The 461,373-nt window shown below is 57.9% G+C and carries 406 protein-coding genes, 5 tRNA genes, 2 pseudogenes, 1 riboswitch and 1 other annotated feature (2 of these 415 running past the window's edge); of the genes and pseudogenes, 177 read left to right on the top strand and 236 right to left on the bottom strand.

Features of this window, described 5'->3' with window-relative positions; translation table 11 throughout:
* A protein-coding gene (glmS, locus tag ACLB1Z_RS10590) for a glutamine--fructose-6-phosphate transaminase (isomerizing) (RefSeq protein ID WP_409559828.1) crosses the window boundary here: on the bottom strand, positions 1 to 1,620 show its 5' portion. Its footprint begins 201 nt before the window's first position; 1,620 of the gene's 1,821 nt are visible here — the first part of the coding sequence; it begins with the start codon at positions 1,618 to 1,620; its stop codon lies off the left edge, out of view.
* A gap of 128 nt (positions 1,621 to 1,748) precedes the next feature.
* Complete coding sequence (glmU, locus tag ACLB1Z_RS10585) at positions 1,749 to 3,110, bottom strand: bifunctional UDP-N-acetylglucosamine diphosphorylase/glucosamine-1-phosphate N-acetyltransferase GlmU (protein ID WP_409559827.1); 1,362 nt, start codon at positions 3,108 to 3,110, stop codon at positions 1,749 to 1,751.
* Positions 3,111 to 3,472: 362 nt separating this feature from the next.
* On the opposite strand from glmU, the gene ACLB1Z_RS10580 reads away from it, so the two are divergent.
* Complete coding sequence (locus ACLB1Z_RS10580) at positions 3,473 to 4,282, top strand: SPOR domain-containing protein (RefSeq protein WP_409559826.1); 810 nt, start codon at positions 3,473 to 3,475, stop codon at positions 4,280 to 4,282.
* Positions 4,283 to 4,380: 98 nt separating this feature from the next.
* Here ACLB1Z_RS10580 and ACLB1Z_RS10575 read toward each other — a convergent pair whose 3' ends face one another.
* Both ACLB1Z_RS10575 and ACLB1Z_RS10570 read right to left on the bottom strand, forming a co-directional pair.
* Complete coding sequence (locus tag ACLB1Z_RS10575) at positions 4,381 to 5,343, bottom strand: neutral zinc metallopeptidase (protein WP_409559825.1); 963 nt, start codon at positions 5,341 to 5,343, stop codon at positions 4,381 to 4,383.
* A 138-nt stretch (positions 5,344 to 5,481) separates the two neighbouring features.
* On the bottom strand, positions 5,482 to 6,924 hold the full coding sequence (locus ACLB1Z_RS10570; protein WP_013947551.1) for a malonyl-CoA decarboxylase: 1,443 nt from the start codon (positions 6,922 to 6,924) through the stop codon (positions 5,482 to 5,484).
* An 86-nt stretch (positions 6,925 to 7,010) separates the two neighbouring features.
* On the opposite strand from ACLB1Z_RS10570, the gene ACLB1Z_RS10565 reads away from it, so the two are divergent.
* The 3 genes from ACLB1Z_RS10565 to ACLB1Z_RS10555 all read left to right on the top strand — a co-directional run bounded on the left by ACLB1Z_RS10565 (position 7,011) and on the right by ACLB1Z_RS10555 (position 10,323).
* Positions 7,011 to 7,508, top strand: coding sequence for a hypothetical protein (locus ACLB1Z_RS10565; protein ID WP_013947550.1), 498 nt, complete (start codon positions 7,011 to 7,013; stop codon positions 7,506 to 7,508).
* Positions 7,509 to 7,843: 335 nt separating this feature from the next.
* The gene (locus tag ACLB1Z_RS10560) at positions 7,844 to 9,289 is read left to right on the top strand and encodes a YcjX family protein (protein WP_409559824.1); all 1,446 of its coding nucleotides are present in this window, start codon (positions 7,844 to 7,846) and stop codon (positions 9,287 to 9,289) included.
* Positions 9,286 to 10,323 (top strand): YcjF family protein, encoded by a 1,038-nt coding sequence (locus ACLB1Z_RS10555; RefSeq protein WP_409559823.1) that lies wholly within the window; start codon positions 9,286 to 9,288, stop codon positions 10,321 to 10,323. The genes ACLB1Z_RS10560 and ACLB1Z_RS10555 overlap by 4 nt, the downstream gene beginning before the upstream one ends.
* A 28-nt stretch (positions 10,324 to 10,351) precedes the next feature.
* Here ACLB1Z_RS10555 and mdoH read toward each other — a convergent pair whose 3' ends face one another.
* Together mdoH and ACLB1Z_RS10545 are read right to left on the bottom strand one after the other, a co-directional pair.
* Complete coding sequence (mdoH, locus tag ACLB1Z_RS10550) at positions 10,352 to 12,325, bottom strand: glucans biosynthesis glucosyltransferase MdoH (RefSeq protein WP_409559822.1); 1,974 nt, start codon at positions 12,323 to 12,325, stop codon at positions 10,352 to 10,354.
* Entirely contained in the window at positions 12,310 to 13,884 is a 1,575-nt protein-coding gene (locus tag ACLB1Z_RS10545) for a glucan biosynthesis protein (protein WP_409559821.1), read from the bottom strand. The genes mdoH and ACLB1Z_RS10545 overlap by 16 nt, the downstream gene beginning before the upstream one ends.
* A 1,098-nt stretch (positions 13,885 to 14,982) precedes the next feature.
* Here ACLB1Z_RS10545 and ACLB1Z_RS10540 point away from each other — a divergent pair.
* From ACLB1Z_RS10540 to ACLB1Z_RS10520, 5 genes are all read left to right on the top strand, one after another.
* Positions 14,983 to 16,272 (top strand): porin, encoded by a 1,290-nt coding sequence (locus ACLB1Z_RS10540; protein ID WP_409559820.1) that lies wholly within the window; start codon positions 14,983 to 14,985, stop codon positions 16,270 to 16,272.
* 397 nt (positions 16,273 to 16,669) lie between these two features.
* On the top strand, positions 16,670 to 17,956 hold the full coding sequence (locus ACLB1Z_RS10535) for a porin (protein WP_409559819.1): 1,287 nt from the start codon (positions 16,670 to 16,672) through the stop codon (positions 17,954 to 17,956).
* A gap of 119 nt (positions 17,957 to 18,075) precedes the next feature.
* Positions 18,076 to 19,251: a vWA domain-containing protein gene (locus tag ACLB1Z_RS10530; RefSeq protein ID WP_409559818.1), complete on the top strand. Its 1,176-nt coding sequence runs from the start codon at positions 18,076 to 18,078 to the stop codon at positions 19,249 to 19,251.
* A gap of 154 nt (positions 19,252 to 19,405) precedes the next feature.
* Positions 19,406 to 19,930 (top strand): hypothetical protein, encoded by a 525-nt coding sequence (locus tag ACLB1Z_RS10525; protein WP_409559817.1) that lies wholly within the window; start codon positions 19,406 to 19,408, stop codon positions 19,928 to 19,930.
* Between the two features lie 30 nt (positions 19,931 to 19,960).
* A complete protein-coding gene (locus ACLB1Z_RS10520) occupies positions 19,961 to 20,326 on the top strand; it encodes an ABC transporter permease (RefSeq protein ID WP_409559816.1) in 366 nt (121 codons plus the stop codon).
* Positions 20,327 to 20,346: 20 nt separating this feature from the next.
* On the opposite strand, the gene ACLB1Z_RS10515 is transcribed toward ACLB1Z_RS10520, so the two are convergent.
* From ACLB1Z_RS10515 to ACLB1Z_RS10505, 3 genes are all read right to left on the bottom strand, one after another.
* Positions 20,347 to 21,411, bottom strand: coding sequence for an NAD(P)/FAD-dependent oxidoreductase (locus ACLB1Z_RS10515; RefSeq protein WP_409559815.1), 1,065 nt, complete (start codon positions 21,409 to 21,411; stop codon positions 20,347 to 20,349).
* Between the two features lie 26 nt (positions 21,412 to 21,437).
* A complete protein-coding gene (locus ACLB1Z_RS10510; RefSeq protein WP_013947537.1) occupies positions 21,438 to 21,758 on the bottom strand; it encodes a 2Fe-2S iron-sulfur cluster-binding protein in 321 nt (106 codons plus the stop codon).
* Positions 21,759 to 21,915: 157 nt separating this feature from the next.
* The gene (locus tag ACLB1Z_RS10505; protein WP_409559814.1) at positions 21,916 to 22,245 is read right to left on the bottom strand and encodes an Hpt domain-containing protein; all 330 of its coding nucleotides are present in this window, start codon (positions 22,243 to 22,245) and stop codon (positions 21,916 to 21,918) included.
* Between the two features lie 444 nt (positions 22,246 to 22,689).
* Here ACLB1Z_RS10505 and ACLB1Z_RS10500 point away from each other — a divergent pair, with 444 nt between their 5' ends.
* Both ACLB1Z_RS10500 and dgcA read left to right on the top strand, forming a co-directional pair.
* On the top strand, positions 22,690 to 25,509 hold the full coding sequence (locus ACLB1Z_RS10500; RefSeq protein WP_409559813.1) for a hypothetical protein: 2,820 nt from the start codon (positions 22,690 to 22,692) through the stop codon (positions 25,507 to 25,509).
* Between the two features lie 15 nt (positions 25,510 to 25,524).
* Positions 25,525 to 26,517, top strand: a complete 993-nt coding sequence (gene dgcA / locus ACLB1Z_RS10495) for an N-acetyl-D-Glu racemase DgcA (protein WP_409559812.1) — start codon at positions 25,525 to 25,527, stop codon at positions 26,515 to 26,517.
* Positions 26,518 to 26,523: 6 nt separating this feature from the next.
* Here the strand turns inward: dgcA and ACLB1Z_RS10490 are convergent, their stop codons facing one another.
* Positions 26,524 to 27,729, bottom strand: coding sequence for an MFS transporter (locus ACLB1Z_RS10490; RefSeq protein ID WP_409559811.1), 1,206 nt, complete (start codon positions 27,727 to 27,729; stop codon positions 26,524 to 26,526).
* A 152-nt stretch (positions 27,730 to 27,881) separates the two neighbouring features.
* Between ACLB1Z_RS10490 and ACLB1Z_RS10485 the strand changes: the two genes are divergently transcribed.
* Positions 27,882 to 28,430, top strand: coding sequence for a hypothetical protein (locus tag ACLB1Z_RS10485; RefSeq protein ID WP_409559810.1), 549 nt, complete (start codon positions 27,882 to 27,884; stop codon positions 28,428 to 28,430).
* A 65-nt stretch (positions 28,431 to 28,495) separates the two neighbouring features.
* Here ACLB1Z_RS10485 and ACLB1Z_RS10480 read toward each other — a convergent pair whose 3' ends face one another.
* From ACLB1Z_RS10480 to ACLB1Z_RS10435, 10 genes are all read right to left on the bottom strand, one after another.
* Positions 28,496 to 29,686, bottom strand: coding sequence for an OmpP1/FadL family transporter (locus tag ACLB1Z_RS10480; protein ID WP_409559809.1), 1,191 nt, complete (start codon positions 29,684 to 29,686; stop codon positions 28,496 to 28,498).
* A 455-nt stretch (positions 29,687 to 30,141) separates the two neighbouring features.
* Positions 30,142 to 30,960 (bottom strand): bifunctional hydroxymethylpyrimidine kinase/phosphomethylpyrimidine kinase, encoded by an 819-nt coding sequence (gene thiD / locus ACLB1Z_RS10475; protein ID WP_409559808.1) that lies wholly within the window; start codon positions 30,958 to 30,960, stop codon positions 30,142 to 30,144.
* Positions 30,961 to 30,974: 14 nt separating this feature from the next.
* Positions 30,975 to 31,772, bottom strand: a complete 798-nt coding sequence (locus tag ACLB1Z_RS10470; RefSeq protein ID WP_013947529.1) for a cytochrome c biogenesis CcdA family protein — start codon at positions 31,770 to 31,772, stop codon at positions 30,975 to 30,977.
* A gap of 27 nt (positions 31,773 to 31,799) precedes the next feature.
* Complete coding sequence (locus ACLB1Z_RS10465) at positions 31,800 to 33,011, bottom strand: phosphoglycerate kinase (protein ID WP_409559807.1); 1,212 nt, start codon at positions 33,009 to 33,011, stop codon at positions 31,800 to 31,802.
* A gap of 43 nt (positions 33,012 to 33,054) precedes the next feature.
* Positions 33,055 to 35,064, bottom strand: coding sequence for a transketolase (gene tkt, locus ACLB1Z_RS10460; RefSeq protein WP_409559806.1), 2,010 nt, complete (start codon positions 35,062 to 35,064; stop codon positions 33,055 to 33,057).
* A 164-nt stretch (positions 35,065 to 35,228) separates the two neighbouring features.
* Positions 35,229 to 37,088: a monovalent cation:proton antiporter-2 (CPA2) family protein gene (locus ACLB1Z_RS10455; RefSeq protein ID WP_409559805.1), complete on the bottom strand. Its 1,860-nt coding sequence runs from the start codon at positions 37,086 to 37,088 to the stop codon at positions 35,229 to 35,231.
* Between the two features lie 245 nt (positions 37,089 to 37,333).
* The gene (locus ACLB1Z_RS10450; protein WP_409559804.1) at positions 37,334 to 37,945 is read right to left on the bottom strand and encodes a PQQ-dependent catabolism-associated CXXCW motif protein; all 612 of its coding nucleotides are present in this window, start codon (positions 37,943 to 37,945) and stop codon (positions 37,334 to 37,336) included.
* Between the two features lie 87 nt (positions 37,946 to 38,032).
* Positions 38,033 to 38,995, bottom strand: coding sequence for a substrate-binding domain-containing protein (locus ACLB1Z_RS10445; protein WP_409559803.1), 963 nt, complete (start codon positions 38,993 to 38,995; stop codon positions 38,033 to 38,035).
* A 180-nt stretch (positions 38,996 to 39,175) separates the two neighbouring features.
* On the bottom strand, positions 39,176 to 39,865 hold the full coding sequence (locus ACLB1Z_RS10440; protein WP_409559802.1) for a c-type cytochrome, methanol metabolism-related: 690 nt from the start codon (positions 39,863 to 39,865) through the stop codon (positions 39,176 to 39,178).
* A gap of 293 nt (positions 39,866 to 40,158) precedes the next feature.
* Positions 40,159 to 41,979: a methanol/ethanol family PQQ-dependent dehydrogenase gene (locus ACLB1Z_RS10435; RefSeq protein WP_409559801.1), complete on the bottom strand. Its 1,821-nt coding sequence runs from the start codon at positions 41,977 to 41,979 to the stop codon at positions 40,159 to 40,161.
* A gap of 448 nt (positions 41,980 to 42,427) precedes the next feature.
* On the opposite strand from ACLB1Z_RS10435, the gene ACLB1Z_RS10430 reads away from it, so the two are divergent.
* Complete coding sequence (locus ACLB1Z_RS10430) at positions 42,428 to 43,396, top strand: quinoprotein relay system zinc metallohydrolase 2 (protein WP_409559800.1); 969 nt, start codon at positions 42,428 to 42,430, stop codon at positions 43,394 to 43,396.
* A 57-nt stretch (positions 43,397 to 43,453) separates the two neighbouring features.
* Here ACLB1Z_RS10430 and ACLB1Z_RS10425 read toward each other — a convergent pair whose 3' ends face one another.
* From ACLB1Z_RS10425 to ACLB1Z_RS10410, 4 genes are all read right to left on the bottom strand, one after another.
* Positions 43,454 to 43,828 carry a hypothetical protein gene (locus ACLB1Z_RS10425; RefSeq protein ID WP_409559799.1) on the bottom strand — a complete coding sequence of 125 codons (375 nt, stop codon included), beginning with the start codon at positions 43,826 to 43,828 and terminating at the stop codon, positions 43,454 to 43,456.
* Positions 43,825 to 44,517 carry a hypothetical protein gene (locus ACLB1Z_RS10420; protein ID WP_409559798.1) on the bottom strand — a complete coding sequence of 231 codons (693 nt, stop codon included), beginning with the start codon at positions 44,515 to 44,517 and terminating at the stop codon, positions 43,825 to 43,827. The genes ACLB1Z_RS10425 and ACLB1Z_RS10420 overlap by 4 nt, the downstream gene beginning before the upstream one ends.
* Before the next feature lie 186 nt (positions 44,518 to 44,703).
* Positions 44,704 to 45,666 carry a beta-propeller fold lactonase family protein gene (locus ACLB1Z_RS10415; RefSeq protein WP_409559797.1) on the bottom strand — a complete coding sequence of 321 codons (963 nt, stop codon included), beginning with the start codon at positions 45,664 to 45,666 and terminating at the stop codon, positions 44,704 to 44,706.
* Complete coding sequence (locus ACLB1Z_RS10410; protein ID WP_013947515.1) at positions 45,667 to 46,212, bottom strand: SRPBCC family protein; 546 nt, start codon at positions 46,210 to 46,212, stop codon at positions 45,667 to 45,669.
* A 223-nt stretch (positions 46,213 to 46,435) separates the two neighbouring features.
* On the opposite strand from ACLB1Z_RS10410, the gene ACLB1Z_RS10405 reads away from it, so the two are divergent.
* From ACLB1Z_RS10405 to ACLB1Z_RS10390, 4 genes are read left to right on the top strand one after another with little or no spacing between them, the layout of a single operon-like run.
* Positions 46,436 to 47,719: a formylmethanofuran dehydrogenase gene (locus ACLB1Z_RS10405; RefSeq protein ID WP_409559796.1), complete on the top strand. Its 1,284-nt coding sequence runs from the start codon at positions 46,436 to 46,438 to the stop codon at positions 47,717 to 47,719.
* Between the two features lie 20 nt (positions 47,720 to 47,739).
* Positions 47,740 to 49,404 carry a formylmethanofuran dehydrogenase subunit A gene (locus ACLB1Z_RS10400; RefSeq protein ID WP_409559795.1) on the top strand — a complete coding sequence of 555 codons (1,665 nt, stop codon included), beginning with the start codon at positions 47,740 to 47,742 and terminating at the stop codon, positions 49,402 to 49,404.
* Entirely contained in the window at positions 49,401 to 50,306 is a 906-nt protein-coding gene (gene fhcD / locus ACLB1Z_RS10395; RefSeq protein WP_409559794.1) for a formylmethanofuran--tetrahydromethanopterin N-formyltransferase, read from the top strand. Before ACLB1Z_RS10400 ends, fhcD begins: the two co-directional genes overlap by 4 nt.
* Positions 50,306 to 51,118, top strand: a complete 813-nt coding sequence (locus ACLB1Z_RS10390) for a formylmethanofuran dehydrogenase subunit C (RefSeq protein WP_409559793.1) — start codon at positions 50,306 to 50,308, stop codon at positions 51,116 to 51,118. Before fhcD ends, ACLB1Z_RS10390 begins: the two co-directional genes overlap by 1 nt.
* A gap of 334 nt (positions 51,119 to 51,452) precedes the next feature.
* Here ACLB1Z_RS10390 and ACLB1Z_RS10385 read toward each other — a convergent pair whose 3' ends face one another.
* Positions 51,453 to 52,166: a DUF1194 domain-containing protein gene (locus tag ACLB1Z_RS10385; protein ID WP_409559792.1), complete on the bottom strand. Its 714-nt coding sequence runs from the start codon at positions 52,164 to 52,166 to the stop codon at positions 51,453 to 51,455.
* 298 nt (positions 52,167 to 52,464) lie between these two features.
* Positions 52,465 to 53,970 (bottom strand): undecaprenyl-phosphate glucose phosphotransferase, encoded by a 1,506-nt coding sequence (locus tag ACLB1Z_RS10380; RefSeq protein WP_409559791.1) that lies wholly within the window; start codon positions 53,968 to 53,970, stop codon positions 52,465 to 52,467.
* A gap of 405 nt (positions 53,971 to 54,375) precedes the next feature.
* Here ACLB1Z_RS10380 and ACLB1Z_RS10375 point away from each other — a divergent pair, with 405 nt between their 5' ends.
* The 3 genes from ACLB1Z_RS10375 (at position 54,376) to ACLB1Z_RS10365 (ending at position 57,211) form a co-directional block, all read left to right on the top strand.
* Positions 54,376 to 54,906, top strand: coding sequence for a hypothetical protein (locus tag ACLB1Z_RS10375; protein ID WP_409559790.1), 531 nt, complete (start codon positions 54,376 to 54,378; stop codon positions 54,904 to 54,906).
* A gap of 239 nt (positions 54,907 to 55,145) precedes the next feature.
* Positions 55,146 to 56,804: a L,D-transpeptidase family protein gene (locus ACLB1Z_RS10370; protein ID WP_409559789.1), complete on the top strand. Its 1,659-nt coding sequence runs from the start codon at positions 55,146 to 55,148 to the stop codon at positions 56,802 to 56,804.
* A 224-nt stretch (positions 56,805 to 57,028) separates the two neighbouring features.
* A complete protein-coding gene (locus ACLB1Z_RS10365) occupies positions 57,029 to 57,211 on the top strand; it encodes a hypothetical protein (RefSeq protein ID WP_409559788.1) in 183 nt (60 codons plus the stop codon).
* 100 nt (positions 57,212 to 57,311) lie between these two features.
* Here the strand turns inward: ACLB1Z_RS10365 and ACLB1Z_RS10360 are convergent, their stop codons facing one another.
* Positions 57,312 to 57,968, bottom strand: a complete 657-nt coding sequence (locus ACLB1Z_RS10360; protein WP_409559787.1) for a GNAT family N-acetyltransferase — start codon at positions 57,966 to 57,968, stop codon at positions 57,312 to 57,314.
* 550 nt (positions 57,969 to 58,518) lie between these two features.
* On the opposite strand from ACLB1Z_RS10360, the gene ACLB1Z_RS10355 reads away from it, so the two are divergent.
* Together ACLB1Z_RS10355 and ACLB1Z_RS10350 are read left to right on the top strand one after the other, a co-directional pair.
* Positions 58,519 to 59,400, top strand: a complete 882-nt coding sequence (locus ACLB1Z_RS10355; RefSeq protein ID WP_409559786.1) for an HlyD family efflux transporter periplasmic adaptor subunit — start codon at positions 58,519 to 58,521, stop codon at positions 59,398 to 59,400.
* Positions 59,387 to 60,937, top strand: a complete 1,551-nt coding sequence (locus ACLB1Z_RS10350; protein ID WP_409559785.1) for a DHA2 family efflux MFS transporter permease subunit — start codon at positions 59,387 to 59,389, stop codon at positions 60,935 to 60,937. Before ACLB1Z_RS10355 ends, ACLB1Z_RS10350 begins: the two co-directional genes overlap by 14 nt.
* A 29-nt stretch (positions 60,938 to 60,966) precedes the next feature.
* On the opposite strand, the gene betA is transcribed toward ACLB1Z_RS10350, so the two are convergent.
* Positions 60,967 to 62,628 (bottom strand): choline dehydrogenase, encoded by a 1,662-nt coding sequence (gene betA / locus ACLB1Z_RS10345; RefSeq protein ID WP_409559784.1) that lies wholly within the window; start codon positions 62,626 to 62,628, stop codon positions 60,967 to 60,969.
* 45 nt (positions 62,629 to 62,673) lie between these two features.
* Positions 62,674 to 64,134, bottom strand: a complete 1,461-nt coding sequence (betB, locus tag ACLB1Z_RS10340; RefSeq protein WP_409559783.1) for a betaine-aldehyde dehydrogenase — start codon at positions 64,132 to 64,134, stop codon at positions 62,674 to 62,676.
* Between the two features lie 412 nt (positions 64,135 to 64,546).
* Between betB and ACLB1Z_RS10335 the strand changes: the two genes are divergently transcribed.
* From ACLB1Z_RS10335 to choV, 4 genes are all read left to right on the top strand, one after another.
* The gene (locus ACLB1Z_RS10335) at positions 64,547 to 65,593 is read left to right on the top strand and encodes a GlxA family transcriptional regulator (protein ID WP_392683786.1); all 1,047 of its coding nucleotides are present in this window, start codon (positions 64,547 to 64,549) and stop codon (positions 65,591 to 65,593) included.
* Positions 65,594 to 65,862: 269 nt separating this feature from the next.
* On the top strand, positions 65,863 to 66,792 hold the full coding sequence (gene choX, locus ACLB1Z_RS10330) for a choline ABC transporter substrate-binding protein (protein WP_409559782.1): 930 nt from the start codon (positions 65,863 to 65,865) through the stop codon (positions 66,790 to 66,792).
* A 96-nt stretch (positions 66,793 to 66,888) separates the two neighbouring features.
* Positions 66,889 to 67,743, top strand: coding sequence for a choline ABC transporter permease subunit (choW, locus tag ACLB1Z_RS10325; RefSeq protein WP_409563259.1), 855 nt, complete (start codon positions 66,889 to 66,891; stop codon positions 67,741 to 67,743).
* Positions 67,740 to 68,930, top strand: a complete 1,191-nt coding sequence (gene choV / locus ACLB1Z_RS10320; RefSeq protein WP_409559781.1) for a choline ABC transporter ATP-binding protein — start codon at positions 67,740 to 67,742, stop codon at positions 68,928 to 68,930. The genes choW and choV overlap by 4 nt, the downstream gene beginning before the upstream one ends.
* 32 nt (positions 68,931 to 68,962) lie before the next feature.
* On the opposite strand, the gene ACLB1Z_RS10315 is transcribed toward choV, so the two are convergent.
* The 12 genes from ACLB1Z_RS10315 to ACLB1Z_RS10260 form a co-directional block, all read right to left on the bottom strand.
* Positions 68,963 to 70,075 (bottom strand): FAD-binding oxidoreductase, encoded by a 1,113-nt coding sequence (locus ACLB1Z_RS10315; protein WP_409559780.1) that lies wholly within the window; start codon positions 70,073 to 70,075, stop codon positions 68,963 to 68,965.
* 5 nt (positions 70,076 to 70,080) lie between these two features.
* Positions 70,081 to 71,361: an aromatic ring-hydroxylating oxygenase subunit alpha gene (locus tag ACLB1Z_RS10310; protein WP_409559779.1), complete on the bottom strand. Its 1,281-nt coding sequence runs from the start codon at positions 71,359 to 71,361 to the stop codon at positions 70,081 to 70,083.
* Between the two features lie 27 nt (positions 71,362 to 71,388).
* The gene (locus ACLB1Z_RS10305) at positions 71,389 to 72,081 is read right to left on the bottom strand and encodes a hypothetical protein (protein ID WP_409559778.1); all 693 of its coding nucleotides are present in this window, start codon (positions 72,079 to 72,081) and stop codon (positions 71,389 to 71,391) included.
* Between the two features lie 89 nt (positions 72,082 to 72,170).
* Positions 72,171 to 73,295 (bottom strand): electron transfer flavoprotein subunit alpha/FixB family protein, encoded by a 1,125-nt coding sequence (locus ACLB1Z_RS10300; RefSeq protein WP_409559777.1) that lies wholly within the window; start codon positions 73,293 to 73,295, stop codon positions 72,171 to 72,173.
* On the bottom strand, positions 73,292 to 75,175 hold the full coding sequence (locus tag ACLB1Z_RS10295) for a (Fe-S)-binding protein (RefSeq protein ID WP_409563258.1): 1,884 nt from the start codon (positions 75,173 to 75,175) through the stop codon (positions 73,292 to 73,294). The genes ACLB1Z_RS10300 and ACLB1Z_RS10295 overlap by 4 nt, the downstream gene beginning before the upstream one ends.
* Positions 75,175 to 77,241, bottom strand: a complete 2,067-nt coding sequence (locus ACLB1Z_RS10290) for an FAD-dependent oxidoreductase (RefSeq protein ID WP_409563216.1) — start codon at positions 77,239 to 77,241, stop codon at positions 75,175 to 75,177. The genes ACLB1Z_RS10295 and ACLB1Z_RS10290 overlap by 1 nt, the downstream gene beginning before the upstream one ends.
* Positions 77,242 to 77,266: 25 nt before the next feature.
* Positions 77,267 to 78,664 (bottom strand): L-serine ammonia-lyase, encoded by a 1,398-nt coding sequence (locus ACLB1Z_RS10285; protein WP_409563215.1) that lies wholly within the window; start codon positions 78,662 to 78,664, stop codon positions 77,267 to 77,269.
* The gene (locus tag ACLB1Z_RS10280) at positions 78,661 to 79,293 is read right to left on the bottom strand and encodes a sarcosine oxidase subunit gamma (RefSeq protein ID WP_409563214.1); all 633 of its coding nucleotides are present in this window, start codon (positions 79,291 to 79,293) and stop codon (positions 78,661 to 78,663) included. Before ACLB1Z_RS10280 ends, ACLB1Z_RS10285 begins: the two co-directional genes overlap by 4 nt.
* Positions 79,286 to 82,333 (bottom strand): sarcosine oxidase subunit alpha family protein, encoded by a 3,048-nt coding sequence (locus ACLB1Z_RS10275; RefSeq protein ID WP_409563213.1) that lies wholly within the window; start codon positions 82,331 to 82,333, stop codon positions 79,286 to 79,288. Before ACLB1Z_RS10275 ends, ACLB1Z_RS10280 begins: the two co-directional genes overlap by 8 nt.
* Positions 82,330 to 82,629 carry a sarcosine oxidase subunit delta gene (locus ACLB1Z_RS10270; RefSeq protein ID WP_409563212.1) on the bottom strand — a complete coding sequence of 100 codons (300 nt, stop codon included), beginning with the start codon at positions 82,627 to 82,629 and terminating at the stop codon, positions 82,330 to 82,332. The genes ACLB1Z_RS10275 and ACLB1Z_RS10270 overlap by 4 nt, the downstream gene beginning before the upstream one ends.
* Positions 82,630 to 82,643: 14 nt before the next feature.
* A complete protein-coding gene (locus ACLB1Z_RS10265) occupies positions 82,644 to 83,897 on the bottom strand; it encodes a sarcosine oxidase subunit beta family protein (RefSeq protein ID WP_409563211.1) in 1,254 nt (417 codons plus the stop codon).
* 202 nt (positions 83,898 to 84,099) lie between these two features.
* Positions 84,100 to 84,588 carry a hypothetical protein gene (locus ACLB1Z_RS10260; RefSeq protein ID WP_024275811.1) on the bottom strand — a complete coding sequence of 163 codons (489 nt, stop codon included), beginning with the start codon at positions 84,586 to 84,588 and terminating at the stop codon, positions 84,100 to 84,102.
* A gap of 651 nt (positions 84,589 to 85,239) precedes the next feature.
* Between ACLB1Z_RS10260 and ACLB1Z_RS10255 the strand changes: the two genes are divergently transcribed.
* From ACLB1Z_RS10255 to ACLB1Z_RS10235, 5 genes are all read left to right on the top strand, one after another.
* Entirely contained in the window at positions 85,240 to 85,941 is a 702-nt protein-coding gene (locus ACLB1Z_RS10255; RefSeq protein WP_409563210.1) for a hypothetical protein, read from the top strand.
* 709 nt (positions 85,942 to 86,650) lie between these two features.
* Positions 86,651 to 87,157: a hypothetical protein gene (locus tag ACLB1Z_RS10250; protein WP_409563209.1), complete on the top strand. Its 507-nt coding sequence runs from the start codon at positions 86,651 to 86,653 to the stop codon at positions 87,155 to 87,157.
* 157 nt (positions 87,158 to 87,314) lie between these two features.
* Positions 87,315 to 88,466, top strand: a complete 1,152-nt coding sequence (locus ACLB1Z_RS10245) for an RAD52 family DNA repair protein (protein ID WP_409563208.1) — start codon at positions 87,315 to 87,317, stop codon at positions 88,464 to 88,466.
* 968 nt (positions 88,467 to 89,434) lie between these two features.
* The gene (locus ACLB1Z_RS10240) at positions 89,435 to 90,103 is read left to right on the top strand and encodes a hypothetical protein (protein ID WP_409563207.1); all 669 of its coding nucleotides are present in this window, start codon (positions 89,435 to 89,437) and stop codon (positions 90,101 to 90,103) included.
* A gap of 348 nt (positions 90,104 to 90,451) precedes the next feature.
* Positions 90,452 to 90,646 (top strand): hypothetical protein, encoded by a 195-nt coding sequence (locus ACLB1Z_RS10235; protein ID WP_409563206.1) that lies wholly within the window; start codon positions 90,452 to 90,454, stop codon positions 90,644 to 90,646.
* A 626-nt stretch (positions 90,647 to 91,272) separates the two neighbouring features.
* Here the strand turns inward: ACLB1Z_RS10235 and ACLB1Z_RS10230 are convergent.
* From ACLB1Z_RS10230 to ACLB1Z_RS10190, 9 genes are all read right to left on the bottom strand, one after another.
* Complete coding sequence (locus ACLB1Z_RS10230) at positions 91,273 to 91,512, bottom strand: helix-turn-helix domain-containing protein (protein WP_013947471.1); 240 nt, start codon at positions 91,510 to 91,512, stop codon at positions 91,273 to 91,275.
* Positions 91,513 to 91,907: 395 nt separating this feature from the next.
* The gene (locus ACLB1Z_RS10225) at positions 91,908 to 92,036 is read right to left on the bottom strand and encodes a hypothetical protein (RefSeq protein ID WP_409563205.1); all 129 of its coding nucleotides are present in this window, start codon (positions 92,034 to 92,036) and stop codon (positions 91,908 to 91,910) included.
* A gap of 92 nt (positions 92,037 to 92,128) precedes the next feature.
* Positions 92,129 to 92,311 carry a hypothetical protein gene (locus ACLB1Z_RS10220; protein WP_409563204.1) on the bottom strand — a complete coding sequence of 61 codons (183 nt, stop codon included), beginning with the start codon at positions 92,309 to 92,311 and terminating at the stop codon, positions 92,129 to 92,131.
* 707 nt (positions 92,312 to 93,018) lie between these two features.
* Positions 93,019 to 93,624: a helix-turn-helix transcriptional regulator gene (locus ACLB1Z_RS10215; RefSeq protein ID WP_409563203.1), complete on the bottom strand. Its 606-nt coding sequence runs from the start codon at positions 93,622 to 93,624 to the stop codon at positions 93,019 to 93,021.
* Positions 93,625 to 94,260: 636 nt separating this feature from the next.
* A complete protein-coding gene (locus ACLB1Z_RS10210) occupies positions 94,261 to 94,569 on the bottom strand; it encodes a copper-binding protein (RefSeq protein ID WP_409563202.1) in 309 nt (102 codons plus the stop codon).
* Positions 94,570 to 94,624: 55 nt separating this feature from the next.
* Positions 94,625 to 95,125, bottom strand: coding sequence for a plastocyanin/azurin family copper-binding protein (locus ACLB1Z_RS10205; RefSeq protein WP_024275801.1), 501 nt, complete (start codon positions 95,123 to 95,125; stop codon positions 94,625 to 94,627).
* A gap of 28 nt (positions 95,126 to 95,153) precedes the next feature.
* Entirely contained in the window at positions 95,154 to 96,539 is a 1,386-nt protein-coding gene (locus tag ACLB1Z_RS10200) for a multicopper oxidase family protein (protein WP_409563201.1), read from the bottom strand.
* 15 nt (positions 96,540 to 96,554) lie between these two features.
* The gene (locus ACLB1Z_RS10195) at positions 96,555 to 97,874 is read right to left on the bottom strand and encodes a TolC family protein (RefSeq protein WP_409563200.1); all 1,320 of its coding nucleotides are present in this window, start codon (positions 97,872 to 97,874) and stop codon (positions 96,555 to 96,557) included.
* A 1,542-nt stretch (positions 97,875 to 99,416) separates the two neighbouring features.
* Positions 99,417 to 100,346, bottom strand: a complete 930-nt coding sequence (locus tag ACLB1Z_RS10190; protein WP_409563199.1) for a cupin domain-containing protein — start codon at positions 100,344 to 100,346, stop codon at positions 99,417 to 99,419.
* A gap of 211 nt (positions 100,347 to 100,557) precedes the next feature.
* On the opposite strand from ACLB1Z_RS10190, the gene ACLB1Z_RS10185 reads away from it, so the two are divergent.
* The 6 genes from ACLB1Z_RS10185 (at position 100,558) to ACLB1Z_RS10160 (ending at position 106,135) form a co-directional block, all read left to right on the top strand.
* A complete protein-coding gene (locus ACLB1Z_RS10185) occupies positions 100,558 to 101,331 on the top strand; it encodes an alpha/beta fold hydrolase (protein ID WP_409563198.1) in 774 nt (257 codons plus the stop codon).
* A 68-nt stretch (positions 101,332 to 101,399) separates the two neighbouring features.
* Positions 101,400 to 102,230, top strand: coding sequence for an alpha/beta fold hydrolase (locus ACLB1Z_RS10180; RefSeq protein WP_409563197.1), 831 nt, complete (start codon positions 101,400 to 101,402; stop codon positions 102,228 to 102,230).
* A 152-nt stretch (positions 102,231 to 102,382) separates the two neighbouring features.
* On the top strand, positions 102,383 to 102,874 hold the full coding sequence (locus tag ACLB1Z_RS10175) for a DUF302 domain-containing protein (RefSeq protein ID WP_409563196.1): 492 nt from the start codon (positions 102,383 to 102,385) through the stop codon (positions 102,872 to 102,874).
* A 180-nt stretch (positions 102,875 to 103,054) separates the two neighbouring features.
* The gene (locus tag ACLB1Z_RS10170; protein ID WP_409563195.1) at positions 103,055 to 103,450 is read left to right on the top strand and encodes a sigma factor; all 396 of its coding nucleotides are present in this window, start codon (positions 103,055 to 103,057) and stop codon (positions 103,448 to 103,450) included.
* Positions 103,350 to 103,568 carry a sigma factor-like helix-turn-helix DNA-binding protein gene (locus tag ACLB1Z_RS10165; protein ID WP_409563194.1) on the top strand — a complete coding sequence of 73 codons (219 nt, stop codon included), beginning with the start codon at positions 103,350 to 103,352 and terminating at the stop codon, positions 103,566 to 103,568. The genes ACLB1Z_RS10170 and ACLB1Z_RS10165 overlap by 101 nt, the downstream gene beginning before the upstream one ends.
* 947 nt (positions 103,569 to 104,515) lie before the next feature.
* Positions 104,516 to 106,135: a hypothetical protein gene (locus tag ACLB1Z_RS10160; protein ID WP_409563193.1), complete on the top strand. Its 1,620-nt coding sequence runs from the start codon at positions 104,516 to 104,518 to the stop codon at positions 106,133 to 106,135.
* A 423-nt stretch (positions 106,136 to 106,558) separates the two neighbouring features.
* On the opposite strand, the gene ACLB1Z_RS10155 is transcribed toward ACLB1Z_RS10160, so the two are convergent.
* The 4 genes from ACLB1Z_RS10155 to ACLB1Z_RS10140 all read right to left on the bottom strand — a co-directional run bounded on the left by ACLB1Z_RS10155 (position 106,559) and on the right by ACLB1Z_RS10140 (position 111,132).
* Entirely contained in the window at positions 106,559 to 107,884 is a 1,326-nt protein-coding gene (locus tag ACLB1Z_RS10155) for an HlyD family type I secretion periplasmic adaptor subunit (protein WP_024275782.1), read from the bottom strand.
* A complete protein-coding gene (locus tag ACLB1Z_RS10150) occupies positions 107,868 to 109,559 on the bottom strand; it encodes a type I secretion system permease/ATPase (RefSeq protein WP_409563192.1) in 1,692 nt (563 codons plus the stop codon). Before ACLB1Z_RS10150 ends, ACLB1Z_RS10155 begins: the two co-directional genes overlap by 17 nt.
* Positions 109,560 to 109,818: 259 nt before the next feature.
* Complete coding sequence (locus tag ACLB1Z_RS10145; RefSeq protein ID WP_409563191.1) at positions 109,819 to 110,313, bottom strand: hypothetical protein; 495 nt, start codon at positions 110,311 to 110,313, stop codon at positions 109,819 to 109,821.
* 141 nt (positions 110,314 to 110,454) lie between these two features.
* Positions 110,455 to 111,132 (bottom strand): toxin-activating lysine-acyltransferase, encoded by a 678-nt coding sequence (locus ACLB1Z_RS10140; protein ID WP_409563190.1) that lies wholly within the window; start codon positions 111,130 to 111,132, stop codon positions 110,455 to 110,457.
* Positions 111,133 to 111,522: 390 nt separating this feature from the next.
* Between ACLB1Z_RS10140 and ACLB1Z_RS10135 the strand changes: the two genes are divergently transcribed.
* From ACLB1Z_RS10135 to ACLB1Z_RS10115, 5 genes are all read left to right on the top strand, one after another.
* The gene (locus ACLB1Z_RS10135) at positions 111,523 to 116,334 is read left to right on the top strand and encodes a lectin-like domain-containing protein (RefSeq protein WP_409563189.1); all 4,812 of its coding nucleotides are present in this window, start codon (positions 111,523 to 111,525) and stop codon (positions 116,332 to 116,334) included.
* A 256-nt stretch (positions 116,335 to 116,590) separates the two neighbouring features.
* Entirely contained in the window at positions 116,591 to 116,917 is a 327-nt protein-coding gene (locus tag ACLB1Z_RS10130) for a hypothetical protein (RefSeq protein ID WP_409563257.1), read from the top strand.
* Positions 116,853 to 117,269 (top strand): hypothetical protein, encoded by a 417-nt coding sequence (locus ACLB1Z_RS10125; protein WP_409563330.1) that lies wholly within the window; start codon positions 116,853 to 116,855, stop codon positions 117,267 to 117,269. Before ACLB1Z_RS10130 ends, ACLB1Z_RS10125 begins: the two co-directional genes overlap by 65 nt.
* Before the next feature lie 282 nt (positions 117,270 to 117,551).
* Positions 117,552 to 118,934, top strand: coding sequence for a hypothetical protein (locus ACLB1Z_RS10120; RefSeq protein ID WP_409563188.1), 1,383 nt, complete (start codon positions 117,552 to 117,554; stop codon positions 118,932 to 118,934).
* A gap of 253 nt (positions 118,935 to 119,187) precedes the next feature.
* Positions 119,188 to 121,485 carry a methyltransferase domain-containing protein gene (locus ACLB1Z_RS10115; protein WP_409563187.1) on the top strand — a complete coding sequence of 766 codons (2,298 nt, stop codon included), beginning with the start codon at positions 119,188 to 119,190 and terminating at the stop codon, positions 121,483 to 121,485.
* A 23-nt stretch (positions 121,486 to 121,508) separates the two neighbouring features.
* Here the strand turns inward: ACLB1Z_RS10115 and ACLB1Z_RS10110 are convergent, their stop codons facing one another.
* The 3 genes from ACLB1Z_RS10110 to ACLB1Z_RS10100 form a co-directional block, all read right to left on the bottom strand.
* Entirely contained in the window at positions 121,509 to 123,092 is a 1,584-nt protein-coding gene (locus tag ACLB1Z_RS10110) for a glycosyltransferase family 4 protein (RefSeq protein WP_409563186.1), read from the bottom strand.
* Positions 123,089 to 123,991, bottom strand: coding sequence for an NAD-dependent epimerase/dehydratase family protein (locus tag ACLB1Z_RS10105; RefSeq protein ID WP_409563185.1), 903 nt, complete (start codon positions 123,989 to 123,991; stop codon positions 123,089 to 123,091). The genes ACLB1Z_RS10110 and ACLB1Z_RS10105 overlap by 4 nt, the downstream gene beginning before the upstream one ends.
* Before the next feature lie 153 nt (positions 123,992 to 124,144).
* Positions 124,145 to 125,353: a glycosyltransferase family 61 protein gene (locus tag ACLB1Z_RS10100; protein WP_409563184.1), complete on the bottom strand. Its 1,209-nt coding sequence runs from the start codon at positions 125,351 to 125,353 to the stop codon at positions 124,145 to 124,147.
* A 395-nt stretch (positions 125,354 to 125,748) separates the two neighbouring features.
* Between ACLB1Z_RS10100 and rfbC the strand changes: the two genes are divergently transcribed.
* The 4 genes from rfbC to rfbA are packed head-to-tail and all read left to right on the top strand — an operon-like array spanning position 125,749 to position 129,239.
* Positions 125,749 to 126,300, top strand: a complete 552-nt coding sequence (gene rfbC, locus ACLB1Z_RS10095; RefSeq protein ID WP_409563183.1) for a dTDP-4-dehydrorhamnose 3,5-epimerase — start codon at positions 125,749 to 125,751, stop codon at positions 126,298 to 126,300.
* 25 nt (positions 126,301 to 126,325) lie between these two features.
* The gene (rfbB, locus tag ACLB1Z_RS10090) at positions 126,326 to 127,417 is read left to right on the top strand and encodes a dTDP-glucose 4,6-dehydratase (RefSeq protein WP_409563182.1); all 1,092 of its coding nucleotides are present in this window, start codon (positions 126,326 to 126,328) and stop codon (positions 127,415 to 127,417) included.
* Positions 127,417 to 128,364, top strand: coding sequence for a dTDP-4-dehydrorhamnose reductase (rfbD, locus tag ACLB1Z_RS10085; protein WP_409563181.1), 948 nt, complete (start codon positions 127,417 to 127,419; stop codon positions 128,362 to 128,364). The genes rfbB and rfbD overlap by 1 nt, the downstream gene beginning before the upstream one ends.
* 5 nt (positions 128,365 to 128,369) lie before the next feature.
* Positions 128,370 to 129,239, top strand: a complete 870-nt coding sequence (gene rfbA, locus ACLB1Z_RS10080; RefSeq protein ID WP_409563256.1) for a glucose-1-phosphate thymidylyltransferase RfbA — start codon at positions 128,370 to 128,372, stop codon at positions 129,237 to 129,239.
* An 81-nt stretch (positions 129,240 to 129,320) separates the two neighbouring features.
* Here the strand turns inward: rfbA and ACLB1Z_RS10075 are convergent, their stop codons facing one another.
* The 4 genes from ACLB1Z_RS10075 to ACLB1Z_RS10060 all read right to left on the bottom strand — a co-directional run bounded on the left by ACLB1Z_RS10075 (position 129,321) and on the right by ACLB1Z_RS10060 (position 135,102).
* The gene (locus ACLB1Z_RS10075; protein WP_409563180.1) at positions 129,321 to 130,817 is read right to left on the bottom strand and encodes a glycosyltransferase family 2 protein; all 1,497 of its coding nucleotides are present in this window, start codon (positions 130,815 to 130,817) and stop codon (positions 129,321 to 129,323) included.
* A 71-nt stretch (positions 130,818 to 130,888) separates the two neighbouring features.
* Positions 130,889 to 131,920, bottom strand: coding sequence for a glycosyltransferase family 2 protein (locus ACLB1Z_RS10070; protein WP_409563179.1), 1,032 nt, complete (start codon positions 131,918 to 131,920; stop codon positions 130,889 to 130,891).
* Positions 131,921 to 132,099: 179 nt separating this feature from the next.
* On the bottom strand, positions 132,100 to 133,179 hold the full coding sequence (locus tag ACLB1Z_RS10065) for a glycosyltransferase family 4 protein (RefSeq protein ID WP_409563178.1): 1,080 nt from the start codon (positions 133,177 to 133,179) through the stop codon (positions 132,100 to 132,102).
* Positions 133,180 to 133,311: 132 nt separating this feature from the next.
* Positions 133,312 to 135,102: an ABC transporter ATP-binding protein gene (locus ACLB1Z_RS10060; RefSeq protein WP_409563177.1), complete on the bottom strand. Its 1,791-nt coding sequence runs from the start codon at positions 135,100 to 135,102 to the stop codon at positions 133,312 to 133,314.
* 447 nt (positions 135,103 to 135,549) lie between these two features.
* On the opposite strand from ACLB1Z_RS10060, the gene ACLB1Z_RS10055 reads away from it, so the two are divergent.
* The 6 genes and pseudogenes from ACLB1Z_RS10055 to ACLB1Z_RS10030 all read left to right on the top strand — a co-directional run bounded on the left by ACLB1Z_RS10055 (position 135,550) and on the right by ACLB1Z_RS10030 (position 139,464).
* The gene (locus ACLB1Z_RS10055) at positions 135,550 to 136,044 is read left to right on the top strand and encodes a dTDP-4-dehydrorhamnose 3,5-epimerase family protein (RefSeq protein ID WP_409563176.1); all 495 of its coding nucleotides are present in this window, start codon (positions 135,550 to 135,552) and stop codon (positions 136,042 to 136,044) included.
* Positions 135,983 to 136,108: pseudogene (locus tag ACLB1Z_RS10050) on the top strand (glucose-1-phosphate thymidylyltransferase); the annotation flags it as partial. The gene ACLB1Z_RS10055 and the pseudogene ACLB1Z_RS10050, both read left to right, overlap by 62 nt.
* Before the next feature lie 61 nt (positions 136,109 to 136,169).
* Complete coding sequence (locus ACLB1Z_RS10045) at positions 136,170 to 136,421, top strand: sugar phosphate nucleotidyltransferase (RefSeq protein WP_409563175.1); 252 nt, start codon at positions 136,170 to 136,172, stop codon at positions 136,419 to 136,421.
* A complete protein-coding gene (locus ACLB1Z_RS10040; RefSeq protein ID WP_409563255.1) occupies positions 136,337 to 136,543 on the top strand; it encodes a sugar phosphate nucleotidyltransferase in 207 nt (68 codons plus the stop codon). Before ACLB1Z_RS10045 ends, ACLB1Z_RS10040 begins: the two co-directional genes overlap by 85 nt.
* A gap of 178 nt (positions 136,544 to 136,721) precedes the next feature.
* Positions 136,722 to 138,440 carry an ArnT family glycosyltransferase gene (locus ACLB1Z_RS10035; RefSeq protein WP_409563174.1) on the top strand — a complete coding sequence of 573 codons (1,719 nt, stop codon included), beginning with the start codon at positions 136,722 to 136,724 and terminating at the stop codon, positions 138,438 to 138,440.
* 877 nt (positions 138,441 to 139,317) lie between these two features.
* Entirely contained in the window at positions 139,318 to 139,464 is a 147-nt protein-coding gene (locus ACLB1Z_RS10030; protein WP_409563173.1) for a hypothetical protein, read from the top strand.
* Between the two features lie 296 nt (positions 139,465 to 139,760).
* Here ACLB1Z_RS10030 and ACLB1Z_RS10025 read toward each other — a convergent pair whose 3' ends face one another.
* From ACLB1Z_RS10025 to ACLB1Z_RS10005, 5 genes are all read right to left on the bottom strand, one after another.
* On the bottom strand, positions 139,761 to 140,621 hold the full coding sequence (locus ACLB1Z_RS10025) for a LysR family transcriptional regulator (RefSeq protein ID WP_409563172.1): 861 nt from the start codon (positions 140,619 to 140,621) through the stop codon (positions 139,761 to 139,763).
* Positions 140,622 to 140,794: 173 nt separating this feature from the next.
* Positions 140,795 to 142,204 carry an efflux transporter outer membrane subunit gene (locus ACLB1Z_RS10020; protein ID WP_409563171.1) on the bottom strand — a complete coding sequence of 470 codons (1,410 nt, stop codon included), beginning with the start codon at positions 142,202 to 142,204 and terminating at the stop codon, positions 140,795 to 140,797.
* A 53-nt stretch (positions 142,205 to 142,257) separates the two neighbouring features.
* Complete coding sequence (locus tag ACLB1Z_RS10015; RefSeq protein WP_409563170.1) at positions 142,258 to 143,157, bottom strand: efflux RND transporter periplasmic adaptor subunit; 900 nt, start codon at positions 143,155 to 143,157, stop codon at positions 142,258 to 142,260.
* Positions 143,154 to 143,369, bottom strand: a complete 216-nt coding sequence (locus ACLB1Z_RS10010) for a DUF1656 domain-containing protein (RefSeq protein WP_409563254.1) — start codon at positions 143,367 to 143,369, stop codon at positions 143,154 to 143,156. Before ACLB1Z_RS10010 ends, ACLB1Z_RS10015 begins: the two co-directional genes overlap by 4 nt.
* Before the next feature lie 8 nt (positions 143,370 to 143,377).
* A complete protein-coding gene (locus ACLB1Z_RS10005; protein WP_409563169.1) occupies positions 143,378 to 145,363 on the bottom strand; it encodes an FUSC family protein in 1,986 nt (661 codons plus the stop codon).
* Positions 145,364 to 145,856: 493 nt separating this feature from the next.
* Between ACLB1Z_RS10005 and ACLB1Z_RS10000 the strand changes: the two genes are divergently transcribed.
* The gene (locus ACLB1Z_RS10000; RefSeq protein WP_409563168.1) at positions 145,857 to 146,825 is read left to right on the top strand and encodes an NAD(P)H-dependent flavin oxidoreductase; all 969 of its coding nucleotides are present in this window, start codon (positions 145,857 to 145,859) and stop codon (positions 146,823 to 146,825) included.
* A gap of 140 nt (positions 146,826 to 146,965) precedes the next feature.
* On the opposite strand, the gene ACLB1Z_RS09995 is transcribed toward ACLB1Z_RS10000, so the two are convergent.
* The 4 genes from ACLB1Z_RS09995 to ACLB1Z_RS09980 form a co-directional block, all read right to left on the bottom strand.
* Positions 146,966 to 147,619, bottom strand: a complete 654-nt coding sequence (locus ACLB1Z_RS09995) for a uracil-DNA glycosylase family protein (RefSeq protein ID WP_409563167.1) — start codon at positions 147,617 to 147,619, stop codon at positions 146,966 to 146,968.
* A gap of 75 nt (positions 147,620 to 147,694) precedes the next feature.
* Positions 147,695 to 148,075 (bottom strand): DUF488 domain-containing protein, encoded by a 381-nt coding sequence (locus ACLB1Z_RS09990; RefSeq protein WP_409563166.1) that lies wholly within the window; start codon positions 148,073 to 148,075, stop codon positions 147,695 to 147,697.
* A gap of 88 nt (positions 148,076 to 148,163) precedes the next feature.
* Entirely contained in the window at positions 148,164 to 148,589 is a 426-nt protein-coding gene (locus ACLB1Z_RS09985; protein ID WP_409563165.1) for a group II truncated hemoglobin, read from the bottom strand.
* 303 nt (positions 148,590 to 148,892) lie between these two features.
* Positions 148,893 to 149,858: a cupin domain-containing protein gene (locus tag ACLB1Z_RS09980; protein WP_409563253.1), complete on the bottom strand. Its 966-nt coding sequence runs from the start codon at positions 149,856 to 149,858 to the stop codon at positions 148,893 to 148,895.
* 157 nt (positions 149,859 to 150,015) lie between these two features.
* Between ACLB1Z_RS09980 and ACLB1Z_RS09975 the strand changes: the two genes are divergently transcribed.
* Positions 150,016 to 150,501, top strand: coding sequence for a YkgB family protein (locus ACLB1Z_RS09975; RefSeq protein WP_409563164.1), 486 nt, complete (start codon positions 150,016 to 150,018; stop codon positions 150,499 to 150,501).
* A 222-nt stretch (positions 150,502 to 150,723) separates the two neighbouring features.
* On the opposite strand, the gene ACLB1Z_RS09970 is transcribed toward ACLB1Z_RS09975, so the two are convergent.
* Positions 150,724 to 152,367 carry a PepSY-associated TM helix domain-containing protein gene (locus ACLB1Z_RS09970; RefSeq protein ID WP_409563163.1) on the bottom strand — a complete coding sequence of 548 codons (1,644 nt, stop codon included), beginning with the start codon at positions 152,365 to 152,367 and terminating at the stop codon, positions 150,724 to 150,726.
* 146 nt (positions 152,368 to 152,513) lie between these two features.
* Between ACLB1Z_RS09970 and ACLB1Z_RS09965 the strand changes: the two genes are divergently transcribed.
* Positions 152,514 to 154,790, top strand: a complete 2,277-nt coding sequence (locus tag ACLB1Z_RS09965; protein WP_409563162.1) for a TonB-dependent siderophore receptor — start codon at positions 152,514 to 152,516, stop codon at positions 154,788 to 154,790.
* A gap of 36 nt (positions 154,791 to 154,826) precedes the next feature.
* Here ACLB1Z_RS09965 and ACLB1Z_RS09960 read toward each other — a convergent pair whose 3' ends face one another.
* From ACLB1Z_RS09960 to ACLB1Z_RS09940, 5 genes are read right to left on the bottom strand one after another with little or no spacing between them, the layout of a single operon-like run.
* The gene (locus ACLB1Z_RS09960; protein ID WP_409563161.1) at positions 154,827 to 155,819 is read right to left on the bottom strand and encodes a hypothetical protein; all 993 of its coding nucleotides are present in this window, start codon (positions 155,817 to 155,819) and stop codon (positions 154,827 to 154,829) included.
* Between the two features lies 1 nt (position 155,820).
* Positions 155,821 to 157,014: a polysaccharide pyruvyl transferase family protein gene (locus tag ACLB1Z_RS09955; protein WP_409563160.1), complete on the bottom strand. Its 1,194-nt coding sequence runs from the start codon at positions 157,012 to 157,014 to the stop codon at positions 155,821 to 155,823.
* Positions 157,011 to 158,786: an AAA family ATPase gene (locus ACLB1Z_RS09950; protein WP_409563252.1), complete on the bottom strand. Its 1,776-nt coding sequence runs from the start codon at positions 158,784 to 158,786 to the stop codon at positions 157,011 to 157,013. Before ACLB1Z_RS09950 ends, ACLB1Z_RS09955 begins: the two co-directional genes overlap by 4 nt.
* 20 nt (positions 158,787 to 158,806) lie before the next feature.
* Positions 158,807 to 160,081 carry a polysaccharide biosynthesis/export family protein gene (locus tag ACLB1Z_RS09945; RefSeq protein WP_409563159.1) on the bottom strand — a complete coding sequence of 425 codons (1,275 nt, stop codon included), beginning with the start codon at positions 160,079 to 160,081 and terminating at the stop codon, positions 158,807 to 158,809.
* 11 nt (positions 160,082 to 160,092) lie between these two features.
* On the bottom strand, positions 160,093 to 160,776 hold the full coding sequence (locus tag ACLB1Z_RS09940) for a sugar transferase (RefSeq protein ID WP_409563158.1): 684 nt from the start codon (positions 160,774 to 160,776) through the stop codon (positions 160,093 to 160,095).
* A 391-nt stretch (positions 160,777 to 161,167) separates the two neighbouring features.
* Here ACLB1Z_RS09940 and ACLB1Z_RS09935 point away from each other — a divergent pair, with 391 nt between their 5' ends.
* The 7 genes from ACLB1Z_RS09935 to ACLB1Z_RS09905 all read left to right on the top strand — a co-directional run bounded on the left by ACLB1Z_RS09935 (position 161,168) and on the right by ACLB1Z_RS09905 (position 170,503).
* Complete coding sequence (locus ACLB1Z_RS09935; protein WP_409563157.1) at positions 161,168 to 162,697, top strand: hypothetical protein; 1,530 nt, start codon at positions 161,168 to 161,170, stop codon at positions 162,695 to 162,697.
* Between the two features lie 30 nt (positions 162,698 to 162,727).
* Positions 162,728 to 164,578, top strand: a complete 1,851-nt coding sequence (locus ACLB1Z_RS09930) for a WecB/TagA/CpsF family glycosyltransferase (RefSeq protein ID WP_409563156.1) — start codon at positions 162,728 to 162,730, stop codon at positions 164,576 to 164,578.
* A gap of 236 nt (positions 164,579 to 164,814) precedes the next feature.
* Entirely contained in the window at positions 164,815 to 165,849 is a 1,035-nt protein-coding gene (locus ACLB1Z_RS09925) for a polysaccharide biosynthesis protein GumE (protein WP_409563155.1), read from the top strand.
* 67 nt (positions 165,850 to 165,916) lie between these two features.
* The gene (locus tag ACLB1Z_RS09920) at positions 165,917 to 166,930 is read left to right on the top strand and encodes a glycoside hydrolase family 5 protein (RefSeq protein ID WP_409563154.1); all 1,014 of its coding nucleotides are present in this window, start codon (positions 165,917 to 165,919) and stop codon (positions 166,928 to 166,930) included.
* Positions 166,930 to 168,177 carry a lipopolysaccharide biosynthesis protein gene (locus ACLB1Z_RS09915; protein ID WP_409563153.1) on the top strand — a complete coding sequence of 416 codons (1,248 nt, stop codon included), beginning with the start codon at positions 166,930 to 166,932 and terminating at the stop codon, positions 168,175 to 168,177. The genes ACLB1Z_RS09920 and ACLB1Z_RS09915 overlap by 1 nt, the downstream gene beginning before the upstream one ends.
* A gap of 9 nt (positions 168,178 to 168,186) precedes the next feature.
* Positions 168,187 to 168,993 carry an FkbM family methyltransferase gene (locus tag ACLB1Z_RS09910; RefSeq protein WP_409563152.1) on the top strand — a complete coding sequence of 269 codons (807 nt, stop codon included), beginning with the start codon at positions 168,187 to 168,189 and terminating at the stop codon, positions 168,991 to 168,993.
* A gap of 64 nt (positions 168,994 to 169,057) precedes the next feature.
* Positions 169,058 to 170,503 carry a mannose-1-phosphate guanylyltransferase/mannose-6-phosphate isomerase gene (locus tag ACLB1Z_RS09905; protein ID WP_409563151.1) on the top strand — a complete coding sequence of 482 codons (1,446 nt, stop codon included), beginning with the start codon at positions 169,058 to 169,060 and terminating at the stop codon, positions 170,501 to 170,503.
* Positions 170,504 to 170,651: 148 nt separating this feature from the next.
* Here the strand turns inward: ACLB1Z_RS09905 and ACLB1Z_RS09900 are convergent, their stop codons facing one another.
* The 3 genes from ACLB1Z_RS09900 to ACLB1Z_RS09890 all read right to left on the bottom strand — a co-directional run bounded on the left by ACLB1Z_RS09900 (position 170,652) and on the right by ACLB1Z_RS09890 (position 173,035).
* Positions 170,652 to 171,569, bottom strand: a complete 918-nt coding sequence (locus tag ACLB1Z_RS09900) for an MBL fold metallo-hydrolase (RefSeq protein WP_409563150.1) — start codon at positions 171,567 to 171,569, stop codon at positions 170,652 to 170,654.
* A gap of 216 nt (positions 171,570 to 171,785) precedes the next feature.
* A complete protein-coding gene (locus ACLB1Z_RS09895; protein ID WP_409563149.1) occupies positions 171,786 to 172,229 on the bottom strand; it encodes a hypothetical protein in 444 nt (147 codons plus the stop codon).
* A 56-nt stretch (positions 172,230 to 172,285) separates the two neighbouring features.
* Entirely contained in the window at positions 172,286 to 173,035 is a 750-nt protein-coding gene (locus ACLB1Z_RS09890) for an SDR family oxidoreductase (protein WP_409563148.1), read from the bottom strand.
* A gap of 217 nt (positions 173,036 to 173,252) precedes the next feature.
* Here ACLB1Z_RS09890 and ACLB1Z_RS09885 point away from each other — a divergent pair, with 217 nt between their 5' ends.
* Entirely contained in the window at positions 173,253 to 174,833 is a 1,581-nt protein-coding gene (locus ACLB1Z_RS09885; RefSeq protein WP_409563147.1) for a winged helix-turn-helix domain-containing tetratricopeptide repeat protein, read from the top strand.
* 304 nt (positions 174,834 to 175,137) lie between these two features.
* Here the strand turns inward: ACLB1Z_RS09885 and ACLB1Z_RS09880 are convergent, their stop codons facing one another.
* Together ACLB1Z_RS09880 and ACLB1Z_RS09875 are read right to left on the bottom strand one after the other, a co-directional pair.
* A complete protein-coding gene (locus ACLB1Z_RS09880) occupies positions 175,138 to 176,511 on the bottom strand; it encodes an ATP-binding protein (RefSeq protein WP_409563146.1) in 1,374 nt (457 codons plus the stop codon).
* A gap of 6 nt (positions 176,512 to 176,517) precedes the next feature.
* Positions 176,518 to 177,171 carry a response regulator transcription factor gene (locus ACLB1Z_RS09875; RefSeq protein WP_409563251.1) on the bottom strand — a complete coding sequence of 218 codons (654 nt, stop codon included), beginning with the start codon at positions 177,169 to 177,171 and terminating at the stop codon, positions 176,518 to 176,520.
* A 153-nt stretch (positions 177,172 to 177,324) separates the two neighbouring features.
* On the opposite strand from ACLB1Z_RS09875, the gene ACLB1Z_RS09870 reads away from it, so the two are divergent.
* The 5 genes from ACLB1Z_RS09870 to ACLB1Z_RS09850 all read left to right on the top strand — a co-directional run bounded on the left by ACLB1Z_RS09870 (position 177,325) and on the right by ACLB1Z_RS09850 (position 184,180).
* Positions 177,325 to 178,380, top strand: a complete 1,056-nt coding sequence (locus ACLB1Z_RS09870) for an efflux RND transporter periplasmic adaptor subunit (protein WP_409563145.1) — start codon at positions 177,325 to 177,327, stop codon at positions 178,378 to 178,380.
* Between the two features lie 4 nt (positions 178,381 to 178,384).
* Positions 178,385 to 181,549 carry an efflux RND transporter permease subunit gene (locus ACLB1Z_RS09865; protein ID WP_409563144.1) on the top strand — a complete coding sequence of 1,055 codons (3,165 nt, stop codon included), beginning with the start codon at positions 178,385 to 178,387 and terminating at the stop codon, positions 181,547 to 181,549.
* Positions 181,549 to 181,839 (top strand): DUF3240 family protein, encoded by a 291-nt coding sequence (locus tag ACLB1Z_RS09860; RefSeq protein ID WP_409563143.1) that lies wholly within the window; start codon positions 181,549 to 181,551, stop codon positions 181,837 to 181,839. Before ACLB1Z_RS09865 ends, ACLB1Z_RS09860 begins: the two co-directional genes overlap by 1 nt.
* Before the next feature lie 647 nt (positions 181,840 to 182,486).
* On the top strand, positions 182,487 to 183,839 hold the full coding sequence (locus tag ACLB1Z_RS09855; RefSeq protein WP_409563250.1) for a ferric reductase-like transmembrane domain-containing protein: 1,353 nt from the start codon (positions 182,487 to 182,489) through the stop codon (positions 183,837 to 183,839).
* A 98-nt stretch (positions 183,840 to 183,937) separates the two neighbouring features.
* Complete coding sequence (locus tag ACLB1Z_RS09850) at positions 183,938 to 184,180, top strand: hypothetical protein (RefSeq protein WP_409563142.1); 243 nt, start codon at positions 183,938 to 183,940, stop codon at positions 184,178 to 184,180.
* 357 nt (positions 184,181 to 184,537) lie between these two features.
* Here the strand turns inward: ACLB1Z_RS09850 and ACLB1Z_RS09845 are convergent, their stop codons facing one another.
* The 21 genes from ACLB1Z_RS09845 to ACLB1Z_RS09745 form a co-directional block, all read right to left on the bottom strand.
* The gene (locus ACLB1Z_RS09845; RefSeq protein WP_409563141.1) at positions 184,538 to 187,675 is read right to left on the bottom strand and encodes an efflux RND transporter permease subunit; all 3,138 of its coding nucleotides are present in this window, start codon (positions 187,673 to 187,675) and stop codon (positions 184,538 to 184,540) included.
* A gap of 3 nt (positions 187,676 to 187,678) precedes the next feature.
* Complete coding sequence (locus tag ACLB1Z_RS09840; protein ID WP_409563140.1) at positions 187,679 to 188,845, bottom strand: efflux RND transporter periplasmic adaptor subunit; 1,167 nt, start codon at positions 188,843 to 188,845, stop codon at positions 187,679 to 187,681.
* 9 nt (positions 188,846 to 188,854) lie between these two features.
* Positions 188,855 to 190,093: a patatin-like phospholipase family protein gene (locus ACLB1Z_RS09835; RefSeq protein WP_409563139.1), complete on the bottom strand. Its 1,239-nt coding sequence runs from the start codon at positions 190,091 to 190,093 to the stop codon at positions 188,855 to 188,857.
* Between the two features lie 48 nt (positions 190,094 to 190,141).
* Positions 190,142 to 190,753 carry a TetR/AcrR family transcriptional regulator gene (locus ACLB1Z_RS09830; protein ID WP_409563138.1) on the bottom strand — a complete coding sequence of 204 codons (612 nt, stop codon included), beginning with the start codon at positions 190,751 to 190,753 and terminating at the stop codon, positions 190,142 to 190,144.
* A 411-nt stretch (positions 190,754 to 191,164) separates the two neighbouring features.
* Positions 191,165 to 191,608, bottom strand: a complete 444-nt coding sequence (locus tag ACLB1Z_RS09825; RefSeq protein WP_409563137.1) for an SET domain-containing protein — start codon at positions 191,606 to 191,608, stop codon at positions 191,165 to 191,167.
* Between the two features lie 888 nt (positions 191,609 to 192,496).
* Positions 192,497 to 193,330, bottom strand: a complete 834-nt coding sequence (locus ACLB1Z_RS09820; RefSeq protein ID WP_409563136.1) for a hypothetical protein — start codon at positions 193,328 to 193,330, stop codon at positions 192,497 to 192,499.
* Between the two features lie 182 nt (positions 193,331 to 193,512).
* On the bottom strand, positions 193,513 to 196,194 hold the full coding sequence (locus ACLB1Z_RS09815) for a fimbrial biogenesis outer membrane usher protein (RefSeq protein WP_409563135.1): 2,682 nt from the start codon (positions 196,192 to 196,194) through the stop codon (positions 193,513 to 193,515).
* A gap of 9 nt (positions 196,195 to 196,203) precedes the next feature.
* A complete protein-coding gene (locus tag ACLB1Z_RS09810) occupies positions 196,204 to 196,941 on the bottom strand; it encodes a molecular chaperone (RefSeq protein WP_409563134.1) in 738 nt (245 codons plus the stop codon).
* Between the two features lie 60 nt (positions 196,942 to 197,001).
* Entirely contained in the window at positions 197,002 to 197,538 is a 537-nt protein-coding gene (locus tag ACLB1Z_RS09805) for a hypothetical protein (protein ID WP_409563133.1), read from the bottom strand.
* A 471-nt stretch (positions 197,539 to 198,009) separates the two neighbouring features.
* Positions 198,010 to 198,699 carry a sulfite exporter TauE/SafE family protein gene (locus tag ACLB1Z_RS09800; protein ID WP_409563132.1) on the bottom strand — a complete coding sequence of 230 codons (690 nt, stop codon included), beginning with the start codon at positions 198,697 to 198,699 and terminating at the stop codon, positions 198,010 to 198,012.
* Entirely contained in the window at positions 198,692 to 198,877 is a 186-nt protein-coding gene (gene ccoS, locus ACLB1Z_RS09795) for a cbb3-type cytochrome oxidase assembly protein CcoS (protein ID WP_409563131.1), read from the bottom strand. Before ccoS ends, ACLB1Z_RS09800 begins: the two co-directional genes overlap by 8 nt.
* Positions 198,874 to 201,108 (bottom strand): heavy metal translocating P-type ATPase, encoded by a 2,235-nt coding sequence (locus ACLB1Z_RS09790; protein WP_409563130.1) that lies wholly within the window; start codon positions 201,106 to 201,108, stop codon positions 198,874 to 198,876. Before ACLB1Z_RS09790 ends, ccoS begins: the two co-directional genes overlap by 4 nt.
* Positions 201,093 to 201,596 carry a FixH family protein gene (locus tag ACLB1Z_RS09785; protein WP_409563129.1) on the bottom strand — a complete coding sequence of 168 codons (504 nt, stop codon included), beginning with the start codon at positions 201,594 to 201,596 and terminating at the stop codon, positions 201,093 to 201,095. The genes ACLB1Z_RS09790 and ACLB1Z_RS09785 overlap by 16 nt, the downstream gene beginning before the upstream one ends.
* An 11-nt stretch (positions 201,597 to 201,607) precedes the next feature.
* Entirely contained in the window at positions 201,608 to 203,095 is a 1,488-nt protein-coding gene (gene ccoG, locus ACLB1Z_RS09780; RefSeq protein ID WP_409563128.1) for a cytochrome c oxidase accessory protein CcoG, read from the bottom strand.
* The gene (ccoP, locus tag ACLB1Z_RS09775; protein ID WP_409563127.1) at positions 203,092 to 204,030 is read right to left on the bottom strand and encodes a cytochrome-c oxidase, cbb3-type subunit III; all 939 of its coding nucleotides are present in this window, start codon (positions 204,028 to 204,030) and stop codon (positions 203,092 to 203,094) included. The genes ccoG and ccoP overlap by 4 nt, the downstream gene beginning before the upstream one ends.
* Before the next feature lie 6 nt (positions 204,031 to 204,036).
* Positions 204,037 to 204,204: a cbb3-type cytochrome c oxidase subunit 3 gene (locus ACLB1Z_RS09770; RefSeq protein ID WP_409563126.1), complete on the bottom strand. Its 168-nt coding sequence runs from the start codon at positions 204,202 to 204,204 to the stop codon at positions 204,037 to 204,039.
* Positions 204,205 to 204,208: 4 nt separating this feature from the next.
* Entirely contained in the window at positions 204,209 to 204,943 is a 735-nt protein-coding gene (ccoO, locus tag ACLB1Z_RS09765; protein ID WP_409563125.1) for a cytochrome-c oxidase, cbb3-type subunit II, read from the bottom strand.
* 12 nt (positions 204,944 to 204,955) lie between these two features.
* Positions 204,956 to 206,578 carry a cytochrome-c oxidase, cbb3-type subunit I gene (gene ccoN, locus ACLB1Z_RS09760; protein ID WP_409563249.1) on the bottom strand — a complete coding sequence of 541 codons (1,623 nt, stop codon included), beginning with the start codon at positions 206,576 to 206,578 and terminating at the stop codon, positions 204,956 to 204,958.
* A 184-nt stretch (positions 206,579 to 206,762) separates the two neighbouring features.
* Positions 206,763 to 207,002, bottom strand: coding sequence for a DUF262 domain-containing protein (locus ACLB1Z_RS09755; protein WP_409563124.1), 240 nt, complete (start codon positions 207,000 to 207,002; stop codon positions 206,763 to 206,765).
* Between the two features lie 108 nt (positions 207,003 to 207,110).
* The gene (locus ACLB1Z_RS09750) at positions 207,111 to 207,701 is read right to left on the bottom strand and encodes a hypothetical protein (protein WP_409563123.1); all 591 of its coding nucleotides are present in this window, start codon (positions 207,699 to 207,701) and stop codon (positions 207,111 to 207,113) included.
* 54 nt (positions 207,702 to 207,755) lie between these two features.
* Positions 207,756 to 208,559, bottom strand: a complete 804-nt coding sequence (locus tag ACLB1Z_RS09745) for a hypothetical protein (RefSeq protein WP_409563122.1) — start codon at positions 208,557 to 208,559, stop codon at positions 207,756 to 207,758.
* A gap of 78 nt (positions 208,560 to 208,637) precedes the next feature.
* Here ACLB1Z_RS09745 and ACLB1Z_RS09740 point away from each other — a divergent pair, with 78 nt between their 5' ends.
* From ACLB1Z_RS09740 to ACLB1Z_RS09730, 3 genes are all read left to right on the top strand, one after another.
* A complete protein-coding gene (locus ACLB1Z_RS09740; RefSeq protein ID WP_409563121.1) occupies positions 208,638 to 209,777 on the top strand; it encodes an exonuclease SbcCD subunit D in 1,140 nt (379 codons plus the stop codon).
* Positions 209,774 to 212,845 (top strand): AAA family ATPase, encoded by a 3,072-nt coding sequence (locus ACLB1Z_RS09735; protein WP_409563120.1) that lies wholly within the window; start codon positions 209,774 to 209,776, stop codon positions 212,843 to 212,845. Before ACLB1Z_RS09740 ends, ACLB1Z_RS09735 begins: the two co-directional genes overlap by 4 nt.
* 169 nt (positions 212,846 to 213,014) lie before the next feature.
* Entirely contained in the window at positions 213,015 to 218,990 is a 5,976-nt protein-coding gene (locus ACLB1Z_RS09730; RefSeq protein WP_409563119.1) for a DUF3320 domain-containing protein, read from the top strand.
* Positions 218,991 to 219,662: 672 nt separating this feature from the next.
* On the opposite strand, the gene ACLB1Z_RS09725 is transcribed toward ACLB1Z_RS09730, so the two are convergent.
* On the bottom strand, positions 219,663 to 220,607 hold the full coding sequence (locus ACLB1Z_RS09725) for a tyrosine-type recombinase/integrase (RefSeq protein WP_409563118.1): 945 nt from the start codon (positions 220,605 to 220,607) through the stop codon (positions 219,663 to 219,665).
* 466 nt (positions 220,608 to 221,073) lie between these two features.
* Here ACLB1Z_RS09725 and ACLB1Z_RS09720 point away from each other — a divergent pair, with 466 nt between their 5' ends.
* Complete coding sequence (locus tag ACLB1Z_RS09720) at positions 221,074 to 221,823, top strand: DNA cytosine methyltransferase (protein ID WP_409563117.1); 750 nt, start codon at positions 221,074 to 221,076, stop codon at positions 221,821 to 221,823.
* Here ACLB1Z_RS09720 and ACLB1Z_RS09715 read toward each other — a convergent pair.
* From ACLB1Z_RS09715 to ACLB1Z_RS09705, 3 genes are all read right to left on the bottom strand, one after another.
* On the bottom strand, positions 221,811 to 222,338 hold the full coding sequence (locus ACLB1Z_RS09715; protein WP_409563116.1) for a hypothetical protein: 528 nt from the start codon (positions 222,336 to 222,338) through the stop codon (positions 221,811 to 221,813). The two genes, ACLB1Z_RS09720 and ACLB1Z_RS09715, sit on opposite strands and share 13 nt — an antisense overlap.
* Positions 222,335 to 222,787: a hypothetical protein gene (locus ACLB1Z_RS09710; protein ID WP_409563115.1), complete on the bottom strand. Its 453-nt coding sequence runs from the start codon at positions 222,785 to 222,787 to the stop codon at positions 222,335 to 222,337. The genes ACLB1Z_RS09715 and ACLB1Z_RS09710 overlap by 4 nt, the downstream gene beginning before the upstream one ends.
* A 240-nt stretch (positions 222,788 to 223,027) precedes the next feature.
* A tRNA-Tyr gene (locus ACLB1Z_RS09705) sits at positions 223,028 to 223,112 on the bottom strand.
* 329 nt (positions 223,113 to 223,441) lie between these two features.
* Between ACLB1Z_RS09705 and rlmB the strand changes: the two genes are divergently transcribed.
* Positions 223,442 to 224,161: a 23S rRNA (guanosine(2251)-2'-O)-methyltransferase RlmB gene (gene rlmB / locus ACLB1Z_RS09700; RefSeq protein ID WP_409563114.1), complete on the top strand. Its 720-nt coding sequence runs from the start codon at positions 223,442 to 223,444 to the stop codon at positions 224,159 to 224,161.
* A gap of 69 nt (positions 224,162 to 224,230) precedes the next feature.
* Here rlmB and ACLB1Z_RS09695 read toward each other — a convergent pair whose 3' ends face one another.
* On the bottom strand, positions 224,231 to 224,566 hold the full coding sequence (locus tag ACLB1Z_RS09695; protein ID WP_013947334.1) for a hypothetical protein: 336 nt from the start codon (positions 224,564 to 224,566) through the stop codon (positions 224,231 to 224,233).
* 322 nt (positions 224,567 to 224,888) lie between these two features.
* On the opposite strand from ACLB1Z_RS09695, the gene ACLB1Z_RS09690 reads away from it, so the two are divergent.
* The gene (locus tag ACLB1Z_RS09690) at positions 224,889 to 225,167 is read left to right on the top strand and encodes a hypothetical protein (RefSeq protein WP_409563113.1); all 279 of its coding nucleotides are present in this window, start codon (positions 224,889 to 224,891) and stop codon (positions 225,165 to 225,167) included.
* Positions 225,168 to 225,405: 238 nt separating this feature from the next.
* On the opposite strand, the gene ACLB1Z_RS09685 is transcribed toward ACLB1Z_RS09690, so the two are convergent.
* Positions 225,406 to 225,594 (bottom strand): hypothetical protein, encoded by a 189-nt coding sequence (locus ACLB1Z_RS09685; RefSeq protein WP_024275726.1) that lies wholly within the window; start codon positions 225,592 to 225,594, stop codon positions 225,406 to 225,408.
* Between the two features lie 185 nt (positions 225,595 to 225,779).
* Here ACLB1Z_RS09685 and ACLB1Z_RS09680 point away from each other — a divergent pair.
* A tRNA-Thr gene (locus tag ACLB1Z_RS09680) sits at positions 225,780 to 225,854 on the top strand.
* 216 nt (positions 225,855 to 226,070) lie between these two features.
* Here ACLB1Z_RS09680 and ACLB1Z_RS09675 read toward each other — a convergent pair.
* From ACLB1Z_RS09675 to ACLB1Z_RS09645, 7 genes are all read right to left on the bottom strand, one after another.
* Positions 226,071 to 227,888, bottom strand: a complete 1,818-nt coding sequence (locus ACLB1Z_RS09675) for a glycosyltransferase (RefSeq protein ID WP_409563112.1) — start codon at positions 227,886 to 227,888, stop codon at positions 226,071 to 226,073.
* Entirely contained in the window at positions 227,885 to 229,546 is a 1,662-nt protein-coding gene (locus ACLB1Z_RS09670; protein ID WP_409563111.1) for an ABC transporter ATP-binding protein, read from the bottom strand. The genes ACLB1Z_RS09675 and ACLB1Z_RS09670 overlap by 4 nt, the downstream gene beginning before the upstream one ends.
* Before the next feature lie 74 nt (positions 229,547 to 229,620).
* Entirely contained in the window at positions 229,621 to 230,787 is a 1,167-nt protein-coding gene (locus ACLB1Z_RS09665; RefSeq protein WP_409563110.1) for a nucleotidyltransferase family protein, read from the bottom strand.
* Entirely contained in the window at positions 230,787 to 231,500 is a 714-nt protein-coding gene (locus tag ACLB1Z_RS09660; RefSeq protein WP_409563109.1) for a glycosyltransferase, read from the bottom strand. Before ACLB1Z_RS09660 ends, ACLB1Z_RS09665 begins: the two co-directional genes overlap by 1 nt.
* Positions 231,500 to 231,934 (bottom strand): PqqD family protein, encoded by a 435-nt coding sequence (locus ACLB1Z_RS09655; protein ID WP_409563108.1) that lies wholly within the window; start codon positions 231,932 to 231,934, stop codon positions 231,500 to 231,502. Before ACLB1Z_RS09655 ends, ACLB1Z_RS09660 begins: the two co-directional genes overlap by 1 nt.
* A gap of 162 nt (positions 231,935 to 232,096) precedes the next feature.
* Positions 232,097 to 232,366 (bottom strand): hypothetical protein, encoded by a 270-nt coding sequence (locus ACLB1Z_RS09650; protein ID WP_409563107.1) that lies wholly within the window; start codon positions 232,364 to 232,366, stop codon positions 232,097 to 232,099.
* 423 nt (positions 232,367 to 232,789) lie between these two features.
* Positions 232,790 to 233,248 carry an Hsp20 family protein gene (locus tag ACLB1Z_RS09645; protein WP_409563106.1) on the bottom strand — a complete coding sequence of 153 codons (459 nt, stop codon included), beginning with the start codon at positions 233,246 to 233,248 and terminating at the stop codon, positions 232,790 to 232,792.
* A 256-nt stretch (positions 233,249 to 233,504) separates the two neighbouring features.
* Between ACLB1Z_RS09645 and ACLB1Z_RS09640 the strand changes: the two genes are divergently transcribed.
* The 3 genes from ACLB1Z_RS09640 to ACLB1Z_RS09630 all read left to right on the top strand — a co-directional run bounded on the left by ACLB1Z_RS09640 (position 233,505) and on the right by ACLB1Z_RS09630 (position 234,959).
* The gene (locus ACLB1Z_RS09640; RefSeq protein WP_409563105.1) at positions 233,505 to 234,209 is read left to right on the top strand and encodes a hypothetical protein; all 705 of its coding nucleotides are present in this window, start codon (positions 233,505 to 233,507) and stop codon (positions 234,207 to 234,209) included.
* 25 nt (positions 234,210 to 234,234) lie between these two features.
* Positions 234,235 to 234,627, top strand: coding sequence for an Mpo1-like protein (locus tag ACLB1Z_RS09635; RefSeq protein WP_409563104.1), 393 nt, complete (start codon positions 234,235 to 234,237; stop codon positions 234,625 to 234,627).
* Positions 234,628 to 234,728: 101 nt separating this feature from the next.
* Complete coding sequence (locus ACLB1Z_RS09630; RefSeq protein ID WP_409563103.1) at positions 234,729 to 234,959, top strand: hypothetical protein; 231 nt, start codon at positions 234,729 to 234,731, stop codon at positions 234,957 to 234,959.
* Positions 234,960 to 235,021: 62 nt separating this feature from the next.
* On the opposite strand, the gene ACLB1Z_RS09625 is transcribed toward ACLB1Z_RS09630, so the two are convergent.
* Entirely contained in the window at positions 235,022 to 235,237 is a 216-nt protein-coding gene (locus tag ACLB1Z_RS09625; protein ID WP_013947325.1) for a hypothetical protein, read from the bottom strand.
* Between the two features lie 212 nt (positions 235,238 to 235,449).
* Between ACLB1Z_RS09625 and ACLB1Z_RS09620 the strand changes: the two genes are divergently transcribed.
* The gene (locus ACLB1Z_RS09620; protein WP_409563102.1) at positions 235,450 to 235,659 is read left to right on the top strand and encodes a hypothetical protein; all 210 of its coding nucleotides are present in this window, start codon (positions 235,450 to 235,452) and stop codon (positions 235,657 to 235,659) included.
* A 230-nt stretch (positions 235,660 to 235,889) separates the two neighbouring features.
* Here ACLB1Z_RS09620 and ACLB1Z_RS09615 read toward each other — a convergent pair whose 3' ends face one another.
* The 17 genes from ACLB1Z_RS09615 to ACLB1Z_RS09535 all read right to left on the bottom strand — a co-directional run bounded on the left by ACLB1Z_RS09615 (position 235,890) and on the right by ACLB1Z_RS09535 (position 248,482).
* Positions 235,890 to 236,633, bottom strand: a complete 744-nt coding sequence (locus ACLB1Z_RS09615; RefSeq protein ID WP_409563101.1) for a superoxide dismutase — start codon at positions 236,631 to 236,633, stop codon at positions 235,890 to 235,892.
* Positions 236,630 to 236,806, bottom strand: a complete 177-nt coding sequence (locus ACLB1Z_RS09610; RefSeq protein ID WP_409563100.1) for a hypothetical protein — start codon at positions 236,804 to 236,806, stop codon at positions 236,630 to 236,632. The genes ACLB1Z_RS09615 and ACLB1Z_RS09610 overlap by 4 nt, the downstream gene beginning before the upstream one ends.
* Before the next feature lie 71 nt (positions 236,807 to 236,877).
* On the bottom strand, positions 236,878 to 237,222 hold the full coding sequence (locus ACLB1Z_RS09605) for a c-type cytochrome (RefSeq protein WP_409563099.1): 345 nt from the start codon (positions 237,220 to 237,222) through the stop codon (positions 236,878 to 236,880).
* A 14-nt stretch (positions 237,223 to 237,236) separates the two neighbouring features.
* Complete coding sequence (locus ACLB1Z_RS09600; protein WP_409563098.1) at positions 237,237 to 238,460, bottom strand: hypothetical protein; 1,224 nt, start codon at positions 238,458 to 238,460, stop codon at positions 237,237 to 237,239.
* A gap of 5 nt (positions 238,461 to 238,465) precedes the next feature.
* Positions 238,466 to 239,881, bottom strand: a complete 1,416-nt coding sequence (locus tag ACLB1Z_RS09595) for a c-type cytochrome (RefSeq protein WP_409563097.1) — start codon at positions 239,879 to 239,881, stop codon at positions 238,466 to 238,468.
* Positions 239,882 to 239,983: 102 nt separating this feature from the next.
* Positions 239,984 to 240,373: a hypothetical protein gene (locus ACLB1Z_RS09590; protein WP_409563096.1), complete on the bottom strand. Its 390-nt coding sequence runs from the start codon at positions 240,371 to 240,373 to the stop codon at positions 239,984 to 239,986.
* On the bottom strand, positions 240,370 to 240,831 hold the full coding sequence (locus tag ACLB1Z_RS09585) for a DUF2244 domain-containing protein (protein ID WP_409563095.1): 462 nt from the start codon (positions 240,829 to 240,831) through the stop codon (positions 240,370 to 240,372). The genes ACLB1Z_RS09590 and ACLB1Z_RS09585 overlap by 4 nt, the downstream gene beginning before the upstream one ends.
* Before the next feature lie 187 nt (positions 240,832 to 241,018).
* Positions 241,019 to 241,414 carry a hypothetical protein gene (locus ACLB1Z_RS09580; protein WP_409563094.1) on the bottom strand — a complete coding sequence of 132 codons (396 nt, stop codon included), beginning with the start codon at positions 241,412 to 241,414 and terminating at the stop codon, positions 241,019 to 241,021.
* Positions 241,415 to 241,625: 211 nt separating this feature from the next.
* Complete coding sequence (locus tag ACLB1Z_RS09575) at positions 241,626 to 242,162, bottom strand: copper chaperone PCu(A)C (RefSeq protein ID WP_409563093.1); 537 nt, start codon at positions 242,160 to 242,162, stop codon at positions 241,626 to 241,628.
* Between the two features lie 141 nt (positions 242,163 to 242,303).
* Complete coding sequence (locus ACLB1Z_RS09570; protein ID WP_409563092.1) at positions 242,304 to 242,693, bottom strand: DUF2946 family protein; 390 nt, start codon at positions 242,691 to 242,693, stop codon at positions 242,304 to 242,306.
* Between the two features lie 82 nt (positions 242,694 to 242,775).
* Positions 242,776 to 243,249, bottom strand: a complete 474-nt coding sequence (locus ACLB1Z_RS09565) for a hypothetical protein (RefSeq protein WP_409563091.1) — start codon at positions 243,247 to 243,249, stop codon at positions 242,776 to 242,778.
* A gap of 301 nt (positions 243,250 to 243,550) precedes the next feature.
* Positions 243,551 to 243,967 carry a response regulator gene (locus ACLB1Z_RS09560; RefSeq protein ID WP_409563090.1) on the bottom strand — a complete coding sequence of 139 codons (417 nt, stop codon included), beginning with the start codon at positions 243,965 to 243,967 and terminating at the stop codon, positions 243,551 to 243,553.
* Positions 243,968 to 243,973: 6 nt separating this feature from the next.
* A complete protein-coding gene (locus ACLB1Z_RS09555) occupies positions 243,974 to 244,333 on the bottom strand; it encodes a response regulator (RefSeq protein ID WP_409563089.1) in 360 nt (119 codons plus the stop codon).
* Between the two features lie 241 nt (positions 244,334 to 244,574).
* Positions 244,575 to 245,540, bottom strand: a complete 966-nt coding sequence (gene egtD / locus ACLB1Z_RS09550; protein ID WP_409563088.1) for an L-histidine N(alpha)-methyltransferase — start codon at positions 245,538 to 245,540, stop codon at positions 244,575 to 244,577.
* Positions 245,540 to 246,895, bottom strand: a complete 1,356-nt coding sequence (gene egtB / locus ACLB1Z_RS09545; protein ID WP_409563087.1) for an ergothioneine biosynthesis protein EgtB — start codon at positions 246,893 to 246,895, stop codon at positions 245,540 to 245,542. The genes egtD and egtB overlap by 1 nt, the downstream gene beginning before the upstream one ends.
* A 126-nt stretch (positions 246,896 to 247,021) precedes the next feature.
* On the bottom strand, positions 247,022 to 247,447 hold the full coding sequence (locus ACLB1Z_RS09540) for a VOC family protein (protein ID WP_409563086.1): 426 nt from the start codon (positions 247,445 to 247,447) through the stop codon (positions 247,022 to 247,024).
* A 168-nt stretch (positions 247,448 to 247,615) separates the two neighbouring features.
* Positions 247,616 to 248,482, bottom strand: coding sequence for an NmrA family NAD(P)-binding protein (locus tag ACLB1Z_RS09535; protein WP_409563085.1), 867 nt, complete (start codon positions 248,480 to 248,482; stop codon positions 247,616 to 247,618).
* Positions 248,483 to 248,597: 115 nt separating this feature from the next.
* On the opposite strand from ACLB1Z_RS09535, the gene ACLB1Z_RS09530 reads away from it, so the two are divergent.
* Together ACLB1Z_RS09530 and poxB are read left to right on the top strand one after the other, a co-directional pair.
* Positions 248,598 to 249,500: a LysR family transcriptional regulator gene (locus ACLB1Z_RS09530; RefSeq protein WP_409563084.1), complete on the top strand. Its 903-nt coding sequence runs from the start codon at positions 248,598 to 248,600 to the stop codon at positions 249,498 to 249,500.
* A gap of 109 nt (positions 249,501 to 249,609) precedes the next feature.
* Positions 249,610 to 251,331 (top strand): ubiquinone-dependent pyruvate dehydrogenase, encoded by a 1,722-nt coding sequence (gene poxB, locus ACLB1Z_RS09525; RefSeq protein ID WP_409563083.1) that lies wholly within the window; start codon positions 249,610 to 249,612, stop codon positions 251,329 to 251,331.
* Between the two features lie 36 nt (positions 251,332 to 251,367).
* Here the strand turns inward: poxB and ACLB1Z_RS09520 are convergent, their stop codons facing one another.
* The 5 genes from ACLB1Z_RS09520 to ACLB1Z_RS09500 form a co-directional block, all read right to left on the bottom strand.
* On the bottom strand, positions 251,368 to 252,402 hold the full coding sequence (locus ACLB1Z_RS09520; protein ID WP_409563082.1) for an isopenicillin N synthase family dioxygenase: 1,035 nt from the start codon (positions 252,400 to 252,402) through the stop codon (positions 251,368 to 251,370).
* A 38-nt stretch (positions 252,403 to 252,440) separates the two neighbouring features.
* Positions 252,441 to 253,511, bottom strand: coding sequence for a putative urea ABC transporter substrate-binding protein (locus tag ACLB1Z_RS09515; protein WP_409563081.1), 1,071 nt, complete (start codon positions 253,509 to 253,511; stop codon positions 252,441 to 252,443).
* A complete protein-coding gene (locus ACLB1Z_RS09510) occupies positions 253,511 to 254,347 on the bottom strand; it encodes a hypothetical protein (RefSeq protein ID WP_409563080.1) in 837 nt (278 codons plus the stop codon). Before ACLB1Z_RS09510 ends, ACLB1Z_RS09515 begins: the two co-directional genes overlap by 1 nt.
* A 92-nt stretch (positions 254,348 to 254,439) precedes the next feature.
* The gene (locus ACLB1Z_RS09505) at positions 254,440 to 255,396 is read right to left on the bottom strand and encodes a LysR family transcriptional regulator (protein ID WP_409563079.1); all 957 of its coding nucleotides are present in this window, start codon (positions 255,394 to 255,396) and stop codon (positions 254,440 to 254,442) included.
* A 13-nt stretch (positions 255,397 to 255,409) separates the two neighbouring features.
* Complete coding sequence (locus ACLB1Z_RS09500) at positions 255,410 to 256,315, bottom strand: MBL fold metallo-hydrolase (RefSeq protein WP_409563078.1); 906 nt, start codon at positions 256,313 to 256,315, stop codon at positions 255,410 to 255,412.
* Between the two features lie 288 nt (positions 256,316 to 256,603).
* Between ACLB1Z_RS09500 and ACLB1Z_RS09495 the strand changes: the two genes are divergently transcribed.
* Entirely contained in the window at positions 256,604 to 256,891 is a 288-nt protein-coding gene (locus ACLB1Z_RS09495; RefSeq protein WP_013947296.1) for a hypothetical protein, read from the top strand.
* A 35-nt stretch (positions 256,892 to 256,926) separates the two neighbouring features.
* On the opposite strand, the gene ACLB1Z_RS09490 is transcribed toward ACLB1Z_RS09495, so the two are convergent.
* The 3 genes from ACLB1Z_RS09490 to ACLB1Z_RS09480 form a co-directional block, all read right to left on the bottom strand.
* Positions 256,927 to 257,229, bottom strand: a complete 303-nt coding sequence (locus ACLB1Z_RS09490; RefSeq protein WP_409563077.1) for a hypothetical protein — start codon at positions 257,227 to 257,229, stop codon at positions 256,927 to 256,929.
* 194 nt (positions 257,230 to 257,423) lie between these two features.
* A complete protein-coding gene (locus tag ACLB1Z_RS09485) occupies positions 257,424 to 260,582 on the bottom strand; it encodes an efflux RND transporter permease subunit (RefSeq protein WP_409563076.1) in 3,159 nt (1,052 codons plus the stop codon).
* Positions 260,579 to 261,781 (bottom strand): efflux RND transporter periplasmic adaptor subunit, encoded by a 1,203-nt coding sequence (locus ACLB1Z_RS09480; RefSeq protein ID WP_409563248.1) that lies wholly within the window; start codon positions 261,779 to 261,781, stop codon positions 260,579 to 260,581. Before ACLB1Z_RS09480 ends, ACLB1Z_RS09485 begins: the two co-directional genes overlap by 4 nt.
* Before the next feature lie 488 nt (positions 261,782 to 262,269).
* Between ACLB1Z_RS09480 and ACLB1Z_RS09475 the strand changes: the two genes are divergently transcribed.
* A complete protein-coding gene (locus ACLB1Z_RS09475; protein ID WP_409563075.1) occupies positions 262,270 to 262,905 on the top strand; it encodes an NrsF family protein in 636 nt (211 codons plus the stop codon).
* Between the two features lie 79 nt (positions 262,906 to 262,984).
* On the opposite strand, the gene ACLB1Z_RS09470 is transcribed toward ACLB1Z_RS09475, so the two are convergent.
* Positions 262,985 to 263,272 carry a hypothetical protein gene (locus ACLB1Z_RS09470; protein WP_409563074.1) on the bottom strand — a complete coding sequence of 96 codons (288 nt, stop codon included), beginning with the start codon at positions 263,270 to 263,272 and terminating at the stop codon, positions 262,985 to 262,987.
* 517 nt (positions 263,273 to 263,789) lie between these two features.
* Here ACLB1Z_RS09470 and ACLB1Z_RS09465 point away from each other — a divergent pair.
* Together ACLB1Z_RS09465 and ACLB1Z_RS09460 are read left to right on the top strand one after the other, a co-directional pair.
* Complete coding sequence (locus ACLB1Z_RS09465; RefSeq protein ID WP_409563073.1) at positions 263,790 to 264,773, top strand: hypothetical protein; 984 nt, start codon at positions 263,790 to 263,792, stop codon at positions 264,771 to 264,773.
* Between the two features lie 62 nt (positions 264,774 to 264,835).
* Entirely contained in the window at positions 264,836 to 265,228 is a 393-nt protein-coding gene (locus tag ACLB1Z_RS09460; protein WP_409563072.1) for a DUF427 domain-containing protein, read from the top strand.
* A 34-nt stretch (positions 265,229 to 265,262) separates the two neighbouring features.
* Here ACLB1Z_RS09460 and ACLB1Z_RS09455 read toward each other — a convergent pair.
* Positions 265,263 to 265,336, bottom strand: a tRNA-Gly gene (locus tag ACLB1Z_RS09455).
* 255 nt (positions 265,337 to 265,591) lie between these two features.
* On the opposite strand from ACLB1Z_RS09455, the gene ACLB1Z_RS09450 reads away from it, so the two are divergent.
* Positions 265,592 to 267,238 carry an OFA family MFS transporter gene (locus ACLB1Z_RS09450; protein WP_409563071.1) on the top strand — a complete coding sequence of 549 codons (1,647 nt, stop codon included), beginning with the start codon at positions 265,592 to 265,594 and terminating at the stop codon, positions 267,236 to 267,238.
* A 90-nt stretch (positions 267,239 to 267,328) separates the two neighbouring features.
* Here ACLB1Z_RS09450 and ACLB1Z_RS09445 read toward each other — a convergent pair whose 3' ends face one another.
* The 7 genes from ACLB1Z_RS09445 to ACLB1Z_RS09415 form a co-directional block, all read right to left on the bottom strand.
* Positions 267,329 to 267,991, bottom strand: a complete 663-nt coding sequence (locus ACLB1Z_RS09445) for an ATP-dependent Clp protease proteolytic subunit (RefSeq protein ID WP_409563070.1) — start codon at positions 267,989 to 267,991, stop codon at positions 267,329 to 267,331.
* 205 nt (positions 267,992 to 268,196) lie between these two features.
* A complete protein-coding gene (locus tag ACLB1Z_RS09440) occupies positions 268,197 to 268,502 on the bottom strand; it encodes an ETC complex I subunit (RefSeq protein ID WP_013947286.1) in 306 nt (101 codons plus the stop codon).
* Positions 268,503 to 268,616: 114 nt separating this feature from the next.
* Positions 268,617 to 269,594, bottom strand: a complete 978-nt coding sequence (locus ACLB1Z_RS09435; RefSeq protein WP_409563069.1) for a hypothetical protein — start codon at positions 269,592 to 269,594, stop codon at positions 268,617 to 268,619.
* A gap of 749 nt (positions 269,595 to 270,343) precedes the next feature.
* A tRNA-Pro gene (locus ACLB1Z_RS09430) sits at positions 270,344 to 270,420 on the bottom strand.
* An 82-nt stretch (positions 270,421 to 270,502) separates the two neighbouring features.
* A complete protein-coding gene (locus ACLB1Z_RS09425; RefSeq protein ID WP_409563068.1) occupies positions 270,503 to 270,979 on the bottom strand; it encodes a DUF192 domain-containing protein in 477 nt (158 codons plus the stop codon).
* 55 nt (positions 270,980 to 271,034) lie between these two features.
* A complete protein-coding gene (locus ACLB1Z_RS09420) occupies positions 271,035 to 271,634 on the bottom strand; it encodes a cold-shock protein (RefSeq protein WP_409563067.1) in 600 nt (199 codons plus the stop codon).
* A gap of 249 nt (positions 271,635 to 271,883) precedes the next feature.
* On the bottom strand, positions 271,884 to 272,063 hold the full coding sequence (locus tag ACLB1Z_RS09415; protein WP_409563066.1) for a hypothetical protein: 180 nt from the start codon (positions 272,061 to 272,063) through the stop codon (positions 271,884 to 271,886).
* Between the two features lie 164 nt (positions 272,064 to 272,227).
* Here ACLB1Z_RS09415 and gloA point away from each other — a divergent pair, with 164 nt between their 5' ends.
* The 6 genes from gloA (at position 272,228) to ACLB1Z_RS09385 (ending at position 278,237) form a co-directional block, all read left to right on the top strand.
* On the top strand, positions 272,228 to 272,668 hold the full coding sequence (gene gloA / locus ACLB1Z_RS09410; RefSeq protein ID WP_409563065.1) for a lactoylglutathione lyase: 441 nt from the start codon (positions 272,228 to 272,230) through the stop codon (positions 272,666 to 272,668).
* On the top strand, positions 272,662 to 273,891 hold the full coding sequence (locus ACLB1Z_RS09405) for a TIGR03862 family flavoprotein (protein ID WP_409563064.1): 1,230 nt from the start codon (positions 272,662 to 272,664) through the stop codon (positions 273,889 to 273,891). Before gloA ends, ACLB1Z_RS09405 begins: the two co-directional genes overlap by 7 nt.
* Positions 273,892 to 274,056: 165 nt before the next feature.
* Complete coding sequence (locus ACLB1Z_RS09400) at positions 274,057 to 274,866, top strand: phosphoadenylyl-sulfate reductase (RefSeq protein ID WP_409563063.1); 810 nt, start codon at positions 274,057 to 274,059, stop codon at positions 274,864 to 274,866.
* Positions 274,863 to 275,768, top strand: coding sequence for a sulfate adenylyltransferase subunit CysD (gene cysD / locus ACLB1Z_RS09395; RefSeq protein WP_409563062.1), 906 nt, complete (start codon positions 274,863 to 274,865; stop codon positions 275,766 to 275,768). The genes ACLB1Z_RS09400 and cysD overlap by 4 nt, the downstream gene beginning before the upstream one ends.
* Positions 275,768 to 277,303, top strand: a complete 1,536-nt coding sequence (locus ACLB1Z_RS09390) for a GTP-binding protein (RefSeq protein ID WP_013947277.1) — start codon at positions 275,768 to 275,770, stop codon at positions 277,301 to 277,303. Before cysD ends, ACLB1Z_RS09390 begins: the two co-directional genes overlap by 1 nt.
* Before the next feature lie 133 nt (positions 277,304 to 277,436).
* Positions 277,437 to 278,237: a sulfite exporter TauE/SafE family protein gene (locus tag ACLB1Z_RS09385; protein ID WP_409563061.1), complete on the top strand. Its 801-nt coding sequence runs from the start codon at positions 277,437 to 277,439 to the stop codon at positions 278,235 to 278,237.
* A gap of 175 nt (positions 278,238 to 278,412) precedes the next feature.
* Here ACLB1Z_RS09385 and ACLB1Z_RS09380 read toward each other — a convergent pair whose 3' ends face one another.
* Together ACLB1Z_RS09380 and ACLB1Z_RS09375 are read right to left on the bottom strand one after the other, a co-directional pair.
* Positions 278,413 to 280,200, bottom strand: coding sequence for an NADPH-dependent assimilatory sulfite reductase hemoprotein subunit (locus tag ACLB1Z_RS09380; protein ID WP_409563060.1), 1,788 nt, complete (start codon positions 280,198 to 280,200; stop codon positions 278,413 to 278,415).
* Positions 280,201 to 280,207: 7 nt separating this feature from the next.
* The gene (locus ACLB1Z_RS09375; RefSeq protein WP_409563059.1) at positions 280,208 to 281,989 is read right to left on the bottom strand and encodes a sulfite reductase flavoprotein subunit alpha; all 1,782 of its coding nucleotides are present in this window, start codon (positions 281,987 to 281,989) and stop codon (positions 280,208 to 280,210) included.
* A 613-nt stretch (positions 281,990 to 282,602) separates the two neighbouring features.
* Between ACLB1Z_RS09375 and pqqA (ACLB1Z_RS09370) the strand changes: the two genes are divergently transcribed.
* The 6 genes from pqqA (ACLB1Z_RS09370) (at position 282,603) to ACLB1Z_RS09345 (ending at position 286,588) form a co-directional block, all read left to right on the top strand.
* The gene (gene pqqA / locus ACLB1Z_RS09370) at positions 282,603 to 282,692 is read left to right on the top strand and encodes a pyrroloquinoline quinone precursor peptide PqqA (protein WP_013947273.1); all 90 of its coding nucleotides are present in this window, start codon (positions 282,603 to 282,605) and stop codon (positions 282,690 to 282,692) included.
* A 152-nt stretch (positions 282,693 to 282,844) separates the two neighbouring features.
* A complete protein-coding gene (gene pqqB / locus ACLB1Z_RS09365) occupies positions 282,845 to 283,777 on the top strand; it encodes a pyrroloquinoline quinone biosynthesis protein PqqB (protein ID WP_409563058.1) in 933 nt (310 codons plus the stop codon).
* Positions 283,774 to 284,550 carry a pyrroloquinoline-quinone synthase PqqC gene (pqqC, locus tag ACLB1Z_RS09360; protein WP_409563057.1) on the top strand — a complete coding sequence of 259 codons (777 nt, stop codon included), beginning with the start codon at positions 283,774 to 283,776 and terminating at the stop codon, positions 284,548 to 284,550. Before pqqB ends, pqqC begins: the two co-directional genes overlap by 4 nt.
* 3 nt (positions 284,551 to 284,553) lie before the next feature.
* Entirely contained in the window at positions 284,554 to 284,856 is a 303-nt protein-coding gene (gene pqqD / locus ACLB1Z_RS09355; RefSeq protein ID WP_409563056.1) for a pyrroloquinoline quinone biosynthesis peptide chaperone PqqD, read from the top strand.
* A gap of 30 nt (positions 284,857 to 284,886) precedes the next feature.
* Positions 284,887 to 286,047, top strand: a complete 1,161-nt coding sequence (gene pqqE / locus ACLB1Z_RS09350; RefSeq protein ID WP_013947271.1) for a pyrroloquinoline quinone biosynthesis protein PqqE — start codon at positions 284,887 to 284,889, stop codon at positions 286,045 to 286,047.
* Between the two features lie 184 nt (positions 286,048 to 286,231).
* Entirely contained in the window at positions 286,232 to 286,588 is a 357-nt protein-coding gene (locus ACLB1Z_RS09345; protein ID WP_409563055.1) for a c-type cytochrome, read from the top strand.
* Between the two features lie 73 nt (positions 286,589 to 286,661).
* Here the strand turns inward: ACLB1Z_RS09345 and folK are convergent, their stop codons facing one another.
* Complete coding sequence (folK, locus tag ACLB1Z_RS09340) at positions 286,662 to 287,186, bottom strand: 2-amino-4-hydroxy-6-hydroxymethyldihydropteridine diphosphokinase (RefSeq protein WP_409563054.1); 525 nt, start codon at positions 287,184 to 287,186, stop codon at positions 286,662 to 286,664.
* 32 nt (positions 287,187 to 287,218) lie between these two features.
* The gene (locus ACLB1Z_RS09335; RefSeq protein ID WP_013947268.1) at positions 287,219 to 287,596 is read right to left on the bottom strand and encodes a 4a-hydroxytetrahydrobiopterin dehydratase; all 378 of its coding nucleotides are present in this window, start codon (positions 287,594 to 287,596) and stop codon (positions 287,219 to 287,221) included.
* A gap of 114 nt (positions 287,597 to 287,710) precedes the next feature.
* On the opposite strand from ACLB1Z_RS09335, the gene ACLB1Z_RS09330 reads away from it, so the two are divergent.
* The 7 genes from ACLB1Z_RS09330 (at position 287,711) to fae (ending at position 294,299) form a co-directional block, all read left to right on the top strand.
* A complete protein-coding gene (locus tag ACLB1Z_RS09330; protein ID WP_409563053.1) occupies positions 287,711 to 288,688 on the top strand; it encodes a beta-ribofuranosylaminobenzene 5'-phosphate synthase family protein in 978 nt (325 codons plus the stop codon).
* A 20-nt stretch (positions 288,689 to 288,708) separates the two neighbouring features.
* Positions 288,709 to 289,614 carry an NAD(P)-dependent methylenetetrahydromethanopterin dehydrogenase gene (locus tag ACLB1Z_RS09325; RefSeq protein ID WP_013947266.1) on the top strand — a complete coding sequence of 302 codons (906 nt, stop codon included), beginning with the start codon at positions 288,709 to 288,711 and terminating at the stop codon, positions 289,612 to 289,614.
* 2 nt (positions 289,615 to 289,616) lie between these two features.
* On the top strand, positions 289,617 to 290,753 hold the full coding sequence (locus ACLB1Z_RS09320) for an ATP-grasp domain-containing protein (RefSeq protein ID WP_409563052.1): 1,137 nt from the start codon (positions 289,617 to 289,619) through the stop codon (positions 290,751 to 290,753).
* 19 nt (positions 290,754 to 290,772) lie between these two features.
* Positions 290,773 to 291,732 (top strand): methenyltetrahydromethanopterin cyclohydrolase, encoded by a 960-nt coding sequence (gene mch, locus ACLB1Z_RS09315; RefSeq protein ID WP_013947264.1) that lies wholly within the window; start codon positions 290,773 to 290,775, stop codon positions 291,730 to 291,732.
* On the top strand, positions 291,716 to 292,690 hold the full coding sequence (locus tag ACLB1Z_RS09310; protein WP_024275704.1) for a RimK family alpha-L-glutamate ligase: 975 nt from the start codon (positions 291,716 to 291,718) through the stop codon (positions 292,688 to 292,690). The genes mch and ACLB1Z_RS09310 overlap by 17 nt, the downstream gene beginning before the upstream one ends.
* Positions 292,687 to 293,550, top strand: a complete 864-nt coding sequence (locus tag ACLB1Z_RS09305) for a triphosphoribosyl-dephospho-CoA synthase (RefSeq protein WP_409563051.1) — start codon at positions 292,687 to 292,689, stop codon at positions 293,548 to 293,550. The genes ACLB1Z_RS09310 and ACLB1Z_RS09305 overlap by 4 nt, the downstream gene beginning before the upstream one ends.
* A gap of 236 nt (positions 293,551 to 293,786) precedes the next feature.
* On the top strand, positions 293,787 to 294,299 hold the full coding sequence (fae, locus tag ACLB1Z_RS09300; protein WP_409563050.1) for a formaldehyde-activating enzyme: 513 nt from the start codon (positions 293,787 to 293,789) through the stop codon (positions 294,297 to 294,299).
* Between the two features lie 191 nt (positions 294,300 to 294,490).
* On the opposite strand, the gene ACLB1Z_RS09295 is transcribed toward fae, so the two are convergent.
* Entirely contained in the window at positions 294,491 to 295,198 is a 708-nt protein-coding gene (locus tag ACLB1Z_RS09295; protein WP_409563049.1) for a HisA/HisF-related TIM barrel protein, read from the bottom strand.
* A gap of 59 nt (positions 295,199 to 295,257) precedes the next feature.
* On the opposite strand from ACLB1Z_RS09295, the gene ACLB1Z_RS09290 reads away from it, so the two are divergent.
* On the top strand, positions 295,258 to 296,271 hold the full coding sequence (locus tag ACLB1Z_RS09290) for a hydantoinase/oxoprolinase family protein (protein WP_409563048.1): 1,014 nt from the start codon (positions 295,258 to 295,260) through the stop codon (positions 296,269 to 296,271).
* Positions 296,272 to 296,329: 58 nt separating this feature from the next.
* Here ACLB1Z_RS09290 and ACLB1Z_RS09285 read toward each other — a convergent pair whose 3' ends face one another.
* The 10 genes from ACLB1Z_RS09285 to ACLB1Z_RS09240 form a co-directional block, all read right to left on the bottom strand.
* Positions 296,330 to 296,617: a hypothetical protein gene (locus tag ACLB1Z_RS09285; RefSeq protein ID WP_409563047.1), complete on the bottom strand. Its 288-nt coding sequence runs from the start codon at positions 296,615 to 296,617 to the stop codon at positions 296,330 to 296,332.
* A gap of 139 nt (positions 296,618 to 296,756) precedes the next feature.
* Positions 296,757 to 297,938 carry a class I SAM-dependent methyltransferase gene (locus tag ACLB1Z_RS09280; protein ID WP_409563046.1) on the bottom strand — a complete coding sequence of 394 codons (1,182 nt, stop codon included), beginning with the start codon at positions 297,936 to 297,938 and terminating at the stop codon, positions 296,757 to 296,759.
* A complete protein-coding gene (locus ACLB1Z_RS09275) occupies positions 297,935 to 298,516 on the bottom strand; it encodes a DUF447 domain-containing protein (RefSeq protein WP_409563045.1) in 582 nt (193 codons plus the stop codon). The genes ACLB1Z_RS09280 and ACLB1Z_RS09275 overlap by 4 nt, the downstream gene beginning before the upstream one ends.
* On the bottom strand, positions 298,516 to 299,130 hold the full coding sequence (locus tag ACLB1Z_RS09270; protein WP_409563044.1) for a uridylate kinase: 615 nt from the start codon (positions 299,128 to 299,130) through the stop codon (positions 298,516 to 298,518). Before ACLB1Z_RS09270 ends, ACLB1Z_RS09275 begins: the two co-directional genes overlap by 1 nt.
* Positions 299,123 to 299,590: a dihydroneopterin aldolase gene (locus ACLB1Z_RS09265; protein ID WP_409563043.1), complete on the bottom strand. Its 468-nt coding sequence runs from the start codon at positions 299,588 to 299,590 to the stop codon at positions 299,123 to 299,125. Before ACLB1Z_RS09265 ends, ACLB1Z_RS09270 begins: the two co-directional genes overlap by 8 nt.
* Positions 299,587 to 300,321, bottom strand: a complete 735-nt coding sequence (locus ACLB1Z_RS09260) for a (5-formylfuran-3-yl)methyl phosphate synthase (protein WP_409563042.1) — start codon at positions 300,319 to 300,321, stop codon at positions 299,587 to 299,589. Before ACLB1Z_RS09260 ends, ACLB1Z_RS09265 begins: the two co-directional genes overlap by 4 nt.
* Before the next feature lie 33 nt (positions 300,322 to 300,354).
* Positions 300,355 to 301,095 (bottom strand): ABC transporter ATP-binding protein, encoded by a 741-nt coding sequence (locus ACLB1Z_RS09255; RefSeq protein ID WP_409563041.1) that lies wholly within the window; start codon positions 301,093 to 301,095, stop codon positions 300,355 to 300,357.
* Complete coding sequence (locus tag ACLB1Z_RS09250) at positions 301,083 to 301,895, bottom strand: ABC transporter permease (protein ID WP_409563040.1); 813 nt, start codon at positions 301,893 to 301,895, stop codon at positions 301,083 to 301,085. The genes ACLB1Z_RS09255 and ACLB1Z_RS09250 overlap by 13 nt, the downstream gene beginning before the upstream one ends.
* On the bottom strand, positions 301,858 to 302,838 hold the full coding sequence (locus ACLB1Z_RS09245; protein WP_409563039.1) for an ABC transporter substrate-binding protein: 981 nt from the start codon (positions 302,836 to 302,838) through the stop codon (positions 301,858 to 301,860). The genes ACLB1Z_RS09250 and ACLB1Z_RS09245 overlap by 38 nt, the downstream gene beginning before the upstream one ends.
* On the bottom strand, positions 302,835 to 303,350 hold the full coding sequence (locus ACLB1Z_RS09240) for a DUF3280 domain-containing protein (RefSeq protein WP_409563038.1): 516 nt from the start codon (positions 303,348 to 303,350) through the stop codon (positions 302,835 to 302,837). Before ACLB1Z_RS09240 ends, ACLB1Z_RS09245 begins: the two co-directional genes overlap by 4 nt.
* Positions 303,351 to 303,658: 308 nt before the next feature.
* Between ACLB1Z_RS09240 and ACLB1Z_RS09235 the strand changes: the two genes are divergently transcribed.
* The 6 genes from ACLB1Z_RS09235 (at position 303,659) to ACLB1Z_RS09210 (ending at position 308,927) form a co-directional block, all read left to right on the top strand.
* Positions 303,659 to 304,921: an ABC transporter substrate-binding protein gene (locus ACLB1Z_RS09235; protein WP_409563037.1), complete on the top strand. Its 1,263-nt coding sequence runs from the start codon at positions 303,659 to 303,661 to the stop codon at positions 304,919 to 304,921.
* A 56-nt stretch (positions 304,922 to 304,977) separates the two neighbouring features.
* Positions 304,978 to 305,961, top strand: coding sequence for a YVTN family beta-propeller repeat protein (locus tag ACLB1Z_RS09230; RefSeq protein ID WP_013947246.1), 984 nt, complete (start codon positions 304,978 to 304,980; stop codon positions 305,959 to 305,961).
* Between the two features lie 25 nt (positions 305,962 to 305,986).
* Positions 305,987 to 306,766 carry an ABC transporter ATP-binding protein gene (locus ACLB1Z_RS09225; protein WP_013947245.1) on the top strand — a complete coding sequence of 260 codons (780 nt, stop codon included), beginning with the start codon at positions 305,987 to 305,989 and terminating at the stop codon, positions 306,764 to 306,766.
* A 44-nt stretch (positions 306,767 to 306,810) separates the two neighbouring features.
* Positions 306,811 to 307,785 (top strand): ABC transporter permease, encoded by a 975-nt coding sequence (locus ACLB1Z_RS09220; protein ID WP_409563247.1) that lies wholly within the window; start codon positions 306,811 to 306,813, stop codon positions 307,783 to 307,785.
* Between the two features lie 19 nt (positions 307,786 to 307,804).
* Positions 307,805 to 308,467, top strand: a complete 663-nt coding sequence (locus ACLB1Z_RS09215) for a hypothetical protein (protein ID WP_409563036.1) — start codon at positions 307,805 to 307,807, stop codon at positions 308,465 to 308,467.
* A 220-nt stretch (positions 308,468 to 308,687) separates the two neighbouring features.
* Positions 308,688 to 308,927 carry a hypothetical protein gene (locus tag ACLB1Z_RS09210; protein ID WP_013947242.1) on the top strand — a complete coding sequence of 80 codons (240 nt, stop codon included), beginning with the start codon at positions 308,688 to 308,690 and terminating at the stop codon, positions 308,925 to 308,927.
* Positions 308,928 to 309,186: 259 nt separating this feature from the next.
* Here ACLB1Z_RS09210 and kdsA read toward each other — a convergent pair whose 3' ends face one another.
* Both kdsA and pqqA (ACLB1Z_RS09200) read right to left on the bottom strand, forming a co-directional pair.
* A complete protein-coding gene (kdsA, locus tag ACLB1Z_RS09205) occupies positions 309,187 to 310,053 on the bottom strand; it encodes a 3-deoxy-8-phosphooctulonate synthase (RefSeq protein WP_409563035.1) in 867 nt (288 codons plus the stop codon).
* A 112-nt stretch (positions 310,054 to 310,165) separates the two neighbouring features.
* Entirely contained in the window at positions 310,166 to 310,255 is a 90-nt protein-coding gene (pqqA, locus tag ACLB1Z_RS09200; protein ID WP_013947273.1) for a pyrroloquinoline quinone precursor peptide PqqA, read from the bottom strand.
* Positions 310,256 to 310,671: 416 nt separating this feature from the next.
* On the opposite strand from pqqA (ACLB1Z_RS09200), the gene ACLB1Z_RS09195 reads away from it, so the two are divergent.
* On the top strand, positions 310,672 to 310,926 hold the full coding sequence (locus ACLB1Z_RS09195; RefSeq protein WP_013947240.1) for a hypothetical protein: 255 nt from the start codon (positions 310,672 to 310,674) through the stop codon (positions 310,924 to 310,926).
* Between the two features lie 83 nt (positions 310,927 to 311,009).
* Here the strand turns inward: ACLB1Z_RS09195 and ACLB1Z_RS09190 are convergent, their stop codons facing one another.
* Positions 311,010 to 311,402 (bottom strand): polymer-forming cytoskeletal protein, encoded by a 393-nt coding sequence (locus ACLB1Z_RS09190; RefSeq protein WP_244420993.1) that lies wholly within the window; start codon positions 311,400 to 311,402, stop codon positions 311,010 to 311,012.
* Between the two features lie 191 nt (positions 311,403 to 311,593).
* On the opposite strand from ACLB1Z_RS09190, the gene ACLB1Z_RS09185 reads away from it, so the two are divergent.
* Positions 311,594 to 312,799, top strand: coding sequence for a hypothetical protein (locus ACLB1Z_RS09185; RefSeq protein WP_409563246.1), 1,206 nt, complete (start codon positions 311,594 to 311,596; stop codon positions 312,797 to 312,799).
* Positions 312,800 to 312,959: 160 nt separating this feature from the next.
* Here the strand turns inward: ACLB1Z_RS09185 and ACLB1Z_RS09180 are convergent, their stop codons facing one another.
* The 5 genes from ACLB1Z_RS09180 to tpiA form a co-directional block, all read right to left on the bottom strand.
* The gene (locus tag ACLB1Z_RS09180; RefSeq protein WP_409563034.1) at positions 312,960 to 314,588 is read right to left on the bottom strand and encodes a CTP synthase; all 1,629 of its coding nucleotides are present in this window, start codon (positions 314,586 to 314,588) and stop codon (positions 312,960 to 312,962) included.
* Positions 314,589 to 314,693: 105 nt separating this feature from the next.
* A complete protein-coding gene (locus tag ACLB1Z_RS09175; RefSeq protein ID WP_409563033.1) occupies positions 314,694 to 315,272 on the bottom strand; it encodes a hypothetical protein in 579 nt (192 codons plus the stop codon).
* 106 nt (positions 315,273 to 315,378) lie between these two features.
* A complete protein-coding gene (secG, locus tag ACLB1Z_RS09170) occupies positions 315,379 to 315,759 on the bottom strand; it encodes a preprotein translocase subunit SecG (RefSeq protein ID WP_409563032.1) in 381 nt (126 codons plus the stop codon).
* A gap of 144 nt (positions 315,760 to 315,903) precedes the next feature.
* Positions 315,904 to 316,464 carry a hypothetical protein gene (locus ACLB1Z_RS09165; RefSeq protein WP_409563031.1) on the bottom strand — a complete coding sequence of 187 codons (561 nt, stop codon included), beginning with the start codon at positions 316,462 to 316,464 and terminating at the stop codon, positions 315,904 to 315,906.
* Entirely contained in the window at positions 316,464 to 317,240 is a 777-nt protein-coding gene (gene tpiA, locus ACLB1Z_RS09160) for a triose-phosphate isomerase (protein ID WP_409563030.1), read from the bottom strand. Before tpiA ends, ACLB1Z_RS09165 begins: the two co-directional genes overlap by 1 nt.
* Before the next feature lie 223 nt (positions 317,241 to 317,463).
* On the opposite strand from tpiA, the gene ACLB1Z_RS09155 reads away from it, so the two are divergent.
* Positions 317,464 to 319,353, top strand: coding sequence for a SurA N-terminal domain-containing protein (locus ACLB1Z_RS09155; protein WP_409563029.1), 1,890 nt, complete (start codon positions 317,464 to 317,466; stop codon positions 319,351 to 319,353).
* A gap of 7 nt (positions 319,354 to 319,360) precedes the next feature.
* A complete protein-coding gene (gene trpE / locus ACLB1Z_RS09150) occupies positions 319,361 to 320,920 on the top strand; it encodes an anthranilate synthase component I (RefSeq protein WP_409563028.1) in 1,560 nt (519 codons plus the stop codon).
* Here trpE and ACLB1Z_RS09145 read toward each other — a convergent pair.
* Positions 320,909 to 321,322: a hypothetical protein gene (locus ACLB1Z_RS09145; RefSeq protein ID WP_409563027.1), complete on the bottom strand. Its 414-nt coding sequence runs from the start codon at positions 321,320 to 321,322 to the stop codon at positions 320,909 to 320,911. The two genes, trpE and ACLB1Z_RS09145, sit on opposite strands and share 12 nt — an antisense overlap.
* A gap of 110 nt (positions 321,323 to 321,432) precedes the next feature.
* Between ACLB1Z_RS09145 and ACLB1Z_RS09140 the strand changes: the two genes are divergently transcribed.
* From ACLB1Z_RS09140 to ACLB1Z_RS09110, 7 genes are all read left to right on the top strand, one after another.
* Positions 321,433 to 321,945 (top strand): SixA phosphatase family protein, encoded by a 513-nt coding sequence (locus ACLB1Z_RS09140; RefSeq protein ID WP_409563026.1) that lies wholly within the window; start codon positions 321,433 to 321,435, stop codon positions 321,943 to 321,945.
* A 132-nt stretch (positions 321,946 to 322,077) separates the two neighbouring features.
* Positions 322,078 to 322,674 (top strand): anthranilate synthase component II, encoded by a 597-nt coding sequence (locus tag ACLB1Z_RS09135; protein WP_409563025.1) that lies wholly within the window; start codon positions 322,078 to 322,080, stop codon positions 322,672 to 322,674.
* A gap of 54 nt (positions 322,675 to 322,728) precedes the next feature.
* Complete coding sequence (trpD, locus tag ACLB1Z_RS09130; RefSeq protein ID WP_409563024.1) at positions 322,729 to 323,727, top strand: anthranilate phosphoribosyltransferase; 999 nt, start codon at positions 322,729 to 322,731, stop codon at positions 323,725 to 323,727.
* Positions 323,728 to 323,730: 3 nt separating this feature from the next.
* Positions 323,731 to 324,528 (top strand): indole-3-glycerol phosphate synthase TrpC, encoded by a 798-nt coding sequence (gene trpC / locus ACLB1Z_RS09125; RefSeq protein WP_409563023.1) that lies wholly within the window; start codon positions 323,731 to 323,733, stop codon positions 324,526 to 324,528.
* Positions 324,525 to 325,019, top strand: a complete 495-nt coding sequence (gene moaC, locus ACLB1Z_RS09120; protein ID WP_409563022.1) for a cyclic pyranopterin monophosphate synthase MoaC — start codon at positions 324,525 to 324,527, stop codon at positions 325,017 to 325,019. Before trpC ends, moaC begins: the two co-directional genes overlap by 4 nt.
* Positions 325,020 to 325,024: 5 nt before the next feature.
* Complete coding sequence (glp, locus tag ACLB1Z_RS09115; RefSeq protein ID WP_409563021.1) at positions 325,025 to 326,236, top strand: gephyrin-like molybdotransferase Glp; 1,212 nt, start codon at positions 325,025 to 325,027, stop codon at positions 326,234 to 326,236.
* Positions 326,237 to 326,441: 205 nt separating this feature from the next.
* Positions 326,442 to 327,281 carry a transglutaminase-like domain-containing protein gene (locus ACLB1Z_RS09110; protein WP_409563020.1) on the top strand — a complete coding sequence of 280 codons (840 nt, stop codon included), beginning with the start codon at positions 326,442 to 326,444 and terminating at the stop codon, positions 327,279 to 327,281.
* A 58-nt stretch (positions 327,282 to 327,339) separates the two neighbouring features.
* Here ACLB1Z_RS09110 and efp read toward each other — a convergent pair whose 3' ends face one another.
* Complete coding sequence (gene efp, locus ACLB1Z_RS09105) at positions 327,340 to 327,909, bottom strand: elongation factor P (protein ID WP_013947220.1); 570 nt, start codon at positions 327,907 to 327,909, stop codon at positions 327,340 to 327,342.
* Between the two features lie 149 nt (positions 327,910 to 328,058).
* Here efp and epmA point away from each other — a divergent pair, with 149 nt between their 5' ends.
* The 3 genes from epmA (at position 328,059) to ACLB1Z_RS09090 (ending at position 330,714) form a co-directional block, all read left to right on the top strand.
* A complete protein-coding gene (gene epmA, locus ACLB1Z_RS09100) occupies positions 328,059 to 329,108 on the top strand; it encodes an EF-P lysine aminoacylase EpmA (RefSeq protein ID WP_409563019.1) in 1,050 nt (349 codons plus the stop codon).
* Between the two features lie 65 nt (positions 329,109 to 329,173).
* Positions 329,174 to 329,647, top strand: coding sequence for a GFA family protein (locus tag ACLB1Z_RS09095; protein ID WP_409563018.1), 474 nt, complete (start codon positions 329,174 to 329,176; stop codon positions 329,645 to 329,647).
* Positions 329,644 to 330,714, top strand: coding sequence for a lysine-2,3-aminomutase-like protein (locus ACLB1Z_RS09090; RefSeq protein ID WP_409563017.1), 1,071 nt, complete (start codon positions 329,644 to 329,646; stop codon positions 330,712 to 330,714). Before ACLB1Z_RS09095 ends, ACLB1Z_RS09090 begins: the two co-directional genes overlap by 4 nt.
* 13 nt (positions 330,715 to 330,727) lie before the next feature.
* Here ACLB1Z_RS09090 and ACLB1Z_RS09085 read toward each other — a convergent pair whose 3' ends face one another.
* Entirely contained in the window at positions 330,728 to 331,003 is a 276-nt protein-coding gene (locus ACLB1Z_RS09085; protein WP_409563016.1) for a DUF6980 family protein, read from the bottom strand.
* 375 nt (positions 331,004 to 331,378) lie between these two features.
* Between ACLB1Z_RS09085 and ACLB1Z_RS09080 the strand changes: the two genes are divergently transcribed.
* The 4 genes from ACLB1Z_RS09080 to ACLB1Z_RS09065 all read left to right on the top strand — a co-directional run bounded on the left by ACLB1Z_RS09080 (position 331,379) and on the right by ACLB1Z_RS09065 (position 335,416).
* Entirely contained in the window at positions 331,379 to 333,511 is a 2,133-nt protein-coding gene (locus tag ACLB1Z_RS09080) for a molybdopterin-dependent oxidoreductase (protein ID WP_409563015.1), read from the top strand.
* A 158-nt stretch (positions 333,512 to 333,669) separates the two neighbouring features.
* Entirely contained in the window at positions 333,670 to 334,056 is a 387-nt protein-coding gene (locus tag ACLB1Z_RS09075) for a DUF3307 domain-containing protein (protein ID WP_013947214.1), read from the top strand.
* A gap of 164 nt (positions 334,057 to 334,220) precedes the next feature.
* A complete protein-coding gene (locus ACLB1Z_RS09070; RefSeq protein ID WP_409563014.1) occupies positions 334,221 to 334,778 on the top strand; it encodes a sigma-70 family RNA polymerase sigma factor in 558 nt (185 codons plus the stop codon).
* Entirely contained in the window at positions 334,775 to 335,416 is a 642-nt protein-coding gene (locus ACLB1Z_RS09065) for an NrsF family protein (RefSeq protein WP_409563013.1), read from the top strand. The genes ACLB1Z_RS09070 and ACLB1Z_RS09065 overlap by 4 nt, the downstream gene beginning before the upstream one ends.
* 18 nt (positions 335,417 to 335,434) lie before the next feature.
* On the opposite strand, the gene ACLB1Z_RS09060 is transcribed toward ACLB1Z_RS09065, so the two are convergent.
* The 5 genes from ACLB1Z_RS09060 to ACLB1Z_RS09040 all read right to left on the bottom strand — a co-directional run bounded on the left by ACLB1Z_RS09060 (position 335,435) and on the right by ACLB1Z_RS09040 (position 341,018).
* Positions 335,435 to 336,712 carry an NAD(P)/FAD-dependent oxidoreductase gene (locus ACLB1Z_RS09060; RefSeq protein WP_409563012.1) on the bottom strand — a complete coding sequence of 426 codons (1,278 nt, stop codon included), beginning with the start codon at positions 336,710 to 336,712 and terminating at the stop codon, positions 335,435 to 335,437.
* Positions 336,713 to 336,870: 158 nt separating this feature from the next.
* Positions 336,871 to 337,695: an ABC transporter permease subunit gene (locus ACLB1Z_RS09055; RefSeq protein WP_409563011.1), complete on the bottom strand. Its 825-nt coding sequence runs from the start codon at positions 337,693 to 337,695 to the stop codon at positions 336,871 to 336,873.
* Complete coding sequence (locus ACLB1Z_RS09050) at positions 337,692 to 338,594, bottom strand: ABC transporter permease (protein WP_409563010.1); 903 nt, start codon at positions 338,592 to 338,594, stop codon at positions 337,692 to 337,694. Before ACLB1Z_RS09050 ends, ACLB1Z_RS09055 begins: the two co-directional genes overlap by 4 nt.
* A 10-nt stretch (positions 338,595 to 338,604) precedes the next feature.
* A complete protein-coding gene (locus ACLB1Z_RS09045; RefSeq protein ID WP_409563009.1) occupies positions 338,605 to 339,798 on the bottom strand; it encodes an ABC transporter ATP-binding protein in 1,194 nt (397 codons plus the stop codon).
* Positions 339,799 to 339,899: 101 nt separating this feature from the next.
* The gene (locus ACLB1Z_RS09040) at positions 339,900 to 341,018 is read right to left on the bottom strand and encodes a polyamine ABC transporter substrate-binding protein (RefSeq protein WP_409563008.1); all 1,119 of its coding nucleotides are present in this window, start codon (positions 341,016 to 341,018) and stop codon (positions 339,900 to 339,902) included.
* A 479-nt stretch (positions 341,019 to 341,497) separates the two neighbouring features.
* On the opposite strand from ACLB1Z_RS09040, the gene ACLB1Z_RS09035 reads away from it, so the two are divergent.
* The 7 genes from ACLB1Z_RS09035 (at position 341,498) to ACLB1Z_RS09005 (ending at position 352,207) form a co-directional block, all read left to right on the top strand.
* Positions 341,498 to 342,898, top strand: a complete 1,401-nt coding sequence (locus ACLB1Z_RS09035) for a glutamine synthetase family protein (protein WP_409563007.1) — start codon at positions 341,498 to 341,500, stop codon at positions 342,896 to 342,898.
* 391 nt (positions 342,899 to 343,289) lie between these two features.
* On the top strand, positions 343,290 to 344,420 hold the full coding sequence (locus tag ACLB1Z_RS09030; RefSeq protein WP_409563006.1) for a response regulator: 1,131 nt from the start codon (positions 343,290 to 343,292) through the stop codon (positions 344,418 to 344,420).
* A 281-nt stretch (positions 344,421 to 344,701) separates the two neighbouring features.
* Positions 344,702 to 345,952 carry a class I SAM-dependent methyltransferase gene (locus ACLB1Z_RS09025; RefSeq protein WP_409563005.1) on the top strand — a complete coding sequence of 417 codons (1,251 nt, stop codon included), beginning with the start codon at positions 344,702 to 344,704 and terminating at the stop codon, positions 345,950 to 345,952.
* 4 nt (positions 345,953 to 345,956) lie between these two features.
* Complete coding sequence (locus ACLB1Z_RS09020) at positions 345,957 to 348,602, top strand: ATP-binding protein (RefSeq protein ID WP_409563004.1); 2,646 nt, start codon at positions 345,957 to 345,959, stop codon at positions 348,600 to 348,602.
* Positions 348,583 to 349,836, top strand: a complete 1,254-nt coding sequence (locus tag ACLB1Z_RS09015; RefSeq protein ID WP_409563003.1) for a response regulator — start codon at positions 348,583 to 348,585, stop codon at positions 349,834 to 349,836. Before ACLB1Z_RS09020 ends, ACLB1Z_RS09015 begins: the two co-directional genes overlap by 20 nt.
* Before the next feature lie 416 nt (positions 349,837 to 350,252).
* Positions 350,253 to 351,671 (top strand): coniferyl aldehyde dehydrogenase, encoded by a 1,419-nt coding sequence (locus ACLB1Z_RS09010; RefSeq protein WP_409563002.1) that lies wholly within the window; start codon positions 350,253 to 350,255, stop codon positions 351,669 to 351,671.
* Positions 351,672 to 351,796: 125 nt separating this feature from the next.
* Entirely contained in the window at positions 351,797 to 352,207 is a 411-nt protein-coding gene (locus tag ACLB1Z_RS09005) for a diacylglycerol kinase (RefSeq protein WP_409563001.1), read from the top strand.
* A gap of 72 nt (positions 352,208 to 352,279) precedes the next feature.
* Here the strand turns inward: ACLB1Z_RS09005 and ACLB1Z_RS09000 are convergent, their stop codons facing one another.
* The gene (locus ACLB1Z_RS09000; RefSeq protein ID WP_013947199.1) at positions 352,280 to 352,513 is read right to left on the bottom strand and encodes a general stress protein; all 234 of its coding nucleotides are present in this window, start codon (positions 352,511 to 352,513) and stop codon (positions 352,280 to 352,282) included.
* Positions 352,514 to 352,808: 295 nt separating this feature from the next.
* Between ACLB1Z_RS09000 and ACLB1Z_RS08995 the strand changes: the two genes are divergently transcribed.
* On the top strand, positions 352,809 to 352,970 hold the full coding sequence (locus ACLB1Z_RS08995; protein ID WP_409563000.1) for a hypothetical protein: 162 nt from the start codon (positions 352,809 to 352,811) through the stop codon (positions 352,968 to 352,970).
* Between the two features lie 28 nt (positions 352,971 to 352,998).
* Here the strand turns inward: ACLB1Z_RS08995 and ACLB1Z_RS08990 are convergent, their stop codons facing one another.
* The 5 genes from ACLB1Z_RS08990 to ACLB1Z_RS08970 all read right to left on the bottom strand — a co-directional run bounded on the left by ACLB1Z_RS08990 (position 352,999) and on the right by ACLB1Z_RS08970 (position 359,355).
* On the bottom strand, positions 352,999 to 353,700 hold the full coding sequence (locus ACLB1Z_RS08990) for a DUF2076 domain-containing protein (protein WP_409562999.1): 702 nt from the start codon (positions 353,698 to 353,700) through the stop codon (positions 352,999 to 353,001).
* A 568-nt stretch (positions 353,701 to 354,268) separates the two neighbouring features.
* Positions 354,269 to 356,854, bottom strand: a complete 2,586-nt coding sequence (locus ACLB1Z_RS08985) for a TonB-dependent receptor (protein ID WP_409562998.1) — start codon at positions 356,852 to 356,854, stop codon at positions 354,269 to 354,271.
* 330 nt (positions 356,855 to 357,184) lie between these two features.
* On the bottom strand, positions 357,185 to 357,571 hold the full coding sequence (locus ACLB1Z_RS08980; RefSeq protein ID WP_409562997.1) for a hypothetical protein: 387 nt from the start codon (positions 357,569 to 357,571) through the stop codon (positions 357,185 to 357,187).
* A 171-nt stretch (positions 357,572 to 357,742) separates the two neighbouring features.
* Positions 357,743 to 358,309 carry a cytochrome b gene (locus ACLB1Z_RS08975; RefSeq protein WP_409562996.1) on the bottom strand — a complete coding sequence of 189 codons (567 nt, stop codon included), beginning with the start codon at positions 358,307 to 358,309 and terminating at the stop codon, positions 357,743 to 357,745.
* Entirely contained in the window at positions 358,306 to 359,355 is a 1,050-nt protein-coding gene (locus tag ACLB1Z_RS08970) for a catalase family peroxidase (protein ID WP_409562995.1), read from the bottom strand. Before ACLB1Z_RS08970 ends, ACLB1Z_RS08975 begins: the two co-directional genes overlap by 4 nt.
* Positions 359,356 to 359,695: 340 nt before the next feature.
* On the opposite strand from ACLB1Z_RS08970, the pseudogene ACLB1Z_RS08965 reads away from it, so the two are divergent.
* A pseudogene (locus ACLB1Z_RS08965) lies at positions 359,696 to 360,688 on the top strand (alpha/beta fold hydrolase).
* Between the two features lie 41 nt (positions 360,689 to 360,729).
* Here ACLB1Z_RS08965 and ACLB1Z_RS08960 read toward each other — a convergent pair.
* The 8 genes from ACLB1Z_RS08960 to urtA form a co-directional block, all read right to left on the bottom strand.
* Positions 360,730 to 360,936: a DUF768 domain-containing protein gene (locus ACLB1Z_RS08960; RefSeq protein WP_157135409.1), complete on the bottom strand. Its 207-nt coding sequence runs from the start codon at positions 360,934 to 360,936 to the stop codon at positions 360,730 to 360,732.
* Positions 360,937 to 361,150: 214 nt separating this feature from the next.
* Positions 361,151 to 361,477, bottom strand: a complete 327-nt coding sequence (locus tag ACLB1Z_RS08955; protein WP_409562994.1) for an FmdB family zinc ribbon protein — start codon at positions 361,475 to 361,477, stop codon at positions 361,151 to 361,153.
* Positions 361,478 to 361,546: 69 nt separating this feature from the next.
* Positions 361,547 to 362,776: a formamidase gene (gene fmdA, locus ACLB1Z_RS08950; protein WP_409562993.1), complete on the bottom strand. Its 1,230-nt coding sequence runs from the start codon at positions 362,774 to 362,776 to the stop codon at positions 361,547 to 361,549.
* Between the two features lie 41 nt (positions 362,777 to 362,817).
* Complete coding sequence (gene urtE, locus ACLB1Z_RS08945) at positions 362,818 to 363,507, bottom strand: urea ABC transporter ATP-binding subunit UrtE (protein ID WP_409562992.1); 690 nt, start codon at positions 363,505 to 363,507, stop codon at positions 362,818 to 362,820.
* A gap of 14 nt (positions 363,508 to 363,521) precedes the next feature.
* Complete coding sequence (gene urtD / locus ACLB1Z_RS08940; RefSeq protein WP_409562991.1) at positions 363,522 to 364,277, bottom strand: urea ABC transporter ATP-binding protein UrtD; 756 nt, start codon at positions 364,275 to 364,277, stop codon at positions 363,522 to 363,524.
* Positions 364,278 to 364,286: 9 nt separating this feature from the next.
* The gene (gene urtC, locus ACLB1Z_RS08935) at positions 364,287 to 365,429 is read right to left on the bottom strand and encodes an urea ABC transporter permease subunit UrtC (protein ID WP_409562990.1); all 1,143 of its coding nucleotides are present in this window, start codon (positions 365,427 to 365,429) and stop codon (positions 364,287 to 364,289) included.
* Between the two features lie 40 nt (positions 365,430 to 365,469).
* Positions 365,470 to 366,396 carry an urea ABC transporter permease subunit UrtB gene (gene urtB / locus ACLB1Z_RS08930; RefSeq protein WP_024275675.1) on the bottom strand — a complete coding sequence of 309 codons (927 nt, stop codon included), beginning with the start codon at positions 366,394 to 366,396 and terminating at the stop codon, positions 365,470 to 365,472.
* 104 nt (positions 366,397 to 366,500) lie between these two features.
* Complete coding sequence (gene urtA / locus ACLB1Z_RS08925; protein WP_409562989.1) at positions 366,501 to 367,760, bottom strand: urea ABC transporter substrate-binding protein; 1,260 nt, start codon at positions 367,758 to 367,760, stop codon at positions 366,501 to 366,503.
* A gap of 274 nt (positions 367,761 to 368,034) precedes the next feature.
* Between urtA and ACLB1Z_RS08920 the strand changes: the two genes are divergently transcribed.
* The gene (locus ACLB1Z_RS08920) at positions 368,035 to 371,415 is read left to right on the top strand and encodes an ATP-binding protein (RefSeq protein WP_409562988.1); all 3,381 of its coding nucleotides are present in this window, start codon (positions 368,035 to 368,037) and stop codon (positions 371,413 to 371,415) included.
* Positions 371,408 to 372,325: a response regulator gene (locus ACLB1Z_RS08915; RefSeq protein ID WP_409562987.1), complete on the top strand. Its 918-nt coding sequence runs from the start codon at positions 371,408 to 371,410 to the stop codon at positions 372,323 to 372,325. The genes ACLB1Z_RS08920 and ACLB1Z_RS08915 overlap by 8 nt, the downstream gene beginning before the upstream one ends.
* Positions 372,326 to 372,359: 34 nt before the next feature.
* Here ACLB1Z_RS08915 and ACLB1Z_RS08910 read toward each other — a convergent pair whose 3' ends face one another.
* From ACLB1Z_RS08910 to ACLB1Z_RS08870, 9 genes are all read right to left on the bottom strand, one after another.
* Entirely contained in the window at positions 372,360 to 373,424 is a 1,065-nt protein-coding gene (locus ACLB1Z_RS08910) for a HoxN/HupN/NixA family nickel/cobalt transporter (protein ID WP_409562986.1), read from the bottom strand.
* A 1-nt stretch (position 373,425) separates the two neighbouring features.
* Positions 373,426 to 374,073, bottom strand: coding sequence for an urease accessory protein UreG (gene ureG / locus ACLB1Z_RS08905; protein ID WP_409562985.1), 648 nt, complete (start codon positions 374,071 to 374,073; stop codon positions 373,426 to 373,428).
* A complete protein-coding gene (locus tag ACLB1Z_RS08900; protein ID WP_409562984.1) occupies positions 374,070 to 374,771 on the bottom strand; it encodes an urease accessory protein UreF in 702 nt (233 codons plus the stop codon). Before ACLB1Z_RS08900 ends, ureG begins: the two co-directional genes overlap by 4 nt.
* A gap of 55 nt (positions 374,772 to 374,826) precedes the next feature.
* Positions 374,827 to 375,303 carry an urease accessory protein UreE gene (gene ureE, locus ACLB1Z_RS08895; protein WP_409562983.1) on the bottom strand — a complete coding sequence of 159 codons (477 nt, stop codon included), beginning with the start codon at positions 375,301 to 375,303 and terminating at the stop codon, positions 374,827 to 374,829.
* Positions 375,304 to 375,311: 8 nt separating this feature from the next.
* Positions 375,312 to 377,021 (bottom strand): urease subunit alpha, encoded by a 1,710-nt coding sequence (gene ureC / locus ACLB1Z_RS08890; RefSeq protein ID WP_409562982.1) that lies wholly within the window; start codon positions 377,019 to 377,021, stop codon positions 375,312 to 375,314.
* Complete coding sequence (locus tag ACLB1Z_RS08885) at positions 377,021 to 377,647, bottom strand: urease subunit gamma (protein ID WP_409562981.1); 627 nt, start codon at positions 377,645 to 377,647, stop codon at positions 377,021 to 377,023. The genes ureC and ACLB1Z_RS08885 overlap by 1 nt, the downstream gene beginning before the upstream one ends.
* 14 nt (positions 377,648 to 377,661) lie before the next feature.
* The gene (locus ACLB1Z_RS08880) at positions 377,662 to 378,528 is read right to left on the bottom strand and encodes an urease accessory protein UreD (RefSeq protein WP_409562980.1); all 867 of its coding nucleotides are present in this window, start codon (positions 378,526 to 378,528) and stop codon (positions 377,662 to 377,664) included.
* Between the two features lie 283 nt (positions 378,529 to 378,811).
* Positions 378,812 to 379,930, bottom strand: coding sequence for a porin (locus ACLB1Z_RS08875; protein ID WP_409562979.1), 1,119 nt, complete (start codon positions 379,928 to 379,930; stop codon positions 378,812 to 378,814).
* A 517-nt stretch (positions 379,931 to 380,447) separates the two neighbouring features.
* The gene (locus tag ACLB1Z_RS08870) at positions 380,448 to 381,365 is read right to left on the bottom strand and encodes a LysR substrate-binding domain-containing protein (protein WP_409562978.1); all 918 of its coding nucleotides are present in this window, start codon (positions 381,363 to 381,365) and stop codon (positions 380,448 to 380,450) included.
* Positions 381,366 to 381,503: 138 nt separating this feature from the next.
* Here ACLB1Z_RS08870 and ACLB1Z_RS08865 point away from each other — a divergent pair, with 138 nt between their 5' ends.
* Complete coding sequence (locus ACLB1Z_RS08865; RefSeq protein WP_409562977.1) at positions 381,504 to 382,613, top strand: polyamine ABC transporter substrate-binding protein; 1,110 nt, start codon at positions 381,504 to 381,506, stop codon at positions 382,611 to 382,613.
* Positions 382,614 to 382,669: 56 nt separating this feature from the next.
* Entirely contained in the window at positions 382,670 to 383,686 is a 1,017-nt protein-coding gene (gene speB / locus ACLB1Z_RS08860) for an agmatinase (RefSeq protein ID WP_409562976.1), read from the top strand.
* A gap of 46 nt (positions 383,687 to 383,732) precedes the next feature.
* Here speB and ACLB1Z_RS08855 read toward each other — a convergent pair whose 3' ends face one another.
* Complete coding sequence (locus ACLB1Z_RS08855; RefSeq protein ID WP_409562975.1) at positions 383,733 to 384,230, bottom strand: DUF2165 family protein; 498 nt, start codon at positions 384,228 to 384,230, stop codon at positions 383,733 to 383,735.
* Between the two features lie 234 nt (positions 384,231 to 384,464).
* On the opposite strand from ACLB1Z_RS08855, the gene ACLB1Z_RS08850 reads away from it, so the two are divergent.
* Together ACLB1Z_RS08850 and ACLB1Z_RS08845 are read left to right on the top strand one after the other, a co-directional pair.
* Positions 384,465 to 385,922 (top strand): HlyD family secretion protein, encoded by a 1,458-nt coding sequence (locus ACLB1Z_RS08850; protein WP_409562974.1) that lies wholly within the window; start codon positions 384,465 to 384,467, stop codon positions 385,920 to 385,922.
* A gap of 11 nt (positions 385,923 to 385,933) precedes the next feature.
* Entirely contained in the window at positions 385,934 to 387,904 is a 1,971-nt protein-coding gene (locus tag ACLB1Z_RS08845) for a glycosyltransferase (protein ID WP_409562973.1), read from the top strand.
* Positions 387,905 to 387,925: 21 nt separating this feature from the next.
* Here the strand turns inward: ACLB1Z_RS08845 and ACLB1Z_RS08840 are convergent, their stop codons facing one another.
* Positions 387,926 to 388,342: a hypothetical protein gene (locus ACLB1Z_RS08840; protein WP_409562972.1), complete on the bottom strand. Its 417-nt coding sequence runs from the start codon at positions 388,340 to 388,342 to the stop codon at positions 387,926 to 387,928.
* A gap of 436 nt (positions 388,343 to 388,778) precedes the next feature.
* Between ACLB1Z_RS08840 and ACLB1Z_RS08835 the strand changes: the two genes are divergently transcribed.
* Complete coding sequence (locus ACLB1Z_RS08835; RefSeq protein ID WP_409562971.1) at positions 388,779 to 390,806, top strand: molybdopterin-dependent oxidoreductase; 2,028 nt, start codon at positions 388,779 to 388,781, stop codon at positions 390,804 to 390,806.
* Between the two features lie 27 nt (positions 390,807 to 390,833).
* On the opposite strand, the gene crcB is transcribed toward ACLB1Z_RS08835, so the two are convergent.
* Positions 390,834 to 391,265: a fluoride efflux transporter CrcB gene (gene crcB / locus ACLB1Z_RS08830; RefSeq protein WP_409562970.1), complete on the bottom strand. Its 432-nt coding sequence runs from the start codon at positions 391,263 to 391,265 to the stop codon at positions 390,834 to 390,836.
* 51 nt (positions 391,266 to 391,316) lie between these two features.
* Positions 391,317 to 391,379, bottom strand: a riboswitch (Fluoride riboswitch).
* A gap of 247 nt (positions 391,380 to 391,626) precedes the next feature.
* Here crcB and ACLB1Z_RS08825 point away from each other — a divergent pair.
* The 6 genes from ACLB1Z_RS08825 (at position 391,627) to ACLB1Z_RS08800 (ending at position 399,798) form a co-directional block, all read left to right on the top strand.
* A complete protein-coding gene (locus ACLB1Z_RS08825) occupies positions 391,627 to 393,432 on the top strand; it encodes an ABC transporter ATP-binding protein/permease (RefSeq protein WP_409562969.1) in 1,806 nt (601 codons plus the stop codon).
* Between the two features lie 897 nt (positions 393,433 to 394,329).
* Positions 394,330 to 394,452 carry a hypothetical protein gene (locus ACLB1Z_RS08820; RefSeq protein ID WP_256380112.1) on the top strand — a complete coding sequence of 41 codons (123 nt, stop codon included), beginning with the start codon at positions 394,330 to 394,332 and terminating at the stop codon, positions 394,450 to 394,452.
* 227 nt (positions 394,453 to 394,679) lie between these two features.
* The gene (locus tag ACLB1Z_RS08815) at positions 394,680 to 395,936 is read left to right on the top strand and encodes an HlyD family secretion protein (protein WP_409562968.1); all 1,257 of its coding nucleotides are present in this window, start codon (positions 394,680 to 394,682) and stop codon (positions 395,934 to 395,936) included.
* The gene (locus ACLB1Z_RS08810) at positions 395,933 to 397,519 is read left to right on the top strand and encodes a DHA2 family efflux MFS transporter permease subunit (protein WP_409562967.1); all 1,587 of its coding nucleotides are present in this window, start codon (positions 395,933 to 395,935) and stop codon (positions 397,517 to 397,519) included. Before ACLB1Z_RS08815 ends, ACLB1Z_RS08810 begins: the two co-directional genes overlap by 4 nt.
* Positions 397,520 to 397,743: 224 nt before the next feature.
* Positions 397,744 to 398,817, top strand: a complete 1,074-nt coding sequence (gene gmd, locus ACLB1Z_RS08805) for a GDP-mannose 4,6-dehydratase (protein WP_409562966.1) — start codon at positions 397,744 to 397,746, stop codon at positions 398,815 to 398,817.
* A gap of 27 nt (positions 398,818 to 398,844) precedes the next feature.
* Positions 398,845 to 399,798: a GDP-L-fucose synthase family protein gene (locus ACLB1Z_RS08800; RefSeq protein WP_409562965.1), complete on the top strand. Its 954-nt coding sequence runs from the start codon at positions 398,845 to 398,847 to the stop codon at positions 399,796 to 399,798.
* 13 nt (positions 399,799 to 399,811) lie between these two features.
* Here ACLB1Z_RS08800 and ACLB1Z_RS08795 read toward each other — a convergent pair whose 3' ends face one another.
* From ACLB1Z_RS08795 to ACLB1Z_RS08785, 3 genes are all read right to left on the bottom strand, one after another.
* Positions 399,812 to 403,033: an efflux RND transporter permease subunit gene (locus ACLB1Z_RS08795; protein WP_409562964.1), complete on the bottom strand. Its 3,222-nt coding sequence runs from the start codon at positions 403,031 to 403,033 to the stop codon at positions 399,812 to 399,814.
* A gap of 10 nt (positions 403,034 to 403,043) precedes the next feature.
* Positions 403,044 to 404,375, bottom strand: coding sequence for an efflux RND transporter periplasmic adaptor subunit (locus ACLB1Z_RS08790; RefSeq protein ID WP_409562963.1), 1,332 nt, complete (start codon positions 404,373 to 404,375; stop codon positions 403,044 to 403,046).
* Between the two features lie 134 nt (positions 404,376 to 404,509).
* Positions 404,510 to 404,926, bottom strand: a complete 417-nt coding sequence (locus tag ACLB1Z_RS08785) for a hypothetical protein (protein WP_409562962.1) — start codon at positions 404,924 to 404,926, stop codon at positions 404,510 to 404,512.
* 205 nt (positions 404,927 to 405,131) lie between these two features.
* On the opposite strand from ACLB1Z_RS08785, the gene ACLB1Z_RS08780 reads away from it, so the two are divergent.
* The 3 genes from ACLB1Z_RS08780 (at position 405,132) to ACLB1Z_RS08770 (ending at position 407,278) form a co-directional block, all read left to right on the top strand.
* Positions 405,132 to 405,566, top strand: a complete 435-nt coding sequence (locus ACLB1Z_RS08780) for a hypothetical protein (protein ID WP_409562961.1) — start codon at positions 405,132 to 405,134, stop codon at positions 405,564 to 405,566.
* A gap of 238 nt (positions 405,567 to 405,804) precedes the next feature.
* Entirely contained in the window at positions 405,805 to 406,923 is a 1,119-nt protein-coding gene (locus tag ACLB1Z_RS08775; protein ID WP_409562960.1) for a tetratricopeptide repeat protein, read from the top strand.
* A 31-nt stretch (positions 406,924 to 406,954) separates the two neighbouring features.
* Complete coding sequence (locus ACLB1Z_RS08770) at positions 406,955 to 407,278, top strand: hypothetical protein (protein WP_409562959.1); 324 nt, start codon at positions 406,955 to 406,957, stop codon at positions 407,276 to 407,278.
* Between the two features lie 206 nt (positions 407,279 to 407,484).
* Here the strand turns inward: ACLB1Z_RS08770 and ACLB1Z_RS08765 are convergent, their stop codons facing one another.
* Positions 407,485 to 408,450, bottom strand: a complete 966-nt coding sequence (locus ACLB1Z_RS08765) for a transporter (RefSeq protein ID WP_409562958.1) — start codon at positions 408,448 to 408,450, stop codon at positions 407,485 to 407,487.
* A 238-nt stretch (positions 408,451 to 408,688) separates the two neighbouring features.
* Between ACLB1Z_RS08765 and ACLB1Z_RS08760 the strand changes: the two genes are divergently transcribed.
* A complete protein-coding gene (locus tag ACLB1Z_RS08760) occupies positions 408,689 to 409,477 on the top strand; it encodes a tetratricopeptide repeat protein (RefSeq protein ID WP_409562957.1) in 789 nt (262 codons plus the stop codon).
* A gap of 63 nt (positions 409,478 to 409,540) precedes the next feature.
* Here the strand turns inward: ACLB1Z_RS08760 and ACLB1Z_RS08755 are convergent, their stop codons facing one another.
* From ACLB1Z_RS08755 to ACLB1Z_RS08745, 3 genes are read right to left on the bottom strand one after another with little or no spacing between them, the layout of a single operon-like run.
* Positions 409,541 to 411,076, bottom strand: coding sequence for an efflux transporter outer membrane subunit (locus ACLB1Z_RS08755; RefSeq protein WP_409562956.1), 1,536 nt, complete (start codon positions 411,074 to 411,076; stop codon positions 409,541 to 409,543).
* On the bottom strand, positions 411,076 to 412,386 hold the full coding sequence (locus ACLB1Z_RS08750; protein WP_409562955.1) for an efflux RND transporter periplasmic adaptor subunit: 1,311 nt from the start codon (positions 412,384 to 412,386) through the stop codon (positions 411,076 to 411,078). The genes ACLB1Z_RS08755 and ACLB1Z_RS08750 overlap by 1 nt, the downstream gene beginning before the upstream one ends.
* A complete protein-coding gene (locus tag ACLB1Z_RS08745; RefSeq protein WP_409562954.1) occupies positions 412,379 to 415,573 on the bottom strand; it encodes an efflux RND transporter permease subunit in 3,195 nt (1,064 codons plus the stop codon). The genes ACLB1Z_RS08750 and ACLB1Z_RS08745 overlap by 8 nt, the downstream gene beginning before the upstream one ends.
* A gap of 424 nt (positions 415,574 to 415,997) precedes the next feature.
* Between ACLB1Z_RS08745 and ACLB1Z_RS08740 the strand changes: the two genes are divergently transcribed.
* A complete protein-coding gene (locus tag ACLB1Z_RS08740) occupies positions 415,998 to 417,596 on the top strand; it encodes an MASE1 domain-containing protein (RefSeq protein WP_409562953.1) in 1,599 nt (532 codons plus the stop codon).
* Positions 417,593 to 418,261, top strand: a complete 669-nt coding sequence (locus ACLB1Z_RS08735) for a response regulator transcription factor (protein WP_409562952.1) — start codon at positions 417,593 to 417,595, stop codon at positions 418,259 to 418,261. Before ACLB1Z_RS08740 ends, ACLB1Z_RS08735 begins: the two co-directional genes overlap by 4 nt.
* Positions 418,262 to 418,344: 83 nt before the next feature.
* On the opposite strand, the gene ACLB1Z_RS08730 is transcribed toward ACLB1Z_RS08735, so the two are convergent.
* Together ACLB1Z_RS08730 and ACLB1Z_RS08725 are read right to left on the bottom strand one after the other, a co-directional pair.
* A complete protein-coding gene (locus ACLB1Z_RS08730; protein ID WP_409562951.1) occupies positions 418,345 to 418,629 on the bottom strand; it encodes a hypothetical protein in 285 nt (94 codons plus the stop codon).
* 318 nt (positions 418,630 to 418,947) lie between these two features.
* Entirely contained in the window at positions 418,948 to 420,354 is a 1,407-nt protein-coding gene (locus ACLB1Z_RS08725) for a hypothetical protein (protein WP_409562950.1), read from the bottom strand.
* Positions 420,355 to 420,676: 322 nt separating this feature from the next.
* Between ACLB1Z_RS08725 and ACLB1Z_RS08720 the strand changes: the two genes are divergently transcribed.
* Genes ACLB1Z_RS08720 through ACLB1Z_RS08690 form a run of 7 tightly spaced genes read left to right on the top strand, consistent with a single transcriptional unit; the run spans position 420,677 to position 424,585 of the window.
* Positions 420,677 to 421,267: a hypothetical protein gene (locus tag ACLB1Z_RS08720; protein ID WP_409562949.1), complete on the top strand. Its 591-nt coding sequence runs from the start codon at positions 420,677 to 420,679 to the stop codon at positions 421,265 to 421,267.
* Between the two features lie 16 nt (positions 421,268 to 421,283).
* Positions 421,284 to 421,568 (top strand): hypothetical protein, encoded by a 285-nt coding sequence (locus tag ACLB1Z_RS08715; protein WP_013947140.1) that lies wholly within the window; start codon positions 421,284 to 421,286, stop codon positions 421,566 to 421,568.
* A 25-nt stretch (positions 421,569 to 421,593) separates the two neighbouring features.
* A complete protein-coding gene (locus ACLB1Z_RS08710; RefSeq protein ID WP_409562948.1) occupies positions 421,594 to 421,980 on the top strand; it encodes a hypothetical protein in 387 nt (128 codons plus the stop codon).
* An 8-nt stretch (positions 421,981 to 421,988) separates the two neighbouring features.
* Positions 421,989 to 422,174, top strand: a complete 186-nt coding sequence (locus ACLB1Z_RS08705) for a hypothetical protein (protein ID WP_409562947.1) — start codon at positions 421,989 to 421,991, stop codon at positions 422,172 to 422,174.
* On the top strand, positions 422,171 to 423,556 hold the full coding sequence (locus ACLB1Z_RS08700) for an APC family permease (RefSeq protein ID WP_409562946.1): 1,386 nt from the start codon (positions 422,171 to 422,173) through the stop codon (positions 423,554 to 423,556). Before ACLB1Z_RS08705 ends, ACLB1Z_RS08700 begins: the two co-directional genes overlap by 4 nt.
* Positions 423,557 to 423,614: 58 nt before the next feature.
* A complete protein-coding gene (locus tag ACLB1Z_RS08695; protein ID WP_409562945.1) occupies positions 423,615 to 424,289 on the top strand; it encodes a hypothetical protein in 675 nt (224 codons plus the stop codon).
* A complete protein-coding gene (locus ACLB1Z_RS08690) occupies positions 424,286 to 424,585 on the top strand; it encodes a hypothetical protein (RefSeq protein WP_409562944.1) in 300 nt (99 codons plus the stop codon). The genes ACLB1Z_RS08695 and ACLB1Z_RS08690 overlap by 4 nt, the downstream gene beginning before the upstream one ends.
* A gap of 124 nt (positions 424,586 to 424,709) precedes the next feature.
* Here the strand turns inward: ACLB1Z_RS08690 and ACLB1Z_RS08685 are convergent, their stop codons facing one another.
* Entirely contained in the window at positions 424,710 to 426,335 is a 1,626-nt protein-coding gene (locus ACLB1Z_RS08685) for a pyrroloquinoline quinone-dependent dehydrogenase (protein ID WP_409562943.1), read from the bottom strand.
* A gap of 377 nt (positions 426,336 to 426,712) precedes the next feature.
* On the opposite strand from ACLB1Z_RS08685, the gene ACLB1Z_RS08680 reads away from it, so the two are divergent.
* The 5 genes from ACLB1Z_RS08680 (at position 426,713) to ACLB1Z_RS08660 (ending at position 430,799) form a co-directional block, all read left to right on the top strand.
* Positions 426,713 to 427,090 (top strand): winged helix-turn-helix transcriptional regulator, encoded by a 378-nt coding sequence (locus ACLB1Z_RS08680; RefSeq protein WP_409562942.1) that lies wholly within the window; start codon positions 426,713 to 426,715, stop codon positions 427,088 to 427,090.
* A 264-nt stretch (positions 427,091 to 427,354) separates the two neighbouring features.
* A complete protein-coding gene (locus tag ACLB1Z_RS08675; protein ID WP_409562941.1) occupies positions 427,355 to 428,560 on the top strand; it encodes a succinylglutamate desuccinylase/aspartoacylase family protein in 1,206 nt (401 codons plus the stop codon).
* Positions 428,561 to 429,224: 664 nt separating this feature from the next.
* The gene (locus ACLB1Z_RS08670; protein ID WP_409563245.1) at positions 429,225 to 429,620 is read left to right on the top strand and encodes an FYDLN acid domain-containing protein; all 396 of its coding nucleotides are present in this window, start codon (positions 429,225 to 429,227) and stop codon (positions 429,618 to 429,620) included.
* A gap of 24 nt (positions 429,621 to 429,644) precedes the next feature.
* Complete coding sequence (locus ACLB1Z_RS08665) at positions 429,645 to 429,920, top strand: hypothetical protein (protein ID WP_409562940.1); 276 nt, start codon at positions 429,645 to 429,647, stop codon at positions 429,918 to 429,920.
* 657 nt (positions 429,921 to 430,577) lie between these two features.
* Entirely contained in the window at positions 430,578 to 430,799 is a 222-nt protein-coding gene (locus tag ACLB1Z_RS08660; RefSeq protein WP_409562939.1) for a hypothetical protein, read from the top strand.
* A 333-nt stretch (positions 430,800 to 431,132) separates the two neighbouring features.
* On the opposite strand, the gene ACLB1Z_RS08655 is transcribed toward ACLB1Z_RS08660, so the two are convergent.
* Positions 431,133 to 431,342: a cold-shock protein gene (locus ACLB1Z_RS08655; protein WP_013947124.1), complete on the bottom strand. Its 210-nt coding sequence runs from the start codon at positions 431,340 to 431,342 to the stop codon at positions 431,133 to 431,135.
* 331 nt (positions 431,343 to 431,673) lie between these two features.
* Between ACLB1Z_RS08655 and ACLB1Z_RS08650 the strand changes: the two genes are divergently transcribed.
* The 6 genes from ACLB1Z_RS08650 to ACLB1Z_RS08625 all read left to right on the top strand — a co-directional run bounded on the left by ACLB1Z_RS08650 (position 431,674) and on the right by ACLB1Z_RS08625 (position 439,777).
* Positions 431,674 to 431,922 (top strand): hypothetical protein, encoded by a 249-nt coding sequence (locus ACLB1Z_RS08650; RefSeq protein ID WP_409562938.1) that lies wholly within the window; start codon positions 431,674 to 431,676, stop codon positions 431,920 to 431,922.
* A gap of 242 nt (positions 431,923 to 432,164) precedes the next feature.
* Positions 432,165 to 432,383, top strand: a complete 219-nt coding sequence (locus ACLB1Z_RS08645; protein WP_409562937.1) for a hypothetical protein — start codon at positions 432,165 to 432,167, stop codon at positions 432,381 to 432,383.
* Positions 432,384 to 432,863: 480 nt separating this feature from the next.
* Positions 432,864 to 433,259 (top strand): FixH family protein, encoded by a 396-nt coding sequence (locus ACLB1Z_RS08640; protein WP_409562936.1) that lies wholly within the window; start codon positions 432,864 to 432,866, stop codon positions 433,257 to 433,259.
* Positions 433,256 to 434,710 (top strand): efflux RND transporter periplasmic adaptor subunit, encoded by a 1,455-nt coding sequence (locus ACLB1Z_RS08635; RefSeq protein WP_409562935.1) that lies wholly within the window; start codon positions 433,256 to 433,258, stop codon positions 434,708 to 434,710. Before ACLB1Z_RS08640 ends, ACLB1Z_RS08635 begins: the two co-directional genes overlap by 4 nt.
* The gene (locus ACLB1Z_RS08630; protein WP_409562934.1) at positions 434,707 to 437,880 is read left to right on the top strand and encodes an efflux RND transporter permease subunit; all 3,174 of its coding nucleotides are present in this window, start codon (positions 434,707 to 434,709) and stop codon (positions 437,878 to 437,880) included. Before ACLB1Z_RS08635 ends, ACLB1Z_RS08630 begins: the two co-directional genes overlap by 4 nt.
* A 328-nt stretch (positions 437,881 to 438,208) precedes the next feature.
* Positions 438,209 to 438,260: a sequence feature (sul1 is cis-regulatory element that is thought to sense ions involved in sulfur or methionine metabolism; They are found in Alphaproteobacteria), on the top strand.
* 32 nt (positions 438,261 to 438,292) lie between these two features.
* Positions 438,293 to 439,777, top strand: a complete 1,485-nt coding sequence (locus tag ACLB1Z_RS08625) for a SulP family inorganic anion transporter (protein WP_409562933.1) — start codon at positions 438,293 to 438,295, stop codon at positions 439,775 to 439,777.
* Positions 439,778 to 440,044: 267 nt separating this feature from the next.
* Here the strand turns inward: ACLB1Z_RS08625 and ACLB1Z_RS08620 are convergent.
* The 7 genes from ACLB1Z_RS08620 to ACLB1Z_RS08590 form a co-directional block, all read right to left on the bottom strand.
* Positions 440,045 to 440,120, bottom strand: a tRNA-Lys gene (locus ACLB1Z_RS08620).
* 195 nt (positions 440,121 to 440,315) lie between these two features.
* A complete protein-coding gene (rodA, locus tag ACLB1Z_RS08615; protein WP_409562932.1) occupies positions 440,316 to 441,449 on the bottom strand; it encodes a rod shape-determining protein RodA in 1,134 nt (377 codons plus the stop codon).
* On the bottom strand, positions 441,449 to 443,314 hold the full coding sequence (gene mrdA / locus ACLB1Z_RS08610) for a penicillin-binding protein 2 (RefSeq protein WP_409562931.1): 1,866 nt from the start codon (positions 443,312 to 443,314) through the stop codon (positions 441,449 to 441,451). Before mrdA ends, rodA begins: the two co-directional genes overlap by 1 nt.
* Positions 443,314 to 443,826: a rod shape-determining protein MreD gene (mreD, locus tag ACLB1Z_RS08605; protein WP_409562930.1), complete on the bottom strand. Its 513-nt coding sequence runs from the start codon at positions 443,824 to 443,826 to the stop codon at positions 443,314 to 443,316. The genes mrdA and mreD overlap by 1 nt, the downstream gene beginning before the upstream one ends.
* The gene (mreC, locus tag ACLB1Z_RS08600; protein ID WP_409562929.1) at positions 443,823 to 444,749 is read right to left on the bottom strand and encodes a rod shape-determining protein MreC; all 927 of its coding nucleotides are present in this window, start codon (positions 444,747 to 444,749) and stop codon (positions 443,823 to 443,825) included. Before mreC ends, mreD begins: the two co-directional genes overlap by 4 nt.
* A 40-nt stretch (positions 444,750 to 444,789) precedes the next feature.
* Complete coding sequence (locus tag ACLB1Z_RS08595; protein ID WP_013947109.1) at positions 444,790 to 445,830, bottom strand: rod shape-determining protein; 1,041 nt, start codon at positions 445,828 to 445,830, stop codon at positions 444,790 to 444,792.
* 202 nt (positions 445,831 to 446,032) lie between these two features.
* Positions 446,033 to 447,613 carry a 2-isopropylmalate synthase gene (locus tag ACLB1Z_RS08590; RefSeq protein ID WP_013947108.1) on the bottom strand — a complete coding sequence of 527 codons (1,581 nt, stop codon included), beginning with the start codon at positions 447,611 to 447,613 and terminating at the stop codon, positions 446,033 to 446,035.
* A 482-nt stretch (positions 447,614 to 448,095) separates the two neighbouring features.
* Here ACLB1Z_RS08590 and ACLB1Z_RS08585 point away from each other — a divergent pair, with 482 nt between their 5' ends.
* A complete protein-coding gene (locus tag ACLB1Z_RS08585; RefSeq protein WP_409562928.1) occupies positions 448,096 to 448,656 on the top strand; it encodes a cytochrome b in 561 nt (186 codons plus the stop codon).
* A gap of 150 nt (positions 448,657 to 448,806) precedes the next feature.
* Here the strand turns inward: ACLB1Z_RS08585 and ACLB1Z_RS08580 are convergent, their stop codons facing one another.
* The 11 genes from ACLB1Z_RS08580 to ACLB1Z_RS08530 form a co-directional block, all read right to left on the bottom strand.
* Positions 448,807 to 449,718 (bottom strand): PhzF family phenazine biosynthesis protein, encoded by a 912-nt coding sequence (locus ACLB1Z_RS08580; RefSeq protein ID WP_409562927.1) that lies wholly within the window; start codon positions 449,716 to 449,718, stop codon positions 448,807 to 448,809.
* Between the two features lie 108 nt (positions 449,719 to 449,826).
* Entirely contained in the window at positions 449,827 to 450,564 is a 738-nt protein-coding gene (locus ACLB1Z_RS08575; protein WP_409562926.1) for an NUDIX hydrolase, read from the bottom strand.
* A 990-nt stretch (positions 450,565 to 451,554) separates the two neighbouring features.
* Positions 451,555 to 453,915 carry a TonB-dependent siderophore receptor gene (locus tag ACLB1Z_RS08570; RefSeq protein ID WP_409562925.1) on the bottom strand — a complete coding sequence of 787 codons (2,361 nt, stop codon included), beginning with the start codon at positions 453,913 to 453,915 and terminating at the stop codon, positions 451,555 to 451,557.
* A 289-nt stretch (positions 453,916 to 454,204) separates the two neighbouring features.
* Positions 454,205 to 455,224, bottom strand: a complete 1,020-nt coding sequence (ilvC, locus tag ACLB1Z_RS08565; RefSeq protein WP_409562924.1) for a ketol-acid reductoisomerase — start codon at positions 455,222 to 455,224, stop codon at positions 454,205 to 454,207.
* A 233-nt stretch (positions 455,225 to 455,457) separates the two neighbouring features.
* Positions 455,458 to 456,063: a LysE family translocator gene (locus ACLB1Z_RS08560; RefSeq protein ID WP_409562923.1), complete on the bottom strand. Its 606-nt coding sequence runs from the start codon at positions 456,061 to 456,063 to the stop codon at positions 455,458 to 455,460.
* Positions 456,064 to 456,135: 72 nt separating this feature from the next.
* Entirely contained in the window at positions 456,136 to 456,681 is a 546-nt protein-coding gene (gene ilvN / locus ACLB1Z_RS08555) for an acetolactate synthase small subunit (protein ID WP_024275653.1), read from the bottom strand.
* Between the two features lie 17 nt (positions 456,682 to 456,698).
* Complete coding sequence (locus tag ACLB1Z_RS08550; protein ID WP_409562922.1) at positions 456,699 to 457,373, bottom strand: glutathione S-transferase family protein; 675 nt, start codon at positions 457,371 to 457,373, stop codon at positions 456,699 to 456,701.
* A 2-nt stretch (positions 457,374 to 457,375) separates the two neighbouring features.
* Positions 457,376 to 457,915 carry a hypothetical protein gene (locus ACLB1Z_RS08545; protein ID WP_409562921.1) on the bottom strand — a complete coding sequence of 180 codons (540 nt, stop codon included), beginning with the start codon at positions 457,913 to 457,915 and terminating at the stop codon, positions 457,376 to 457,378.
* On the bottom strand, positions 457,912 to 459,678 hold the full coding sequence (locus tag ACLB1Z_RS08540) for an acetolactate synthase 3 large subunit (RefSeq protein ID WP_409562920.1): 1,767 nt from the start codon (positions 459,676 to 459,678) through the stop codon (positions 457,912 to 457,914). The genes ACLB1Z_RS08545 and ACLB1Z_RS08540 overlap by 4 nt, the downstream gene beginning before the upstream one ends.
* An 83-nt stretch (positions 459,679 to 459,761) precedes the next feature.
* Positions 459,762 to 460,700 carry a tRNA (adenosine(37)-N6)-dimethylallyltransferase MiaA gene (gene miaA / locus ACLB1Z_RS08535; RefSeq protein ID WP_409562919.1) on the bottom strand — a complete coding sequence of 313 codons (939 nt, stop codon included), beginning with the start codon at positions 460,698 to 460,700 and terminating at the stop codon, positions 459,762 to 459,764.
* 58 nt (positions 460,701 to 460,758) lie between these two features.
* Positions 460,759 to 461,373 carry the end of a carbohydrate porin gene (locus tag ACLB1Z_RS08530; RefSeq protein ID WP_409562918.1) on the bottom strand. It continues 681 nt past the right edge of the window, so the window shows 615 of its 1,296 coding nt (coding positions 682–1,296); its start codon lies off the right edge, out of view; its stop codon occupies positions 460,759 to 460,761.

Raw genomic sequence — 461,373 nt, 5'->3', positions numbered from 1 at the left:
CTGCCCGCCCCGCGCCGCGACCTCCTGAAGGTTCGAAACCGTTTTCTCGAACAGTTCGTCCTCCGGTGCCACCACGACGACCGGCACGCTTTCGTCGATCAGCGCGATGGGGCCGTGCTTCAGCTCGCCAGCGGCGTAGCCCTCGGCGTGGATGTAAGAAATTTCCTTAAGTTTCAATGCGCCTTCGAGGGCGATGGGGAAGCTCGACCCACGCCCTAGGTACAGCACATCGTCCGCTTTTGCCAGTTCGTGAGCGACGGCCAGATAGGCCTCATCGCTCCTCAGAATGGACGCCACATGCCGGGGCACTTCCATCAGAGATTTGATGAGAGATGCCTCCTGCTCAGCCGTGATCGTGTTCCGCGCCCGGGCGATCGCAATTGCGAGACAGGCCAGAACCGAAAGCTGGCAAGTGAACGCTTTTGTCGACGCAACCCCGATTTCCGGCCCTGCCAGCGTCGGCAACGCGGCATGTGATTCGCGCGCGATCGTCGACGTCCGAACGTTCACGATGGACGCAATACGTTGGCCATTGGCCTTCGCGTACCGAAGCGTCGCGAGCGTATCGGCCGTCTCGCCGGATTGAGAAACGAAGACCGCCAAGCCTCTTTCCGGCAGCGGCGCCTCGCGATAACGCATTTCCGATGCGACATCGATATCGACCGGGACGCGTGCGAACCGCTCGATCCAGTATTTTGCGACGAGCCCGGCATAATAGGCCGTGCCGCACGCCGAGATCGTAACCCGGCTGATCGTCGACAGATCGACGCCGAGATCGGGAAAACGTACGCGCCCAGCCGTCATGTCGAGGTAATTCGCCAGCGTGTGCGAAATCACCTCCGGCTGCTCGTGAATTTCCTTCGCCATGAAATGGCGATAGTTGCCCTTGTCGATCAACAGAGAGCTCGCAACGGCTTTGACGAGCGGCCGCTCGACGCGGACACCGTCGATATTGAAGATCTCGGCGCCCGAACGGCGCAGAACAGCCCAGTCGCCTTCCTCGAGATAAGTGATTGCATCCGTGAACGGCGCAAGGGCGATGGCGTCCGAACCGAGATACATTTCGCCGGAACCGTGCCCGATTGCGAGCGGCGAACCCTTTCGCGCCGCGATCATCAGATCCTCTTCACCCGCAAAAATGATGCCGAGCGCAAAAGCCCCCTGCAAATGCTGCAAAGCATTGCGGACGGCCTCGATGGGCTTCGCACCTCGATCCATCTCTTCCGTGATGAGATGAACGACGGCTTCGGTGTCCGTGTCAGTCTCGAACTTGTGGCCCTTCGCCTCAAGCTGCGTCCGCAGCTCGCGGAAATTCTCGATGATGCCGTTATGGACGACGGACACCTTGCCGGTCATGTGCGGATGCGCATTGCGCTCCGTTGGGCGTCCGTGCGTCGCCCAGCGCGTATGGCCGATGCCTGTGCGCCCTCCCAGCGGCTCAGAGATCAGCCGCTTTTCGAGATTGCGAAGTTTGCCCTCGGCACGCCGGCGCTCAATACCAGTGCCTTCGACCGTCGCGATGCCGGCCGAATCATATCCACGGTATTCGAGCCGCCGAAGGGCATCGACCAGATTGGTCGAAACCGACGATTTCCCGAGAATTCCGACGATCCCACACATTGGACCGGTCCCCCGAATGCGCTTCCCCTTATCCGACGATGAAGCCGGTTAAGGATGTTCTCAAATCACAGTATATTTCAAAGCCCCGCACGTGCCGAGCGCACGCCAATTCCGCAACTGGTTAACAGTTACTTTTTTTGCGCCGCTTTGCGACGGGACATCATGATGCGGAACTTCTCCGCCCACCCAGGACGCTCCTCCTGCGCACTCCGCTCCAGCGCCAGCGCGCCGGGGCTGACATCCTTGGAGATGACGCTTCCTGAACCGATGTAGGCGCCCTTCCCGATCTTCACCGGCGCCACCAGCGACGAATTCGATCCAACGAACGCTTCATCTCCGACCTCTGTCAGCTGCTTGTTGAAGCCATCGTAGTTGCAGAAGATCGTGCCCGCGCCGATGTTCGCCCCCGCCCCGACGCTGCCATCGCCCAGGTAGGAGAGATGATTTGCTTTGGCTCCTGCCCCGAGCGTCACGTTCTTGACCTCGACGAAATTGCCGATGTGAACGTTCTCGCCGAGACGCGCTCCCGGCCTCAGCCGTGCGAATGGGCCAAGTCTGACACCCTTGCCGACGACTGCCCCCTCGACATGGCAAAACCCAAGTATTTCGGCACCTTCTTCGACAGTGACGCCCGGCCCAAATATGACATTTGGCTCAATCCTGACGTCGCCCGCGATCCTGGTGTCGAAACTCAGCCAGACCGTCTCCGGCGCAATCATCGTCACGCCATCGCGCATGAACTTCGAACGCATACGCCGCTGCCATATCGCTTCGGCCTGCGCGAGTTGCTCTCGGCTATTGACGCCAACGACATCGTCCTCGTCGCATACGACGACCGTCGCACGCACACCGGCCTCGCGACCGACCGCAACGGCGTCTGTGAGATAGAATTCGCCCTTCGCATTGTCGCAGCCGATGCGCGCCAGAAGAGCGGCGAGGTCCGGCACTCGAAAGGCCATGACACCTGAGTTGCAGAGATCGATATTCCGCTCCGCATCGCTCGCGTCCTTCTCCTCACGGATCGCTGTCAACGTGCCTGTATCGTCGAGCAGCAATCGGCCGTAGCCCGTGGTGTCCTTCGGCCGAAAGCCCAGCACCGCAATCCCAGCACCACCATCCAGAGCATCGCGCATCTCGGCGATCACTTCCGGCCGGACGAGCGGCGTATCGGCAAACAGCACGATAACGTCGAGACCTTTGCTATCCGGAAACGCAGGTTTGGCCGCCAGCACAGCATCCGCCGTCCCGCGTTGGTTCGCCTGCTCGAATATCTGAACATCCGGGACGAGCCGTTTCGCTTCTGCAGCAACGGCCTCAGCGCCGAGAGCTACCACGACAGCAAATCTGCCGCCGGTCGAGGACGCCGTCCCAAGAACGTGCGCCAACATCGACTGCCCGGCAATCTTGTGAAGCACCTTTGGCAGCGACGACTTCATCCGTGTGCCCTTGCCAGCGGCAAGCACGACATAGAGACAGGGCCGGGGACTCATGGATGACCTTGCGTTTCAACTACAGCCTGGGTCGGAACGCGCACGCCAAGATGCCCGCGCGCCCAGCCCACTCCTGCCATACCGCCTGCCCTCCATGCGCTGCAAGGCCTGCATCCGCAACCGCTTCAGTCTCCTTGGAAAGACGGCTTGACCAAATGCCGCCACAGCCGCTTTGCCGTGGTTTTACTGACGGATAGCCGATCTGCAGCATCTCGGCCTTCGTCCACAGCTTCGCGCATGTTTCCCCCGCCATGCCATTGCGGCAGCCGCAAGGCCGAACCAACCTCATCCACGTAGTGAAAATGATTCGGGGAAGCTCCAGCCACACGGAGCACCCGCAAGGCAGTAGGACGACACACGCCATGACGAAGCCCGCAACCGATAAGCCGATGCGCCCGAAAGCCAACGCTTCGCCCTATTCGGCCGCTTGGGCCGTACTTGGTGTTGCAGGCCTTGGCTATCTTGGCATCGCGTTTTTTGCGCCGCAGCTCCTTCCCGATCTGTCGCATGGCCGTCAGCACGCCGCCGAGACGACCGTCATGAAGGTGTCCGCGGACGTCGAGACCCTGAAAGCCTCGCTGAGCAAGATCGAAAGCGATATTTCGATAGTCAAAGCCGACGTCGCAACGCAAGCGACCCAGACCGAGCAACTGAGTTCGCAAGTGGCAGCGCTTGACGACAAGGTCCGCGTCGCCCAGGCGCAGACACCGGCTGTGACCACCACCGCATCGGCCGCTCAGCCCACGGGGACGGACGCCGCCCCGGTCGATGACGCAGATGGCGGCCCTGCTCCTCCGAAGATCATCAACTCGACGCCGCGCGTCGGCGCGCCGATCGAAACCGGCAGCGTTGATAAGAAGTCCGCAAACAAGCCGATTTCGTTCGGTCCGGCCGTCGTGAAACCGGCACCGCACCCCTATGGCATCCAGATCGCAACCGATCCTTCGATCGACGGTCTAAGGATCACTTGGGGAGCTCTGTCGCAAATTCACCCCGAGCAGCTCAGCCAATTGAAAGCCCGCTATGCCGACGTTGGTACCGCGGGCAATCCGAATTACGGTTTGATTGCCGGACCGGTAAAGTCGAAGGCTGAAGCACGTAAGCTCTGCAAAGAGCTTCTGGCACAATCGATCAGCTGCAAGGTCAGCGATTATCGCGGCAACGTGCTCTAAAACTCGTCTATAAGAAAGCGGCGGGCTTTCTCTATTTGGTTGCCCGCACACAAAAAAAGGGGCCGTCTGGGACGGCCCTTTTTCATGGACTCGGCGAGTTATGGGCTGGCCGTGTTGAACGTATCGCACGCATCCATGCGACCCGACTCCAGACCGGCTTTGAACCAGTGGACGCGCTGTGCTGCCGTGCCGTGCGTGAACGCATCGGGCACGACCCGGCCCGTCATGCGCCGCTGGATCATGTCGTCACCAATCTGAGACGCAGCGTTGAGCGCCTCTTCGACGTCGCCCGGCTGTAATCGCTTCTTCATCTGATCGTTGAGATTGGCCCACACACCGGCCAGGCAGTCCGCTTGCAGTTCGGTCCGAACCTGAATCTGGTTGGCCGTCGCTTCGTCGCCTGCACGCTCCTTCAGCTCCTGCACCTTCTGCAAAATGCCGAGCTGGTTCTGTACGTGGTGCCCAACCTCGTGCGCAATGACGTAAGCCTGCGCAAAATCTCCGGCCACGTTGAAGCGGCGCTTCAGCTCATCATAGAACGCAAGGTCGATGTAGACCTTCTGATCGAGCGGGCAATAGAACGGTCCCATCGCCGTCTGGCCGACGCCGCACTGCGTACGCGTCGCGCCGTTGTAGATGACGAGCTTAGGATCGGGATAATTGCGTCCGAAGCTCTTGAACACCGACGTCCAAACGTCCTCGGTGTCGGCAAGTACCTTGCCGATAAACTCCTTCTCGGCGTCGTCATTGTTCGCCGTTTTCGACTGGGATCCCGGCAAACCCGGAATGTTCGACGGCGAACGATCAGGCCGCTCCGTCGTCTGTGGCAGTTGCGGCATCTGAATCTGGCTGTTCGGTCCAAGCAGAACGTCGAGCGGATTGATGCCGAAGAACAGCATCACCGCACCGATGATCAGCAGCGTTGTAATGCTGAACCCGCCGCGGCCGATCGGGATTTGAATGCCATTGCCGCTCGGAAACTGAAAACCTCCTCCGCCGCCGTCTTGACCGCGACGGTCCTCGACATTGCTGCTTTCCCGGTCGTTTTGATCGTAGCGCATCGCGGACCTTCATTATGACGATTGCATTACGATCCGGCAGCCGAACATCAGCGCAGAGCGCAACGCTTTGCGCCCATACTGCACGGGGAAATAGCCTTTACAAGGGCCTCCTTGGTGGCCCCGGGCAGCGCCGTGCGACTAGGATTGCGGTTCCTCGCCGCGAACACGCTTCGTCTTCGAAACACCTGGCAACGCCAGAAGTTCTGGCATTGCAGCAAGGCCTTTTGTCTTCGCCAGCGGCCGCAGAAGCCCACGGACGGCGCGTGAGGCAGCGACCGTTCCCTGATCTGCATATGCCTCGTGATTGCGCTCGATCTCTGCAAGATCGTAACGATAGTTGACCATCAGGCCGTGCGCTTCACGCAGCCCCTTTTCGGATGTATCGCCCAGCCAATTCAGCCGCTCGAGCCGAGCGCCGTTTCCGAGATGAAAGCGCGCAACCTGATCGACGGGGCGTTCATCGCTTGAGCGCGCAGAGAGATAATAATAGGCGGCAAGCCCCATCAGCGCCGACTTCAGTTCGTCCGTGCCGGGTGCATCCTTGACGGCATCCTCGACCCAGCGCGGATCGCGCAGGCGCGTGAGCGCCTTGCGGTCCTCGGCGCTGACCGGCACGTCGCTGCCGCTTGCTAGCGCCCGATCGACCCAACGCGCGAAACTCGGCGCCGGCGATAGCGTCACGAACGTCTTCAATGTCGAAACATCGCGCGCCAGGTCTTCGACCACCTGCTTCAGAAGGAAGTTGCCGAACGAGACGCCTTTGAGGCCCTCCTGGCAATTTGAGATCGAATAGAACACGGCCGTCGTCGGTGGCGCATCATCGTCCGTTGAACGGCCGTCGAGCACGGTCGAGATCGCATCGGGCGTATCGCGCATCAGCGCGACCTCGACGAAGATCAGCGGCTCATCGACCAGCGCCGGATGAAAGAACGCGAAGCAACGCCGGTCCTTCGGATCGAGACGACGGCGCAAGTCATCCCAGCCGCGAATTTCGTGCACCGCTTCGTATTGAATGATCTTTTCCAGGATCGCCGCCGGCGTTTGCCAGTCGATACGGCGAAGCACGAGAAAGCCGCGGTTGAACCATGACCCGAGCAGTCGTTCGAGATCACGATCAACGGCAGCCAGCCCCTCGTCCGACTTGATATGACGAACAAGGTCAGCCCGCAGCGCCACAATTTCGGCGGTCGCTCCGGGCGCCAGGTTGAGCCGCCGGAAAAATTCCAGTCTCGGGCTGTAGGAGGCTCTCTGCAGCCGCCCGAGCGTTTTCTCTGATGGGTTGTCGAGGTAATTCCGCGCCGCCTCGGCAACGTCGGCGGCGTCAGGTTGCAGGTCCTCGGCGAGAAAATGATAGAACGCCAGCCGCTCTTCGCTGCTCGCCTTTTTGAGCTGATTGAGGAGCTGCCGCGCAATCGCGACGCCCGAGGCTTCGCCCCGTCCCGACATCAGCGCCCGCGACAGAACCTCGATCGATTCACCGGCGCTGTCGCGGAACAGCGCCTTCGGCAGCAGCGCCCGCCCCTGCTCGGCAACGGTGGCCATCAATTCCTGAAAGAACGAGACGTTGACGCGGTCTGCCATGGGTGTGGATCGGGCTCCTGTCGTTAACGCTTGCTTAACCGTATCGGTCGAGCATCCCGTCGTTGCTTGTATAGGGCATTTTCCCCATGACCGATCGCTTTTCAACCGGCTCACCGTCGTCGAGCCTCGGCGCGGCAAATAACGACACCGGCCGCGTGGCCTTTTGCGGCCCGTATGTGCTCTCCGCGATCACCGGCTACGGCATTTCGAAGATCGAAGATGTCATTCGCGAAGGGCGCGAGTTGCCTCCGCACCGCAAGCCGGTCGTGCGCGGTACCTATTCCGACGAGGTCGAAGCCGCGCTCGCCTATTTCGGTTACCGCATGGAGCTGAAAGAAAGCCACATGCACCGCGCCAGGAAAGAACGGCCGACGTTCTGGACGTGGATGCAAAAACCCAGAAGCGCCTGGGCCTATTACATTTTGGCCATCCACAAGGGTAAGGAGGGCCACTGGATTCTCGTGAAGGGCGTCAAGATGTGCGACACCTTCACCGAAGGGAAATGGACATTCGTGGTCGACGGCCCCCATCGCGGCTGCCGGATCATGGAAATATTCGAAGTGCGCAAGGCCCACGACGCCTGATTTCGCTCCTGAACCGACAGTTTCCTTCCATGAACGCCGCCTGAACCTGCGCGTCAGGGCTTATTCAAACCTTTGAGCCTATGGTCCTTCCAACACTGGTTGTGGGGACTTGGCAAAGGAGAAAGGCCGTGTCCGAATTTCTGCGTTCAGGCGCCATCATGTTGATGGCTGTCGCGGTAATGGCTGCAGGCGTTATCGTCTTTTTCTACGGTTGAGCCGCAGCACTTGATATGGCGCAAGACAGGCGCCCGAAACGTCTTGTCGCGACCTGCAAGTTACGCCACTTAAAGGGGGGCCTTTCCGGGCCCCTTTTCATTGGCGACACGCGGCACCTCTTGGCTGATATCTCATACTCTCTCATCAAAGATGCGCAGGCGCGCCTGACCGATTACCTGACGCCGTCGATCCGGCTCGGCGTGACGGGACTGTCCCGCGCCGGCAAGACGGTCTTCATTACGGCGCTCGTCCGTAATCTTGTCAGCGGCGGCCGCCTGCCCTTTTTCGCTGCCGACGCTGAGCACCGCATCGTCCGCGCCTACCTCGAACCCCAGCCCGACGACAGCATTCCGCGCTTCGACTATGAGGCGCATTTGGCGGACCTGCTCGCAACACCGCCGCGCTGGCCCGAAAGCACTCGGCGCATCTCGGAGTTGCGCGTCACCATCGAATACCGCTCGGCTTACGCTCTTAAGCGCCTCGCCGGATATTCGAAGCTGCACGTTGATATCGTCGATTACCCCGGCGAATGGCTGATCGACCTGCCGATGCTGGAGCAGGACTTCCGCGCTTTCTCGGCTGGCGCCCTGGCGCTCGCACGTTCGCCGTCGCGCGCCGAGTATGCCAAGCCGTTTCTCGATTTTCTCGCCGGCACCGATCCGGCCGCCGCCGAAGACGAGCAGATCGCCATTACCGGCGCAAAACTCTTCACGGCTTACCTGCGCGCCATGCGCGATAGCGGCGCCCAATCGACGCTCGCCCCTGGCCGCTTCCTGCTGCCGGGCGAACTCGACGGCTCGCCCTTGCTGACATTCTTTCCGATGCCGCTGACGTCTGAAGAACGCCCGCCGCGCGGTTCGCTCGCCGCGATGATGATGCGCCGCTTCGAGAGCTACAAGTCATCCGTCGTCAAACCGTTCTTCAACGATCACTTCGCCAGGCTCGACCGCCAGATCGTGCTGGTCGACGTGCTGACAGCGCTGCATCGCGGAGCCGACGCCGTTGGCGATCTCGAACGCGCCATGACCGATATTTTGCGTGCCTTCCGCCCCGGCGCCAACTCATGGCTTTCGATGTTCCTCGGACGGCGCATCGACCGTGTCTTGTTCGCAGCGACAAAGGCCGACCACCTTCCCGCCTCCAGCCACGATCGCCTCGAAGCCATCCTGAAAGAAATCGTCGACGAAGCAGTGAAGCGCGCCCAGACCGAAGGTGCCGGCGTTCATGCGCTTGCGTTGTCAGCCCTGCGCGCCACCCGCGAGGCGACCGCCAAGCAAGGCAGCGAAAGCCTCCCCTGTCTCCGCGGTACACCGATCAAAGGCGAGCGCATCGGCACCGTGACGTTCGACGGAACGGCCGAAGCCGCAATCTTTCCGGGCGACCTTCCCGCCGACCCGGCCGCTGCGCTGAACGCTGCGCGCCACGCAAAATCGGCCTCTCTTGAACTCGTCCGCTTCGCACCGCCGAAGCTCATCGATACACTGCCCGACGGCAAACCAGCCGCCTTCCCCCATATCCGGTTGGACCGCGCACTCGATTTCCTGATCTCGGACTATCTCTCATGAGCTTCGAGGACAACGCCCCGCCGCCGCGAAAACCCCGTGTCTTCAAGGCAGACGACATCACCGAAGATACGGACTTCACCGCCGACGACATTCGCGACGGCGGCGCCGTGACGTCACGGCGTTCGGACGTTCCCGCACGGCGTTTGTCGGTCAACGATATCAATCGTGGCTTCCGTTTCGGCAGCGTCATGCTTTCAGCGATGGCGGCGCTAGCATCGATTGCGGCAGGACTCTGGTTCACGCGCTTCGTTTCAATCGCGCTCGAACGTAAGGACTGGGTCGGCTGGGTCGCCTTCGGACTGATGGTCATCATCGGACTGGCCCTGCTCGGGATCGTCCTGCGCGAACTCCTCGGGTTCCGCCGCCTTGCACGCCTCGCAAAACTGCGTTCCCTCGTCCGCGCGACGCTCGCCAAGCCCGATGTCGCGGCCGAACGCAAAGCTGTCTCTGCCTTGCTCGCCCATTACCGCGGCCGTCCCGATCTTTCCTGGGGTTTGGCGCGGGTCAAAGACCATTCCGGCGATGTTCTAGAGCCCGGCGAGTTGCTTCGCCTATCGGATCGCGAGCTGCTGCGTCCGCTCGACGGCGAAGCCCGCAAGGTCATCCTGGCGTCCGCGAAACGCGTCGCAACCGTGACTGCGCTTTCTCCCATCATGTGGATTGCGATGGGCTACGTGCTTGTCGAGAACGTTCGCATGTTCCGCGCGATCGCGAGCCTCTACGGCGGACGCCCGGGTCTTCTTGGCGCCCTCCGCCTCGGACGCAACGTCATCGGCCACATCATCGCGACCGGCGGCATCGCCATGACGGACGACTTGCTCGGCCAATTCGTCGGGCAGGATGTGCTGCGGCGACTGTCGCGGCGTCTCGGCGAAGGCGCGTTCAACGGTGCACTCACCTCACGCCTGGGCGTCGTCGCCGTCGAGGTGATCCGACCGCTCCCCTACCTCGACTCCGAACCACTGCGCGTGCGCGAGATCTTCAACGAATTGGTCCGTTCGCTGCGTGGCGCAGACAAACAGGCCGAAGGCTAGACAAGAGCATCTGCGAGAGGACGGCTCGCTAGGCCGCTGCAGCGTCCGGCAGCGGACTGAGTGCGCCGGGCGTCGTCATCTTCCGTTCCCAATCGCGCGACCTGTGCCCGGCGTCGACCAAAACCGGCGGCGGCCTGCGGTCTTCATTCGTCGCCAGCGCCCAGCGCTCGATGGGACCTGCACGGCGTGACGTCAGCCAGCTTACCGGTCCTGCCAGAATGAGCCCGCCGATCACCGGCGACATCCAGGCGAGAAGCGCCGGGGAAACCGTATATGTGATGGCCCCGACGATGCCGCCGATGGCGGTCTGCCAGCGCGCAAACCACATCGCATCATCAAACGTGATCGCACCGTCGTTGCGCTTCTGCGGCTTCCATCCGGAATCCCGCCCGGCGAGGATTTCGGCGGCGCCGACCGTCTGCGTCACCATGAAGATCGGCGCGATGAGCATCGAATAGACCGTCTCGATCAGCACCCCGATTGTCACCCGAATGGCGCCAAAGAAATTCCGCTCCTTGCGCATCTGCTTCCAAGCGAGCAGCAGGCCGAGTGCCTTAGGCAATAGAACAACGACCATCGTGCCCATGAACAGACGCAACGCAGCGCCAGGATCGATCGTCGGCCAGATTGGAAACAAGGTCTTGTCATCGCGGAAGTAGCTCGGAATCATCTGCTGGCCTTGCAGCGCCAGCACGACACCGACGATGAGCGACATCGCCCAGACGCCCGAAATCAGATAGGAAGCCGCTCCCATACCGAGGTGCAGGCGACCCATCGGCGTCAGCCCCGGTTGCGAGACGATGGCCAGATGCTGGAGGTTGCCCTGCGCCCAGCGCCGGTCCCGCGCCACCACATCGATGATGTTCGGCGGCATGCCTTCGTAAGACCCTTCGAGCGATGGCATCATGTGCACGCCATAGCCTGCGCGCTGCAGCAAAACCGCCTCGACGAAATCATGGCTCATAATGTGGCCACCGAACGGCTTGCGACCGGGAAGGTCAGGCAGCCCAGCCGCCGACGCAAACGCCGCCGTGCGAATGATCGCGTTATGGCCCCAGTAGTTGCCCTGGTCGCGGTGCCAGAACGCAATGCCTGCGGCCACCGCCGGACCGTAGGTATTGCACGCGAATTGCTGCAGGCGCTGCAGAAGCGTCTCGCCGCCAACCAGACGCGGTACGGTCTGAATGAGGCCTGCCTTGGGATCGCCCTCCATCGCAGCGGCCAGCGAAACGAGCGTGCCGCCCGACATCACGCTGTCGCCATCGAGAATAATGAAAGACTCATAAGAGGCCCCGAAACGCTCGACCCAGTCGGAGATGTTTCCAGCCTTGCGCGCCGTGTTCTTCATTCGGCGGCGATAGTAAACCGACGCGATATCGTCGAGTTCGAGCGCAAGCGCCCGATAGACGGCCGCCTCTTTCGCACCATCCTCGTCGCCGCGCGTATCGGAAAGCACAAACACGTCGAAATTGTCATTGCGGCCGAGGTCTGCGAGTTCACGCACCATCGCTTCGATCGCACCCGCGATCCGCGCGGGGTCTTCGTGATAAACCGGAAACAGTAACGCCGTGCGCCCGGTCAGTGACGACGACGGTGGCGGCGGCTCGATGGTATCGGGCTGCTCGCCGATGAACAGCGGCAGAAATCCCAACGCCGCGCTCAGGCTGCCGATGGCGATCCATCCGAATGCGATCGTCGACAGAATAAGAAAGAGAAACTGGACCGGCGTGATGACGACGAACGACAGGATGCTGAACAGCTCGTGCCCAAAGGCGGCGGTCAGCACTGCAGCGCCAGCAAAGATCGCCGTACGCGGCACCCAATATCCGCGCCGCCGAACTTCAGTGCTCGCGTGCGCCGGCGTGGAAAAATCCTGCGTCGGCATATCGAGCGGCGCCGTCGGCGGCAAATGCCGCCACGGTCCCGCGTCGGGCGATGTTTTGGAATACGATGTGACTTCCGGCATCTCGCCTATGAAGTTCTCGTTTACGGCTTTGTCCATCGATAGAGCCAGGTCTCCGAGACGGGTTGATCGCCTGCCTTCAGAACGCAACGAAGTTCGATGAGTTCATTGTCGCCCGTGGCCAGATTAAACGAGACACGAACGCCGGAGATTTCAGGATTTCGCTGGACATTGATGTTGGAAATTTGACCAGCGCTCGCAGACAAATCCACGGCTGGCAGATCCTTCGCGTCCTTGACCGACGGTCCTGCCAGATCGATGACGAAAACAATGATGCCTGGCTTTTTGCCATTTCCCACACGCGTCTTGACGACGCGGGCGCCGGCCCAGGCTTCCGGGACATCCCTGCCCCAGTAGATCTTGTAGTTAAAGAGATGCGGACCGCCAGCTGCCAATTGCTTTGATGGTTTCCAATAGGCGGCGATATTATCGTGAATCTCATCTTCAATGGGGATCTCGACAAGCTCGACGAACCCTTCCCCCCACGGACCTTCCGGCTCGACCCAGACCGAAGGCCGACGCTCGAAATGACTTTCGAGGTCTTCGTAGTTGTGGAAGTCGCGGTCGCGCTGCCAAAGCCCGAAGCCCTTCGGGTCCTTGTCCATGAAGGCGCTGAGCTGCAGGGTCTTCGGATTGTTTAACGGCCGCCACAGCCGCTCGCCGCCGCCATTGATCATGGCGAGCCCTTCACTGTCGTGAACAGCGGGGCGAATGTCTTCGACCCGTCTCTGGCTCGATTGTCCATGGAAGAACATGCTCGTGAGCGGACCAATCCCGACATGGCTCAAGGCGACACGCGGATATAAGGTTGCCTCGACATCCATAACCGTCGTCTCTCCCGGCGAGATCGCAAACCGGTAGGCGCCGGTCGTCGACTGACTATCGAGTAACGCATGGATGACCAGTTCGGTTGCGATCGACTTCGGCCGTTCGATCCAAAAGCTACGGAAAAATGGGAACTCTTCGCCGCCGGGCTGCGCGGTATTGAGCGCCAGGCCGCGAGCCGATGCACCGTAGACCTGTCCACGGCCGACGGCTCGGAAGTAGCTCGCACCTTGGAAGACGGTGTACTCGTCGAAAGCGTCGGACCGGTTGATCGGCCCGTGGATACGAAACCCGGAAAATCCGAACGGCGCCGCATCGGGGCCCGGACCGATCAGCGGCCCAAACGAAAACAGCTTGTTGTCTGCAACCAGTCGAACCGCCTTACCGGCATCGACGATCCACAGATCGACCGGAACGTCATAGAGCCAGCCCATGGCAAACGGCTGAATCTGGAAATCGAGATGATCCCCTTTCCAGATCGCCTTCTCCGGCCGGAAGCGGATATCGCGGTACTGGCTGTAGCTCAGCTTATTGAACGGCGGCGGCAGATCCATCGTCGGCTTGACGAACGGCTGGTCCGAAAGCCGCTTGGCCTCCGTTTTTACCGTCGTCGTTCCGAAGGTCGTCCCCTGCTGGCTCTGTTGTGGCGCCGGCGACGCCCCATCCGCATAGGCATCTGTTACAGCCAACGCCATCTTGGCGAGGCCCATGGCAAAAGTTCCTGCGACCGCCTTCTCAAGCAGTACCCGGCGATCGACGATTTTTCCTGTCATTTCCGATATCAGCCAAACCTCGAGGCGCGCACGTTCCAGCCCAACGCTATCGCGAGACAGCACTGACGAACAGCCCACGACTGCTATCCAACGATTGTGGCAGATTTTCCACTCGCGAGACGTTGGCGTGTGACTTTCTCGTCAACGAATTATGAAGTTAGCAACCCGCCATTCGTTGCATCCTACCGGGCAAGACCGCCCATAAAATCCCCTCGAAGAATTTTCATCATCAACCGTCGGCAGCCATAGGTTGCCCACACCCAAGCCTTTGGCACCGGCAGTCCCAGCGGTCGGACGCCGATGCAATATCAGGAAAGCCCTCTGGTCGATGCCCCTCATGGTCCGCAAGCAGGTCGATTTCCTCAGACAGTTTTTTTATCACTGTCCACATCCCGTTATTCGCGCTCGTGCTGATTTGCGACCCTGCCGTGGTGGGCTTAAAGACCCTCATAGCCGGATTAGTCGAAGCCGAACTCGCCTTTTTTGGGTGGATAAACGGCAAGCGCTCATCGACGCCAGCCTGCTTGCTCGACGCCATGCAGAACCGATTTTGCCAGGCGTTCGGGCACACTGATCGCTTCCAAGCCCAGTGCAGTGAACGCTTCGTGCTCGCGAGTTAGGCAGACCAGCCGGAAATGGTTGTCGTGACACACCCGTCGGCGTTTTTAATAATAATCCCGGCCTTTGCATCTCGACGATGTCTTCAAAATCGGTCAAAGACTGACATGCGGACGCCGTTTATCCACATGACGACCACATGAATCATCAGTGATTTTTCCTTCCCCGTCGCCATGACAAGGAAGTCACTTCGTCCGAATTTAGGTCGGCCCGTGACCGCCGTGTGGCAGCATCAACGCTCGTGACTTTTCCGTCACAAATCCCCGCAATTCCACAGCGGAACGCCCGTCCACTATTCCCCGACCGAATCAGATCTGCTTAAAACATAACCCTGAGCGGTGATTCGGGGGGAAACCCGTTGGCCGCAAAGACGGGTTTGAGGACGGGTAAAATAACACCACGGAAAGAAGAAGAGTGTTGGGCCGGGCGCTGGCGCTCCTGCCTGTCATTCCTCAAGTCGAAGCAGACGGGAGTAGTTCTATGAACAAGTACAGTCTGAGTGCCCTGGCGGCGGCAGGCCTGATTGCGGGCAGCCTGTCAACCGGCAGTGCATCGGCAGCTGATCTCGGGGGGAACTGCTGCGCAGACCTCGAGGAGCGCATCGCAGAATTGGAAGCTACGACGGCACGCAAGGGCAACCGCAAGGTCTCGCTCACCGTGTCGGGCTGGGTTGGACAGCAGGTTATGTGGTGGGACGACGGCTCTGAGTCGAACGCCTACGTCACGGACCTCGGCTCGACGCTCGGCAGCCACGTGAAGTTCACTGGCCAGGCGACGATCATGCCGGGCTGGACGGCAGGTTACGTTCTGCACATCGAAGCCATCGGCTCCGACAGCTTGACGACCAGCCAGAACCAGCCTGACGGACCGAACGCTCTGACCGGCACGTCTAACGGCGTCTCGACGCTGCAGTCGTTCTGGTTCATCAAGAGCGACCAGCTGGGTAAGGTCTCGGTTGGTAAGCAGTCCGACGCGGCTGACAACGCAGCGATCTTGGTTGACGGTTCGGGCTCGCTCGTCCCCGCCAACTGGGTGGCGTTCGACGTCAACAGCTTCGGTATTCGCACCAACAGCGGCGCTCTGTTCGGCCACTGGGGCGGCGACTACTGCCAGAGCGCTGGCGGCGCCTGGGGTGACTGCTTCGGCGTTCCGCGCAACGTCGTTCGTTACGACTCGCCGAGCTTCGGCGGCTTCTCGGTGTCCGCATCGTGGGGTGAAGATGACATCTGGGCCATCACCACGCGTTACGCCGGTGAATGGGCAGATTTCAAGGTTGCAGGCGTTGCGTCTTACGCTGAAAGCACCGACGAGGCCCTCAACGGCTTCTCAGGCGGTTTCGTGAATAACGCGACCCAGCGCTACTTCCAGGCTGGCGCATATGTCGAACACATCCCGACGGGCCTTTTCGCATACGGTGCTTACGGCCACGACGACTATGACTTCGCTGGCTCGGGTCAGTCGGAGACGTGGTACGGCAAGGGCGGTATCCGCCAGCGCTGGACGCCGCTTGGCCACACGATCCTGTACGGCGAATACGAGAACATCAAAGGCTCGGGCGTCTTCTCCCAGTCGGAGAACCTGCTTGGTGGCCTCGATGCAACCCACGATCGCACGCAAGTCATCGGTGGTGGCGTTGTCCAGGAAATCGACTCGGCTGCGATGTCGATCTGGGTGAAGTACCGTCACCTCGATTACAGCGACAACAACGATCTCGGCATTGGCTACAAAGACTTCCAGTACGTTGGCATGGGCGCTTTGATCAACTTCTGATCCCCGGCCAAAGCCACCAAATCGAAATTGAAGGCCGCCCCTTGCCGGGCGGCCTTTTTATTTGTGTGCATATGAATTCGCTGATGCGTGGAAAACCCACAGTGCGACTTCCGTGGCTCGCACAAAAATAATGCCTTCAAAAACAGTTATTTAGACTAGTTTTCGAGCATCTGCCCAACAATCCGGCTAGTTGCCCCTGCGCCACATTGTCGGATTCGTCGCGGTCGTTTCGCAAACCGCAATTGTTGCCAACCCACGAATCACGGACTTTCCCGGCAAGCGGCGAAGTCACTTGGTAGGGGTTCCGCCGTGGATCGCTTTTGATGCGGCCGACAATACGGCGAACGCCAAGTACCGCGTCTACTACTAGAAGTGATTGAAGACGGGAGAAGGTAGAATGAGGAAGATGAGGGTAGGCGCACTGGTCGCTGCAGGCGTTCTCGCTGGCGGGTTCGCCGCGACGAATGCTTCTGCAGCAGACTTGGGCGGCAACTGCTGCGCAGATCTAGAAGAGCGCATTGCAGAATTGGAAGCGACGACGGCGCGTAAGGGCAACCGCAAGGTCTCGCTCACCGTGTCGGGCTGGGTTGGCCAGCAGGTTATGTGGTGGGACGACGGCGCTGAGTCGAACGCCTACGTCACGGACCTCGGCTCGACGCTCGGCAGCCACGTGAAGTTCACTGGCCAGGCGACGATCCTTCCAGGTTGGACGGCAGGTTACGTTCTGCACATCGAAGCCATCGGCTCCGACAGCTTGACGACCAGCCAAAGCCAGCCTGACGGCCCGAACGCTCTGACCGGTACGGCCAACGGCGTTTCGACGCTGCAGTCGTTCTGGTTCATCAAGAGCGACCAGCTGGGTAAGGTCTCGGTTGGTAAGCAGTCCGACGCGGCTGACAACGCAGCGATCTTGGTTGACGGTTCGGGCTCGCTCGTCCCCGCCAACTGGGTGGCGTTCGACGTCAACAGCTTCGGTATTCGCACCAACACCGGTGGCCTTTTTGGACACTGGGGCGGCGACTACTGCCAGAGCGCTGGCGGCGCCTGGGGTGACTGCTTCGGCGTTCCGCGCAACGTCGTTCGTTACGACTCGCCGACCTTTGGCGGCTTCTCGGTGTCCGCATCGTGGGGTGAAGATGACATCTGGGCCATCACCACGCGTTACGCTGGTGAATGGCATGACTTCAAGGTTGCTGCCGTTGCGTCTTACGCTGAAAGCACCGACGAGGCCCTCAATGGCTTCTCAGGTGGTTTCGTGAACAACGCGACCCAGCAGTACTTCCAGGCTGGCGCATATGTCGAACACATCCCGACGGGCCTGTTCGCATACGGTGCTTATGGCCACGACACCTACGACTTCAGCGGCTCTGGCCAGTCTGAGACCTACTACCTGAAGGGCGGTATCCGTCAACGTTGGGTTCCGCTCGGCCACACGGTTCTCTATGGCGAATACGAGCACATCAAGGGCTCGGGCGTATTCTCCCAGTCTGAGAACTTGGGCCTCCTCGGTGCCACCGAAGATACCACGAAGGTTTGGGGTCTCGGCGTGGTCCAGGAAATCGACGCGGCTGCCATGTCGATCTGGGTTAAGTATCGTCACCTCGACTATGACGATAACAACACCCAGGGTCTTGCCTACGACAACTTCGACTACGTCGGTATGGGCGCTCTGATCAACTTCTGATCTGAAGCCAGACAATCGAAATACGAGAAGCCGCCCCTTTGGGCGGCTTCTTTGCGTTAGAGTGTGCTTGCGGCGCTCCGCTCATTGTCTCGACGCTCCAAAACACCTAGTTTTGCCCCATGTTCCAGGCCTTCTTCACAGAGCTGCGCTCAGCCAAACTACCGGTCACGCTCAAAGAATATCTGACCTTGCTTGAAGCCGTACGCTCGGGCATCGCAGGCGGCCGCGTCGAAGATTTCTATTATCTGGCGCGCGCCACGCTCATTAAGGACGAGAGCAATCTCGATCGCTTCGATCAGATCTTCGCCCATGTCTTCAAAGGCCTCGAAAGCCTGCCCGACGCCGCGGAAGCCGAAATTCCCGAGGAATGGCTGCGCCGTGTGAGCACGCTTCACCTTTCAGAAGAAGACAAGAAGCGCATCGAAGCGCTCGGCGGTTGGGACAAAATCATGGAGGAGCTGAAGAAGCGCCTCGCCGAGCAGAAAGAACGCCATCAGGGCGGCAACAAATGGATCGGCACCGGCGGCACGTCACCCTTTGGCGCGTATGGCTACAATCCGGCTGGCGTCCGTATCGGCCAGAAGGAAAGCCGCCATCGCCGCGCGATCAAAGTCTGGGACAAGCGCGAGTTCAAGGACTTGGCCGGCACGGCGGAAATCGGCACACGCACGATCAAGGTTGCCCTACGCCGCTTGCGCCAGTTCGCCAGGACGGGCGCCGCCTCAGAGCTGGACCTCGACGGCACCATCCGCGGCACCGCAGAAAAGGGCTACCTCGATATTCGCATGCGGGCCGAGCGGCATAACACCGTCAAGCTCCTCATGTTCTTCGATATCGGCGGCTCGATGGACGATCACATCAAGGAAGTCGAAGAGCTGTTCTCGGCGGCCCGCTCGGAGTTCAAGCATCTTGAGTACTATTACTTCCACAACTGCCTCTATGAAGGCGTCTGGAAGGATAACGCCCGTCGCTACACCAACAAGATCGACACCTGGCAGGTTCTGCACACTTACCCTGCCGACTACAAAGTGATCTTCATCGGCGATGCCTCGATGAACCCCTACGAGATCACCGTTGCCGGCGGCTCTGTCGAGCACATGAACGAAGAACCGGGTGCGATCTGGCTGAAACGTGTTGCTGACATCTACAAGCACACGATCTGGCTCAATCCTGTGGATCCAAGACACTGGGATTGGACACCCTCGATCGGCATTGTGAGCAAACTGCTTGGCGGACGCATGTATCCGTTGACTCTCGACGGTCTTGACGCCGGTATGCGCGCCCTGATGCGCTGATGCCCCGTTTCGGCCCCACTCGTGGCCGATGACGCCTAAAGTTGTATTGCGACTCGTTTGTCTCAAACCGTGGGAAATGGCGCCTGAGCCATTGACCGGCCGCGGCGACTAGGCCATCTCAAATGCGATATCGGGGGTGGGGGGAACATTCCCAATGAGAAACGCCAAACTGATCCTGACCGTGGCCGCGACCGTTGCTCTCGGCGGCTGCGGCGCCTCGCTGCCGAAACTGCCGACCACAGGTTCGCTTCTGGGCGGCTCCAGCACGGCAAAAGAAAACCGCGACCCGAACGACCCCGTCGCCCGCGCCATGGGCGTCGCCGCGACCTCGGCCCGTGCTCTGAAATGCGGTTACAATTTCGATCCGGGCAAACTGAAGAGCCAATACCTCGCCTACGAAACGGCATCCGCACCCACCCTGGGCGAGAAATTATCCAACGTCTACGACACCGCATTCAACGGCGTGACGAAGGCGATCTCCGCGAAGGAGCAGGAAGAAGACTACTGCACGCCTGATCGCACGGCCCGGATTAAGGAAGCACTCAATCGCAATCTTGCCGGCGATTACACGCCTCCTCCCTCCGAAGCGCCAGAAGACAGCGGCGGCTTGTTCAGCGGCTTCGGAAACAGCGGCACCGGCGATGAAACCAGCGAGAAGATGAAGGAAGTCTTCCAGTAATACCGCAGTCACGCTTCTCGGAGCGCATGCGTGCAACAGATTCTATGGGCTGAAATCGCGATCAAGGGGACAACCGGCGTCGTACTGGTCGTGGTCCCTCTCATCACATTGACGCTGGCCGGCATCGAGAAGCCAAACTCCGGACTCTGGCCGCGACTCACTGGCGCGCTGATCCTCTCAATCGCGGTCAGCGTCTGGATCGGCCTCACTTATCCTGAAGCCCGCGGCTCCATCGGACCTGCCGCGCTAGTGCCGATCAATCTGATATCTGCAGCAATTCTGATTGCGGCGCTGGTCATGGGCGCCGCTGCCCCGACGCGCCGCGGCAAATTGATCGTCGCTGCGGGTGCCGTCGTCCTGCTTGCCCTTGGATTTCTGGAAATCGCCCACGCCTGAGCGTGGGGAGACCGCGAACGTTATTTCACGCCGAGCTTCTTCTGCAGGCTCGAAGACGACGTCGTGTATTGGAACATCACTTTCTTGTCCGGATAGACGATCCGTTGTGCGGCCTGCGCCATCAGCGCCCCCTCGTGGAAGCCCGACAGAATGAGCTTCAGCTTGCCCGGATAGGTGTTGATATCACCGATGGCGAAGATGCCATGCTCGCTCGTCTCGAAACGCTCGGTATCTACGGGGATGAGATTCTCGTGAAGATTGAGGCCCCAATCCGCGACAGGGCCGAGCTTCATCGTCAGACCGAAGAACGGCAGCATTGCCGTGCAGGGAATTTTTTCGCTGCCTGAGGCCGTTTTTACTTCGAGCGCCGACAGCTGCCCGTCTGCCCCGTCGAGCGCAGTCACCTGCCCGATCATCAACCGGACGGACGCCTCCTCCACCATCTTGCGCATTTTTTCGACGGAATGGGGGGCTGCCCGGAATTCATCGCGGCGATGGATCAGTGTCAGGCTCTTTGCGACCGGAGCAAGGTTGAGCGTCCAGTCGAGCGCGCTGTCTCCGCCACCGACGATGACGATATCCTTGCCACGCATGGATTCGATCTTGCGCACCGAATAGAAGACCGACTTGCCTTCGAAGGCTTCGATGCCGTTTAGTGGTGGGCGCTTCGGCGTGAACGATCCGCCGCCGGCTGCAATCACGACGACCTTGGCAATGAATTCCGTGCCGGCATCCGTAATAAGGTGATAGCGACCGTCGGCGTACTTCTTCAAGCCATCGATACGCTCGCTAAAATGGAAGACCGGGTTGAACGGCTTAATTTGCTCCATCAGTCGTTCGGTCAATTCCTGCCCCGTCACTATAGGCAGCGCCGGGACATCATAGATCGGCTTTTCCGGATAGAGCTCGGCGCACTGACCGCCAGGCCGATCCAGAATATCGACAACATGCGCCTTGATATCGAGAAGGCCTAATTCGAACACGGCAAAGAGCCCGCACGGACCTGCGCCGATGATAACGGCATCGGTCTCGATTGGTGCGCTCACTTCGGAAGAGGCGGATGCAATAGAAATCGTTTCGGCCATCACGATCGTCCGTTGAATGTCTTTGATCAGAACTGCTTTGCGGGCACGCGGACGACCAGACCGTCGATCGCATCGGAGATCTTGATCTGGCAAGACAAGCGGCTGCCCTCGCGCACGTCGAACGCGAAATCCAGCATGTCCTCTTCCATGTCGCTCGCCTTGCCGACCTTGTCGCGCCAGGCGTCGTCAACGTAGACATGACAGGTCGCACAGGCGCACGCGCCCCCGCATTCTGCCTCGATCCCAGCAATGTCGTTGAGCTTCGCTGCTTCCATGACGGTCAGACCGTTTTCCGCTTCCACCGTCTGACTCTCGCCGTCAGGCTGGATGAACGTAATTTTCGTCATGGTTGCGCGTGTGTCCTTGAGGCTTGAATGGGCCGTTGAGAACGGCCTCAGACGGATGGGGATCGTTGGTTAGCGGGCACACTTAATTGGACGCCGCCAGTATTTCAAGCCGAACGCGGGGGATGCGGCGGGAGGGCCACAGAAGATCGGTCAGCCGCTAGGCTTTACACGCCGTTTCCTTGACGAAAGTACTGGCTTCTGCGGCGGCGGCCTCAAGTTTTGCGATCGCCTCGGAACAAGCACCGGTCGTCACGTTCGCAGGAAGCGTCTCCGCTTCCTGCGCCAGCGCAGCGATCCGCCACGCTCCAACAGCCCTGCTCGATCCCTTGAGCGCATGCGCCGCGATTTTCCAGTCCCGCTCAGTCTCGGCCGACTTCAGAGAGGCAATGGTTTCAGGCAGCTGCGCGAGGAAAAGCCCGAGAATTTCGGCCTCGAGAGCCTTGTCTCCAAGGGTATATCTCCTCAGATGAGCGAGATCGACCGGCACGTCTATCGGCCTGTCGCTTCTATCCGGGGTGTGCAGATCATACGATCGAGCCCGCGGAGCATCCATACGTCACACCTAAACCGATGGCGGTCAGAAAGGCGTATTCCCGCCATTCTGGCCGCAACTTTTGGGGATAGAATAGTCCCAGAACCGCAATAACTCTGGGTAAACCGGACCGGGGTGTTTCGGCCAACGTCATAAACGGCTACTTAACCTACGACGTGAGGCCGCAGCCGCATCGGAGGAGCGCCTGCCGCCGCAATCCGGCCGTATTATCGGTCCCAATTCGCTAACCCCCTAAGATGCATAGACATTTCTTATGGTTACGCATGTCTTTCCATTTTGCGGGCAATTAAAACTCTTATAGGGTGCGAATGGGAGTTCCGGTGGCCTGAAGCGCACGGGCTTGTGCCGCGTACCGGATCGAGTGGGGGACATTGCGCAATGTCGCAAGATCAGATTGCGAAACTCATGGCTATTGCGGGCAGAACACCGCCCGTCGAACCGTCCCTGGACGGCATCCCTAACGATGCCCAACCCGCGACGGACGCCAAGGAGCCTGCCTCTAGACCGGCGCCCTCCCTTCCCCCGCCGCTGCTTTCAATCGATGCCGCCCAGGCGCCAGCCGCGACGGCCGCGGCCTTAGCTCTTCCCGCGCCAGCGCCGATGCCGCCGCCCGACAAAGAACAGCCCGCAGACGAACCCACCACCGAGCCGCCAGCCCGCCGCGTCGCGCGTCGCCGCCCGGCAGGACCGGTCCGTGGTAAAATCGCCGCCAACGACGACATCCCGAGCATCGGCGGCCTGATCTACGCGCTCGAACAGAAGCCGTCGAACAAGGTTTTTCGTTACGCCGCCATCGGCAGCGCCGTCTGGGCCGTCGTCGGACTGATCGTTGGCGCCTTGACGCTTGCACCCGGATGGCAGGCAGGCGAGCCCCTGTCGTCGCTCCTGCTGCATCCGACGACGTTCTACACCGCGACCGCCATCATCGCGCCGATCGCCATCATCTGGCTGTTAGCCCTTCTGTCGTGGCACATCGCATCGCTGGCACTTAAATCCGCAACGATGAGCGAAGTCGCCATTCGCCTCGCCGAGCCCGACCGCACGGCGGAACAATCAATCGCTAGCCTGGGTCAGGCTGTCCGCCGCCAAGTCTCGTTCATGAACGACGCCGTGTCCCGCGCCCTTGGTCGCGCCGGCGAACTTGAAGCACTCGTGCACAATCACGTCGCCGAACTCGAACGCTCCTACGAGCACAACGAGCGCCGCATCCGCGAGCTGATCAACGAACTCGGAGGCGAACGTCACGCCCTTCTCGACACGTCCACCAACGTCACAGAAACGCTGAAGACGCTCGGCACCGAAATTCCGACGCTGATCGAAAAGCTCTCGACGCAACAGCTGACGCTTCGCGGCATCATCGCTAATGCAGGCGAAAATCTCGCCAACCTCGAAGGCTCGCTTGCTACCGCCACGGGCCGCTTCGAAAATGCCGTCGGTTCGCGCACGCTTCAGCTTCAATCGGTTCTCGAAGACTACACCACTGCCTTCTCGACCGCGCTTGGCGCTCGCACGGAACAGATGCGCGCCACGTTCGACGGTTACATGCAGACGCTCGATACGACGCTCGGCAACCGCACTGAAAACCTCCAGACTGTTTTCGAAGAATATGCGCGCGCGCTCGACACCACTCTGTCTAACCGCGCCCAGGCTCTCGACATCCAGCTCGTCGAACGAACGCGTTCGCTCGATGAAGCCTTCCAGAAGCGGCTTGAGCTATTCGACGATCAGATCATGCGCTCGACGACCGCCATCGACCATGCGGTCAGCGAAAAGGCGTCTCTGCTGACGAATGCCCTGCAGCTCCATTCGCAGACCTTCCGTGAAACGATTGCGCAGCAGGCGACGGAACTCGACGATTCCGTCGTGAACGGCATCAACGCCGTCCGCCGGACGAGCGAAAACATCACACGTCAGACGATGAAGGCCATCGACGGGCTTTCGAAACAGTCGGGCATCCTGCAGGACGTCGCCGATAATCTGTTCCAGCAGATCCACGGCGTCACCAACCGCTTCGAGAACCAGGGCGAGCAGATCCTCAAAGCCGCCAACGTCCTCGACACCGCCAACCTTCGCATCGAGTCGACGCTGCAGACGCGGCACGCCGAGCTTTCGCACACCATCGATCGCCTCTCGGGCAAAGCCGACGAATTTGGCCGCACCATCGCCGGTTATTCATCGAACCTCGAAGGTTCGCTCGAAAATATCGAACTCAAGGCCCGTGCCATTGCCGAGGAGCTGCGCGACACCGCCGAGAGCCGCTCGCGCGCCTTGATGGCCGAACTCGATCGCGTCAAGCATGAGACCGAGGCCCAGAGCGATCGCGCGCTATCCGATCTCCGTCATCGCTTCCAGAACGTATCGGGCGAACTGTCTCGCGAATTCGAAACGCTATCGACCCGCCTCTCATCGGCATCCGAAGAAACCCGCCTCCGGGCAGCCGAGGCCGCCGCCACCCTGGCGAGCGAGCAGGCCCGCATTCGCGAAGAAGCCTCTCGCCTCCCGACTTCGACGCGCGAGACGGCGGAATCGATGCGCCGCGCCCTGCAGGATCAGTTGCGCGCCATCGAACAGTTGACGCAAATTTCCCAACGCGCCAACGCTCCCCGCGAAATCATGCGCCCTGAGCCAGCTCCCGCGCCCGCGCGTCTCGCGCCGACACCGTCGCTGACCTCCGCGCTTATCCAACAGGAAAATGCGCCCAGCCGCAGCCGCGCCAGCGTCCAACAGGATCAACGCGAGGGCTGGTCGCTCGGCGATCTCCTTGCCCGCGCCTCGCACGACGAAGACCACGCGCCGGTCCGCAATGTTCCGCCCGAACCAGCACCTGCACCGCCGCCGCATTCGCCTGCCCCTCACTCGGCCGCGCCAGTGCGCCTCGACGTCGGCATGATCTCCCGCGCGCTCGATCCGCAGACGGCTGGCGCCATCTGGAACCGCATTCGCGCGGGTCAGAGGAACGTCCTGGTCCGCAGCATTTACGCTCCGGAAGCGCGTATGCTGTTCGACGAAATCGCCGCCCGCGCCCAGACCGACGCGGACCTGTCGCAGTCGATCTTTCGGTACCTCACCGACTTCGAACGGATCATCAAGGAAGCCGACACGCGTGACCCGTCAGGCCGCACGGCGCAAAGCCATCTCGTGTCCGATACCGGCCGCGTCTATCTCTTCCTCGCGCACGCAGTCGGCCGGATTCGCTAACCGGCAAAGGCCGCCATGTCGCCTGTCTGCATGCCGCCTATCCGCGTCGAAGCACGACACGAGGCATGGCCGCTCAGAGAAGCCTTCATCATCTCACGCGGCGCGAAAACCGCGGCCGATGTCGTCGTCGTAGAAATAACGGACGGCACGCACAAAGGCCGCGGTGAAGCCGTCCCCTATGGCCGCTATGGCGAAACAGTCGATGGCGTCCTCGATGTCATCCGAACGGCTGCCGATCGAATTTCAACGCACGCCGACTTGCTGCGTGAGCTGAAACCCGGCGCGGCCCTCAATGCCCTCGACTGCGCCTTCTGGGACCTCGAAAGCAAGCAGACCGGCATTCCGGTTTCAACGCGCGCTGCGCTTCCCGAACCCGCGCCGAAAGTCACCGCCTTCACCTTGAGTCTCGCCGCCCCCGACGAGATGGCGGCAAAAGCCGCTAGCGTTGCCTCTCTCTCGCTCTTGAAGCTGAAGCTCGGCGGTGACGGCGACGACGCACGCATGCGCGCTGTCCGGCAGGCCCGCCCAGACGCTCATCTTGTTGCCGACGCCAACGAAGCCTGGACCGCAGAAACGTTGACGCCTCTGCTCGCGGTCGCGGCTGAATGCGGCATCGAATTGATCGAACAGCCGCTTCCCGCCCGTCAGGACGATATCCTCCGTGCCACTCCCCACCTCGTCCCTATTTGTGCCGACGAAAGCGTTCATACCGCCGACGATATCCCGCATCTCATCGGTCTCTACGACGCCGTGAACGTCAAGCTCGACAAGGCGGGCGGCTTGACAGGTGCAATCAGCCTCGTCGCAGAAGCACGCCGCAACGGTCTCAAGATCATGATTGGCTCGATGGTCGGAACATCACTCGCCGTTGCGCCCGCGATGCTGCTGGCACCGTATGCCGACTGGATCGACCTCGACGGCCCGCTTCTGCTGGCGCGGGATCGCGAGCACGGGCTGCGCATCGACAACGGCATCGTTCAGCCGCCAAGCCCTGAGCTGTGGGGCTAACCCGCCTTACACTGGATCCGCCGCCGCCATCGTCGAGCCGCTGCGGTTGCGGAGCAGCCAAAGCGCTGCGCCAAGCGCCACCATCGAGATCGCGACCATCCCGAGATATGACAGCGACCCGGCGCGCACGTAGATCCATCCAGCGATCAGGGTAGCCGCACCGAGCGCGACACCAGCTGCCATTGTCGCGTAGAGTGATTGCGCCGTTCCCTGCTTATCGCGCGCCACGTTTTCGTGGATGAAGTGGATCGCGCCGATGTGGCAAGCGCCATAGGTCGCGCCATGCAGCAATTGCAGCGGAATAAGCATCGCAAGTGGCGGCTCGAACGCCATCCCCGACCAACGCACAATCGACGCCAACGCGGCAAGCGCGATCAGGCGTAATGATCCAATCCGCGCGACCGCCCGTCCGGAAACGGAAAACAGCATGACCTCGGCAAAGACGCCGACGGCCCACAGCGTTCCGCACCACGCCGCCGAAAGGCCCTGCTTTTCCCAAAGCAGAATCCCGAACGTGAAGAACGTAGCGTGCGCTGCCATAACGAGACCAGCCGCTACGAGAAACAGACAAAATTGCTTCTGGCTCAGGAGATCGTGCAACACGGATGACCGCCACAACGGCAGCGCTGGCTTGATCGCATCTTCAAACCGCTCGTCCGGAGGCAGGAAATGTCCGGCAGCAACAGTCAGAACGCACCCGAACGCGATCAGCCAAATACCGGCTCCGCCGCCGAAAGCGTAGATCACCAACCCGCCGATAAAATTTGCCGCCACGAACGATAGGGATCCCCACAGCCGCATTTGCCCATAGTCGAGGCCGCGGTAGCGAACACCCGTCACCGCGATCGTCTCGATCAGCGGCATGATCGTCGAGTTGCAGAGCATCAGCGCGATTGCGAACAACAGCACCGGCCAGAACGATGATGATTCAGCCAGCGCCAACACCAGCGCGATCGTCAGCCACGCGAGCAGCACGAGATACCGGCGGTGCGCTCCGCTCCGATCTGCCGCCATCGCAACTACGGGTGACACGAACACGCGCAGAAACAGAGGCGCCGCGATTACCGTGCCGATCTCGCCGGCCGACAGTCCGCGCCAGTTCAGCCAGACTGGGAGAAATGGCGTGTGCATGCCGTAAAAGACGAACAACGCACCGTAAAATAGCGCGACGCGCATCGCGAAATTGCGCTTTGCGTCATCCCCGCTGACCATGCCCGTCCTCGCATCTCTATGCTCATGCCACACTATAACGCGGAAGGCGTAGCGCTGCCCGATAAGTCCTGTTTAGTTCAGCCGGAGGTTGTGTCTTCGCCACTTGCGAATCGCATACCCGTTGAGGCGATTTTTTGCGGAGCACAACTGGCATGCAGGCTCTCACTTCGCCCGTTACCGACGATATTGAAACCGAATACCGCGCCATTGAGGCGACACTGCTCGAAACCGCGCGCGGACGCTGGTTCCTGGCGGAGCACGGCCGCCGCGCGCGCCGCCTGGACAGCGCCCTGCTTGAAGACGCCATTCGCCGTCTTCAAGGCTCCCTGCGCGAGCCACCGGCGCTGCTCGGCCAGCTCAAGGCCGAAATCGAAGTCGTCCGATCCCAGATGGCCGAGACCCGAGCCGCCCTCCTGGCACGCCCGACGATGGATGAAAGCGTGCTGCCGACACATGCCATGCTCAAGGCTGCCGAAGACATTCACGACATCGCCTGGTCGCTCCAGGCCAATCCGTTTGATCCGCAAGGCTGCGAGCAAATCGCCCGCAATGCCGGCAAGCTCTATGCCATGAGCCAATCGCAGGCCGCCCAATCGAACCGCGTCGTGGCCGCCGCGAGCGCACTTGAAACATCGGCTAACAAACTCGAAGGCGTTCTCGAAAGCATCCTGCACGAGTTGCAGGTTGATGAGGCCGAGTAGCTGCCGGGCATAGTGACACAAAAAAGCCGGGCGACATGCCCGGCTTTTTTGTGGGGTAACGGATCTTACCACCTCGTCCGCATGCCGAACGAGACAAGATCGACAGCAGCTTGCGATTCCCCTTTGAATTCCAAGGTTGGGAGCGGCGCGAGAGTGCCTGTTCCTTCCGGCGTACTAATGTCTACACCGCCGTCTTGAATGAAGATGTGCGAATAGCCGATATCGAACGTTGTTGCGTCGGTCCATTTGTAGCTCGCGCCGACACTCAGCCAAACGCGATTATTGTCTGGAATTTGAACGATCCGCCCCGTCGCAGAATCGATGGGCGACATTTCGTAGGCGACACCGGTCCTCAACGTCAAATTGGGCGTATAGTCGTATTCACCGCCAACTGAAAAGAACCAGCCGTCGGCCCAGTTCGTCGGCAGGTTGAGGCCACCCCCTATCGATGGCAACGACAGCGGCAGGTTCTTGAATCGGCTCCAATTCGTCCACTCTACGGTACCGAGCAGCCGGGTTGTCGGCGTTATGACCTGCCGCGCACTGAGAGTGACGATATCTGGAAGGTTAACCGTGGCGGTCCCCGGTAGGCCGCCAAGGCCACTGAAAGATCCATCAATGTCATGGGTCAATTGAGACCGATAGCCGAGACCAATGGTTGTTCCGGTAAATGGCTCAAGGGTGATACCCGCGGTGCCTCCGAATGCCCAATCCGCTCCGCCGAACCTATCGAGTTTTTGCGTCAGCAGATCGCGAAATTGAAGCTTCGCTTGCGCCCATTCTATCTGAAGTCCCGCGCCGATCGTAATTCCCGGCGCGATGCGATAGGCGATCGTCGGGTTAGCATTGATCGTCAGAAGTTTGGTCGTCACTCCGAGATAGGAGCCCGGATAGTTCACGTTATCGGGCTTCGTCGCAAGGCCGAACGGCGAATTCATCGCAAGACCAACCCAGAGGTCTTTGTTGATCTGGAGGGCGGCATAACTTGCACCGCTCACCGCATCGATTCCTATGTTGCCACTGCTTCCAGAACCAACCAGCGGATTGCTAACGTCCACATTCGCGTAGGGAAGAATCAATGTGTAGGACGATTCAGTGTTCAAACCCGGAAACTGGGCCGTTGCAGCTGGGTTCCAAAACATCGAGCCGAGGCTTCCGCCTGCCGCCGACCCTGCCGAAGCCGAACCCAGAAACACGGTCGATTGCTCGTGGATATCGAAACCGCCGGCGGAAGCCGCGCCCATGTGCGCCAGCATGGCTGCAGAGCTAATCCCCAAAAGGCGGAACGCATTTTTTATTATATTGATTTTGCTCAAAGACAGCATTCGTGACCCCCAGGACGACTCAGCGCCTTCCCCACAATTGCCACAATAGCTCCATCGCCCCCGCGCCACATCAGGGTTTCAAACATGAAACTCAGTGTTCGGATTTGATGACTAAGCGCTGTGCTTCTTGGGCAACAAAAAACCGGCCCGCCGAAGCGGACCGGTTCTTGCCAAGCCGAGTCTCAATCCCTCGAAACGTCGCTTGGCGCTCCCCCCGGAGTCCTTAAGCGGCGGACGTGCCACCGAAATCGCGCGCAAGCTGCCAAAGTCCTACTGATGGTGCAAGACTTGACTCTTCACGCAGGGGGCGAGTCGGTGCAGGACGATGCCCCCTCGCAACAGATCGCACCTTGGAAACCCAAAAACGTTGAACCCCGAAAATCAGCCTACAGTTTTCTGAGTGCAAAATTGTGGTCAATCGGGCCGTTGCGACCTTTTCCAACATGCAAGTGCGAACCCGACGATAACGCGCCCCAAACGAAGCCCTTGGCATCGGCGACAGCCACATCGAGAGGCTTGCCGAGAGCCATACCGGCAGCAATCGCCGCCGATAATGTACAGCCCGTGCCGTGTGTATTGCTTGTGACGATACGTGGTCGACGAAACGACGCATGCGTTTTGCCGTCGAACAACATATCGATCACATCCTCCCCACTCCCATGGCCGCCTTTGAGCAGAACAGCGCCGCAGCCGAACTGCATTAGCGCCTCGGCTTGTGCGCGCATATCAGCCTCGGTCGTCGCTTCCGGACGATCGAGCAAACGGCTGGCCTCGGGAAGGTTGGGCGTGATGAGGCTCGCGCGCGGAAGGAGTGCGTGGCGCACCGCATCAATAGCGTCTGGCTTCAGCAGCACATCGCCGCTGGTCGCCACCATGACCGGATCGACGACGACAGGCGCGGCGCCCATCTCACCCAGAAGCGACGCCACGATCTCGACGGTGGCGACATCTCCGAGCATGCCGGTCTTCATCGCGCCAAGCGAAAGATCCGAGACGACAGACCGGTATTGGGCTGCGATGAAATCCGGAGGGATCGCAAACACACCAGATACGCCGGTCGTGTTCTGCGCCGTCAACGCCGTTATTACGCTGGCGCCGTAAACGCCGAGCGCAGCAAACGTCTTGAGATCGGCCTGAATGCCGGCGCCGCCCGACGGGTCCGAGCCTGCAATCGTCAGTGCAATCGGAGGCGTTTTAGCACTCATGGCGTCGACAGCTTTCAGTGCGCCCCTTGCTTCAAAATCTCGGCACCGAGATCGGCCGGCGTAACGTAGGATTCAATCCTGCCGAGTGCCGGAAAGTTTTCGATCATCCACTGACTGAACCAGTTCTGCGCGCCGAACACGAACAGCAAGCCGGTCACGACGAGCAGCAAGCCCATCACCCGCTCGAGCGTCACGAAGTGCCGCTTGAACTTCTGCATGAAGCCGAGAAACGGCCTGACAGCGACGGCCGCCAAAATGAACGGAACCCCGAGCCCCAGAGAATAGATCAAAAGCAGTTTGACGCCAGTCGCGAGGCTGTTCTCGCTCGCTGCGAGCGTCAGCACGGTTGCGAGCACGGGCCCGATGCACGGCGTCCAGCCGAACGCAAACGCAAGCCCCATGATGTACGCGCCGAAGAAGCTTGCCTCCATCTCGGCCGCCGAATAGCGAGCTTCCTTATAGAACGCGTGAATTTTCAAGATGCCAAGGAAGTGCAAGCCGAAGAGGATGATGACGACGCCGGCCGCAGTTCCGAGCGCCGCTCGATAGGACAGCAAAACCTGACCGATAGTGCTTGCACCCGCGCCGAGACTGACGAACACCGTCGTGAAGCCAAGCACGAAGAAAACGGCGGACGCAACGACGCGCAGCCATACGCGCCGGTCGATCTTGTCTTCCCCTGTCAACTGATCGAGGGTCGTGCCGCCGATGTAACCCAGATAAGGGGGCACCAGAGGCAGCACACATGGCGAGAGAAAACTTACCAGTCCCGCGAGCGCGACACCGAGGTAGATATGGACATCTGCCAGCATGCTGCCTTCTTTCAAATTGCCCGCGGGCTAATGCACTTTCTCGCGCGTGAGCGCCGCGATGCCGGGCAACTCACGCCCTTCGAGCCATTCGAGGAACGCGCCGCCCGCGGTCGAGACATACGTGAAATCGTCAGTCACACCGGCAGCATTCAAGGCGGCGACCGTATCGCCGCCGCCGGCAACCGAGACAAGCTTACCGGCTTTCGTCAATTCCGCGGCAGCGCGCGCCAGCGCGAATGTGCCATCTCCGAACGGCGAAATTTCGAAAGCGCCGAGCGGACCGTTCCACAGCAGCGTTTTCGACGCTGCAAGCACATCGGTGGTGCGCGCAACGGACTTCGGACCAACGTCCAATATCATAGCGTCGAACGGCACTTCGTCGACCGACACCACTTCATTCGCCGCGCCTTCCTTGAACTCGCGCGCGATGACAGCATCGACCGGCAGAATGATCTCACAACCCTTCTGTTTGGCTTCCGTCATAATATCGCGCGCCGTCGCATGAAATTCGGGTTCGGCTAGCGACTTGCCGACCATCACGCCGGACGCCTGCAAAAACGTATTCGCCATGCCGCCGCCGATGATCAGCTTGTCGACCTTTGCGACGAGGTTGGTCAAAACCGGAATTTTAGTCGACACCTTCGCCCCGCCGACCACGGCCGCCGTCGGGCGCTGCGGTATTTCCAGCGCCGTTCTGAGTGCGTTGATTTCTTCCATCAACAGCGGACCTGCGAAAGACGGCAGGAAGTTGGTCAGTCCTTCCGTCGATGCATGAGCGCGATGTGCGCACGAAAATGCATCGCCCACGAAAATGTCGCCGAGCTTCGCGAGCTCTTCGGCGAATTTTGGATCGTTCTTTTCTTCGCCTTTGTGGAAGCGCAGATTTTCGAGCAGCGCGACGTCACCGTTCTTGAGCGCGCCGACCGTCAATTGTGCCTGTTCCCCGATACAGTCCGGCCCGAATGCAATCTGCCGCCCCAGAAGCTGCTGCATCGCGTCTGCGATCGGCCGCAGCGACAAGTCCGCTTCCGGTCCGTTCTTCGGCCGTCCGAAATGCGAGATGACGATAACCTTCGCCCCGCGATCAGCCAGCGCCTTCACGCCCGGCAGCACGCGCTCCAGACGCGTCGCATCCGTCACCTTCCCGTCCTTGACCGGAACGTTCAGATCCGCCCGCACGATCACGCGCTTTCCCGCGACGTCGATGCCGTCCGTCGTCTTCAACTTATCGAGGTTCATCAAGACACCACTACGGTTTGCGCTGCGTCTGCGTTTCAGTGCGTCACGAAGTTTTTCCGATCGCCTTGCGCGCAGCCGCTACCACATGCGCCGCGGTAATGCCGAAGTGCTCGTAAAGCTTCGACGCCGGCGCCGAAGCACCAAACCCATGCATGCCGATGAACACATCCGATTTGCGCAGCCATTCGTACCAGCTCTGCGGTACGCCCGCTTCGATCGCAATACGCGGTGCGTCTCCCAAAACTTCGTTCTGGTAGCTTTCGGCCTGGGCGCGGAACAATTCGAACGACGGCATCGAAACCACCGCGGCCTTGATCCCATCCTTCGCCAAAGTTGCAGCAGCTTCAACTGCCAGACCGACTTCGGAGCCTGTTGCAAGCAGCGTCACGTCGCGCGCACCTTCCGTCGGTGTCAGCACGTAGGCGCCTTTAGCACTGAGGTTCTGATCGCCTTTGGTGCGAAGGTTCGGCACGGCTTGGCGTGAAAGCGCTAGCACCGACGGCGTGTCGGCCCTGACGAGCGCCAATTCCCAGCACTCAGCCGTCTCGATGCCATCGGCCGGACGGAAAACATGCAAATTCGGAATGACGCGCAGCGCGCTCAAATGCTCGACCGGCTGATGCGTTGGCCCGTCCTCGCCGAGGCCGATGGAATCGTGCGTCAGAACGTAGATCACACGCTGCTGCATCAATGCCGAGAGACGGATCGAAGCCCGGCAGTAATCGGAAAAGACGAGGAACGTGCCGCCATAAGGTACGAACGAGCCCGACAGCGCGATGCCGTTCATCGCTGCTGCCATGCCGTGCTCGCGCACGCCATAGTGCATATAGTTGCCCGCGAAGTTATCGGGCGTAACGGATACATGATGTTTCGTGCGGGTGCCATTCGATCCCGAAAGATCCGCAGAGCCGCCGATGATCTCAGGCAGCACCGGAATGAGGCGCTCGATCGTCATCTGCGACCAGACACGCGTCGCGCGCTTGGCGCTGTCGGCCGCGAAATCGCTCTTCGCGGCGATGATCGCATTCGTAACGGTGGCCTTGAGATCGCGGCCCGAGACCAGTGCCTTCGTCGCGTCATCCGCTTTGGCTTCGCGCTTCGTCCAGTCGTCACGCACCCTCGCATGGCGGCTTCCGACAGCACGCCACGCCGACAAGATGTGTTCAGGGATTTCGAAGGCTTCGTATGGCCAGCCGAGCTGCGCGCGCGTGGCCTTGATCTCATCCGCGCCCAGCGCTTCGCCATGCGCCGACGATTTTCCAGCTTTGTTCGGCGAGCCATAGCCGATCTGCGTCTTGCACGCGATCAGCCACGGCTTCGAAGGATCGGCCTTCGCCGTCTTGATCGCTGCTGAAATCGCCGCCACGTCATGACCGTCAACGCGGATCGTATTCCAGCCGGACGCCTCGAAGCGCTTCACCTCGCTGTCCGACACCGCAAGGCTCGTCGCGCCGTCAATGGTGATCGAGTTGTCGTCCCAGAACACGATCAGCTTGCCCAGCTTCAAATGCCCGGCCAGCGAGATTGCTTCCTGGCTGATGCCTTCCATCAGGCAGCCGTCACCGGCAATGACATAAGTGTGGTAATCGACAAGATCTGAGCCGACACGCGCCGCGAGCAGCTTCTCCGAAATCGCCATTCCAACCGCATTGGCGATGCCTTGGCCCAGCGGCCCCGTCGTCGTCTCGATGCCTGGTGCATGACCATATTCAGGATGTCCCGCCGTCTTTGATCCGAACTGCCGGAAATTCTTGATCTCCTCGATCGTCATTTCCGGATAGCCGGTAAGATAAAGAAGCGAATAAAGCAGCATCGAGCCGTGACCAGCCGAGAGAACGAAACGATCCCGGTTGGGCCACTGCGGCGCGCTGGCGTCGAACTTCAGCGCTTCGGTGAAGAGGACCGTGGCAACGTCCGCCATCCCCATCGGCATGCCCGGATGCCCGGAATTGGCAGCCTGAACCGCATCCATCGAGAGCGCTCGAATGGCGTTAGCCATGTCCTTGAGGCTCGGCGTTGAGGATGTCTCCGCCACGACTTGAGCTTTGCTCATTATCTTACTTAAGTCCGTTCCGCTAAGCGCCGCTGGCGCGCTGTAAAGTGGTGGGACATTTACCGGGGGATTGCAGCGGCGTCTACCGCGCGCGCAAGGGTAGCGCACGGCAAAAAACAGGGCGTTTCAGGCCCCGCCGCCCTGCGACGGACCAAGTGTCACGCTCAGGACGCGATACCGCCCGCCTTGACCTTGCTCTCCCGCTGGCCCTTGGCGTCGCGTTGGGCCTTCTCAGCCTGCGCCAGCTTGGCCTCCTCGACCTCGTCTTCGCGGAAGAGCTTTTCGAGCATAGCCTGAGACGTCCGAGCCCGTTCCAAGAGCTTCTCGACATCGGTCGCAAGCTTGTAATCCTCGTTCAGACGCCGCTCGTCATGGTCGCGAAACGTCTGCACGGTGCGGTTCGCCACACGCTCTGAATACCCGAGACCAAGCATCAGCGTCCTCGTGAGATCGAGAGATGCCAGAAACGTCTCGCGCCGCATCGCAGCAACGCCGAGATCGAGCAGCCTGTAGGCATGCATGCGATCGCGCGCCCGCGCATAGATCGGCACATGCGGATAATGCGTCTTGACGATTTCCGCCGCACGCATCGACGCTTCCACGTCGTCGATAGCCAACACAAAGGCTTTCGCCTTGTCAGTTTGCGCAGCCTCCAGAACCTCCGGTCGACTTGCATCGCCATAGAAGGCCTTGTTGCCGAACCGTTTGACGAAATCCACCTGCTCGACACTGATGTCCAGCGCCGTAAACGGCACGCCTTTGGCGCGCAACACGCGGGCCACGATCTGGCCGAACCGGCCGAAGCCGGCAATCACCACATGCCCATCGTTGTCAGGCAGCGGATCGAATGCCCGCATCTCGACCTTCGACTTCTTCGAAAATAGCCGATCGACGCCCAGCAACAGCGGTGTCATCGCCATCGACAGCGTTACGATGACCGCCATGATCTGCGACGACCCACTGCCTAGCACACCCGCCGCTTGTCCAACCGACAGCAAAACGAATGCGAATTCACCGCCTTGCGAAAGCGCGAACGCGAGCCGTCGCGCCGGTCCCGAGTCAAGCCCCTGCCAGCGTCCGAGCAGATACAGAATGACCGACTTGACCACGATCAGGGTGAGAGTTGCCGATATGATCAGTGCCGGCGCCGAAATCAGCAGCCCGAGATTGAGCGACATGCCGATCGCGGTGAAGAAGATACCAAGCAGCAAGCCCTCGAACGGCGCAATGTCGGCTTCAAGCTCATGTCGATAGCTACTCTCTGCGAGCAGCGCGCCAGCGATGAAAGCGCCAAGAGAGGCTGAAAGCCCCACAGCTTCCATGATCAGCGTAATGCCGACGACCGTCAGCAGCGCTGCAGCGGTCATCGCTTCCTTGACCCGCGACAGGGCCACGAGGCGCAGCAACGCATCGAGAACATAACGACCTACGACCACGACCAGAACGATCGTTCCCAAGCCCTTCGCGAGCGCAAAATAATCGATCCCAGTATGGGTCTTGACTGCCGACACGGCGAAGTACGGCGCCAAAGCGATCAGCGGAATGGCCGCGATATCCTGAAACAACAGGATGGAGAACCCTAAACGGCCGTGCCGGGTCGAGAGCTCGCCGTTCTCTTCCATCACCTGAAGTGCGAATGCCGTCGAAGACAGCGCCAGCGCCGTCCCAGCAAACAGCGACGGCTGCCATTCGCTGCCGAGGAAGAAAATGCCGACGCAGGCCAGCGCAAGGCCTGTAATGGCGACCTGCAGCGTTCCGAGCCCGAAGATGGCCTGACGCATGGCCCATAGTCGCCGCGGACGAAGCTCCAGACCGATTAGGAAAAGCAATAGAACGACGCCGAATTCGGCGAAGTGCAGAACCTGCTCGGCGTCCTGCACGGAAAACATGCGCCCAATTCCGTAAGGACCGAGAATGACGCCGGCAACCAAATAGCCAAGCACAGCGGCTATACCGAGCCACCGTGCAAGCGGAGCAGCAAGCGCCAACGCGGCCAACAAGACTGCCAGTTCATTCAGTGTCACATCGTCCCCCGTTGTCGCGGCGCCCTCGCACGCTCAAGGCAATTTAAGCAGAGATCTCCAATACGCCACCCCGCACCGTTGTATGACAACCCAAATCTGGACCACCAATGAACGTGGACTGACTGACGCGCGCAGAATTTCACGTCTTGTCTCGCAGCAGGTGCGACACAGTGAAGTCAATGGATTATTGGCTATCGCCGAAGGAAATCTGCCGGTGATGAATCCAGAGATTTCAATCCGAAATTCTAAGGCAGCGGGTGCGCATCGACGACGAGGCCACCGATCTCTTGCCAACCGTCAGTACCATCGCGAAACCATGAGACATTGGTATAACCAAAGCTCAGCGCCCGTTTCGCGGCATTCCAGCTCATCCAGCAGTTTCGGAGACAGAAAAAGACCAGCGGTTTTGCCTTGTCCCCGGCTGTGAGCTTTTCCAGATTGTGCTTGAAATAATTCTCATACCCGGACGACAGCGCCCCATAGCCGACGTTCGGCAGCCAGACCGCATTTTCGATGGTCATGTGCGTAGTCTCCCGCCAGATCGTACCGGGCGGCAGCCCTGCGGGCTTCGGCGGATGCGGATAAACGTCGATAAACACCGCGTGGCCCTCTGACCAGACTTTCATGGCCTGGCTGCTTGATAGCACCGTAGCGCCCTTCAGCGTCAACGGCACCGGCGACCGATATTTGTCGGTGCGATAGCTATTCGGTTCGGGCGGCGGCGGGCCGACGGGCGACGGCCCGGAAACGTCTTCGGCCAACGCGCGATCAACGGAGACGAGGGCAAGGCAGCCTAACGTACTTGATGCCGCGATCACCGCCGCCAGAAACTTTGGCAAGGCCGATTTCAGCGGCATCCGCGGATCTCCAATGGCAGCCCAAAGAATAGGCCCCGCACCGTCGCCAAACGATGAGCGGGGCCGATATCACTAATGCGTTTTTGCTTAGGGCGTAGCAGCCGCTGGTGCAGGTGTCGTCGCGGCCGCATTCGACGGCGCCGGCAGATCGGTTTCCGACTGTCGCGGCTTGGTGACCATCTCGGTCGATGTATCATCATCGACAAGCAATGGCACGCCGTAGTCGAGCAGCACCTTGTCGATGTCGGCGCGACGCTTGCGGATTACCTCATTGAGTCGCCGCTTCCAGTTGTCGTCTCCGTTACGTACACCCATCGTGATGCGGAACGCGATACGTGCAGCTCCGTTGTCTTTGACGAGGGGAACGACAACCAGCGGCTCACCGTCGCGCTTCGCCCAATAGGCTGCCATCGGTCCCCACAGAATACCGGCTGCAATGTCACCCTTACGGATATCATTCATCATGTCTTCAGCCGGGTTTTCATAGCGGCGATCGACGATCATCGGATAGCCGTGGACGTTGGCCATCAGTCCGTATTTCGCTGCGAGCGTAGCGCCGGCCGAGCCCTGCTGCATGCCGATGCGCTTTCCCTGAAGGCGCGGATCGCTGAGCGATTCAACGCCGTCGAGGCCGGTCCCCTTCTTGTAAATGAGCGCCGAGGTCGAACGATAAATGGCGTTGGTGTTGAGCACCATGTCGTCGCCTTGCCCCCACCCGATCACCAGATCGCAGCGCTTGGCGTTGAGCGTCATGCGAACGAAGCCCGTTGCCTTAGGGAACCACGTATAAACGACAGGAAGTTTCAGTTCGTCGCCGATAATGTTTGCGATCTTGTTTTCGAAGCCCTCGCCTTTCTGGTTCGAAAAGGGAAGATCGGCCGGGTCGGCGCAAACGCGAAGCTCTTTGCGATTGACGAGATCGGCCTTGGGAGTTTCAGCGGCCTGCGCCGCGCCTGCGAATGCAAAGATCATCGACACTGTCGTCGCGATCACTCCGAGCGCCAAAGTCGGCGCTGATAAGTTCGAAATCTTGAGCGCTTGTTTCCTCACGTGAGTAACCTTTTTGTTATGGCGGCGTGAACGTCGCGGCCCTTGATATGGACTGGGGGCACGTCGCGCTTGCGACCCGCCCCCGATCCATTGAATGCCGATAGTCCTGGGCTGCATCACGCGACACCGACGCGCGAGGCAGGCTTCTCATATGAGAAGGTCGGGAAAAACTTCCAGACCTCAGCCGGTGCAGTCGTCGGCAGCTTTCTTGGCTTCCGGCGAGATGTCTTCACGGCCATTCGGGCGACCCGGAGGGAGACCAGTCTTCGGATCGGTTGCGTAGTAGGAACGGGCTTTGATGTAGGTATAGATATCGTCGATGTAGCACATGATGTTCTTATCTTCGCCGAACGACGGCATGACGAACTCTGTGCCACCGCGGTTCACCTTTCGGCCACTCGAAACGGTCGCAATGAAGGTGTTGTAATCCATCGTCTTCAGCGAATCGGCGAGAGCCGGAGCGAACGTGCTGCCTAGCGCGTTCGGACCGTGGCAAACGTGGCAGGCGTCGTGATAGCGACGGAAGCCGTTCCAGGTACCCCAGTCCACCATGTAGTCTTTCGTCACGACCGGCATAGGATCGCCGTCTTTGTTGCGATAACGGCCGTCTTCGAATTTGATGCCATCCTTCTTCGCCAGTTCACTGACAGGGTTCGGATAGACGGCATCGCCATCGGGCTTGCGCGAGCCCGGAGGCGGGGCGTTCGGATCGTCCGGATTGGGAGCGGCATCTTCCGCAACTTGCATCAGCTTCGCAGCGGGAGCCGCCGCGTGTGCTTCGTCAGTCTTCGTCTGCTCCTTCGCAGCGGCAGCGCCTGCAGCCCCGAACGTCATCAATGCGACTGCAAGTGTCTTAATCAACTTGTTCACGAGGATCCTCTTCTCCTGGATTGAATTGCGTGGGTCGCCACCGCCCATTGGTCTTTTTTTATGGAGCCCTTTTTCCGAACGGACCCCTTGTTGCTGTCCGATAGAACAGTGCGCAGGATAAATACCTGCGCAAACTTGCCTGTTAGACTATTACAAATTGTCGCCCTCGTAGCAGATTGTGCCATTTTCTTGAAAGATGTTTTTTCGGCCACTGCATTAATTCGGCGCAATTTTCACGGCAAAGAGCCGGCACGGGTTGCCCCGCACCGGCTCCTGTATGTCTAGGCTCGAGCCTATGGGAGAGCGAACACGGTGAGCGAGCCACCGAGGTTCGTGTACTCCGAGAGGCCAGCGTAGCCACCAACGGCACCGAGACCGTCGGTCGGGTTCGTCAAGCCAGCGGCAAGACCGATACCGGCCCAGCCACCAACGCCCGAGAACACGGCTACGTACTGCTTGCCACCCTGCTCATAGGTCATGGCGTTGCCGATGATGCCCGACGGTGTCTTGAACTTGAACAGTTCCTTGCCGGTCTTCTGGTCGACGGCTTTGAAGTAGCCTTCGAGCGTGCCGTAGAAGGCAACGCCGCCGGCTGTCGTCAGAGCACCTGACCACACCGAGAACTGCTCAGGCTTCGACCAGACGATCTTACCCTTCGTTGCGTCCCAAGCGATGAAGTTACCCATACGCTCCGGCTTATCCGGGCCAGGGAACATCGAAAGCGTGGCGCCGACGTAAGGCTGACCAGCCGTGTACGAGACCTTGAACGGTTCGTAGTCCATGCAGACGTGGTTCGTCGGCACGTAGAACAGCTTGGTCAGAGGCGAGAACGCCGCTGGCTGCTGGTCCTTAGAACCGAGAGCCGCAGGGCAGATGCCCTTTGTGTTGAAGTCCGCGCCGTTCTTGAACGTCGAGTACTTCGCCACACGGATCGGACGGCCATAGTTCGGGCTCGACTTGTCGAGATCGATGCCGGTCGCCCAGTTGACGATCGGATCATACTTCTCGGCAACGAGCGGTTCACCCGTCACGCGATCCCAGGTATAGCCGAAGCCGTTACGGTCGAAGTGAACCGCAACCTTGCGCTCCTGACCCTTGATGTCGAGGGTGGCCAGGATCGGCTCGTTGATGCCGTCATAGTCCCACTCGTCGAACGGTGTCATCTGGTAGGCCCACTTGGCGATACCGGTGTCGACGTCGCGAGCGAACATCGTCATCGACCACTTCTGGTCGATCGGCTTGCCATCCGGTCCCGCACGCTGAGCGGGGTTCCAGGTCGAGGGGTTACCCGTTCCGTAGTAGATCAGGTTGAGGTCCGGATCGAAGGCCATGTAGCCCCAGGTCGAACCGCCGCCGATCTTCCACTGATCGCCGTTCCAGGTCTTGAGCGAGGAGTCCTTGCCGACCGGCTTGCCGAGCGACATGGTCTTCTCCGGATCGACGAGGATGTCGGAGTCAGGACCCATCGAGTAGGCGCGCCACACCTTTTTACCGGTGTTGATGTCGTAGGCGGTGACGTGGCAGCGAACGCCGAATTCGGCGCCCGAGATACCGATGATCACCTTGTCCTTCGTGACGAGCGGAGCACCCGTGCCCGTTTCGCCCTTCTTCGGATCGCCGTCAACGACCTTCCACAGTTCCTTACCCGTCTTCGCGTCGAGAGCGACGAGAGCGGTATCGGCCTGATGGAGGAAGATCTTGCCTTCGGCATACTGCACGCCACGGTTGACCGTGTCGCAGCACATGACGGGGATAACGGACGGATCCTGCTTCGGCGTGTACTTCCAGATGATCTTCTGCTCGTCAGCGAGGTTCAGAGCGTAGACGATGTTCGGGAACGCCGAGTGAAGGTACATCACGTCGCCGATCACGAGCGGGCCGCCTTCATGGCCGCGAAGAACGCCCGTCGAGAACGTCCAAGCCACTTTCAGCTGACCGACGTTTTCGGTCGTGATCTGGTCCAGCTTTGAGTAGCGGGTACCAGCATAGTCACCGGACTGAATTGCCCAGTTGTTCGGATCGCTGGACAACTTGATCACATTCTCGTTCGCCCATGCGGACGCCGAGAATGCGGCAGTTGCCAACAAACCGCATGCGAATGCACTTTTGCGCATCGCGCTTCCTCCGTTTAAGACAAATGTCTTGCCACGCTTGCAAGTCGATCCCGCGAACTGCCGATATCTCCCAAATCCGATCTCAGGTTTTGCGGGATTTTTTCCCGTCTTTGCCCGGCCGGAGCAGGAGTTCTTCACGAAACCGTGTAGAAACCGGTAGTCCGCGTGAACGGGGGGCATGTAGACACTTTTTTTTTCAAGCCGCAACACGAAGTGCGACGATCATTCTCGTGCGGCAAATTAGGACAACCCTTCTGACCCAAAAAACCCCTGTATTTATGGGGGAAAATTGCGTCGCAGCAAAAATGGTGCGCTGCACGTCTAATTGTTCCCGAATGTGAAAATCGCGGCGTCCGATCACAAAAACTCGCGCTTTCGTGAAGGGCGTAAATTCAAATGCCGCGGAAAGAGGCGCATACTAGGAGCTGTAATCAATTGGCTCGCATGCATGACCGATTATCCCTTCATCGTTGGAAAACCTTCCCGAAAAGACTTTCTCCGAGGCGCTGCGCTGACAGCACTGCTGCCACTCCTGCCCCAGATCTCGCGCGCCGAGGCTGAACGGATCGGAGTTCTTGAAATCGCTCCAGGAATTTTCGTTCACGTCGGCAAATACCAGCTCGTGAACAAGGCCAACCGGGGCGACATTTCCAATCCGTGTTGTATCGTCGGCTCGGAGGCGGCTGCCGTCATCGACACCAGTGGATCATTCGCTATGGGAAGCGATCTCCACGCCGCCATCAAGCAGATCACGGACAAGCCCATTCGCTACGTGATCAACACGCACATGCATCCCGATCACGTCATGGGCAATGCCGCCTTCAAGGCGCCAAACCTGGAATTCGTGGGCCATTACAAGCTTCCCGCCGCACTTTACGCGCGTAAGGAAAGCTATCTGGCGAATGCCCGCGAGCGCCTCGGCGAAGCCGCCTTTAAAGGCACCGAAATCATCCCGCCGACGGTGCTCGTCAAAGACACTCTCGAACTCGACCTTGGCAGGCGTGTCCTGACGCTCAAGGCCCGGCCGACAGCTCACACCGACAATGACTTGACGATCCACGACCAACCGACCGGGACGTTCTTTTTAGGCGATCTCTTGTTCTCGGGGCACATTCCGACGCTCGATGGCTCGATCGTCGGCTGGCTCAAGCTCATTCCCGAACTGATGCAGGAAAAGGCCGAGCGCGCCGTCCCAGGCCATGGGCCAAAGTCCATGACTTGGCCTGACGCCATCCTGCCCGTGCAGCGCTACCTGACAGTCTTGGCAACCGACGTCCGCAAGATGATCAAGGACGGAAAAACGCTCGAACAGGCCGTCGCGACTGCGGCTCAGTCCGAGCGCGATAAATGGGCCCTCTTCGACGAGCACAATCCGCGCAACGTCACAGCGGCCTACACCGAGCTTGAGTGGGAATAAAAGACGATGCCGTGCCCGGCGGCCGGTTCCCCTTTGGGGCGTCGCCGGGCACAAACATCAAAAGCAGCGCAATTCGCCTTCAACCTGCGCGCGGCGCAGGTTTTTGACCTTTTCCTGGAATTCCGGCGCGTGGGTCCACGCGACGTTCTCCCCACCCTTCAGGCCGACGGAGATGAGCGTCTCGGCTTCTTCATACTGCGCATAAGGCAGAATGTTTGCGATCTCGTCGATCGAGCACGAGCACTTTTCGAGCATCGGCCGCGTCTGGCCATTTACGGCCATACACGCGTAAACATAGTCGGCGCGCGCAACAGTCGGATAGTCGTTGGCCGGCAATTCCTGCGCCCACAAATGCGTCGTGAAACCTGGAACGAGAATCGCCGCAATCGCGAGAAAACCGCTCGCGCCGGCATTCACAAGACGGCTTTTCATTTGACGTCTCCTACACCATCAAGGGTCAACGTCTCTTTGAGCGACGGACCTTTTTTGTCGTTGTTCGTATAGTCCGAAACCATCTTCGCAAAATAGCCCGGGATCTTGTCCGATAGCGCAATCGTGAATACTGAGCCCTCGAAGCCGTTCATCCGTGCCTTCGCCGGATCGTTGATATAGGGCGTGAGGCTCACGCGATAACCATCGATGGATTGCCCTTTGTAGTCGATCTTTACCGGCGCAATCTTCGCGTCCTGCGCCAAGCTCTTCTTGAACATGTTCTTGAGATAGGCGCCGTCGCCACCGGCAAGAAGCCTGAAATGCGCCACCGCATCGTCGAGATAGACGACGAGCATCGGATTGCCGTCCATGTCGGTGATTTCTTGCGGATCTCTCGCGCGGTCACCCGAATAGATCTGCAGCCGAACGTTCTTTTTGCCCGGTGCGCCATCGCTCTCGACCGTCAGCGTAATGTTATCGGAAAAGCCGGGCCCCAAGGCCTTTGGATCCGATGGCGTGCGCTCGAACTTGTAGACGAGGTTCGTACCCGGCGCGACGGACGCAATGTGAGGCCGTTCGAACAGAATGTCGGCCGGCTTTGGAGTTTCCTCCGCCGATAGGCTGGCCGACGCCATGCACATTACCGCAAGAGCTGCCAGACCGGCATAACGGAATGAAAACTTTGACATAAAGGGCGATCCTCCTAGATCGTCTAGGTAATTTTTCCCGGCTATTTAGCGGGACATGGATCGCTTGAACAGAGATTGAGAGAAATCTGCCAAACACCGCAGGGCCGCTTGCCGGGTTGCAAAACATCCTGAAAGTTGCCGGAAGAACGGCAACTCACAACTTACAAGCCGGTAACCCTGCAAAATTTAACGAAGAAACTTACCGAAGGCGCGCGGCCCGTCAGCGACGGCTGCCCTCCCCGTAACGGCGAGCTTCACGGGATCGATACGAAGCAAAACGTCTTCGCCCCAGCATGAGACGTAAACATTTTTTTCGCCGGGATCGGCTTCAATCCCTTCCGCATGATCGCACGTGTCGATCCGCTTGACCGGAGCGAGCGTTGCCAGATCGAAAACCGTAACCGTCCCTCCGTATTGGTCCGTAACGAACCCTTTCCCCTGTGCGAGCGCCACAGCATAAGGACGGCGTCCTGTCTTGACGCTGCCAACGACTTTCCGCGCTGCAATATCAATGACGGTTGCGTCGTCGCTCTTCACGTTCGCGGTATAGGCACGCTCGCCACGCGCGTCGATCGTAATGCCGAAAGGACGCTTGCCGACCGGAATTGATGCCAGCACCTTACGGCTCGCAACATCAACAATCGAAATTGCATCGCTGTCGCGATCCGCAGACAGGAGCAATTTTCCGTCGGGCGTCACGGCGAGGCCGGAGGGCGAGTCACCGACCCTGATCTCCCCAACCACGGTCAGGCTCTGCGTATCGATGATGCGAACTTTGTGCGTATACCAGTCGGCGACGTACACCTCCGGCCGCATCGGATTGGCTGCGATCCCGAGGGGGCCGCCGTCAAGGAAAAGCCGCCGCTGCACCTTGCGCGCAACGGCATCGACCTCGATCAGCTCCTTGCTGTCGGGCGCAGTGATGTAAGCCGTCGCCTTATCGGGAGAAAGCGCGATGCCGGCAGGCTTGCCGGTCACAGTCAGCCGCGCCGTTTCCTTCATCGTATCGAGATCGACAAAGGACAGCGTATCGGACGTCTGATCCGTCAACAGTGCTTCGTGCGCCGACGCAGGCAAGGCCATCGCGCATACCGCGATCAGGCCTTGCCCAAGCTTCAAAAGGCGCAATTTATGTGCATTTTTACGCACTCAGCCGCCGCTCTCGACCTTCTTCTTCAGGTCCTGGAGACCTTGCTTGTAGAGGTCAGTCACGGCCTTGAGCGCCACTTCGTCCGTCAGGTTCGGCGGCGGATCGTTCAGCATGTAGCCGCGATAGAAACCACCCCACCACGTCACTGTCGACTTATCGGCGCCGTCAGCTTCAACCGTAATGTGCGAGGAGTAATCGTTGACGGGTAGAACCTTCACATCGACCTTCGTGATCTCGTAGGCGTACATGTGATCTTCCGGGTTGTACTTGTCGAGCATCTCTTCGACCGTACCACCGTTCTTGAGTGTGAGTGTACGCGTGGCGTTAACTTCGTTGCCGCCCTTGCCTTCGGTCTTGGCGACGATACCAAGCCAGCTCATGTCCTGGAAGTTACCGACAACTTTCCAGACTTTGTCGACGGGCGCGTTGATCTCAATTGTTTCCGTAACCTTCTGGCGGCTCGGACCATGTGCCCAAGCTGCCCCAGCGAGCGAGAGCGGCGCGAGTCCGACGATCGTTGCGGCGATCACCAAGCGTTTCAGCATACATTTCCTCCGGAGATTTCTGGTGTGGGACCCAGCCCTGAGCCCGACAACGAGCGGGCGGACATTATGCGTGTTCAGCATCGACGGAAAGACGGCAAAATGTGTCGCATTCGATCTGCCCCTTCGCTGTGCTTGACCGTTAGCGTCGCGTTGTTTTACCTGCGCCGGCGTACTTTGGTCGAATCCCGCGGCCGAGAGGCTCTGGGTCCATGAGGAGCTCGATTTGGAATCCGAAAAGTCGAGGAACGGCGCGAACCACTTTGAGAACGTCCCCTGCCCGTTTTGTGGCATCCTTTGCGATGATCTCGATATCGGCCCTTCCGGTGATGGACTGAAAGTCCTCAAGAACGGCTGCGTAAAATCTGTTGCTGGTTTCGAGCGGCCGCTCAGCGAGCCGAAACCGCAGATCGATGGCAAGGACGTTACGCTCGACGAAGCCGTCGCTGCCGCTGCCCGCCTCATCAATGAGAGCCGTCTGCCGATCTTCGGCGGCCTTGGCACCGACGTCGACGGCATTCGCGCGGCCATTGCCCTAGCTGAAAAAGGCGGCGGCATCGTCGATCATGCGCTGAGCGATGGACAATATCGCAATTTCCGTGTGCTCCAGTCGACGGGCTGGGTCTTGACGACGCTGACGGAAGCCCGCAACCGCGCCGATCTCTTCATCGTTGCGGGCAGCGATATCCATCAGCATCACCCGCGCTTCTTCGAGCGCATCGTGTGCAACGAAGCCTCGATGTTTGCTGACGATCCGCCGAAGCGGACAGTCGTGTTCCTTGGCGATCAGCTCGACCAGTCCGCAGTAAAAGGCAAACGCATCGGCGAAGTTCTGTCGTTGCCCGTTCGGCCCGATCGTATCGCCGAAATTCTCGACGCTATGCGCGCCATGAACAAGGGCGGCACCGTCTCGGGCAATAGCATCGGTGGTCTGCCGCGCGCCGCCGTCGAAGATCTCCTCGCGCGTTGTAAAGCAGCGAGCTACGGTGTTATCATCTGGGCGCCGCCGAGCTTGACCTTCCCGAATGCTGATCTCACCGTCCAGGCGATCTCCGAGTTTGTCAAAGAGATCAACCTGACCTCGCGGTTCGCCGGCCTCTCCCTTGGCGGCCATGACGGCGCAACGTCCGCCGGCGCGGTATGCAGCTGGCAGTCAGGCTTCCCGCTGCGCGTATCATATGCGTCCGGAAAACCCGACTATGACCCCGAGCGCTATTCGGCAAACCGTTTGCTCGCGGCGAAAGAAGGCGATCTGCTGTTGTGGCTCTCGTCGTTCTCGTCGAACATTACGGAGCCAGAGACGGACGTCCCGACGATCTTCCTCGGCGCACCTGGCATCAAGCCGTCGCGCACACCGAAGGTCTATATTCCGGTGGGCACGCCGGGCGTCGATCACGCCGGCACAATGGTGCGCGTCGACAATGTCGTCTCACTGCCGTTGAGACAACTTCGCCAGTCGACGCTTCCGCGCGCGGCTGACGTCCTCGAAAAAATTGAAGCTGCCCTCTAGGCACAATTCCGAGATCGCGAATGCTCATCAAGCTCACCGGCGGCAAAGTCTACGACCCCGCGAATGGGGTCGACGGCGAGGTCCGCGATATCTTCATCGAGGATGGCCGCATCGTCTCCCCGGATCCGAATGCCAAGGTCGCGCATGAATACGCGCTCCACGGCAGAGTGATCATGGCCGGCGGCATCGACCCACACTCGCACATCGGCGGCGGCAAGATGACGATCGCCCGCATGATGCTGCCGGAAGATCATATGCACGACACCGTTGCACGCACGGATCTGACGCGCGCGGGCGTCGGCCATGCCGTCCCGTCGACGATGCTGACCGGCTATCGCTACGCCGAAATGGGCTACACCGCCGCGTTCGAACCGGCGATGCTGCCCGCCAACGCCCGCCAGGCGCACATGGAGATGGCCGACACGTCGATCATCGACAAGGGCGCCTTCGTCATGCTTGGCTCGGATGACTTCTTCCTGCGCCAGGTCGCAGGCAAGAAAGACTTCTCCGCAATCAAGGATTATATCGCCTGGACGATGCACGCGGCACAAGCGATCGCCGTCAAGGTCGTCAATCCGGGCGGCATCAGCGCCTTCAAGTTCAATCAGCGCAAGCTCGACCTGAACGAGAAGCACGTCTACTACGGCGTCACCCCGCGGGATATCATCGTCACGTTGGCGCGCGGCCTGAAGGAACTCGGCGTCGTCCATCCGCTGCACGTTCACGGCTGCAACCTGGGTGTACCAGGCGGGTATGAAACGACGCTTGAGACGATCAAGGGCGCGGAAGGCCTGCCGATCCATCTCACGCACATTCAGTTCCACAGTTACGGAACCGAAGGCGATCTGAAGTTCTCATCGGCGGCGGCCCCCATCGCGGAAGCAATCAACGACAATCCGAACGTCTCGTGCGACGTCGGTCAGGTCATGTTCGGCCAGACGTGCACGGCTTCCGGCGACTCGATGCGCCAGTTCGTGACCTCGCGTTCTGCAAGCCCGAAGAAGTGGGTCGTGATGGATATCGAGTGCGACGCCGGTTGCGGTGTCGTGCCGTTCAAGTATCGCGACAAGAGCTTCGTCAACGCGCTGCAGTGGGCGATCGGTCTGGAGCTGTTCCTGCTGGTCAACGATCCGTGGCGTCTCTTCCTCACGACCGACCATCCGAACGGCGGCCCATTCACCTGGTATCCGCACCTCATCCGCTTGCTGATGGACAAAGCCTTCCGCAACGACATGATGCAGAAGATCAACCCGGACGCGCTGAAGTATTCGACGCTGGCCTCGCTCGATCGCGAATATTCGCTCTACGAGATCGCGATCATGACGCGCGCCGGCCCGGCACGCAGCCTCGGCCTGAAGGATCGCGGTCACCTCGGCGTCGGCGCCTGGGCCGACATCACGGTCTATGATGACAATCCGGATCGCGAAGCAATGTTCACGACACCCGAATTGCTGTTCAAGAACGGCGAACTCATCGTGCGCAACGGCAAGATCATCAAGGTCGTCAACGGTGCAACGCACGTCGCGCGGCCGTCGTACGATCCCTCGATCGAAAAATCTCTCAAACCTTACTTCGAAGATTATCACACGATCCGCATGGATAATTTCCGCCTCTCCGATGACGAGATTATCAACGGTGGCCGCGGCTCGCTGATCATCCAACCGACCGGGGCGCGCGTAGCATGAGCAAGACCGTTAACGGTATCTCGATCGACGATACGTTCGCCGAAGCCTTCGGCATGAGCGGCACCGGGATCATCATCACCGCCGACTCGATGAAGTGGGCGAAAATAGCGGCGACGGTTGCGACAGGCTTCGGCACCTCCGTTATCGGCGCCGGCGCTGAATGCGGTATCGATAAGGAACTGTCGGAGGACGAAACGCCTGATGGTCGTCCCGGCGTTCGCATTCTGATCTTCGGATTTTCGCCTGATGCCCTGCTCCCGCAGGTCCGCAATCGTATCGGCCAGTGCGTGCTGACGAGCCCCGGCTCGGCTTGCTATGCGGGCCTCAAGGCCGAAAAGACGATGCCTCTCGGAAAAGGCACGCGTTTATTCGGCGACGGCTATCAGACGGCTAAAAAACTCGGCGATAGCCGCTACTGGCGCGTACCCGTCATGGACGGTGAGTTTATCATCGAGGAAGACACTGGCGTCACGACGGATGCTGTGGGCGGCGGCAACATGTTGATCGTCGGCCGCGACCGCAAAGGCCTTCTCGAAACGGCAGAACACGCCGTCGAAGAGATCGCCAAGATCGACGACGTCATCACGCCGTTCCCCGGCGGCATAGTTCGTTCCGGCTCGAAGGTCGGTGCGAAATACGCCGGCATGCACGCCTCGACTAACGACGCGTTCTGCCCGACGCTGCGCGGCACGGTCAAACACAGTGAGCTATCACCTGATACCCTCGCCGTGCTCGAAATCGTCATCGACGGTCTGACGTCCAAAGCCGTCGCCGACGCCATGCATGCAGGTCTCAAAGCCGTGACGGATGTCGGCGCCAGCCGCGGCGTTACGCGGATCACCGCCGGCAATTACGGCGGCAAGCTCGGACAGCATCATTATCATCTGAAGGATCTGATCTGATGAGCGGCCTCACGCTGCGCTTCAAGGCGCCCGCGACGGAGCGGATCACTCTCGACGGCATCACGCCATCTAAGCTCGCTGCGCTATCGGCACACGAGATCGGCAAGCTAAATGTCGGCATCGAAAAGGGCGGCGTCGCCCTAGGTGACGCATTCGATATTTCCGGCAGCGCCGGCGACACCTTGACCATCGAAGGCGCAACGTCGGAGATTGATTTCGTCGGCGGCGGCCTCGATAGCGGCACGATCCGCGTCATCGGCAATATCGGGTCGTTCGCTGCGCGCCTGATGACCGGCGGCAAGATCGAAGTTCGCGGCAATGTCGGTGACTATCTGGCGTCGGGTTCCACCGGCGGCATGATCCTCGTTTCCGGCAACGCCGGAGACAATCTTGGCGGCGTCGCGACCGGCGATCGTTTCGGCATGCTCGGCGGTACCGTTGTCATCGAAGGCAACATTGGCGCCCGCGCCGGAGACAAGATGCGTCGTGGCGTTATCGTCATCAAAGGCAAGACCGGCCCTGGCGCCGGTTCGCGTATGATCGGCGGCACCATGTGGGCGGAAGGCGGCTTCGGTGCCGAACCCGGTCTTATGATGCGCCGCGGCACACTGATCGGCCCGAGCGTCGAAAGCCTGCTGCCGACGTTCGTCGATTGCGGCAAACACGATCTCGTGATCTTGCGCGTCATCGCCCGCTATCTGAAGGAAACGCTTGGCCATCTCGCGCCTAAGCCCATGCCCTTGTTTGTCCAGAAGATTGGCGGTGACACCGCCACGATTGGACGGGGCGAAATCCTATTGCCTGCGGCTTAGCTGCCGGCCTTTGCGGTTGCCGACATAAGAAACGGATTCCCGGTGCGTAGCGTCTCAGTATGATGACGCTTCAACGACGCATCGCCCGGGAAACCTCGCCATGATCGCCCTCATTTTGTCGGCTTGCTTGACGAACGATCCAAACGTCTGCCGCGACTATAAAATCCCGATTGATGCGGACGTCGACGCAAGAACGTGCATGGCGCATGCCCAGCCGCAGTTCGCCCGATGGTCTGCAGATCATCCCGGCTGGACTGTTAAACGTTGGCATTGCGGTCCGACCAGCGAAGATAAAATCTGAGCTATCAAGCGGCCTGATTGTCAGCCTTCTCGATTATCGGCCTGACGTGGCGATCGAATACTTTTGCGAAGCCACGCTGCTGACTTCGATGACGAACTTCTGCCGGATCGCCCGCTCGAAATCACCGTAACCCAGCGCCGGCAGAACGAAACTGCTCGGACCGCCCATAACATGCTCGCGATACCATTGTTCGAGCGGCGGCTTCCCGCCGGGAACGGCCTTCGGCAGCAGCGCTGAATCCTCGGGCGTGTCGAGCAAGATCGGCAATCCATTGATCGTCACGCCATTGCTGACGAGTTCGTTGCGGACTTTATCGATCGGCTCCTCGGCATTGCAATTGTCGGGGCCGTCGCCCGAAACGTCGATGATGATGCGCGAGGCCTTCGCGGGAATCTGCGGCACGATCTTGTCGTTCGCAGATCGCAGCATCCGCGTCATGCAGGTGAATTCCCCGCCCTGCTGCGGCAGGGATCGCACGCGCTTCGCCGCAGCCAATGCGTCAGCCTTGTTCGCAATCCTGATCCACGGAATGACGAACGACGGCGTGTCGGCCCACGTCACCATGGAAAACAGAATGCCGCCCGCCGAACCGCCGGTAATGGCATCGATGACGCCGGGATCTTCCAGCGCCTTCGCAATACCTTCCATCTGCAGCTTATAGCGGCCTTCGTCGACGGAGTTCGATACGTCGACAGACACAACCAGCGCCGTATCGACCGGCGGCCCCTCTTGCGCGTTGGCAGACATCACGGCGACGCCAACACCGGCGGCAATAGCCAAGATCGCTGCGATGATCGCTCGTCCCTGTCCGACAAAATTAAAAATGCGAGGCTCCTGCAGGCGCGAGCGCGGCGCGAACGCCGAATTCCTACCAAGCTAGCAAACAGGCATGATTGCGCAAGCCATCTGCGCCGGTCGTAATACTCGCGCTTGCTACGCGCCATTTCCTCGCTGAAGAGGCATCCTTGTGCATCGCCACATACTTTCCCGCCGCGCGAGAGATCTTGGACTAGGCCAAAAGGTCGATAAGGCTCACGAAGAAACGCTAGTAAGCGTTCCTGCCCGTCAGCAATGAAATCGGCGTCATCGCGATGATGTAAAGATCGAGCAGCACCGACCAATGGTCGATGTAATAGAGGTCGTGCTCGACGCGCCGGACAAGCTTCTCGTGGGTATCGGTTTCCCCACGCCAGCCGTTGATCTGCGCCCAGCCGGTGACACCCGGCTTCATGCGGTGGCGCGCAAAATAGCCCCGCACGACATTCTCGTAGAGATCTCGCTCCGCACGCGCGCCCGTTGCATGCGGCCGCGGTCCAACGAGAGACATCTGTCCTTGCACAACGTTGATGAGCTGCGGCAGCTCATCGAGACTCGTACGACGAATGATCCGGCCGACACGAGTGACACGCGGATCGTCGCGCGTAACGAGCTTGCTCGCCGTGGCGTCCTGCTGATCGACATACATCGAGCGGAACTTCAGGACTTCGATCAGCTCATTGTTGAAGCCGTACCGCTTCTGCCGGAAGAAAATCGGTCCGCGACTTTCGAGACGGATCGCAATCGCGACGATCGCCATGATTGGCGACGCCAGAATCAACAGCAGCGAACCGATCAGCCGATCTTCGACCGCCTTGAGCATATGATCCCAGTCGCCGAGCGGCTTGTCCATCGCCGCCAGCATCGGCACCTGACCGATGAAGCTATAGGCTCGCGAGTTGATCCGGAGCTTTGAATTCAGCGCCGAGATCCGTACATCGACTTGCAATGCAAAAAGCTTGTCGAGAATCTGCATCAAACGCTCTTCGGCGCGCGCCGGCACCGTAACGATCAAGAGATCGACACTCGACTTGCGGCAGAAGTCTGCCAGGTCTTCGAATGTCCCGAGCCGCGCGACACCTCCGAAGTCGCCGGCTGAGCGATCATCTTGCCGGTCGTCGAAGATGCCCAGAATGCACAAGTGATTGTTCGGGTCGTTGTTCAACTCGCGGATAAGATGCTCCGCATCCTTACCGCCGCCAACTATGACCGTCCGACGGACCAGGACGCCCGCGCGTGTCAACCGACGAGCCACCAACGCCGCAACGAAACGCACGAAACACAAAAGGATGGCTGACAACTCCATCCATCCACCGACGTCCTCCGGCGACACCGACGTCTCGCCCGCAAGAAAAATCACGCCCGATACCGCGAGAGAGACGACGGCAACGGAAATCAGAACCTTCCAGACTTGCTGCACAAACTTGCGGAGAGATGGAATTGTATATGACCACTGCACGCGCAGCGCGGCAATGAACAACCCGGCCACAAAGACCGTCGCCCAGAAGCTGCGCCACGTGGGCGTGAAAGATTCATGAAGTAGTAAGTTGACCAGCGGCCAAGCGGCCATCACCGACAGGGCGTCGGCGCATGCGACGGCGAATAGCAATTTTGGCCGTGAGGCGTTGCCACGGCGGTCGAAAAACAGCGACCTCAGCCGAGGCGCCCACTCCGACACGTGAGCCGAAGCATCCTTCTCGAAAATGGATCGGGCTCGACCCGTTTCCTCAATCATTGCGCAAACCGCGTACCCGCCAACTGCCAAAATGGGCATACGCGCATGCCAGTGAGGCTCTGGTAAATGAAAGCGCCGGAGGCATCCGTAGAATAGAAAAGGGTCACAAAACAAAATCGGCACGGCAAAGATAACGTAATTGTGTGCCGCAAAATGATACGCTCGGCCGCGGTCCTTTGATCTCGACATCAATCCTGATGCGCGGGCTGTTCCCTTGGGAACAGGTAACCCCGCCACCGCTTCCTACCTTATGGCTAACGGAGAGACGTTCCGTTCGTCGGCCTTCCCGACCCGACGCAACTGCGCCCCCACGCACGTCCCTGAATCCTCAGACCTGCGCGCGAAGGCCCCGTCACTCGACGGCACGAAGGCCGAATGCACTCGCATCTGATCAAGGAGACAGCAATGTCGAAACGATTCTTATTTCCGCTGGTCGCCGGAGCTTTCGCTCTAGCTGCCGGCGCCTGCGCCGCGGTGGCGGGGCCAATAACGCCACTAACAACCCTGACGTCAGGCGACGTTCAAGGATTCCTCGTCCCAGTGCACGCCGGTGGCGGTGGCGGGTTTGGAGGCGGTGGTGGCGGCGGCCACGGCGGAGGCTTCGGGGGCGGAGGCTTTCATGGCGGTTTTGGCGGTGGAGGGTTTCACGGTGGTGGGTTCCATGGTGGCAGCTTCGGGGGCTTCCACGGCGGTCACCTTCACGGTGGACACATGGCGGGACGATCGCACGTCCGCACCCAGTCTCTGGCCCGCGCGAACCTAAATCACGGTCGCCATTTCCATCACGGACATGGACACGGTCATCACCACCGTCACCGCTTCTTCATCGGCGGCTATCCCTACTTCTATTATGACGACGGCTACTATGATGACGACTATGGCGACGATTGCTGGTGGAGCAGCCGCTATGATCGCTGGGCCTGCCCGGATTATTGAGCGCAACTGATACCCAATTTGGCCAGCGCCCCCGAACCTTTTCGTTCTGGGGCGCTTTCCCTATCGGCCGTCAAGCGATGGTCTTGATTGGTCGTTAACCTGTATTCTGAGGTTTTCGAGCCACACGCCCCGGCAGAGACAACGATTACGGAGCATGCGCTAATCAATAGGCAACCTGATTGAGATTATGTTGGAGGCCTCTGTTTTCTCGCATCAGCTGCATATTTAAGGTCTGACAAATGTTCAGTTTGCGTCTTCAGTGGAAGCGTTCGATCGTCCGGTTGGCAACCATCGCGTTATCAACCCTGGCCATCAGTGCCGCCCTTACCCCCGCAGACGCCGGAAAACGCAATCAGCGCCCTATCGAAGAGACGGCCCGGGAAACCCTATCCGGCCCTCCCGTCATCGCGATCGTCTCCATCAAAGATCAACGCGTTACGGTCTATGACGCAAACGGTGGCTCCATGAGCGGCCGGGTATCGAGCGGCCGCGACGGCTACGAGACTCCGGTTGGTGTCTACAGCGTCCTTCAAAAAGAAGAAGAACACTATTCGAACCTCTACGATGACGCCTCGATGCCCTTCATGCAGCGGATTACATGGTCGGGCATTGCCCTGCACGCCGGTCAGTTGCCCGGTTATCCCGCGTCCCATGGCTGCGTTCGCATGCCCGACAGCTTTGCCCAGCGCCTTTTCCCGCTGACGAAACTCGGCATGCGTGTCGTTGTTGCTTACGATGACGTCGCGCCGGTCGAGATTTCTCACCCGCTGCTAATGAAGCCGACGCCGCTGCAATCCGTCCAGACCGCGACGGCCATCCCGATGTCGTACCAGGATCCGATCGTGAACGATCCCGATTCCAGCCCGACGTTCTCTCCTGACCTACGCGCATGGCCGGAACGCCAAGTGGAACTCAATGCCCTGAAATCAATCGCCGAGGGCAAGCAGATCCTTGCCGACGCCGCCCTCGATCAGGCCAAGGAGATGGAGCAGATCATCGCCGACAAGAAGGCGCCCCGAGACAGGGCCGCGAAAGCGCTGCGCAAAGCCGAAGCGGTCAAAAAGTCCGCCGACAGCCGTTTGGCCGCGATCGACAAGCGCCTGGCGAACGCCAAGTCCGATAAGCTCAAGAAGAAATGGACAACAGAGAAGGAACGCGCCGCCAAGAAATCCGATGAAGCTGCTGCAAAAGTTGCTACGGCCACAGAAGCTTTGCAGGCCGCCGAGGCCGAGTTGCAGAAGGCAACAGATCAGGCCGCCCCGGCATTGGCGGCACGAGATCAGGCGGTTGCCGTTCTCAATGAAGCCAAACGCAAGGCGTTGCCGATCTCCCTCTTCATAAGCCTGAAGACGCAACGGCTCTATGTCCGTCAAGGCAACGAGCCCGTTTTCGACGCGCCCGTCACCATCGCCGATCCGCAACAGCCTATCGGCACGCACGTCTTCACGGCCGTTGGATACAAAAATGGCGGCAAGGACGTGAGCTGGACGGCTGTTTCGCTCGAACACAGCGACAACGCCGATTATGCGTATAACGAAGACCGCCGGTATAGGCTCAACGATGCTAGCACGCCCCCCCCGACGAACGTGGCCGAAGCGAGCGCAGCACTCGATCGCATCACTATCTCGCCGGAGGTGTCCGCCAGGTTGAGCAGCGCCGTATGGCCGGGATCATCGCTGATCGTCTCGGACGAACCGATGAGCAAGGAAACCGGAAAAGCCACGGATTTTATCGTCCTCATCAGCACTGAACCTCAGGGCGGCATCAAGAAGCGGCCGAAGCAGTTCTTCCGCAACGATAATTTCATGAGCGACAGCGCCGATGACTACTACTACGGCTATGATCGCTACGGGCGCCGGGCCTATCCTCGCCAACGATCAATGTTTGGGTGGTGGTAAACGATCTTGAATCTTGGCTTGCCTGCGATGCGCCGCGGATCGATTCAAAGTGGCGTCCGCCTTTGCGGCCGGACAGGTTGCGATCAAGCCCGTTAGCGGCGGTGCTATGACGTTCCCCGTGCCAATTGCCCTGAGGGTCGCTCCGACATATGCAGGCGGCGTATTCCTTGAAATTGCCGCGAGAAAGATATTGCCTCCCGGAATAAGGGCCGGGAGGAACCACAATGAACGCGCACGAACGTCTTCCGAACGACATCACCGCATTGGGTGTTATCGAGCAGCTTCGGGACGCCCTGAAGTTTGCCGACAACGAGCTTCAGAAACGCTGCGTCATCTCAACTAAGGTGCGGGAGGCACTCGACTTAGCGGAACGCATACTTGCGAGCGCCCAGCACCGGTACGACTGACCGGAATAGGCATTGGCATAATCGAACGACGGCCGGCGACGGAACGGCTGCCCCGCGCAGCGATGCGCTGTGAACTGCACCGACCACCATGCTCGGATCGTCAGCGGCGAAAGCAGCCAAGGCGCCAAGACCGCCGCATGCGAGCCATCAACACCGAGCTATGCGACAGAAGTCGATCCCAGACGCCCAGGTTCACCGTCTCGTCGAACAACTCTTCGAATTCAGCGCGACGGCTAAGGCCTAGTCGGCTCCGATGCGGATAATAAAAGACCAGGGCGGGCGAACGCCGCCACCAAACCTTGAATTCTGCGTCCGACATATTTTTCGGTGAGACCGGCCAAAGCAGCCCGCCGATCTTGGCCATATCGGCCGTGATAAGATCGTACACCGCGGTCGCGATGCCCTTGCGCTGACAAGACCGCGAAACCTCGGCGCTGCTGATGACGCAGATGCCGTTCTTCGGCTTTACGATATCGCAAAACCCGATCGGCTCCTCGCCGACGACAGCCGACAGCTCCGTTCGGAAGACACGATAGACTACACCGACGTCGGACTTTCCACGGCTCACGAAGAAAAGCCGCTGGCTTTTCGTCATCAACTCAACGATCGGCTCCTGGCGAATAAGCGTGGCCAGCCGCCTATCGACGTCGTCCGATTCCTGAAGTGTCTTCGTGCGCTGCGCTAAGAGACGCGAATATGTCGCCTCAGCCTCATCCAATCGCCCCGAAACGATCACGACGGGAGTATCCTTTTGCAATACGGATGGTTTTTAAAGTCAGCTTAGGAATGAGTGCAATTATTGCGCCCCCAATCGCTCCCGATCCGTTAACGCCGGGGCTAGCTCCTTCGACCAGTTAAAACTTCGGTTTCTGACGATGCACGCATCCTGGAACGACCGTTAACGCTGCCCCACCCCGCCTCCGCCAGCGGAAACAGCCGGAACGATCCGCAAAGCCGGCCGTTTTTCAGGTCGAAAGCGCCAGCCGAAGGTGAACGGCGGGCCTCGCCCGAAAGCCCCTACCGCGACATTTCGGCGACCCCGCACGCGTAATCGTCGCGTTGGTGACAAATCCCCTAAGAGCCTATAGAGGGGGCATCGATTGTCTCTTTTTGTGCGCCGCGTCGGGATAAACCTCCGCGCCGGTGGCAATCAAAAAGCTCAATATTTCGGCCGGGCCAGTCGTATACCGTGATTGGGCGTCGGACGGCGTGCGTGCCCATTTTGCCTGTTGCGGCAGACATTCCCGTTCCTGGCAACTGCAAAAGGACTACGAAAGTTGCAGCCTTCGAATAAACGGAAGAAGCCGATGCAAGAGCGATTGCCAGAAAAAAAACCACCGGCCAACGGTGGCCAGGTCACGCCTTCCGATAAAAAGCCGCTGCTTTCGAAGCGGGGCATAGGCCTTCTTGGCATTGTCTGCCTACTCGCCCTCATCGCTGCCGGCTACGCGTATTGGCAGCACGAAACGCTCTATCCATCGACGGACAACGCCCAGGTCGAAGCCAACATCATCCAGATCACGCCGTTGGTGACAGGCCTCATCATGGACGTGAAAGTCAAGGAATTCTCGACCGTCCAACAAGGCGACGTTCTGGTCGAACTCAATCAAGCGCCCTTCCGCGCCACCCTTAAACGCGCTGAAATTCGCCGCGACATCGCCAAGCAGCAAGCCGCCCAGGCGACAGGCTCCCAGGCCGCGGCCGCCAAAGGCAATGCTGAAGAGGCCGATATCGCCGTTGCCGAAGCCAATGCTGAACTTTCGCACGCGACGATCAAGGCGCCGGTCGACGGCACGGTCGGCAAAGTCCGCATCCAACCCGGCGAGGTCGCGAAAGCCGGCGTACCGCTCTTCCCGCTCGTCGATACTTCGACGTGGTGGGTCGATGCGAATTTCAAGGAAACCGACCTTGCCCGCATCAAGCCCGGCCAAACGGCGTCTGTCTGGCTTGACAGCGATTCGTCGAAGAAGTTGACCGGGAAGGTCGAAGCCGTGAGCCGCGCTAGCGCCTCGGCATTCTCGCTGATGCCTTCGGAAAATGCGACGGGGAGTTGGGTCAAGGTCGTCCAGCGCTTTCCCGTCAGGATCGCGCTTACGGTCGAACCTGGCGACTTGCCGCTCGGCGTCGGCGCGTCTGCGTCTGTAACCATCGACACCACGTCCGATGGAGCGGGTAGTGCCACCAAATAATCAGGCCGTGGCCCCAGCCGACGCCCCCGTGGGACCGAGCAGGCTGCTGAGTTCGCTCGCGGTGCTGCTGGCGGTGCTGATGGTCATTCTCGACATGACCATCGTCAATGTCGCCCTGCCCGACATGATGGGCACCCTTGGAGCGACGCCCGATCAGATCACCTGGGTTTTAACGTCCTACATCGTCGCCGAAGCCATCGTCATTCCGATGAGCGGCTTTCTCGCTGAGCGCTTCGGCCGAAAACGCGTGCTGACAGTCAGCGTCGCAGGCTTCGTCGTGTCCTCGATGCTCTGCGGCCAATCGCATTCACTGATGCAGATGGTCATCTTCCGCTTGCTTCAGGGTGCATTCGGGGCAAGCGTCGTCCCTCTCTCACAAGCGACGATGGTCGACAGTTTCGAGCCGGAGAAGCGCGGCAAGGCCATGGCGATCTGGGGTATCGGCGTCCTGCTCGGCCCGATCATGGGGCCAACGGTCGGCGGCTTCATCACCGACCACCTCGGTTGGCAATGGGTGTTTTACGTCAACCTTCCCATCGGCATCATCAACCTGCTTCTAATCGCAGCCTACATCAAAGCGACGCCCCATTCGGGCTCGCCGATCGATTGGCTCGGCGCTGCGCTGCTGGCAATCGGTGTCGGCAGCCTGCAGATGCTGCTCGACCGCGGCAACAGCGAAGGCTGGTTTGCATCGCAGATGATCGTCAGCCTCGCGCTCCTATCCTTCGCATGCCTAACCTGGTTCACGGTTCGCAGCTTCAATCGGCCGGACGCTATCCTGAAGCTCAATCTCCTGCGAGATCGCAATCTCGCGACGTCGACGTTCCTGATCATGGCGTTCGGTGTCGGCATGCTGAGCACCATCGCGCTGCAGCCCCTGTTCCTGGAACATTTGCTCGGCTATCCGGCAAGCACCGCCGGTCTGGTGATGGCGCCGCGCGGTATCGCCGTCGCCATTGGCATGGTCGTGGTCGCAACGCTGATCCAGCACATCGATTCCCGCTGGCTGGTATTCGTCGGACTGACACTGTCCGCCGCCGGAACCTACGTGACGACGACATATAACCTCGACGTCGATCGCTTCTGGATTATCGCGCCGAGCATCGTCCAAGGCATCGGCATGGGCATGATCTTCGTGCCACTCTCGACACTCGCCTATCAAACGCTACCGAAAAACGCTTCGGATCAGGCCGCGAGCATCTTCAACATCGCACGTACGATTGGCGGCTCGCTGGGCATCGCGATAGGCGCAACGATTCTGACGCGCGCGACGCACGAGAACCTTCAGACCCTCTCGGCCGGGATCAATCCCTACAATCCCGCCCTGCACATGTGGCTTAACTCGACGGGACTGTCGCCAACCGATCCGCGTGCGATGCAGATTCTGGGCTATGAGTTGACACGCCAATCGACAATGATCGGCTTCATCGAAGCCTTTGGCTTCGTAACGCTGAGCTTCCTGTTGCTTATTCCATTCGTGCTGTTGCTGCGGCAAACCGGGGCCGCTTCACCCTTCGGGGACGTCGGCAACCACTAGGGCGCTTGCCGAGCTTTCAGCACCCTGGCTTATCGCTGCTGTGTCTGATAGTTCGGATTGAACCACACCGGCACCTCTTCCGCCGGCAGTGGCGGCCGTCCACGGATTGCGTCCGCCAGCTTCTCGGCCATCATGATGGTCGGCACGTTGAGGTTGCCACTAACGACATCCGGCATGATCGACGCATCGACCACCCGCAAGGCTTCGACGCCATAAACCTTGCCCGTGCCATCAACGACAGCCATCTCGTCTGTTCCCATCCGGCACGAGCATGACGGATGATAGGCGCTTTCGGCCTTCGCGCGAATGAAGGCGTCGATGGCGGCGTCACTCGTTTCGGATGGCCCCGGCGCCAATTCGGCGCCACGGTACTGGTCGAATGCTTGCTGCGAAAAGATCTCGCGCGTCAAACGGATGCCGGCCCGCATCTCCTTTCGGTCCTGCTCCGTCTGCATGTAATTGAAGAGTACTCTCGGATACTCGCGCGGATCGGCTGATTTAAGCTTCACATAGCCCCGGCTCGTCGGCCGCATCGGCCCGATATGCGCCTGGAAGCCATGCCCCTTCGCCGCCGATGTTCCGTCGTAGCTGATGGCCATAGGAAAGAAGTGATATTGCAGATCGGGATGCAAAACGCCGGCGTCACTGCGGATAAAGCCGCCGGACTCGAAATGGTTCGTCGCCCCTAGGCCCTTCCCCGTCAGCAGCCACTCGATGCCGATCTTCAATTTTGCCAGCGGATTATTGGCGCTGTAAATCGAAACCGGCTTGGTGCATTCGTACTGGACGTAGGCCTCGATGTGATCCTGCAGGTTTTCTCCAACGCCGGGCAGATCCTGCACGACCGGAATGCCGTGTTTCTTCAATTCATCCGCATTGCCAATACCCGACAGCATCAAGATTTGCGGTGAATTGATCGCGCCGCCGCTGACGATCACCTCGCGCGTTGCGCGTGCCGACTGCAGATTGCCGCCATGGCTGAACTCGACGCCGACGGCACGACGTCCCTCAAAAAGGATGCGCGTGACGAGCGTTTTCGCCTTGAGTTCAACGCCGCCACGCTTCTGCGCTGGACGCAGAAACGCCTGAGCGGCACTCCAGCGACGGCCTTTGTAGACCGTCATATCCATGCGGCCGAGGCCTTCCTGCTGGTAACCGTTCATATCCTCGGTCACCGGATAGCCCGCCTGCCGGCCGGCCTCAATGAAGGTATCGTAAAGCGGGTTCGTGCATGGCGCCGTCGTCACATAAAGCGGCCCGGAATTGCCGCGATAGTTATCGCCGCCCTTGAGCCGCGTCTCGGCCTTCTTGAAGTACGGCAGACAGTTGAAATACGACCAGTCCTGCAAGCCCTGATGACGCGCCCAAGCGTCGTAATCGAAGGCATGACCTCGAATATAGATCATGCCATTGATAGACGACGAGCCACCGACGACTCGTCCACGCGGGCAGTACATCCGCCGATTATCGAGATAAGGCTCCGGCTCCGACTCGTACCACCAGTTGTATTTCGTGCCGGCCAGCGGATAGGCGAACGCCGACGGCATATGAATGAAAATGCTGTTGTCTTGCGGCCCGGCTTCGAGAACGAGAACGCGAACCCCTTCGTCTTCCGTCAGGCGGTTGGCGAGGACGCATCCCGCCGACCCGGCACCGACGATGATGTAGTCGAAGTCTTGGGTTTTGCTCATCGTTACTTGGACCTCAGTCTTTCTGTCTTAATATCTTAAGATGCGTCATTCGTATGGGCACTGCACATCGCCCAGTTCCACATAGATGCTCTTTAACTGCGTATAGTGCTCGATGGCTGCCTGGCCGTTCTCGTGGCCGAAGCCCGACTCCTTGATGCCGCCGAACGGCATCTCGACCGGCGTGATATTGTAGTTGTTGATCCAGCAGATGCCCGCTTCTAGGCGCGCTGCGACGCGATGCGCGCGTGCAAGATCGCGCGTAAAAAGCCCAGCGGCCAATCCAAAGCGCGTCGCATTCGCACGCGCTATGACATCGTCCTCCTCGCGGAACCGCAAAACCGACATGACCGGACCGAAGATTTCTTCTCGCACAATGCTCATCTCGTCCGTGCACTCGGTGAAAACGGCCGGACGCACATAGTTGCCGCGATCGAGTGGAGCCTCATCAACTCGTTCGCCACCGTAGCAGAGCTGTGCCCCTTCCGCCTTTCCGGCCTCGATGAAACTCAAGACCCGTTCCATATGAGGCCGCGAAATCAACGCCCCCACTTGTGTTTCGGGATCGAGCGGCAAACCGATGCGCAGCTTTCTCGTCCGCTCCACCACCATATCGACGAAGGCATCGTAGATGTCGTCGTGGACGAACACGCGCGTGCAGTTCGTGCAGATTTCGCCCTGCGTGTAAAAATTGCCGAGCATTGCCGCGGAAACGGCCTGCCGAAGATCAGCGTCCTGGAACACAAGAAGTGCCGACTTGCCGCTGAGCTCCATCGTTGTACGCTTCAAAGTAGCGGCCGCCGCAGCGACGATCTTCTTGCCAGTTCCCACCGAACCGGTCAGCGAGATTTTCGCAACGCGCGGATCTGTCGTCAGCATTGAACCGGTGCGGGCGTCTCCGTGCAAAACGTTGAAGACGCCGTCTGGCAACCCTGCTTCCGTGTAGATCTCGGCAAGCTTGGCCGAGGTCGTCGGCGTCATCTCCGACGTCTTGAAGATCATCGCATTGCCGCATGCCAGCGCCGGCGCCGACTTCCAGCACGCAATCTGGATCGGATAGTTCCATGACCCGATACCGACACAAATTCCTATCGGTTCGCGGCGGGTATAAACGAACGCATTATTCAGTGCGATCTGCTCGCCGTGCAACGTGGCCGCCACCCCGGCGAAATATTCGATGCAATCGGCACCGCTGACGATATCGACGACTTCCGCTTCTTGAATTGGCTTGCCGGTGTCACGAACCTCGATCTCGGCCAACTCGCGATTGCGGTCGCGAAGAATCCGCGCCGCCTTGTTCAGAACGCGCCCACGCTCCGCACCAGACATGCCGGACCAGCGAGCGAGCCCTTCTTTTGCCGATTGCAGCGCAGCATCGATTTCAGGCGCAAGCGCGATCTCGACCTGTGAAATCAACTCGCTCGTCGCCGGATCGACATTCGCGAACGTCTCCCCGTCCGATGCCGCAATAAAACGGCCCCCGATATAGTTTTGGAGAACTTTCGCCATCGACCACACTCATTGAATTTGCCCATGCTGCAAACCGAGCGCGGCACCCTTCGTTCGCAGCAACTTTCGGCGCCAAAGCCTGCGCCGATCACCCATCACGCTATGCCGGTCCAGAGGCCTGAAAGCATTGTCAGATACGACACAAATGTTATCCCCCGCGACAGTCCAAACCGCGCTGGAAGACCGACGAAAGTCGAACGATCTCGCGCTGCAACCGCCTTCTTTTGCAGCACCGAAAGCCTGTTTCTGCGGCAGGAATTGAACTTTCTGGAACTTGTCAAAACACGGCGCGGTGCTAAGATTTTCTCATGATCTGCTCGTTGTCATAGTCAGGCGTAACGATCACCTCCGCCTCGGTCTTTGACTAGAAGCGGAGGCCATAGATTTGCGGAGCATCCGGGAGCTTTGCTGCGTGAATGAGGTTCCGTCGAAACTCAGAACGATCCGTCGGATCGGGTTTCTGACACTGAACGAATACACCATGATCGCACTTTCCAGTGCGATCGAGGTTTTGCGAATGGCCAACCGTTTGAGCGGGCAGGACCACTATTCGTGGACCATCCTTTCCGTCGACGGCAAGCCGACGTCCTGCAGTAATGGCCTGTCTTTCGCCGACGCTAAAACCTACGATGATGCCGGCGATCTCGATATGGTACTCGTCTGCGGCGGCACGCACGTCGAGCGATACGTCAACGACAAACTCATCAATCTTCTCCGCCGGATATCGCACGATGGCATCGTGCTTGGTGGCCTGTGCACCGGCACCTACGCGCTCGTGAAATCCGGCCTTCTCGACGGCTACAAATGCACCGTCCATTGGGAAAACATGGCGGGTCTTCGCGAATTCCATCCGCGCGTGCAGTTCCAGGAAGAGCTTTTCGTTATTGACCGCGATCGCGTCACCTGCACAGGCGGAATAGCGCCCGCCGACTTGATGCTCTCCGTTGTGAAAAGCGCATTCGGTAAAACGCTGGTTGCCGATATTTCCAACCAATTCATTCTCGAACGCGTGCGCGACGGGTTCGACCGGCAGCACATCCCGATGGCGGCGCGCCTGGGATACAACAACAGTGCGCTGGTGGACATCGCCGCACTCATGGAAGCCAATTTCGAAGAACCGCTGACAGCCGTCGAATTGGCAAAATTGGCGGGCCTTTCGTTGCGCCAAGTCCAGCGCATGTTCCAGGTTTCGCTCGAAACAACACCGACGAAATACTATTTGCAATTGCGTCTCCGTCGCGCCCGCGAGCTGCTTGTGCAATCGCAAATGTCGATCACGCAGATCGCTATTTCCTGCGGTTTTCAATCGACCTGCCATTTCAGCAAATCATATCGGGCCCTTTACGGACGTACGCCACGCAGCGAACGCCAGCCCCAGACGGTCCCAGCTGAATTCAGCGCGCCGCCGCTGCCACGACAGCGTAAGTCTGTGGTGCGCGCACGCGTCCCCTCGATTTAGATCGACGCTCGCGAACACCGGAAGACCGTCGATTTACGCAGGATCAAATGGACACCCTTCGCGAAAGGAGTGTAGCCTGAGGCGCGTAAGCGCTAGATCGCGTCGCAATTGCAAAAATAGGTAGGCCGCCGCTGCTATTAGCTGGTGGGGTCGCCCTCGCCGGGTGGCGCCTTCAACAGGCAACCGACAGAAGGGCGATCCGATTTCAGATCCCCCAGCAAGCGGACTGTTGTCCATCACGCCTGCCATTGCCAACAACAGGAGTTGTCATGACACGCATAGCGATTGGGGCCACTTTCGCCCTCGTCCTGGCCGCAACCGCGGCGCACGCTGCCGACAGTGCCACTTGCAAAAAAGTCCGCTTCGCCGACGTCGGCTGGACCGACATTCAAGTGACGACCGGACTGACCAGCAACATTCTAGAAGCGCTCGGCTATGAGCCCGAGGTCAAGACGCTCTCCGTTCCCGTCACCTACGCCTCGTTGAAAAACAAGGACATCGACGTTTTCCTGGGCAACTGGATGCCCAGCATGACCGCCGACATCAAGCCCTACATCGACGACAAGTCCGTTGAGGTGCTTGGCGTCAACCTCGATAACGCCGGTTACGGTCTCGTCGTCCCCGACTACGTCGCCGATGCAGGCGTCAAAAGCCTTAAAGACCTCGGCACCCATAAAGATCAGTTCGACGGCAAGATCTACGGCATCGAAGCCGGCAATGACGGTAACCGTATCATCAGCACAATGATCGCCAAGCCGGAGAACAACCTCCAGGGCTTCGAATTGGTCGAAAGCTCCGAGGCAGGCATGCTCACCGAAGCCGAAAAGGACATGAAGAAGAAGAAGTGGATTGTCTTCCTCGGCTGGACACCCCACCCGGTCATGGGTGCCATGAAAATCCACTACCTCGACGGCATGGGCGATTCCGGTTTCGGCGCTGCAACCGTCAGCACCAACGTTCGCGCCGGCTACGAAAAAGAATGCCCGAACGTCGCCAAGTTCCTGAAGAACGAAAAATTCAATCTCGCCATGGAAGGCGCTATGATGGAGCCAGTGCTGAAAAGCGGTGCCGATCCGAAGGCGACCGCGCTTGAATGGCTCAAGAAAAATCCTGAAGCCGTAACACCGTGGCTGGCAGACGTAACCACGTTCGATGGTGGCGACCCACAGGCTGCGCTGAAGGCGTACCTCGCAAAGTAGGGGTCCTGTCACTATCCGCCCGGCAAAGGACAGGACGGCTGCTTCACAAGCGGCCGTCCGTCGCCGAATGAAGCTTGAGCACTGGGAATGGCGCAGATGGACCCCGTATCGAAGCTTGTAACTGCCTGGAAAATTCCGGTCGGACAATTCGGCAAAGCGATCTTCGACTTCGTCACCGACTATTTTCAGTGGTTCTTCGATGCCATATCGACGATTCTCGAGACGTTCGTCGACGGAACGTCCGATTTCCTGCTGCAAATCCCGCCTCTCGTTCTGGCGGTTATTCTCGCCGGTCTCGCCTATTGGCTTCGGCGTTCCGCCGTTCTCGCGGTCGGCGTTTTGATCGGCCTGCTGTTCATTCTGAACCAGGGCTTGTGGAAAGAGACCGTCCAGACGCTTGTACTGGTTTTGTCGGCCACCGCGCTCTCAATGATCATCGGCGTGCCCATCGGAATTTGGGCGGCGCATAAACCTCACGTCTGGCGCATCACGCAGCCTATCCTCGACCTGATGCAGACGATGCCGACCTTCGTCTACCTCATCCCCATTCTGATTCTGTTCGGCCTCGGCGCTGCGCCCGCACTGATCGTCACGATCATTTTCGCCATGCCCGCCCCCGTGCGCATGACGTATCTCGGCCTGACCTCGATCCCAAAGCCAATGCTGGAAGCCGGAGAAAGTTTCGGCGCCACGAAACGCCAACTCTTATGGAAGGTTGAGTTGCCCGCAGCGCTTCCGTCCATCATGGCCGGTCTCACCCAATGCATCATGCTATCGTTGTCGATGGTCGTCTTCGCCACGCTGATCGGCGCACCGAGCCTCGGCAATCCGGTCAACCGCGCGTTGGCCAACCGCAACATTCCGCTGGGCATCGAAGCCGGCCTTGCGATCGTGATCCTCGCCATCATCCTTGATCGCGTCCTTGCCATTAAACCGGAGGTCCGCAAATGAGCGTCGCGGTCGATTTCAAAAACGTCGATATCATCTTCGGCAAGGACGTTGCCCGCACGCTCGCTATGGTCGATGCCGGTGCGACGCGGGCTGAGATCCTTGCCAAAACGGGAGCCGTGCTAGGCGCCGCCGGTGCGAACCTGACTGTCAACGAGGGTGAGATTTCAGTTCTGATGGGCCTGTCCGGCTCCGGGAAATCGACCCTCCTGCGCGCTGTCAACGGCCTTAACAAGGTCTCGCGTGGTTCGCTCCTGGTGAAGGACGGCGACCGCATGGTCGATATCGCAACCTGCGATGCAGCAACCCTTCGCCACATGCGGCAGAACCAGGTCGCGATGGTGTTTCAGCAGTTCGCGCTACTGCCGTGGCGCACCGTGCGCGAGAATGCTGGCCTTGGCTTGGAGCTGGCAGGCGTCCCGGCCGCCGAACTCAAGGAGCGCGTCGATCGCCAGCTCCATCTCGTCGGGCTCGATAGCTGGGCCGACAAATACGTACACGAACTTTCCGGCGGTATGCAGCAGCGCGTGGGCCTCGCTCGCGCCTTTGCGACAGACGCTCCAATCCTGTTGATGGACGAGCCTTTCTCCGCGCTTGATCCGCTGATCCGCACCAAGCTGCAGGATGAGTTGCTGCAGCTTCAACAGACCATCAAGAAAACGATCATCTTCGTCAGTCACGATCTAGAAGAAGCGCTCAAGATCGGCAACCGCATTACCATCATGGAAAGCGGACGCATCGTACAGTCGGGGACGCCGGAAGACATCGTCCTTAACCCGGCCGACGATTACGTCCGCGACTTCATAGCCAACGTCAATCCGTTGTCCGTGCTGACGGCCTGGAACGTCATGCGCGACAAACGCGACCTTGAAACAGCTGGCGACAACTGGCTCTGGCTCGACCGGCGGCAAACGACCAAATTTAGGATCGATAGCACAGGCAAAGTTGAAGCCGCCGAATGCCGCGGAAAACAAGCAAGCTGGGTGACGTGCGGCGACATCGAAGAACAAGTGTCCGATGAGTTCTCACCAGTCTACTGGGCAAGACCCGGCACCAGCCTAAAGACCGTGATCCTCGCGATGCATAAATCGGGCACAGCTCCGGTTGCGCTGTTCGATGACGACGACCGCTTCGTCGGTTCGATCGGCGTCCGCGACGTACTGCAGGCCATTCTGCGCCGTTCAGATTGATTTTCCGGCGGAGGCGCCGTCCGCGACCTCAGTTATTTTTCGATCGTTACATCACTGAGCGGCTTGCTGCAGCAGATCAGGATCATGCCCGCATCGATCTCGCGTTGCCGGATGCCGCCGCCATGCGTCATCACCACCTGACCGTCGACTTTCTTGCTTTTGCAGGTGCCGCAAACACCTTTGCTGCACGAAAACGGCAGACGCAGGCCAGCGGCCTTCGCCGCTTCGAGAATGAATTGATCGGGACGGCAATCAATTGTGCGACCCAACTTGGTGAACTCAATTTTGAACCCGACGCTTGGCACCGATGCTGCCGCAACGGCCTCCTGCACTTCCTCTTTCTCAACCGAACTTAATCGTTCGAACGAGAAGCTTTCTTCATGATAGCGCGTCATGTCGAAACCGGCGGAGGCCAGCATAGCGCGAATATTCGCCATGTACGCTTCAGGGCCACAGCAAAAGATTTCGCGCTCTGACAGATCCGGTACAATCGACTTCAAGAGCGGCAGCGTCAGAAAACCCGTCGGCGCGCTCCAGTCGCGTTGCTCGCCGATATTTTCGCAGACGAATGCCGTTCGAAATCGGTTCATCCCATGTGCCATGGTGGCAAGTTCATTGCGGAAAATAATGTCCCGCGGCGTCCGCGCGCTGTGAACGAAAACAACGTCGCGATCTTCGCCAAGATCGTAAAGCGCACGTGACATAGACATCAACGGCGTGACACCGGACCCGCCGGACAAGAACAGGTACTTCGGTGCTGCGTGCAACGTGCAACTGAATTCGCCGGAGGGTCCGAAAGCTTTGATGGCAACGCCAGCTTTCAGATTGTCATGGAGCCAGTTCGAAACCTTGCCGCCCGGCACGCGCTTCACGGTAATCGACAGCGTGTCAGGCCGCGTCGGCGATGACGACATCGTATAGCAGCGATTGATCGTCTCACCATCGATCTCGAGTTCGAGGGTGATGAACTGCCCTGGACGAAAACGAAACAGCTTTGCCGTCGGCGTGCGAAACAAGAAGCTTTTGACGTCGTGCGTTTCCGCCCGAACATGCGTGCAGACAAGCACATCGTCTTCGTCAGAATTCCACTTGCCCGGCACGGCATCCCACTGCGCCGGACCGAGCCTGTCCTGCATCTCGTTCATGTCGTTCAGGCGCTCGCGGCAAACGGGCTGACGGTCGCCGATTCATATCCGGTTGCCGTCCGAAGCCGCTGGAAATACCAGGACATGAACTTCTCGACCAGTTCTTCCGTATAAGGCGAATAAGGCCCAGGAACATACGCTGCACTATGCGAACCGATCTGCGTCCTCTCGACGAGCGCTCCATCCTGCATATTGGTCGCGTGCCAAACAGCGCTGAGCGCCTTGGGATCGTAGTCCTGCCCTTCCACGGCATCCTTATGAACAAGCCACTTCGTCCGCAGCAACGTACGTTCCGCATCGATCGGCAGCACGCTGAACGTCACGATGTGATCGCTCATAAAATGGTGCCACGAATTCGGCTGTGTCCAAAACGACAGGCCGCCAAGATTGCGCAGAGAAAGATCGCCGAGCAATTTCTTGCACGCAACCTTGCTGTCGAGCGTCTGGGATTCTCCCGCCTTATCGAGTGGAAGCCGTTCCGTTCGGAACGCCGTCACGCGACTGTCGAGAAACTCCAGTTCGACGGACGGTAATCCGCATGATTCCCACCTTGCATGCTCGCGCGTCGTCAGATCCTTGAACGCGCGCACGTCGTCTGCATTCTCTGGGGACGGCTGATACCCGAATCCGAACTCATAGAGCGAAATCGTAAGTTCCGGATGATTGCCCTTGCAATGGTAGCATTCGCGATTGTTCTCCATCGTGAACTTCCAATTGCCGTTCTCGATGAGATCTTCCTCATACGCGACTTTGCAATCACTAATGCGGTGCGGAAGAATATAGGGTTCCATCTCGCGCCGCATCTGCTCGAAGTCGACAGGTGGATTGTCCGCAAGGCAGACGAAGATCAGCCCAGCAACATTCCCGACGTGGACCATCTTCAGACCGAATTTACTCCGGTCGAAGTCATCGCCCATGTGCTCCGTGTGAATCAGATTGCCACGCAGGTCGTAAGTCCACTGATGGTAAGGACAAACGACATTGCCAACGCTACCCTTGTCTCCATCGCAGAGGCGCGCGCCGCGATGGCGGCACACGTTGTGAAACGCCGTGATCGACATGTCGTCGTCACGAGCCACGACGACTGACGTCTTTCCGATCGGAACTGTGAAATAATCGCCTGGCTCGGGAATGTCAGGTTCGCAGCCGACGTAAATCCACGTCCCGCCGAAAATGACCTCCATATCGAGATCGAAAATTTCCTTGCTCTGATAGAATGACGCTTCCAGGCTATAGCCCGGTCGCCGTCTGGCTATCAGGGACCGCAGTTCATTTGATAATTGCATGTGGTCCTCCCATTGCAGGGGCTCAGCTCAAAAATCAACGAGGCGATGTTCTCTCAGATAATTCAGCACCACTTGTGCTTTATCGACGGATGTCCCCTCAAAAGCGACAACACCGCCTTTCACCTCAGACACGATCGCCGAGAGCAATCGAGCGTGTGCCGCCTTTTTTTCCTGGGCCTTAAGACGCTGGGGATGACGCGGCTCGGCTTCCACTGCCCAGCTTGGCTGGAGCATCACGCTCTCATCCAGACCAGCGCTCGGCAATGGCTCGATTTTTCCGGAAATACGGCGCGCATAGGCATATTTCAAACGCACAGGCGCCAAGGGATGCACGGCGACAATGACCGGCAACGGGCAGGCCACCCGCCGCCTCCGCCCCTTCGGCAGAAACTGGCGGATCGTTGCCTCGCGTCCCGACGCGCCGACTTCAATTTTGACTTCGAGCGCGTTTGAGATAATCGGCCGCCCGAGCGCCTCGGCCAGAATATACGGCAGCAGACCACTGCCTGCGCCCTGCTCTGCCCGGCTCCCCGTCAGGATGATATCGGAGTTTCTCAACGCCTCACACAGCGCCGAAATCGAAACACCGCCGGATGTCCCCTCCAGCACGTCGATCCTGCTGGCTCCGAGGGCCATATAATCCTTGAGTGCGGGTTCTTCTTTTTCTCCGGCGTGAACGATGCGTAAGGCATCGCCGGATAAAGCCTTGCCGACGGCCATGGCAACCGTATCGCCGCGACAGGCGCGCGCCGCACCGCTCACCGGATGGCGACCGGCGGAAACCAGTACCGCGACGGAAACGGGCGCGCTCATACCTGCCCCTCCGGCGTTTCCGACTGAGTTCGTGCTTGCCCGACGCGCGCGATCAAAGCTTGCATCACCTCTTCCGCGTCACCAACCACCGTTAAATCCGCGCGCTTGATTATCGGCGCACCTGGATCGCTGTTGATTGCGATCACGTGACGGCACGCCTTAATGCCCTGCAAATGCTGAACAGCGCCGGAGATGCCAACCGCGATGTAAGTCGTCGCGCTGACGGACTTGCCCGACGCACCGATCTGTTTGCTGCGCGGAAACTTCCCATCATCCACCGCAACGCGACTGGCACCCACCGCCGCATCGAAGCAACCCGCCAGCTTTTCGAGCGTCGCCACGTTCGTCACGCCATTGCCCGCAGAAACGATGAAGTCGGCTTCCTCCAACGCGATGGAACCCGTTTCCGTTGCTTCGAGACCGAGATCGCGGCACACGTCCTTGACGTCGGCAGCCAACGGCACGGACAGAACCTCTCCGGCGCCAATAAAAGGCAGGTTACTATCGACCGCGCCTGCCTGCAGCAGCACGAAACGCGGCAGCGGCGCATCCGCCAGACACCCACCGCCGGACCATCCGACGGCGACGTGCTTGCCGCTGATTTCTGAAACGTGTGTCGCTGCAGAAGCACGAAGCTTCGCAATCAGCCGTCGCCCGAGATCGCCATCACCCAGCGCGTTGTCAGGCATGAAAATGTGCTCTGGCTGATAATCATTGATGAGCGCTTCGACCACACCCTCTTCACGCCGAGGTTCGAAGCGGGCGGCATCGAGATCATCCACGATCACGACCTTATCAGCGCCCAGCGCCGCCGCATTCTCATGAAAGGCACCGAGAATCACGGCAATCACGCCCGTCTCCGACGCCGCGAGAATGGCAGCTGCTGCAATCGCCTCACGGGCATGGTCGTCGAGCCGTCCTTGATAGGCATGCGCGATGGCCATATGCCAACTTGTGGCGGCGACTTGGGTCCGCAAAGGTTTCGCCCGAGGCGCTTCCGAATTTCGTGAAGCGCCAACGGCGAGGTCCCCCGCACCGGTCTCGCCAAGAACGATCCTACGCAGGCCGTTCGGTCCGATGCGATACGGACGGCGCGGATCAACCCGTTTCGCCCGGCTCATGGCCGTTCCTCCAGCGAAGCTGCGACGAGTTCCGCGATATCGAGCACTTCCGCGCGATCGCCAGCCACACCCTCCAGCATTGCCGTACATTGCGGACAGGCCACAGCCACAACTTCGGCGCAGATAGCGCGAATATCATCCATGCGCATATCCGGAATGCGCAGCTTGCCGGGGATGTCAGTCAGCGGCGCACCGCCGCCACCGCCGCAGCACCGCGCGCGAAACCCGGAGCGCTCCATCTCTCGAACGGTCGCACCGAGCTTTCGCAGAACCGAGCGCGGCGCTTCGAACTCGCCGTTATAGCGACCGAGATAACAGGGGTCATGATAGGTCAGTGCGCGCGCGTCTTGCCGCTCGACCAGTTGCAATGCACCCCGCTCCATCAACTCGTCGATCAGAGCGGTGTGGTGCACGACAAGGTAACGCCCGCCAAACGCCGGATATTCGTTGCGAAGGCTGTGCAGCACGTGCGGATCTGCCGTCACGATGCGCTTGAAATCGAGCTTGGCCAACGTCACGATGTTCTTTTGGGCGAGGGATTGAAAGGTTGCTTCATCCCCCAATCGACGCGCCGTATCACCGGTATCCCGCTCATCTTCGCCGAGCACAGCGAAATCCGCGTTAGCAGCTTTCAGAATTTTCACCAGCGAACGAAGCGTCCGCTGATAGCGCATGTCAAACGCGCCCTCCCCGGCGAACAGCAATAGATCGACCGGCTTCCCAGGTTCAGCCGTCGGCGCATCGAGGTCAATAGCCCAGTTGTATCTCGCAGTTTTTGCGTAGCCGCCTTGCGTATCGGTCTCGCGTAAATTGGCGAGAATCTCCGGCGCCGTCCCAGGGACATCGCCCTGCGTCAGGTTTAAGCTCCTGCGCATGCCGACGATCGCGTCGACATGCTCGATCAACATCGGACATTCCTCGACGCAGGCCCGGCAGGTCGTGCACGACCAAAGCGTTTGCGGCTCGATAAGCTGCGGAACGATCGCGTCATCCGGCGCGCCGTGATGCGTACCGATTGCGATGCCGGGATAGGGACTGCCCGCATAACTCACGTCGCTTCTGCCCGAGAACCCGCAGACGAGATCTTGAATAAGTTTTTTCGGATTGAGCGGTTGTCCCGCAGCAAAGGCCGGACATGCCTGTTCGCATTTTCCACACTGAACACAGGCGTCAAAGCTCAAGAGCTGATTCCAGCGAAAATCACTCGGTGCGTTGACCCCATATTCGCGTTCGTCGAGATGCAACGGCTTGAGAGCAGTTGATCGGACGCCCGAGAACCGCTCAGGCCGCGGATGAAACGCGAGATGCAGAAGACCTGCCACGGCGTGCTTCATCGGCGCCGCAAAGCCGATCCCAAGAACCAGTTCAGCCGAGCCAATAAGCAGAAAAAATATCGCCAGCGTTGCAATCGCAGCCGAAAGCATTCCCGGCGGTACCGCCACGGCAATGAGCAGCCCCAGCGCGAACGCTGCAAGCGTGAACGGCAGGCGATCCCACGCCCCGCGTGACAGACGTGAGGGCGGATTCCGCCGCCGTTGCCAAACGCAATAGACGCCGACAAGCATCACGGCGGCGCCCAGAACGATGCCCCAATCGAGAAGCCGCGAATAAATCCCCAGCCCATAATTGACAGCAACTAACCCGATTGCGAGCGCCGCGCCGCCTGCTGTCGCAACATGCGTGTGCGCAATGTGGGGCTCGCGCGCAACGACGTGGTGCAAGTCAACGAAGTAGCGCTTCGGAACGGCAAACAATCCCGACCATGCAACCGCGGCCGGCTGTCCTGCACGCCACAGCACCGCGCGGCGCGTTATACCGAGTGCCAATGTCACCACCGACACCCAAAACAGCACGGTGATGACAGGCGCGACAGACACGATCAGAAATCCTTGCAGAGCCGGAGCGAGTCATAGATCGCCGCGTGGATATTGTGCATCGACACGCAATCGCCGACGCGGAACAGCACGAAGCGGTCTCCTTCCGTCGAGTCGCTCAGCACAGGTTGCGGCGTGTTGGAATAGAGTGCGTTGAGATCGACCTGACCACGATTGATCGACTTCTCTTTCAGCGACCAGTAAAGCTCCGCGTTCGGCGTTATGCCGTTCTCGATGACGACCTGGTCGACCGCGCGTTCTTCAAGCTCGTCGGTATATTCGTTGCGCAGAACCGCAATCTTCTTGTTGCCCTCCGCATACACACGGTCGAGCCAGAAGTTCGGCGTGGGAATGATACCCTGCGCATACATGCGGCGATAGAAGATCGGAAACGTCGTGCCGCCGACATCATCGCCGACCTTGACGTCCGGCGTCACGATCTCGACCGTGCAGCCGCGGCTCGCAAGAAAGTCGGCCGTGCCGAAACCCGCATGTGTGCTGATACCGTCATAGACAAGCACGCTCTCGGCAGGCGGCACTTTCTCGGAAAGAATATCCCAGGCGCTGACTGAAAGACCTTCGGCCGCGCCCCACCCCTCTACCTGCTCGACGTGGCTTCGCCCGCCCGTCGCCAGAACAACAATATCCGGCCGCTCGCCGACGATCATTTCGGGCGTCGCCTCAACGCCAAGGCGACGATCGACGCCAAGCCGCTTCGTTTCGAGATCGAACCAACGAACGATACCCGCCATCTGCTCGCGCTGCGGTGCTTTCGATGCGAGATTGATCTGCCCACCGACAGTTTCGTTCCGTTCGAACAAAATGACGTCATGTCCGCGCGACCGCGACACGCGCGCCGCTTCAAGTCCAGCCGGCCCAGCGCCAACCACGACAACGCGCCGCTTTGCGCCAGTTGTCGGCGTGATGATGTGAGGCATAGTGGCTTCGCGCGATGTTGCCGCGTTTTGCACGCACAGCGTATCCGAACCCGAATACATGCGATCAATGCAATAGTTGGCGCCGACGCATTGGCGGATCTGATCCTCACGACCTTCGCGCACTTTCTTCATGATGTGCGGATCGGCAATATGCGCTCGCGTCATGCCGACGATATCGACCATGCCGTTTGCCAGAATACGCTCGGCCTGTGTGATATCGCGAATGCCCTGCGCATGAAGGATCGGAACCTTCACGACCGACTTGATGCCCGCTGCCAGATGCACGAACGGTTCAGGCGGTAACGCCATCGGCGGCATGCAGTTGGCAAGCGTGTTGTGCGTATCTGCGCCCGAGCCGATGACACTGATGAAATCGATAAGCCCCGTCTCGGACATGGCCTGCGCAATTTCCTTCAGCGTCACGTGATCAAGGCCGTCGTCATGAAACTCGTCGGCGCACATTCGCATGCCGACACAATAGTCGCGGCCGACAGCTTCACGCACAGTCTGCAGCACCTCGATCCCGAACCGCATACGATTGGTGAGACTCCCGCCCCATTCATCCGTTCGCATGTTGGTGCGTGGTGACCAGAACTGATCAATGAGTTGCTGATGCGCAGCTGAAATCTCAATCCCGTCGAAACCCGACTTCTGCACGCGCTTCGCGGCCGCTGCGAAATCGCCGATGATCCGCCGAATGTCTTCGATCTCGATTGTCTTGGCATTGCCGCGATGCACCGGCTCGCGCACGCCCGACGGCGACACCAGATGCGGCCAGGGGTCGCCTGCGTAAGCGGAACGCCGCCCCATGTGCGTCGCCTGGATCATGATCTTCATGCCATGGCGATGAACCGTGTCTGCCAAACGCGCCATCGGCTCGATCACGCGATCCGTCGTCAGATTGACGGGCCTCCACGCCCCTTGCGGCACGTCGATCGAAACAGGGCTCGACCCGCCGCAGATTGCCATGCCGAGACCGCCCTTGGCCTTCTCTTCGTAATAGCGGATGTAACGGTCGCCGGGCATGCCGCCTGCATCCGCATAGACCTCGGCGTGCGCCGTCGAATAGATGCGGTTCGGCAATGTCAGCTGATTGAGCTTGATCGGGGTGAAGATATGCGGATAAGCCGCCATCGCCTGATCCTCGCACCGCTTCGCGTCAACAATAAACGACCGTCGCGGCGAGGCCGCCAAGCGACGTTTCTTTGTATTTCGATTGCAAATCGTGGCCGGTCTGCCGCATCGTCTCGATCACAGCATCAAGCGAAACGAGGTGGCCGCCGTCATCCATCATTGCGAGGCGCGCGGCGTTGATCGCTTTCATCGCGCCCATGCTGTTGCGCTCGATGCATGGTACCTGCACCAGGCCGCCGATCGGATCGCAGGTCATGCCGAGATTGTGTTCCATGCCAATCTCGGCCGCGTTCTCAATCTGCTCTGCCGTGGCACCCATAACGGCGGCAAGTCCGGCGGCCGCCATCGAGCAAGACACACCGATCTCACCCTGGCAGCCCATCTCTGCGGCAGAAATCGAAGCGTTCTTCTTGTAGAGCATGCCGATGCCCGCTGCCGTCAGCAGGAAGGTGACGATATGATCGTCGCGGGCGTCGGCATCAGGCGCCGCATCGCAAAAGCGCGTGTAATAGGCAAGCACCGCCGGAATGACGCCTGCCGAACCATTGGTCGGCGCCGTCACCACGCGCCCGCCCGCCGCGTTCTCTTCGTTGACGGCTATGGCGAAAGCGCTGACCATATCCATCGCGCGAAAATCAGCAGTGAGCTTGCCATCGACATCGCTCGCCTGCCGATAAAGCGCGGGGGCACGACGCTTCACTCTGAGACCGCCAGGCAGAATGCCCTCCGTCGCAAGCCCGCGCTGCAGACAATCGTTCATCACCTGCCAGACTTTCAAAACCTTGCCGCGGGTTGCAGCTTCGTCCTGGTAGGCAAGCTCATTGCGCCAGACGATCTCGGCGATCGTCAGGTTGTGGCGCTGACAGAGCGCGAGAAGCTCCTTCGCACTGCTGAAAGCGTAGCGCACCGGTCGATGCGGAACCTCATCCGTGCTGCGACTTGCGATCAGCGCCACCTTATCGAGAACGGCACCGCCGCCGATTGAGAAATAGGTGTTTCGGTAGAGCGAAACGCCAAGCGCGTCGAACGCCTCGATGATCATTCCATTCGGGTGCTCGCTGAGCATCTTATCGCGATGGAACAGAAGGTCCGTTTCGGGCGTAAAGGCAATATCGCCTTCACCGCCGAACGCCAGTCGTTTCGTTCGCCGGACATCATCGACGCGTTGCGCCAGCATGGCAGGGTCCGCGTCTTCCGGCGTTTCGCCGAGCAAACCGCCGATGACGGCAAAATCGGTCGCGTGGCCGACGCCCGTCAACGCCAGCGATCCATAAAGATCGACGACAACGCGTTCAACCAAGTGCATCAGGTTCGCCGTCCGAAGCTCCGCGATAAAACTGTTGACTGCGCTCATCGGCCCGACCGTATGCGAGCTTGATGGGCCAATCCCAATGCGAAAAACTTCGAAGACGCTGTAGTTCATCCTGCCACTCCATCCCCGGCGTGGCCCGTTGCCTCGATAGCGGCAATCCCCAGTCCATACGGCGCCGCGGCGCGGGCAAGATAGCGCCAAATATAGTCGGCGAAACTGCGGCGCATTAAAAGGCAGAAGCCATTGCCCGAACGATAGGCATAGACGGATGATTTACCGAACGTCGTCCCGACAACCCGTCCAGGCTGCAAGGCCGCAAAATTGTAAACGCTGGCGTGCTGAAGTACGTCGAGCGCGTTCAGGCCCTGAAGCAGAACCTGTGTGTACCCGCCAGAATTGTCTGCGACCTGGCTTCTGATCCCCTGAAGACCGGCCTTGAGGGCGGCAATCAGCTCACCCAGCCAAGACCGTGCGCAAACGACCATCCACTCATCCGGTGAGATCCACAGCACTTTCACCCCATTAGCCACGGTGAACGTACACGGATCGACCGGAAGCGGAACGCCGATCGCCGTCGACACCTTCTCGACGAAGGCCGGATCTGCGGAGTTGCCCCGCAGGCTGACATAGCCCAGCAGCGGAATTTCATTCGCCCACACACCGCGAACGTCGTCAGCGGGCTGCGCCTGAGCCGCAAGATCGAAAGCATGAAGCGGCGATTGCATGGTCGGCTCAGCCATTCTGCCGCTCTCCCTTCGGATCGACGAAAACGGGTGACACCAGTTTCACTTTGTGCGTCTTGCCGCCTGCATATGCAAACAACGTATCGCGCCCGGCGCTCCGACCGTCGTCCCCTCGCCGGTTGATGCCATCGCGCACGACGGCCATTGCTATCGACCGGCCAAGCTCGGCACTGAAATAGCTCGACGTCACATGACCTAACATCGCGACAGGCGGCGTCACATCAGGTTGCTCGATGATTTGCGCCCCTTCCGCCAGAACTACAGTCGGATCGTCTGTCAGCAAACCGACGAGCTGTTTGCGATTCGGCGCGGCAGTATCGCTGCGCGTAAACGACCGTTTGCCAATAAAGCTGAACGGCTTCTTCATCGACACGGCCCACGCCATGTCGAGATCGAACGGCGTCTGCGAACCGTCCGTATCCTGGCCAACGATGATGAAACCTTTCTCTGCGCGCAGCACGTGCATGGCATCGGTGCCATAGGGCGTGATGCCGAATTCGTCTCCCGCGGCCATCAGCGCTTCCCAGACATGACGGCCATAGCTCGCATCGACATTCACTTCGAATGCCAGCTCGCCCGAAAAGCTGATCCGGAACACGCGGGCCGGAACGCCCGCGACGGTCCCTTCGCGCCAGTCCATGAATTTGAATGCCGACGGCGAAAGATCGATGTCAGTGCAGACCTTCGCCAGCACCTCGCGGCTCTTCGGCCCAACCACGGCGGCTGTCGCCCAATGATCGGTGACCGAAGTCATATAGACATCAAGCTCCGGCCACTCGGTCTGGTGCCAGTTCTCCAGCCACGTGAGCACGCGCGCAGCACCTCCCGTCGTCGTCGTCATCAGGAAGTGATCGTCCGCGACGCACGCCGTGACGCCGTCGTCCATTACCATGCCGTTCTCATCAAGCATCAAGCCGTAACGGCACTTGCCCGGCGCGAGCTGCGTCCACGCATTCGCATAGACGCGATTGAGGAATTCGCGGACGTCCTTACCCTGAAGGTCGATCTTGCCGAGTGTCGAGGCATCCATGATGCCGACGCCGCGGCGAGCCGCCAGACATTCCCGACGCACGGCAGCGTCCTGATCTTCGCCGCGATGAAGAAAGTATTGCGGCCGGAGCCACTGCCCAACGTCTTCGAACACCGCGCCGCGCGCCACGTGCGAAGCATGCATCGCCGTCGTGCGCCGCGGTTCGAACGTCTCACCCTCGTTCGCGCCAGCCAGCGTCCCGAACGTTACCGGCGTGTAGGCCGGACGATACGTCGTCGTGCCAACCTCAGGAATGCTTTTGCCGAGCGCGTCCGCTGCGATCGCAAAACCGTTGACGTTCGATAGCTTGCCTTGATCCGTCCCGAACCCCAGGGCCGTATAGCGCTTGATGTGCTCGATCGAGCGATAGTTCTCGCGCACGGCAAGATGAATATCGGCCGCTGACACATCATTTTGGAAATCGACGAACGCCTTCTTGCCATGTCCTTCCGGCTTGCCATCCGGAACACGGAAGATCCGTCGCGCCGGTGTGGCCTCTGGCTCATCGGTTTCCAGGCTCCGTGTTTCGGCGGCCGGCTCCTTGCCAAAGGAGGCAATCAATGCAGCAGTCACTTTTTCCGCTTCCGTCAGGGCCGCCTGCAGTCCGAACGTTCCCGTGATCGCGCCGGCACAATAGATACCAACAGCGGCACGCCCCGTCGCAGGCGCGACGAACGCCAGCTTGCTCTCGTCCCAATATGGACGGCCGCCGTCATGGCAATAGAGATGCACTGTTGGTGACAAACCACCGGAGCTTCCCAGCGCATCACACTCGAATGACGCGCCCTGCCCTGCAACGGCGTTGCGGTTGCCATCGAGCTTGACGAGCTGCGCACCCTTGACCGCCCTGGCGCCATGCGCCACCGCAATCCCGCATCCCGGTCGGACATCGACACCTACTGCATGGGCGCGTTGCTCCCAAGTGGTGTTCGGCTGCATTCGCGTATCAGCAAGCACGACCGAGCACCCGGCGCGCGCCAGATCGCAAGCCCCTTGATAGGCGTAATCGTTGCTCGTCTGCAAAAGCACGCGCTTGCCGACCGCGACGCCATAGCGATTGAGATAGGTCGTCAAAGCCGAGGCCGTCAGAATACCCGGCAGATCGTTGTTGCCGAACACCAGCGGCCGCTCGATGGCGCCCGCCGCCAGCAGAATGCGTTCTGCCCGAATGCGATGCAGCCTCTGCCGCGGCGTCGCCTCATCGCGGTCTTTCAACGGCAGATGATCCTGAAGCTGCTCGACGGCCATGATCAGGTTCATGTCATGAAGAGCAAACGCGCTTGTCCGCGTCATGACCTTCACATTGGCGAGGCTCTGCAGCTCGCCGATGATCGCCTTCAGCCACGCGGCCGCCGATTCACCGCCGATGACCGTGTTCGGCGATGACAATAGCCATCCACCCAGCTCGTTTTGTTCATCAAGAAGCACGACGTCCAGCCCCGCGCGCCCGGCATCGAGCGCCGCCAGCAATCCACAGGCTCCGCCGCCGACGATGACGACCTGAGCATGGCTGGTACGATGATTGTAGCTTTCGCTATCGGCCTCTTCTGGCGCCGAGCCGTATCCCGCAGCCTGCCGGATGATGTGTTCGAAGCGGGGCCAGAGCTTCTGATTTTGAAACGTCTTGTAGTAGAAGCCTGCGGGCATGAAGCGCGCGAAAGGCCCGCAGAAACTCTTGAGATCGAACTCCAAGGTCGGATAGCCGGTCGTGCGCCGGGCGATCAATTGATCGTACAGCTCAACCTGCGTGGCCTTGAGATTTGGAATCGTCAGCGCGCCAGTCTCGACCTGCGTCAGCGCGTTCGGCTCTTCCGGTCCAGCGCCGACAATGCCGCGTGGCCGCCCGTACTTGAAGCTGCGGCCAATCATGCGCACGCCGTTGGCCAGCAACGCCGAGGCCAGTGTATCGCCAGCATATCCGGTGTAGGACTTGCCATCGAACGAGAACGACAGCGGGCGCTCGAAATCGACACGCGCATTGGCGTGCTTGACGCGATAATCCGTCATTGCGCGCCACCTTCCGCATCATAGGCCTTGCGGCCTTCGGCAAGCGTCCAAGAGCCTGCTATGGTGTTCGTCGCAGTATTGCGCTTCACAACTAAAAACTTCCGGCACCCGGTTGCGTGCGACCACAGCTCCCAATGCCAGCCTTTCGGATTGGTCCGCATGAAGAGGTAGTCGCCCCAGGCTTCATCGCTGACGGTTTCAGGCGTTGACGGGCGAACGCGAAATGCTTCGCCCGCATACCCAAACTCCTCTTCCTCGCGTTTTTCCTGGCAGTGCGGGCAGAACAGAACGAACATCGAATTATCCTGAATTAGTGTGCGACAGCAGCGGCGCCGTGCTCGTCGATGAGATGTCCCGTCGCGAAGCGATCGAGACTGAAAGCCCTGTTGAGCGGATGCGGATCATCTTTCGCAATCGTGTGTGCGAAGACGTTGCCGGAGCCTGGCGTAGCCTTGAAGCCGCCCGTGCCCCAACCGCAATTGAAGTATAGGCCCTTTACCTTCGTCTTGCTGATGATGGGACAGGCGTCCGGCGTCGTATCGACGATACCACCCCACTGCCTGTTCATCCGAACGCGCGAGAAAATCGGGAACATCTCGATGATCGCCGCCGCGGTGTGCTCGATGATGTGCGGACTGCCGCGCTGCGTATAACTTGTATAGGAATCGATGCCGGCGCCGATGACAAGCTCGCCCTTGTCGGACTGGCTTGCATATCCATGAACCGCATTCGACATGACGACCGTGTCGAGCACGGGCTTCATCGATTCCGATACGAACGCCTGCAGCGGGTGACTTTCGATCGGAAGTCGGATACCGGCCATTTTCGCCAGTACCGATGAATGGCCGGAAGCTACGCAGCCAACCCGTTCGGCTCGGATCGGACCGCGCGTCGTCTCAAGCCCCTGAATGCGGCCGTTGACAATATCCATGCCGACGACTTCGCAATTCTCGACGATGTCGACGCCATACTTGCTGGCCGCTCGCGCAAAGCCCCACGCCACCGCATCGTGGCGCGCGACGCCCGCGCGCGGTTGATAGCTCGCGCCAAGCACAGGGTAACGTGCGTTCTTCGACGTATTCAGGATCGGAATCATCCGCTTGACTTGCGCTGTGTCGAGCATTTGCGCATCAATGCCATTCAGGATGTTCGCATTCACGCGCCGCTCGATGTCGCGCATATCTTGCAGTGTATGCCCGAGATTGAAGACGCCGCGCTGGCTGAACATCACGTTGAAGTTCAGATCCTCGGTAAGACCTTCCCACAGCTTTAACGCATGCTCGTAGAGCATCGTCGCTTCGTCCCACAAATAGTTGGAACGAACGATCGTCGTATTGCGCGCCGTGTTACCACCACCGAGATATCCTTTCTCGATGACGGCGATGTCGCGAATGCCGTGTTCTTTCGCCAGATAGTAGGCCGTCGCAAGCCCGTGCCCACCGGCACCAACGATTATGACGTTATAAGAGGGCTTAGGGTCCGCGCTGCGCCAGGCCGGGTCCCAGCCCTCGTTGTGGCCCAGACCTTTCGCGAAAAGCGACCAGATCGAGTAGTCCTTCTTCATCGCAATTCCCCGACGATATGGCCCGGCGCGAACGTGGCGCGGCTTCTTCGGGCACGAACTGAGAGTTAGACGACCGCGCCGAATATCGGCCTTCCAGGGAAGACGCGAATTTTGCTAATTACGACATGTCGCAACGGCGACCTCGTTCACAGGTCCCCAGGCCGCCTAACACATTGAAACAGCTACATATCGCCTATGCGTTTTATGCTGCCCGCATCGCCGCGATAAGGGCCACAGTTGGCGCGATCGAAATGTCCGGCCGCCCTGCGAGTTCGAGGTCACAAAAGGCTTTCGTAACGACCTCATGCTCGGTCAGAAATCGTAAGGTCTTGGCATCTTCGGGAGCGCACAGCTGCTCAAGCTCACCATAGCGGGCAATGACCGGCACCAGTTCCTTGCTATAAAGCGCCATGAAGTCGGCCCAGTGCAGGCTGACGTACTTCTGCACATTATTGACGCCCCTCTGCCGGAAGACCTCGCTCTCGGCCGTATCCCCGCCGAGCTTCGCCACCAGATCGTGCATCTGGGCCTTGGTCACGACCTCAAGCTCGGCCAGCACCCGCCATTTTTCCGCCCGCTCCGGATCATCGAGAGCCTCGGCAATGCCGCGATAGAGCGCCTCGCCGTAGACTTCGCCCTGGTAGGCGCGCTCGACACGGCTCAGATAATCACCCGATGTGTCGACAGACATGACGACCTGCCCCTCGCCAAACAAATCAAGATCGAAGCCAAGGCTAGAGCTTGAGCGTGCCGGCCTCAAGACGCTTGGCTCGGCACGGCTAAGCTCTATGAGGAAAAAGAAGCCGGTATCATCCAGCGGGTGCCCTGCCGTATCGCCCCGCGCCGATAGCGTCGACGACGAAAGCGAGCACGCTGGCGCTGCAAGAACCGAGCTGTCCGGTCCTTGGTATGTCTCCAAGGGCTAATTTCATAGCCAAATTCATGACCAATTGTCCCTATTGGACATCCAAAGAGACATCTTTATTTGGCTATGAAAATTGAGCTAAATGCTTTCCGGCACACAACAATTTCAACCAAGTATCTTTTCGAACTGGACATCCAAAATACCCCTACGGCCTCCATCTTTATTCATCACCTCTATTCATCGCGCTTGCCCGACTGGCTCTGTGAATCGAGGGCATCTCGCCACTGGCTCACAAACGACTGCGGGTTTAGCGAAGCGATCTCCATGTTAAGGTTAATAGCCATCATTGCCGTCTTCGCCCGGCGCAGACGGGTGCTTGATACGGCTTTCCATTTTAACCACATAAGGGCCTGCCGCGACGGTGAGCATCTTGCGAATATGTGAAGCTAGACAGCAGATTCGCAAAGGAAGTAGCTGATGGCATCACCTCAACAACGCAAATCCTACAAAGCAAGCCGGCAAGGGCAACACGCTAGGTCGCGCCGAACGAAGCGGACAGATAAGGAAACAGCGATCGCAATTCTGAAGACGGATTTCCGTCAAAACAATTCAACGGCACCGCGGCGCAGCCTCAAACATTACGACCAATTCCACGATGAGATGATAGAGAGGCACGAGCCATATCTCCCTCTGCATTTCGACATGGTGAGACGTGCGACGCAATTAAGATACGGCTTGGAAAGAATGCACCGATTTAAGGATCAATTCTTTGCCTCGCTCGAAGAAGTAGCCGACGTGAACACTTCGGTTGATCCGGAGAGAAGACAGTGGTTCACAGACCTTCTCGAAATGATATTGCGAACCGATGGATTGAAAAAACTTTCGCAATACGAGGCTGACTTGTCGGAAGAAGTCCGGAAGAACAACAAGGAGCTTGAAGAACTCGCAGACTGGCAGCACCGCGAAGGATTTAAGCGCGGACAAATCGGCTATCAGTTCTCACAGCCATTAGGTTCGGACACACGCATTTGCTATGACGAACCTGCACCACGCGCCCCGCAAGACGCGCCACCGCCACAACTGAGTGCGAGGGAACAAGATGAAGCATCGCGGACCGATCTCGACCCCTCGAACGGTACAATCCTAACACCGATAACCGCATATAAGACACCAGAGTAGGCGCCTCGCTTTAGGAAACTGATAGTGGAGCGGGCTCCCGCGGCCTGCTCTATATCCCCGTCCCTGCTTCCTTACGCAAAGGAAGAACCTCGTCGACATCGCCGGCAGCGCCGCGTTCGTTGTTTCCGATCGCCCTGTTGTCGTTGTCGTTGTCGTTGTCATTGTCATTGTCATTGTCGACGCCTGCTCAAAAGCTGGCTGAAGCGCAACCTCGACAAACATCAAAGATGAGCTAAATCAACACATCAACAAACCGCACCGCATGCAAGGCGCATGTAACCTGAATGAAAAGCACGTTGCCACCCCTGAGCGCCTGACAGGACCTCATGGGCAAACCTTACAACTCGGCGACGAAACATTTAGAGCGAGTATCGCAACCCGATAGCGGCGAGCGGGGTCAAGCCCACCGCAAAAAGCCCGGCGGAGAGACTGAAACCATCAGCGCGCTTCAACGCGTTTGAAGCATCGCACGTCGTGGCAATTGCCGCCGCCGGAGCATGAACCCCAACTGTTGACGCAAGCAGAACCCTTTCAGGTTAGAAAGCTCGGTCGAGAAGAAATTACGAGTATGCAGTCTTGCGGGACAACAGACCCGGCACCCCATAGCGAGACACCATAATTTCTTCAGTAAATATTCGCTTTTTCAATGACTTAGGCCGCCAAAGCTCTACGATGATTTGCACCTATAACCTTCAAAGAGTGCACAATCGTGAGCAATAAAACTGAAATTGAAACCGACCTGATGGCCGCTCTCGCCGGTTCCGGTCTGATTGACGTCTCCCAGCATCTTCGCCGGATCGAGGATGAACATCCCCAGCAATTTCCTCTCGTCGCAAAGCTCCTTGGGATAGAGCGTCGCGATGCAGCCTATATGGCGCGGATCGCCCGCACCTTCAGAGAATTGGAGCTGGAAGAAGAGAGGATGCTCGCACTGGGGTGGCCGAAGCTTATCGTCCTCAGCGATTACATCGCCTTTTCAAACAAAGACGAACTGCTCGAGATGGCGGAACAAATGACGGCAAAAGACCTCGCAAGAAATCTTGCCCTGCAACCCGCTGGCACAAGACCTCTGGTCTTATATTTGTCCGATGAACAGTACAGGCGCCTGGAAAAAGTCGTTTTGGCCCACGGCGCGGTGCGCAGTAGGCGATCTCAATACAGCCTCTCAGGCAAGGAAGAAGCCCTTCTGAGGGCCCTGTCCCCAGAAGCCGACTAGCGGCGCGCGAAGATCCGAGGCGAGTTCGGCACTGCCAATGCAGCGTCGTGTAAAAAGCGAGAGTACAGCCAGCTCTATGTTGGTCAGCCGAACAACTGACGATCACAAATATCAATGGAAGGTAGGACTAAATAATCTGCGTAGAGAGTAATTCGACATGGCATTTAGCGACGAACAAACACGGCTTCTCAAGGCAAAATTGAAACGGCGTCACGTCAAAACGCGAACCGTGGACGGCGAACGCCTTTCCTATCTCGAAGGATGGCATGTCATTGCCGAAGCCAATCGCATCTTTGGCTTCGCACACTGGGATCGCCAGACGCTTGCTCCGCACTGTCACTGGACGCTCCAGCGATCCGGACAAACCGTTTGTCTCTATTCGACTCGCGTCCGCGTCACAGTCAGGAGCGGCGATACCGTGACGATCCGCGATGGCTTTGGAACCGGGCTCGGACGATCAGCGCAGCCGGAAATCGCCCACGATGTGGCGATCAAGTCGGCCGAAACAGATGCGACGAAGCGGGCTCTGGCGACCTTCGGCAATTCCTTTGGGCTAGCACTCTACGATCCTGAGCAAACGCACGTCACGAGAAGCAAGACGCGTTGGCGAAAAGGCACCAAGCCCGAACTCGTCGTCGTCAGTCTGAGCGGCAAAGAGTGCAGCTTTACTGATCCCTTAGCGTTCAGCCAGGAAGTCCTTCGCCAAGCGGAGGAAGTGGCCACCATAGACGATCTGTATACCTTGTGGGCCCTTAATGCCGCCACGATGAAAGTGCTCGCTGCCGATCCTCATGGAGGCGAGCTTAATCAGAGAATTATCAGCACCCTGAAAGATCGTGCCCGCCGCCTAACGACAGACAAGCTTCAATCGAGTCCGGTCGCCGATGAGAGACATCCAATCTCAGATGGGCGTCCTTCCGACACCTTTCTTCTGCCAAAAGAAAAGCGGATCCGCGATCGCCAGCACCTAGCATTTGTGGCAACCCAGCCTTGTCTGATCTGCGGTCGACGCCCAGCGCAGGCGCATCACTTGCGCTTTGCTCAATCGCGAGCGATGTCACTGAAAGTCTCTGATGAGTTTACGGTGCCGCTTTGCGTTACCCACCACGATCAATTGCACAGAAGCGGCGATGAACCGGCCTATTGGCATAGCCAAGAAATTTCAAATCCGCTGGAACATGCGGCCAAATACTGGGCACTATCGCATCAACAGAACAAGCCGTCGCCCAGTCAAGTTTTCAATCCTGACACGGAAGAAGAGTTCAATGAACCACCGCTTCGAAAACCAGCCACCAAAATCAGGGAATGAGCAGCAGCTTGCATTGGTTCACCCGACCTTGACACCGGCTCGGAGAGCCGCAGTGCGGCGCACGCTCACAACTGCCGCAGTGAGCAGAACGGTGATTCTGTCGAACCGCGATCCGTTGCCGGATGAAGCCGGTCGCAGCGAATTGTCTTTGCCTCTCCGTAAAAGAAGCGATGCATGGGACGTAGATAATACCCTCAGGATATGAGCATTCAACCGACTATCGCGGCCACCTCCCGGTGGGAGCCGGACAGATCCCGATTAGCGTCGCGAATAAGATAGGGAATCGGACGACGACGGCTTGCAGAAAGCGGTCACACACGCTTACGAAAAGAAAATTCTTCGTGGCCGAAGGCTTATGGCGGTAAAGCTCCTCATCGATCGCCGACGGCAGTACGGCAGGCGCTTCCCATCAAAATACCCGAAGCGTCAAACGGCCCTGACCATTCTTGGAACGAACCAATTACCTCAGTTTGTGACGATGCTGCAGAAAGAAAGCGCGCCTGGGTCCGCAACTCCCATAAATCGGGGCACTCTGATGGCGGGGAAAGACATTCTGGTGTCGGGGATAGGATTTGGGGAACGGCCTGATAGCTTCGTTTTGACGGCATTCGTGGATCTCGTGAACGAAGAACGAGGAGTTACCATTCCCCTTTCCCTTTCCCTTTCCCTTTCGGCGGCGAGGTCAAAGACGCGGTCGAACGGATGGCAAAGTAGCTGGAAGCGGAAGGCCGGAGGCTGAAGACCGGATGCCATCAGGCTACGAACAATCCCCCGACTACGGCGGCCGACCACCGATTGATCCAAAGCGGACATGGATAGCGCTCGCCGCAGTTGCTCTCGGCTTGGCTTTGGCTTGGCTTCTCCATTAACATGGAGCGGCACCAATCCACACTCAAAAGTTGTTTCTTTATTGAGTTTATCGCAATGGCTGTATAGTCTCGGCGCAATCAGCAGACGCGGGCGCGAGGATGACGGCACATCAATCCAAGTATGTTGTGGCAATGTATGATCCGGCGAGCCCTTACGCACTGGGCATCGCCGGACTCGTCTCAAAGGATAGCGGGCAGATTGTTATTGCGTCCACAAGCGACCGCTTAGCAATTGACAAAAGCCTTTATCGCGGATGCGCGAACGTCTGCTGTCTTAAAGCACCAGGAAATACTCCTCAGACGCAAAGGGAATATTTCAAAAAAATAGGAAAAAGGTTCGGCAGCATTGATGCGCTTATAATTGAAGCGGTACCCTCTCATTCCGCGGCAATTGGAATAGACGAGACCATTCGGACCGCTTTAAAAAAAATGCTCGACGCACTGACGGCCATGCTTCCGTTTGCGGCCAGCAAAATCCAAATGATCGTAATAGGTCCTGACTACCTCTTTCCTATCGCACAAGCCGTACTGAAAATTTGGCTGCGAATCGAGAGAGCTAGGACCGGGGTGAGCCTGGCGCTTCTCCAACTCACAGTGGTCTTCTCCTCAAAGAGTGCTGACGAGCCCGACAACATCGCAACGACATTGATCCAAATCAACGACGCCGCAAGAGCCGGTAGCAAAATTGCTCCCGCTCAGAGTTGCGGTTGCGGTGAGATGTCCAAGGGCCGGCAGCCTCAGCGCGATTTTCAGTTGATCACTTTATGAGCGGCGAGGGGAACGCCCACAGACGCGTATCGGCTCATCAAGCACGCCGAGCAGCTTTAACGTGCAGTCAATTCTTCTTTTATGGGCGATAAGTTTTCTGGCGACGGCCAACCGCAAATCGACATCTAAGAATGCATGCTCATGGCTAGAGAAGGCGGCCAACTCCTCGCATATCTCTAGCAGTCTCAAAGGATTACTGGGCAAATGCTATCCTCCCACAAAGGCGTCGCGAACATTCTCTCACGAGTGCGGACAGCGGGGATAAGTTTTTCGCGATTGTCCGGAGCGGGAACGGTTGCCGATATATCGCGTAGCCCTTCTGGAGTTATATCTGATGAGCCCGTGCCGATGGATGACCGACACCGCGACGAGCGCGAGAAGACCAATCAACCCCTATTCGACGCATTCGATGCGCTGCTGGAAAGTTTAGCAAATGCGCAAGAGCGCAGTGACGTCGAGATGTACGAACGGAAGAAAGCGCTATTGAAAGCGTTAGCGCACATCATCGACGACCGCGCACGACGAACCGTCAAGGACCTCTAGGATATCGGCCATACTGACATCGAGCTTTTTGGCAATTCGAAATAGCTCGGCCGCGCGAAATCTTCGTGCGCCGGCCTCTGCGTCTTCGTAATCCTCCACCGACAGCATCGCCGATTGCGCGAGTTCGGATAGCGAAAGATTTCGAACGCCACGAATAGATTTCAGGCGACTGCCCACTAATCGATCAACATGCGTCGTGTTCATATCGCCCCCGTCGCCCACAATTTCGCTAAGACAACAATACTCCTGGGGCAAATTTTGGTTGCACCAATGCTGAAATAAAATCACAGATGGTCTAGGCGAAACTAGCCAGTTGGACTATGCTTAACGGGAGTGGAATGAGTTTGTCGCGAAATTCGTTTTCATGGACCGGAATAGTCAAGCGAATTGAATTTTGGCATGCGCCAATGCGGGGAGTTGAGTGGCGTTATGGGGCAGATAATTGAGCAAAAGGAAAAGGACGAGGTTTTGACTTCGCTCCTTTCAGTTCTCGACACATTAATGAAAGCTCTGGACGTTGCGTGGGAAAAACGCAACCAAATGCAGCGAGATCGGCTTTCTCTATTGATCTCTCAGACTGCGGAGACAATAGACGCCTTGTCCGTGCGCCATAAATCCTTAGCGCACTAGCGTTCAAGCGCTGAGACGATGTCGGCAAGCCCGACGCCGAGGGCTTGCGAAATGGCAAATAGCTCAACCGCATTAAACCGGCGCTCGCCTGCTTCACTTCGCGAATAGTCCGCAAGCGTCATGTCTGCGGCGTTCGCGAGGTCGTCTTGCGTTTTTCCGTTGGATATGCGGATTGCGCGAATGCGATTTCCGATGGCTTGATCGATTTCTATATTTCTTTTGCGTTGATCGATCATTTTTCACACTTACGGCGACAGGAAACCAAGACGCCTCAGATTTAGGCGTCGCGAACTCGGAATAGGACGATAGTCATTGACGTTGCACGTTTGGCCAGCCGCCGCAGGCAAACGAATGTTTGTCGTGAATGAAAGATTATTAATAGGAAATTTGATGTCAGATACAGGGCATAATTGAAGCACTCAAGGCACAATTTCGGTTTGGCATGCCTTTCCCTGCCTCTTTAGTCTGATCAATGTCACTGCACCATCGCGAACAACGTTTTCCTGCCGCGTTCCCTTTGCATTATGCGGCAAGCGTCCGGAAACCCTAGGGGTACCCCTGCTAGGGATCACGGCCTATGTACATTTTGTGGTTGACTTGGTGAATCTGGTTCGCGCGTAAGCGCTCAATCTCATGGATCGCCTCGGGGAACGAGATTGCGCAAAGTGAGCAGATCAACGAACCCCGTCTCTGACATTTCCGGAAAGAACTTGACGCGCTGAAAGGCGGCCTGAAGCCCCTGAAGCAAATCTTCGCTCATGGACCAGTCTACGATGCGCTGGCCTTCCCGGTCCCCACTATTGGGTTAGCAGATGCCGTGATGAGATCTGCAGACTAACCGGACATGCTGAACTAATGCGCGGCAGAAGCCTCTAGCGGCAGGCGCTCGAGCACTTGCTCAATTTCGGATTTCAAAGCTGAGAGGGTCCGATGGATCACTAAAATGTCTTGTGGGTCCAGTCCTAAAAGGCCGACGTCAGATGACTCATCAATAGCGCGGCAAAGACTTAAAATCCGGAGCGCATCGGCAGCCATAGGTTTCCCTCGTCATGGGACACAAACGGGAGAGACCTTTACACGGACAGTCTTAAAAAGGCGTTCGCTTGGAACGCAGCATCTGATCAGGCGGAACTCGAAAGAACACTGACAGCGAGCTAATAGTTGAGGTTATTGGGATGATGCCTCACCGTCGCAGGAATACCGCCAAGGCGATTTTATCCCAAGACGACGATCAAAACACGCGACCATTGTCGGGATTAATCGCTCCGTTTGACGGAGACCAGCAACGATAACGTGTTTACCAACTGGGCTTGTCACTCGGGTCACGATATGGGTGCAGCCCGATTTTGACTCACGGATACCAGTTTGAACTGATCAGCCTTCCCTGGTTGCCCAGGTCAAATATCGGCGGAAACTGGCGTGTCCGCCGAACGGATAGCATTCACGGCGCATCACGCGCAAAGAGCCAGTTCGACCTTTTCGGAGTCTCCCGATCGCTTGGCGCCGTAAATTGGAGCACGTTCCCACATCTCTAAATAGTGTGCAGGCGCGGGTGCGATACCTTCGAACGGCTTTTGCGACAACCCGCGAATATCTCGATACCTAGAGCGCAACTACCAAGAAAATGCACGCTGAGTTCCGTCGACTGATTGATTCCGGTCAGGGAGCCGCCCGAGGCATCAATTTTCAGATTCGAAGTCCGTCTGATTGACGAGAATCGCCACGCACGTACGATTAGGGAGCTAGGGCTTCTGAAGAACGGCTGTAACGTGACGCTTAACGGTGTTGAGCGAACAAGACAGATCTTGCGCGATCTCAACATTGCTTTTTCCCATTCCGATAAGCTTCAGGACGTCACGCTGGCGTGCGGTCAGACTTTCGATGCCGTCATAATGAATCTTCGATCTGCGTGACTTCGGTTCCTCCGCATCAAGCCGCACAAACGTTGTTGCCATCACTTTTTGCACAAGATCCATGCTCAGCTTTTCTGGTTCAGCTTTCTGCGCTCCAGAGTTCGTCACCCAAGCCGATATATCCGTGTGGACGAACAACGCGCCGCTTTCTTTAGAATCGGAAAGAGGCACGCCCACAACCGCAAACCAAACATCAAGGCCCAGAGTCGGCGGCGGCATTACGGCCGACAGAAGCGGACGCTCTCGGTTGAGCAACTCCTTGATCGCCGGACGATAACGTGACGCGCATTCCTGCGTGTACGCCCGGCCGATTATCCTAGGATCGAGGGGCCTCGGCCCACAATGCTGAGCTCGTATGTCCATGATTTCGCCTACTGCGCTGACCAGTACGGCATAGGTCGGAAGATCGACAGACTTAGGATCTCGTGTTTTCATGGAATCGAGCGTGGCCAGAATCGGATGGGACTAGGCAGTTAGCACCACAAACTTCTATGCACTCCAGCATGCGATGGCATCAGCTATTGAAATACCTCCACAGAGGAACGCCAGAGAAACGCCCGTGCAAGGCGCCATCTATCTATCGGCGGCATCCGCGACATGGTTCGTTATCTGCCTCTGAGAGAAAGAGGAAATAGTTCTCGGTAAAGAGCACCCCTGCAAGAAGCCGCGAAGCTGATGGTAGGCCATACGGAGCAACCGCCCGCTCGGGGTAACAGCACACAAAAATGCACTTCGTGGTGTTGATGGCTTTGCAAGTGATCGGGATCTCTCCGTCCGGCTTGCTCCGACACGGGTCGCGGTGGATCGCGCGGATCCTTCTTGAAGCAGACGGCATATTTGCCGCGCTTGTTATGGCAGTGGCGGTAGGTTCGTGTATCAACCAAGACTAAAAAGCGTTCCGGTTGCGGCCTCGTGATCCAACCGACTCCCGTCTGAGGCGCGGTTGCAAGCAGCGTGCTCGATAGAACGACGCCTGTGAAGAGAGACAACATGGGTGCCTCCATAAAGCTCAATTTTGATTTTGTCTGAATTGCGGATGGCCAGCGGGGGTCATGCCAGCCATCCGCGCGGTCACTTGGCCTTCTCGACCACCATGACCGTGATCTGTCCGTTGATCTTGTCAGCTCTGAACTTGATCTTGTCGCCCGGCTTCACCGTTTTCAGCATCGCTGGATCATTCGCTTTAAAAACCATCGTCATGGCGCCCATATCGAGATTGGTGATCGCCTGATGCTTGATCGTCATCTTGCCGGCAGCTGCGTCGATCTTTTTCACCACGCCGTTGATGATCGGCAGGGACTTGGCATCTTCCGCGCTCGCCGCAACGGATATCAAAGAGGCGACCACACTAGAGATAAGAAGCGCTTTCGATCTTTTCATCGTACAAACTCCAGTTCACAGTTGATGTTGAGTTGTTCGCCCCATTCGGTCGGTGTCATTTGACGACGGCCTTCCCGTGCATCCCAGCTTCGTAATGGCCGGGGATTAGACAGGCGAACTCGAATTCACCCGGCTTCGAAAATCGCCAGAGCATAATAGCGTCCTTTCCGGGCTGGACGGTCTGTACATTCGGATCGTCGTGCTCCATCTCGGGATTTTTCTGCATTTCAATGCGGTGGTTCGCGTTCTGCTCCACCGATGCCAGATGGAACTCGTGCTTCAGCGAACCGCCATTGTGAATGACGAACTTCACTTGCTCTCCGAGCTTCACGTCGACTTCGGCCGGCTCATAAAGCATCGCCCCGTCCTTCTCGGAGATGGTGATCTCCTGCACGCGGAAGGGCTTGCTGGGGTCGCCGGCTTCTCCAGCGGCGAAATCATCGTCATCTGCTGCCTCATGCGCATCTGCATAAGATATGAGTTGCGGCATCGTGCCGATTTGCGTCACGCAGCTGAAAGCGATCACCGCCGCGAACAATTGTGCCTTAAGAAGCATGAATGGTACGTCTCCTCGATTTTTCTGATCAGTGATTCATCGATCCCTTGGGCTTGATGACGCGAAGTTCCGTGTCGTTGGGCTTGACGCGGGCGGGCGCAGCCTCCTCAGCATCGGCGAGATTGCCGTTCCAGGGTCTGGCGACTGTGCCCTCAGGATGCTTGAACCAGCCCGGGTCCTTGTAATCGTTCCGGTCCAGGCCTTCCCTGATCTTCACGACTGTGAACATGCCGCCCATTTCTATTGGGCCGTATTGGCCGAAGCCCGTCATCATAGGCAGGGTGTTGTCAGGCAGCGGCATCTCCATCTCGGCCATATCGGCACCGCCGGCTTGGCCCATTGGCATGAAGCCATCCGGCACCACCTTGGATATCTTCGGACTCATGCTTTTGAGATCGACGCCAATGTAGGTGTTAACTTCGTGCCCCATCGCGTTCATCGCGTGGTGCGTCTTGTGGCAGTGGAAGGCCCAATCGCCGGGGTTGTCCGCAACCACGTCAAAGGCGCGCACCGCGCCAACAGGCACGTCAACCGTGGTCTCGGGCCATTGCGCGCTCTCCGGCACCCATCCACCATCGGTGCAGGTGACCGCGAAGTGATGGCCGTGCAGATGGATGGGATGGTTGGTCATGGTGAGATTGCCCATGCGCACGCGAACGCGGTCGCCAAGGCGCACGGGAAGCACGTCGATACCGGGAAAGACGCGGCTGTTCCACGTCCACATGTTGAAGTCGAGCATCTCGTTGACTTTTGGGAGGTAGGCCCCGGCGTCGACGCGGTACGCGCTCATGATGAAGACAAAATCACGATCAACCGGCCGGTACGCTCGGTCTTTGGGATGGACGACGAACATGCCCATCATTCCCATCGCCATTTGCACCATCTCGTCGGAGTGCGGATGGTACATGAAGGTGCCGCTGGCATTGAGCTGGAACTCGTAGACGAAAGTTTTTCCGGGCGGGATGTGCGGCTGAGTGAGCCCCCCGACTCCGTCCATGCCGTTGGGAATGATCATGCCGTGCCAGTGGACAGTCGTGTGCTCGGGAAGTTTGTTGGTGACGAAGATGCGGACCTTGTCGCCCTCAACCACCTCGATCGTGGGGCCTGGCGCTTGGCCGTTATATCCCCAGAGGTGGACCTTCATGCCGGGTGCAAACTCTCGCACCACCGGCTCGGCGACGAGATGGAACTCCTTCCAATCTCCGTTCTGCCGCCAGGGCAACGTCCAGCCATTGAGGGTAACCACCGGCTGATAATCAGGACCGCTCGACGGATGGAGCGGCGGTTGCATCAGTGGCGAAGCCTGAATAGGCGCTTCCGGAATTGACGCGGCGGCAACGCGGCCGGTCACTTGTGTTACGCTCGCTAGCGCGAGCCCGGAGGTGGCGAGAAAATTACGACGCGTGACGCTCATGACGGCATGTCCTCGTTAATCGGATTGAGATGAAACTTGCTGCGCCTCGACGGGACTGGCACCGAGCCCCCCTCCGCCGATCATCGCTACATGGAGGTCAACGTCGGCGAGCCAGAAATCGCGTTTGGCATCGATCGCCTGCATATTCGCGGAGATCCGTGCGCGGGCGTCGGTAAGAAGCCCGAACAAGTCCGAGAGCATGCCGTTGTAGTTAAGCAGCGTCTGCTCCGAGATTGTCTCGCGGAGGGGCAGGATCGTTTTCTGGTAGTAGCGTGCGATATCATAAGATCCGCGATATGCCTGATAGGCTTGCCTGGCGTCCGCGCGCACGTTGACTGCCTTGGCAACCAGCATGTTCACTGCATGGAGATAAGTCTCTTCCGCGCGTTTGACCTTTACCTCGCCAAAATCGTAAATCGGGATCTGGAAGCTGAGTTCGTAACCGCTTCGCGGCGTCCGCTCACCCGGTTTGATTTCATTGCGGTCGACACCGCTGGCCTCGAGAACATCGACGAAACGCGTTGCGCGCGTGAGACCGTAATCCTTTGCGAGCGCCACCAGATTCATGCGCGCAATTTGCAGATCAATACGCGACGCCACCGCCTCAGTCTCAATCTCCGGAGCTGTGCGCGGTCTGGCAGGCAACGCCGGGAGCTTCTGAGGAAGCCGATACGCAAGTGTGCTGCCCCAAAGACCAAGTACTCTATTGAGTTTCTCACGCTCGCTACGCTGTCTCAGCCGCGCGACGGCTAGCTGGCCACTAACCTCAGCGTAAAAGGCATGTTCGCGAGCCTGTTCGAGTTTCGGCATCGCGCCGGTTTCGCCGAGTTTCTTTGCGAGTTCAGAGCTGGCATCCGCAGATGCGCGTGATTGCTCTAGGAACCTTACTGTCTGCGCGGCCGCCAGCGCGCGGTAATAAGCGCGGCGTGCCTCGGCAGCAGTTTGAAGCGTCGCCTCAACCGCCTTCAACTGTGCAACTTTGAACCTATCTTCCGCGATCTGTCGCCTACGCGGTAACGTCAACAGCGCGAGGATATTTTGTGTGACCTGCCGCTCGATCTCCAGCTCTGCGCCGGTCAAGTGTACGAAGGAAAACGACGGTGCCGGAGGAAGACTAGCTTCAATCATCTCCGCCTCTGAGACGCCGAGGTCGTTGTAAGCCGCCTGCAGCGTGCGGTTATTGAGCAAAGCCACCTCTACGGCCGCTTTGGCCGATAACGGCGCCGACAAAAGCGATTTGACCCGCGCCTGCGCAGCGGCGGCTTCCGCTTCATTTCTGATTTTTACCGCCGGCGTGCCGAGCACGCTGCCAGTTTGGTCTGCGACGAGTGTCATCCCGCCATCCTTCGAAAAATGCGCGCATCCCGCGAGCAGCAGCCCTGAGATCCCGGCCAAGACACGAGTGCAGGTGCGTCTGCACGTGCGCGTGTGCCAATCATTCCCCCAAATCATTCATCCCCTCATCGCGCATTCCGGCGCGGCTAGTTTCCCTTTTGACTAGGCTTCGATTGCTGAGGGGCCACGCGCTTGTTCGCGTCTCCCCATGGCATCGGTTCGACCGGCACATAGACCTTGGTTCCCGCGCCCACATTGCTGTAATGGGCGGACGGAACGCGTGCGGGGCGGTCCGGCATTGGCCCGCTTACTGGCCATGGCGGCGGTGGTTCACCCCAAGCGGACATTGTTAAGACAACAGACGTGGCGACGAAGACGCGCACAAGCATCGGTACCTCGCGGAAGAGAGGTCTGACGACGACGAACCAATAGGTTCGACGATGACGCGTCAGACCGATTGTGTTTTTTCGCTGAAAAATTCGCGTAGCGCTAAATCATGCCGCCACGACCGGCCTTTGCTAGGCCGCGCGCAAAAAGGCGCAATTAGACTCTGGGGGGCCTTTCGAGACCGAATTTACGGTCAAGACTCGCGATCCCGCCGAGAAATGCTCGGACCTTCGCTCCAGCGTCAGTTAAATCATGCGCAGCGACTGACGCGCTGTTGAGGGCGGATGGCGTGCCACACGAGGAGCTGCAGTGCGACATCCCCTGGCAGCAGCACGGACCATTGCAATCGGACATCGGAGCCCCGACATTCGAAGCTTCGATCACTGTTTCACCAGCTAGCTTTGTTTGCGTCGCTTGGTGCAAGGACCTAGCGGCGGAACTTGGCGACGAGCGCTGCCCGACATGAGTCACACCGCCATGCGCGCTAGCAACGGACGACCAACCGACAACGGTTAGTGCGATCACCGCCAGCATTTTAAGTAAAGCGCGCATGCTTCCAACTTATTACCAGTTCGATTCTGAACCTAAGAAATATTCCCTGGCGGTGCAAGTTAATCGCAATTCATGTGGCCATGGGCTCCCGGAATGTGGCCGCAGCACCACGAGCTTTGAATGCAACTGCGCTCGCGACGGCGCATTCGCGGTCGGCGATGATTTAGAAACCCTCGCGACGGTTCGAACGCTCAAATCCGCGGCATACTGATGATCCCTTACCCATGGGGTCACCGCGCCGACTTGCACTTCGATGTCGTCATGAGCGGTCATAGGGCCCCAAGAGCAATCATGGACATCACCCGTTTTGCACAAACCTTCGACGCGAATTCCGCTCGACGCAGGCAGAACTCAAATGTCTTCCCGGTCAAAACTGCTTTTGGCCCGTTGCAGACATCAGGGTTCGCCGTGGCACCTGACCGGTGGAGTCAGCAGTGCCGAGAAAGCGGACAATCGCCGATCATCGCTATGCGCGATAAACGCCATCGTAGCAATGTCTGCAATTCATTCGCAAACCGACATTTCAGGCCGACTGACTAAGCCAGAATCGCTCGTTCGCGAGGGGCAAGGTCGACTGTAAATTTGCCAACGTCGGCGTACTGTTTAAGGTTCGCTGTCAGTCTTCCCCCGCGTTGCACGGTAGCGGCCGGGCGCCAAGCCGTAGTGCCTTTGAAAGAGTTTCGAGAACGCAGCGCTCGTCTCGTAGCCAACGCGACTCGCGATTTTCGCAATAGCTTCATCGCTTGTTTCTAGCAGAAATGCAGCCTCTGCCATCCGGCGCGCGATCAGATAGCGCTGCATCGGCTGGCCAACCAGGCTTGTGAAGCGCGCAGAGAATGCTGAGCGGCCAAGGCCAACCCGATTTCCTAGTTCTTGAAGCGTCCAGGGCCTCTGTGGCTGTTCGTGAATTAACTGCAGCGCAGGTCCGATATGCGGATCACCCATCGCTCCAAGCCATCCACCTTCTCCCGGACGAAGCGATGTAATCCAGCTGCGCAACACTTCGACAAACAGCACCTCCGTCAATCGGGAAAGCGCAATGTCCTGTCCCGGTCGCATTAACGCCGACTCGGAGACCATGCGCTTCAGGATCGCATCGAGTCCCTCACCATTGGTTGGCGGTCTCAGCAAAAGAATAGAAGGAAGGAATTCAAGAACGCTGCTGCGCAAAGGTTGCGATACCGTGAAATTGCCGCAGATCATTGTCGCTGTCGGCTCGGAATTGCCGCCGTGTCGCACGAGACCGAGACGTCCTACTGGTCGCTCGAGGTTGATGAGTGGGAACGGCTTTTCACGACGATCAGAATAGAGCAGGTGTTGTTGGCCGTGCGTGACGACGACAAAGTCACCCGCACTCAAATGCAATTCTTCACCCTGATTAACGGACAGAATGGCCGTGCCTCGACTGAGGTAATGGAAGCGCGCATAGGGGCGTTTGGAGACTGCCAAGCTCCAGGGATGCCCGAGCTCAAAGTGGTAGAGCAGCGTTCCCCCGAAACGGACACGATCAAGAACGTCAGCGAGCACATCCATACGTGGCACTCTAAGCCACTGGACGATCGGACACAATATTCGGACGGGAGAAGCCTATCGTCCGAAATGCCACCGACCTAAATGATGTCGGGCAGGCTGAAGCGGCGTGCACCGATCATCCCGAGATCGGTGTCAGAAGAACCCTGTTCCTGCTGGAAGCGCCCGCCACTCATTGGACCCGGGCGGTCCGACTTTCCCAAAGGAACAATCGATGCGAAATCTTCTACTGTCCGCTGCCTCCATTCTCTCGGCGGGCGCAGCAGCAATCGTTACCTCTGCACAAGCAGCTGAGCTTCCCAAAGGGGCGGCGCACAACATTGTGCTGGTCCATGGTGCTTTCGTCGATCAAACGAGCTGGCAGCCGGTCGCCGATATCCTCTCGAAAAAAGGCTTCAACGTAACTCTCGTTGAAAATCCGCTCACGTCTCTCGCTGCGGACGTCGATGCTACCAAACAGGCGCTTGCAAAGCAGGACGGCAAGACTGTGCTCGTCGGTCATTCGTGGGGCGGCGTCGTCATCACAGAAGCGGGCAACGATCCCAAAGTCTCGGCGCTTGTTTATGTCTCTGCATTCGCACCCGATGTAGGACAGTCCCTGAAGACCCTGTCCGACAGCGGCCCAGCCACTGAAGGCACGGCTGCAATTCATCCGGACGCGAAAGGGAACCTCTATATCGATGCCAAAGTGTTCCCGTCGGCGGTTGCGGCTGATCTGCCTCCTCAAATAGCAGAAACGTTGGCCAACCATCAGCTTCCACTCAATCACGTAGCTTTCGAGGCCCCCGTGGACAAAGCGGCTTGGCGCGACAAGCCGACGTTCTATGTGATCACCACCAAGGACAAGGTCATCGCGCCTGAGGTGCAGAAGATCTTCGCCGAACGGATGCATGCCCACGTCACCGATGTCGCTGGCAGCCACGCCTCGCTCGTTGTTCATGCGGACGAAGTCGCTGCGGTCATTGAAAAGGCGGCGCTTGCGAAGTGACTTTGAACTCCCGGCGCATATCGCCGGGAGTCCCGATGCTCCGGCGGTTGAACTGAGAGGAATGAGAAATGTCTTTCGTTAATGCCCTGAACCAATCGATCGATGTTGGTGGAACCCAGTTCGTCTACCGCGAGCTGGGGAGGAAGGGGGGGGTGCCCGTCGTCCTGCTTCATCATTTGACTGCAGTGCTCGATGATTGGGATCCCAGGCTCGTCGATGGCCTGGCGGCTGAACACCATGTGATCGCATTCGACAATCGTGGCGTCGGCGCTTCTGGAGGCGCAACGCCTGCGTCCGTCGAAGAGATGGCCAGCGACGCGGTCGCGTTCATCCGTGCTTTGGGTTTGAGCAAAGTCGACTTGTTGGGTTTCTCTCTGGGTGGCTTCATCGCGCAGGTGATAGCGCAGAAAGAACCAGATCTCGTCCGTAAGATCATCATCGCCGGTTCCGGCCCCGCGGGCGGTGAAGGCATCTCGAACATGGGGGCCGTCCTGCAAGACGCGGTTGCTAAGGCAGGCGCCTCAGGAAAGCATCCAAAGCATTTTCTGTTCTTCTCTCAGACTGCCAACGGTCAAGCAGCAGCGAATGCTTTCCTCTCTCGCCTGAACGAGCGGACGGAAGATCGGGATGCCAGCATCAGCAACGAGACCATCGGTGCACAGCTAACCGCCATTCATGCCTGGGGGCAGGGCAATCCTTCCAAGCTTAGCGAGATTCATCACCCCGTCTTCGTTGCCAATGGCGACGATGATGTTATGGCGCCGACGATAAACTCGTTCGATCTCACCCGCCGCCTTCCCAACGCACAGCTAAGCATTTTCCCTGATGCTAGCCATGGGGGCATCTTCCAGTATTACCCCGTGTTCGTTAAGCAGGCTCTGGATTTCCTCCGCTCATGAGCCGGATCGAGGCGGCGCTTCTGGATCGTGGCTCTGGTCTCCAAACATCCGCCGGTGCTGCTTCGGGGACCGAACATGGTCGCGATGTGGACGCTCTCCTAAGTCGACGGGACACGCACTATCATCTTCAAGCTTATCCCAAGGAGAAAGCCATGCCTGCCGTCGAAGTGTCGTCCGCGCCGATCGCAGTCGAACACGTGCGGATTACTTGCAGACGAGCATTTAATGAGGTGCGTGCGGCCCTTGAGGCCGGTATCCCGAAGCTCGATGAGCACATCAAAGTTCTACTGAGCAACGGTGATCAAGAACGCGTTAAAGAGATCGATGAGCACGGCCCTAAGCTCTTCATGTTCATTTCACGCGATCATGGGGAGCTATTGGCAATCGCAGGCCCGAAGCGGAATGCTGTGCAGTATGAGATTGGGAATCCAATTACCGCTTCGAAGATGACGCGACACAATCTGGCTGCAGCGCTCTACGCTCCACTGCGCGTCGTGCTTTTTGAGGCAGAAGCAGGAGATGTCGTATTCGAGTACGACAAGCCATCGACGCTTTTCGGGCAGTTCGAGAACGAAAAGATTATCGAAGTTGCGCGATATCTCGATCGTGAGCTCGAGGCGGCACTCTCCGAGGCAGCTGGCTAAAGCACGGCGCCGCGCTTTCACTCCTGACGCTAGCGCCAGATCACCTTGAGGAACTCGTCAGAAAGGCAAGCGAAGCGCAATCAATTAAAAGCAGCATCTTTTGGTTTGTAGCATTACCTTGGAAAACACTAGGGAAAGGCAATTTTGGAACTAAGAGTTCGGGACATAGAGTGGTCGAATATGATGCGCGCCGCGATCGGCGGAAATGAGACCGCCTACTGCAAGCTTCTCGAGGATCTTGCGCGCGTATTGAGAAAGTCGGTGCGACGTGAGCTTGGTGGCCTCGGGGCTCCAGATAACGAGGTCGAGAATGTGTTGCAGGACATATTGCTAGCGATACATCTGAAACGCCATACGTGGGATGCATCGAAGTTGCTGACGCCGTGGGTGACGGCGGTGGCGCGCAACAAGATAATTGATAATTTGCGACGGCAAGGACGACGTCCAGAGGTCGAGCTCGATCTGAGCGATTTCGATGCCGAGTCCACACGCTTCAATCGATTCTCAGGATCTAGTTCGCATTCTGAGACGTCTTCCTGGTCGCAATCGAGATGTTGTTCGCTCGATGAGTATTGAAGGGTATTCCGCTCGCGACATTGCGGAGCGGCTCGGAATGTCCGAAGTCGGGGTGCGCGTAGCACTCCACCGGAGCCTCAAAGCGCTCGCAGATACCTACCAGGAAAAGGGTTTATGAGGATGGAGGGTCTTGTCCGGCAAGAATTGCGGCGGAAGTGTCAATGTCAGCTTTCCTCGCCAAAGCCGACGTCTCTTTCTGCGGCGCCAGACATCGAGTTAATGTCGGCTAGTGGGACCGAGCAGTCATCGTGGATCGGGAAGCCCACAGCGATGGCAGTTCCACTTCTGGCCCGAAGCCGTCATGGCAGGCGCAGATCATTTCGGCTCGTTTCGAAGGAAGTACGGAAACTTCGCGATCGACAATTCGAGAGTCAGCAGAAAGTGCAAAACCGTCAAAAAAAAAAATTCCCCGGAATTTCTTGCGTTTAGTGGGTGATGAAGGAATCGAACCTTCGACCCACTGATTAAGAGTTATTATTCACGCTAATAACTTCAATAAGTTGCATAAATTTTTATGGCCATGCTTTATAGTCGTTGGCTCCAGCCTCAGCTTGCTCTCTTCCAATGCTCAAACGCTCTCCTCACCGTTTGAAAGGCTCGATCATCAAGCTTCGTAGGAGAATAGCGCTCTACCAAACTCACGCCAGCCCGTACTATTTCGCTCGTATCCTGGATCCAAGGACGGGAGCCTACAAGGTCCGTTCGACTAAGGAAACTAGCCGTGTCGAGGCCCGCCGATTAATCGAAGAACTGGCTCAGAAAATCAGTCGAAAGGATGCCGCCTGCTCTCCGGGAGTTCAGCTTCAAGACCTACGCTCAAGGGCTGGTTCAAAAGGACCAGGCGAATAGAAACTCAAATCAGATGACTTCTGATTTTTTTTGACGTGCCCGCCGCCATCGACACGGAAAAGCGCGATAGTCATAGGGCCTCAGAATTAGTGACAGCGGTTGTCTGCATGCCCGTCTGCCACTTGGAACCAGTAAGAACGCTTCGCCAAATGGCGACAAATAGGGAATTAGTTGTTCACAATGCTGGCGTCTATAAGCCATTCTCGCGCGAAGCAGGTGGCGGTTATCGTAACGGCGGTCGTGTTGGTCTGTTCGCTGCAGCAGGCGTTCGTGCTGTTCCGCGCTTTCAATTTCGGCCGGCTCACGGGATTATTGTTGTGGGATGACTGCGCGATCGTTCAAAAGGCGCTGGTTTCACTCACTGCGGTTTCAGAAAAGGAAACGCTGTATGGCCTCGTCCGGAGTGCGCGGATTTTGGCTCCGCATAGCCCGCTGGCAGATGCGCAAGCATTCTTCGGGGTATTGCTTTCGAATGGGAATGTCCGGGCGCCATATTTCTTGAGCATTTGGGCTCCGATCGTTGCGCTATCAGCTATTCTTCTGACTCTGCGAAAGTTCGAACCTCTTCTTCTCCTGGCGCTGACCATAATCTTTCTCCAACAACCTCTTGTAGTTCATTCCCTCATCGTTCTGAAAAGCGATTTACGAGGCGGCGTCTTGATGGCGGCGGCAATCTTTGTCCTGTGCCAATCAACCATTTATCAGAACAACCGGCTTTGGCTCTTGGGTGCCTCGCTCTTAGGGCTGGCGATTATATCCAAACTCACGACATTCTATTTTCCGGTGCTCGCAATTTGCGTCCTGCTCTGCTTTGAGCTCTCGCGTTTCTTTATGGATTCCCAGATTTCAAGTTTCGGGTCGATGTCGGCTAGCTCACGGGTGGCGGCGATTGTTGATTATTTGTCTCGTAATCAGAGGCGTCTGTGTATCGGATCAGTCATCGCGACGCTACCGTTCGTTGTTTTCTTTGCCTGGGCCTCGATCGGCTATGACAGCATTATCGGGTATATCCGCTATGGCCTGAGCAGTACCTGGTATGACGGATTGTCGGCGCCGGAACGCCTTCGAGTTTATCTTCCCGGAGGTGAGCTGGCATGGGGCACGTTGCAGTATTTGCTCGTGCTGCTTTTGACGGCTCTAATTGTGCATGTTTGGGTGACTGGGAAATCGGATTCTCTCAAAGTATGGTTCGCCAGTTTTTTCGCTGCTCTGATGTTTTTGCTGCCTCTTGTGCTGGCGAGAACTTCGGGCGGTTCTTACGGATCGACATTTCTGGGCGTCGTCATGGGCGGCGTTTTGTTTCTAGCGTCATACGTCGGGTCGTTAAACCGAACGTGTCGTTTTCTTGTTTTCGGCGTAGCGAGTGTGATGGCGTTTGGCACATACTACCCGCTCGAGGACAAATTGGACGACGCGCGGAAACAATCGAGGGCGACCTACGTCCAGCTCGTGAATGATATTATCGCCCGTGAAACGTCGGCACATCCTTCGGTGCTGGTGACGTTCGAGGACGAGATCGCGGGATATCCGAATATCGCTCTATTGCATTTCGAGAAGAACCGCATGCTTCCAGATGTCAGCCGGATGGACAATCTCATTCCAGCAGCAGACGCGCTAGGCCAAATCCGTCGCGCCAATTTTGTGTTGACGCTCGATCCGGCAGGCGCGAACGATGTTGCGGGCTATATGCTTGGCAAGCAGTTTCCTGCTTCGCAGAACCTCAAAGCGGTTGATCACTTGGTGGCCTCTCAGTCGGGCAAAATCCTTTTAAAGACATACCGTTGGAAAAATTCGACGCTCAAGCTTTATGGCGAGGCCGTGCAAAACTCGCAGTGACGGGATGACGATCAGTAACAAGCCAGGCTAACTCCCCGGTAGAAAAACTCGCATTCAGCTGGATCAACAGACTCCAGCTTTCCGGTTCGCGGCGCTCGCCCGAGCATAAGTTACGCCCCGTAACTTGACGCTCTGCACCTTGCTAAACCGCAAGAGGCATTCGGAAACTTCCGAGGGCCGATGGAAAGCCCTGCTCAGCTCATCTTCAATCCCGCTTCCGGGCTCATTTCGTTTTACTTGACCCGAGTTGGTCGATAAACGCCAATCGCAACAATCGCTTTCACTGTGTCTCATACCATGGGGACTATCGATTATTGAGACAACAGACGAAAACTGCCGACTTGGGACAGTGGCCGTTTTTCAAGCTTGTCCGCAGAAGGGCTAGAGCAAAGCATTTGATCGGGTATCTTCTAAATTCCGTATCTAGCGCTCCCTGAAAGACCGATAAATCTGATCAGACATCGGCTTCATAATGAAGCTCAATGCTGTACGCTCGCTTCCCGTCAGCATGACTTCCGCTTCCATACCAGGCCCGATTGCTGCACCCTTGAGGCGCGCGATCTCACCAGCATCGAAGCCGATCCGGACTCGGAAGGCCGGCCGTTTGTACTCACCGACGAGTTCCTGATCCGGTGAAATCCACATCACCTTGCCAGTAAGCTCGGGAGTTGTCGTGCGGTCAAACGATGTGAAACGGATACGCGCCGATGACTCGTTATGAACACGGTCAATGTCCTTGGGGGGCACGAGCGCATCGACGATCAACTTATCGTTGTCGGGAACGATATAAGCTAGCGTATCGCCCGCGGAAATGACGCCACCGACCGTATGAACTGTAAGCTCATGAATGCGTCCGGAGGCCGGCGCACGGACGTCGAGACGCTGCAGCTTGGTCTCAATCGCAACACGCTTCTCCGAGAGTTGACTGAGTTCACCCTCGACGGCCTGCAAATCCACAAGCGCCTCTTTTCGATAGTCCTGCTCAAGTTCGATTAATTTGAGCTCAAGCTCAGAAATTCGTCCCTTCGCCCTTGCCTTTTCCGCATGTGCCTGACCGACTTCGCCCACCAGCCCTGCCTCTTCGCGCTGGATTGGCCCCCATCGGGTCAATGGCACCAAACCGTTTTTTGCAAGCTCGGAGAGCTTGCCAATTTCCTCGCGGGCAATATCAAGCTGCTTGTTGCGTGCATCTTCCGCAAACGTCAAGCCAACGACTTGTTGTTGCAGCTGATTGATCTGCTCTCTGAGTTGCAGCCTCTGCTGCTTCAAAACTTCGAGCTTGGTTGCGAACAGTTGCCTCTGCCCATCGACGATGGCTTTCAAATCCGCATCAACGTCGTTTCCCCCGCCGGCTTCCTGCGGAGGGACCCAATCAGGCAGCTTCTCAAGGCGGTCGCGTTCGGACTGCAGGCGCCATCGCTTCGCCGCAAGTTCGAAGATGCGTCGGCGCACCGTACCCATATCGGCCGAGAGCTGCTTGCCATCGAGCCGGAACAAGATGTTTCCCGCATCGACGTGCGAGCCGTCGTCGACGTAAATCTCAGAGACGATGCCGCCGTCGGGATGCTGCACTTTCTTTTTCTGAGAATTGACGGAAACTGTCCCAGGCGCGATTACCGCGTCCTGAATTTTTGCAAAGGATGCCCAACTTCCCGTCGCGCCGACGATAACCATTGTCCCGGCGATTCCGAGCGCCGCATGGCGATTGAGACTTCTGACGGCACCTTCCAGATTATGCGCCAACGACATGAAGACCCCGCTCAGCCTGCTTTCGTACATTTGCCGCGAGTTGGGCAAGGACATCCTCCTTGCTTCCAAAGACGCTAGGCTGGCCATTCTCAAGCAAAAGCATCTTATTGACCTCGGATAGAATGGCGGATCTGTGCGCGGCGACGATGACGATAGACCCCGCGGCACGTAAATTGTGCAGAACGACAGCAAGAGCGTCCTCCCCGTGCCGGTCGAGGTGCGCGTTTGGTTCGTCGAGCACGATCAGGAAAGGCATTCCGTAGACGGCTCTTGCCAATCCGAGACGCTGCTTCTGCCCCGCTGATAAAGCAAAGCCGTTCGCCCCAACGAGAGTGTCGTATCCATCTTCAAGCGATAAGATGAGATCGTGGACGCCCGCCATTTCCGCCGCAGCGATGACCGCCTCCGAAGATACGTCTTTCTGAAATCGGGAGATATTCTGTCGGATGGTCCCATCCAGCAGCTGAACATCTTGCGCCAGATAGCCGATATGCTTCGCGCGCGCCGCCTCGCTCCATTGATCGAGCGTCGCGCCGTCAATGCGAATCTCACCGGAAAGCGTCTGAGACGATCCGACCAGTGCGCGCAAAAGCGAGGATTTTCCCGCACCGCTCGCCCCAATGACACCAAGACAATCGCCAGCCTCTACGCGAAATGAGACGTTGGGTAAGAGCAGCTTTCTGCTGCCTTGGGTACCGACAGCTATATTCGATACGGCAAGCGAGCGGCTCGGCGGCCGGAGTTCCGTTCGATCACTTAAATCCGGACCGCGCAACGTCAGTGCACTGAGCCTCTTCCAGCAACGACGAGCAGTAAGAATGGTGCGCCAATGAGCCACCGCCTGATCAACGGGAGCCAATGCTCGCGCAAAAATAATTGACGAGGCAATCAGGGCGCCGCTTGAAAGCTCCATCTGCATGGTCAAATAGGCGCCGAGTCCAAGAATCGTAGACTGCATGATGAGACGCAGATTACGCGACACCACAGCATAAGATGCATTGCGGTCGCTACCGCCCTGAGTGCTTTCGATCGTGCGTGCATGGGCCAAGTTCCAATGGCGCCGAAGATTCGGAGCCATTCCCATACCATCCACGGTATCCATGTTTGAGCGAACGTCCGAGACGAACTGTTCTTCACTCCGCGACTGGAGTTCCGCAAATTGCGCCGGCTTGCGGCTTGTCCATTCGTTAAGACCCGCGATGACCAGGAAGATCACTGCGCTTCCCGTTGCCACCCAGCCGATAAGAGGATGCAAAAGGAAAATCAGCGCCATGTAGAACGGCAGCCACGGAATATCCAAAAGACCTACGGCTGCCGGGCCGCTGAGAAACTGCCGCACAACGGCAAGATCTCTAAGCGCGTAGCCCGCACCATCACCCGGCTGGCTGCGCATCGTGCTTCGATCAAAGGCTGCGTCCGCAAACTTCATATCAATAACCGAGCCAAGACGCGCCATAAGACGCGTCCTGATCAGATCAAGTACGCCATAGGCAATGAACAGCATAAGCGCCAAGGCGCTGAACGCGACTAGCGTCGGAAGGCTATGTGCCGGAAGCACGCGATCATAGATTTGCAGCATGTAGAACGGTCCCGTGAGAACGAGGACGTTCATCGCTATGCTTATGAGAACCGCCCCAGCGATCCCCAGACGACACGTGGACCAAGCCGCTTTCATTAGGCTTGTTCCTGCTCCTAAATTCGATGAATTCGCTATTTTAAGGTTCATTGGAAAGAACGCTCCCGCGTGACAGACGGCAAGGAGCAAGCGGCGTGCCGCGAAAAAGCACCAATCTGGAACAAAATGCGGAAAAAAGTCGGCTCTGTCGGCAGCCGGAAAGAGCGATCACAATTATTAATCAGACGTCGCCCCAATTTGAACCGACGGATTTTTATCGCAAGCATCTCATCCGGCGAGCCGCTTACAGCCTGCTCCCTTATTGCTGACGGGCGATGGAAAGGCCGTGACGCTCCCAGATCGCGGCCAGCTCCTTATTCGAGGGCGAACAGTAATTGAAGACGACATAGTCTTCGGGATTCTCGTACCCTGTGAGCTGCGCCATAACCAACAGCGAATCTCGCTGCTCACCAGCCTGTGAGTCCATCCACTGCCGAACATTCTCGCGAACCTTCTGTCGGTCGGAATGCGAAAGTCCTGCGTACCACTGGGAAAGCTCTTCACGATGGTTATGAACTCGCGCGGAATAGAGTCCTGCAGAAATGGCAACGCCCAGCGCAAGACCGAATAGCGCCACCTTGAAACTTGGCAATTGGCTACGACCAACAAAAACCCATCGTGCGCCGATCGTTCCCAGATACACCAATACGCCAAGGATAAGCGTGGAGCGGAGGTCATGGCCAATCGCGAACACGGCGCCACCTAGGACCACGTTCGACAAGGCCGTAAAGAAACACGCTGCATGTGCGGCCAACTGGCTTCCCGCGCCGATCGCGCATTCCGCGAGCGAGGTTCTCCAACCAACAATTGGTACAATGCTATGGCATTCCGAGTATGACACGGCAGCGGGCTCCTATCCGCGATGCCTCTGGGCAGGTTCGGCCCAAGCTGACTCTTAGTGGTTGACCGGATTGCTGCTGCTTGCCTTTCCTTGGCGGCAACGCCCCGTGCATCCCGTCTTAACGCAAGATGCACAAAGCACCCCGTTCGGTGGACATGATCCAGAATGGTCGCAGTGATCTGGTTCGGATGTGGCGACGACAGATACGGCCGACGCGTTCACTTCCAGCAAAATCCGCTTTCCTGCACTATCGAGAGAACGCACCTTGACTGTTCGCCCCGCGAGGATGCTGTCCAGAACACTTTTGACAAGCGCATGACCCGTTCGCATATCGCCGATCATATCGGTGATCCAAAGGATATCACCCGATCTCCACTCGTCCGGACGCAAACGAATGGGCGCTTCAAGGTTGGAAGACAGGCGTTGGTCGATTTCGGGAGAGACAGAGGCCCAAAAGAGCACAGCAAGAGGCTCGCGCAGGCCGCTCTGATCCGGCTTCGTTTCAGCCATAGCTAGCTGGCCCGTGCTCAAAGCGGGCAGCACCATCCATTCAAGATCCGACAAGCTGAAATGCCGATGATTAGGCGATTGAAGCATCAGCCTGACGATCTGAGCCAATGCCATCGATGAGTTCATGATCGCGCGCCGACCTTGCGCGGGCTCATCAGATGTCAACCGAGCGACATTCGCATCCTGAGAGCGAATATTCGTGCTCGTATCATTCATCAGCATTTCGCGATACTCCGAGACGTGCCGCTGGCCAAAAAGCCATGATACCGATGTGTCAACGCCGCCGACCAGCACACCAGAGCGACTCGCCTGAAAATATCCTCACACTGATTTTCATCAATTACCGTTTCAATTTGAAGTTAATTGGCGCCGATGGCCGTCGGCGTTTGAACAGAGTGCGTCGCATCGCAGAAGATCGACTTAACTTAAAATGCAATCATTTTCTGTCACCCATCTTCAAGTTCGTCCAAACCGCCGCTAGTAGTTATCGCCGCTCAGGTTTTTCACTGCCCCAAAATGAAACGAAATTCATGGGGCGCACAGTTCGTATCTTCGGCAGCGAGGAACGGGCGCCGAGATTTTCTGTGACTTGAAACCGGGAACTGGACTACGATGAATTCTGGCAGTTGGAGCGAAGTTGCGCCTTGGCCCATCGTGGCCATCCACTCCATTATGACCCCGGATGGAAAAATCCTAACATTCGGCACCGACCAGCAAGGTCAACAGGGCAGCCACATGCTCTACGACCTATGGGATCCCAACACCGGCACCCACACGACTCTAAGCTACGTACAAAATACCAATATCTTTTGTTCATGCTGCGTCATCGATCCGATAACAGATCACATTATCATCGCAGGTGGTGATGCCAGCACATTGGGACACATCAACGACGGTGTATCCTACGTCCATACATTCAATTATCAAACCGGCGAGCTAAGCTTAAACCAGACTCAAAGCCTCGATTATTCGCGTTGGTACGCAACGTCGCTTACGCTCGCAGATGGACGAGTGTTTCTCCTCGGCGGAAAAGATGTCGCAGGTGTAGGAACGCCCGAAATCTACACTCACGGCGTCGGCTGGGAACCGATGGCGGGTGCTGCAAGCAGCGATATCGCGACGAACTGGTGGTACCCCCGCGCATGGCTTTCCAGCAGCGGCGCGATCATTGGATTTTCTACCAGCGCCGAAGGATCGAACGCTGGAACCATTTTCAAGATCACAACAGATGGTAATGGCACCATCACAAATCTTGGCCATACGCCGTTTGAATCGGAGCAGTATGATCCCGCTGCCATGTTCGCTCAGGACAAGATCCTGACGATCGATAAGAACGGCAATGGCTGGATTGTGGACATCAGCGGCCCGACGCCAGTCTTCACGCGGACTGCAGGCGTCGGTTCGAGCCGTGCCTGGTCTAACCTCACCGATCTTGCCGACGGCACCGTTTTGTTGACCGGCGGAAGCGTGAAGGAAAACAACATCGCGTCTGAGACCAACCACGCCGCAATTTGGAATCCGAACACTGGGCAATGGATATTTGACACCTCCGCGGCTGCGATTGGCCGGTTCTATCACTCAACCGCGATACTCCTGCCAGACGCGACGGTATTGTCCGCTGGCGGCGGTGCCCCAGGACCAATGACGAACCTCAATTCAGAAATATACACCCCAGCTTATCTGCTGAACGCCGACGGAACTCTTCGAACAGACAGGCCGGTCATAACGAGCGCGCCAACCACGTTGCAGCAGGGCCAGACGTTTACAATCACGTTGGACAATGCGGACAATATTCAAAAACTTGAACTTATAAAGTTCGGATCGACCACGCATGCGTTCGATCCTGAACAACGGGCCTTTAGCCTAGATTTCACGCATATCGACTCGCACACATTGCAGATCACTCTGCCCGCCAATGTAAACTCCCTCACAAACGGCTACTGGATGTTGTTCGCCAACAACCAGAACGGTACGCCGTCCATCGCAGCCTCAATCAAGATTAGTCAGTTCGGGGTCGACACTACCGCACCTAGCATATCGGGCACGGGGTTGATGCTGAATGGCACGGCTTCTCATGCCTTCGGGAGCAATGTCTACACATTGAACACCGATGACGTTGGCCAAGCGGGATCCGTCATCAGTGACAAGCGGGTCGATCTCACGCATGACTTCGATCTATCGTTCAGCATCAATCTGGGCAACAACCCGAATGGCGCTGACGGCATGGCGTTTGTTCTCCAGAACGACGCTTTCGGCAATCGGGCGATCGGCACGGGCGGGAGTAGTCTCGGTGCGGGCGGACTGCGCTACGGTATCGCAATTCAATTCGATACATACCAAAACGTATCTCAAGGCGACATAGCTGGACCACATACCGACATCGTCTCGACTGATCCCAATGCTGCGATTTTCAGATTGAGCCCACAGGTGGCCATGTCCTCATTGACCGATGGTCGTTGGCATTCGGTGGACGTTTCGTGGAACGCAGCAAATTACGAACTCATCTATTCTATCGATGGCCTCTTGATACAAAGCCTTCAACTCACGCCGACGCAATTTGCAAGTTACTTCGGCGGTTCAAGCTACACTTATTTCGGGATCACGGGGGCAACGGGTGGCCTGAGCTCTCTCCATCAAGTCCAATTCAAGTCTCTATCGGCAACGCTTGAAGTCGGTCCGCCACCTGGAACACCGCATCCCCACGACGGGAGCATCTTTGACGTCTCGAGCATCACGCAGCACATGACGCTGAACGGCAACGCGAGCGCCCAGAGCGCCCACCAGACGCTGACACTCACGCCCGATACCGCCTATCGGGCCGGAAGCGCCGTCTTCAACGACAAGATCGACCTGACCCACGACTTCAACATTGCTTTCAGCATCAACTTCGGCCCCGGTCAGCCAGCCGACGGCATGGCCTTCGTTCTCCACAACGATCCAAAAGGCACCAGTGCGCTCGGCGGTCTTGGTGGTCAGCTCGGAGCCATGGGCCTGCAGAACGGCCTCGCCATCGAGTTCGACACCTGGCGCAATCTGCCATTCAATGATCCCGCCTATAACCACACCGACATCATCGACACCGATGCCCTCTTCGGGGGCCGACTGACCAACCCCACAAATCTCGGCGCCATCGTCGATGGCGGCTGGCATCAGGTTGGCATCACATGGGATGCCGAGTCCCACACCCTGCGCTATTGGGTCGACGGAAGGCTTGGCGGAACCCTGACCGGCGACATCGCCACGCAGTACCTCGGAGGTCAGACGACAGCCTACGTCGGCTTCACCGCCGCGACCGGCGGCTCACATGACCTGCAGCAGGTTCGCGTCTCAGCCGTCGATGCCTACTTCGACAACGTCAGCAAAAACTACGCGAATATCCAGGATCCTCTCATCCTTTCCGACCGCGCCGTTCTCAACGGTTCCGCCACCTACGACAGCGCCCACCACACCTTCGTGCTGACACCGGACGCCGCCGGACAAGCCGGATCCGTCATGCTCAACCAGCGCGTCGATCTCTCCTACGATTTCCAGGCCTCCTTCGATCTCTTTCTCGGCAACAATGCCAAAGGCGCCGATGGCATGGCCTTCGTGCTCCAGAACGATCCAAGGGGAGCTGACGCCTTGGGCGCCAATGGCGGCAACTACGGCGCTATCGGCATGCAGAACGGCTTCGGCATCGCCTTCGACACCTGGCAAAATGCCACCATCGGCGAAATCGCTGGAGATCACACCAACTTCTTCAACACCAGCCTTCCGTTAGCCCTGAGCCGGGTCAGCGATCAGCTTCCAATCGGCAACGGCAACGTCACCGACGGCAAGTGGCATAACGTCTTGGTAAACTGGGACGCCACCGACCACACCCTCACCTACTGGTTCGATGGCGTCCAAAAAGGCACCCTAACCCAAGACATCGTCGCCCAATACGAAGGCGGATCACAATACGCCTATCTCGGTTTTACCGGTGGAACAGGCGGCGCTCACAATCTCCAGGAGGTCCAGCTCAATTCACTCACAGCTACGTGGGAACATAGTTTGCCGCAAGGTCGCCCCCACGACGGGAGCATCTTTGACGTCTCGAGCATCACGCAGCACATGACGCTGAACGGCAACGCGAGCGCCCAGAGCGCCCACCAGACGCTGACACTCACGCCCGATACCGCCTATCGGGCCGGAAGCGCCGTCTTCAACGACAAGATCGACCTGACCCACGACTTCAACATTGCTTTCAGCATCAACTTCGGCCCCGGTCAGCCAGCCGACGGCATGGCCTTCGTTCTCCACAACGATCCAAAAGGCACCAGTGCGCTCGGCGGTCTTGGTGGTCAGCTCGGAGCCATGGGCCTGCAGAACGGCCTCGCCATCGAGTTCGACACCTGGCGCAATCTGCCATTCAATGATCCCGCCTATAACCACACCGACATCATCGACACCGATGCCCTCTTCGGGGGCCGACTGACCAACCCCACAAATCTCGGCGCCATCGTCGATGGCGGCTGGCATCAGGTTGGCATCACATGGGATGCCGAGTCCCACACCCTGCGCTATTGGGTCGACGGAAGGCTTGGCGGAACCCTGACCGGCGACATCGCCACGCAGTACCTCGGAGGTCAGACGACAGCCTACGTCGGCTTCACCGCCGCGACCGGCGGCTCACATGACCTGCAGCAGGTTCGCGTCTCAGCCGTCGATGCCTACTTCGACAACGTCAGCAAAAACTACGCGAATATCCAGGATCCTCTCATCCTTTCCGACCGCGCCGTTCTCAACGGTTCCGCCACCTACGACAGCGCCCACCACACCTTCGTGCTGACACCGGACGCCGCCGGACAAGCCGGATCCGTCATGCTCAACCAGCGCGTCGATCTCTCCTACGATTTCCAGGCCTCCTTCGATCTCTTTCTCGGCAACAATGCCAAAGGCGCCGATGGCATGGCCTTCGTGCTCCAGAACGATCCAAGGGGAGCTGACGCCTTGGGCGCCAATGGCGGCAACTACGGCGCTATCGGCATGCAGAACGGCTTCGGCATCGCCTTCGACACCTGGCAAAATGCCACCATCGGCGAAATCGCTGGAGATCACACCAACTTCTTCAACACCAGCCTTCCGTTAGCCCTGAGCCGGGTCAGCGATCAGCTTCCAATCGGCAACGGCAACGTCACCGACGGCAAGTGGCATAACGTCTTGGTAAACTGGGACGCCACCGACCACACCCTCACCTACTGGTTCGATGGCGTCCAAAAAGGCACCCTAACCCAAGACATCGTCGCCCAATACGAAGGCGGATCACAATACGCCTATCTCGGTTTTACCGGTGGAACAGGCGGCGCTCACAATCTCCAGGAGGTCCAGCTCAATTCACTCACAGCGACATTGGAGCCGGTGTATCACAACATGACCATCGGTACGGCACACTTGATAGCTTGAGCAAAAAGGCAGCAGCCGTTTGCATACAAATTGCAGCTTTTGTCCCCTATCGAGGCCCCTTGGAACCCGAACGGAAGAAACTTAATCGTGCGCAATCCCCGCAGACGAATTGATATCCACCGAAGGGAAGGTTGCACAATGCGGCATTCCCAGATACAGCGCAATCTTGATATCGTCGAGTTTCCACATTCCGATTGAGCATCTCAACAGCTGGTACCTCGTGAATAAGCGCACCAAACACATTATTATCTGCGGGATGTCACGAAGCGGCACAACAATGCTGCATTCTCTTCTGATGAATAGTCTCCCCCATTTCAACTTTTACGAAAGGGAGATTTCAGCCCTGCAAGCAACCGAGCCCGCAGACAACCTTGTTACAAAGCGACCATTGGATTGTTTTTCGCTAGACGAAATATTCGCGGGGTCTCAAGAAAAAAATCTAAAAGTAATATTTTGCGTTCGAGACCCGAGAGCAGTGGTATGCAGCACCCACAAAATGGTCCCGCACGATTACTTCATTGGATACCGGCACCAAAAAAGGAATTTGCGAACCGACCAATCCGGGCCTTGGAAAGATATATGAATCCTGGAGCCGAAATCGCGAGAGAGTGTATACTTTGAAATACGAAGATTTGCTATCCGACCCCAATCGCGCACAGGTACGTTTATTCGATTACCTTGAAGAGGCGGCCGTTGGAAAATTTAGCGATTTCAATGAGAAATCGAAAACCGCCACGGGAATGGCCGTCGCACTCAATAAAATTAGAGCTATTGACGAAGAAAACATTAAAACGTGGAAAAAACACCCCATAAGAATCTGGAGTGAATTCACAGAAAATCCCAATCTATTCGATATTTTAGTGGATCTCGGATACGAAAAGGATAAAAGCTGGTTCATTGAAATGTTTAAAGCGAAACTCCCTCTAGGAAATTGATTTTAATCCAAACTCTCTGTGTCAACGGCAATCCCATGAGGCCATCAGATTATACCGGCCACAATGTCATGCAATAACCTCCAGCGGAACATCTGCCTCAAGGATAAGGTTACTGCTCACTTTCATAGATTTTCAACACGATATTCAACACGACCAGACCGCGTCTAGCTCGAACCTCGCGAATCAGTCTTAAACTCCTAGCAGGTCTTCCGAGCGAGGTGCTTAATGCGTGTGAACACGAGCCCGAGGGATATCGCAAGATCAGCTGAGTCAGACCTTTTCATGCCGGAGGACACGAAGCTATCGTTCAAGCCTCCAGAAGAGTTTCGGACCTACAAAGTTCATGATTATGGGATTGAGCCCAGGCCATCTTTCAAAGTAGTCAGTTTTTACACAGAAAATAATGAGTACGCAGATCACGCCAAGCGCCTAAAGCACTCGCTGACCAAAAAAAATATAGATCACGAACTTTTTGCTACCCGCGATAATGGCTGTTGGGAATCTGTCTGCGCTCGTAAAGCAAAATTTGTTCGTGACCGCTGGCACTCAAGTGAAGTTCCTATCGTCTGGCTTGACGCTGACGCAACGGTCGAGAGATTTCCCGATATTTTTCAAATTCTCGATGTCGACTTCGCAATCCACAAATGGAATGGATGGCAATTCGCCGGTGGCACAATTTATTTCGGCAAAACCGCCAGCGCCGAAGAACTGATTGATAGGTGGGTGAGCCGCTGCGAGGCCGATCCGATCACGTGGGATCAGACACATCTCCAGTCTGCATGGTGCGACGTGTCTGCACGGACAAAAATGCGCAGCTACTGGCTTCCGCGTTCTTATTGTCAGATCTTCGACGCGCCAGAAGAAGCGCAGCCGACGATTAAGCATTGGCAGGCATCAAGGAAATCGAAGCAGGAGGGACGTGCGTCAATTCACCCCCAACTCGAAATCACCGCTGATGGGGTCAATCAACGTCGACGTAATCAATCATGGCGCGCAACTGACAAGTCGCAGTTCAAACACAACGATGAGGTTCTTAGAAGGTGGAGGGGACACCCAGATTCGCTACGCATAGGTTCAGCTCTGAAAAATGCTGTGGCTAATCAATATCCAGTGCTTGATGTTAGTTGTGGCACCGGCGCGAATGCCTTTTTTTTCGGTCCCGATGCCTACGTTGGAATTGATAGAAGCCCAGAATGCCTCGTCGAAGCGCGCAGCTCATTTCCAAGACACGTTTTCAGAATTTTTGACGATGGCTATAGTTATCCATCGGCACCAAGTGTTGTGTTCGTCGATCTCTTTTATTCCATTCTTGATCATCAATTGCCGACTATTCTAAAGCCTATCCTAGACGGCCGGTCCAGGGCAGTTATAGCTGAAACCATGGCCGACGAGCGCGGTAATAGAGGCAGAGCACCATTTCAAGTCAGAAGCTCGAAGTTCTATATCAGCACTATGAGGCGGCTTGGCTTTTCGCTATCGACAATTGAGAATGTCGCGAATGCGTTCAACGGCGCGAACGGTCTTCCGTTTGTTATTCTCTCGTTTGTCAAGACATCTTCGGATTCTATGCGCAAGCAAAACTCTCATGTGAAACATCGGCGAGTCATGGCGGAAATAATTGGACACTTTTCTCGAATGCGCTCTAGTCTCCTGCCGAGAAGTTAGTTCGGTCGCACTTAAGGCGAATGGTTGCTGAGTCAAAAATCGCAATCAAAGCACTTTGAGGCGCCGGGGCTTTCTCACAACGAGAGATGACATATCGAAACAGTCATCGAAGCCAATGGTGGGTCGTCGGCTACCGCCCCCAAGATGACAGCCTAGAGGTGTGTCACGTGTCTCCGCGAAGTTAATTTGCATTAACTCATCTGCCGCGAAACTTGTCGGCATACGATCGCAGATCTTGGAACAGAGCTAGCTTATGCAAAACAATATTTCTGGCCCCAGAGGTCTTGCAGAGACGGATGGTTTAGCGCAGCAGATACTTTTTTCGTGCGGTGGTCCAAAAGTACTGGTGGTCGACTCTGAGCCCTGCGCGCTCGTTTCGGCGTTGCTGAGCAAGTGTGTCGACGCACACGGCACGACATTTGTGCGATCTATTGCCGAAGCGGCAGAACTAAACATCCCCGATCGCATCAAATTTGCGACATCGTCTGAGTTACCGTTCGAATCGACAAGCTTTGACACCGTCGTGGTCACACTAAGTTTTGAACGTGACGATGAAAAAACGATTTCACTGCTCCGAGAAGTAAAGCGCGTCACCCGACGAGCGATATTTCTTCGAATACTTAGAGACCCGAATAATCCTAGCAGCGAACCGGATTTTCCGGTCAGAGAATGGGTCGAGCGGCACGCGTTTTCCGTGGGACTCCGAAAACATCCATCCTATTATTTTGTAAACGGCTACGAAAGCATCAAAAGTTTCGACAATATTATTCACATCCTATTAGAACCGGTTCCGGCGGATGCGTTAGCGGAATATCCGATCCATGCTTTAGCTGAAGAACGTGACCTTCATATGGATATGTTGAGGGAGGCAGGCGCACGCTCGGACGCTCATGTATGCCGTTATCAATGGGCCGTGCCCTACGTCCGCCCCGGAGATACCGTTCTGGATGCCGCTTGCGGTTTAGGTTACGGAAGCTATGTTATACAGACCAATACCAAGGCGCGACGGACGATTGGAATTGACAATAGTGCATATGCCATAGCCTACGCGAGCAAAAATTTTTCTACGGTTTCGCCCGAGCTTGAATTTCGGAAAGGTGACCTTCCGGACTCTCTTCGCGAAATTCCGAGCAACTCTGTGGACGTCGTAACCTCGTTCGAGACACTCGAGCATATCGCAGAGAATCACGTGCTTCTTGCGGAATTCCAGAGAATATTGACGCCGGCCGGCCGCATACTCGTCAGCATTCCGAATGATTGGACCGATGAAGGGGGCAATGATCCCAATCCGTACCATGTGCACGTTTACACGTTAGAGCGTTTGCGAGACGAACTTTCACGACTGTTCACGCTGGAAAATGTTACGGCTCAATCGGCAAGCCGACACAAATCAGGCGTGGGCAGCTCGACGTGGCTGGCCGCTGGACGGCGGTTCGAAAGCATTCCATTGGACATCGAAGAAAAATCGGCTCCCTTAGCAGAATGGTGGTTGGCCGTTGGAATGAAATCCCCCTTGGAGGGACGTTCCGTACCTTTTCGAGAAACACAATATCCAATGTTCGAAGACGAACGTTGGCACGTTACGGCATTCGGCCGCGATTATGATAACCCTTGGCTCGTCCGGGGCATGGTCGATGTCACGCATCGGCTGAAGAACTCGGCTGCTCTACGTGAACTCGCCCTAAAGACTATCGAGACGAGCCGACCGAATTCCCCTGATACAGGGGCAGCATTGGCAAACATTGGCTACCGCCTTTTGGAGAGCGCGCCAGATCTCAAGTATGCAGACGTAAATATATTCATCGGGCAAGTTGCTTCATATGTTGAGAACGAAATGGATGCCCCGCACAGCCTGCGGTGGAAAATATCACTGTATTTTCTCTGTGGTAAGCTTTGGGTTGCCGTTGGCAATTTCGAGAATGCAATAGACTCATTCACCAAATGCGTTGCGCTAGATCCTTTTGCATTTAGTCCGCTATTGGCAAACCGTACCGTCGAAGCGAGACTGCACCTTGGTATGCTGTGCCTTGCGGCCGAAGATCCAAACGCAGCAGCAGATCACTGGCGTAGGGGCATCAATCAGGCCCTCCAGGCCGTAAGCACAAACCTCACTGCGTCTATTGGAAACCCAGACACACCAGCTGAGTTCGCATTACCGGAATTGGCTAGCATCCTCGAATACGCGAGTTCGTGCGCCTACGCCTTGAACGGCATTTCGGACGCCAAAATTCGTCCTCTCTGGTGGTTCGAACGATACCGCGATCGGCTATCACAGCGGAAAATGATTGATACGGAAGCGTCCACGATAAAGGCGGAAAGGATCACTTGCCTGCAGCAGTTGGCCGACCTCAATGCGAAACTCGCGGCGCACGTCTCACCATTTGCTACTCAATTGAACGACCAGTTCGACTTCAAAAGACAGGTGCAACGCAACTTACCCGAGAAGACGAATAAGCAGCGCACAACTTACCGCACCTACCTAAAAGAAGCGCTGGAAAAAACGACGCTGCTTGCTGCACCAATTATGACTAAGCTACGGGGCGATATTTAGTGGCGGCCATTTCCTGCTTTTGACTATACGGCAGCCTGTTGGCTCGCGTAGCTCCCCAACTCGTCGAGCTGCGCTATGTACTTCTTCATGTCGAAAGCAACTTCGGCCAAAGCGCGAATACTATCAGACATTCGCAAGCGCTCAGAATCGTTTGCGGCAAGGCGCGAGATCACTCGCGCGGCCTCGGCAGTATCACAGTAATTAACCACCCCATCCGCGGTGTTTCGATTTTCCAACAAGATATCGGCCATCCCGCTAGCATCATCGAAGCAAACGATTGGCACACCCTCCATAGCCGCGTCTATTGCAACGTTCGGAAGCGGATCAAGGCGCGAGCTCAACATCAACACGTCAGCCAGCGAATACACGTCGCTTAAGTCGCCCAGTTCGTCCAAAAAAATTGGAGCCAATCGAAACTTCGCGCGCAAAATATGCTCTTTGAGATAGACCGAATACTGCTTGTCGGTGTCAGGATTGTAGCCTTTTCCGATCCATACGAACTGAACGTCGCGAGACTGAATTTCGCGCTGGACGCTAGCCGCTGTCTGCAGGAAGAGATCCACACCCTTGCGAAACTGTACGCTCCCAGCTCCAATGACAATGAATACATTGGAGGACGATTTGGCCCTTTTCAGTTCTTCGAGGACCTTAGGCTTCGGCGGTTGCTGACTATACGAAGCAGGTATCACACAGCGACCCTGCGGAAGTACATGCCGTTTTCGTCCGGCCAAAGAGGGATGGGCACGGATTGCGTCGCGCTCAATAATAGTAGAAGAAAAAACAACCTCCGTCGAAGCATCAAAAGCCGCTCGAAGGGAATCGATCGCATATACATATGACGCAAATTCATGCATCAAAAAAACCGTCGGGATTGAATACTTTCTACAAACTTCGATAAATTCGCGAGACTCGCAACTATTGACAATTGCGTACTTGAACTTGCGCTTTGCAAGTGAACCATATGGTTTTGAGCGGCTATCTCGACGCCACTCGATGACTTCGCTGCTTATCGATTCGAATTCCGGCGTGAGTGGCCCGTCCCCCATCCGCACCGTGACCACATCGTACTGTTTTCTGAGTCCCTCCACCAGGTTCCATGCTAATATTGGGGCACCCGTGCGTGATGTTTCGTGGACGACCACCAAAACGCTCTCCCGCACTCCCAGGCTTCGAAGCACGATAGGCGTGGCTGCTGTGCACATCTCAGCTTTGGCGATCTGCCCAATTGCCTCTGGCGCAGCAAGGTAACTTTTTTGAACTATGGCACCCCTTGCCCAATCGTTCAAAATTTCAACGATAATATGCCACCTTTGTAGTCCCAGAGAGCGGCACAGCAGCTTCCAAATTAGCGCCTCCTCACTCATTTTTGTCGACCACCAGACAGCAAAGGCGACCGGCGCTCCATACTTTAACGCCCGCTGATGGATCTTCCGTTCTCGCCACTCTTGGGATTTGCGCGTCATGCGATATAGAACACTCGCACGCGTCAGCCATGTTGCCAGTTGAATCAGCGAAATGAGCTCTGCATTTGGCGATATTCCTTCAACGCTAGGCGGATGCGCGTCATAGGTCGGCAAACGCTCCGATCTATTCTCCGACAAACTCATGATTTCTTTTCTCCATCCAACGCGTCGTGCAAGTAATCAGCCAACTTTCTTATGCCTTCCTCAAGGGAAATTCTCGGTCGCCAGCTCAATTCCCGATTGGCGCGTTCAATCGACAATATGTTCACAGGTACGTCAAAGGTCCGGGAGGGCTGAAATATCCTTTCGGTCTTTCTTCCGAGAACAGAATCAACAACATCAAGAAGTTCTAAAAGGGAGGTTCCCTTTCCAGAACCGATGTTGAAGATCTTCTCTCGTGACGTATTTTCCATTGACCTGACCATCGCCTCAACAACATCATCTATATGGATGTAATCACGAACAACCGTCCCGTCGCCCCAAATCTCGATCGGCTGCTGTCGTATGGCGCGTCCCATAAAGACAGCGACGGCGCCTTGGCTTCCCGTAAGCCGTTGCCGCTCTCCATACGGATTTGCAATCCGCAGAGCAACATAATCGAGCCCATGAAGTTGATGAAAGAGGTCCAAATACTTCTCAGTCGCTAATTTGCAAATTCCATAACTAGATGTCGGTTGAGTCGGATGATTTTCAGAAATAGGGATTTGTTCGGGGATGCCATAAACGGTTCCGCCCGACGATGCGTAAATAACTCTCATGACTTTCGCTCGCGCCATTTGGGCGAGCATCCGCACGGTGGCAAGAAGATTGCTCTCCACATCGAATGCGGGGTCTTCATTGGATGTTTTCGGAAGAGTAGTTGACGCCAAATGAAAACAGACGTCACATCGTTCAACTGCGAGCTCGATATCGGCGATGGAGCCGATATCACCTTTGAAAAGCTCAAAACCACGAGCAACGCGGTTTCTCTCTTCGAATGACGCCGGAAACGTTCGATCGAAGCAACGCACATGATGGCCCATTTCAACCAGACGGTCGACCAAATGGGACCCAATGAACCCCGAGGCCCCTATTACGAGACACCTCATTTAACTGCTCTTCGCATTTTGCGTTGCGTGCTCCACCGGTGTCATGCGCTGTAGGAACGCAATGAGTAAAAATCGAAAACTGACACTAATCTACGTCATTTTTTTTCCTCAACCCTGATCGACCAACATCTCGTCAACACGCTTCAGCAAGCGCGGCACGTCGACTCGAAATGGCTGGTGATGAGTACCAAAATTATATGTCTCTGGCCTGCCCTCGAAAATACCGTATTGAAGACCGCGCGAGGCAAATAGCCGGGAATGGCCTTGCCCCCAATGCGGCTCACTTTCGATATCAATAAGTCGCGTTCCCGAATGACAGAATACAATATTATATAATGCGGATCCCGATTGCGACAGGATGAGCGACGCGGATGAGAAAAGCATAACTTGCTGCTGAGCGTCCAGTTGCTGGGGCTCTACGATCTCAAACTTACGTTTCAAAAGATGTGGTATCAATTCGTCCTCATTGACCATGACTCGCGACTGCCCGACGACATTTTTACGACTTATGTATAGGCGCCTATTTTTTTGAGCGGAGCCGTAAATCTTCCGAATTTCATCGAAGAGATTTAAACTTTCCCGATCGAACCAAACATCGCGATTTCTTATGGAGGGGACGATAACGCGTCTCAGCTTATATCGACAAAATATATCCTGCGAAATAATTCTGCTTGCTTCGATACCCGCCATTTGCAGTAGCGACCCTGCCGCGGGAAAATACAGCGGAACCAGAACGCGTAAACTCTTTTCTAATTTGGCCACCTGCACTACTTTGGGAAGAATGCGATAAATAAACGAGCCGTAATTCGGAGATTCATTGGACCCAAGAAATACAACTGGATCGGAAACCGAGATAATTTTTTCATCCGGAATCGACTTTAAAAGATAGCTCCCGTCCTTAGATTTGTCGTAAAAACCAATGAGTTCGTTTTGATATTGATGAGGTGACGCCAAATTCTGGATTTGTCGTTCGGCATACACTGGGTCCGTAAATGCTTCATCGAAATTGTATAGTCGATTGCCCCCGATGATCGCGCGGTAGCCCGACACGACAACGTTTGAACGCGCCATATTTATTACGGCTGGCCGCGGCGACGGTAAGGGACCGGTCAAATCCGGTAGCACCGGCCTCTCCTCGCGGTCGTGAAACAAAGGAAAATTCCAACGTACAGGGTATTCGTCGTGCTCACGTTCGACATTCACCATGTCCGAGAGGCCGCCAGCGAGCTCGGAAATCGCAACTCGTCGGTAGGTCATCGGATCAACATAGAAGTATCGATGCTTCGGCTGTGCTCGAAGAAACTTGAACAAGGACATTTGCCCAGGGTTTTCCACATCTATTTCAGGTTGCCGGAGCCCCGTCACCTTACGAGGCCTTTACCGCTTCCACTCTCGTGCGAGGCTTGTTCGATACAAAATCAAATGACGGCACAGAGCGATTGCTCCAGTTGCATTCCCTCGATGAGATCTCCAGCAGCACAGATTTTTTCCGTAATCTCCGCGGGCGTAATGTCAAGATCGCACAGCACTAATGAGGTACTTTCCGCGGAGTCGGTGACAGAAGCACGCGACAATAACAAAATTGCGGTGCCTAATCCCACCTCGCCGAAAATGGTAGAATTACAATCGGCGATCCTGTTATGAAAAGATCATACAGCAGGGGTAGGCCGCACTCACCACGGTTTCGACGGCCGACAAGTGGATACACAAAAGTGCAAATTACTAAGCTGGCTCTTGATGATGTCCTTTTGATCACACCGAAGCGATTTTATGACACACGCGGCTTTTTCATTGAACTCCATAATAAGAAAAAACTTAAAGAAGTTGGCATGGAAGATGACTTCGTACAGGATAATTTCTCACTCTCCACTAAAGCCGGAACGCTAAGAGGCCTCCATTTTCAAGTCCCGCCATTTTCTCAAGCCAAACTTGTCCGTGTCAGTCGCGGCCGGATTCTGGATGTAGCTGTGGACATCAGGGCATCGTCCCCTACTTTCGGGAAGCACGTATCCTGTGAAATTTCAGCAGAAAATGGACACCAGCTGTATATTCCGCACGGCTTCGCACACGGTTTTTGCACTCTGGAACCAGAGACCGAGGTCGTATACAAAGTTTCAAATTACTATGCCCCGCAAGCTGAGGGGGGAATTTTATGGTCTGACCCATCCTTGAATATAGATTGGCCGATAAGCGAAGATGCGGCCATCGTGTCCGAGAAGGATGCTGTGCTGCCGTTATTGACGGACTTCGCTCCAGTTTTCTAATTTTCACTTGTTCTCGGGGGAGAGCATGAGAGTCATCATTACCGGTGGAGCTGGCTTCATAGGCTCGGCGCTCGTTCGCTATCTCGTTCGCGACCGGGGCTGTGAAGTCCTTAACGTCGATAAGCTGACCTATGCCGCCAATCTGCAGTCGCTTTCCTCCGTATCTGGCCAATCGAACTATCGCTTCATGCAAGCTGACATTTGCGACCCAGTCGCGATGCATCGCGCATTTTCTGATTTTCAGCCTGATGGCGTGATGCATCTTGCCGCCGAGAGCCACGTAGACCGCTCGATCTCCTCTTCGGCGGAATTCATCATGACGAACGTTCTGGGTACCCATGTTCTGCTGGAGGCAGCGCGCCACTACTGGGGTGAGCTGCCCGTGACACGGCGCGACGCATTCCGGTTTCTACATGTTTCAACGGACGAAGTCTTCGGCACCCTCCACGAAGGAAACTTTTTCACCGAAACCACAGCCTACGATCCAAGATCGCCGTACTCCGCAAGCAAGGCGTCGTCTGATCATCTCGTCAGTGCCTGGCGCGAGACCTATGGGCTGCCCACTCTGATCACGAACTGCTCGAACAACTACGGTCCCTACCACTTCCCGGAGAAGCTGATTCCGCTCATCCTCCTTAATGCGTTGGAGAAAAAACCTCTGCCGGTTTACGGCGATGGCAGGCAGGTGCGCGATTGGCTATATGTTGAAGACCACGTCAAAGCGCTGACGACGGTCTTGGAGCGCGGACGGGTTGGCGAAACCTATAATGTCGGTGGCCGAGCTCCGACTGAGAATATCACCGTCGTCGAACGTATCTGCGATCTTCTCGACGCGCGCGTCCCGAATGAAGTGTCGCGCCGAAATCTTATCAGATTTGTGGCGGACCGGCCTGGCCACGACCGCCGCTATGCCATCGACCCGACCAAGATCGAGATGGAACTCGGCTGGCGCGCGGAAAAAACATTCGACACCGGCATCACCGCCACTGTTGATTGGTATTTGAATAACGACTGGTGGTGGCGTCCGCTGCGCGAGAACGTCTACTCAGGAACTCGACTTGGCTTGCTCGCTGACCCTACCCCAGCAAAGTCAGAGCTCGCGGAGAATTCGGTGTGATGGGCGATGCCAACACCGTTCTGATCATCGGGCGTAACGGTCAAGTCGCCCGATCTCTCGACGAAACGCTGACGTCGCACGGGCATAGCGTCATTAAAATCGGCCGCCCCGAAGTCAATCTTGCCGATCCCCGAACCATCTCAAACGCGATCATCGCCGCTCGGCCCAGATGGGTTATAAATTCTGCAGCCTACACTGCGGTCGATCGTGCCGAAGATGAGCCCGAAGCCGCCCGCGCCGCAAACGCCGAGGGAGCCCAAGCAGCCGCAGAGGCCGCTGCTCGGATTGGAGCGCCGATTGTCCATTTCTCGACGGACTACGTCTTCGATGGCGAGAAGCGCACGCCCTATGTCGAGACAGATCCGGTATCGCCAATAGGAATCTACGGCCAAACCAAGCTTGCCGGAGAAATGCTCGTCGCCAATGCCAATCCCAAGCACATTATTTTGCGAACGGCATGGGTCTTCAGCCCATTCGGTAACAATTTCGCAAAGACGATGCTGCGCCTCAGCAAGGAGCGGCCCGCGATCAATGTCGTCGATGATCAACACGGCAATCCGACCTACGCTCCGGATCTTGCGGATGTCGTCCGCCAGATCGTCAATCGGCTAGACGAGTGGTCGCTTCCGTCGGATCGGTTCGGTGTGTTCCATGCTGTGAATGCCGGTCCGACGACTTGGTGCGGTTTTGCTAAAGCCATCATCGCCGGCGCCGCAGACCGCGGCGCACCTCGAGCAGACGTACATCCGATCGAGACGAAAGATTACCCTACCAAGGCCCAGCGCCCCGCTTACTCCATGCTATCAACGGACAAGCTCGCGCGCATCTATGGCATTCGACTCCGGCCATGGACTGAGGCTTTGTCTGATGCACTTGACCACCTAGTAGGCTTCCGGGACGACAAAGCATCCAACCTAGTGCAACAGGATTTCAGTAAACCAGCATGAGCGCCATGAAAGGTATCATTCTCGCCGGAGGCAGCGGAACGCGCCTTTATCCATTGACGCTTACGATTTCAAAGCAACTGCTTCCTGTCTACGACAAGCCGATGATTTATTATCCGCTGTCGACGCTCATGCTCGCGGGAATTCGCGATATTCTCATTATCACGACACCACACGATCAGCCCCTGTTCAAAAATCTCCTGGGATCGGGCGAGCAGTTTGGAATTCGACTGAGCTACGCGGTCCAGCCCGCTCCAGAGGGCCTCACACAGGCTTTTATCATCGGCAAGGAATTCGTCGGTAACGATCGCTGCGCTCTCGTTTTGGGCGATAACATTTTCTACGGCCACGGTCTTGCGGACTTGCTGCGCACAGCCGCTGCACGAGAGGGCGGGGCGACAATCTTTGCCTACGAAGTCGCCGATCCGGAACGCTACGGCGTCGTCACATTCGACTCTGCGGGAAAAGCCCAGACTATCGTCGAAAAACCGAAAGCGCCAAAATCAAGATGGGCTGTCACCGGCATCTATTTCTATGATGAACGCGTTGTCGAACTCGCTTCCCGCGTCACGCCATCGGCGCGCGGCGAACTCGAGATCACGACGTTGAATGAAATGTATCTAGCGCTTGATGCGCTCCACGTCGAAAAAATGGGTCGCGGCTTCGCGTGGCTCGACACAGGAACTTTCGAGAGCCTGATGGATGCAGGCGATTACATCGCCACAATTGAAAGGCGACAGGGCCTCAAAATTGCCTGCCCCGAAGAAATCGCACTTCGCATGGGATATCTGTCTGCAGATGAAATAGCGGCATCGCTCGGTCGCCTGGGAAAGAGCGCCTATGCTGGATACGTAAAGCGCATCTTGGCAGCCGAATAACGCCTATCAATCGCCCGAAGCGCGGGACATGCAGATTACCCGCATCTCCCCAATAAATGCAGTATCGGCTGACGCTGCAAGTCACCCGGCACGAGCTTCAGGGCCCAAAGCCGAGAAATCAAAACCCTCGAAGCTCGATTTATGTAACGGGATACGCAAAGATCTACATGCCTCGCCCATGCCTCCGATTTCATGATCAGAGACCCAGACCATTGTAATTCCGAACTCAGTCAAAAAGAGATCAAGCCCCATCCTCTCGGCAAAAATTGACGGAAGGATTGAAACGGACGGTGACAGAAATCCGCGCGCACGATCAAAGAAAGCGGCATCGCCGCTCAACAGAACGGTGACGTCTTCACCGCGTCCCGATACTGTATTAGCTAAACGGCACGCTGCGGAAACAACATGTTCGTCACACGCCGCCAAAATCAGCAGTATATGATTTATATTTCGCGGAGTTTTCATGACTTCGCCAATGAGACCCCCCTGGGCAAATTCACGCCCCGCGGCATATCCCAAATTGGCGACGCATATCGCCCACGCGTTTTGCAACAATAATCTGATCGCGGATTTATTTACCTCGTAGTGCCTTCTTAAAGCTTGGGCGATGCGAACATGTTCATTATAAAAGCTCTCACTCTTTAAGCTTGCTTTTGAGCTGTTTGACGTGTGGACCCTGAAATAAGCCTTTGCATTCGGATCATAGGCAATTCGGCCGCCCCGCGCGACGCGACTGTAGAGATACCAGTCGCCGCAAATTCTATAAGAAGCCAATTCAGAGAAGATGTCCGGACTGAACTCCTGTCTTCGGAAGAGGCAGCCACCAACATTTGCAACAATGTTTTTGTTGCCAAACGGACCATTGAACCAGGAATAGGCACTCGCGATTATCGGTGCCCCCCAGAACTTCGATGCAGAGAGCGAGAGACCTGATTGCGGAACGACGATCCCCTCTCTGTCGATCGAATCTATCCGGCCGAACGCCATCATCACGCTCGGATCACTGAAATATGGAACAAGCGTGCCAAGAAACCTGGGATCACACGTATCGTCACTTTCGCACAGCCAGATCAAATCCCCTTTCGCCAATTCAAATCCCTTCTGCCATTGGCGAAAAATGCTTCCGGAATTCATTTCGTTGAACACAAGCTTCACGGGCACGGAAATGTCCCGCGTCATTTCAAGGATTACATTTCGGCTATCGTCCGTAGATGCATCGTCCAAAATTATCAATTCGCTTAGTTCTATTTCCTGGTCGAGAATTGACCGTATTCGCTCCCTAAGGAACGAGGCGTGATTATAATTCGGGATAATCACCGATATCCTAGGCGTCCGTTTGTCTCGAAAGATCGGAAGCTCGCCATCAACCGATATGCCGTATTTCGCATTCGGGGGGTGCCCCGAATGGGAAACCGACTTGGTCCCGGCGAATTGCCTGTGCTGAAAACCATTAAATTCGATCGCTTCAACAAGACGTCCGCGAAACAATTTACGTTCGGAAGAGTTGAGCGGATACCGGATATAGGCCAACAGCTTGGCGAGCTTATGCCTCGGCCGGATTGTCCAGATCACAGTCATTGTTCGCTTCGCACGGCGAGGTCGACATCAGACCGCGTGCCCATTTGTGATTGGAAATTGCGCTGTCTCATTTATGAAGAAAATGACAATCTAACAAATCTTCCGGGATGCAAGCGGACGGCGTTGGCAAACATACGCAGCTTGAAGAAGTCCAGGCGACGGTGGTGGCTCGCAGCGAACAATAGAGCTTCCTGATAAAGCTTCTTATTTTGTTTCTTCATTCGAGGCGAAGTACTCTCGATCTTCTTTACCGCCGAGAATTTGGCGTCAAACAAAGCCGTGGGATCGAGAAGAATGAGTGTGGCTCGAAAAAATTCAATATGTTCAGATATGAGGTCATCCAGCAGCCGGTCATTCCAAAGATCCGGAGGACCACGATAGAGGCTCGCCGGATCGGAATGGCCCGCCATTCTCAAATGATAACAAGCCTGCGCCAGTGCTGCCGACACCCGCTGCTGAATTTTATGCTTTTCCGAGACACTCGCTCCGTGAATCCGATGAAGGATTCCAACAAATGGCAAATTATCCACCTTCGCGTGCTGCACTACTCTAAGCCACAAATCATAATCTTCGGCATGCCGGAAAGCTTCCCGATAGCCTCCAAGCTTTAAGATAGGCACGCGGCGCATCATTACCGTCGGGTGACATAGTTCACAGCTGCGAAGCAACGCTTCCGAAACCGCTCCTTCTCCCTGCACAACAGTCGGAGCGTGCAGCACGCGACCGCGACCGTCGATCAATTTCCTCGCCGTGCCGACAACCCAAACGTCTGGGCGCCGGGCCAAATATTCAAGCTGCTGCGCAAGACGACCAGGCAAACAAACATCGTCCGCATCCATGCGGGCGACAATAGGAGCAGACGCACTCTCAAGCCCGATATTTAGGGCAGAAACTAGACCTAGCTTGCCACGACTGATGACGCGAACTCGCGAATCGCGATCTTCGAAGTTCTTCAAAATAGCACTGGAAGCATCACTCGATCCGTCGTCGATGCAAATGAGTTCAAAATCGCGAAGTTCCTGTCGAAGGACACTTTCAATCGCCTGAGATAGATATTTCTCCGCATTATAGACGGGCATAATGACAGACAGAATTTTGCTCATCTCACCCTCATCCCGCCTTTGGTGCTTTGTATCCGCTCCCACAGCACCGCTGCTAGCCAACGGAGATCGACAATTGAGAAAGAACCGAGCTTGAATGGCATTCCAGCCTCGCAGCTGAACTTCGACCACAGGCGCACTGATCTCACTCCACTTGAACCCGGCCCAGTCCGGCCGCCAATTTAAGCGGCGTTCACTTTCAACCGCCCAACGATCCGCTCATAAAAATTGTCGGCGCTGGCTGAAACGGCACCCAAGGCGAACTTCTGCGCGCAATAGCTGCGGCCCTCTTGAGCGAGCCGGCTCATCATCCCCGGGGCGCCAATTAAGGTGGACACCTGATCGGAGATATCTCCAGCAGAAAAACGATCGGGCAAAAACAATGCGTATTTGCCGCTGACTTCCTTCAGTCCACCGGTCCCAGAACTGACAACTGCACAACCGGCAGCGTGAGCTTCCAGTGCGGTACGGCCAAATGGCTCCTCCCATCGAGATGGCACAAGTGCAATCGAAGCTTCTTCTAATCGCTCACGAACGACGGCAAGTGTTTGATTGACCTCCACCATCACCCGATCCGCGACGGGACGTAACGTCGCCATGACTTCTTGAAGATAATTGGGAAACCGCTGTGTCTCGCTCAGTATGAATCGGGCGGACCAAGATGGCTCTCTACCCAGAATATCGACAACGGCTTCGGACGCTTCTTTAATGCCTTTTTCCGGTGCAGCGCGGCCAACGCAGATAATCTCGCGACGGCGCGTATTCGCAGGCTGCCAATCACTGAAATCCAAGCCATTGTAAACAACCGACATAGGGGTTGTAACTTCGGGCCAATCTGCGCGAAATTGATCTCTGCACGTCTCGCTGACGAAAATAATTCCTGCCAGAGCTTTGTATTGATTAACGTGCCATCTACGTTTCAGCACGTTCAATACGCCTTTTGCCGGCACCGATTTGATCATGTTGTGCTTGTGCAAGATCACAGGCGTAGAAACTCTGCGTGCCACTCCGGCTGCAGTCGGAAGATGCTGTTGAACGACAATAAGATCGGCCGAGCTCTCCTGCGCTTGGTCCAACGCAAACTTCGTCTTTTTTGTCTTGTGGCGATCTATTGACGGCGGGTACGTTGAGATGTTCAACCCCGAAAACAGCGTCTCATTCTCACAACAAAGTATTTTTGTCGTATCTCGATAACGACTGGCTTTGATGAGATCATATACGCAAAGATCAATCGACGTCGCATTGGAGGGACCAAAGCGCATATTTCGGGGCATGAAACAGGTTATGCGCATCCAGTCCGATTTACCCCTCCAAGCCTCAACCTGAGTGCATGCCTTTGACTGCACAGTCAAGCCAAACAAAGATCCGACAGTCCCGCAACATCGCGCAAATGTCTAAATAGCTTCCGCGAGCGGCTGCTTGGTTTCGAGGAACTTCGCAAACTGCAGCTTGAACAGACGGCTATAAGCGCCGCCTGCGGCCATCAACTGCTCATGAGTGCCACTCTCGATGACACGACCGGCTTCTATCACATGGATCAAATCGGCATGCAGGATCGTCGACAGCCTATGAGCGATGACGAGCGTCGTCTTCCCTTCCGTCAAGCGTCGCAATTCGCGCTGGATGACGTCTTCCGTCTCACTGTCGAGCGCCGACGTCGGTTCGTCCAACAGAATGATCGGCGCATTCTTCAGAAAGGCACGCGCCAGGGCAATGCGCTGGCGCTGACCGCCCGAGACTTGTGCGCCAAGTTCGCCGACCTGCGTATCATAGCCACGCGGCAGTGATTTGATGAACTCGTGTGCACTCGCTGCTTTGGCCGCTTCGATGCACTGCTCTTCAGAAGCAGTTTCGTGGCCGGCCCGAATGTTATCGATGATCGACCCTTCAAACAGGAAAGCATCCTGGCCGACGACCGAGATGTTCTGCCTCAAGGACTTCAGCGAGACGTCAGCAATCGACTGGCCATCGATCTCGATGGTGCCGGCGTCCGGGACACGCAGACGCTGGAGGAGCGAGAAAACCGTGGTCTTACCGCCGCCGGAATGACCAACCAGCGCCGTCACCTTTCCCGCAGGCACGGAAAAGGTCATATGCTCAATAACCGGCTTGTTCGCCACATATCTGAACGCGACGTCGCGAAGGGCAATCTCGCCGCCTTTGACATCAAGCTCAGGCCTGCCCGGTGGCTCGTCTTCTCGCGCCGGCGTATCCAAGATCTCATACATCATCCGCACACCAATCGAGGCGGAGGCGAGTTGCAGTTGGACACGCGAAAGACGGCGCCCTGGATCGGAGCACATGAGCAAGGCGGTGATAAACGCAAAGAACTGGCCAGGGCTTGCGCCATGATAGAGATTTTGCCAGCCGGCGTAGAAAATGACGGCGGCAACAGCACAGCCGCCGATAGCCTCCATCAAAGGGTTAACGCCGGCCTGAATGCGCAGCATCTTGTTGGACAGTCGCTGGACGGCTTCGATGGCATTAAACATCCGACCGCGCATCGTATTCTCGAGCTGGAAGGATTTGACGACCTGCGCTCCCTGACTGAGTTCGCGCGTCGCCTGGATGATCCCCGCCATCGAATGAATTTCACCCTTCGTCGCTTTCTTAATCCGCGCCACCATCTTGCGCGATGAGATCGCAGCGACAGGGCCGCCGATCAGCGCGATCGCCGACAGAACGGGATCTAGCGCGATCATCGTGCAAACGAGACCCACGATCGTGAACAAGTCGCGACCCACATTCAACGAAACAAGCGTCAGCATGTCCCGCACAGCGCTGGCATTATAAGATATGAGGGTGACGAGATTGCTTGAACTGTATTGTTGAAAGAAGGCGACATCGACTTTCAACATGTGGTTGAACATGCGCTTTTGCGTATCCGCCACGAGACGGTTGCCAATGTTGCCGACGATGACCTCAGAGAAATAGGCTGCAACACCCTTGGCGATGAAAATCCCGACGATAAGGAACGTAATGCCGATCAACGCTTCGCGGTTCTGATTCACGAAGATCGTGTCGATAACGGTCTTCAGCACGTAAGCACTTAGAGACGTCGTGCCCGCAACAAGCAACATGCAAACGATGGCGATGGCGTATCGCGGAGCGTACTCCCGGCCATTCTCGCGTGCCAGGCGTTTCAATAAATCAAGGGTTGTAGGCGTCGTCGACGGCGTCGGCATCCGCTTCTCTCTGCTTTCGCGACTGACCGCCGCGCCGGCTCGCGCAACGCCCAAACGCGTTGATGTGTACAAGGGCCAAAGTCAACGAACGCATCCGCATGCGCAACGACGTTGACAGCACTAAGCCCGTTCTACGTAAATCTCACCGGCGGGCGGCCTCTTGGGATATAATCAAAATCTGCCAGCGAGGGTACCATGCTCCCTTCTTGGTCCACATGTGTTTCCGTCTAGGTGTGGCCCAATCGCGACGACTCTCCGGCCGCAATACCGGACTTGGCGTTTCGAGGCCCAACAAGTAGATGGCGCTTGCCTAAGTTGAGATAGGAAAACTCCTAGAAGGAAAGTCGGCCCAAAAGTGGCCGACGAGCATATCTCTGCTAGAGAGCATCGATCATTGTTCCCTGTTACGCCACCCCGAACGAAGCATAATAACCAGGACCTCCCGCAGTGCACGCCGAAAAGCTTGAAATTCCGGATGTTCTTCTGATCCATTTCAAGCGCTTTTACGACAACAGGGGCTTCTTCACCGAGCTTTACAATAATGAGGAGTTCAAGCGCGCGGGTATTCAAGAAACCTTTGTGCAGGACAATTTTCCCTCTCCGCCCAGGCCGGCACGATTCGTGGCCTGCATATTAGTCTTTTCACCCCACGCGCAGGCGAATCTCGTGCGTGTTAGCCGTGGACGCATATTCGACGCGGCGGTCGATTTACGACCGCAATTTTCGACATACGTACAGCATGTTATGGTTGAACTCTCTGCTGAGACCGGCCCGCAGCTGTACATTCCCCGTGGCCTCGCGCACGGGTTTTGCACACTCGAGCCCGACACCGAGGTCGTTTATAAAGTATCGAGCTGCTATGCTCCGCACGACGAAAAATATCCTGATCATCACCACGCCGCACGACCAGCCCTTGTTCAAAAGTCTGCTCGGCTCAGGTGATGCAATTCGGTATCCGCTTGAGCTATGCTATCCAGCCCTACCGGAGGAGCCGGCGCAAGCTTTCATCATCGGCCGCGACTTCATTGGCGGCGACCGCTGCGCGCTCGTCTTCGGTGACAACGTCCATGGGCTTGTCGATATGTTGCGCCGCCGCAGACCGCGACGCAACAATTTTTGCCTACGAAGTCGCCGATCCAGAACGTTATGGCGTCGTCAGTTTCGACGCATTGGTCAAAGCGCTATCCATCATCCAAAAACCAACGAGTCCAAATAGCGTTGGGCCGTCACTGGCATCTATTTCCACGATGAGCGCGTCGCTGACCTCGCATCACGCGTTACGCCATCGGCACGTGGCGAACTTGAGACCACGACGTTGAATGAAATATATCTAGCGCTTGATGCGCTCCACGTCGAAAAGATGGGTCTTGGCTTCGCGTGGCTCGACACGGGAACATTTGAGAGCCTGAAGGATGCGGGCGATCTCGACCTGCGAATATAAATTAGATGCAATTCATATATCAGCTAGCTTGTAGTCTGAAATATGCCTGTGGGCGGAGAGAACCTGCGTGAAAGCGCGCCTCGACCTCTGCCGGTTGCGTTGGTCATAATTCTATCCCAATTGGTGATTTCCCGTAAGATTGGATATAAATTGCAGCATCAATTGGGGCAAACTGGGCATGATTAAGAGATCAATTGATATTAGCGCTGCAGCAATTGTCGTTTCATTTATTATACTTAACGGTTTGTGGATTCGATTTAATCGCTACGGCGGTGCGCTCGATATTGATGAAGCCGGCTATCTATACCTCGCGACATCTGATTTTCTAGGCTATCTAAATGGTGGAATCTATGGATGGTTCTCTGCCGTATTCAGCCCCAGTAGCCAAGCTCCCATCCAACCCGCCCTGGCCTCCATCCTATTTGTCATCTTCGGACCAGACCCATACCTAGGGTTCGTTACGTCCATCCTGTGTACGGCCGCAATGATCGCCGTAACCTATTTAATGACTGCGACGATTTCCTCTCGAAGTGCCGCAGTCCTAGCCGCGGGTCTAGTGGCCACATGCCCACTTATAATTGGATTTTCTCGGGCATTCGAATTTGTCCCAGCCGCCTCGCTCACATCGACGCTCGCTCTTTATTGCCTTGTCAAGTCGGACCGAATGGAAAGCAAACCATGGAGCGTCTTGTTCGGTGTTGCTTCCGCCCTGCTCCCATTATCCAGAACGATGACGTTGGCGTTCTTGCCCGGCCTCGTTTTGGGAGCGCTCGTATATGTCGGCGCGAAGAAAGAAAATCGGCAAGTGCGGCTCTTAACCCTCGCGCTATCACTTACCTTGGCCGTTTTCATCATGGCCACATGGTTCATTCCGAACGGCAAGTACGTCTTCCCATATCTTCTCAACTTTGGCTATGGAGCTCGATCAACCGAGTACGGGCCTGCCGGAATTTCTATTTTCTCCATATTGGGATGGCATCGGACAGCAACGGACTTCTTTCACGCCATACAATTTCCGCTGGCAGTTATTGTCCTGATCGGCATCATCGGGGCTTCACTTTCGGCTGCGCGAGCCCAGTACTCCGACCTGTTGAAATCTCCGCAGATACCCTTGATCGTATTTGTCCTTTTCGCCTTCGCCGCGCTGTCTTCCTCCAGCAACCGAGGCTGGGGATTCTTAGGCCCTCTTATTTCTCCCGTCATGATTATCGCCGCCATCGGCATAACGAAGATTTTTCGAGAGTATCCTGCGTACAAAGCTATATCTCTAACGTCATTGAGCGCCCTTTGCGCTCTGCCGGTGCTCCTCATGACAATCGCGCCAGACAGGCAATTTCTTGCGAAAATTCCCTCAGTCGGTGACGTGACCATGATCGACACCCGAAGCAACTTGCTGATTTATCAAAGTGCGAGCGGAGAACCTACTGCGTCCCTGGAAACAGGGAAGGCTTGGCGAAGGCTCAGTGAAACGTTAGCCTTCAAATATCGCAATGTGACCGCGATTGCTTTCGGCACCCGACACCTCTTTTTCAATACCAACACACTGTCCCTTGATCAGTTGCGCCTCCTCGGAAGAGGAATTTCCAACTATCAATTCGACCCAGTGGGGGAACGAAATGATTTGCCAAGATATATCGCGTGGCTGACTTCTCCTCCCGTTTCGACATCATGTGTTTTGTTCACATCGACATCGAAAACGGGAGATTTTTTCACCAAAACCTTTGATCACGTTGCCATGGAACAAGCCGCCAAAGCGGCAGGTTTTCAGAGGGCTGACTCGATGGCCATGCCAAACGGCGCCTTACTTGAGGTTTGGAAACGCCTGACCAGGGAATGCCTGAAGGAGTGGGCTTCTAATTTTGAGGATCAGAAATCGAAAGACCTCGCGAAGCAATGAAAGCATAACGCCGGTAAAGTGGATCAGCAGGGATCGTTATGATGACGCCGTCCCACAACTGCGACAACGAATTTGCGTTCAGAATCGGTCCAACGAAAATTTTTAATATTCATCACAGCCTCGTATCGGCTACAGCACGCCCCCAGACGAAGTGGGAGTTGGTAACGGAGGCGTTATTTACATAAACGGTTGAAACCTGCTGCCCAGTGACACTGAGGGCATTGACATCTACCGCACCATTTTGATCGCGTAGGACACCTTTTCAGATCAGCGACGGTGGCCAACTACCAACACTGATGCCAACGTTTTTTGCCAATGCCAAACGTCAGCACATACTTACGAAATAATATAGGCCAGATTTTAAAGGGTTTTTGTCAGCGTCAGCAAACGTCAACGCTCACGGAATTGGCTCTCCCTACGGAAGTCGATGACGGGAAACCCACGAAGTGGCATAGATTCGCGATCAATGGCGACAATGAACGAGAGCTATCTGCCTTCCCTGGCTTATGGCGCCTTGAACGGTCCGATCAAAAGGGACGATCCAACGTCGAGGTTGACGTCTATTCGTTCATGACGACCGGCCCTGACGGTTAGCATCGACCATAGCGCATGCCGTTCTGCTAAAGCGTGGCGACGAATTTGAGATATGGCTGCCGGGTAAGCCATCAGAGGCATTTGCCTTCGCGCGCAGTTTCGATCCAGCGAACATGCGCATCGTTCAAAGCGGCCTAAAAAAAAATGGATTTGCTCACCGCTCGACATCAGAGCTCTTAGGAATTCGGCAAATTGAAACGGTCTCGATGTGCGGATGGTAGGAACGCAAGTCGAAGCGGAACAACCCAGCGGCGGGAATCTTTTGCAAGCAGAAAGCAAGGAGATGCCCGATGAAAAGCTATCTCTCAACGTCCTCGCCGCCGCTTACTTACTGATGGCCAGTACGGCAACGCTCCCAGCATTCGCAGCCGACAACATTCAGACGGCAGATGAATTCCGCACCAGCAAGCTCGTTTGCGCGAAGGTCTAGTATTCGATCCGGCGAGTCTGTTCCCGCCTGCCGATCCGCTAACGTCAACATCCAAATCGATGAGTTGGTCCAATCGCTTTTCGAATTGCGCCCGACATAATTCCTTTAGCCGCAAAGCCATTCGTTCGCTGGATCGCCTTTGAGCTCATCGGTATATCTAGCGACCGAAGTTTGGCGTTGACGGCTTCCACCAACCAGGTTTTGATTTGTCAGCTCTATCCATGTTCTGGGTCGGCTTATTCGTCAGTTCATCATCCTGTCGTCATGAAGTCTCTCGATGCCCCCTGTCCTTCCTATTATCTCCCATTTAGAAGAAGCGATGAAGAGCTGGCTCGGAGACCTTCACGGATACAGGCGACAATGGCTTCGTCCGCTCTGGGAGAATGCACTACATATGCGGAGTAAGAAAATTCCGGGGCGTTCTCGACGAGCGACAGCCGACCATCTTCCAGATATGGGCAAATGAAGCCGCGCCGAAAATATCCGCGGCCGCCGATGGCCAATATGTATTCGAGGGCAAGTGGGCCATAGCTGACCGCAACTGTGGATGCAGGCTCATCCGGAAAAGCCGAATAATATGCGTCGGCGAATTCTTGCCCCCAATCGATTTGAACGGTTTGCGATGTACAGTGTAACGAGGACGGACGATTTGACTCCGCCAGCACCAATTTTTCTTCGAAAATGAGCTCGGCGACCAGACCAGGCCGCCGCGGCGCGCCATAAAGAACGGCGGCGTCAAGCGAACCCTCCTGCACCTGATCTATCAGACGATCAGCGGTGTCGACCCGTACCGAAAGAGCAAGTTCAGGATGCGACTGACGCATCCACACCAACCAAAGCGGAACGATCGGATGCGAGATGCTGAGTTCCGCCCCCAACATTACGACTGTATCCTGCGCCTGAGACAACCGGATGGATCGCGTGGCCTGATCTGCAAGCCTGACGAGACTTACAGCGTATCTTTGAAATTTTTGCCCTGCCGGCGTTAATTGCGTCCCGACTTTGTGGCGGACAAAAAGAGGACAACCCAACTCTTGCTCAAGAACACGGATACGTGCGCCGATCGCAGTCTGCGTTACGTGCAAATTCGTGGCAGCCGCTGCGAAGCTTCCCGTTTTGAGGACCTCAAGGAATGTGCGAGCCGCAGTGATGTCCATGTTGTATCAGGTCTAACCAAGCAGGCAAAGAACGAGGACAGAACCCACCGCGCCGACGTTTTCAGTTGCCAAGCCCAAGAATATCGTAATGCGATGGGAAATCCTTGTTCCATATTTTCGCTGAAACGGCAAACTTCACATTATACGATTTTCAATACGGAAAAATCTGTCGGTCAACCTGAAGGGCCTTGAGAAAAAGACCTTCCAGAGATGCGCGTTTCCCGTAATTCCGAAGCCTGCCAGCCGCCTCCCAGCGCCAAAAAAATTGCGATCTGATCCTGACTGACTTCCGTCTGCCCAGCAGCATAAGCTTGCTCCGTTGCGGCGAGGCTGCGGTCGGCATCCAAAGACGTCAACGCGTCCGCGCTTCCGCCCCGCCATAGCCTTCGTGCATCCTCAGCGACTTTCGCGGCTCGATCCCGCGCCTTCTTGAGATTTTTCAGCCGGTCGAGGTTGTAGGCATAGTTCGTGAGTGCACTTTCGATTTCACGAAGCGCGGCGAGAACGGTTTTATCGAATACGGCAAGGTTTGCCCTGGTTCGCGCCTCAGCTGCAGCAATTCGCGTACGCGCCACATTCTGATTGATATTCCAACTGATCACCGGGCCGACGCCAAAACGATTGGTGAGCGGGCCAAACACGTCGGTCGCGGCGCCTTGGGTTCCGACGGATGCGCCGATCTTGACGTCCGGATAAAGCTCGGATGTTGCAACCCCGATCATTGCGGTCGATGCTGCAAGCCGGCGTTCGGCAGCACGCACATCAGGACGGCGACCGAGAAGGCTTCGCGCGTCGCCGACCATTATTCTCGACGCCAGCCGCAGCGGCCGGTGGCAAGCCAGCAGCGAACGGTCGTAGTTCTCCGGAAGTTGGCCGATCAGTGTCGCCAAGCGATAGGCCGCGTTGATCTGGCGCGCTTCAAGCCGGGGGATACGCGCCTTGAACTGCTGATAAAGGCTCTCCTCCCGATCAATATCGAACGAGGCGACTCGGCCATTCGTCGCCATCGTTCGGGTGAACGAGATGGTTTGCAACTGGACGTCCGCTGTCCGGCGTGCGGACCCCAATTCGTTTCCACTGTTGCAAATATCGGCATAAGCGCGGGTGGTGTCGGCGACGACATTCACGCGAACCAAATCGCGCGCAGCCACAGCCGCCTCGTCGTTCGCAGACGCAGCCTCGATACCCCGTCTTATACCGCCAAACAGATCGAGGTCGTAGTTGATCGCAATACCCGTGTTGGCGATTTGATGCTGGGGCGGTTTGATGTGGCTGAGATCCGCCTCTGCCGATTGCTGGACGTAAGTCGTCTCGAAGGCTGCGGAACCATTGATTTGCCGGCCCGTCTCGGCCTCGGCAAGTAAAGCGTGGGCCTGTTCGAGGTTGGCCTCGGCGATCCGCAGATCGGTATTAGCACGCAAAGCCATCTGAATATGATGAGAGAGCGTTGCATCGTCATATAGGCGCCACCAGTCGGCAGGCGGATCGGCGGTATTTGTTGCATCGGCGCGCGACGCGAATGCTCCATTTGCCGAAGGCGCATTTACGAGTGCTTGTTCCGGCAGACGATAGTCTGGCCCCACGGTGCATCCACAGAGAAATGGCAGACACATCCATATTCCAGTCCGGGATACTCTCACCACGGGAAGCTCCGCTTGACCGTTGGCTCTCCGGGTCGGGGTTTTACTTCTACCGTCGCCGTCTGGCCGACGATCAACTTGAGACCCGATGGGATTTCATCGATCGCGATGCGAACAGGAATGCGTTGTGCGAGTCGAACCCAGGAAAAGGAGGGATTGACGTTTGCCAATGCGGACTCGCTGTCGCTACGTTCACGGTCCGCGATCCCTGACGCTATGCTCTCCACGTGACCACGCACCGGCTCCCCAACGCCCATAAGAAAAGCGACCGCCGGATCTCCAACATGGATCGCCGGAACTTTTGTCTCCTCAAAATACCCTTCGATCCGCATCGACTTGGCGTAAACGAGCGCAGCGACGGCCTCGCCAGCCTTCATGTAAACGCCGGGCTGGAGGGTCATGTTTGAGACATACCCATCGACTGGCGCGCGAACGTACGTGCGGTCGAGATTGAGTTTTGCGAGATCGCGAGCCGAAGCCGCTTCCGCCACGCGCCCGCGCAGTTCGTCGACACGCGCGCTACCCTGCTCGATCTTTTCAGCTGCGATAAGGGTAGACATAGATCGGTTGCGTCGATCCTCACGCTCCGCCTGCGCAAGCATTGCCTCAGCACTCGCAAGCGTGGCGGTCGCGCGCTGAAGTGCCAGCTCGTATCGTGGCCGATCCATCACCAGCAGGACTTGGCCTCTACGAACGAATTCGTTGTCCTGAACGCAAACCTGCGTGACGAGTCCCGAAACGTCCGTCGCAACCTGAACGACATCGGCCCTGACTTTCCCGTCGCGCGTGATCGGGTCAATTTGATATCGCTGCCAAAGTGCCTGGAGCCCTGCAAGCGTCAGCGCCACAAGAACTAAGGTCCCAAGCGTTCGGCTCCAAAGCAAACCGTCCATCATACGGGAAACCTTGTCGGCAGGAGGTGTCCGTCCGCTAGCGTCGCCAGGCCCCACCAAAGGAGCATAAAAACGGCGATGTCGAAGAGCGCTGGACGCCAACTGATGCGGCTCAAAGGCAAACGATGAAGCAGCGGGCGCAGCCAATACGTCAGCAGGATTGCGAGACTCGCCCAGCACAAAGCCGCAGGCACATACACGCCGAAGATCTGCACCTCATCGATCACGAGGGTGATGCCCCGTTCGCGAGCGGAACCGACGGCATAAGGTTGCAACGGATGCCCACGGCGGCGAGAAGTGCTTGGTGCCGAATGGCATTGTTTTCCATGGTTTGTATGGATGCGATTGCATTCTCGAGCTTTGACCAGAGAGACTTCTGCGGTGGGGTCACGACCCCATCGATGCGGCGCTTGCGGAACAATTCGGCGATTTCCGCCAGCAATACTTCGATCGATCGTTCTATTTCCCCATGCGCAAACGCCGCCACGCGCAGATGCAGAATATTCCGGCCAATTCGAATGTCGTTAAGCCCGTCCGCGGCATGAAATTCATCTCTCTCACTGGAAACGGCAATGCGTGCAGCAATTTGGCCGGTACGATCGATCGCTCGGGTGGTCCAACTTCCAAAGTCCGGCGTGCTGCGCATGGTCGCGAGCTCCTCAAGTTCTTGCCACTGTGCCCTGACCATGCGGTATGCGATCCAGTCCACTCCGGCAGACCGGAAGAGGCGTGTCACGGCAATCGTCACGACGATCCCCATGACTTGCGCGATACCCGTGTTGACGAATGATGCAAAATCCGGCTGAAATGAATCGACGAAGCCCAATCCGACGATGAGACACGAGAACATCGGCAGCGCGACTGCAGACCGAGCCGGATCAGCTTGGATATAGCCGATCCCAATCAGTGCCGGAGCTAGCGCTAACGACAGCATTGGGTAGCCATCTACGCGGGGTAACACCGCGAACATATAGATCGCAGCAATCGGAAACGTCGCCAGTGTTGCAAAGAGATAGCGGCGTATGGCGGGAGCTGGATCTTCCTGGGCAGCAAATGAGCATGTGACGAGGGCCGCGAAAGCTGCTGTCGCCGATCCGGCAGGCCATGCGAGCAATATCCAGATCGTACAGTAGAGAACAACCGCTGCTGACATGGCCAAACCTGCAAGGATCGCCAAAATGCGATCCTGCCTCAGCGGCGAAATCTTATCAGCAACGTCCTCCGAGGAAATATGAACCGGCGTCCCATCGAGCGCGGCGACAAGAGTTTCCGCCTCGCGTATTGCCTCGATGAATTCCGCCAACCGCTCCGCGAGGCTCGCTGCAATCCAAGAAGACCAATCCGATCTTGCGCTATTCTTCTTAGCCAGCGACCGTGCACGCACCACCAGCCTACCACCGCATTCGTCCGGGGGTGGCCTATCTGTTTCCTGGAGCCAAGCGCGGCTTTCGCCGATCAATTCCATTAAATCTTTGTCCGCCTCCTTGCCGGCAAGCAAGTCAAGCCGATGCGCAACGGCGGATGCCAAAGGAATCAACGATGCGAGGCGGCGTTGCAAAACGTAAACGAGCGCACGCGTTCTTCGATGTCCGCTCATGTCGTAAGGAAGATGCATCGCAATTAGTCCGAGTTCAGCGACGTCAGCTGCAATCTGCTGCCGACGCGAACTGCCCAAGCCCTTGTGTTGAGCGTCGAACGCACCTTCTGCCCATTCAGCCGCGTCGCGGAGAAAACGACGCCCGCGCTCCTGGACAATTTTTCGAGCATCCAAAGGCCGCGTCAGCGAATGAGCAAGCGTGACAGCAAGGATCGCGACCGTCATTTCCTCGACACGCGAGATGGTGGTCATGAAGATATTTGATGGATCGTCAAGATAGGGGAAGCTAATGACTGCCGCGCTGAAACCGGCCATTTGGAAAAGGAAAGCGCGCGGGGTTCGGTCGGAAACGGCAAGATATATACAAAGTCCCGTCCAAGCCGCGAGACTGAGAACCAAAAGTCCCGGTGAATTTTGCAGATTGGGAACCAGCACGATTGCGGCGGCCGCACCGAGGAATATCCCGATCAGGCGATAGGAGACCTTAGGCCGAAGCGCTCCCGACATGGGTTGCGCGGTCACATAGACCGTCAGGATGGCCCACCAGGGGCGCGGGAGGTCGGCGGCAAATGCGATACCGAGCGTCAGGACACACGCCAAATAGCTGCTCAAAGAAAAAAGCAGCTTTTGAGGATCACATAAGAAGAAGCGGTGATAACAAGCGTGTGCGCGAGCCAATTCGGACATGAGTTGACAGATGCATTTTCCCTAAACGCGCAATCGAGCCGAGATGATCGATTCCCGCTCATCACGTTCAGACCACTCCCACATCTGTCGATTTCACTCAAAATCATATAATTGCGGTGTGACCGCAAAAAATTTTTAGCGATCGACCGTGCGCACGCGGAGCAGCGATCTACTCCCTCTCTCCTAGCCCGCCAGCTTTCCCCTGTGCATCGACGCACTGCGATGTCGGACTTGGGGTTTCTCTGTGGTTATGGATGATTTAGCCTATCGGTTGTGCAGCACGCCTCGCGGAGATCCGATAATTTCGTGCCGGATTTTAATTTGATGCGCCCCTCACCTCAGACGCTAGAGCAGTAGGATGTTGAAGACCCGGCTCACCGATATGTTTTCACTGCGCCATCCGATCATAGGAGCCCCTATGGCCTTCGCTGCAGGCGGTCGCCTAGCTGCTGCGATATCAGACGCTGGCGGCCTCGGATTGATCGGCGGTGGCTACGGAGATTCGAAGTGGCTGGCAGAACAGTTCGCGATCGCGGGAAATCGGCCCGTCGGATGCGGGTTCATCACTTGGTCGCTGGGTAAACAGCTTCACGTGTTGGACCAGGCATTGTCCCAACATCCCAAAGCGATTTTGCTGTCCTTCGACGATCCCTTGCCGATTGCGCCGCGGATAAAGAGCTCAGGAACCCCCCTCATCTGTCAGATACAATCCCTTCGCGATGCGGAGCGGGCGCTCGAATGCGGGGCGGACGTTGTAGTTGCACAGGGTTCGGAGGCAGGTGGCCATGGCGAGAAGAGAGGTACGATCTCGCTCGTTCCGGAAGTTGCCGACCTTATCGCAAAACGCGGCTCCGACGCGGTTCTCTGCGCGGCGGGAGGGATTGTCGACGGCCGAGGCGTTGCGGCCGCGCTCATGCTTGGCGCGGAGGGCGTGCTGGTTGGATCACGCTTGTGGGCTTCGCAAGAGGCAAACGTTGGCCCACGCATGCACCACGCCGCGCTTGCCGCGACGGGTGACGATACCGTTCGTTCTCGTGTTATGGACCTCGCACGCAAGTTGGACTGGCCGCCTCGCTATACCGCGCGGGTACTAAGAAATGCTTTTACCGATCGTTGGCATGGTCGCGAAAGTGAGTTGATGGCTGTTGCCGACGTTGAAGCCGAAAAGTATCGCGAAGCATGGATCGACGGAGATCCAACCAGGAGCAATACGTTCATAGGTGAAGGCGCGGGGCTCATTCATGATATCGAACCCGTTGCGAACATCATCGCGAAGATGACCGCGGATGCATCAGATTATCTCTTAAAAGGCAAAAAATTTGCAATCGTCGGCGAGGGTGAACAGCCCGGATCCGATAGCGTTGGGACGGGCAATCTGCATAGGTAATTTCTACCCGCCGCGAGCGTAGACAACGAGTTCATAGAGCGTACGCCCCGGACGGATGCGCTGGCGGCTCTTGGAATCGCAATCTACAGGGCACACGCGCTTACATCGCTATGCACTCCAGAGATCGGGTTCAGATAACGTCAACGGATCACTTCAGAATCAAGGACGCGGCGGACGTCTGCTCGCAGAGCTGGAAGTAGATTGGTTTCAAACCAAGTATTGCACGCAAGCCACTTGTTGTTGTGCCATGAGGGATGTGGCAGCGGAAACCTGCGAACAAATGGATCCGCGTCATAAACTTCGCGCCATTGCTGAACCGTCCGATTGACACCCTGCCGTGCTGCCACCTGTCCCAGGTGCCATCTTTGGGCGTACCCGCCGATGATCAAGTATAGCTTCACATTCGGCAAATGAGCGAACAACTTTGCTCTCCAAGTTTCTGCACATTCACGGCGGGGAGGATAGTCGCTGCCATCCGACCTCAATCCTGGAAAGCAAAAACCCATCGGGATGATCGCGAACTTGGAAGAGTCATAGAACACTGATTCATCGATCCCGAGCCAGTTTCGCAGCCTGACGCCCGATGGATCATCAAATGGCCGGCCGGTTTTATGAACACGTGTCCCGGGAGCTTGGCTAGCGATGCAGATGCGCGCGGCTTTTGAAACCTGGAGGACGGGTCGCGTCTCATGAGACAGTGGCTTCCCATAGACGGGATGCTCGCGGCAGATGCGGCATGCACGAATAGACGCCAGCAACCCGTCAAGATCGTTGGAACTCGAAGACGAGGTCATAGCCCTTCACATGGCGGCGACGGGCTTCGAATAGCTTCCAATTCTGGCCGATAGTGGTCGTCAGTTTTCAACTGTTCAGGCATCTCCTCGGCCGAGTAGGACGTCCCTAAGCACCACCGCGTCGTTGTACTCCTCGTCGCGTGCGCTGTAGATGAGGGTAACAGTGTGTGTATTGGCGAGTTTGCGAATGCTATTCAGCAAATCCCCATGTTGGCGAAGCTCGGCTCGGTAGCGACGCTGAAATTCAGTCCAGCGCGCCGGATCATGACTGAACCATTTTCGAAGCCCCGTGCTCGGCGCAATATCTTTCTCCCACTTGTCAAGCGAAGCCTTCTCTTTACTGAGACCGCGCGGCCAAAGCCGATCAACAAGAATGCGAATGCCGTCTTCAGGAATTGCTGGTTCGTAGGCTCGTTTCAACTGCAGATGAGAGGCCTGAATATTTACTCTTGGCATAGGACGCTTCCTCAGACCGCCTCAATCTCGCCCGCTATTAGACGCGCCGTGATCGAAGTACATTTCGGGCGCCACTGAGCGATTTTATTCAATCGTGATTGACGAGCATGTTTGCGACACGTGTGAAATGGCGCATCAACTCGCTTTTCGCATCACTCGATATGCCCACTTTATCGATAGCCATGTTCATACATTCAAGCCAAGTATCGCGCGCTTCTGCGCTGATTTCGACATGTTCGTGCATCTTGCGAACGTCAGAGTGTCCGTATCTCTCAACATACAGCCTCGGACCACCGAGAAAGCCGGACAGAAATCGAAACTGTTCGATCCGCGAATGGGCAACGCCATGTCCCCTTAGATGCAAGATATTGAGTATCTCTGCTCGCGGTTCCGTTTCCACGATATCATAAAACGCTTCAACCAATGCCCGCGTCGCTCCCTCACCGCCGATCCGGTCATAGAGCGATGACAAAGTTCTTTTCGACGTCGCGTCAGCTCGCATATCTGAGATCATGTCCGTCTTCGCTCCAAGACTGGATGGAGGTATCCAGGATATAGCGTTGCGTAAAAATCGCCTATGTCCGGTTCGCATCTACCAGCGAACGTAAGCTTTCTAGATCCATGTGGAACTGTCCCAAAAAAGAATGGCCCCTTTGCAGGTGAGGTGGAGGTGTCGTCGACCATATCCGCCAACGGAGCGAACCGCCTCGGATGTCGATCCTCTGCATGGTCTCGCCGGCATCATTGACTTGCCCTCAAGATAACGAGCGGCGCGCTTGACAGCACCAAACGCGCGGTCTGTTGGCGAACTCGGCGATCACCTCGAACTCTTGCCTTCGCTCGCTGCCTGCCGTCGGTACTGTGCCGGCGTCAAACCGACGTGCTGCTTGAATGCCCTCTGGAACGCGGCTTCGGATTGATAGCCCACATCCTCGCCAATCGCCGAGACCGATGTGGATGTTGCTCTCAGCGCGTTCGCTGCCGCCGTCATGCGCACATCGGTGAGAAGCTCGATAGCGGAACGGCCGAGGCTCTGTTGGAACTGACGTATGAACGTGGCTCTCGACATTCCGCACAAGTCGGCGAGCCCCGGCAGCGTCCAGGGATGACCTGGGTCAGCGAACATAGCCGACAAGGCGCCCGCTAAACGCGGATGTCCCGCCAACGTGAGCAACCCGTTAGGAGCAGCCTGGTCCTCGCTAGCCAATCGCAGTGCGAGGGTGAAGAGCACAGCCGACAAAGCACCAAGCATAGCTTGGCCCCCAAGGTTCTCTTCGGCCGATTCCGATCGCATCAATGCCACGAGGTTGGCAAGACGGGCTCGCGCCCCCGGCTTGGCAGCCTTCACTAAGTGTTCGGACGTGCTGACCACCAGTCGCGGCGGTAGATAATTATGGATTAGGAGTGCGTGCTCTACGGAGAAGAGGAAGCGGCCACAGAGCATGTCGAGTTGCTCCCCCTGACCGTCATTTTCGTCGATCGTGATAGTCGCGCCTTTTCTCTGTCGAATTGGCGAGGCGGCTTGGCCTCCGCCATCGTGCAAGACATGAGCTGGTCCTCGCGTCAACAAGAGGATATCGCCAGCATTCAGCGTACGAGACGGCTCGCCATCCGTTCCTTCAAGACGAGCCGATCCAGCAAGGACGACGTGATAGGGGATTTCGCCTGGTTCCGATGGCTCGTACTCGAGCCGCCAGGGTGCCGCGAAGAAGCAGCGGTGCTCGGCCCGGCCGCTAACCGGCACGATGTGCAGCAAACTGCTTAGCCAATCGATATGCGTCATCTCGAACCTCAAATGAGACGATCTAGCATATAATTGCACCATCCTGGCATTATAAATCTCATTTGCACGACTATGATGACTTTCATCGACATCAAGCCAGATGCGATCTCGGAAGCCTTCACCTTCGCAACTGGCTCTACCATTGAGGAGAAATCCAATGAACGTCATCGCTCAGCTTCTCGGCCGCACCGGTCTACTGAAACTCGATTACAACCTGCTCCGTGCCGCAATGGTGATCATCTTCGCGTGGTTCGGTTACGACAAATGGTTCGAAGCAGAAATCAGAGGGTTGCTGCCCATCATCACCCATGGGCCGTTTATCTCCTGGACCATTCCGGTTTTGGGCATCCGCGGCACTGCTATCTTTCTCGGCGCCTCAGAATGGACCTTTGGGACGTTGCTGTTTCTGGGTTTCTGGAACAAGAAACTGAGCATGCTCGGCGCCCTCGGTTCGACCTTCACCTTCATCGCTACCTTCACGGTCCTGCCGTTCGTGCCTGACGCGTGGGATGCCGGCGCCGGAGGCTTTCCAGCCATGACAATTAATTCGGCCTTTCTTCTGAAGGATCTCGTGCTGCTCGCGGTCTCTGTCTACCTTCTGAAGGAAGACGTTCAACGGGTCCTCAACGAGCAGCCGCGCTAAACGTCTGACGCAGGGTCCCTCGCTGATTAAAGCGCCATAGGGCGGTCCGGAAATACCGGGCCGCCCTTTAGCGAACCTCATCCAGGCTTGAGCACCTAAATGATCGTCATCATCGACGAGATCTGCTTACCAGTAAGAGCGGGTGCCCCTCAGGGACGATCGCCTTAGGCGCGCGGCGAGGAAAAGAGCATTCGTGAAATCCCTTTTTAGCGCACCAAAGCTCTATTCTTTGGCGCGCATGACGCGCAATCGAACATGGCGCACGTAGTAAGATGCGTCGAGCATGCCGGCCTGCCAGAAATTTCGACTGAAAAGCACGGTGCCTACGCTGCGAAACAGCATCCCCGTCCGCATGCTAAGGCGGCCACCGCGATAAAGCATCCGCCGGCCACCGACGATGATCGCGACCACGAGCAAGAACGAACTTTCCCAAGACAGAAGCGCGATACGTCCCAAAGGCAACGCCCCGCGCGTGACGCTCAGATGCGCCGCTTTTTCACCGAGCTCACTTAGACGTAGGCGCAGCGCGTTCTCATCTCCCAGGCTACCGATAAAGCGATAGCTTCCGGACGCAAGCACATGGACATATCCGGCTCCTGTCGCACCGACCACCGCGTTGCCGTACTCAACTCTCTTCAGGCGCGCCAGCCGTTTCTTGAACCAGATGACAATGCCGGTGAGCGATAAGACGGCAACGACGAGCCCCATGAGCGACAGCAATATGCGACCGGGAAGACCTGCGATGCGGCCGGAGTGCAGAGGAAATTGGAGTTGCATGAAAATGTCGGCGGCTGTCCCGGCCCACGGGATGCTATCGCCAAGCATGCCGCCGGTCTTGCCATCAAAATAGAGCGTTTTCGGCTCCATTCCACCGCTGCCGTGCTCTTCGCCGGCTTCGAAAAACGAGACGCTGTAGATGCCGGTCTGCTGATTATAGAACGTGCTTCCCAGCGGCTCCTGCCATGAGCGCTTCGCCGCTTCGGCTGCGGCGATATTCAAAACGGATGCGAACGACAGCTGCGGTGAGATGGGCTTGTCGATCGGAGCCGGGGTCCGCGTTTCCCCGACGTCCGGCGTCAAGGAAAACACTTTGGAGAGAGCGGGACGCACGACCTCGTCGCCAAGGTTCATCGAGATCGAGGTAAACGCGAGGATCAAAAGAAAGAGCCAAGTCCACAGCCCAAAGGCCCGGTGAACATCAAAATTCAGGCGATAGGCACTGGCATTTCTCTTGATGCGCCACGCCGGCGCCCAGCGGCCAAGCCAGCTTTTTTCCCGATGCGGCGATGAGATGGCAATCGCGCTGGTAGCACCCCGCTTCGACTGCGGAAACGTCAACCAAAGGCCGACGAAGCAATCGAACATCCAGACGATGCCGACAATGCCCATCAACCAGATTCCCCAACCGTCGAACCCGAAAAAGTCCGGAACGTGCATCGAATAGTGAAGCTTATAGAGGAACGGGAGAATGTCCCGGCGATCCAGGGAGATTTGGCCCCAATAGCGTTTGCCCCTCACCTCGCCTGTCGCCGGTTCGAGATAAGCTTGGTTGTAGTTGAGTTCGAACAGGCGCCCCGTCGCCGGATTGACTCGCGGCTGGATGAATAGTCCTGCCGTTTTTCCTGGCTCGTAGGATAGCGGAAAATAGGTGACGCGCGCCTGCGGATTCGCCGCTTCAAAACGCGCCACAAGTTCGAGCGGCGGCAACGGCGGCCCGGCCAGCTTCGCTTCGAAAAGATCCGGATTGAGCCATTCGTCGAGTTCGTGATCCCAAGAGATCACGGCTCCGGTGAGACCGGCCACAAACAGAAAAGCAGCAATGAAGAGACCGGCCCACCTATGGACAATAACGAGTAAGCCGCGCACTTCGCCTCCCTGCCGCACCATTGCAAACGAAGACGATTGTACCCCGACAAATATTGACTTGAAAAGTAAAGAATGTGTCGCTAGCGTGTTCTGATTGGACGTGATTGCGGGGTGGCAATCGCGTTCCAGTTGTGTGGGGGAAGACAATGTTTGCGAAATGGCCAAGCGCCCGCGTGCGGGCGCTAAGTGTTGCTGCGTCCTCGATTCTAGCGGCGCCTGCCGCCCGCGCACAAGAAGCCGTGCCCGTTCCGATGCCGGAAATCGTAGTTCAGGGCCAAAGCCAAAAGCAGCCTACTGCGAAGAAATCCGTTTCCAAACCGGCGAAGACTGCGGCGGCAAAGTCGCAGATCACGAAAACGAATGCCCCTAAGACTCCGCCTCCACTGAGCGACGGATCGAGCGTGTCCCTTTCAGCAATCGACGGCTATGTCGCCAAGGAAAGCTTTGCTGCGACGAAAACGAATACGCCTTTGATCGAAGTACCGCAGTCGATCTCGACCGTGACGCGCAAGCAGATCGAGGATCGCGCTCCGCAGAATCTCAGCGACGCAATTCAATATGTGCCCGGCATCCGGACCAATCTTTCCGGCTACGATCCGCGTTTCGACACCTTCAATATTCGCGGCTTCGACGCGACATACACCGGCATCTATCGCGACGGCTTGCGCCAGATGAGCAGCGGCTTCGGACAGTTCCGCACGGAACCTTATGGCCTCGATAGCATCACCATTCTTCGCGGCCCGACGGCATCGTTATACGGCTCAAGCAACGCCGGCGGCATTGTCGATATGTACTCGAAGCGCCCGACCGAAACGCCCTTTCGCGAGCTCGAGGTGCAGATCGGCAATTACGATCGCTACCAAGGCAACTTCGATTTCTCCGGCCCGACCACACTTGGCGATAATGTGCTTTATCGCTTTACCGGCCTTGTGCGCGACAGCGATACCGAACTCATGGGAACGCCTGACGATCGCCTCTATCTGGCACCGGCCGTCACGTTCAAGTTCGACCCGAATACGAAGCTGACGATCCTCGGCGAATACATGGACGCCACGACGGGCGCCAACACGGCCTGGTACAACGACTATAGTTCCGGACACGCGCATCGGACGAACATCTGGTCGGGCGATCCGAATTTCCAGCTTTTTGACCAGACGCAAGAACGCATCGGCTACGAGTTCGAGCACCGCTTCAACGATATTTTCACCTTCCGCCAAAAGGCGCGCTACTCGCATCTTTCGTCGACCGGCAGATACATTGATATCGTGGATGAAATCGAGCCGGACATTTGGAGCCGCGCCAACGGCATCGTCATCAGCGACGTGAATAATTTCGTGGCGGACAATCAGTTGGAAGCTCGTTTCTCGACGGGACCACTGAAACACGTGGCGCTGGCTGGCGTCGACGTTGCTTATGTCTGGTACAAAGAGGGCATGGGCTTCGGCGAACCCATCGAGGATGGCGGTATCGTCCCTCCCCTCGTCAATTACAACTATGGCCAAACACACATCCCGGCGCCCGCGATCCAAACGGTGACGCATCAGGATCAGATATTGACCGGCACATATCTGCAGGACCAGATCAAGCTCGACCGATGGGTGTTGACCCTGGGCGGCCGCCACGATTGGGTTACGACCGACACCGACACGGACGGCGACGATCTCAAGCAAAGCGATGCGGACTGGACCGGCCGCGCCGGCCTCACCTATCTCTTCGACTCCGGCTTCGCGCCCTACATCGCATACGGTACAGGCTTCGTCGCAAACTCCGGGACAGATTTCATTACCGGCAAACCGTTCAATGCCTCGAAGTCGGAATCGAAGGAAGTCGGCTTCAAGTATTTCGTGCCAGGCTACAACGCATCCATCTCGTCTGCCGTCTTCGACATTCAGCAGACGGATGGCGTCCAAGACCAGTGCGCGGACATCAACGGTGTCACCCAATGCGGCTCCGTTCAGACCGGCGTACTGCGCTCGCGTGGTTTCGAGATCGAGGGCACAACCACGCTCGACAACGGGTTGAGCCTCTTGGCCTCTTACTCCTATGTCGACATGCGCATCGAAGACAATGCAAATGGCAATGAAGGCAATGTGCTTTCGAGCATTCCCTTCAACACCGCATCATTCTGGGGCGATTATACGCTCCGGTCGGGACCGGCGGCTGGGCTCGGATTTGGCCTCGGCGTCCGCTATATCGGATCGAGCTTCGGCAATGATGAGAACACATTCAAGAACGCAGGACATACGCTCTTCGATATGGAGTCGCATTACGATCTCGCCCGTCTCGACCCAACCCTGCGTGGCGCTCGTTTGCAGTTGAACATCAATAATATTGCCGACAAGCGTGTCGACGTATGCTCGTCCGATTATTGCTACCTCGACCAGGGCCGCACCGTGATCGGCAGCTTGCGTTATCGATGGTAGCACAGAACGAGATGGGGAGCCGGCTCAGCGGTTGCTTCACCCGCGGGCGGCGAGATCGTCGTAAATATCCAGATGGCGGGTTGCGATAGCGGGCCACTCGCGCTCTGCCAAGCCGTTCGCAAGTGCTACGGCGTCAATGACGGGAGGCTCGGATGCCATGACGTGCGCCACAGCATCGAGCGGCCCAGAACAATGAGTTGTAACCACACGCAGCCAATCGGGCGTCTGTACGGAGTGCGTCGTTAGTACGGTCACGCCGTGCTTCAGGCAAGCCAATGCAGACCCCCGCTTGTCGGTGATGCCGTCAGGGAAAGGGAGATAGGCATGACTAGCTTGCGCCAGCTCCTGTGATACCTCTCTACTGTCCAAGTTGAGGCGAAGATCGACTCCGTTTTTTTGGGCACTCGCACGGACAAGTGCCACAGTTGGCGAAGCCGGATCAACGACAGCTCCAATGAATGCAATGGGAATGTCTGAGCCTTGCGCACGCAGCGCGGCTACGGCTTCGATGACACGCTCGAGGCCCTTATTTTCCCCTATCTGCCCGAAATAGATCAAACGTCGCGGCGGGTTCTCTCGGCGAACGGCATGAACTGGTATGTTATTGCCCACCGGAACGACCGTGCACACACGCGCCGCAAAAGGATACAACGAGAGGAAGGCGCGCCGTTCTTCGGAATTCGAAAAGATGATCTGCTTTGCCCCCACAGCAATTGGCAGGCAATAAAGTTTGCGCGCTGCACTGAATATCCGAAACTCGTGCAGCGTCACCACTGAGTTTGTGCACAAAAAGGTCAAAAGCCCCCACCATGGTGCTCTGCCCATTTGCATACTCGGGTACTGTATATGGATAACATCTTGTCGATATGCGCTGGCGACCCGCAGCGTCTCTTTAAGCGACCATCGATCGACGAGCGCACATTCCGTTGCACCATTCATTTGTGAAAGTGCATCGACCAATCTCGTCGTGTAATCGAGGACACCGCACCGGTTGTCGGGCTTGCCCGCCAATACATGGACGACCCGCACCTCAATTCCCCTTTGCGATCAGAATTGCAAGGGAGCGGACTCCATCTTCGCACGTAGCGATGTGATGATCACGTAGGCCTCCATCTAAGCCACTTTGTGCGGCCTGCAGAACGCGCGCCGAAATATCATCAGGCTGCGCATCTCGGTCGTCGAAGAAGTAATCCACGCGCCGCGTCAATCGATAAAAGCCGCGAACTTTAGGATCCCATCCAAGTCCCACCGAAGGGACTCCGACAGCGTAGGAAATGATCGACGCGTGAAGGCGCTGCGCCACAATAGCGTCGAAACCAGCGACACGACTGACCAAATCGGCGTCGTCCCTGGGAGCGATGGCGGAACCATCGTACGCTATGCCACGCTCGCTGAGTTTCGACCCCAAGCGATGCGCCGCGCGGATGTCGCCAACCTCACCGGTCGTGAATAGATAGACGTCCACACCGGCAGCAACCAAATGCTTCGCAGCGGCGATCCAAAAAGCATCGTCAATCCCAGTCGGCGCATCGCGAACAGCCCTCACGACCGCGGGCGACATGATGCCAAGCCCAACGCGAAGACGCTGACGGGGCGAGCGCTTCGCAATCTCGAAAGTCCTTGCCGCAAGCAAGCCTGGGTCAAGCGCGATCCGGATATTTTCCTTTCGCCAACCGGTAGCGACGAGATGATCGGCCGATTGTTCGTCACGCACGCTTATACTTGCGATGGAAGCATCCTGCAGAAAGCGGTGCAATTGTTTGCCGGCCGCCTGCTGCCACGTATTGGGATGGGATACGCCCACGGAGTGTATGTGGATACCGACACCCAGTTCGCGCGCAAATTCAGCGACAGCGTTGAGACGCACGGGGAAGTATTCAGTCGTCGCAGTAATTAAATGACCTCCTCCGACGACAATCGCGGACACTGGTCGCTGGTGCACAGATGTTTTCCACTGAGACAACAGCCGGCTGCGCGCACGACGCACATTAAGCTGCGTCTTGAGACGACGCGGAACAAGCGTGCGAACCACATCTTTTGCGGACCAAGCCGATATAGCTGGCTCGCCCTCGGGTCCGCTCTTTCCGTCGATATCCCAACCATCAACACCGCAATCCAGTTCGGATCGCAAGGCTGCATGAAGACATCGACCAAGCAGCCGATCACCAAGATTGGCGCTGAAAAAATCGTTGAAGCAAAGAACGCTCAGTTCTGCACCTTTCACGCTTCGACACGGTCGATAGTTCCGTCGGATTGTTCGGGTTTCTTGATCGGACGGACGAACCCACTGCTCCGGGTCTCCGGAGATTTATTAATCACGATGCCAAGCAAGCGGCTTGAGATCACCTCCGCGTTCTCAAGACACCGCTCCAAATCGGCAATCGGACTGCCCCAGCGACACACCATAAGAACGCGATCTAAAAGCAGTGCAATGGCGCGCGCATCGACATGATCGAGCATCGCCGGAAGATCAATGATAATGTAGTCAAAGTTTCCTTGCGCTCGCTGCAGCGCTTGATGCATGGCGTCGCAACTCAGGATATCGGCGGGGTGCGCGGGTATTGCAAAATTACTCTGCCCCACAAAGCTCAGATTGTCCGCCAGGCGTACGACCGAGAGTGTTTCGTCTACGCCTGTAATAAACTTCGTAAATAATTCTCCGTCCCGCTCGCAGAAACATTTCGCCAATGTCGGATTGCGCAAATTGGCGTCAATCAGTAGCGTTCGACTTCCAGATTGAGCAGACAGCAAAGCGAGATTGTACGCAACCGTCGTCTTGCCATCATGAGATGTCGGTGAGGTCACACCAATCGCGCGAGTTGGCTTCTGCAAATCAAACTGACTGAGCGCGATCTTGATTTTCCGAAGCTCATTTTCGGCAGCATTCGCGCCGCTCCCGGAATTCCCGACGAGCACAACGGGCAGTCCTTTGTCACGACCGAATAGGCCGGTACGCACCTTACATAACGGAAGCGGCTCGAAGACTCGTACCCCAAGCGCTGTCGACAACTGTGATCGCGACCGCACTGGAGCTTGCACAAACTCTGCGCCGAAGGCGCCGAGCGTCCCCAGCGTGCAGCCGGCGATCAACGAAAGCGCCAATACGAGTGTGGTGCGCGGCGAACCGGGAATATTCGGTGGAATGGCTCTGGTTAGCACGCGGGCGGAAGTCGACGGAATTGCAACTTTCTGAAGCTGCAGCGCTTGGGTGTAACGGTTCAAGTAGGCTTCGTATCCTGCCCGCGCTATTCGTGCTTTGGCAGCCAGATCTAACGCTTTTCCGTTGTCGGCGGAAACTACGCCCGACGCTGCCGTCTGGCCCGGACTAGAACCGGTTACAGTCGCATCTCGCGCCGCCTTCTCAGCGCGCGTTGCTTGATCTCTTAAAACCACGAGACGGTCTTGCATCCATTTATTAGCGCGCAGTTGCGATTCCTGACGCGCGCCGAGCTGTTCTTCGATGTAGCCGTCGGCAATTGCGTTTGCTATTTTTGCAGCCTTCTCCGCATCGATGGACGTTGCGTCAATCTCCGCGACGTAACTCCGCCCGATGCGATCGATCTTCAATTTCGCTTGAAGATTATCCAGTGCGATCTCGCGTGGATTCGCTTTGTGCGCCGGACCTTTGCCAATCGGAGACAAAGCAAGCAATCGCGAAAGAAAGCCTGGTCTTGGCTTGCCGAACTCAGGATCGTCAGCGAGACCGAGTTCGTCTATTACCCGCAAAGCAAGGCTTCCCGAGCGGACTGCCTCCATTTGCGATTCAATGACCGTGCTGTCGACAACAGCGTCGCTCGATGCCGCATCGTCATCGGGAGCCTGTCGGGTTTCGGTAAGAAGAACCGCTGTCGCGATATACTTTTTGGGCGTAACCGCGAGAAATAACAGCGCCGCGGAAAGGCAGCCAATCACGCTAATGATGATTATGCGATGCTGGTATTTAAGCACGCTCGCGATTTCACCGATCGACCACCGAGGCGATCTCAGCTCACGCACGTTTTGATTAAATTGCAGCACTATTCTGATCTTCTCTCATCGGTTTGCGGAGCAGGCGCGCTGCTCTGCGGAAAATGCAGCGCAACGTCAACGACATCTCCGGGTCTCAGTTCCTCATCTTGTGACGCTTTGAGGCTACTGACGCCGGCATCCGTTTTCCGATGAATTAGAATGCTGGGCTCTCCGCCATTTCCGCGCACAAGTTGGGATCGAACAAGCCCTGTGTAGATCAGCTTATCGCCAAGAGCCTGCAACCGCGCACGCGTTTGGCTCAATTCAAGCTGCGTATCGTGCAATTCCGTCAGAAGCCCTTGGCGTCGTTCATCAGGGAGCTTTTGAAGTTGTGCGGCCAAGTCCGCTCGATCCCTTTCGGAGACACCTCGCTGCGCTACGGTTTGCAGATACCGCGTCGATGACAGGAGAATTGTGCGACGAGCTTCAATGACCCGCGTGATGGGCAGCGTTTGCCTTCCGAACAGCTCCTTCACGCGCTCCAATTCCTCAGTATCCGCCTGGACACCAAGCTTCTCTTTGTCCTCTTGTTGAGAGAGCGCCGAAATACGATCGTTTTCGGTCGCGATCGCTGACTGCAGGTAGTCGCTTTGCTTCTTGTTGAGGCTATTACGCGCAGAGAGCTGAGCCTCCTCCAGATCAACGATATTCTTCACACTGCTCGCAGAGATCGGCGTTGCCTGGAGCGCCTTGGAATCGAAGTTGGCTTTCCCTGCAAGTTCCGCTTTCAACCTCAGAATCTTCGCCTGCTGCGTGGCAAACAGCGTCCACTGGGCGTCGTAGTCTGCTCGGAAATCGGCTTCCTCCAAAAGTGGATTCTGCGCTCGAAAACGCATCACATCTACGCCGCCCGCAAGAGCAATAGCTTGGCGAACGGTTATTCCCGGCCTGAATGACTGTTGTCCGGGCTGCGAGACGTCGCCATTAACGTAGATCGGACGATATTCGGCAATAACGACCGATATCTCATCCGCTGCCAACATCACTGAGAGTTGGCGGCCATCACTCGAACGGCGTTGGAGTACTTGTGAGGATACCTCACTGCGAACCTTCGCTTGGAGCTCAGACACAGTCATGCCCTGGGCTTTCAATTCACCCACCAAGGGAAAACTGATCTGCCCATCGATGTCGACTGTCGCGCGCGTCTTGAGGTCTGGTGCCGAGGCCGCGCTGAACTCGATGCTATCGCCAGGTTGAATACGATAACTATCGTCAGCCAGGCTTGCGCTCGTCGTGGCCAGAAGGATCGGCAGATATAGAAAAACAAACCGCAATTTTTTCATCAACTGCTGCCTCAGCTCCCAGTGCCGCGAAACACCTCAGATTTGAAAGTTTGCCAAAGGATCCGAAAATCCAGAAAAAGAGACCAGCTCTCAGCATAGGCGAGATCGTATTCTATACGCGCCTTGGCGAATTTTGCGTCCGTCGTGCTGCCCCTTAATCGATTGATTTGAGCCAAGCCGGTAATTCCGGGGCGCATGCGATGACGCTTGAAGTAATGAGGAACAAGCTCCTCATAGAGTAGACCGCCCGCACGCATTCCAGGAACATGCGGACGAGGACCAACAAGAGACATGTCGCCGAACAGAACGTTGAAGAGTTGCGGCAACTCATCGATATTGGTGCGGCGAAGAATTTTTCCGACACTTGTGACGCGCGGATCGTCAGCTTTGGTTTGCCTGACGCCTGTGGCATCCCCCAAATCAATTCGCATGCTACGGAATTTGTAGATACCGAAAAGCTCGTTGTTCAAACCGTAGCGAGATTGCTTGAACAAGATCGGTCCGCGCGATGTCAGTTTGATTGCCACCGCCGCTCCAAGAAGGATCGGCGACGCCACAACGATGAGTGTTGACGCGGCGAAAACATCGACCGCGCGCTTAATTGCAAGTTGAATTGCAAGAGTGTTGGCGCTCGGCGATGACGCAAGTTCAGCACCGGAAAAAGACAAAGACTGAGGACGATTGAGAAAGGTCATCGATACCGTCTCCGCACACTGACTGGTTCGATTGGACTGCGCACTAACGGCAATCCAGATGAGTGAAAGGCAAGTGAGTTGCCGATCGAGAGGCAACCTCTCCACTGATCATGAGGCACAATTATGGTGCAACGCACGCAATGTTACTCTCATGAAAATACTATGTAATGCGACGTTTTGTTCGCTTCCGCGAACGCGCTCGATGCGTTGTCTACTTATCTCCATCCGCTAACGTCATTGCTCGAGACGTGTAAAAGTCGGACGCGAACTGATGCATCGCATTAACGTTCCATCTCACGGCCAGCTACCTTTATCCGCATGGCGCGCTGCCATCAGGTGGCGCCGTGGAACAATCATTACGTGGACACTCTTAGGCTTCGCTGCAGGAGCTTTGGCGCTTGGCACCGAGCAACGCCGCCACGTCGTGACAGGCGAGGTCTTGCTGCCGTCGTTGAACGCAAGCGTCACAGCATCGGATGCCGAGGCGCGGGAAAGTTTCGTCGCGGCTCAGATCGAGACAATCAAGAGCGATCACATTATTTCCGAAACTCTCGACAAGCTCGCGTTTTGGGGTGAAGCGAACGGTCCGGCGTTTTCCGAGCCGGCTCTTTTGACAACATCCCTCGCGAGCAATGAGCCGCAACAAATGTCATCTGTTGCGGAGACGGATGCCGAAAGACTCAAGACGATCGGAAAGATCAAGGACCTTCTAACCGTATCTCCTGTGGCATTGGGATCCGCGATCAGAATCACGCTTGCGTCGCGCGATCCATATAACGCCGCGAAGCTCGTAAATGCCGTGCTTGATGCTTACATTGAGGATTACAAAAAAACGATCGGAAATGGGCCCAAACAAGCGGTGCAGGAGTTACAGCAACGCCTCGATACGTTGCAAGAACGTGCGGCTACCGCAGAGGAACAGGCACAGGCAGGACCCAGCAGACCCGTCGAACGCAAAAAGCTCGAAGCTTTAGCAAGCACCTATCGCTCGCTACATCAGCAGACACTTAGTGAGTACGCCAACGCGCTTAACGCCGAGCCACAGGCTGCGACGGGACCAAGAATTCTGACGCGGGCGAGCGCTTCACGCGCTTCTCCCACTTTCAGTACGGCGATACTTGCCGCAGCACTTTTGGGTGGCGGCCTCATTGGCCTCGCATTTGCTGCCCGTCGCGAGTTCGTTCTTCGTCCTGTTCGCACTCCAGAAAATTTGGAGCTCAGCCTGGGATTACCTGTACTTGGCGTTGTCTCGCTTGTGCCTGGCCGCAAACTGTATCCAAAGAACGGCGCTGAACCGCCACTTCTTTTGCATGACGACAAGGACGGATTGCGCGGCATTCTTCTACGCCTGCGAGAAAACCTCAATAACGGCACATGTGTTGTCGGCGTCGCCTCAACGCGCAACGGCGAGGGAAAATCAACGCTCGCGTTCAACCTCGCGGTGCTCGGTGTTGAAGGCGGCGCACGCGTTCTCTTAATGGACGGCAACCTTCATCGACCGGCACTTGCGCGCGGACTGACTGGTACGGCGGCAACAGAATTGCTGAGCGCATTGAAGAACCCTACAGATCTCGTCGACAATGTCACGACGACGGAATTCGGCTTTGATTTTCTGGGCGAACGCAGCATTTCCGATGACGTGCGGCCCGCTGTGCTGATGGCATCACCTGAGCTGGACAGGCTGATCACCAGCGCGCGCGGCAGCTATGATCTCATAATCTGTGATCTGCCCGAGCTTACAAACCACGCGGATGCCGAAGCCGTCGCGACTTCACTCGATGTCTGCGTAATCGTCGCGGAGTGGGGATCCACATCGACCTTCACACTCATGCGGGCACTTAAAACGTCGCCTGCGGTTGGCGTCCGTGCAGCAGGTGTCATCATCAACAAGGCTCCGTTGGAGGTTTTGCGGTCAGCTTGAGATCGTCTCGTTGGCTCTAGGAGGTTGTTCATGCGTGTATTGCATGTTGTTCGCCAGTTTCATCCGGCCGTGGGCGGCCTCGAAAATATGGTGCTGTCGTTAGCACGCGCCCAACTGAGAGCTGGGCTGCAAGCAGAGGTGCTCACTCTCAACCGCCGCTTTCAAGATCTCGACACAGTGCTTCCTTCACGCGATTGCGTTGAAGATATTCCTGTTAGGCGCATTCCCTTTCGCGGTTCACGGCGCTACCCAGTTGCTCCGCAGGTTTTGTCACACATTGAAGATTTCGACTTGATTCACGTCCACGGTGTCGACTTCTTTGCGGATTTTCTATCAGCCACCGCGCCATGGCACAGAAAACCAATGGTATTGACGACCCACGGCGGCTTCTTCCATACGACGTTTGCGCAACGCCTGAAGCGCTTCTATTTCAGGACCATCACAAAGTCCTCGGTCCGCAATTACCGTCGCGTCATCGCCTGCAGCGAGAACGACGCTCAGACCTTCAGCACAATCGCGGGCGAACGTGTTGTAGCGATCGAAAATGGCGTCGACATCCACAAATTCAGAGATGCCTCAAGTCGAGAATACCAACCGAAGATCGCATATTTCGGTAGATTCGCGGCCCACAAAGGTATTCTGAACCTCATCAACGCATTCGACCTCGTTCGCCATGCGATCCCGGACGCCCGTCTCGTATTGATCGGAAACGATAGCGACGGAATGCTACGCATTATAGAGGCGGCCTGCGCCGACGGCTTGCGCGACGGCAGCATCAAAATTCTGACCGATCGAAATGACGGAGAGATTGCCGATGAACTTTCTACCTGCAGCTTCTTCGCGTCGGCGTCCCAGTATGAAGGATTTGGGCTGACGCTCGTCGAAGCCATGTCTGCCGGGCTCATACCGATTGCAAATGAAATTCCAAGCTTCGAAGCGATCCTGCGACGCGTCGGCATCGGGCTTCTCACGAATTTCGACGAGCCAGAAGTAGCAGCCGACCACCTTCTCAGATTCATGCTGGCATCTTCCGAGCGCTACACCGAATTGCGATCTGCAGCTATAGCGGCAGCAAAGCCTTACGATTGGACACAGGTCGAGCAATTATATCGCAACGAATATGAGCGGATCCTCGGCCACAAGACACGCACGCTGCTAGGCGTTGAAATCAGCGTGATGTCGCGCAATGATGCCGTCGATGCGTTGGATCAGGCCGTCGCCCAGAATTTTCAACAGCGCATAGCATTCGCCAATGCTCACACGCTTCGCCTAGCAGCACGAAATCCCGATTTACGTAAGGCGCTACGGCGCTTTCTTGTTCTCAACGATGGCTTCGGTGTTGATATCGCCAGCCGCATGAAGTTCGGCAGACGATTTCCCGCCAATCTGAACGGAACTGACTTTGTCCCGCACTATCTGAGCAATACCCGGCATAGATTGCGCATTTTCCTGCTGGGCGCGCGACCGGAAATTGTCCGCTCCACCGCCGCCCGGTTTGCCGCTTTATATCCGCGCCACTCGATCGTCGGAGCCCGCGATGGATATCTGTCGCAAGAGACAGACATCCAACTTGTACGCCACGAGATAAAGACCTCCAAAGCCGACATACTTCTCGTCGCCATGGGAAATCCACTTCAAGAAATCTGGATAGACAAGCACTGTCATGATCTGCCGGTGCCACTTCAGATCGGCGTCGGCGCCCTTTTTGACTTCGCGTCTGGACGCATCAGAAGGGCACCAGGTTGGATTCGCCGCGCCCGATGCGAGTGGCTGTATCGCTTAGCGCTCGAGCCTCGCCGGCTGTTCTCTCGCTATGTAGTGGGAAATATCGTTTTCTTGCATCTTGCCACTCGCGACCGTCGCACCGGCTTCGCGCCATGAGCGACGTAACCAGCCTATCGAACAGCAATGCGAATTTTCGTTCATCCGGCCTGACAAACAGCTGGCTGCTGGACGTTGCCCCATCCGCCATCGTAATCGCAGCCATCATGTTCAACGCTGGGCTGGCCGTCGTGAATGCCAACGTGATGGCGCTCACGCCATCCCTCGTCATGCTCGTCGAGGGGATGCTGACTGCGACTGCGCTCGCGGTTGCACTGCTTCGATGGCGGCCTGAGATGGCGCCTATCGTTGTCGTAATGAGTCTCATTTTCCTGTTCGGTGTTATTCGCGCTATCGCCACCGGAGAGATGCAACCCAAATACATCCGCGACGTGATGATCATCCCCGTGTTTCTGCTCCTGGGAATGGCATCGTCAGAACGCTATCTGGTGCGCACTGTGCTGTTCGTCCAAACAGTTGTACTTGCGATTTTTCTGCTCGAGTCATTTTTGCCGGACATTCACTCGGCAATTTTCAAAATTCAGGAATACTACATAAACACCCGCGGAACCCGCGCCGATCAGTTCTACAATTCGAACTCCGATCTCTTCGTCAGCGCCACGCGTCCGAACGCGCGCTATTTTCCATGGGTCAACGAACTGCGGATGTCATCGATATTTCTCGAGCCGGTATCGTTGGGAAATTATTGCAGTATCATCGTTGCGTTTACGACCTCATGCTTTCGCCGCATTGGCTTGCCTGCCACAATCTATCTCGCAGTCACGACCGTCCTATTGCTTATGGGCTGCGACGGCCGGCTCGCTGTACTCGCCTCAGTTATTATTTTGGCAGCAGCGTTTGTGACGCCGTACCTGCCTCCGTACTCCGCGATCATCTACCTTCCGCTGGCAGGGCTTACGTTATTTTCTGCCGCGGGTCTCTTCGGACTAAAATCTGGAGAGGACGATTTCGCAGGGCGACTGGCCGGAACGGTCGAAATCATTCATCGCTTCGAACTTCCGGACCTGCTTGGAATCTCCGAACAATTCGTCAACTCCACGGTTGATAGCGGCCTTGCCTATCTTATTGTGACGCAATCTCTCCCCGGCCTCATCCTGCTTTGGACTTTCATCGCGTGGCACGTCTCCGAAAAGACGACGGAGCAGGTTCGCTTTACGCACGCGCTCTGTATCTACCTCACCCTGTCCATGTTGGTCAGCTATTCGCTTCTGACAATTAAAACCGCCGCGCTCCTGTGGTTCATCCAAGGTGCGCTCCAGGCGGGGGGCGACGCGGAAAGAAATCAAGTTCCCGCGTTAAAAGGAGCATAAGATGGTTCTCAAACCAACGCGCCGGACTGTGATTGCCACGGGCGCCGCTGCGATCGCCGCGCAGGCTTTGAACGCACCGGCGCTGTCGGAAAATTCTCCTGCCTACTGCGCGGGCGTCAATATCGCCGGCGGTGAATTCGGAAAGCTACCGGGAAAATATGGTACCGACTATTCGTATCCTTCGAAGGAGAGCTTCACCTATTTCGCCGCGCGGAATTTCAATCTCGTGCGCCTGCCTTTTCGGTGGGAACGCCTGCAGCCGGCACTCAACTCGGATTTAGATCGGCAAGAGTTGGAACGCCTGAAGGCGTCCGTCGACGCCGCGAGAGCTACCGGCCTCAAAGTTGTTCTCGACACTCATAATTATGCGCAGCGCCGCCTTAAGACCGACGGCTGGAAGGAAGCACACGTCATCGGATCGGAAGCTGTGAGCGCCGCAGCTTTCGCCGACTTTTGCGGGCGGCTCGCTGCCGCGTTCAGAGATGACAACTCGATCATCTTTGGATTGATGAACGAGCCAACTGGAATTGTCGCGTATAATTGGCTGCCGATTGCCAATGTTGCGCTCGCTGCCATACGAGCGAGCCAAGCAAAGCAACTCGTCTTTGTTCCGGGCGTGAACTACACCGGAGCCCATTCTTGGTTTTCTTCTGGAAATGACCTGATGGCGGAGGTCGTCGATCCGGAAAGAAACTTCGTGCTTGAGGTCCATCAGTACCTTGATCAGGACTCCTCGGGAAAGACCGGGGATGTCGTGGGACCCGATGTGGGATCGGACCGATTGCACAAGTTCCAGACTTGGGCCCGCGCAAACGAAATTAGAGCATTTCTTGGAGAGTTTGGTGCCGGTCGTGACCCGCAATCGTTGGCCGCTTTGAAAAACATCTGTGTCACCATGCGCGACAACCGTGATGTTTGGATGGGTTGGGCCGCGTGGGCCGGCGGCGACTGGTGGCCCGACGACTATCCTTTGAATCTTTCGCCAGCAAAGGACGGGTCTCAACGACCTCAGTTGGAAATTTTGTCAGCACAGGCCGCCCAATTTATTCACCGCGATCCGACGGAGCAGCGTCAGAACTGATGTCACTCACAATGTCATCGCCAGTGTTGCGTCTTAGCGTGTTTGCGATGCGCATATCCGGCATTGCGAGCAAGTTCCTTCTCGGCCTGTTCATCGCGAAACTCATGTCGCTGACCGATCTCGGTATATATGGTCTGCTTCAGGGGCAAGTCGCAATTTTGCCGATCGTTCTTCGCCTCGGTTTAAATCGCCAAGTGGCGCGCGAGTTGACAGACGTCAGCCACACCGAACAGTCGCTGCTCATTTCGGGATACTTTTCGCCGTACGTCATCTTGTACGCTCTTGCGCTTATGATCGCCGCCGCACTTGCGATGGCGGACGTGATCCCCTGGCTCGCTGTTATTGTTGTTGGCCTCGTTGCGGGCGAACACTTGGTTATGGACGGCTATGACTTTTTGATTCAGCTCCGGCGCCCATTTGCGGCAAATGTGGTGCTGAGCGTCCTTTCGACATCGTGGCCAATCGCATTCATAGTTGCTGCATACTTCGAGCCCGCCTGGCGCACGATATATGCGCTGTCGGCATTCTGGCTGGGCGGCAGCGTAGCCGCGATGATTCTGATCACAGTGTTTCTTCGATCCCATCTCTCGGCATTTCACCTTCCCTCTATTGAGCGGGTTCGCCGATCCATTCGCGCATCCGCACTTCTTTATGGAAATAGTCTGGCATCGACAGCCACAATCTATCTCGACCGCTATCTCGTTGGCGCGTTCCTGTCACTCGAACTTGCTGGCGTGTACTTCTTTTTCTGGCAAGTCGGAACGGCCATATATAATCTCGTGAATTCTGGGCTTATGTCATTTGCACGGCCTCACCTCGTGTCTGCTTTTCAGGCTGGAGACGATGATGCATTTCGAGATCTCGACATTCAGACCACGCGGAGCGCCCTTATGGAGGCGACGCTCCTCGGATTGGCTGCTGCATGCGTGGTCTGGTTCATCGTGCCTTATCTAGACCGCCCCCTTCTTATCAAATACCAAGCCTTGCTTTGGCTCTTGCTCGCCGCGACGCTCGCACGGATCATCGCCGAGATGGGGGCATTGCGTCTCTACTGCAGGAGCCGCGATCCGTTGCTCATGAAAAGCACTTTGCTTTCCGCCTTGCTCACTGCCGTGTTCCTGCCCACAGGCATCTGGACCGGCGGCGTTTACGGATGCGCCCTCGCGTTGGCACTGATGTACGTTTTGGTTGCTGTCTACCGCGCACACGATCCTTACCAAGTACGCACGCCATCCCCCCAGTCATAGGAGTTTAATATGCAGAATGGTCTGAGAACGACGCTTTCGCACCTAGCGTGGAAGCTCGCGCCGGTACACATGCACGATCGATATTTGGCTCATGATAAATTTGCTGAGAGAGAAGAGGACATCATCGGCGACATCGTCGATCCTAATCGTGGGAGCATAGATGTTGGCGCAAACCTTGGCCGCTATACGATCCTGCTTTCGAAACATACTGAGTTTGTCATCGCATTCGAGCCGCATCACGAAGTGGCGCGGCTGTTGAAAGAACTTGTTCGCCGCAAGGGCATCGATAACGTGACAATTGTCGAGAAAGCCGCATCTTCGGCCGCCGATCAAACGCGCCCTTTCTTTCTTCCCTCCGAAGGAACAGGGCACTCAACCCTCGAGCAAACTGCTCAAAACGGTTCAACAGACGTCACCGAAGTTACGACCGCCACGCTCGACCAACTGGCAGGCCATGATGTCGGCTTCGTAAAGATAGACGTCGAAGGCCATGAATACGACGTTCTTTGCGGTGCAAAGCAATTCATCGAGGCGAACTCACCCACGTTCCTAATCGAGATCGAGACGCTCGTCGCTCCTGGCCAAATTGCCCTCATCCGCGAGTTCTTCGAAGAGCGCAATTACGCTGGCTACTATATTTACAAAAATACGCTTCATCCGATTGACGTGTTCGAGGACCGGCTGCAGGACCGCAAAGCTCTCGACTGGTCACGTTCCCGGCGGGACATGGACTTCGTCAATAATTTCCTTTTCGCCCCAAGAGGACCAGCTTCTGAGCAATTGGCTGAACGCATCGCGACTGGGCTAACCAGGTGAATTAGTTGAAAGCTATCCTGCACTCTAATGTGGACACGGCTCGCCGGAGAGAAGGAATTATTTGATGAGCACCATTTATCCAGTGATCTTGTCGGGTGGTTCGGGGACGCGGCTTTGGCCGCTGTCGCGCTCGATGTATCCGAAGCAATTCATTCGCTTCTTTAATGGTCAGAACACGTCGTTTCTGGGTTCGGCATTGGCGCGCTTGCCGCAGAAGGCCGGCTTCGAGGCACCGATCCTGCTGTGCAATAACGATCATCGTTTTCTCGTGCGCGAGGAAGTCGACCGCGCCGGCATCGAGCCCAAGGCCATCATTCTTGAACCGATCGCGCGCAATACGGCGCCCGCGATTGCAGTTGCGGCGCTGATCGCGCTGCGTGACGATCCAAATGCGATCCTCGCCGTCATGCCGTCCGATCACGTCATCGGCGACGAGGCGCTCTTTGCGGAGAATATCCGGCGGGCCGCCGCCGTGGCCGAGACGGGTAAGCTCGTTCTCTTCGGCATCACGCCGACCGAGCCCCACACTGGCTATGGCTACATCAAGCGCGGCGCGGCGCTGTCAGGATTTGACGGCGACGCCTTCGAGGTTGCGAGCTTTGCCGAAAAGCCCGACCGCGCCACCGCCGAAGATTATCTGGCGGACGGCTCGTACTTCTGGAACAGCGGCATCTTCGCGCTCAATGCCAAGACGTTCCTCGCCGAGATCGAACGCTACGAACCGGGCATTCTGGACTCCGCGCGCGCGGCACTTGCGGGCGCCAGCGAAGACCTCGGTTTCCTCCGGCTGGATAAGCCGAGCTTTGCGGCGTCGCCGAACATCTCGATCGACTACGCGGTGATGGAGAAGACGAACAAGGCCGCGATCCTGCCGATGGATGTCGGCTGGAACGACGTCGGCTCATGGTCGTCGCTGTGGGATATCGCGCCGCGCGATGACAAGGGCAACTTCATCAAGGGCGAAGCCGTGCTGGAAGATACGTCCGGCTGCTATGTCCACTCCGAGAAGTCGATCGTGTCGACGATCGGGCTCAACGATCTCATCATCGTCAACACACCGGATGCGCTGCTCGTTGCCGACAAGACCCGCACGCAGGACGTTTCGAAAGTCGTGCAGCGGCTGAAGCTGTCGAACCGCAAGGAGCAGGAACAACACCTGCGGAACTATCGGCCGTGGGGCTACTTCGAGACGCTGAACATCGGGCCGCGGTTCCAGGTCAAGCTGCTGCACGTCAAGCCCGGCGGCAAGCTGTCGATGCAAATGCATCATCATCGCTCCGAGCATTGGATCGTGGTGCAGGGCACGGCGCAGGTTTCGATCGGCGATAAGGAACAGCTCGTTCGCGAGAACGAGAGCGTCTACATTTTCGCGACGCAGTGGCACCGGCTGCAGAACCCCGGCAAGGTTCCCGTCGAGATCATCGAGGTGCAGATCGGGTCCTACCTCGGCGAGGACGACATTCAGCGCACCGACGACATCTACAATCGCCAGCCCGAAGAGACAAAATAAAGAGGGCGGCCACGGCGGCACGCGCAGCCTGAAAGAAGCAGACTGGCGGCTGCTTCCCAGGTCGGCCGGCTACAACGGAGAGAACCGCAGCCGATCAGCCAGTTCATCTAATGAACACGGACTCGTTCGGCTCTAGCCTGACAAGCCATCAGTAATCCCAGAAGAGCGGTACCCATCGAAAGGCATCACCATCTACCGCCACCCGGCCAACGGACGGAAAGGGAAGATGAGTGGCCACCAGCATTGCGCCGGTCTCTGCCAGCTCCCGCAGAAGACGGATGCGGACGCGGGCTGCTTCCTCTGGGTCGTGCTCGAACCCGTTGTGCCAGTCTGGGTGCTCGAACCCAACCGCGAACATGGCGTCGCCAGCAAACATCAGCCGATCGCCGCCAGATGCCAAGCGAACCACGCTGTGTCCGGGAGTGTGGCCGCCAGTGCGATAAACAATTACTCCCGGCGCCACCTCTTGCTCCTCATCGAACCGCTGTAGCTGACCGCTATACTCTTGCACGAACCGTTGGGCAGCCACCCGAAGTGCGTCCGGAAAACCCGGGGGCATCGCGGTACGAGAGAAATCAGGTGACTCCCAGAACGCAATCTCGGCGGCAGCAACATGAATCCGCAGGTCTGGACGCAGTCGGTCCTTCACTCCGTCCACAAGCAGTCCCCCAACGTGGTCCATGTGCATGTGTGTCAGCACCACATCGGTCACGGTCGAAAGATCAATGCCGGCGGCTTCCAGTCGCTTGATCAGTTGCCCCGCGCGCGGCAGGTGCAAGTCCGGATCGGATCCTAGACCCGCGTCGATGAGGATCGTCCTTCCGCCACTGCGGACCACAACCGCGTTCAGCGCCCAGTCGAAAGCATCTGGCGGCAGAAACATTTCTTTCAGCCAGTCAGCCCTGTCTGCTGCCTCGACGTTGGGTCCCAACATTGCCGTCGGTAGCGGGAGCACCCCGTCGCTGATGACAAGTACATCAATGTCACCGACACGCACAGCATAACGCGAGGGAACAAGCTCTTCGGCAATCCGATTGTCGGATTGCAGTGGATTGTGCAGATTCATTTTAGTCTCCTGAAAGAAATGTGACGTCTTCCGTGAAATGTCGGGCGATGATGAAAGACAAAAGTTCGCTGTTCCCGACATCCGCGTGCGCCGTGTACATGCCGCGCGGTAATTTCTCGTAGATTTGATGCGCGCTTCACCGGAGCAGTTTCGGCGAAGCGGAGCAGGATGACGGCACGTGCAGTCTTTCAATCGCGAGACCTTCAGCGCCGCGCGCTAGAGTTTGCTGATCGCCTGAGAGCCTTTGGCTCCTGAGACGCGTGGCGAACACTTCTCAGTCATCGCCCAGGCGGTGATTGAAAGGCCAAGGATCGCCGGCAGGGTCACCGCAGGAAAGTCCCTAGGAATGACAGAAGCTGAGCAGATGCCAACCGCAACCTCCCAGAAGTGAAAGAGTGCATGCCCGGCGAGCCAGAGTGACGGCGCGGCCCAAAAGACGATCCGGAGATCGGCTCGCGCAACGCCGAGAAGAAACGCGGCGCCGATGAAAACGAAGATCAGTCCGATATCCCGCACGAAGTGCTGGTTGAAGGGCCCGGTTGTCGTAACGCCTGGCACGGCGAAATACCAATTCTCCGGCGCAACAAGCATGAAGATGCCGTTCGCTATCGCGACAACGCCGAGGGCGACAGCAATGGCAAGAGAAATGATTTTCGGCATATCTATTTGATTTCCATTCGTTGAACGAGACGGAGACGACAATGGAGCGATAACGTTCATGCTGCCCGCTGCGCCAACCAATCCGCAAAGCGGACCTGTCCGAGGATCGCGTTGTCGTCGGCCGTCAAGGATTTGTCGTTGAGCTCGGTTCCAAAATAACGAGCATGGACGTCGGCAATCACCCGCCGGCGATCGCCCGTCGCGGAGAGATAGAGACGGCCGATTTCATCGAGTGGGACCTTTTCTGGCCCTGCCACCTCGACGATACCGTTCGCCGGCTTTCCGACAGTAAGATCAGCCAGTGCCCGCGCCACGTCGTCCGAGGCGATGGGTTGCAGAAACGCCGGCGACAAATGAACGTCGTTACCCTTAGTCGCCGATTGGGCGATGGCAGCGACGAATTCGAAGAATTGCGTGGACCGCAATATCGTGAACGGAATTTTGGAGGCCCTGATTAGCGCCTCCTGCGCAACTTTGGCGCGAAGATAACCGCTTTCAGGAAGGCGGTCAGCACCGACGACCGACAACGCCACGTGATGCTCAACTCCGGCCGCAGCCTCCGCGGCCAGAAGATTGCGTCCCGACGTTTCAAAGAATTCAAGAACAGCCTTGTCTTCGAACGACGGCGAATTGGCGACGTCGACGACAACTTGTGCGCCAGACAATGCCCCGGCGAGTCCCTCTCGCGTGATGGTATTAACGCCCGTGTTGGGCGATGCCGCGATGGTTTCGTGTCCTTTCTCCTGAAGATGACGAATAAGTTTCGTCCCGATGAGCCCACTTCCGCCGATGACCACGATTTTCATAAAGGCTCTCCAAATCAAGCGCAGCGCATCCGTCGCTGTCTTTGCGGAGAATGCCGGAACGCGGTCACGACGACTTTGCCGGCACCTTGAAAAAGGCTTGAGTTTCTCTTGAAAATCCGTCCAAGCTCGACTTTGAAGGCAATGCGCCCATTTTCGCAGACCGTGCGTATCAGAGCGTGCGGGAGTTCGCGTTGTGCGGCTTGGATGGAACGCTTACGTGCATTTTCTTTTCAGAGATTGCGTGCTCGATCCGGAGCGGCGGGAATTGAAGCGGGCATCGCAAGCCATTGCCCTCGGCCCGCAAGTCTTCGATCTCCTGCTTTTTCTTCTCCGCAACCGTGATCGCGTCGTGAGCAAGGACGACTTGCTCGATACCGTCTGGGCCGGGCGAATTGTTTCGGAATCGACGCTCACCAGCCATATTAATGCCGTCCGCAGAGCAATCGGCGATACCGGAAGCGCTCAGCAGCTCGTGAAGACGATCCCGCGCAAGGGATTTCGCTTTATCGGCGATGTAAGGGAAGCCAATCCGCCGAACGGCTCTACAGCTCCTTCAGCGGATTTTCCGATCGGCTTTCCGCCCTCCGAACTTTCTAATCTCGGCAAACCTTCGATTGCCGTTTTGCCCTTTCAAAGTCTGTGCGGTGACCCCGAACAAGCGTATTTCGCAGACGGCGTCGTCGAAGAGATCATTACAGCCCTGTCGCGGGTGCGTTGGTTGTTCGTGATCGCTCGCAACTCAAGTTTCATTTATCGAGACTGCGCTTTCGATGTTAAGCAAATCGGGAGAGAACTCGGCGTTGGCTATGTACTTGAAGGCAGCATGCGTAAGGCGGCCGACCGCATTCGGATCACCGGCCAGCTCATAGATGCAACGACCGGATCACAACTCTGGGCAGAGCGTTTTGAAGGAACGCTCGACGATATATTCCAGCTTCAGGATCGTATCGCGGCCGGCGTCGCCGGAGCAATCGGCCCGCACGTCGAACTTGCTGAAATCGAACGCGCGAAACGCAAGCCGACGGCCAGCCTTAATGCCTACGATTTATATTTGCGCGGCCTTGCCCATGTGCACCGCGGAACGCGAGAATCAATTGAACTGGCCCTTCCACTCTTCGGAAAAAGCATTGAACTCGACCCCGATTATGCGGTCGCGCACGCAATGGCAGGTTGGTGCTATTTTTGGCGCAAGATCAATGGATGGTGTGCAGATCGCGATACGGAAATTGCAGAGGGAACACGATTGGCACATAGGGCTGTCGAATTGGGACGCGACGATGCTATCGCTATAACACGCGGCGCCCATGCCTTGGCCCATTTTGCAGGCGATCTGGACGCTGGGATTGCCCTCCTCGACCGCGCGGTATTTCTCAATCCCAATCTTGCCTCGGCTTGGTTTCTCGGCGGCTTCCTGAGAACCTGGCACGGTGAAAGCGAAAGCGCCATCGCGCACTTCGAGCGCGCAATGCGGCTCAGTCCATTGGATCCCGAACTCTATCGTATGCAGGCGGGAATCGGCATGGCGCATCTGTTTGCGGGACATATAGAGGAAGCGTCTCGCTGGGCGGAGTTGTCCTACAGAAACTTGCCGAGTTTTCTCATGGTGATCGGGCTCATCGCAGCAACGCGAGCGCTTTCCGGACGGATCGGCGAAGCCCAACAGGCAATGGCTCAGCTTCGGGAGCTGGATCCATCGCTCCGCATTTCAAATTTGAAGGATTGGTTATCCATTCGCCGCCAGCAAGACGTCGATGTCTTCTCAGAGGGCCTACGCATTGCGGGGCTGCCAGAGGTCTAAATCTCATGGGCCTAGCATCCCACATTGGACAGTAAGATCGGCTCCTACAGTCGCCAAAGACCCAAGCGACTTTGGAACTCTGGTGCAGAAGCGATTGCGCCTATTACGGCTGGCGATGCTCGCAGCTCAGAAACCTGAACTGGAATTGAAAGGACGTCGGTCGTTGACTTTTTTCGCCATTCGGCAAATTCGGCGGACTAGACGGCTTAGACGGCAATCTCGTGATAGACATCGCGATCGCCAAACACGTTACGGTGCCTAGCTGTTTTCGCCGACGACCGTTCTAAGGCTCCCCCAGAAAGAACTACGTGAGGCGCGCGACATCGACTTGTACCGCAGCTGGAAGCGTCAGAACAACGCCAAGGCCGCCCATACCTGATTTCTGCAACTTGATATTGCCGCCATAGAGTTCTGCCAAATCGCGGACGATAGAAAGTCCAAGTCCGGAACCTGCCTCACGGGAATCCCATCGTTCACCGATTTCGAAAACAACCTCAAATGCCTCGGGCGGAAGCCCTTTTCCATCATCTTCCACACACAAGCTATAGCTTTTGTCAGAAGGCCGCCCATGGCAAGAGATGCGAACATGCGAGTTGGCATGTTTGCACGCGTTATCGACGATATTCGCCAACATCTCGTTCAGGTCTTGTGAATCGCAGGCCACCAATAGCCCCTTCGAAACATCGTCTGATATCTCTATGCCGCTCTCCCGGTACAATCGGTCAAGGGCTCGAGAGACTTCTTCTGCAGCCTTGTGAACTTCAGCTACGGTCCCTGGCACCGAACGCAAAGCGACGGCGCGCGTGCGGGCGATCTGATAGTCAATCTGTGTTTGCATCTTGCGGCACTGAGCCAGAACCGTCGCCGACGATTGCGGCAGTCCTTGTTCATCAATGCGATAAGCCTCATCCACCATAACAGCGAGAGGCGTTTTTAATCCGTGCGCCAAGTTACCCGCTTGCGTCCGGGCTCTCTTAATCAACTCTGCCGTTGACACGAGCAACGCATTGAGGTCGTCCACCAGCGGACGAACTTCCGTGGGGTACGTTCCCTCAAGCCTTTTGGCAGCACCGGTTCGCACATTCGCAAGAGCCGTTCGCAATGCATCCAACGGCTTCAGTGCGTACAAGATCAGAAGCGCGGCGCCAAAGATCATCGAAAGTCCAAACACCGCAAGCGACCACGACAGGATGCCGCGAAATCGAGATACGACGTCATCGACGTGTCGCTGATCCGTTCCGACAATAAAGCGTATCGGACGAGCGCCGGGCGATATTGAGACAGCCCTTTCCGCGATGAGGACAGTCCCAGACGGCCCCGCGACTGCACTGGTCCGCATTCCAAGGTCTGTCACATCGTTAGGTGGAATTGAAAGCTGTTTGCCATTGAGAGAGGCAGACCTTGCGAGAACATCACCTGCCTTCGTGATTTCCCAATAGTAACCGGACATCGGGATATCGTAGCGAAGATCGCTTAGGCCACGCATGAGCTGTGGCGACCCGGTGAGTTTAAAGTCCGTCAAATGAACAAGTTCGTCGAGGTGCTCATAGATTTCCAAATAGACCTGATTGGTCACATGGCGTTTGAAGACTCCCGAGAGCACGAAGCCCGCCGCAATCATGCCAATGGCAATCCAAAGCGTCGCAGCAACGATCAGCCGGCGTTTCAAACTGGTCATACCGTTTCAATCCATACGGTAGCCAAGTCCGCGCAACGTCGTAATGACGTTCGGACCGAGCTTCCGCCTCAAGCGGCTGACGTACACCTCGATGGTGTTCGACTCCCGAGTATCGTCCAGAGCATAGAGATGGTCGATGAGCTCGGCCTGCGATACGACGCGGCCGATGCGGTGCATGAAATAAGAGAGCATCTTGAGTTCGCTCGCCGTCAATTCGACAGCTTTACCATCGAGCAGAACACGACTTGAAGCCGTATCGAGCGAGAGGCCGCCATGGACTATGACCGGGCTTGCAATTCCCGAGGCCCGGCGGATCAACGCCTTGAGCCGTGCCGCGACCTCTGGGATGTGGAAGGGCTTCGTGATGTAATCATCCGCCCCTGCGTTAAGACCGTCGACTTTCTCTGCCCATGTCCCACGTGCCGTGAGAATCAAGATAGGCATCTTGCAATCGCTCGCACGCCAGCGCTTGAGAACGTCGAGACCCTGCATCTGCGGAAGGCCGAGATCGAGTATTGCCGCAGCATACTCATCTTCGATCCCCATAGCGTAGCCATCGCTGCCGTTGTCGGCGCGCTCGACGGTAAATCCCGATCGCCCAAGTCCTGTCACGAGGCGGTCGGCGATCTCGTCATCATCTTCGACTAGCAAAATGCGAATGGGCTTCTCCTGCACATTGCAGAAAAATTAGCACAGTCAGCCTGAAACGAACCTGAAAAAGTGTTGTCAGGTTTGCTGCAGGTTCAATTCAGCTTCTTTTCAGCTCGGCACCGCATGTCTCCGCGCACGGCATCGCCGTGAAAGGATTCATCGATGGACCGAAGAACAGTCCTCTCCCAGATATTTGCATTTATTGCACTTATATCGCCGGTAAGCGTCTACGCAAAGGACGTCCGAATTACCGAAGAGCAGATCCGAAATCTCAATATCCATGTCGAGCCTGCCCAGCCGGCGAGCAGGGAGACGATAGCGATTCTGCCAGGCACCGTCGTTCCTCCTCTGAATTCCCGTCTCGTTGCGGCAGCGCCATTCGCGGGTACGACTACACAGGTGCACGTGCTGCCGGGTCAGCGCCTGAAGAAGGGAGAGCCGCTGATCACGGTTTCCAGTCGTGAGCTACTTGATGCCCAAAGTCAGCTCGCGCAATCTGAGGCCGAATTGCAAGCAGCCGAAGCTATCGCACGTCGAAGGCGCGCGCTCGCCGACAAGAATTTCCAGAATCCGACGCTGGCGGATGAAGCCGAAGCACAAGTGGCGAAAGTACGCGCCGTCCTTGACCAGCATAGGCGCGCAACAGCGCTGAACGGAATAATCACTCGCGAGAACGGACAGTACACCATTCCTGCGCCAGCAGACGGTACAGTCGCCGAGACGCTCGTCATGCCCGGTGAAAAAGTCGAGGCGATGGCCGGTGTCGCGACCATCGATACAAGCGACGAGTTGTGGGTGCAGATCCAAGTGCCCGTGGACATCATCGCGCTCGTGAAGCCTGGCGATGTCGTACAGATAATCAACGGGCCAGAGGGCCGGGTCGTTTCCGTCGGAGGCTCTCTCGATCGCGCCACGCGTTCGGCTGTGATGTTCGCGGCGATTCCGGCCAACTCTCACCTCTTCGCCGGCCAGATTGTTTCGGTAGCCATTCAACGCTCAACCGTCTCGGGAGCCGTGAACGTTCCGGCTTCGGCTGTTGTCCGGATCGGTGAACTGGCAGCGGTTTTTGTCCGCAGCCAAGGCGGGTTCGCAGTCGTTCCTGTGCGATTGCGCGGCAAATCCTCGAGCATCGCCACGATCTCAGGTTCGATCACAAGCGACGCCCAGGTCGCGGCAAGCGGGCTGCCTCAGCTCGAACGTCTTTCGGCTGGGAACTAAAAGAATGCTTCGCCGTCTTATTGAGTTCTCTCTCACGCAAAGAGCCTTCACTTTGTTGGTGTTCGGCCTCGTCGCCGCGGCGGGAGGCTACGCGTTTCGAACGATCCCAATCGACGCTTTCCCGAACATCTCGCCGGTTCAGGTGAAGATGATTCTCAAAGCGCCCGGCATGACTCCGGAAGAAGTCGAGACACGCGTCATCACGCCGATCGAGATGGAACTGCTGGGAATTCCAGGACAGGTCGTTTTGCGATCTGCCGCGAAATACGCCATCGCAGATATCACCCTCGACTTCGCGGACGGGACCGACATCTACTGGGCACGCCAGCAGGTCGCGGAACGCTTGGCGGGAATTCGCGGCGACTTGCCAACGGACGTCACAGGCGGCCTCGCACCGGTCTCAACCCCGCTCTCGGACGTCTTCATGTTCACCATCGAAGGTGGTGACCTATCGCTCGAAGAGCGGCGAAGCCTGCTCGATTGGACGATACGTCCGGCGCTTCGAACAATTCCCGGCGTTGCTGACGTCAATGCACTCGGCGGCCTAGTCCGAACGTTCGAAGTCATACCCAATCACGCAGCTTTGGCAGCTTCCGGTCTCGGCGTCTCGGATATCGCTCAGGCCATAGAAGCGAACAATCGCAACGACGGTGCGGGGAGATTGAGCGAAGGCGAGAAGGCGCTTGTCGTACGGGTCCAGGGAGCCATCCAAACCCCTAAAGATCTTGAGGCGATCATACTCAAACGCGTCGACAACCGTGTGTTGCGCCTCCGCGATGTCGCGAAAGTTGAGGTAGGCAGCCTGACACGTTACGGGGCCGTGACCGAAGATGGAAAAGGCGAAGCCGTTGAAGGCTTGGTTTTATCGCTGCGCGGCGCTGACGCCAGCGCCATTGTCAAGTCCGTCCGACAACGGCTAGCTGATCTCGGCCCCAGCCTTCCCAAAGGGGCGCGGATCAACGTCTTCTATGACCGCTCCGATCTGATTTCCAGCGCGGTTGGCACCGTCAGGAAAGCTCTAATCGAAGCTACAGTGCTCGTGGTTGTTCTGCTTGTTGCCTTCCTGGGCAGCTTCCGCGCGGCATTCGTCGTCGCAATCACCCTGCCGTTCGCGGCTCTTATGACTTTCGTCATGATGCAGCTGTTTGGCATGTCCGCAAATCTGATGAGCCTCGGCGGCTTGGCGATCGCCATCGGTTTAATCGTAGATGCGGCTGTCGTCGTTGTCGAAAACACAGTCGAGCATTTGCAGCACAACAGAGAACCGGCTAGCGTTCCGAAGCTGCATACCGTCTACCGGGCGGCGAGCGAAGTTGCAGTGCCGGTTGCAGCTGGAATTCTGATTATCTGCCTCGTCTTCTTGCCGCTGCTGTCACTACAGGGACTCGAGGGCAAACTCTTCGGGCCAGTGGCGCTGACAATCATTTTCGCGCTGAGCAGCTCCCTCATCCTGTCATTGACCCTGATCCCGGTTCTTTGCTCGTTGGCACTGAAAGCCGGATCCCACTCCGAGCCGCCGCTCATGCGGCTTTTAAATCGAGGCTATCGCGCGTTGCTGGCTGCCTGCCTCGCCTTCCCGCTGCCGGTCTATCTGATCGCGGCGGCGGGCGTAGGTCTCATCGGAATTGCTTACGGCGCGATCGGAAAATCATTCATGCCGACCATGGATGAGGGAGCGGTGATCATGCAGATCACGAAGCATCCATCCATCAATCTGAAGGCCAGTATTGAAGGCGACCTTCAGATCCAGCGCGTCCTCAAGGAGAAAGTCCCCGAGATCGAACGCATCGTCGCGCGTGTGGGATCGGACGAGCTGGGCCTCGACCCCATGGGGCTCAATGAGACCGATACATTCATGGTCTTCAAGCCGAAGAGCGAGTGGCGGGTTCCCGACAAGTCTTGGCTGCTCGAACAGCTTCGCGAGGCGATGGCAAACGTACCGGGCTACGAGTTCGCGTTTACACAGCCGATCGAAATGCGGACCAATGAGATGCTGACGGGTGCACGCGGCGATCTCGCCATCAAGATTTTTGGTCCAGACCTGAAAACACTATCCGATCTTGCTGGTAAAATTCAGGAGACGTTGAGCAAGGTCCCCGGAGCCGCGGAAGTCTCTACGGTCGCTAACGATGCTGTTGACTATCTGAAAATCAATGTCGACCGCCTCCTAACGGGGAGTGCTGGGCTTTCGGCAACGAAGCTGCAAGACGAACTCCGCTCGACACTCGAGGGGACTTCCGCAGGGATCGTCGCGGAGCCCGGGCGTAGAACAAACATTATCATACGCGGCGAACGCGAGGTTCGCGATGCTCCCGAGATCTTCGCTGCAACGCAGCTCGCGACTGGCGACGGCGGCCTCATTCGTGTCGGCGATGTTGCAAAGCTTGAGCGCGTTGCTGGGCCGGTCAAAATCGATCGCGAAAACGCATCTCGGTTTGCCGTTGTTCAGGCTTATGTCACTGGCCGCGATCTCGTTGGGTTCGTTGATGATGCACAACGGGCGGTCGCTGCCCAGGTACAGTTGCCCCAAGGATATTATCTCGTCTGGGGCGGTCAGTTCGAAAATCAGCGGCGCGCCGCCGCCCGTCTGACGATCGTCGTTCCGATAGCCCTAGGGCTCATCTTCGGTGTTCTCTTCGCAACCCTGCGCTCGCTTCGCCAATCGCTCCTTATCCTTGCCAACGTGCCGTTTGCTCTCGTCGGCGGTGTCCTTGCGCTCTGGGTTTCTGGTCAATACCTGTCCGTGCCCGCTTCGGTCGGCTTCATCGCCCTTCTCGGCATAGCCGTTCTGAATGGTTTGGTCCTCGTCACCCATTTCAATGAGCTGCTGGCAGCCGGCGCGAGCGTTGGCGAGGCCGTATATGAAGGCGCTCTTCGGCGGCTTAGGCCCGTGATGATGACAGCCAGCATTGCCGCATTTGGGCTCGTCCCACTGCTGTTTGCGAATGGGCCGGGCTCTGAGATCCAGAAGCCGCTCGCGATCGTCGTCATCGGCGGCCTCGCAACATCGACAGCGCTGACTCTCATTTTACTGCCGATCCTCTTTCGGCGTTTCGGAGCAGCCGGAACACGCTCCACCAATCTCACCGGACAGCTCACATGGACAAATCCCTTTGCAAACTCACGCTCGTCTGCCCGCCCGATGCCATCGACAACATCATCGAACTGATGCTTTCGCGCGATCCGCCCATGCCCGGCTTCACGACATGGGAAGCTGAGGGACATAGCTTTGGTTTCTCCGGCACGACAGTGAACGAGCGCGTGCGCGGCCGTGTCAAAAGACATCTCATAAGCGCTGTTCTCGAGCGTGCCGAGGCCGACGATATTCTGGAAGCCATCGCACAACGAATGCCCATTTTTCATATGCTCTTTTGGATTGAACCCGTTGAGCGCTTTGCCCGGCTCCAGCCGCTTGCATCAGCCAACGAGGCTATCCCTAAGAAAGGGAGCAAGCGATGAGCGTCAGCTTTTTTACCGAAACCATCCTGACCCTTGTCGGGCCAGCCCTTTTCGTCGGCGGCGTCTGGGCTCTGGCGGTGTGGGCGCTCAATCTACCGGACGCGCAAACGCGCCGATTTCATCATCTCCTTTCTCCGCACCGCAGGATTTCGACACCCCCCTGTGATCGATCTTCCGCGCCTGAATCCAAATGCAATGTTGCTAAACTAAAGGGACATTAAATATGCGCAGTATCCCTGCTCTACAGTTATTTGCGATAACCGCCTGTCTTTGCTTCGCCAATGGCAGCTTGGACATGGCAAGAGCTTCAATTGTCGAAACGCTGACGGAAAGGACAACTTCCGAAAAGTTCACTCGCCTTGCAGATGCTCGAAGCTATCGCCACTGCCACAACATCCACACGCGTGTTTACTGCCACAAGGGCGACAGGCTACCCGTGAATTGGCCCCCGCATTCCGATACGCCGCGCCAAGACCGAATAGGTTCCTCAAACTCGATCGAATTTCCCGCGGCCGTAAAGCAAAAGCCAGTGCTGAAATGAGTGAACCAGGCAGAACCACGTAGATCGATTGCGTGAATGAAAAACCGCGGCAGCATTGACAGTTGTCAAGCACCGCTTGCAGAAATGCTTTCATACTTTCGGCACCATGCGCACAATCAAATACACATTTTGGATCTTCCTCACGGCGCTGACGGCGTTGTGGATACTCGCCGAGCCCGCGGCATTCACAACGAAAGACTTCTTCGGCCTCCGCTCCCTGATGATGCAATACACGGGCGTTCTCGCCATCGGATGCATGAGCGTAGCCATGATGCTCTCGCTCCGTCCGCGATGGGTTGAGCCATGGCTCGGCGGTCTCGATAAAATGTACCGTCTCCACAAATGGCTCGGTATTGGCGCATTGGTTCTCGCCATATCACATTGGTTGTGGGCAAAGGGCCCCAAATGGGCCGTAGGCTTCGGACTTCTTGAACGGCCTCTCCGCGGGCCACGACCTCCGGCGGCCAACCAAATCGAACAGATTCTTTTAACACTTCGCCATAACGCCGAGGAACTCGGGGAATGGGCTTTCTATGCGGCAGTAATTCTCATCGCCATCGCCCTAATCCGCAGCATCCCTTACCGTTTCTTCTATCAGACTCACAAACTCCTTGCTCTCGCATTTCTGGTGCTCGCGTTCCATTCCGCCGTACTTATTAAATTCTCTTACTGGTCTTCTCCAATCGGTATTGTCGCGGCATTATTGATTGTTGGCGGTGTATGGTCAGCTGTCATCGTTCTTCTAAGGCGCATCGGGGTCGGGCGACAGGCGAAGGGCCGCATCACGTCTCTTGAGTATTATCCCGGCGTTCGGGTTCTTGAGACCGAGATCGATGTCCCTTCTGGGTGGGCAGGCCATAAACCAGGCCAATTCGCTTTTGTTGTATCGGATCCCTCTGAAGGCGCGCACCCATACACAATCGCGTCCCCATGGAATGATGCGAACCATCATATCAATTTTATCGTCAAAGAGCTTGGCGATCACACGCGACGGATCAAAGACAAGCTTGTCGTGGGGCAGGAGGTGAGAATTGAAGGTCCATATGGATGCTTTACTTTCGACGACACCTGCCCACACCAGATCTGGATCGGCGCAGGTATCGGCATCACACCTTTTATCGCGCGAATGAAATACCTCGCCAAATTGCGCGCCGATGGCCACGCGCCTTCACCTCAAAATATCGATCTCTTTCATCCCACTGCCGATTACGATGAGGTAGCGGAGCGCAAGCTGAGAGCGGATGCTGAGGCTGCCGGCGTGCGCCTGCATTTTCTCGTCGACGCGCGCCACGGACGTCTTAACGCCGACCGCATCCGTGCGGAAGTTCCCGGATGGGCGGCTGCGAGCATCTGGTTTTGTGGACCTGTCGGATTTGGAGAAGTCTTGCGCCGGGATTTTGCAGATCATCAATTCCCGATCGAGAAGCGGTTCCACCAAGAACTCTTTACAATGCGTTAGGCATCAAATTCCGGAAGAACAAACCAAACAGTTTCTTTTTCTCGATCAAAAGCACCAACGCTCTCATTGCATTTCGCTCAGGATTTAAAGCGTAACAAATGCTGTCACAAGAAATTTCAAAAGCTGCGAGGGAAATTGCGCAGGCGCTAAAGCGCATCGCCTTTACCAACCCAGCCTACGTCGTTCTTTCATCCGAAGATGGAGAGCATTTAGAACAGCTCATAGGTAATGCAGCTGGCTTCACTAATTTATATGGCGACCGGTATATCTATCGAGTTACTACGATCTCTGGCGTAGAGTTTCGCTGGATTCCCAGACAGACAAAAATTATTAAGTCCTGACGACTTGCAAGGAAAGAGCGTCGTTTGCAATTTCGACTGGGGATTGCGCCTTAGGAGCGATCGTTATTATTACTTCCATGGTGCGCACTGGCGATCACGTACAAAATGGCCTGGGGCGTCGGTGTCTGTGTATCAACAAACAACACCAATCCCGCTGTGGCGTGACCAAAGTGCAAAAGAAGCAACGATGGCGGTGATATTCTCACCGCCGTCGACCTAGCGGTCTTTGGTGTTTTCAGGGCACGCTGACCAGAGTGTCCCACCTGCAGTCGTTGCCCAATGAAAGAGATTAGCATCCGTCATCGTGCTGAACTTAAATGTCCCTCTCCCGCACTCAATAGAAGACCATCAAGATGGTTATGGCTTCTGTGCGGATTCCACAACGGAACTCCTACTTCGCTTGACGCGCTCGCGGATTTTTTGAAAGAGCACATAGAGCATCGGAATGAGAAAAATGCCGACTATGCTTGCTCCGAGCATTCCTGCGAACACGGGCGTTCCGACATCGCGACGACTGATCATGGCGGCGCCCGTCGCGATAACGAGCGGATAAAGCCCGAGGATGAACGCGATCGACGTCATCATAACGGCACGAAATCTCATCTGGGCTCCCAGCACCGCCGCGTCCTCGATGGTGTCGCCGTGCTCTCGACGCTCTTTGGCAAACTCGACAATGAGAATGCCATTTTTCGCGGCAAGTGCGATTAGGACGACGAGGCCGATTTGCGCATAAACGTCGAGGGATAAGCCCGCGATCTTGATGCCGAGGAAGGCGCCGAGTACGCCAACCGTGACCGACAACAATACCGGCACAGGAATCATCCAACTCTCATAAAGCGCGACCAGGAACAGAAAAGCGAACAGCACCGCAAGCGCCAAGACAATAGCTGTCTGCCCTTGCGCTTGGTGCTCCTGATACGCTGTCCCAGTCCACTCGAAACTATAGCCTGGCGGTAACGTCTTGGCGGAAACCTCCGTCATCGCCTCGAGCGCAGTACCGGAAGCTACGCCCGGTGCCGGCGAGCCATTGATGGTGGTCGACCTGTAGTTGTTGTAACGACCTATGGTCTGCGGACCGAGAACTGTCGAAACGTTTGCGACTGAGCGCAGCGGCACCATCTGCCCTGTTTTATTGCGAACAAAGATCTTCCAGATAGCTCCGATATTGCTGCGATCGGCAATTTCGCCCTGCAGATTGACCTGCCAGACACGGCCGAAGAGATTGAAATCGTTGATATAGGTGCCGCCCAATGTCGACTGCAGCGCGGAAAAGATGTCGCTGATCCCCAGGCCAAGGGCCTGCGCCTTATCGCGATCGATATTCAAATAGATCGATGGATTGGATGCCGTGAAGGTCGAGAACACGCGCTGCAATCGCGGATCCTGGTTTGCCGCAGCGATCAGACCTTGCATCACGTTGCCCATGGTCGCGGGATCAGCGCCTTCGAGATTTTCGAGCTGATATTCGAAGCCACCGCTCGTCGACAACCCGATGATGGGCGGGACGTTGAATGCAAAGATTTGAGCGCTGCTTATTTGCTGCGCGGCCATCGTCACTTCGCCAATCAATGTCTGCGCTGAATCCTTTGCTGTCTTGCGGTCGGCGAAGGGTTTGAGACGGGCGACCATAAATGCTGAGTTTGGCTGTGCCCCGCCGTCCAGCAAGGAGAAACCAACAATTGCGAGGCTATCTTGAATCTGGGGATAGCGCTTGAGAATCGCTTCAGTCTGCTCGACGACTTCCGTGGTTCGATTGACCGAGGCTCCATCTGGTAGCTGGATCATAATGAAGAAGGCCCCCTGGTCTTCCTCTGGCACAAATCCTGTCGGCGTTTCTTTAGCCACGAAGAAGACGGCGGCTGCAGCCGCAGCCACTGCTGCAAGGCTCAAAATCGAAACGCGCACAAGGCGACGAACGACGGCCGTATAACCATCGCGGACGTGATCGATGCTGCGCAGTACATAAGCCATTGGGCCGCGCTTCTCCGAGCGGCGGAGCACGATGGCACAGAGCGCCGGAGATAGCGTCAAAGCATTGAGCGCCGATATAACCATGGCGGCGGAGATCGTGACGGCAAACTGTCGGAAGAGTTCTCCGGTCAGTCCCGGAATGAAGGCGATAGGCACAAATACAGACAGCAAAACAAGCGTGATGGCAATCACCGGCGCTGTGATCTGCGCCATCGCTTTCTTCGTCGCTTCGGCTGGCGAAAGCTCAGGCTCTTCCTCCATCACGCGTTCCACATTCTCAACCACCACAATTGCGTCGTCGACGACGATGCCGATAGCAAGCACCATTGCGAGAAGCGAAACAGTGTTGGCCGAATAGCCGAGCGCCAGCATAACGGCAAACGCACCAATCAGACTGACGGGAACAGCAATCGCCGGAATGATTGTCGCGCGGGCACTTCCAAGAAACAGGTAGACGACGAGAATGACCAGCACGAATGCTTCGCCGATTGTGCGGATGACTTCATCTATCGTGTCGCTTACAAACTCGGACGTGTCATAGACCACGCGCGTCTTAAGGCCCTCAGGAAAGCGCTTCGACATATCTTCTAGCGCTGCCGTGACGCGGGCCGCCGTTTGAACGGAATTGGCGCCAGGAGACAGATAGATTGCGATTGCCACCGCGGGCTTGCCGTTCAATCGCGAACCGACATCGAGATTCTGCGCTCCAAGCTCGGTCCGAGCAACGTCGCGAACGCGCAAGACCGACCCATCCGGATTGGCGCGGACGACGATATTGCCAAACTGCTCCGGCGTTTCGAGACGTCCTTGGGTCTGCACATTCATCTGGAACTGCTGATCATCCAAAGCCGGCTGAGCACCGATCCGCCCGACAGGTGCCTGAACGTTCTGTGCTTCGATGGCCGATACGATATCGGATGGTTGCAAACCGAGGTTCGTTAGACGCTGCGTGTCGAACCAAATGCGCATTGAGTAATTTTGCGTGCTGAAAAGGCTCGCCTGCCCGACGCCTTCGATCCGCTTCAAGCGATCGAGAACATTGATCGTGGCGTAGTTGGTGATAAAGAGCGGATCCTGTTTACCGCTTTCGGAATAGAGAAATATGAATTGAAGAATAGCCGATGACTGCTTCTGCGCGGTGATGCCTTGCTTCTGAACCTCTTGCGGCAGACGCGACAGCGCAGCTTGCACGCGATTGTTGACGTTCACCGTATCTATGTCCGGGTCTGTCCCGAGCGCGAATGACACCGTCAGATTATAGCTGCCGTCGTTGCCGCTGTTCGACTTCATGTAAAGCATCTTGTCGACGCCGACGATCTGGGATTCGAGCGGCTGGGCGACGGCGGCTTCGACAACGCTGGCGGAGGCACCCGGATAGGTCGTCGAAACTTGCACCTGAGGCGGCACAAGGTCAGGGAACTGCGCGACGGGAATACGCGATATTGCAAGCGCGCCCGCTATCGTGATGACAATGGCGATGACGATCGCCAGCCGAGGCCGGTCGACAAAGATTGCTGAGAACATGGCTTATTGACCATTCGCTTTGATTGGATCGGGCCCGGCAGGCTGCGGGGCGACTTTGAGATTGGGGCGAACGCGCTGGATGCCTTCGGTTACGACCTTTTCCCCTTCACTCAGTCCGGCAGAAATCATCGCGACGGCGGCCGTCGACTGGCCAAGTTGAATTCGCCGCTGGGTTACGACATTGTCAGCGCTGATAACGTAAACGTAATCGCCCTGCTGATCGGACAAGACCGCTGACCTTGGAATTGCCAGAGCGACGACCGGCTCGACGCCCTCGACGAGAGCAGTGACGAATTCTCCATCAATCAACGGGCGAAGCGATTCATTTCCAGACTTGCGAAGCGGATTGGGAATGGTTCCCCGTACCGTGACGGTGTCCGTATTGGTTGCGACCGAAGGATCGACGTAATCAAGCTTCCCTTTTTCAGCGTAGAGAGTGCCGTCCGGCAGGCGGATACGAAGAACAACCGCGTCGAAGCCTCCCTTTGACGCGTACATTCGCCCGAGTTCAAGCAACGTCGGCGATGGGACCGGAAATGTCACATACATTGGGTCTTGGCTGACGATGGTGGTCAGCGTGCCCGAAGTCGGTCCCACGATATTTCCGACCGTGACGGCGATGCGTCCAACCTTACCGTCGATTGGCGATCGGATGGTGGTATAGCCGAGGTTGATCTCGGCCGTCTTTTGCTGCGCTTGGGCGCCGAGCATCTGGGCTTCATAAGATTGCTGCTGTGCGAGCGCACTATCGACGCTCGATTGCTGGCCCGCGGGGCTGGACAAAAGTTTTTTATAGCGCTCCGTGGTCAAAACGGCGTTGCGAAGGAGCGCACGGAATTGATCGACAGATGCCTTCGCGCTTTCAACGGCCGCTTCATAGGGCGGCTTTTCTAGCTGATAAAGAATGTCTCCCTTCTTGACTTCTGTGCCCTCCTTGAACGGCGCTTCCTCAAGTTCCGCAGAGACACGCGCGACGACATTCACCTTATTGACGGCTTCGATGCGCCCGATGAACTCCTGTATTTGCGTGACCGGCTTCTTTTCAGCAACGACATAGCCGACGACCGGCGGACCACCCGGGACCTGCGCAAATACAGGGGAAGCGAGAAAAAAGACGAAGCTTGCCGCCGCAAATTGCTTGGCAAACCTCAATGCTATTGCTGACGTCATTCGTGGTCCTCAATTGTTCGTAGACACAGCTAAATCTCGAGCTTTTGTCTGGGAGATGGGTTGTTCTTCAAGACCCGGCGGCGCCTTCATCCATTTAAAACCGAGGCGTCCCGAGCGATAACCGACATCATAGAGTGCTCGCATGTATTTTTGATCGAACGGCGCCGGACTTTTCATTTCGAAGTTTGCGGGGATAGCTGCGAGATTGAAGTCCATGTGATCGCGCTTGGCGGTCGCATAGATGCGGTAGAGATCGCCGAGGCCTTCGTTCTTGATGAGCGTTGAGATCGAGCGCCCCGTAATGGATAGCGTGTTCGCCTCCACGGGTTGCCACTCGGGACTTATCTTGCCATTTCGGATGATGAAAACCCGTCTGGCCAATGGCTTTGATCCTAGTCCGGCACTTTTGAGCGACAAAGAAGGCGGTGCCACAAACACCTGCTGGGTCACGCCACCATCGACATGCATCTCGTCATACGTCCTGCCGTCCGCACGGACTTGAATGTGCACAGGGGGAAAGACGCCGGGAATAGAGGCGGAGGCCAATAAGACATTCCGAAACAAACCAAGAGCTTCAGGATTATCACTCATCGCAATGCGTCCCATGTCCCAAAGCACTGGACGCTGCGCATCGAGGTTCGTTGTTCCGACCAAGAGGATGCGCCCCTTAGCCCGCTCACGGGCAACTTCACGCAGGAACTTCTTGTCGACATATCTGGCGATAAGACGCGCAAGAGGAGAACTGTCAGCTAAAGCCGGGCCCCCAACCAACCCGGATATGACGTTTTTCGTGAAGATGTCCTGTTGCGTATACTTGGTGAAAATATCTTGGAGCTCAGCATCCTTCCGCCGTCCAAGAAATACGAACGGAGCGATCAGCGCCCCTGCGCTCACACCTGTGACGAGATCGAAATCGGGCCTCGTGCCAGCATCACTCCAGCCAACCAAAAGTCCTGCTCCGAATGCACCATCGTCGGCACCGCCTGATATAGCAGCGATATTGATGACAGGACGTTCGCCCTGGCGCGTGCGCGATTGTACGAGGGCTTGCATTTTGGGAGCCTCCGCCCGCACCAGCTGTCGCAGAGCTTCCTCAGACGCATCTCCCCAAATGCGAACACCTTCCATTCCACTTAGATGAGCTTCGTCGACTAGCGTCTCTGGAACGGTGATGCGAGGAAGCGTCGCTGCGCAACCAGCATTGAGAAAAGCAAGAAGCATCGCGGCCAAAAGCAACGTAGCGTGCACTACGAACCTGCTCCGGTCACCTTTGCTCTCCCCCCTCGAAAACATCGCCTACCTCAATCGCAATGGTCTTCGAACTCTGGATGGCAGGACCACGTCCCTTGTCCCATACGCCTTCAAGAACACATCGACACCGGCCTTGGCCCGCCGCCGGATCTCTTGGGATGAGAGGTGAGATTCGACCCCGAAAAGAGCTTTGAGTTCCGTATCCCGACCTACCAGTGCCATAAACTGACCAGCTGCGAGGAAGGGATCGGCCAATTCAAGATTGCCGCTTTGCGCCTGCTCGCGAAGGTATAGCGCCACCGTCTCCTGCGCTCGGAGCGCACCAGCCTCGTAAACGGAAGGACCGAAGTCCGGAAACCGCGTGGTCTCGGTGAGCGTCAAGCGATAGAGGCCAACGAATTTGGGGCGGACCAAGAGATCAAGAGTGTGCTCGGCAAACGCAATTAGTGTCTCGCGAACACTCGTGCGTCGGCTCGACTTTGCCAAAGGCGCCAAGAACTCATCTACGAGATTGTCAATGATGGCGCGAAATAGCGCCTCCTTGCTCTCGAACTGATTGTAGATCGTCTGGCGCGAGACATCAGCCGCCTCAGCGATGATCTCCATGCTAGCGCCGTCGTACCCATACGAGACAAAGAGATCTGCCGCTGCGTCCATGATCGCATCGCGTTTGCTTGCGTGAATTTTTTGTTTTCTGCGCATCTCGGATCAAACCATCAAACAGACGCATGCTTATTTTTTAGATTGGACTGTAAAGTCCAAAATTGTGGCAAAATAGCGAACCCCTTTGCGCCGACGGCCGGCACGTTCAAGCGCGCCGCCATCGGCCACCAGACAATGTGAGCCTCGTTGGAGTGAAGCCGCTAGCGTAGTCCAGAAGCTCCAGCCACAGCGCTTCAACATGTCCTGGACATCGCGGGAAGTGTCCTGCATAGCATCAGGGCGGTACCGCGCGTACAGCAGGCGGGACCTCGACGACCGGTGGATCGGAGCGCCTTATGTAAGGACCGGCGCATAGCGGAATGAGTAGCGCCGTCGCCATTCGCGGATGCCGAGGTTTGCGGAAATTCACAATCGGGAGCACTTGGTGCAGCGACATCTTTCCGCCAGATGCATCTCGAAATATTCCTCGCCGTAATCGTAGGAAAGCTCTTCGCCGGGCGCGATGTCGCGGAGGGCAAAGACATATACGCGACGCTTGTGGATATCGACTTCACAATTCGGCGCACAGGAGTGGTTGATAAAGCGAGCTGTATTCGCCGGTATGTTCCCGTCGATCATGCTCGTCTCGCTCGTCCAGAAAAGGTACTTCCCGCGATTCTCTTTCATCTGTTTGGCAGTGGCAGGGCGTCCGAGATATTCGACGACGCATGATCCTTTAGGTATGCGTTCCTCAGCGAAAAGACCTCTGCCACTCAACGAGCGGCGGATAGCAAGACGAAAGTACGCAGGTATGAAGCGTCGCGTCATGGCGGAGGATGCCCTGCTCTGTTTTCTGGCAAGCAGCGCCATATTCCGAGCGTGGGAGTAGCATCAAGCGGAAAGTTGATGTGCCGCATCAATCCCTTGCTGAATCGGCATTTCTGGATTCGTCGATTTCGATGGCAACGTAGGCGCCAAGACCCATGTTCCGCCGCGCCATCCACGGAGGACACGTATGGGGGATGTCTTGCACACGATGATGAGTTGCAAACCACTGCCGTCCTCGAGGACGCCGAGGATGGTTGCCTTGGTAATGGCATTTGCGGCGAGGCCAAGTAGTTTGGCGGTTCGGGCCTTGACCCACGTGCCGGGTCTGTTGGTGGAGAGGGATTCCTCCTATAGTTATTGATTTTATTTACTTTTTTCCAGCTCCCCGGATTAGTCCACAAATCAGTCCACAAACGAGCGCATGATGCGCACTTATCGCTCCAAATCGAAGGTTGGCCTGTCGCACCGGCATCTCGACATTGCCGCTTTATCCCAAAAGCGGTCATTTTGGTTTCCAAGCAAGTCATCATCACCGGTTACAGCAATGAGGGTACGGGTCTCACCTGGTTCACTATTGGTGTTATGAGATGCGTCGATGAGACTATTCTGCGTGCTCATCACGCCCATGTTTAGTTCTACGCGGCGGACTCGGTGTAGTTTGATGAGCTGAGGAGCGTGCTCGAAAAACAAGGGTATCAGGCACGCTTCGAGAGCCAGTTTTTTTTGGAAAACGTCATATGCTTCGAAGCGACGCTGAAAGCGCCGGCGCCTCCTCGCCATCCTGAACGAAACAAAGGCGATCTCGTAGGAGACGGCGAACATTGATGCGGCGGGAGAAACAAACGCTGGAGTCGACTTCAGCAGGATCTGCTACGAAATCCCGTGCTTCGTGCCAGTCTGATCGGCGCAGCCGTTCCACGCATGCAAACGCTACTGAGGTGTGATCGTTATCGTCAGCGTGTCAGCATAGGGTCCCGCCACCAGTGTTTTGCTGTTGAGCTGGGGGACAACGGACACAGATAGCGTTCCTGACGGAAGGCTCCCGGATGTGGACGCCGGACTGCCTGATTCTTGCGCGCCAGTCGCGGGATTGGTTGCAGTATCGATCGAGGCAGAGGCGCCCGAGAAGCTCGCCGACGCACTGTAATTTATGAAATTCTGGAGACCTGCTGCCGTGCTCGCTGTCGTCACGCCGCCATTCTGTGAGGTGAGCTGCAGTGACGACGGTGTATTGCAGACAGCATTGGCGTAGGACTTGTTGATCACGGCTGTCACCACTTGTCCGCCTGCTGTTATCGGAATCGTGGCGGTGTCTGCAGCGGGGTGAAACACGCCGCCGATAGTGCAGGACTTGGCAACTTGCCCTGTGACGGTGAATGTTTGGCTCGAAACCTGTCCCTGCAAGAGGCCAGCGAGTGTGCTGGAGAAAACGCGAACTGTCAGGTTGTCGAGGTAACTGCCGGCCTGCTGAGGATCGATCGGTTGAGCGAGCGCCCACACTGTTCCTGAGACGGAAAAAGTGGCGATGCTCAAGGTGGACGCGGGAAAATTTAAAAGCAGTGAGTTCGACTGGGCCGGAAGTCCACTGCCGGTGTAAAGCAGACTATTGCCTCCGGAGGACGCCGACTGCAGCGTATACGGCATCGAGGCTAAGCCGCCTGACGTAAGCGCCATCGATGCGGGCAAAGAAGAGCGGTTGAAGGCGACGGCGATCGCGCAGCCGCCGGCGAGGTCTCCCAGTGCGGCGAGATATGTGCCGCTCACAGTGATTGTGAGAGATTGCGGACTTGGCGCATTCGGCGGGGAATACGTTCCCGTGCTGATGCTGAGAGGGCTGACCGAAGAGGAAAGAATTGCGCAGACCGCCTGAGCTTGTTGCGATCCACATGCGCAGGCAATCGCTATCGCGAAGCTAAGAAATGCCGAGCGGGATGTCGCTTTGATTGTCATTTTGGATGGAGCGTTCCCGCTTTGAATAGGCCCTTCGTTCCCGCCGGAACGTCGAGGACAAATGTTGTCGGCGTTCCGTCGGTTTGCATTTCGATAAGCCAGCCTCCAGGCGCTAAACCGTCGGCACCGAAACGTCCGGCCGCATTCGTAAAAATCGTTACGGTTTTCTCGGGGTGATCGAACGATCGCGCGACACCGCTCACCAGCGAAACCGGCTCTCCGTTCGCAAAAACGAGCGTTCCATAGGCCGACACGGAGTAGTCCGAGCCAACTTCGAGGGCGTAACCGGCTTTGAACGGAGCAAATGTATCGAAAGCCGCAGCGCCGAGGCTGTATCCAGCCGGTAAATTATCCGCGTCCACGGGAATGGTGAAAGGCGCATAAGCCGGTAGCGACGTTACCAAGGCCGGTCCCCATTGATCCGCGATCGCCTTGATATTGTCGTTATCGCCGACGGTGATGTCATTGTTCTCTATTGACGGATGAGGATAGACAATCGCGAACGCGTCTCCGGTTATAGGAGCTCCGATAGCGATCTTACCGTCTGCAAAAGCAATCGCCGTACCTACTTGTAAAGATGTTCTCTCTGGTCCCGGCTCAACGTCGAAGTTCGAGTACGAGATGCCTTCAAAGCCGGAATTCTGAATGATCCTTACTTGCCCACGGTTGCCATAATAACCCGCGCTCGCGCTCACGGACGCCTGGGCGTTGTAGTCGCTATGCTGAACATAGACGCTCGTGTCCCAGCGACCGAGGCCGTTGCCCTGGCTGCGATAAGCCGAAACATCAGTCTGTGTATCAATCGAGTCGTAGCCCGCAGTAACACTTGTAAAATCGTCGGGCCTATCAAATAGACGGACGCCGATGCGGAACTCGGGGCTGGGATCGCGCACGCGCTCGAGAGTAGCCAAGAAGGTTTCGTTGGAAACACCGATGGTCAAGCTGCCCGAAAGTGATCGGGTCAGCGGACGGGAGAACGTCACGTCGGCGCCATACCGATCAGTGTTCCAGTCATAGATCGATTGGCCGAATTCTGCGTTGTTGACGAATTGGTAGCGCGCGGAGAGCGCCATGGTCGTCTCGTTGCTGACGGGAGCTGACCACGTCGCGCTGAGGTTCAGCCAATAATTCCATTCGGGAAAGAGAATGCCGGTGTCTGCTGTGTTGATGTCGCCGGGAGAGTGAAAATGAGGACTGCGATACTCGCTCGAGAAGCGAAAGCTTTCACCGCTGGCGGCAAGTAGGCCCGCAAAGTTTACGACGCTCCAGTCCAACCCGAATGCTGCGCCTATTCCGGGCTGTCCTGCCGACATCGCGGTGCGCAGATTTACAAGGCCGATGCTGGTATCGACCAAAGCGCCTGTTCCAGCCATCGCGACGTATTTGTTTGCCTGAATGTCGCCCTCAGCAGTCACTCCGTCGTAGATGCCATAACGAAAATAGCCACTCGCCATGTAAAGGTCTGGAAGGTAATCCCGGCTTTCGTCGCGCAAGTATGATGGTAGCCCTCCTGTGAGGCCCCATTCGCTTTTTCCGCGAGCCAGCAGGCTGGCGTCGAAGAATGCGGTAAATCGTACGGCTCGTTGCAAGCCTGCGTCGTTGGTGATGACGACATCGATATTGTTCGCACCCGTTGCCAATTGAAGATCGCGGAGATTGTACCTTCCTGGGTCCAGGCGGAGCTGTTGTTGAACGATTCCGTTGACGATTATCTCGACTTTGGAGGGCTGATTGATTGTGAAAGAGCCACCTCCTGCTGGTTCCAACGTATCCCCTGGCGTCAGCTTGCGACTGGATTTCTCAAACGAGAAGCCAAGAAGCTCGGGAGACTGCTGAAACCCGATGCCGAGCGGTTCGACATCGCCAAGCTCGGAGCGAATTCGCTCGGCAGGCATATCATAAACCAAGCGGGACATTTGGCGCTTGAAGCCGGGGGTATGCTGATAGGTGCAGATAGCCTGCGTCGGGCAGACGTTGACATCGACAGTTCCCGTCAGCACGCCGCTATTCTCGAACACGAACTGACCAATTCGTACGGCAGAGTTCATTTCTAGCCTGCCGCTTGTATCGGCGCCCTCATGCGCCGGATAGCTCGTCTCCCACTGATGGTCGAGGCTCGCATAGAGATTCACGTAGCCCGACGTGCGAGCCGGCTCGGCAAGCGTCGAGCTCAATGGCGCGCGACGCTGTTTCCCCAAAGAGATATCGGTCGTGGCCAACTGCGCGACGCGCGGTTTGAACTGCAGTTCTTGCAAGGAGCGATCAAAACGAATGTCAAACCCAGCCGCTTCCACATCGGTCAGCGCGATAAAGTACCCCTTAGATGGAATGGCAGCCAAATCTTCGCGGGATTTCCCGTCGAGCAGAGTTGCCAGCATCGACATTATCGCGGAGCGGTTGATCAGCAGCGTGTCATCCGGATTAATTCGTATCGCGATGTCGCCCAGTTCTTTTCCATTGGTCGTGAGCGGCACCTCCATATCGATGGCTTTTCCTGTCGAGTTCAGGAGAGAAGAGATGGGCTTAGCGTATTCTACGGCGCCTGCGGGCGTGGCACTCACGGCGAGCGTACTACTCAGCATCACTACCAGGGTAATCTGCAGGGGCAGCAGCGATACGTACTGAAATATCCTTTGTCTCTTGCCGGTACTCCGCGAGAATGGGGCTGCCGCAGACATGACGCATGCCTAGCGTCGAGGATCGAATTGAAGTCTGCACTGCACTGAGGTCGCGCCTGGTGGCAGGGGAACGGGCAATACGAAGCGTCGCCGATGGCCAGGCTGTACCAAACCGATACCTATGAACTGCGCGAGTTCACCGCTCGATATTGTGTCAGACCAACTCCCACTCGATACTTGGACAACGGATTGCGGAAATAACGCATGGACGTTCGTCGGGTTTTCCACAGTGATGGCGGGATAACGTCGGCCGCCTTTGTCGGTTACGATGCTGTTGCCGACGACATTCAGCGCGGGCTGGCCTCGCGGAGGAGCGACGTTCACCATGACTCCAACGCTGAAAACCAGTTGGACGTCGTGACGGCTCCCCGAGAGTTTGACTGGAATTTGATTGACGTAGAAAAAGTAACTCTCGCTTTTTTCGAGCAGTGGCTCTCCTAACCATTGAAGACGAAAATTTTGCGTGGCGCCGGGAGGGATCAGCGCTTGCGGGGGCATTACAAGAAACTCGTCACCCGCGTTGGAAAGGTGCGGCACGCCACGTGGATCGAGGTTTGCTCTTTTGATGACGATCTCGACGGGAAGCGGAACTTCGCTGTCATTGACGACGGTGATCACGCCGCGGCTTAGCCGTCCGGTCGACGACATTTCGATCTGCATCGGTGTAACCGTCATCGCTAAGGACGGCGGGACCCCGCAGAATAGAAAGAAAAGATAGGCAGCAAAGCGCCGGCCGGGAAATCGCATTGAGTGCGCCCTATCATCGTCGTTCGATTTTTTTACTGAAATGACGCGACTGGAATGCGCTTATTGGGGTGTCAAAAGTACCGTCAGAAGGTCTGAGTATGTCCCGCCAACGAGCGAGGATGAATTGGCTGCTGGATTAATGGTGACTTGGAGGGAGCCGGATCCCGCCGACACGGGTTGTGCCGTCCCGGACTCCGTTCCGTTGGCCGTGGGAATTGTAGCTGTGTCGATGGTCGCCGTCGCGCTGTTCCAGGTCGCTGACGCTTGATAGTCGATAATGTTGGTGTAGCCGGAAGGCGGGGTCGCAGTATTTTTTACGGCACCATTTTGAGACGTCAGTTGGATCGTCGAGGGAGCATTGCAGATTACATTCGCATAGGGCGCGTTAGCCGGAGTGATGGCTCCGGTCACGACATTGCCCGACGCATCAATCGGTATCGTGGCTGTATCGAGAGTGCCGGTCGACGCCCCGTTGATGGTGCAAGCCTTATTGACCGTCGCCGTAATTTGGATTTGCTGTTGCGCGGCCTGGGAAAAGGCCGGGCTAACAGCTGCCATCACCCCAACGGCGAAGACCCAAAATCGGATGGTGAGCATAATTGTCACCTTGAAATGTATAAAAATGCGATTCGATTACCATTAGAGGTTGCGATTGAACGCTTAACGGCGGGTTAATGCCTCTTTTAGGCGGCCCGAAAAGCTATGCCCGACCTTCATATCAACCGCGGTCTTGATGGGATCACAAGTCGTCAAGGGCAGGAGCGGTCTCACGCGATCTGCACTTCATGTCTGCTTTCTCGGCATCACAACGGTATCGATATGACCGCCTTAGGTCAGAAGCGGTAGTTGCCGGAACTCACTGCCACTTCTGCTAATTTTCAGAAGCAGACATAAAGTTCTCGCTCAGGAATTCGTACAATTTCCTAGAAGCGGTTTAGGCCCGTGGGGAGACATGTATGCCAGAGCCGCTTTGCCGCGATAGCGTTCATCGGCGGAGCGCATCAGCAGGTATTTTCGCAGTTTTTGCGGATGTCTGCTTTGGCTAAAGACCGGCCTTCTGCTTCGGTCTCAATGCAAGCAGATTCCCTTGATAGCTGGCCAGGGCACATAGATGGTAGCAAATCCGGCTAGGGCTAAGGCCATGCCAGCTGCGAACCGCACAGGCCATTTGGCGTTTATCGTGCGCAGGAAGGTCAAACCACTCGCGGCAGCAAAGACAGCCGGTAATGTGCCAAGCCCAAATCCGGTCATGAATAGAAATCCGTGAAAGGCAGAGCCTGTCAGCGAAGAAAAGAATAACGCCCCGTAGAGCATTGGACAGGCATTGAGCCCCCACGCGACGCCCAACACGTATGGTCCGGCCGTTCGCCTCGTTCTGAGTGGCGCAGCGATCGTATCAAACCCTTGGGCGAGGTAAGACACTCCGCGTTCCAGGAAAGAAAGACGTGGCATAGCACCGGCAAGAACGAGGCCCATCCAGATTAGAGAGACGGCGGCGGCCCATTGCATGATCTCGAAGCTTATTCCGCCTCGGCGTGCTGCAAGTCCGGCGCCGATCGCGCCTCCGACTGCGCCTAAGGTTGCGTACGTCGTGATGCGGCCAGCCTGCATGATGGCCAATTGCCGATATCGCTCTTTGGGTGTCGGTGCGTCGAGCAGCAGCAACGCGCCGCACGCTATGCCACCGCACATCGCCGCACAATGAAGAGCGCTCGCAAGCCCGAATGCGAACCCCGATATGAGCAGCGAATCAGGCATGGCGGTCCGTAGGTTCTTCCTGCATGGCCGTGTTCGCAGGCTCTCCATCATCCAGGGCGCGCCAACCGGCACCCTCCAGATCTTCGAACTGGCTGTTGCGCAGCGCCCATAAAAAACCGCCAAGTCCCATGAGACCGAGCGTCAATGCTGCCGGTATAAGCCACGCGAGAGATGTCATGCGCTCCTCCTGACTGGCCGCAGACGAAGTTTCTTTGTCCTGAGACGGAGCGCGTTTGTGGTTACGACGATCGACGATGTCGACATAGCGAGCGCAGCGACCAAGGGCGTCACATGTCCGAGCATCGCAATTGGAACGAAGACTGCGTTGTACCCAATCGCGATCGCAAAATTTTGAAAAGCCATTCGGCGTGCCGCCTGCGCAACCTTCAGTGTTTCGATAATCGGGCCCAAGCGATCGCCTTGAAATACGGCATCTGCCGCCGCCTGACTGATATCCATGGCCGAGGCGGGCGACATTGAGGCATATCCCGCCGCCAGTGCGGGGGCATCGTTCAGTCCATCACCAACCATCAGAGTTTTGTGACCATTCGCGCGCAAATCGGCGATGCGCTGAAGCTTCTCGGATGGGCGCAGCGCTCCCTGCCAATCGGTTACTTCGCACGCAGCCGCGGCACGCGCGACGGCTTGCGGCCGGTCGCCTGACAGCAATTCGACGGCATAGCCGGCATCTCGCAGTGTTTTGACCGTCTCACGCGCGTCGGGCCGAATGCGATCGATGAAACGGAAGCCGATCACCGCTTCATCGGCAGACCTATACCAGAGAGAGGCCTCGACATTCTGATTGATAGCGGCGCCGGCCCAATGCGCCGAGCCGAGCCGCTCTTCGTGTCCGTCCCCGACATATGAAAGCCCGGAGCCCGGAACCTCGCGGACGCCCTCGATCGCGTTGATGGCGATCCCGCGGTCACGCGCGGCGCGAACGATGGCTTGCGCATAGGGATGTCGGCTCGCAGCTGCGAGTGAAGCAACGCGAGCCAGAAGGCCAGACTCGATATTCTGGTCGTCGGCCAGCGCGATCTGCTCGAGTGTCAACGTACCCGTCTTGTCGAAGACCACGCTGTCGATTTCGCTCATCCGCTCGAGACCATCGGCCGCTTTCACGATGACGCCGCGACTGAAGAGCCTGCTGATCGCCGCGACCTGAACCGCAGGCACCGCGAGCGCCAACGCGCACGGACACGTTATGATCAACACCGCGATGGCGTGAGTGAGCGAAACTTCCCATCCGCTTCCAAGCATCATCCATATCGTGAACGTCAATAGCCCGAGAACGTGAACGGCTGGTGCGTAGAGCTGAGCCGCCCTGTCGGCGAGCCGCACATAGCGACCGCGGCTTTGCTCGGCCGAGAGCATCAGGCGGCCGATTTCGGCGAGCAACGTGTTCTCATCGGTGACGCTGACACGAATGTGCAAAGTTCCGCCGCCGTTGACGGTGCCGGCGTGAACGTGAGCGCCCAATGTAACGCTCCGGGGTACGGTTTCGCCGGTGATCAAACTCTCGTCGACTTCGCTGACACCTGAGGCAACGATGCCGTCGGCAGGGATACGCTCTCCAGCGGCGACGGCGACGCGCATACCAAGCAAAAGGGTGCGTGCGGGAAGCAAGCGCACCGAGCCGTCTTCGGAAACCACGGTCGCGCTCATGGCACGAAGGCTCAGCAGATTTTCTGCGGCCCCTCTGGCGCGCATGCGCATGCTTTCGTCAAGCGCCCGGCCGATTAAAAGGAAGAAGACGAGTGTCGTCGCGGCATCGAAATAGACCTGGTCGGAGCCGCGTATCGTCTGGAATAGGCTCATCGCCGTCGCGAGGATGATACCGAGAGTGATCGGCACATCCATGTTGAGGCGGCTGGCGCTCAGGGCCGAGAAAGCCGAGCGAAAAAATGGCTGCCCGGCATAAGCGATGGCCGGCAGGGCTATAAGCGCTGATACCCAATGAAAGAGATCGCGGACCGAGCTGTCCATGTCGGACACTTCGCCCGACCAGACAGATACAGACAGCAACATGATATTGGCCGCCGCGAAGCCTGCAACGCCGAGACGGGGAATGAGCTCGCTCGTTCGCCCTCGCGATGCGAATGTTTCGGCGCCTTCGACAAGCTCCGCGGCTGTGTAGCCTACGGCCTTTAACGCCGCGACGAGATCAGGCACATCGGGACTCGAGCCGTCCGTCTGACGGCGGAGAGTGACAGTGACGCGGCGCAGAGCGAGGTTGGCTCGGGACGCTGAAACGCCTCGAACGCTTCTCAGCGCCGTCTCTACGGTGTGGATGCATGTTCCGCAGACGATATCCGGGACAGACAACGTTATCGTCTCGACGTTCGCCGTTGTGTTATCAGCCGGCGCGCGTCGTTGCGGCGATAGTGAATTGATCAGGGCTGCTTCCATAGCCGCACCTTGGATCGATAAACGACGCTACGATGAGCAGCGTCACCCTGGCTGGCGAACAGGGAAATGTCCCAGTTACCTTCGGCCAAATTCGGCAATGTGACCCTGTAGCCTCCCTCCCCCGCCGCGGCGAGAACGAGATTGCGATCCGCGACGTCCGTGGCGGGACGGCCGATGCTTCCGCTGATTTGCAGATCGTCGATGCTGCGTCCCTCGCGATCTTTCAGCGTGACACTGAAGACACCGGTGGCGCTGTCGAATTTTGTTGCTTCCGTCCAACCGAGCTCATCCTGCCGGCGCTCGTCGGCGATGCGCTGGTTGTAACGCAGGCCCGTCCGGTAAGCGTCAGGCGTGTCGCCTCCGAAGGTCGAAATGGCATCGTAGATCATCACGCTGTCGACCGCAGTGACGGTGACAAAGAAGGCGATCATGCCGAAAAGCACGTGCCAGCCATTGATCCCACTTCGTACGGGAAGGGCTTGTTTCATGGCAGCTCGTTTCATGACGGTGGCCCGCTGAACGTCGTTGAACGTGAAGTTGTGTGACCTGTTGCGGTGTCCGTCACAGTAATCGTGATGGGTGTCGAATCTCCTTTGAGTTCTCTCCGTTCCGATGGCTCGATCAAGACGAAGAACTTCACCGCCCGAACCTCCGCGGGTTTGACGTCGATCACTGGGTCCTGTTCGTCGAATTCCACGAACTGGAGCTGGGCTCTCTCAAGACCTAAAACGGAAATTTTGAAATGCCGTGTCGCTTGGAGCTTGTTGGTGATCTTCACCGTATAACCATCGCGCAGACCGCCGTCGCTCAGCGTAACGAACAGCGGATTGCGATCGGGCGCGACGCTTAGCTGTGTATCGGCGCGATTGAGCAGCGACCAGACCATCAGGCCTCCGACTGCAACAATCAGGACCGAATAGAGGATCGTTCGCGGCCGTACGATCCGCCATCCGTCACGAGGACCTTTGGTAGCGTTCGCAAGGTTGGCAGCCGTCGTATAGGCGATCAATCCGCGCGGACGACCCACGCGATCCATGATCTCGTCGCATGCATCTATGCATAGCGCGCATTGAATACACTCGAGCTGCGCACCGTCGCGGATGTCAATGCCCGTCGGACAGACGGCGACGCAAGCCTTGCAGTCGACGCAGTCGCCCCTCCCTTCCCAGCTTTCATCGCGCTTATGTGATCCGCGCGGCTCGCCGCGAACCTCGCGATACGAAATGAAGAGGGAATCGTGATCTAGCATTGCTCCTTGGATGCGTGGCCACGGGCACATGTAGATACAGACCTGCTCCCGCGCAATGCCACCAAGTATATAAGTCGTGAAGGCGAACACGCCGACAAAAGCATATGCTATTGGCGAAGCAGTCCCATGCACGAGCTCGACCGCGAGCGTCGGCGCGTCGCGAAAGTAAAAGACGAAAGCCCCTCCTGTTGCGATAGCAACGAACCCCCAGGTCAGATGCGTCGCCGCTTTCTTCCAGAGCTTTTCGAATGACCAGCCGCTCTGATCGAGACGCAGGCGCGCATTGCGGTCGCCCTGCCAGAACCGCTCGACAGCGATCATCAGATCCGTCCAGACTGTCTGCGGGCAGGCATATCCGCACCACATGCGCCCAGCGATTGCGGTTACAAGAAAAAGCGAGAGGGCCGAGATAACGAGCAGCCCCGTCACATAATAGAATTCCTGCGCCCAGATCTCGATCGGTCCGAACAGCAGGCGCTGATTGGCAAAGTCGAGCAGAAAAGCTTGATTAGGAAGGCCCGGTCCACGATCCCATCTGAACCACGGCAACATGTAATAAACGCCGAGCGTGAGCCCTAAGGCCACCCATTTGATGGCGCGGAAGGTGCCGTGCGCTTCCTTCGGATATATCTTTCGATGTGATGCGTAAGCGCTTGTCTTGGACGCAGCGGCTTTCGCGCCGGACGATCCGTTGTCCGTATCAGCTATGAACTTGTTATGTTCGCCCATCATCGTCATTTGGGCGCCTCATGGCCCTCTTCCTTATGTTCGGCCTCGCCCTCGTCGTCTTTTTTCGGCTCGGGTTTTCCGCCACCGAGCGAATGGGCGTAGAGCGCGACCATCTTGATATCCACGGGATCCAGGCGACCGTTCCACGCGGGCATCATGCCGCCACGGCCGGTCTCGATGCTACGCACGACCGCTTGCTGGCTGCTGCCATAAAGCCAGATAGCATCGGTTAGATTCGGCGCACCGACGTCGGTGTTGCCTTTGCCGTCGGTACCGTGACACGCCGCACAGTTGTCTGCGAATAGCGCAGCACCTCGCGAGGCGGCCGCGGCATCGACATCAAGATGCGAGAGCGAACGAACATAATTGGCGAGGTCGCTGATCTGAGCTGGCTCGAGAATCTTGTCGAGACCGAACCGTGGCATAGCCGTATCGTGGGTTTCGGGATCGCCGGACCTTGCGCCGTGCGTAATCGTCTTTTGGATGCTTTCAAGATCGCCGCCCCACAGCCAATCGTCATCGTTGAGATTGGGATACCCAATGGCGCCTTGCGCACCACGACCGTGGCATGGGGCGCAGTTGTCGCCGAAAATCGCGGCGCCGCCATCGCGAGCAAATTCGAATAGCTCGGAATTCTTCTTTATGTCGGCAATCGGCATCGCGGCGATCGCGGCGCGATATTTATCTTGCGCTGCCTTTGCTGACGCGACGTCTTTTGCGACATCACCGCGCTGGCTGTAACCGAACAACCCCTCCGTATAGCCATTTAGCATCGGCCAAGCCGGATAGACGAGCCAATAACCGAACGCCCAGACGATACACGCGTAGAACGTGTAGAGCCACCACCGGGGTAGCGGCTTGTTGAGCTCCATCAGGTCGCCGTCCCACACGTGTCCCGTGGTTTCGGCGCCGGTTACTTCGTCGATGCGCTTCTCGGTCGCCATGGGCTGTCACTGCTTCTCTAGCTTGTCGTCCTGATCGATTGCTGCTTCCGCCACGTGCTCAAACTTTGCTTTGTTGGACGAGCGAAACGCGTAGACGAAGGCCGCGACGAGAAGAGCCATGAAAATTGCCATCGACACGAGTTGTGAGACGACCTGTGCTTCATCGTAAGTCATGGTCTCACCGCAAGTTGGGCCCGCTGGCGTCAAATTTCGTGAAATCGACAAGCGTGCCGAGCATCTGCAGATAGGCGACGACGGCATCGAGCTCACTCGGCGGAACGTCATCGCCGGGCTGACCGTCGAACCTTCTGACCTGCGCCTTCGGATAGCGTTGAACCAGCGCCTTCGCTCCGCTTGTATCGGGAGAGATCTGAGCGAGGACGTCGGCCTTTGCATTGGCGATCATGTCGTCACTGTAAGGCACCCCGACCTCTTGCAACGTCTTCATGCGGGCGGCGACGTTGTCATAGTTGAGGGGCGTTTTTTCCAGGAACGGATAGCCCGGCATAATGGAAGCGGGAACAACCGAGCGCGGATCTCGCATGTGCTCGACGTGCCAAGCGTCGGAATACTTCCCGCCAACGCGGGCGAGGTCCGGACCGTTACGCTTCGATCCCCATTGGAACGGGTGATCGTACATGCTTTCGGCGGCGAGCGAGTAATGGCCGTAACGCTCGATCTCGTCGCGCAAGGAGCGGATCATCTGGCTGTGGCAGTTATAGCAGCCTTCGCGCACGTAGATATCGCGGCCAGCGAGTTCCAACGGCGAATACGGGCGCATGCCTTCAACCTTTTCGATGGTCGACCGCAACATGAAGAGCGGTGCGATTTCGACGATGCCTCCGATAGAGACAACGACCAGCGCACCAATCAAAAGTATGAGGGAGTTCTTCTCGAAAATAGCGTGGTTCATCGTTTGCTCCCGTCACTCAGCCGGCACGGCGACGACGCCGGGACGAAGTTCGGGAGCGGCCGCCACGCCAGGCTGATCCTTGATATCGACGGGTTTGTCGCCTCTGATCGTGCGCCACATATTGTAAGCCATGATCAGGCCCCCGAGCAGGAAGAGCATTCCCCCCGTTGCACGGATCACGTAAGGCCAATGAAGGGCCTCGACCGTTTCGATGAACGAATATTTGAGGAAGCCGAGGTGATCGTAGGCGCGCCACATCAATCCCTGCGTGATGCCGGCAACCCACATCGACGAGATGTAGAGAACGATGCCGATCATCGCGAGCCAGAAGTGCCATTCGACCAAACGCATCGAATAAAGACCCTCGCGCTTCCATAGCCAGGGAACCATGCAATAGACAGCACCGAATGAGATCATGCCGACCCATCCGAGCGCGCCTGAATGCACGTGTCCGATGGTCCAATCCGTGTAATGAGAAAGCGAGTTCACGGCCTTGATCGACATCAGCGGCCCTTCGAATGTCGACATACCGTAGAACGCGACGGAGACGACGAGCAGCCGGATCACGGCGTCGGTCCTAAGACGATCCCAAGCGCCTGAAAGCGTCATCAGGCCGTTGATCATGCCGCCCCATGACGGCATCCACAGCATGATCGAGAACGTCATGCCCAGCGTCTGCGCCCACTCGGGCAGCGCCGTATAGTGAAGATGATGCGGACCGGCCCAGATATAGAGAAAGATCAGCGACCAGAAGTGTACGATCGATAGCCGATAGGAATAGACAGGCCGCTCGGCGCGCTTCGGAATAAAATAATACATGATGCCGAGGAAGCCCGCCGTCAGCAGGAAGCCGACCGCGTTATGCCCGTACCACCACTGGGTCATTGCGCCTTGAACGCCGGGGAACAGCGGATAGCTTTCCGAACCCAACGGTGAAACCGGCAGCGATAGATTGTTGACAATATGCAGCATCGCAATCGTCACGATGAAGGCGAGATAGAACCAGTTGGCGACGTAGATGTGAGGTTCTTGGCGCTTTCTGAGCGTGCCGAGAAACACGAGCAAGTACGTGACCCATACGATCGTCAGCCAGATATCGGCATACCATTCGGGTTCCGCGTATTCCTTTCCCTGCGTGATGCCGAGCACATAGCCCGAGGCGGCTATCACGATGAAGAGCTGATATCCCCAAACGACGAACCAGGGCGCCCATCGACCGGGAAGCCGCGCGCGGCACGTTCTCTGTACGACATAAAGCGATGTTGCGATCAGCGCGTTGCCGCCGAACGCGAAGATGACGGCGGACGTGTGCACAGGTCTCAGCCGACCAAAATTCGTCCAAGGCAGATCGAGATTGAACGATGGAAAAGCCAGCTGCCATGCAAGGATATCGCCAACGAGAAAGCCTATGACTCCCCAGAACACGCAAGCAATCGTCGCGACACGAATGGGTCCGTCGAAGTAGCCCGATACTTTTTCTTGTCGAGTGGTCGGGTGAGAAAGGACGTAAAGGGCTGCTGCTGCGCTCGCACCTAGGAGAAAAAGCCCATGCAGACGCATACCGCCATCGACACCGGCAATGGCCAAAATCAATCCAACAATCGCAAAGAGCAGAGCCGCTCCAAGAGCCGGCATGTCGTTGACGCTGGATCTTCCTCCGCCCGCCGTGTTCTCCACGGTTATCCTCCCCGCTTCCGGTCCATTGGACGCGGACGTTATTTTTGACTAGCCCATTTGCTTGATCATTCCTGCGGGATTGAGCTTTGACTTGCGTCAAAGGGGGCGGAGCCCGCTGGCAAGCTGCGTCTAAAAACTTCCCTCATTGCTGTCCGTCTAGAAGAATGCGGACAGAGCCCTGCTTCGCATCGTATTTGTGCGGCCCCTTTAGCTCGGGGGGATTGCCGGTCTCCCAGGTGAGCATGGTACCGGTCGGATATTGCTTTATTAGAGAGTCGATCAGCTCTTTTGCATTGTCACGATTCCACACGTATTCGCGCTGAAAAGCGGGCATAAAAAGCTGATGCTCGTCAATCTTTTCGAGCGCTGCGGAAATTTTCACGGTCTTTCCTTCCCCCCAAGAGCTATGCGATGCGATGTCTACCAAAGCAAAATGCTCATTAGCCGCTGACGTATAAAAATGCCATATGCGGGTCGTCGTAAATCCAGGCTAAGTCTTTTCTGATTGCGGTGCTGATTGTAGCGGTTCTGGCACTAAAGGTTTGCAAGCTTTCTTCACTGGCTCAATTGTTTTTTTCAAATCGCCAACGCCGAATTCAATGATGTCGTCGAGCTTGTCTGCACCTTGTCTCGGCATGGCAACAACCGATGTCTTTGCGGCTGTAATTTTATCGAGTGTTTCGCTGGAGATATTGCCAAGGAAGGAGATGCCAAAATCGTGCGCCAGCGGCCGGACGTCAACAGAGCCAATTGACAAACCATCGATCGACAGAACGAGTTTGACAGGTCCGGCCTTCTCGATCTCGGGCAGCACACGTGCAAGAAGTGGGACGTCGATGACGTAGCGTAGGTCGAAAGTGCCGGTTGGACTATCGGGCTTAAACCTGAAGCACCGCAGCTTCAGCTCGCGGCCCTCTTTGCTTGTCCACGCCGAGGTTCGCACAGAGCCATCAATGAACGTGTCTTTGGATTCTTGAATCCAATAATCGTCGTAGTAGGAGCGTTTTGAGCCCATGGAAGGATCGTCGCAACCACCCAGCGCTAGTATCGCGCCGACAAAAAGTAGATTGCCGAGTTTCATTATTCTCTCTCCCCCACTCGTATCCTTGTGTCCACCCGCCGTGTCTTTACCGGCCTAGACCGAACCCAATTCTTTATATTCCGTCTTGACTCTTTCCAGGCGTGCTCCCTTCTGATCGAGCCCCCAGCGACGATCAAAAAAGAACTCAAGAGCTTTGCGGATCTCCACGCGCAAGAATTCTCCGTCAAACCCGTATTCTCGCCGAACCACATCGGCCTGCCGCTCGGAGAGACTAGATTTCGGTCGCAGCCAAATGACTGCCCCCGTATTCCAATCCTCATCTTCAGGCAGAGCGTCGCCTCGCGATCTTTCTTCAAACGTGCTGTCAGCCTCGATCCGGACCGGCAGGTAATTACGGAATTCATTGTGTTTGAAGCTGTAGGCACGCACATGCACCACTTCACCATCCGATATGAAGCGAGTAGGAGCGAGCCACTGACCTCCGTCTGCGCCGGAGGTCATCGATGTGTAACGTACATAAAGAGCGCTCTCTGATTTGATAGCCTGGTAGAGTCGAGCAATCACCTTTGGATCTGCACACCTATTTGGCCGGGGGAGCGCAGACGGAAGCCCCTGCTCTTCATTGTCAAACAGCGCACCGAATGCCTGTGCGAGATTACTCGGCACAAGTGGCACATGTGCGTCCGTTACGAAGTAGGTCTTGCGCACAGGATCATAGATAGGTGGCGTCGTCCGCGACAGGCTAAGGTAGCTCCGGAAATCAAGTGCGGCCTGTGGGTTCGAGATGCCGAAGCGTTCGACAAGATCTTTGCGGTTCGCCATTCCCCGCCAAGTGAGGCATTGGTCGAGAAATATAAGTCGTTCTCTTTGCGCGTGCTTGAGGTCGTCCAGGTTCATGCCTGAATCTTTAACTTGACGAACTTCGTATTGTCCATATAAAAACTATACATGTAAAAAATATATGGTTTTTAAGACATGCGAATTCTCCATACTGCAGACCTGCATTTGGGTCGTAATTTCAATGGGATATCTCTCCAGAACGATCATCAGGCTATTCTCGACCAAATCGTCCGCGCGGTGAATGAGCATCGCGCAGACGTCGTCATCATCGCCGGAGATATCTTCGACAGAGCAGCGCCGCCTGCGACCGCCGTTCGCCAGTTCAATGCCTTTTTGTCTCGCGTCGCATCGGAGACCTCAGCCGTGGTCGTGATGATTGCGGGCAATCACGATTCCGGCGATCGGATCACTTCGATGTCTGTCTTGACCGACGCTAAACGCGCACTCATTCGCGGCGTTGTCAGTGCCGACGAGAGACCGCTTCTTCTAACCGATGAGCACGGCACCGTCGCCTTCTCGGGATTACCCTTCTCATACGAATTTGCCGCCCGTGAGTGCTTCGCCAATGAAGCAATTGCAACGCCGGAAGATGTTCTTGCAGCTCAGATCGCGTCAGCTCGACAGTATGTTCCGGAAGGTGCGCGATGGGTGGTCGTTGCCCACGCCTTTGTCTCCGGCGCACTCGGAAGCGCTAGCGAGCGGCCTCTCGCGCCAGTCGGTGGCATCGAGACTGTCCGGCCCGAAATCTTCGATGGTGCACATTACGTCGCCTTAGGCCATCTGCATCGTCCGCAGTTCATCGAAGCGCCGCACATCCGATATTCCGGATCGCCGCTAGCGTTCGGCTTTGATGAGGCCGGCTCGGAGAAATCGATGAGCCTGATCGACATTGATGCGGCTGGCGGGACGAAGATCGAGGTCATTCCATTCAAGCCGCTTCACGCCGTGCGGGTCGTTACGGGAAAGCACGCAGATCTACTGCTCGCTGAACCTTCAGACGATTTCGTAAAAGCCGCCCTCACTGACGATGCTCCGGTTATAGATGCCATGAAACGCCTGCGTGCGGTGTTTCCGAATGCCTGTGAATTGACGTACCGACGCGACGAGCACGCTCCAGAAATCAAGTCTCTCGCAGGACGGTCCGTCAAGGTTGCCGATCCCATTGATGTTATCAGCGACTTCTTAGGGGTCATCCGAAACGATCCGATCACCGAAACTGAGCAAGCCATCATCGCGTCGGCTTTCCGCGCGATGCAGACCGAGGAGGCCGCATGAGACCTGTACGGCTGACAATGCAGGCGTTCGGCCCCTTTCCTGGTCGCATCGTTATCGACTTCCGGCATGCGGTCGATGCGGGACTATTCGGGATCTACGGCCAAACCGGCTCTGGAAAGTCGACGATCTTCAGCGCCATGACGTTTGCGTTATTTGGCGCACCTGCAAAGCCCGATCAGGACGCGCCGTCGCTGAGATCCGATCTCGCTGACGCGGCAACGATAACGGAGGTCGAGTTCGTCTTCGACATCGGCAGACACCGCTACGTTATCGTCCGCCGACCGGATCAGATGCGCCCCAAGCAGCGCGGCGATGGAGAAACACGTAGTTCGCATGAGGCGTTTCTCTTTGAGGCATCAGGCATAGCCCTTGACCAAATAACGGAGCGTCATCGCGGCAAGATCGTCGCTGAAAAGAAGGTCGGAAAGGTCGACGCCGCCATCGTAGAGATGCTTGGCTATGGAGCCGAGCAATTTCGGCAGATCGTTCTTTTGCCCCAAGGCCGGTTCGAAACGTTCCTCGCAGCAAAAACGAAAGAACGTCTCGAAATTCTGCGCGAGTTGTTCGATGTCACTCTTTATCGCGATCTGGCGGCCCGTTTGAAGACTGAAGCGGACGCAGCTGAGCGCCATGTGCGCGGCGAGCGCGAGGTCTGTGCCCGCCGTCTGAACCACGAAGGCTTCGAGAGTACCGATGCCTTGGCCGTCGGCATCCGCGAAGCCGAGACGCGCCATGCTGAGCTTATCGAAGTCGAGACTACAGCTTCTGGGCTGTCGGCGGCCGCCTCGACCGCTTGGCGCGAAGCCGAAATGGTCGAGGGACAGTTCAAGGCCGCCGACGATTCAGCGACCGCGCTCGCTGCGCTTCTAGATAGTTCTGCCGGGATCGAGTCTCTGTCCGAGCGAGTCGATAAGGCCGAGCGAGCGCGTTTTCTTCTCGATGCCGAAGGTCTCGTGTCGACGGCCGCCGGCGATGTTCGGATCGCTCTGGAAACATTGACGCGCACACAACAGGCAATGACGGTGACTGCGGAACGCGCGAAGGCCGCCCAGGATGCTCTGGATACTGAGAAGACGCGCGCCCCCGAAATAGAAAAGCTCCACCGGGAGCTGGACGACCTTTCTCGTTACAGAGGGATTCTCTCGAGCGCTGAAAGCATCCAAAGCGCTCTTGGTACGTCAGAAACGGCCGAGCGCGGCGCAGCTTCCGCTTTGGAAGATGCGCAGAAATACCTCGCAGTTCTTCACGATGACCGCGGACGCAAGGCGGATAGTCTCAAATCTGCGCGTATGGCCGACGGCCAGCGGCGCGATATTTCCGTCCGGATCGCCTCACTCAAATCATTGGTCTCCGCGGCCGAGACGTTCGAGACAGTCGATTCCGGGGTCCAGTCCGCTCAGATGGATCTCAAACGTCTGACCATCGCGCACGATGATGCCAAGAGGCAGGTCGAGACGGCGCACGCGATCTTCGAGGAGGCCGAACGAAGGCTCTCGGCGTCTCAAGCTCTCCATTTAGCTTCGAAGCTCGCTCCGGACGCCCCTTGTCCGGTATGCGGCGCGACCGAACATCCGGCGCCCGCGACACGCGCGCCTGAGCACGTCGAGAGCGATGCGGAGTTCCGCGCCGCTAAAGACGCATTGCAGAAGGCGGAGAAGGCTGCGCAAGAAGTTGCTCAAAAGCACTCGGCATCCATGAGTATCCTGCGCGAGCGTGAGGACCGTCTTGCCGAATTGGACCGGCCGGAGCAAAGCGCAGCCACCTTTGCCGCCATGCTCCTGAACGCAGAACGCGAACTCGGAAAGCTCGGACCGGAAATCGATATCGCACGATCGGAAGCCGATCTTGACGCACTAGATAGCGAAATATCGGCCTGTGAGAAAGATCGTGACGCACTCCGCGAAGCGCTCGACGAGAAGAAAACCAAGAAGATCGAAGCGCGAGCCCGCCTTGATGAAAGCCTCGCCGCCGTTCCTCTCTCCCTGCGCAGCGATGACGCCATTGCTGCTGCTGAAACGACAGCATCGGTGAAGCTTACGACTCTTGAAACTGCCAAGACGACTGCCGAACAGATCGCGATGACTGCGCGCGATGCGGCTTTCGGCGCACGAAAGGATCAGGAGGCTGCTGAGAATGCATTGACGAAGGCCCGCGAGCGTCATGGGCAAGCTATTGAAGCATTCCAATCACGTCTCGCGCGGACGGGACTGACGGAGGACGTGTATCTCGAATTGAAGCCGTCGTTCGACACCATAGATTCCGATCGCCAGACCATCAAAGCACATCATGACAATCTCGCAATCGCCAAGCATTCTGTAGAAACGACCGCTGAAGCTGTCAGCCAAAAAGTCCGCCCGGATCTTCCCTCGGTCGAAGCAGAGAGGCTGCGCGCCGAAGACGGGCTGAATAAAGCCAAAGACGAACGATTGAGCGCCAAGGGTCGATTGGGGCAACTCCAGAAGCTGCAAGGCGAACTCGCCGATATATTCCGCAAGCTTGACGAGGACGAGGCCGCGACGGGACCACTTCGCAATCTCGCTGTACTTTTCAACGGCGATAATCCGCAGAAGCTAGATCTCGAAACCTTCGCGATCGGCGCGATGTTCGATCAGGTTCTCCAGGCGGCAAATCTGCGCATCGGTCCGATGACAAATAATCGCTACCTGTTAGAGCGCGATCTTGAAAACGGCCGCGGACGTCGCGGCTTGGGCATTCAAGTCTTCGATAGTCACACGGGAAAAGCCCGGCCGACGAGTACACTGTCCGGCGGCGAAACTTTCATCTCCGCGCTCGCACTCGCATTGGGACTTGCCGACGTTGTCGAAAGTGCCAGCGGCAAGATCAGACTCGACACGATTTTCATCGATGAGGGATTCGGCAGTCTCGATACTGAAAACGGCTCGGGCACGCTCGACCAAGTGCTGCAGGTTTTGGGCACGCTCGTCAGTCAGAACCGCGCCGTCGGCATTATCTCTCACGTCCCTCTCGTACAGGAAGCGATCCCGAACGGTTTCTATGTCAGGAAAAATCTGACGGGAAGCACGGTGGAAACTCGCCAACTGACATGATGGGCGACATCATCGCCCACGTTTTCATGTCGTCTCCATGTGGAGAAGTTTGAAGCCAGCTTGAGAATAAATTTACTGCAGCCCACCTTTCAACTATTTGGAGAATAATATTTACCCGAGTGGGTGCAGACATATTGTCAAACAATCTATTTACTGATGGGGGAACGACTTGACTTCAATCGTCGACAGCTCCGCACCAATGGAAGCGACGCCCTCGGCCTCCGCTGAAATTGTATATCAAATCGCACAGAGCTTCACTTACGCGTCTTTCCAAAATGCCGTGCCGGTCATCCGATCTATCGGCGTCAAAAACCCGACTTCAGCCAACATTGAAAATTGCAGACTGGAACTGACATCCAATCCGCCCTTCCTAAGAAGCAAAATTTGGCAGATCGACAGAATTCTCGCAGGAGAATCGGTTGCACTAAGCGACAGGAAAATCGATCTCGACGCCAGATACTTGGCGGGACTGAACGAGGCCGAACGCGGCGAGCTGACGCTTCGACTATCTTCGAACGATAAAATCCTGGCGGAACAGCGCATCATCGTTCGCCTCCTCGCTCGCGACGAATGGGGCGGCGTCGCCGATATGGCTCAACTTCTTCCGGCATTCGTGATGCCGAATGATCTCGCGACAGGTACTATCCTGCGCGAAGCTGCCAGCACCCTTGCGGCCCATGGCCATTCTGCAGCGCTCGACGGCTATCAAAGCGGCACGCCACAAAGAGCATACATGCTGACGGCTGCAATTTATTCGGCCGTAGCAGCGCAATCACTTCTCTACGCTGAGCCTCCAGCAAGTTTCGAATCTCGTGGTCAGAAAGTTCGCCGTCCATCGACAATTGTATCTTCAAAACTTGCCACTTGCCTGGACACGGCTCTCCTGTTTGCGGCCGCGCTAGAGGCGACAGGACTCAATCCCATTATCTTGCTGTTTCAAGGCCATGCGGCAGTTGGCGTATGGCTGGTAAAGAAAACGCTCGCAAATGCGATCGAGCCCGACGCGATGGAGATCCGCAAAGCACTCGCTTCTCAGGAGCTGATCATATTCGAAAGCACATGCGTCAGTTATCGACCTGTTGCCACTTTCGATGCGGCTCAGAGAGCTATTCATCCCCGTATCGACGAAGAAGCCATCTCGGAATTTGTAGCCGCGATAGATGTGAACCGTGCTCGCAGCGGAGGCATAACGCCCCTCGCTTCACACGATCCGACCACCGCGATCGCTGAAGGCGATGCTCTCCCGCCCGTCGCATTGCCCTTGCCTGCGATGGCACCCATCTCGTCCCTCCCAGCGGACGTCGTCGAAGTTAAGCCCACCACGGCTGCGGGACGTATCGACCGATGGCAAAGGAAGCTTCTGGATTTAACACTTCGAAATCGCTTGCTGAACTTTCCTGATACGCGGAAGACGATCCCTTTCCTATGCACCGATGTTGGCTACCTTGAAGATCGCCTGGTCGACGGCGCCGCAATCCGTTTGATCTCCCTTCCTGAACAAAATCCGCTCGGTGAGCGTGACGCCACACTATTTCGAGAAGTGAGAGGCAAAGACCTTCAACGAGGTTTTGCGGCCGACGCGCTGATGCGAGACGAATTGGCATCGCCGCTCGATGCCCGCGAGATGGAAGCGCGGCTGATAGATCTCTACCGTCAGGTGAAAAATGACCTCTCCGAAGGAGGCGCCAACACCCTTTTTCTCGCCGTTGGATTTCTCAGATGGAAGAAAAAGGGCGAAGAGCGCACCTATCGCGCTCCGTTGCTCCTGCTGCCTGTAAAGCTTGATCGCCGAAGCGCGTCCTCAAATTTCACTTTGCGCTATCACGAAGACGAAACCAGATTTAACGCCACATTACTCCAATTCATTGAGCAAGATTTTGGCCTCGAGCTGCGACAGTTTTCGGGCGACCTACCTCGAGATGAGAGCGGGATAGACGTTCCCCGCGTACTTTCATCAATGCGTCATGCCGTCCGCGACGTGCCCGGTATGGAAGTCGTCGACGAGACGGCCCTTTCTACCTTTTCATTTGCCAAATTCCTGATGTGGAAGGATCTCGTCGAGCGAACGGAAGCCCTTCGTGAAAACCGGCTTGTTCGCCACTTGATCGACACGCCCGATAAACCATTCGAAGGCAACGGCGGCCCGTTCGTCAATGAGAACGACATCGACCGGAAATACGTACCGTCCGACATCATATCTCTCCTTCCTGCCGATTCATCCCAGCTCGCGGCCAGTCTTGCAGCAGCGGAAGGCCATGACTTTGTTATCGTAGGCCCACCCGGCACAGGAAAAAGCCAAACCATAGCGAACATGATCGCGCACTGCCTCGCGGTCGGAAAAACAGTACTGTTCGTCGCGGAAAAAACGGCGGCCCTCAACGTCGTCTATCGTCGCCTGCGCGAAAATGGCCTAGATCACTGCTGCCTCGAGCTTCACTCTAACAAAGCCGACCGCCGCCAATTTCTTGCGCAGCTGAAAAAGTCTTGGGAAAATGCAGCGCCGAATGACGTCTCTGAGTGGATCGCAGTCAATGAGCGATTACACCTTCGTCGCGACCAGCTAAATTCTTACGTCAAAGCCCTTCACAAGCGCCATGACAACGGCTTAACAGCTTACAAGGCACTTGGACTCGCACTCAAATACAGAGAGCTGCATGCGCCCAATCTGACGTGGCCGGCGTACGCTAATCATGATGAAAAAACCAGACAGGGCCTGGAGGCAATTGCTCAAGAAGTTGGCCTAGCGTTTCAATCCGTGAAATTTCACCCGGTGCTACGTCAGATTGACGTCGACGATTGGACATCGAACTGGCAGCGCGAATTGTTGAAATCGGCTGCCACCCTGAAAAGCGCAACCCAATCGCTCTGCACCATTCTAGACGAATTCTTGGTCAGTATTGGACTACCTCCAAAAGGGGACACACCTATTGCAGAGCTGGCCGCGCTCAAGAAATTCGCTGAGTGGCTCACACGAAGCGCCGGCTTCCAATTGACAATCGTATTCGACCGCGATTTCGCGATGTGCGCGCCAGCACTCACGGCACTCAACGAGGCAATTCGCGATTACACCTCAGCTCGCGGCACCCTCGCTGCGACTTATGACGATGGAGCTGTTCGGCGCATCCCGGTCGATCAAAGCGAGCTGCAGTGGAAACAAGCAGAGGCTTCATTTTGGCCAAGGAGCGCCATCGGCAAGCGAAAAGTGCAGCGGCTCTTGCAAGGATACGTAATCGAAGGGCGTGCAAACCCCGCATCCGACTTCGCGCCTCTGAGACAAATGCAAAAGGCTGAGCACAGAGCGGAAACTAACCTGCTTGCCACCAAACCTGTGGGTTTTGAAGGACTCAATACCGATACCGGCCATGTCGAACAGATCTTACATCTGGGCGATGAATTCCGCCGGAGACTTCGGGATTTGCGTCGAGATTCCGAGGAAATTGGCGAAATCCTGAGAGCTATTGAACCTGCGTTACACAATGGGGAGAACGACGAGCCTGCGCGCGAGACAGCTTTGGCGTTTCTCTCCGCGTATGCGAACTTTCAAGAGGCAATCGCAATTTTTGGTGCTCTCGCGGGGAAAACGCCCACGCTCAGCTCCGGTACTGCCCCCCTCACTGACTTGCTCGCGACTATAGACGACCTCATAGGCGCCCAGCAGATGCTGCGCGATTGGACATTTTATTGCAGAGCACGCAGGAAGGCCGAAAGCCAGAACCTCGGCGCACTCGTCGACGACATTGAATCTGGATTGGTCCCCGCCCCCGAAGCAGTATCGCGCCTACGCCTCGCATATGCTCGATGGTGGCTGCCGACTGTTCTCGATAATGATTCAGTGCTCCGAGATTTCCGCCGTTTTCAGCATGAACATGCCATATCGGAATTTCGCGAGATCGATGACCTCGTTCGATCGCACGCCAGTACACGCGTGACGAGCGCACTAGCGAGTGATTTGCCCAAAGTGCAAAATGTACCCCGTCAATCTGAACTTGGGCTTTTGCGGCATCAAATGGAGCTTCAACGTCCCAGCCGCTCCATTCGAGACATGATCGGTGCGATGCCAACAAGCTTCCCTAAGTTGGCACCCTGCATGCTCATGTCCCCGCTTTCCATCGCCCAATATCTTCCGCACAATCAGGCGCTGTTTGACGTCGTAATTTTCGACGAAGCCTCTCAGATCACAACGTGGGACGCGATCGGCGCGATCGCGCGGGGAAAGCAGACGATTATTGTGGGCGATCCCAAGCAGCTCCCTCCAACCAATTTCTTTGGACGCAACGACGATGAAGCCGATGAGGGCGTGGCTGAGTATGAAGCGGATTTGGAGAGCATCCTCGACGAGGCGCGGGCATCAGGAGTCCAGGTACGGGACTTGCGTTGGCATTACCGTAGCCGGAATGAATCTCTTATCGCATTTTCCAACCATCACTATTACCAGAACCGATTGATCACGTTCCCATCTCCTACCGTTGAAGATCGGGCCGTGCAGCTGCGCAAGGTATTAGACGGAATTTATGATCGCGGCAAAAGCCGCACCAACCGACGAGAAGCAGAAGCGGTTGTCACCGAAGCTTTAAGCCGGATGCGTCGCTGGCTAAGCTTGGATGAAAAGGATCGCCCTACACTCGCGGTCATTACGTTGAATGCTCAACAACAAAAGCTAATCCAAGATCTTCTGGACCAGGAACGACGCGCCTATCCGGAAATCGAATGGTTTTTCGACGACGATCGCATCGAGCCCACTATCGTGAAGAACCTGGAAAATGTTCAGGGCGACGAACGCGACGTGGTGCTGTTCTCAATAACATTTTCACAAGACGCCGCAGGAAAACGCACGATGGACTTCGGTGCTCTCAATCGCGACGGCGGCGAGAGACGCCTCAACGTTGCGGTGACGCGCGCACGTCAGGAACTCATCGTGTTCTCCGGCTTCACTGCTGATCAGATAGATACAGGTCGAACAAAGGCCATCGGCATACGCGATTTGAAGAGCTTTCTCGATTTTGCCGAGCGTGGCGCCATCGCTCTTCCCTCAATAACCACTCTCGGCAGCGATGGATATGAGTCGCCGTTCGAAGAGGCTGTTGCAGGCGAACTCGAGAAAATGGGCTGGGAATTGATTCCACAGGTTGGCGTCTCCGGCTTCCGAATTGACATTGGGGTTCGCCATCCGGATTCGCCAGGGGCCTATCTTGCTGGTGTGGAATGCGACGGGGCGGCGTACCATCGTTCCGCATCCGCCCGCGACCGCGACAAAGTGCGGGAACAAGTTCTCCGGGGGCTCGGTTGGAACATCATCAGAGTATGGTCCACCGATTGGTGGTTTGACCCCGATGGATGCGCAAAACGGCTACACGACGACTTGTCCGCTTTGCTTGATCGCGATCGCAAAAAAGTCGCAAACCAGGACAGCGAAGCAAGAACGATCCGTTGGGATATGGGACACGAAGTCAGCCCCATCAAATCATCGTCCGCGGAAATGCATTCCTTTGAAGAGCCTCCAGTGGTTAAAAACATATCTTCACCGGTGAAGACTTCGAATGTCGATCGCGTAGCGTCCCCTAGCGTCTTTCCTGATGACAAAACAATCTCGCCCGCGGCCGATGAAGTATTGCCCAGCAATAGCGATCAAGGCGCCAGAACCCACTACTACATCGCCGATCTTTCCCATTTCACCGCCGAGCCTGTCCAGTTCTATGAGCTTTCCTATCGTGGAACGTTGCAAGCAATGATCGACCATGTCGTCGAACAAGAAAGCCCGGTTCGCGAAGACGTTCTCGCTCAACGCATCGCGAGGGCACACGGATGGCTTCGAACCGGCAATAGAATTCGGGACCGCATACAGCAGCATTTGCGAGAGGTCGAAAGAACTGAGGAATCGAGCGGTACATTCGTATGGAGAAAGGGAACGATTGCCGACTTTCTTGCATACAGACCGCCGATAAACGACGACTCACGAAGAACAATCGCAGACATCCCAATCGCGGAACTTGCTCACGTTGTTCTCATGAACAGAGGTCTCTTGGACCAGGCTGATCCGGCGCTCGATTTAGCACGCTTATTGGGTGTCGAACGGCTCGCATCAACATCTCGGCTAAGGCTCGAAGAAGCAATCCGTCGCGTCCGAATTCACCTCGGAGGGATTTAAGAGAACTGGCCGCGGCGGAGAGCGCCTTTACCGTCTTGTCAGAAACCGCGACGCGAATTTTCTTGCGAGAGCCCGCTTGCGGAGGTGACGTGATTCATTGATGCTCCGGTCGAAATGCTTGGGTTAGCGGTGTTTAACTGCGACGTGGCCACGGCCGGCACCAAAGGACTACCCAGACTTGGCTTGCATGACATTTCTCTAGAGGTGGAGACGGAGTCCTCCGCAAAGCGCTTCATTCCCGTGTGTTGGTCTAGCTCTACGAGAAGTCAGAGATTTCGTCCACAAACTCGTCCACAATCTGAATTTTCTGCGATATCCGATGCTGCTGCAATCGAAGGGTTGATGATGGTCTTTGCGAAGAAAGGACTCCTTTTCGACATCGAATTGCCAGCCGAAGTTATGGACGCCATATGCAGGTACGCTCGAATTGATTGCCAATTTCTGAAGGTCGATGAAGCAAGCGGCCGCAACAAAATGAAACGCCAAATGGAATGGCACCTCCAGTATTTTCATCTCATTGTCACAGGTTTGGGCAGCAAACGACGCGACCGAGTCGCTCCCACTCCCGCGCAAATCAGGCATGAGTTGGACAATTTTCAATCGTCGGCCAAGCGACTTATCGCTGAACTACGAAGAATGTCGCCGCAAGCTCGACGTACGATAATGATGCAGTTAAATGTCACGAGTGCCGGGGAAGACGAACTCGTTGTGCTTGACCGTTTCCAGCTCTTTGATGATCTCGACAGCTCGCGGCGCTAACGGCACGCGGTGTTCTTTGCCTGCCTTCATGCGCTCGGCCGGCACGGTCCAGATCTTCTTTCCTAGATCGAACTCGCTCCACTGCGCACCCAGCGCTTCCGTAGTTCGGGCGGCTGTGAGAATGGTGAACTCCAGCGCGCGCGACGTGAGACCCGTTGCAACTCGCAGCTCTGACATGAACGCAGGTAGATCATCGAACGCCATCGCCGCGTGATGCTCGACCTTGGCGACCTTAGACGGTTTGGGAAGCAGGTTCGCGAGGTGGCCACGCCAACGGGCTGGGTTCTCTCCTGAAAAGGCGCCGCGCGCCTTTGCCCAATCAATAACGACCTCTATCCGGCCCCTCACCCGCGAGGCCGTTTCGGGCATCACATGCCAAATAGGTTGTATGGCATCGAGAACCATTTCGGTTGTGACTGACGAGACCCCGATGCCCCCAAACTTCGGATAGAGATAACGCCAGAGCGTGCCGTGCCACTGCTCCCGATGCTTCGCATTCTTCCAGCTCGGCTCGTGCGCAGCCATGTAAGCTTCGGCGCACTCCTTAAAAGTCATCGAGCGCGCTTTGTCGGCGGCGGCTTCCCTTTCCGCCAACCGTTTTGCCTCAATCGGATCCTGGCCGAGATCGAGTTGACGCCGCGCGTCACCGGCCAACGAGCGTGCGGTTGCAAGACTAACCGAAGCCGCCGAACCGAGCCCGAGATACCTCGGCTTGCGATCATGCATGTACCGAAAGATCCAAGAGCGGGCCCCGCTCGGCTTAACCCTCAAATAGAGCCCAGCGCCGTCGGGGTAGAGGCCCGGCTTCTTGATGTTCGAGGCAGAGATTGCATTCAAGCGATGAGTTGTTTTCGGCATCCCTGGGTCCACAAATTGGTCCACAAACGCGAGGCCGATGGTAGGCGATTTGCACCGACGCCAACAGACGCCAGAAACCACTTTTCCTTGATTTCGTTGGGGTTTCAGAAGCGCCAACCGACGTCAGTCGACACTGACAGACGGGGTCTTGGTGGAGAGGGCTCGCCTCGGCCATTCCACTAACTATTTGTTTTCGCCATGAAAAATTTTTTTCTGTGGGCAGATCATCCTAATAGATGCATCCGTTTGCGATCCGTCGCGCTCCCACCGCGATAAGCGATTGAATTTGCAATATCCGTTGGCGCCAAAATCGGCGGACAAACCCTCCACCAAACCACTCAAAATTAGGACCGCCAAAATTCATCCGTTGACGGATTAATCCGTTGCGGCTAGGGCGGATTCCGAGGTGCCACATGGACACCGAAACGGCCACGCGGCGGGGACTACGCCGTGCTTTTAGAGGTGTATGGAGAAACTCAAACTTCTCGATCTTTTCAGCGGTATCGGCGGCTTCAGCCTCGGGCTTGAAGCATCTGGCTATTTCGAAACAGTTGCCTTTTGCGAAACCGAGCCAAAGTGCCATTCAGTCCTTTCGCGACATTGGCCCGGCCTTCCGATTTTTGATGATGTGACTACCCTCACTAGAGAGAGTTTGCGTGCAAGAAACGTTATTCGAGTCGACGCCATCTGCGGCGGGTTCCCGTGCCAAGATATTAGCACGGCAGGAAGTAAGATCGGCCTTAGTGGCGAGCGAAGCGGACTATGGCGAGAGTATGCCCGCCTTATTGGCGAACTTCGACCGGACGTCGTATTCGTGGAGAACGTTTCAGCAATGCTTGAGCGGGGAGCGGGAGCCGTTCTCGGAGACTTGGCCTCGCTCGGGTATGATGCGGAGTGGCACTGCATACCTGCTTCCGCCGCCGGGTCTTTTCAGCCGCGAGACAGGCTCTGGATTGTTGCCTACCCTCACGACGAAGGGCAATCAGTTAGCCCCTTCCATGGTGGCGAAGCACGCCGGATGCAGGCGCTTTGCAGACTTCTTGGGGATCACGAGTGGCCTCCTTTCCCCGACAATAGCGGAATGGATGATGGGATTTCCGGAAGGCTGGACCGCGTCGCAATGCTCGGAAACGCCGTAGTTCCGCAAATTCCACAAATGCTGGGACGAGTTTTTGGGCCACCGGCATTAGAAGCTTTTGAACGCTACGGTTTGTGATCTGGACGAAGAACTCCAATCAGCATTTCAAGCTTTGCGTTGGTCACGCCTTCTTTTTCCGATACAGAATTTATTGCCCCCACAAGCTCATGATGGTTTGTTTCCACTTTGTCTGCGAGCTTGCTCAAGCTTCCTCGTAGTTCCGAAGCGTTGCTGTTCATTTCGCTTCGCACTTCAGACACGCCCGCGTTTATCGCGTTTAAAAAATAGACGCCGACGAAACAAGCTAGCGCGATGAATCCCTGTACGACCAGCGGAGCAATCCAAGACATGGGGGATGGCTGGGGATTCTGCGTCGCTGGTTTGGGCACGGCTACCGTTCCTCTTGGGTCAATTATAGATGTCGGACGCTGGATGGGAATGGTGGACTTGTTAGGAGCATCTAATTTGCGACGCGGAAAAATCAAAATGTTTGAATGCTGCTTGTAGTCGACGCTTGGAAGGGGATTTTGCCCGCGTGGATCAGCCTTCAATTTTTTGGGAAAGAGTTCGTTTTCCCTAGGACTGATCTTCATGACTGCCCCTGAGACGCGCGAAGCTTCTTGATTGAATCAGCATCGAAGTATCCTTGCGAGGTCAGAACATCGAGCATGCGTTCAAAGAAAAGAAATGTATTCAAAAAGCTTTGCATCGACATGATGACCTGAGCGGCAACTTTTTGCGCGGCATCACTTTTGCCGTCCGTCGCGGGATCGAGGCGCGACAGGTAAAACTTAACTACTGCCTCGCTATTCGCGAAGTTCGTCACGCCATCGGAAAAGATGACGGGCGCGTCGGGATACAGGGCGTTCGAATTTGCCGTCTCCTGCTGCGACTGAAGCAATGAAAGAATTTTTGATAAAGCGTCGCTCTCTTCGCTCATAGCTCCCCCTCTAAGAAAAGTAGGAACGCTTATACCGTCAGAGATGATTAGGTTCAAAGCCGCGATGGGCTGGCAGCGGACGGTTACAGTAGCGGGCTCCACCGTTGTGGCCTCTCGCACCTACTAGGTGATTGCATCTCAACGCCTTACGCGCGCCGGCTCACAAAAACGCAAAAATAGCCGCCTCTGAACGAGATTCAGGCTTGGGTCCTAATTTCGGTCCTAATCGTGCAGGCCGTTTGGGGGTGTTTTGGCATTCGCGCAAAATCTCACGAAAGCCTAGGCAAAGCGCAGATTTTAAAGGAGATTTTGAACGTCTACGAACAGGTGCGGATTGGTCGTTGGTGGAGAGGGCTGGATTCGAACCAGCGTAGGCGAAGCCAACGGATTTACAGTCCGTCCCCTTTAGCCACTCGGGCACCTCTCCCCGAAGCCGCGTGCCGCGGCCCAGAAATGAAAGCGCCCTGCCAAACGGGGCAGGGCCTTTCGTCGGGTTATCTTCACGACGGCCGCTCCTGTCAATCGGAAAAGCGCCAATGTGCTCTTGCGCCCCCATCCACGGCCGGGCAAAGAACAGTATTTCCCCAGGCGGAAAGAAACGACCGCCTATAGAGTTGAGGCCAAGCCCTGCAGAAACCACGTTTTAACAAGCCGTGGCGCGACAAGAAGCGCCCCAGTGGGTTTGCCTCGCGCGGACCAAATGCGCCATTTCGCGGCAAACCCCAACGCGCCGATGACCGTACCGGCGACGAAGACTTGCCCATACGCCTCTTTGGCCTCCACGCCGTCGAGGCGGCCCTGAAGAATCCCAATCGTCGCATCCTCCGCCTGCTGCTAACGGAAAACGCCGAGCGCCGGATCCGGGAAGCCATTGGCGAAATTAAACCGCCGATCGAACACGTCAGCCCGCGCGACCTGGACAAGCTCCTTGGCGCCGACACCGTCCATCAGGGCGCCGCGCTGGAAACGGAGCCCCTGCCCGAACCCGATTGGCATGATTTGGCGGCATCGGCCAACGGACGCCCGCTCATTGTCCTGGACCAGGTCACCGATCCGCACAATGTCGGAGCGATCCTGAGGTCGTCGGCCGTCTTCGGCGCCAGCGGTCTCGTTATGACGCGCCGTCATAGCCCGCCGCTAAATGGCGTGCTCGCGAAGTCGGCTTCCGGTGCGCTGGAACTCATTCCCGTGGCGCTCGTTGCCAACCTCGCCCGGGCGCTCGATGAGCTGAAAGAGGCCGGCTTTACCATCGTCGGGCTCGACGGCCAGGGTGAGCAGACCATTGAAGCTCTTGATTGGTCGAACCCCACCGCGCTCGTCATGGGATCTGAAGGCAAAGGCCTACGCGAGTTGACACGCAAGACCTGCGATTGCGTGGCGCGCATCACGACAGACGACGCGCTCGCGAGCTTGAACGTGTCGAATGCTGCCGCCATCGCGCTTCACGCGGCGCTCCTCGCCCGAAAGCCGGCCTGACAATAGCAAAGCCCGGAACAGATGTTCCGGGCGCCGCAACTGTCCTCGTGACGAAACAGCAGACGCTGCTCACCAGTCTCCGCGACGATGGCCGCCGTAATGCCGGCGATGCCATTCGACGTGATAGTACCGGCGGTTCGGCGCGCCCCACGCAGCGTAATAGGGCGGCAGCTGCAGTCGTGAACGGCGGATGATGGGGCGGCCCCACTCACCCGAGTTGTAATAGGGATAGTAGCCGCGCGGTGAATAGAAGTACGAATAGTACTCCTCCAGCGCATCGTTCCGATAATATGGGCGGTCGCGGAGGTCCGGGCTATTGAAAAGATCGAACGCCGACGCCGGCTGCGCAGCCGCAACCCCGGCCGTCGCGATAACGGCGAGCGCCATGAAAGACCTAAAGCGCATTGGCAGAACTCCTGCGTGGTTCCAGTCAGAGCGGAACGATGCCCTGCAAAGGTTCGAGAATCATTGCCAGACATTATCTTAAGATCCCGTACGGGGCATCTTGCGATCGTCACCCGGCATCAAAATCTTCCGAGCCGTTACATCTCTGCCAAGGTGCATGAGTACGGACGCCCGCAGAAATGGCGGCGGCGTGCTCGCCGATTCAAATCTGACGGCTCAATACACCACCAAGCCATAACAAATACCCGCCTCCCGGGGAACTTAAATACCCTTAACGCGTTTAGCTATGTCTTTGGAAAACAGAATACAAACGGAGATTGTCTTGCGCCTTAAAACCATCGCGCTGGTCGCAGCGTTTACCGCAGGCTTGGCCTCGGCTGCATCAGCGATGACTATCACGAAGCCTGCCGGCTTCGCGCCGCTCCCGAACCTGCAACAGGTCGATTACAAGAAAAATAAGCATCACTACGACCGTAGGAAATACCGAGCCGGCCACCGCTATGACAGGGCGCCCTCCAACTGGCATCGTTACAAAAAACGTCCGGGTGATTGGCAGCGTCGTGGCTGCATCATCGTTGGCCCGATCTGGTGGTGCCCCTGAGGCTCCACGGAGCGCGGACTAAACCGCCAAGAGATGCGATTGGGAGGGGAGATAATCTCCGCTCCCTTTTTTCATGCTTTCAGGCCACGACCCTCAGTCTCGCGTGGGTAGCCTTCTGTTCATTGCGGATTTTCGCGCTAAACCCGCTGCTTATATCCGTCGCAGCCGCTTAAGCATGACTGCGCCGGTCGCGGCTGCGCGCATTCCGAAATCATTTGCGCGGTCGAGTGACCAAAAATCAATTGATCTGCAGAACCGCCAGCGGAGGATGTCGAGCATCGCCTCGCCGGTTCTGAGGACGCACGTACATGATCCGGGCCGCCGGTCGCTCCGCCTTCAGTTTGAGGGCCGCTACAAGGGCATCGTCCCCCTCGACGACGACATGCCCAACCTGCCCGTCGTACTTAAAGCCGACTGTGAACTGCATGTGCTCGCCTCCTCTACTTTTGAAAGCCTAGCACGTAAGCGGAGAAGTCGCATCGTCGACTTGCACCCGGCACCCAACCTCCTGTATCAAGCGCCTTCGCTCGGCCTCGTCCGACCTGACAAATACGTGACAAAATCGAGCGTTGAAGTTTCGCTCCGACCTAAATTATTGATTTTCAAACGGCCGCCGGCTTAGCACAGTGGTAGTGCACCTGATTTGTAATCAGGGGGTCGTAGGTTCAAATCCTACAGCCGGCACCATTTATAATCAATGACTTAGCTGCTTCCCAATTTTCATTCTGACTTTCGCGCCTGATAGAACGGCGGCAAAGCGACTTCGGCAGCTTCGCAGACGGACGCTACGCCGAGAAGCGCGAAGGAACTTGCCAGAAGACGGACAGCAAGCAGTTGAATTCACGTCGCTGCTGGCAGCTGGAGCTTTCAGCGTTGAGAACTACGAACGCTGACTGCTGCCGATCAGACTTTCCGGCGGTTCTGCAGATCCCTGATCCTTTTGAAAACCTGCAGCGTGTTGACTTCCACCAACGACTTCCCCGCCGTCATGTTGCCGTCGTGCCGGCGGACGAGGAGGACGTCCTCGGGCAATTCCAGGATGCGCGCACCCACGAGGCGCGCGCGCGCAAACCACTCGGTGTCCTCGCCGAAGCGCAGGGTGGCGTCGAAGGCGCCGGCCTTGTCGAAAGCGCTGCGCCGGTAAAGGCCAGCGCCGATATAGTAGGGGAAGGTCTCCTCCGGCGAGCCGAGATAGGCATCCTCGGCGCCGTAGCGGACGAGCCGGGCGCGGGCATGGACAGCGTCCAGGTCAGGATCTGCGGCGAGCGCGGCGCCCAGCAGGTGAAGTGCGCCTGGCGTCCATAGATCATCAACGTCGAGGAACGCCACATAGTCACCTGCCGCCGCGGCAAGCCCGCGATTGCGAGCGGCTGACGGCCCGGCATTGGCCTGACGCAGAAGGCGAACATCCACCGGCAATGCCTCGAGCGCCGCCCCGACATCCTCCGTTGAACCGTCGTCGACGACGATGATCTCAAGCTTGCCTATATCTTGGGACACGACGTTTCGGATCGCGTCCGGAAGGAAGTGTGTGCCGTTGAAGACGGGGATGATGACGCTGACGAGCGGCAGCGTCGCGCTGGTGTCGATGCGGCGGGGCGGCATGGCGATCTCCTCGGCGAGCAGCGCCTCAATCGCGGCCGGAACAGCGCCGATGTCTCGGCCGAGGCGGATTTCGCAACCGGGAACGGTCTCGACGAGCCGCTCGACGAACGCGTAAGTCTCCCGCCCGGCATGAGGCAATTGCGCGGTCGTCGTAAACACGGCGGCGCGGATCAGCGCGGCCGATGATGTCGGCGCGAAATTCGTCGCGGAGTCGTCGACAAAGCGCGGCGTGAGGATCGCTTTAATCGGCAGGCGACGCACCAGGCGCGACCCGTGCTCGCCGGCGATCGCAACGACCGCCTTCTCTCCCGGCTTGGCCGCGTCCTGCGCCGCGCGGCCGCCGAAGCTGTCGAAGGCGGCGGCCTTTTCGGCGACCAGTTTGGCCGTGCCATAGAGGCTGTAGGCCATCGGCTCCGGATCGAGCCCGACGACAAGATAGTCGTCGCTCACATAGCGCATACCGGCATCGAGACACGACAGTGCCGTCGTGGACTTGCCGACGCCGCCCCGGCCGCAGATAAGGACGGCGCCGTCTTCCTGACCGACGCAAGCGGCGTGGATGAGTTGCTTGCCCTCTGCGAGCATCAGCCAGTGGAACAGGGTGCGCAGCGGCGATGCCTTCGCCCAGTACGGAATCGCGGCAGGATCCTCAACCCAGTAGATCCCTTCGCCGATGGTGGTATCGAGCAAGGCGAGCGCGGATTCGCCCCAGAGGAACGCGCTGCGCACGACGCGGCTGTCATAGCCCCAGATATCGCCACGGTCCGTGAAGGCATCCCGCCCCACGGGCGGCGGCAGCATGCGGAGCCCCGTACCCGCGGAGGTCCACAGGCGCAGCGTGGCGCCGGGCTCGTCGGTGGGCGGGATCTCGAGATGAGCAAGCGCCGGCCACAAGGCATCGTACATCGCATTGCCCGCATAGCGGATGCGCACCGGCAGCCCCGCGACGTCAATGAAGCGCTCGATCACGTCGATCCGCTTCTCGGCTTCTCGCGTCAACGAGCTCACGTCTTCAAAGAACCGCCGCTGCTCCGCCTCGCTGCGGCTGCCGCGGTCGGCGGCATGGTGAAGGCGGGAGGAGACGCCGCTCTCGCCGCTGCTTGCGTGGCTACTCATGCAGAGGCTTCCTCCGCTGGCGTCAACCGGCCCGCTGTCAGGTCGAAGACAGCGTCCGCCGAGCCGATGAGAGCCGAGGCATGGCTGATCGTGAGGACGGCCGTACCGGCCGATTCCCGTCGCAGCGTGTCGATGATGGCGGTCACCGCCATGGGGTCGAGGTGATTGGTAGGCTCGTCGAACACCAGCAGCCGTGGCCGCGCCACCAGTGCCGCCGCGATGGCGAGCCTCTGCCCCTGCCCGCCTGAGATTGTTACGCCGCCTTCGCCCACCAGCGTCTCGAGCCCATTTGGAAGACTGCGGACGAAGTCATCGATACCGGCCTTGCGGAGCGCGTCGTCAACATCTTCCGTCGTCGCTTCCGGACGCCCATAGATGATGTTCTCCAGGAGTGTACCGCCGAAAAAATCAGGCCGCTGTGGCACGAAGCCGATCTTCCGACGCAGCGCGGCCAGATCGAGTTCGTCATAGGGGACGCCGTCTGCGGTCAATCGGCCTTCGCTCGGCTTCAGCAGGCCAAGCACCAACTGCACCAACGTGCTCTTTCCCGCCCCGTTGGCGCCGCGGATCGCCACGTGGCGGCCCGGCCGGATCGTCAGGTCTACGCGCCGCAGTATCGGCCGACTGCCTCGCCGGAACGACACGCCTTCTAGCTCGATGCAGCCCTTGAAGGCCGGCAGCGCGGACCCGGCCCGCAGCGCCGGTGCGCTACGCTGGGGTAACTCGCGCAGGCGATCGACCACGTCGCGGATCATAAACACGTCCGGAATTACTGACGCCAGCCGGATGGACTGGCCACTCAGCATCGCCGCTGCGATGTACAGTGCCACGAAGTCACCGACCTTCAGCATGCCATGCTGAATGGCGATGCCGCCGCTGACCAGCAGCACGATGGCGATGACGCTCGTCGCGACGTTTTGGATCTGGTTGTGGATCTCGAAGCCCCGCGACATGCGGGCGCCGCTTTCACGCAGCCCGGCCAGAATGCTTGTCTGTCGATCTAGTTCCCCTTCCTCGAAGGCGCGAATGCGCGTGAGGTCCATGTGGCGCAGAACGAAGTAGATGCCCTTATTGAAGAGCTCGAACTGTGCCTGGAAGGCCTCGAGGTTGCGCTTCAGAAAGGTGTTCGAGAGACGCGTGGTGAACCAAAGCGGCGGCGCCAAAACCAGCAGAATGCCGGTGACCTGCCAGCTCATGCTGGCCATCATCAGGGTCAGCGTCATCGCTCCCAGAAGAGCCGGCAGCCCGACCGACAGCACCGCCTGCATGTGGTTCTCCAGCTGCTCCGTGTCGTGGACGATCCGCTTCTGCAGCCGCCCGGGCGCGCTGAAGTCGTGGAACTCGCTTGGCTGATCGTAGAGGCCTGCGATGATCGCCCGGCGAATCTCCATCGTCACGCCGCGCGTCACGGTCAACGTCAAATGGCGCGACAGCAATGACAATGCGCCGCCGGCGAACCGTACCGCCAGCAGCAGAAGCGCCAGCCCCACCAGCAGCGCCGTATGACCTTCGGGGATGGCGTGATCGAAAATGAGCCGGACGATGTGCGGCTGGGCCGGCGCCAGCAGGGCCCCGGCCACAGCGACGGACACGATCGCCAGCAGCGCATTCCAGCTCCCCCGATAATAGGAAGCCATCCAGGCGAATTCGGCCCGCACTCCCGTTCCTCGCCATGATCCGCGCGCCGGTATGTGAGCGGCTTGGGTCGTGGACGCCTCCGTTGCCAAGCCACTCATTCCTTTGCCGGACCTGATATGTGGCGGGTCGCCAGTCGCTTCAGGCCGCGCCGCGGATAGCTGGCCAGGTAGGCCAGCAGGTCACGCTTGTGCGGCAAGTCGGCCCGGTAGCGCATATAGTCTGGAAACTGCGCGATGACTTGGCCGAGCGGCCAGATCCGCATCATGCGGGTGTACTCGATGAACTTCACCCAGCGGCGACCGAATGGGTTCTCTGCAATTGTCGTCGAGTCGCCGAGGAACACGGTGTTCTCGATCTTCTCAAGCAGGCTCGGGCGCAGCGCTTCCAGTTGCGTAAAGGCGTCTTCGGGGATGGCGCAATTGAAGCGACGCTTGAGATAGGCGAGCCCTAACGAGAGGCGATGGGTGAGCCGGCGCTCAATGGCGAAGCGCACGAGTTCGTCCCAGTCCACGCCCGGACTCGAGTCGATGAGCCTCGTCGCATCAGCCACCCAGCGCACCGGCGGTTCCGGGTTGGAGCGCAAGCCATGCAGGATCGTGTGCAGCAGCAGGGCCGTAGCGTCGGGCTGGAGCGTCGTGCACGGGCCGACGATCAGCGGTGTGCTCCGCGCCCAGAACCAGTCGTTCGCAGCTTTTGATCCATCCTCGACCAAGCAATGCCAGTGGAGATCCATCTCCTTGCCGGCCGCGTTCCTGAACGGCATGGAGTGCCTGTAGAGCAGGTCCTCGTCGCGGCAATATCCCAGGCGCGTCCAGCCCTGCGCTTCCACAATGGCCACGGCCCTATGCGACATGCTCGGCGGGACTGCAAAATCGAAATCCCGCATCGGCCGCACGGCAGGAGAGCGATAATACGAGAGGGCGAGCGGCACGCCCTTGATCATCATCGTCGGGATACCTGCGGCCTGCAGGTTCGAGAGCATCGACGCCGCCACATGCACGATGCTTTGCGTCTCGTAGAAGGCGAGGCGATAGATCCCCTTCAGGCGGCCCATCAATGGATGGTCGAGATCGAGACTGCGCAGGCGCTCATACACGAGCGGCAGCAGCCGGAACGTGCCCCAGTCGAATTCCTTGTCCAGGTCCGTGGCCGCATTCCATTTCTCGAATGTCGCGACCACGTTTTCCTGCGGCCCCAGAGCGATATCGAGAAGCATTTCCTGGCCCTCGGTAGGCCAGACGAATGAGCGGAGTTTGCCCATCACGGCTTATCCCTTATTGCGTGGCCGCTCGCAGCGCGGCGATCGATCGACGCCTTGAGAGCGCGAAGATAGTCGCCCGTCCGCTGCTTTTCTCTGATCACGGTGTTATCACCATGGATGCGTCGTTCCAGGACGACAGGCTCCACGCATGCAATTCGTGCGCCGCTCTCCGCCGCCCTGGCCACCCAGTCGATGGTTTCGCCAATCCGGAACGCCTCGTTGAATAGGCCGATCCGGTCGAAAAAGTCTCGTCGGATCAGCATTGAGCCGGCCAGCCTGGCCTGCAACGGCTCGCCATGGGGCGCGCGGACCCTTCCGTTCGCAGCGTCGACCGAACGGAACTGGCGCACCGCTCCGTAGACCAGGTCGAGCCTGGGATCCGCCAGGAAGGCTGCGAGCCGGCAGTCTAGGCTCTCGGGGGTCCAAAGGTCGTCGCCGTCGAGGAAGGCGACCAGACCGTCGGTTACGGAGGCAATACCGCTATTGCGAGCCGCCGAGATGCCGCCGTTGCTCCGGCAGACCACACTCAGCCTGCCTCCATGGCGCGCGAGCACAGCCTGAGTATCGTCGGTCGATCCGTCATCGACCACTGTCACCGTGTGGGCCGTCGTTGTTTGGGAGAAAACGCTTGCAAGCGTTTCATCCAGGAACCGTCCGACATTATAGCAGGTCACGATCGCATGGATTGGGGGGCGGCCGCGATCCGAGCTCATCATGCCGTCTCTTTGCGCAGGGGCCATCCCGCTTCGCCGACATCATGGATGGGATCGATGAAAAGAAGATCCTGCATGTCCTCGTAGACCGCGAGCTGCGGCGCCTCATAGGCCTTGGCGATGACGACGAGGCTGGCAATAGCCGATGCCTCTTCGGCTGGCTGCTTGCACCGCTGGATCAGTCCGCGGCGATAGAGATCGTCAACGAAGGCCTCAACGTCTTCGGTCACCTTTGCAAGGTCGTGTTCGAACCGATCAGCGATGACCTGTGCTGTCGTCTCGACAGGAACGCCCGCGGACACCAGGCTCCAAACCGCGGCTCCGACATGATCCGCACTGAAATAGGAACCAGTGGTCAGATCCAGCAGAATAGCCTCGCCGTCGATGACTTCGCTGACAATGCGGCCCTCAGTTGGTTGAAAATAAATTGCCATCGAAAATTCTCCAACTCGCAAATTCAAAGGAGACCATTCTCCTATAGAGTTGGGCAACGCAATAAATCTGTAAGCGGATCAGATTGTCTTTTTATGCTTAAAATGATTAAGACTAAGCGCGGTCCGGTCTTGCAGTTATCTCGTTCTGACTGCGCTTCTAAGCTATTGAATCGTCATTACGAGAACGATGCGCGAATAGTCAGAATGAGCTGCTGATATTGGAGTTGCCCCGAATTTGTAATCAGGGGTCGTAGATTCAAATCCTACAGCCGGCACCAATTCCTCTTGTTCAATAATAGAAAATGCGGAGATGACATTGGTGGCGTTGATCACCTTGGCGCCGCGCTCGCCCAGCGCTTTTTCCAACGCACAAGGCGCAAGAAGCGAACCGTTGACGACGAGTACTCGCTTTCCCGAAAGTATCGCTTGCATGATCCCCTCTCATGCTGATCAGTTCGATGAGGCCTTGGAGACAATGGGGCGTCCAAAATCACGCCCACGTCCCCTGCCCCGCCAGCGGCGACGCCAATAACTCTCAAACGGACGCGCCGGGCGGACGACGTAGTAGTCGAGGCCGCGGGCCTCGGCGAAGGCGATTGCCGCTCTCAGCGACCTGAAGAATCTGCAGCTTCCAGGAATGCCAAAGCCGATGAGCCAAGCGCTATTGCGCTCAATCGCGAGACCCCATCCCTTTCCCATCGGAAAGATCCGACATGAGGGACGGCCAGAAAGCTGTCCCTGCCGAGCGGAGATGCCGGCGCCATGTCCTGTCGCCACCGGCATCACGCTCTCAACGGCCGCAACCGAATGGCCGGAGAATGCAACCGCGCTCATCCCTGCCTCTTAGTGGATGATCTACGCGGCTTTCTTCTCGATGCGCGCCGGCGCGTCGGAACCATTTCCAATCGTGACCGGGATGGACCGAGGCTTCATCGCGTCCGGTAGTTCGCGTTTCAAGGAAATGACGAGCAGCCCATTGTCGAGCTTCGCGCCTGTAACCTCGACGTAATCCGCGAGATCGAATTCGCGGACGAACTGCCGGGCGGCAAGACCTCGGTAAAGGTAAATTTTCTGATCGTCGTTCTTGGCCCCGCCTTTGATCGTCAGGCGATTTTCAGCCTGGACGATCTCAAGATCATCCGCAGAAAAGCCAGACACCGCCATTACGATGCGAAATTCATCGACACCGGCTTTTTCAATGTTGTACGGGGGATATCCATCACCCTGGCGCTGTAACGCCTGGGCCAGAAGATCGGGAATTTGCTCGAACCCGATGCTCGAACGAAACATCGGCGTGAAGTCGAATGTCGCCATAGCTATCCTCCTTCCAGAAGCGACAACCAGAGCAAGGGACAGCCACATCGGGCCCGTCCGAGCGGCGATTTAATTTCGTCGATTGGATCGTTCAAGAGGACAGATAGGAAAATTTTCGAGACTTAGATTGGATGTGCGACCAAGGCGAACCCAACGTTTTGGCCTGCGGCGGAACATTCCTAAGGCCAATCGAATTTAAGTGCGGAGTGATTTCAATGATCTCACCGGATCTTCATTGCGGATGAGAGAAGGGACAATGTCGATCTCTACCGGAAAATTCTTCAAGACGTTGATTTGCGTACTGTCGCTCTGCTTCTTGCAGGTTTCTTTCGGAAGGGCGGCCGAGACAGCAAGCTTGGATGGTCGCTATTTTATGGTGGTATGGGCCTATCAGGGGCCGGACGATGACCTAGTACATGCCCATACATTCATCAGCTTCTATCGCGGAAATGACTTAGCGAAGGACGTGGTCAGCCCGCTGACAATAAGCTGGCTACCTGCCACGAAAAAGGTACAGCCGTTCGGATCTGAGCGAGGCCATAACTTTTCACTTGCCGAAACTTTGCAAATGGCCTGTCACGCCGGCCGACGTGTCAAGTCATGGGGACCCTACGAGATCACTGCGGAATTATTCGAGAGAGCGAAGATGCGTCTTGCCCTCTTGCAGTCCGGCCGCGTCAGTTATTCGATGATCAACTCGCTTCCGAGATCTATGAACTGCATCACCGCGGCAGGAGACATCACGTCGATGCCGCTTGATACGGGAATTTTGTGGGGCGTTGCAGCGAGCGCGAAAGTCGTCAAGCACCTGTCGCCCTATATCGTGCGGAAAGAGGATGACCTCGAAGATCTTGTTGCGAGATCCAAATCCGAGGCCTGCCCCGGACGGGCAACGGAACTAAGCCATGGGACGATTAATAAATCGATCCCCCAGAGTATCGCCGCAGCACTTGGGCATTGAGCACAATAGTTTGGAGGTAAAAGAGATGGCGACCAGCTCTTTGAGCAAACGAAATTCAACACCAGAGCCCGCGCCGAAGTTCGCGTCGTTCGATGAATTCTGGCCTTATTATCTCAAGGCGCATTCCAAGCCTGAGACGCGCGCGATGCATATGATAGGAACGACGCTCGGCCTTCTTGGCGTCGCCGGATGGCTAAAAACCGGCCGAGGTCGATACCTGGCCGCAGGCATAACTGGTTCATACGCTAGTGCCTGGGCAGGCCACTTCGCCTTTGAGCGAAACAACCCTGCCGCTTTTGAAAATCCACTTTGGTCGCTGGAGGCAGATCTGAAGATGTACGGACTCTGGCTGACTGGCGGCTTGGAAGCAGAGATCAGGCGCGTCGCAGGCAGCAAAGAAAAATCCCCTCGCCAATAGCGCATCGCAGATTTCGAAGAGGACCCGGCGCACACCATCACACGCAACCAAAAGCAAGGCGCTGGCGTTGATGCTCTGCAGCATCGAACGAAAGCTCAAGCATGGATAGTGGTACTCCCCTTCCGGGAAGCGTGCTCGTCGATCTTTACATAAGACTTCGAGATGAGATCGACGGTGGCGAACGAAATCTCGATCCAAACCATAAGCAGCGGGCGAGAATTGTGATGACAATCCTCACCGCCTCGGAGTCTGTTTTCGACATGGTCGCTCTTGAGGAACGCGTCCGCGCCTCGCTTGCCGACACGCTCAAGCCTCGGCCCTTGGCGGCATAGGTCGCATTACGACCTAGCCGTTCAAACGCGTCCCGAAGGCCTGCGAAAGTCGCTTGCCGGTCTTAGTATTTCTTGCAATCCAACCAGCCGAACATGCGACGGCCAAACGCCTCCGTGCGATACGCGACGCGTTTAACCATCGTCGTCGTCCCGTCGACCGCAGAGTTGAATTCGGATTTCATGTGCTTGTAACCGAGGCAATGAGCTTCTGAGACTGCAGGCAGCGAGACGAGCGCTGCAGCTCCCATTGCGGCGGCGAATAAGGTACGCTTCGACATGCGGGAACTCCTGTTTGCCTTCAACGATAGGTCGAATCTACGCCGAAAAATCAGGACAACACGTGACAACTGAGCGCTTGGTTAGCGCCGCGTGAAATCATCTCATCCGCCACAAGCGTTAATATCGCGCCGACCACACCGCTCGCGAAAGCACGGCGGGAACTTTGCATTCTTGGCGTTCGTTGGCGGAAAAAGCCGCGCGGATAAAAGCTATGAAGTGGCCGATCTTCATTCTGTCGATCATCATAATCGCTGGGGCTATTTTATATTGGCAGCGCCTTGATCTTTCGACGGCGGATGCTGCCAAGCCCGCACCCGCAGAAGCTAATCACTCGTCCCCAGCAAAGGCAGCGCCTGAGCCATATCCGATCAGCCCGACACCTCCTCCACCCGACGCGACGGTAAACAAGAAGACGCCGTAACATTCCCTATCTCGCGGTGGAACATTCGTTTTCCACCCGGCGTTGCTCGTAGCATGGACGACATGCGTGTGCTCATCGTTATCGTGGTGATATTTGCCGGCATCGCCTTCGATATCGCATTCAATAACGCGGCGGCTCTCAGCTGGGTCGGTGCGCAGCTCGGACTGAATTAAGCTGCAAAAAAGCCGTCCAAACCGCAGCCGGACGGCTTTGTCGATTTTACCGTGAAATCAAATGGCGAGCTTGCCCGCCTTTGCCGCCGCATAGCGATCGCCGACGGCTTTCCAATTTACAACGTTCCACCACGCTTTCAGATATTCAGGGCGCCTGTTCTGATATTTGAGGTAATAGGCGTGCTCCCAAACATCATTTCCCATCAACACGCGGCCGCCGTCCATAAGTGGCGTATCCTGGTTCGGCTTAGAGACAAGTGCGAGTTTTCCGTCCTTGTCGACGGTGACAAAAACCCAACCCGAGCCGAAAACTTTTCCGCCTGCTGCATTGAACTGCGGCTGTAGCTTATCGAGCCCACCGAAATCCCTGTCGATGGCCGCTTTCAGCTCACCATCCGGCCCAGCGCCGCCGGGCGGCCCCATGATCTCCCAAAACATGCTGTGATTGGCATGACCGCCACCGTTATTGCGAACGGTCATGCGAATGTCTTCCGGCACGTCGCTGAGCTTGACGAGAAGCTCTTCCAGAGGAAGCGACGCAAGCTGCGAATGATCCTTCAGCGCCGCATTCAAATTCTTGACGTAGGCCGCATGATGCTTGTCGTGATGCAGCTCCATGGTTTGCGCGTCGATATTCGGCTCTAACGCTCCGAATGCGTAGGGAAGCGGCGGAAGCTTGTACGGTCCACCGGCCCCGGTCGTTTCGGCGAAAGCTTTGACTGTCGCGGATGACGAAACTGCCGCAACAACGGAAACGGCACGCGCCGCCTTAAGAAACGATCGTCGGTCGAGGTTTGTCATGGGAAAATCTCCTGGGCTGATGTCGCTTCGAGGGCATCGCAAGGGATGTAGAGCCGGATTACAAAATCTCCAGTCAGAAGATCGACAAAACGGCGCAGGTTGGCGCTTAGCGGCCGGCTATTGTCGTTCAATAGCCACAAAAAATGGCAGCCGCCTGTGAAGGCGACTGCCATCCGCGATTTCGGTCCCGCTTGGGATCACGAAGATGCAAGGAACTTGCCTCTCCGCGGATCGGGATCGTTTGCTATTTCTGCGCCAACGGCGAGGCGAGCGAATGCCAGAACGCGGCAAGGTTATCGATATCGGCATCGCTCAGAGGCTTTGCCATTTCCGCCATCGTTGGATTGGTGCGCTCTGTGCCGGCTCGATACGCCTTCAGCGCCGAGACGATATAGTCAGTGTCCTGTCCGGCGAGGCTTGGAATGCCCGGGATCTCGCTGATGCCCTTTTCACCATGACACGCCATGCAGACTTCAGCGCGTTTTCGGCCGGCGGCCAGATCGGCAGCCTGTGCGTACGAAGCAGTTTGAACGATCGCGCATGCAGCCACGATATAGCTGAATACGGCGCGCTGTTTAATCAACGCCATTGTATCCTCCGATCCTAAGCGAGAAACGCGTTGCGAAGCCAGATCGCGACGCCATAAACGAAAAACACGCCAATCCACACAACGAGGACAGCGACGGCCGCGGAGCCAAGCCGATCCACCCGCGGTTCTGCGGTATAGACGCCCTCAACCCGCCCTGCACGGTAGAGCAATGTCAGGTAGTACCCGCCCACCAAGCTGCCGACCCCAAGGATCGTCGAGAAGAAGAGGATCGTTGACGGCCAATCTGCGTGCACCGTGTAAGTGTCGGCGTTGTAGCCGAACGGCTTCAGATACGCGACGCGAATGACCTCACGCCAAATCGCAAGCAGAGCGACCATCACGAGGCCGAGACTGAGCATGGTGTAGCCATGAAGGCGCGGATGCCGTTGCGAGGCGAGCCAAGCCAGGATGACGAGACCAGCCGGGATCAACCATCCGAGCGGCTGTGAACGCAGACCGGTCGAAGCCGGAAGGTCAAATTGCCACCAGACGGCAAGAAGCGCCGAAATGATCGCACCGCGCGCCGCGATCTTACGCCCGAGATCGCGAGCGAACTCGAGGTATTCCCGCGTCTTGTCGCGACGCACCGTGAGATATTCGCTATAGGCGAGCAGGAAGAGACCGACGGCAGGCGCCGACAGGCTCATGATGAAGAGATAGCGCGCCCACTCGATTGCGTGCAGCTTCGTGCCGCTTGTATCAACGACGCCACCCGGCGCGTACCACGACATCCACTCAGCGGGCAGGATGGCCTGATAAGCCAGGACGTGCATGATCAAGCCATCGAGCGCGAAAATCGCCAAGCTCATCACAGCATAGAAGCCGACGTATTGCTTTGCGCCGTCGTGGTTCGCCTCATAAAAAACGAACCAAAGACAATAGCCGACGATCAGCGTGAAGATGAACCCGATCACCCAGGCCGCCGAGAGCACGTTGGACGTGTACCACTGCGGATCATAGATGACCTGGGTGAAGAGCAACGGCGAAACGCCGAGCACGATCAGCAGCGAAACGCTGACCTTTGCGACCTTCGTCATCGCCAGCGATAGCTGCTCCCAGAAGGGACCGGTTGCCCGCCTGAAAAACGCATATACGGCGAGCACACCGGTGCCCATCGTCAACATCACGAACGCGATGTGAAACACCCACGTCGCAACGGCAAGAATTTGAAACACGACGGGTGTCGCAGGCACGCCTGCCGGATCCCGCATCGTGTTTATGACTGTGCCGACATCCATGTCTGCTATTCCTTCTTAGTCTCGGGATTAGGCGCGGCGGCTGCAATCGGCGTCGTATCCTCCTTCAAAGGACCGGCCTTTGCATCCACAGTGGCGATGTAATGAGCGATCGCTCCGATCTCGTCGTCGGGAAGATCGATGCGCGGCATGTAAGGAATGCTGCCGTGCCGTAGCGGTCCCTTAAGGAACGCTGCGATCATGTCTTCATCCGTCGAGCGATGGAATATGTCGGGCAAGCTGCGAAGCGGCGCACCCGGATCGAGCGAATGACAATTCGAGCACGCAATCTTGGTCAGCAGTTCGCCGACCTCTAGCTTGTTGCTGTCAGTAATTTTTCGCAGCCGGTCCGGAATGAACGGATGGACTTTCAAGAAGCCCTTTTCCGCGATGGTATCCACTTCTCCGACGATGCCCTTGCCCGGAACATCGCGGGAGATAACCTGGTCGCCATAGATGTACTGCCCGGCCACGTAGGGCTTGCGCATGCTTTCACGCATGCGTTCCTCCGGCCAGACGCCAACAATGGCGATGAACAGGAATAGCGGTACCGCGACCCAAAGCCGAACCATCTGCGGCCAAAGCATCGCCGAGATGAGATAGACGGCCGTGACCGCCGCAACCCCGATCATGGCGTGGGCATAGACCGGCAGAAGATGCGCCTGCAGCATGACATGCGCATTATTCGGCAGCGTCTGCAAATAGTAGAGGAACATGACGACGGAGAAGAGGCCGCCGATGAGCCCAACGGGCGCAATCAAGCGAACGACACTTGCGCGGAGCGCCTTATCCTTGACGCCCGGGACAACCATCAGGCCGACGATAGCTGCCATGACCAGCATCGAACCTGTTCGCACGCCAAGGTGCGCGAAGAAGTTGATGTTGTAGAAGGCGTCGTTCGTCGAGCCAGTCTGATACCAAGTATCGCTTCCCGGCCACATCATGAACGACAGGATGCCGACGATCAGCAGCATCGTCCCCCAGGACGCCAGAGCAAACGACCACGTCAGCTTGAGATGCGAGATCGGATCAATCTTGCCCACAAGGTAGACCAGCGCGTATGCGCCGATGACCTCGACCGTGAAGAAGACCCACTCCGCTGCCCAGACCCAGACGAAGTTATGAATGAGGCCACTGACCCCGCGAGGGCTCGCGACTGTAATCGCGTACCAGATGCCCGGCCCGGTGATCGACCCGATGATGTAGGAGAAGACCAGAAGAAACAGACCGTAACGCTTGATGAAGTCGAGCAATTGCGGCTGCTTGTCCCGATAAGCTTTCGTCTCTAGCAGCGCGAACAAAAATGCTGCGCCGACGGAAGTGTGGGAGGCAACGACGTGAATGACGCCGATGATCCCCATGACCCATGCCGTGCCGATGTAGGGCACGTAAAAGGTCGGATACATGCCAAGCATGCTGTCCATGAGGGTTTCCTGAATCCTTAAGCTAGTGATTGTTGAGCGCTCGCGTACGAGCCACGTTGATGGCCAAGACTGCGAGGGCGCTTCCCTGTGATTGATGGCGCTTCAAATCATGGGTGGCCCTCGCGCGCCCAGCGCTGCGAAGCGCTGCGCTGGCTCGCGAAATGCGACATTCGCAATCGCCAGACGCTCGCCGGCACTTGAGGCCGGCACGAGATCTCTCGCGCCCGGCGGCTGCAACCCAGAGAGCTTGGCGACACAGCACAGCCCGCAGGCATCGCCGTACGCGCCGACATGCCCGTCCCTGTTCGCTGGCGAGCAGATTGGCGGTAGCGATCCATCGGGCAGGGCGTATGCACTTGCATCGATGGGTGGCCGGACAGGATGCGGCTTGGAAACGCTGACCGAGAACACACACGCCAGCGCATACAGCGCCAACAGCACGCTTCTGGTCGTCTGTGTCTCCGCGCGGCGCCCGATGCCTCCGAACGTCATGGCGCGTACGGCCCTTTGGTAAAGAGTGACCAGCCGAAGGCCATTTCGGTGCTGAGCGGAACGGAATAGCGCCGCAGGCTCTGCCACAATGCATCCGCAAAGCTCGCCCGCTCTGGTGGCGAGAGATCGCGCGCAATCTCTTCGCGCTTTCCTCGAACGGAAAATGCGAGACGGCGGCAACCAAAGTCAGGATCATCGGAACGGATAAGCTTCAGGCCATAACACGCAAGCCGAAGCTCGCGGATGGATTTTCCGAAGGCAAAACGGCGAATGTTGACGGCGCCATCTTCAACGACGATTTCCTCCCGCCGCTCCTGCTGGCAAAGCCGAAACGCCTGGATAGCAAGCACCGCTCCCAATAAATCGATGACGGAAAACATCGCAACCGGCCAGTAACCTCGCATGAGAAACGGCACCTGAAAAATAGCGACCGCTCCGCTAAGCGCGCCGTAGAGCATATAAGCCCCGCGATCGCTTAGACTTTGATTTGGAACAACAACAAACGATACGCGCTCCCGCGCGCAGCCCCTCTGTGACTGCGCATGCGCTGTTGCACATGGCGACGACATGACTGCCTCACAAATGCTGAATCCGATGCGACGCAGCTTTGCAGAGTTGAACTCCACGCCGCCGCGGCCTTAGCAATTAGACATCAGGATAAGGAGGCGCCCGCGAACGGAAGTTCGGCGGCCAATCGGTGCCGACATTGGCGCGATAACCATCAGGCCACGCATCAACGACAAAGCGTTGAGCGACAGATAGCAGCCTGTCGTGCTCGTTGATGAGTCCCGGCGCAGCCGACAACAGACATGCTGCACACGCCGAGCAGGCATGCTTACCGCCCGGCACGCCCTTGCCTCCTCCGCAAACGAAAGGAAGCGAGCCATCAGGCAACGCGTACGCGGCGAGGTCGACATTCGACGCAGGCGTGATCGGTTTATGCGCAAAGCCAAACGTCGCCGCTGCGAGCACATAGAGTGCAAACAGCAATCCGCGCGTCAGGTCATTGCGACGAAGCCCGCCCATGACGGCGACGTTCACAACCCGGTGAGGTCTAAGTCAAGCGCTCAAACGTCGCGATTGCACCGTCAATTTGATCGATTTTGCGAATGAAAATAAACTCGAGAGCGCAGCTCGGAATTTGCGAGATCGAAAACGCTAGCCTACGACAATTGTTCGGACAGCAACGGGCCGACATCGCCGCTGTCCGATCGCAAACTTGCCAAGTCACGAAAACTGACACGCGTCAGTATTACTGCGCGTGCTCGTGCTTCATATCAGTGTCGTCCATCTTCATCGTGCCGTCCATTTTCATGGCACCGTGATCTCCGTCACCACTCGTCATTGCACCGATCGATTCCACTTTGTAGGTCACATCGATCGTGCCTGCCTTTTTAAAGGTGAGTGAGCCCTTGATGTTGGGTCCCTGAGCAATCGGCGTCTTCAACCCCGTAAACATGAGATGATAGCCACCAGGGCTGAACTTGACCGTCTCGCCGGGCTTGATCTCCAGACCATCCTTCAGCTGACGCATCAGCATCTTGTCGCCGTCCATCTTCATCTCATGAATTTCGACGTTGCCTGCGCCCTCGAATGTCCCGCCCGTCATCGTGTCGGGTTCTTTGCCGGTGTTGGTGATCGTCAGATAACCGACGCCCACCGCGGCGCCAGGAGCCGTCGCGCGCGTCCACGGATGCTTGATCGCAATGCCGTCCTTTTCGAACTTGTGCGCCATTCCGGGCGTGCTGCACGCAACCACAACCGCCAACGCCATCATCAACCGTTTCATGAGTTCTCCAATGCGAATGTAAATGTTTGAGTTTGGACGCGCTGTATCCGCCAGACCCTTAGGGGCAGCGATACGAGGCCGGCACACTTTGGCGACAGTCTTGCGCGCGTAGTGCTTGATGTCTGCTGAACGCTCGGACGCTCAGGCACGCAGCGGTGGCGGACCGCGATTGAGAAGCCGGTCTGGCCGGCGGTCGAGAACGTGCGCCACTGCCGTCTCCGAGACGACGCGCATTGATGTGGCGCGCAGAGGAACATCGAGACCTGGATCGCTTAAAACGCCAAAGTGTAGCGCCGCCAAGCCTGAGCAGATGGGGCAATGCCTCCGAGGGACCGACTTACCGTCGTCGGACCAGGGGGCTGTCCTGGTTCCACTCTGGCCGCAAATGACGATCGCGCCGCCGTTGGCTCGCATCGACGTCAGCGCGACAGATGTGATGTGGACCGCTAGAACCCACGCGTTCAAAGCAGCGCCCAGGATGGCAAAGGCGCCGACGAGCACTCGAAACCGCTGGATACGTCGTATCGTCATGCCGCTACTAGCAGCATTTGCGCGCCGATTAATCAATGCCTGGAATACGCCGAGCCGAAAAACCGGACGCATCCACCTGCGATCACTTCGCGCTCCGAGCTGGCCGACGGCCGCCACGAGCCATCGCCAAGCTGCCGGCCGATGCTCCAAAGATAAAGCAGCCGAGCAGGATTCCGAGCGGATTGAAGGTCATATCGGCCCACATCGGCATGATGATCTGCGCCGTGTTAAAAGGCTCAAAGCTGTTGCTGCAAATTTCGAGCGCGGTCGCATCTTCCAGCATCGCGAGATTGATCTGGTCAGCTAACGCGTCGGCGTTCGCGCGCGTGTCGTCCGCCCGCTGAAGCCGCTCCAAAAGCAACTTGGTCGCGGCAAGATATGCGTGCGAGCACTCGTTGAACGGGCTGGCCTCGTCGGAAATGCTTCCCGGCACCAAGCCCCAGAGGCAGTACGCCAACTGCAGGTTAACGAAATTCTGGAGCGTTCGAACTTCGAGGCTTGGCCGGACTTGGCGGTTCGCAAGGCTCATGATTGCCGACTGATACCGCGTCAGCACGTGCAACTGTCCGTGCGTAAGATTCGGGATCGAGATACCAGAAGTTTTGTCCGTGCTCTTGCGGGTATGGTGCGCCTCTGCCGGGCAAGTGGCCGCGAGTATCAGACCGACGGTAGCCAAAAAGACGGACAATCCTGCAGCCCACGATCGGGCATACCGCGACGCTTTCGGGAGCGCGCTAACAATGCAACTGGTCTGAACCACGGCCGATGCCACCTCGTTCGCCACCAGCCGATAGCAACACGCGATAGCAAGAAATGCAACGCGGCCAATTTATTAACGGTGGCTCAAGCCTTTACGCTCACTGCGGCTCCGTCGATTGCGCAAGCGCAAGCAAACGGCGAATATAGTCTTCGACGGCCTGCGGCTCATACGGTTTTTTGAGATGCGGCCCCTCTTCGCAAAGCTTTCCGGCCGCAGCGGATGCGCTCTTGGGAGAACCTGCCATTACGATTTTGGTCTGAGGATGGTTGGTCCGCACCCACCGGGTCAACGCGAACCCATCAAACGCCCCCGAAACATCGACGGCACTGAAAATTACGTCAACCCGAATGCGGCTGCGATCAAGCACAAGCAGCGCTTCATCGCTCGTCGACGCCTCAATGACGCGGTATCCGCACTCACGAAGGTATCCCGCAATCGCCATCCGCACGAGCACGGCACCTTCGACGACGAGAACCGTCGCAAGAGTTTCCTGTTTGGTAGCTTGTTCAATCACTCCCCACTAACGATCGTGGGAATGGCCCTGTTCCGTCTCGGGAAGCAACTTTCGAACGCATTGGATCAACTCGACGAAACGCACCGGTTTCGTAAAACAGGCATCGAATTCGACCGGGCTTCCAGCACGAATTTCCGTCGAAATGAGAACGATTTTGATCGAAGGGAACTGACTGCGTGTCCAGTTGGCCAGCGCTATACCATCCACATTGCCAGGCATGCGAATATCGGTCAACAGCAAGCCGATGTCGTCGACGCTCGACAACAGCGTTATCGCCTCATCCCCGCTGGCGGCTTCGATAACGTTGTATCCGGAATCTCGAAGCTCCTCCGCCAGATGCAGCCGGATAAGAACTTCGTCTTCCACGACCAATATCGAACGCTGTGCCAGGACCTGGCCCTTTCCTGCAGGCGCCGGTTCGATTTTGTGTCTCCCTTCCCCCATGCGACACTAAATGGCTCAGGCCCGTATTAGTTCCCGATCCAGGCCGCTGATCTCCGATTATACGTCGCGCTCCGAAGACGCAAGTCCGCGCCCGCCTTCATTCTCCAAACGTCGGCAATGGAAGACGAGAGCATTGGCAGTGCAGCAAATTTCTGCCTGACGGTCAGACGAGTTCGTGCACGCTGAAACGATTGCCTTCGTCGGTCCATACGCGATCTGCCTGCCAGCCGGCACGTACAGCCAGATCGCGAAATTCCGGGACGGTATACTTGTACGAATTTTCGGTGTGAATGCTCTCGCCTTCGCGAAAACGAAACACCCTTCCGCACACGCGAACGTCTTGCGCACGATCGCTGACGACGTGCATCTCGATCCGGCCCGCAGCCGAATTATAGATGGCACGATGCCTAAATGCGCTCAGATCAAACGTGCCACCAAGCTCGCGGTTGATGCGTGACAGCAAATTCAAATTGAAAGCCGCCGTAACGCCCGCGTCGTCGTCGTAAGCGCGAGTTAGCGTCTGCTCATCCTTCTTCAGATCGACGCCGATGATCAGTCGTCCACCCTTGCCCAGAACGCGCTTGAAGCCGGCGAGCAGCCCCTCGGCCTCCTCCGGCGCCAAATTGCCGATCGTCGAGCCTGGGAAAAAACCAACCGCGCGGCGCCCGGAAAGATCGCGTGGCAGACCTTTCATCTCGGAAAAATTTGCCACCAGCGGCCGTACTTCGAGCGACGGATAGCGCAGACCAAGACGCACCACCGCATCTGCCAATGCCGTTTCCGATACGTCGATAGGCACGTAGACGATATCAGCATCGACACGATCCAGCAGGATCTCAGTTTTCAAGCTCGAACCCGAGCCGAATTCGACAAAGAGATTGCCGTCCGAAAAATCGGCCACGAGATCGCAGGCTGCAACTCGGAGAATCTGCGCTTCCGTTCGGGTCGGATAGTATTCGGGAAGACGCGTGATTTCCTCAAACAGCAAGCTCCCCCGCGCGTCGTAGAAATAACGGCACGGAAGCTCCTTTTGAAGGAGCGACAGCCCCTCGATTACCGCATTGGCAAATTCGCCGTCGGTTTTCGAAACGTCTGTCGGCGACCGTTCAAGGGTCGGAATGTAGCGCATCAATCGATCTCCGCTGCCAGGCGCAAGCCGAGGTACTGCCAGCGCTGATGAGGATAAAAGAAATTGCGGTAGGTCGGCCGCGAGTGCCCGGCGGGCGTCACGCAGGACGAGCCGCGCAGCACGTGCTGACCGACCATGAACTTGCCGTTGTACTCACCGATCGCTCCCTCTGGAGGCCGATAGCCGGGATATGCGAGATAAGCACTCGCGGTCCACTGCCAGACCTCACCGAAGAGTTGCCGCGGCGACGATACGCCGTTTCCGACCGGACCCGCCGCACGCGGACGATAGACATCCGCATTTCGCGTCGGCATCTCGGAATGCGCACGCGCAACGGCTTCCCATTCGAACTCGGTCGGCAGTCGCTTGCCGGCCCAGCGCGCAAAAGCATCCGCTTCATAATATGACACATGCGCGACAGGCTCAGCCGGCACGACCGACCGCAACCCCTGCAGCGACATCTGCGCCCAACCTGCATCCGTCTTGTGCCAATAGAGCGGGCTGTCCCACGCCTCGCGATTAACAGTCGTCCACCCGTCGGCAAGCCAGAGCGACGCGGTCTGGTAGCCACCATCTTCGATGAATGCCAGCCATTCGGCATTCGAAACGAGCCGATCCGCGAGCTTGAATGGCCGAACGAGCGCATCATGAGCCGGAAGCTCGTTATCCCAACTATACCCCTCGCCGCCGTGTCCGATCGAAATTATGCCGCCGTCAATGTCGAGCCACCCCAGCGCATCGGGCCCCTTGGTATCGGTTTGCATAGGCCCCGCTTGATAGGCCGGATGCAACGGATTTGCTGCAAAGAGAGCAAGAATATCGGTGAGCAACAACTCCTGATGCTGCTGCTCGTGGTTGATCCCTATTTCGAGAAGTCGGGCAATCTCGCCGCTTTGCGCTTCGTCCCTGGTAAGAAGGCGCCGAAGCGCCTCATCGACGTGCTGGCGATACGCCAGCACGCGCTCAGCAGAAGGTCGGGTCAGCAACCCGCGGCGCGCCCTCGGATGCCTCGGCCCCAGCGCCTCATAATAAGAGTTGAAGCAATAATTGAAGTCGTCGTCAAAGATGCGATAGCCGTCGAGGCGCGGCGCGAGCACGAAGTTTTCGAAGAACCACGTCACGTGCGCCAAATGCCATTTCGTGGGACTGGCGTCGTCCGAAGCCTGAACGGTCATATCCTCCGGCGACAGAGGCTCGGCGAGCTTTAAAGAATGGTTGCGTGTATCGAACAGGCGTTCGGCGAGACTTGTTCCGGTTGCCCCGCTCTCCTGGCCACGCTTCGGCGATGCCGATGCGAAGCCACTGCCTTGACTATCCGGTCGGTCGAAGCTGGCATGGTTCGGCGTGAATGGCATGATGTCCCATCCCCTAGCACATACGTGCGGCCCCTCGTTCCGGATTTGGTCGTCCGAAACGCGTCGCCACACAAATTGGTTCCAAGATTGCAGCGTCAATAGAAGGCTGTCGTTACGAATTGACGCTCACGTATTCCTCTTGCGTTTCTTCTCTTTCTCTTCGCCGTATTTCATGCCCTCGAGCTTAATGCCGTCGGGATCGAGGAAAAAAACGGCATAATAGTCGTCGTAATATACGTCAGCCGGGTCCACGATCGTTACATGGTGGCGCCGCAAATAGTCTTGAAGATCATCGACATCCTTCCGGCTCCTGAGCTCAAACGCATAATGATGGAGACCGACATCTCCCGTCCGGTGCTTATGGGCAGCACCCTTGGCATCCGCTTGTCCGATCCAATACCGAGTTTTTCCGTTGGTCCACCCCATGGCGTCTTCGTATTCGTCGAGCACGTCCAGCCCGAGGAAATCGAACAGCCCGCTATAGAAAGACTTGGAGCGGGCGAAATCGCTCACACGCACCGAAATATGGTCGATCCCGACAAACCGCGCCATTCCGTCATTCCCGCATCGAGAGACCGGACATGCGTCCACCCCCGCTAAACCATGCCTGCTGAACGCGAAAGACACGCTCGGGTTCCAAATAACAACACCACCGTCGCGAATGGCCTGCCTAGCGACCGAAGGCAGGCCCAATTTCCTAAATATTGGGTCTGAACCGTTTCAGCCGACTGCAGAGATCAACCCGGCCAGCACCTTGGACAGAGCTGTTGGGCCCTTCTCTATGCTTAACGGTTTGCCCTCAAACTGGATCCAGCCCTCGTTGAAACCATCGAGCATCTGCATCCGTGGTATCGGGTCCTTCATGCCTTGCGATTTGAAGAGAGGGCCCCATGTCTCTCGCGGCACGGCTTCTGCGCGAACAGGCCGCCCCAGAATGCTCGCAAATGCTGCTGCGACGTCGTCGGGGCTGTAGCGTCGTTCCGCTTCGAGCTCGACAATTCGACGGCCTTCCCAGTGCTCTCGGATGAGCTTCGCCGCCAGCCGGCCGATATCGTCGGTTGCTATCATCGGAACGGGCTTATCGAGTGGTTGCAAAAAGGACTTGAAGACACCCCTGTCTCTCGCCTCGGCGATATCCCAGGCGAAGTTCTCCATGAACCACGCCGGCCGCAGAAAGGTGACAGGCATCGGCAGCGCGCTCAACGCCTCTTCCATCAACGTTCGCTGCGTGAGGAGATTGGGCTGCCGCGCTTGTGCACCGATCGTTGAGAGACAGACGACGCGAGCAGGACGCGCCGCATTCAACGCTTGCATTACGGCAGAGATAACCGCACGCGCCTCGGGAAAGCCGGGAGACGGATCAAACGCGTTGGGCGGCAGAATGAAAACACCTTCCGCACCCATGAAGGCTTTGGCGAGCGCGTCGGCATCTTCCATCGTCGCGATCGCGATATCGCACCCTTTTTCGAGCCACGCAGCACCTTTTTCGGCTTTTCGCACGACGGCCCGAACAGGCTGCCCCGCATCAAGCAACGCTTGCGCCATCGCGCCGCCGACTTGCCCGGTAATTCCGGTGATTGCATACATAGCTCTTGGCTCCAGATCGAATAACCCGCACACAAGATCTCATGCGGTAGGTCGTTGACTGAAGTGCGCTTTTGTCCACATATTGTTGATTGAAAATCAACGGACAGAGGTGACGATGCCGTTCGACGGACGCTTGCTTTCAGGCGTATCGGTCCTGGCCGCAGTCGTCGAAGGCGGTAGCTTCGCCCGCGCAGCAGACGCGCTCGGTATCACAACATCGGGCGTCAGCCGTGCCGTATCGCGCCTTGAAGCGCGCATTGGCGCTCGCCTCCTGGACCGCACGACGCGATCTGTCTCCCTCACTGACGAGGGGCGTCGGTTCTACGAGCAGGTGAAACCGAGCCTCGCCAACATCGAGGACGCAGCCACTAGCGCATCGGGTTCTGCAAACGTCGTGCGCGGCCGCCTGCGCGTGAACATCGATCCCGTCGTTTCGCAGCTCATCTTGCCGGGACGGCTCGGTAAATTCCTCGACTTGTATCCAGAATTGTCGCTCGATTGTGTGACACGCGAACAGATCGGCGATCTCGTTGCCGACGGGATCGATGTTGCGGTTCGCTTCGGAGATCTTCCCGATTCATCTCTAATTGTACGCAAGCTCGTGGACCTTGAGGTGATTACGGTTGCAGCTCCGAGCTATCTGAAACGCCGCGGCCGTCCTCGAACGCCAAGCGATCTTGCTGCTGGCCATGCCTGTATCGACTACCGCGATCCGATCACGCGGCAGCCCTTCGACTGGGAATTTCACAAAGGGCGCAAGATTCAAACCGTGAAAACGAAAAGCCGCTTATTGCTAGGCGATGCATCAACAATGTTGACCGAATGCCTCGCAGGAACCGGCATCGCACAGGTCTTTGCCGTCGTCGCCAAAGATCACATTAAAAGCGGTAAGCTGATCGAACTTTTCCCTGATTGGGCCGATGAGCGCTTTCCGCTAAATGCCTACTACCCCTCTCGCCACCATCCGGCGGCGAAGGTGCGCGCTTTCGTAGACTTTATCGTAAAGGCCGTTCGCTGACGAGACGGCGCTCGTCGTGAAAAGAGCCTTCCGAATGCAACGCCAGTTTAATCGCCGATCGTTTGTCTTCGACGACCCGAACTAATGCCGAAATCTCCGGAGGTGAAGAATGGCACGAATTGCGGCGGACTTTCTGACCGAGACATTGCAGCAGGCCGGCATCAAGCGCGTCTACGGCGTGGTCGGAGATTCCCTCAACGGCTTCACGGATTCTCTCCGCCGCCACGGCACCATCGAATGGGTGCACATGCGCCACGAAGAAGCGGCAGCATTTGCGGCGGGTGCCGAAGCCCAGCTGACGGGTGAGCTCACCGCTTGCTGCGGCAGCTGCGGACCAGGCAACCTGCATCTCATCAACGGCCTCTACGATTGTCATCGCAGCCGCGTACCCGTGCTGGCCATCGCCGCACACCTACCCAGTAGCGAGCTTGGCATCGATTATTTCCAAGCTACGCATCCCGAGATCCTCTTCAGGGAATGCAGCCATTTTGTCGAACTCGTCTCGAACCCGAACCAACTGCCGCAAATTCTCGAACGCGCTATGCGCGTCGCCGTCGCCAAAAAAGGCGTTGCGGTTGTGGTGCTGCCCGGCGACATCGCCCTCATGCCGCTCGCGACACCGGCACCAAAGTGGACCTCACCGAAGCCGCCCGTTGTGCTTCCCAACCCGTCGGATATCGAAAGCCTGGCGAAGCTCCTCAACGGCTCTTCGAAAATCACGCTGCTCTGCGGCGCTGGTTGCGCCGGCGCGCACGACGAAGTTATCCAACTGGCCGAGCGCCTCCAAGCCCCGATCGTGCACGCCCTGCGCGGCAAGGAATACATTGAATACGATAATCCCTACGATGTCGGAATGACCGGCTTCCTCGGCTTCACGTCGGGGTATTTCGCGATGGAAAGCTGCGACACGCTCCTGATGCTCGGCACGGACTTTCCCTACCGCCAGTTCCTCCCTCACCACGCTCGTGTTGCCCAGATCGACATTCGCCCGGAAGCACTCGGCAATCGTACGCCGATCGAAATCGGCATTTTGGGCGACCTCAAGGAAACGATCAAAACGCTGCTCCCGAAGCTCGACGTCCACGACAACCGCCAGCATCTCGATGATGCGCTCGAAAGCTACAAGACGGCCCGTCGCGATCTCGACGCCCTCGCCGACGAAAACGAGAAGAGCACGATTATCCACCCGCAATTCGTGACACGCGTCGTGAGCGAAGTCGCGGCCGACGACGCGATTTTTACCTGCGATGTCGGCACGCCGACCGCTTGGGCCGCACGCTACCTCAAGATGAATGGCAAGCGCCGTCTGTTGGGCTCGTTCAATCATGGCTCGATGGCCAACGCCATGCTGCAAGCCATCGGGGCGCAATCGGCATTCCCGAAGCGCCAGGTTGTATCGCTGTCCGGCGACGGCGGCTACACGATGATGATGGGTGACTTCATCACTCTGATCCAGAGTAAATTGCCGGTAAAAGTCATCGTGCTGAATAACGGCACGCTTGGCTTCGTCGAGATCGAGATGAAAGCCGCGGGCTTTCCCGATACCGGCTGCGATTTGCAGAACCCTGACTTCGCCGCAACCGCACGCGCGATGGGCGTCAAAGGCATCCGCGTCGAGCGCCCGCAGGATTTACGCAGTGCGATAACCGAGGCCTTCAATCATGACGGCCCCGCACTCGTCGATGTCGTCAGCGCTCGTCAGGAAATGATCATGCCGCCAAAGGCGACGCTCGCCGAAGCGACGCACTTCAGCATGTTCATGCTCAAAGCTGTTCTGGACGGCCGCGCCAAGCAGTTGATCGACCTTGCGAAGGTCAACATCACCCGCTAGCCGCTGCCGCCCCAAAACACAGGAAGCGCGTCACGATCAGTATTTCTGACGCGCTTCCTGCCCAAACGACGACAATGGCGCCGATCCCTCGGGCAATGTGATTTCGCCGCGCGCCCGGCGCTCCTTCAGATACGTGAAGCTCTGCATCGTCTGCGCGAAGAGATGCTCGCCCGCCTTGAGCGACTGCTTCTGTGGCACGTCGCCCGCAACATAACGCGGCAGCGGCGCGACGACCGTGTCGTAGTCGGCAGCAAAGAACAGCGGGAACGAATAGCGCTCTGCCGGCACCTTGCGCACGCGGTGCGACGTGGCTGCAAATTCGCCGTTCGTCCAGATCTCCATCATGTCGCCGATGTTCACGACGTAGGCACCCGGAACCGGCGGCGCATCGATCCACTCGCCCTTGCCGTTCATCACCTCAAGGCCGGGACACGTCGCCCGCAGCAGCGTGAAACATTCGTAATCCGTGTGCGCACCGATACCCGGACGATCTTCGGCGCTCGAGTCGAAGGGATAATGGATCAAGCGCAACTGGCTCGGCGGCTTGGTCACGTATTGATCAAAGAACGTCGGCTCCTCGCCGATCGCCATCGCGAACCCGCGCAGCAGCACTCGGCCGAGCGCGAAAACGGCACTGTAGTAATCGTCGACGGCCTTCGCAAAACCCGGCAGTTCGGGCCATTGATTTGGCCCGAGTAGCGGATTTCCGGCGACGTAGTCCGGATCGTCAGAGGGCAAATCGATCGAGAGGTCGTAGGCCTCTTTCTTGTCCTTCGAACCTGAGGCGAAGACTTCTTCGCCTTCAGGAACGTAACCGCGATGATTGCGCGAATTGCCGATATAGACCTTCATCTTCTCTGCGTAAGGCAGCGCGAAGAAGCGCTTGGTCGCATCGAGAACGCTCTCGAAGAGGGCCTCATCTACGCCACCACCGGTGACGTAGACGAAGCCGACGTTGCGGGCCGCATTGCCAAGCTCTTCCGCAACCATCATCTGCTCAGCGGGCGTGCCCGTACGAAGCTTGGTGACATCGACGATCGGAATACTCGAGAAGTTACCTGCCGTGCTCATCTCTTTCCTCTTAAAGCTAGCGACCACGCCAATTATTTTCAGAGCTTCTTGTCAGCCAAAAGCTGCATGTATGTATCGTCGAGCCGCAGCTTGACATTCGATGCATCGCCGAGCGTCTTGCCGGGAAGCGCGATGCCGATCGCGTCCTTCGACTTGGCGCCGGTTCCCATCAGCTGCTGATCGAAACAGAACGTGCGGACAAGGTCCATGGCCTTGACCATATCGGGTGACCGGACCGACGCCGCACCAGCTGCGGGATCGTAATAGAACGCCGTCGTCTCGATCTGCGAATTGAGGCTGTCGACCGTCGTTCCCGAAAGATCAGCCATGAACTTGCGGGCTTCCTTGCTCTTCTCGTCGTTCGCCTTGATGACGGCGAGCGTCTCGAACCACGCCCCCGTCAGCGCCTTCCCGAGTTCGGGATGCTCTTTCAGCGTTTGGGTGTTGACGAGCAGCGCATCGACCAGTTCACCTGGCATCTCTGAAGATTGATAGACGACGCTGACATTCGGCAATTTCTTCAGCTGTATGAAGGCAGGGTTCCATGCGACGACCGCATCCACATCATCGGTCTGGAATGCCGCTACGAAATCGGCATCGGAAATGTTCTGCAGCTTGGCGTCCTTGAGATCCATGCCGTGCGTTTCGAACGCCCGCGCCAGCATGTAGTGCGAAACCGAGTACTGAACGAGATTGATCCGCTTGCCCTTGAGATCGGCGAACGTCTTGTTCGCACCCTTCAACACGATGCCGTCATTGCCGTTCGAATAATCACCGAGGATCGGAATGGTCGTATCGACACCGCCGACCGCTGGGATGGTCAGCGCGTCCATCGTTGTCGCCGCGACGGCGTCGACCTTGCCGCCCGTGTATTGATTGATCGACTCGATATAGTCGTTAACCTGCACCAACTCGATGTTGATGCCGTATTTCTTCGCCCATTTCTGCAAGATCCTAGCGTGCTGTGCGTAGGGCCACGGCATATATCCCGTATAGATCGACCAAGCGACTTTGAATGTCGGCTCGGCAGCGCGTGCCGGGTTCATGGACGCCGCAAAAAGAACAGCGACCGTACAAAGAACGAGTCGAAGCATTGAACGCATGGCCATCAGGCACTCCCTGTCATCGAGCGGAAAATGGAAAGCGCTCCTTCGTCGTGTCCTTGCCCTGGAATATTTTGTTGTTGCGCGCCGACATCGAGGTCGGCAATCGTCCATCGCCGTGCAAACGGCTCACCTGCCGAAGACACGTCGTGAATGGTCAAGCCGCTTCCGTCGCCATAGCCTTCAGGTGCGAGATCGGTGCCGATACGGAACGGCAGACTTGATCGCCCGATCATCCACTTCCCGTCGCGCACGCGGCCGAGCGAAATTTCGCAATCGAGCATCGCCCTGGCAGCATCCGGCGATGACGTCTTGACAAGATCGGTCAGCGAACCACCGTGCGGCAGCACAACCGCGCGGTTTCGCACATACATGAAGATTTCGCCGACCCTGACGAGAAAACCGTCGATGCCGGTTTCATCGCGCATCCGAATGGCGAAGTGCGGATTGAGGTTCGGCGACGTGTGATGCCAATGCTCAATGTAAGGGGTGTCCCGGCCGCGCTCGATCAGAACGCCGTCTGCGAACGAAAGATAGCCAGCGTCTGCCGCGTCGCTCGGGCACTGAAAATCAATCGCACGACGCCATTCGAAGGCGTCGCCTGAAAGGACGAAAATCCCGGCAAATCCTTCCTGCCGTGTAAGCCACTCGAAATGCTGGGCGTCGAGATGATTAAGACAAGAGACGCCGTCAAACGATGGGCGATCGGCCGGCTGCCTGAGATCCGCAAACAACGTCGGTCCCTGGAGCCACGCGACGAACGTGGCGCGATCCTCCCGCCCGTCAGGCCACGCAATGAGCGAGCGCTCCCACAGACCAAGCGTATCTTTGATTTCGACCATCTGCGTATCTCCGATGACAAAAGACTGTCATCGAAGACCGAGCCTCAGAAGCCGTTGAGTGCAGATACGAGCCATAGATTTGATCTATGGCTCTATGCCTCGTCCGAACCATCCGGATCGGCGTCTTTTACGTGCATTTCGATCATGTCGAGAAGCGCCCGCGCGGGCGGGCTGAGGCTTTCGTCCCGGGTCACGAGATAGACCGGATAGGTCGGCAGAACGTCCGGGTGCAGCATCGGCCAAAGCTCGCCCGCCTCGACGGCCTCGGCCGCGACGACCGTCGGTAGAAAGCCGATGCCGATGCCGATCTGAATGAGCCGCTTGACTTCATGCAGCGTTTCGGCGGAACCGCCCGAGCGTTCACCTAAGCGATGGCGTTGGCGGAAGGCGGCAAGTTCGGCCGGCTCATCTTCTCCGGTCAGGACGAACGTCTCGTCGGCAACGCTCTCCGGCGAAACTGGCGCGGCACCGAAGGCTGGATGCGCCTTGCCGCAATAAAGCTGTTGCCATTCGCGCATCAATGGGCGATGGCGCAGCTCCATACCGGTCGCCGCATCGCAGGCAATGCCAATATCGGCGCTGCCATCCTTCACCGACAAAACCACGTCGCGCCACGGTGAAATGTCGAAACGGATTTCGACTTCCGGGTTGACCTGATGGAACGCCACCATCGCCCGATCGAATGCCGGAGCGACGAGATCCGAAATCACGCGCAACGTTACGACGCCTTGCAGTCGACCCGAAGACTGCGCGACGTCACCCGGCATACCGGAAATCAGAATTTCGATCTCTTCTGCGGATTTTAGAAGCGACCGCCCGGCGGGCGTCAGCGCGACACCGCGGGCAGAGCGCACAAAGAGCGGCGCACCGACATGATCTTCAAGCCGCTTCAGCCCGGCGCTGATCGTCGGTTGTTGCTTGTTCAGCGTCCGCGCTGCCGTGCTGATCCCCCCTGAACGCACGATATCGAGAAAGAGCCGCACGAGGTTCCAATCGAGATTGCGCGCGAATTGCTGCCCCTTTCTCGAAATGCGCGCCCCGCTTGCCATCGTCCGTCCTTGCTTACGCCGATGCTTCGTGCCGAAGCGCCAGGACCTTCGCGACATTCCCGCGATGGACGGCCTCATAAGGTTCGAAGAACGTGACGGCTCCGCTAGCAAGCGCTTCAGGAATAAAATCTGACAGTGCGACCGAAGCCAACCGCTCGTCGTCGGGCGCCTGAAGAAGCCGCTCGACATACGTTTGCGTCGCCCCGATCAGGCCCCGATCGTAGCCCTCGCCCATGATCCGCTCCTTCGCGCCATGGTTCGGCAGAATGCGCGAGAAATCCCAGGCCGACATACGCTCCAGATCAGTCAGATGCTGAGCGAGACGATCCGGCTCGACGACATACGTCACCGTGTCTTCCAGCGTATCGCCCACCAGCAAAGTCTTATCGCCGGGCAGGAACATCGCCACTCCGTCGCTGCTATGGATGTCGAGCGCACGTAATTCGATGCCAACGTTGCCGCACGTCAGATCCAAGCCGCCGTAGAAAATCGTTGTCGGCATCACCAGCGGCGCGATCGCCGGCAATCCATCGTGCGTTCCAGCCTCAATAGTTGCCCTATGTTCGGACAACAGACGCGCGGTCTTTGCACACGCTATGATCTCACAATCCTCGAAGACGGCGTTTCCGGCGACATGATCCAGATGCCAGTGGCTCAGCACGATGCGAATGTCCCGAACTCCACGCGCTTCCAGAATGTTGCGAATGTCCCGCGCATGCGCGATCGACAGATGCGTATCGTAAACGACCGCACTCGCCCCATCGACGACGGCATAGCTGCAAATGCCGAGCGCAAACCCGCCGTCATCGAGCCAATTCGGCGCGTCCGAATAATACCTCACGCCCGAAATGCGCCCGTCGTAAAATCCGAGCAAATGTTCGCCGAGATCCAAGACCGAGAGTTTCGTCAATTGTTCCATTGGTACCGCTCGTCCTGCGCCGCTGGAGACTGAAGGGCTGTCCCGACCGTATCTTTCCGCGGGAAAGTGTAGCATCTGGCCGCCGGGCGGCCCGATGCCATCGCGGCGACATAATCACGCTCGCTTTCCCTATGCCAGGGTAGGGCGTGCAAGAGAGGGATGGGCCGTGGTAACGTCCGCGCCGCCAGCGCACTTTCTCTCTTGTGCGATGACAAGGGCGAACGGCGGGAACGGACGCAGCGCAGCCGGAATCGGCGCGGCCCGCGTCTTTCGAGACCGGAGGGTAATATGCCGAACTTTGGAATTCCGCGCCGTGCCGCGGCTAACGATTTGAGGGCGGACACCCCTCCCCCGCTCAACTGGAAACGCGGCCTGTTTCGCGTTTGGATCCTGGTTTCGGCAGGCTGGATTATGGGCTGGACGATCTACCTACTGCTTGAGGGCGTACAAGGCAGCCTCACCACGCGCGGTGATTTCGTCGAAGTTCCGATTTTGCTCTTCGCGCCCCCGATTGCCCTCTGGCTATTCGGCCATGCCGCAGCTTGGGCCATCAAAGGCTTCGAGGCGGAAAGATAAACAGAGTGCCGGACGCCAGCGCGCGCTGCAGCGGGCTATGCTCTCGCGCGTTCGGAAGAGCCGCTCGTCTTCCAGAACCGGTGCGCCCGCTGTTCCTCTTCCCGCGCATTACCCAACGCGATGTGATCGTTGAGTGTCTTGGCGTCCTTGATGACGTCGTTCCAGGTCAGATTGGCCGCTTTCAGCATTTCCGAGGCTTTCGCTGCGGCTGACGCACGCTCGCCTTCATTGGGGGACGCCAGCATGCCACAAAGCTTCATGAAGCGCGGGACATCGAAAGTCACCTGACGCGGCTCGACTGTCTCAGTCGGTTCGCTACGTCGACGCCACTTGGCCATAATACCCTCTGAACTCGTACCCGACGTACTTCTACGCTTTGTTTTGAGATTGCGAAAGCAAACTCCTAGCCGCCCATTTTCACCTAAAATAGGCAATGTCCGATCGCCCGGCCAGCGATCTCGCAGCAATTGCACATTCGACCAAGAACGTGGTTCAGTTGCGGCGAGGTCATACTGGCGACCGCCGCAGCAGCTTATGCCGCAGGCGGTGTGTCCTCGGCAGCCTTGGTCGGAGCCCCCTTGCGAGACTGACGCCACTCTTCGAAGCGCTGGATGACAGCGAACATCGAGGGCACGAACAGCACCGCAAGCAGGGTCGACGCCAGCATGCCGCTGAAGACCGTGATGCCGATCGATTTTCGTGCCGACGCACCAGCGCCGGTCGCAAACACCAGTGGTGCCACACCGAGAATGAAGGCGAACGACGTCATCAGGATGGGACGGAACCGAGCGCGCGCCGCTTCGACGGCAGACACAGCGATGCTCTTGCCCTCTGCGCGCAACTCTCGCGCAACCTCGACGATCAGAATCGCATTTTTGGCCGACAATGCGATCAGCAGCACCAGACCGATCTGGACGTAGAGGTTGTTGTCGATGCCGAGGCCGAGCATGACCGACACCGGCCCGACCAGCGACAGCGGCACCGCAAACAGCACCGAGAGCGGTGAGTACCAGCTCTCATATTGTCCCGCGAGCACCAGATAGACGAGCAGCATGGCGAGCGCGAAGACGTAGTAGATCTGACCGCCGACGATCTTTTCCTGATAGGACAGCGCCGTCCACGAGTAGCCGACGCCCGGCGGCAGCGTTTTTTCCGCGACTTGTTCCATCAGCGACATCGCATCACCCGACGAAAAGCCCTTCGCTGGCACGCCCACGATCGTTGCCGAAGGATAGAGGTTGTAAAGGCTGATGAGCGACGGTCCGACGATCGGCGTAATATTCATCACCGTTCCGAGCGGGATCATGTCGCCGTTCTGATTGCGCACCTTGAGACGCAAAATCTCACTCGGCTCCATGCGGTAATCCGCATCCGCCTGCACGTAGATCTGGAAAATGCGTCCGAACTTGTTGAATTGATCGACGTAACTGGAACCCAGATAACTCGCCAGCGTCTGGAACACCTGGTCCGTCGTCAGCAGCAACGTCTGAATTTTTGCTCGGTCGATTGTGACCTTGTATTGCGGCGCCGTCGCACGGAATGTCGTCGACGCGCGTTGAATGCCCGACTGCGTATTAGCGGCATTCACCACGGCATCCACGGCGCTGCCAAGTTTCACGAGGTCAAAGCTGCTGTCGCGCAGCTCGATCTGCATCGTGAAGCCGCCGGCATTGCCGATACCTTGGATCGGCGGCGGCGGCAGCACCATCACGACGCCATCTTCGATGGCGGCCATCGCCCCGTTGAGCTTCTTATAAAGCGAGGCAAGATCCTCGTCTTTGCCGCGCTTGCTCCAATCCTTCAGCATGATGTACGCAACGCCCGCATTGGCGAGCGATGCGCTGTTATCGAGCGGCGAAATACCGGCGATGGTGATGACACGCTCAACGCCCGGCACCGCGTCGGCAATTTGCTCGACCTGCTGCAACGAGTTTTGCGTACGCCCAAGCGACGCCCCCTCGGGAAGCTGCACCGATGCAATCAGATAGCCCTGGTCTTCGATGGGCAGAAAGCCGGTCGCGACCCGGGTCATGCCATAGACAGCCCCCGAAATAATCAGCAAGGCGATGATGAACATCGCAATGCTGTGGTGAACCATCCAATCGATGACCTTCGTATACCAGTTCTCGAACCGCTGGTAGACGGCGTTGAAACCGCGGAAAAAGAAATTGCGTTCTTCAGGCGGTACCGGTCGCCGCAGCCACAGCGCGCATTGCGTCGGCTTCAGCGTGGCGGCGTTGATGGCGCTGATCATCGCCGTCGCCGCAATGACTAGCGCGAACTGCGCGTACATCTGCCCAGTCAGCCCCGGAAGAAATGATGCCGGCAGAAACACCGCCATCAGAACGAGCGTGATGCCGATGATCGGCCCCATTAACGCATTCATGGCCGCGATGGCCGCGTCGTGGCCAGACATGCCCTTTTCGATGTTATGCGCCGCGCCTTCCACGACCACGATGGCGTCGTCCACGACGATGCCGATGGCGAGCACGATCGCGAACAACGTCGAAAGATTGATCGAAAATCCCATCGCAGCCATCGCCGCAAACGCGCCGATGATCGTCACTGGCACAGTCGTCGCTGGAACAAGCGTTGCCCGCCAATCCTGCAAGAAGACGAGAATAACGATGAGGACCAGCACGGCCGCTTCGATCAGCGTGCGGTAGACCTCATCGATCGCCTGCTGCACGAACAGCGTCGTATCGAACGGGATCTGGTAGATCATGTCCTGGGGAAATTCCTTCGCCAGGACTTTCATCTTGTCCGACACTTCTTTCGCAACGTTGAGCGCGTTGGCGCCCGGCGTCAGAAAGATCGCTAGACCCGCCGCCTGCTTGCCGTCGAGATTGAAATACTGCGCATAGGTCTGCGCCCCGAGGACGACATGTCCAACGTCCTTCACGCGCGTGAGATCACCATTGCTGCCCGTCTTGACGATAACATTCGCAAACTGCTCAGGATCGTCAAAGCGGCTTTGCACGTCGATCGTATATTGAAACGATGGTGATCCGGAAACCGGTGGCATGCCCACCTGCCCGGCCGTCACCTGCTCGCTCTGCTGCTGCAGCGCCTGGATCACATCCTGCGCGTCGAGCCCGCGTGCCTGCATCTTGTCCGGATCGAGCCACACGCGCATCGCGTATTGCCCAGCACCGAAAACATTGACGTTGCCGACGCCCGGCAGGCGCGAAATCTCGTCCTTCAACCGGATGGTCGCATAATTGCTGAGATAAAGACTGTCGTAGGTGCTGTTCGGCGACGTCAACGTCACGATCTGCAGGATCGACGTCGATTTCTTTTGCACGACGACGCCTTGCACCTGAACCGCTTGCGGCAGCGATGCCATCGCCGCCTGCACGCGGTTCTGCACAAGGATCTGCGCCGCGTTGAGATCAGTGCCGATCTGGAACGTGACGGTCAGGTTATACGTACCGTCGGATGCAGCATACGACTGCATGTAGATCATATCTTCGACGCCGTTCACCTGCTGCTCGATCGGCAGGGAAACGTTATCGACGACGGTCCGCGCACTCGCGCCGGGATATCGCGTCGTAACCGACACGGTCGGCGGCACCACGTTCGGGTACTGCGCGACGGGCAGTTCAAACACGCACACGGCACCGATCACGACCATCAGGATCGCAATGACGTTGGCGAGAACCGGCCGTTCGATGAAGAATTTTGAGATCATTGCGCGGTGTCCGCATCCGGCGCCGGGGCGCTGATCGTCTTCATGACGGGTTGGATCTTCTGGCCCGGCACGACCGTCATTAGCCCGGAGATCACCACGCGATCATCAGGAGCAAGCCCCGTCTCGATCACGCGCAGATCGCCCACCTGCTGTCCGAGCACGACCTTGCGCTGCTCGATGATATCATCCTTGTTGGCAACGAAGACGTAGCGACCGGCCTGATCGCTGCCGACGACCCGATCCGGCACCAGCAGCGCATCGTTGTCCTTGCCGCGCGGCACGCGCACCCTGACGAAATACCCTGGCAGCAGCGATTTATTCTCGTTCTGGAAAACGCCGCGTACCAGCAATGTGCCGGTATTTGCAGTGATGGTCGGCGCGGCGTAGTCGAGCGTGCCCTTGTGCGGATACCCCGTCTCGCTCTGCAGCCCGACTTCGATCGGAATTTTCTTCAGCTCCTCCGCGGTTATAGCGCGCGCCCGAATGTTATCGCGGATCGACTGCACATCCGATTCACTGACGTAGAAGTTGACGTAGATCGGCTGCAGCTGAACGATCGTTGCGAGTGTCGTCGGGCTTCCCGCGCCGACAAGTTGTCCGAGCGAAACCTCACGCGCCGTCACGATGCCGTCGAACGGTGCCTTGACCTCGGTATAGCTGAGGTTGAGCTGCGCTTGATCGATATTGACCTGCGATTGCTTTTGCGCCGCGACGGCAGCATCGTAGGTCGCGGTCGCCGCGTCGAGCGTCGCTTGGCTGGAGATGTTTTTGGCGGCAAGATCGACTTGACGCTCATAATCAGCTTTTGACTTCTTAGTTTGCGCCTCCGCGCTCGCCAACCCGGCCTGGGCCTGCTCCAGCGAAAGCTGATAAGGCTGCTGCTCGATGACGAACAGCGTCTTGCCCGCCTTGACGAAGTCGCCGTCGTTATAATCGATGCTCTGGATGAAACCCTGAACACGCGCGACGAGCGTGGTCGTATTGACCGCAGCCGTGTTGCCCGTCGCCATGAGATAGCGCGTCACGGTCTGTTTCAGCGGCGACGCCAGTTCGATTTTCGGCGGGGGTGGCGGGATAAAGGTATTCCTGTCCCCGCATCCCGAGAGGGCCAGCGTCGCGGCAACGGCAAGAATGGGGGCCACCCGAGAAAACTGCCGCGAATTCTGCCACGCGCAGCCAGTTCGCGCCGGGCTCGACATCCCTGCCGGCCACGTTTGAAAATTTTCACCCATTCGAGCGCTCACCCCGACGTATGCGAATGCGGAACATCTAAGAACCATTGAGAGCATAGTAGGTCATCTCTCAATAGCCGTATAGGCGAGGAACATTTCAAATCGTAACTCCGACGCCCGAAAGACGATCTGAAAGCTTCACGAAGGTTACTTTCGCCCGAGTCGATTGCCGACAACTTTTGTGACATTGCTCATGAGATACCCGCGCCGCTTCCCGGCGAATAGGCTGGCCTTGCTATCCGCTCCAGGTTGTATCTCAGCCTAAAGGAGTTCGTTTTCGCGATCCCATCCGAACGGGCTGCCGTACCCCCTACCGCGCATGTGCTCAAAAAAGTGCCTGAACGATGTAACTCCGGCGTCCGCGCGCGCGAATGTCTTTTAAACGACACGTCTATGAGCGCCGTCCGCTCTTTTGCAGCGCGGAAGTTCGGCTGCTCCCTCGGAGTAGACATCAATTGAGAACGGAACAACTTATCACAAGTCTTGTCGCCGACCTCCCGACCTCGCCCGGTTCGGTTGCGCGGATCATTACGGCGAGCCTTTTGCTTTCGATCATCTTTTCGCTGACGGTCATGGTCCTGTGGCTCGGACTCCGGCCAGAACTCGGCACGGCGATGCATTCCGCGCCGTTCTGGATCAAGGCTGGCTACACATTCATGATCGGTACGGCAGGCCTTTTCGCGCTGGAGCGTCTCGGACGGCCCGGCGCGAAAGCGACGTCGTCTTTTGCGTTGCTTTCCGCGATCTTCGCAATCGTCGCGCTGTCAGCGGGCATGGAATTTTTCATGTCTCCGCCAGACGAGCGAAGCCAGCTTTGGCTCGGGAGTTCCTCGTCGTTCTGTCCGTGGGCAATCGTTACGCTTTCGATCCCACTTCTGGTTGCAGCTTTCCTTGCGCTTCGCCAACTCGCCCCGACGCACTACGCCGTCGCCGGCGCGGCAGCTGGTTTCATGGCAGGCGGCTACGGTGCCTGCATTTATTCCCTGCATTGCACGGAATATGGCATCCCGTTTCTGGCCACGTGGTATTCGCTCGGCGTGTTGATCGTGGTCGGCGGCGGAATGCTCCTGTCGGGGCTTTTGCGCTGGTAGAATTGCGCCGATACGCAAAGCGGGCCGGCAATTTGCCGACCCGCTTTCAAAAACTCTCAGTCAACAGCAAACGCGTCCGTCAGTCATTGTACTCTGAGCAGTACGTCGAGGTGCGATTATCGTCGACGTGTTCGCGACAGAACTGACCCGGCGTCTCGTCACGGGCTAGCACTGGATGCGAGGTCAGGTGCATCCCTTCCTGACTCGCAACGTGTTTGGCGTGGACGCGCTGGCAATAGTTTGTTGCGATCCAGTTTCCGCCGACATTTTCGAAATCGCCCGAGCACGTGCCTTGCGCACTCGCGGCACTCGCCGCGGCACCGAGCGCAATGAGCGAAACAACGAGGGCGACAGGAAGTCTGATCATTGCCTTCACCTTTCTCTGGTCAGGGCCACATGGCCGCTTGCAAACCCGAGCCGGAAATCGGCCGTCGCTGATGACGCCCACCAACGCCGCCTTCTCTGTGCAATCGAGTTCGTCTTCGGTGAAAGCTAGATCGGAACCTCCGCACGCGTTATTCCGGCCGGTGCCATCGGGCGACCGCCCGCCGGACTTGCACATCCGTAAAAATACCGATGACTAACGCCGGAGAGAGCGCCGTCGCGAACTTGGAAAATCCCTTGTTTTCCGTGCATCCATGCGCGCACATCAGATGCCGGCCGGCTTTTTCGAACCGATGCGCAGGCGTTCAGGACAACTCAAAGCAGCCGGGCGGCAGAGTCCATCCGGCAACATACCGAGGGATACGATCTGGCGATAAGTCGTCCTGTCAAAGGCGTCGTCCCCCGACCGAGATAGCCACGACGAACCCAATGTAACGCCGGCACGTCGCAGTCCGTAGCTTCTGCACGCAGCGGAAGGTTATGCATCTCGGAGAACGCCTGTGCGCACATTGCAACGGATCCTGTTCGGGGCGGGACTTCTGATCCCCTTCCCTATGTCGCCTGCACCGGCTGCGGTCTCATCGCAGGCGTTTCGGGGTACCGGCATGCCCTACGATGCCTTCGACGAACTCCACGCCACGAAGTTGCATATTGGGGGAGCCACGCAAACGATCGCGTTTGCACCTGGCCCCCTCCGCCTAAGTCACGACCGAATTCTCAAATGGCTGAAGACTTCGGCGAAGGCCGTCACCACTTATTATGGGAAGTTTCCCGTACCCAGCGCGAAGATCTTGATCGTTCCCGTTGAAGGTGAAGGCGTCGAAGGTGGGCAGGCGTTCGGCTATCGCGGCCCTGCCATCCGGCTTCTCGTCGGTGACTTTACAACCGACGACGATCTGATTGCCGATTGGAAAGCCGTGCACGAGATGGTCCATCTCGCCTTACCCGACGTTTCGCAGGACCACCTCTGGCTCGCGGAAGGGCTGGCCGTTTATGTCGAGCCGATTGCCCGCGTCCAGGCCGGAGATCTTAAAGCAGATAAAATCTGGGCCGACATGGTTCGGGACATGCCGAAGGGATTGCCGCAGGAGGGAGACGAAGGCCTCGACCGCACCCACACCTGGGGGCGGACCTATTGGGGCGGCGCCATCTTCTGCCTGCTCGCCGACATCACGTATCGCGAGCGAAGCCACAACAAGGTCGGGTTGCAGCAGGCGATGCGTGGAGTCCTTGCCGCGGGCGGTACCCACGATCAGGACTGGCCCATCGAGCGCATCTTGAAAGTCGCCGACCAGACAGCCGGCTACCCGGTCATGGAAGAGCTTTACGCCAAGATGCGTGACAAACCTTATGCACCCGATCTTGCCAAGCTTTGGAACGATTTGGGCGTAACGCCAGCAGGAAACACGGTGATGTTCTCGCAAACGGCTCCGCTTGCTCATATCCGCGAAGCCATTACAGCGCTGCCGCGCGGAAGCTTATGACACCTCCGCAGGATCCCTTGCGTTTTCCCCCCTGCTCATTACGTCATGCCAAGGAGGCAACGATGACAGAAACCAAAACGGAGGACCGTGTACAGCTTATTCCGGATAGCAAGCATCCAATAACGCTTGAGAAAAATCCGCGCCGCGTCGTCGTCAGGTTCGCGGGAAAGGTCGTCGCCGACACCACGAACGCGATCGTCCTAAAGGAGGCGAGCTACCCTGCCGTCCAATATATCCCTCGGACGGATGTCGATATGCAGTTTCTGCAAAGGTCCACCCACACATCGTATTGCCCGTACAAAGGCGACGCTTCGTATTTCAGTCTCTCCGCTCCCCGCGGTTCATCTGAAAATGCAGTGTGGAGCTATGAGGTGCCCTACGAGGCCGTTGGCGCTATCCAGGATCACGTCGCGTTCTATCCCGATCGCGTCGAGATCTCCGAGCAGGACGCCTAACGCAGCCGCTTCACAGCTACTACTGGAGAGCGGTTGGAGCGGGTGATGGGAATCGAACCCACGTATTCAGCTTGGAAGGCTGCTGCTCTACCATTGAGCTACACCCGCGGCAGTCGCGAAGAAGGCGCTTTGTAGCGAATTTTTTCCCAAGAGCAAACGCCTTTGCGACGGCGCGTGGCGAAGGTCGAATTTCCTGCGGCGCAAGGCCGTGCGATCCCTTCCGGGCAATTGTACCCTGCACGATTTAGGACGGAATTTCCGGGGCTCATCGCGGTGCAATGTTGATTGTGTCGCAGCCGAGGTGCACAAAAGCCGGAAAAACGGTCGCACCAAAGCAGCCAATAAACCTGGGGGAATAAACGCATGACAGTGGCCAGTTCCGCAGACCCGTACGCTCCGGGATTGCTCGATAGAGAAAGAATCATCGCCAAGGCGGGGTTCAACCGTTGGCTGGTGCCACCGGCCGCCCTTGCCATCCATCTCTGCATCGGCATGAGTTATGGCCTAAGCGTGTTCTGGCTCCCGCTGTCGCAAGCGCTCGGCATCACCAAGCCGTTGACATGTCCCGACATGACGCTGGCCCAGGCCCTTATCACGACGACTTGCGATTGGCGCGTCAGCGACCTGCTCGTCACCTTTACACTCGGCATCGTGTTTCTCGGATTATCCGCCGCGGTGTTCGGCGGCTGGCTGGAACGCGCCGGGCCACGCAAGGCCGGACTCGTCGCAGCATTATGCTGGGGTGGCGGCTTCCTGATTTCGGCTCTGGCGGTGCACCTGCACCAGTTGTGGCTTCTCTGGCTCGGCCTGGGCGTGATCGGCGGCATCGGCCTCGGTCTCGGCTATATCTCGCCGGTGTCCACGCTGATCAAATGGTTCCCCGATCGCCGCGGCATGGCAACCGGCATGGCCATCATGGGCTTCGGCGGCGGCGCGATGATCGGCTCGCCGATTGCAATCCTGTTGATGAACCACTTCAAGACCGCTGAATCCGTCGGCGTCCAAGAGGCGATGGCCGTGATCGGCGTCATCTACCTCTTCGCAATGTTATGCGGTGCGTTCGGCTACCGCGTGCCGCCGGATGGCTGGAAGCCCGACGGCTGGACCCCGCCAAGCAGCCAAACCAAAGCCCTGATCACGCACGGCCATGTCCACCTCGATAATGCCCATAAGACCCCGCAGTTCTGGCTGATCTGGATCGTGCTCTGCATGAACGTCTCGGCAGGTATCGGTGTCCTGGCGATGGCCTCACCGATGCTGCAGGAAATCTTTGCCGGCAAGTTGATCGGTCTTAACGACGTCTCCTTCAAGGATTTGACGCCAGCTCAAGCCACGATCATCGCAGGAATTGCAGGCGGCTTCGTCAGCTTGCTATCTCTGTTCAACAGCGGCGGCCGTTTCCTGTGGGCGTCACTTTCCGACATCATCGGCCGGAAGACCACGTACTTCTGCTTCTTCGTCCTCGGCATGGCGCTCTATGCACTGGCGCCGACGCTCGCTCATGCCGGCTCGATCGCGTTGTTCGTCGCGGCGTTCTGCGTGATCCTGACGATGTATGGCGGCGGCTTCGCAACGGTGCCCGCATATCTCGCCGATATCTTCGGCACGCAATTCGTCGGCGCCATCCACGGACGGCTATTGACGGCGTGGTCGACGGCGGGCGTCCTAGGCCCGCTGGTGATCGGCTATCTCCGTGACGCACAGATCTCGGCAGGTGTACCGCGCGCCCTCGTCTACGATCGCACAATGTATATCCTTGCGGGCTTCCTGCTCGTCGGCTTCATCGCCAACGCGCTCATTCGCCCGGTCGCCGACAAATGGATGATGAGCGACGCCGAAGTGGCAAAGCTCCAGGCAGCGAAGTCGACGGCAAACGTCAGCACAGGTTCGCACGGCATCGGCTTCGGCGGTGTGAGCCCAGGCGCCATCGTAGCATGGATCGCGGTCGCGATTCCGTTCTTCTGGGGCGTCTGGAATACGCTCGGCAAAGCTACCGTGCTGTTCCGCTAGGAAAAAACAATTCTCCTGTCGGGGGCTCGCTTGCGGACCTCCGGCAGGCGCCGATCAAAGCATGCTCTGGCGCGATCCTTGAGGCTTGCCTCAGATGAGTTGCTGCACGATGTCCGCGTGCTCGTCGACCAGCTCGCGAGCGGTCTTCCAGACCTCATGCCCGCCGGTCATTTGCGCGCGCACGCTATTGATCCACGATTGCGGCACACCAGCAGCTTCGAAGTATTTCTCGAAGAAGCGATCGGTCTCGGAGCCGATCGCCGTTTCCGGCACGCTACTATCCCTTTTCTTGGAAAAGAAATCGCGAAACGCCACCTCGTGGAACATGAACTCCGCACTCGGCGCCGCGAGACGCAGCTGCCCTTGCAGATAGATCGGCACACACATCGACGCGCAGATGCCGCCGGTGTCTACAAGCGTGACAAGCGCATGCGTCTGTCGGATCCTGCCCAGCAGCCGCACGACGTCAGCGCCCTGATCGAGCGACCCGCCCGGCGATGAAAGCGACAAGATGATCTTATGCGCCTCGCCCTTATGGCGCTCGAATGCCTCCGCAATGCGTGACGCCATCGGAGCATCGATCTTTCCGCGCCAGCTTAGATAGAGCGTGTCGTCGCCTGGAACGACCCGGACATCAAGTTTGCCGACACCTGCGAAATAGATCTCGAAGTGATCCCGCGTCTTGAATGCAAGCACGACGAGAAGAAGGATCATCGCACCCCAGATCAGGCGATTGCGCCAGGGCGACGGCATCAGTGTAGCGCCACCGAGCGACCGTGCCGTCGCGCGAGAGAGGTTCGACGTTTTGAGAGATAGGCAAAATGCGCCATCGAGATTGCGTGGCCGGCCGGATCCGCGAAACGGTGTCGCCAACTCCGCCCAATGGCAGACGCAATCTCTAAGCAAGCCCGCGGCGAGTGGCTGGCTCGCGAAACGCGAGTCGCTCGCCACCAACTCATCAGTGCGTCCAGTTGGTCGTCCGCCCGAACTTGAAATTATCCGCGTACGATTTCTTGATTGGCTTGCGCGGCTTTGGTTCGCTGAGCGTGTAGGCGAGGCCCACGCGCGTCGCGTAGGCAATGGCCTCTTCCTTGGTATCGAACTCGAGCCGAACCTGAGCTTGCATGTCTCGCGAACTCACCCAGCCCATCAACGGATCTATGTCGCGCGCGCTGGCCGGCTCGAATTCGAGCACCCACTCCTTCGTCCGCGCCTCGCCGGACTGCATGGCGGTTTTCGCAGGTTTGAAGATCCGTGCCGTCATGGTGGCTCCGCAATGACGAGAAAGTTCGAACGAAGAACGATCGCAATTTAGATAGGGCGACATGGCTCGAATACGCGACCCTCTGCTCCCAAAGTACGCAGGAAATGAGAAAAATCAACGTGCATTCTGACTGCTAGCAGCCTCTCGCCGGAACAAGCGGCGCTGGAAATGCAGCCGGGCGCGGTTGGCGCGACTCAACATGCTCTTCGGCCTCTTGGGTGCCTCAGGGGCAACGATCGCGGGCCGCGTCTCCGGGATTTCCGGCAAGCGAACGTGCATGGCATAATGACCTGCACGCAGAATGTTTTCGAGGCCGACTAACTCGGGCGGTAGAAATGAAAGTGGACGCGGCCATTTCTGAGACTGCAGCCAGCAGAACGTAGCTGGCGCAAGACGAGTTAAGTATCCTTCCTCTTCATCACGAATGACCGTCGAAAAAGAAGGCAACTGTTTAGCGTCAATCGCTAGCTTCATCTCACTCCAGTGGAGCCTCGCATTGAATCGCCATAGTTCAGGGCTCCATCTGGATGTGTGTCTCCGGTGTGTGATGAGGGGCACATCAATATTCCCCAATGTCGCGCCACGGGCCGCCATCTGTGTCGGAAACCAGTAGTCCCACCAGGTCTCGCCGAGCTGGAAATGACCATCTACAATACCGCGGCTCAGCGCAGTATCAAAAAAGAAGGCATCAAACCCATAGCAATTGCCGATAGACGGAGGGTCGTCGCCGCCGACATCAATGCGCTCGGCGTAGAGCAGGCCGCCTTCCAATTCGTCTGCCAGAACCGCCGCTAAATTCGGATAGGGAAGAATAGCGCAATCGGAATTAATGATCCCCGCGCGTGGGCCAGATCGCTTACGAACGGCCTCGAGAATATCGCCGACAAGCGGCTTGCCCTCGCTGCTGCATGGCTCGATATCAAGATCAAATCCGTAGGCAAGTACCCGTTCAATCTCGGATGGCCCATTGACGGATACCGGCGAAAAGCCTGCGGCTATCCACGAAGCGATAATGCGGTGCTGTTCTTCAAGTTGATCCCCGACTAAATGCGGCGGGACGGACGTAAAAAGGTAGAATGGATGGTCATTCATTATTCAGAATCCGCGAACGGTAGTTTTTTGACCGCGATGCAGTTTTGAAATGCCGCTCTTTTTGGCCGCGTTCCCCATCGCTAACCAGCCATCGAGAGAGATCGTAACGTCACGCCATTTCGGGAGCGGGGGGTGATGGGAACCTTCGGGGCTTATGAGGCGTCCTGGTCGGAGGATCGACGCGACTTTCATAGCCTGCAAGACCGCAGATATACGCGAGCGCTAATGAACTGCTGATCTCGGCCTCAACGGTGGCTGGACACTCGCGTCGTGGCATGATCCCCCCTTGCAAGTATACAGCGCTCTTCATAGCCTAACGCTGGTTTAGGGAGAACCGCTGTTCTCGGCGGGCCTATCGATATCGGTCGATATCGTGGCTGCAGTTGTTTCCCGTCGGCGTCGAACTGGATCAGGGGAAAGGCACCACGCGGCCTGCGACGCTCGATGAGGCTTATGTGCCCTACACGAGGCTCTCGTGGCAGCCGGAGAGCGTCACCCGGCGGGGCTGTATCCCTCTTCTGTTTCGAATGGCACCAGCGCCCGGAGAACGTCCTTGCCGGCCACCTTGCCCAAAGCGATGCGACCGTACGTCAAGCGCACGGAAACCCGGCGCGTGATGTAGCTCGCAAGCGTCACGTTTGGGTCGAAAGTGGAAGCAGTGATGAACGTTCTGAGGCCGAAAGTCAGAATGGCGACGCTGCCGGAAAGTCCGAATGAAAACGCGCGTTCGGCTAACCTACAGAAAGTATTGGTCGGGGCGACATGATTCGAACACGCGACCCTCTGCTCCCAAAGCAGATGCTCTACCAGGCTGAGCTACGCCCCGACTTGCGCTCTCATCTGCCGCTTTCGCTCGTTAAGGTCAAGTCGCCGCTGGTCGGACACACCATCCCTAATAGCCGCGGGCGTCAGGAACCCGAAAAAATTGGATAACGCACCTTGTCGCCGGCCTTGATGCCAAGGCGCGCCGACGCGCCGCCCGGAATTTCGAGCACAGCTAGAACCGGCGCCCCCGATGAGATCACCCGGTCCGACAGCGCCTCGGCGCGCTCCTCGATGCGCGTAATGGTGCCATCGGCGCGAATGAAAAGCATGTCGAGCGGGATGTACGTGTTGTGCATCCACATCTGAAGACCACGCTCGACGGTGTAGGGGAAGAGCATTCCTTGGTTGTCGCTGAGCTCCGTGCGGAACATCAAGCCAAGAGCTTTTTCCTTCTCGGTGGTCGCGACCTCGATCGTAAACGCATGCTCGGCGCCCCCGGCGGAGACGATCCGCAACGTGTCCTGCCGCATTTTCGCATGCGCGGGCGGCACCAGATCGACGAACGCATTCATCCACGGCCACGCTGCCACGAACAGCGGCGGAAAAATAAAAAGGGCCACGCTGATCGCGGCCCCCTTCGTTGAACTCGGCACCATATTCGCCATTTTGCTCGTGTCAGTTACGAGACGGCAGCCCCGTCGGCACACCATCCGGCCTGAGTTCCGCGGCCATGCAGCCCTTCGATCCGTAACCCCAACGAACCTGAACGATCTGCCCTGGACGCAGCTCAGTGAAGCCGAAGCGGCGCAGCGTTTCCATGTGACAGAAGATATCGGGCGTGCCCTCGCCGCGTGTCAAGAAGCCGAAACCGCGAACGCGGTTGAACCATTTGACGTATGCCCGGCACCAATCGCTTTCCGGCTGCACGATGACATGCGTGCGCTGAGGAAGTTGCGACGGATGGATCGCCGAACTCTCATCCATGCTGAGAATGCGGAAAGCCTGCATGCCCTTCGGACGGCGCAACACTTCGCAATGAACGCGCGCACCTTCGTAGGCAGTCTGGAAACCTCCGGCCCGGAGGCAGGTCACGTGAAGAAGGATATCGGGCAGTCCATTGTCCGGCACAATAAAGCCGTAGCCTTTGGAAGCGTCGAACCACTTGATCATTCCGGCAACTTCAAAAACTTCAGCTGCCGCGTCGTCGAGCGCTTCTGGGCTGATACCGCCCACTTCCAAAAATTCAGAAAGCCCGGGACGTTTATTATCCCCCATACTTGCTTACCCCGCATATACTGTGCGTCAAACGATAACTCTTTCGCTGCGCCATGCCGCCGAACATCTCGCTTCTGGAAGAGCCCTCTTCAGAAACGAAACACCGAACATCACCGCGAAACGTGGGAAACCATAACACCGGCTCTGGCTGGAACTAGGGGCAATATTTTGGCGCATCCCCCTTGACCATCGGTTGTGATGCTTGAATCCACATCGTGTTTGCTCGCCTAAGAGCATGATAACACGTCTTTAAAAAGCATCCTGATTCTTCCCCAGCTTCGATCTCGCGCCGATGTCCGGTAAACTTTCCTCCACATGCGTGGATAGCGCCGTGCGCTCCGAATCACCGACAAGTGATTCGTTCATCGGCACTTGATTTTCCGCGTCTTCGATGGTGCTGATCCAAACGGCGGAAACGAAGATCTCCAATGCTCATCCACAGCAGGACGAAATCGCGCATCGCGAGCGAGCGGGCGCTGTAAGACGTTTCAGGACGCACTGTGGCAGAGGTGCAGCATTCGCGTGTGCGGAAGAATTTTTCTCGCGAGCAACACGACCACTAAGACGATCACACAGCAGGCAAAAGGTGAGTGATGCGCTACTTGCACACGATGGTTCGCGTGACCGATATCGCGGCTAGTCTCAAATTCTATTGCGATGCACTCGGGATGAAAGAGATTCGCCGGATGGAAAATGAGAAGGGTCGCTTCACCCTCATCTTTCTCGCGGCCCCGGAAGACGAAGAGCGCGCGCTGAATGAGAAAGCGCCTATGCTCGAACTTACTTACAACTGGGACCCTGAGCCATACGGCACGGGCCGCAACTTCGGGCACCTCGCATTTCTTGTCGATGACATTTACGCCACCTGCGCAAAACTCCAGGCCGCAGGCGTCACGATCAACCGCCCTCCGCGCGATGGTCACATGGCTTTCGTGCGTTCTCCTGACCTGATCTCAATCGAGCTTCTGCAGAAGGGCGCTTCGCTGCCGTCGCAGGAACCGTGGGCCTCGATGGCGAACACGGGAACATGGTGAGCAAAACCGTCGACGCGAAGGACGTCGCCATCATCGGCGCCGGACCCGCAGGCTTGTTTGCCGCCGAGGTCATCGCGAACGCCGGACATCGCGTCTCTATCTATGAAAGGATGCCATCGCCCGCGCGCAAGTTTCTGCTCGCCGGCCGCGGCGGCCTGAACCTGACTCATAGCGAGCCGCTCGAACGGTTCCTGACACGCTATGGCGAAAGCGCCGATGAAGTCCGGATGGCCGTCGAAACTTTTCCGCCTGAGCGGCTCATCGCCTGGGCGAACGATCTCGATGCTCAAACTTTCGTCGGCACGAGCGGTCGCGTCTTTCCGAAGGCGATGAAAGCCTCGCCACTGTTGCGCGCATGGTTACGGCGTCTCGACAGCCTCGGTGTTTCCATTAAACCCCGCCACCGCTGGGTCGGGTTCAACGATACCGGCGCGCTGGTATTTGAAACGACTAATGGCCAACTTACGATCACACCCGATGCGGCGCTCTTCGCGCTTGGCGGTGGCAGTTGGCCGAAGCTCGGCTCCGACGGCGCCTGGGTTGATCAGTTCCGAAACACCGGTGTTGCCATCACACCGCTCGAGCCGGCCAACTGCGGCGTCCGCGTATCGTGGTCTGAGGTTTTCAAATCGCGTTTCGAGGGACTGGCTTTAAAGCGCATTGCGCTCTCTATCGCCTCGACAACGGTCCGGGGTGAAGCCGTCGTAACGGCAAACGGCCTGGAAGGCGGAGCAATCTATGCTCTCGGCCCGCAAATCCGCGCCGCACTTGGCGACGGCAAAAGCGCGACACTTATAGTGGACCTCAAACCGGACCTCACGCAGCCGGCTCTCGCCGAACGTCTCGGCCGCCGCCGCTCCGGCGAAACGCTGACGAACTTTCTGCGCAAGGCAGCCCATCTCGATCCGGTCGCCGTCGCCCTCCTTCGCGAAGGGAATGCAGCGCTACCCGACAGCGCCGACGCCCTTGCCGCGCGCATCAAAGCTCTACCCCTACAGGTTGTAGGGGTGACCGACATCGACAGGGCTATCTCGACCGCTGGCGGCGTCACTTGGACCGCGTTGGACGAGAACCTCATGCTCAAAGACCGCCCCGGCCTGTTTGTCGCAGGCGAAATGCTTGATTGGGAAGCACCCACCGGCGGTTATTTGCTGCAGGGGACCTTCGCAACCGCCGCATCGGCAGCAAATGGCTTGCTCGGATGGCTCGCGCGACGACAATGATTTCCACACGCTGCCGCCGGCGCAGCGAACGCCATTCTCAAGCGCCGCAAGAAAGGAACGCGGCCATTTCGCGATAGTTTGAGAAATAATATCCTATTCTTATTTATAGAAATGCCTTCTCAGGAGAATAGTTTTCCACTATGTAGCGGCACACGGAGGTCCTTCATGACGCTGTTCGAAGCACCGGCATTCGCCCCCGCAGGCCAGCCGACCGATATTCATTCCGCGGCGCAACATGCGCTCGCAGCCGAACTCGACCACAAGCTCGCAGAGCTGACGACGCTCGAAGAGCGCCTGTCGGCAATCCGCGCAGCCGTCGACGGCACCGTCTCCTTCTCCACCAGCCTCGGCATCGAGGATCAGGCGATCACGCACGCCATCGCGGTGAGCGGAACGGATATCGACATCTTTACGCTCGACACCGGCCGGCATTTTCCCGAGACGCTCGACACGCTGTTCGATACCGAAGGCAAGTACGGCATCAAGATCCGTGTGATGTTCCCTGAGTCCGCCGAAGTCGAAGAGCTGGTTGAAAACGACGGCGTCTACGGTTTTCGCTATTCGATCGAAGCGCGCAAAGCTTGCTGCGAAATTCGCAAAGTCCGTCCGCTGAATCGGGCGCTACATGGTGCTGCTGGTTGGGTGACCGGTTTGCGCCGCGAGCAGTCACAGGGCCGCTCGCATGTTCCATTCGCGAGCTACGATCCTGTGCAAAAGCTCATCAAACTCAACCCAATCGCTGACTGGTCTCTTGAAAAACTCGAAGACTACGTTGCAGCCAACAAAATTCCCGTGAATGCTCTGCATGCGAAGGGATTCCCGTCGATTGGATGTCAACCGTGCACACGCGCCATCAAACCGGGTGAAGATATCCGTGCCGGCCGCTGGTGGTGGGAAAACGAGAACGGCAAAGAATGCGGACTTCATACGCAGCCCCAAGACCCTGGTTTCGAACCGAAGGACCGCGCGGCATGACGGCCTCGCCATCGCATCTTGATCTGCTCGAAGCAGAAAGCATCCACATTTTCCGCGAGGCTGCAGCGCAGTTCCGCAAGCCCGTGATGCTCTATTCTATCGGCAAGGATTCGACCGTCCTGCTGCACTTGGCGCGGAAGGCCTTCTTCCCGCAGGCGGTGCCGTTTCCGCTGCTGCACGTCGACACGACGTGGAAGTTCAAGGATATGATCGCTTTTCGCGATCGGACGGCACGTGAACTCGGTCTCGATCTGATCGTTTACACCAATCACGACGGCATCAAGCGCGGCATCAATCCGATTGATCACGCGCCTTCGATCCACACCGACGTGCTGAAAACACAGGCCCTGAAACAAGCGCTCGACAAATACGGCTTCGACGCGGCCTTCGGCGGTGCTCGCCGGGACGAAGAAGCGAGCCGCGCGAAAGAACGCGTTTTCTCGTTCCGTGCCCCCGGCCATCGGTGGGATCCGCGCAAGCAGCGCCCCGAGATGTGGAACCTGTTGAACGGGCGCCTCGGTACCGGCGAAACCGTGCGCGTCTTCCCAATGTCCAATTGGACCGAAAAAGACGTTTGGCGTTACATTCTGCGCGAAAAGCTCGATGTCGTTCCGCTCTACTTCGCGGCCGAGCGGCCGACCATCGTGCGCAACGGGCAAATCCTGATGCAGGATGACGAACGTCTGCAACCGCGGGACGGCGAAAAAGTCGAGATGCGCAAGATCCGCTTCCGCACGCTCGGCGACTACCCGCTCACCGCAGCGGTCGAATCCGAAGCCGAAACGATCGAAGCCGTCGTCGCCGAAACGCTCAACGCGCAGACGTCGGAACGCCAGGGCCGTCTGATCGATCACGACCAAGCCGGCGCAATGGAAAAGAAGAAGCAGGAAGGCTATTTCTAATGTCGGTGCACGCCCTCCATAAAATTCAGCCCGCCGCCAACGAGGCGCCACGCCTGGAAGTCGTGCCGAACCTCGTGCGCGATCTCGGCGGCATTACACACCTGCTGACGTGCGGATCTGTTGACGATGGCAAATCGACGTTGATCGGCCGCATGCTGTGGGATGCTTCCGACCTTTACGAGGATCAGCGCGAGAACGTCCGCAAGTCGGGCCGCAAAGCTGCGGGCACCGATCTCCCCGATTTCTCGATGCTACTCGATGGCCTCGTCGCAGAGCGCGAGCAAGGCATCACGATCGACATTGCGTGGAAATATTTCGACACGCCGACGCGCCGCTTCGTCATCATCGATTCACCTGGCCATGAGCAGTACACACGCAACATGGCGTCGGGCGCATCTCACGCCGACGTCGCGATAGTTCTGGTCGATGCCCGCTCGGGCGTGAAGAAGCAGACCAAGCGACACACGGCCATCCTCGATCTCGTCGGCGTCAAGCACGTCGTGCTCGCCGTTAACAAGATGGACTTGGTCGGCTGGTCGGAAGACGTGTTCCGCAAGATCGAAGCCGACTTCCGCACGCTCTGCTGGAAATTCAATTTCTGGGACGCGACCGCCGTGCCGCTCTCGGCTGTGTTCGGCGACAACGTCACGACCCAATCGAGCAACATGTCCTGGTACACCGGCCCGACGCTCATCCAGCACCTGGAGAAGACGCCGAGCCGCGTCAGCGAAGCCGGCTCCGTGTTCCGCTTCCCCGTGCAGACGGTTCTGCGCGACAGCCAGGATTTCCGCGGCCTCGCAGGCACCGTCACGTCCGGCTCGATCAAGGTCGGCGACGAAGTCATCGACACGCTAAGCAACGCAGGTGGCAAAGTCGTTCGCATCGCCACGATGAATGGCGATCTGCAAAGCGCCTCGGCCGGCCAGGCCGTCGCGCTTCAGCTCGATGTCGATATCGATGTCTCGCGCGGCGCGGTTCTCTCGAAGCGTGATATGCTTCCCGTCGCGGCCCAGACCGTCGAAGCGCGTTTTGTTTGGTTGTCGGAAGATGCCTTCAGCCCCACCGCAGGTTATCTGCTGCGGACATCGACTGATCTCATTCCGATCTCGAACATCGAGGTCAAGGCGCTTCTCGATCTCGAGACTATGGCCTCGCGCCCGGCGCGCAGCTGCGGTGCCAACGACATCGCCATCGCCAAAATCTCATTGGGACGCGCTGCAGCCATCGACGTCTTCACCGAAACGCCTGAAACCGGCACGCTGCTGCTGGTCGATTCCGTAACCGGCGCAACGATGGCTGGTGGCGTCGCGACGGCTGTCAGCGCCAAGGCAGAAGAGCCGACCGAAGGTCACTTCGTCCTGAAGCGTGACATGCTGGCGAACGGCCTCAACCGCGACCTGTCGATGAGTTCGAAAGATCGCGAAGAGTTCATGCGGCGCGCAAACGAAGTGGCGATTATTCTCCGTGCGGCCGGCATCGCCGTCGCCATTGAGCCGCCACCCCCCGTCGACGACGGCATGGATCCTGGGCTTTAGGTTTCATCACGAAGTCATCCTCGGCAGAAAGTCGAGGATGACGGCCCTGCTCACCCCATTTCAACGAAACTCCAAGATTGCAGACGGCGGCGATCTCGCGTAGGTCTGACTGTCACGTTCCCTGCGGAATCCCATGCCGGAATTCGATCTCAGCACTCTCTGGCCCATGGTCGTCGCTGGCGGCTTCGTCGTCGGATTTCTTGTCGGCCTGACAGGCGTTGGCGCCGGCTCGCTGATGACACCATTTCTCATCACGCAGATCGGCGTGCCGCCAACGCTCGCCGTCGGAACGGACCTTCTTTTCGCATCCATCACGAAAGCCTCGGCCGCGTGGCCGCATCATAACTTCGGCAACGTCAACTGGCGCCTTGTCGGATGGCTTGCAGCCGGAAGCGTTCCAGGCTCGCTCGCGATGCTGGTGCTACTGCATCTCCTTGATCCCGACACCACGGCTCTCGGCCTGTTCATCAAGGAAGCGCTGATCGCGGCCCTGATCATCAGTTCCGTCGCCATTCTGATTTATCCGCTTGTCGTCCGCGGTCGCGCACAGGTCGGCGAGCCCCCCGAATTCAAAATCCGCTACTTGCCGACGCTTCTTCTTGGGCTGACGTTGGGCTCGATTGTAACTCTGACGTCGGTCGGAGCAGGCGCGATCGGCGTCGTGGTCCTGACGCTGCTTTATCCGACGCTCAGAACTCGCCGTCTGATCGGGACCGATATCGTCCATGCCGTGCCGCTGACGCTGATATCGGGCCTCGGCCACCTGTCAATCGGCAACGCCAGCTTTGCGCTGCTGGGCCTACTGCTCGTTGGCTCGATCCCCGGCATCGCCATAGGCTCGCGTCTCACAGGCCTGCTGCCTGATTGGCTGCTGCGCGTGTTCCTTGCGCTGATCCTGTGCTTCGCCGCCTATCAGCTCGCACACAAATTATAGCGCACATACCAACAACGTCATCCCGGCGCAGGCTGGGACCCAGTCCAATCCCAACCTTCGTCATATTGAGACTTGCCGGAGTGCCGATCTTCGTCGGCACGAGACAGATCGAAGCGATTTTTTGCGCTTGGCGGCCGGCGCGCGGAACGCGTGTCGCCAAGCGCAAGAAAAGAGTTCAAACCAGCTTCACGTCCGCGTGGAACTGATTGCCTGCCGTCGTCTCTTTCACATAGCCCGACCGGATCGCGAAATCGCCAAAGCGCTCGCCGTCATTCCGCGTCTTTGCGTAATTGATGAAGATCGGCTCAAGCAGTGACACGATCCGCTGCTTGTCGACGTCCTGCGCGTAAAGCTTCGACAGCCGCGAACCGTTGAAGGCCGCACCGAGATAGAGGTTGTAAAGCCCTGGGTTACGCCCGACCAACCCGATTTCGGCCAGATACGGCCGCGCACAGCCATTCGGGCACCCCGTCATGCGGATGACGATATCGTCGTCTTTCAGACCCGCGCGATCGAGGCTCTCCTCAAGCGCGGTTACGAGATCGGGCAGGAACCGCTCGCTCTCCGCCAGAGCAAGACCGCATGTCGGCAACGCCACACACGCCATTGCGTTGCGGCGCAGCCCCGAAGAGACACCGAGTTCAACGCCATGCGACGTCAGAATGCCTTCGATCTTCGCCTTCGATTTTCCCGGCACATTGGCGAGGATGACGTTCTGGTTCGCCGTGCAGACGAAATCACAAATACCGAGATCGGCAATCTCGCGCAGCGCCGTTCTCAGCGTAAAACCTGGCCGATCCTTGATGCGGCCGTTCTCGACGAACAGCGTCAGATGCCAGGGCTTATCGGCGCTCTTCTTGCCGTCGATCGTTTGCCGCCAACCGATCTTGTCGCCCGTGCTCGCAAACTTGAATGGCTTCGGCTTGCCAAGTTTGAACCCTGCCCGCTTTTCCACTTCCTCGCGGAAGTTGTCGAGCCCGCGATCCTCGATCGTGTATTTCAAACGCGCCCGCGCCCGGTTCTCGCGGTTGCCCCAATCGCGCTGCACGGTCACGATCTTTTCGGCGAGCGTAACGGCCTGCTCCGGTGTGCAGAAACCAAGCAGATCGGCGGTGCGCGGAAACGTATTCGGATCGCCGTGCGTCATGCCCATTCCGCCGCCGACCGTCACATTCCAGCCGACAAGCTCGCCCTTCTCGACGATGGCGATGTAACCCAGATCGTGCGCGTAAATATCGACGTCGTTATCTGGCGGCACCGCCACGACGACTTTGAATTTGCGCGGCAGGTAATGGACGCCGTAGATCGGCTCGACATCCTCTTTCGCCGGACCCGATTTATCTTCGACCTTCTCGCCGTCGAGCCAGATCTCGTGATAGGCGCCGGTCTTCGGCAAAAGATGCTCGCTGATCGCTTTGCCGAGATCGTAAGCTTGCCGATGGGCTTTCGACAAATCGGGATTGGCCGCCGTCATGACGTTGCGGTTGACGTCGCCGCAGGCTGCAAGCGTATCGAGGCAGATGTCGTGAAACCCCTGCATCGTCCGCTTCAGGTTCGACTTGATGACGCCGTGAAACTGAAAGGTCTCGCGTGTCGTCAACCGCATCGAACCGTTGGCGTATGTGCTCGCGATGCTGTCGAGGCCGATCCACTGCTTGGCGCCAAGGAAGCCGCCGGGAATGCGCAGTCGGATCATGAAGGCGTAGGCCTTCTCGAGCTTCTTCTTGGATCGCTCGCCGCGCACATCACGGTCGTCTTGAATATACGAACCGTGGAACTTGATAAGCTGCTGATCGTCCTCGGCGATGGCGCCGGTCTCGACCTGCCGCAATCCTTCAGCCAGCGTCCCGCGCAGCTGATGGCTCTTCTCTTTGATGAACTCGTTCTTCGAGCGTTTATCGGTCATTTCGACTGTTCCCGGCATTCCCCTCTCCGATCGCCCCTGTGATGGGGAGAGGGACATTCAATTCTTAATACACGTCCCGTTGATAGCGCCCAGCCTTCGTCAGCTCCTTGAGCTTGGCGCGGCCGGCTTCTTCGTCACCCTTCAGCGGCTCGGCGAGAATCTTGACGAGCATCTGATCGACGTCCTTCGCCATGCCCTTCTCGTCGCCGCAGACATAGATGTGCCCACCCTCTTCGAGCCACGCGCGGAGATCGTCGCGACGCTCCCACAGGCGATGCTGCACGTAAATCTTCTCCGGCTGGTCACGCGAGAAGGCCACGTCGATCCGCGTGAGATCGCCCGACGCCAGATAGTCCTGCCATTCGAGCTGATACAGGAAATCGTTGGTGAAGTTGCGTTCGCCGAAGAACAGCCAGCTCTTGCCCTTTGCACCGTCCGCAACGCGCTCTTCGACAAAGGCGCGATAAGGTGCAACGCCCGTGCCTGCACCAATCATGATGATCGGCGTATGCCCATCGGGCGGCAGACGATAATGCCGGTTCGACTTGACGTAGAGACGCGCCGTCTGTCCGACTTTTCGCCGCTCACCGAGGAACGTCGACGAAACGCCCTTGCGAACACGGCCGTGAGATTCCCAGCGCACCGCACCGACGAGCAGATGCGCTTCACCCGGATGCGCTTTCAGGCTCGACGCCACCGAATAAAGCCGCCCCGGCAATGGCCGCAGCAAGCTCGTCAATTGCTCAGCCGTCAGCTTTTCCGGATAAGCCTGGAAGAAGTCGATGAGCTGCCGATCTGAAGCGAACTTCGGATAGGCCTCGCCTTCAAGCAGCGCCTTCGCGTCAGCGCGTCCCGTCAGCTTGGCGAAGTTCTCGACGAACGAGCGCGACAGCGTCGTGACGTCATAGGATTTCTGCAGCTTCAAAAGCAGCGCCGCGTCTGAACCGAGACCAACCGCCTGCAGCACGTCGTCAACGAGCGCGGGATCGTTCTCCGGGTACATGCCGATCGCGTCGCCAGGCTTGTAGGTGAACGCCGGATCGTCGAATGCGAACTCGGCGTGCCACGTCTCGCGCGTCGAGCCCGTGCCGTTCAAGTTTACAAGAGCGGAAATCTCTGCTTCGAGCGGATGCTCGGCCGTATATTTCGGCTCATCATCATCGGCAAACTGAGCAGCCGCCCCGAAATCGACATGGACGACCGTGCCGCTCGCCGCCTCTTCCTTCGGCGCGAGTTTCGCGAGCGCGTTTTCCGTCCAGTCTGCCGCCTGCTTCACGTAATCGAGATCGAGATCGACCCGATCGAACGACCGTACGCCACCGAGTTCTTCAAGACGGGCATCGATGGCCCGACCGACCGCACAGAACTGCGCATAGGCCGTATCGCCCAGCGCCAGAACCGCGAACCGCACGCCGTCGATGCGTGGCGCCGCGTCGCTCATTAGGGTCTGATAAAAGTCGACCACGCGCGATGGTGGATCGCCTTCGCCCCAGGTTGCAGCAAAAACGACGATGTTCTTCGCCTTGGCCAGCAGCGCCATGTCGGCGTCGGCCATATCGAAAACCTTGGCATCGAGACCGTGCTTCTGGGCGGCCTTCTTGGCCTTGTTCGCCAGTGCTTCGGCGTTGCCGCTCTCGCTGGCATAAAGAATAGTCAGCGGCGCCCGCGGCCTTGCGGCGGGAACTGCCTGCCCTACGCTGCCACCCTGAGCCGCCTCAAAACCTGCGAAGAAACCGGCAAGCCAAGAGCGCTGCTGCGGAGTTGTCCGCGCAACTACTTTGTTCAGCATCTCTATCTCTTCCGGCAGAAACGGCGCGTTACGCGGAAGCAGAGGGGTGGCGGTCACAAAAAGCTCTCCTTAATCAGGGCCTTCAGCCCGAAATCCTTCAGCCCGGACATCAAGATGCGGGCCTAACGCGCCTTTGATCTCAGCGAAAGCCCCATCTTTGTGATCGAACCAATCACTTTGATCGATCATTTAGCCATCAATGGCTAACGGACCATCCAATAACTGGCACCAGCCCGACGCTCGTTTGCATACGTCATTTTGGAACAATTTTCTACATACCTGCGGCATTCCACCCCAAATATAAGAATAATATTCTAACGCACTAGACATTCCACCCGATTTGGATGCGCCTGCGCCGAAATCGCGAAGCTTCTACGGGAGGTGCCAGGCCGCCTCATCCGCTCCGGACGCATTTCCGAGCCGGCAATCATCCTCTCGCACATGCTCACAGAACGTCCTGGATCAGACCCACACGCAGACGTGAAGGGCATTGATTTGAAAAGAAGTCTCGAAACGTGATCTTTTGCGGTTGGTAGCGGTTCGAGCCTTGACTTTGAAAGGCCGATCCGCAGATTGGGCCGGCACAAACATAAGTGCCTGCACCAATCGAGTGGACCCTCGGCGGGGTCTGCTGAGTAGGGAAAGCAGTTCACCGCTTGGAGGAAACACCATGAAGACTTGGACGAAGCCCGAAGTTCGCGAGCAGGAAGTTGGTCTCGAAGTCACGAGCTACCTTCCGGCAGAAATCGACCTCATCTAATCAGATGAAGTCTTCGGTCTCGCAAATCTTGTGAGATACCGGCGCGGCGGTCGATTTTTGGCGAATCGGCCGCCGCAGCCTTATAGCTCTCGAAAAAGGACAGAGAGCGCTGCCGGCTTCGGCGACCCGTCGGCGTAAATCAAAAATCAGCGATGCTTATAAAAGTGCTTGGATCCGCCGCTGGGGGCGGATTCCCGCAATGGAATTGCAACGGCTATCACTCATCGCGAGTGCGCGCCGGAGAAGCGGGATATAAGGCAAGGCTGCAATCCTCTCTCGCTGTCAGTTCTGACGGCGCAAACTGGGTATTGCTCAATGCCTCCCCGGATATTCGTCAGCAGATCAACGAAACGCCCGAGCTTCAGCCGGCGCGCTCCGGTCCGCTGCGAACTTCACCCATTAAGGCCGTCGTCGTCACCAACGCCGACGTCGATCACATCACCGGCCTCTTGAGCCTGCGCGAAGGCCAGCCGTTCTCGATCTACGGCTCCGACCGTGTGCTGGCGACGCTCGCCGCAAATTCGATCTTCGACGTCCTGGCGGCAGATAAGGTCAAACGCATCACCTTCGAACTCGACAAGCCGACCCGCCTCGAAGGTGCAGGCCAGGATCTCGGTCTCGTCGTCGAAGCTTTCGCGGTCCCCGGAAAAATCGCGCTGTTTCTCGAGAAGGGCGACACCAGCAACAATTTCGGCAGTCGCGATGGCGACACGATCGGCCTCAAGATCACCGACGCCAAAACCGGCAAAGCATTCTTTTATATTCCGGGCGTCGCCGAGATCGATCCGCCGTTGGCGGAAAAAATCCGCGGCGCCGAGCTGATCTTTTTGGACGGCACGCTGTTTACCGATGACGAAATGCTGGCCCAGGGGCTGCTGAACAAAACCGGCAAGCGCATGGGTCACATCTCTGTGTCGGGCTCCGATGGCTCGATCGCCGCCTTGAGCAAGCTCAACGTGAAGCGCCGGATTTACGTCCACATCAACAATTCCAACCCAATCCTGGACGAAAATTCAGAAGCCCGTAAAGTCGTCGAAGCATCCGGTTGGGAAGTCGGCTTCGATGGCATGGAGGTCCGCCTATGAACCCGGTTAGTCTTGAAAAGAAAACCGCAGAACGGCTCGGCAACGAGCCGCCGATGTCGACATCCGATTTTGAAGCAGCACTTCGCGCCATCGGCCCCGAGCGCTATCACGACTTGCATCCGTTTCATCACATGCTGCACGGCGGCAAGCTGAATAAGGGCCAAGTGCAGGCCTGGGCGCTGAACCGCTACTGCTATCAGTCAGCAGTGCCGCGAAAGGACGCCGCTCTTGTCAGCCGCGTTTACGACCGCGAACTCCGCCGAGAGTGGACACATCGCATCCTCGATCACGATGGACTGCTGCCGGATGAGCAAGGTGGCATCGAACGCTGGCTGGTGTTGACGGACGGCTTGGGCCTCGACCGAGAATACGTCATTTCGCGTCGTGGCGCGCTTCCCGCTACGGTTTTCGCGGTTGAGTCCTATGTCACGTTCGTTCGCGAACAGCCGCTGACCATCGCCGTGGCCTCGTCCCTCACCGAGCTTTTCGCTCCGAGGATCCATAAAGAACGGATCGTCGGCATGCTCGAAAACTACGATTTCATCGACGATAAGGTGATGGCGTATTTCAAGCGCCGGCTGACGCAAGCGCCGCGCGATGCCGATTTCGCGCTGCAATACGTGCTGAAAAACGCCAAGACACGCGACGAGCAGGAGGCCTGCATCGAAGCTCTGCGCTTCAAGTGCAACGTGCTGTGGGTGCAGCTCGACGCTCTCTATCACGCCTATATCGACGGACACATTCCGCCGGGCGCGTTCCGGCCAGAGGCTTGATTGATGAGCGAAACCACTCGCACACGCGTGATTATAGCGCCGACTTCAAAACCGGCGCTGCCACCCCACATTAAGCTGAGACACGATCCCGGACGCGGTCGCTGGCATGTTTTGGCACCGGAACGCGTATTCGAACCGGACCCGATCGCCATCGAAATCCTGAAGCGCTGCGACGGCGTCACTTCGGTCGAGCAGATCGCGAATGATCTTGCGAAAGACTACAACGCGCCTGTGCAGGAAATTCTGATCGACACGATAGCCATGCTTCAGGAGCTGTCGGACAAGGGCGTGATCAAAGCTGCTTGAGGAAATCCGGGACAGAACGGAGCTGACGTCATGAACGAAATAGCGCCGATGGAGCAATTCTCCGAAAAGCCCGTTGTCGAGGCTTGCGCGCGAGCCCCTGTCGGCCTACTCGCCGAGCTGACGCACCGGTGCCCGCTGCAATGTCCCTATTGCTCAAATCCGCTTGAGCTTGATCGCGTCAACAGCGAGCTGACCACGGAGCAATGGCAGGACGTGATGCGCCAGGCTGCCGAGCTTGGTATCCTGCAAATCCATCTCTCCGGCGGCGAGCCGACAGTTCGCAAGGATCTTGAAGACATCGTCGAGGTCGCGGCCAAGGCTGGCCTGTATACCAATCTCATCACCGCGGGCGTTACGCTGACGCGGGATCGCCTCGCACGCCTGAAGGATTTGGGTCTCGATCACGTTCAGCTCTCGATCCAGGACGTAGACGATGTCAACGCGGAAAAGATCTCCGCTTACAAGAACGGCCTCGCGAAGAAGCGCGAAGTCGGCAAGTGGGTGCGCGAGCTTGAGATGCCTCTCACCATCAACGCGCCGATCCATCGCCTCAATATCGAGAACCTGCCGAATATCATCGACTTCGCCGTCGAGATGGGCGCTGGCCGCATCGAGGTCGCCAATATTCAATATTATGCGTGGGCATTAAAGAATCGCGCCGCGCTGATGCCCACTCGCGCACAAGTTCTGAAAAGCGCCGAAATCGTCGAAGCTGCGAAAGAGCGCCTGAAGGGCGTCATGGTCTTCGACTTCGTCGTGCCGGACTATTACGCCAAAACACCTAAGCCCTGCATGGGCGGCTGGGGTCGCGGCGTGATGAACGTCACACCGCAAGGGCGCGTCCTTCCCTGCCACGCGTCGGAGACCGTCCCGGGACTTATCTTCGATAACGTTAAGGATCGCCGCTTGGCCGATATCTGGCTCAACGGCCAAGCCTTCCAGATGTATCGTGGCACGAGCTGGATGAAGGAGCCCTGCCGCGGCTGTCCGCGCGCAGAAATCGATTTCGGCGGCTGTCGCTGCCAGGCCATGGCTTTCACCGGCGACGCAGCAAATACCGATCCGGCGTGCAAGCTCTCACCCTACCACGAAGCGTTCGTGGCCGCCGCCGAACGAGAAAGCGCCGAGCAAACGCCGCCGCCATTCGTCTATCGGCGCATGAGCCCGGTGAAGGCGCCGGCGGCTGAATAATTTGTAAGAAAACGCCCGCTTGACGTGTGTTTGCGACGCAAAAGACATCCGACTAATTCACTAGTCGGTGCGGCATTCTGTTCGGGCGAAGTTCAGAAATTAAATGCCAATTTCCGGAGACTGAGCTATGAGTTGCAACGTTTCTAAAGTATCGCTCAGGCGAAACGGGAAGGAAAATTCGAAAATGCGCAAGTGGATTCTGGCGATCGCAATGATCGCTGTTGCACCGAGCGCTGGCATGGCCGCTGATGCGGCTGCCGGCGAGAAGGTCTTCGCGAAATGCAAGGCTTGTCACCAAGTCGACAAGAACGGCGTCGGCCCGCACCTCGGCGGCATCGTCGGTCGCAAGGCCGCTTCGGTCGAAGGCTACAACTACTCTGAAGCCCTGAAGAAGTCGGGCATCACGTGGGATGAAGCTGCGCTCGACAAGTGGCTCCAGGGCCCGAGCAAGGACGTTCCCGGCACGAAGATGATCTTCCCGGGCGTCAAGGATGCAACGCAGCGCGCCGACTTGATCGCATATCTCGCGACGCTGAAGTAATTCGCGCTTCGTAACGACTGCAGAAAGCACCGCGGGGAAGGGGTTCTCCGCGGTGCTTTCTTTTTATCAGAGCTTATTGAAGCGGCGTCACATCGCTGGCGTCGAGAGCTTCGATCATGTCATCGAGCGTCTTGCCGCCGATCGTGAGCGCAGGCGCGACGTCCTTGAGCGGCACAACAACGAACGCCCGTTCTGCGATGAACGGATGCGGCACGACAAGATCCGGATCGCAGATCTGACGATCTCGAATCGCCAGAATATCCACGTCGATGACCCGCGGCCCCCAGTGCCTTGTACGCACACGGCCCATATCGTTTTCGATCGCCTGACAGCGCTTCAACAACTCATGCGGCGACAGCGCGGTCTGTACGCCGACGCAGGCGTTCACGAACCAGTCCTGATCCGTGACGCCCCACGGCGCCGTACGATAAAGCTTCGAGCGCGCGACGACGATGATCGAACCGTCGGCTTCCAGTCTGCGCACGGCATCGTCGATGTTCTCGACACGGTTTCCCATGTTCGTGCCGACCGCCAGGATGGCATCAAGCGTCGGCGGCATCCCCTGCACGGCCGCCGAAGCACAATTCGTCTCCGCCATCTCAGGCTCCCATCTCAGGCCCCATGCGCGGATCAATCGTATTTGATGTACGCAAATCGCATATCGCTCTCAGGCGTACCTTCGAGACCCTTGCCTTCCTTGCCCGGCTGCCAATGCACGACCTCTTCGATCTTTTTCGCGAGTTCGAGGTCTTTCGACGTGATGCCCTTGGCCGAATGCGTCATCAGCCGCACTTCCACCCAGGCATACGAACAGGTGATGTCCGGGTGGTGCCACGCGGCCTCTGCCAGATGGCCGATTGTATTAACGACCATGAGCGTGCCTTTCCAGCTCGCCGTCTTGTAGGTGCGCCGGATCCACCCGTCTTCGAGCTTCCAGGCCGGCAAGTTGGCGGCAAGCCATGCCTTGACATCGGCTTCCGCCATCGGTTTTTCGCGTTCTGCACTCATCTTGCCCTCGACCTCCAATTATCGGACAACTCGGTTCCGAAATCCTACCGCCCCCGTAGCCAGGATGGCAAACGGCCTGAACAGGCGGAAATTCAAAAGAAAGGACTGGTTTACGTGAAGCCTATTCCGGCAACTTCTGCCGCGCTCCGCGTTACGGCTCCGGCGCGGCTGCATCTAGGCTTCCTCGACTTGAATGGCGAGATCGGCCGGCGCTACGGCAGCATCGGCATCGCCATCGATCGTCCCAGCACCGACCTCACCATAACCCCGTCGACGGAGAATTCCGCGACCGGCCCCGAAAGCCGGCGTGTCCTCAAGCTGCTGCGCAAATATACCGACGACGGCAAGTCGGGCGCTTATGCCGTCGATATTGCAGATGCCATCCCGGCACACGCGGGCCTGGGCTCCGGCACGCAGCTCGCGCTCGCCGTCGGCGCAGCCATTGCCCGCCTGCAAAGCCGCGATCTTTCCCCCGCCGATCTCGCCTCCTTGGGCGAGCGCGGCGCCCGCTCGGGCATCGGTCTCGAAGCCTTTGCTTCCGGCGGGTTCATCATTGATGGTGGCAAGGGCAAAACCGACCGACCGCCGCCGCTGACACTGCGCACGGATTTCCCCAAGGACTGGCGCGTGATGCTGATCCTCGATCCGAATTTCTCAGGCGTCTCCGGTGAAGCCGAAACGACCGCATTCTCTGGTCTACCGCCCTTCCCGGAACGTCAGGCGGCGCACATTTGCCACCTCGTCCTGATGAAGCTCGTTCCCGGCTTGAAGGAATTGGATATCGAGGCCTTTGGCTCGGCCATCACCGAAATCCAGGAAATCGTCGGCGGCCATTTTGCGTCGAAACAAGGGGGCAGCCCATGGACCAGCCGGGCGGTCGGCGAAATCGCTTCGCGGATGCGGGACATGGGTGCAACCGGCATCGGCCAAAGCTCCTGGGGGCCGACCGGATTCGCCTTCGTCGATAGCCAGAAAGCGGCAGAACGCCTCTATCATTCTTTAGGCGAAGACGCTAAACGCGACGGGCTCGAAATCCTTATCATTCATGGCCGCAACACCGGCGCCAGCATCGAAACGCTGCGCAATTCATAACGAACGGAGCATTAGAACAAATGAGCGACGCAACCCCAATCCTGCACATGCTGGCGCCGCAGAAGCATATGAGCCCCTTCGACGTGAACATGGCAGCCGACGCCGGCTACAAGGTGATCATTCCCTACATCAACGTCGAGCTTGCGGAAGTCACGGGCCTGATCCAGGACGCCATCTTCTCGCGTCCGCCGAACTACGGCGTTCGCACCGGCTTCTTCATGGGCGGTAAGGACGCCATCCTCGCGCTCGACATGCTCGAAGCCGCCAAAAAGGCGATGGTGCCCCCTTTCGAATGCTCGTGCTTCGCCGACCCGGCCGGTTCGTTCACCACGGCCGCCGCGATGGTCGCCTGCGTCGAGAAGGTGCTGAAGGAAAAGTTCGGCAAGACGTGGAAAGGCACGAAGGTTGCCGTATTCGGCGCGACCGGCGTGGTCGGCTTCGCATCCTCGATCATCTCCGCTCTTGAAGGTGCGGAAGTAAAGCTCGTTGCGCATCGCGGTATCGATCGCGTCATCAAGAACGCGAAGATTTCGAAAGAGCGCTTCGGTGTCGATCTCGAACCCGTTCCCGGCGAAACAGAAGAGCAGAAGAGCGAGATCATCGCCAACGCCGAAGTGATCTTCGCAGCTGCCGCCGCTGGCGTCCGCGTCGTCTCGAAAGAGAACATGCACAAGGCCAAGAATCTTTTGGTCATGGCCGACGTTAACGCCGTTCCGCCCCCGGGCGTCGAAGGCATGGAGCTGTTCATGAATGGCGAGAAGCTGCTCGATACCGAAACGCTCGGCGTCGGCCCGCTCGCCATCGGCGACATCAAGTACAAATGTGAATCGGGCCTGTTCAAGCAGATGATCGATTCCGACGTGCCGCTGTCTCTCGACTTCCGTCACGCGTACGAGCTGTCGAAGAAGCTCGTCGGGTTGGCTTGAGATTGACCGGCGACGTTGTCCTGATCGCAGCATTTTCCGGGCGGAGCCTCGCGCAGTCCGCCCGGCGCGCTGGATTTAGGCCGTTCGTCGTCGACGCTTTCGGCGATCTCGATACCCGCGATGCCGCAGAAGGCCTTCGCGTTATCGATGGCGCGATGGAGACGGGCTTCCGCACGAAGCCACTCATTGCGGCTTTAAACGAGCTTTCTCAATCGGCGCCCGCAGCGCCGATTGGCCTCGTGCTCGGCTCGGGCCTTGAAGATAAGCCGCGGCTTGTCGATGCCCTTGCATCGCGCTTTCGCCTGCTTGGCTGCGATGCGCGAACGCTCGCAACCTGCAAAGATCCGAAAAAATTCTTCGCACTTCTCGACGACCTCGCAATCCCGCACCCCGAGACGCAAAGCACACCGCCGGGGGATGCATCGGGCTGGATCTCGAAGCGCATCGGCGGCAGCGGCGGCCGACATATTCGCGATTGCTCAGGTACCCCACACGCAAAACCGCGCCGTTACTTTCAGAAGCGACTGACCGGCACGCGCTATTCCGTCGGCGCATTGTGCGCGGGGGACGGCGCAGCCTCATCGGCATTCGCTGTGAGCCGGCAATGGATATCTCCGTCACCTGCACACCCCTATCGCTTCGGCGGCTGCGTCTCCGCGCCCGCCATCGATGATTCGTTATCGACCGAGATGATCCGCTATGCCCGCGAGCTTTCTGAAAAACTGCAATTGCGCGGCCTCGTATCGTTCGATTTCCTCGCCGCGCAAGGCGTGCCTTATCTGTTGGAAGTGAACCCGCGGCCGGGCGCATCACTTGACGTTCTCGACGATCGCTTCGGCTCTTTGTTCGCAAGACATATCGCCGCCTGCACGCGCAAGCCGGTATCGTCGCAACAAGGCCTTTCTTCCCCTGCCAAAGCCATAGCGATCCTCCACGCTGACCGCGGAGAGACAACGCTTGGTGACATGCCGTGGCCCGCCTGGAGCACTGACCGTGGCACACCCGGCACTTTTGTTCCCCTCGGCGCCCCTCTCGCGACGGCGTTTGCCGAGGCCCCAACAGCCGATGCGGCAGAAGCCCTCGCCCGCGAGCGCTTGGCGGAACTCGAAGACCTGATATACGGACACGCAAAATCCTGACCTGACGGGAGTTTCAAAGATGGTTAAGCAGCCCAGCGTCTCGGCACGCGCCGCCAAGCTTGTAGAGAGCATCGTGAATGACGCCGATGCCCTTCGCATCGACGTGAGCACGGGCAGCGAAGGCGAACGCCTGATCGATATGGGCGCCAAAGTCGTCGGCGGTCTCGAAGCCGGCCGTCGCCTCGGCGAAGTCTGCATGGGCGGCCTGGGTCAGGTGGCGATCACGCAATCGTCCGGGCTTGCGAACTGGCCCCTCGGCGTCGTCGTGACGTCGAATGATCCGGTTATCGCCTGCCTGGGCAGCCAATATGCCGGCTGGTCGATCTCGGATGAGGCGAGCGGCTTCTTCGCGCTCGGCTCCGGTCCTGCCCGCGCCGTCTCACGCGTCGAAGAACTTTTCAAGGAACTGGGCTACGCCGACCGCAATCCTGAGACGACGCTCGTCATCGAGGGCGACAAGGCACCGCCCGCGGCTGCGATCAAAAAGATCTCCGAGAACTGCGGCATCAACCCGACGCGACTGACGATCATCTACGCAACGACGTGGAGCTTCGCAGGCATCGTCCAGATCGCATCGCGCGTTCTCGAAGTCGCGATCCATAAGGCCCACGCTCTGCATTTCCCGCTTGAGAACATTCTCGACGGCATGGGCACCACACCGATCGCGCCGCCCATCCCAGATTTCGTCAAGGCCATGGGTCGCACGAACGACGCCATCATCTATGGCGGCCGCATCCATCTCTTCGTGAAGGGCCCGGACAGCGACGCGAAGCGTCTCGCCGAAAGCCTGCCCGCGAGCAACAGCGAAGCGTACGGCAAGCCGTTCGCTGAAATCTTCGCCGACGTCAAAGGCGACTTCTACAAGATCGACCCGATGCTGTTCTCACCCGCGCAGGTGATGGTGTCGAATGTCGAAACAGGCAATACCTTCCGTGCTGGCGAACTGGCGCCGGGAGTCGTCGATGCGAGCTTCCGCTGAGAAACAGCCTGACACTCTGCCAGGCCTAGGGGATGGACTTCACCTCGCCCTTCTGATCGAAGAGGGGCGAGGCGAATGGCATGCGCGCCGCATCGTCCGTTCGCTCGAAGCGATGGGCGCGCGCGTCACCGTTTCATCGCTTCCCCACTGCGCATTCGATACTGGCCTTGAAAGCGGCATCGACATTCCGGGTTTTCAGGGCCGCTTGCCTGACGGCGTGTTCGTCCGCTCGATTTCAGCCGGAACGCTTGAGCAGATCACATTTCGCTTAGGCCTTCTGCATGCGCTGCGCGAAAGCGGCGTTCGCGTCTGGAACGACGCGCGCGCGATCGAGCGTTGTGTCGACAAATCGCAAACGACGTTTCTTCTGCACAAGAACGGCATTCCGACGCCACGCACGCGCGTTTGCGAGACACTTCCCCATGCCCTCGAATATACCGAGGGCCTCGACCGTCCGCTTGTCCTGAAACCGCTGTTCGGCAGTCAAGGCAAAGGCATCGGCATGATCGCGCAGCAAAGCGAATTGCCGGCCCCCGAGACAGTCGATCAGATGTACTACATGCAGGATTACGTCCCGCCGAAGGATGGCTTCTACGAAGACTGGCGCGTGCTCGCGACTCGCCATCGCGTCGTCGCCGCCATGACGCGCCGGGGCACGACGTGGGTCACGAATATCCATCAGGGCGGCAAAGCGCGGGTCCATCTGCCTGACGACGAGATGGCTCGCATCTCGATGGCCGCCATGCGAGCAGTCGATGCCGACTACGCCGGAATAGATCTTATTCGCTCGGCATCGGGCGAATTGCAGGTACTCGAAGTAAATTCAAATCCGGCATGGCGCGGCCTTCAAGGCGTCGCTGACGTTAATATCGCCTGGGCCATCGCCGAGGACTTTCTGAAAACGGTCGTTGCGCATCGCGCGGCATTGCACGTGCCCGCCGTCGCAGCAGTCTCATGAAAGCCGCCCGAACCGCTGCCGAAATCAGCGCCGCGTTTTTATACGCGTGCAACGCTGAACTCGAAGCGCTGAAGCCGGGCAACGTTCATCGCTACTCCGCCGGTCACGGCATGGAGGTTTTGCATTTCGAACAGGCCGCAAACGCTGCGGCCGGGCCGATCGCAGACCCGCAATTGAGCGTCGGCAAACGCATCCTTCGCGCCACGGAAGCAAGCGTCGCCGCAACGGGCCTCAATACCAACCTCGGCATCGTGCTGCTTTGCGCGCCTCTCGCGAAAGCCGCGAGCGAGACGACCTTCGATATCGGCCTGCGCCGTCGCCTTGGCATGATTCTAATGTCGCTCGATGAGCAGGACGCCGAAGACGCATTCGCCGCCATTCGCGTCGCCAATCCGGCCGGCATGGGCAAGGTCGAACAGGGCGATGTCCATTCGCAACCGCAGCATTTAACGTTGCTCGGCGCCATGCAGCTCGCAGCCGACCGCGACCGCATCGCAAACGCCTACGTAAGCGTGTACGCGGATGTTTTCGATTTTGCCTTGCCGGTATATCGCGAAGCCAAGGCGGTATCTGGTTGCGATGCGACTTTAGCAGTAACGACGTTGCATATGGCGCTGCTTGCGGAATTTCCCGATACGCATATTGCACGCAAATTCGGTGCCGCAATTGCCGCGAAGGTGCAAAACGAAGCACGCGTTTTAAGGCCGCAGTGGTCACCTGCTGCAACTGCGAAATCGCTACCGGCGCTTCAGGAATTCGACGCAAAATTGAAACATGAGGGCCTCAATCCCGGCACCACTGCCGATTTTGTGGTCACGACCCTTTTTGCCGACGCGCTGATCGAGCGGAAACGCACCTGAACGGCGATTGGCCCCAACTTAAGGGCTTGTCTCTCCCGGTGACCTAGGGCAATACAGGCGCCGTGTCCGCGGACTCCGCGGGCCGATCCAACGCGCCGAGGCTGGTACTCATGACAACCTGGGCGCTAAGCGCGTGGATATTCATCGCCAGAGCAGTACAGCGAAGTCCCGACTTCTGACGGGGGAGCGTTGTTGCTCATATCCATATCGTTTCATTCGTGGGAGGAACCCCCCTGATGGCCAAAATCAACAAAGTCATGGTCGGCGAGTCGCTCGTCGGCGACGGCAACGAAGTCGCTCACATCGACCTCATCATCGGACCGCGCGGTTCGGCTGCTGAGACGGCGTTCTGCAACGCCCTGACGAACAACAAGGACGGCTTCACGACTCTTCTCGCCGTCATTGCGCCGAACCTCCCCTGCAAGCCGAACACGATCCTTTACAACAAGGTCACGATCAAGGACGCCCGTCAGGCCGTTCAGATGTTCGGACCGGCTCAGTACGGCGTTGCTAAGGCCGTTCAGGACTCGGTTGCTGAAGGCGTGATCCCGGCTGCTGAAGCTGACGATCTCTACGTCTGCGTTGGCGTGTTCATCCACTGGGAAGCTGCCGACGACGCGAAGATCCAGGACTACAACTATCGCGCTGTTAAGGAATCGATTGCGCGCGCTGTTGCTGGCAAGCCGACGGCTGCCGAAGCGACCGCTCAGCGTAACTCGGTCCAGCATCCGTTCGGTGCGAAGGCTTGAAGCGGAAACCGTCCTCAGCAGGTAGAAAACAAAAATGAGACTGCCCCTCCCATGAAGGGGGGTCTGCTGCAGCGATTGGGTAGACTGCTCTCGGGCCGTTACAGCGGTTAATTCTCGAAAACAAACCTTGGCCGCAACTGGGATTTGTTTTCGGCTGGAGTGGCTCCTGCCAATTCACTGAAACCGGACATTCATCGGCCGGCGATCTCTTTGAGGTCGTCGGCCGAAATCTTTCCGGAATGCAGCGCTGAAGCGATTAACGCTCCCGAAACGCCGATTTTTCGAATTTCATCGAGATCGCCGCGGTCGCGAATACCGCCCGCCGCGTAGACACGCCGTCCCTTGGCTCGTGTCACGATATTGTGCAGCCGATTGAGATCGGGGCCTTCGTTGGCGCCGACCCGATCGAGCGTCATGGCGATTACGCGCGACGGCCACAGCGAAGCATCGTTGAGCATCGCATCCGGCCCCATGAATTCGCCATTGCGAAAATCGAGCGAGAGAACCGTGCGCAACGGCGCTTCCGCGACGATATCCTCCCAGCCGTGCACCGTTTCGATGCTCTCCGTTCCGACGACGAGCGTCGCGACAGGAGCCGCCAGAACCGTGCGCGCCGCGCTGCGTGAGCCCGTCCCGGCGTCGATCCAGATTTCCGCATGCGGCAACGCCTGGCTGAGCACAGGCACGATATGCGTATTACGGCCGCGTCCCTCGATGCCGTCGAGATCGGCCAGGTAAAGCTTCCTGAAAGGAAAGAGCCGCGCCAGCCCACGCGCAACGTCCGCGGGTTCCGACGAGGGCGCAAGCGGGGTTTCGATCGGCTGATATGCGGATCGCACACCCTTCACCGCGCGAACGACCTGCCCGCGCGCGACATCAATAACCGGAATTACGTCCACCGCTTGCCTCCTCACCCCGCGAGTGTATCACGGCTTAAGATAAGGAAGCGAAGGCCCAAATGAGCAAGGTAACCATCGGTCTCGACGTCGGCGGCGCGCACTTGAAGGTCGCGCGCGTCGAAGGCACGCGCCTTGTTGCCGTCCGCCAGATCGCCTGTCCGCTCTGGCAAGGTCTCGACCAGTTGGATCAAGCCATTCGCGAGGCTGCGTCACTGTTAGAGGGTGCCGATGCCTTCGCCATCACGATGACAGCAGAGCTGACCGAGATTTTCGAAAGCCGCGAATCTGGCGTCCTCGCGATTCTCGACCGCCTGCGCGAAAGACTGTCGGGCGAACTTCGAATCTATATGGGACTAAAGGGGCTCGCCCCGCCCAACATCGCGGCGAGCGATCCTTTGTCCGTCGCCTCCGCGAATTTTCTCGCGACAGCAGCCCTCGTCTCGCGCCTGCGCCCGCGATCGCTCCTGATCGACATGGGCTCAACGACGACAGACATCATAGCCTGCGATCGCCCTCTCGGCCTCAGCGATGCCGAGCGCATGCAAACCGGCGAACTCGTCTATACGGGCTTCACGCGGACGGCTGTGCCGTCGGTCGCGACACACGCGCCGCTCGCCGGGCAATGGCAAAGCCTCGCCCGCGACGCCTTCGCCAACATGGCGGACGTGCGCCGTATCCTCGGCACGCTGCCTGAAGATGTCGATCAGCATGCGACGGCCGATGGTCGCGGCAAGACACAAAAGGAAAGTCTCGAACGCTTCGCACGCGGCTTTGGACGCGACGCCGACATCCGCCATCTTTCGACGTGGCAGGTCTCGGCGGTTTACATCGAGGAGCAGCAGCTGAGGTCGATGCACGACGGCGCGCTGCAAGTTCTGTCGCGACCTGGCAGCACTGCCGAAAGCGTCATCGCCGCAGGGATAGGAGCTTCGGCCGCAAAGCAAATCGCCATGCGCCTCGGCCTCCCACCTGAATTTTTGGGCGATCTGATCGAATCATCTGACGACGATCAGAAGCTCTGGGCGACGCGCTGCGCACCGGCTGTCGCGGTCGCGCTCCTGCTCAATGCATAAAAAATCGGCCGCAGCACCACCGCCGCGGCCGACCAAATTCTCAAAAAGCCGACGAGGCTCAGCCGCGTTCGCGCTTCAGACGAACGAGATCAAACGAGCCGGACTCGAGGATCAGATCATAGACATGGCCGTTCTCGCGACGGGCATCGTCGATCTTCCAGTAACCGTCGTTGTCCCAACGGAGCTTGCGCCACTCGACGAAGCCCATGTGATGCAGCCTGTCAACGACGATAGCCGGATCATCTTGAACCACATGACGGTGGCCAGCGCTCGCGGGCACAGCCGTGGCCAGCGCAATGGCGGTCGCGGCACACGCGAGGCGTACGATACGGGAAACTTCAATCATCGAATTCTGCCTTCTCTTGGGTATTGCTCATTCTGGGGGGTGACCGGAAACAAACACAGCTAATCCGGTTCAGTTCCCTTTACATGCTTTCCATGTCAGTGAGCAACAAATGAGGCGAGACCAAAAAGTCCAATACGGCCTATTCGGCATCCTTGAGTTGTGATGCGAGATGATGCGCCGAGAAGCCGATTGTATTCTGCAATGCCCGGAATTGCTGAAGTGCAGCAGAACGATCAACGGTTGCCGACTTGACTGCCGCAATCAGAATATTCTTCGAGGTGTGTTCGGTCGAAACAAATTCAATCAACCGGACCTTGTAGCCCGAGGCTTCAAGCAGCAACGCCCGCGCCGCATCGGTCACGAGATCAGCTTGGCGCTGTTTCAAAAGCGGATATTTGATCAGCCCTTTCAATCCTTCGCCGGTATCTTTGATTTGCGGTGCAATTTCATGCTGGCAGCAAGGCGCCGAAAGGATAAGCCGCGCTCCCGAATGGATTCCGAATGCCATAGCATCGTCGGTTGCGGTATCGCAGGCATGCAGCGCGATCACGATATCAACCACCGGCGATTCGGCCTTCGCCGCTTCTTCCGCAACGAATTTCAAGCCATCGAAATGAAGATCACGCGCGAGGTTGTTGCATAGCGTAACGAGATCGCTGCGCAGCTCGATGCCTGTCATCCGACATTCGCGCTGCAAGATCGTCGTGATGTAGTCGTAGAACGCGAATGTAAGATAGCCTTTGCCCGCGCCAATATCGACAACGGTAATTGGCGTTGATTTTTCGAACGCGCATTCCGGAATGAGATCCGCTGCAATTTCGATGAAGCGGCAAATCTGGCGATATTTACCCTGCATCGTCGGCTTGATGCGGCCATCGCGATCGGCAACCTCCAGCCCTTTGAGATAGGGCCGATTTGCCGGTACGAGATAAGCTTTCTTTCGGTCATGGGCTTGCGGCGCCGATGACGTCATCGTCGGCTTGCCGGTGCTGAGGTGCGGCACACCTTTGCGGCTGTAGTCGAGGCGAACGTCCCGCACGTTCGTAAACAGCGTCGCACTCATATAATCCGCACCGATCAGATCCGCGATGAATTCGACGCCTTGGTCTATGGTGAATGTCTTCGTTTCATCCTTGCGCGGATAGCTGGTGACGAGCTTCAGATGCGGCTTATCCTTGATGAGAACGAGCGTCGCGACCGCCTTACGCGTGTCCCCTTCGCCGCGAAACTTTCCCAGCGCCAGCTTGGCGAACGAACCGTCTTCGGCAGCCGCCGCGAGCGCCGAGATAAATTCGCCCTTCACATCTGTTGCAGAAGTCATGGCGTCTTCTGATCGAAACGCGCTTGCCGCCACGCCGAAACTTTCTCCATCAGCCATTCCCAGGCTTCATCTTCGCGCGGGCCCGCGGTCTTCGAAACCGCAATTTCGAGATACTTCAGCTCGCTCTCGACCTTCTCCGGCGGCAGCATGTGGAGACGCGTCGTCAGTACGGCCAATTCGAGAACGGCAGCCTGCGCACGATTAAAACCTTCCCACGCCTTATGCATTTCTTCGTCGACGATAGTGCACAGAAAGCGCGGACGCTGGTCGTCCTCAACGACCTTCTCGACGTTCAACTCCCAATGCGAAACGCAATCTGCAAGCCGCTCGCCTTTGATCGTTCGGGTCGGCAGGAGCGGCCAGATCTTGCGCCCTGTAACGGCGCCTGCAAACACGCGCACATCGTCCGTGTGGCTCGCAGCCGCGAACGGATTGATGCGCAGGTTTTCAAGCGTCGTTGACGGCCGAAACGGCGCAATCACCCAATGCTCGCCATCGTCGATCAAACCGAGCGGTGCGATATGCGCTTCGCCGTTGGCGTTAAACGTCGTGATGATCGTTTCGACGATCCGGGGCATCAGGCGGTTCCTTCACCAATCAGAAGCGCCGCCAGTGCGGCGTCATCTTCTGGTCCAAAGATAGACCAGCCGAGATCGGCGCGCGCAACAATTTCCGGAAAGACCGGATCAACGATCCCCTCACGCATCAGGTCCATTGCCGACGAAATATCCCTCGCACTGACCGATTTCAAAAGCACGAGGCGCGCTTCAAGCAATTCCGCCAGCCGCGCAGCAAGTGCGTCCGACGTAACGTCCCAACTCTCGGGTATCGTCTTATCGCTGCCGATCATCTGCAACGGCGCCCAGACCGGAATTTGTCCATCCATCACCGCTTCTGAAATGTCGTCCAGCGATCGCGCAACCGTCATGCCGGGCTGCAGCCCCACGATGCATTCCGCCATCTGCTCCATCGCCAGCATGGCGAGACGATGCGCGACAGCATCGTTGAACCGCATTTCCGATTGCAGATTGCGAACCGCATCGGCAAAGGGGCCGCCACCCGGCACGATCACGACAGGAATGCGCGCGCCACCGATCATCGCGAGCACTGGTGCCAGACGCCCCGTCTCGGCTAGGCTGCCGCCGATCTTGATGACGAGCGGCCGAACGCTCATCGCATGGCGCTCAGCCACGGCCAAACTCGCGCGCCGCAGCACGCGTTGCCGGACGAATGATTTCAACGCCGCGCCGGGGTCCACGCTCCAGCTTCTCAAGCGCAACGCGCACGGCAGCGATGCGTGGATCGACAAGCACCTGCGACGCAATCCGTTCGGCGAACGTCTCGACGAGATTGATATGCCCGCCGCGCGCCAAGTCGACGATCATGTCGATGATGTCGGCATAGGACGGCACTTCGGCCATCGCGTCATCGAGGCTGAACACGTCCGGTGCCAGCCGCGCTTCAACGGTGAACCGCACCTTCTGAGTCACGCCCTGCTCTTCGGCATAGACGCCGACATTGCAATCGACGACGAAGTCGTTGACAAAAATGGTATCGCCGATTTCCCGCGCTTTCGCCGTCGCCTTCTTGAGCTTCAGTGCGTTGCTGACATCGGCGGCCTTGGATTTGACCGGCTTTTTCTTGTCTTTCATGCGACGGACGTCTCCCGCGCCAGTGACAGCTTTGCATTATCGAGCGCCCGGCGAACTGAAACCACACGGCTGAGTTCGATGGCGCTTACGCGCCCCTGAGCACACAACGCACCACGAAAACCGAGCAAGTCGGGGCCAAGACCGGCGAGCATATCGATGTCGCTCTCTCGCAACGATCCGGCAAGCCCGACAAAAAGCCGATTGTCCCGCCCCAAACGTACAAATTCCATTAATCGCGCCGCGGACAATACGGTCGTCAGTCTGCCTGCGGACTTACCCGCCGTGTCGATCATCACACCAGCAAATCCCGCGTCCGCCAAATCGGCAACTAGCGCAAAATCCGGGTTCTGGTCAGCCATCAGGACCGCCACCAACTTTGTCGACCTCGCATGCGCCGCCCCTAACGCTGCAATGGCGCGCCGCGGGTCCTCGCTGCCGAAAAAGCCGATCTTGACGATATCGACACCTGTTGCGGCCATATCGGATGCGGCGTTCGTCAGAACATCAGGTTCGGGCGGCAGATCGCCGATGGTTGCGCTGACCGGCAAGCGGCGGCCGACGCCTGCCACGATCTCACGAACCGTCGCGGCGCTAAGCGCTCCCAGCGCCCCGGCTGCCGGATCTTTGCAATCAATGATGTCGGCACCGCCAGCCAGCGCGATCTCCGCCTCGCCCGCGGTCGTCACGCTGGCGAGAAAGGCTGGCGTGCCTCGTCTCAAACCGTCAATCATTTCGTCGTTCCGAGATTGGTCCGCCGACGGCCTTCAGGCCGCGAAGATGCGATTTTGCTCCGCGAGGACGGCAGCCCGGTCGTGTCGCTGCGCCTCGGTCAGGTTGATGGTCACATCCTGCGCCACACTCGCCTTTCCGGGCGCCAAGCGCAAGATGCGCGTTCCGAGCTGAATTGCCTCGGCCCGGTCGTGGGTAACGAAAATGACCGTGGTCGGATGGCGGTGCCAGAGCCCGGTCAACAGCGCCCGCAGGCTGATCGCTGTCGGATCATCCAGCGAGACGAACGGCTCATCCATCAGCAGGATCTGGGGTTCGACGATAAAGCCCCTGGCCAGAGACGCCCGGCGCTGCATCCCGAGCGACAGACGTTCCGGATAGGCATTCATGGCATCCTTCAGCCCGACGCGCTCAAGCATGTCGGGAATTTCTGCGTGGCGCGGATCGCCTTCCGGCAGGACCAGGGCGATATTTTCGTAAACCGTCCGCCAGGGCAGAAGACGTGGCGTCTGGAAAATAAAGGTCAGCTTATCCTTCGCTGCACCAAGATCGACGCTGCCTTCGAAATCCTTGTCGAGCCCGGCAATGACGTTCAGGAGCGTCGACTTTCCGCAGCCCGATGGCCCTGTGATGACAAGGAACGACCGCGGCGCCACCTCGAACGCGATATCCTTGAGCACGGGCTGTGGCGGCCTGTTACCGACGGCCGGAAAAACCTTACTGCGAACTTCGACGCGTATGGGCGAAGACAGATTTACTCCGTTCATCGGCGCCATGCGGTCACCCGTTCCTGCAGCGGCTGCAACACCGCAAACTCGATGATCTGCACCACAAGAATGAACGCCAGCGCATACGCCAGGATCGTGCTAACGTCGAATTCCTGAAACGCGATGCTGAGCCGATAACCGACGCCGCTCGACCGCCCGAAGGCTTCGACCACCAGCACAATCTTCCAAACCAGCGACAGGCCGGATCGCGCCGCCGCCGCGAAAAACGGCGCGAGCTGCGGCAGCGTCACGTGACGCAACGTCTTCCACCAGCCGAATTTGTAGATCTGCGCCATCTCGTCGAGATCTTTCGACAGGCTGCGCGCGCCCTCGCGCATATTTACGGCGACGTTCGGGATCTTGTTCAGTGCAACCGCCGTGATCGCCGCCGCATCCGTCAGCCCGAACCAGATGTAGCAAAGCGTGATTGTGACGAGCGCCGGCAGATTGAGAAACAGGATCAGCCAAGCGTCAAAAAACTTGTCGGCTGTCCGGTAGCGACCGAGAAAAATCCCGATCGTCGTGCCGATGAACATCGAGACGACAAACGCCACCGCGACGCGCGCCAGCGTTGCGGAAGTATCTTTCCAGAGATTGCCGTTCGCGCCTTCGCGCCAGAGCACGTCAAACACGGCGAGCGGCGTCGGCAAATAGCGATTGTTCGCGTACACGGCAATGATCTGCCAGAGAACAGCCAGCGCCAGCAGCGACCCGGCCATCCACGCGAGCCGCTCAAGCGATGCCGTGAAACCCGTCGGCGCCGCCATCAGCCTAGGTGTGGAAGAGATCCTGGTCGAAATGGGTGCCATCACCAACGAGTTCCGTATCGCCAAGTTCAATGAGAAGGTTCGTAAGCTTCTCCGCCGCCGCGGTATCTTCCGGCCCCCACGAGCGCGTGATGCCCGACCGATAGTAGTCTCTGATCGCAACAAGCTCGGCGTCTGAGCTGGGCTTGATCAACGGCCGCAAACGCTCCCAAGCCGCATCCGACGTCGCCAGCACCGCGTCGGCGTCCGAGACAGCCGCCAGAAGCGCGTCAACCGGCACCCCCTTAGCGCGAACCTCCTTTTGCGACCAGATGAATCCGACGAGCGCCGGCGTTGGCGACACATCGAGTCCCTTGATGACGTCCGACATCGCCAGCAATTCTTCGGCGCCGCCAGCCTTGAGACGTGCCGCATAGGTCCAGAAGTTCAGCACCGCATCCAGACGCTTGTTCTTGAATTCTTCCGACACAAGCGGCGCTGCTCCAAACACCGGTTCGGCAAAATCGGCAATGTCCTTGCCAAGTTTCTTGCGCGAATAGGCGCGCAGCAGGATCCAGCTCTTGTCGATGCCCGTTCCCGCGACGCCGATCTTTTTTCCTTCGAGATCCCCAAGCGACTTGATCGGACTATCCTTGGCGACCATTACGCTGCCGAGCGCCGAGGAGTACGGAAAAAACTTCAGATCATCGCCGCGCGCGCGTTGACGAAGCGCCCAGGTCCAATCACTCACGATCATGTCGGCCGCGCCCGACAGCAACGCCACCGGCGCCGCCGGATTGTTCGCCACCTCGACCACATCGAGATCGAGCTTGTGTTTCTTGTCGATCCCTTGTGTGCGGATTGTATCGATCACCCAGCTCAACGAGCCAAATTTAACCGACGTTAGGCGCACTGGAGCGGCCGCGAATGCGAAGCGAGGTATCATGATGGAGGCTGCGAGCGCAGAGCCGGCCGCCAGAATGCCTCGGCGGTTGATCATCGTCATTTTGAGGTCGCCTCGACGTTAAACCGGTTTCTCCAGAGATAACGCACACCGTGCAACCAAAGATCATCGGAGTTGCCGTTGATCGAGGCGGACATCGTTTTCGTCAGTTCGCCCGTCTTCGTGTCGCGGGCCACGATCGCCAGATTGATCAGCGCGCCCGAGACCTTATCGACATAGCCCGTGACAGCAATATCGGCGCCCGCTTCCTTCGCAATCGGCACTTCGCAGCCATTGCACTGATTGAACGGCGCGGCCGTCTCGATTTCCTTCTCTTTCGAAGACAGATCGACGACCTGATATTTGCCGTCCTTCTGCATCAGCGAGCGAAGCTCGTCGGCAATCAGCTTCAGTCGTCGCAAATCGTCCGGGTTGTATTGCGGAATAAGCTGTCCGTCCTGCTCCGCATCGTGAAGATCGAACGGAAAGACCGCCGCTTTCGTGACGGCATAAGCTGCGGGCGTCATCGACAAAGATGCGAAAAAGACGAGAAAAGCGCGCTTGAGCAAGGGCATATACATTCGTTTCCACGTAACTGAGCGGATTCATACAGTAAGAGGAGCATCGCGCCCGGCCGAAGCGCTCTAAGACTGTAGGTGCCCGCTAACCCCCCGCCATTGCAAGAGGTTCACCCGCCGTTTGCATAGAATGACTGGTCACAAACGCGCGAGGCGAAAGCGTCCAGCTTGACAAGGCGGCCAACGGCCCCCTTTTAGCAACACAGTAACACTTTGATGCCCGAGAGCTTCGCTGCCGTGTGCTGCGAGGCGAATTGGAGTTTGATCATTTGCCCATTGCAACTCCCGGCCCTTTTGTCCGCTTGATGCCATCCAAAACAGCTATTTTCGGTCTCTTTTTCACGGGTTTTGCAGCCGGCAGCGTTGCCTTTGCCAATTTTGCTGCAGCGCAAACGGCACCGCAGCCTATCCCGATCCCGACGCAGACATCGCAACCGCAAGGTGCGGTTATCCAGATGCTCTACGTGAAAGAGGACCGGGAAAAGGAGTTGCCTCTTTCGCTCCTCGATCAGCCCAACCCCGATGACGGCATCGCGGGTGCCAAGCTCGGCATCGCCGACGACAACACGACGGGCCGTTTTCTCAACCAAACCTTCAAGCTCGATGTCATCGAGGGCAGCGACATCGACGACCTGATCAAGCAGGCGACCGACAAGGTCGCCGCCGGCAACGCTTTCATCGTCGCCGACATGGGACCCGATTCACTCTTGAAATTTGCCGATGGCATGAAGGGCAAGCCCGCACAGATTTTCAATGTCGGCAACCCGGACGATCGCCTGCGGGAGGAAGACTGCCGCGCCAATATCCTGCATACGGCGCCGACACGCACGATGCTGGCCGATGCACTCGTGCAGTATCTGGTGTGGAAGCGCTGGCCGAACATGCTGATGGTCATCGGCCCGAGCGCCAACGACCAGCTTCTCGCCGATGCCTATCGCCGCTCGGCGAAAAAATTCGGCGCAAAAATCGTCGAGGAGCGCAAGTTCAACGTCGACACTGGCAACCGCCGCGCCGACGGGGGATTCGAGCAGATCCAGCAACAAATCTCGCAATTCATGCAGGGGGCCAAGGACCACGACGTCGTCCTCGTCGTCGACGAAGACCAAGTCTTCGGCGACTACTTTCCCTATCGAACCTGGGTTCCGCGTCCGATCGTCGGCTCGGCGGGTCTCGTTCCCGGAAGCTGGCACCCAGCGCTTGAACAATGGGGCGCGACCCAGTTCCAGAACCGCTTCAAACGTTTGACCGGCCGCATCATGCGACCGCTCGATTACGACGCTTGGATTGCAACACGTGTCGTCGGCGAAGCGGCATCACGGACGCGTTCGACCGACTTCAAAACGCTGAAAGACTTCATTCACTCGCCGAAATTCGACGTTGCCGCCTTCAAAGGAGTCGCTGTGAGCTTTCGCGGCTGGAACGGCCAGCTCCGCGAACCGCTGCTCGTCAGCACCCAGAAGATATTTGTTAGCGTCTCCCCACAACCGGGTTTCCTGCATCAGTTCAGTCTGCTCGATACGCTCGGCATCGATAAGCCGGAGACCAAGTGCAAAGCCTATACGCAATGATCCGCAGTCGTTCGCGCGCCCGTCATTCGGCGCGTATTTCTCAACCGGAGTTTAGAATGTCGCGACTTTCAACGCTCATGCCCGCGCTGGTCACCGCCGCGATTGCATCTTTCGGCGTGACACCTGCCGATGCCTATACGGCTTACGTCACCAACGAAAAAGACAATACCGTCTCGGTCATCGACACCGATAAACTCGAAGTCATCAAGACCGCAAAAGTCGGCCAGCGCCCGCGCGGCATCGTCATGTCGAATGATGGCAAGTGGATCATCATCTGCACGAGCGACGACAACGACGTAAAGGTCTACGACGCAAAAACGCTCCAATACATAAAATCTCTTCCGTCCGGCCCCGACCCGGAATTGCTCACGCTGCACCCCGATGGGCGTCGCCTTTACATCGCCAATGAGGACGACAACCTCGTAACCGTCGTCGACATCCAGACCTCGAAGGTCATCACCGAAATTCCCGTCGGCGTCGAACCCGAGGGCATGGGCATGAGCCCCGACGGCAAAGTGCTCGTCAATACGTCCGAAACGACGAACATGGCGCACTTCATCGACACCACCACGCACAAGCTGTTCGACAACGTCCTCGTCGATAGCCGCCCGCGTGTCGCAATGTTCAATTCGGCCCAGACCCAGCTGTGGGTGTCATCTGAGGTCGGCGGCACGGTGGCGGTAATCAATCCGGCTGATCGTAAGATCATCGCCAAGATCAACTTCTCTATCCCGGGCATCGAGCAGGAAGCGATCCAGCCGGTCGGCATCCGCATCACCAAGGATGACAAGATCGCCTTCGTCGCACTCGGCCCAGCCAACCGCGTGGCCGTCATCGACACGAAGACGTTCAAAGTTTTGAAGTATATTCTGGTTGGCCAGCGCGTCTGGCAGATGTACTTCACCCCCGATGGCAAACTTTTATTCACGACCAACGGCGCTTCGAACGATGTGACCGCCATCGACGTTGCCAACTTGAAGGCGATCAAATCGATCAAGGTCGGTCGCTATCCCTGGGGCGTCGTGGTCTCGCCGAAGTAACGAACGAAAAGGACTGAATACGATTATGGCATCGACTGTCACGGCCGAAGCCGAGCAAACGCCGGCCCTCGTCGTCAACGGCGTGAGCCACAGTTTCGGTGACCGGAAGGTTCTCGATCGCGTCTCGCTCACTGTCGAGCAAGGCGCGTTCGTCGTGCTGTTGGGCCTCAACGGTGCGGGAAAATCGACGCTGTTCTCGTTGATCACGCGCCTCTATGACAACGTCACCGGCGAAATCTTCATTCGCGGGTTCGACGTCCGCAGACGGGCGTCGCAGGCGCTGCAACGCCTCGGCGTCGTCTTCCAGAGCCGCACGCTCGACGTCGATCTGACGCTGATGCAGAACATGAAGTACCATGCCGCCCTGCATGGCTTCGCTGGCCGCGAGGCGACACGGCGCGCGCAACAAGCGCTAGAGCTCGTCGGACTGGCGGATCGCGCCAACGAAAAAGTCCGCGCCCTGTCCGGCGGTCAGGTCCGGCGCGTCGAGATTGCGCGCTCAATGATGCACCGTCCCGATCTGCTGTTGCTCGATGAGGCAACCGTTGGCCTCGACCTCGGCTCGCGCGAAAGCGTCCTGAAGATCGTCCGCGATCTCGTCGCCAAGGAAAAGCTCGGCGTTTTATGGGCGACCCACCTGATGGACGAAGTCTTGCGCACCGATCAGGTCGTCATTCTGCACAAGGGCGTCATTCTCTATAACGGCCCGGTACCGCAGCTCCTGACGCTGACGGGAACGTCCAGCGTCCGCGAAGCGTTTCGCACGGTGACGGGAACCAAAACAACGATCGAAGAGGCCGCCTGATGTCATCGCAAGCGGCGACCACGAGTCCCGATAACATTTCCGCCATGTATCACGGCAGCGAGGATGACGCGCGCCGCCGTCTTGGCATCGCGGGTTACTTCGCCTGCTTCAAGGGCATCGTCTGGCGCGAGATTCTTCGCTATCTGCATCAGCGCGAACGGTTCCTATCGGCCCTCGTTCGACCGTTGATCTGGCTATTCATCTTTGCCGCTGGCTTCCGCCAGACGCTCGGCATTTCGATCATCCCGCCCTACCAGACCTATGTCCTCTATGAAGAGTTCATCGCACCTGGCCTGATCGCGATGATCCTCCTTTTCAATGCCATGCAGTCGTCGCTATCGATGGTCTACGATCGCGAGACGGGTACGATGCGGACATTGCTCGTCAGTCCGTTTCCGCGCTCGTTCCTGTTGCTTTCGAAGCTGCTCGGCGGCGTGTGCGTTGCTCTGCTGCAAGCCTACGCGTTCATGTTGGTTGCGTGGTTCTGGGGCATCGAGCCACCGCCCGTCACCGACCTGAAGCTCTTTACGTTCTACGATCCGCCGACCTGGGCAGGCGGTGTGATTCCGACCATGTCCGATCCCGTTACGACCTCGCTCTTCTCGTTGCCCGACTTCATCCAGCCGTTTGCAGGTTACATAACTGTAATTCCCGCAATCGTGCTGGCGGGTTTAATGCTGGGCTCCCTGGCCCTCCTGATGTCGTCGGTCATCAAGCAACTTGAGAATTTCGCGGGCGTCATGAATTTCGTGATCTTTCCGATGTTCTTTGCGTCGTCCGCGCTCTATCCGCTGTGGCGTATCCGCGAAGCGAGCCCTGCACTTTTCGAGATCTGTCGCCTCAATCCGTTCACGTATGCAGTGGAACTCATCCGCTTTGGGCTGTATGGACAGGTCGATACCGTGTCCCTTGCCATCGTCGTCGGCTGCACGATCGTTTTTCTTGCCGCGGCGGTATTTGCCTATAATCCCTCGAAAGGGTTGATCGCTCGGCGCGGCGGCCCTGGAGGAGCAGCCTGAGGTTTGATTGACAATGAAAATGAACTTTCTCCGTCGCGCCGCCCTGGGGACCGCATTCGTTATGCTGGCACCGCTGACATGGTCGGCCGTATCGCCTGCGTTCGCCGATGAGCAGGACAAGAATGAGTGGCCTTGCGTTTACCGCAAGGTGCCGATGCTGTCGGCAGCCACGATCTGGGATGGCCCCGAAATTAAAGACACCAAGAGCTGGCGGAACGACGAAAAAATCCGCACGCTCTCGCAATATCTGATCTCGCGCCGCATCAAGGAAGATGACGCCGAAGCCGCGATCAAGAAGTATGCTGCCAGCATTCCCGCTGATCAGCGCGACGCGAAGCTGACGGAACTCTTCTCGGCCGTCCTGACCCGCACCAACGAGAACCGCAAGATCGTTATGTCAGGCATTGAACGCTTCCATAAGCGCCAGATGGAGCGCGCAAAGGAAATTGAGGCCGAAGGGCTGGAGCTGCCCCCTGAAAACGAAATGGGCATCACCGACGAGTCGAGCGGACCCGCCGGCGAAATTTCAAAGCTTTCGAACAAGCAGGAAAAATACAAATGGGAAATTCGCACCTTCCAGGAGAAGCAGGCGAACATCCCGATTGCGTGTGAAATTCCCCAGCTGATTGACGAACGCGCCGGCGCTCTCGCTCGTGCCATTCGCGCCGAGATGAAAAGCTAGGGCGCTCGTTTTCAACCATCAACGGCTCTATTCGGGTGGCGCGGCGGGTGACGCGCCGCCCGATTTTTTTATTCACGCTTCATTAGCCTTAACGCGTCCTTAACCAAGGTTGATGCACTGTCAACACATCGGCTCTCGCCGCCGGTTCTGTTCCGGCCCCGAAGCCAACACCGCAAGTGAAACGTGTCGTCATCCCTAGTCTCGCGTTGTGAGGTTGACCATGCACCAAGAACTTGTCTCGCGTGCCCTTGCCTACGTCTCCTGCATTTCGACGATGAGCCTGCTCATGACGTCGATGGCGATCGCCGCCATCAACGTCGGACGAACGTCGCTGTCTTCCTGCGCCCAGCATGCCTGCGTTGCCGGCATCATGGTCACGAAGGACGGACAGTTCGGCGCTCTCACGAGCCCCGCTCAAGTCAATGCGTTGGCTACTGAGCTCTGGTCCGCCAAAGCCTGAAAAACGAATACTCTCGCCAATGCGGATGCAAAAGCCGATCGCGACGGCTCGTGCGGAAACGGCGGCGAGAGGGAAATGCCACGGCCACTACGACTTTGAAGCACTCTTGAAGTCACGACCCGCATAAAAAGCATGCCGTCCGGGCGCACGGACGGAAGTCACTCGATACACGACAAGATCACACGAAGCCTTTTGGTGGTGCTCTGAATCGGCCGGAGCGGAACCAAAAGAGCTAGGCACGTACAGAAGGGCGCGAGCTTCAGGTCTGGCTCGCGGCCTTTTGTGCTTTGACGATGTTGTCGATCGCCTGCAGTTCGGCAATGAGCGCACCGAAGTCTTTGAGCGCAACCATGTTCGGCCCGTCCGACGGCGCCTTATCCGGATCCTGGTGCGTCTCGATAAATAACCCCGCAACGCCAGCGGCAACCGCCGCGCGCGCCAGCACCGGCACGAACCGCCGATCTCCGCCCGACGACGTCCCCTGCCCGCCCGGCTGCTGCACGGCATGCGTCGCATCGAAAATGACCGGAGCACCGGTTTCCGCCATTTGCGGCAGTGCCCGCATGTCGACGACGAGCGTATTGTAGCCGAAACTCGACCCGCGCTCCGTCACCAGAACATTCGGATTGCCCGAGCCCGTTACCTTGGCGACGACATTCTTCATGTCCCAGGGGGCGAGAAATTGCCCTTTCTTGATCTTGACGACACGTCCGGTCTTAGCTGCCGCGATGAGCAGGTCCGTCTGCCGGCACAGGAATGCCGGGATCTGCAGGACGTCGACCACCTCGGCGACAGCCGCGCATTGCGCAACCTCGTGCACGTCGGTCACGACGGGCAGCCCGAACGTCTCGCGGATTTCAGCGAAGACCGGCAAGGCAGCCTTAAGCCCGATGCCGCGCCGCCCTGTCAGTGATGTCCGATTGGCCTTGTCGAAGGACGATTTGTAGACGAGCCCGATTCCGAGCGTCTTTGAGATTTCGCTTAGCGCCGCCGCCATCTCCAGCGCGTGCGCCCGGCTTTCCATCTGGCAAGGCCCGGCGAGCACGGCAATCGGCGCATCATTCGCAAAGCGGACATTTCCGACGCGCACCTCGCGGGCAGGCTTTAGGGTCTCATGCTGTGTCATGGCGAGGGTTATAGCCGCCGACAAGGCCGTCCGCGACCCCCGACACCGAGTTCCCCAAAACAAAAACGGCGACCCAAGGCCGCCGTTTTAGGAACCAAAAGGTTCGAATTCGTTAGATCAGGTCGATCTCAGCCGGAAGGTACGACGTAACTTCCAGACCAACTTCCTGCTCGCGAACTTCCGGCTTCGTCCAGGTCTTCATGGTGTGTCCTCCACGTATTCCGACAGGTTTGTTCCTGTTGCGAACTCACATAGTTAGATAACTGCCAAAATTCCAATCTCTTTTCGCTAACGCCGCTCAAACTTTTCGTGATCACGAAATAGTGACGCGTTATATCATTTCATTCGCTGAGATTTTGAATCTGCATCGATTTCCCGTCACCGATGCAATGCGATTTTGCAACAACCCTGACCTGCAAACGGACTTATTTGAGGTTGTTTGAACGCGTCGCCGATAACCACAGGGAGGCAGCCAAGTGTGCTCCTGGAGCGTCAGCCGGGCCCCTCACAACGCCATTAAAACCCGTTGTCGCCTCAACGGCGCATCAGACATGGTAAGGCTGCACGGCAAGCCGCGACTCGGGAGGCGGCAAAAATAAATAGGTGAGGACTACGAAGATGTTCGAAAAATATCCTTGGCTGGAACCCGTTCTGCTCGGCGCAGTGATCGTATTCATCCTCGATCTCGTGGGGAACTTGGTTTCATTCTCGAACCGCGTGCTGAACGCTCTCGCGACGGCAATCATATTCGCCATCGTTTTCGGCGGCCTGCTCTACACCGGCATCTTGACGCTCGACGTGACGACGGTCACGACCGAGACACCTGCCGCCACCGCTCCGGCTGCGCCAGCCGCTCCGGCAACGACGCCATAACGCGCGTCTGAGAAAACCGATTGTACGACATGCGATCCCGGCGCCGATGCGCCGGGATTTTTGTTTCGCAAGGCAACGCGCGATTACGAAAGATCGGGCGTGACTTCGCTGGCGTCCTTCGCTTTCTTGACGCTACCTTCGAAGTGCGCACCCTCGGCGATCGTCAGCTTTTCCTGCACAATGCTGGCTTCCACCACCGAATGCTCATGCAGAATGACGTTCGAGCCTTTTAGTTCGCCTTTGACGCCGCCCTGAATGGCAATCGTGCGCGCAGTGATGACACCTTTGACGTGTGCGCCATTATCAACCGTCACGGACTCGCCGTGAACGTCGCCCTCGATGTGGCCCTGAATCAGCAGCGAGCCTTTGGTCTTTAAGATAAGCTGCTGCCCGAAGATCGAAATATCCGGCCCAAGGATAGATGTCGGCCGGTCAGGGGACACGGATGAATAGCCTGGACTCGGATTATTCGACACGATTCCCATCGGTCCGGAAAATCGCGGCGGGGCCGCTGGTGTTGCCGTTTGCCGTGCCGTTTCCGCACGCGTATCTGCTCGTGACTCGCGACTGAACATAAAAACCCCCTGGGATTGATCCACTCTGAACATAACAAAAGGGCATGTCCCGCTAGGAAAAGAAGGGCACGCGATTGCAGCGGCACGAGGGCATGAACGGCGCAAATCCACATACGGTGCGAACGATGGGCAGCTTGCGGACCAAAATTCGAAATGCATTCGCGAGCGTGTGCACTGCGGTTGCTTTCGTTGCGCTCTCTCCTGTGCCCTTTAACGCGCACGCCGACGACCTCACGCAGCAGATCGCTGATTACCGGCAGAAGCTGGCAATCTACAAAGCAGCGCGTGCGGCTTATAACGAGTTGGCCGATCCCTATTGGACGGTTGTCGAAAGCAAACGGAAACGGCGCATCGCCAAACAGCGAAACGGCGAGCAACCGACTGCCGCCGATTATGTGCTCGAACAGCCGCCGCTCTATACCGGGCCGCCCAAGCCCATCAATCCTGAAAGCCCGCGCGCCGAAGGCGAATATGTGCCCGTCGCCGCAGACTTCCTGGAACAAGCGCAGACACACTTTGGCTTTATGCCGGACCAACCATCATCTGACGATGCTTACCGCCGCACCTACGCGCGCGCAGCGCGTGCGGCAGGCCTGACGCCAGAGCAGTGCGTGAAAGTCTACGCCTTTGAATCCGGCGGCAACGGCGGCTACGCCGTACAGGCGGGCCTCGAATACGATCGCCCCGGCGCGCGTGCCATCACGACCGCCCTCGGTTACAACCAGCTGCTCACGACCAACAGCATCGAACTGCTTGCGGAAGCGGGCGACAAGATCCTCGCGGCGTTGCGCGCAAAAGTGCGAGATGCCAGCGGCCCGCGCCGGGACAAGCTCGAGGACAAAATCGCCACCCTCAAACGCATGATCGCATTCAGCCGCAGCGTACCGGATCGCTGGTCCGCGCACGCCCGCCTTGCGCGCACGTCGAAGGGGCTAGCCATCCATGCGCTCATTCTCGACGTCGACGTCGGACCGCTGCTGCAGGTCCATAAACTTTTGACGTCGGTGACCTACGCGAGGCGTAAAGGCTATACCGCGCCCCTCACCGCCGCCGAACTTGAGATGATGAACCTGACCGGCGACGGCAACGGCTTCGACATGGTCACGATGTCGGACGCGCTGCGCAAGAAGGTGCCGACGTCGAACTTCTTCCAGCAAGGCGGCTACGAGCGAAACCCCGTTGCCATTCGCAACAACACGGTCGCTAAGCTCTTGGCCGCAACCGATGCTAAGATGGAAAGCGAAGCGCAATTGCCGGGTGCCAAGGCGTTGGCAGAGGCATTTGCAGAGACACGGTAATACCCTGTAGTCATCCTCGGCCGAGCACTTGCGACGGCCGGGGATCCCGCGCAAAGCCACTATCGCAGTATTGAGCCTTCGGCACTCGTCAAGCTGGATTCCCAGTCTTCGACGCCGCTTCGCCGCGCTCGGCTGAGAATGACGAGTGTTGCCGTCCGACCTAAACCAACCGGCTCTGCACCACGGCTGCGCTGATGAAGCTCGCAAAGAGCGGATGCGGTTCAAACGGCCGCGACTTCAGCTCCGGGTGATACTGCACGCCGATGAACCACGGATGGTCCGGGTATTCGACCGTCTCCGGCAGCAATCCATCCGGCGACGTTCCGGCGACGCGCAAGCCCGCCTTCTCCAGATCGGCGCGATACCGCATGTTGACTTCGTAGCGGTGGCGATGCCGTTCCGAGATATCGTTCGACTTGTAAATGCTCGCGATCTTGCTGCCTTCCGCAAGCAACGCCTCGTAGGCGCCAAGCCGCATCGTGCCGCCGAGCTCGCCGCCCTGACGGCGCTGCTCAAGCTCGTTGCCGCGCATCCATTCCGTCATCATCGCAACGACCGGCTCTTTGGTTTCGCCGAATTCCGTCGAGCTTGCATCCTTGATGCCCGCGAGATTACGAGCCGCCTCAATGCATGCCATCTGCATGCCGAAGCAGATGCCGAAATAGGGAACGCGCCGCTCGCGCGCGAACTTCGCCGCTAAAATCTTGCCTTCCGAGCCGCGCTCACCAAAGCCGCCCGGCACCAGAATGCCGTGGACGCCTTCGAGATACGGTGCCGGGTCTTCGCTCTCGAAGATCTCGCTCTCGATCCATTCGAGCTTGACCTTGACGCGATTGGCAATACCGCCGTGCACCAGCGCTTCGTTCAACGATTTGTAGGCGTCCTTGAGGCCAGTGTACTTGCCGACGATGGCAATCGTCACTTGGCCTTCGGGCTGCGCGACGCCGCGGGAGATCGTTTCCCAGCGCGCCAGATCAGGTTTCGGCGCGCCGGTGATGCCGAACGCGTGCAGCACCTCGCGGTCGAGGCCCTCACGGTGATACGCCAGCGGCACGTCGTAAATCGACGCGACGTCGAGCGCCTGAATGACCGCCTCGGGCCGGACGTTACAGAACAGCGCGATCTTCTTCCTCTCACCGACCGGAATATCGCGGTCCGAACGGCAGAGCAGAATATCGGGCTGAATGCCGATCGAGCGCAATTCTTTGACCGAGTGCTGCGTCGGCTTGGTTTTCAGCTCGCCCGCCGACGGGATGTACGGCATCAGCGTCAGATGGATGAAGACGGACGCGCCGCGCGGCAGCTCGTTACCGAGCTGGCGGATGGCTTCGAAGAACGGCAGTCCTTCGATGTCACCGACCGTGCCGCCGATCTCCGTTAAGACGAAGTCGACGTCCTCGTTCCCCGACAGCACGAAATTCTTGATTGCATCGGTGACGTGCGGAATGACCTGCACGGTGCCGCCGAGATAATCGCCGCGCCGCTCTTTCGCGAGAATGTCCTGATAGATCCGCCCGGTCGTGACATTGTCCGACCGCTTCGCCGGCACGCCGGTGAAACGTTCGTAATGACCAAGGTCGAGGTCCGTCTCGGCGCCATCGTCCGTAACGAACACTTCGCCGTGCTGATAGGGGCTCATGGTCCCTGGATCGACATTCAGATAGGGATCAAGTTTCTTGAGCCGAACCGAATAGCCACGCGCCTGAAGAAGCGCGCCGAGAGCGGCGGACGCTAGGCCTTTGCCGAGAGAGGAGACCACGCCGCCGGTGATGAAGATATACCGCTGCATGGGCCTTGGTTGTGGCACACCCTCCCCCGGATTCGGAAGCGGTTTTTTTGCACCTTCACCAATAGAAAAGGTCGCAACGCTCAGAACTGAAACAAACGGGCCACTCTAACTCCGTCCGCACTGCTGGGCGACCTCTTGTGTCGCGGCCGCCTGGACGTCGGGAGGAACGCTCTCGGACGCCAGCTCGGACTTGAGCTGCGCGGCCGTCTCTTTCGAGTTTCGAGCCGCGGGCGCAATTCCATCCCGTCCGTAGGTCACGTCGATCGAAACGACCCGGAGGTCGATCGGCTTGATGTCGATGACCTTGCCTTTGTCGGTCGTCTTTGTTTTTCCGCACTTGAACGTCGTCTGTGGCGGCGTCGCGGTAAACGTCTTCTGGTGCTGCTGGTCGCCGTAATCGGCCGCCGCCGCCATCGCGATCTTGCTTAGCCGGTCGGCGGGCGTGCTCGGCGACCCCGCTGCAGTGATATGCAGGCTCCCGTCCGTGTTCTGCGAGATGCTGTATCCGGCTGGCGCGAAAAGGTTGGCCGCCTGATAATTCGTCACCGAGGCGGTGGTCATATCGCTCAAAGTCGATCCGCACCCGCCCAGAGTAGCGACGACACTCGACGCGGCCGCAAGAATTGCGAAAGGCCGCGCAGCGCGCAGCCCGGCTGACAGCTTGCTTATGCTTGTATCCACCATGATCAAGTCCCCCACACCGCCGCACATTTGCAGGGAACCTCGCGAGGGTCCAGACCCTCGCGATCTATAGGCTCAAGTCACGCACATAAAACGTGCAGAAACCGAACTACTGGTTTTGCGGAACGAGCGGCCCGTGCGGCTGTTCGAGCTTGTCCAGAATGCCGCCGCGGCCCGGCTCGGTCTTGGAGCCGGCAGCAGGCGCCGAGCCGTTCGCAGGCGCCGTCGCACCCGGAACCGAATCGAACACCGATCCACGCGGCGTCGAATGATTAGCGAGCAACGTCAATAGGATGCTGGTCGTGAAGAAGGCCGCCGCAAGACCTGCCGTGGTCCGCGTCAGAAGATTGGCCGTGCCCCGCCCCGTGAGGAAGCCGCCACCGCCGCCACCGCCGATTCCGAGAGCACCGCCCTCCGATTTCTGCAGCAACACCACGCCGACAAGCGTCGCGGCGATCATCAAATGAATGACGAGGAGTACGGTAGCCATGAAATCCGGTTCCAGAAATGTTCGGGTCGAGACCCGATGAGCGACGGGCTATACACCACCCTCGCCCAATCGGCCAGTCCTCAAATCCGCGCCGAAAAGCCGTTCCGGCGCAATTCCAGGATTTGGGGTGTATTGCCTGTCAATTCAATGCGATGCCCAGGGCAAAACCTCGCCCTCCGCGACAGAAGAGCTTGCATTCGTCCCCTTGCTCGAGCCGGCATTCGACTCCTTGTCGTCAGTCTTCTTCGCCTTTGACGATTTCGTCGGTTTGCTTTTGTGAACGGTCTTCTTGACCGCCTTCTTAGGTGCCGTGTCCTTGCTGTCCGCCGCTGCCGCCCCGGGCTTCGGTGGGTCCTTGGCAACAGGCGCCGTCGGATCGGCGTCGGAATTAATTTCGATCCGGGCAGCAGCCTCGCTGGCGCGTTTCGCCTCGGCGGTAACCTTCGCGTCACGGCAGCCGAACTGAACCTGCTCGTCGAGTTCCAGATAGTGCTGGATCTCGCGTAACCGTTCCGCCGACAAGTTGGCTTTACCCCAGGCTGCGCCCTTGCTCATATCGGTAAGAATGCCCGACTGCCGAAACTTGATCTGCTCAAGTCGCAACGAGTTGCAGGTTTCCGGATCGAGCTTCGGCTTCGTTGCCCAAGCGACACTCGGCGCAAGGACCAGCGTGGCAACGAGAATGGTTCGGTGAATAAAGCGCATCAGACGTTCTCATATGCCCGAACTATGGCGAGAAAATCGCTCGCCTTAAGGCTGGCGCCGCCGACGAGCGCGCCATCAACGTTTTCCACCGCCATCAGCGTCGCCGCATTGTCGGGTTTAACCGACCCGCCATAGAGAATGCGCATCGCCTCGCCTTCCACGCCGAACTGCGCGACTAGGCGCGCACGAATCGCTCCATGAACATCTTTCACGTCGTCCGGAGACGGTGTCAGCCCGGTCCCGATGGCCCAGACCGGCTCATAAGCGACGACCGTATTCGCCGCGGTGGACAATTCCGGCATTGATTCTTCGAGTTGCCCACACACAACGGCGAGCGTCGAACCCGCGAGTCGCTCCGCATGCGTCTCCCCGATACAAACGATAGCAACGAGCCCCGCGCGGTGGGCGGCTTCGGCTTTCGCCCTGACGTCTGCGCTTGTCTCGCCATGATCGGTTCGCCGTTCGGAATGCCCAACGATAACGGCCGAAGCCCCAGCATCTTTCAGCATCTCGGCGGCGATATCGCCCGTATGGGCTCCTGACGGCTTCGGGTGACAGTCCTGCCCGGCGAGCAGCACCGGACTGCTCCCCAGCTCCGCCGCAAACCCGGCGATCAGCGTTGCAGGTGGGGCGATCATCACCTCGGCAGGGAGCGACGCGAGCGGCCCTTGAAGGGCGTCCCGCACGGCCATCGCCTCTCCGAGGCTCGCCTTCAGGCCGTTCATTTTCCAGTTTCCCGCAACCAGAGGCCGAATTTCGCGCCCTGTTTTCCCCATGCCGTTCCTCGTTTTGCGGACGCTAACATGCCCTCTTTAGAGGCTCACCCCAGTGAACACTCCGTAACCTCTTCAGAGGCACCCTTGCAATCCGAAACGGGCTGGGCTTCATATCACGCCCATCCAACCCGCGCTTCGCGCGGAAACTGCCATTCGAAGCTTGCTGACCTTACGCCGTTCCGCGCGGCTACGTCACGCTTCCATCAACGGGACGTCATTACCCATGCTCGAAGCTCTCAGACGCGGCGCCCAAACCCGGGTCGCCAAGCTGCTGTTCGGATTGCTCGTCATGAGCTTCGGCATCTGGGGCGTCCATGACGTGTTCAACGGCTGGGGCCGTGGCTTCGTCGCCAAGGTCGGCGGTACCGAAATTTCGGACGAAGAATTCCGCCGCACCTTCCAGAACGAACTCGACCGGTTCTCGCAGCAGGCCGGGCGCCGCATCACGGCCGAACAAGGCCATGCGTTCGGTCTCGACCGCCGCGTGCTGGCACAGCTCATTGCCGGTGCCGCTGTCGAAGCGCACGCCAAACAGCTTGGCCTTGCGATGTCGGACAAAACGCTCGTCGAAGGCATCCAATCAGATCCCGACTTCCAGACCGACGGCAAATTCTCGCGACAGAATTTCGAATCGCTGCTGCAGCAGCTCGGCATGAGTGAACAGGGGTTCCTCGCCTTGCGCCGCAAGGATGAACTGCGCGCGGCAATCATCCGTTCCATGGTCGAAGCTCAGACGGTTCCCAAACCGCTGTTCGATCTGATGCACGCCTATAATCAGGAAAAGCGCGTCATCGAATGGGTCAAGATCGATCCCGAGGCCGTGACCGTTGCCGACCCGACGGAAGCCAAGCTCAAGGAACTCTACGACAAGGACAAGTCGAAATACATGACGCCTGAGTATCGCAAGATCCAGGTGCTCACTCTCGACGTCGACGCGTTGAAAAAACAGATCAACATTACCGACGAAGAGATCGCCAAGGCTTATGAAGCGTCCAAAGCGACTTACGACACCCCCGAAGAGCGGCGCATCCAGCAGATCTCATTCAAAGACAAAGCGACAGCCGAAGCGGCGTTGAAAGCCCTTCGCGACGGCACGAAGACGTTCGGCGACATCGCCAAGGAAACCGGCGCCAAGGACACCGACGTCGATCTCGGCCTCGTCGCGAAGAAGTCGCTGATCGACCCGAAGGTCGCCGACGTCGCTTTCTCGCTCGAAAAGGACAAGTATTCCGACGTCGTCGAAGGCCGCTTTGCGACGGTCATCCTGCGCGTCACCCAGATCGTGCCGGGCGTCACCCGCACCCTCGCCGACGTCAAGGATCAGGTGCGCGACAAGCTCGCCACCGAAAAGGCCAAGGCCGAGTTGCAGGACAAGCACGACGAGATCGAAGACAATCGCATCGCCGGCAAATCTCTGAAGGAGATCGCCGACAGCATGAAGCTGCCGTTCAAGGAAATTCCCGCGACTGATGCCACCGGCCTGGGCCCTGACGGCAAGCCCGTTATGGAGACGCCGAACCTTCGCAAGATCGTCTCGCGCGCCTTCGCTCCCGACAGCAGCAACGACGACGCCGGCATCGAGCTTGGCGACGACGGCTTCGCCTGGGTCAACGTGCTTTCGACCGATGCACCGAAGCAAAAGACTTTCGACGCCGTGAAGGATCAGGTCAAAACCGATTTCATCACGGCCGAACGCCACCGCCTCATCGACGAACTCGCCAAAAAGCTTGCAGACCGCGTCAACGGTGGTGAACCGATGACAGCGATCGAGGCGGAAGCCAAGAACAAGGTCGAAAAGACAGATCCGCTCACGCGCAAGACCATCCCGCCGAGCGTGTCTCAAGGCGTCGTCACGCAGGCGTTCGCTCTGCCGCAAGGCAAGGCAAGCTATGGGCCGTCGCCGGACAACACGACCCAAGTCGTCTTCAAGGTCACCGAGGTCATTCCAGCGCCCCCGGCGTCGCTGACGGAAACCGATGAGCTGAACAAGCAGCTCGATCAGGAACTCGCGAACCAGACGCTGACGGAATACACCGAAACGTTGAAAAAGCAGCTCGGCGCCTCCGTCAACGAGGCTGAGTTGAAGTCGGCAATTGGCGTCAGCGACGAGTGAGAATGACGTGAGCGTCCTTTCGGCCCTGCCCGCAACGGAAATCTGTCCGCCCGCCGATGCGTTCGCGCGCATCTACGATGAGGGTAAACCCCAGGTCGTCTGGACGCGCCTCATCGCCGACCTCGAAACACCCGTTTCAGCTTACTTGAAGCTCGCCGAGCATCGCGCGATGAGCTTCCTGCTGGAATCGATCGAGGGCGGCTCGGCGCGCGGCCGATACTCCGTCATCGGCTTGGCCCCAGACCTGATCTGGAAAGCGAACGGCGACACCGCCGAAATCAATCGCTCGCCCGAAGCCAACCCTGACGCCTTCCAGCGCGACGATCGTCCGACGCTGCAATCGCTGCGCAATCTACTGCAGGAAAGCGCCATCACGTTGCCGGAAGCGCTGCCGCCAATGGCCGCCGGTATTTTCGGCTACATGGGCTACGATACGGTCCGGCTGATCGAGAACCTGCCGGAAATGCTTCCCGACACGCTCGGCGTGCCCGACGCGATCCTCATCCGCCCGACGTTGATGCTGATCTTCGACAACGTCAAAGATGAGATGATCCTGGTTTCACCCGTCCGGCCGCATCCCGACGTCCCAGCGGAAGACGCTTATGCGACGGCACTGAAACGCATCACCGCCGCGATCGATCGTCTCGAAGCGCCCCTCCCGCATTCGACATCAACGACGTCCGCAAGCGCCGCGCTGCAAGAGCCGCAATCGAACACCACTCCCGCCGAATATATGGCGATGGTCGCGAAGGCGAAGGAATACATCAAGGCGGGCGACATCTTTCAGGTCGTCCTCTCGCAGCGGTTCTCCGCACCATTCGATCTGCCGTCGTTCGCGCTCTATCGCGCGCTTCGCCGCCTCAACCCGTCGCCGTTCCTTTTTCATCTTGATTTCGGCGACATGCAGCTCGTCGGCTCGTCGCCCGAAATTCTCGTTCGCGCCCGCGACGGCGTCGTCACCATCCGCCCCATTGCCGGCACGGCCCGCCGCGGCGCCACCGATGCCGAAGACAAGGCTCTCGCATCCGCGTTGCTTGCCGATCCGAAAGAGCGGTCCGAGCATTTGATGCTGCTTGATCTCGGTCGCAACGATGTCGGCCGCGTCTCCGAGCCAGGCACCGTCACCGTCACAGACAAGTTCATTATCGAGCGCTACAGCCATGTGATGCACATCGTCTCGAACGTCATCGGCAAGCTCGACGAAAAAAACCACGATGCCATCGACGCACTGATGGCGGGATTTCCGGCCGGCACCGTATCGGGCGCGCCGAAAGTCCGCGCCATGGAAATCATCGCGGAACTCGAGAAGGGCAAGCGCGGACCTTATGCGGGCTGCGTCGGCTATTTCTCAGCCAACGGCGAGATGGATACCTGCATCGTCTTGCGGACGGCCATTCTGAAGGACGGCATGATCCACGTGCAGTCCGGCGCCGGAATCGTGCACGATAGCGTGCCCGAGAACGAGCAACAGGAATGCATCAATAAAGCCATGGCTGTTGTTCGCGCCGCCGAAGAAGCCGTGCGCTTCGCATCGCGCGCATCGAACGTGCCGTATTCAGGTCGCTGATTTACCCGCCCCGCGCGGCTTTGCATTTGCCTTCCAGCGCTTGGCCCAGGCCCGCTGCCACGGCGACCACTTCGGCCGCCACAGCAGGCTGACGATGCTGTGCCAGAGTGCATAGATCGGAAACCAGAACAGCACGCGGACCGGCAGCACGCCGAACGCGAAAATCCAACGCTGCATCCGCTTCGAAGCTGCCGAGCCGTAGCGCTGCGTCCGGGTCTTAACCCAGCCCCGCACCTTCTCCTGCCCGAGCACGCGCTCGGCCATGCGCAAGCCGATGAATGCGACGACGGCCAGCGGCAGCAGCAGCCACAGCACGATCCATAAAACTTGTACGATCACCCACCAGACAATGCTGGCGATGAGACCCAGGATCCAGAAAAGCGGCGCCAGAAGGTAATCCATTGCTGATGGACCTTGTCATGACGACGGCGCGAATCTATGGCCTATCGCTTAACTGCACGAGCGACCTGCTATAAGGTTTGCTCGTCGCACAACGCCAGCCCAAGGCCGAAATGCTGTCACTCGCCCTCCTGCGCCATGCCAAATCGAGCTGGGACGCCACTGACATCGACGATTTCGATCGGCCTCTGAACGATCGCGGACGGATGGCGGCTCCGTTGATGGGCGCGGCCCTGAAAGAGCTGAATTTTGCTCCCGAGCTTATTCTCTGCTCGTCCGCAAAACGGACCCGCGAGACGCTGGCGCTCATTACCCCCAGCGTTAAAGACGCCGAAGTGACGTTTGACGATCAGTTGTATCTCACCAGCCAGGAAACCCTCTACAGCCGCCTGAAGGCCGTCCCCGCCGGCATCAAACGGGTGCTGATGATCGGCCACAACCCAGGCATGCACGGCCTCGCCCTGTTTCTCACCGGAACCGGCGACGCCAAGTCCATTTCCCGCCTGGAGGACAAGTTCCCCACCTGTGCCCTGGCGGTTTTCACGTTCGAGCAAACAAGCTGGCAGGACCTCCTGCCGGCTTCCGGGCATCTGGAAGCCTTCTTGACACCTCGCGACCGCGCCTGAGCGTCCGCAGACCTGAACGCTGCAAACGTTGAAACGAAGGTCCTGATATCCATATTTTTCCGTGTCGCGCGCATGTCATGGTCTGCTAGAAGGACAGCGCGCACGTCGGATGTCGGCAGACCAAGGGCCAATATGCTGATCCTGATAGATAACTACGATAGCTTTACCTACAATCTCGTCCACTATCTGGGCGAGCTTGGCACCGAAAGCGTCGTCATTCGCAACGACAAGGTTACCGCCGAAGAGGTGTTGGCCCAGAACCCGAAAGCCATCGTGCTGTCGCCCGGTCCCTGCACCCCGAACGAAGCCGGGGTCTGCCTCGACCTCATCAAGAAGGCGGGCGCGACCATTCCGCTGCTCGGCGTCTGCCTCGGTCACCAAGCCATTGGCCAGGCCTATGGCGGCAACGTCGTCCGCGCGCCAAACCCGATGCACGGCAAGCTGTCGGCCATCACCAATACCGGCAAAGGCATCTTCAAGGGCCTACCGGAACGCTTCGAGATCACGCGCTATCACTCACTGATCGTCGACCGGGCGACGCTGCCGGACTGCCTTGAGGTGACGGCCGAAACGGACGACGGCCTGATCATGGGCCTGCAGCACAAGTCGCATCCGGTGCACGGCGTGCAGTTCCATCCGGAGAGCATAGCCTCCGAGCAGGGTCACGCCCTCCTCGCCAACTTCCTCGACCTCGCAGGACTAGCTCCCAAGAGCCGCAAGGCAGCCTGACCCGTGACAGCAACCAGCACCGTCACAAATCCCGCGCGCGAACTGAAGCGCCTAATGAACCGCATCGCCGATGGCGAAACGCTCGGTGACGAAGGCACGCAACAGGCCCTAGACCTGCTGATGTCCGGCATCGCCCCGCCCGTTGCGATGGGCGCCTTTCTGATGGGCCTCCGCGTCCGCGGCGAGACGACGGAAGAGATCACCGGCGCTGCCAAGTTCATGCGCAGCCGCATGACGACCGTCGACGCGCCGCCCGGCGCCATCGACATCGTCGGTACCGGCGGCGACAGCCGCGGCACCTATAACATTTCGACAGCGGCAACGTTTGTTGCGGCCGGTGCGGGCGCGATCGTCGCGAAACACGGCAACCGCGCCGTGACATCCCTTTCCGGTGCCTCCGACGTTCTGGCAGCCCTCGGCGTCAAGCTTGACGTGCCGCCCGTGATGGTCTCGCGCGCCATTGCCGATGCCGGTGTCGGCTTTCTCTGGGCGCCGCTCTATCATCCCTCGTTCAAGGCTTGGGCACCGATCCGCACCGATCTCGGCCTGCGGACGATCTTCAATCTGCTCGGACCGCTGTGCAATCCGGCGCAAGTGACGCGCCAGATCCTCGGCGTCTACGACCGCAAACTCGTCGAACCGATCGCCGAGGTGCTGCGCAAGCTCGGCTCCGTTCATTCCTGGGTCGTACACGGCGCGGACGGCATGGACGAGTTGACGACGACCGGCATCACCCACGTTGCCGAACTCAAGGACGGCGACATCTACGCCTTCGACTTGACGCCGGAAGACGCGGGCCTGAAGCGCAGCACTATCGAAGCGCTGAAAGGCGGTGATGCGGCCACAAATGCTGCCGCTATCCATTCGCTGCTGCAGGGCGAGCCCGGCCCCTATCGCGATATCGTCGTGCTGAATGCCGCCGCCGCGCTCGTCGTCGCCGACAAGGCCGATGGCCTGCCGGACGGCATCGCCAAAGCCGAAGCTTCAATCGACAGCGGTCGCGCGGCTAGAGCGCTCGACCGCCTCGTCGCGGTAACGAACGACCGGATCTAAGCCATGGCCGACATCCTCGACAAAATCACCGCATACAAGGTCGATGAGGTCGCGCGCGCGAAGACCATCAAGCCGCTGCGCGTCATTGCCGAATACGCTCGCTCCGCACCGCATGTGCGCCCGTTTGCCGGCGCGATCGCGGCGAAGCATGCGGAAAAGAAACCGGCGCTCATCGCCGAGGTCAAAAAGGCCTCACCTTCGAAAGGCCTGATCCGTGCCGACTTCGATCCTCCTGCGCTCGCAAAAGCCTATGAGGCCGGCGGCGCGGCTTGCCTCTCAGTGCTGACCGATCGGCCGTCGTTCCAGGGCGCACCCGAATTCCTGACGGCGGCGCGCGAAGCGACCTCGCTTCCCGTTCTGCGCAAGGACTTCATGATCGATACCTATCAGGTCGCCGAAGCCCGCGCCTGGGGCGCCGACTGCATCCTGATCATCCTAGCCGAAGTCGACGACGCGACGGCCCATGATCTCGCCGAAGCGGCGAAAGACTGGGGCATGGATGCCATCGCCGAGGTCCACAACGCCGCCGAGCTTGAACGCGCCTTGAAGCTCGACTGTCGCCTGATCGGCATCAACAATCGCAATCTCAAAACGTTCGAAGTGACGCTGAAAACGACGGAAGATCTGGCGCCACAAGTGCCGGCCGATCGCATTGTCGTAGGCGAAAGCGGCATTTTCACACCGGCTGATCTTGCGCGTCTTTCAAAGGTCGGCGTCAATACCTTCCTGGTGGGCGAAAGCCTGATGCGGCAGTCCGACGTGACGGCCGCGACCAAGACCCTGCTCGCGCCGGCGTCATGAGCAAGCTTTCGCACATCGACGACAAGGGCGACGCCCGCATGGTCGACGTGTCAGATAAGGCTGTCACCGCACGTCACGCCGTCGCCGAGGGCTTCATCGCGATGCGGCCCGAGACGCTCGCTCTCGTCGAAACCGGAACTGCCAAGAAAGGCGACGTCATCGCCGCTGCCCGCATCGCGGGGATCATGGCGGCGAAGCGCACGCATGAGCTGATCCCTCTCTGTCATCCGCTCGCCATCACGAAGGCGACCGTCGATTTCGAAATTTCGCATGCGCCGACCGGCATTCGCGTCACGTCGGAAGTGAAAGTATCCGGCCAGACCGGCGTCGAAATGGAAGCGTTGACGGCTGTTTCCGTCGCCTGCCTCACGCTCTACGACATGCTGAAAGCGGTAGACCGCGGCATGGTCATCAGCGACGTGCGCCTCGTAGAAAAAGCGGGTGGCAAGTCGGGCACCTACAAAGCCGGTCCCCGCCCGGCAGGCGGCTGACGCACATGGCTTTGCTTCCCGTTTCCGTCGCGTTGCAACGCATCCTGGAAAACGCCACGACCCTCAACGCCGAGACGGTCGATCTGCTCCATGCCCACGGTCGCACGCTGGCGAGCCCAGTCATTTCAAAAGTCGACAACCCACCTTTTGACGCTTCCGCTATGGACGGTTACGCCGTCCGCGCGGACGATATCGCGAGCGTTCCCGCTACGCTCAACCTCGTCGGCGAATCGGGTGCAGGGCATCCTTTCGATGGTTCTCTTGGTAAGGGCGAAGCCGTCCGCATTTTTACCGGTGGCCGCGTTCCAGACGACGCCGACGCCGTCGTCATTCAGGAAAACACCACCGCGTCGGGCCCGACCGTCACCGTTCTAGAAACCGCGAAGTGCGGCGCCAACATTCGCCCGAAGGGCCAAGACTTTGCGAAGGACGAGCGCCTTATCGAACGCGGTCGCCTCCTGACCGCGCGCGATGTTTTGATATCGGCGTCTTGTGGCTACGGTGAACTCTCTGTTGTCCGCAAGCCGGTTGTGGCGATCCTTTCCTCAGGCGATGAACTGGTCACTCCGGGAAAACCTTTGGCCCTCGGCCAGATCTCGGGGTCAAACGCATACGGTCTCGCATCCGTCGTCGAAATGGCGGGCGGCAAGGCGCACTTCCTCGGCATCGCGCGCGATTCACTTGCTTCGCTTGAAGAATTCATCTCAGCCGCCGACGATGCCGATGTGCTGGTCACGAGCGGAGGCGCGTCCGTCGGAGACCACGATTTGGTTCGACCGGCACTTGAGAACGCAGGCGCTAAGCTCGACTTCTACAAAATCGCGATGCGCCCGGGAAAGCCACTCTTCTTCGGCTCACGTCACGTCGGCGGTAAATTGCAATACTGCCTCGGTCTCCCCGGCAACCCCGTTGCTGCAATGATCTGCGCACGCGTTTTTCTCGTGCCGCTCATCGGTCGTCTGCTCGGCCTTGAGAAGCCGTTCCAAGCCATCGATGCTGCGCTGACAGGCCCCGTGCCCGCCAACGGCCCACGCGAACACTATATGCGCGGCTTGCTTGATGTTTCGACGTCACCAGCTCGTGTCACGCCGTTCACAAACCAGGACAGCGGCCTCGTCAAATCTCTCCAGCGCGCCAATTGCCTCGTTGTAATCCCTGCGGACGCGCCATCGCTCCATGCCGGAACGACCGTGAAAGTACTGCGGTTAGATATTTGATTGCGTGCTGAGTATCTTCAACGCAAAATAAAACGCGGCGCAAAATCAAACTAAAGTTGGCCGTGTGCGCCGGATTTGTTGGCTGAACACGCCAAACAGCGCATTTTTGCTGGATATTTGTGCAGATCTCCGCCTTTTATTTCGGAACATTCGACTGCTGCATGACGTTTTTTGGCAAACTTGTTTGTCGCGAGGGCGTACGATTATGCTCATTCACGTCGGATACGATATTGGGCTTGAAGTTTCTGCCCCCACGCCACTGCTCCTGCTTCTCGACGTCCACCCCGGCCGCCGTCGCGATATCATCTACGAAGATGCACTCAACGTTCCCGATATCGCTATCGAACGCGGGCTGGATATTTACGGCAACCGCACGCAGCGTCTCGTTGCACCAAAAGGCTTACTGAAGCTCAGCTATCGCGCTGTGGTGCGCGATAGCGGTGAGCTGGAAGAAGCGCCACTTAGCGCCCGCGAAATTCCCGTCGCTGATCTGCCAAATTACGCCATGCACTTCCTCAGCGGCAGCCGCTATTGCGAGACCGATGAGCTGACGCAAATCGCCTGGCAACTCTTCGGCAACGTGCCGCCCGGTTACGCACGTGTGAAAGCGATCTGCGATTTCGTACACAATCATATTCGCTTCGACTATCAACAAGCGCGCTCCACCCGCACGGCGTTCGAAGCTTACAAAGAAGGGACCGGCGTCTGCCGCGACTTCGCGCATCTCGCCATCGCGTTCTGCCGCTGCCTCAACATTCCTGCGGCATACGTCAACGGCTACCTCGGCGATATCGGCGTGCCACCCGATCCGGCTCCGATGGACTTCAGTGCCTGGTTCGAAGCCTACGTCGACCATCGCTGGGTCACGTTCGACGCGCGCCATAATGTTCCGCGCACCGGCCGCATCGTCATCGCGCGCGGCCGCGACGCTGCCGACGTCGCGATGGTGACGTCATTCGGCCAGCACTATCTGGCCGAGTTCAAGGTCATTTGTGAGGAAGTCGCGCCCCAGCGCGCCGAAGAACTCTCGTCACGCGCGGCTTAAAAAAACACGCGCCGAGCGGCCGGCTGCCCGGAGGGGAGTCGCCCGGCGCAAACAAAAACTAATCCTTCGCGCGTTCGACGTACGAACCGTCTTCCGTCATGACGACGACGCGAGTGCCAGCGCCGATGTGCGGCGGTACCATCACGCGTGCGCCGTTCGAAAGCTTCGCGGGCTTATAAGAAGATGACGCCGTTTGGCCTTTGACGACCGGATCGGCTTCGACGATCTCGAACGTCACGCGCTGCGGCAGTTCCACCGAGATCGGATTCCCCTCGTGCAACGACACGAGGCACGTCATGCCTTCCTGCAGCCACTGGCCCTGATCGCCGAGCACATCCTTCGGAATGGTGATCTGGTCGAAGGTTTCGGGCTGCATGAAGTTGTAGCCCATGTCGTCTTCATAGAGGAAATTGAAGTCTTTTTCGTCGAGGTAGGCGCGCTCGACCTGATCCGTCGTACGGTAGCGCTCGGTAACCTTCACGCCATCGGCGATGCGGCGCATCTCGAGGTGCGTGACGGGCGTACCCTTGCCCGGATGGATATTTTCCGCATGCATCACGACGGCAAGCTTGCCATCCAGATCGAGCACATTGCCTTTGCGGACCGAGCTTGCAATAACCTTCACCACGGGTACGTCTCCGTTTTAATCAAAGCGCTGCGGCCGCCTCATGGGCGGCCAGCCGGCGGAAGCCTTCAGGGAATCTGTCGCGTCTCATACCCGCTTAGCCCCTTGCCGCCAAGTGCGGCAACCCTGTCCTGAACGCCCAATTTGCAAGCATGTCGCATCAATCCCCCTGGTGGAGCCCCGAACGCCACGCCGACCGCCGCCCATTTCTGGTTGGGCGGGGCCGTATCAAGGCCGCAATTCGCAATTGGTTCGTGGGCCAAGGCTTTACCGAGGTCGAGCCTAGCATCCTGCAGGTGTCGCCCGGGAACGAAACACACCTCCATGCCTTCCGGACGGATATGATCGGCACGGATCTTTCCCGGCACGAACTTTATCTGCATACATCGCCCGAACTTGCGATGAAGAAACTGCTGGCCGCAGGCGAAACGAAAATCTTCGCTTTCGCACCAGTGTTTCGCAATCGCGAACGCGGCAGCCTGCACAGCCCCGAATTCACCATGCTCGAATGGTATCGTGCCGACGAGCCCTACCAAACGCTCTGGGACGATTGCGCGACGGTCTTGAAAATCGCCTCCGAAGCAGCCGGGCACTTGGAATGGACCTTACGCGGCAAGACCTGCAATCCCGGCGCGGCGTTCCACGCGCTGACGTTGGAACAAGCTTTCCTTCAATTTGCCGGGATGCCGCTGCGCGAAGCGATATCGCAGAACATTCTCAACCGCGCAGCACTTGCCGCCGCCGCGGAAGCTGTCGGCATTCGCATTGCCGCTGACGATACATGGTCGGATATCTTCAGCCGCGTACTCGTCGAGAAGATAGACGACCGCCTCGGGTCGCCTGCGCCGACGATCCTCTATGAATATCCCGTCGCAGAGGCTGCGCTTGCACGCCCCGTATTGAGCGATCCGCAGGTCGCCGAACGCTTCGAGCTTTTCGCCTGCGGCGTCGAACTTGCGAATGGCTTCGGCGAGTTTACCGACGCCGACGAACAACGCCGCCGCTTCGAAATGTGGATGGCTGAGAAACAGCGCATCTACGGCGAGCGTTATCCGATCGACGAGGATTTCCTCGCAGCTCTACGCGTCATGCCGCCATCGTCAGGCTGTGCACTCGGCTTTGATCGTCTCGTCATGCTCGCCACCGGCGCCGAGCGGATTGATCAGGTTTTATGGACGCCCTTTCCGGAAACAGGCAAATAAGCTCAGCCAAAGTCCCCCTCTCCCCATCTAAAGTGCAGGAGAATGGGGAGAGGGAGAACAGACCGATGACCAAAGAGATCCACACCGGCGGTTGCCAATGCGGCGCGGTCCGCTTTCGCGTCGAGGGCGAACTCATCGACGCATCGGTCTGCCATTGCCGCATGTGCCAGAAAGCGTTTGGCAGCTTCTACGCGCCACTCGTCAGCGTGCGCGGCGCCAATCTCGTCTGGACGCGCGGCGAACCGAAAAAATTCCAATCGTCGAACGCGGCTGCGCGTGGCTTTTGCGCCGAGTGCGGCACGCCTCTGACCTACGAAGCGCCGGACGGCGTCGCGATCGCGATCGGCGCTTTCGATCACCCAGAAACAATCGTCCCGAAAATCCAATGGGGCACCGAAGCCAAGCTACCCTATGTCGATTGGGTTGCGGGCCTTCCGCAGCACGAGACGCTCGAAGACCCGAACGCGGCGCCGTTCCTTAAAACGCTCGTCTCCTACCAGCACCCCGATCACGATACGGAGATCTGGCCGCCCAAATGACGCTGCTCGAACGCAAGCTGACATCGATTGACGATCTCATCGACGCGGGCCTCGCCCGCGCCGAAGATCGCGCCGCGCTGCGTGATGTCGCCAAGCGTTACGCCGTTGCGATCACACCCGCCATCGCCAATGCGATCGATCCCTCAGCTACGGACGATCCCGTTGCCCGCCAATTCGTCCCCAGCGCCCACGAACTCGAATTGCATCCGCGTGAGCGCGACGACCCCATCGGTGATCGCATCAAAAGTCCGGCCCCCGGCATCGTTCATCGCTACGCCGATCGCGTCCTACTGAAAATCGCGAGCGTCTGCCCCGTCTACTGCCGTTTCTGTTTCCGCCGCGAGATGGTGGGACCGGACAACGGCGAAGCGCTCTCCGCCGCGGAACTCAGCGCGGCGCTCGACTACATCGCGAAAACGCCGGCAATCTGGGAAGTGATCCTGACCGGCGGCGACCCCTTCGTGCTCTCGCCGCGCCGCGTCCGCGAGATCACGGAGGCGCTTTCAAATATCCCGCACGTTAAAATCCTGCGCTGGCACACCCGCGTACCGATCGTCGATCCCGAGCGCGTGACGGACGATCTCATCTCGGCGCTGAAAGCATCCCGGCTGACGGTATTCGTTGGTTTGCACACAAACCATCCGCAAGAGTTGACCGCTTCGGCACGCAGCGCAATCGCGCGTCTCGTCGATGCGGGCATTCCGCTCGTCAGCCAGACGGTGCTGCTCAAAGGCATCAACGACAACGCTGACACGTTAGAAACTCTGATGCGCAGTCTCATCGAGCTTCGCGTGAGGCCCTATTACCTCCATCACGGCGATCTCGCGCCCGGCACCGCGCACTTCCGGACAACGATCGCCCAAGGTCGCCAGCTAATGCTCGAACTGCGCCGCCGTCTCTCAGGTCTTGCGCTTCCGACTTACGTGCTCGACCTTCCCGGAGCGCACGGCAAGGTCCCGGTCGAGCGCCATTCGAAGACTGCAGCAAACGGCAATGAAATTTTTATCGACCGCAATGGGGGGATGCACGTTTACGAGGACGCCTGCGCCGCTCCCGACGTTCCCTGATCGCGAACTGGAACTAAATCCTGCGCCATGCGCTCGATAGGAAGCGCTCCGGCGGCGGGACACCGTCTTCCAGGTCCAGCGCATCGACGGCATCGAACCATTCATCCCGCAGGCTCTGCGGCAGGTGCGTCCCGCACCACGGGCATCGATCGATCAAGACATACGATGCCGTGCCGTCGTGGATGATCAGCCCGTATTCGTTCATGACCTCATTGTAGACGATCAGCGAATCCGCGCACGCGAAGGGATCCTCATGGTCCTTGCAGTCGAATCGCAATGCATCGACCATTGAGGCGCAACAGTGCTGGACGGACCGACTGGGAGGCGCCCAATCGAGATTCAAGGGCATCCAAAGCACCCGTCGCCCTGGAAATAGCGCCTTCGACATATCCTGCGACCCTTCCCACGCGGTCTTCCCAATTTGTCGTCTTAGCATGCCGGAAAAGCTAGTGAATTCATCTGAAGACAGAAGATGGCGCGCTTTCAGACTTTCGTGCCAATTCAGCCCAATGGCGGGACCACTTTTAATTCCCGCCGACCTCTGAACGCGTTTCCCCCTCTGTCGCCAAAACGCTTTCGCGTTGCGCTCTCCGTCGCTTCGGTGCCAAACTGACGCACGTTAAGAACACGCCTCAAGAATGGGCGGGCTTTCCACGGAGGAAACATGAACGAGCAACCGCAGCGGGAGAAATTCTTCGGCGCCTGCCCCCACGATTGTCCAGACACCTGTGCAATGGTCTACGAGGTCCAGAATGGCCGCCTCGTAGAAGTTCGCGGTAACAAACAGCATCCGATGACCCGCGGCGGCCTGTGTGTGAAGCTCAAGGATTTCGCCGACCATCATCATAATCCAGACCGCCTGCTCTATCCGCTGAAACGCACCGGCCCCAAAGGCTCAAAAGAATTCAAACGCATTTCCTGGGATGAGGCCATTTCCGAGATCGGCGCGCGCTGGCGCGACATCATCGCCGAGCATGGCTCTCAGGCGATCATGCCCTACAGCTATCTGGGCAATATGGGCCTCGTGCAGGGCATCAACTCCGGTGACCCGTTTTTCAATCGCCTGGGCACGACCGTGAACGAAAAGACGTTCTGCGCCTCGGGCTCTTCGACGGCATGGCTTCTGACCGTCGGACCGACCGGCGCGGTTGATCCGGAAAGCTTCGTCCACGCCAAATTCATCGTGATCTGGGCGTCCAATTCGATCTCGACCAATCTGCATCATTGGCCGTTCGTGCTCGAAGCGCAGAAGCGCGGCGCGAAGCTCGTTGTGATCGACGCCTATCGCTCGCGCACGGCAAAAGCCGCGGACTGGCACATCTGCCCCAAGCCCGGCACCGATGGCGCGCTGGCGATGGGCTTCATCAATTCCATCATCGCCCAAGGCTTGGTCGATCAAGACTACGTCGACAAGCACACCTACGGCTTTCCCGAGCTGAAAGAACGCGCCGCCGAATTCACGCCCGAGTACGTTGCACGCACGACCGGCGTGGCCGCCGAGGACATTGAAAAATTCGCTCGCGAGTTTGCGACAGCGCAGCCGTCTGTCATTCGTTTGGGCGTCGCGCTCGAACGCAGTGCCGGCGGCGGCCAAGCGATCCGCGCTGTCTGCAGCCTACCTGCGCTCGTCGGTTCCTGGCGTCACGTCGGCGGCGGCCTGCTGCAGATGCCGCTGTGGGATTTCCCGATCGATTGGGTAAAGGCCGCGCGCCCCGAATGGATCAAGCCCGGCACCCGCGTCGTCAACAACCTGCGTCTCGGCGCGGCGCTCACCGGTGAAATGAAGCTCGATCCGCCGATCAAGAGCCTCTTCGTTTTCTGCACCAATCCGGTCAGTCAGGCGCCCGAGACGAACAAAATTGTCGAAGGCCTACAGCGCGAAGACCTGTTCACGGTCGTCGCCGAACACTTCCTCACCGACACGGCGAAATATGCCGACATCGTCCTGCCTTCGGCGATGGCGGGAGAAGCCGAGGATATGATGTGGTCGTGGGGCCATTTCTATCTGACGTACAATCAGAAGGCCGTCGAGCCGCCAGGCGAATGCAAGCCGACGAGCGATCTCTGGCGAATGCTTGCGAAGGAAATGGGCTTCGACGATCCCGTCTTCAAAATGACCGACAGCGAATTATGCGCCGAGTACATCAACTGGACCGACCCGAAGATGGGCGGCGTCGACATGGAGTATTTTAAGACCCACGGCTACTTCAAGATCGACGTCGGGGCAGCCGACACCCGCACACCGCACGCCAACGGCAACTTCCCGACGCCGTCAGGCAAGGTCGAGTTCCTGTTGCACGACGCCAAAAACTTTGTCGCCGGGCCCTTCCGCGCCATGTACGAGGGCGAGCAATCGGGCGAACCTGTTGATCCCCTTCCCGGCTTCGTGCCGCCGCGCGAAACACCAGAAACGAACCCGGAGCGCGCCAAACTTTACACGCTCAATATTATCTCGCCGAAGAGCCATGCATTCTTGAACTCGTGCTACGCCAACGAGCCGCACAAAGTTAAAATCCAAGGCGACCAGTTCGTGATGATATCACCGGGCGACGCTGAGAGACGTTCGGTGCGCGACGGTGATCCGGTTCGCGTCTACAACGATCGCGGCGACTTTGAAGGTGTCGCGCGCGTGACAGACGATGTCCCCGATGGCGTGGTGGTCGCGACGCTCGGGTATTGGCGGTCGCTCAATCGTTCGGATGGCTCCGTCAATTGCATCTCGTCGGACGCCTGGAGCGGATTAGGCCGCGCCCCGACGTTCTCCGACAACCTCGTCGAAGTTCAGCGCGTGAACTAAGGCGCCATCTGCAAACGGAAATCGGACCTGGGCGGCACCGCGTTGCCCAGGCCGCCTGTTCCCCAGGTGACATTCCAGACAGCCCGGTTACGCTAAAAACCACGAAAGGACGAAGCGAGCGGTGTCTGCCCATCGCCGTCCGGCAGCGATGGAGCTTCATGTCACCCGGTCACGCGGCGCTTGCCGCGATCACCTACCTGCTTGTGAAACATGCCGTCGCGGACTTCATCCTGCAATCGGATGGGATTTTCCGGCAGAAAGGGCACTATGGCGCGCCCGGCGGCCTGCTGCATGCCTTCATCCACATCGTATTGACGGCGCCCGTTTTTTGGCTGTTTCCGGGGGGCGGCCTGCCCCTTGCCGCCGCTCTCCTCGCTGGCGAATTTCTCCTGCACTATCATATCGATTGGCTGAAACAGCGGCTCGTCGCGCGCGAAGGCTGGACGCCGAAAGATACGGGCTTCTGGTGGGCCTTGGGGATTGACCAGCTTCTCCACGGACTGACCTACATCGCCATTCTCTGGCTTTGGCTGCCCGCTAACTAACCCCCAAAGTGCGTTTTTTTGCTTCGTGTCACCTTGCGCAGTTTATGGCATCCCTGCCATATGCGGCGCGGAGTCGAAAAATGCTGTTCGGCGGCAGCAGAAATATTTTCTTCACGATGTAACGTTTGCTCGTCGAGCAGCGAAGACGACGAAGAAGGGCTATTTTGGACCGAAAGGCTCGAGACGCTCAGTGGTCGGCCTTGATGCGCGCGGCGATCGCGGGCAACGAGAACGCTTACCATAAACTCCTGTCCGAACTGTCGATGGTTCTGAGAGGGGTTGTTCGGCGCGGCTTTGCCGGCGTCGGTGTGCCGCGTGATGACGTAGAGGATGTGGTGCAAGACGTTTTGCTTGCCATCCATTTGAAACGGCATACATGGGATCAATCGATGCCGCTAGGCCCCTGGGTCTCGGCGATCTCGCGCAACAAGATGATCGACGACCTGCGCCGTCGCGGCCGACGTCCCGAAGTGGCCGTTGATCTCACCGAATTCGACATCGAAGGCGACGATCAGCAGGCCTCCATCGACGCCCGCGACGTGGATCGCATCCTCGATGGTCTGTCGGAGAAAAACCGCGATATCGTGCGTTCCATAAGTATCGATGGGCATTCCGCACGCGACGTCGCGGAACGCCTTGGAATGACGGAAGTCGCCGTACGCGTCGCATTGCACCGAAGCCTGAAGGCCCTCTCGGAGACCTATCAAGAGAAGAAGATATGAGAACCGAAGATCTGATCAAAGCCCTTGCTGCCGACGCTAAAAGCGTCGAGCCGCCTGTCGCCCAGACCTTGGCGACGGCGGTTGGCGTTGGCACGTTGATCACGGCCCTCGTGTTTTACGGTCTGTTCGGCATTCGCGATCACTTCATGGAACTGGTGACCTCGTCGCCGCGCTTCCTGTTCAAATTCGTTCTGACGCTGAGCGTCGCCATTCCCGCGTTCTTCTTGGTTCGCGGCTTGGCGCGGCCGGACTTTAAGCCGGGCAAAATGATGTGGTGGCTGGCCCTCGCGCCGCTGGTGCTTGCCGTCGGTGTCCTCCTCGAACTTTTCGCGCTGCCGAGCGATGCCTGGCGCGCCAATATGGTCGGACACAACGCCGTCTTCTGCCTGATCGTCATTCCGCTGCTGTCGCTGACGCCGCTGGTCGCCGTGCTTTATGCCTTGCGCAACGGCGCGACGACCCACCCGGTCATTGCCGGTGCCATCGGCGGCCTGCTATCTGCCGGCATATCCGCAACGCTTTATGCAGCGCATTGCCCGGATGACAGCCCGCTGTTTCTGGCGGTCTGGTACTCGATCGGCGTTCTCGTGATGACGGGCCTCGGCGCGTTGCTCGGACCGCGCGTCCTTCGCTGGTAGTTGGCGCTGCTGCGGCGCTTACATCAAATCGCGCATGCGGTAGTAGAGCATCCCGAGCGCCAGCATGTAGTTGCCGAACACGTCGCTCAGCGGCAGCCGCACATGCTTGATCCGCGACATCAGGTCGAACTGCTCTGTCGTACCGCAAATGGCGTCGGAAACGATTTCGGCCATGATGTGCGTAGCGTTGACGCCATGCCCCGAATAACCCTGGAAGTAATAAAGGTTCGGCGATAGTCGCCCGACAGCGGGCACGCGATTGACGACGATCGCGATCGTCCCGCCCCATTTGAATTCCACCCGCGCATTCTTGAGCTGCGGAAACACCTGCACCATTCGCGGATGCATGACCGCAGCGATATCTTTCGGATCGCGGTTGGTATAGTTGCAGCGGCCGCCAAACAGCATGCGGCGATCCGCCGACATCCGGAAATAATCGAGCACCACGTTACTGTCGGCGACCGCGAGATTTTGCGGATCGACGGACGCCGTCTCTGAGCCCGTCAGTGGTTCGGTCGCGATGATGTAGCTGCCCGCGGGCAGCATCAGCCCCTTGAGCCCGGGCTGGCCGAACTTTTCAAAAATCTCGCCGCCGATGATGACGGTTCCAGCTTCGACGCGGCCTCGCTCGGTCTGAACCCAGGGCTTTGCGCCGCCAGACAGATTGACGACCTTCGTTCCCTCGAAAATCTTGACGCCGAGCGAAGCCGCCGCCGCCGCTTCCCCGCGACACAGATTGAGTGGATGCACATGACCGCTGCGCCGGTCGATGTAACCGCCATAGTAGGATTCCGTGCCGAGAACTTCGGGCATCCGATGCTTCTCGACGACCTCGATCTGATCGCCGTCGCCATCTTTCATTCGGCCTTCGACGTAGGCGCGCATATGATCCATATGCTTCGGCCGGGCCGCGACCTCCATCCAGCCGTAAGCCAGATCGCAGGCGATGTTATATTTAGCGACCCGTTCTTCGATAATCTGATGCCCGCGATAGCGCATGTCGCGCACGAGCTTGGCGCCCGCCGAACCAAGCTGCCGCTTGATTGCCTCTTCGCCGCTGATGCCGCCGATCATCTGACCGCCGTTGCGTCCCGACGCGCCCCACCCGATGCGATTGGCTTCGAGCAGAACGACTGACCGTCCGCGCTCCGCCAGCGTCAGCGCCGCCGCCACGCCGGAAAAACCGCCGCCAACGATGCAGACATCGGCTTTAACGGTGCCTTCGAGCACCGGATAGCGCGTCTGGTCATTGGCCGTCGTGGCGTAATAGGAACGTATGTAATCTTGTGCTGTCACGATGGCCCGGTGCTTAGCGCGCTCTGGCGCGAAAGACAAATGCGACTTCTCATCCCCAGCATCGCGCACCGCTCCCTATTCCACGCAATCGGAACCACCCCGCAATGGCATGGAAACAATGCCGCCAAGCGGCCGTTGGGCCGCCCGCTCATCGCAACTCAGCCCGTCGCGCCGAAAGCCTTCCGCCGCTCGCGCTCAGCCCGATCCGTCTGCCGCTTGGTAAAGAACGCCGCCGAAAGGACGCCGACTGTCACGATGCCGATCAGGATCGTTGAGATGGCGTTGATTTCGGGCGTCACGCCAAGTCGGACTTGACTGTAAATTTTCATCGGCAGGGTCGTCGCACCGGGACCTGTTGTGAAACTCGCAATCACGAGATCATCAAGTGAAAGCGTGAACGCAAGCAACCACGCCGATACGACCGATGGCGCAATGATCGGCAGCGTTATTTGAAAGAACGTGCCGACGGGCGTCGCTCCGAGATCCATCGCAGCTTCCTCGACCGACTTGTCGAAGTCCTGCAGACGCGCCTGTACGACGACGGCCGCGTAGCACATCGTGAACGTGATGTGCGCGATCGTGATCGTCCAGAAGCCGCGATCGAAACCCAGCGCCACGAACACCAGCAGAAGCGATAGGCCTGTGATAACATCCGGCATGACAAGCGGCGCGAAGATCATTCCCGAAAAAAGTGTTCGACCATGAAACCGTCCCATGCGGACCAGCGTGATGGCCGCCAGCGTGCCGAGCACCGTCGCGACTGTCGCCGAAACGACGGCGACACGAATGGTCACCCACGCCGCATCTTTGAGACCCTGGTTCTGAAGCAGCGAGCCGTACCACTTCGTCGACCATCCGGCCCATACGGTAACGAGCTTTGACTCGTTGAAGCTGAAGATCACCAACAGCAGGATCGGAATGTAAAGGAACGCAAATCCGAAAGTGATCGAAGTCGCGTTGAACCAGGAAAAGCGTCCCTTCATCGTCCGGCCTCCCGCTGCATTTCCTGCTGCCGCTGGAATAGGACGATCGGAATGATCAGCACCAGCAACAGCAGCACTGCCACCGCCGACGCCAACGGCCAGTCGCGGTTATTGAAGAATTCCGTCCACAGCGTCTTACCGATCATCAGCGTATCCGAGCCGCCAAGCAGGTCCGGGATGACGAACTCACCGACCGCCGGAATGAAAACAAGCAGGCATCCAGCGAATACGCCGGGCATCGACAATGGAAACGTCACTTGCCAGAAGGCGCGCCACGGCTGCGAGCCGAGATCCTGCGCGGCCTCGAGCAACGAGGGATTGATCTTCTCGAGGCTGGCATAGAGCGGCAGGATCATAAAGGGCAGATAGGAATACACGATGCCGATATAGACCGCCGTCGTCGTATTCATGATTTGCAGGGGCTCGCTGATGATGCCGAGCTTCATCAGGAACAATGACAGAAAGCCCTCGGGCTTCAGGATCGCGATCCAGGCATAAATGCGGATCAGAAATGACGTCCAGAACGGTAGGATAACGAGCATCATCAACGTCGGCTGCCAAGACTTCGGCGCCCGCGCCATGCCGTAAGCCATCGGGTACGCGACAAGCAGTGTCAGGATTGTCGAAAAGAACGCGATCTTGAGGCTCGAGAGATACGAATTGATGTAAAGAGAGTCGCTGAAAAGAAACGTGTAGTTCTCGAAATCAAGCTGCGAGAGGAACGTGCCGATCCCCTTCGACCAACTGAACGTTGGCGTGTACGGCGGGATCGCGGTCGCGACATCGGAAAGCGACAGCTTGAAGACGATAAAGAACGGGATGAGGAAGAAAACGAGCAACCAGAGAAACGGCGCGCCGATCACGTACCAGCGTTTCAGATCGGAAGTTTTTGAACGCATATGTGAAACCTCAGCCCGTCAGCACCACGCCAGCATCGACCGGCCAATCGAGCCAGACGCCGTCCTCCCAGGTGATCGATTGCTCGACCGTATGTGCCGCGTTGGCACGCAGCGCCGTTATGCGTTCGCCCGAAGCCGTACGAACGTGATAATGCGAAATTGAGCCAAGGTAGCCGATATCTTCGACTTTGCCAGGAATGGCGTTGACGTCTGATGCGGGCTTCTCACGCCCGATCCGGATTTTCTCAGGCCGCAGCGCCAACCCGACTTTCTGCCCAACGGTCACGGGCTCTGCACTTCTTGTCTTGAACTTGTAGCCATCCGCCGCATCGATTTCGACGCAGCCGTCCGAAACATTCGAAACGGTGCCTTCAAAGACATTCACGTCGCCGATGAAGCCCGCGATATACCGCGTCTTCGGATTCTCATAGATATCGCCCGGCGTCGCGACCTGCTGAAGCAGGCCCTTCTCCATCACGGCGATGCGGCTCGCAACCGTCATCGCCTCTTCCTGATCGTGCGTGACGATGATGAAGGTCGTCCCCGTCGTTTCTTGAATACGCATCAATTCGAACTGAGCCTGCTGCCGCAGCTTCTTGTCGAGCGCGCCGAGCGGCTCGTCGAGCAGAACAAGGCGCGGCTTCTTGGCGATGGCGCGCGCAAGCGCCACGCGCTGCTGCTGGCCGCCGGACAACTGATTGGGCTTGCGTTTCGCGAACTGACGAAGCTCAAGCATCCCCATGGCTTCATCGACGCGCTCTTCGATCTTGTCCTTCGGCATCCCCTCCTGTTTGAGGCCGAAACCGATGTTGCGCTCGACCGTCATATGAGGAAACAGCGCGTACGACTGGAACATCATGTTCACCGGCCGCTCATAGGGAGGCATGTCGGTGATGTCCTGCCCGGCGACGATGATGCGACCCTCTGTCGGCCGCTCGAACCCGGCGAGCATTCGGAGAAGCGTACTCTTTCCGCACCCAGAAGGCCCAAGAAGCGCAAAGAACTCTTTCTCATAAATATCGAGTGTCACATTGTTGACGGCGACAAAGTCATCGAACCGTTTCGTGATGCCTTCGAAGCGAACCATGGGAGGAAGGGCTGGATTCTTCCACGGCGCGAAGCCGGTCTGCGGTGCGGCCGTCCGCGGACCTGCACGTTGCGAGGAACCAGCGTTCGCCTGGGATGGAGCAGTCGCAACAGCCATGATGTGAGTTCCCTTCAACCGATCGAAATTGACCGCCGGGACACCGGCGACAGTGAAGAAAGAAAAAGCCGCGCCAGTATGTTTCTGGCGCGGCTCTGAACTTATTGGCCTGTCGTGATTTTCGTCCACATTCGCGTGGCGACACGTTGGGTTTTATTATCCCACGTCAAGTGGACGAACAATTTCTTCATCGTATCGGCATCCGGATAGACCGCCGGATTATCTAGGACGCTCTTATCGATGAACTTCTGCGAACCGAGGTTGCCGTTCGCATACTGGACGAAGTTTGAAGCCTTCGCCATGACCTCTGGCCGGTTGAGATAATTGATGAAGGTCAGAGCTTCGTCGACATCCTTGGCGTCCGCCGGGATCGCCATCATGTCGAACCACATCTGCGTACCTTCCTTCGGAATATTATACTTGATGACTTGGCCGTTCTTCGCTTCTTCAGCGCGCGACGCGGCCTGAAGAATATCGCCCGACCAGCCAAGCGCCATGCAAGCGTCGCCGTTCGCCAGCGCGTTGATGTATTCGGAGGAATGGAACTTCTTGATATACGGCCTGATCTTCAGCAGCATATCTTCGACTTTTTGTAAGTCTTCCGGATTTTTTGTATTCGGATCGAGGCCGAGGTAATTGAGCGCAACCGGAATGATGTCTTCCGGTGAATCCAGCATATAGATGCCGCAGTCCTTGAACTTCGCGGCAATCTCCGGCTTGAAGATCATGTCAAGTGAGTTGACCGGCGCATCGGCCATGCGTTCTTTGATCTTACCTTCGTTGTAGCCGACGCCCGTGGTGCCCCACATCCAGTTGACGGCGTATTCGTTACCCGGATCGTACTGCGCGATGCGACTATAAACTTCGGGCCATGCGTACTTTAAGTTTGGAAGCTTGGCCTTATCGAGTTTCTGGAACACGCCGGCTTTGATCTGGCGCGAAAGGAAGGACGCTGTCGGCACAACCACGTCATAACCGCTGCCGCCTGCGAGAAGCTTTGTTTCCAGAACTTCGTTGCTGTCGAAGACGTCATAAACGACCTTGATACCGGTTTCCTTCGTGAAATCGGTAAGGATCGAAGGATCGATATAATCCGACCAGTTGTAGACTTTCACGACTCTATCAGCTGCCTGCGCGTGATGGCCAACGAGTCCGACTGTCGCTACAGCCGCAACAATAGAGTACGCGACGCTACGCGCCGCCTTACTGAGCCACAACATCCGAAATCCTCCACGGATCAGTCCCATACCCGGCCACGTTAAACGGCCGGACCACACCCAACGCCGCTCGCACAGCGTTTTGCTAAACACCGACCATACTGCGCATTTAAATTGCGAAGCACAACGGGGCTTGTGGGAGATTTCTTGTTTGCACTGCGACGCGCAACGAAAAACGTCCGTCCAATGGACGATTGCCCGATCTCAAGTCAGCGCGCCGCCCAATTGGGCGACGGCAACGATATTTGGCGATAAGGTATGTCATCGTGGCGGCTATTGAGGTCCCCCCATGTAAAAGGCTAAGTCTCTTCTAGCCTACCGAGCGACGGCTCAATGCGTCTGACCGATGTCTGAACTTAGAGGGCAAGCCCTCCTTATCAAAGCCATGGCTGTCACATGACTTCGACGCTTGGCGATGACGTTCGTGAGACCGAACATAACGCGTCAGCCGACAATATAGTTGAACAATACCTAGGTGCTTCATGAACGCCCCACCAGTACGTCCCATCCACGAGGAAAGTGATTTCGGCGTCGGCTCCACTCCTGAAGGACTTCGGGATTGGCTGCGCGAACATCGCATCGAAGAAATAGATTGTGCAGTGCCCGATATTGCAGGTGTCGCGCGCGGCAAGACCATGCCCGCCGAGAAATTCGTGAAACTCGACGCAGTTCACCTTCCGATATCGATTTTCCATCAGACCATCACCGGCGATTACGTAGGTTTCGAAGAAGACGGTCAGCAGCTTTACGCCGAGAGCGACCTGATGATGGTTCCCGATCTATCAACCATCCGCCCAGCTCCGTGGGCTTCGAGTCCAACCGCGCAGGTCATTCACGACGCCCAATGGCAGAGCGGCGATCCGGTTGAAATCGCACCGCGCAACGTCTTGAAGCGCGTCGTCGATCTCTACGCCAAGGAAGGCTGGGTGCCGGTCGTTGCGCCCGAACTCGAATTCTATCTGACGAAAACCAACCCCGATCCCGACTATCCCTTGGAGCCGCCGACGGGCCGTTCCGGTCGTCCTGGCGCAGGCCGCCAAGCCTACAGCCTTGGCGCTGTCGACGAATATGACAAGATCGTCGATGACATTTACGAATTCGCCGAGCGCCAGTACCTCAAGATCGACACCATCATCCAGGAAGGCGGCGCCGCGCAGCTCGAAATCAATCTCCTTCACGGCGACCCTGTCGACCTCGCCGATCAGGTCTTCCTTTTCAAAAGAACGATCCGCGAAGCCGCCTTCGCGCAAAACTGTTACGCGACCTTCATGGCCAAGCCACTCGCCAACGAGCCCGGCAGCGCCATGCACGTCCATCAAAGCATTGTCGACGCCAAGACGGGACAAAACATCTTTACGCTGGACAACGGCGAACCAAGCAAGCTGTTCTTCAACTTTCTCGCCGGTCAGCAAACGTACCTTCCGGCCGCCATATGCCTGCTTGCGCCCTACGTGAATTCCTATCGACGCCTGGTGCCGAATGGAGCCGCTCCGATCAACGTCGAATGGGGTTTCGACAACCGCTCCGCAGGCTTGCGCGTGCCGGTCGCCAATACCTCGGCCCGTCGCGTCGAAAACCGCCTCGCGGGCGCCGATTCAAACCCCTACCTGGCGCTCGCCGCGAGCCTCGCATGCGGCTACCTCGGAATGAAGAATGCGCTTGAGCCGCGCCAAGCCGTGGTCGGCAACGCTTACCGCAACGATCATCAGTTGCCACGCGGTCTGCTCGAAGCGCTGACCGATTTCGAGGAAAGCACGGCCCTTCACGACATTCTCGGAAAACGTTTCTGCCACGTATATCTGGCTCTGAAGCGCAGCGAATTCGAAGAATTCATGCGCGTCATCAGTCCCTGGGAGCGGGAACATCTGCTGCTGAGCGTCTGAGACGCCGGCTGCACAGCCCCTATCCAATAGCGAGCGCCCGCGTCGGCGCTCGCCGGATCGACAGCGATTTCCTAATTTCCAAAAGATAAAGATACTGTCAGGCCGCCTCGGCTGCATAGGCAGACGTTAACGAGTTCCTTGCTGATCGGCGCCGCCCGCCTTAGCAAAGAATGACCTCTGCCATACGCCGAATTCCATTTTGTATCGCTATGAAAATAGCAGTCAGAAACTATTAAGATTGACTGCCAACATCTCAAATTTTCATTCAATCCGATATTGATTTTGAATATCAGTAGCCAGATTGAATTATCTAGGCACCTATATATATCCAAGGCATGCACGCAAATCAGAAGTCATTTTCACACTTCGCCTCAAGCAAGGCCTCTTGACCATGTCAAACCGCTCAGAGACGAGCGACAAGCAGAACCCCACAATTCTCTTTGTCGACGACGAACCCTTATCGCTGAAATACTTCAAGGCGTCGGTCGGCAAATATGCAAACGTCCGAACGGCCAGCAGTCCGGATGCGGCTATGGAAATCCTCGAGTCCGAGGGCGACGAGATTTCCGTCGTCGTCAGCGACGAACGCATGCCGCGCGACAGCGGCGTTTCGTTTCTCAGCGATGTCCGCAAGTCCTGGCCGTCAACCATCCGCGTACTGACGAGCGCCTACGCCAACATCGACAATCTGCAGCACGCCATCAACGATGCAGCAATCTACCGCTTCGTGCCGAAACCCTGGAACCTCGATGAGCTTTGCGCAGCAATGCAGGACGCGCTGAGCGTCGAACATTCTGCATCCAAGCTTGCAGAACCCGTCGTCGGCCCGATCTCAACCGGCGATGCCAGCGAAGCTAATCTCGCACTGCTGTCTATTCTTGCCGGTGGTTTGGACGCGCCTTTGAAATCCCTTCACAGCGAGGCCCAGCACTTGGCCCATCTCGCTGGACAAGGATCGCTGGAGGCGCCGCAGAATACGAATGCGTACCTCGAATCTTGGTCGGCGCGCCTTCGTCAGTCCAAGATCGCAGCATGCTCGGGGCAAATTTTGCAAGACGTGGAGCAATGCAGGTCCATGGCCAATTCAATCGGGAAACTCGCCCGCGGCCTCGTCCAAGCTTCGGCTGGCCAGTCCTCCTCCATGGCGGATACGCTGCACGAAGTCATCGAGCAAAATGTAAGAGGGCCTGCCAAAGGCCTCTCGCTCGCTACCTCCGGCGACTTCACCTATCGGATGCCGCGCGAGATTATGAAATTCATCCTCGCCAACCTGCTGCGAAACAGCGGCGCCAACGGCCGCCAGTCAACGCCATCGGGTGAAATCGAACTCTTTTGCGGTGCCGCACACAACGAAGTGCGGCTCAGCGTGCCGGCCAAGGATGTGCCTAGCACTCTGGAGGATCATCAGACGTGGCGGACGATCCGCAGCGCCCTTTGGGCCTTCGGCGGCGAACTGCTGACTTCCAGCGATGAAAATTTGTGCAAATCAACGTTCACGGTGTGCCTCCCTAAGGAGGCGTAGCAAAGATGTACCGCCAAGCCATTGATGCTTAGAAATCATCTCAACTGTTTCTAAATCACGCGGCGCAAAACTGAACGATTGTGGTAACCTTACGTTCGCGAAGTCCACATCGTTCAGTTGTAGGAGCACACCCCTTGCGCATCGAGCGAGATATTGATCGCACGGTTTCCTTTAGAAGTAGCCAGGGTACTATTTTCCGGGGCACCCTCAGAAAGCTGTCGCGGCGTAACATTGTTTTTGAGATTTACAATCCATTTTCGCCCGTCCAGACGAGCGAGGTATTGAGCGACCTTAAGGTGCGCCGCGGCAAGAACCTGGTCTACCAGGGAGACGCCGTCGTAACGGGGGTCGTCACAACGAGCATCTTGGTGGTTGTCTCCGCAACGCTTGTTAATCAATGGTCGGCAATCGACACTATTATCTCAGACCCCGCCGGGCTCGGATCGGAAGTCGGGCGCTTTGTCGAAGAATGGGAACGGGTCAACAAGCTCGATCCGAACTACCAGCTGAAAGTCGCCGATCTCCGGTCTTTTCTTAGTGACCTGAGCTTCTGGCTCGATCAGGTCGACTTGGCCATCGAAGGCGAACCCGGCGCAGGCAATACGATGCTCGATGCCGAACGCTTCGAGGAAATCAAGGCGCCGGTGATGCCGCGTATCACCGAACTCTTCCTTGAGCTTGAGAAGGCCTGCCGACAGCTCGAAGCCGACGAAGTCGAAAACCACAAACAGCTCGCCCAGCGCGATCTTCTGCCGTTAATGATGGCTTCGCCTTTCTTCAATCGCGTCTATTCGAAGCCGCTTGGCTATGCGGGCGACTACGAAATGGTCAACATGATGTTCCGCAAGGAGCGCGGCGGCAAGACTACGTACGGCCAGATCATCAACGATTGGCTGCTCAACGGCGGCCCTCCGGAAGCCCATCGCAACCGCATCTATATGCTCGAAAAGATGCTGTCGAAGGCCGCCGAGGACGCGGCAGCCGCCAATAAAGAAGTGCGTGTCCTCAATGTCGGCTGCGGTCCGGTTCAGGAACTCCAGCTGTTCTTTGCCAACAACAAGGAAGCCAAGCGTTTCTCGTTCGACCTGCTCGACTTCAATGCCGAGACGCTTGCCTATGCCCAGAATCAGATCGAGGCGATCACCAACAGTCAGGACGATCCGCCGAAGGTCAGTTACATCCTAAAGACCGTGCAGGAGCTTCTTCGGCAGGCCATCGAGCTGCCCGAAGCTGCCAAAACCTATGACATCATCTACTGCGCCGGCCTCTTTGATTACCTTTCCGATCGCGTCTGCACCAAATTGGTACGCCTGTTCTACCAGTGGTGCGAGCCCGGCGGCCGGGTGATTGTCACAAATGTGCATTCGTCAAACCCTGTGAAAGGATTGATGGAGCACGTTATGGAATGGCACTTGGTCCTGCGCGACGAAGCAGACATGGAAAGACTTGCCCCAGATCTCGGGCCGCTAAAGATTTATACAGACGACACGGGTATCAACGTATTCTTGGAGATCGACAAACCACTCGTCTGACCGCATGGATGACCGCACCGACCTGAGACGCGCCTTCGAGGCTGAGGAGCACGAGCTTCGGCTAAGGCAGTCGAAGGTCGCCTGCATCCTTGGCATCGTCCTCATACCTGCGGGTATCGCGCTCGATCGCATTACCTATGCCGATCAGCTCGGAACGCTGACCGTTATTCGCCTCGTCGCGGCCGGGCTGATCGCAATTCTCTATGCCCTGCATTTCTGGGCAAAATCGGCTGTCTACGTCCGCTATCTGACGATGGCGGGCTTACTGATCGCGGTCGCCTCGATCGCGGTCATCATCGGCATCACAGACGGCGCCAACTCGACCTATTACAACGGCCTGTTCCTTATTCTGTTCGCTGTCGGCGTCTTGGCGCCGATGCAGCCGTTCGAAGCGGCCCTGCTCTGCATTTCTACGCTTGGCATTTACATCATCGCCTGTTCGCGCGTGCCGAGCGCCCACGACACCACCAATACGCTTCTGAACAACCTCTATTTTCTCGTCCTGACCTGCATCATCTCGGTCACGGCCGTTCACTTCAACTACCGGCGGCGCTTCAACGAATTCCGCTTAAAGTACAAGCTGGCGTCCCAGCATCAGGAGCTGTCGGCGCTCGACCGCCTCAAATCCCAGTTCTTCGCTAACGTCAGCCACGAGTTGCGGACACCGCTGACGCTCATTCTCGCACCGGTCGAAAAGCTGAAGTCCGACGCCGCCCGTCTCGGCCCGTCGTCACAGCAGCTCCTGGACGTGATCGAGAACAACGCGCTGCGACTGCTGCGCCTCGTCAACGACATTCTGAGCCTCATTCGCTTGGAGGAAGGTCGGGCCACGCTCGCGAAGAGGCCGATCGACATGGGCCACTTCCTGAAGCACACCGCTGCCTCGATGAAGCATCTCGCAGCGCTAAAAGGCGTTCATCTCGATCTGCAGGAACCGCCGGGCGACCTGCTGATCAACGCCGATCAGGATGCGCTTGAGAAGATCGTCAGCAACGTCATCGCCAACGCCATCAAGTTTACGCCGCCCGAAGGCCGGATCGATATTTCAGCAGTCCGCGAAGAAAACTTCGTGACGGTCAAAGTCTCCGATACCGGCATCGGCATCCCGGCCGAGCAGCTTCCGCATATTTTCGATCGTTTCTATCAGGTCGATGGCTCCGCGACGCGACGCCATCAGGGCCTCGGTCTCGGCTTGGCATTGGTACGCGAGCTGATGACCCGCCACGGTGGCGACGTCACCGCCACCAGCGATACGGGCCACGGCACGACATTCGTTTTACGTTTTCCTCACGCCCTTGAGGGTACGCAATTTGACATGACCAACTCCGAAGAGAAGCCCGATCGCCTCGCTGACGATCCATTGCGGGCCTTCGACCGCAAAGCTTCCGCGCGAGCAATAATGGTTTCCGAGAACCCCAGCTTGACGCCGGATCGGACGGCGTCAAACGCCGCCAATCAGCTCGACGGACGATCCGAGCTTCCCCTCCTTCTCGTCGTTGACGACGAGCCCGACATGCGCCGCTACCTCGTATCGATGCTGCGCGAAAGTTATCGTGTCATTGAAGCACCCGATGGCATCAGCGCGCTGGAAAAAGCCAAGCAGGAAAAACCCGACCTGATCCTGCTTGACGTCATGCTGCCCGGCGTCAGCGGCTTGGAGGTTTGCCGATCTCTGAAAGAGCGCGCGGAAACGCGTGCCATCAAGATCATCGTCTTGACGGCACGCGTCGACGAGGACGCCAAGATCATCGCGCTGAAGCACGGCGCCGACGACTTCCTGATTAAACCGTTCAGCGGACTGGAAGTCCGCTCGCGCATCGCAAACCTCATCCGTGCCGCCCAGCTCGAAAGCGACCTGCACCGAACCAACGCCGAGTTGAAGCAGAGCTTGCAGCAGTTGCGTGAAACCGAGGCTGCCCTCGTCCAGAACGCACGCCTGAGCGCGCTCGGCACGATGGCCGCCGGCTTGCTGCATGAAATCGGCAATCCGCTGAACTTCATGGGCACCGCGCTGCAGCTGGCCGCCCGCGATCCGACGATTCAATCCGATCCCGATACCGCCGACACGTTGAAGGACATTCACGCCGGCTACGATCGCATTCATCGCGTCGTGACCGACCTTCGCGGCTTCACGGCGCCCCACCGCCCGGAGCATCCGCGGCCGTTCCATATCGAGTCCGCTATCGACCACGCGCTCCGCTTTACGGCACACGTTCAGAAAGGAATAACCATAAAGAAAGATATCGCCGCACAGGGTGAAGTCTTTGGATCGCAATCGACAATCGCGCAGGTGCTGGTCAACCTCATCGTCAATGCCGTGGCGGCCGTTCGCACCGTCGAAGAGGAGCGAAAGCCTGAAATCTCGATCACGACAGCCGTCGAAGGCAATGAAATCATCGTTTCCGTCCGCGACAACGGCACCGGCATAGACCCGAAAATCCAAAGCCAGATCTTCGATCCGTTCTTCTCCACCAAGGACGTCGGCGAAGGCATGGGCTTAGGCTTGGCGGTCAGCCACCGGATCATCGCCAACCACGGCGGTTCACTGAGTGTTAAGAGTAGTCTTGGAGAGTGGACCGAGTTCCGTTTCAACTTGCCGATCGCGTCGGAAAGAGAAGACCAGGTCTCCCATGGAGTCGTTTCGTATTGACCAGCCCGTCGAGATTCTCATCGTCGATGATGAACCGCAGGCAGTCAAATACTTCAAAAAGGCGTTTGGCGCGAAGTACGATGTACTGACCGCGACAAGCGCCGACGAAGCCGAAACCTTGATCCTGTCCGGCAATCACAACATCGGACTGGTTATTTCCGATCAGCGTATGCCCGGCCGCAGCGGCGTCAGCCTGCTGAACCGGATCCGCAATGAACGGCCCGACATCATCCGCATGCTAACGACGGCTTACGCCGATCTCGACAGCGCCATTGATGCGGTCAACAAGGGCGAGATCCTCCGTTACATCTCGAAACCCTGGGACCTACGCGTTCTCGAAGCCGAAATCGAGCAGGCGATCACGTTCTATCTGCTGAAGAACGAATACGATATGCTTCTGCGCGACAAGCTCAGCGCGTTGCATCGTACGTTGCTGCGCGATCGCATGAACGATCTTGCGATGCTCTCGGGGCTACTGCCGTATAACAACGCCCCCCTGACGATGTATCACTACCTGAAGGACGCGATCGCCGAGACGTCGTGGCGCCCGTCCGCGCAGAAACTCTGGGCGCAGCTTCGTATTCGCGACCACTGGCGCATTCCTGTCGAGGAAACCCAGCGCGCCATCGATCTTTCTGAAGAATTGTCACGCGAAACGCTGCATGCCGATATCGGTCCGGGCCACGACGCCGACATCGTCTCGATCGTGACGTCGTGCGCGGAAGCAATCAATCGCGAGATTGGCGCACAGCAGATCTTTGTAAATGCCGATAAGCCCGAGATAATCGTCGCCGCCGACCCGACGACGATGCAAAAGATCATGATCCAGCTGATGGAGCCGATGAGCCTCTGGCCGTCGTCCGGCAGTACGGTTCAGGTCAACATCAAGAGCGATACGCGCAACAGCGAAGACGCCAGCGTGGAACTCCACTTCGAACTGCGCAACTGCGAACCTCAGCGTGCGATTCAGGATTGCGTGCTCTTTACGGCGCCACTGCACACCGCGCCGAAGCGCGCCAGCGACTATCTCCGCGCCGCACTCTCGATTGGCCACATCGGCGGCACGATCTCCTCGCCCCCGATGGAGAATGGCTACAAGCAGATCCTCGTGACGCTTCCTGTCCGCACCAATAACGGCGGCAAGAAGATCAACACTGTGCCCAAGCAGTGGCTGCAGGATCTGAGCGATGAGTACGAGAAGTGGGTTCTCGGCACGCTCGACATCGCCGCTTGATCGCTGCGTACCCTGACCGCCATTGCTCGAATAGACTCGTGGTCCCGGACCAGCCGCGTTCCCTTAGCGCGCATTTTTACTGTTGAGCATCGCTCACCAAAGAGTTGCAAATAAAATCTGCAACAATCTCAGAGTGAAGCCGCCGAATTGCTGGCGAGGATCTTATTTACGAAGTTCCGGTGCCGCGCCGGTGGCTGCGCCACTTCGCGCAGGGTAAATTGCCGGCTATCCCGTCCACAAGCATACCGAGCGGCGTTTCAATTAATGCGCGCTTGAGATCGCCACGATCGTATGGTCGTTGGGCATAATCGCACGCGGACGATGCCGAAGGCGAAAGCCCAAAAACTCGTGTCGACGGAGAAACGTAGCGTCCTGAATCGCTATATGTTCTCACCGTCTACATTGGAGACCGATTAATGACTGCTCAATTCCCGGTCAAAGATGACTTCCTGCTGAGCCCGCTGCTGGCGAAGCAGCGAGCCGCGTTCATGCGCGACGGGCCGCCGTCTGCTGCACAGCGCCGAGCCGACCTTCGCAAGCTCAAACGCGCATTGCTCGCGCGCCGCGCTCAATTCGAAGCCGCCATCAGCAAGGATTTCGGCTACCGGTCCGCATACGAAACCCGGATCATGGAAGTCATTCCCATCATCCAGGCCATCAACTTCCTTCGCCGCAACGTCGCAAAATGGATGCGGCCAGAGAAACGGCGCATCTCGCTCCACTTCATTCCCGGTCGCGCCCGCGTCCATTACCAGCCGCTCGGCGTCGTCGGAATCGTGTCGCCGTGGAACTATCCGCTCTCGCTCGCCATCATGCCACTGCTGTCCGCAATTGCGGCTGGCAACCGCGCGATCCTAAAGCCCTCGGAGCTAACGGTCGCGACGAGCGAACTCTTGAAATCGACATTGCGTGATATCTTCCCGGAAGACCAAGTGGCCGTCGTCACCGGCGGCCCCGAGCTTGGCGCCGCCTTCTCGCGTCTGCCCTTCGATCACCTCGTCTTCACCGGCAGCGCGCAGGTCGGCCGCATGGTCATGCGGGAAGCCGCCGAAAACCTCGTTCCGGTCACGTTGGAACTCGGCGGCAAATCACCGACGCTCATCGGGCCAGACGCCGATATCGAGACCGCGGCAAGCAGCGTCGCCTACGGCAAACTTGCGAATGCTGGCCAGACCTGTATTGCTCCCGACTACGTGCTCGTGCACGAGAAAGACGCTGCATCATTCGTCGCCAGCTACGACGCAACGGCAGCAACATTTTATCCCGACGGCGCCGCCGACAAAAACTACTCCGCCATTGCGAGCGCGAGACATTACACCCGTCTCCGCCGTCTGCTCGAAGATGCCGAGAACAAAGGCGCTCGCGTCATCCAGACTGGGCCTCAGACCGCTGTCCTGACGCGAAAGCTTCCTTCAGCGATCGTCCTGAACGTCACCGACGACATGGCGATCATGCGCGAAGAAATCTTCGGACCGATTCTGCCCATCGTGACGTATCGCACGCTCGATGAAGCCATCGCCTACATCAACCACAGACCCCGGCCGCTCGCGCTTTATTATTTCGGCAACAGCAGCGAGGATCGGCTGAAGGTTCTCACACGCACGACCTCAGGCAACGTCACCGTCAACGATACCTTGATGCATTACGTTCAGAACGCGCTGCCGTTCGGCGGCATCGGCATGTCCGGCATGGGCGCCTATCACGGTATCGAAGGGTTTAAATCGCTTAGCCACGCGAAGGGCGTCTTCGAGCAAAGCCGCTGGAACCTTGGGGGTCTGTTGCGCCCGCCTTTCAACCGCACATCCGATTGGGTCATCCGCTATCTGCTGCGCTGACGACGCGGCCCGGCCTTTACATCCATCGGCGAATTTCACACAGAGAAGGCAGTTGCGCGAATAGACGCCCACGCCCATTGCGTGGGATCGACGCGTGCTGAACGATAGATTGAAGGAAGTGCAAAATGCAGGAAACGATCGTGCGGGTCATCTGCGCGATTGGCCAATCGGGCCAACTCGGCCTTCATGGCCAACTCCCCTGGGAGGGTAATACAGATCCGGAATACGTCGCCGATGTCGCGCGCTTTTTCGATATCACCCGCGGCCATGTTTTAATGGCCGGGCCGAAGACCATCGGCGCTGTCCCCGAATTTGCACGTACCGATCGCACGCTCGTTGTCCTGCGTTCCCACATGGACCCAGAAGAGACACTGAAGCAGTTCGCCGGCCGCGTCGTCTTCATCGGCGGCGGCCCGCCTGTCTGGGACATCTACGCCAAATATGTGAGCCATTGGGACGTTACTCGTCTCCCGTACGATGGCCCAGCCGACCGCTGGTTCAATCCGAAATGGTTGACCGCTTCGAGCAGCGCCTGACGATGAAACGCGACAAGGCCGGAGCATCGCTCCGGCCTCGCGCTATGGTCTCCAATAATCACGCTCACACCATCAGTGCTGGCCGCCTTTCCGTCCGGCTTCGGCAGCGCGCTTCGGATCGTGCTTGAAATTGCCGCCGCTCTCGTGGCCGCCTTTGCGGCCGGCGGACACGGCAAGATCGTGATTCTTCGAAAAGCTGCGCTCATGATCGGGAACGCTTGCGCCGCCTTTCCGGGCGATCTCGCGCTGCTTGGCTTCATCCATCGAAGCAAAGCCGCGTTTTGATGTTCTGTCCTCTTGAGCCATCACAACTACCTTTTTGCTTTCGTGTTTCAGGTCGCCTGCTCTGTTTCAGGCCACTGCCGCCGGCCACGCGCCGCGCTTTTCAACACGCAGCTCGACAACTGCTTGGCCAACGGTCCCGCAGTAAGGCGGTTCCGATTTTTCCCGCAAAGCGTGTGTGACGATTTTGTAAGCGCGCGGACGAAGCGAAGCTTAGCCGTCGGCAGGCGGTAGAAATCCGCCGTCCCCAATTTGCGAAGCAACGAAAAGCGCGTCCGCGGATTATTCCAATAAGGACGCGAAACCTGGACTGACCATAATGGCACAAACCAAGAAAAAGCCGGACATCCCGGCCTACCCGGCGGAAAAGGCATCGCAGGGCGAAATCATCTTGAAACAACCCTGGCAGCGCGCCGTCTTCATCGGCGGGATCGCTGCCGCACTTTTGTTGCCGCTCATCGTACTTGCCATCGCACGATGAGCGGAAACGTCAGTTAGCGTACTGAACGTTAGACATCCATGCTGTCGTCATCGGTCCACGTATCGTCGTAGTCGTCATCCTGGGCGTCTTGCATCCGATCGAGCTCGGCGTCATCTGCAGCAAGGTCTTTCTGATCTTGCTTGTCATCGTCGCGAGCGTCTTGCAGTTGATCCTGTAAACTGTCGATGGTCGCTTGATCGTTGGCGTTTGTCCCACCGCCCGAGGCGTAGGCGTTGCCACCACCGAACAGGCTGCGGATTCCATCCGCCACGAAAACGCCACCGGCGACGCCCGCTGCTGTCGATAGAGCTGATGACAGGAAACCGCCGCCCCCTCCGGATTGGGCCGCAGAGCCCCAAGGGCTACGCGACTGCTGCGGAGGCGGCATCGGCTCCGGTCCGCGCTGCGGCTCCGGCGCAGAACCGCCAAGGCCACCAAAGCGGGCACCGGCCGACGGAACCGATCCACCAGAAAGGAAACTGCCGCGACCCGACGCAGATTGCTGCTGACGCGCCGCTGCTTCCTCCAGGTCGCGCATACGGGCTTCCGCCCGCTCGAGCGCCTGCTGCTGAATAATGACCGTCTGGGCTAGGTAGTAAGGGGCATCCGGCGACCTGCGAATGAGATCGTTGACCAATCCCTCGGCTTCCGGATCCTTGCCACCCGAGCCTCCATAGCTGCGCAGGCGGGAAAACAAATCTTCAATTAATTGCTGTTCTTCCCGGTTCATGGGATCGCCTCCGCTGTAATTAGCCGACATCGGCTAAGTATTGTGCAACGCAGGGAGATGTAGGAACGGACTGCACCAGTGACATGGGGGAGCAATTATATATTTCCGTCACTTTTTGTTCCTTCGCAGACATCCCGCGGCGTCCCGTACCTTATCGGCCGGCACATGGCGCTCTGATGAACGCTGCTCTGCAAATTGGTACAATGGCCGCAAAGCGATTATCGGCTATTTGGACTAGGCCGCAGCGACCGCCAAAGGCGCGCTCCTTGATCGCCCAACGCGCTGTAACAGCCGCACTCACGGCACCTGCTGTCACCGAACTTCTCCCCACAGGGACGATCATATAAAGAGGATGCTTCGATATATAACCTATTAGGAGTGCTCATATGGACAAGATCGCCATCACCCTGCTGTTCGTTCTCACCGCCGTCATCTGCCTGACGGTGTTTCACATGGCGGACGGTAAATTCTGAGTGCTTCGTCGCTGTCCAGGGCAGAAAACAAAGAAGCGGCGGACTTTGGGGTCCGCCGCATCGAGTTTCGGGATAGGTCTTAGAGGTACAGTAGTCTAGAACTTCACTTTTACGCCGCCATAGGCTGCGAACGGAATGGCCGGGACGACAGTCCGGGGATTGTTCTCATTGAAGGTGACGCCGGTAGCCGGCGTCAGATCGTTGGCGTCGTCCACGCTGAAATACGTTCCGTAGATATTATAATCTTTGTCGAAGAGGTTCTCGAACAGGCCATATATCTGCACGTGATCCGTGACGTCGTAGGACGTGTGCAGATTGACTTTTGCATAGCCCGCCAGCGGACGATTGAGATTTGCTTCGTCACCGAAGAAAATCTGGTCGCTGGCAGCCACCAAATCCGCCCCGACTTTCCACTTCTGCGTCATCCAGTAATCGACACCGGCTTTGAATGTGTGCGCCGGGACGCCAGGAAGCCGGTCCCCTTTATGAACTAGGAAGCAGTTGCCGGGACCGTCTTCATCATCCCCACCACCAGCTTCGCCGCACGAAACATTGCCCGGCAGCGGATTATTCGGTGATGGGAAGATCGCGCTCGAATCGAACGTGGCGTCCGTATAGGTGTAATTCGCGTAAGCGAAGACACGTTGTGTGCGGTACGCGATATTTGCTTCGACGCCCTGACGCAGCGTTTTGCCGACGTTCTGGAAGTAGCCGTGCCCGACATCGGTCGAGGCAGCATTGAAAATGTCGTCAGTGTTGAGAGTACGGAACAGGCCGATGCCCCAATCCCACTGCGAACGATCCTGCCAGTTCTTGATCGTCCCGCGGAACCCCGTTTCCCAGGTATGGGAGACAACTTGCTTCAGCGGGGGATCGGCCGTCAGGAAGCTTTCGATCAAGCACGGGTTTTCAGGATCCGCACAAGCGAGTTCGGCTGCAGTCGGAGCACGATTGGCTTCCGAGTACCCGCCGTACCAGTTGAGACCCGGCGAGAACTTATAGGTCAAGCCCGCGGATGGATTGAAGCGGTTATACTTGTTGATCCCGTTGAGTTCATCATTTTCCGGACTGCCAGTATTCTCGATTTCAATTCGCGCAAAGTTGTAACGTCCACCCACGGTCAAAGCCAACTGGTCGGTGATGTCGAACGTGTTCGTGAAATAAGCGCCGAAATAATCATTGGTCGTCGTGAGCGAGCGCGGATTGAAATCATCCGTGCCGGTCATGATGATGCCTTGCCCGTCGACGACGAACTTGGGCTCCATGAAGCCAAGTTCGCTCTTCGCCGTATAGGCGACGCGGCCATGATCGTAGCTGACGCCAACGATGAACTGGTTGGTGTGGCCGAAGAGCTTAGCGTTCTCTTGAGCCTGCAGCGTGACACCAGCGGTATCGGCATTTTGCGACGTCTGGTCGATCGAGCCGTAAACGTTATCCGTAAATGGGATCGGATTGCCGTTGGCGGCATTGAGAACCTGATCGTCTCCGGAACATAGCGTCCCAGCTTCGGCGCCGCCGCATTCTTCCGGATCGTCGAACAGGTTACCGTCGAGATGCTTCTGATTGAAATGGCGATAGTAGGTCACGCCAGACAGCGTCAACGTATCGGTCGCCCGCACCTTGCCGTTGACCGAGTACATCTGAAGTGTGTTTTCGGTCGTCTGCGGTGACGTGAATGTCAGGCTGCGGCTGATATCGAGAAGCTGCTCAGGCGCTGCGGCCGTAACGCCGACATTGTTGTCTGCGCCGGTGAAGTTGAAATGAAATTCGGCGTTATCGCCTTTCACGCCGACATCGAAGTAGCCTCGGCGGATTTGCGCATCGGAGAAATCGCGGAACCCATCATCATCGATGGCTTCAAACGCGCCGTATGCCGCCCAATTACCACTCCGGTATCCGGCTTCAGTCGAGACTTGCTTGCGTCCGAACGAGCCGAACATCGTATCGACGTCCCAGCCCTGGTAATTGAAGCCGTCCTTCATATCGACGACGACGGCGCCGCCCAGAGCGTTAAGTCCGAACACCGGATTGCCGACGACAACCGCGACGTTGTTGATCGCGTTCGAGGGCAGGAAGTCCCAGTTGACGATATCGCCGAACGACTCGTTGATGCGGACGCCGTTCTGATAGACCGCAAGTCCCTGCGGGACGCCGTTGACAGGCGACGCTTCAAACCCGCGAAACTGAATGTTGGTCTGGAATTGGTTGCCCTGAAGATCGTTGACGATGAGGCCCGGTATCTGGCTCGTTAGGGCGTCCTGCAGAATGACCTGCTCGCCACGTTTGAGCGCTTCCGAATTCATCTGATAGACGCTGCCCGGCACCTTATCGACCGGGATCGTCCCGCCGACCGGCGACATCTTCACCGTGTTCGATTCAGGCGAAGCAGCAAACTCCTGCGAACTCTCGGTCGCAAATCCCGTCGTATCCGGCGCTGCGGATGGAGCCGTCACCGCCGCCGCGGTGGAGGGTTTGGCCTTCGGCTTGGTGGCCTTCTTTGCTTGCGTCGGCTTCGGCTTAGGCTGTCCCTGAATTACCTCGACCTGCGGAAGCTGCTGACCTTGCTGAGGCGCTGGCTGCCCTGCAGCCGTCCCGCCCGCATCCTGAGCAAAAACAACGGCCGTTCCGCTGGCTGCAAACAGCGCCACAGCCGCGGCCGAAGCCATTAACTGACGCATCATCCCCCGGTTCCCTTTTCTGCGCATCACAATCCCCGCTTCCCTGGCAGCCATTGCAACGCGAACTTCCCCTTTGGTCTCGAGTCGGACCATTTTCCCCAAAGTCAGCAAAATGGATTTTGGTTGGGAGGGTCAATCCGATGCACAGGCTGACTTTTTCCCGGCTGCCGCATTCCCAACCCTCCCGTGGCATTGTGGCAACGGAATTGAAATTTACGGGAAAAAATCCCTCAAAATGCGGGAACTAAGGCTTCTTCCGAGCCTCACGCGAGACATTTCACAGCGACGATAGCGTCAGCTTCCTGCAACCGTTTGCCGGATAGAGAAAAGCCCTTAGCCACCATCGACGTCCGGTCGGGAATAAGTGGGAAAGGGCGATCCCCCCTTGAAAGGCGCCGACAATTGCGTTGCCGCTTTATCGTAGCAAGCGAGTCGCTCGGTATCGCCAACGATTTGAACGCAATCCATAAGCGCCACTTGCCGTTCAGCCGACATGAATTCCGTTAAAGCGATTCCGATCCCGGCAAAGAACAGAATGATCACGCCAAAGAGCATCGCAGCACTCCGCATCTGATCGTCTGTCAGGCCGATGGTCCGCGGCGACCAATCCACAGCGTGAGCGGGCGCATCCTTGAGTTCGCTGTCAGACCACTCCGCACATGCCTCAATGCAAGAAGGCACATCGGACGCCGTCGGGACGCTTTCGAGGTCTTTTTCCATGGCCGCCTCCAGTAGTGGGCGCTTTGCCATCAAACTAGGAACACCGGCATAGGGATTCCATGTGTCTCGACATGGAGAGATATAAAAACGCGATGGGCCTCCCTGCCGACATTTGCAGGAAGACCCATCGTAGGTTGGCGGACGACGCGTCCTCAGATGTCCTTCACGCCCTCACTCGGCGGCAGGAGCCGACTGATGATGCGTCGACACAGAGGCCATTGACTCGAACACGCCGTCACGCCGGACGATCGCGTGATACAGCGCCGCCGCGATATGCAGCAGAACCAGTGCAAAGAAACAAAACGCCAGATAGTAGTGGGCGTTCCAGAGCAGGGTATGAAGACTGTCGCTTTGCGGCAGGATCTGTGGAACCCAGGTGCGCCCAAAGATCACGACAGGATAGTCTGCGGTAAACAACAGCGCCAATCCCAGCAACGGCATCGCGATCATCAGCGCATAGAGTGCGTAGTGAGACAGTTCTGCCGCGAGTTTCATCGGCTCCGGCAAATCCTTCGGCAACGCCGGCGCGCCGTACCGCAACCGTACCGCAAGCCGAATGAGCACGAGCACGAGGATGACGACACCAAGCGATTTGTGCGTCTCCATCAGCGGCAAAAACTTCGGTGTGACGGTCGAGAGCATCCCCACGCCGATGAACAGCATCGCTAGAATGCAAACGGCCATCACCCAATGCAGAAGGCGCTGCAATGGATTGAAACGCGGCGTTTCTCCGGTCATTGCTTTTCTCCAGTCGGGGTGCGGGGATAGTACTTGGATTCAGCCGTACGCAGATCATATGACTTCATATACGCCGCCGACCGCGCGGCCGGGAACGGATCGTCGGATGTCGTAATGCCCGTCGGCAAAACGGTTGGATCGAAGTTGATCTCACGACATGGACCGTCCGCCTCCGGTTCGATTTTCGTAACCGTCAGCGTGCCGACATCGATCTTGCGGCGGTCGGCAGGCCACTCCTTGCTTGGATCTGCTGTCGGATCTCCTGGATTTGCAACGATCACCACCAGCTTCCAGCTTTGAGGCGCAGCCGCAACACGCTTGGCGATATCAACGTCGAGAAAATTCGGCCCGAGCTTTTTCAGGTCATCCTGCGAGACCGTAACGACTCGCGCTTCCGGCACGATTCCCCATCGAACTGTCTTCTGCTCGCCCTCTTTGTTTGTCATCACGAAACTGTTTAGGCTGTTGTAGGGCTCCTCGGCGTAACTCGCTGTCCACGGCGCGCTACCCGCCCACGAAGCAAAATGCGAAAATTCGGGATTGGCCGCTATAAAGTTTTTCATCGCGTCCGCAGCCTTGTCCTTCGATGCTTTCAGCAAATCGTAGAACGCTTGCGGCGTCGAAACCGGGAAGAATGGCGGATCGATCATGGCGCTTCGCCAGACCTGCCCATCCCGAGTTGTTATCTGTAGACCGATGCCGCGAACACGAACAGTAGCGTCATCTACATTAGGGTCCTGAGTACCTAGATTGAAGCGCCCGACGACAGGATACTCCCCCTTCTCGAAAACAACTGCCTTCGAGATTTCGCTGCCCGCGCCGTTCGCTTCGAACTCACCAGTAAAGCAGATGCCTTTGGCGTGGTTACGGCGATGGCCCAGAGCCGGACCCCCAGGCGGGGCAAATGCCTCGACCATTTTCATCGGAGTGAGGCGGTGTGGTGAAAACCAGCCGGCCGTGTAGGCGAACGCTGCCGCGCCGCCTGCGATGACGACGGCGATCAGCGCCAACGAACCAAGTGGCGGTGATCGGTGAGAGTCTGACATTGAGACCTCGCTATTGCTTGCGATGAAAGTATGCAGTGGCTTAGCGCAGCGATATCCTGCAACTGCGACGATAATCTTTCAAAGATCGATCACGACTTGCGAATTCGCACGATTTACCATGCTGGGCAAACGCGAACCCGGTCGAGACACAACAAAACATATCGCCTTGTTCGACGCCCAGTCCACGGCTACCCCGCACCATCTCTAAAAACATAAGCATGCGAAGCGCGAGGCTGCCGTGTCCCCTTCCGAAATCTGGAATTGTGTCTCCCAACATCTCCGGCTTTAGGCGCAAGTGCAAATCGCCTACCTCCCTGCCTAGTTTCAATGGAGGTTGAACATGCTGACGGAGACCGATCGCAGAGTTGCGCTGAAAATTTTTGGAGACGCAGCCGCCACCGCCGGGCTGACATTGCGCGCGAGTGCCGTCAATGCGGGAGACATCGTGACGTCAGGCAATTCCGTTCCTACGAATTCCGTTCATTATAAAACGGTGAAGATTGGCGATGTCGAAGTCTTCTACCGCGAAGCCGGTCCTGCAGATGCGCCAGTCATCCTGCTGCTTCACGGCTATCCGACGAGCAGTCACATGTTCCGTGACCTCATTCCTCAACTCGCAGGCCCATTCCGCCTGATCGCACCGGACCTGCCGGGCTTCGGTCTGACGAAAGCACCCGATCGTGAGCATTACACCTATACGTTCGACAATCTGGCCAAAACCATCGATGGCTTCACTGATGCGTTAGGCCTGAAGAGATATGCACTTTACCTGTTCGATTAAGGCGCACCGACTGGCTTCCGCATTGCCGCCGCGCACCCCGAACGTGTCAGCGCGCTGATCACCCAGAATGGTAACGCCTACGAAGAAGGATTGGGCGACGCATGGAAACCCATCCGGGCGTACTGGAAAGACGCTTCACTTGAAAACCGCAACGCGCTGCGCGCCGTGCTCACTCTGGACGCAACAAAAGACCAGTATCTCCACGGCGCCGATGCGGGCTTGGTGTCTCCGCACGGTTATATGCTCGATTACGCCTATCTTCAGCGGCCGGGCATCGATGAGATTCAGCTCGATCTCTTCTACGATTACCGCAACAACGTTGCGCTCTACCCGGCTTGGCAGAAATACTTACGGCAAAACAAGCCGCCGCTGCTGGCGGTCTGGTGCAAGAACGATCTCTTTTTCATTCCTCCCGGCGACGAAGCATTCAAGCGCGATATTCCTGACGCAGAAATCAAGTTCGTCGACAGCGGCCACTTCGCGACCGCCACGCACAGCACGTTTATCGCCGCCCAGATAACGGATTTCATGCGTCGAAAAGCAAAGTTATAGGCATGCACGGTCCAAGATCGGCCCGCAAAATATAGTGGCGCTCACTTCTTGACCTGAAGCAGGCCCTCGCGAATACAGTCCTCGAGCGAGCCAACGGCGCCTTCGAGATCGTATCGAGATATGCCTTCGCTCCAAGCATCATGGAGACACTTCGCAGCGAGCGCGGGAATGTCCTCGGCGCTCGCGACACGCCCCACGACGTGCCACCGCAGCCAATCCGTCAGAAACTTTGTGGTCCTCGTTGACATCGACGTCCGGCAACGCGCAGAGCTGAGATATCCAACACCCAAGATCGGATCGCGAGCGCACCAAGAAGCGCCGGGCCGCCGCATATCCGAAACAGCACACTGGCCACTATCGTGCGAGTTCGCCCCCCGGCGCGTTTTCGCGTTCTTCTTTGGTGTCGGGCTATGATCCATCCGTAACCTACAGACCGCTGCGAACAGCTGCTGAATCGCAGGATTAATGGCTGATCATCCAGGGGCGGGACGAAGGAAAGCTCTTCATCGCGGTCCCGCCGTCTTGTTTTGGCTTGGCTTTCGTCTTGGAGCAGCAGCCGCATCCCGGCGCATGCCCTTTCGAATTTCGCGGTTCGTGCGATGAGCGCTCGTTCGTCTCGGCTGCAATGCGGCGAGCCCGACTCAGTCCCGCTATTGCGGGTGCTGTTAAAATCGCTCGCGGCGCCTCGGTCCCACAATCCGGACAATCGTGCGGCAACTCGAACTCAGACATCGAACGTAGAACCGAGAACGGTCCGCAACTGGGACAATCATAATCGTAAACCGGCATTATTGGCGGCTCCCTTGAGGTGGGTTGGCCAACACAGCCAACCCAGCTTTCGTGCACGTTCGAATGCGCTTACGCGTCGGGCGCAATCGGCATCTGGATCGATCCGTCAAGGAACTTTGTCGGTCCCGCGGCAGAGGGATTGATATCGAAATCGAAGATCTTGGTCGGCACCCACAGAGTGGCGCAGGCGTTCGGAATGTCGACGACGCCAGAGATATGCCCCTGAACGGGCGCCGTTCCCAGGATCGAGTAAGCCTGCGCGCCCGAATAGCCGAACTTCTTCAGGTATTCGATGGCGTTGAGACACGCCTGACGATACGCGACGTGAACGTCGAGGTAGTGCTGCTTGCCCATCTCGTCGACCGAGATGCCCTCGAAGATCAGATAGTCGTCGTACTTCGGCGTGATGACCGACGGCTTGAAGATCGGATTTTTGATCCCGTACTTCGACATGCCGTCTTTGATCACGTCGACCTTGAGATGCAGCCAACCGGCCATCTCGATCGCGCCGCAGAACGTGATTTCGCCGTCGCCCTGACTGAAGTGAAGGTCGCCCATCGAAAGGCCGCCGCCGGGTACGTAGACCGGGAAGAACACTTTCGAGCCACGCGACAGATCCTTGATATCGCAGTTGCCGCCATGCTCACGCGGCGGAACCGTACGCGCCGCTTCGGCTGCAGCCTTATCCCGCGCATCGCCCTTGAGGCGGCCCATGTGCGCCGTCGGCGCAAAGGGCACCGTGCCGACGGGAGGCACACGATCTTTATTGGCCTCCACGAACGGAATTTCGCGATCGTTCCAGGTCTTGAGCAGTGCAGGATCGGGCAAGCAGCCGATCAGGCCAGGATGGATGAGACCCGGAAAACGCACACCCGGAATGTGGCGTGACCTCGTGAACATGCCCTCAAAGTCCCAGATCGACTTCTGCGCTGAGGGATAATGATCGGTCAGGAAGCCGCCGCCGTTGTTCTTCGAGAAGAAGCCGTTGAAACCCCAGTTGCTCTCCGGCTTCGCCCCGATGTCGAGGATCTCAACAACGAGCAAATCACCCGGCTCGGCGCCCTTGACGCCAACTGGGCCTGAGAGAAAGTGCACGATCGTCAAATCTATATCGCGCACGTCCGACGCATCGTCGTTGTTCTTGATGAAGCCGCCGGTCCAGTCGTACGTCTCGATGATGAAGTCTGAACCAGGCTCGGTCCAGGCGACGATCGGAATGTCCGGATGCCATCGATTGTGAACCATGTCGTTTTCATATGCGGACTTCGACAGGTCGACTTTAATGAGCGTTTCGGTCATTCATACTGCCCCTTCCATTTCTGCAGACACCGAATTCAGACTTAAACTGAGAGATACCTCGCCACTTTCGCCTCATCGACTGATGAACGCGGCTCGTCGTGGACAATCTCGCCGTTCTCGACAACCAGCACACGGTCGGCGACATCGAGCGCAAAACTCAAAACCTGTTCCGACACGATGATCGACAGCCCGCGCTCATCGCGAATGCGCCGAAGCGTCCGCGCCATTTCACGAATGATCGACGGCTGGATGCCTTCCGTAGGCTCATCGAGCAGCAGAACCTTCGGCTTGGTCGCAAGAGCGCGCGCGATCGCGAGCTGCTGCTGCTGGCCGCCAGACAGGTTACCGCCGCGGCGCTTCTTCATTTCGAGCAGAACCGGAAAAAGCTCGTAGATATCGGGCGAAACCTTGCTGCCACCGTGGACCACAAGCCCCGTCTCGATATTCTCTTCGACTGTCATGGTCGAAAAAATCATTCGACCTTGGGGAACGTAGGCCAAACCTTTAGCAACACGCTCATAGCTTTTGAGCTTGGTGATGTCGGCGCCGTTCATCGACACCGAACCCTGCTTCGTTGGCAAGATGCCCATAAGGGCCTTCATCATGGTCGTCTTGCCCATGCCGTTGCGGCCCATGATCGCGACGATCTCATTGGGCGCGATCGACAGATTGAGGCCGTGCAGAACTTCGCTCTGGCCATAGGCGACGTGGAAATCGGAGATATCCAGCATTGTCGATTTCTTCCTTAATGGCCGAGATAGACTTCAATCACTTTGGGATCGTTCTGGACCTTCTCCATCGAGCCTTCCGATAGAATTTTGCCCTGATGGAGCACGATCACCTTGTGCGCGATGTCTTCGACGAACTTCATGTCGTGCTCGATCACCAGCACCGAACGATCCTTGATGATCCGATGCAGAAGCTCAGCGGTCTTTTCGCGCTCGCTGACGCTCATGCCCGCGACGGGTTCATCAAGCATCAAAAGCTCGGGATCCTGGATGAGGAGCATGCCGATCTCGAGCCACTGCTTCTGGCCGTGGCTCAGAAGCTGCGCACTCATGTTGAGCTTGTCTTTCAGGAAGATCATTTCCGCGACTTCTTCGACGCGCTGACGCACGGCAGCGTCGCGCTTGAACGTCAGAGCGCCGAACACGCTGCGTCCGCGCGGATAGGAGATCTCCAAGTTTTCGAAAACCGTCAGATCGTCATAGATCGACGGCGTCTGGAACTTCCGGCCGACGCCCGCATGCACGATGGCGTTCTCGGATAGCTTCGTGAGTTCCTTGCCGCGGAAGGTGATAGACCCGGAAGTCGCTTTGGTCTTCCCGCAGATCAAATCGAGCACTGTCGTCTTACCCGCGCCATTCGGTCCGATGATGACCTGGATCGCGTTCTCATCGACATAGAACGACAGATCGTTGACCGCTTTGAAGCCGTCGAAGGATACCGTTAGCCCACTGACAGCGAGTAGGAAATCCCGAGGTTGTTGACCGATCTCCATATCGCTCTCCTATTCTGCCGGTGCGCCGTCTGCGATCGGCTGGCCGCTCGCAAGAGACTTGCCTTTACTCCGCGAGAAGAGCCGGTCGATCCTCGGCTGCACATAGTCGTTCCAGGCGCCTGCCAGTCCACCTGGGAAGAGCAGCACAACGGCAATGAAGAGCGCTCCGAAGCCCAGCTGCCAGAGTTGCGGGAAGCTTTCGGAAAGGCTCGTCTTCGCATAGTTGACGAGCAGCGTGCCGTAGACCGCACCGAAGATGGACATGCGGCCGCCGACCGCCGCGAAGATTACCATTTCGATCGAGGGAACGATGCCGACGAACGACGGCGACATGAAACCAACTTCAAGCGTAAACAGAGCGCCGCCGATCGACGCGAACACGGCCGACAAACAGAATGCGAAAATCTTGAAGTTGGCGACGCTATAACCCGAGAACCGCACGCGATCCTCTTTCTCGCGCATCGCCACCAGAATGCGCCCGAGCTTCGAATGCTTCACGAACAGCGCCACCAGCAGACAGACGAACAGCACCGCGACTTCAACAAAATAGAGAATGACTTTGGCGCTGTCGGTCCGGATATCCCACCCATGTAGGGTGCGAAGATCTGTGATGCCGTTGATGCCGCCCGTATAGCCCTGCTGCCCGACGATAAGGATCGTCAGAATGGCGGCAATCGCTTGCGTGATGATCGCGAAGTAGACGCCGCTGACACGACGTTTGAACATCGCCGCGCCGATGATAAATGCAAACACCGCCGGCACGACGAATACGGCCAGGATCGCAAACGTTAAACTGTGGAATGGCTCCCAGAAGAAGGGAAGCTGCGTGATCTGGTTCCAGTCCATGAAATCCGGGATACCGGGCGTCGACTGGATTTTCGTGTTGGCGACGCTCGATGCTTCGAGCTTGAGAAACATCGCCATGCAGTAACCGCCGATGCCGAAGAACACCCCCTGCCCCAGGCTCAAAATGCCACCGTATCCCCAGCAGATCACCAACCCGAGCGCAACGAACGAATAGGTCAGATATTTCGCCACGAGGTTCAGGCGGAAATTGTCGAGCGTCATCGGCAGCACGACAACCAGCAGCAATGCCAGGACGGCGAGGCCGACCAACTCGGAACGGGAGAAGAAGCGAGGATTGGCGTTCATGTGAGTGTGCTCTCGCGCTTGGATCTGAAGTCGGCGGCGGCTATTTGCGAACCTTGAGGGCGAACAGTCCTTGTGGACGCAGCATCAGGATGATGACGACCGCAAGAAGCGTGATGACCTGCGCCATCGATCCGGAGGTGAAGAACTCCAGCGTCGAACGCGTCTGCGAGATCGTGAAGGCCGATGCGATCGTTCCAAGCAGGCTGGCTGCGCCGCCGAACACAACGACAAGGAACGTGTCGACGATATAAAGCTGACCCGACGTCGGACCGGTCGAGCCGATCATCGTGAAGGCACTCCCCGCGACGCCGGCAATTCCGCAACCGAGCCCGAAGGTAAAGCGATCCACGCGTTCGGTATTGATGCCGACGGCGCTGGCCATGACGCGGTTCTGCATCACGGCGCGAACCTGACGCCCCCAGCTGGAATAATACATGATGTAGCCGACGATCAGCGTAATGATTAATGTCAGCGCCATCACGAACATGCCGTTGATCGGAATCTGGATGGTGTCCGTCACCTGCCAGGAGCCCATCATCCACTCAGGCAGATCGACGCCGACTTCGCGGCCGCCGAAAACAGAGCGATAAACCTGCTGCAGAATGAGGCTGAGGCCCCACGTCGCCAGCAAGGTATCGAGCGGTCTCTTATAAAGATGTCGGATCAGCGCCCATTCGACGAACATCCCAAGCGCACCAGCCGCTATGAATGCCAGGATCATCGCGACGAAAAAGTATCCGCCGAAAAGCATCGGCAGGTGCGATTTGAAGAACTCCGACGTCATCCAGGTGACGTACGCGCCGAGAATCATGAACTCGCCGTGCGCCATGTTGATCACGCCCATCTGGCCGAAAATGATGGCCAGTCCGAGCGCCATAAGCACGAAGACCGAAAACAGGATCAATCCCGCAAAGCCTTGCATCACGAAGATTGAACCAAGATCGCTGAACGAGTAATCGCCGAACATTGCGCGCTCCGGAGTATCGGACGTTGATGGCTTCGCGCCGCGCATGAGCGTATCGGCGCGAAGCACTCAAGCGATGCGGGCTCCAAAGCCCGCTGGAAAGGGCCTTACTGATAGCCCTTTGGGAACGGATTGGGCTCGATCAGCTCGGGCGTCTCGTAGACCACATCGAACTGACCGTCGGTCCGCGCCCGACCGATACGTGCGCGGCTCCAGAGATGGTGGTTCTCGTGGATCTTGACGTAGCCTTCCGGAGCGCCCTTGAACTCGATGCCCGGCGATGCCGCGGCGATCTTGTCGACGTCGAAGCTGCCTGCCTTCTCGGCTGTGAGCTTCCACAGGTTCGGGCCGAGATAGGCCGCCTGCGTCACGTCGCCGATCACCGTCTTGTCGCCCCACATCTTGTGGAACGCCTTGACGAAGGCTTCGTTGTTCGGGTTCTTCAGCGACTCGAAGTATTTCATCGAGGCGTAGGCGCCCGCGATATTTTCGCCGCCGATGCCGTCGATCTCGTCTTCCGTAACCGAGATCGTCAGCAAAAGCTGCTTGTCGAGATTGATGCCCGCCGCCTTGAGCTGCTTGTAGAAGGCGACATTCGAACCACCGACGACGTCCATGAAGATCACGTCGGGCTTCTTCAACTTGATCTTGTTGATGACCGAGTTGAACTGCGTCGCGCCGAGCGGGAAGTACTCTTCACCGACGACTTTGCAGCCCGTCAGATGGTTTTCGATATGCTTGCGCGCGATCTTGTTGGACGTGCGCGGCCAGATGTAGTCCGAGCCGATCAGGTAGAAGGTCTTGGCGCCCTTCTCCTTGTTGATCCAGTTCAAGCTGGACAGAATCTGCTGCGTCGCCTCCTGGCCGGTGTAGATGACGTTCTTCGACTGCTCCAGGCCTTCGTAGAAGGTTGGATAGTAGAGCATGCCGTTGTACTGCTCGAGAACCGGCAGCACCGCCTTGCGAGACGCTGACGTCCAGCATCCGAAGATCGCCGCGACGTGGTCGTTGACGAGTAGCTTCTTCGCTTTTTCCGCAAATGTCGGCCAATCGCTGGCGCCGTCTTCCTGAATGATCTTGATCTGACGACCTAGCACGCCACCCGCATCGTTGATCTGCTGGATCGCGAGCTTCTCGGCCTCGACCGAACCCGTCTCGCTGATGGCCATCGTGCCTGTGACCGAGTGAAGAATACCGACCGTCACTTCTTTGTCGGTGACCGCCAATCCGGTCGTATTGATCGCCGACGTCGCTGGTGCGTCGGCAAATGCGGCTTTCGGCAACAACCCGGCAAACGGAGCCGCGGCCATACCCATCAACAATTTACGCCGTAGCCGCGATTGAGGTCCGTTATCTTCCGTCGCCATCAAGATCCTCCGTTCGAACTGCCCACCCCGGACATCGCGCGGACATAGGAAACCGATTTTGCGCCGCAGCACATACGTCAGTTAACGTATATGGTGCGCCGCACCCCCTGCGTAGGTTGCCTACGCGCGCCCGCGCGCGTGGCGGACGGCTCGACGAGAACCAACCGCATGATCGAAATAGGTTTGTCTCAGGGAGTGTGAGGGGTAGTTTTCAGCGACAGCCACATTTTTGCGGCGCGGTATGGTTACCGTTCGGGGGAGGCGATTTGAGTGAATGACTAACCGGCTTCGGATCGTTCCTGTTCGCCGCAGCTATAACCAATGGGTCGCCAACGAGACCCTGGAGGACTACGCGCTTCGCTTCACCGCCAAACGTGCGCGCCGGTGGTCCGCTGCGCGCGTTGCGAATACAGCATTCGGAACAGTGTCATTCCTGGCGCTCGAGGCCATCGGCGGCGCCATCACCATAAGTTATGGCTTCTCGAACGCAGTTACGGCCGTTCTGGCCGTCTCGATCCTGATCTTTTTGACGGGCCTTCCGATTGCCTATTATGCCGCACGCGACGGCGTCGACATCGATTTGCTGACCCGCGGTGCCGGTTTCGGCTATATCGGCTCGACGGTCACGTCGCTGATCTATGCCTCCTTCACGTTCATTTTTTTCGCGATCGAAGCCGCCATTATGGCTCTCGCGCTGAGCGTTTGCTTTGGGTTTCCGCTGGCCGTCAGTTACGTAATCAGCGCTATCGTAGTCATCCCAATCGTCACGCACGGCATCACGTGGATCAGCCGGTTCCACCTTTGGACACAGCCGTTCTGGATTCTGCTGCAACTGACCCCGCCCATTATCATTGCATTACAACACCGGGAGAATTTCGACGCCTGGATCGGCTACCGCGGCGATCTTGTGCCGGGCGCGACCTTCAATCTGCTGGGCGTCGGCGCGGCCGGATCCGTTGTTTTTGCTCTCATCGCGCAAATCGGCGAGCAGGTCGACATCCTGCGATTCATGCCGCCGAAGGAGAAAACGGGCCGCGTAGCGTGGTGGACGGCCCTCCTCGTCTCCGGCCCTGGCTGGATCGTCCCCGGCGCCATCAAAATCCTGATCGGATCGTTCCTTGCCGTCCTCTGTCTCCGGCACGGCATCCCCGTTTCACAGGCCGGCGAGCCGATGCAGATGTACTTGGTCGCATTCGGTTACGTGACGAACTCTCCGCAGTTGGCCCTCGCGCTGGCCGGAACGTTTGTCGTACTCTGCCAGATGAAGATCAACGTCACGAACGCCTATGCCGGGTCGATTGCCTGGTCGAATTTCTTTTCACGGCTGACACACGCCCATCCCGGTCGAATCGTATGGCTGTTTTTCAATGTTGCCATCGCACTCCTGCTGATGCAGGCGGGAATATACAAAACGCTTGAGCATACTCTGGGTCTTTATTCGGTCGTCGCAGTGGCGTGGCTCGGCGCTATCGTCGCCGACCTCTGCATCAACAAGCCCCTCGGACTGAGCCCCAAGCGCATCGAGTTCAAGCGCGCCCATCTCTACGACGTTAACCCCGTCGGCGTCGGCGCGATGATCATCGCAACGGCCGCGGCCATGTTCTCGTACAGCGGCACCTTCGGGATCTATGCCCAGTCACTGGCGCCACTGGTCGCCTTGATCGTGGCGCTTATCACGGCGCCTGCCATCGCCTATGCGACCAATGGAAAATACTATCTCGCCCGCAAGCCGCGCGCATCCTGGGGCCAGAAGTCCGCAATCCGTTGCATTGTCTGCGAGCACGAATTCGAACCCGAGGACATGGCGCACTGCCCGGTCTACTCGGGTCCGATTTGTTCGCTCTGCTGCTCGATCGACGCCCGCTGCCGCGACGGCTGCAAGCCGCACGGACGCTATCAGGTGCAGCTCGTCAAGCTCCTGCGCGGCGCGCTGCCCCCACATCTGGTCAAGGGGCTCAATTCTCGAACGGGTCACTTCTTCGGCGTCTTCACGCTGTTCTGCACCATTCTCGGGCTCGTGCTTCTGCTCGTGCATTATCTTGCGGTGACAGCCGTTCCGCACGACGCCGGTGCGATTGCCGGCACGCTCTGGGCAACGTTCCTGATCCTCGCGATCATCGCGGGCGTCGCGAGCTGGCTTTTCGTTCTTGCCCAAGAGAGCCGAAAAATCGCGCAGGACGAATCCGCACGCCAGACGACGCTGCTTACCCGGGAAATCGAAGCCCATAAACGCACGGACCGAGCACTGCATAAGGCGAAAGAAGTCGCAGAAGCCGCCAACCTCGCAAAAAGCCGCTACGTCGTCGCCATCAATCATGAGCTACGCACGCCGCTTAATGCCGTGCTTGGCTATGCGCAGCTTCTCGATGTCGACGACATGCTGCCCGTCAAGGCCCAGAAAGGCGTCCGCGTCATTCGTCGCAGCGCCGAGCACCTCTCCGGCCTGATCGACGGCCTGCTCGACATTTCAAAGGTCGAAGCCGGACGGCTCGAACTTGCCACCAGCGAAGTCCGTATCCGTGACTTTCTCGATCAGCTCGCAGACATGTTCCGCCTGCAAGCCAATTCGAAGGGGATCGAGTTCATCTTCGAAGGCGCGTCGTCGCTTCCGCCCGTGGTGCGCACCGACGAGAAGCGCCTTCGCCAGATCTTGATCAACTTGCTTTCGAACGCCGTCAAATTCACCGATACCGGCAGCGTCGCGCTGCGCGTCACCTATCGCAGTCAAGTTGCCGAATTCGAAATCCAAGATACCGGCATCGGCATCATGCAGACAGATCTGGAACGCGTCTTCGAACCGTTCGAGCGCGGCGAGATCATGCGCGCCAAACTGAGACCCGGAATGGGGCTGGGCCTCACCATTACGAAGCTGCTTGTCGAAATCATGGGGGGCGAAATTTCAGTCAAGAGCACACCTGGCCAGGGGAGCCAGTTTCGCATCAAATTGCTGCTGGCGCACGTCGCCGACTCGCGTGCGCCCGCAAAAGCTCAGGAGCGTATCGTCGGCTATCTCGGCAAGCGTAAGCTGATCTTGATCGTGGACGACGACACCGATCATCGCGAGCTGATCAAGGAAGCTTTGGAGCCGGTCGGATTTTCCATCATCTCTGCGCCGGACGGTCCCTCCGCGCTCACCATTGCTGAAGAGTGCGCACCGGATCTTTTCGTTCTCGATATCTCGATGCCCGGCATGTCCGGCTGGGAGGTGGCAAGACGTCTGCGCGAAATTGGCCACACCGCTCCAATTTTGATGATGTCCGCCAACATCGGCGACCAGGCTCCACGTGGCGATGACGTACCGGATCACGATGCCGCCCTGTCAAAGCCGGTCGACATGCAGACGCTGCTCAATCACATCCGAAAGCTGCTGAACCTCCGAGTGGTCACAGCCACCAGCGCGCCTGAATATTCGGCCCCGCCCCAGGGAATCAAATACGCAAGCCGTCCTGATGCCCGGCATATCGAGGAACTCATGCGGCTTGGCGAAATCGGCTTTGTGTCCGGCATCGAGTCCAAGCTCGATGAGCTGGAGGCTGCCGGCAACGGCTCCATCGTATTCATCAATGCCGCACGAGATCGCATTCGCGCCTTCGACCTTCGCGGCTACATGGCGCTCCTCGCACAGCCCGCCGAGCCCGAGCACGCCGATGACTGACGCTGAAGCGAAAACGATCGTCCTCGTCGTCGACGACAATCCCGATACGCTCGCAATGCTCACAGCCGCCCTCGAGCAAATCGGCGCGCTAGTCCTGATTGCAACTGACGGCGAACGTGCCATGACAACCGTGGCGCGCATTGTCCCCGACATCATCTTGCTCGATGCAGTTATGCCGAACATGGATGGGTTCGAAACATGCCGGCGCATGAAGCGACTGCCGCCGCTCGCGGACGTTCCGATCATATTCATGACGGGGCTTCGCGACACTGACCGCATCATCGAAGGGCTCGAAGCCGGCGGCGTCGACTACGTGACAAAACCCGTCATCATCGAGGAACTTCTTGCACGAATCCGCGTCCATGTCGGTAACGCCCGCATGTCGCGCAGCGCACGCGCTGCCTTGGATACCACTGGACGTTACCTCTTTGCCGCCGATTCCGCCGGACGCCTCTTATGGTCGACACCTCAGGCGAGCAAGCTTCTCGGAACCGCATTTGAAGATTTTGACGAGCGAAGCTTCGCGTTCCCATCCCTAGTGGTCAAATGGCTCGCGGCACGCATCGAAGGTAGCGGCGATCCGTCGTCCAGCACACTCACGATCGGCGCAGAGCAGAAAACACTCAGTCTCTCATTCGTCGGCCGCATGAGCGGCGACGAGCATCTCATGCGTGTTTCCGAAGAAAGTTCATCCACCGACGCAATCCTGCTGAAGGAAAAGCTGGGTCTGACGACGCGTGAAGCCGAGGTACTGTTGTGGATAGCACGCGGCAAATCGAACCGCGATATCGGCCAGATCCTCGGAATGAGTCCGCGCACCGTGAACAAGCATCTCGAACAGGTGTACGTGAAGCTCGGCGTCGAGAACCGCGCCGCCGCGGCCGCAACTGCCGTTCGCCATCTTCCCTGAGGCCAGCGCACGAGATCATTGCTTCGCGTGTCAGTTACCGCGCCGAGTGTTCTCGCGTCACGACACCGAGCGCATCGCCGCCAATGGCGCGATAGACGATCGCGGAAATCATCCAGCTCGCCATGAAAATGCCGACCACGATGAAGCCAAAATTCGTCAGGTTGTCGTTCAACTCGCTGACGACGCCCCAGATCCCGTCCGTGCGCCCAAGCTTGTCCCCGATCAACCCAAGCGCCTCGACACCGCCGATAAAGACGGCCACAACGACCGACGCCGCAGTGATAGTCATGTTGTACCAGAGCTTGCGGATCGGATTGACGAACGCCCAGCCATAGGCTTTCGTCATCAGAATGCTGTCCGTTGTATCCATCAGCGACATTCCGGCCGTAAAGAGTGCCGGAAAAACCAGGATGGCCCAGAACGATAAGCCCTGCGCAGCCTGAGCAGCGGAAATTCCGAGCAATCCAACTTCCGTCGCAGTGTCAAAACCTAGACCGAACAGGAAGCCGACCGGATACATATGCCAGGATCGCGACACGACCCGAAACAGCGGCCGCAGAAATCTCGCAAAGACGCCCTGTCCCGCAAGTAACGTGTCGAGGTCCGCGTCGGTAAGCCTCTCGCCGCGACGTGCGCGCAGAAAGGCCGCCCAGACATTCTTCAGGATTATGAGATTGATGATCCCGATGACGAGCAGAAACAGTGCCGAAACAATTGTTCCGATAATGCCCCCGATGCCGTGAAACTCTTCAAGCGTCCCCTGCATGGCAGCTGCAGTCGCCGCAATGATGATCGAAGCGATAATAACGATGGTCGAGTGCCCGAGAGAGAAGAAGAAGCCGACGGAATAAGGCGTCTTTCCCTCCTGCATCAGCTTACGAACGACGTTGTCGATAGCCGCTATATGGTCGGCATCGAAAGCATGCCGAAGACCGAACACGTAGGCGAGCAGCGCCGTCCCCATCAGCGTCGGCCGATCGGAAAAAGCAGCGAATGCACACACCCATGCACCGATGTTCGAGGCGATCAGCAACGCATACATCGTCACGGCTTTCGCGACACTGCGAGTGGGCTGGTCGTCAAACGGATTGGCCAGCATGCTAATGGCCTAAGGTCGCGATGGGTCTCGTCAGCGGCAAGCCGCCGGAGCGAATGATGAACTCGGCAACCTTGCTCACACCCTTGCCATCCTTGATATTCGTAAACACATACGGCCGTTCTCCGCGCATTCGCTTGGTGTCCTGCTCCATTACTTCAAGGTTCGCGCCCACATACGGCGCGAGATCGATCTTGTTGATCACCAAAAGATCGGAGCGCGTGATTCCTGGACCACCCTTGCGCGGAATTTTTTCGCCTTGCGCAACGTCGATCACGTAGATTGTTATATCGGCCAGCTCCGGTGAGAAGGTCGCGGCCAGATTGTCACCGCCCGACTCGATCAGAACTAGATCGGCATTCGGGAACTTGCCGCGCATTTCCGCTATCGCCATGAGATTGAGCGAGCAGTCCTCGCGAATGGCAGTGTGCGGACAACCACCAGTCTCTACCCCCATGATGCGTTCCGACGGCAGCGCACCGGCACGCGTTAAGATCAACGCATCTTCCTTGGTATAAATGTCATTGGTGATCGCAATGATATCGAGCTCGCTGCGAAACTGTTTACACAGCGCTTCCATCAAGGCCGTCTTTCCGGCGCCGACCGGACCGCCAATGCCGACACGCAGAGGTCCGTGATCTAAGGATGTCATGAGCGAAAGAGCCTTGAATATTGCGTTTCATGCCGAAGGGCGGCGATGTCCGACTGAAACGCGGCGCCACCGATATCGTCAAGGGTAGCAGTTTCTGCCACAAGAACCAGCCGTCCGACCGCGGGAAGCAGCGACGCAATCGCGTGCTGTCCGTCCGTATGCCCGATGACGCTGAGGCGGATCACAGCCGACACCAGATTTTGAACCTGCGCGAGCACGAAGCAGCGCAGCATCTCATGCTGAGAAATCTTATGTGCCGCGCCGGTCAAGCCGACTGCGACCGGATAAGCGACATCTCCTCGTACCGATGCAATCCCCCAATCAAAATCTGGTGCACGCCATGCATCTCGGATAATGGTGACGAAGGCATTACCCTGCGCCGTCGTTTCCAAATACCGCTCTTTCGAACCTGCCATCGCTAGCGCCAGTTCGTTGATCTCAATGAGCGCGCGCGCGTCGCGAAGCATCGCAGCGTGCCACGCGTGCGCGGCAAAGATTGCGTCATTACGCATCCCCCCATGCTCAAGAAGAGCATCGAGCCACGCGATGACTGTAGCGATGTTTCTGACCTGCCCAGCTTGGACCGCCCATTCCAAGCCATGACTGAATGCAAAGCTTCCGACAGGAAACGCAGGAGAAAGCCAAATCAGCAGCTTCGCAGCCGCATCGGATGACTTACCTTCCTTCGAGACCGCCATAGACGCGTCTTGAGACGAAAGCTCGCCGCTTATTTTATGCGGACGCTCGGACACGTCATCCATGGTCGTGATCGTCGCCATGATGGTGGTGATGATGGCCGCCGCCCGCGTACGCGCCGTCTTCCGGATCGAACGCTGCCTCGACCATCGCGACCGAAGCACCAAGAAGCCGGACCATATCTTCGATGACATGATCGCGGCGGATCAGGATGCGATCCGGCAGCAGCATGACCGGCAGATGGCGATTACCGAGATGCCAGGCAACACGCACGAGATCGGCCGCCGATGTCGTCGTGATTTCCGCAAGCTCTTCTTCTGCCGCTATTACCCGAACTCTGCGGCCGTCCTCCAGCAGCAGCGTATCGCCCTGTCGAATCCGATGCGCACGCGGTAGATCGAGCAAAAACTCGAGTCCATCTTTTCCCGTCATCGCCAAACGACGGCGATGCCGATTGTCGAAATCGAGCGTCACCTCATCATCGATCAACCCGTGACGGGCGCCCTGGGACTCGCATGCAATGGCACGAAGCATCGTTCGCCTCAGAACAGAAAATAGCGTTGCGCCATCGGGAGCTCCTTGGCCGGTTCGCAAACAAGAAGCTCGCCGTCTGCCGTCACCCGATAAGTTTCGCTGTCGATCTCGATATGCGGTGTTGCGCCATTGTGAACCATGCTCTTCTTCGAAATCCCCTCTCGCACGTTCTCGACCGGAATGAGCTTCTTTTCGACCTTGAGCCGATCCGCCAAGCCTTTGTCGAGCGACGTTTTCGAAACGAACGTCAGCGAGCTTCGCGTCAGCGATTTGCCGAAGGATGCAAACATCGGCCGGTAGTGGACAGGCTGCGGCGTCGGGATTGAAGCATTCGGATCGCCCATTGCCGCTACGGTAATCGAACCCGCCTTCAAGACAAGATTCGGTTTCACACCGAACAATGCCGGCGACCAGATCACCAAGTCAGCAAGCTTGCCGACCTCGACCGAGCCGATGTGCTGCGATACACCGTGAGCGATGGCCGGATTGATCGTGTACTTGGCGATATAGCGCTTCGCCCGTTGGTTATCGTTCTCGCCATCGCCGGGAAGCGCGCCGCGCTGCTTCTTCATCTTGTCCGCGGTCTGCCACGTGCGAATGATCACCTCGCCGATACGCCCCATGGCTTGGCTATCCGACGACATCATCGAGAGCGCGCCGAGATCATGCAGAATATCTTCCGCTGCAATCGTCTCTTTCCTGATCCGGCTTTCCGCAAATGCCAGATCTTCGGGAATGGACGCATGAAGATGATGGCAAACCATCAGCATATCTAGATGCTCGTCGAGCGTATTGACGGTGAACGGCTTCGTCGGATTGGTCGACGACGGCAAGACGTTCGCGTATCCCGCAACCTTCATGATGTCCGGTGCATGGCCGCCGCCCGCACCTTCGGTATGAAACGCATGAATCGTGCGCCCCTTGAAAGCGGCAATCGTATCTTCCACGAAGCCGCTTTCGTTGAGCGTATCCGAATGGATCATCACCTGCACGTCGTGCTCGTCGGCGACGGACAAGCAGCAGTCGATGGCCGCGAGCGTCGTGCCCCAGTCTTCATGCAGCTTCAGCGCGCACGCACCGGCTTCAACCTGCTCCACCAATCCTTGCGGCAGCGACGCATTGCCCTTGCCCGCAAACCCGAGATTGATCGGAAAAGCGTCAGCTGCTTCGATCATGCGCTGGAGATGCCAAGCACCCGGCGTGCACGTGGTAGCATTGGTTCCGGTCGCAGGCCCCGTGCCGCCGCCGAGCATCGACGTGATGCCAGCCGCCAGCGCTTCGTCGATCTGCTGCGGACAGATGAAATGGATATGCGTATCGAACGCGCCTGCGGTAACGATCTTACCCTCGCCCGCAATCACCTCCGTACCCGGCCCGATGACGATGTCGACGCCCGGCTGAACATCAGGATTACCGGCCTTACCGATGCCTGCAATCAATCCGTCCTTCAGACCGATATCGGCCTTGACGATTCCCCAGTGGTCGATGATCAGAGCATTCGTGATCACCGTATCGACGGCGCCCTGTGAGCGGGACAACTGCGACTGCCCCATGCCGTCGCGAATGACCTTGCCGCCGCCGAACTTCACCTCTTCGCCGTAGATCGTGAAATCCTTCTCGACCTCGACGAAGAGCGACGTATCGGCCAAGCGAACCTTGTCGCCGGTCGTGGGTCCGAACATGTCGGCATAAGCGGCGCGAGAAATGCGGGCGGCCATCAGAGTTTTCCCATCACGTCTTGGCGGAATCCATAAACTGTTCGGGCTCCCGAATAGGGAACCAGCGTTACTTCCCGCGTCTGTCCCGGCTCGAAACGCACGGCCGTACCGGAAGCGATATCGAGGCGCATGCCGCGCGCCATCTCGCGTTCGAATTCGAGCGCCGGATTGGTTTCGAAGAAATGATAATGGCTGCCAACCTGAATCGGACGGTCACCTGTGTTCGCAACTTTCAGCGTCAACGTAGACGCGCCCACGTTGAGTTCAATATCGCCATCGGGCGTAATGAACTCGCCCGCGATGATCGTCGTCGCATCGCTGCCACCCCGGATCGGTTGATGGACGGTGACAAGCTTCGTTCCATCCGGAAACGTCGCCTCGACCTGCACGTCTTCGATCATCTCCGCTATGCCGTCCATCACCTGATCGCGCGTCAGTACACGCGCACCAAGTTGCATCAACTCAGCAACCGAACGGCCGTCGCGTGCGCCCTCCACCACTACATCGGTAATCAGCGCGATCGCTTCCGGATAATTGAGCTTGACGCCGCGCGCGAGCCTGCGCCGCGCCACATCCGCAGCCATCGCGATCAGCAGCTTGTCTTTCTCTCGCGGAGTTAGAAGCATTCGGCCCTCTTAAGCTAAATCGACCAGACACGTGGCAACGGAATTCGCGACAACTGCCGCAAAACCGCCGTGACGACGGCTCGGACATCGAACGGATCGCGACCGGCGAGACGGACGATCAGCATGCCGTTCCAGGCGCTGGCGCCGCCGTCGATCCTGTCAGTCTCGACAATGGACCGAACCATCGGCAAACGCTCTTCCGCATCCGCTGCGAGGAACACGAGCGTCGCGACAGCACATGCGCCGTTACCGACTGCAGCCTTCTCCGCAATTTCTGAAATCGCGCCGGCCAGTCGAACGTCGTCGGCGAACACCAACCCAGCGCCGCGGCGAATACGCCAGCGATCGCGAAACGCCCCCATGCTCAATCTCTCGCCGCGCGCCACGCGACCAAATACTGTGCTTTCGACCGCAAGAACGGAGGCGTTCTCGGCCATCTCTATCGTCAGCGAGCGTTCGAGGCCGCTACCATCGAACAGTATCGTCTCCTGCGGCATCCATACGAGGCTCGCGCCGTCGCCGACGTGAATGTCCGCCGCCAGCACAACGGGCCTGTCTTCCGCGCGATAGATCTTCTCGGCCGATTGTGTGGTGATACAGACGTTGGCGTTACTCTCAGCAACAAAGCTCATCCGCGCTTCATCGCCGCCAGCCAGCCCACCAGCGGTATTCAACACGACAGCCTCGCACCATTCTCCAACCTTCGGAGTTCTGAGGCGCAAGCCACCGGTTTCGAACGTATCGATCAGCTTGGTCGTGCGCTCGGCGCGCGCGAACATGCCGCGCACCTCGGCGCTCGCACGCACATAAGAGGGGATGGCCGGAAGGCTAGACTGAAACGCGTTGGCGAACATCGGGAGATTGCAACTCTGCTTGGCCACCGGATAACACGATAAAGCCTCACTCCATGACTGCAAGCGACGACTACAAGAAAAGCCGCCACTCCGCTCCCGCGCAAATTCGAAGTCCTGCTGACCGCAATGATGGCCATTTCGCCCTTCCTGCGCAAACAAGAAATCACCGGCGGCGGTCGTCCTGCGATTGGCTCACAGAGAACGAATGAAGGGTCTTTATCGTTAAATCACGAAAAAATAAAAGGAGACATGCGAACCTCCCGGGAGAAGGGATGAAGGCGCATGTCTCCTAAGTAGCAGAAGTGTTTTCTTAGAACTGAAGCTGCAGACCGCCTATGAACCGGTCGATATCTCTGTCTCCTGCGTTGTCGACATTCTGCCGGGAATAGAGAGCGGACAGGCGCGCATCGTGGCCTTTGATGATGTAGTTGGTGCCCACCGAATATTCGCTGATGTCCGGACCGTGATCCTGGTCGAACTCTTGGTAGCGGAACACCGGCTGGAATTTGCCCGGCCCAACCTTCTGATTGATGAGATAGCTCGTGAGCAGCATGTAGCTCGTCCCATCCGCCAAGCCATTGCCCGTCGGGAGCGATGTATCGATGCCGCTCGTGTCATAGACGTAATAGGCACCTTCGAGCGTGAAGACGTCCCCGCCCCACACTTTCTTCTGCATCAATGCGTCAATGTTAAAGCCGCCAAAGTCACCAGAGTGCGTTCCGTCGCTCGCCGCGCCATTTTGATACTGCCCAACCACCGCGACTGAGAGAATCTCTTTCTCGCCGTAGTAGTCGCTCGACGTGTAGTAGCCGGACTCTTTGTCCCAGAAGTCATACTGCAACCGGCCCGCGAACAACGGCCCGCTTGCGGTCGGCGTGCTGCAGCTGTTGTCTCCGGCCGTGCAGCCTTGAAATCCGCCAAGCTCATATTTGAATTTGCCGATATCACCCCAAACGGCGCCGCCATTGTCGCGACCGGCGAAGATCGCGGGGTATGCGCTGACAAACGGATATTCCCAGGTTCCCAAATAGTACGGACCGTCAAGGTTGGCGCGATCGCTCGGGGCCAGCATGCGGCCTGCCCAGATGTTGAACGACGGTGTAAACTCGAGGCGCAAAATCGCGTCGAGCGTCCTTATGCGAGAAATGTCCGACGTGTCATCCGGCGCATGGTCGATTTCTGTATTGTAGGTGAAACCGATAATTTTGGTGAACTGCCCGTTGGCGTAGATACGAGCGCTGTTCAATGAAAAGTCATCGGTGTCTTTGGCATCTGGGTTGTAGATGTACTGACCTCTAATGCCAGCACCGAAGCTGATCCAGGAGTCATCGTCCCAAAGCTGAAATTTCTCTCCCGCAGAAGCGGCCGAACCGCTTGCGAGAACCAACGTGCAGACGGCCGCAGCCAATCCCCACCTAGATCGTGTCATCAGAAAATTCCCCCCGGAATTCGACGAGAGCCAAAAGCGTGAAATTCGAAGCAGACGGCAGTGCCAAGCTCGGCACCGTGGAAATCTGCAGCTTCAAGACTCTAGTCACGCTTCCGGAAATTCCGAAATGAATCCAATAGCTTGCGTGCTCGAAATTGGATCAGCGGATGCGTGCTTTTTGAGCACGCCGGGCACTCTCGAAAAGACGGACGAAAAATTTATATATATTAGGCGCTTGAGTGAAAAAAGCTAACATTGAACTTGAAAAATATACGTCAAACGCGATGAAAGTCCGGGCACTCATTTTCTGCCCGACAAAATACCCGATCCAGTAAAACCGAGCACGCCGTTGTGGTTTTGCGACAGATCCAAAAGGTGCGGGTATTGCTCGCTACGAATCTAAGAACCTCGGCGCCAGCATTTGTCAGGTGCACTTAAGTCCAGATGTGCGTCTCAGTGGTGCCGTGCAGCGAGCACACAAATCTCCGGCCACCATCAGGGAGACAAATCACAGTTCCTACTCGATCCCCATGACGGCCTTATGCCGGGCGATCTCCCCGATCAGCCACGCGCGGAAATCGCGGACCGCGGCATGGGAAGACGCCCCTGGTCGCTGAGCAAGACTGTAGCAGTTGGGAATGCGTCGCCGAATGCGAAATGGCTCGACCAGCAGCCCGCGGGCCAACAGATCTTCAGCCATGATATTATCGGCAAGCGCAACGCCACCGCCATTGACGGCCTCTCGAATGGCCAGCGACGGATCGTGAAAAATTGCGCCGGTGTTGGGATCGACACCCTTGGCGCCCTCTCCGACGATCCACTCCTCCCACCACGCCGTCGTGTTTTCGTGCAGCAGTCGATGTTTCGCCAAGTCGCGCGGGTTCCGGAGCGCTTTTCTGCCGGTCATCAGCGACGGCGCACAAACCGGAATGATGATCAGCTTAAGCAGAGGCGTCAGCGCTGGATCGTCAACCTCGTCGCTCGTAAAAAGCACGCGCAGATCGGCCCGCGCATTGCCACCCTTGCCGGCGTCGTCATGTGTCGAAACCTCTAGCTCGCACTCCGGATGCAACGCCCGGAAATGCGGCAGCCGATCCGCGAGCCATAGGTTCATGAACGTCGCATTGATCGACAGCGTCACCCGCTGGCGCTTGCGCCGCCGCGCCGGACCATACGCGCTCACTTCTTCCGTTGAATCCTGAATGATCTTGAACGCCTCGCCGAGACGGCGCGCGTAATGCACGGCCTTTTCCGTCAATTGCACCTGACGGAACCCGCGCTCGAAGAGAGGAACGCCCAGCGCATCTTCCAGCGTACGGATGTGGCGGCTCACAGCCGATGGGCTGAGCTTCAATTCCTCCGCCGCATCCTTGAAGCTCAGCAGCCGGGCCGAGGCCTCGAATGCGCGGATCGCGTTGAGAGAAGGCAATGGCATGCGCGACGGGCCTTCAGATGAGTTTTACTCAACTCATTCCACAGGAAATACCGTTTGTCGCCGCAACGTGCAAGCCGCATCGTTTGCTTCTCATTCATTCGCAATTCCGGTCTTCAACCTTTTCTGGAGGGTGACGTCATGCGTCCGCTCGGCCTGCTCGCATCTTGTGCAATTGCACTTTCTCTGGTCGCAGCTTCGCCTGCAGCGAATGCCATTTCGACCGAAGACAAGAACGTCAACATCTACTTCTGGTACGACTACGTCTCGCCGGACGTGATCAAGGACTTCGAAAAGCAAACCGGCGACAAGGTCGTTTACGACACGTTCGAGTCGACGGAAATGATGACGACAAAGGTCCTGACCGGAAAAACCGGTTACGACATCGTCCTGCCAACCGCCTCGTCGATCGGTCGGCTCATCCAGGCAGGCGCGCTCCAGAAGCTCGACAAGAGCAAGCTCGCCGTACTGAAAGACTTTAATCCCGACATCATGAAGTTCGTCGCGACTGAAGATCCCGGCAATCAATACGGTGTGCCCTACGCTTATGGAACCACCGGCATCATGTATAATCCGGCATTGATCGAGAAGCGCATGAAGAACGCGCCGGTCAACAGCCTGGACATTATCTTCAAGCCCGAGCTTGCAGCGAAATTTCAAGACTGCGGCATCGCCATGATCGACTCGCCTGAAGGCGTCATGTCGATTGCGCTCAACTATCTCGGCTTCGATCCGTTTACGACCGACAAAGCCGAACTCGAAAAGGCGAGCAAGTTGCTCGACTCCATTCGCCCCTATATCCGTCACTTCAAAACCGGCGCAATCATCAACGACCTCGCCCAGGGCGACGTCTGCCTGGCGCTCGGCTGGAGTGGCGACGCTTATATCGCCGCAGGCCGCGCCGCCGACGCCAAGAAAGGCGTCGAGGTGCGCTATTCGATCCCGAAAGAAGGCACCGAAATCTTCGCTGACATGATCACGCTTCCCGCCGACGCGCCGCATCCCGAGAACGCTTATGCGTTCATCAATTTTCTTCTGGCGTCGAAGAACATCGCGACATTCACTAACAACTATTGGTATCCGAACGCAAACACCGCCGCGACGGAGTTCGTCACGGCAGAAATCAAGTCGGATCCGAACATCTATCCGCCCAAGGACATGATGGCCCAGCTCTTTGCCGCCCGCCCCCGCGATCCGAAATCGCTACGCGATGTCAATCGCATCTGGACGCACTTCATGACCGGCGAATAACGCCGACTGCAGCGCCCGGTATTCAACAACCTGCATATCAAGACAGGAGAGAAACAATGTCGAAAACGTCTCACGCTCCGCTCCGCCCGAGGGAAACCGACTCTGCCGTCTTCGCCCCAAACATCATGGGCGGCTCGCACGAACCGATGTACGGCGGCGTGCTGTCATTCATGCGCCGCAAGCTGTCCCGCGATTTGCGCAATGTCGACGTCGCCGTTTGGGGCATCCCCTTCGACGCCGCCGTCTCTAACCGGCCCGGCGCCCGCTTCGGACCGCAAGGCGTGCGCCGTGCATCGGCGATCCTGGAGGGCGACCCGCAATATCCCTTCCACGCCGACCCTTTCGAAACGCTGGCCGTCGTCGATTACGGCGACTGCTCGCTCGATTACGGCCGGCATTTCGACGTACCCGCGCAGATCGAAGGCCAGGCACGAGAGATCGTTCAAGCTGGTGCGACGCTCCTGTCGATCGGCGGCGATCATTACGTCACCTGGCCACTGCTGAAAGCACACGCCGAAAAGCATGGGCCTATGGCGCTGGTGCAATTTGACGCTCACCAGGATACCTGGTTCGACGAGGAGGAACGCATCGACCACGGCTCGTTTGTAGCGCGCGCAGTCCGCGCCGGCATCATAATGCCGGAACGCTCGATCCAGGTCGGCATCAGAACGCACGCGCCAGAGGATTGCGGCATCGAGATCCTTTACGCGCATGACGTCGCCAACCTCGGCGTCTCCGGCGTCCTGAAGCGCATCGCGGCGCGCGTCGGCGACGCCAAGACCTATGTGACGTTCGACATCGATTCTCTCGACCCAGCCTATGCTCCGGGTACAGGAACGCCAGTGGCTGGCGGACTGTCATCGCGCGAAGCGCTGATGATCCTACGCGGCTTAGGCGATCTCGACATCGTCGGCGCGGATGTCGTGGAGGTTGCCCCAGCCTACGACCACGCCGACGTAACGTCGATCGCAGGCGCGGCCGTCCTGCAGCACTATCTCGGGCTGCTCGCCGAAAGAAAAGCAAAGCATGGCAAGAAGGACCTTCTCACGCGGGTCGCCGAACACTCACTCTGAGTTTGAGCCGCGACCGATGCCACGCCGCCTCGGTCGCGGCAACGTTTCAGGGGAGATCGCGATCGGGTTGGTTCACGAAGATCAAGACGGCGAGCACGGAGACATAAAACCGGAATGCCGCCTGCTGACCGTTCCAAGCCGGCGACTCCCACATCGCAAACCACTCGCCGCCCACCACCATGAAGCCGAAGAACCAGATCAGAAACGCGAGCGTGGATGCGGCAACAGCATAGCGTTTCGCGTCATTGAATGTTTCGGCGGAGGCGCGACGCACGCGCCACAACGCCGCCGCCCCCGCAACGAACAAAATACCGGTCAACGCCTCGGTTGTGATGATGGCGGCATACGCGATCTGCCAAAGCAGCGGTTCTGCTATCGCCCGATACTTGAGAGCGCTGGCAGTCGGTGTCGTGTCCATGCTCAGAACGTGCTGCACAAACACGTAATTCGTTTCGTAATCCGTGATGTTGTTGAATGCGACCAGCAGGCAAAACAGGCCCAGCACGAAACACATTATAATTTTCGCGTATCGCGTCGTTAGCATGCGCTCGTCCCCAAAAGTCGCCTCGCCGGCCGTTTCAGGCCGGATTCAAATACGTCAATCCTCTCAGGACCAAAAGACAGACATGCTTAAATAAGTATATATACGGTCAGCAAATCGTCTCCATTCGGATCATTTTTACTGCCGGTTTAATATCTAATTTAGAAAATATGCGATTATTAATTTATATATCGAATGTAACCTTCCACGCAGACAATTTTGCTTGCGTGGGTACCAATGTCCTCCCAACCCGTCGAACGCCGAACCACATTTGCCCGCGGCGCGAAGATCCGCGCCGTACAGCCGCCGCCGTCGGAGCTTCCGAGCGCCGAGCAAACAGACGCCGAGACCTTAGCCGACGATAAATTTACGGCAACCGCTCAACTCGCGTATCTCGAGTCAGTCGTAAACGAATGGCAGGCGCCGAACGCCGCGCCGTCTCCTGCAGCGGATGCGGAGCCACCCGCTGACACGCCTCCGAAGCTGTCATCGCGACCCGCCGTCAGGTCGATGACGCTACTGAAATCTTTCGTTGCCGTCGCCGCCGCGATCGCGCTCGGATGGTTTCCTGTTCAGCGACTTCTTGCCACGACCAGCGCCGAAGCCGTCGTGAACGCCCGCATCATCACGATAAGGGCGCCGATCGAAGGTGAAGTAACGATGGCGCAAAACGGCACGGATATCGGCAGTCCTTTTCGCGCCGATCAGAATATCCTGACGATCCGCAACACCCGCGCCGATTCAGTGCATCTGACGAACCTGCAGCGGGATCGAGACCAACTGCGCACGAACATTGGCGCACTCGAAGCTAAGAAAAATCTGCTTCGCAGCAGCCTGGAAGAGCTCAATGCCCAGCAAGAGCGATTTCGCGTCGGGCGCATCGCTCAGCTTGAGCAGCGCGTGCGGGAAGCAGATGCCAATATCGCTTCGGCACAGGCCCAATACGCGGTTGCTTCCGAAGCGCTCAAACGAGCAGCTGCATTGCGAAAGACCGACGCTGCCAGCCAAGCGTTCCTCGATAAGGCCCAAGGCGAAGCTCATGTAACTGAGCAAGCCATCCAGGCGCAAATCGAGCACAAGAAGGGCATTCTCGTCGAACTTAATGCCGCAAAAAATGGAACCTACGTCGGCGACAGCTATAACGACACACCGCAATCGGCGCAGCGTAAAATGGAAGTTTCCCTTGAACTTTCCGACGTTCAGGCTCGCCTCGATGGTAGTCAAATTCAGCTCGCCGCAATAGACGCTTCGATTGCCGCCGAACAAGCCCGTCAGGCGGAATTGGCGAAAGCCGATATTCACGCCAGCGTCAATGGACGAGTCTGGGAAATGCTCACCGCCCCGGGCGAGCACGTCAACGCTGGACAGGATTTGATGAAGCTCCTCGATTGCGGAAGCGCCATCGTCACGGCCAGCGTCAGCGAGACGGCCTACGAGCGCCTTTCGATCGGCCAACCGGCGACGTTTACGCCCCGCGATGGCGGCCCTGAGTTGCACGGCATCGTGGTCGGCTTGAATGGTCTCGCTGCAGTCGAATCCAATACTGCAATCCAGCAGAGCGCCCTCTCGCGCGAGCCCTATCACGTCAGCCTCAAGTTTCCCGAACTGTCGAAGAGCTTCGATTGCAGGGTTGGCCGCTCCGGCCTCGTGAAATTCGCCGACGGCGGCAGCGTCTTCGCTGGAAGCCTCTACTGACGGACCGCACAATGAGCGCCGCTGCAGGAATGGGATATGCCGACGCGCTGTTACCGGCGCTGATTGTTGCCCTACTGGCGACAGCCATCCTGCCGTGGGTCAATCGCAACAACACGATCATCCGAACCTGCGCCATTCTTTTCGGCATCGCACTTGGCTGGCGATATATGTCATGGCGCATTTTCGATACCCTTCCCTCGGCAGACGATCCCCTCAATTTCACCACCGGCATTATTTTCACAGCCGTCGAAACGCTGACAATGATTGGCGCGACCATCTCCCAATTGTTCCTGACGCGCACGCGCAATCGCTCGCGCGACGCCGATCGCAACATCCCGCGGTTGCTGGCTCAGCGCGATCTGCCTAAAGTCGATGTCCTCATATGCACTTATAATGAAGACGAAAGCATTCTCGAGCGCACCATCATCGGCTCGCTCGCATTGACGTATCCGAATTTCCGCGTCTGGGTCTGCGACGACGGACGCCGCGCCTGGCTGAAAGCGCTCTGCGAGCACCATGGCGTCGGTTACATCACTCGCGAAGAAAATTCCCACGCCAAAGCCGGCAACATCAACTCCGCACTGAAAAAGCTCGCCAAGCTCGACGAAAAGCCCGACTTCGTATCGATTCTGGATGCGGATTTCGTACCACTGCCCTCATTTCTGACACGCGCTGTATCGCTGGCGCTCGATGCCGACGTCGGCGTCGTCCAGACGCCTCAGCATTTCTTCAATCCCGACCCGGTGCAAAGCAATCTCGCGTTGACGCGCGTCTGGCCGGATGAGCAGCGCTTTTTCTTCGATATCGTCATGGCCTCGAAGGACGCCTGGAACGCCGCCTTCTGCTGCGGAACGTCCTCAGTCATTCGCTTCGACGCACTACAACGCATTGGTGGCTTTCCAACTGATTCCGTCACCGAAGATTATCTCCTCTCTCTCCGCCTGCGCGAAAAGGGCTTCCGGACCGTCTACTTGAACGAAGCCCTGTCACTGGGCTTAGCACCCGAGGGGCTCGCCGAATATAGCGGCCAGCGCAGCCGCTGGGCCTTGGGTTTCGTTCAAATCTGCCGCGGCCCGAGCGGACCGCTACGCCTCGGGAACAAATTGCCGATCGTCGATCGCATCATGCTCTGCGAGACGTTCCTGCATTGGTCGGCGACCCACCTCTTTCGACTTCTCGGTGTGATTGTGCCGGCTCTCTATCTGCTGTTTGGGATCGAGGCCGTCCACGCAAACGTCATTGATGCGATCTGGTATCTGGCGCCGTTCCTCGTCGCACAGTGGGCGATCTTCACGTGGTTGACGGAAGGCCGCGTGCTGCCGCTGATGACGGACCTCTATCAGATGCTCTGCTCCATGGACGTCTTGAAAGCGGTCGTCTCCGGCCTCTTGAAGCCGAAAGGCCAGAAATTCAAAGTGACGGCAAAGGGCGGCGATCGAAGTCGGCATTTTGTCCAGTGGCCGCTGCTGCGCATCTTCGGAACCCTCCTCGCCATCACGATGCTCGGCATTGCCAACGCGTTTCTTATGGATCAATCGCGCCCGCTTGCAGAGTCGAGCGCCATCGCACTTTTCTGGAGCTGGTATAACATCGTCGTGCTCACGCTCTGCTGCTACGTCTGTAGCGAGCAGCAACAGCGGCGCGCCGGTCAACGCTTCGAGATGGACCTTCCTGTTCGGTTGTCGGCGAAAACTTCGAGCGCCGTCTATCGCGCATCCGATATATCTGTCAGCGGCATGCATCTTCTCGGCAATGCGCCGCTTCCGATCGGTAGTACTGTCAACGCCCACTTCGCCGGCATCGACGTCGACGCCCACATCCGCCGATCGACGACAAACGGCTTCGGACTGGAATTCGAGCTGACGGAGCAAACGAAAGCTCAGGTCCTTCAGCTCATCTTTTCAGGCAAAGCGTCGACGGCCGTTACCCAAATCAAGCCGCACCTCGTCGCCAAGGCGCTCGCCGCGCGCGTGTTCAGGTAGCGATCAGGTCTTGAAACAGCGCTATCGTCTCCGATAATCGAGACAATTGCGGATAATCGGTGCACAAACGGCATCTTTGCGGCCCCAGGAACTCGTCGCGCCCGCATAGGAGACCTCGGCGACCTTGCCGCCTGAGAAGCGGAACTGGACGCGGCAATAGCCGCTGTTGGGGTCCGAGAGTTGCGCTCCTGCCAGCGGTATGACCGGCTGAACCGTGAAGCCGCCGGTCGCCTGTCCGTGTTCGTACATCCAGATCTTGCCGCCGGGTATGCTGTCCTCGCTCGTCGGATGCCCGGCGCACATCAAAACGTCCCGCTCACGAAGTCCGACCAGTTCCGACTTCCCACGCAAAGCAATGTCGGCGTTTTCGATCGCGCATCCCCACAGCAGCTGACAGAACGCGAGACAAGCTGCGGGAAAAACCAAGCGTCCCCGCATCACGGCTCCCGGCAAAAAAGAATCGACTCAATTCGCCAAGAATAGCAGCACATGGCATCACGCAATTGCGACAAGCCGCACCAGAAAACCTCCCGCAGAGCAGAGGCGAGCAAGATGCAGAACACAGAAGCTCGCCACGGACACAGCAATTGTCCCGGAGGCCTGAAATCATCGCACCGTCGATTGCGAGCGACGCGGGGTCATACCGTCAGTCCATCTGGCGCTCCCGGGTGATACGCAACACGATGCGAGCCTGCCTGCTCTGGATGCCTCAACTGCCGGATAAAGCGCCATCGTGCGGTGCATTCATGCATAACCTAAGCTCCGATCATCCCTCGCCGATCCCGCACTTGCGCCCAACGCGAAAGCCTTTACCGGCGCTGAAATTCCGGACTAGATTTGAAGCGGCTCTACGCTTCCAGGAAGGTTCGGCGCAATGGCAACGCAGGCAATCGTCAAGACAACGTGTCCCCGGGACTGTTACGACGCGTGCGGCATAATCGTAAAAATGGCGAGCGACGGCGAGGTATCGGTTGTCGGCGATCCCAATCACGACATGAGCCGCGGCAAGCTTTGCGGCAAGTGCTCGATTGCCTACAACGGCGTGTGGCGCAGCAAGACGGATCGGCTAACGACTCCGTTGAAGCGCGTCGGCCCGAAAGGATCGGGACAGTTTGCCGAGGTCTCCTGGGATGAGGCCATATCGGAGATCGCGCAACGGCTGCAGAGCATTATCGCGACCGACGGCGGCCAAGCCATCCTGCAGACCCATTACACTGGAACGTGCTCGCTGATCGCCGGGCTGTTTCCGCTGCGTTTCTTCAATCGCATCGGAGCGACTGAAGTCGATCCCGACACCGTCTGCAACAAGGCGGGCCACGTCGCGCTTCAACTCGCGTTCGGGGAATCGACCCGCGGCTTCGACCCGCGCACGGTCAGTTCCAGCAAATGCGTCTTGATCTGGGGGGCGAACCCGTCAGCCTCAGCGCCTCACGTCCATGAGCACTGGTTGGCGCGCAGCGGTGTCCCAACGATCGTCGTCGATCCGATCCGCCACGCTACGGCTGAAGCGGCCGACATTCATCTCCAACTCTTTCCCGGCACCGACGCGGCGCTTGCCTTCGCGATGCTCGCCGTCATCAAATCGGCCGGAAAGCTCGACCGCGATTTTCTTGCACGCCATTGTATCGGCTGGGACGACATCGAACCGCAACTCGACGCTTGCACATTGAGTTGGGCGGAGGCAACGACCGGCGTTCCTGCGGCCCTCATCGAAAAAGCGGCGCTGCTCTACGCTGACGGCCCATCGCTACTATGGATGGGACAAGGCTTCCAGCGCCAGACATTCGGCGGCAACGCCATGCGTTCGGTCGGCCTGCTGCCACCAGCGACAGGCAACATCGGAAAGCTCGGCGCCGGTTTCCTCTATCTCAACGGCTGGGACGCCCGAGGCGTCGACGGCGGTTATCTTTCCGCTTCGCATCTCAACGCCGATCCCCAATCCGTCAGCCATATGGATCTCGCGGCGCGGCTCGAAAGCGGCGAGACGAAAGCGCTCTTCACCTGGAATAACAACATCGCGGCCTCGAGCCCGGAGCAGGCGCGATTGCGCCAGGCGCTTAGGCGCGAGGATCTTCTCCAAGTCACGGTCGATCTATTCCAGACCGATACGGCCGACTACGCGGATTTCGTTCTGCCCGCGGCGAGTTTTCTGGAATTCGACGATGTCGTCATGTCGTATTTTACCCATTCCGTCTCGGCACAGGTCGCAGCCCTTCCGCCGCTAGGAGACGCGCTCCCCAATCAGGAGATCTTCCGGCGCCTTGCGGCTGCAATGGGTCTCACCGATCCTGAACTGCGTGAAACCGATGACGCCATCATCGAAACGATTCTGAGCCAAGCGCGCCCTGGACTCGATTTCAAAACACTTGCAGCCGCAGGCACGATGTACGTGCCGGAAGCCCCGATCGTTCAGTTCGCATCCCACGACTATCGCACGCCGTCAGGAAAGGTCGAAATGACCGGCGCGCAATTTGTCGAGGCCGGATTGCCATCAGCCCCTGCCCCACTATCGGAGCGCCGTCCGGCTCTGGGTGAATACCGCATGCTGTCGCCCGCCTCCGAATGGCTCATGAACAGCAGCTACGCCAATGACGGCAAGATCGCCCGCCGTCTGCAAATGTGCGAAGCTTGGCTCAATCCCTCCGACGCCGAAACGATCGGCGTCAAATCCGGGAACCGGTTGCAGGTGAGCAGCAAGACCGGCTCCATCGAGTTGAGTGTTGGCATTTCATCGGCGGTTCCAGCGGGCGTGCTGCTGGCGCCCAAAGGCCAATGGCCGAAAGCATCAGCCTCCGGAGCCAATATCAACGTCCTCAACCCCGGAGAAAAAGCCGACCTCGCTCAAAGCTGCGCCGTGCACAGCATCAACGTCACGCTGGCGAAGTCCCAGATCGCGACTTGACCCCTGCGCCGAAGGAAAGGAGACGCCCTAGGCGTCTTCTTCCAATGTCGTCTGCGCAATTTCCGTTGCGCCGCCGTTGAAGTAGGCGGCGACGAAGTGCCCTGCCGCCACGGCCAGGATGCAAAGCACGACGGACAACCCAATGTTGACCGCAGCGCGTCCGATAGCGCCCGAGCGGAGGAGATCGAGTGTCTGCAGACTGAATGACGAAAAAGTTGTAAAGCCCCCGCAAATCCCCACCATCACGAACAGGCGGAATTCTTCGCTGACCGGATAACGCCCATGCGCCAGGGTCAGCGTGCCGAAAAAGCCTATGATAAATGACCCGGCAATATTGATAAGGATCGTGCCCCACGGCAGCGTGCCGCTGATCGGAAGGGCAAGATACGACCCGGCATACCGACACAAGGTCCCGATAGCTCCGCCGAACATAACGACCAGACATGTCGTGAAATTCATTTGAGGCTCCTCTTCAGCATTTCAGCCAACGGCCGTCTCCCGTCGGAAACGGCTATCGTAGGAGTCATCAGCCACAATGGCGGTTATCGGGGGAACCCCATCCCCATCGCTTACTCAAGTACACGATTTTCCGGGCGGCCCAAACTAGCTTGTGTGCGTCACGAGTGCATCGGCGTTTGACAACCTCAGCCAAGTCGCGTCGCATCCCGCCAACGCTTGCAAATAATTAAGGTTCTGGCCACCCTCCGGAAATGTGCCTCGCGCCACCCTCGACGAAATGAGGAGCCACACGGCCTTGCGGATGGTTCAAAACCGCAGCTGGGCCGCTGAGGATGCAAAGCAACCGTGATGTGGAATTGTGATGCGGAATGATACGCGCTCGCGCCTGAGCGCGATTTGGCAACTGACGACGCCCTACTTCTTCTCGAAAGATTCGGGTGTCGTTCGCATCAGCTCCCGACTGAAATTCACCGTTGCGGAACGCTGGATCGGCGGCAGCCTTCTCTTGGTCGTCCTCGCCATCGAATTCGGCCAGGTTGGGCTGTCCGTCCTGCTCAACAGCTGGAACGCCGAGTTCTACAACGCGCTTCAGACGAAAAACGTCGGCGCCTTCTGGCACCAGCTCGCCATATTCTCGGTGATCGCCGCGGCCTTCATTATCTCGTCGGTTTATCAGCTCTATCTCAATCAATGGCTGCAGATCCGGTGGCGGCGCTGGATGACCGAGCGCTATGTTCACCGCTGGCTCCAGAACAGCACCCACTACCGCATGCGTCTTCGCGGCGAGGCAGCCGACAACCCCGACCAGCGTATCGCTGAGGACATCGCACTTTATATCGGACGAACGCTCTCTCTCGGCATTGGCTTCCTGTCGTCGATCACGAGCCTCGTTTCATTCAGCATCATACTGTGGGGAATTTCAGCCGAGGTCCCGCTGCAGATCGCAGGATATCACATCGGCGCCCATGGTTATCTCGTCTGGCTCGCAGCCATATTCGCGCTCGTGGCCAGCGTCGGAGCGCATCTCATCGGCCGCACATTGGCGAGCCTCAACTTTAGTCGCCAGCGGCGCGAAGCCGATTTTCGCTTCGGCTTGGTGCACCTTCGCGAAAACTCCGAACAGATCGCATTGCTGCGCGGCGAGAACGCCGAGCGCAATATCCTGCGCGATCGTTTCTCCGATATCGTAACCAACTGGCACGACATCATGCGGCGCCAGAAATTTCTGACATTCTTCACGACTGGATACAATCAGATCGCCGTCGTGCTGCCGTTCCTCATCATGGCCCCGCATTATTTCGCAGGCGCAATTATGCTCGGCGTCATGACGCAAACGGCTGGCGCGTTCGGCCAGGTGCAATCGTCGATGTCGTTCTTCGTCAATTCCTATACCGACCTGGCGGAATGGATCGCCGTCGTCGACCGGCTTTCCGGCTTCTCCGATCAGATGCAGCTCGCCTCGACGGCGAGCGAGACATCCGCCGTCTCGATGGGCACGACGAATGCCAACGGCGTGCTGAGCCTTGCCGGCATTTCGCTTGCAACGCCCGGCGGCAAGAAGCTGTTGAACTCGGTGAATCTCGATATCGAACCGGGCGAGTCGGTGCTCCTGATGGCTCCATCAGGCGCCGGCAAGACAACGTTGCTGCGCACCATTCTGGGCTACTGGCCTCACGCGACGGGTGAGATCCTCACCAGATCCGGCGCCCGCCTCCTCGCGCTCCCGCAAAAGCCCTATTTCCCGCTGGGCTCGCTCCATAGCGTGCTCACCTACCCGGCGACGGAAGCCCAGCCGTCGGACGAAGAAATCTCCGACATCCTAAAACTTACGGGCCTCGAACACCTGAAACCATCTCTTAACGTCGTCGAGCGCTGGAACAATATCCTCTCGGTCGGTGAGCAGCAGCGCATCGCGCTTGCCCGTGCCATTCTGCTCCGTCCGGATATCCTTTTCCTCGATGAGGCAACGTCTGCGCTCGATGAGGCCGCCGAAGCGCGCGTCCTGACCGCGATACGAAACAAGCTGCCCGATACGGCGATTGTTTCCATCGGCCATCGCTCGTCGCTGCTGCCGCTCCACGACCGCGTCGTTCACGTCTCCGCAAGCGCGAGCGACGAGGAGCAGGCGCTAGCGGTGCCGCCAAAGAGTGTTGCCGCCGCGGAATAACCTCATCCCCGAGCCGCGATCCCGAAACTCGGCGCCCCCTCCGAAAGCTGTCCAATCCGTAAGGGCAAAACGCGCACAAGTGCGTGAGGACGCCGTTGCTCGCCAAATGACAGCTCCCATCTCGTAACAGGGTGGCTAAGCGACGCATAGACTTCCATTAGCCACGATGCCCGAATGGGAGAATGACAATGAAACCGACCGGACAAAGCTTTTTCGGCATGTTTGCTGGCGTGTTGCTGTTTTCGCTTCTCTTTACGGAAATCGCGATCGCGGCGGTGCATTGAGGCGGCAACACTTCGCCGCTTCGCATCTGATCGCCCTTTCCTCTCTCCTCCCGCGAACGGCGCAGGCACAAGCGAGCCTGTGCCGTTTTGTTTTGCCGAATGAGCTTTTGGCTCCGCGGCACGACAGCAACTCCGGCATTTATGTTTTCTACATTCGGAGCAATTGCGCGAGTGTTCGTAAATCTTCCTTAGGTTTAAAACTTGGAAACCATCTCCCGCGCATCCTCTCGCCGAGGCTGATCCGGGCGGGGTAACGGCTCATCCATGCACCAATGAAGGAACCCGAGACCGACAACACACATGTGTAGCCGGTCCCGGTACGGTGCTGGTTGACTGCTCCCCGCTGCATAACCAGCGCCGGGCGGCGAGGCGGTGGTCGCCTCGCCCGCTGTGCAGCGGCAAGAGCTTAAACCAAACCATCTTGAGATTTGGTGAGCCTGCCGAGGAAACGTTCCGGTATGCCGCCGACGAACAATCCCATGGGCCATCTGCCCCATATACCTAGAGATTATGGAATGGGCGCCGATCGCACTTACCTCCAATGCATCGCTTTTAACAGCGCCGCCATCCAGTCAGGAATGAAACGGCGCTCGGGTGAATTGGAGATATGAAAATGAAAGTCGCAATCCTCGCAGTGGCGCTTCTGGTCTCTGGTGTTTCGGGCGCATTCGCATCGCCCCATTGCAACGGTGATTTCAAGACCTCCGGCACGGCACAGTGTTTCGTGATCCGGTAAAACCGCAAGATATAAGCCTACAAAAGAAGATGCATCTCGGAGGGGGAGCGCCGAAAGGCGCGCCCCTTTTCTTCATTCTCGCCGACGTAGGCGCAAAACGGGCACGTCATTAAACACACGTATAGCTGGTCTTTCCAAACGTATGGCCAACAGCGCCAAAGGTTAAATAGCTGAGCCGCTGAGTGCTCTTTTATATCTTGGCAAGAGCCGAGATGGAGATGTGGACTATGTTGACCGCAGCCACCGACGTCGTCGCAACCGAGGCGGCGCCCGAAACGATGCACGTAAGGGCGCACGAGACAGCGAAGTCTGAAAGCCTGGTCCCGACGGCAAGGGAAACGATTGCGCCCGCGCCGAGCGCTTTGCCCGATCAAGATCCTGCAAACACGGCTGGAAAATCGCATCATTGGCTCCCCTTCGGTCCGCGACACATTCTTATCGCTGTTGTTGCTGCGGCAGTTATCGGCAGCGGCATTTATGCCGGCTGGAAATATTGGACCGAGTGGCGCTTTGAAGTCTCGACCGACGACGCATACGTGCAAGCTGACGTCGTCGCCATCGCTCCACAAGTATCCGGCGATATCGCCGCTCTGTACGTCGACGATAATCAGCGCGTCAAAGCCGGCCAAGTCCTCGCAATCATTGATCAGCGCGACTACAAAGCGGCCGTCGATCAGGCGAAAGCCGGCGTCAAACAGGCGGAAGCGGCCATTGCCACCGACCAGGCTCAGATCGGAGAGCAGCAAGCCATCGTGAGCGAAGCCGAGGCGACCATCAAGGCTGACGAAGCGACCGAAAAATACGCCCAACAGAACAATCAGCGGTTCGGCACACTCGCAAACGAAGGCTACGGTTCCGTTCAAGACGAGCAACAGGCGGCCTCGCAAATCGGCACGGCACAGGCGACGCTTGCGAAAGATAAGGCGGCACTGGAAGCAGCCAAAAAACAGATTGCGACGTTGACGGCCGAACTCAAGCAAGCACGGGCCATGCTTTCGCAGAACGATGCGACGCTTGAACAGGCGGAGATCAACCTCGGCTACACGACGATTACCTCACCTGTGGATGGCATCATCGGCGATCGCACAGTGCGGGTCGGTCAGTATGCCCAACCCGGAACCGAGCTGCTCGCGGTCGTACCGCTCAACAAGGCTTACGTCATTGCCAACTTCAAGGAAACGGAACTCGCTGATGTCCGCCCAGGGCAGCCGGTCACGATTGCCGTGGACACATTCGACGACAACACCGTGCAGGGTTATGTCGGCAGCATCGCTCCGGCGAGTGGCCAGGAGTTCGCACTTCTCCCACCGGACAACGCCACGGGAAACTTCACGAAAATTGTCCAGCGCATCCCGGTGAAGATCTACATTGACCCGAACGATCCGTTTGCCGACAAGCTGCGTCCCGGCATGTCGGTCATCACAACGATCGACACACGCCACAAAACGCCGGCGTCAAAAACCGCAGCAAAGCAAGCGTCATGAGCGAAGCTCCGACCAGCCCCGACAGCGAGCGGGCCTCCCTACGGACGTGGATCGCGGTCTCTGGATGCATGTTGGGCGCACTTATCGCCGTCCTCGATATCCAGATCGTCAATTCGTCCCTGCCTGAAATCGAAGGCGGCATCGGCACCGGCGTCGACAATGGAACCTGGATCTCGACCTCATATCTGATCGGCGAAATCATCATGATCCCGCTGACGGATTACCTCAGCCGCGTGTTTGGCTTCCGCCGCTTCCTGTTGTCGAACGTCGTGCTGTTCCTCATCTTCTCAGTCGCCTGCGCCTTTGCGGGCAATCTCGGCACCATGATCGTGATGCGCGGCTTCCAGGGCTTCACCGGCGGCGTCATGATCCCGATGGCCTTCACGGCCGTGTTGACAAAGCTACCTGAAAGCCAGCGCCCCATCGGCTTGGCTGCATTCGCGCTCACCGCCACGTTCGGCCCCGCGATCGGCCCGACCATCGGCGGCATTCTCACCGAACAATACGGCTGGCCCTATATCTTCTTCGTCAATCTTGTTCCCGGCGCGGTAATGCTATCACTGCTTTATCCGACGCTCGATCGTCAACCGATGCAGCTTCGCCTTTTGCGAGAAGGCGATTGGTTCGGCATCGCGACAATGGCAATCGGTCTCGCCTGCCTGCAAACCGTCTTGGATGAAGGCAACAAGGACGATTGGTTCGGCTCGCCATTCATCGTGCATCTTGCCATCATCTCGGCGGTCATGCTGACGATCTTCGTCGTCATCGAACTCACCGTCGAGAAGCCCGCCGCGCAACTTCGCCTGCTCACTCGACGGAGTTTCGGCCTCGGAACGTTGGCGAATACGCTCGTCGGCTTCGCGCTGTTCGGATCGATCTACGTGCTTCCCGCGTATCTCGACGAAGTCCAGGGCTACAACGCTCAGCAGATTGGCCTCGTGCTCGCATCGGCCGGACTTCCGCAGCTGCTCATCATTCCATTCGTCCCCTTCCTCTTGAAGCGTTTCGATGCCCGCTTGATCGTTTGCACAGGCCTCAGCATCTTCGCAGTCAGCTGTTTCATGAATACGCATTTGAGTTTCAACGACGCGGGACAGCAGTTTTTCTATACCAACATCGTACGCGCCCTCGGCCAGGCGATCCTACTTTCGCCACTCTCAGTTCTGGCGACGAACAGCGTGGCTCCAAAAGAGTCCGCAGCTGCGTCAGGATTATTCAACATGCTGCGCAGCCTCGGAGGCGCAATCGGCACGGCCGCGCTGGCGACCATCATCACCAAGCGCGAGCAATTTCATTCCAATATCATCGGTCAGTCGGTCACGCCTTACAATCTGACGGATCAATCCTTCCTCACCCGCATGCAGCACTATTTCGAAGCGCACAGCTTGCCGGACCCCGGACGCGCCTACCATCAGGCAGAAATTCTGCTTGGAAATCTCGTCGCCCAACAGTCGCTGATCATGGCCTTCTCCGACGCGTTCTATGTCATGGCCGTCGTCCTTGTGGTAGCGGCGATTGCCGTCGTCTTCATGAAGGCGCCGGAAGTTCACCAACCGGCTCTCACAGCGACCGCCAGCCGATAGCTCTCGGAATATCGAGAGTGACATAAGTTTTTGCCGCAAATTTCGTCAGCGTCAGTTGCGAAAATAACTGCAAGCTTCGCAACAGCCTCGGACGGACCGTGCTGCCGTTTCATGCAACCCCAAAAAGTCTACGGACCGATCAAACAAAAAAGAATCTCGCGCATTCGTATTGCGCTCAAAGCGACAACCCCACATAAATCTCAGCGGGACTTGGGGGAAATGGCATGAGCAAAAGCAAGACCGCGTTGATTTCCGGTGTCACCGGTCAGGACGGCGCCTACCTTGTGCGCTTTCTTCTCGATAAGGGTTACGTCGTCCACGGCATTAAGCGACGATCGTCCTCATTCAACACCCAACGCGTCGACGAAATCTATCAGGATCCTCATGAGGCGAGCACGTCGTTCTTCATGCACTATGGCGACCTGACGGATTCAACCAACGTCATCCGCCTCGTCCAGGAAACCCGGCCCGATGAAATCTATAATCTCGCCGCACAAAGCCACGTCCAGGTAAGTTTCGAGACGCCGGAATACACAGCAAACGCCGACGCCGTCGGCGTGCTGCGTTTCCTCGAAGCGCTCCGCATCCTCAAGCTCGAGAATTCAGTGCGTTTCTATCAGGCCTCCACATCTGAGCTTTACGGTAAAGCCCAGGAAACGCCGCAGAGAGAAACGACGCCATTTTATCCGCGTTCGCCTTATGGCGTGGCCAAACTTTATGCCTACTGGATCACCGTCAACTACCGTGAAGCCTACGGTATGCATGCTTCGAATGGCGTCTTGTTCAACCATGAAAGTCCGCTCCGCGGCGAAACTTTCGTAACCCGAAAGATCACACGCGCCGTTGCCCGCATCGCCGCTGGTTTGCAGTCCGCACTTTATCTCGGCAATCTGGACGCCAAACGCGATTGGGGCCACGCGAAAGACTACGTCGAAGGCATGTGGATGATGGTCCAAAACGAAAAGCCCAGCGACTACGTGCTAGCAACGGGAGAATCCCATTCCGTTCGCGAATTCGTTGAGCTAGCATTTGCCGAAGTCGGCAAGACCATCGCCTGGAAGGGCCGCGGTGTCGATGAGATCGGCTACGATGTCAAAACCGGTGGCGAGTTGGTTCGCATTGATCCGCGCTATTTTCGTCCGACAGAAGTCGATCTCTTGCTCGGAGATCCGAGCAAGGCCCGCAACGAACTAGGCTGGCACCACAAGGTCGGCTTCCAGGAGCTCGTTAAAGAAATGGTCGCCGCCGACCTCGCGCTCCTCGAACGCGAAAGCTGGCGCAATAGCCTCAACGAATAGTAAGTGCGAAGACCATGCGAGGAAGCGATGTCTTTTGATCTCACCAACAAGCGCGTATTCGTCGCCGGCCACCGCGGCATGGTCGGATCAGCGATTCTTCGTCTGCTACAGAACGAAAACTGCATCATCCTGACGGTTGGTCGCGACCAGATCGATCTCCGCGATCAAGCGCGCGTCAGAGAGTGGTTCAATCGCGAAAAGCCGGATGCCGTATTTCTTGCGGCAGCAAAAGTCGGCGGCATTCTCGCAAACGACACCTACCCGGCGGAATTTCTCTACGACAATCTCGCCATCGAAATGAACGTTATCGACGCAGCCTTCCGCAGCGGCGTCGAGAAGCTTTTGTATCTCGGTTCCTCATGCATCTATCCGAAGTTCGCGCCGCAGCCGATCCCGGAACGCGCCCTTCTGACAGGAAGTTTGGAGCCGACGAACGAATGGTACGCCATCGCCAAGATCGCCGGGTTGAAACTCTGCGAAGCCTATCGCCGTCAGTATGGCGCCGATTTCGTCTCGGCGATGCCGACCAATCTCTACGGCCCGGGCGATAACTATGATCCGCTCAAAAGCCATGTCATCCCGGCACTTTTACGCAAAGTACATGACGCGAAGAAGTCCGGCGCCGAGGAAATGACAATCTGGGGCTCGGGTACACCGCGACGCGAATTTCTTCACGTCGATGATGCTGCTAGCGCCGTTGTGCATCTGATGAAAGTCTATTCAGGTGCTGAGCATGTCAATGTAGGCACAGGCGAGGACATCACCATTCTCGACCTGGCGCGCTTGGTATGCGACGTCGTCGGCTTCAACGGCAAGATCGTCACCGATCCGACGAAGCCCGACGGCACGCCGCGCAAGCTGCTCGACGTCTCCAAGCTGAAGGCCACGGGCTGGACGCCGCGCTACGGCCTGCGCGACGGCCTCACCGAAGCCTACAACTGGTTCAAGGACAACGAGGCGACCGCGCGGTTGACGGCCTGATCGCGGCCCGCACCTATTCCGCAGCCGCAGGAACAGCCGTCGGCGTCTGTTTCGCCACGGCGGCACGCGAACCAAACCAAATCGACAGCGCCGGCAGAACGAGCAGTGTCAGCAGCGTTGCGCTCAACAACCCGCCAATGACGACCGTCGCCAGCGGCCGCTGCACTTCCGCCCCCGTTCCCGTTGCAAGCGCCATCGGTAAAAACCCGAGCGACGCGACAAGCGCCGTCATCACGACAGGCCGCAAACGGGCCAGCGCGCCCTGGCGTATTGCTTCCGCCGCCGGCAATCCCGCCGCCATCAGTTGCTTGATGTATGTCAGCATGACGAGCCCGTTGAGAACCGCGACACCCGATAACGCGATAAAGCCGACCGCCGCCGAAACCGAGAACGGCATGTCGCGAAACCAAAGAGCAATGACGCCGCCGGTCAAAGCGAGTGGGACAGCGCTGAATACCAGGATGGCATCTCGCGGCGAGCCGAGGGCGGAATAGAGCAGCAGAAAAATCAGCAGAAAACACGCGGGCACAACGACGGCGAGACGCTGCTGCGCTGCAGCCATATTTTCAAACTGGCCGCCCCAGGCAATGTAATAGCCCGTCGGCAGCTTCACCTCTTCTGTGACCTTCGTTTGTGCCTCCGCGACGACGGACGCGATATCGCGCCCGCGCACGTTTGCCGTCACGACGATGCGCCGCTTGCCATTCTCGCGTGAGACCTGGTTCGGTCCCTCCGTCACGGCAAAGCTCGCAACTTGTTCCAGCGGAATGGTGGCAATGCGCCCTGCGCTGTTCGGCGGTAACGCAACAGGAATGTGCTTCAGCTTTTCGAGATCCGCGCGCATCGCATCCGGCAACCGGACGACAACCGGAAACTGCCGATCGCCTTCGAAAATCACCCCAGCAGAACGCCCGGCCATCGCCGCGCCAATCACCTCTTGCACGGCGAACGCGCTCAACCCGAACCGCGCAATTTCGTTCTTCTTCAGCTTGATCTCAAGGAATGGCAGACCTTGCGCCTGCTCAATGCTTACGTCCGTCGCGCCGTCCGTACCGCGCAGGATTTTGGCAATCGCGTTGGCGCCATCCAGCATCGGGCCGAATTCGTCGCCGAAAACTTTAACGGCGAGATCGCCACGCGAGCCCGCAAGAAGTTCATTGAAGCGCATCTGAATTGGTTGCGAGAACGCAAAGTTATTTCCTAGAAGCTTTTCGAGCTTCTCCTGAATTTGCCCAACGAGCGCTTGCTTGCTAAGCGAAGGATCAGGCCATTCCGATTCCGGCTTCAGAATAATAAACGTATCCGAAACGTTCGGCGGCATCGGATCGGACGCAACCTCGGCAGTGCCCGTCTTGGAATACACAAGCGAAACCTGCGGAAACGAGCTGACGATTTTTTCGACTCTAAGCTGCATATCCTGCGATTGCGTCAGCGACGTACTCGGTATCCGCATCGCATGCATCGAGAGGTTCTTCTCATCAAGCGTTGGGATGAACTCTTGCCCGAGCCGTCCGAACAGCATCAGCGCTCCGGCGAAGAGCGCCACGCCCACCATGATCGGTAGCACAGGCCTGTTGAGCGTCGCGCGAAGCAGCGGCTCATACACACTCTTTATCGCCCGCACAGGCAAGCTCTCGGCCTCGACAACACGCCCGCTGATTGCAACGGCAATGGCCGCTGGAACGAATGTCAGCGACAGAATGAAAGCCGCGATGAGTGCCATGATAACGGTGACCGCCATCGGCTCGAACATTTTACCTTCGACGCCGGAAAACGTCAGCAGCGGCACATAAACTAGAATAATGATTGCCTGACCGTAGACAGACGGCTTGATCATCTCCTCCGCCGACTTGGTCACCGTTTCCAAGCGTTCATCGAGACTGAGCACGCGCTTCAAAACGTGCTGTCGCTCAGAAATCTGTCTCAGCGCATTCTCGACGATGATGACGGCACCGTCGACGATCAGACCGAAATCGAGCGCACCGAGGCTCATCAAGTTGGCGCTGATCTTCGCCTGTACCATCCCGGTCAGCGTCAGCAGCATGGCAATGGGTATGACCAGCGCCGCTATAACCGCCGCACGAATATTCCCGAGCAGAACGAACAGAACAATAACGACGAGAAGCGCACCTTCGAGCAGGTTCTTTGCGACCGTCGAAATGGTGGCATCGACCAGCACGGTCCGGTCAAGCACCGGTCGCAACGCAATGCCCGGTGGCAGCGACTTCGAAAGCTCGCCGATCTTTTTACTAACGGCCGACGACACTGTCCGGCTGTTCTCGCCGATCAGCATTAGCGCCGTGCCGACGACGGCCTCCTCCCCGTTAATGCTTGCGCTGCCGGTGCGCAACTCGCGGCCGATCGTAACCTGCGCGACGTCTTTAATCCTCACCGGCGATCCGCCACGTGTCGTCACGACGACGTTGCCGATATCGGGCATGTTTTCGAGCCGTCCGGTGCTGAGGACCGCAAGCCCCTCGCCGCTTTGCTCGAAAATGCCGGCTCCGCGGTTGACGTTATTTTTCTCAAGCGCTTCGACGATGTCGCCAAACGAAAGATTGAGGGCTGTCAGGCGTGCGGGATCCGCTTGCACGAGATACTGCTTCTCGTATCCACCGATAACGTCGACGCCAGCGATTCCGGGAACGCTCGCGATCTGCGGTTTAATGATCCAATCCTGGACCGTACGCAGATAGGCGCCACGCTCGATATCGTTGGTCAGACGTTGACCCTCGGGCGTCACATAAGAGCCATCGCTTTGAGGCCCGACCTCGCCCATCTGTTCGCTTTTGGACGCGAAAGCCACGGTCCACATATAGATCTCACCAAGACCGGTCGAAATCGGACCAAGGCTCGGCTTAGCATCAGCGGGCAGTCGCTCGTCCACTTCGCGCAAGCGCTCGCTGATTTGCTGGCGCGCGAAATAGATATCGGTGCTTTCGGTAAAGACCGCCGTGACCTGCGAAAAGCCATTGCGACTAAGCGAGCGTGTGTATTCAAGACCCGGTATCCCCGCAAGCGCCGTCTCGATCGGAAATGTCACCTGCTTTTCGATATCGAACGGCGGCAACGATGGCGCGACGGTATTGATCTGAACCTGATTGTTCGTGATGTCGGGAACGGCGTCGATCAGCAGCCGATTGAGCGACCACACGCCGTAGCTTGCGGCGAGCAGCGTCAGGAGAATGACGAGCCAACGACGGCGAACCGAAAATTCAAGCACCTGTGCAATCATCGGAACGTCCTCAATGGGAATGCGTAGCTTCGGATTTGCCGCTCTCGGCCTTAAGCAGGAACGTGTTCGTCGCCGCAACCGTCTCGCCCGGTTCAAGCCCGGCCACGATCTCAACAGACGAGCCATCGGTGCCGCCCACCGTCACTTTGCGCGCTTCGAAGCCGTGTTCGGTGCGGACATAAACAATCGTCTCACCCTTGACTGTCTGCAGCGCGGTTTTCGGAAGCTTCAGCCCAACCGGTTTCGTTCCAAAAAGAATGTCGGCGTTGACGAACGAACCCGGCCGCAGCGCCAGACCCTTATTCTCGACCGACGCGATGACGCGCGCCGTCCGCGTCTCCTCATTGATCATCGGGCTCGTAAAGATGATTTTTCCCGATGTCGTCTCGGCCGGATGGCTGCCACTGACCAGCACACTCTGCCCCTCCTTGATATCGGGAAGGTGACTGATCGAAACGGCAAGCTCGATCCACACCACCGAAAGATCGGCAATGGCATACAGCTCCTTGGCTTCGCCCTCGCGCCCGACGGGTGTTCCGAGATCGACAAGCTGCTCGACAATGCGCCCGCCGATCGGCGCGCGAATTTCGTAACGTTGCAGGTTCGTTGCAGATTGGCCGCGCTGCTTTAACGTTTGGATGTCCGCTTCGCTGACGCCCAGAGCAGCAAGCTTCTGATGCGCGACGCCTAATCGGACTTTCGCTTCGGTATCTGTAGCCTGCGCCCGCAAATAGCGCTGCTCCGCCGAAATCTGCTTCTCGTAGAGCGTTTTTTCACGATCAAAGAGCGTCTCTTGCAGGTTCGCGTTGACGAGCGCGTTGATGTATTCGCTCTTCGCATCGGCCACTTCCCGGCTGTCCAGGACGGCGACGACTTCATTCTTCGCGACGACATCGCCAAGCCGCTTCTTCAACTCCGCGACTGTGCCGACAACCTGCGCTGCAACGCGCCCCACGCGATTGCGGTCTGCGATCACCGTTCCCGGCACTGTCAGGCTCCGATCGAGCGCACCCGCTCCGGCTTCCGTCAACGCAATGCCTTCGGCATCGATCCGATCCTGCGAGACTTCGAGGCCCTCATGATGCTCGTGACCGGCTTCTTCGCCGTGCGCAGCATCCGATCCGTTTTCCTCGTTTACGGCCTCTCCACCGGCGTCATGTGCATGCCCCTCGTCATGCTGATGTCCGGCTTCCGAATGACCCTTGGTCTCCGCCGACGCGTGCGCCTTGGCGTCGCTTGAGATGGTGAAAAACCTGGAAAGGCCAGGTGCGAAAGTAGCCGCGCAAAGCACGGCCAGTGCCAGGACAGCGGCGCACAAGCGCACGCCACCAGCTATCAGCATTCGCTGCATATCGAAACAATCCACGTGTTGCGGAGACCGCTTAGGGCGCCGCGTTGCGATTTTGACGGAGGTTCACGCGATCGCGGCACGCGAAAAGAGAGTGCGCAGCCACGTCATCGCGATTGAAAAGCGCTTTAAAGGCGCGGCGGCTTGAACAGCGGCCCTGGACCATCCAACGGCCCATCGAGCGTTTCCCATGCTGTATAGGTGACCGGCGCCATAGCCTCGGTGCGGGTGGGAACACTCGGTTTCGAAATCAGATGCTGAACGGAAAAACAAAGCACACAATGCTGTCCTGAGAGCCCCTGAGGAACCTCCGAATCTTGCGATGCTTTTTTCGCGTCGATGCCATGGCCCGCACAATTCTCATACCCATGCTCGGCAATCGCATGCGACAGACTGAAGGGACCGCTGAGAGCCATCATGAGTAATGAAAGCAACGCACACACGACCGACCGTCCGCTGCGCGTGACAGCGAGAAACGATTTTGAGGTGTGGTTTGCCGATTGGTGCATTGCAATTAGGTTTATGTCCAAACTCTGCTTAGTCAAGTCCCCGAACCGCCGACAGCGATCCGTCACACGGACTCTGCCTCCCCAATGTTTCGGCCAAATCGAAAAATACTGCGCAGCATCGGGATTGATTTTGTTGCAAGCTCACAACATATCGAAGGATATGTCGCGACGGGATTGCCAATGCGGCATCTTACAAGCACTTTCCAGCGGAAATATGAATTAGAAGATGTTTAGATAGCGCATGCTCACTCGCTTCGTCAGATATTTGATCACATCAGCGGTCCTGCTCGCGACATCCGTCGCAGGCTTGCCGCTGGTTCTGTGTGTGAGCAGCACCCATAGCGTTGCGGTCGAGATCGAGCGTCTTCACCACGACACGCAATCCGGATCGAACGATCACTTCATTCTCTTTTCGAATTCGCACGCGAAAGCCGAATCCGAGCCCTGCACAGATTACCGGCTTCAGCATGCATCGTTTTTCAAGCACCCGCATCAATCCAAGCCGTCTGACAGGAATGGCGAGAATTTAGGTGGTTACGCACCAGCTCTTCTGCCGACGTCCGGCGAGCTGCTTGCCGCGCGCTTTCACTGTGCCATCTCGCACGCAACGTTTGATAATCCACCCCATCTGCGGTCCACGCTTAGCGACCGCAGCACGATCGTTCTCCAGATTTAGAGCGCGGCCCCCAGAGCATTGATTGCGCTCCGCGCCGTTGGCGCGGTCAAATCCATCTTGCTTTATTGGAGAAAAACTCATGCCAATTTTTGTTGGCAGGGAGAGGTCGTGTTCTGCTGTCTTGGCTCGCCAAGCGTCCCAAATCGTAACGACGATCCCAGCCATAACCCCGACAACACTCCTGACCGCGGCGCTAAGCACAGCAATTGCTCTCACCGCAACCGCTGTCGGCTCACCCATGGCACTCGGCGCAACGCCTGATGACGCACCGGCGTCGACAGCGGCTATCGAAACGCAACGCGCGCAACACCTCGCTGACAGGGCAAACCGTGCCTACGGCAGTGGCGAATACAAAACTGCAGTGCAGCTCTATTCCGTGCTTCTTCAGCTCCAACCGAACGACGCACGCGTCTTCTATAATCGGGCGAACAGCTATTCTAAGCTGGACGAATTCGATAGGGCGCTCGCTGACTACACCGCTGCCGTCGCACGCGCGCCGGAGTTCGCACCCGCTCTAGTTAATCGCGGAAGCCTTTATTTTCGAGCCAAGCGCTTCGACGAAGCACTTTCGGATTACGACGCCGCGGCCAAGATAAGACCCGACGATCGCTTCATCGCTTATAATCGCGGCTTGATCCTGGCGCAGCAAGGGCGGCTCAAAGAAGCGAACCAAGCCTTCGACCGCGTGCTTGAGGTATCATCGACCTATGCACCCGCCTACGCCGAAAAAGGCTTTCTCTCTCTGCAACAAGGCGACAGTGACAAAGCCAGAACCCAATTCGAGACCGCGCTTAAATACCAGCCCGCAAACGCACGCGCCGAAGCTGGACTAAAGAGGCTCGATGATAAGACAGCCGCCGATAGTCTCTCGAGAGAGGTTGTACACACCAAACTGGTCGCGGACCTCATTCGGAACATCGACGAGACATGCTTCGCCAACGGCGAGGACGCCCGTGCCTTTGGCCGCGCCGTTGAAGCCGCGCCTTGGCGGGGCCAACCGACAATGACATCAGCTGGACTGAAAACCTGGACCGGCAAAACAAGTTTCGGCAAAGCACGTCTGGTCCTTGCACAATCTGTCCAGCAACTGGGACTGACTGTCTGTTCCATTACGATCGAAGGCATCACGCCTCATCTGTTCCAGGATTTTAGAGCGGCTTTTAACGAACACACCGAGACGGCTGCGACCAAAACCGTCGCTGTAGAGACCGCTGACAGAGCCGATTCAGGACATCTCGAATATTGGACGCCGCATCACGACGGTTGTGACGTCCATGCCGTCATCCTGAACTCTGCCAAAGACAATCGCCTCACGGTGCGCATGACGCATGGAAATAGGCGTCCCACCGAAATGTGAATCCATTTGGATTTCGAAAGGATCTTTGACAATGACACTGAACCACAAACAAAACCGCTCGCTCGCCGCTTGCGCGGCATTGGCATTCATCTTTGCAGGTACGGTATCGGCGGCGGCGAATTCTTACGCTCCGGCATTTTTTGCCGGCGACGAGGCAGCGACCATCAACCCTGTCGATGCGCGCGACTACCGCCATTGCCATCATATGGCGAGACGCGCCTACTGCCATGTCTCCGATAATCTGCCGCGCAATTGGCCGCCGCATTCGGATCGCTCTCCATCCCCGCAGGACAAGCACTCGCATTCCGAGGCCAGCAAAAACCACCTGCAAACGAAGATCCCATATCCGCGCTGATTGCTGCAGCACCGCCTTGACGACAGCTCGTCTTTTCTTGGCGCCCTTGCATCTCAATTTTTACATCGATTGAGACACCTCAAAGACAAAAAGGCCCCGGGCTTCGGGTAAAGCCGGGGCCAAAGTTGAGGTCTGTAGCGTTCGGACTATTAAGCAAACCGGTATCGTATTAAACACCCGGCAAGCCCCTCCGTAGTGCTACGTCGTCAGAACGAGAGCCTTGTCGTGACGATCCAGTTGCTGTCGTAAGTCGGCGTGAGAACCGGCGATGTCGTCTTCGGCGAAACCGCAAACTGATAGCCTGCACCGACGATCAGATTGCTGTCGTCACACAGCTTGAAACGACCAAGAATGAGACCGGGCGTCAAAAAGACTTGGTCTTTGCCGCTTCGCTCGCCGTCGGCCCAATGCGTATAGTTGACTTCGAATTCGGGCCAGAAATATTTCGCAAGATGATATTGAAACGCGACGTTGGTAACGACGGATGTCCCGATTTCACTTTCACGTTCCAACGGAATAGGAACGCTGACCGTCGCCTGAACATCGAAATCACCCCAGCCTTTGCCCGCCGCCAACGTCGGCGTCACGACCCACGCATCGTTTGTAAAAGGATCGTCGCCGGTCGGCGCCTGCACGCCGAAAAACGCCGACACGATGTAATCGCCATTTTCCTTGTTGGCGCTGATAAGCCGCTGCTTGATGGTGACAGCGGGCCAGTCCGCCCAACCGGACGCCTGTTTGGCATGCGTGCGCTCTTCATAGGGTGGCAGGTTGATCAGTACTTCATTGGTCATCGTCGGAATGAATTCGAAACCCTTGCCGCCGTCGTAGACATTCTGATGGGCGCCATTTCCCATCTGCTCAAAAAACTGGTCGGACCGAAACTCTTGCTCCAACCGCGGCGTCACGGTCGCGAGCGGTGTCATCCAATCCGGCTGCGAAGCCTTTGCGGCGTGCGCAATTTCCTGCCAACGTTGAAAGAAGTCCTGAATGGCGTCCCCTGCGTCCTCATCAGACGACGTCGCGCCGAGATAGCTGGGCGCCGGAATATTCAAATCGTGAAGAGATGAACTGGCGTTCGCCGATGTTTGCAGCAAATCGCCTGCAGTGGCCGGAACGACGCCGACTCCCATGAACACGAGCGTCGTTCCGAGCGCTTTAGCTATCCCCATTGCAGTCCCCCAGAGGCATATATCCTTGCAGCTATATCGCGAGAGTCTCGCAACCGTCGCGTCGGGAGCATCACATCAGTAATAGCTGGTCCGTATTCATACGGACCTAGGAAAGCCAGATGCAGGTGGGCAGGAGAGCATTCGTGGGGACTATTCCGGGGCTGTACGGGAATCAATAGCGGCATCCCCTATCGCCACTGCGCTGTCCCGATTGCCAACACGTCGGAGACCGAACGCCATGCTCTTCTCGCGCACATCGATCAGCATATTCGCACTCGTGATAGCGGTATCATCGCTATCGGTAGCGCCATCTGCATGGGCGGCGGACGGCGACCAATGTGCCGATGCGGCGACACCTGCACTGCACATCTTTGCATGCACCGCGACCATCGAGGATAACGCATCGGATTCTGAGAAAGTCGAGATTGCCTATGTCAATCGCGGCCTCGCCTACTTTGCCACGGAGAACTTTTCGAAGGCCATTGCCGATTTCGATCATGCTGTCGCGTTAGCTCCACGGGATCTCAGCGCCTATGAAGCGCGTGCCATCGCCTTCGCCTCGGAGCGCGACTACACCCATGCAATTGCCGATGACCGCAAAGCTATCGATATCGATCCGCTAAGCACACGCGCGTACAATAACCTAGCGAACGCATACAAGGCTGAGGGGCATCTGCAGGACGCGCTGGCAAGCTATGATCGCGCCATTGAGCTGTCCCCAAATGAATCGACCCTTTATTTCAATCGGGGAAATACACTACGCGCGCTCGGTCGCGCGAAGGATGCAATCCACGATTACGATTATGCCATCGCACTTAACGGCAAGTTTTTGAACGCCTACATCGCCCGCGGAAATACGCGCGCCGCCGGCCTCGACTTCAAAAATGCCGAAGCTGACTTCGATCGCGTCCTCGCCATCGATCCGATGAACAATGCAGCGATTGCCAATAAGCTCGCGATCGAAAAATTGCGCGAAAGGCAGTTCCGCGCGCCGCTTGGTCAATCAATCGCGACAATGACGAAATAAATTCAGGTGCGCAAACGTCCTGCAGGCGCATCCACGGCGCCTGCAGGATTTATCGCTCCATTTTCAGTGATCGTGCAAGTGATCGAACGCGGCGAGAACAGCGGGCCTTGCACGCGGCGCAGGAAGATCCTGCTCGAACATCTCCCAGCCACCGCCCAGAGCTTTATAGAGCGCAATGAACGCCGTGGCCGCATCGGCCTTCGCCTGGACATACTGCAGCTGAAGTTCGTCATCCTGCCGCTCGGCATCCAGCACATTGAGCGAGTCCGTTACGCCGCGATCATAACGCTCTGTTGCGAGATCGACCGCGCCTTTGCTCTCTTTGGCAGCGATGGCCAAAGATTTGAGCGTGGCCATCGCCGCGCGATAACGCGACAGCGCAACGTTCGCTTCTTCGACGCTCGAAATAACGACGCGCTTATACGTGAGGAACTGCGAATCCGCCTGCAGCTGCTGAATGTGCACGAGCGAATCGAGCGTCCCGAAGTCGAGCAGCGGCCAATAGACCGAAGGTCCCACCGAATAGATGCTCTTGGTGACCACAGGCACAACACCGATGCCCTGTCCCTGTAAGCCGCCACCTGCCGTAATCTCGACGCGCGGAAAGAGATCCGCGACAGCAACGCCAATCCTCGCCGTCTCGACGGCAAGCTGGCGTTCCGCCGCGCGAACGTCCGGACGACGGCGGATCACGCTCGCCGGCAATCCCGTTTTCAAACGGCTCGGCGTGGTGGGAATCTGCCGGTAAGCACTGAGCTCCTGGCAAACACCGCCGGAATAGGTTCCAAGCAGAACTGCAATACGTGCGCACCCAGCATATTCTTCACTCGCAAGCGGCGCGAGTTCCGCCTTGAGCGTCGCAAGCTGGCGCGATGCGAGCTTGACATCGAGTTCGTTCGTCAGACCCCGATCGAAACGCGTCTTCATCAGATCGAAGATCTTCTGCGCCCGCGCGACGTTCTCTTTCGATACTTTTATCTTGGCTTGGATGCCACGCGTCTCGACATAAGCTCTCGCGACTTCCGCAACGACCGAGACCAGAACCGCACGCCTCTGTTCGATAGCAACATCCGTCGAATATTGGGCTGCTTCGTATGCGCGCCTGTTCTTACCGAAGAGATCCAGCTCCCATGCGGCGTCAAAGCCAGCGACGTGCGTAATCTCTTCGAGCCCGTTGGTGTTCGTCCCGGCGTTCAACGGACCAGCAACGCGTCCCTTCGTCGAATTTGTACCGGTACCTCGGCCTGCCGCGGCATTCGCTTCTACGATCGGCAGCGCCAATCCACGAACTGCGACCTCATTGGCGCGGGCTGCGCGGATGTGATTGGCGGCGATTTCGATATCCGGATTTGCGACAACCGCCTGCTGGATCAGCGTTTCAAGTTGCGGATCCCGAAGCAAAGACCACCACCTGGCAATCGCAGGCGACTGCGATTGCGCCACCGATACAGAACTGCCCGAACTGCCGCCAAGGCTACCGGTCGTAAACATTGCCGGCGCACCGATATGCGGCATCAGATAGTCCGGCCCGACTGCACAACCCGTAAGCCCCCCGGCTAGGATTGGCAGGAGAAATTTCAGCCCCCCCCGTTTGACCATCAGCTTTGGGCCTTCCCGGAACTATTGACCTCGACTTTGTCGCCGTCGGAAATCTGGTTGTTGATGTTGAGTGCCACGTGATCACCGACCTTGATGCCCGATGCCAGTTCAACGCTGTCGCCATCGTCAGTCGCGATGGAGACGTTCTTAAACGCAACCCGCCCGTCTTCGATTACAGCAACCTGCGCGCCCTTGCCCCGGAACGAGATCGCGGCGGCGGGCACAACAACGCTCTTCGACTGCGCAACCTCAAATTCGGCGCGAACATACATCCCGGGTGAAAGCGCATAATCTTTGTTTGGGAGGACGACCTCCACCAGCATTGTGCGCGCATGCGGATCGACCGAACCGGTCGTGCGCACGATCTTGCCCTCATAGGCTCGGCCAGAGCCGTCTGCAGTCATAACTTTCACGGGAGAGCCAATCGTAAGCCGCTCTGCGACGCCCTGCGGAACACGCGAGAAAATACGGATTCGATCGGTTTGTTGAATGACGAAAAGCGGCGATGTATTAGCGGAGCTGCCCGCAGTCACCAGATCGCCGGGATCGACGCGGCGATCCGTGATGATGCCGTCGAACGGCGCTGTCACATTCTTGAATTGCGTGAGCGTCATCAACCCATCAACCTTGGCCTGATCGACCGCCACCTGCGCAATCGCGGCATTGAGCTTCGCGAGACTGCTGTCGTTGGCGGCTTTCTTTTCCTCTCGCTCTTGATCGGAAACGACGCCCTTTGGCGAATCACGCCAGCGATCGTAACTGCTTTTCGCAAAATCAGCATCCGCTTGCCGGACTTTGGCCTCAGCTTTTGCCGCCTCCAGTTCCGCACGCGCCGCAACCAACTGCGAATCGAGATCGGGAGTGTCGATCGTGGCGAGCAACTGCCCCTTCTTCACCTTGTCCCCGATATCGACCTTCCATTCCGCCAGGTAGCCGTTCACGCGCGAATACAGTGTCGTCCGATACCAGGACGCGGTATCGCCTGGGAGAATAAGGGATTTGAATGCTGGTCCCGCCTGGGCGACAGCGACGTCGACCAGAGGAAGCATCGCGACGTTCTTTTGTGTTTCCTGCGCTAGGTTCTCAGCTTCCTGAGCCTTAATTCGGTTAACCTCGACAAAGCCCGCAGTCAGTCCGAGCCCGATGACGATGGCGATCGTCGTCATCCAGCGCCCTGTTGATTTCGGATAGTCTTCTTTCGCGACGTCGCCGAGCCCTTCCTTCGCTGGAAAGTCCGAAGGTGCGAGCGGATCAGCCTCGCAAGGCTCCGTCTGCAGGGCGTTCGCGTCAGTCTCACTCTTCTTAAGCATGCGCAAGGGGCATCCTCCCGTCTACGGTTTTCCGAGAAGTGTCACGGCGCAAAAGCCGATACATCGTCGGGACAAAAATAAGCGTAGCGACTGTTGCCAGCAAAAGGCCGCCGATGACCGCCCGAGCCAAAGGCGCATTCTGCTCGCCGCCTTCGCCGACACCCAAAGCCATCGGAATCATGCCTAGGATCATCGCGCCCGCAGTCATCAAAACTGGCCGAAGTCGCGTGTAGCCCGCTTCGATCGCCGCATGCATCGGATCAATCCCAAGCGCAACCTGCTGATTAGCAAATGTCAGAACAAGAATGCCGTTCGCGGTCGTCAAACCGATACACATCAGGCTGCCCATCAGCGCTGGAACACTGATGTGCGTTCCGGTGATAAAGAGCATCCAGACGATGCCAGCGAGAGCGAAAGGTACCGCCAACAAGATGATGATCGGATCGAGCCAGCTTTGGAAATTGATGACCAGCAGCAGAAATACCAGGACGACTGCGAGGCCCATGCCGCCGAACAATCCTGCGAAGCTCTGACGCATCGTTTCGATCTGTCCGCTGAGCTTCACCTTGATCCCGCTGGTGACAGGCGGACTATCTTTCGCAAGCACCTTGTCGATTGCGTCAGCGGCCGATGCGAGATCCCGTCCTTGAACGTCGGCGTCGACGTCGAACACCGGCGCGATATTCAACTGCGACACCACCATCGGCACTTTCGTTCGGCCGAACTTGGCGACATTCATCAAAAGCTGGGAATGCTTGCCGTTCGGCGCCGTGACGGGAAGCGTCCACAAATCCTTCGTTGATTTGACGCGATATGTCGGCGTTTGCACGACCAACGGATAGCTGACGTTATTATGCGGATTGAGCCAGAAATTCGGAGAGACCTGCGCGCTGGAATTGAGCGTGACAAGCACGTCGTTTGCCAGACCATGCTGATCGAGATCGAGATCCCTCGCCTTCGTGCGATCGACGTCCACCTTGATGGCAGGCGCATCGGGCACCTGGAAAACATGCGAATCGACGATGCCCGGCACTGACTTCAAATCGTGCGCAATCTTGGATGCGAGCGCGTACGCCTTATCCGCGTCACGGCTGGAAATACGAACGTCGATCGGCGCAGGCTGGCCGAAATTCAAGACCTGATTGACGATATCAGCTGGCTGGAAAAAGAACTGAAGCTCAGGGAACATCCGCGGCAACTTACGGCGAAGTTCTGCAATATGAGCAGGTGTCGAAGTATGCTTCTCCTTCAGCGACACGAGAATTTCGCCATCCATCGGACCGACAGTAGCCGTATCGCTGAGGGCGATATTGATGCCGCTGTACGGCAGGCCGATGTTGTCGAGAATGACATCGATCTGATCGTTGCCGACGATCTTGCGGATCGCCTGCTCGACTTCGCTGAAGTCCTTCTGCGTGTCCTCGATGCGCGTACCAGGCGGTGCGCGAACATGCAGTCGCATCTGTCCGGCATCGATCTGCGGGAAGAAATCCATCCCGAGGTTCATTAATGGCAGAACGGTCGCGCCGAGCAGAACCACGAAAAAAACGATCGTCGGAATGGGATGGCTCACCGACCACGACACCGCATTGCGATACCGTTCGCGGAAGGCACTGAAACCGTTTTCGAAGCCGCGATGAATCAGGCTGAACGGATTGAAGCGCGACGGCTTGTGCTCTTCGCCGTGTCCTGCGCCATGCTTTCCGACCTGCGACCGCATCAAATACATGAAGAGCACGGGCACGAGCGTAAACGACAGGAGCAAGCTCGCAAACAACGAAAGGATCACCGACAGCGAGAGTGGTGAAAACAGATACTTGGCGGTACCGGTCAAAAGGAAAACCGGAACGAAGACGACGCTGATCGACAGCGTAGATAGCATTGTCGGAATGCCGACTTCTGAAGTGCCGTTGAGAATTGCCTCTTCAATCTCCTCACCCAAGCCCACGTGGCGCTCAATGTTCTCAATCACGACGGTTGCGTTGTCGACGAGAATACCGACTGCCAATGCGAAACCGCCGAGCGTCATGGTGTTGAGCGTCTGCCCGGCGATGTAAAGCATTAGCAGAGCGGTGATGATGGATAATGGAATCGACGCCAGAATGATGATGGTCAGCCGCCAGTTGCCGAGGAACAGCAGAATCATCAGCGCCGTCAGTCCGGCCGCCATCAAGCCGCCCATCACGACGCTATTCAGCGCCGCCTTGACGAAAATGGATTGATCAAAGATCGCCTTGATAGTCACGCCCTTCGGCATCATCCGCTGCAGCCCCGGCAAAGCCGCTTTGACGCCGTTGATAACGTCCAGCGTCGATGTTCCACCCGTTTTTCGCACGAGCATCAGCGCACCCGGCGCGCCATTTTGGCTGACCGAATTTGTCTGCACCTGACTTCCATCGTGGACGTGCGCGACGTCGCGTACGAAGATCGTTTTGCCGTCGATTTGCTTCAACGGAAAATTCTCGATCGTCGCGATGGCGTTCGGCGTGTTGTTCATCGCGACCGGATAGTCGTTCTGGCCGACTTTTACGTCGCCTGATGGAACGATGATGTTCTGCTTCGCCAGCGCATCGGAAACTTCCGCCGGCGTCAGTCCACGCGCCTGCAGCGCATGGGGATCGAGATCGACCATGATGACGCGGATTTTGCCACCATACGGATAGGGAACCTGTGCGCCATGCACGACCGCAAGATTGGGCCTGAGCACCTGCTGACCGAGATCGGTAAGGCGCGAGTCGGGCAGATATTTACTCGCGAGGCTGAGCTGAATCACCGAAACGTCCGTCGCACTATAACGGACAATGAGCGGCGGCGTGATGTTGCGCGGCATGCTCTTGAGCACGGTCTGCGCGCAACTCGACAGCTGCGTGATGGCGCGGCTGACGTCGGCTCCCTCGTGCAGATAGACCTTAATGACGCCGACGCCGGTATAGCTGTTGGCTTCGATCCGGTCGATATCATCAACGAGCGATGCCATCTGCCGCTCATGCTTGATGAGAATGCGGTCCTGCATTTCTTCCGCACTCATTCCGCTGTACGTCCACACGACGCTGACAACAGGAATGTTAATCTCCGGAAATATGTCCGTCGGCATGCGCGACACCGCGCCGAACCCGAGCAGACAAATAAGAATGATGATCGCCGCCACCGAATGCGGATGAGTTAAGGAAAATTTTGGCAGCGACATGCGTTCTATGTTCCTAGGCGGCTCGTTCCGCGGTTACCTGATCAGTGCGATCTGCCGCGTCGAACGCAACGGCCAATGCTGCACTCTCCGAGTTTCGCGGACCGGCTTTGCTCAACTTCGGCGCCCCTCTCCCGCACTCTACAAAAGCTTCAGCGTCGATAAGACGGACGTGATTTTTTCCTCTCGATCGTCAGCACTCGTTTTGATTACAGCAATGTCATGTTGCGATGCGCCGCATGAAATGCGCCGCGACAACAGCCTATATTCGAGCCATTATCACAGAGGCAAATTCCGGCCGTGCGCTTGCGTGGCGCACCGTCCGTGACTAAGCCTCCGTTCCCGTACGGAGTGGCGGGACGCTAGGCAGCGTAGGAAAAGAACGATGTCGCAAGTAGTGGTGACAGAAAGAACGCATGCGAATCGTATGGCTCGAATGCAAGCTGCCCCGATTTGGCTGATTGGCCCCGCCTACATCATTGCCTACGTCGTACTGGAATGGCTGAGCATCATCTCATCCACGCCATCGTTCGATATCGTCCCGTGGAGCCCCGCGATAGGCCTAGCGTTCGCGACATTTCTCATGTTCGGGCGACGATTCTGGCCTTACCTCTTACTCGCCGTTGCTGCCTCCAACGTGATTCTGCGCCGCGACCTCCCGCTTCTTGCGCAACTTCTCTCGCCGATCATCGTGGGAGGAGGTTATGCGGTCGCACTGAACTGGGTCCAGCATTCGCGCTGGCAATTCGACATTAAGCTCGGAACGCTGCGCGACGTTTTGCTTCTCGAAGGCACCGCGATCATCAGTTCAGTTCTTGTGGCGACAGCCTCCGTAATACTCCTTTATGCGTCGGGAGTACTGACGGTTAATGCCGTTCCTTACAATATTTTTAGGTACGCCGTCGGCGACCTTATCGGTGTCTCGATCATCACGCCGTTTATTCTGATGGTGGCAGGCAGCGGCGGAATTCCCAAGCCCAATTTGGAGACTTGCATCCAAGGACTGGCAATCGTCGCCGCGCTCGTCTTTGCATTCGGCTTCAGCAGCCTTCCCCATTTTCGGCTCTTCAACGTGATGTTCTTCCCCATCATCTGGATTGCGCTCCGCCACGGCCTGAAAGGCGCAACCTACGCCCTTGTGGTGACAGAGGTCGGCCTGATCATTGCGCTTCTGATTTCAGGACCGCAGGTTGCGGGCGTGACAACGTATCAGTCGCTGATGCTTGTCCTGGCCTTTACTGGACTGGCCATCGGCGGTCTCGTGACCGACCGTCGCCGCTTCGAACAGGACTTGCGCCTCAACCAGGATTCGGTTTCGCAGATCTTCCGTCTTGGCAGCGCCGGAGAAGTCACGACTGCCATCGCCCATGAAATCAACCAGCCTTTGACCGCCATTTCGAACTATACTCAGCTGGTGCAGGAATACCTCGTAAAGGGCGAAGGCGATCGGAAGATCGCTATCGAAGCCGCTTCGAAAGTCGCAAGCCAGGTGGACCGCACCGCAGCCGTCGTCCGCAACCTCCGCGATTTCATCCGGCTGGGACGCAGGCAGATCGGAGAGCAATCTCCGCATCTTTTAATACGAGAAGCACTCGATCTTTTGGAACCCAATCTTCAACGGACCGGCGCCTCGGTAAAGGTCACCGTTGCACGCAATATCCGCAACGCCGCCGTTGATCGTCTGCAGATTGAGCAGGTCCTTATGAATATCATTTCTAACGCTATCGACGCGATGAGCGAAAACGATCCGTCGAAAGATCGACTGATCAGTATCAGCGCCAACAACATCGACGGAAACCGCATTGAAATTCAGGTTCGCGATAGCGGACCCGGCTTCCCCCCAGGCTTCAATCTGAAAAAATCCGGAATTCGTTCGTCCAGCAAGAAAGATGGCCTCGGAGTTGGCCTTTCGCTCAGTCAAACCATCGTCGAAGGACACGGAGGCGAGCTCATCCTCGAAAACGTAGGCAAAGGTGCCCTCGTTCGTATTCGATTAAATTCATTCCCAAGGGGTACTGTATCATGACACTCGCATCAGCAGTCGCGATTATCGATGACGACGAACCCGTCCGAGATTCTTTGTCTCTGATGCTCAGCAATCACGGCTTTGGCGTATGCTCGTTCGCATCGGCCGAACAGTTTCTCTCTGCCTTGCAAGCGAATGAGATTCCTTCGTGCATCGTCTGCGACATCCGCATGCCGGGAATGTCCGGTCTGGAACTTCAGAAAGAACTCGCAAAAAAGTGGCCCATGATTCCGCTGGTGCTCATTACCGGGCACGGCGACGTGGCGATGGCGGTCGCAGCGCTTAAAGCGGGTGCCCGCGATTTCATTGAAAAGCCGTTCTCACCCGACCGCCTGATCGCAAGCATTTCGTCGGCAATTAATGAAACCGAAAATCAGCGCAACCACGACCAGGAGGCCGTCAAGCTCGCGACGCGCGTCAACGAACTGTCGGACCGTCAACGGCAAGTGATGGATCTTGCGGTCAAGGGCCTTTCGAACAAGGAAATCGCTCTCACACTAAAAATTAGCCCACGTACTGTCGAAACATATCGCGCCTGGGTGATGGAAAAGACGGGCGCTCGCAACATCGCCGATCTCGTGCGGATTGCCGTGCGCCTCGAAGAGATGTTGCTTCCGATCCGAGCCGAAAAAAATCGGCATCAGGGCGACACCGAAAGCGCCTGATCCTTACGACGCGACTGAATGCTTCAGCATGACCGGCGCCGTTAGCGACTGCAAACAGCGCCGGCGATGCGCTCCGGACGGGGTTAGTCGTTGTAGCTGGAGCAATAGGTATCGGTCTCGATTTGACCGTTGTGCCACCGGCAGAACTCCTCCGGCGTCTCGTCGCGCGAACTCACCGTATGATGGGTGATATGCGTGTGCTCAGCTCTCGCGACATGCTCAGCTTCCGCTCGTTGGCAATATCGCGTTGCGATCCAATTGCCATTGATAAATTGAAAATCGCCGTCGCACTGGGCATGAGCGCTCGCTGCCGTGGCGAAACCAAGCGCAAGCAAAGAAACAGAGACTGCGAGTGAGAATTTATGCATTGCGAACTCTCCATTCGGGAGTTTGAAGTTCGGTGCTCGCAAGCCGCAAATGCATGAGCGCGAACGTAGCCACCGCCGCAATTCGATTGCGTGCAAACAAATTTAGTTTGATCGCCGATGGAGCGTTATTCCGCTCGTTGCCGTCCGACAGATGACGAACGCAGACGTACGTCCGCGAAAATACTGACGGCGTGTGTTCTCCCAAACATCCACGAGCAGCAGGGCGTTTTCGCGCTTGGGAAGATGACGTGCGCCCCAGCACCTCAAAAAAAAGGCGCTGCCGAAGCAGCGCCTGGAGTGTGGAGACGGTGAGTGTCTTTACTGGAAGGGATAGTAGCGGAACGATCCGAGCACGATCATGTCATCGGTCGTCGGCGCGCCGCCATCTGTGCTATCGAAAGCTTCACGCTTGATGTACTCGGCCTGCGCACCAACAGCCGCACGCCCGAACGAGCCCTTATAGATATCCTGCCAGACGCCGCCCGTGACTTCCCAGAGGCGTTTCGTTTGCGCTTGGCACGTTCCCCCTTCGATATCGCAACCTGAGTTGTTGACCGTATCGAGACCATAGCCGACGTTGCCATCGACCTTCTTGAAGTTCTGCTCGAGGCCGCCATAGGCATACATGGTGTCACCCTTGAACGGATGCGCAACCAGACCCGTCAGCAATTGCACCGCAGGAATTGCGACGAAGTCTCCATCGCTATTGAAGGTGACGTCCGGCTGCTGTCCCGAACCGTAGCGCCCGATGCCGTTTCCGGCCATGAAGCTCGCCTGCAGTTCCAGCGCCTTCGGAATGATGGGCAGCGATGCTGAAGCGCCGCCACCGCCAGCAAGGATCGTGTTGTTGCTATGGTTCACGCGATCAGTAAAACCACGCACAATACCCTTGATTTCGTAGTGGCCCCAGCCGGGATCAAACGCCAACTTACCGACAACGTCAGGCATGACGTCGTTGCTGTAGTTCGCCGTGCTGTTGAGCAGCGATCCGCCCGGATGGTTTGCATCGACGCCCGATGGAGGGGAACCGGCGATTTGCGTCGACGGGCTTTCGATAGAAACGCCGGCCGCAAGCCACGGAGCAAGATCCTTCACCACGCGGAACTGCGGATTTCGTGTCCAATTGAACCCGACGACGTACTGCGCATCGATCGTCAGCGGGATGTCTTCGTTGCGCGCTTGAATTCCCTTCGTATTCGTCGTCAGCAGGCTCCACGTCTGACCAGCGAGAACGTGCCAGCCCGTCAGGTCGTTGTCGTAGGCACCGTAGAAATGGCGAATGCGGGGCGTATAGCTGTTGCTCTCGTTGGAGTTTGACGTCGTCCCGGCGGCCAGGAAGTCCGACTCCACATACATCGACAGATGCGTGTACTGATCGAGATCACCTGTGGCTAACGCAGACACCCGGCTTTGGCGGGCGCTGAAGCGTGTTTCATGCTCGTGCGCCAACGGACTATTACCGAATGGAATTCCGCCGAACGAGCTACCGACGTCTGCCGTTTCGTTGCGAGAGCGCCAGAACGTTGCGAATTCGCTGAAGCCCCCGAACTTCAGTTTGATCGCACCAAGACGAATGGTGCCGTTCGGCATGACCGTCACGACCTGCTCGTCATCGGGAACGTTCGGAATTGAAAGATCCGCGGCGAAGGCACCAGTCGATGCACAAACCGCAGTACCAAACATAGTGCAAAGAGCCAATTGCGCTCTGCCGATGCGGTAGCTCATAAGTTGAATTCTCCCCTGAAGAAACCCCCTCACCGCGCTCAGCAGCGCGGCCCCGGTTGTCGAAGCGAGCAAGACAGCAGTGTGCTGACGTGCATCCTTGTTCGATTGCCCGGTACGAGCAGGTCATCAGTGGGCGTTAACAGGCGTGTAACGATAAGACCCCGGTTGGACACCTCCGTAGAAACACTGAGGACGCCAGCGCTCGTTCAACGGCGCTTATCGACTCTTCGGAAAATCCATTGTGGATCGGCACGCCGCGCGCTCTCCGCCTCATGCTGCGATACGCGTGAGGCACTCAGCACCTGATGCATAGAAGGCAACGATGCATGAAGATAACAATGGACGGATGCTTCCCGCGGCCGGTGCCTTGGGCCCAGCGCACCTAATGCCCGAACAAAGAATTTGTTGCAGGCTTGGAAATGAGCCGCACGAAAACTTGACGCTCTTTATTCATCAGGTCGGCGTCTGTCCCAACGCCAACAGAAAAGGCTATCCCGTCGGACTGATCGCACGAGCGATCATCATCTCATTTTCCTTGCCGACGGACTCCTATCAAGCGGCCGACGAAGAGGCCGCAAGGCCTAAGTCGTTGCCGTCCTGCACTTGCGAAATTCGCATACCGTTGACTTCGCAGATGCAACAAACCCTCGCTGACGCCCGCTCAATAAAACATCTTGCTCAAATACCGAGCACGTCATTGCAGCGCACGCGACGTAACATTTTGATTTTGGCTAAAGTTGCTTGGTGCTCTGCGGCACGAATATGCGCATCGCAGCATCGAATATTTGTTTCTTATCACGAAAAAATATTGACGAAACGCTGCCCCCCTGCGCCACTTATGTCGCAGGGAGCAACGCTCAAATCGCAACGTCTGGGAGAGCGCGCCAAGCCTTGCACCCGAGCAGCACTCTGAGGCGAAGGGAGAAAAAATGCAAAAAACGAATTCAGACCCTCGTATTACCGGGAAATTCTCCGGCGATCGCATGTGGTCTCTGTCCGCGATTATCGTGCTCTGGCTTCTCTACGCATTCGTCTTTTACGAGATCAAAGACTACGCGGGCTCATCGGAAGTGGTCGGCGCGCTCCTTGTCGCGGGGGCGTTGGTCATCCTTTTCAATACCGCGGCCATCCTCGCGATGCTCTTCCACCTGAGCGAAGAGCGCGACGAGATCTACGGTCTCGACCTGCACTACCTCGACCTCAAGAAAAAATAACAAATTCGAATTGATAGGTGGAAACGTGGCCAACTCACACTACGAGCCTCCGAAGCAATCTGCGTTCGGCCAGCTCGTCGACAGTCTGTTTCTTCTCGTGCTCGTTCTCGCGGCATTGTTCGCGCCGCTCTATCTGAAACTTGCCGGCGGCGGAAAGATTGATCTCCCCGTTGCCGACAAATCGACATGGGCCGGACTCGGCCAGAATGCCGTGCAGCAGGCTCAATGGGAAAAGTTGGGCTTCACGCCTGACACAGCGGCCTCGCTCATCACATCGCGCTTCGACTACAGCTTCAACACCGCCGAGCTTGCCATCACCGCCGTCGTAATCATCGGATATTTCGTCCTGCTCTTCATTTTCTCACGGACCGAATACCGCGACGTCATCGAAGAACGCTTCGGCAAAAAGTGAGGCACCTCATGAATAGTTTCGTACTTTTGGAATACGCGGCCTGGGCTCTGTCTGCGATCCTCGGGCTATGGATGCTCTTCGACATGATCCGCACCGACAGGTCCTACGACGAAGAGCTTCTGACCTCATCCAGAGAAGGTGAAATCGACGACACGCTTGTCATTGATCCGCCGCACCAAGGGGGCCATCGATGACACAGTCTACTGCGGTTCACGGCGAGAAAATCTCTCTGCTGCGTGTGCTCGGCCCAGGCCATGTCTGGGCACTTGGCGTCGGCATCGTGTTGGTCGGCGAATACATGGGTTGGAACTTCGCCGTCGGCAAGGGCGGCATGATCGCGGCGCTTATCGCATGCTGGGTTGCCGGCTTGCTTTACACCTGCGTCGCGATGATCGATTCCGAAGTGACATCGACTGTCGCGGCAGCCGGCGGCCAGTACGCCCAGGCAAAACATATCGTTGGACCGCTTATGGCGTTCAACGTCGGCCTTTATCTGGTGTTTGCCTACACGATGCTCGAAGCGGCGAACGCTATTACCCTCGGGTATCTCGTGCAGACCGTCGGGACGATGGCCGGCTTTACCGACGTGCACGATAAACCCTTCATCGTGCTGACGATCATGTTCCTCGCATGGCTCAACTATCGCGGCGTTTACGCGACGCTGACCGTGAACTTGGTGCTGACCGCCGTGGCCTTCATCGCGATCCTGATCTTGTTTACAGCGGTGAAGCCTTGGACAAACGACCTGCTGCATCATCAGGACCTGTTGAACGGTTTGCCTTACGGCTGGCTTGGCGTCATCGCATCGCTGCACTTTGGTTTGTGGTATTACCTCGGCATCGAAGGAACCTGTCAGGCCGCAGAGGAGGTTCGCTCACCGGCGCGCTCATTGCCTCTCGGCACCATGACCGGAATCATCACGCTCCTGATCGCGGCAACGATGACGTGGTACATCTGCTCCGGCTTGATGCCGTGGGAATATCTCGGCCAAGCCGTCACGCCGTTGTTCGATGCTGCACGGCTTACAAGCTCGATGCCGCTGATGGTGCTGCTGTTCGTCGGAACCGTATTTTCGACGCTCGCTTCGGCGAACGGCTGCATCAACGACGCATCCCGCGCGTGGTTCTCGATGGGGCGCGATCGCTATCTTCCGACCTGGTTTGGTGCCGTACATCCGAAGAACCGGACACCCTATCGATCGATCGTGTTCCTCGTTCCGGTAGCATTGGTGTTTGCCTACTTCGCACCGCTCGACCAAGTCATCACGTTCTCGATCCTGTCGGGCCTACTTGGTTACACGTACATGTCGCTCAACGTGATCCTGTTCCGCAGGAAATGGCCGCTCGGAACGATCAAGCGGGGCTACATCCATCCATTCCACCCATTGCCCGCATTGGTGTTGCTGATCCTATGCTCGGCAACATATTTCGCGGTGTTCCTCGGATATGGAACCCAGCTCGTCGCGATGCTCGTCTTCTTCATGGTCGCGTCGCTCTGGTTCCACTTCCACCGCTATCAATATGTGCGGCGTGGAGATCAGTTCACGATGCAATGGCCCCGACCACAGGGCTATTGAAGGTGAAAAAGGGAATGGCGGTCGGCGCCGCCATTCTCTTTCAGGCTGGAGACATTCCTTGACCTTATCTCTGACATTCGCCCTCATCGGCCTCGTGGTCATCGTCAACGTCGCGATGCGGGAGCACCGAAGGATTATCGCGGCCCGACGTCCGCTGCTGGACGGTTGTGCTTCGGCGCTATCCGATCCGAAGATCACACACGGCGGCGACGGCTTCCCGACGCTTGAAGGACTTCACCGCGGACACTATCTCCGCGCCGAGTTGGTCCCCGATACGATGACCATTCGTCGATTGCCTCAGTTGTGGCTGAAATTGACGCGGATCGAACCCCGCCCGCATTTTCCGGAATTTTCATTGCTCATTCGACCTTGCGGCACCGAATTCTATTCGCTGACGGCTGCGCATGCCGTCGTCCTCGATCCGCCGACCGGCATCGCCGCTGAAATTCTCGCAAAGGGCAGCGCTCACGCGTCGCAAAATTCGCTCGACGGTTCGGCGCCTGCGCTTCGGCGCATTTTCGCCGATCCTCGGATGAAAGAAGCAGCTGTGACAGCCCGGGGACTTCGCCTCATCTGGCAGGCCGCCGAAGGCGCGCGCGGCGAACATCTGCTCTTTCGCCAATGCCGCTTTGAGAGCTCCGGCGTCGATCCCATGATCTTCGAGAGCCTCCTCTCAGCTCTGGGCGATCTCAGTTCTTCGTTAGACACACCAGATGAGGCGCAGGCCGCATGATTGCTGCGATCGAGCGTCGACCGCTTAACCCCTATCTTGTGTTGGCTCTTGCGATCCTAGCACCGGGCGCTGGTCACGTTGCAATCGGCGAACCGCAACGAGGATTGCGCTTTGCCTTCTTCACACTGCTGCTCGCGGCTCTGACGTGGCATTTCTCGACGCCAACTCAATCATTCGTTGGTCGCGCGGCGGCAGGGCTTTTCGTCTGGGCTTTGTCGATCCCCGACGCCTACAAGCTTGCACGAATAAAAAGTGAAATCTGGAAGACGAAGACGGCGAGCAAGCTAGAGCTTTAATCAAAGGCAACGAGGCAAGTTTCCTCCGCCCCAGTCACCGCCACCTAAAAACAGCGCGGCCGGAAAGTCTCCGGCCGCGCTCCAAGTACGCTTGGCATCCGAGGGAAGCGCCGAGCGATTTTCGTTATGGTTTCAGCGTAAAAACCGTAATCGTCGGGTTTCCGCCCTCGATGGCGGGCGCCAACTGATGATAATAGCCGCCCACAAAACCTGAGACGACGCCGACGTATTGTTTGCCGCTAACCGCATAACTTACGACGCCGCCTGCAGCAGGGCCGCCGAGATCGTGCTTGAACAGGACTTTGCCGTCCCTGGCGTCGAAGGCCAGGAAATCACCTGTCAGCTCGCCAACAAAAACCAGATCGCCACCTGTCGCGGCAACGCTGGCAATCACCGGCTTCGCAGATTGATACTGCCAGAGCTTTTTGCCCGTCGCATCGTCAAAAGCACCGACCCAGCCTCGCGCTTTGTCCCATGGCTCAAACTCGAACTTTCCGCCGAAGAACTGACCTTGCTTGTTTTGGCCTTTGGGACTCGGCGCCTCCTTATCCGGAACGATGTGGTTGCACCAGTCGGTGGCCGGCATGAACAAGGCATGCAGACGTGGACTATAGGCGCCGCCATTCCATTCATGGCCACCAAGAAGGCCCGGACAAACGCGTCCAAGTTCGGGCTTCAAGTCACCCTCGGCATTCTCGCGCGTGGTGAACGGCACACTGTAGACAATCTTGCGCGTGTCGCGATCCAACCCGCGCAGCAGACCATCCTTGCCGTTGAGAGCCAGGAGCGTGTGCGCCTTGCCATCAATGTTCGTCGTGAAAACCGGCGACGCGTGACTTAGATCGTAGTCACGCACGTCATGCGGGACCGCCTGATAATACCAGGCAAGTTTCCCGGTGTGGACATCCAACGCAACGACCGAGCCGGTATAGAGATTGTCGCCCGGACGATGCCGATCGAAAAAATCCGGCGCCGGGTTGCCGACGGGGACATAAAGCCAGCCCTTCTCGACATCCAGCGACATCGGAGTCCAAAGATTGCCGCCGCCGTGCTTCAATATGCTTGGATCCGGTCCCCACGTTTCGGCACCGGGTTCGCCCGGATCCGGCACATTGTTGAATTTCCAAACTTGCTCGCCATCGCTCAGCTTGAACGCACCGACCCAGCCCTTGCTGGCAAATTCGGAACCTGCGGGACCGATGAGTACGAGGTCGTCATAAATCAGCGGCGGCATGCTGAAGAAATAGCCGTCGGTCGGTTTGACGACCTGCCGGACCCAGACTTCCTTGCCGGTTCCTGCGTCTAACGCGATGAGATAGCCATCCGCCGTGCCGCGCACGATCTTGCCGTCTTTGATCGCAGCACCACGCTGCGTGACGAATGTCTCGTGATCGCGCGGCTTCCACTGATACTGCCAGATCGACTTGCAAGTCGCGCCATCGAGCGCCACCGTGTAGTGTGCCGTCGTTGCGAAGATGACGCCGTTATACACGATGGGCGCAGTCTGCGCGGGCATCTTCTCAGGTAAGCTGTAGCTGCAGACCTGAGCCAAGTCCGGGGCATTTTTCGTATTGATCTGACCGAGCGGCGAATACCGATGGCCGCGATAGTCATGGTCAGCATAGAGCCAATTGGCTCCGTCATTCTCCGCGTTGTTCAGCTGTTCTTGCGTTGGACCCGCAGCGTAGGCGGAACCGACCATCAGATAGAGACCGCAAACGCTACTTAAGAAAACTGCTTTGGCGCTCATTAAACCTCCATGAGGGTTGCCAATCGCCCGCGATCGCGCGCCGCGACGGCGAACGTTATTTGAATGTTGGTACTGCTGACTTGATCTGGCCGGTGATTCCCGTTTCCACGCCACGGCTCATTATTCGATAGCCGCGTGTCTCATCGCGTCTTCAGGTCCATCTGCGTCTTGTTCGGCAGATACTGCCCGCGATGTGCAGCCGATCGCCCTCATCTTGGAATGAGTGATTGACGTCACATTGTTGGTTCGTCGATTTTTGGGATATTGTCTCCAATCTAAAGCTTCCTCCAATTGCGCGCATTGATTAAGCCGGATTTCGACCCTATCGACAGCACACAACGCTCAACGATGGACCTCTTAGCGATGATCGTTTCTCCATGACAAGTACGCACAAAAAAGTAAGGTCCCTTGCGCGCCGCAATACGGTTGCCCCAACGGATAATGCTTCGCGCACTGCCGAAGATGCGCTGAGGGCGATTGATGGCCGCTGGAAGCTACGCATCCTTTTCAACCTCAACGCCACTCCTGTGATGCGCTTCTCGGAACTCGAACGCGCAATTCCCGAGGTCACCCAGAAGATGCTCGCTCAACAGTTGCGGGAACTCGAGCGCGACGGTCTGGTCGCGCGAACGATTCACCAGGAAGTCCCACCTAAAGTCGAATACGCGCTGACGCAGTGGGGGCAAGATCTTTGCCCGGCGCTAGACGCCTTGAGAGCATGGGCTTCACTCGGAAGTCGGCCCGCAACAAAGTGAAACGGACGATCGCCTCGGCGAGACCTGTTGCAACGGATCTCTTTAGGTTGCCTCCGGCATGTCCAACCTGCGGAGGTCTAAACTCTGGGCCGAGAGCCATTGTCTCAATGATCTCATGAAGGGTCCGAGCTTCACAGCCGGTTAATCTTTGCAACGGTCGCGTCGCGAATTCGTTTGACGCCCGCCGTTCCCAGCGCTCTCCTGCCGCTACACGAAAATGGTCTGCCATTAGCTATCGGATCCATCTGACGAAAGGCCTCTGTCATGTCGCCTAACAAGATTGATCGTCGCGATTTCATGACCCATTCGATTGCCCTCGCCGGCACCTCTGCAATCGTCGCCAGCGACGCTGTCGCGGCCGCTTCTGAAGAAACTGCGAAGACTGTTGGCTCAAACTCGGAAACCGTTTTCACGGGCGAGTCCATCCAAGGCAAGAAAGTTGTCAGTCGGCTGAACGTCGACGACCTCGAACCGGGCCAAAAGCATTTTCTCTATTTCCAAGGCGTTGAGACGCCTGGCGGCCAGCACTGGTACGTCTCCGTCGTCATTGCCAAGGGCGTTCGGCCAGGCAAGCGCTTCACCCTGACCAGTGGCGTGCATGGCGACGAGATGAGTTCGATCCAGACGGTCCAGACGGTGATCGACCGGCTCGATCCGACGCAGATGTCTGGCACGGTCATGGCCGTCTTAGACATTGCGCGCCCGGCCGTCGAAAGCATGCAGCGCCGGTGGCCAAATTCGGGGCGCGGGACCGATCTCATCGACATGAACCGGGAATGGCCGGGAGACGAGAACGGCGCAAGCGCCACAAGCCGTCACGCCGGCCTTTTGTTCAATCGCCTCCTGAAACCAAACTCCGACTTGGCGATTGACTTCCACACCGGCACGACCGGCCTGGAAGTCGCTGCTTTCCTCATCGGGGATCGCCACCTCCCCGACGTGAAGACCATGGCCGACCTCTATCCCGTCGGCTTGATGTGGGATGACGCGGCTTATCCGGGCGTCTTGCACAACGCGTTCGTCGATGTCGGCATCCCGTGCTTCACGCCCGAAGTCGGAGCGGCGCGCGTGCTCGATCGGGATATGATCGCCCTGTTCGTCGAAGGGACATTGAACGTCCTCAAACATTATGGCGTCGTTAGCGGGCCTATCGGCCGAACTGCGGCAGACGCAAAAATGCTCATTGGCAACGCCGCGTTTCCAATCATTGCCACGCATGGGGGCTTAGTCGAATTTCACGCAAAGCTCGACGAGGACGTCAAAGCTGGTCAGACCATCGCCGTGCAGCGGAATATGTTTGGCGAAGTAGTCGCCGAATATACCACCGCGGTGAATGGCAAATTGGCCGCCTGTCGCACCGACGCCTCGTCAGATCCCGGCAACGTGCTGGCGTTCATCCTTTTTAGTCAGCCGGGCGCACCACAGCACGAAGGCGTTCATGCCGACACTGAAAAATCCTATCCCGAGTAACGGTGCCACCAGCCAGCAGACGACTTGTACTCAAGATTTTTGTAGTCGCGCGCCAACGCAAAACCGACGCTTCAAGATTGAGATTTGGAGCCTGACTACTGACGACGCATCGAAGGGCTAGAAGTAGTCTCATTCGGCGAATGGGATTAAAGGTTGGACATCCCGATGCCAAAGGTCTACTGTGACTTTGATATATGGCGCACGAGCTTCAACAGCGCCTTAAGCATTGGCATTATTCTGCTCCGTCCCGAATTCGGGCCTCTGCCAATGCCGCCTCTCTCAGGCTGACAACTATTGGCTTGAATCGCTTTGATCATTAGCCCGTTCCGGATTGTTTGTTCCGGAGCGCGTAAGGAGCCCTGCTATGAAAAATGATTTTATTCGCGTCACGCGACGCAGTGACGGCGCTTGGGCAGTGTTTCGCGGCTCTCAGGGTCTCGCGTTCTTGCATTCAGAGTGAAAGCCCACGCGGTAGCTTACGCACGTGCGATTTCGTTTTCGCGCAAGCTGACGCTTTTTGTCGACGATAAATTTGGAATTGGAGTTCGGCAGTCGTATCCAAGTCTCACGTACCCGAGAATTCTCAACTAGCAGATTGAATTCAGACACCGTGCATTTCGCCGTCATATGCACGTCATTCCAACGCCGGCGAGAGGTAACGAATATGCTCCCAAGTCACGTCGTCACAAGATCCGCCCTGCAGACTAAGCGCGGGACAAAGCAGACTTGCGGAAACGAAACCTGTGGCAGCCGATACTATGATCTGATGAGCCTGCAGCCCGCTTGTCCGCACTGCGGCACGATTTCCAACACCTCGTCGATCGTTCGGGTCGACTTCGAGACGCTCGGGAAACAGCGGCCAGTTAGGTTCAAACGTCCACCAGAGCCAACAAAACCTCAGGCCAAAATCCCAATAAACGACGTCGATGAGACCGGGATGGCCGATGAGAGCGCCGAGAAGGAATCGGAAATTCCGTCGCCTTCTGAAGATCTTTTAATTGAGATCGAAGATGACGATGAGGTGGAAGCACCAAAAGCCTCCACCGACGATATGGCTTAGCTCAAGAAATTTTGGAGCGCTAAAATGCCGGATATCAGCAGTTGTTTAGCATCCTTCGCACGGCTTTCCAGCGAAGAGCGGGAGCGCAGCGTTCGCCTCATCAGAGCATACAATGATGCAGTTGTAGAAACCCGATCGACAAATGTCACGGCATCGAAACCCTCTCAGCTCTTCAGTTGGGAGGAAGTCGAGGATCTGGTCAAAGACTATCGTGCTGATCGCCTGTCCGACATCAGACCTGCGATGGAGCACTACCTGTCGCTTTTGGACCGTGGCTATCGGTGGCCCCTCCTCGGTTAAGTTAACCCATATGATTTTTTCTCAAAACCGGTGTGGAACGAAATGCCCAAAGGTCAGCGAAGAAGCAATCGCGAAATCAGGAAACCGAAGGCGGACAAACCGAAGTCAGGTCCGGGCGTACCGCAGTTCCAGAGCGCCACACTGGGCTCGACAATGAGCGCCAGCGGCGGAAAGAGAAAAACCTGATTTCTCTTGCGACCGCAATTGTGTTCGCAAGGGCCGCCAGTCGACCACGCCGCCTGTGTGCAACCACCAAATCTGTCAACTAGAACGTCGTTGCTCTTCTAAGGATTGTCGAAATATGGAGCTGGCACCGATGGTCTACGTATTCACGAGCGGGAATTCCGGCGTGCTTGGCTTTTCGCTCCAAAAGTGTGGATCAGATCTGCCGCCAGCCGCATCGTATCAAGAGAACTGGAGCCGCGCCTATGAAGTTCGAATGTCGGATGTCGCGCTAGATGTTTTCCGCATCGATTCAATGACAGCACTCTCGGACTTGAGGTCCTGCGGCTATCACGTTGCTCGCCCGGTCGAAGATACTCGAACTTTGCCGAAGCATCACCGAGGATCCAGCTAACCACAACCAGTTGGGGCCAATCCTACGTCGCCATCACGTTTTGATTGGGTCACGAAGCACATCGAAAGGCAGATTGCTAAATGGCGCTTCCTTCCTACACGCTTACAATAGACGGTCGCGAAGTGTCGTTTGATATCGAGGCCGAGGCGTTCGCGATGGCGGCAAGCGAATTTGATGTACGCGGCGAGAAGCTGGAAATTAGCATAGCGATGGGCGACTGTGTCTACATAGGCCCACTTCAGATGCGGCATTGGTGGAAAATGAAACGGGAGGGGGTGTATTACCGCGATATTCCTTATTGATGGCGCGGTTATCTTATTGACTTCTTCTTATTGGTCGGGGCGGTGGCCTCTCGCGCCAATCGCTCTGCACGGAGACGTTCCGTTTTCGCCCGTACAGCGAGCCGCTCCGCTTCATGGTCCTTCATCGCCTTCGACGCTTCTTGAGCCCGGCGCAACTTTGTAGCGGCAGTATTAATCGGAAATCTCGGCGTCGTTGCCATTCAGCTGGGCTCCTGCGCGCTCGGCAAAAACAAAAAACCCGCAACTGACGGCTAAGCCAGGCGCGGGTCCATTCGATCGAGCTTATCGCCAGTACATCCGTGGTCGAGCCCGATCTATTTCTTCGGCATGCCGTTACACGGCGCGAAGGTTATCTGCGGAAGACTTGCCGCTACGGCGATCGGCAACAACGTCAAAAGAGACTTTTTGCCCTTCGCTTAGGTTTCCCAGACCTGCACGCTCTACCGCGCTGATATGGACGAATACGTCGTTGCCGCCGTCTTCAGGTTGGATGAAGCCAAAGCCCTTTTGGCTATTGAACCACTTCACGGTTCCAGTTTGCATAGATAGGATTTCTCATTAGATGAATGCGTTTGCTCCCCGACGAAGTCAGGCAGAGTTGGTCGAACTCTTTTGGAAGGTCGTCGGTCAAGCACGCTCCGCGGGCGAGGCCAAGTCGGTTTCAGCGAAGCTCGGTCAATACAATGTAAGCAGTAATCATCGCATAACAAGATCGAAAAATAATACGTTGCCCAAGTCGGCTGAGACTTGCAAGTTGCAGCTGATATTCCATCTGCACTCTGATAAACGAAACCATCGGCAGTTACATCAAGGCTCTGCTGACTGAGAGTGATTATCGATACGCTCCCCCTTTCAACTGCACGGGAGTGTTGTCGTGAAGCTCGCTTGCTCCCGACTGATAAGCGGCGATCTCGAGACGATCGAACTCAAGGCCGCAATACGGCTCGCGTGTTCCGAACTTATCGAAATACACCGTGTCGAAGATGAAGAGCTTGCGTCACTTTTCGAAGTTATCGCTCAAGCAATTATCGATGACTACAATGCGGGCCATCGCGATACGTCGGTGTTGGGGCAACACGCCGCCATGAAAGCACTCATGTTCCTTGGCCGCCGTCTGCACTAATGCAAAAATGTAATCGAGATGCGCTCCCAAGGATATTTCCAGCGGTCGGTTCATTGCGGCAACAGGCTTTAAAAGTGCCGGATGCCGGAGGCGCCAAGGCCCGAGGGTAAATGGCGGCTTTATGATGAGCGTGGCGTAACTCGGCATGGCTTCATCCGCCATGCGCGCGAATTGGGGTTCGAAGTCGATGTGATCGCGAACTGCTGAATCTTTCTGGGCGGCCGCAGAAATCGTGCGCCAAGGTGGATGCGCTGGCAAGCGAGCACCTGAAAGCCGTGGCAAACCGCGTTGCGCGGCTGCAGGCCTTGAAGAAAGAGCGGGTGACGATGATGCGTAGCTGCGCGAAGCGTCGTATAATCGAGTGCTATCGCAACATAAGCATTGCGTCAGCAAAAGCCACCGAACGGCCTCACTCCCCTTATTGCGGCGCACGACGAGGTATGGCACTCTGCACCCCATGAGGATGCGTCTGTTTCAGCGCTGGTTTGGGATTCTCGGTATGCTTGCCATACTGAGCGCTCTCATTGCCATGCCGCTTACGGCGACCTATGCCTTCGCCATCTCAAGCGGTGCGACAGCCTCTGCCGACACGACGATGTCCGGTCAATCTGACGCGATGCCTTGCCACAAAACCGGCAAGTCCTGCCCTCATTGCCCGCAGAAGTTCTGCCCCGAGATGGCGAACTGCCTCGTTAAATGTTTTCAGCCGTTGTCGGCACCGATTTCTGATGCCCATTTTCATCGTGATGTTGTCAGCCGCGGAGTGGCGCCTGCGCCTACGCCGGTCACCGCTGGTTCTCAAATCCCGCCCTTACTTCGACCTCCGAGCGTCTGAGCCCACGCAGTCAGCGTGATTGTGCGGTCGCGGCTCGTCGCCGTGCCCCTCATACGCATGGCCATGACGGCCTGTGCGGGCTCAATGACAATCGGAGACAACCAATATGCAACGTCATTCATTGCGTGCGGCTGCCCTCGGCGTCGCGCTTCTCATGGGCATGGCCGCTTCGGCCCTTGCCGACACTAAGGACTACGAATTCCAGCTCCTGGACAAGGAAGTGAAGCAGGGCGCTGCCGTCATTTCGGTGAAGCTCGTGCACAAGCCGTCTGGCCGCGCAGTCGCTGACGCTGTGATCTTTGCCAAGCGTATCGATATGGGTCCTGACGGTATGGAAGCGATGACCGCGCCAATCGAGGCGGTTTCGTCGACGGAACCCGGTGTCTACAAGTTCAAGACCGATCTCGGCATGGCCGGCCAATGGGCGCTCTCACTTGGCGCGAAGGTGCAAGGCGAGACTGGCACGGTCGAAAACAAGCTCATCGTCAAGGCCGTCCAATGAACGTCTTGATAAGGGGAACGGCGACCGTCGCAGCGCTAGCGGCTGCGACGGGAGCTGGTATTTGGGCGGGTCAAACAGACCTGCTCAAACTTCCGCTGACTCCCGCAGCGGTCATTACCGAAGCGCGCGCCGAGGAATCGCGGCCTGTCATTTATTACCGCGATCCCGACGGCAAGCCGCTCTATTCGCCGACACCCAAAACGACCGATGACGGCAGGCCTTACATTGCTGTTCATGTCGGTGAAGACGGGACATCGTCTTCACCGACAGCAAAGCTGGAAACGAAACCTGTCGTTGACAGCAGCGGCACCAGGAAAATCAAATTCTACCGCAACCCCATGGGCCTGCCGGACACATCGCCCGTGCCGAAAAAGGATTCGATGGGGATGGACTACATTCCCGTCTACGAAGGCGAGGATAGCGACGACGACTCTATCAAGGTTTCACCCGCCAAAATTCAACGTACCGGCGTTGAAACCGTCGCGGTAACGAGGCGACCGCTGGTCAGGACCATCCAGGCACCTGGCGTGGTGCAGCTTGATGAGCAACGCATTGCCGTGTTGGCGCCGCGGTTCGACGGGTACGTCGTGTCGGTTGGACCGGTAACGACAGGCACACATGTCATGAAAGGTGATGTGTTGGCTAAGGTGTTCGGCCAAGAAGTCTTGAACCAAGCCGCGCGCCTGTTGATCGAGCAGACTTGGACGAAAATTGACGAAGCATCCGAGCTCCCAGGACTCAAAGGACCTGCCGGCGTCGTCGGAGCCACACGTCGACTGCAGAATCTCGGCGTGCCGGAAGAGTTCATGGACGAGGTGAAGCGTGAGCGGAGCGTACCAGACACATTCACGTATCGCTCCCCCATTGACGGATATGTCCTCGAACGGAACTGGAGCGATGGACAAGGCTTCAAAGCCGGCGATGTTGGCTTCCGGATCGCCGATGTTTCGGTCGTGTGGATGATGGCTGATGTTGCCGAAGGCGACATAAACGGCGTGAAGCCAGGAGAACCCGTGACGGTCACGACGCGCGCGCGTCCAGGCCGCACATTCAAAGGCAAAGTCACAGTCATCTATCCGCAATTGAACAAGGAGACGCGTACAATTCCGGTGCGGATCGAACTGCCAAACTCGGACCTGGCACTGCTTCCGGATATGTACGGAGATGTCGATATCTCCACCGGTAATGCTACCATGCTAACCGTGCCGTCGAGTGCCGTGATCGACAGCGGAAATCGACAGGTCGTCCTCGTTGATCTCGGCAACGGTCGCTATGAGCCCCGAGAAGTGAAGCTCGGCCGGCGAGGCGACGGCTACATCGAGATCATGAGCGGCGTTGCAGAAGGTGATCGTGTCGTCTCCAACGGCAATTTCCTCATCGATGCCGAAAGTAATCTGCAATCGGCATTGAAGGGCTTCGAGACGCGCCAAACGACGGAGGCTAGCCAATGATCGCGCGCCTCATCGCCTGGTCGGCGAAGAACCTTATGTTGGTGTTCATCGCAGCCACATTTGCCGTGGTGGCAGGGATCTGGGCGGTAAAGACACTTCCGCTTGACGCCATCCCCGACCTCTCGGATGCGCAGGTCATCGTCTATACCGAGTTCCCGGGCCAAGCGCCGCAAGTGGTCGAGGATCAGGTCACCTACCCTCTGACAACTGCAATGCTGACTGTTCCGCGTTCCAAAGTGGTGCGAGGTTTTTCCTTCTTCGGCGTCTCGTTCGTCTACGTCATTTTCGAAGACGGTACCGACATCTATTGGGCACGTTCGCGTGTCCTTGAATACCTGAATACCGCCGCAAAGAGTCTGCCGAGCGGCGTCACTCCGACGCTCGGGCCGGATGCAACCGGGGTTGGCTGGGTCTATCAGTATGCCTTGCAATCCAAGAACAAGTCGCTCGCAGATTTGCGCTCGATGCAGGATTGGGAAGTTCGCTACGGATTGTCGAAGGCTGAAGGAGTCGCCGAGGTCGCAAGTGTCGGTGGCTTCGTCAAGCAATATAGCGTTGTCGTCGATCCAAACCGGCTCAGAAGCTTCAACATCCCTTTGGACAAGGTTCGCGATGCCATTCGAGACAACAACATGGATGTCGGCGGACGCACGTTGGAGTTGGCCGAGCACGAGTTCATGGTGCGCGGGCGCGGCTATCTTAAAGGCGTCAAAGACCTTCAGAACATCGTCGTCAAATCCGACGGCGGAACGCCTGTTCTCTTGAAGGAAGTCGCGCACATTGAAACCACCGGCGACGAACGCCGCGGCATTGCCGAACTTAACGGCAACGGCGAGGTGGCAAGCGGAATCGCCTTGCAACGCTATGGTGCCAATGCGCTCACCGTTATCGACAATATCAAAGAGCGACTGAAGGAGATCGCGCCTTCTCTACCGGCAGGAACGAAAGTTGTGCCGGTCTACGACCGTTCCGAGCTTATCCACCGGGCCATCGAAACGCTCAAACATACGCTTTTCGAAGAAAGTCTCGTCGTCGCGGCCGTATGCATCGTGTTCCTGCTTCATTTTCGAAGTGCACTAGTCGCCATTCTGATGTTGCCGGTCGGCATCCTCATGGCGTTTGTCGCGATGCGCGTGCTCGGCATCGGCTCCAACATCATGAGTCTTGGCGGTATCGCCATTGCCATCGGGGCGATGATCGATGCAGCGATCGTCATGATCGAGAATGCCCACAAGCATTTGGAACGAGCGCCAAAGGACAAGCCGCGAATTCAGATCCTTACCGAGGCAGCTGCCGAGGTGGGACCGGCCTTGTTTTTCTCGCTGCTGATCATCACAGTCTCATTCCTTCCGATCTTCACGCTTGAAGCACAGGAAGGGCGGATGTTCGGGCCGCTAGCCTTCACCAAAACTTTTGCGATGGCATCTGCTGCGCTGCTGTCGGTGACGTTGGTGCCGGCGTTGATGGTCATCTTCGTACGCGGCCGGATCATTCCCGAAGAAAAGAACCCCATCAACCGCGCACTGATCGCAGTCTATCGTCCCGTCATCAAGGGTGTGCTGAAGGCGAAGACGCTGACCATTGCGCTGGCGGCAATCCTTCTCGCGGTCTCGATATGGCCGCTGACCAGGCTCGGCACCGAATTCATGCCGAATCTCAATGAAGGAACGCTGCTCTACATGCCGACGACATTACCGGGTCTCTCGATCACGAAGTCGGCTGATTTGTTGCAGACGCAGGATCGTATCATCAAGTCCTTTCCAGAAGTGGCGTCTGTTTATGGCAAGGCGGGTCGCGCGCAAACGGCCACCGATCCCGCACCGACGGAGATGTTCGAGACCATCATCAACCTCAAGCCAAAGGAAGAATGGCGACCGGGTGTCACGACGGACAGCCTCGTATCTGAAATGGACAAAGCACTGCAGTTTCCCGGCGTCTCCAATGCCTGGACGATGCCGATCAAGGCGCGGATCGATATGCTCTCGACCGGCATTCGCACGCCGGTCGGGATTAAGGTGATCGGCAATAATCTCGACGAAATCGACAACGTTGCAAGACAGGTCGAAGCGGCCGTCAAGTCGGTGCCAGGCACTTCAAGTGCCTATGCCGAGCGCACGTTGGGCGGCTATTACCTGGAGATCATTCCGAACCGAGAGCGGCTCGCCCGTTATGGTTTGATGGTCGCCGATGTGCAGAATGTCGTAGCGATGGCGCTTGGCGCCGAGCCAATAACGACAACGGTCGAGGGCCGCGAGCGCTATACGGTTGCGATACGCTACCCGCGCGATCTGCGCTCCGATCCGCAGGCGATCGCGAAGGATGTCGTGGTCTCGTTGCCTGGCGGCAATGGTACGGTTCCGTTAGGGGAAGTCGCCGATATTAAACTTACCCGCGGCCCCACCACGATCCGCACCGAGAACGCCAAGCTCGCAACCTACGTTTACGTCGACATCCGCGACCGAGACCTCGGCGGCTACATCGCCGATGCTAAGAAGGCGGTGGACGCACAGGTGAAGATGCCGCCCGGCACCTATCTCGTGTGGTCGGGACAGTTTGAATACCTGGAGCGCGCCGAAGCACGCTTGCAGATGGTCGTGCCGGTAACACTGATGATCATCTTCTTACTTCTTTATCTGAACTTTCAGCGACTGACCGAAACGCTCATCGTCATGCTGTCTCTGCCGTTCGCACTCGCCGGCGGCTTCTGGCTGATATGGTGGCTGGGCTTCAATCTTTCGGTAGCAGTGGCCGTTGGCTTCATCGCGCTTGCCGGCGTCGCGGCCGAGACCGGCGTCGTGATGCTGATTTATCTCGATAACGCCAAGCGCGAGATCCAGGCGGAATGTCTGCTTCAGGGACAGCAATTCACGCGTGAAGATCTCTACCATGCCATCATGGTCGGCGCAGTTGAACGCGTCCGACCGAAGATGATGACGGTTGTTGCTATCATGGCTGGATTGCTGCCCATCATGTGGAGCACCGGTACAGGTTCTGAGGTCATGCAGCGTATCGCCGTGCCAATGATCGGCGGCATGGTCTCGTCCACGCTGCTGACGCTGATTGTTATCCCGGCAATCTATGGATTGGCGAAAGGTTGGCGACTGCCCACAAAAGCGCAGAACCATGCGCAGATTGGAGTTGGAGTTACAGACACTGCATATCTCAGGTGAGCGATAGGCGACGTCCGCTTAGGGTCAAAATCGTCGCCCGGTAACCGCGCCAAGGAGGAATTGGGCCCCCGCCACTCGTGATTTAAAAGCAGGGTGCCCAATTCATATGGTGGGTGATGAAGGACTCGAACCTTCGACCCGCTGATTAAAAGACAACCCAATTTCCAATGAAATCGATAGTGTTTTACACTTCATTGTCGTCAATGGTCTTCATCTAAGGTCGGCACTAAGCACGTCGATTGAGCTTCACCCCGCCAATGGCCGCGACATTCAATCCTAGGGCGGACCTATTGCGTCACATAGCAGCGGTTGCGAAATAGATGTCTTCGATGGACCCGACCTCCGGGTGGCTTGGCCCGGCGCCTATCCCCGGGATAACGCGCCTTTCTGCGCTACACCAAATTAGGTTCTAATGTCATCTTTAAACGCGTTGGCCAGAGAGTGGCTGGCGCAGCCCCGTGCCGACATTCTGGCAGGCATCGTAGTCGCGCTCGCGCTTATTCCCGAAGCCATAGGTTTTTCTATCATAGCCGGCGTTGATCCAAAGATTGGACTATACGCGTCCGTCTCAATTGCCATCGTCGTCGCTTTTACCGGCGGTCGTCCTGCGATGATATCCGCTGCAACAGCGGCAGTTGCGGTCGTTGTGATTCCCCTCGTACGCGAACACGGCGTCGAATATCTGTTCGCGGCGACGGTCCTAATGGGATTGCTCCAGATCGCCGCAGGACTGCTTCGGCTTGATCTGTTGATGCAGTTTGTTTCGCGGTCTGTAATCACGGGCTTTGTGAATGCACTCGCTATCCTGATCTTTACGGCCCAACTGCCGCAGCTGACTCATGTCGGCTGGCAGACATATGCGATGGTGGCCGCTGGTCTTGCCATCATCTATGGCTTGCCGCGTTGGACGAAGACGGTACCGTCGCCGCTCGTTGCTATCATTGTGCTGACGGCGTTTAGCATCGCCACGGACGCACCTGTGAACACGGTAGGAGGCATGGGCAAGCTTCCAGAAGGCCTCCCTTCATTCGCATTCCCTCATGTGCCCCTCACGCTCGAGACACTTCGTATTATCTTGCCGTATTCGCTGACAATGGCGGCGGTGGGGCTCCTCGAATCCATGCTCACAGCTCAGATCGTTGACGACATGACCGGCACCGAGAGCGACAAGCGCCGCGAGTGCGCGGGGCAGGGAGGCGCGAACATCGTTGCGGCCTTATTTGGTGGCATGGCGGGTTGCGCGATGATCGGACAGTCGGTGATCAACGTAACGTCAGGTGGGCGTGGACGTCTGTCGACCTTTACGGCTGGCGCATTTCTTCTATTTCTGCTTGCAGTCCTCGGCCCCCTCGTCGGACGAATTCCGATGCCTGCTCTGGTCGCCGTTATGATCATGGTTTCAATCGGCACGTTCAGCTGGAATTCCCTTCCGAATTTGCGCCGCCATCCGCTGACATCGTCGATCGTCATGGTAAGCACGGTGGTTGTCGTCGTCGCGACGCATGATCTCGCGAAAGGTGTGGTCGTCGGCGTTCTGCTGTCCGGAATATTCTTCGCCGGAAAAGTGAGGCGCATGTTCCGGGTGGAACGCAGAGAAACGCCGGACGGGCGATCCGCCACCTACTACGTTACAGGACAGATCTTCTTCGCTTCGGTTGATCGCTTTGCACATGCGTTCCAAAGCGAGCGAGAAGCCACGAAGATAACGATAGACGTCTCGGCGGCTCATTTCTGGGACATCTCAGGGGTTGGTGCCCTGGACAAAATCGTCGCTCGCCTTCGTCGCGATGGCCGGGAAGTAGAGGTAATTGGAAATAATCAGGCCAGTGCCGACCTGTTGGACAAGTTCGCGCTGTTCGACAAGACTGGTGTCGAGATGGGGTTGACGCCACGCTGATTTGCGCGGTCTTTCCCATTTCGGTCCTGTCGTTCTCGAAATTCGTGGCCACGGCCTCGACACTTAAACTTTTTGACTTGGCATCCGAGTGGCGTTCCAAGTGATGCGCAAGCAAAGTGGCAAGCGCGACCACCGCCACCGCATTGCACATGACTGCGTTTGCAGTGGACTAGAAATCTGGAAATTGTGCGGGAAGCTTCGCTGGAATTTCACGGTCAGCTGGAAATGCAAACCGACCGCGAAAATCTCTTCGGGTTTTCTGAGATTTGGTGGGTGATGAAGGACTCGAACCTTCGACCCGCTGATTAAGAGTCAGCTGCTCTACCAACTGAGCTAATCACCCGTACCAACACCGCCTGCATATCGGAGGCGCGAGCCTCCAAGGACGGCGAAGGGGCCCGAACGGGCCCCGAGACCGGAGCGCATAGCATCGCTGGCGGGCTCTGTCCACCCCCCTCCCTCACATTCGCCACGCGATTGAGAAAATAGGGCTTTTTGACCGCCCGCCAGACGACCGGACGGGCAAGGTCTGCCGCTTTCAGCGCCGTCCGTCACGCCCGTGCACATAGGCCGACATGGCAATGCCGAGCCCGATCATCAGCGTCGTCATCGACGTGCCGCCGTAAGACACGAGCGGCAGTGGAATGCCGACGACCGGCACGAGCCCCGTCACCATCGCCAGATTGATAAAGACGTATATGAAGAACGTCATCGCCGAGCCTGCGATGGCCAAGCGCGCAAAACGGTTATCGCACCGGCGCGCCATCAGCATCATCATCAGAATGAGCGCCGCATAGATGGCGATGAGCAGCATCATGCCCGTGAAACCCCACTCCTCGCCGATGATACTGGCGATGAAATCCGTGTGCTTCTCCGGCACGAAATCGAGCTGACTCTGCGTCCCGTGCATGAAGCCCGAGCCTGCGATCCCGCCTGCGCCAAGTGCGATTTTCGACTGCATGATGTGATAGCCGGCGCCGAGTGGGTCCATGCCTGGATTGAGAAAGACCTCGATGCGACGCTTCTGATAGCCGTGCATGCCCGACCAGATCGCCGGCATCGCCGCAACGGCCAGGATCGCGCCCAGCGCGAAATAGCGCAGCGGCACACCTGCGAGAAACATCAGCGACAGCCCCAGCACCAGAAACAACGCTGCCGAGCCGAGATCCGGCTGCTGCAGCGTCAGCAGCACCGGAATGCCGATCATGGCCAGAGGAATGAGAATATAACGCACGCGGCGCACGTCTTCCTGCGGTAGCCACATGTAGTAGCGCGCCAGCGCCGCCACCAAAGCGAGCTTCATCAACTCGGAGGGTTGAAACGAGATCGCGCCCGCCCCGATCCAACGTTTCGCGCCGAGCGCCTCGACACCGACGAACGGCACGAGGGCCAGCGTCAGCAAGGCCACCGCATAAACCGGATAGGCGAGCTTCATCCAGACTTCGAGGCGCACAGTCGCCATGATGACGACGACGGCGAGCATGACGAGGAAACGCAGCGTGTGCCGCTCCGCCCACGGGACAAACGAGCCGCCCGACACCGAATAAAGCGTCGCCGTTCCGATTCCCGCGAGCAGACACACCGTGGCAATCACGGGCCAATGGATACGCAACAGCTTGGCGCCGATGCGCAGCGGCTGGCCGGTATTCCACGCGGTATAGATCGTCTCCATTACCCCGCCTCCTCCGCGCGCTTACTCAACGGCGGAACCTCGCTGCCATCGGCACCCGATTTGCTGCGATCGTGATCGTCACGGTCAATGACAAGCGCAAGGACATCGCGCGCTAGCACCGCGGCTACCGCGCCGTCACTGGCATGCTCGATGACGGCCGCAAGCGCATAACGCGGCGCATTCTCGGGCTCGTAGCCGACGAACAACGCATGATTTCGTCTCGACCGATCAGCGCTGTCCGTCCCACGCGCGCCGACCTCGGAAACCCCTGACTTACCCGCAACGGGCCCCTTACCCCCACCGAGACGCGCCGCCGTCGCCGAACCCTTCGCGTCGTTGACGGCGGCCGACATGCCGCGGCGCACCGCGTCAAAATCTGCGGATCGGAAAGGCAGGTCGGCAAACGCAACCGCTTGCGTCGTCGCCGGATTGTCAGGCCTGCGCAGAACCGGAACGACGGTGCGTCCGCTCGCCATCCGTGCCGCGACGACGGCAAGTTGCAGCGGCGTGACTTGCAGATAACCGCGACCGATGCCTGTCAGCAGCGTCTCACCGCCGAGCCAACCAGCATTGAGATTGCCGCGCTTCCAATCGCGATCCGGAACGATGCCGGGCTTTTCATCCGGCAGTCCGATGTTGTTCGTCGCGCCCAAACCCATCGCACGCGCTGCACGCGCGATGCGCTTGATGCCGAGCCGCGCCGACATCTCGCAAAAGAACACCTCGCACGACGCACTGATGGCCTCCTGCAAGGTGATCTTGCCGTGGCCGTTCGGATTGGAACAACGAAAGATTTGTCCGCCATATTCGTATCGACCGCTGCATGACACGTGCTCGTCGAGTGAAACGACGCCGGCTTCGAGCGCCGCCAAAGCCGTTACGATCAGGAACGTAGAACCCGGCGTATAAAGACCGGCGACCGCCCGGTTGAGCAGCGGCTTGTCGTCCGACGCTGAAAGCTTCGTCCAATCGGCTTCCGAGATGCCGCCTGCGATTTGCGCCGGATCAAAGCCCGGCACCGAGGCCATGATCGGGATCGCACCCGTTGCGATGTCGAGCACGACGACAGAAGCCAGTCCATCGCGCTGCATGCGATCGACGACGCGCCGCTGCAATTCGCTGTCGAGCGTAAGATGCAGATCGCTCCCGGCAACCGGATCGACAGTCTCGATATTCCGCACCACACGCCCGCGCGCATCGACTTCGGATTTCTGCGTACCTGCCGTGCCGCGAAGATCAGCGTCGAAACCAAGCTCTGCGCCGCTCTTGCCGATGCGAATATCCGGAATGCGGATCACGGCGTCATCATCGATGCCGAAGCGCTCGACGCTGCCGACGAAGCCGACGACATGGCTCAGTGCCGCACCGTCGCGATAGCGCCTGCGCCAGGCGAAATCGGTCTTGATGCCGGGAAGGCTCGGCGCATAAAGGTTGATCTTCGCCACCTGATCGAATGACAAATCCGACGCGACGGTTGTCGGCAGATTGCGGTTTTGCTTGCGCGCGCGGGCAATGATCCGCGCGATACGATCGTCCGTCAGCGGCACGATCTGTCCGACGCGCTGCAGGACGGCGCCGACGTCCTTCGCCAGCGCCGGCGTGATCGTCACGCGAAACAGTTCTTCGTTGTCGGCCAGCACGCGTCCGAATGCATCGAGAATACGACCGCGTTTCGGCGTCAGCACCTGCACGTTAAGGCGATTTTCTTCCGCCATCGGCGCGTAGCGGCGCGCATTCGCCACCTGCAAGTCATAGAGACGCCAGCCGATCAACCCAAATCCCGCCGCCTGCCCGCAGCCAAGCAGCACCGACCGCCGCGTGAACTGGTTCTTTCGCCTCAGATCGTCGTCAGGCTTGTCCGCCATCAGTCCCCCCGCGTCAGTCGAACGGGACGGGCGGGTGCTCCGGCGGATCGGGCAACGCGGCGCAACAGCGTGATAAGAGCGGCAGCAAGCACCGCGACACCGGCGCCGCGCACATAGGGTTCAGCATCGAGAAACGCCATGAAATACGCCGACGCGGCAAGCCACGCGAAGAGCGTTACGGTGATGATCGCGCCGGTGAAAAGAGCCAGCCTCTGCGCCGTGGTATCGACCTCGAAGCGCGAGCAGTAAACCGCAATGACATAAGCGACGAGATAGACAAGCGCCCAATAGCCGAGCGGCCCCTGCGTCAACACATCGAGCAGCAGACCTGCCAGGAAGATGCTCCATTCCGGCAGCCATGCGTCGCGATCGAGCGTCCAATAATAAATGGCGACGACGGGCAGCAGCGGCAGCACGAAGCGATCCACCGTCGGCATTCCCCAAGGCAGGATCGCAACGATCGTCAGCGCTGCGACGGAAGCGACCGGCATCAGGAACCGCAGCCACCTCATGGACCCGCTCTCTCGGAAGATTGAGGAGTTGTCCCCGCGGCGTCGCTCGCGCCCTTGCCGCCCATGAGATCGTCGGTCAGATGCGCGGACGGATCATCGTAGAAAAGCACGCTGACGTAATCGAGCCTGTCGAGATTGGCGCGCAGTGCGACTCGCGGCTTCGCACCCTCAGCAACGACGCCGAGACGCAGCCCAATTGGAAATAGCCCGCCCTGCCCCGACGTGGAAACATCATCGCCTGGCGAAATCTTCGCGCCGTCCGGAATGTAGATCAGCCGCGGCCGCGAGCTGTTGTCGCCCGCCATGATCGCGCGCACCGCCTTTGGCCCAACCACAACGGGAATACGGCTGTTGAGATCCGTCGCCAGCAGAACGCGCGCCGCATTGGGGCCGATATCGACGACGCGTCCGATCAGCCCGTCGGCATTGACGACCGGATAGCCGCATTTCACTTTGCGCACGCGCCCGGCGTCGATGGTGACGTTATGCACGAACGCGCCGCTCGAGTCGGCGATCACCCGGCTGGTGATGAAATCGAGCTTCTGCTCCGGGACAACTTTCGCAATGGCTTCGAGACCGGCAAGCTTCGCTTCAAGCTGGCGCGCCCGCCACTCCCAACTGCCGAGTTTCTGGTTGTCTTTCCGCAGCCGGTCGACTTCGTCTTGCAGCGACACTTGCGTCGAGATCGCGTGCCCCATCTCGCGGATCGGCTCGACCGGTATCATCGCGGTCTTGAACACGGGCGTCATCCACGACGCGATCTGCCAGCGCACATCGCCGAGCATGCTGTGATCGAGCCGGCTCAGCAGCATCAATGCCGTTGAAACGAAAACGAGCAAAAGCAGCAGCGGACGCAAACGCCGTCGCGACGCCGTGCCATCGCCGCGCCCGAAGTAAACATGACCTTCCTTGAGGCGCGTCATAAGGGTTTCCGCTGCTCTCAAATTCGAACGTCGATCAAACTCAAGGCTTGATCAAAAGATGCTCGCGCTCCTTGAGCGCTTCCAGAATAGCGGCCGATCCGGAGATCACACACTGCTCCGGCTGTTCGGGTACATGAACTTTGACGCCGATCCGCCGTTCGAGTTCCTGATCGAGCTTTGCAAGCTTCGATCCGCCTCCCGACAGGTGAATACCGCGCTCGCAAATGTCGGTCGAAATCTCGGGCGGAAGATCCTCGATTGTGTGTTGTATGAACTCGGCAATTTTCTCGATCGGCGGCTCCAGCGCCTCCGCGATATCTTGCGGGCTCAGCGTGACCGTCTTGGGCTTGCCCTCGCGAATCTCGCGGCCGCGAATGACGATCTCAGCCGTCTCGCCGTTGACAACGCGCGACGCCGACCCTGCCTCGATCTTGATGCGCTCGGCGTTCGCTTCGCCAATCAGCAGTTGATGACGGCGACGGACATAGCGCACGATGGCTTCGTCCATCGCGTTGCCGCCGCAGCGGATCGAGCTGGCCTGCACGACTCCACCCAGCGACAGCACTGCAACGTCCGTCGTACCGCCGCCGATATCGACGACCATCGAGCCCTTCGGCTCGTCGATCGGCAGCCCAGCGCCGATGGCCGCCGCCACAGGTTCTTCGACCAGATAGACCTTCCGCGCCCCCGCCAGCATCGCGGTTTCATAGACCGCCCGCCGCTCTACGGGCGTCGCGCCGGCAGGCACGCAAATCAGAATGCGCGGCCGAATGAACTCGACGAGGGATTTCGTGCGGCCGATGAACTGCCGCAGCATTTCTTCCGTGGCGACGAAATCGGCGATGACGCCATCGCGCAGCGGCCGAATCGTCTCGATGCTTTCCGGCGTCCGCCCAAGCATCTGTTTCGCCTTCTCGCCGACTGCCAGAACTTCGCGAACGCCGCCGCGCGAGCGAATGGCGACCACTGACGGCTCGTTCAGGATCACACCGCGTCCGGCAACGAAAACGAGCGTGTTGGCCGTGCCGAGATCGATGGCAATGCTGTCGGAGAAAGCTCTTTTGACACCTAAACCAAACATCCCGTGAATCCGGCCCACTTCATGTCGCCCAGCTTATGGGACGTACGGCGTTTATCAAGGTCACCCGCCATCGAGGCGAGTTGAGTGCCCGAATGGTTACCGGTCACGGCATGTTCATACACAGACAAACGCCGGCGGGGTAGCATGCTACGAATGTGGCACGCTGCCCCGACCAAAGTCCGACGAAATTCGGGCTTTTTACTTAGAACGCCTGCTGTGCCTGCGCCGTTTTCTGGCGTTTGACGACGAGCTTGTTAAGCGCAGCCACGTAAGCCCGCGCCGAGGCGACGAGCGTGTCGGGATCGGCCGACCGCCCCGTTACAGCCCGGCCCTCTTCTTCGAGCCGCACCGAAACTTCAGCTTGGGCGTCCGTGCCCTCGGTCACCGCGTGCACCTGATACAGTGCCAAGCGCGCGTTATTCGGCAACAGTTGCTTGATGGCGTTGAAAGTTGCATCAACAGGTCCATTGCCGACAGCCTGCACCGTCTTCGACTGGCCGTCGATATCGAGCGTCAGCGTCGCCGTCTGGGGTCCCATCGTTCCGGCAATGACCGTCAACGCCGTCACCTTCACGGCATCGTTCATGTGCGCGACGCCCTCATCGACCAGCGCTTCGATGTCCTCGTCGTAGATGTGCTTTTTTCGGTCGGCGAGCGCCTTGAAGCGATTGAAGGCGTCTTCCATGGCGTTATCGCCGAGATTGTAGCCCAGTTCCTTGAGCTTCGACTTGAACGCTGCGCGGCCCGAGTGCTTGCCCATGACGAGCGACGACTTCATGACGCCGACGGACTCGGGCGTCATGATTTCATACGTCTCGGTATTTTTCAAAACGCCATCCTGATGGATGCCGCTCTCGTGCGCGAAGGCGTTCCGGCCGACGATGGCCTTGTTGTACTGCACCGGGAAATTCGTGACTGCCGACACGAGCTTCGAGGCCCGCGACAGCATCTCCGACTTGATGCCGGTGTGATAGGAGAGCAGATCGTGGCGCGTGCGGATCGCCATGACGATCTCTTCCAGCGCCGCGTTGCCTGCACGCTCGCCGAGACCGTTGATCGTGCACTCGATCTGTCGCGCACCCGCGCGAATACCTGCCAGCGAGTTCGCCACCGCGAGGCCGAGGTCGTCGTGGCAATGGGTCGAGATCACAACCTTGTCCATGCCCGGAACGCGCGTCTTCAGCATCGTGATGAGGTCGAAATATTCCTCCGGCAGCGCGTAGCCGACAGTGTCGGGAATGTTGATCGTCGTCGCACCGGCTTTGATCGCTGCTTCGACCACACGGCACAGATAATCGTGCTCGGTCCGCGTGGCGTCCATCGCGCTCCACTCGACGTCGTCGGTGTAGCCGCGCGCCCGCGTCACCGAAGCGACGACGCGCTCATAGACCTGTTCTTGGCTGAGCTGGAGTTGGTGCTGGCGATGCAGCGGCGACGTGCCGATGAAGGTGTGAATGCGGCCACGCTTCGCTGGCTTGATCGCTTCGCCCGCCCGATCGATGTCGTTGAAGTTCGCTCGCGCCAGGCCACAGATGACCGACTGCTTGGCAAGCTTGGCGATTTCCGTCACCGCCTCGAAGTCGCCTTCCGACGCGATCGGAAAGCCCGCTTCGATGATGTCGACACCCATGGAATCGAGAAGCTCGGCGACTTGCAGCTTCTCCTCGAACGTCATCGTAGCGCCGGGGCACTGCTCACCGTCGCGCAGAGTTGTATCAAAAATGATGATCTTGTCGTCATCGCGCTGCTGTTCGGGCGCAGCGCCTTTGCTTGGGGACGTCATTGTATTCATCCTTTGCCGGGCGACCTCTGGGGCTCGCCACTGATCGCTCTCAATCTCGAAGTCCTGGCCGTCCAATCCCCTGGGCACCAACCCGGCGGACAGCCGGGCGTCATGCGGCCCAGGGGCCGGTAAGGAGAAGCGAAAGCAGGAGCTTGGGCGCAAAAGATCCGCCGCGCGTGCTCGAAAGCGGCGCAAAAGAAACGGCGATGTCGGTCGCGCAAGCCATAACGGCAATTAATCCAAGAAAACCGGCCAAAGGTCCAGTCCGGCGTCAATAGCCGATCTGCCCCCCCAAAATCAAGCTGCCCTACCGTCGCGCCGCTGAGGGACGCCAAACGGACGCCGAGACGGATTTTGCCGGCTTTGCCGTTTCATAACCTCAAGCCATCCAATTTTGAAACGTTGCCAACATTGATCAGCCTCAATTCGGCCCGAGCGCTTATATGCCGGTGTAGTCCAACAGGTTTCGTGGAGAATTTTTCGTGACCGTCGCCACAAATTCATCTGTCAACTCTAGCAGCTACCCTCCGACAGCGATCGCACTGCACTGGATCATGGCAGTCTTGATCGCGGCTGTATTCACCGCCATCGAACTGAAGGGCTACTATCCGAAGGGCAGCGAGACACGAGCTCTTCTTGCTTCAATTCATATGATGCTAGGCATCACGGTGTTGCTGCTGGTCATCATCCGCATCGGCATTCGCTCGCACAACGGCACGCCGCCGATCATTCCTCGCCCGGCAGTATGGCAGACCGCCATCGCACACCTGACCCATTTGATCCTCTACGCCGCAATGATCGGCATGCCTCTGCTTGGCTGGATTATGGTAAGCGCGGCCGGTCACTCCGTGCCCTTCTACGGGCTTTCACTTCCGCCAATAGTCGGTGAGGATAAAGCCCTCTCCCACAATCTGGAAGAAATCCACGAGTTCATCGGCAACGCTCTTTACTATGTAATCGGCCTCCACGCCGTTGGCGCGCTGTTCCACCACTACGTGCTGAGGGACAACACACTGATCCGCATGGTGCGGACGAGCCGCTGATGTAATCTTCTATCCCGCTGGGGAGAGGAGATTGCGATGGCAGGTATCGCCGCCCATCACTGTCATCCTCGGGCTTGTCCCGAGGATCCCTCGGGCATCGCCACCCCCATCAAAATGGTCCTCGGCATAAAGCCGAGGATGACAAGGCGCTCAGAGCTTGAGCACGCCCTCGGCCACGCGCACCGCGTAGCCGCCAATGCGAACGCCATCGAGCTTGCCACGCGCAATCGACATCGTCAGCGAAATGGCGCTTGGCCGGCCCATCTCGAAGCCCTGCTCGATCGGGCGCTTGTGCATGCCGTCGGGAAGCGCGTCGAAGCCTTGGACAACATAGGCAAAGCTTGCAGCCGCCGACCCCGTCGCCGGATCTTCCGGCACGCCGATGTCCGGCGCGAACATCCGCGCATGAAACGCCGATTGCGTACGCACGCACTGCCGCGTGTATAGGTAGACGCCCAAAATCCCTCGATCGCCGAACGCCCGCGCCCAGTGCTGCGGCGCGACGCGAACCTTCGCCATTGCTTCGAGATTGGCGACGGGAATGTAGGCAAACGCCGGAACGCCACGGATTAGCGTCGGCTTGTGATTTTCAAACCCGATCTCCGCCGGAATGAGCCCGACCGATGCCGCGATCTGCTCCGGTTCGGAAAGCGACTCGATCGGGTTCGTCATCTTCGGCGCGTCGAACTCGCCGAACGACGCCCCACCGCCCCGCATCCGCACGCCGACGCGAATGCTGCCGACTTCCTCTTCGAGCGCGATGATCGCATCGCCATGGCCGTTGCCGAGCGGCGCACGCAACTCGGCCAACAGGATCGCCGTTCCGATCGTCGGATGACCGGCGAACGGCAGCTCACGCGTCGGCGTAAAGATGCGAATGCGCGCCGTGTGACCGGGACTCGTCGAGCTCAAAACGAAGACCGTTTCGGAGAGATTGAACTCGCGCGCAATGGTCTGCATTTCCGTGGCGCTCAAATGATCGGCGCCAAGAACCACCGCAACCGGATTGCCGCCGAACGGCCGCTCCGTGAAAACATCAAGAACGTGATAGTTAAGCGCCACGCGCCGGTCTCCCCGCTGTCGGCTGCGCAGCCAAACCCCGCGCGAGCGGCGGCACCATGCGGCAAGGTTTTGCCTGCGCCAAGCCCTTTTTTCCCATTCGAAAGCTCTTTAGCGCGCGACCAAAAGTGCTTCGAGTAACGCACGCGCATGCGGAAGAACCTTGAGATTTGCGAGATCGTCGAGGTGGCCGACCGGAATGACGCTCTCGATTTCGGGATCATCCGTCGTCGCATTGTGGCGCGCAACCTGCGAGACAAACTCTTCCGACGTCATCGGAAGATAGAACGGCACCGCAAAGCACAGGTGTACGCCTGCCCGCGCAACGATGAAGCCTTCTTCGCGCTTCAAGCTGCTTCCGGCTTCCCCGATTTCCTCATCGACCTCGCGCTCGACGCTGCGGCCTATATCAATCGTTCCATCGGGAAGAACGTCGTTCTGATCGATGAAGCCCGACGGCAGATAGGCGAATCCGTGATTGACGTTCCCCGGCCGCTGCATGATCAGCATGAAATTCCCGTCGGACGAGCGAATCAGCGCCGAACCAAAGCCGTCGATAACGCCGGATTCTGGAAATCCTTGCCCGCGCCAATAGAGATAGCTTTTGAAATCGGTCCGAATGAGCGTGGCGTGAATTTCGCTGCCGACAGAGCGAGCGTCTTTCGTCAGGTAGACGATGCCGTTGAAATAATTTGAATTGAAGGCTTTCGCCTTTTCCCAATTGGCCTCGATCTCCGCTGCATACTCTTCGGCAAATGGCCAAGGCGCGTCGATCACCTTCAGCATGCAATTCGATACGACTTTCACGCCATTTTCGTGCGGAAAGCCGCCTTCGGACATATCTTGCATTCTCACCTTCATCATAGGCAGCGCGGAGAAAAATCCCCGCCGCATCAGCCACAATTAAGTCTCGGTTTGATTAAAACCGAAAATCGCCAGCACCGTGCAAATTCAAATGCTCAACATGCCGATATTCGGATCGATTTCGGCTCCGGACTCTTTTCGCAGATTTTCACGTCAGCCTTTTGTTGAGCCAAGTTTGGTCATGACGCGGCCAAGATTCGACAGCCATATACCGTTAACGACAGCGTCGCTGGGGGGCGACAGTCAAGATCTCCCAGCACCTCTGAGCCGGTTTCAAATCCTGGTGTTGCGCCAGGGTTGTAGAGCGCGATGAGGTGCCAATGGGATCATCTGCCGCCCGATGGAAACTCCATCGGGCTCACGCAGCGGTCGCGCTGCGTTAGAGCCCCTTCAAATCCGAAGATGCCGTGTATGCGGCAGTATTCGGAAACGGGCGGCAGAGGTCCCCGCTCCTCTGCCGCCCGCGTTAGTCCCGGCCTGCGCCCGCAAGGGCCAAGGCTGGAAATGACGTGGACCGCCCGCGCTGCCGCACGTAAACCCTCCCCAAGAGCGCGGCAGTGCGGGTTGGTTCCGCGTTATCGCTGACAGTCTCCCTCTATCCCTGTACTTTGGACTAACGTCATCGGCGGCGCAGCCGGGATGCAGCCGCATGGTAGCTCTCCCGAGATCACGCCGCGGCCCGCTCGACGAATTGCTGGCGGCCGCAAGCTTTGCCGCTCAATGGAAACGGACGCTTGGGCCGAGCCCCAGGATGACACTTTCACCTGAAATCAAATGCACAACAAAAAACGCGGTAGCCAAGACGGCCACCGCGCTTTTTTGAAACCTTCCTGCGCGCCCAAGCGCATGGCGGATCAGTTTTTGCCCTTGTCCACAAACTTGTTCTTGCCGATCCAAGGCATCCTGCCACGCAGCTTCGCGCCGACTCCCTCGATTTGTGTGCGTCGTGCAAGAGGCAAAACCCGCGATGTATACTCAATATTTGTAGGTCAGGCTGGTCGTAATCGTACGGGCCTCCCCGATGAAGCAGTCGCCGCGCGCGAGGCACGTGCTGTAATACAGCTTGTTTTCGAGGTTCTTGCCGTTGAGCTGCCAGCGCCAATGTTCGGTTTCATAAGCGATCATGGCATCAAAGAGCGTCACATCCGGAACTTGTATCGTGTTCGTTTCATCCCACGAAGCGCCGATGTAACGAACACCGCCGCCCATGGACCAGCCTTTAAGACCAGGCTGATCGAAATCCCAGACCGCCCAAAGCGACGCAACGTTTTTGGGGATCGATTCGATCTGGTTGCCCGCGTACTCGTAATCGCCAGCGTATTCAGCTTGCGTATACGAATAGCCAAGAACGCTCTTGAGATTTTTCGTCAGCCTACCAACCAACTCGATTTCGAAGCCTTTGACTTCGGCCTCGCCGATCTGAGCAGAATAGTTCGGATTGATTGGGTCCGCGACCAGACGGCCGGTATCGTTGATGTCGTAGATCGCGCTATTGATGGAAAAATATGAACCGACTGGCTGATACTTGAAGCCGACCTCATATTGGCGGCCCTCTTGCGGATTGAATGCAGCGCCTGTTCGGGCAAAGCCAACGACCGGTATGAATGACTCCGCATAGCTGAAATATGGCGTGAAGCCATTCGAAAACTCATACATCAGCCCGGCACGATATGTCGTCGCCTCGTCCGCTTGGCTTGAGCCGTTTGTCGTGTTGTCCACCCAGTCGTGGCGCAAACCAAGCACCGCGAGCCAGTTACCGAGACGAATTTGGTCCTGACCATAGAGCCCGGTCTGGACAACCGACTGCCGGTCGCAAGCTGGTGTCTTAGGCGCGGCCGTAAAAGCATACGACTGCCCCGCACAACTGCTTCCTACCCAATTCGCGTCTCCGTAGACCGGGTGATAAATATTGAACGGCCTCTGGGAAAAATCGGGATTCGCATCGTACGCATAGTCCCAGCCCTGGGTCGCATGGAAGTGTGTGAAGTCGATGCCAGCCAGCACTTTATGCTCCAGCGGACCGGTTCCGAACTTGGCTTCGAGGTTGGTATCCTGGTTGAAGACCTGAGTATCGGTGATCGACATCCAGCGATACCGCGATAGCTCCTCCTGCGCCGCATCGAGATAATCCCAATTAACGGCGACGGCGCTGTAGTCATTGTGGATATCGGCGTAACGCGAGGCATGCTGCAACTTCAGCCACGAGTTAAACTTGTGCTCGACGAGCACTGTGCCCGCCATAGCGTCGGTGTCGTAGTGATCGCCCGGCTCCCCAGCAAACGTGTCCCACGTGATGCGCTTACCATTCACGTTGGGGAAGATCGTGCCTATATGCGGAAAGAATTGCGCGGTCGAACCCGTGCGATCGCGCTGGAAGTCGCCAATGACCGTGATCGTAGTGTTATTATCCGGACGGTAGCTGATCGCCGGAGCCAGAGCATAGCGGTCGTTAGGAACGTACTTCACCTGGGTATCAGCATCGCGTGCAACGCCGGTTAATCGATACGACCACTTGCCGTCCGTGGTCATTGGTCCGGTCAGATCGAAATTGACCTGCTTGAAGTCGAACGAGCCATATTGCACGCCGATCTCGCCTGCGGTTTCAGACTGCGGTCGCTTCGAGACGGAATTGATGATGCCGCCGACCGCCGCTTGTCCGTAAAGCACGGATGCCGGGCCTCGAAGCACTTCAATGCGTTCGAGGAAATAAGGCTCAAGCCGGTAATTGTAGGTGTAATAGCCGAAGGTGCGGCGCAAGCCATCTAGATATTCGGGAACTTCGGTGCTGCCGCGGATAATGGGACCGTCGGTGCGGCTATCGAGGCCGTAGCCATCTGCCACCACGCCGGGAACATAGCGCAAGGCGTCCTGCACGCTTTGGGCATCCTGATCCCGGATCTGTTCGGCACCCACCACTGAAATCGATTGCGGTATTTCGTTAAGCGGCGTGTCGGTCTTCATGCCGGTTTCGGTAGCCGCAGCAAGATAATCTGTGACAGGGCCGTACGGTGTATTCCGTCCGGCTCTTGAATTGATGATGCCCGCTGGCTTTGGGGCGGTAGATGGCTGTGACGTCGTCACCGCCTGTACCGGCTTGGCCTTCGCTTTGGCTTTCGAAACCTTTTTCTTCTGCACCTTTCCCTCTACGACCATGCTCGGCAGCACGTCCGGGGTCGGAGGCGAATCGGAAGGGGGACTATCAGGCGTGCCGACTGAAGGCGATCCGGCAGCGGCTGAAGGATCGGTTTCCGCCGTCTGTGCAAAGATCGGCGATGAAGAAGCGACGGAGCTGAAAACGACGGACGCGGCAACACCCACGTACTTCGATCGAGACATATAAGTATCCTGTAGTCTGCAAGACTATGGCGTCAGCCGGTGCATCTCCCGCGAAAACAAGCCCCGGAGTCGCACAATTATATACCAAATCGGTATAGAACAAACCGTCATCGCCGCATCATGGGCACTCCATCGTCACGAAGTGACACATAAGCGACAGTTGTGATGCACGGCGCTCGCCTGCTCAGACCATGAGGATCTCAGAACAGCAAAAAAAACGGCGGCCTCGAAGGCCGCCGTGTGTCTGTCGAACGAAACCGCCGCCAAACGCGCCAAAGCGCGTCGCGGATCAGTTCTTGCCTTTGTCGACAAGCTTGTTCTTGCCGATCCAAGGCATCATACCGCGCAGCTTCGCGCCGACTTCCTCGATCTGGTGCGCGTCGTTGATACGGCGCGTCGCCTTGAAGTTCGGCTGCCCCGCCTTGCATTCGAGCATCCAGTCGCGCACGAAACGGCCCGTCTGAATGTCGGCGAGCACGCGCTTCATCTCCGCCTTCGTCTCCGGCGTAACGATCCGCGGACCAGTCTTGTATTCACCGTACTCGGCCGTGTTCGAGATCGAGTAGTTCATGTTGGCGATGCCGCCCTCGTAGATGAGGTCGACGATCAGCTTCACTTCGTGCAAGCACTCGAAATACGCCATCTCCGGCGCATAGCCCGCTTCGACCAGCGTTTCGAAACCGGCGCGGATCATCTCGACGAGACCGCCGCACAGCACGGCCTGCTCACCGAACAAGTCCGTTTCGCATTCTTCCTTGAAGGTCGTCTCGATCACGCCCGAACGGCCGCCGCCGATCGCCGACGCATACGAGAGGAACAGGTCGAGCGCGTTCCCGCTCTTGTCCTGATGCACCGCGACGAGGCACGGCACGCCGCCGCCCTTCTGGTATTCGCCGCGCACCGTGTGGCCGGGACCCTTCGGCGCAACCATGCCGACGTCGAGGTCTTCGCGCGGCTCGATCAGGTTGAAGTGAACGTTGAGGCCGTGGGCGAACAGCATCGCTGCGCCCTTCTTCATGTTGGCTTCAAGATGCTCTTTGTAGATATCAGCCTGCAATTCGTCGGGCGTCAGCATCATGATGACGTCTGCCCACTTCGCAGCGTCCGCGACTTCCATGACCTTGAGACCGGCCTGCTCTGCCTTCTTTGCCGAAGGCGAGCCCTTGCGCAGCGCGATGACGATGTCTTTCACGCCGGAGTCTTTGAGGTTCAGCGCGTGCGCATGGCCCTGGCTGCCATAGCCGACAATAGCGACCTTCTTTGATTTGATGAGGTTGATGTCGGCATCACGATCGTAATAGACGCGCATGGGCGGCCTCTCGGGTTCCCCGGTCGAAATCGACGTTCGGGCTGGGTTGAAAGCAATGGCGGCCCGGATGGTTGTGAAACCGGGCGCCCTGAAATCTGGGCGGAACCTACAGACATCGGATCGAGGATTCAACGGCCCGCGGACACTGCCGGCAGGCCGAAACTCGGATATTTCACCGCAGCCTTTCGCCCATGCTGCATAGCGAAATTAACCCAAAATGCGTCCTCGAACCTTCAGATCATCTCCTTCACGATAGGCCATAGCGACGCGACGAGCGCGACCGCCATGACGACGTTGAAAATGCGCATTGACCGCTCATCCTTGAGAAGCGGACGCAGCGACGTGCCGAAGAACGCCCAGCTCGACGCCGAAACGGTCGACACGATGGTAATGACGGTCGCAAGCGTCGCGATATCCGCCCAGAGGTTATCCGGCGTGATGTAATTGGCTGCAATGCTAAGGCAAACCATCCATCCTTTCGGATTGACCCATTGAAATAAGGCCGCCTCCAGAAAGGTCATAGGCCGCGCATCCCCGCTGGCGATCGGATCAGTCGCGCCGGCGGTTCCAATACGCCAAGCCAGCCAGAGAAGATAAGCAACGCTAATGATGCGAAGAACGGAATAAAGCCCGGGAACCAGAACGAGCAACCGCCCCACGCCGAGCGCAATCGCCAGCAGCAGAACGGTAAAGCCGATTACGACGCCGAGAATGTGCGCGCGCGTTCGGAAAAAACCGAAGTTCACACCGGACGCGAGCAACATCGTATTGTTCGGTCCCGGCGTCATCGCCGATACGAACGCAAACGCAACGAGTGAGAGGAAAAGTTCGTGAGACATGTCTCTTCACCAGCACGGTGAACCGGCTGCGCGTCCCAATCCAGAAAGGAAACTGCCGCCGAAGAAAAGAACTCAGCTTGCGGCGCCACGGCCGATCGCTGCGATGCCGGTACGGGAAACCTCGACGAGGCCCAGCTCCGACATCAGTTGAATGAACGTCTCGATTTTCGAGGACTTGCCGGTGACCTCGAAAACGAAATGCTCAGTCGACGTATCGACGACCTTCGCCCGGAAAATCTCGGCCAGCCGCAGCGCCTCGATGCGCTTCTCGCCTTTGCCGCCGACTTTTACGAGTGCCAGCTCGCGCTCGATCGAAGCGCCCTCTTCCGTCAGATCGCGGACGCGATGCACCGGCACGAGGCGTTCAAGCTGCGTTTTGATCTGCTGGATCACCGCCGGCGTGCCGTTGGTCACGATGGTGATGCGCGACAGATGCCGCTCATGCTCGACCTCGGTCACCGTCAGCGACTCGATATTGTAGCCCCGCCCAGCGAACAGACCGATGACGCGCGCCAGCACGCCCGGCTCGTTGTCGACGACGACGGACAGTGTCCGCGACACGATCTCCTGCGAACGGGAGGGGCTCGGATAGTGCGACTGCTTCAAAGGTTCGGACATCGTCGGTCTCTGCGTTCTCAAACAAAACTTTCAACGAGGGTGTGGCCGGCAGCATAATCGGGAATGCTCCACGGCTCGGCGAGGGCGGCGTCGCGCCAGGCAGCGAACGATAGATGCGCCAGCACCGCATCCATATACGTTCGCGTCGCTTCGCGGACGGGAATTTGATAACTATCGAAGCGCGTGACGACCGGCGCATACATGGCGTCCGCCGCCGAGAACGCTCCGTAGAGGAACGGTTGTCCGCCACCGAAGCGATTGCGCGCTTCCGACCAGATGTCTTCGACGCGATCGATCGCCGCCTGCAGCGGCTCGGTGATCTGCGGCGTTGCGAAGCGTGCGCCGAGGTGCATCGGACACGCTTGCCGCAAGGCCTGAAAACCCGAGTGCATCTCATTGGAAACCGCACGTGCATGCGCCCGTGCGTTGCCGTTCTGCGGCCAGATCGCAAACTCCGGAAATTTCTCCGCGACATACTCGATGATCGCGAGGCTTTCCCAGACAGTCACATCGCCGTCGATAAGCGCCGGGACTTTCCCCGAGGGCGAAAACTCCAGCATCCGCCCGCGGCTCTCCGGCGTCCGCAGCGGAATGATCTCTTCCTCGAACGGAATGTCAAAGTGGGACAGCACAAGCCACGGCCTGAGCGACCACGACGAATAGAGCTTATTGCCAATGACGAGCTTCAACATCGTTATTTGCCGTTGCCCGTCGCGTCGTCGCTGTCGGCTTCGCCGGGCTTTCTCGGCGGAAACACAGCCTTCAGAAAGATCGGCATGCCGTCCTTGTCGATCATCTTCTTGAGAGCCTCGGCTTGCTTCGTCGAAATCTTGTATTGCCGGAACGCCGCGACGAAGCGGGCGCCCATACCGCGCGCAATGTCTTCCGGCGCCGGAGTTCCCATGCGCACGCGGTCCGCTTGCGGAATGCGCGCATAGATTTGCGCCAGCACCTGGCTGTGCATGTAGTCCTGCGCCAAGCACGACTCGAGCCCCGGCGAATACTCGCTGGCAAGCATCTGCGTCCGGTAGCAGGCGTCAAGAAACTTCAGAACGCCTGCCGAGCCTTCACGCTGATGCAGCGCCCCGAGACGCCGCGCTGCATCTTTGATGTTGGCGACGTGGTCCCAGGTTTGTTTGGCGGCCAACGTCCCCGGCATGGCGACGAGCGTCATCGCGAAAACCGCGATGACGGCACCAAAAATTCCGAAACCTGTTCCCCCGTGCTTTGTCAAACCAGCACCTTTCCTGCTTCGCCGATCGCATTCTCGACTTCGTCGTCCGTGATGTTCTCGCCGAGAAGCATTTCGTTGTGGGCCTTCCCCGATGGGATCATCGGGAAACAGTTCGCAAGCTTGGCGACCCGGCAATCGAAGATCACGGGGCCTTTCGTGTTGATCATCTCGTTTATAGCATCATCGAGATCGGCGGGATGCTCGCAACGCATGCCTGTCCACCCGTAGGCTTCGGCGAGCTTCACGAAATCCGGCAAGGCTTCGGTGTAGCTTTCCGAGAGGCGATTGCCGTGCAGAAGCTGCTGCCACTGCCGCACCATGCCCATGTACTCGTTGTTCATGATGAACACCTTGACCGGCAAACGGTACTGCACCGCCGTCGAGCACTCCTGAATGTTCATCAGGATCGACGCGTCACCCGCAACGTCAATGACGAGCGATTTCGGATGCGCAAGCTGTACGCCGATCGCGGCGGGCAATCCATAGCCCATCGTACCGAGGCCTCCCGACGTCATCCAGTGGTTCGGCTCATCGAAGTGGAGGAACTGCGCCGCCCACATCTGATGCTGCCCGACCTCCGTCGTGAAATAGGTGTCGCGATTCTTCGTCAGTTCGTTGAGCCGCTGACACGCATATTGCGGCATGATGATGTCTTTGGAGTTCTTATAAGACAGCGATTTTTTCGTCCGCCACCCGTCGATCTGCTTCCACCATGCCTTGTGCGCAGCCTTGTCGAGGATCGGCGCCTTCGCCTTCCACACGCGTAGCATGTCTTCGAGCACGTAAGCGCAGTCGCCGATGATCGGAATATCGACCATGATGTTCTTGTTGATCGACGACGGATCGATATCGACATGAATCTTCTTCGAGTTCGGCGAAAACGCATCGACGCGTCCCGTGATCCGATCATCGAAGCGCGCGCCGATGTTGATCATCACGTCGCAATCATGCATCGCGAGGTTGGCTTCGTAGGTGCCGTGCATGCCGAGCATGCCGAGCCACTGCTTATCCGAGGCCGGATAAGCGCCAAGCCCCATCAGCGTCGACGTGATCGGATACCCGGTCAGCCGCACGAACTCGCGCAACAGCTGACTCGCCTTCGGCCCGGAGTTGATAACGCCGCCGCCGGTATAGAACACCGGGCGCTTCGCATTCGCGATCAGATCGACCGCTTCGCGCACCGCCTGCTGCTCCGGCTTCAGCTTCGGCCGGTAGGTCTTATGCTGGATGTTGGAGGGCCCAACGTAGTTGCCCGTCGCAAATTGCACATCCTTCGGGATATCGACCACCACCGGACCCGGACGGCCCGTGCGCGCGATGTGGAAGGCTTCGTGCAGAACACGAGCGAGGTCGTTGATGTTCTTCACCAACACGTTGTGCTTCGTGCACGGACGCGTAATGCCGACCGTATCGCATTCCTGGAACGCATCATTGCCGATGAGGTGCGTCGGCACCTGCCCGGTGATGCAGACGAGCGGAATCGAATCCATCAGCGCATCGGCAAGGCCCGTCACCGCATTGGTTGCGCCAGGCCCCGACGTCACGAGGCAGACGCCGACCTTCCCCGTTGAGCGCGCATAGCCTTCAGCCGCATGCAGCGCACCACCTTCCTGGCGGACCAGGATGTGCCGGACCTTCTCCTGCTGGAAAAGCTCATCATAGATCGGAAGAACGGCGCCGCCCGGATACCCGAAAACGAACTCGACGCCTTGGTCAGCCAGCGCAGTCAACACCATTTCCGCGCCGGTCATCGTGCGTGCCATCGTCAAACTCCTCTACAGGCTTGCCGCCTGCCAACATTTCGAAATTGCGGGGAACCTAGGCGCACGATCCTATTTGGTCAACGCTAACGGTGAATAAATGCGAAAATTTCACGCAGTGAACTTTCCATATATTTCGTTTGAACAGGAATCCAAGAAATCATATGACTTTTTAGCCAAGTTTCCTGCCGTTTGATGTACTGACGAGTCTCCGCCTGCGATGCCGCCACCGCCTCCCCGACGCTGATCTCGCCCCGTCCAACTCCGATCAGCGGCCGAACGCCGATTGCCCGCATCGCCGGTAACCCGGCATCGAGTTGCATCTCGGACAAAGCATGAGCCTCATCGCCCGCCCCTTCGCGCATCATCGCGGCGAAACGCGCATCCGCACGAGCGTGAAGCTCAGCCCGGTCGACGCGAACTACCAGACGCACAGTCTCCGCTTCGTTCAAGACGGGCGCGCCCTTAAGGGTTTGCCACTCGGCCAGCGACCGCCCCGTCGATTCCAGAACTTCAAGCGCGCGTACGATCCGCTGCGTATCCGCGGATTGAAGCCGCCCCGCCATGACTTCATCCCGCGCCGCAAGCTCTACATGCATCGCCTCTGCACCGCGCCGTGCCGCCTCCGCTCGCCAATGCGCGCGCACGTCGTCATCGATCTCGGGAACAGGTGAGAGCCCTTCGAGGAGTGCCTTGAAGTAAAGCCCGGTGCCCCCGACGACGATAGGCCGCCGTCCTTGCGCCTGGGCGCTTGCAATCGCCTCTGCCGCATCGCGGACGAAACGGCCCGCCGAATACGCTTCTTGCGCCGGCACGAAGCCATAGAGCGCATGCGGCACCCGCGCTTCGTCGGCCGGCGTCGGACGTGCCGTCAGGATGCGCAGCTCGCGATAGACCTGCATGCTGTCGGCATTGACGATCGTGCCGCCAACCTGCTCCGCAATCGCCATTGCGAGCGCCGACTTGCCGCTGGCCGTCGGGCCGGCAATCAAAATGGGGCGCAGGTCTGTTTCTGTGCTGCTCATGAAAAGGCCTCCTAGCGCTGTGGCACTAGGAGGCGCAAGTCAGACGGTAGAAGTCAGATTAATAATTGAGCGTCGTCCGGACGCCGAACACGGCCGCATCTTTCTCCGGCACGGCCGGATTGTTCTCGCTCGGCACCCGGCCGCCTGGGTTCCAGATATACTGGAAATCAGGAGCAACAGAGAAGCCGGGCGAGATCTTTGCAGTATAGTTCAGTTCGACCACGGACTCGTAGTCGGAGATGACCGTCTGACCATCATCGATCTGAGCCTGCTGCAGCTTGTCCGAGACATGGCCATAGGCAAAGGCGGCGCCGAATGAATCATCCTTGCGCCCCGGCACGAAGCCAGTGAACACGATGCCGGTATCGACGTAGGTGTTGATCAGATTCTGCTTATCCGGCGAGCCACCGAGGCGAACGAACGCGCTAACCGCTTCATCATGCGCGCCCTTCCAGATCTGCTGGTCGATGATGCCATAGATGCCGGAGCTGGTATCCAGCTCGTTCGGATTGAGAAATTCCGGCGCGTAATGATTGAACTGCTTCCAGCCGCCGAACTTGAACGTGCCGGGCAGGCCGATGTTGTATTTATACTGCGCTTCGACCATCAGCAGCGGCGCATCCTGCAGACGGAAGTTCACGCCATGCGGGTTGTCGGCCTGCGGATCATCCGC

This window comes from Hyphomicrobium sp. MC8b (assembly GCF_905067615.1).
In the GTDB taxonomy this organism is placed as follows: Bacteria; Pseudomonadota; Alphaproteobacteria; order Rhizobiales; family Hyphomicrobiaceae; genus Hyphomicrobium_B.
This window is presented reverse-complemented; position numbering and strand designations above follow the sequence as displayed.

What these genes read in the sequence shown, in the direction of transcription:
- glmU (WP_409559827.1), bottom strand. Translation starts at nt 3,110, where the DNA reads ATGAGTCCCCGGCCCTGTCTCTATGTCGTGCTTGCCGCTGGCAAGGGC.
- ACLB1Z_RS10580 (WP_409559826.1), top strand. Translation starts at nt 3,473, where the DNA reads ATGACGAAGCCCGCAACCGATAAGCCGATGCGCCCGAAAGCCAACGCT.
- ACLB1Z_RS10575 (WP_409559825.1), bottom strand. Translation starts at nt 5,343, where the DNA reads ATGCGCTACGATCAAAACGACCGGGAAAGCAGCAATGTCGAGGACCGT.
- ACLB1Z_RS10570 (WP_013947551.1), bottom strand. Translation starts at nt 6,924, where the DNA reads ATGGCAGACCGCGTCAACGTCTCGTTCTTTCAGGAATTGATGGCCACC.
- ACLB1Z_RS10565 (WP_013947550.1), top strand. Translation starts at nt 7,011, where the DNA reads ATGACCGATCGCTTTTCAACCGGCTCACCGTCGTCGAGCCTCGGCGCG.
- ACLB1Z_RS10555 (WP_409559823.1), top strand. Translation starts at nt 9,286, where the DNA reads ATGAGCTTCGAGGACAACGCCCCGCCGCCGCGAAAACCCCGTGTCTTC.
- mdoH (WP_409559822.1), bottom strand. Translation starts at nt 12,325, where the DNA reads ATGGACAAAGCCGTAAACGAGAACTTCATAGGCGAGATGCCGGAAGTC.
- ACLB1Z_RS10545 (WP_409559821.1), bottom strand. Translation starts at nt 13,884, where the DNA reads ATGACAGGAAAAATCGTCGATCGCCGGGTACTGCTTGAGAAGGCGGTC.
- ACLB1Z_RS10540 (WP_409559820.1), top strand. Translation starts at nt 14,983, where the DNA reads ATGAACAAGTACAGTCTGAGTGCCCTGGCGGCGGCAGGCCTGATTGCG.
- ACLB1Z_RS10535 (WP_409559819.1), top strand. Translation starts at nt 16,670, where the DNA reads ATGAGGAAGATGAGGGTAGGCGCACTGGTCGCTGCAGGCGTTCTCGCT.
- ACLB1Z_RS10530 (WP_409559818.1), top strand. Translation starts at nt 18,076, where the DNA reads ATGTTCCAGGCCTTCTTCACAGAGCTGCGCTCAGCCAAACTACCGGTC.
- ACLB1Z_RS10525 (WP_409559817.1), top strand. Translation starts at nt 19,406, where the DNA reads ATGAGAAACGCCAAACTGATCCTGACCGTGGCCGCGACCGTTGCTCTC.
- ACLB1Z_RS10515 (WP_409559815.1), bottom strand. Translation starts at nt 21,411, where the DNA reads ATGGCCGAAACGATTTCTATTGCATCCGCCTCTTCCGAAGTGAGCGCA.
- ACLB1Z_RS10510 (WP_013947537.1), bottom strand. Translation starts at nt 21,758, where the DNA reads ATGACGAAAATTACGTTCATCCAGCCTGACGGCGAGAGTCAGACGGTG.
- ACLB1Z_RS10500 (WP_409559813.1), top strand. Translation starts at nt 22,690, where the DNA reads ATGTCGCAAGATCAGATTGCGAAACTCATGGCTATTGCGGGCAGAACA.
- dgcA (WP_409559812.1), top strand. Translation starts at nt 25,525, where the DNA reads ATGTCGCCTGTCTGCATGCCGCCTATCCGCGTCGAAGCACGACACGAG.
- ACLB1Z_RS10490 (WP_409559811.1), bottom strand. Translation starts at nt 27,729, where the DNA reads ATGGTCAGCGGGGATGACGCAAAGCGCAATTTCGCGATGCGCGTCGCG.
- ACLB1Z_RS10485 (WP_409559810.1), top strand. Translation starts at nt 27,882, where the DNA reads ATGCAGGCTCTCACTTCGCCCGTTACCGACGATATTGAAACCGAATAC.
- ACLB1Z_RS10480 (WP_409559809.1), bottom strand. Translation starts at nt 29,686, where the DNA reads ATGCTGGCGCACATGGGCGCGGCTTCCGCCGGCGGTTTCGATATCCAC.
- thiD (WP_409559808.1), bottom strand. Translation starts at nt 30,960, where the DNA reads ATGAGTGCTAAAACGCCTCCGATTGCACTGACGATTGCAGGCTCGGAC.
- ACLB1Z_RS10470 (WP_013947529.1), bottom strand. Translation starts at nt 31,772, where the DNA reads ATGCTGGCAGATGTCCATATCTACCTCGGTGTCGCGCTCGCGGGACTG.
- ACLB1Z_RS10465 (WP_409559807.1), bottom strand. Translation starts at nt 33,011, where the DNA reads ATGAACCTCGATAAGTTGAAGACGACGGACGGCATCGACGTCGCGGGA.
- tkt (WP_409559806.1), bottom strand. Translation starts at nt 35,064, where the DNA reads ATGAGCAAAGCTCAAGTCGTGGCGGAGACATCCTCAACGCCGAGCCTC.
- ACLB1Z_RS10450 (WP_409559804.1), bottom strand. Translation starts at nt 37,945, where the DNA reads ATGCCGCTGAAATCGGCCTTGCCAAAGTTTCTGGCGGCGGTGATCGCG.
- ACLB1Z_RS10435 (WP_409559801.1), bottom strand. Translation starts at nt 41,979, where the DNA reads ATGCGCAAAAGTGCATTCGCATGCGGTTTGTTGGCAACTGCCGCATTC.
- ACLB1Z_RS10430 (WP_409559800.1), top strand. Translation starts at nt 42,428, where the DNA reads ATGACCGATTATCCCTTCATCGTTGGAAAACCTTCCCGAAAAGACTTT.
- ACLB1Z_RS10425 (WP_409559799.1), bottom strand. Translation starts at nt 43,828, where the DNA reads ATGAAAAGCCGTCTTGTGAATGCCGGCGCGAGCGGTTTTCTCGCGATT.
- ACLB1Z_RS10420 (WP_409559798.1), bottom strand. Translation starts at nt 44,517, where the DNA reads ATGTCAAAGTTTTCATTCCGTTATGCCGGTCTGGCAGCTCTTGCGGTA.
- ACLB1Z_RS10410 (WP_013947515.1), bottom strand. Translation starts at nt 46,212, where the DNA reads ATGCTGAAACGCTTGGTGATCGCCGCAACGATCGTCGGACTCGCGCCG.
- ACLB1Z_RS10400 (WP_409559795.1), top strand. Translation starts at nt 47,740, where the DNA reads ATGCTCATCAAGCTCACCGGCGGCAAAGTCTACGACCCCGCGAATGGG.
- fhcD (WP_409559794.1), top strand. Translation starts at nt 49,401, where the DNA reads ATGAGCAAGACCGTTAACGGTATCTCGATCGACGATACGTTCGCCGAA.
- ACLB1Z_RS10390 (WP_409559793.1), top strand. Translation starts at nt 50,306, where the DNA reads ATGAGCGGCCTCACGCTGCGCTTCAAGGCGCCCGCGACGGAGCGGATC.
- ACLB1Z_RS10385 (WP_409559792.1), bottom strand. Translation starts at nt 52,166, where the DNA reads ATGTCTGCCAACGCGCAAGAGGGGCCGCCGGTCGATACGGCGCTGGTT.
- ACLB1Z_RS10380 (WP_409559791.1), bottom strand. Translation starts at nt 53,970, where the DNA reads ATGATTGAGGAAACGGGTCGAGCCCGATCCATTTTCGAGAAGGATGCT.
- ACLB1Z_RS10375 (WP_409559790.1), top strand. Translation starts at nt 54,376, where the DNA reads ATGTCGAAACGATTCTTATTTCCGCTGGTCGCCGGAGCTTTCGCTCTA.
- ACLB1Z_RS10370 (WP_409559789.1), top strand. Translation starts at nt 55,146, where the DNA reads ATGTTCAGTTTGCGTCTTCAGTGGAAGCGTTCGATCGTCCGGTTGGCA.
- ACLB1Z_RS10365 (WP_409559788.1), top strand. Translation starts at nt 57,029, where the DNA reads ATGAACGCGCACGAACGTCTTCCGAACGACATCACCGCATTGGGTGTT.
- ACLB1Z_RS10355 (WP_409559786.1), top strand. Translation starts at nt 58,519, where the DNA reads ATGCAAGAGCGATTGCCAGAAAAAAAACCACCGGCCAACGGTGGCCAG.
- betA (WP_409559784.1), bottom strand. Translation starts at nt 62,628, where the DNA reads ATGAGCAAAACCCAAGACTTCGACTACATCATCGTCGGTGCCGGGTCG.
- betB (WP_409559783.1), bottom strand. Translation starts at nt 64,134, where the DNA reads ATGGCGAAAGTTCTCCAAAACTATATCGGGGGCCGTTTTATTGCGGCA.
- choX (WP_409559782.1), top strand. Translation starts at nt 65,863, where the DNA reads ATGACACGCATAGCGATTGGGGCCACTTTCGCCCTCGTCCTGGCCGCA.
- choW (WP_409563259.1), top strand. Translation starts at nt 66,889, where the DNA reads ATGGACCCCGTATCGAAGCTTGTAACTGCCTGGAAAATTCCGGTCGGA.
- choV (WP_409559781.1), top strand. Translation starts at nt 67,740, where the DNA reads ATGAGCGTCGCGGTCGATTTCAAAAACGTCGATATCATCTTCGGCAAG.
- ACLB1Z_RS10315 (WP_409559780.1), bottom strand. Translation starts at nt 70,075, where the DNA reads ATGAACGAGATGCAGGACAGGCTCGGTCCGGCGCAGTGGGATGCCGTG.
- ACLB1Z_RS10310 (WP_409559779.1), bottom strand. Translation starts at nt 71,361, where the DNA reads ATGCAATTATCAAATGAACTGCGGTCCCTGATAGCCAGACGGCGACCG.
- ACLB1Z_RS10305 (WP_409559778.1), bottom strand. Translation starts at nt 72,081, where the DNA reads ATGGCCGTCGGCAAGGCTTTATCCGGCGATGCCTTACGCATCGTTCAC.
- ACLB1Z_RS10300 (WP_409559777.1), bottom strand. Translation starts at nt 73,295, where the DNA reads ATGAGCCGGGCGAAACGGGTTGATCCGCGCCGTCCGTATCGCATCGGA.
- ACLB1Z_RS10290 (WP_409563216.1), bottom strand. Translation starts at nt 77,241, where the DNA reads ATGGCGGCTTATCCGCATATCTTCACCCCGATCAAGCTCAATCAGCTG.
- ACLB1Z_RS10285 (WP_409563215.1), bottom strand. Translation starts at nt 78,664, where the DNA reads ATGAACTACAGCGTCTTCGAAGTTTTTCGCATTGGGATTGGCCCATCA.
- ACLB1Z_RS10280 (WP_409563214.1), bottom strand. Translation starts at nt 79,293, where the DNA reads ATGGCTGAGCCGACCATGCAATCGCCGCTTCATGCTTTCGATCTTGCG.
- ACLB1Z_RS10275 (WP_409563213.1), bottom strand. Translation starts at nt 82,333, where the DNA reads ATGACGGATTATCGCGTCAAGCACGCCAATGCGCGTGTCGATTTCGAG.
- ACLB1Z_RS10270 (WP_409563212.1), bottom strand. Translation starts at nt 82,629, where the DNA reads ATGTTCGTTCTGTTCTGCCCGCACTGCCAGGAAAAACGCGAGGAAGAG.
- ACLB1Z_RS10265 (WP_409563211.1), bottom strand. Translation starts at nt 83,897, where the DNA reads ATGAAGAAGGACTACTCGATCTGGTCGCTTTTCGCGAAAGGTCTGGGC.
- ACLB1Z_RS10260 (WP_024275811.1), bottom strand. Translation starts at nt 84,588, where the DNA reads ATGTCTGTCGACACATCGGGTGATTATCTGAGCCGTGTCGAGCGCGCC.
- ACLB1Z_RS10255 (WP_409563210.1), top strand. Translation starts at nt 85,240, where the DNA reads ATGGCATCACCTCAACAACGCAAATCCTACAAAGCAAGCCGGCAAGGG.
- ACLB1Z_RS10245 (WP_409563208.1), top strand. Translation starts at nt 87,315, where the DNA reads ATGGCATTTAGCGACGAACAAACACGGCTTCTCAAGGCAAAATTGAAA.
- ACLB1Z_RS10240 (WP_409563207.1), top strand. Translation starts at nt 89,435, where the DNA reads ATGACGGCACATCAATCCAAGTATGTTGTGGCAATGTATGATCCGGCG.
- ACLB1Z_RS10235 (WP_409563206.1), top strand. Translation starts at nt 90,452, where the DNA reads ATGGATGACCGACACCGCGACGAGCGCGAGAAGACCAATCAACCCCTA.
- ACLB1Z_RS10230 (WP_013947471.1), bottom strand. Translation starts at nt 91,512, where the DNA reads ATGATCGATCAACGCAAAAGAAATATAGAAATCGATCAAGCCATCGGA.
- ACLB1Z_RS10225 (WP_409563205.1), bottom strand. Translation starts at nt 92,036, where the DNA reads ATGAGCGAAGATTTGCTTCAGGGGCTTCAGGCCGCCTTTCAGCGCGTC.
- ACLB1Z_RS10220 (WP_409563204.1), bottom strand. Translation starts at nt 92,311, where the DNA reads ATGGCTGCCGATGCGCTCCGGATTTTAAGTCTTTGCCGCGCTATTGAT.
- ACLB1Z_RS10215 (WP_409563203.1), bottom strand. Translation starts at nt 93,624, where the DNA reads ATGAAAACACGAGATCCTAAGTCTGTCGATCTTCCGACCTATGCCGTA.
- ACLB1Z_RS10210 (WP_409563202.1), bottom strand. Translation starts at nt 94,569, where the DNA reads ATGAAAAGATCGAAAGCGCTTCTTATCTCTAGTGTGGTCGCCTCTTTG.
- ACLB1Z_RS10205 (WP_024275801.1), bottom strand. Translation starts at nt 95,125, where the DNA reads ATGCTTCTTAAGGCACAATTGTTCGCGGCGGTGATCGCTTTCAGCTGC.
- ACLB1Z_RS10200 (WP_409563201.1), bottom strand. Translation starts at nt 96,539, where the DNA reads ATGAGCGTCACGCGTCGTAATTTTCTCGCCACCTCCGGGCTCGCGCTA.
- ACLB1Z_RS10195 (WP_409563200.1), bottom strand. Translation starts at nt 97,874, where the DNA reads ATGACACTCGTCGCAGACCAAACTGGCAGCGTGCTCGGCACGCCGGCG.
- ACLB1Z_RS10190 (WP_409563199.1), bottom strand. Translation starts at nt 100,346, where the DNA reads ATGGATGTGCTCGCTGACGTTCTTGATCGTGTCCGTTTCGGGGGAACG.
- ACLB1Z_RS10185 (WP_409563198.1), top strand. Translation starts at nt 100,558, where the DNA reads ATGCGAAATCTTCTACTGTCCGCTGCCTCCATTCTCTCGGCGGGCGCA.
- ACLB1Z_RS10180 (WP_409563197.1), top strand. Translation starts at nt 101,400, where the DNA reads ATGTCTTTCGTTAATGCCCTGAACCAATCGATCGATGTTGGTGGAACC.
- ACLB1Z_RS10175 (WP_409563196.1), top strand. Translation starts at nt 102,383, where the DNA reads ATGCCTGCCGTCGAAGTGTCGTCCGCGCCGATCGCAGTCGAACACGTG.
- ACLB1Z_RS10170 (WP_409563195.1), top strand. Translation starts at nt 103,055, where the DNA reads ATGATGCGCGCCGCGATCGGCGGAAATGAGACCGCCTACTGCAAGCTT.
- ACLB1Z_RS10165 (WP_409563194.1), top strand. Translation starts at nt 103,350, where the DNA reads ATGCCGAGTCCACACGCTTCAATCGATTCTCAGGATCTAGTTCGCATT.
- ACLB1Z_RS10155 (WP_024275782.1), bottom strand. Translation starts at nt 107,884, where the DNA reads ATGTCGTTGGCGCATAATCTGGAAGGTGCCGTCAGAAGTCTCAATCGC.
- ACLB1Z_RS10150 (WP_409563192.1), bottom strand. Translation starts at nt 109,559, where the DNA reads ATGAAAGCGGCTTGGTCCACGTGTCGTCTGGGGATCGCTGGGGCGGTT.
- ACLB1Z_RS10140 (WP_409563190.1), bottom strand. Translation starts at nt 111,132, where the DNA reads ATGCTGATGAATGATACGAGCACGAATATTCGCTCTCAGGATGCGAAT.
- ACLB1Z_RS10135 (WP_409563189.1), top strand. Translation starts at nt 111,523, where the DNA reads ATGAATTCTGGCAGTTGGAGCGAAGTTGCGCCTTGGCCCATCGTGGCC.
- ACLB1Z_RS10130 (WP_409563257.1), top strand. Translation starts at nt 116,591, where the DNA reads ATGTCACGAAGCGGCACAACAATGCTGCATTCTCTTCTGATGAATAGT.
- ACLB1Z_RS10120 (WP_409563188.1), top strand. Translation starts at nt 117,552, where the DNA reads ATGCCGGAGGACACGAAGCTATCGTTCAAGCCTCCAGAAGAGTTTCGG.
- ACLB1Z_RS10115 (WP_409563187.1), top strand. Translation starts at nt 119,188, where the DNA reads ATGCAAAACAATATTTCTGGCCCCAGAGGTCTTGCAGAGACGGATGGT.
- ACLB1Z_RS10110 (WP_409563186.1), bottom strand. Translation starts at nt 123,092, where the DNA reads ATGAGTTTGTCGGAGAATAGATCGGAGCGTTTGCCGACCTATGACGCG.
- ACLB1Z_RS10100 (WP_409563184.1), bottom strand. Translation starts at nt 125,353, where the DNA reads ATGTCCTTGTTCAAGTTTCTTCGAGCACAGCCGAAGCATCGATACTTC.
- rfbB (WP_409563182.1), top strand. Translation starts at nt 126,326, where the DNA reads ATGAGAGTCATCATTACCGGTGGAGCTGGCTTCATAGGCTCGGCGCTC.
- rfbD (WP_409563181.1), top strand. Translation starts at nt 127,417, where the DNA reads ATGGGCGATGCCAACACCGTTCTGATCATCGGGCGTAACGGTCAAGTC.
- rfbA (WP_409563256.1), top strand. Translation starts at nt 128,370, where the DNA reads ATGAAAGGTATCATTCTCGCCGGAGGCAGCGGAACGCGCCTTTATCCA.
- ACLB1Z_RS10075 (WP_409563180.1), bottom strand. Translation starts at nt 130,817, where the DNA reads ATGACTGTGATCTGGACAATCCGGCCGAGGCATAAGCTCGCCAAGCTG.
- ACLB1Z_RS10070 (WP_409563179.1), bottom strand. Translation starts at nt 131,920, where the DNA reads ATGAGCAAAATTCTGTCTGTCATTATGCCCGTCTATAATGCGGAGAAA.
- ACLB1Z_RS10065 (WP_409563178.1), bottom strand. Translation starts at nt 133,179, where the DNA reads ATGCGCTTTGGTCCCTCCAATGCGACGTCGATTGATCTTTGCGTATAT.
- ACLB1Z_RS10060 (WP_409563177.1), bottom strand. Translation starts at nt 135,102, where the DNA reads ATGCCGACGCCGTCGACGACGCCTACAACCCTTGATTTATTGAAACGC.
- ACLB1Z_RS10045 (WP_409563175.1), top strand. Translation starts at nt 136,170, where the DNA reads ATGGGCTTGTCGATATGTTGCGCCGCCGCAGACCGCGACGCAACAATT.
- ACLB1Z_RS10035 (WP_409563174.1), top strand. Translation starts at nt 136,722, where the DNA reads ATGATTAAGAGATCAATTGATATTAGCGCTGCAGCAATTGTCGTTTCA.
- ACLB1Z_RS10030 (WP_409563173.1), top strand. Translation starts at nt 139,318, where the DNA reads ATGCCCGATGAAAAGCTATCTCTCAACGTCCTCGCCGCCGCTTACTTA.
- ACLB1Z_RS10025 (WP_409563172.1), bottom strand. Translation starts at nt 140,621, where the DNA reads ATGGACATCACTGCGGCTCGCACATTCCTTGAGGTCCTCAAAACGGGA.
- ACLB1Z_RS10015 (WP_409563170.1), bottom strand. Translation starts at nt 143,157, where the DNA reads ATGATGGACGGTTTGCTTTGGAGCCGAACGCTTGGGACCTTAGTTCTT.
- ACLB1Z_RS10000 (WP_409563168.1), top strand. Translation starts at nt 145,857, where the DNA reads ATGGCCTTCGCTGCAGGCGGTCGCCTAGCTGCTGCGATATCAGACGCT.
- ACLB1Z_RS09995 (WP_409563167.1), bottom strand. Translation starts at nt 147,619, where the DNA reads ATGACCTCGTCTTCGAGTTCCAACGATCTTGACGGGTTGCTGGCGTCT.
- ACLB1Z_RS09990 (WP_409563166.1), bottom strand. Translation starts at nt 148,075, where the DNA reads ATGCCAAGAGTAAATATTCAGGCCTCTCATCTGCAGTTGAAACGAGCC.
- ACLB1Z_RS09985 (WP_409563165.1), bottom strand. Translation starts at nt 148,589, where the DNA reads ATGATCTCAGATATGCGAGCTGACGCGACGTCGAAAAGAACTTTGTCA.
- ACLB1Z_RS09980 (WP_409563253.1), bottom strand. Translation starts at nt 149,858, where the DNA reads ATGACGCATATCGATTGGCTAAGCAGTTTGCTGCACATCGTGCCGGTT.
- ACLB1Z_RS09975 (WP_409563164.1), top strand. Translation starts at nt 150,016, where the DNA reads ATGAACGTCATCGCTCAGCTTCTCGGCCGCACCGGTCTACTGAAACTC.
- ACLB1Z_RS09965 (WP_409563162.1), top strand. Translation starts at nt 152,514, where the DNA reads ATGTTTGCGAAATGGCCAAGCGCCCGCGTGCGGGCGCTAAGTGTTGCT.
- ACLB1Z_RS09945 (WP_409563159.1), bottom strand. Translation starts at nt 160,081, where the DNA reads ATGAAAAAATTGCGGTTTGTTTTTCTATATCTGCCGATCCTTCTGGCC.
- ACLB1Z_RS09940 (WP_409563158.1), bottom strand. Translation starts at nt 160,776, where the DNA reads ATGACCTTTCTCAATCGTCCTCAGTCTTTGTCTTTTTCCGGTGCTGAA.
- ACLB1Z_RS09930 (WP_409563156.1), top strand. Translation starts at nt 162,728, where the DNA reads ATGCGTGTATTGCATGTTGTTCGCCAGTTTCATCCGGCCGTGGGCGGC.
- ACLB1Z_RS09925 (WP_409563155.1), top strand. Translation starts at nt 164,815, where the DNA reads ATGGCGCCTATCGTTGTCGTAATGAGTCTCATTTTCCTGTTCGGTGTT.
- ACLB1Z_RS09915 (WP_409563153.1), top strand. Translation starts at nt 166,930, where the DNA reads ATGTCACTCACAATGTCATCGCCAGTGTTGCGTCTTAGCGTGTTTGCG.
- ACLB1Z_RS09910 (WP_409563152.1), top strand. Translation starts at nt 168,187, where the DNA reads ATGCAGAATGGTCTGAGAACGACGCTTTCGCACCTAGCGTGGAAGCTC.
- ACLB1Z_RS09905 (WP_409563151.1), top strand. Translation starts at nt 169,058, where the DNA reads ATGAGCACCATTTATCCAGTGATCTTGTCGGGTGGTTCGGGGACGCGG.
- ACLB1Z_RS09900 (WP_409563150.1), bottom strand. Translation starts at nt 171,569, where the DNA reads ATGAATCTGCACAATCCACTGCAATCCGACAATCGGATTGCCGAAGAG.
- ACLB1Z_RS09895 (WP_409563149.1), bottom strand. Translation starts at nt 172,229, where the DNA reads ATGCCGAAAATCATTTCTCTTGCCATTGCTGTCGCCCTCGGCGTTGTC.
- ACLB1Z_RS09890 (WP_409563148.1), bottom strand. Translation starts at nt 173,035, where the DNA reads ATGAAAATCGTGGTCATCGGCGGAAGTGGGCTCATCGGGACGAAACTT.
- ACLB1Z_RS09880 (WP_409563146.1), bottom strand. Translation starts at nt 176,511, where the DNA reads ATGACCAGTTTGAAACGCCGGCTGATCGTTGCTGCGACGCTTTGGATT.
- ACLB1Z_RS09870 (WP_409563145.1), top strand. Translation starts at nt 177,325, where the DNA reads ATGGACCGAAGAACAGTCCTCTCCCAGATATTTGCATTTATTGCACTT.
- ACLB1Z_RS09865 (WP_409563144.1), top strand. Translation starts at nt 178,385, where the DNA reads ATGCTTCGCCGTCTTATTGAGTTCTCTCTCACGCAAAGAGCCTTCACT.
- ACLB1Z_RS09860 (WP_409563143.1), top strand. Translation starts at nt 181,549, where the DNA reads ATGCTTTCGCGCGATCCGCCCATGCCCGGCTTCACGACATGGGAAGCT.
- ACLB1Z_RS09855 (WP_409563250.1), top strand. Translation starts at nt 182,487, where the DNA reads ATGCGCACAATCAAATACACATTTTGGATCTTCCTCACGGCGCTGACG.
- ACLB1Z_RS09850 (WP_409563142.1), top strand. Translation starts at nt 183,938, where the DNA reads ATGCTGTCACAAGAAATTTCAAAAGCTGCGAGGGAAATTGCGCAGGCG.
- ACLB1Z_RS09845 (WP_409563141.1), bottom strand. Translation starts at nt 187,675, where the DNA reads ATGTTCTCAGCAATCTTTGTCGACCGGCCTCGGCTGGCGATCGTCATC.
- ACLB1Z_RS09840 (WP_409563140.1), bottom strand. Translation starts at nt 188,845, where the DNA reads ATGACGTCAGCAATAGCATTGAGGTTTGCCAAGCAATTTGCGGCGGCA.
- ACLB1Z_RS09830 (WP_409563138.1), bottom strand. Translation starts at nt 190,753, where the DNA reads ATGGACGCAGCGGCAGATCTCTTTGTCTCGTATGGGTACGACGGCGCT.
- ACLB1Z_RS09825 (WP_409563137.1), bottom strand. Translation starts at nt 191,608, where the DNA reads ATGGCGCTGCTTGCCAGAAAACAGAGCAGGGCATCCTCCGCCATGACG.
- ACLB1Z_RS09815 (WP_409563135.1), bottom strand. Translation starts at nt 196,194, where the DNA reads ATGTCTGCGGCAGCCCCATTCTCGCGGAGTACCGGCAAGAGACAAAGG.
- ACLB1Z_RS09810 (WP_409563134.1), bottom strand. Translation starts at nt 196,941, where the DNA reads ATGCGATTTCCCGGCCGGCGCTTTGCTGCCTATCTTTTCTTTCTATTC.
- ACLB1Z_RS09805 (WP_409563133.1), bottom strand. Translation starts at nt 197,538, where the DNA reads ATGCTCACCATCCGATTTTGGGTCTTCGCCGTTGGGGTGATGGCAGCT.
- ACLB1Z_RS09800 (WP_409563132.1), bottom strand. Translation starts at nt 198,699, where the DNA reads ATGCCTGATTCGCTGCTCATATCGGGGTTCGCATTCGGGCTTGCGAGC.
- ccoS (WP_409563131.1), bottom strand. Translation starts at nt 198,877, where the DNA reads ATGACATCTCTCGCGTGGCTTATACCGGCAGCATTGACGCTCGGTCTC.
- ACLB1Z_RS09790 (WP_409563130.1), bottom strand. Translation starts at nt 201,108, where the DNA reads ATGGAAGCAGCCCTGATCAATTCACTATCGCCGCAACGACGCGCGCCG.
- ACLB1Z_RS09785 (WP_409563129.1), bottom strand. Translation starts at nt 201,596, where the DNA reads ATGAAACAAGCCCTTCCCGTACGAAGTGGGATCAATGGCTGGCACGTG.
- ccoG (WP_409563128.1), bottom strand. Translation starts at nt 203,095, where the DNA reads ATGACGATGATGGGCGAACATAACAAGTTCATAGCTGATACGGACAAC.
- ccoP (WP_409563127.1), bottom strand. Translation starts at nt 204,030, where the DNA reads ATGGCGACCGAGAAGCGCATCGACGAAGTAACCGGCGCCGAAACCACG.
- ACLB1Z_RS09770 (WP_409563126.1), bottom strand. Translation starts at nt 204,204, where the DNA reads ATGACTTACGATGAAGCACAGGTCGTCTCACAACTCGTGTCGATGGCA.
- ccoO (WP_409563125.1), bottom strand. Translation starts at nt 204,943, where the DNA reads ATGAACCACGCTATTTTCGAGAAGAACTCCCTCATACTTTTGATTGGT.
- ccoN (WP_409563249.1), bottom strand. Translation starts at nt 206,578, where the DNA reads ATGCCGGCTCTTGGAGCGGCTCTGCTCTTTGCGATTGTTGGATTGATT.
- ACLB1Z_RS09750 (WP_409563123.1), bottom strand. Translation starts at nt 207,701, where the DNA reads ATGAAACTCGGCAATCTACTTTTTGTCGGCGCGATACTAGCGCTGGGT.
- ACLB1Z_RS09745 (WP_409563122.1), bottom strand. Translation starts at nt 208,559, where the DNA reads ATGAACCTGGACGACCTCAAGCACGCGCAAAGAGAACGACTTATATTT.
- ACLB1Z_RS09740 (WP_409563121.1), top strand. Translation starts at nt 208,638, where the DNA reads ATGCGAATTCTCCATACTGCAGACCTGCATTTGGGTCGTAATTTCAAT.
- ACLB1Z_RS09735 (WP_409563120.1), top strand. Translation starts at nt 209,774, where the DNA reads ATGAGACCTGTACGGCTGACAATGCAGGCGTTCGGCCCCTTTCCTGGT.
- ACLB1Z_RS09725 (WP_409563118.1), bottom strand. Translation starts at nt 220,607, where the DNA reads ATGCCGAAAACAACTCATCGCTTGAATGCAATCTCTGCCTCGAACATC.
- ACLB1Z_RS09720 (WP_409563117.1), top strand. Translation starts at nt 221,074, where the DNA reads ATGGAGAAACTCAAACTTCTCGATCTTTTCAGCGGTATCGGCGGCTTC.
- ACLB1Z_RS09715 (WP_409563116.1), bottom strand. Translation starts at nt 222,338, where the DNA reads ATGAAGATCAGTCCTAGGGAAAACGAACTCTTTCCCAAAAAATTGAAG.
- ACLB1Z_RS09695 (WP_013947334.1), bottom strand. Translation starts at nt 224,566, where the DNA reads ATGCGCTTTAGGTCTTTCATGGCGCTCGCCGTTATCGCGACGGCCGGG.
- ACLB1Z_RS09685 (WP_024275726.1), bottom strand. Translation starts at nt 225,594, where the DNA reads ATGCAGTTCACAGTCGGCTTTAAGTACGACGGGCAGGTTGGGCATGTC.
- ACLB1Z_RS09675 (WP_409563112.1), bottom strand. Translation starts at nt 227,888, where the DNA reads ATGAGTAGCCACGCAAGCAGCGGCGAGAGCGGCGTCTCCTCCCGCCTT.
- ACLB1Z_RS09665 (WP_409563110.1), bottom strand. Translation starts at nt 230,787, where the DNA reads ATGGGCAAACTCCGCTCATTCGTCTGGCCTACCGAGGGCCAGGAAATG.
- ACLB1Z_RS09660 (WP_409563109.1), bottom strand. Translation starts at nt 231,500, where the DNA reads ATGAGCTCGGATCGCGGCCGCCCCCCAATCCATGCGATCGTGACCTGC.
- ACLB1Z_RS09655 (WP_409563108.1), bottom strand. Translation starts at nt 231,934, where the DNA reads ATGGCAATTTATTTTCAACCAACTGAGGGCCGCATTGTCAGCGAAGTC.
- ACLB1Z_RS09650 (WP_409563107.1), bottom strand. Translation starts at nt 232,366, where the DNA reads ATGCAAGCGATACTTTCGGGAAAGCGAGTACTCGTCGTCAACGGTTCG.
- ACLB1Z_RS09645 (WP_409563106.1), bottom strand. Translation starts at nt 233,248, where the DNA reads ATGGCGACATTCGACTTCACGCCGATGTTTCGTTCGAGCATCGGGTTC.
- ACLB1Z_RS09640 (WP_409563105.1), top strand. Translation starts at nt 233,505, where the DNA reads ATGTCGATCTCTACCGGAAAATTCTTCAAGACGTTGATTTGCGTACTG.
- ACLB1Z_RS09635 (WP_409563104.1), top strand. Translation starts at nt 234,235, where the DNA reads ATGGCGACCAGCTCTTTGAGCAAACGAAATTCAACACCAGAGCCCGCG.
- ACLB1Z_RS09630 (WP_409563103.1), top strand. Translation starts at nt 234,729, where the DNA reads ATGGATAGTGGTACTCCCCTTCCGGGAAGCGTGCTCGTCGATCTTTAC.
- ACLB1Z_RS09625 (WP_013947325.1), bottom strand. Translation starts at nt 235,237, where the DNA reads ATGTCGAAGCGTACCTTATTCGCCGCCGCAATGGGAGCTGCAGCGCTC.
- ACLB1Z_RS09620 (WP_409563102.1), top strand. Translation starts at nt 235,450, where the DNA reads ATGAAGTGGCCGATCTTCATTCTGTCGATCATCATAATCGCTGGGGCT.
- ACLB1Z_RS09615 (WP_409563101.1), bottom strand. Translation starts at nt 236,633, where the DNA reads ATGACAAACCTCGACCGACGATCGTTTCTTAAGGCGGCGCGTGCCGTT.
- ACLB1Z_RS09610 (WP_409563100.1), bottom strand. Translation starts at nt 236,806, where the DNA reads ATGGCAGTCGCCTTCACAGGCGGCTGCCATTTTTTGTGGCTATTGAAC.
- ACLB1Z_RS09605 (WP_409563099.1), bottom strand. Translation starts at nt 237,222, where the DNA reads ATGGCGTTGATTAAACAGCGCGCCGTATTCAGCTATATCGTGGCTGCA.
- ACLB1Z_RS09600 (WP_409563098.1), bottom strand. Translation starts at nt 238,460, where the DNA reads ATGGATGTCGGCACAGTCATAAACACGATGCGGGATCCGGCAGGCGTG.
- ACLB1Z_RS09595 (WP_409563097.1), bottom strand. Translation starts at nt 239,881, where the DNA reads ATGGACAGCATGCTTGGCATGTATCCGACCTTTTACGTGCCCTACATC.
- ACLB1Z_RS09590 (WP_409563096.1), bottom strand. Translation starts at nt 240,373, where the DNA reads ATGACGTTCGGAGGCATCGGGCGCCGCGCGGAGACACAGACGACCAGA.
- ACLB1Z_RS09585 (WP_409563095.1), bottom strand. Translation starts at nt 240,831, where the DNA reads ATGCTCTACGGCGCGCTTAGCGGAGCGGTCGCTATTTTTCAGGTGCCG.
- ACLB1Z_RS09575 (WP_409563093.1), bottom strand. Translation starts at nt 242,162, where the DNA reads ATGAAACGGTTGATGATGGCGTTGGCGGTTGTGGTTGCGTGCAGCACG.
- ACLB1Z_RS09570 (WP_409563092.1), bottom strand. Translation starts at nt 242,693, where the DNA reads ATGACGATACGACGTATCCAGCGGTTTCGAGTGCTCGTCGGCGCCTTT.
- egtD (WP_409563088.1), bottom strand. Translation starts at nt 245,540, where the DNA reads ATGCGCTACATTCCGACCCTTGAACGGTCGCCGACAGACGTTTCGAAA.
- egtB (WP_409563087.1), bottom strand. Translation starts at nt 246,895, where the DNA reads ATGCCATTCACGCCGAACCATGCCAGCTTCGACCGACCGGATAGTCAA.
- ACLB1Z_RS09540 (WP_409563086.1), bottom strand. Translation starts at nt 247,447, where the DNA reads ATGGCGCGGTTTGTCGGGATCGACCATATTTCGGTGCGTGTGAGCGAT.
- ACLB1Z_RS09535 (WP_409563085.1), bottom strand. Translation starts at nt 248,482, where the DNA reads ATGTATGCAATCACCGGAATTACCGGGCAAGTCGGCGGCGCGATGGCG.
- ACLB1Z_RS09530 (WP_409563084.1), top strand. Translation starts at nt 248,598, where the DNA reads ATGCCGTTCGACGGACGCTTGCTTTCAGGCGTATCGGTCCTGGCCGCA.
- poxB (WP_409563083.1), top strand. Translation starts at nt 249,610, where the DNA reads ATGGCACGAATTGCGGCGGACTTTCTGACCGAGACATTGCAGCAGGCC.
- ACLB1Z_RS09520 (WP_409563082.1), bottom strand. Translation starts at nt 252,402, where the DNA reads ATGAGCACGGCAGGTAACTTCTCGAGTATTCCGATCGTCGATGTCACC.
- ACLB1Z_RS09515 (WP_409563081.1), bottom strand. Translation starts at nt 253,511, where the DNA reads ATGGCCATGCGTTCAATGCTTCGACTCGTTCTTTGTACGGTCGCTGTT.
- ACLB1Z_RS09510 (WP_409563080.1), bottom strand. Translation starts at nt 254,347, where the DNA reads ATGGTCGAAATCAAAGATACGCTTGGTCTGTGGGAGCGCTCGCTCATT.
- ACLB1Z_RS09505 (WP_409563079.1), bottom strand. Translation starts at nt 255,396, where the DNA reads ATGGCAAGCGGGGCGCGCATTTCGAGAAAGGGGCAGCAATTCGCGCGC.
- ACLB1Z_RS09500 (WP_409563078.1), bottom strand. Translation starts at nt 256,315, where the DNA reads ATGGAACAATTGACGAAACTCTCGGTCTTGGATCTCGGCGAACATTTG.
- ACLB1Z_RS09495 (WP_013947296.1), top strand. Translation starts at nt 256,604, where the DNA reads ATGCCGAACTTTGGAATTCCGCGCCGTGCCGCGGCTAACGATTTGAGG.
- ACLB1Z_RS09490 (WP_409563077.1), bottom strand. Translation starts at nt 257,229, where the DNA reads ATGGCCAAGTGGCGTCGACGTAGCGAACCGACTGAGACAGTCGAGCCG.
- ACLB1Z_RS09485 (WP_409563076.1), bottom strand. Translation starts at nt 260,582, where the DNA reads ATGATCTCAAAATTCTTCATCGAACGGCCGGTTCTCGCCAACGTCATT.
- ACLB1Z_RS09480 (WP_409563248.1), bottom strand. Translation starts at nt 261,781, where the DNA reads ATGTCGAGCCCGGCGCGAACTGGCTGCGCGTGGCAGAATTCGCGGCAG.
- ACLB1Z_RS09470 (WP_409563074.1), bottom strand. Translation starts at nt 263,272, where the DNA reads ATGATCAGACTTCCTGTCGCCCTCGTTGTTTCGCTCATTGCGCTCGGT.
- ACLB1Z_RS09460 (WP_409563072.1), top strand. Translation starts at nt 264,836, where the DNA reads ATGACAGAAACCAAAACGGAGGACCGTGTACAGCTTATTCCGGATAGC.
- ACLB1Z_RS09450 (WP_409563071.1), top strand. Translation starts at nt 265,592, where the DNA reads ATGACAGTGGCCAGTTCCGCAGACCCGTACGCTCCGGGATTGCTCGAT.
- ACLB1Z_RS09445 (WP_409563070.1), bottom strand. Translation starts at nt 267,991, where the DNA reads ATGCCGTCGCCCTGGCGCAATCGCCTGATCTGGGGTGCGATGATCCTT.
- ACLB1Z_RS09440 (WP_013947286.1), bottom strand. Translation starts at nt 268,502, where the DNA reads ATGACGGCACGGATCTTCAAACCTGCGAAAACCGCCATGCAGTCCGGC.
- ACLB1Z_RS09435 (WP_409563069.1), bottom strand. Translation starts at nt 269,594, where the DNA reads ATGAATGACCATCCATTCTACCTTTTTACGTCCGTCCCGCCGCATTTA.
- ACLB1Z_RS09420 (WP_409563067.1), bottom strand. Translation starts at nt 271,634, where the DNA reads ATGGGGGATAATAAACGTCCCGGGCTTTCTGAATTTTTGGAAGTGGGC.
- gloA (WP_409563065.1), top strand. Translation starts at nt 272,228, where the DNA reads ATGCGCTACTTGCACACGATGGTTCGCGTGACCGATATCGCGGCTAGT.
- ACLB1Z_RS09405 (WP_409563064.1), top strand. Translation starts at nt 272,662, where the DNA reads ATGGTGAGCAAAACCGTCGACGCGAAGGACGTCGCCATCATCGGCGCC.
- ACLB1Z_RS09400 (WP_409563063.1), top strand. Translation starts at nt 274,057, where the DNA reads ATGACGCTGTTCGAAGCACCGGCATTCGCCCCCGCAGGCCAGCCGACC.
- cysD (WP_409563062.1), top strand. Translation starts at nt 274,863, where the DNA reads ATGACGGCCTCGCCATCGCATCTTGATCTGCTCGAAGCAGAAAGCATC.
- ACLB1Z_RS09390 (WP_013947277.1), top strand. Translation starts at nt 275,768, where the DNA reads ATGTCGGTGCACGCCCTCCATAAAATTCAGCCCGCCGCCAACGAGGCG.
- ACLB1Z_RS09385 (WP_409563061.1), top strand. Translation starts at nt 277,437, where the DNA reads ATGCCGGAATTCGATCTCAGCACTCTCTGGCCCATGGTCGTCGCTGGC.
- ACLB1Z_RS09380 (WP_409563060.1), bottom strand. Translation starts at nt 280,200, where the DNA reads ATGTCCCTCTCCCCATCACAGGGGCGATCGGAGAGGGGAATGCCGGGA.
- pqqA (WP_013947273.1), top strand. Translation starts at nt 282,603, where the DNA reads ATGAAGACTTGGACGAAGCCCGAAGTTCGCGAGCAGGAAGTTGGTCTC.
- pqqB (WP_409563058.1), top strand. Translation starts at nt 282,845, where the DNA reads ATGCTTATAAAAGTGCTTGGATCCGCCGCTGGGGGCGGATTCCCGCAA.
- pqqC (WP_409563057.1), top strand. Translation starts at nt 283,774, where the DNA reads ATGAACCCGGTTAGTCTTGAAAAGAAAACCGCAGAACGGCTCGGCAAC.
- pqqD (WP_409563056.1), top strand. Translation starts at nt 284,554, where the DNA reads ATGAGCGAAACCACTCGCACACGCGTGATTATAGCGCCGACTTCAAAA.
- pqqE (WP_013947271.1), top strand. Translation starts at nt 284,887, where the DNA reads ATGAACGAAATAGCGCCGATGGAGCAATTCTCCGAAAAGCCCGTTGTC.
- ACLB1Z_RS09345 (WP_409563055.1), top strand. Translation starts at nt 286,232, where the DNA reads ATGCGCAAGTGGATTCTGGCGATCGCAATGATCGCTGTTGCACCGAGC.
- folK (WP_409563054.1), bottom strand. Translation starts at nt 287,186, where the DNA reads ATGGCGGAGACGAATTGTGCTTCGGCGGCCGTGCAGGGGATGCCGCCG.
- ACLB1Z_RS09335 (WP_013947268.1), bottom strand. Translation starts at nt 287,596, where the DNA reads ATGAGTGCAGAACGCGAAAAACCGATGGCGGAAGCCGATGTCAAGGCA.
- ACLB1Z_RS09325 (WP_013947266.1), top strand. Translation starts at nt 288,709, where the DNA reads ATGAGCGACGCAACCCCAATCCTGCACATGCTGGCGCCGCAGAAGCAT.
- mch (WP_013947264.1), top strand. Translation starts at nt 290,773, where the DNA reads ATGGTTAAGCAGCCCAGCGTCTCGGCACGCGCCGCCAAGCTTGTAGAG.
- ACLB1Z_RS09310 (WP_024275704.1), top strand. Translation starts at nt 291,716, where the DNA reads ATGCGAGCTTCCGCTGAGAAACAGCCTGACACTCTGCCAGGCCTAGGG.
- ACLB1Z_RS09305 (WP_409563051.1), top strand. Translation starts at nt 292,687, where the DNA reads ATGAAAGCCGCCCGAACCGCTGCCGAAATCAGCGCCGCGTTTTTATAC.
- fae (WP_409563050.1), top strand. Translation starts at nt 293,787, where the DNA reads ATGGCCAAAATCAACAAAGTCATGGTCGGCGAGTCGCTCGTCGGCGAC.
- ACLB1Z_RS09290 (WP_409563048.1), top strand. Translation starts at nt 295,258, where the DNA reads ATGAGCAAGGTAACCATCGGTCTCGACGTCGGCGGCGCGCACTTGAAG.
- ACLB1Z_RS09285 (WP_409563047.1), bottom strand. Translation starts at nt 296,617, where the DNA reads ATGATTGAAGTTTCCCGTATCGTACGCCTCGCGTGTGCCGCGACCGCC.
- ACLB1Z_RS09280 (WP_409563046.1), bottom strand. Translation starts at nt 297,938, where the DNA reads ATGACTTCTGCAACAGATGTGAAGGGCGAATTTATCTCGGCGCTCGCG.
- ACLB1Z_RS09275 (WP_409563045.1), bottom strand. Translation starts at nt 298,516, where the DNA reads ATGCCCCGGATCGTCGAAACGATCATCACGACGTTTAACGCCAACGGC.
- ACLB1Z_RS09265 (WP_409563043.1), bottom strand. Translation starts at nt 299,590, where the DNA reads ATGAAAGACAAGAAAAAGCCGGTCAAATCCAAGGCCGCCGATGTCAGC.
- ACLB1Z_RS09260 (WP_409563042.1), bottom strand. Translation starts at nt 300,321, where the DNA reads ATGATTGACGGTTTGAGACGAGGCACGCCAGCCTTTCTCGCCAGCGTG.
- ACLB1Z_RS09255 (WP_409563041.1), bottom strand. Translation starts at nt 301,095, where the DNA reads ATGGCGCCGATGAACGGAGTAAATCTGTCTTCGCCCATACGCGTCGAA.
- ACLB1Z_RS09250 (WP_409563040.1), bottom strand. Translation starts at nt 301,895, where the DNA reads ATGGCACCCATTTCGACCAGGATCTCTTCCACACCTAGGCTGATGGCG.
- ACLB1Z_RS09245 (WP_409563039.1), bottom strand. Translation starts at nt 302,838, where the DNA reads ATGACGATGATCAACCGCCGAGGCATTCTGGCGGCCGGCTCTGCGCTC.
- ACLB1Z_RS09240 (WP_409563038.1), bottom strand. Translation starts at nt 303,350, where the DNA reads ATGCCCTTGCTCAAGCGCGCTTTTCTCGTCTTTTTCGCATCTTTGTCG.
- ACLB1Z_RS09235 (WP_409563037.1), top strand. Translation starts at nt 303,659, where the DNA reads ATGCCATCCAAAACAGCTATTTTCGGTCTCTTTTTCACGGGTTTTGCA.
- ACLB1Z_RS09230 (WP_013947246.1), top strand. Translation starts at nt 304,978, where the DNA reads ATGTCGCGACTTTCAACGCTCATGCCCGCGCTGGTCACCGCCGCGATT.
- ACLB1Z_RS09225 (WP_013947245.1), top strand. Translation starts at nt 305,987, where the DNA reads ATGGCATCGACTGTCACGGCCGAAGCCGAGCAAACGCCGGCCCTCGTC.
- ACLB1Z_RS09220 (WP_409563247.1), top strand. Translation starts at nt 306,811, where the DNA reads ATGTATCACGGCAGCGAGGATGACGCGCGCCGCCGTCTTGGCATCGCG.
- ACLB1Z_RS09215 (WP_409563036.1), top strand. Translation starts at nt 307,805, where the DNA reads ATGAACTTTCTCCGTCGCGCCGCCCTGGGGACCGCATTCGTTATGCTG.
- ACLB1Z_RS09210 (WP_013947242.1), top strand. Translation starts at nt 308,688, where the DNA reads ATGCACCAAGAACTTGTCTCGCGTGCCCTTGCCTACGTCTCCTGCATT.
- kdsA (WP_409563035.1), bottom strand. Translation starts at nt 310,053, where the DNA reads ATGACACAGCATGAGACCCTAAAGCCTGCCCGCGAGGTGCGCGTCGGA.
- pqqA (WP_013947273.1), bottom strand. Translation starts at nt 310,255, where the DNA reads ATGAAGACCTGGACGAAGCCGGAAGTTCGCGAGCAGGAAGTTGGTCTG.
- ACLB1Z_RS09195 (WP_013947240.1), top strand. Translation starts at nt 310,672, where the DNA reads ATGTTCGAAAAATATCCTTGGCTGGAACCCGTTCTGCTCGGCGCAGTG.
- ACLB1Z_RS09185 (WP_409563246.1), top strand. Translation starts at nt 311,594, where the DNA reads ATGAACGGCGCAAATCCACATACGGTGCGAACGATGGGCAGCTTGCGG.
- ACLB1Z_RS09180 (WP_409563034.1), bottom strand. Translation starts at nt 314,588, where the DNA reads ATGCAGCGGTATATCTTCATCACCGGCGGCGTGGTCTCCTCTCTCGGC.
- ACLB1Z_RS09175 (WP_409563033.1), bottom strand. Translation starts at nt 315,272, where the DNA reads ATGGTGGATACAAGCATAAGCAAGCTGTCAGCCGGGCTGCGCGCTGCG.
- secG (WP_409563032.1), bottom strand. Translation starts at nt 315,759, where the DNA reads ATGGCTACCGTACTCCTCGTCATTCATTTGATGATCGCCGCGACGCTT.
- ACLB1Z_RS09165 (WP_409563031.1), bottom strand. Translation starts at nt 316,464, where the DNA reads ATGCGCTTTATTCACCGAACCATTCTCGTTGCCACGCTGGTCCTTGCG.
- tpiA (WP_409563030.1), bottom strand. Translation starts at nt 317,240, where the DNA reads ATGGGGAAAACAGGGCGCGAAATTCGGCCTCTGGTTGCGGGAAACTGG.
- ACLB1Z_RS09155 (WP_409563029.1), top strand. Translation starts at nt 317,464, where the DNA reads ATGCTCGAAGCTCTCAGACGCGGCGCCCAAACCCGGGTCGCCAAGCTG.
- ACLB1Z_RS09145 (WP_409563027.1), bottom strand. Translation starts at nt 321,322, where the DNA reads ATGGATTACCTTCTGGCGCCGCTTTTCTGGATCCTGGGTCTCATCGCC.
- ACLB1Z_RS09140 (WP_409563026.1), top strand. Translation starts at nt 321,433, where the DNA reads ATGCTGTCACTCGCCCTCCTGCGCCATGCCAAATCGAGCTGGGACGCC.
- ACLB1Z_RS09135 (WP_409563025.1), top strand. Translation starts at nt 322,078, where the DNA reads ATGCTGATCCTGATAGATAACTACGATAGCTTTACCTACAATCTCGTC.
- trpD (WP_409563024.1), top strand. Translation starts at nt 322,729, where the DNA reads ATGAACCGCATCGCCGATGGCGAAACGCTCGGTGACGAAGGCACGCAA.
- trpC (WP_409563023.1), top strand. Translation starts at nt 323,731, where the DNA reads ATGGCCGACATCCTCGACAAAATCACCGCATACAAGGTCGATGAGGTC.
- moaC (WP_409563022.1), top strand. Translation starts at nt 324,525, where the DNA reads ATGAGCAAGCTTTCGCACATCGACGACAAGGGCGACGCCCGCATGGTC.
- glp (WP_409563021.1), top strand. Translation starts at nt 325,025, where the DNA reads ATGGCTTTGCTTCCCGTTTCCGTCGCGTTGCAACGCATCCTGGAAAAC.
- ACLB1Z_RS09110 (WP_409563020.1), top strand. Translation starts at nt 326,442, where the DNA reads ATGCTCATTCACGTCGGATACGATATTGGGCTTGAAGTTTCTGCCCCC.
- epmA (WP_409563019.1), top strand. Translation starts at nt 328,059, where the DNA reads ATGTCGCATCAATCCCCCTGGTGGAGCCCCGAACGCCACGCCGACCGC.
- ACLB1Z_RS09095 (WP_409563018.1), top strand. Translation starts at nt 329,174, where the DNA reads ATGACCAAAGAGATCCACACCGGCGGTTGCCAATGCGGCGCGGTCCGC.
- ACLB1Z_RS09090 (WP_409563017.1), top strand. Translation starts at nt 329,644, where the DNA reads ATGACGCTGCTCGAACGCAAGCTGACATCGATTGACGATCTCATCGAC.
- ACLB1Z_RS09085 (WP_409563016.1), bottom strand. Translation starts at nt 331,003, where the DNA reads ATGGTCGATGCATTGCGATTCGACTGCAAGGACCATGAGGATCCCTTC.
- ACLB1Z_RS09080 (WP_409563015.1), top strand. Translation starts at nt 331,379, where the DNA reads ATGAACGAGCAACCGCAGCGGGAGAAATTCTTCGGCGCCTGCCCCCAC.
- ACLB1Z_RS09075 (WP_013947214.1), top strand. Translation starts at nt 333,670, where the DNA reads ATGTCACCCGGTCACGCGGCGCTTGCCGCGATCACCTACCTGCTTGTG.
- ACLB1Z_RS09065 (WP_409563013.1), top strand. Translation starts at nt 334,775, where the DNA reads ATGAGAACCGAAGATCTGATCAAAGCCCTTGCTGCCGACGCTAAAAGC.
- ACLB1Z_RS09055 (WP_409563011.1), bottom strand. Translation starts at nt 337,695, where the DNA reads ATGAAGGGACGCTTTTCCTGGTTCAACGCGACTTCGATCACTTTCGGA.
- ACLB1Z_RS09050 (WP_409563010.1), bottom strand. Translation starts at nt 338,594, where the DNA reads ATGCGTTCAAAAACTTCCGATCTGAAACGCTGGTACGTGATCGGCGCG.
- ACLB1Z_RS09045 (WP_409563009.1), bottom strand. Translation starts at nt 339,798, where the DNA reads ATGGCTGTTGCGACTGCTCCATCCCAGGCGAACGCTGGTTCCTCGCAA.
- ACLB1Z_RS09040 (WP_409563008.1), bottom strand. Translation starts at nt 341,018, where the DNA reads ATGTTGTGGCTCAGTAAGGCGGCGCGTAGCGTCGCGTACTCTATTGTT.
- ACLB1Z_RS09035 (WP_409563007.1), top strand. Translation starts at nt 341,498, where the DNA reads ATGAACGCCCCACCAGTACGTCCCATCCACGAGGAAAGTGATTTCGGC.
- ACLB1Z_RS09030 (WP_409563006.1), top strand. Translation starts at nt 343,290, where the DNA reads ATGTCAAACCGCTCAGAGACGAGCGACAAGCAGAACCCCACAATTCTC.
- ACLB1Z_RS09020 (WP_409563004.1), top strand. Translation starts at nt 345,957, where the DNA reads ATGGATGACCGCACCGACCTGAGACGCGCCTTCGAGGCTGAGGAGCAC.
- ACLB1Z_RS09015 (WP_409563003.1), top strand. Translation starts at nt 348,583, where the DNA reads ATGGAGTCGTTTCGTATTGACCAGCCCGTCGAGATTCTCATCGTCGAT.
- ACLB1Z_RS09010 (WP_409563002.1), top strand. Translation starts at nt 350,253, where the DNA reads ATGACTGCTCAATTCCCGGTCAAAGATGACTTCCTGCTGAGCCCGCTG.
- ACLB1Z_RS09005 (WP_409563001.1), top strand. Translation starts at nt 351,797, where the DNA reads ATGCAGGAAACGATCGTGCGGGTCATCTGCGCGATTGGCCAATCGGGC.
- ACLB1Z_RS09000 (WP_013947199.1), bottom strand. Translation starts at nt 352,513, where the DNA reads ATGGCTCAAGAGGACAGAACATCAAAACGCGGCTTTGCTTCGATGGAT.
- ACLB1Z_RS08995 (WP_409563000.1), top strand. Translation starts at nt 352,809, where the DNA reads ATGGCACAAACCAAGAAAAAGCCGGACATCCCGGCCTACCCGGCGGAA.
- ACLB1Z_RS08990 (WP_409562999.1), bottom strand. Translation starts at nt 353,700, where the DNA reads ATGAACCGGGAAGAACAGCAATTAATTGAAGATTTGTTTTCCCGCCTG.
- ACLB1Z_RS08985 (WP_409562998.1), bottom strand. Translation starts at nt 356,854, where the DNA reads ATGATGCGTCAGTTAATGGCTTCGGCCGCGGCTGTGGCGCTGTTTGCA.
- ACLB1Z_RS08980 (WP_409562997.1), bottom strand. Translation starts at nt 357,571, where the DNA reads ATGGAAAAAGACCTCGAAAGCGTCCCGACGGCGTCCGATGTGCCTTCT.
- ACLB1Z_RS08975 (WP_409562996.1), bottom strand. Translation starts at nt 358,309, where the DNA reads ATGACCGGAGAAACGCCGCGTTTCAATCCATTGCAGCGCCTTCTGCAT.
- ACLB1Z_RS08970 (WP_409562995.1), bottom strand. Translation starts at nt 359,355, where the DNA reads ATGTCAGACTCTCACCGATCACCGCCACTTGGTTCGTTGGCGCTGATC.
- ACLB1Z_RS08960 (WP_157135409.1), bottom strand. Translation starts at nt 360,936, where the DNA reads ATGTCAACGAGGACCACAAAGTTTCTGACGGATTGGCTGCGGTGGCAC.
- ACLB1Z_RS08955 (WP_409562994.1), bottom strand. Translation starts at nt 361,477, where the DNA reads ATGCCGGTTTACGATTATGATTGTCCCAGTTGCGGACCGTTCTCGGTT.
- fmdA (WP_409562993.1), bottom strand. Translation starts at nt 362,776, where the DNA reads ATGACCGAAACGCTCATTAAAGTCGACCTGTCGAAGTCCGCATATGAA.
- urtE (WP_409562992.1), bottom strand. Translation starts at nt 363,507, where the DNA reads ATGCTGGATATCTCCGATTTCCACGTCGCCTATGGCCAGAGCGAAGTT.
- urtD (WP_409562991.1), bottom strand. Translation starts at nt 364,277, where the DNA reads ATGGAGATCGGTCAACAACCTCGGGATTTCCTACTCGCTGTCAGTGGG.
- urtC (WP_409562990.1), bottom strand. Translation starts at nt 365,429, where the DNA reads ATGAACGCCAATCCTCGCTTCTTCTCCCGTTCCGAGTTGGTCGGCCTC.
- urtB (WP_024275675.1), bottom strand. Translation starts at nt 366,396, where the DNA reads ATGTTCGGCGATTACTCGTTCAGCGATCTTGGTTCAATCTTCGTGATG.
- urtA (WP_409562989.1), bottom strand. Translation starts at nt 367,760, where the DNA reads ATGGCGACGGAAGATAACGGACCTCAATCGCGGCTACGGCGTAAATTG.
- ACLB1Z_RS08920 (WP_409562988.1), top strand. Translation starts at nt 368,035, where the DNA reads ATGACTAACCGGCTTCGGATCGTTCCTGTTCGCCGCAGCTATAACCAA.
- ACLB1Z_RS08915 (WP_409562987.1), top strand. Translation starts at nt 371,408, where the DNA reads ATGACTGACGCTGAAGCGAAAACGATCGTCCTCGTCGTCGACGACAAT.
- ACLB1Z_RS08910 (WP_409562986.1), bottom strand. Translation starts at nt 373,424, where the DNA reads ATGCTGGCCAATCCGTTTGACGACCAGCCCACTCGCAGTGTCGCGAAA.
- ureG (WP_409562985.1), bottom strand. Translation starts at nt 374,073, where the DNA reads ATGACATCCTTAGATCACGGACCTCTGCGTGTCGGCATTGGCGGTCCG.
- ACLB1Z_RS08900 (WP_409562984.1), bottom strand. Translation starts at nt 374,771, where the DNA reads ATGGCGGTCTCGAAGGAAGGTAAGTCATCCGATGCGGCTGCGAAGCTG.
- ureE (WP_409562983.1), bottom strand. Translation starts at nt 375,303, where the DNA reads ATGCTTCGTGCCATTGCATGCGAGTCCCAGGGCGCCCGTCACGGGTTG.
- ureC (WP_409562982.1), bottom strand. Translation starts at nt 377,021, where the DNA reads ATGGCCGCCCGCATTTCTCGCGCCGCTTATGCCGACATGTTCGGACCC.
- ACLB1Z_RS08885 (WP_409562981.1), bottom strand. Translation starts at nt 377,647, where the DNA reads ATGCTTCTAACTCCGCGAGAGAAAGACAAGCTGCTGATCGCGATGGCT.
- ACLB1Z_RS08875 (WP_409562979.1), bottom strand. Translation starts at nt 379,930, where the DNA reads ATGACACGATCTAGGTGGGGATTGGCTGCGGCCGTCTGCACGTTGGTT.
- ACLB1Z_RS08870 (WP_409562978.1), bottom strand. Translation starts at nt 381,365, where the DNA reads ATGCCATTGCCTTCTCTCAACGCGATCCGCGCATTCGAGGCCTCGGCC.
- ACLB1Z_RS08865 (WP_409562977.1), top strand. Translation starts at nt 381,504, where the DNA reads ATGCGTCCGCTCGGCCTGCTCGCATCTTGTGCAATTGCACTTTCTCTG.
- speB (WP_409562976.1), top strand. Translation starts at nt 382,670, where the DNA reads ATGTCGAAAACGTCTCACGCTCCGCTCCGCCCGAGGGAAACCGACTCT.
- ACLB1Z_RS08855 (WP_409562975.1), bottom strand. Translation starts at nt 384,230, where the DNA reads ATGCTAACGACGCGATACGCGAAAATTATAATGTGTTTCGTGCTGGGC.
- ACLB1Z_RS08850 (WP_409562974.1), top strand. Translation starts at nt 384,465, where the DNA reads ATGTCCTCCCAACCCGTCGAACGCCGAACCACATTTGCCCGCGGCGCG.
- ACLB1Z_RS08845 (WP_409562973.1), top strand. Translation starts at nt 385,934, where the DNA reads ATGAGCGCCGCTGCAGGAATGGGATATGCCGACGCGCTGTTACCGGCG.
- ACLB1Z_RS08840 (WP_409562972.1), bottom strand. Translation starts at nt 388,342, where the DNA reads ATGCGGGGACGCTTGGTTTTTCCCGCAGCTTGTCTCGCGTTCTGTCAG.
- ACLB1Z_RS08835 (WP_409562971.1), top strand. Translation starts at nt 388,779, where the DNA reads ATGGCAACGCAGGCAATCGTCAAGACAACGTGTCCCCGGGACTGTTAC.
- crcB (WP_409562970.1), bottom strand. Translation starts at nt 391,265, where the DNA reads ATGAATTTCACGACATGTCTGGTCGTTATGTTCGGCGGAGCTATCGGG.
- ACLB1Z_RS08825 (WP_409562969.1), top strand. Translation starts at nt 391,627, where the DNA reads ATGCGGAATGATACGCGCTCGCGCCTGAGCGCGATTTGGCAACTGACG.
- ACLB1Z_RS08820 (WP_256380112.1), top strand. Translation starts at nt 394,330, where the DNA reads ATGAAAGTCGCAATCCTCGCAGTGGCGCTTCTGGTCTCTGGTGTTTCG.
- ACLB1Z_RS08815 (WP_409562968.1), top strand. Translation starts at nt 394,680, where the DNA reads ATGTTGACCGCAGCCACCGACGTCGTCGCAACCGAGGCGGCGCCCGAA.
- ACLB1Z_RS08810 (WP_409562967.1), top strand. Translation starts at nt 395,933, where the DNA reads ATGAGCGAAGCTCCGACCAGCCCCGACAGCGAGCGGGCCTCCCTACGG.
- gmd (WP_409562966.1), top strand. Translation starts at nt 397,744, where the DNA reads ATGAGCAAAAGCAAGACCGCGTTGATTTCCGGTGTCACCGGTCAGGAC.
- ACLB1Z_RS08800 (WP_409562965.1), top strand. Translation starts at nt 398,845, where the DNA reads ATGTCTTTTGATCTCACCAACAAGCGCGTATTCGTCGCCGGCCACCGC.
- ACLB1Z_RS08795 (WP_409562964.1), bottom strand. Translation starts at nt 403,033, where the DNA reads ATGATTGCACAGGTGCTTGAATTTTCGGTTCGCCGTCGTTGGCTCGTC.
- ACLB1Z_RS08790 (WP_409562963.1), bottom strand. Translation starts at nt 404,375, where the DNA reads ATGCTGATAGCTGGTGGCGTGCGCTTGTGCGCCGCTGTCCTGGCACTG.
- ACLB1Z_RS08780 (WP_409562961.1), top strand. Translation starts at nt 405,132, where the DNA reads ATGCTCACTCGCTTCGTCAGATATTTGATCACATCAGCGGTCCTGCTC.
- ACLB1Z_RS08775 (WP_409562960.1), top strand. Translation starts at nt 405,805, where the DNA reads ATGGCACTCGGCGCAACGCCTGATGACGCACCGGCGTCGACAGCGGCT.
- ACLB1Z_RS08770 (WP_409562959.1), top strand. Translation starts at nt 406,955, where the DNA reads ATGACACTGAACCACAAACAAAACCGCTCGCTCGCCGCTTGCGCGGCA.
- ACLB1Z_RS08765 (WP_409562958.1), bottom strand. Translation starts at nt 408,450, where the DNA reads ATGGGGATAGCTAAAGCGCTCGGAACGACGCTCGTGTTCATGGGAGTC.
- ACLB1Z_RS08760 (WP_409562957.1), top strand. Translation starts at nt 408,689, where the DNA reads ATGCTCTTCTCGCGCACATCGATCAGCATATTCGCACTCGTGATAGCG.
- ACLB1Z_RS08755 (WP_409562956.1), bottom strand. Translation starts at nt 411,076, where the DNA reads ATGGTCAAACGGGGGGGGCTGAAATTTCTCCTGCCAATCCTAGCCGGG.
- ACLB1Z_RS08750 (WP_409562955.1), bottom strand. Translation starts at nt 412,386, where the DNA reads ATGCTTAAGAAGAGTGAGACTGACGCGAACGCCCTGCAGACGGAGCCT.
- ACLB1Z_RS08745 (WP_409562954.1), bottom strand. Translation starts at nt 415,573, where the DNA reads ATGTCGCTGCCAAAATTTTCCTTAACTCATCCGCATTCGGTGGCGGCG.
- ACLB1Z_RS08740 (WP_409562953.1), top strand. Translation starts at nt 415,998, where the DNA reads ATGGCTCGAATGCAAGCTGCCCCGATTTGGCTGATTGGCCCCGCCTAC.
- ACLB1Z_RS08735 (WP_409562952.1), top strand. Translation starts at nt 417,593, where the DNA reads ATGACACTCGCATCAGCAGTCGCGATTATCGATGACGACGAACCCGTC.
- ACLB1Z_RS08730 (WP_409562951.1), bottom strand. Translation starts at nt 418,629, where the DNA reads ATGCATAAATTCTCACTCGCAGTCTCTGTTTCTTTGCTTGCGCTTGGT.
- ACLB1Z_RS08725 (WP_409562950.1), bottom strand. Translation starts at nt 420,354, where the DNA reads ATGAGCTACCGCATCGGCAGAGCGCAATTGGCTCTTTGCACTATGTTT.
- ACLB1Z_RS08720 (WP_409562949.1), top strand. Translation starts at nt 420,677, where the DNA reads ATGCATGAAGATAACAATGGACGGATGCTTCCCGCGGCCGGTGCCTTG.
- ACLB1Z_RS08715 (WP_013947140.1), top strand. Translation starts at nt 421,284, where the DNA reads ATGCAAAAAACGAATTCAGACCCTCGTATTACCGGGAAATTCTCCGGC.
- ACLB1Z_RS08705 (WP_409562947.1), top strand. Translation starts at nt 421,989, where the DNA reads ATGAATAGTTTCGTACTTTTGGAATACGCGGCCTGGGCTCTGTCTGCG.
- ACLB1Z_RS08700 (WP_409562946.1), top strand. Translation starts at nt 422,171, where the DNA reads ATGACACAGTCTACTGCGGTTCACGGCGAGAAAATCTCTCTGCTGCGT.
- ACLB1Z_RS08690 (WP_409562944.1), top strand. Translation starts at nt 424,286, where the DNA reads ATGATTGCTGCGATCGAGCGTCGACCGCTTAACCCCTATCTTGTGTTG.
- ACLB1Z_RS08685 (WP_409562943.1), bottom strand. Translation starts at nt 426,335, where the DNA reads ATGAGCGCCAAAGCAGTTTTCTTAAGTAGCGTTTGCGGTCTCTATCTG.
- ACLB1Z_RS08680 (WP_409562942.1), top strand. Translation starts at nt 426,713, where the DNA reads ATGACAAGTACGCACAAAAAAGTAAGGTCCCTTGCGCGCCGCAATACG.
- ACLB1Z_RS08675 (WP_409562941.1), top strand. Translation starts at nt 427,355, where the DNA reads ATGTCGCCTAACAAGATTGATCGTCGCGATTTCATGACCCATTCGATT.
- ACLB1Z_RS08670 (WP_409563245.1), top strand. Translation starts at nt 429,225, where the DNA reads ATGCTCCCAAGTCACGTCGTCACAAGATCCGCCCTGCAGACTAAGCGC.
- ACLB1Z_RS08665 (WP_409562940.1), top strand. Translation starts at nt 429,645, where the DNA reads ATGCCGGATATCAGCAGTTGTTTAGCATCCTTCGCACGGCTTTCCAGC.
- ACLB1Z_RS08660 (WP_409562939.1), top strand. Translation starts at nt 430,578, where the DNA reads ATGGCGCTTCCTTCCTACACGCTTACAATAGACGGTCGCGAAGTGTCG.
- ACLB1Z_RS08655 (WP_013947124.1), bottom strand. Translation starts at nt 431,342, where the DNA reads ATGCAAACTGGAACCGTGAAGTGGTTCAATAGCCAAAAGGGCTTTGGC.
- ACLB1Z_RS08640 (WP_409562936.1), top strand. Translation starts at nt 432,864, where the DNA reads ATGCAACGTCATTCATTGCGTGCGGCTGCCCTCGGCGTCGCGCTTCTC.
- ACLB1Z_RS08635 (WP_409562935.1), top strand. Translation starts at nt 433,256, where the DNA reads ATGAACGTCTTGATAAGGGGAACGGCGACCGTCGCAGCGCTAGCGGCT.
- ACLB1Z_RS08630 (WP_409562934.1), top strand. Translation starts at nt 434,707, where the DNA reads ATGATCGCGCGCCTCATCGCCTGGTCGGCGAAGAACCTTATGTTGGTG.
- ACLB1Z_RS08625 (WP_409562933.1), top strand. Translation starts at nt 438,293, where the DNA reads ATGTCATCTTTAAACGCGTTGGCCAGAGAGTGGCTGGCGCAGCCCCGT.
- rodA (WP_409562932.1), bottom strand. Translation starts at nt 441,449, where the DNA reads ATGGAGACGATCTATACCGCGTGGAATACCGGCCAGCCGCTGCGCATC.
- mrdA (WP_409562931.1), bottom strand. Translation starts at nt 443,314, where the DNA reads ATGGCGGACAAGCCTGACGACGATCTGAGGCGAAAGAACCAGTTCACG.
- mreD (WP_409562930.1), bottom strand. Translation starts at nt 443,826, where the DNA reads ATGAGGTGGCTGCGGTTCCTGATGCCGGTCGCTTCCGTCGCAGCGCTG.
- mreC (WP_409562929.1), bottom strand. Translation starts at nt 444,749, where the DNA reads ATGACGCGCCTCAAGGAAGGTCATGTTTACTTCGGGCGCGGCGATGGC.
- ACLB1Z_RS08595 (WP_013947109.1), bottom strand. Translation starts at nt 445,830, where the DNA reads ATGTTTGGTTTAGGTGTCAAAAGAGCTTTCTCCGACAGCATTGCCATC.
- ACLB1Z_RS08590 (WP_013947108.1), bottom strand. Translation starts at nt 447,613, where the DNA reads ATGACGTCCCCAAGCAAAGGCGCTGCGCCCGAACAGCAGCGCGATGAC.
- ACLB1Z_RS08575 (WP_409562926.1), bottom strand. Translation starts at nt 450,564, where the DNA reads ATGCAAGATATGTCCGAAGGCGGCTTTCCGCACGAAAATGGCGTGAAA.
- ACLB1Z_RS08570 (WP_409562925.1), bottom strand. Translation starts at nt 453,915, where the DNA reads ATGTCTCGATCGAAGTACGTGGGTGTTGCCGCGTCCGTCGTTTTCAGC.
- ilvC (WP_409562924.1), bottom strand. Translation starts at nt 455,224, where the DNA reads ATGCGCGTCTATTACGATCGTGATGCCGACATCAACCTCATCAAATCA.
- ACLB1Z_RS08560 (WP_409562923.1), bottom strand. Translation starts at nt 456,063, where the DNA reads ATGTCTCACGAACTTTTCCTCTCACTCGTTGCGTTTGCGTTCGTATCG.
- ilvN (WP_024275653.1), bottom strand. Translation starts at nt 456,681, where the DNA reads ATGTCCGAACCTTTGAAGCAGTCGCACTATCCGAGCCCCTCCCGTTCG.
- ACLB1Z_RS08550 (WP_409562922.1), bottom strand. Translation starts at nt 457,373, where the DNA reads ATGTTGAAGCTCGTCATTGGCAATAAGCTCTATTCGTCGTGGTCGCTC.
- ACLB1Z_RS08540 (WP_409562920.1), bottom strand. Translation starts at nt 459,678, where the DNA reads ATGGCACGCACGATGACCGGCGCGGAAATGGTGTTGACTGCGCTGGCT.
- miaA (WP_409562919.1), bottom strand. Translation starts at nt 460,700, where the DNA reads ATGAGCAGCACAGAAACAGACCTGCGCCCCATTTTGATTGCCGGCCCG.